Origin of the sequence: Dyadobacter sandarakinus, assembly GCF_016894445.1 — a bacterium.
In the GTDB taxonomy this organism is placed as follows: domain Bacteria; phylum Bacteroidota; class Bacteroidia; order Cytophagales; family Spirosomataceae; genus Dyadobacter; species Dyadobacter sandarakinus.
Genome location: NZ_CP056775.1, coordinates 1,964,847 through 2,426,219, shown reverse-complemented (window position 1 = coordinate 2,426,219; position 461,373 = coordinate 1,964,847). Strand labels below are relative to the sequence as shown.

Annotated in this window: 393 protein-coding genes, 6 tRNA genes, 3 pseudogenes and 1 riboswitch (1 of these 403 cut by a window edge); of the genes and pseudogenes, 219 read left to right on the top strand and 183 right to left on the bottom strand. The window is 49.2% G+C overall.

Annotation, left to right across the window (positions count from 1 at the left end; all coding sequences use genetic code 11):
* The 5 genes from HWI92_RS09775 to HWI92_RS09755 all read right to left on the bottom strand — a co-directional run.
* Positions 1-295, bottom strand: partial view of a hypothetical protein gene (locus HWI92_RS09775; RefSeq protein WP_204663213.1) — the start only. The gene continues 1,418 nt to the left of window position 1, outside the view; 295 of the gene's 1,713 nt are visible here — the first part of the coding sequence; its start codon is at positions 293-295; its stop codon lies beyond the left edge, outside the window.
* Positions 296-397: 102 nt separating this feature from the next.
* A complete protein-coding gene (locus HWI92_RS09770; RefSeq protein WP_204663211.1) occupies positions 398-1,360 on the bottom strand; it encodes a 3-keto-disaccharide hydrolase in 963 nt (320 codons plus the stop codon).
* 129 nt (positions 1,361-1,489) lie between these two features.
* Complete coding sequence (locus tag HWI92_RS09765) at positions 1,490-1,741, bottom strand: DUF3072 domain-containing protein (protein ID WP_204663208.1); 252 nt, start codon at positions 1,739-1,741, stop codon at positions 1,490-1,492.
* A gap of 53 nt (positions 1,742-1,794) precedes the next feature.
* Positions 1,795-2,424 (bottom strand): metallophosphoesterase, encoded by a 630-nt coding sequence (locus tag HWI92_RS09760; protein ID WP_204663206.1) that lies wholly within the window; start codon positions 2,422-2,424, stop codon positions 1,795-1,797.
* A 69-nt stretch (positions 2,425-2,493) separates the two neighbouring features.
* A complete protein-coding gene (locus tag HWI92_RS09755; protein ID WP_204663204.1) occupies positions 2,494-3,840 on the bottom strand; it encodes an immunoglobulin domain-containing protein in 1,347 nt (448 codons plus the stop codon).
* Between the two features lie 555 nt (positions 3,841-4,395).
* On the opposite strand from HWI92_RS09755, the gene HWI92_RS09750 reads away from it, so the two are divergent.
* Complete coding sequence (locus tag HWI92_RS09750) at positions 4,396-7,908, top strand: T9SS type A sorting domain-containing protein (protein WP_204663202.1); 3,513 nt, start codon at positions 4,396-4,398, stop codon at positions 7,906-7,908.
* Between the two features lie 108 nt (positions 7,909-8,016).
* Here HWI92_RS09750 and HWI92_RS09745 read toward each other — a convergent pair.
* From HWI92_RS09745 to HWI92_RS09735, 3 genes are all read right to left on the bottom strand, one after another.
* Positions 8,017-8,090: transfer RNA gene (locus tag HWI92_RS09745), tRNA-Arg, on the bottom strand.
* 50 nt (positions 8,091-8,140) lie between these two features.
* Positions 8,141-8,214, bottom strand: a tRNA-Pro gene (locus HWI92_RS09740).
* 27 nt (positions 8,215-8,241) lie between these two features.
* Positions 8,242-8,328 (bottom strand) — tRNA-Ser (locus HWI92_RS09735).
* 130 nt (positions 8,329-8,458) lie between these two features.
* Between HWI92_RS09735 and HWI92_RS09730 the strand changes: the two genes are divergently transcribed.
* The 11 genes from HWI92_RS09730 (at position 8,459) to HWI92_RS09680 (ending at position 21,913) form a co-directional block, all read left to right on the top strand.
* The gene (locus HWI92_RS09730) at positions 8,459-9,421 is read left to right on the top strand and encodes a vWA domain-containing protein (protein WP_204663200.1); all 963 of its coding nucleotides are present in this window, start codon (positions 8,459-8,461) and stop codon (positions 9,419-9,421) included.
* Positions 9,422-9,459: 38 nt separating this feature from the next.
* Positions 9,460-10,179, top strand: a complete 720-nt coding sequence (locus HWI92_RS09725; RefSeq protein ID WP_204663198.1) for a tetratricopeptide repeat protein — start codon at positions 9,460-9,462, stop codon at positions 10,177-10,179.
* 15 nt (positions 10,180-10,194) lie between these two features.
* A complete protein-coding gene (locus HWI92_RS09720; RefSeq protein ID WP_204663196.1) occupies positions 10,195-11,133 on the top strand; it encodes a phosphoribosylaminoimidazolesuccinocarboxamide synthase in 939 nt (312 codons plus the stop codon).
* Between the two features lie 35 nt (positions 11,134-11,168).
* Complete coding sequence (locus tag HWI92_RS09715; protein ID WP_204663194.1) at positions 11,169-11,591, top strand: STAS domain-containing protein; 423 nt, start codon at positions 11,169-11,171, stop codon at positions 11,589-11,591.
* A 400-nt stretch (positions 11,592-11,991) separates the two neighbouring features.
* The gene (gene gltB / locus HWI92_RS09710) at positions 11,992-16,572 is read left to right on the top strand and encodes a glutamate synthase large subunit (RefSeq protein ID WP_204663192.1); all 4,581 of its coding nucleotides are present in this window, start codon (positions 11,992-11,994) and stop codon (positions 16,570-16,572) included.
* 56 nt (positions 16,573-16,628) lie between these two features.
* Positions 16,629-18,137, top strand: coding sequence for a glutamate synthase subunit beta (locus tag HWI92_RS09705; protein WP_204663190.1), 1,509 nt, complete (start codon positions 16,629-16,631; stop codon positions 18,135-18,137).
* 126 nt (positions 18,138-18,263) lie between these two features.
* Positions 18,264-18,908, top strand: a complete 645-nt coding sequence (locus tag HWI92_RS09700; RefSeq protein ID WP_204663188.1) for a polysaccharide deacetylase family protein — start codon at positions 18,264-18,266, stop codon at positions 18,906-18,908.
* 10 nt (positions 18,909-18,918) lie between these two features.
* The gene (locus tag HWI92_RS09695; protein WP_204663186.1) at positions 18,919-19,920 is read left to right on the top strand and encodes a glycosyltransferase; all 1,002 of its coding nucleotides are present in this window, start codon (positions 18,919-18,921) and stop codon (positions 19,918-19,920) included.
* 2 nt (positions 19,921-19,922) lie between these two features.
* The gene (locus HWI92_RS09690; RefSeq protein ID WP_204663184.1) at positions 19,923-20,699 is read left to right on the top strand and encodes a TatD family hydrolase; all 777 of its coding nucleotides are present in this window, start codon (positions 19,923-19,925) and stop codon (positions 20,697-20,699) included.
* Positions 20,689-21,762 carry an asparaginase gene (locus HWI92_RS09685; protein WP_204663182.1) on the top strand — a complete coding sequence of 358 codons (1,074 nt, stop codon included), beginning with the start codon at positions 20,689-20,691 and terminating at the stop codon, positions 21,760-21,762. The genes HWI92_RS09690 and HWI92_RS09685 overlap by 11 nt, the downstream gene beginning before the upstream one ends.
* A gap of 64 nt (positions 21,763-21,826) precedes the next feature.
* A tRNA-Ser gene (locus tag HWI92_RS09680) sits at positions 21,827-21,913 on the top strand.
* A 74-nt stretch (positions 21,914-21,987) separates the two neighbouring features.
* Here the strand turns inward: HWI92_RS09680 and HWI92_RS09675 are convergent.
* Positions 21,988-22,824, bottom strand: a complete 837-nt coding sequence (locus HWI92_RS09675; protein ID WP_204663180.1) for a glycosyltransferase family 92 protein — start codon at positions 22,822-22,824, stop codon at positions 21,988-21,990.
* A gap of 565 nt (positions 22,825-23,389) precedes the next feature.
* On the opposite strand from HWI92_RS09675, the gene HWI92_RS09670 reads away from it, so the two are divergent.
* Positions 23,390-23,815, top strand: coding sequence for a hypothetical protein (locus tag HWI92_RS09670; protein WP_204663178.1), 426 nt, complete (start codon positions 23,390-23,392; stop codon positions 23,813-23,815).
* Between the two features lie 75 nt (positions 23,816-23,890).
* Here the strand turns inward: HWI92_RS09670 and HWI92_RS09665 are convergent, their stop codons facing one another.
* From HWI92_RS09665 to HWI92_RS09650, 4 genes are all read right to left on the bottom strand, one after another.
* Positions 23,891-24,994 carry an outer membrane beta-barrel protein gene (locus HWI92_RS09665; RefSeq protein ID WP_204663176.1) on the bottom strand — a complete coding sequence of 368 codons (1,104 nt, stop codon included), beginning with the start codon at positions 24,992-24,994 and terminating at the stop codon, positions 23,891-23,893.
* Positions 24,995-25,084: 90 nt separating this feature from the next.
* The gene (locus HWI92_RS09660) at positions 25,085-26,245 is read right to left on the bottom strand and encodes an FAD-dependent oxidoreductase (RefSeq protein ID WP_204663174.1); all 1,161 of its coding nucleotides are present in this window, start codon (positions 26,243-26,245) and stop codon (positions 25,085-25,087) included.
* Between the two features lie 75 nt (positions 26,246-26,320).
* Positions 26,321-27,106, bottom strand: a complete 786-nt coding sequence (locus tag HWI92_RS09655) for a helix-turn-helix domain-containing protein (protein WP_204663172.1) — start codon at positions 27,104-27,106, stop codon at positions 26,321-26,323.
* Positions 27,107-27,139: 33 nt separating this feature from the next.
* The gene (locus HWI92_RS09650) at positions 27,140-27,652 is read right to left on the bottom strand and encodes a hypothetical protein (RefSeq protein WP_204663170.1); all 513 of its coding nucleotides are present in this window, start codon (positions 27,650-27,652) and stop codon (positions 27,140-27,142) included.
* A 3-nt stretch (positions 27,653-27,655) separates the two neighbouring features.
* On the opposite strand from HWI92_RS09650, the gene HWI92_RS09645 reads away from it, so the two are divergent.
* Both HWI92_RS09645 and HWI92_RS09640 read left to right on the top strand, forming a co-directional pair.
* Entirely contained in the window at positions 27,656-29,026 is a 1,371-nt protein-coding gene (locus HWI92_RS09645) for a sensor histidine kinase (RefSeq protein ID WP_204663167.1), read from the top strand.
* 620 nt (positions 29,027-29,646) lie between these two features.
* Positions 29,647-31,887: a phage head spike fiber domain-containing protein gene (locus HWI92_RS09640; protein ID WP_204663165.1), complete on the top strand. Its 2,241-nt coding sequence runs from the start codon at positions 29,647-29,649 to the stop codon at positions 31,885-31,887.
* 192 nt (positions 31,888-32,079) lie between these two features.
* On the opposite strand, the gene HWI92_RS09635 is transcribed toward HWI92_RS09640, so the two are convergent.
* Together HWI92_RS09635 and HWI92_RS09630 are read right to left on the bottom strand one after the other, a co-directional pair.
* Positions 32,080-33,324, bottom strand: a complete 1,245-nt coding sequence (locus HWI92_RS09635) for a DUF4153 domain-containing protein (RefSeq protein ID WP_204663163.1) — start codon at positions 33,322-33,324, stop codon at positions 32,080-32,082.
* Between the two features lie 142 nt (positions 33,325-33,466).
* Positions 33,467-33,754 carry a hypothetical protein gene (locus tag HWI92_RS09630; RefSeq protein WP_204663161.1) on the bottom strand — a complete coding sequence of 96 codons (288 nt, stop codon included), beginning with the start codon at positions 33,752-33,754 and terminating at the stop codon, positions 33,467-33,469.
* Positions 33,755-34,188: 434 nt separating this feature from the next.
* Here HWI92_RS09630 and HWI92_RS09625 point away from each other — a divergent pair, with 434 nt between their 5' ends.
* From HWI92_RS09625 to HWI92_RS09575, 11 genes and pseudogenes are all read left to right on the top strand, one after another.
* On the top strand, positions 34,189-35,964 hold the full coding sequence (locus tag HWI92_RS09625; RefSeq protein WP_204663159.1) for a thiamine pyrophosphate-requiring protein: 1,776 nt from the start codon (positions 34,189-34,191) through the stop codon (positions 35,962-35,964).
* A gap of 147 nt (positions 35,965-36,111) precedes the next feature.
* Positions 36,112-40,338 (top strand): M4 family metallopeptidase, encoded by a 4,227-nt coding sequence (locus HWI92_RS09620; protein ID WP_204663157.1) that lies wholly within the window; start codon positions 36,112-36,114, stop codon positions 40,336-40,338.
* An 86-nt stretch (positions 40,339-40,424) separates the two neighbouring features.
* Positions 40,425-41,909, top strand: coding sequence for an alpha-amylase (locus HWI92_RS09615; protein ID WP_229249247.1), 1,485 nt, complete (start codon positions 40,425-40,427; stop codon positions 41,907-41,909).
* A gap of 26 nt (positions 41,910-41,935) precedes the next feature.
* Positions 41,936-42,139 carry a hypothetical protein gene (locus tag HWI92_RS09610; protein ID WP_204663155.1) on the top strand — a complete coding sequence of 68 codons (204 nt, stop codon included), beginning with the start codon at positions 41,936-41,938 and terminating at the stop codon, positions 42,137-42,139.
* Positions 42,129-43,463, top strand: a complete 1,335-nt coding sequence (locus HWI92_RS09605; protein WP_204663153.1) for a hypothetical protein — start codon at positions 42,129-42,131, stop codon at positions 43,461-43,463. The genes HWI92_RS09610 and HWI92_RS09605 overlap by 11 nt, the downstream gene beginning before the upstream one ends.
* A 328-nt stretch (positions 43,464-43,791) precedes the next feature.
* A complete protein-coding gene (locus tag HWI92_RS09600; RefSeq protein ID WP_204663151.1) occupies positions 43,792-44,139 on the top strand; it encodes a response regulator in 348 nt (115 codons plus the stop codon).
* A 22-nt stretch (positions 44,140-44,161) separates the two neighbouring features.
* On the top strand, positions 44,162-45,805 hold the full coding sequence (locus tag HWI92_RS09595) for a TldD/PmbA family protein (protein ID WP_204663150.1): 1,644 nt from the start codon (positions 44,162-44,164) through the stop codon (positions 45,803-45,805).
* A 612-nt stretch (positions 45,806-46,417) separates the two neighbouring features.
* A pseudogene (locus HWI92_RS09590) lies at positions 46,418-47,733 on the top strand (TldD/PmbA family protein).
* Positions 47,734-47,856: 123 nt separating this feature from the next.
* Complete coding sequence (locus HWI92_RS09585; RefSeq protein ID WP_204663147.1) at positions 47,857-49,494, top strand: TldD/PmbA family protein; 1,638 nt, start codon at positions 47,857-47,859, stop codon at positions 49,492-49,494.
* Positions 49,495-49,690: 196 nt separating this feature from the next.
* On the top strand, positions 49,691-51,028 hold the full coding sequence (locus HWI92_RS09580; RefSeq protein ID WP_204663145.1) for a TldD/PmbA family protein: 1,338 nt from the start codon (positions 49,691-49,693) through the stop codon (positions 51,026-51,028).
* Between the two features lie 2 nt (positions 51,029-51,030).
* A complete protein-coding gene (locus HWI92_RS09575; protein ID WP_204663143.1) occupies positions 51,031-51,648 on the top strand; it encodes a DUF4159 domain-containing protein in 618 nt (205 codons plus the stop codon).
* 349 nt (positions 51,649-51,997) lie between these two features.
* Here the strand turns inward: HWI92_RS09575 and HWI92_RS09570 are convergent, their stop codons facing one another.
* On the bottom strand, positions 51,998-52,144 hold the full coding sequence (locus tag HWI92_RS09570) for a hypothetical protein (RefSeq protein WP_204663141.1): 147 nt from the start codon (positions 52,142-52,144) through the stop codon (positions 51,998-52,000).
* A gap of 705 nt (positions 52,145-52,849) precedes the next feature.
* On the opposite strand from HWI92_RS09570, the gene HWI92_RS09565 reads away from it, so the two are divergent.
* The 10 genes from HWI92_RS09565 to HWI92_RS25305 all read left to right on the top strand — a co-directional run bounded on the left by HWI92_RS09565 (position 52,850) and on the right by HWI92_RS25305 (position 62,693).
* Positions 52,850-53,839, top strand: a complete 990-nt coding sequence (locus HWI92_RS09565) for an AAA family ATPase (RefSeq protein WP_204663139.1) — start codon at positions 52,850-52,852, stop codon at positions 53,837-53,839.
* Positions 53,839-54,735, top strand: coding sequence for a DUF58 domain-containing protein (locus HWI92_RS09560; protein WP_204663137.1), 897 nt, complete (start codon positions 53,839-53,841; stop codon positions 54,733-54,735). The genes HWI92_RS09565 and HWI92_RS09560 overlap by 1 nt, the downstream gene beginning before the upstream one ends.
* The gene (locus tag HWI92_RS09555) at positions 54,735-55,856 is read left to right on the top strand and encodes a BatA domain-containing protein (RefSeq protein ID WP_204663135.1); all 1,122 of its coding nucleotides are present in this window, start codon (positions 54,735-54,737) and stop codon (positions 55,854-55,856) included. Before HWI92_RS09560 ends, HWI92_RS09555 begins: the two co-directional genes overlap by 1 nt.
* Positions 55,857-56,337: 481 nt before the next feature.
* Complete coding sequence (locus HWI92_RS09550; RefSeq protein WP_310589528.1) at positions 56,338-58,026, top strand: hypothetical protein; 1,689 nt, start codon at positions 56,338-56,340, stop codon at positions 58,024-58,026.
* Between the two features lie 16 nt (positions 58,027-58,042).
* Positions 58,043-59,677, top strand: coding sequence for a hypothetical protein (locus HWI92_RS09545; protein ID WP_204663130.1), 1,635 nt, complete (start codon positions 58,043-58,045; stop codon positions 59,675-59,677).
* Between the two features lie 209 nt (positions 59,678-59,886).
* On the top strand, positions 59,887-60,405 hold the full coding sequence (locus tag HWI92_RS09540) for a GFO_1088 family ECF-type sigma factor (protein WP_204663128.1): 519 nt from the start codon (positions 59,887-59,889) through the stop codon (positions 60,403-60,405).
* On the top strand, positions 60,389-61,150 hold the full coding sequence (locus HWI92_RS09535; protein ID WP_204663126.1) for a HEAT repeat domain-containing protein: 762 nt from the start codon (positions 60,389-60,391) through the stop codon (positions 61,148-61,150). Before HWI92_RS09540 ends, HWI92_RS09535 begins: the two co-directional genes overlap by 17 nt.
* Positions 61,151-61,186: 36 nt before the next feature.
* Positions 61,187-61,969 carry a DUF4097 family beta strand repeat-containing protein gene (locus HWI92_RS09530; protein WP_204663124.1) on the top strand — a complete coding sequence of 261 codons (783 nt, stop codon included), beginning with the start codon at positions 61,187-61,189 and terminating at the stop codon, positions 61,967-61,969.
* A 7-nt stretch (positions 61,970-61,976) separates the two neighbouring features.
* Positions 61,977-62,267 (top strand): hypothetical protein, encoded by a 291-nt coding sequence (locus HWI92_RS25310; RefSeq protein WP_229249244.1) that lies wholly within the window; start codon positions 61,977-61,979, stop codon positions 62,265-62,267.
* On the top strand, positions 62,268-62,693 hold the full coding sequence (locus tag HWI92_RS25305) for a DUF4097 family beta strand repeat-containing protein (RefSeq protein ID WP_229249242.1): 426 nt from the start codon (positions 62,268-62,270) through the stop codon (positions 62,691-62,693). It begins immediately after the preceding gene.
* 63 nt (positions 62,694-62,756) lie between these two features.
* Here the strand turns inward: HWI92_RS25305 and HWI92_RS09520 are convergent, their stop codons facing one another.
* The 3 genes from HWI92_RS09520 to HWI92_RS09510 all read right to left on the bottom strand — a co-directional run bounded on the left by HWI92_RS09520 (position 62,757) and on the right by HWI92_RS09510 (position 65,543).
* Entirely contained in the window at positions 62,757-63,227 is a 471-nt protein-coding gene (locus HWI92_RS09520) for a heme-binding beta-barrel domain-containing protein (protein WP_204663122.1), read from the bottom strand.
* A gap of 134 nt (positions 63,228-63,361) precedes the next feature.
* Positions 63,362-64,120 (bottom strand): DeoR/GlpR family DNA-binding transcription regulator, encoded by a 759-nt coding sequence (locus tag HWI92_RS09515; RefSeq protein WP_204663120.1) that lies wholly within the window; start codon positions 64,118-64,120, stop codon positions 63,362-63,364.
* Positions 64,121-64,169: 49 nt separating this feature from the next.
* A complete protein-coding gene (locus HWI92_RS09510) occupies positions 64,170-65,543 on the bottom strand; it encodes a sensor histidine kinase (RefSeq protein ID WP_204663118.1) in 1,374 nt (457 codons plus the stop codon).
* Between the two features lie 483 nt (positions 65,544-66,026).
* Here HWI92_RS09510 and HWI92_RS09505 point away from each other — a divergent pair, with 483 nt between their 5' ends.
* The gene (locus HWI92_RS09505; protein ID WP_204663116.1) at positions 66,027-67,637 is read left to right on the top strand and encodes an aminotransferase class V-fold PLP-dependent enzyme; all 1,611 of its coding nucleotides are present in this window, start codon (positions 66,027-66,029) and stop codon (positions 67,635-67,637) included.
* 82 nt (positions 67,638-67,719) lie between these two features.
* Here the strand turns inward: HWI92_RS09505 and ytxJ are convergent, their stop codons facing one another.
* Together ytxJ and HWI92_RS09495 are read right to left on the bottom strand one after the other, a co-directional pair.
* Positions 67,720-68,061 carry a bacillithiol system redox-active protein YtxJ gene (ytxJ, locus tag HWI92_RS09500; protein ID WP_204663114.1) on the bottom strand — a complete coding sequence of 114 codons (342 nt, stop codon included), beginning with the start codon at positions 68,059-68,061 and terminating at the stop codon, positions 67,720-67,722.
* 194 nt (positions 68,062-68,255) lie between these two features.
* Positions 68,256-70,256, bottom strand: coding sequence for a T9SS type A sorting domain-containing protein (locus tag HWI92_RS09495; protein ID WP_204663112.1), 2,001 nt, complete (start codon positions 70,254-70,256; stop codon positions 68,256-68,258).
* Positions 70,257-70,478: 222 nt separating this feature from the next.
* On the opposite strand from HWI92_RS09495, the gene HWI92_RS09490 reads away from it, so the two are divergent.
* The 3 genes from HWI92_RS09490 to HWI92_RS09480 all read left to right on the top strand — a co-directional run bounded on the left by HWI92_RS09490 (position 70,479) and on the right by HWI92_RS09480 (position 72,715).
* Positions 70,479-71,417 carry a ring-cleaving dioxygenase gene (locus HWI92_RS09490; protein ID WP_204663110.1) on the top strand — a complete coding sequence of 313 codons (939 nt, stop codon included), beginning with the start codon at positions 70,479-70,481 and terminating at the stop codon, positions 71,415-71,417.
* A gap of 7 nt (positions 71,418-71,424) precedes the next feature.
* On the top strand, positions 71,425-72,048 hold the full coding sequence (locus HWI92_RS09485; RefSeq protein ID WP_204663108.1) for an alpha/beta hydrolase: 624 nt from the start codon (positions 71,425-71,427) through the stop codon (positions 72,046-72,048).
* A gap of 118 nt (positions 72,049-72,166) precedes the next feature.
* Positions 72,167-72,715: a Crp/Fnr family transcriptional regulator gene (locus HWI92_RS09480; RefSeq protein WP_229249240.1), complete on the top strand. Its 549-nt coding sequence runs from the start codon at positions 72,167-72,169 to the stop codon at positions 72,713-72,715.
* Between the two features lie 268 nt (positions 72,716-72,983).
* Here the strand turns inward: HWI92_RS09480 and HWI92_RS09475 are convergent, their stop codons facing one another.
* The 3 genes from HWI92_RS09475 to HWI92_RS09465 are packed head-to-tail and all read right to left on the bottom strand — an operon-like array spanning position 72,984 to position 75,332.
* On the bottom strand, positions 72,984-73,247 hold the full coding sequence (locus tag HWI92_RS09475) for a hypothetical protein (RefSeq protein WP_204663104.1): 264 nt from the start codon (positions 73,245-73,247) through the stop codon (positions 72,984-72,986).
* Positions 73,248-73,307: 60 nt separating this feature from the next.
* The gene (locus tag HWI92_RS09470) at positions 73,308-74,936 is read right to left on the bottom strand and encodes an alpha-amylase family glycosyl hydrolase (protein WP_204663102.1); all 1,629 of its coding nucleotides are present in this window, start codon (positions 74,934-74,936) and stop codon (positions 73,308-73,310) included.
* 3 nt (positions 74,937-74,939) lie between these two features.
* On the bottom strand, positions 74,940-75,332 hold the full coding sequence (locus HWI92_RS09465; RefSeq protein WP_204663100.1) for a cupin domain-containing protein: 393 nt from the start codon (positions 75,330-75,332) through the stop codon (positions 74,940-74,942).
* Positions 75,333-75,485: 153 nt separating this feature from the next.
* On the opposite strand from HWI92_RS09465, the gene HWI92_RS09460 reads away from it, so the two are divergent.
* Positions 75,486-75,890 carry a hypothetical protein gene (locus HWI92_RS09460; RefSeq protein WP_204663098.1) on the top strand — a complete coding sequence of 135 codons (405 nt, stop codon included), beginning with the start codon at positions 75,486-75,488 and terminating at the stop codon, positions 75,888-75,890.
* Here HWI92_RS09460 and HWI92_RS09455 read toward each other — a convergent pair.
* A complete protein-coding gene (locus HWI92_RS09455; protein ID WP_204663096.1) occupies positions 75,874-78,552 on the bottom strand; it encodes a PAS domain-containing hybrid sensor histidine kinase/response regulator in 2,679 nt (892 codons plus the stop codon). The genes HWI92_RS09460 and HWI92_RS09455 overlap by 17 nt on opposite strands.
* A gap of 223 nt (positions 78,553-78,775) precedes the next feature.
* Between HWI92_RS09455 and HWI92_RS09450 the strand changes: the two genes are divergently transcribed.
* Positions 78,776-80,320 (top strand): PAS domain-containing sensor histidine kinase, encoded by a 1,545-nt coding sequence (locus HWI92_RS09450; RefSeq protein ID WP_204663094.1) that lies wholly within the window; start codon positions 78,776-78,778, stop codon positions 80,318-80,320.
* A 6-nt stretch (positions 80,321-80,326) separates the two neighbouring features.
* Positions 80,327-81,010: an HAD family hydrolase gene (locus HWI92_RS09445; protein ID WP_204663092.1), complete on the top strand. Its 684-nt coding sequence runs from the start codon at positions 80,327-80,329 to the stop codon at positions 81,008-81,010.
* Positions 81,011-81,060: 50 nt separating this feature from the next.
* Here the strand turns inward: HWI92_RS09445 and HWI92_RS09440 are convergent, their stop codons facing one another.
* Positions 81,061-82,686: an NADP-dependent glyceraldehyde-3-phosphate dehydrogenase gene (locus HWI92_RS09440; protein WP_204663090.1), complete on the bottom strand. Its 1,626-nt coding sequence runs from the start codon at positions 82,684-82,686 to the stop codon at positions 81,061-81,063.
* 80 nt (positions 82,687-82,766) lie between these two features.
* Entirely contained in the window at positions 82,767-84,125 is a 1,359-nt protein-coding gene (locus HWI92_RS09435; RefSeq protein ID WP_204663088.1) for an MATE family efflux transporter, read from the bottom strand.
* A gap of 172 nt (positions 84,126-84,297) precedes the next feature.
* On the opposite strand from HWI92_RS09435, the gene HWI92_RS09430 reads away from it, so the two are divergent.
* From HWI92_RS09430 to HWI92_RS09420, 3 genes are all read left to right on the top strand, one after another.
* Positions 84,298-86,751: a TonB-dependent receptor gene (locus HWI92_RS09430; RefSeq protein ID WP_204663086.1), complete on the top strand. Its 2,454-nt coding sequence runs from the start codon at positions 84,298-84,300 to the stop codon at positions 86,749-86,751.
* Between the two features lie 139 nt (positions 86,752-86,890).
* Positions 86,891-87,340 (top strand): response regulator, encoded by a 450-nt coding sequence (locus HWI92_RS09425; protein WP_204663084.1) that lies wholly within the window; start codon positions 86,891-86,893, stop codon positions 87,338-87,340.
* 61 nt (positions 87,341-87,401) lie between these two features.
* A complete protein-coding gene (locus tag HWI92_RS09420) occupies positions 87,402-90,209 on the top strand; it encodes a PAS domain S-box protein (RefSeq protein WP_204663082.1) in 2,808 nt (935 codons plus the stop codon).
* On the opposite strand, the gene HWI92_RS09415 is transcribed toward HWI92_RS09420, so the two are convergent.
* Genes HWI92_RS09415 through HWI92_RS09405 form a run of 3 tightly spaced genes read right to left on the bottom strand, consistent with a single transcriptional unit; the run spans position 90,190 to position 94,444 of the window.
* The gene (locus tag HWI92_RS09415) at positions 90,190-91,086 is read right to left on the bottom strand and encodes a DMT family transporter (protein WP_204663080.1); all 897 of its coding nucleotides are present in this window, start codon (positions 91,084-91,086) and stop codon (positions 90,190-90,192) included. The genes HWI92_RS09420 and HWI92_RS09415 overlap by 20 nt on opposite strands.
* 40 nt (positions 91,087-91,126) lie before the next feature.
* Positions 91,127-92,200 (bottom strand): NADPH dehydrogenase NamA, encoded by a 1,074-nt coding sequence (namA, locus tag HWI92_RS09410; RefSeq protein WP_204663078.1) that lies wholly within the window; start codon positions 92,198-92,200, stop codon positions 91,127-91,129.
* 3 nt (positions 92,201-92,203) lie between these two features.
* Positions 92,204-94,444, bottom strand: coding sequence for an FUSC family protein (locus HWI92_RS09405; protein ID WP_204663076.1), 2,241 nt, complete (start codon positions 94,442-94,444; stop codon positions 92,204-92,206).
* Between the two features lie 141 nt (positions 94,445-94,585).
* Here HWI92_RS09405 and HWI92_RS09400 point away from each other — a divergent pair, with 141 nt between their 5' ends.
* Positions 94,586-95,140 carry a GNAT family N-acetyltransferase gene (locus tag HWI92_RS09400; protein ID WP_204663074.1) on the top strand — a complete coding sequence of 185 codons (555 nt, stop codon included), beginning with the start codon at positions 94,586-94,588 and terminating at the stop codon, positions 95,138-95,140.
* A 55-nt stretch (positions 95,141-95,195) separates the two neighbouring features.
* Here HWI92_RS09400 and HWI92_RS09395 read toward each other — a convergent pair whose 3' ends face one another.
* The 3 genes from HWI92_RS09395 to HWI92_RS09385 all read right to left on the bottom strand — a co-directional run bounded on the left by HWI92_RS09395 (position 95,196) and on the right by HWI92_RS09385 (position 98,002).
* Positions 95,196-95,726 (bottom strand): ferritin, encoded by a 531-nt coding sequence (locus HWI92_RS09395; protein WP_204663072.1) that lies wholly within the window; start codon positions 95,724-95,726, stop codon positions 95,196-95,198.
* Between the two features lie 111 nt (positions 95,727-95,837).
* Positions 95,838-96,185: a hypothetical protein gene (locus tag HWI92_RS09390; protein WP_204663070.1), complete on the bottom strand. Its 348-nt coding sequence runs from the start codon at positions 96,183-96,185 to the stop codon at positions 95,838-95,840.
* A 143-nt stretch (positions 96,186-96,328) separates the two neighbouring features.
* The gene (locus HWI92_RS09385; RefSeq protein ID WP_204664430.1) at positions 96,329-98,002 is read right to left on the bottom strand and encodes a glutamine--tRNA ligase/YqeY domain fusion protein; all 1,674 of its coding nucleotides are present in this window, start codon (positions 98,000-98,002) and stop codon (positions 96,329-96,331) included.
* A 103-nt stretch (positions 98,003-98,105) separates the two neighbouring features.
* On the opposite strand from HWI92_RS09385, the gene truA reads away from it, so the two are divergent.
* The gene (truA, locus tag HWI92_RS09380; protein WP_204663068.1) at positions 98,106-98,861 is read left to right on the top strand and encodes a tRNA pseudouridine(38-40) synthase TruA; all 756 of its coding nucleotides are present in this window, start codon (positions 98,106-98,108) and stop codon (positions 98,859-98,861) included.
* Here truA and HWI92_RS09375 read toward each other — a convergent pair.
* From HWI92_RS09375 to HWI92_RS09360, 4 genes are all read right to left on the bottom strand, one after another.
* The gene (locus tag HWI92_RS09375; RefSeq protein WP_204663066.1) at positions 98,858-100,444 is read right to left on the bottom strand and encodes an aldehyde dehydrogenase (NADP(+)); all 1,587 of its coding nucleotides are present in this window, start codon (positions 100,442-100,444) and stop codon (positions 98,858-98,860) included. The genes truA and HWI92_RS09375 overlap by 4 nt on opposite strands.
* Positions 100,445-100,534: 90 nt before the next feature.
* A complete protein-coding gene (locus tag HWI92_RS09370) occupies positions 100,535-101,497 on the bottom strand; it encodes an AAA family ATPase (RefSeq protein WP_204663064.1) in 963 nt (320 codons plus the stop codon).
* A gap of 49 nt (positions 101,498-101,546) precedes the next feature.
* Positions 101,547-102,914, bottom strand: coding sequence for a peptidylprolyl isomerase (locus tag HWI92_RS09365; protein ID WP_204663062.1), 1,368 nt, complete (start codon positions 102,912-102,914; stop codon positions 101,547-101,549).
* A 78-nt stretch (positions 102,915-102,992) separates the two neighbouring features.
* A complete protein-coding gene (locus HWI92_RS09360) occupies positions 102,993-105,287 on the bottom strand; it encodes a peptidylprolyl isomerase (protein WP_204663060.1) in 2,295 nt (764 codons plus the stop codon).
* A gap of 387 nt (positions 105,288-105,674) precedes the next feature.
* Here HWI92_RS09360 and HWI92_RS09355 point away from each other — a divergent pair, with 387 nt between their 5' ends.
* Complete coding sequence (locus tag HWI92_RS09355; protein ID WP_229249238.1) at positions 105,675-106,118, top strand: hypothetical protein; 444 nt, start codon at positions 105,675-105,677, stop codon at positions 106,116-106,118.
* 10 nt (positions 106,119-106,128) lie between these two features.
* Here the strand turns inward: HWI92_RS09355 and gloA2 are convergent, their stop codons facing one another.
* The 5 genes from gloA2 to HWI92_RS09330 form a co-directional block, all read right to left on the bottom strand.
* Positions 106,129-106,518, bottom strand: coding sequence for an SMU1112c/YaeR family gloxylase I-like metalloprotein (gene gloA2 / locus HWI92_RS09350; RefSeq protein ID WP_204663057.1), 390 nt, complete (start codon positions 106,516-106,518; stop codon positions 106,129-106,131).
* 41 nt (positions 106,519-106,559) lie between these two features.
* Positions 106,560-107,750 carry an acyltransferase family protein gene (locus tag HWI92_RS09345; RefSeq protein WP_310589527.1) on the bottom strand — a complete coding sequence of 397 codons (1,191 nt, stop codon included), beginning with the start codon at positions 107,748-107,750 and terminating at the stop codon, positions 106,560-106,562.
* A gap of 140 nt (positions 107,751-107,890) precedes the next feature.
* Positions 107,891-109,612, bottom strand: a complete 1,722-nt coding sequence (locus tag HWI92_RS09340; RefSeq protein ID WP_204663055.1) for a GMC family oxidoreductase — start codon at positions 109,610-109,612, stop codon at positions 107,891-107,893.
* A 32-nt stretch (positions 109,613-109,644) separates the two neighbouring features.
* Positions 109,645-110,265 carry a gluconate 2-dehydrogenase subunit 3 family protein gene (locus HWI92_RS09335; RefSeq protein ID WP_204663053.1) on the bottom strand — a complete coding sequence of 207 codons (621 nt, stop codon included), beginning with the start codon at positions 110,263-110,265 and terminating at the stop codon, positions 109,645-109,647.
* A gap of 214 nt (positions 110,266-110,479) precedes the next feature.
* Entirely contained in the window at positions 110,480-111,517 is a 1,038-nt protein-coding gene (locus HWI92_RS09330) for a LuxE/PaaK family acyltransferase (RefSeq protein WP_204663051.1), read from the bottom strand.
* Between the two features lie 131 nt (positions 111,518-111,648).
* On the opposite strand from HWI92_RS09330, the gene HWI92_RS09325 reads away from it, so the two are divergent.
* Entirely contained in the window at positions 111,649-112,176 is a 528-nt protein-coding gene (locus HWI92_RS09325) for a hypothetical protein (RefSeq protein WP_204663049.1), read from the top strand.
* A gap of 14 nt (positions 112,177-112,190) precedes the next feature.
* Here HWI92_RS09325 and HWI92_RS09320 read toward each other — a convergent pair whose 3' ends face one another.
* Positions 112,191-113,474 (bottom strand): sensor histidine kinase, encoded by a 1,284-nt coding sequence (locus HWI92_RS09320; protein ID WP_204663047.1) that lies wholly within the window; start codon positions 113,472-113,474, stop codon positions 112,191-112,193.
* A 271-nt stretch (positions 113,475-113,745) separates the two neighbouring features.
* On the opposite strand from HWI92_RS09320, the gene hemA reads away from it, so the two are divergent.
* Positions 113,746-115,005: a glutamyl-tRNA reductase gene (gene hemA, locus HWI92_RS09315; protein ID WP_204663045.1), complete on the top strand. Its 1,260-nt coding sequence runs from the start codon at positions 113,746-113,748 to the stop codon at positions 115,003-115,005.
* Positions 115,006-115,291: 286 nt separating this feature from the next.
* On the opposite strand, the gene HWI92_RS09310 is transcribed toward hemA, so the two are convergent.
* The 7 genes from HWI92_RS09310 to HWI92_RS09280 form a co-directional block, all read right to left on the bottom strand.
* A complete protein-coding gene (locus tag HWI92_RS09310) occupies positions 115,292-116,626 on the bottom strand; it encodes a DEAD/DEAH box helicase (RefSeq protein WP_204664424.1) in 1,335 nt (444 codons plus the stop codon).
* A gap of 77 nt (positions 116,627-116,703) precedes the next feature.
* Positions 116,704-118,107 carry an ArnT family glycosyltransferase gene (locus tag HWI92_RS09305; RefSeq protein ID WP_204663043.1) on the bottom strand — a complete coding sequence of 468 codons (1,404 nt, stop codon included), beginning with the start codon at positions 118,105-118,107 and terminating at the stop codon, positions 116,704-116,706.
* A gap of 53 nt (positions 118,108-118,160) precedes the next feature.
* Positions 118,161-118,802: a porin family protein gene (locus tag HWI92_RS09300; RefSeq protein WP_204663041.1), complete on the bottom strand. Its 642-nt coding sequence runs from the start codon at positions 118,800-118,802 to the stop codon at positions 118,161-118,163.
* Between the two features lie 225 nt (positions 118,803-119,027).
* Positions 119,028-119,924: a hypothetical protein gene (locus HWI92_RS09295; RefSeq protein WP_204663039.1), complete on the bottom strand. Its 897-nt coding sequence runs from the start codon at positions 119,922-119,924 to the stop codon at positions 119,028-119,030.
* 9 nt (positions 119,925-119,933) lie between these two features.
* Positions 119,934-120,506: a phosphoribosylglycinamide formyltransferase gene (purN, locus tag HWI92_RS09290; RefSeq protein ID WP_204663037.1), complete on the bottom strand. Its 573-nt coding sequence runs from the start codon at positions 120,504-120,506 to the stop codon at positions 119,934-119,936.
* 94 nt (positions 120,507-120,600) lie between these two features.
* Positions 120,601-121,296 carry a TapB family protein gene (locus HWI92_RS09285; protein ID WP_204663035.1) on the bottom strand — a complete coding sequence of 232 codons (696 nt, stop codon included), beginning with the start codon at positions 121,294-121,296 and terminating at the stop codon, positions 120,601-120,603.
* Positions 121,297-121,401: 105 nt separating this feature from the next.
* Positions 121,402-122,283 carry a geranylgeranylglycerol-phosphate geranylgeranyltransferase gene (locus tag HWI92_RS09280; protein WP_204663033.1) on the bottom strand — a complete coding sequence of 294 codons (882 nt, stop codon included), beginning with the start codon at positions 122,281-122,283 and terminating at the stop codon, positions 121,402-121,404.
* A gap of 183 nt (positions 122,284-122,466) precedes the next feature.
* Here HWI92_RS09280 and bshA point away from each other — a divergent pair, with 183 nt between their 5' ends.
* Positions 122,467-123,606, top strand: a complete 1,140-nt coding sequence (gene bshA, locus HWI92_RS09275) for an N-acetyl-alpha-D-glucosaminyl L-malate synthase BshA (protein ID WP_204663031.1) — start codon at positions 122,467-122,469, stop codon at positions 123,604-123,606.
* Positions 123,607-123,715: 109 nt separating this feature from the next.
* Positions 123,716-123,970 (top strand): DUF4834 family protein, encoded by a 255-nt coding sequence (locus HWI92_RS09270; RefSeq protein ID WP_204663029.1) that lies wholly within the window; start codon positions 123,716-123,718, stop codon positions 123,968-123,970.
* A gap of 185 nt (positions 123,971-124,155) precedes the next feature.
* On the opposite strand, the gene carB is transcribed toward HWI92_RS09270, so the two are convergent.
* The 5 genes from carB to nuoB all read right to left on the bottom strand — a co-directional run bounded on the left by carB (position 124,156) and on the right by nuoB (position 132,038).
* Positions 124,156-126,999 carry a carbamoyl-phosphate synthase large subunit gene (carB, locus tag HWI92_RS09265; protein ID WP_204663027.1) on the bottom strand — a complete coding sequence of 948 codons (2,844 nt, stop codon included), beginning with the start codon at positions 126,997-126,999 and terminating at the stop codon, positions 124,156-124,158.
* A 208-nt stretch (positions 127,000-127,207) separates the two neighbouring features.
* Positions 127,208-129,022: a hypothetical protein gene (locus HWI92_RS09260; protein ID WP_229249235.1), complete on the bottom strand. Its 1,815-nt coding sequence runs from the start codon at positions 129,020-129,022 to the stop codon at positions 127,208-127,210.
* A 136-nt stretch (positions 129,023-129,158) separates the two neighbouring features.
* Positions 129,159-130,874 carry a hypothetical protein gene (locus HWI92_RS09255; protein WP_204663023.1) on the bottom strand — a complete coding sequence of 572 codons (1,716 nt, stop codon included), beginning with the start codon at positions 130,872-130,874 and terminating at the stop codon, positions 129,159-129,161.
* An 88-nt stretch (positions 130,875-130,962) separates the two neighbouring features.
* Positions 130,963-131,505, bottom strand: coding sequence for an NADH-quinone oxidoreductase subunit C (locus HWI92_RS09250; RefSeq protein WP_204663021.1), 543 nt, complete (start codon positions 131,503-131,505; stop codon positions 130,963-130,965).
* Positions 131,506-131,516: 11 nt separating this feature from the next.
* The gene (gene nuoB, locus HWI92_RS09245) at positions 131,517-132,038 is read right to left on the bottom strand and encodes an NADH-quinone oxidoreductase subunit NuoB (RefSeq protein WP_204663019.1); all 522 of its coding nucleotides are present in this window, start codon (positions 132,036-132,038) and stop codon (positions 131,517-131,519) included.
* 121 nt (positions 132,039-132,159) lie between these two features.
* On the opposite strand from nuoB, the gene HWI92_RS09240 reads away from it, so the two are divergent.
* A complete protein-coding gene (locus HWI92_RS09240) occupies positions 132,160-132,903 on the top strand; it encodes a hypothetical protein (protein WP_204663016.1) in 744 nt (247 codons plus the stop codon).
* 34 nt (positions 132,904-132,937) lie between these two features.
* Here the strand turns inward: HWI92_RS09240 and HWI92_RS09235 are convergent, their stop codons facing one another.
* The 4 genes from HWI92_RS09235 to moeB all read right to left on the bottom strand — a co-directional run bounded on the left by HWI92_RS09235 (position 132,938) and on the right by moeB (position 136,646).
* On the bottom strand, positions 132,938-133,408 hold the full coding sequence (locus HWI92_RS09235) for an NADH-quinone oxidoreductase subunit A (RefSeq protein WP_204663014.1): 471 nt from the start codon (positions 133,406-133,408) through the stop codon (positions 132,938-132,940).
* 73 nt (positions 133,409-133,481) lie between these two features.
* Positions 133,482-134,363: a sulfite exporter TauE/SafE family protein gene (locus tag HWI92_RS09230; RefSeq protein WP_204663012.1), complete on the bottom strand. Its 882-nt coding sequence runs from the start codon at positions 134,361-134,363 to the stop codon at positions 133,482-133,484.
* 112 nt (positions 134,364-134,475) lie between these two features.
* Positions 134,476-135,417 carry a nitrilase family protein gene (locus HWI92_RS09225; protein WP_204663010.1) on the bottom strand — a complete coding sequence of 314 codons (942 nt, stop codon included), beginning with the start codon at positions 135,415-135,417 and terminating at the stop codon, positions 134,476-134,478.
* 191 nt (positions 135,418-135,608) lie between these two features.
* Complete coding sequence (moeB, locus tag HWI92_RS09220; protein WP_204663008.1) at positions 135,609-136,646, bottom strand: HesA/MoeB/ThiF family protein; 1,038 nt, start codon at positions 136,644-136,646, stop codon at positions 135,609-135,611.
* A gap of 130 nt (positions 136,647-136,776) precedes the next feature.
* Here moeB and HWI92_RS09215 point away from each other — a divergent pair, with 130 nt between their 5' ends.
* Complete coding sequence (locus HWI92_RS09215; RefSeq protein WP_204663006.1) at positions 136,777-137,283, top strand: GNAT family N-acetyltransferase; 507 nt, start codon at positions 136,777-136,779, stop codon at positions 137,281-137,283.
* Positions 137,284-137,648: 365 nt separating this feature from the next.
* Here the strand turns inward: HWI92_RS09215 and HWI92_RS09210 are convergent, their stop codons facing one another.
* From HWI92_RS09210 to HWI92_RS09180, 7 genes are all read right to left on the bottom strand, one after another.
* Positions 137,649-138,755 (bottom strand): bile acid:sodium symporter family protein, encoded by a 1,107-nt coding sequence (locus HWI92_RS09210; RefSeq protein ID WP_204663004.1) that lies wholly within the window; start codon positions 138,753-138,755, stop codon positions 137,649-137,651.
* A gap of 90 nt (positions 138,756-138,845) precedes the next feature.
* Positions 138,846-139,778 carry an RraA family protein gene (locus HWI92_RS09205; RefSeq protein WP_204663002.1) on the bottom strand — a complete coding sequence of 311 codons (933 nt, stop codon included), beginning with the start codon at positions 139,776-139,778 and terminating at the stop codon, positions 138,846-138,848.
* 135 nt (positions 139,779-139,913) lie between these two features.
* Positions 139,914-141,185, bottom strand: coding sequence for an amidohydrolase/deacetylase family metallohydrolase (locus tag HWI92_RS09200; protein ID WP_204663000.1), 1,272 nt, complete (start codon positions 141,183-141,185; stop codon positions 139,914-139,916).
* A 170-nt stretch (positions 141,186-141,355) separates the two neighbouring features.
* Positions 141,356-142,918: a SusD/RagB family nutrient-binding outer membrane lipoprotein gene (locus HWI92_RS09195; RefSeq protein ID WP_204662998.1), complete on the bottom strand. Its 1,563-nt coding sequence runs from the start codon at positions 142,916-142,918 to the stop codon at positions 141,356-141,358.
* A 22-nt stretch (positions 142,919-142,940) separates the two neighbouring features.
* Positions 142,941-146,375: a SusC/RagA family TonB-linked outer membrane protein gene (locus HWI92_RS09190; protein ID WP_229249225.1), complete on the bottom strand. Its 3,435-nt coding sequence runs from the start codon at positions 146,373-146,375 to the stop codon at positions 142,941-142,943.
* A gap of 213 nt (positions 146,376-146,588) precedes the next feature.
* The gene (locus tag HWI92_RS09185) at positions 146,589-147,689 is read right to left on the bottom strand and encodes a FecR family protein (RefSeq protein ID WP_204662993.1); all 1,101 of its coding nucleotides are present in this window, start codon (positions 147,687-147,689) and stop codon (positions 146,589-146,591) included.
* Between the two features lie 408 nt (positions 147,690-148,097).
* Complete coding sequence (locus HWI92_RS09180; RefSeq protein ID WP_204662991.1) at positions 148,098-148,715, bottom strand: RNA polymerase sigma factor; 618 nt, start codon at positions 148,713-148,715, stop codon at positions 148,098-148,100.
* Between the two features lie 444 nt (positions 148,716-149,159).
* On the opposite strand from HWI92_RS09180, the gene HWI92_RS09175 reads away from it, so the two are divergent.
* A complete protein-coding gene (locus HWI92_RS09175) occupies positions 149,160-149,822 on the top strand; it encodes a DUF6134 family protein (RefSeq protein ID WP_204662989.1) in 663 nt (220 codons plus the stop codon).
* A gap of 521 nt (positions 149,823-150,343) precedes the next feature.
* Here HWI92_RS09175 and HWI92_RS09170 read toward each other — a convergent pair.
* The 8 genes from HWI92_RS09170 to HWI92_RS09135 all read right to left on the bottom strand — a co-directional run bounded on the left by HWI92_RS09170 (position 150,344) and on the right by HWI92_RS09135 (position 159,767).
* Entirely contained in the window at positions 150,344-150,802 is a 459-nt protein-coding gene (locus HWI92_RS09170; protein WP_204664422.1) for a RidA family protein, read from the bottom strand.
* Positions 150,803-150,828: 26 nt separating this feature from the next.
* Entirely contained in the window at positions 150,829-152,310 is a 1,482-nt protein-coding gene (locus tag HWI92_RS09165; RefSeq protein WP_204662987.1) for a PQQ-dependent sugar dehydrogenase, read from the bottom strand.
* Between the two features lie 18 nt (positions 152,311-152,328).
* A complete protein-coding gene (locus tag HWI92_RS09160) occupies positions 152,329-152,757 on the bottom strand; it encodes a c-type cytochrome (RefSeq protein ID WP_204662986.1) in 429 nt (142 codons plus the stop codon).
* A 119-nt stretch (positions 152,758-152,876) separates the two neighbouring features.
* Complete coding sequence (locus tag HWI92_RS09155; RefSeq protein WP_204662984.1) at positions 152,877-154,610, bottom strand: PQQ-dependent sugar dehydrogenase; 1,734 nt, start codon at positions 154,608-154,610, stop codon at positions 152,877-152,879.
* 522 nt (positions 154,611-155,132) lie between these two features.
* Positions 155,133-156,383, bottom strand: a complete 1,251-nt coding sequence (locus HWI92_RS09150; protein WP_204662982.1) for an amidohydrolase/deacetylase family metallohydrolase — start codon at positions 156,381-156,383, stop codon at positions 155,133-155,135.
* A gap of 45 nt (positions 156,384-156,428) precedes the next feature.
* The gene (locus tag HWI92_RS09145) at positions 156,429-157,643 is read right to left on the bottom strand and encodes an aminotransferase class V-fold PLP-dependent enzyme (RefSeq protein WP_204662980.1); all 1,215 of its coding nucleotides are present in this window, start codon (positions 157,641-157,643) and stop codon (positions 156,429-156,431) included.
* A gap of 272 nt (positions 157,644-157,915) precedes the next feature.
* On the bottom strand, positions 157,916-159,016 hold the full coding sequence (locus HWI92_RS09140) for a lactonase family protein (RefSeq protein WP_229249192.1): 1,101 nt from the start codon (positions 159,014-159,016) through the stop codon (positions 157,916-157,918).
* A 34-nt stretch (positions 159,017-159,050) separates the two neighbouring features.
* Entirely contained in the window at positions 159,051-159,767 is a 717-nt protein-coding gene (locus HWI92_RS09135; protein WP_204662978.1) for a carbohydrate-binding family 9-like protein, read from the bottom strand.
* A 215-nt stretch (positions 159,768-159,982) separates the two neighbouring features.
* Between HWI92_RS09135 and HWI92_RS09130 the strand changes: the two genes are divergently transcribed.
* From HWI92_RS09130 to HWI92_RS09115, 4 genes are all read left to right on the top strand, one after another.
* Positions 159,983-160,273: a hypothetical protein gene (locus HWI92_RS09130; protein ID WP_204662976.1), complete on the top strand. Its 291-nt coding sequence runs from the start codon at positions 159,983-159,985 to the stop codon at positions 160,271-160,273.
* A 133-nt stretch (positions 160,274-160,406) separates the two neighbouring features.
* Positions 160,407-161,942 carry an MFS transporter gene (locus HWI92_RS09125; RefSeq protein ID WP_204662974.1) on the top strand — a complete coding sequence of 512 codons (1,536 nt, stop codon included), beginning with the start codon at positions 160,407-160,409 and terminating at the stop codon, positions 161,940-161,942.
* A gap of 14 nt (positions 161,943-161,956) precedes the next feature.
* The gene (locus tag HWI92_RS09120; RefSeq protein WP_204662972.1) at positions 161,957-162,208 is read left to right on the top strand and encodes a DUF6814 family protein; all 252 of its coding nucleotides are present in this window, start codon (positions 161,957-161,959) and stop codon (positions 162,206-162,208) included.
* A gap of 57 nt (positions 162,209-162,265) precedes the next feature.
* Entirely contained in the window at positions 162,266-163,450 is a 1,185-nt protein-coding gene (locus tag HWI92_RS09115; RefSeq protein ID WP_204662970.1) for an acetyl-CoA C-acyltransferase, read from the top strand.
* A 2-nt stretch (positions 163,451-163,452) separates the two neighbouring features.
* On the opposite strand, the gene HWI92_RS09110 is transcribed toward HWI92_RS09115, so the two are convergent.
* On the bottom strand, positions 163,453-163,953 hold the full coding sequence (locus HWI92_RS09110) for a GtrA family protein (RefSeq protein WP_204662968.1): 501 nt from the start codon (positions 163,951-163,953) through the stop codon (positions 163,453-163,455).
* A gap of 255 nt (positions 163,954-164,208) precedes the next feature.
* On the opposite strand from HWI92_RS09110, the gene HWI92_RS09105 reads away from it, so the two are divergent.
* Together HWI92_RS09105 and HWI92_RS09100 are read left to right on the top strand one after the other, a co-directional pair.
* On the top strand, positions 164,209-164,727 hold the full coding sequence (locus HWI92_RS09105; protein ID WP_204662966.1) for a putative outer membrane beta-barrel protein: 519 nt from the start codon (positions 164,209-164,211) through the stop codon (positions 164,725-164,727).
* Complete coding sequence (locus HWI92_RS09100) at positions 164,727-165,242, top strand: hypothetical protein (protein WP_204662964.1); 516 nt, start codon at positions 164,727-164,729, stop codon at positions 165,240-165,242. The genes HWI92_RS09105 and HWI92_RS09100 overlap by 1 nt, the downstream gene beginning before the upstream one ends.
* A gap of 2 nt (positions 165,243-165,244) precedes the next feature.
* Here HWI92_RS09100 and HWI92_RS09095 read toward each other — a convergent pair whose 3' ends face one another.
* From HWI92_RS09095 to HWI92_RS09085, 3 genes are read right to left on the bottom strand one after another with little or no spacing between them, the layout of a single operon-like run.
* Positions 165,245-166,258, bottom strand: a complete 1,014-nt coding sequence (locus HWI92_RS09095; RefSeq protein ID WP_204662962.1) for an SMP-30/gluconolactonase/LRE family protein — start codon at positions 166,256-166,258, stop codon at positions 165,245-165,247.
* A 57-nt stretch (positions 166,259-166,315) separates the two neighbouring features.
* On the bottom strand, positions 166,316-167,821 hold the full coding sequence (locus HWI92_RS09090; protein WP_204662960.1) for an alpha-amylase family glycosyl hydrolase: 1,506 nt from the start codon (positions 167,819-167,821) through the stop codon (positions 166,316-166,318).
* Positions 167,822-167,842: 21 nt separating this feature from the next.
* A complete protein-coding gene (locus HWI92_RS09085) occupies positions 167,843-168,427 on the bottom strand; it encodes a Maf family protein (RefSeq protein ID WP_204662958.1) in 585 nt (194 codons plus the stop codon).
* A 135-nt stretch (positions 168,428-168,562) separates the two neighbouring features.
* Here HWI92_RS09085 and HWI92_RS09080 point away from each other — a divergent pair, with 135 nt between their 5' ends.
* Both HWI92_RS09080 and HWI92_RS09075 read left to right on the top strand, forming a co-directional pair.
* On the top strand, positions 168,563-169,015 hold the full coding sequence (locus HWI92_RS09080) for a MarR family winged helix-turn-helix transcriptional regulator (RefSeq protein WP_204662956.1): 453 nt from the start codon (positions 168,563-168,565) through the stop codon (positions 169,013-169,015).
* A gap of 54 nt (positions 169,016-169,069) precedes the next feature.
* Positions 169,070-169,678: a YceI family protein gene (locus HWI92_RS09075; RefSeq protein ID WP_204664418.1), complete on the top strand. Its 609-nt coding sequence runs from the start codon at positions 169,070-169,072 to the stop codon at positions 169,676-169,678.
* 119 nt (positions 169,679-169,797) lie between these two features.
* On the opposite strand, the gene HWI92_RS09070 is transcribed toward HWI92_RS09075, so the two are convergent.
* Entirely contained in the window at positions 169,798-170,244 is a 447-nt protein-coding gene (locus HWI92_RS09070; protein WP_204662954.1) for a type I restriction enzyme HsdR N-terminal domain-containing protein, read from the bottom strand.
* Positions 170,245-170,294: 50 nt separating this feature from the next.
* Between HWI92_RS09070 and HWI92_RS09065 the strand changes: the two genes are divergently transcribed.
* Positions 170,295-171,068, top strand: a complete 774-nt coding sequence (locus HWI92_RS09065; RefSeq protein WP_204662952.1) for an AMP nucleosidase — start codon at positions 170,295-170,297, stop codon at positions 171,066-171,068.
* Here HWI92_RS09065 and HWI92_RS09060 read toward each other — a convergent pair whose 3' ends face one another.
* Positions 171,069-172,451 carry a glycoside hydrolase family 140 protein gene (locus HWI92_RS09060; protein ID WP_204662950.1) on the bottom strand — a complete coding sequence of 461 codons (1,383 nt, stop codon included), beginning with the start codon at positions 172,449-172,451 and terminating at the stop codon, positions 171,069-171,071.
* A 93-nt stretch (positions 172,452-172,544) separates the two neighbouring features.
* Here HWI92_RS09060 and HWI92_RS09055 point away from each other — a divergent pair, with 93 nt between their 5' ends.
* The 5 genes from HWI92_RS09055 (at position 172,545) to HWI92_RS09035 (ending at position 175,419) form a co-directional block, all read left to right on the top strand.
* Complete coding sequence (locus HWI92_RS09055) at positions 172,545-172,916, top strand: globin domain-containing protein (protein WP_204662948.1); 372 nt, start codon at positions 172,545-172,547, stop codon at positions 172,914-172,916.
* A gap of 98 nt (positions 172,917-173,014) precedes the next feature.
* Positions 173,015-173,311 carry a type II toxin-antitoxin system HigB family toxin gene (locus HWI92_RS09050; protein WP_204662946.1) on the top strand — a complete coding sequence of 99 codons (297 nt, stop codon included), beginning with the start codon at positions 173,015-173,017 and terminating at the stop codon, positions 173,309-173,311.
* Positions 173,308-173,676 carry a helix-turn-helix domain-containing protein gene (locus HWI92_RS09045; protein ID WP_204662944.1) on the top strand — a complete coding sequence of 123 codons (369 nt, stop codon included), beginning with the start codon at positions 173,308-173,310 and terminating at the stop codon, positions 173,674-173,676. Before HWI92_RS09050 ends, HWI92_RS09045 begins: the two co-directional genes overlap by 4 nt.
* An 89-nt stretch (positions 173,677-173,765) precedes the next feature.
* On the top strand, positions 173,766-175,184 hold the full coding sequence (locus tag HWI92_RS09040) for a CCA tRNA nucleotidyltransferase (RefSeq protein ID WP_204662942.1): 1,419 nt from the start codon (positions 173,766-173,768) through the stop codon (positions 175,182-175,184).
* A 37-nt stretch (positions 175,185-175,221) separates the two neighbouring features.
* Entirely contained in the window at positions 175,222-175,419 is a 198-nt protein-coding gene (locus HWI92_RS09035) for a hypothetical protein (protein WP_204662940.1), read from the top strand.
* On the opposite strand, the gene HWI92_RS09030 is transcribed toward HWI92_RS09035, so the two are convergent.
* On the bottom strand, positions 175,416-176,693 hold the full coding sequence (locus tag HWI92_RS09030; protein ID WP_204662938.1) for a DUF2851 family protein: 1,278 nt from the start codon (positions 176,691-176,693) through the stop codon (positions 175,416-175,418). The two genes, HWI92_RS09035 and HWI92_RS09030, sit on opposite strands and share 4 nt — an antisense overlap.
* Positions 176,694-176,814: 121 nt before the next feature.
* Here HWI92_RS09030 and mtgA point away from each other — a divergent pair, with 121 nt between their 5' ends.
* Positions 176,815-177,501, top strand: coding sequence for a monofunctional biosynthetic peptidoglycan transglycosylase (gene mtgA / locus HWI92_RS09025; RefSeq protein WP_204662935.1), 687 nt, complete (start codon positions 176,815-176,817; stop codon positions 177,499-177,501).
* Between the two features lie 105 nt (positions 177,502-177,606).
* Here the strand turns inward: mtgA and HWI92_RS09020 are convergent, their stop codons facing one another.
* From HWI92_RS09020 to HWI92_RS08990, 7 genes are all read right to left on the bottom strand, one after another.
* Complete coding sequence (locus tag HWI92_RS09020) at positions 177,607-178,281, bottom strand: hypothetical protein (RefSeq protein WP_204662933.1); 675 nt, start codon at positions 178,279-178,281, stop codon at positions 177,607-177,609.
* 74 nt (positions 178,282-178,355) lie between these two features.
* Positions 178,356-179,195 carry an endonuclease/exonuclease/phosphatase family protein gene (locus tag HWI92_RS09015; protein WP_204662931.1) on the bottom strand — a complete coding sequence of 280 codons (840 nt, stop codon included), beginning with the start codon at positions 179,193-179,195 and terminating at the stop codon, positions 178,356-178,358.
* A gap of 73 nt (positions 179,196-179,268) precedes the next feature.
* Positions 179,269-180,486 (bottom strand): purple acid phosphatase family protein, encoded by a 1,218-nt coding sequence (locus tag HWI92_RS09010; protein WP_204662929.1) that lies wholly within the window; start codon positions 180,484-180,486, stop codon positions 179,269-179,271.
* Positions 180,487-180,519: 33 nt separating this feature from the next.
* Positions 180,520-182,253: a RagB/SusD family nutrient uptake outer membrane protein gene (locus HWI92_RS09005; RefSeq protein ID WP_204662927.1), complete on the bottom strand. Its 1,734-nt coding sequence runs from the start codon at positions 182,251-182,253 to the stop codon at positions 180,520-180,522.
* A gap of 30 nt (positions 182,254-182,283) precedes the next feature.
* Entirely contained in the window at positions 182,284-185,883 is a 3,600-nt protein-coding gene (locus HWI92_RS09000) for a TonB-dependent receptor (RefSeq protein WP_204662925.1), read from the bottom strand.
* 162 nt (positions 185,884-186,045) lie between these two features.
* Positions 186,046-187,062, bottom strand: a complete 1,017-nt coding sequence (locus HWI92_RS08995) for a FecR family protein (protein ID WP_204662922.1) — start codon at positions 187,060-187,062, stop codon at positions 186,046-186,048.
* A gap of 69 nt (positions 187,063-187,131) precedes the next feature.
* Entirely contained in the window at positions 187,132-187,719 is a 588-nt protein-coding gene (locus HWI92_RS08990) for an RNA polymerase sigma factor (RefSeq protein WP_204662920.1), read from the bottom strand.
* A gap of 228 nt (positions 187,720-187,947) precedes the next feature.
* Between HWI92_RS08990 and HWI92_RS08985 the strand changes: the two genes are divergently transcribed.
* From HWI92_RS08985 to araD, 4 genes are all read left to right on the top strand, one after another.
* Positions 187,948-188,649 (top strand): NUDIX hydrolase, encoded by a 702-nt coding sequence (locus HWI92_RS08985; protein ID WP_204662918.1) that lies wholly within the window; start codon positions 187,948-187,950, stop codon positions 188,647-188,649.
* A gap of 162 nt (positions 188,650-188,811) precedes the next feature.
* The gene (locus tag HWI92_RS08980) at positions 188,812-190,509 is read left to right on the top strand and encodes a ribulokinase (protein WP_204662916.1); all 1,698 of its coding nucleotides are present in this window, start codon (positions 188,812-188,814) and stop codon (positions 190,507-190,509) included.
* A 34-nt stretch (positions 190,510-190,543) separates the two neighbouring features.
* Entirely contained in the window at positions 190,544-192,034 is a 1,491-nt protein-coding gene (gene araA, locus HWI92_RS08975; protein ID WP_204662914.1) for an L-arabinose isomerase, read from the top strand.
* Positions 192,035-192,044: 10 nt separating this feature from the next.
* Positions 192,045-192,749 carry an L-ribulose-5-phosphate 4-epimerase AraD gene (gene araD / locus HWI92_RS08970; RefSeq protein WP_204662912.1) on the top strand — a complete coding sequence of 235 codons (705 nt, stop codon included), beginning with the start codon at positions 192,045-192,047 and terminating at the stop codon, positions 192,747-192,749.
* On the opposite strand, the gene HWI92_RS08965 is transcribed toward araD, so the two are convergent.
* From HWI92_RS08965 to HWI92_RS08935, 7 genes are all read right to left on the bottom strand, one after another.
* Positions 192,750-192,899: a hypothetical protein gene (locus HWI92_RS08965; protein ID WP_204662910.1), complete on the bottom strand. Its 150-nt coding sequence runs from the start codon at positions 192,897-192,899 to the stop codon at positions 192,750-192,752.
* A 124-nt stretch (positions 192,900-193,023) separates the two neighbouring features.
* Positions 193,024-193,212 carry a hypothetical protein gene (locus tag HWI92_RS08960; RefSeq protein ID WP_204662908.1) on the bottom strand — a complete coding sequence of 63 codons (189 nt, stop codon included), beginning with the start codon at positions 193,210-193,212 and terminating at the stop codon, positions 193,024-193,026.
* Between the two features lie 279 nt (positions 193,213-193,491).
* Entirely contained in the window at positions 193,492-193,881 is a 390-nt protein-coding gene (locus HWI92_RS08955; protein WP_204662906.1) for a response regulator, read from the bottom strand.
* Positions 193,882-193,887: 6 nt separating this feature from the next.
* Positions 193,888-194,979 (bottom strand): sensor histidine kinase, encoded by a 1,092-nt coding sequence (locus HWI92_RS08950; RefSeq protein ID WP_204662903.1) that lies wholly within the window; start codon positions 194,977-194,979, stop codon positions 193,888-193,890.
* On the bottom strand, positions 194,972-197,146 hold the full coding sequence (locus HWI92_RS08945; RefSeq protein ID WP_204662901.1) for a sensor histidine kinase: 2,175 nt from the start codon (positions 197,144-197,146) through the stop codon (positions 194,972-194,974). Before HWI92_RS08945 ends, HWI92_RS08950 begins: the two co-directional genes overlap by 8 nt.
* Positions 197,147-197,154: 8 nt before the next feature.
* A complete protein-coding gene (locus HWI92_RS08940; RefSeq protein WP_204662899.1) occupies positions 197,155-197,847 on the bottom strand; it encodes a hypothetical protein in 693 nt (230 codons plus the stop codon).
* Positions 197,847-200,063, bottom strand: a complete 2,217-nt coding sequence (locus HWI92_RS08935) for an Rv1355c family protein (protein WP_204662897.1) — start codon at positions 200,061-200,063, stop codon at positions 197,847-197,849. The genes HWI92_RS08940 and HWI92_RS08935 overlap by 1 nt, the downstream gene beginning before the upstream one ends.
* A gap of 392 nt (positions 200,064-200,455) precedes the next feature.
* On the opposite strand from HWI92_RS08935, the gene HWI92_RS08930 reads away from it, so the two are divergent.
* Positions 200,456-200,923 carry a response regulator gene (locus tag HWI92_RS08930; protein ID WP_204662895.1) on the top strand — a complete coding sequence of 156 codons (468 nt, stop codon included), beginning with the start codon at positions 200,456-200,458 and terminating at the stop codon, positions 200,921-200,923.
* Between the two features lie 21 nt (positions 200,924-200,944).
* Here the strand turns inward: HWI92_RS08930 and HWI92_RS08925 are convergent, their stop codons facing one another.
* Positions 200,945-201,115 (bottom strand): hypothetical protein, encoded by a 171-nt coding sequence (locus tag HWI92_RS08925; protein ID WP_204662893.1) that lies wholly within the window; start codon positions 201,113-201,115, stop codon positions 200,945-200,947.
* Between the two features lie 279 nt (positions 201,116-201,394).
* Here HWI92_RS08925 and HWI92_RS08920 point away from each other — a divergent pair, with 279 nt between their 5' ends.
* Positions 201,395-202,486, top strand: a complete 1,092-nt coding sequence (locus tag HWI92_RS08920) for a carboxylesterase family protein (protein ID WP_204662891.1) — start codon at positions 201,395-201,397, stop codon at positions 202,484-202,486.
* Here the strand turns inward: HWI92_RS08920 and HWI92_RS08915 are convergent.
* Positions 202,483-203,613, bottom strand: coding sequence for an acyltransferase family protein (locus tag HWI92_RS08915; protein WP_229249189.1), 1,131 nt, complete (start codon positions 203,611-203,613; stop codon positions 202,483-202,485). The two genes, HWI92_RS08920 and HWI92_RS08915, sit on opposite strands and share 4 nt — an antisense overlap.
* Positions 203,614-203,760: 147 nt before the next feature.
* On the opposite strand from HWI92_RS08915, the gene HWI92_RS08910 reads away from it, so the two are divergent.
* From HWI92_RS08910 to HWI92_RS08900, 3 genes are read left to right on the top strand one after another with little or no spacing between them, the layout of a single operon-like run.
* The gene (locus tag HWI92_RS08910; protein WP_204662889.1) at positions 203,761-204,192 is read left to right on the top strand and encodes an SRPBCC family protein; all 432 of its coding nucleotides are present in this window, start codon (positions 203,761-203,763) and stop codon (positions 204,190-204,192) included.
* A gap of 40 nt (positions 204,193-204,232) precedes the next feature.
* A complete protein-coding gene (locus tag HWI92_RS08905; RefSeq protein WP_204662887.1) occupies positions 204,233-204,544 on the top strand; it encodes a MerR family transcriptional regulator in 312 nt (103 codons plus the stop codon).
* A gap of 32 nt (positions 204,545-204,576) precedes the next feature.
* Positions 204,577-205,800 carry a M20/M25/M40 family metallo-hydrolase gene (locus tag HWI92_RS08900; RefSeq protein WP_204662885.1) on the top strand — a complete coding sequence of 408 codons (1,224 nt, stop codon included), beginning with the start codon at positions 204,577-204,579 and terminating at the stop codon, positions 205,798-205,800.
* Positions 205,801-205,802: 2 nt separating this feature from the next.
* Here the strand turns inward: HWI92_RS08900 and HWI92_RS08895 are convergent, their stop codons facing one another.
* Positions 205,803-206,312 carry a metallophosphoesterase family protein gene (locus tag HWI92_RS08895; RefSeq protein ID WP_204662882.1) on the bottom strand — a complete coding sequence of 170 codons (510 nt, stop codon included), beginning with the start codon at positions 206,310-206,312 and terminating at the stop codon, positions 205,803-205,805.
* 265 nt (positions 206,313-206,577) lie between these two features.
* Between HWI92_RS08895 and HWI92_RS08890 the strand changes: the two genes are divergently transcribed.
* The 10 genes from HWI92_RS08890 (at position 206,578) to HWI92_RS08845 (ending at position 215,724) form a co-directional block, all read left to right on the top strand.
* Positions 206,578-209,385, top strand: coding sequence for a TonB-dependent receptor (locus tag HWI92_RS08890; protein ID WP_204662879.1), 2,808 nt, complete (start codon positions 206,578-206,580; stop codon positions 209,383-209,385).
* Positions 209,386-209,403: 18 nt separating this feature from the next.
* Complete coding sequence (locus HWI92_RS08885) at positions 209,404-210,150, top strand: GLPGLI family protein (RefSeq protein WP_204662876.1); 747 nt, start codon at positions 209,404-209,406, stop codon at positions 210,148-210,150.
* 178 nt (positions 210,151-210,328) lie between these two features.
* Positions 210,329-211,216, top strand: a complete 888-nt coding sequence (locus HWI92_RS08880) for an OmpA family protein (protein WP_204662873.1) — start codon at positions 210,329-210,331, stop codon at positions 211,214-211,216.
* 94 nt (positions 211,217-211,310) lie between these two features.
* Positions 211,311-212,276: a threonine ammonia-lyase gene (locus HWI92_RS08875; protein WP_204662871.1), complete on the top strand. Its 966-nt coding sequence runs from the start codon at positions 211,311-211,313 to the stop codon at positions 212,274-212,276.
* Between the two features lie 116 nt (positions 212,277-212,392).
* Complete coding sequence (locus HWI92_RS08870) at positions 212,393-212,869, top strand: hypothetical protein (RefSeq protein WP_204662868.1); 477 nt, start codon at positions 212,393-212,395, stop codon at positions 212,867-212,869.
* Between the two features lie 170 nt (positions 212,870-213,039).
* The gene (locus tag HWI92_RS08865) at positions 213,040-213,183 is read left to right on the top strand and encodes a hypothetical protein (RefSeq protein ID WP_204662866.1); all 144 of its coding nucleotides are present in this window, start codon (positions 213,040-213,042) and stop codon (positions 213,181-213,183) included.
* A gap of 71 nt (positions 213,184-213,254) precedes the next feature.
* Positions 213,255-213,680 carry a hypothetical protein gene (locus HWI92_RS08860; protein ID WP_204662864.1) on the top strand — a complete coding sequence of 142 codons (426 nt, stop codon included), beginning with the start codon at positions 213,255-213,257 and terminating at the stop codon, positions 213,678-213,680.
* 106 nt (positions 213,681-213,786) lie between these two features.
* The gene (locus HWI92_RS08855; protein ID WP_204662862.1) at positions 213,787-214,725 is read left to right on the top strand and encodes an aldo/keto reductase; all 939 of its coding nucleotides are present in this window, start codon (positions 213,787-213,789) and stop codon (positions 214,723-214,725) included.
* A 121-nt stretch (positions 214,726-214,846) separates the two neighbouring features.
* Positions 214,847-215,254, top strand: a complete 408-nt coding sequence (locus HWI92_RS08850) for a DoxX family protein (RefSeq protein WP_204662860.1) — start codon at positions 214,847-214,849, stop codon at positions 215,252-215,254.
* Positions 215,255-215,265: 11 nt separating this feature from the next.
* On the top strand, positions 215,266-215,724 hold the full coding sequence (locus HWI92_RS08845; protein WP_204662855.1) for an NUDIX hydrolase: 459 nt from the start codon (positions 215,266-215,268) through the stop codon (positions 215,722-215,724).
* A 68-nt stretch (positions 215,725-215,792) separates the two neighbouring features.
* Here HWI92_RS08845 and HWI92_RS08840 read toward each other — a convergent pair whose 3' ends face one another.
* Entirely contained in the window at positions 215,793-216,950 is a 1,158-nt protein-coding gene (locus HWI92_RS08840; RefSeq protein ID WP_229249185.1) for an alpha/beta hydrolase, read from the bottom strand.
* Positions 216,951-217,148: 198 nt separating this feature from the next.
* Between HWI92_RS08840 and HWI92_RS08835 the strand changes: the two genes are divergently transcribed.
* Both HWI92_RS08835 and HWI92_RS08830 read left to right on the top strand, forming a co-directional pair.
* On the top strand, positions 217,149-218,471 hold the full coding sequence (locus HWI92_RS08835; RefSeq protein WP_229249373.1) for a mandelate racemase/muconate lactonizing enzyme family protein: 1,323 nt from the start codon (positions 217,149-217,151) through the stop codon (positions 218,469-218,471).
* A gap of 13 nt (positions 218,472-218,484) precedes the next feature.
* Positions 218,485-219,315, top strand: a complete 831-nt coding sequence (locus tag HWI92_RS08830; RefSeq protein ID WP_229249183.1) for an OmpA family protein — start codon at positions 218,485-218,487, stop codon at positions 219,313-219,315.
* 20 nt (positions 219,316-219,335) lie between these two features.
* On the opposite strand, the gene HWI92_RS08825 is transcribed toward HWI92_RS08830, so the two are convergent.
* The gene (locus tag HWI92_RS08825; protein ID WP_204662847.1) at positions 219,336-219,527 is read right to left on the bottom strand and encodes a hypothetical protein; all 192 of its coding nucleotides are present in this window, start codon (positions 219,525-219,527) and stop codon (positions 219,336-219,338) included.
* Between the two features lie 537 nt (positions 219,528-220,064).
* On the opposite strand from HWI92_RS08825, the gene HWI92_RS08820 reads away from it, so the two are divergent.
* From HWI92_RS08820 to HWI92_RS08790, 7 genes are all read left to right on the top strand, one after another.
* Entirely contained in the window at positions 220,065-220,274 is a 210-nt protein-coding gene (locus tag HWI92_RS08820) for a hypothetical protein (protein ID WP_204662844.1), read from the top strand.
* 416 nt (positions 220,275-220,690) lie between these two features.
* A complete protein-coding gene (locus HWI92_RS08815; protein ID WP_204662842.1) occupies positions 220,691-223,663 on the top strand; it encodes a glycosyltransferase family 117 protein in 2,973 nt (990 codons plus the stop codon).
* A 174-nt stretch (positions 223,664-223,837) separates the two neighbouring features.
* Complete coding sequence (locus tag HWI92_RS08810) at positions 223,838-224,977, top strand: acyltransferase family protein (protein ID WP_204662840.1); 1,140 nt, start codon at positions 223,838-223,840, stop codon at positions 224,975-224,977.
* A gap of 17 nt (positions 224,978-224,994) precedes the next feature.
* On the top strand, positions 224,995-225,567 hold the full coding sequence (locus HWI92_RS08805; protein ID WP_204662838.1) for a Crp/Fnr family transcriptional regulator: 573 nt from the start codon (positions 224,995-224,997) through the stop codon (positions 225,565-225,567).
* A gap of 115 nt (positions 225,568-225,682) precedes the next feature.
* On the top strand, positions 225,683-226,123 hold the full coding sequence (locus HWI92_RS08800; protein WP_204662836.1) for a carboxymuconolactone decarboxylase family protein: 441 nt from the start codon (positions 225,683-225,685) through the stop codon (positions 226,121-226,123).
* Between the two features lie 97 nt (positions 226,124-226,220).
* The gene (locus tag HWI92_RS08795; RefSeq protein WP_204662834.1) at positions 226,221-227,852 is read left to right on the top strand and encodes an alpha-amylase family protein; all 1,632 of its coding nucleotides are present in this window, start codon (positions 226,221-226,223) and stop codon (positions 227,850-227,852) included.
* Between the two features lie 150 nt (positions 227,853-228,002).
* Entirely contained in the window at positions 228,003-229,262 is a 1,260-nt protein-coding gene (locus HWI92_RS08790; RefSeq protein WP_204662832.1) for an ankyrin repeat domain-containing protein, read from the top strand.
* On the opposite strand, the gene HWI92_RS08785 is transcribed toward HWI92_RS08790, so the two are convergent.
* The 5 genes from HWI92_RS08785 to HWI92_RS08765 form a co-directional block, all read right to left on the bottom strand.
* Complete coding sequence (locus HWI92_RS08785; protein WP_229249174.1) at positions 229,263-229,646, bottom strand: winged helix-turn-helix transcriptional regulator; 384 nt, start codon at positions 229,644-229,646, stop codon at positions 229,263-229,265.
* 125 nt (positions 229,647-229,771) lie between these two features.
* Positions 229,772-231,862, bottom strand: coding sequence for an outer membrane protein assembly factor BamB family protein (locus HWI92_RS08780; RefSeq protein WP_229249172.1), 2,091 nt, complete (start codon positions 231,860-231,862; stop codon positions 229,772-229,774).
* 253 nt (positions 231,863-232,115) lie between these two features.
* Positions 232,116-232,382, bottom strand: coding sequence for a hypothetical protein (locus HWI92_RS08775; RefSeq protein WP_204662827.1), 267 nt, complete (start codon positions 232,380-232,382; stop codon positions 232,116-232,118).
* A 92-nt stretch (positions 232,383-232,474) separates the two neighbouring features.
* The gene (locus HWI92_RS08770; protein WP_204662825.1) at positions 232,475-232,819 is read right to left on the bottom strand and encodes a hypothetical protein; all 345 of its coding nucleotides are present in this window, start codon (positions 232,817-232,819) and stop codon (positions 232,475-232,477) included.
* A 213-nt stretch (positions 232,820-233,032) separates the two neighbouring features.
* A complete protein-coding gene (locus HWI92_RS08765) occupies positions 233,033-234,376 on the bottom strand; it encodes a WG repeat-containing protein (RefSeq protein ID WP_204662823.1) in 1,344 nt (447 codons plus the stop codon).
* Between the two features lie 180 nt (positions 234,377-234,556).
* Here HWI92_RS08765 and HWI92_RS08760 point away from each other — a divergent pair, with 180 nt between their 5' ends.
* Positions 234,557-234,751 carry a hypothetical protein gene (locus HWI92_RS08760; RefSeq protein WP_204662821.1) on the top strand — a complete coding sequence of 65 codons (195 nt, stop codon included), beginning with the start codon at positions 234,557-234,559 and terminating at the stop codon, positions 234,749-234,751.
* Here HWI92_RS08760 and HWI92_RS08755 read toward each other — a convergent pair.
* Positions 234,730-235,104, bottom strand: a complete 375-nt coding sequence (locus tag HWI92_RS08755; protein WP_204662819.1) for a hypothetical protein — start codon at positions 235,102-235,104, stop codon at positions 234,730-234,732. The genes HWI92_RS08760 and HWI92_RS08755 overlap by 22 nt on opposite strands.
* Before the next feature lie 303 nt (positions 235,105-235,407).
* Here HWI92_RS08755 and HWI92_RS08750 point away from each other — a divergent pair, with 303 nt between their 5' ends.
* The 6 genes from HWI92_RS08750 (at position 235,408) to HWI92_RS08725 (ending at position 243,912) form a co-directional block, all read left to right on the top strand.
* The gene (locus HWI92_RS08750) at positions 235,408-237,645 is read left to right on the top strand and encodes a M1 family aminopeptidase (RefSeq protein WP_204662817.1); all 2,238 of its coding nucleotides are present in this window, start codon (positions 235,408-235,410) and stop codon (positions 237,643-237,645) included.
* A 70-nt stretch (positions 237,646-237,715) separates the two neighbouring features.
* Positions 237,716-238,621, top strand: a complete 906-nt coding sequence (locus HWI92_RS08745) for a ThuA domain-containing protein (protein WP_204662815.1) — start codon at positions 237,716-237,718, stop codon at positions 238,619-238,621.
* A gap of 299 nt (positions 238,622-238,920) precedes the next feature.
* Positions 238,921-239,844 carry a hypothetical protein gene (locus tag HWI92_RS08740; RefSeq protein WP_204662813.1) on the top strand — a complete coding sequence of 308 codons (924 nt, stop codon included), beginning with the start codon at positions 238,921-238,923 and terminating at the stop codon, positions 239,842-239,844.
* 232 nt (positions 239,845-240,076) lie between these two features.
* Positions 240,077-241,684 carry an arylsulfatase gene (locus HWI92_RS08735; RefSeq protein ID WP_204662810.1) on the top strand — a complete coding sequence of 536 codons (1,608 nt, stop codon included), beginning with the start codon at positions 240,077-240,079 and terminating at the stop codon, positions 241,682-241,684.
* Between the two features lie 63 nt (positions 241,685-241,747).
* A complete protein-coding gene (locus HWI92_RS08730; RefSeq protein WP_229249165.1) occupies positions 241,748-243,175 on the top strand; it encodes a sulfatase in 1,428 nt (475 codons plus the stop codon).
* Positions 243,176-243,480: 305 nt separating this feature from the next.
* A riboswitch (SAM riboswitch) is annotated at positions 243,481-243,575 on the top strand.
* 94 nt (positions 243,576-243,669) lie between these two features.
* On the top strand, positions 243,670-243,912 hold the full coding sequence (locus tag HWI92_RS08725; RefSeq protein WP_204662808.1) for a hypothetical protein: 243 nt from the start codon (positions 243,670-243,672) through the stop codon (positions 243,910-243,912).
* Positions 243,913-243,953: 41 nt separating this feature from the next.
* Here the strand turns inward: HWI92_RS08725 and HWI92_RS08720 are convergent, their stop codons facing one another.
* Entirely contained in the window at positions 243,954-244,904 is a 951-nt protein-coding gene (locus HWI92_RS08720; protein WP_229249163.1) for an EamA family transporter, read from the bottom strand.
* A 2-nt stretch (positions 244,905-244,906) separates the two neighbouring features.
* Positions 244,907-245,386 carry an Lrp/AsnC family transcriptional regulator gene (locus HWI92_RS08715; protein WP_229249161.1) on the bottom strand — a complete coding sequence of 160 codons (480 nt, stop codon included), beginning with the start codon at positions 245,384-245,386 and terminating at the stop codon, positions 244,907-244,909.
* A gap of 190 nt (positions 245,387-245,576) precedes the next feature.
* On the opposite strand from HWI92_RS08715, the gene HWI92_RS08710 reads away from it, so the two are divergent.
* The 4 genes from HWI92_RS08710 to HWI92_RS08695 are packed head-to-tail and all read left to right on the top strand — an operon-like array spanning position 245,577 to position 250,434.
* A complete protein-coding gene (locus HWI92_RS08710; RefSeq protein WP_204662806.1) occupies positions 245,577-246,680 on the top strand; it encodes a glycoside hydrolase family 26 protein in 1,104 nt (367 codons plus the stop codon).
* Positions 246,677-248,638 (top strand): UbiA family prenyltransferase, encoded by a 1,962-nt coding sequence (locus HWI92_RS08705; RefSeq protein WP_229249159.1) that lies wholly within the window; start codon positions 246,677-246,679, stop codon positions 248,636-248,638. The genes HWI92_RS08710 and HWI92_RS08705 overlap by 4 nt, the downstream gene beginning before the upstream one ends.
* Entirely contained in the window at positions 248,631-249,326 is a 696-nt protein-coding gene (locus HWI92_RS08700) for a methyltransferase domain-containing protein (protein ID WP_204662804.1), read from the top strand. The genes HWI92_RS08705 and HWI92_RS08700 overlap by 8 nt, the downstream gene beginning before the upstream one ends.
* On the top strand, positions 249,310-250,434 hold the full coding sequence (locus tag HWI92_RS08695) for an NAD(P)/FAD-dependent oxidoreductase (RefSeq protein WP_204662802.1): 1,125 nt from the start codon (positions 249,310-249,312) through the stop codon (positions 250,432-250,434). Before HWI92_RS08700 ends, HWI92_RS08695 begins: the two co-directional genes overlap by 17 nt.
* Here the strand turns inward: HWI92_RS08695 and HWI92_RS08690 are convergent.
* The 6 genes from HWI92_RS08690 to HWI92_RS08665 are packed head-to-tail and all read right to left on the bottom strand — an operon-like array spanning position 250,408 to position 255,412.
* A complete protein-coding gene (locus HWI92_RS08690; protein WP_204662798.1) occupies positions 250,408-251,130 on the bottom strand; it encodes a lycopene cyclase domain-containing protein in 723 nt (240 codons plus the stop codon). The genes HWI92_RS08695 and HWI92_RS08690 overlap by 27 nt on opposite strands.
* Complete coding sequence (locus tag HWI92_RS08685; RefSeq protein WP_204662796.1) at positions 251,127-251,600, bottom strand: sterol desaturase family protein; 474 nt, start codon at positions 251,598-251,600, stop codon at positions 251,127-251,129. Before HWI92_RS08685 ends, HWI92_RS08690 begins: the two co-directional genes overlap by 4 nt.
* 28 nt (positions 251,601-251,628) lie before the next feature.
* Positions 251,629-252,147 (bottom strand): isopentenyl-diphosphate Delta-isomerase, encoded by a 519-nt coding sequence (gene idi / locus HWI92_RS08680; RefSeq protein ID WP_204662794.1) that lies wholly within the window; start codon positions 252,145-252,147, stop codon positions 251,629-251,631.
* 48 nt (positions 252,148-252,195) lie between these two features.
* Positions 252,196-253,032, bottom strand: coding sequence for a phytoene/squalene synthase family protein (locus HWI92_RS08675; protein ID WP_204662792.1), 837 nt, complete (start codon positions 253,030-253,032; stop codon positions 252,196-252,198).
* A gap of 3 nt (positions 253,033-253,035) precedes the next feature.
* A complete protein-coding gene (gene crtID, locus HWI92_RS08670; protein ID WP_204662790.1) occupies positions 253,036-254,541 on the bottom strand; it encodes a bifunctional phytoene desaturase/3,4-desaturase in 1,506 nt (501 codons plus the stop codon).
* On the bottom strand, positions 254,534-255,412 hold the full coding sequence (locus tag HWI92_RS08665) for a MerR family transcriptional regulator (RefSeq protein ID WP_204662788.1): 879 nt from the start codon (positions 255,410-255,412) through the stop codon (positions 254,534-254,536). The genes crtID and HWI92_RS08665 overlap by 8 nt, the downstream gene beginning before the upstream one ends.
* A 129-nt stretch (positions 255,413-255,541) precedes the next feature.
* On the opposite strand from HWI92_RS08665, the gene HWI92_RS08660 reads away from it, so the two are divergent.
* Positions 255,542-256,360, top strand: coding sequence for an XRE family transcriptional regulator (locus tag HWI92_RS08660; RefSeq protein WP_204662786.1), 819 nt, complete (start codon positions 255,542-255,544; stop codon positions 256,358-256,360).
* A 441-nt stretch (positions 256,361-256,801) separates the two neighbouring features.
* A complete protein-coding gene (locus HWI92_RS08655; RefSeq protein WP_229249158.1) occupies positions 256,802-258,823 on the top strand; it encodes a choice-of-anchor A family protein in 2,022 nt (673 codons plus the stop codon).
* A 73-nt stretch (positions 258,824-258,896) separates the two neighbouring features.
* Here HWI92_RS08655 and HWI92_RS08650 read toward each other — a convergent pair whose 3' ends face one another.
* Both HWI92_RS08650 and HWI92_RS08645 read right to left on the bottom strand, forming a co-directional pair.
* Positions 258,897-260,051: a glycosyltransferase gene (locus HWI92_RS08650; protein ID WP_310589525.1), complete on the bottom strand. Its 1,155-nt coding sequence runs from the start codon at positions 260,049-260,051 to the stop codon at positions 258,897-258,899.
* Between the two features lie 3 nt (positions 260,052-260,054).
* Positions 260,055-261,065: a lysylphosphatidylglycerol synthase domain-containing protein gene (locus HWI92_RS08645; protein WP_204662781.1), complete on the bottom strand. Its 1,011-nt coding sequence runs from the start codon at positions 261,063-261,065 to the stop codon at positions 260,055-260,057.
* On the opposite strand from HWI92_RS08645, the gene ruvC reads away from it, so the two are divergent.
* From ruvC to rodA, 8 genes are all read left to right on the top strand, one after another.
* A complete protein-coding gene (ruvC, locus tag HWI92_RS08640) occupies positions 261,064-261,654 on the top strand; it encodes a crossover junction endodeoxyribonuclease RuvC (protein WP_204662779.1) in 591 nt (196 codons plus the stop codon). The two genes, HWI92_RS08645 and ruvC, sit on opposite strands and share 2 nt — an antisense overlap.
* Before the next feature lie 179 nt (positions 261,655-261,833).
* Positions 261,834-262,478: a TetR/AcrR family transcriptional regulator gene (locus tag HWI92_RS08635; protein WP_204662777.1), complete on the top strand. Its 645-nt coding sequence runs from the start codon at positions 261,834-261,836 to the stop codon at positions 262,476-262,478.
* Entirely contained in the window at positions 262,456-263,796 is a 1,341-nt protein-coding gene (locus HWI92_RS08630; protein WP_204662775.1) for a TolC family protein, read from the top strand. The genes HWI92_RS08635 and HWI92_RS08630 overlap by 23 nt, the downstream gene beginning before the upstream one ends.
* A 33-nt stretch (positions 263,797-263,829) precedes the next feature.
* Entirely contained in the window at positions 263,830-264,939 is a 1,110-nt protein-coding gene (locus tag HWI92_RS08625) for an HlyD family secretion protein (RefSeq protein WP_204662773.1), read from the top strand.
* A gap of 26 nt (positions 264,940-264,965) precedes the next feature.
* Positions 264,966-266,540 (top strand): DHA2 family efflux MFS transporter permease subunit, encoded by a 1,575-nt coding sequence (locus HWI92_RS08620; protein ID WP_204662771.1) that lies wholly within the window; start codon positions 264,966-264,968, stop codon positions 266,538-266,540.
* Between the two features lie 150 nt (positions 266,541-266,690).
* On the top strand, positions 266,691-268,205 hold the full coding sequence (locus HWI92_RS08615) for an NFACT RNA binding domain-containing protein (RefSeq protein ID WP_229249156.1): 1,515 nt from the start codon (positions 266,691-266,693) through the stop codon (positions 268,203-268,205).
* Positions 268,206-268,276: 71 nt separating this feature from the next.
* On the top strand, positions 268,277-270,178 hold the full coding sequence (mrdA, locus tag HWI92_RS08610; RefSeq protein WP_204662766.1) for a penicillin-binding protein 2: 1,902 nt from the start codon (positions 268,277-268,279) through the stop codon (positions 270,176-270,178).
* Between the two features lie 12 nt (positions 270,179-270,190).
* Complete coding sequence (gene rodA / locus HWI92_RS08605) at positions 270,191-271,474, top strand: rod shape-determining protein RodA (RefSeq protein WP_204662763.1); 1,284 nt, start codon at positions 270,191-270,193, stop codon at positions 271,472-271,474.
* A 619-nt stretch (positions 271,475-272,093) separates the two neighbouring features.
* On the opposite strand, the gene HWI92_RS08600 is transcribed toward rodA, so the two are convergent.
* A complete protein-coding gene (locus HWI92_RS08600) occupies positions 272,094-272,474 on the bottom strand; it encodes a DUF423 domain-containing protein (protein WP_204662760.1) in 381 nt (126 codons plus the stop codon).
* Between the two features lie 106 nt (positions 272,475-272,580).
* Between HWI92_RS08600 and HWI92_RS08595 the strand changes: the two genes are divergently transcribed.
* Positions 272,581-273,684: a glycosyltransferase family 9 protein gene (locus HWI92_RS08595; protein ID WP_229249153.1), complete on the top strand. Its 1,104-nt coding sequence runs from the start codon at positions 272,581-272,583 to the stop codon at positions 273,682-273,684.
* 7 nt (positions 273,685-273,691) lie between these two features.
* On the opposite strand, the gene HWI92_RS08590 is transcribed toward HWI92_RS08595, so the two are convergent.
* The gene (locus HWI92_RS08590; RefSeq protein WP_204662758.1) at positions 273,692-274,354 is read right to left on the bottom strand and encodes a YggS family pyridoxal phosphate-dependent enzyme; all 663 of its coding nucleotides are present in this window, start codon (positions 274,352-274,354) and stop codon (positions 273,692-273,694) included.
* A 140-nt stretch (positions 274,355-274,494) separates the two neighbouring features.
* Here HWI92_RS08590 and HWI92_RS08585 point away from each other — a divergent pair, with 140 nt between their 5' ends.
* From HWI92_RS08585 to rplI, 4 genes are all read left to right on the top strand, one after another.
* Entirely contained in the window at positions 274,495-275,436 is a 942-nt protein-coding gene (locus HWI92_RS08585; protein ID WP_204662756.1) for a DUF8428 domain-containing protein, read from the top strand.
* Between the two features lie 130 nt (positions 275,437-275,566).
* A complete protein-coding gene (gene rpsF, locus HWI92_RS08580) occupies positions 275,567-275,947 on the top strand; it encodes a 30S ribosomal protein S6 (protein WP_204662754.1) in 381 nt (126 codons plus the stop codon).
* A gap of 3 nt (positions 275,948-275,950) precedes the next feature.
* The gene (rpsR, locus tag HWI92_RS08575) at positions 275,951-276,202 is read left to right on the top strand and encodes a 30S ribosomal protein S18 (protein ID WP_138364782.1); all 252 of its coding nucleotides are present in this window, start codon (positions 275,951-275,953) and stop codon (positions 276,200-276,202) included.
* A 20-nt stretch (positions 276,203-276,222) separates the two neighbouring features.
* A complete protein-coding gene (gene rplI / locus HWI92_RS08570) occupies positions 276,223-276,669 on the top strand; it encodes a 50S ribosomal protein L9 (RefSeq protein WP_204662752.1) in 447 nt (148 codons plus the stop codon).
* Positions 276,670-276,750: 81 nt separating this feature from the next.
* On the opposite strand, the gene lysM is transcribed toward rplI, so the two are convergent.
* Complete coding sequence (gene lysM / locus HWI92_RS08565) at positions 276,751-277,206, bottom strand: peptidoglycan-binding protein LysM (protein ID WP_204662750.1); 456 nt, start codon at positions 277,204-277,206, stop codon at positions 276,751-276,753.
* 165 nt (positions 277,207-277,371) lie between these two features.
* Here lysM and HWI92_RS08560 point away from each other — a divergent pair, with 165 nt between their 5' ends.
* Together HWI92_RS08560 and HWI92_RS08555 are read left to right on the top strand one after the other, a co-directional pair.
* Entirely contained in the window at positions 277,372-279,015 is a 1,644-nt protein-coding gene (locus HWI92_RS08560; protein WP_204662747.1) for a glycerol-3-phosphate dehydrogenase/oxidase, read from the top strand.
* 17 nt (positions 279,016-279,032) lie between these two features.
* Positions 279,033-280,082 (top strand): beta-ketoacyl synthase chain length factor, encoded by a 1,050-nt coding sequence (locus HWI92_RS08555; protein WP_204662744.1) that lies wholly within the window; start codon positions 279,033-279,035, stop codon positions 280,080-280,082.
* Here the strand turns inward: HWI92_RS08555 and HWI92_RS08550 are convergent.
* The 3 genes from HWI92_RS08550 to HWI92_RS08540 are packed head-to-tail and all read right to left on the bottom strand — an operon-like array spanning position 280,079 to position 286,750.
* Positions 280,079-281,329: an NAD(P)/FAD-dependent oxidoreductase gene (locus tag HWI92_RS08550; protein ID WP_204662741.1), complete on the bottom strand. Its 1,251-nt coding sequence runs from the start codon at positions 281,327-281,329 to the stop codon at positions 280,079-280,081. The two genes, HWI92_RS08555 and HWI92_RS08550, sit on opposite strands and share 4 nt — an antisense overlap.
* Position 281,330: 1 nt before the next feature.
* Positions 281,331-282,863, bottom strand: a complete 1,533-nt coding sequence (locus tag HWI92_RS08545) for a phytoene desaturase family protein (RefSeq protein WP_204662737.1) — start codon at positions 282,861-282,863, stop codon at positions 281,331-281,333.
* Positions 282,864-282,898: 35 nt separating this feature from the next.
* Positions 282,899-286,750, bottom strand: coding sequence for a trifunctional MMPL family transporter/lysophospholipid acyltransferase/class I SAM-dependent methyltransferase (locus tag HWI92_RS08540; RefSeq protein WP_204662734.1), 3,852 nt, complete (start codon positions 286,748-286,750; stop codon positions 282,899-282,901).
* A 145-nt stretch (positions 286,751-286,895) separates the two neighbouring features.
* Here HWI92_RS08540 and flxA point away from each other — a divergent pair, with 145 nt between their 5' ends.
* The 19 genes from flxA (at position 286,896) to HWI92_RS08445 (ending at position 304,006) form a co-directional block, all read left to right on the top strand.
* A complete protein-coding gene (gene flxA / locus HWI92_RS08535) occupies positions 286,896-288,425 on the top strand; it encodes a flexirubin biosynthesis tyrosine ammonia-lyase FlxA (RefSeq protein WP_204662731.1) in 1,530 nt (509 codons plus the stop codon).
* Positions 288,422-289,153 carry a flexirubin biosynthesis SDR family reductase FlxB gene (gene flxB / locus HWI92_RS08530; protein WP_204662727.1) on the top strand — a complete coding sequence of 244 codons (732 nt, stop codon included), beginning with the start codon at positions 288,422-288,424 and terminating at the stop codon, positions 289,151-289,153. The genes flxA and flxB overlap by 4 nt, the downstream gene beginning before the upstream one ends.
* A gap of 3 nt (positions 289,154-289,156) precedes the next feature.
* Complete coding sequence (locus tag HWI92_RS08525) at positions 289,157-290,374, top strand: beta-ketoacyl-[acyl-carrier-protein] synthase family protein (protein WP_204662724.1); 1,218 nt, start codon at positions 289,157-289,159, stop codon at positions 290,372-290,374.
* 176 nt (positions 290,375-290,550) lie between these two features.
* Positions 290,551-290,817 (top strand): acyl carrier protein, encoded by a 267-nt coding sequence (locus HWI92_RS08520; protein WP_204662721.1) that lies wholly within the window; start codon positions 290,551-290,553, stop codon positions 290,815-290,817.
* A 3-nt stretch (positions 290,818-290,820) separates the two neighbouring features.
* The gene (locus HWI92_RS08515; protein WP_204662719.1) at positions 290,821-291,690 is read left to right on the top strand and encodes a lysophospholipid acyltransferase family protein; all 870 of its coding nucleotides are present in this window, start codon (positions 290,821-290,823) and stop codon (positions 291,688-291,690) included.
* Entirely contained in the window at positions 291,687-292,106 is a 420-nt protein-coding gene (locus HWI92_RS08510; protein WP_204662717.1) for a hotdog family protein, read from the top strand. Before HWI92_RS08515 ends, HWI92_RS08510 begins: the two co-directional genes overlap by 4 nt.
* 24 nt (positions 292,107-292,130) lie before the next feature.
* Positions 292,131-292,544 (top strand): acyl-CoA thioesterase, encoded by a 414-nt coding sequence (locus HWI92_RS08505; RefSeq protein WP_204662715.1) that lies wholly within the window; start codon positions 292,131-292,133, stop codon positions 292,542-292,544.
* A gap of 46 nt (positions 292,545-292,590) precedes the next feature.
* Complete coding sequence (locus HWI92_RS08500) at positions 292,591-293,673, top strand: beta-ketoacyl synthase N-terminal-like domain-containing protein (protein WP_204662713.1); 1,083 nt, start codon at positions 292,591-292,593, stop codon at positions 293,671-293,673.
* Positions 293,670-294,347: a hypothetical protein gene (locus tag HWI92_RS08495; protein WP_204662711.1), complete on the top strand. Its 678-nt coding sequence runs from the start codon at positions 293,670-293,672 to the stop codon at positions 294,345-294,347. The genes HWI92_RS08500 and HWI92_RS08495 overlap by 4 nt, the downstream gene beginning before the upstream one ends.
* On the top strand, positions 294,322-294,579 hold the full coding sequence (locus HWI92_RS08490; RefSeq protein WP_204662707.1) for a phosphopantetheine-binding protein: 258 nt from the start codon (positions 294,322-294,324) through the stop codon (positions 294,577-294,579). Before HWI92_RS08495 ends, HWI92_RS08490 begins: the two co-directional genes overlap by 26 nt.
* Before the next feature lie 3 nt (positions 294,580-294,582).
* Positions 294,583-295,779, top strand: coding sequence for a beta-ketoacyl-[acyl-carrier-protein] synthase family protein (locus HWI92_RS08485; RefSeq protein WP_204662704.1), 1,197 nt, complete (start codon positions 294,583-294,585; stop codon positions 295,777-295,779).
* 18 nt (positions 295,780-295,797) lie between these two features.
* The gene (locus HWI92_RS08480) at positions 295,798-296,763 is read left to right on the top strand and encodes a beta-ketoacyl synthase chain length factor (RefSeq protein WP_204662701.1); all 966 of its coding nucleotides are present in this window, start codon (positions 295,798-295,800) and stop codon (positions 296,761-296,763) included.
* Positions 296,753-297,523 carry a polysaccharide deacetylase family protein gene (locus HWI92_RS08475; RefSeq protein ID WP_204662698.1) on the top strand — a complete coding sequence of 257 codons (771 nt, stop codon included), beginning with the start codon at positions 296,753-296,755 and terminating at the stop codon, positions 297,521-297,523. Before HWI92_RS08480 ends, HWI92_RS08475 begins: the two co-directional genes overlap by 11 nt.
* On the top strand, positions 297,510-298,136 hold the full coding sequence (gene lolA2, locus HWI92_RS08470) for a flexirubin biosynthesis/transport protein LolA2 (protein WP_204662694.1): 627 nt from the start codon (positions 297,510-297,512) through the stop codon (positions 298,134-298,136). The genes HWI92_RS08475 and lolA2 overlap by 14 nt, the downstream gene beginning before the upstream one ends.
* A 20-nt stretch (positions 298,137-298,156) precedes the next feature.
* On the top strand, positions 298,157-298,513 hold the full coding sequence (locus tag HWI92_RS08465; protein WP_204662692.1) for an ApeI family dehydratase: 357 nt from the start codon (positions 298,157-298,159) through the stop codon (positions 298,511-298,513).
* A 70-nt stretch (positions 298,514-298,583) separates the two neighbouring features.
* Entirely contained in the window at positions 298,584-299,756 is a 1,173-nt protein-coding gene (locus HWI92_RS08460) for a DUF2062 domain-containing protein (protein WP_204662690.1), read from the top strand.
* Positions 299,757-300,008: 252 nt separating this feature from the next.
* Positions 300,009-302,228 (top strand): sodium-translocating pyrophosphatase, encoded by a 2,220-nt coding sequence (locus HWI92_RS08455; protein WP_229249151.1) that lies wholly within the window; start codon positions 300,009-300,011, stop codon positions 302,226-302,228.
* Between the two features lie 101 nt (positions 302,229-302,329).
* On the top strand, positions 302,330-302,638 hold the full coding sequence (locus HWI92_RS08450; RefSeq protein ID WP_204662688.1) for a hypothetical protein: 309 nt from the start codon (positions 302,330-302,332) through the stop codon (positions 302,636-302,638).
* Positions 302,639-302,773: 135 nt separating this feature from the next.
* Positions 302,774-304,006 carry a multidrug effflux MFS transporter gene (locus tag HWI92_RS08445; protein WP_204662686.1) on the top strand — a complete coding sequence of 411 codons (1,233 nt, stop codon included), beginning with the start codon at positions 302,774-302,776 and terminating at the stop codon, positions 304,004-304,006.
* Between the two features lie 3 nt (positions 304,007-304,009).
* Here the strand turns inward: HWI92_RS08445 and HWI92_RS08440 are convergent, their stop codons facing one another.
* Both HWI92_RS08440 and HWI92_RS08435 read right to left on the bottom strand, forming a co-directional pair.
* Positions 304,010-304,948 carry a nucleoside hydrolase gene (locus HWI92_RS08440; protein ID WP_204662684.1) on the bottom strand — a complete coding sequence of 313 codons (939 nt, stop codon included), beginning with the start codon at positions 304,946-304,948 and terminating at the stop codon, positions 304,010-304,012.
* A gap of 45 nt (positions 304,949-304,993) precedes the next feature.
* The gene (locus tag HWI92_RS08435) at positions 304,994-305,587 is read right to left on the bottom strand and encodes a class I SAM-dependent methyltransferase (protein WP_204662682.1); all 594 of its coding nucleotides are present in this window, start codon (positions 305,585-305,587) and stop codon (positions 304,994-304,996) included.
* 236 nt (positions 305,588-305,823) lie between these two features.
* Here HWI92_RS08435 and HWI92_RS08430 point away from each other — a divergent pair, with 236 nt between their 5' ends.
* Complete coding sequence (locus HWI92_RS08430) at positions 305,824-307,023, top strand: T9SS type A sorting domain-containing protein (protein ID WP_204662680.1); 1,200 nt, start codon at positions 305,824-305,826, stop codon at positions 307,021-307,023.
* 1 nt (position 307,024) lies between these two features.
* Here HWI92_RS08430 and HWI92_RS08425 read toward each other — a convergent pair whose 3' ends face one another.
* Positions 307,025-307,669 carry a hypothetical protein gene (locus tag HWI92_RS08425; protein ID WP_204662678.1) on the bottom strand — a complete coding sequence of 215 codons (645 nt, stop codon included), beginning with the start codon at positions 307,667-307,669 and terminating at the stop codon, positions 307,025-307,027.
* 152 nt (positions 307,670-307,821) lie between these two features.
* Between HWI92_RS08425 and HWI92_RS08420 the strand changes: the two genes are divergently transcribed.
* From HWI92_RS08420 to HWI92_RS08410, 3 genes are read left to right on the top strand one after another with little or no spacing between them, the layout of a single operon-like run.
* Positions 307,822-310,140, top strand: coding sequence for a PSD1 and planctomycete cytochrome C domain-containing protein (locus HWI92_RS08420; protein WP_204664398.1), 2,319 nt, complete (start codon positions 307,822-307,824; stop codon positions 310,138-310,140).
* Between the two features lie 24 nt (positions 310,141-310,164).
* The gene (locus tag HWI92_RS08415) at positions 310,165-311,619 is read left to right on the top strand and encodes a DUF1501 domain-containing protein (RefSeq protein ID WP_204662675.1); all 1,455 of its coding nucleotides are present in this window, start codon (positions 310,165-310,167) and stop codon (positions 311,617-311,619) included.
* A gap of 38 nt (positions 311,620-311,657) precedes the next feature.
* Positions 311,658-313,835 carry a c-type cytochrome domain-containing protein gene (locus HWI92_RS08410; RefSeq protein WP_204662672.1) on the top strand — a complete coding sequence of 726 codons (2,178 nt, stop codon included), beginning with the start codon at positions 311,658-311,660 and terminating at the stop codon, positions 313,833-313,835.
* Here HWI92_RS08410 and HWI92_RS08405 read toward each other — a convergent pair.
* The 5 genes from HWI92_RS08405 to HWI92_RS08385 form a co-directional block, all read right to left on the bottom strand.
* Positions 313,832-315,010, bottom strand: coding sequence for an AGE family epimerase/isomerase (locus HWI92_RS08405; RefSeq protein ID WP_204662669.1), 1,179 nt, complete (start codon positions 315,008-315,010; stop codon positions 313,832-313,834). The two genes, HWI92_RS08410 and HWI92_RS08405, sit on opposite strands and share 4 nt — an antisense overlap.
* Positions 315,011-315,197: 187 nt before the next feature.
* On the bottom strand, positions 315,198-315,524 hold the full coding sequence (locus tag HWI92_RS08400) for a hypothetical protein (protein WP_204662667.1): 327 nt from the start codon (positions 315,522-315,524) through the stop codon (positions 315,198-315,200).
* A gap of 96 nt (positions 315,525-315,620) precedes the next feature.
* The gene (locus HWI92_RS08395) at positions 315,621-316,385 is read right to left on the bottom strand and encodes an SDR family NAD(P)-dependent oxidoreductase (protein ID WP_204662665.1); all 765 of its coding nucleotides are present in this window, start codon (positions 316,383-316,385) and stop codon (positions 315,621-315,623) included.
* 49 nt (positions 316,386-316,434) lie between these two features.
* On the bottom strand, positions 316,435-317,763 hold the full coding sequence (locus tag HWI92_RS08390; protein ID WP_229249149.1) for a serine hydrolase domain-containing protein: 1,329 nt from the start codon (positions 317,761-317,763) through the stop codon (positions 316,435-316,437).
* 3 nt (positions 317,764-317,766) lie between these two features.
* A complete protein-coding gene (locus HWI92_RS08385; protein WP_229249371.1) occupies positions 317,767-318,528 on the bottom strand; it encodes a 3-keto-disaccharide hydrolase in 762 nt (253 codons plus the stop codon).
* Positions 318,529-318,724: 196 nt separating this feature from the next.
* On the opposite strand from HWI92_RS08385, the gene HWI92_RS08380 reads away from it, so the two are divergent.
* From HWI92_RS08380 to HWI92_RS08370, 3 genes are all read left to right on the top strand, one after another.
* On the top strand, positions 318,725-319,222 hold the full coding sequence (locus HWI92_RS08380) for a hypothetical protein (RefSeq protein ID WP_204662661.1): 498 nt from the start codon (positions 318,725-318,727) through the stop codon (positions 319,220-319,222).
* A 95-nt stretch (positions 319,223-319,317) separates the two neighbouring features.
* Positions 319,318-320,289, top strand: coding sequence for an esterase-like activity of phytase family protein (locus HWI92_RS08375; protein ID WP_204662659.1), 972 nt, complete (start codon positions 319,318-319,320; stop codon positions 320,287-320,289).
* Between the two features lie 6 nt (positions 320,290-320,295).
* On the top strand, positions 320,296-322,803 hold the full coding sequence (locus tag HWI92_RS08370; protein ID WP_204662657.1) for a M1 family metallopeptidase: 2,508 nt from the start codon (positions 320,296-320,298) through the stop codon (positions 322,801-322,803).
* Positions 322,804-322,887: 84 nt separating this feature from the next.
* On the opposite strand, the gene HWI92_RS08365 is transcribed toward HWI92_RS08370, so the two are convergent.
* Positions 322,888-323,529, bottom strand: a complete 642-nt coding sequence (locus HWI92_RS08365; RefSeq protein WP_204662655.1) for an HAD family hydrolase — start codon at positions 323,527-323,529, stop codon at positions 322,888-322,890.
* A 166-nt stretch (positions 323,530-323,695) separates the two neighbouring features.
* Between HWI92_RS08365 and HWI92_RS08360 the strand changes: the two genes are divergently transcribed.
* Together HWI92_RS08360 and HWI92_RS08355 are read left to right on the top strand one after the other, a co-directional pair.
* A complete protein-coding gene (locus HWI92_RS08360) occupies positions 323,696-324,163 on the top strand; it encodes a hypothetical protein (protein WP_204662653.1) in 468 nt (155 codons plus the stop codon).
* A gap of 123 nt (positions 324,164-324,286) precedes the next feature.
* Entirely contained in the window at positions 324,287-326,092 is a 1,806-nt protein-coding gene (locus HWI92_RS08355) for a hypothetical protein (RefSeq protein WP_204662650.1), read from the top strand.
* Here HWI92_RS08355 and HWI92_RS08350 read toward each other — a convergent pair.
* The 10 genes from HWI92_RS08350 to HWI92_RS08305 all read right to left on the bottom strand — a co-directional run bounded on the left by HWI92_RS08350 (position 326,089) and on the right by HWI92_RS08305 (position 339,350).
* Positions 326,089-327,159, bottom strand: coding sequence for a response regulator (locus HWI92_RS08350; RefSeq protein ID WP_204662647.1), 1,071 nt, complete (start codon positions 327,157-327,159; stop codon positions 326,089-326,091). The two genes, HWI92_RS08355 and HWI92_RS08350, sit on opposite strands and share 4 nt — an antisense overlap.
* A 39-nt stretch (positions 327,160-327,198) precedes the next feature.
* Positions 327,199-328,425: a PAS domain-containing sensor histidine kinase gene (locus tag HWI92_RS08345; protein ID WP_229249148.1), complete on the bottom strand. Its 1,227-nt coding sequence runs from the start codon at positions 328,423-328,425 to the stop codon at positions 327,199-327,201.
* A 79-nt stretch (positions 328,426-328,504) separates the two neighbouring features.
* On the bottom strand, positions 328,505-329,869 hold the full coding sequence (hemN, locus tag HWI92_RS08340) for an oxygen-independent coproporphyrinogen III oxidase (RefSeq protein WP_204662643.1): 1,365 nt from the start codon (positions 329,867-329,869) through the stop codon (positions 328,505-328,507).
* 95 nt (positions 329,870-329,964) lie between these two features.
* Positions 329,965-330,666, bottom strand: coding sequence for a sulfite exporter TauE/SafE family protein (locus HWI92_RS08335; protein ID WP_229249140.1), 702 nt, complete (start codon positions 330,664-330,666; stop codon positions 329,965-329,967).
* A 4-nt stretch (positions 330,667-330,670) separates the two neighbouring features.
* Entirely contained in the window at positions 330,671-331,117 is a 447-nt protein-coding gene (locus tag HWI92_RS08330) for a FixH family protein (RefSeq protein WP_204662641.1), read from the bottom strand.
* Between the two features lie 13 nt (positions 331,118-331,130).
* Entirely contained in the window at positions 331,131-332,561 is a 1,431-nt protein-coding gene (ccoG, locus tag HWI92_RS08325; protein WP_229249138.1) for a cytochrome c oxidase accessory protein CcoG, read from the bottom strand.
* 21 nt (positions 332,562-332,582) lie between these two features.
* Positions 332,583-333,602, bottom strand: a complete 1,020-nt coding sequence (locus tag HWI92_RS08320) for a cbb3-type cytochrome c oxidase N-terminal domain-containing protein (protein WP_204662639.1) — start codon at positions 333,600-333,602, stop codon at positions 332,583-332,585.
* An 866-nt stretch (positions 333,603-334,468) separates the two neighbouring features.
* Positions 334,469-336,616 carry a cytochrome-c oxidase, cbb3-type subunit I gene (gene ccoN, locus HWI92_RS08315; protein ID WP_204662637.1) on the bottom strand — a complete coding sequence of 716 codons (2,148 nt, stop codon included), beginning with the start codon at positions 336,614-336,616 and terminating at the stop codon, positions 334,469-334,471.
* Between the two features lie 38 nt (positions 336,617-336,654).
* Positions 336,655-336,810 carry a cbb3-type cytochrome oxidase assembly protein CcoS gene (gene ccoS, locus HWI92_RS08310; RefSeq protein WP_204662635.1) on the bottom strand — a complete coding sequence of 52 codons (156 nt, stop codon included), beginning with the start codon at positions 336,808-336,810 and terminating at the stop codon, positions 336,655-336,657.
* A gap of 59 nt (positions 336,811-336,869) precedes the next feature.
* Positions 336,870-339,350 carry a heavy metal translocating P-type ATPase gene (locus HWI92_RS08305; protein ID WP_204662633.1) on the bottom strand — a complete coding sequence of 827 codons (2,481 nt, stop codon included), beginning with the start codon at positions 339,348-339,350 and terminating at the stop codon, positions 336,870-336,872.
* A 147-nt stretch (positions 339,351-339,497) separates the two neighbouring features.
* Here HWI92_RS08305 and HWI92_RS08300 point away from each other — a divergent pair, with 147 nt between their 5' ends.
* Positions 339,498-340,820 (top strand): sensor histidine kinase, encoded by a 1,323-nt coding sequence (locus HWI92_RS08300; protein WP_229249136.1) that lies wholly within the window; start codon positions 339,498-339,500, stop codon positions 340,818-340,820.
* Between the two features lie 51 nt (positions 340,821-340,871).
* Here HWI92_RS08300 and HWI92_RS08295 read toward each other — a convergent pair whose 3' ends face one another.
* Positions 340,872-342,005 (bottom strand): multinuclear nonheme iron-dependent oxidase, encoded by a 1,134-nt coding sequence (locus HWI92_RS08295; RefSeq protein WP_204662631.1) that lies wholly within the window; start codon positions 342,003-342,005, stop codon positions 340,872-340,874.
* Between HWI92_RS08295 and HWI92_RS08290 the strand changes: the two genes are divergently transcribed.
* From HWI92_RS08290 to HWI92_RS08215, 16 genes are all read left to right on the top strand, one after another.
* Positions 342,004-342,189, top strand: coding sequence for a hypothetical protein (locus HWI92_RS08290; protein WP_204662628.1), 186 nt, complete (start codon positions 342,004-342,006; stop codon positions 342,187-342,189). The genes HWI92_RS08295 and HWI92_RS08290 overlap by 2 nt on opposite strands.
* A gap of 874 nt (positions 342,190-343,063) precedes the next feature.
* Positions 343,064-343,780, top strand: coding sequence for a phage integrase SAM-like domain and Arm DNA-binding domain-containing protein (locus HWI92_RS08285; protein WP_204662626.1), 717 nt, complete (start codon positions 343,064-343,066; stop codon positions 343,778-343,780).
* The gene (locus tag HWI92_RS25300; RefSeq protein ID WP_229249134.1) at positions 343,743-344,225 is read left to right on the top strand and encodes a site-specific integrase; all 483 of its coding nucleotides are present in this window, start codon (positions 343,743-343,745) and stop codon (positions 344,223-344,225) included. Before HWI92_RS08285 ends, HWI92_RS25300 begins: the two co-directional genes overlap by 38 nt.
* Before the next feature lie 105 nt (positions 344,226-344,330).
* Entirely contained in the window at positions 344,331-345,308 is a 978-nt protein-coding gene (locus HWI92_RS08275) for a hypothetical protein (RefSeq protein WP_204662622.1), read from the top strand.
* A gap of 128 nt (positions 345,309-345,436) precedes the next feature.
* A complete protein-coding gene (locus HWI92_RS08270; RefSeq protein WP_204662620.1) occupies positions 345,437-345,766 on the top strand; it encodes a helix-turn-helix domain-containing protein in 330 nt (109 codons plus the stop codon).
* Between the two features lie 12 nt (positions 345,767-345,778).
* Positions 345,779-347,008, top strand: coding sequence for a primase-helicase family protein (locus HWI92_RS08265; protein WP_204662618.1), 1,230 nt, complete (start codon positions 345,779-345,781; stop codon positions 347,006-347,008).
* A gap of 258 nt (positions 347,009-347,266) precedes the next feature.
* Positions 347,267-348,196: a DUF8464 domain-containing protein gene (locus HWI92_RS08260; RefSeq protein WP_204662616.1), complete on the top strand. Its 930-nt coding sequence runs from the start codon at positions 347,267-347,269 to the stop codon at positions 348,194-348,196.
* Positions 348,197-348,321: 125 nt separating this feature from the next.
* Positions 348,322-348,699: a plasmid mobilization protein gene (locus HWI92_RS08255; protein ID WP_204662614.1), complete on the top strand. Its 378-nt coding sequence runs from the start codon at positions 348,322-348,324 to the stop codon at positions 348,697-348,699.
* Positions 348,689-349,180 carry a relaxase/mobilization nuclease domain-containing protein gene (locus HWI92_RS08250; RefSeq protein ID WP_204662612.1) on the top strand — a complete coding sequence of 164 codons (492 nt, stop codon included), beginning with the start codon at positions 348,689-348,691 and terminating at the stop codon, positions 349,178-349,180. Before HWI92_RS08255 ends, HWI92_RS08250 begins: the two co-directional genes overlap by 11 nt.
* A gap of 30 nt (positions 349,181-349,210) precedes the next feature.
* On the top strand, positions 349,211-349,627 hold the full coding sequence (locus HWI92_RS08245; protein WP_204662609.1) for a hypothetical protein: 417 nt from the start codon (positions 349,211-349,213) through the stop codon (positions 349,625-349,627).
* Positions 349,624-350,163: a hypothetical protein gene (locus HWI92_RS08240; protein WP_204662606.1), complete on the top strand. Its 540-nt coding sequence runs from the start codon at positions 349,624-349,626 to the stop codon at positions 350,161-350,163. The genes HWI92_RS08245 and HWI92_RS08240 overlap by 4 nt, the downstream gene beginning before the upstream one ends.
* A 542-nt stretch (positions 350,164-350,705) precedes the next feature.
* Complete coding sequence (locus tag HWI92_RS08235) at positions 350,706-353,186, top strand: CBM96 family carbohydrate-binding protein (protein WP_204662604.1); 2,481 nt, start codon at positions 350,706-350,708, stop codon at positions 353,184-353,186.
* Positions 353,187-353,493: 307 nt separating this feature from the next.
* Complete coding sequence (locus tag HWI92_RS08230) at positions 353,494-356,949, top strand: T9SS type A sorting domain-containing protein (protein ID WP_204662602.1); 3,456 nt, start codon at positions 353,494-353,496, stop codon at positions 356,947-356,949.
* 36 nt (positions 356,950-356,985) lie between these two features.
* The gene (locus HWI92_RS08225; RefSeq protein ID WP_204662600.1) at positions 356,986-359,661 is read left to right on the top strand and encodes a CBM96 family carbohydrate-binding protein; all 2,676 of its coding nucleotides are present in this window, start codon (positions 356,986-356,988) and stop codon (positions 359,659-359,661) included.
* A 93-nt stretch (positions 359,662-359,754) separates the two neighbouring features.
* Positions 359,755-361,542 (top strand): T9SS type A sorting domain-containing protein, encoded by a 1,788-nt coding sequence (locus tag HWI92_RS08220; protein WP_204662598.1) that lies wholly within the window; start codon positions 359,755-359,757, stop codon positions 361,540-361,542.
* A gap of 47 nt (positions 361,543-361,589) precedes the next feature.
* Complete coding sequence (locus HWI92_RS08215; protein ID WP_204662596.1) at positions 361,590-363,743, top strand: CBM96 family carbohydrate-binding protein; 2,154 nt, start codon at positions 361,590-361,592, stop codon at positions 363,741-363,743.
* A 490-nt stretch (positions 363,744-364,233) separates the two neighbouring features.
* Here HWI92_RS08215 and HWI92_RS08210 read toward each other — a convergent pair.
* Together HWI92_RS08210 and HWI92_RS08205 are read right to left on the bottom strand one after the other, a co-directional pair.
* Positions 364,234-364,306 (bottom strand) — tRNA-Thr (locus tag HWI92_RS08210).
* Positions 364,307-364,419: 113 nt separating this feature from the next.
* A complete protein-coding gene (locus tag HWI92_RS08205) occupies positions 364,420-366,330 on the bottom strand; it encodes a DUF349 domain-containing protein (RefSeq protein ID WP_204662594.1) in 1,911 nt (636 codons plus the stop codon).
* A 105-nt stretch (positions 366,331-366,435) separates the two neighbouring features.
* Between HWI92_RS08205 and pdxH the strand changes: the two genes are divergently transcribed.
* The gene (gene pdxH, locus HWI92_RS08200; protein WP_204662591.1) at positions 366,436-367,077 is read left to right on the top strand and encodes a pyridoxamine 5'-phosphate oxidase; all 642 of its coding nucleotides are present in this window, start codon (positions 366,436-366,438) and stop codon (positions 367,075-367,077) included.
* Positions 367,078-367,239: 162 nt separating this feature from the next.
* Here pdxH and HWI92_RS08195 read toward each other — a convergent pair whose 3' ends face one another.
* The 7 genes from HWI92_RS08195 to HWI92_RS08165 form a co-directional block, all read right to left on the bottom strand.
* Positions 367,240-368,523, bottom strand: a complete 1,284-nt coding sequence (locus HWI92_RS08195) for a citrate synthase (RefSeq protein WP_204662589.1) — start codon at positions 368,521-368,523, stop codon at positions 367,240-367,242.
* Between the two features lie 273 nt (positions 368,524-368,796).
* On the bottom strand, positions 368,797-369,270 hold the full coding sequence (locus HWI92_RS08190; protein ID WP_204662578.1) for a hypothetical protein: 474 nt from the start codon (positions 369,268-369,270) through the stop codon (positions 368,797-368,799).
* A 9-nt stretch (positions 369,271-369,279) separates the two neighbouring features.
* Positions 369,280-370,248, bottom strand: coding sequence for a tRNA (adenosine(37)-N6)-dimethylallyltransferase MiaA (gene miaA, locus HWI92_RS08185; protein ID WP_229249132.1), 969 nt, complete (start codon positions 370,246-370,248; stop codon positions 369,280-369,282).
* Entirely contained in the window at positions 370,241-371,119 is an 879-nt protein-coding gene (locus tag HWI92_RS08180; protein ID WP_204662576.1) for a hypothetical protein, read from the bottom strand. The genes miaA and HWI92_RS08180 overlap by 8 nt, the downstream gene beginning before the upstream one ends.
* A gap of 99 nt (positions 371,120-371,218) precedes the next feature.
* On the bottom strand, positions 371,219-371,824 hold the full coding sequence (locus tag HWI92_RS08175) for a hypothetical protein (RefSeq protein ID WP_204662574.1): 606 nt from the start codon (positions 371,822-371,824) through the stop codon (positions 371,219-371,221).
* A gap of 166 nt (positions 371,825-371,990) precedes the next feature.
* Positions 371,991-372,854 (bottom strand): methylated-DNA--[protein]-cysteine S-methyltransferase, encoded by an 864-nt coding sequence (locus HWI92_RS08170; RefSeq protein WP_204662572.1) that lies wholly within the window; start codon positions 372,852-372,854, stop codon positions 371,991-371,993.
* Positions 372,855-373,171: 317 nt separating this feature from the next.
* Positions 373,172-374,179 (bottom strand): Gfo/Idh/MocA family protein, encoded by a 1,008-nt coding sequence (locus tag HWI92_RS08165; protein WP_204662570.1) that lies wholly within the window; start codon positions 374,177-374,179, stop codon positions 373,172-373,174.
* A gap of 141 nt (positions 374,180-374,320) precedes the next feature.
* On the opposite strand from HWI92_RS08165, the gene HWI92_RS08160 reads away from it, so the two are divergent.
* The 3 genes from HWI92_RS08160 to HWI92_RS08150 all read left to right on the top strand — a co-directional run bounded on the left by HWI92_RS08160 (position 374,321) and on the right by HWI92_RS08150 (position 376,816).
* On the top strand, positions 374,321-375,208 hold the full coding sequence (locus tag HWI92_RS08160; protein WP_204662568.1) for a DnaJ C-terminal domain-containing protein: 888 nt from the start codon (positions 374,321-374,323) through the stop codon (positions 375,206-375,208).
* Positions 375,209-375,220: 12 nt separating this feature from the next.
* A complete protein-coding gene (locus HWI92_RS08155) occupies positions 375,221-375,511 on the top strand; it encodes a chaperone modulator CbpM (protein WP_204662566.1) in 291 nt (96 codons plus the stop codon).
* A 69-nt stretch (positions 375,512-375,580) separates the two neighbouring features.
* Positions 375,581-376,816: a DEAD/DEAH box helicase gene (locus HWI92_RS08150; RefSeq protein ID WP_204662564.1), complete on the top strand. Its 1,236-nt coding sequence runs from the start codon at positions 375,581-375,583 to the stop codon at positions 376,814-376,816.
* A 62-nt stretch (positions 376,817-376,878) separates the two neighbouring features.
* On the opposite strand, the gene HWI92_RS08145 is transcribed toward HWI92_RS08150, so the two are convergent.
* A complete protein-coding gene (locus HWI92_RS08145) occupies positions 376,879-377,343 on the bottom strand; it encodes a CHRD domain-containing protein (RefSeq protein WP_204662562.1) in 465 nt (154 codons plus the stop codon).
* Between the two features lie 82 nt (positions 377,344-377,425).
* Positions 377,426-378,160 (bottom strand): SH3 domain-containing protein, encoded by a 735-nt coding sequence (locus HWI92_RS08140; protein WP_229249130.1) that lies wholly within the window; start codon positions 378,158-378,160, stop codon positions 377,426-377,428.
* A gap of 72 nt (positions 378,161-378,232) precedes the next feature.
* Between HWI92_RS08140 and HWI92_RS08135 the strand changes: the two genes are divergently transcribed.
* The 6 genes from HWI92_RS08135 (at position 378,233) to HWI92_RS08120 (ending at position 384,834) form a co-directional block, all read left to right on the top strand.
* Positions 378,233-378,305 (top strand) — tRNA-Lys (locus HWI92_RS08135).
* A 256-nt stretch (positions 378,306-378,561) separates the two neighbouring features.
* Positions 378,562-379,116 carry a phage integrase SAM-like domain-containing protein gene (locus HWI92_RS25295; protein ID WP_229249128.1) on the top strand — a complete coding sequence of 185 codons (555 nt, stop codon included), beginning with the start codon at positions 378,562-378,564 and terminating at the stop codon, positions 379,114-379,116.
* A 5-nt stretch (positions 379,117-379,121) separates the two neighbouring features.
* Positions 379,122-379,499, top strand: a complete 378-nt coding sequence (locus HWI92_RS25290; RefSeq protein ID WP_229249126.1) for a site-specific integrase — start codon at positions 379,122-379,124, stop codon at positions 379,497-379,499.
* Positions 379,500-379,538: 39 nt separating this feature from the next.
* A complete protein-coding gene (locus HWI92_RS25285; protein WP_229249124.1) occupies positions 379,539-379,793 on the top strand; it encodes a tyrosine-type recombinase/integrase in 255 nt (84 codons plus the stop codon).
* A 509-nt stretch (positions 379,794-380,302) separates the two neighbouring features.
* Positions 380,303-381,004: a hypothetical protein gene (locus tag HWI92_RS08125; protein ID WP_204662559.1), complete on the top strand. Its 702-nt coding sequence runs from the start codon at positions 380,303-380,305 to the stop codon at positions 381,002-381,004.
* Between the two features lie 32 nt (positions 381,005-381,036).
* Complete coding sequence (locus tag HWI92_RS08120; protein ID WP_204662557.1) at positions 381,037-384,834, top strand: hypothetical protein; 3,798 nt, start codon at positions 381,037-381,039, stop codon at positions 384,832-384,834.
* A 5-nt stretch (positions 384,835-384,839) separates the two neighbouring features.
* On the opposite strand, the gene HWI92_RS08115 is transcribed toward HWI92_RS08120, so the two are convergent.
* The 8 genes from HWI92_RS08115 to HWI92_RS08080 form a co-directional block, all read right to left on the bottom strand.
* Positions 384,840-385,721, bottom strand: coding sequence for a HEPN domain-containing protein (locus HWI92_RS08115; RefSeq protein WP_204662555.1), 882 nt, complete (start codon positions 385,719-385,721; stop codon positions 384,840-384,842).
* 68 nt (positions 385,722-385,789) lie between these two features.
* On the bottom strand, positions 385,790-387,214 hold the full coding sequence (locus HWI92_RS08110; RefSeq protein WP_204662553.1) for a hypothetical protein: 1,425 nt from the start codon (positions 387,212-387,214) through the stop codon (positions 385,790-385,792).
* Between the two features lie 67 nt (positions 387,215-387,281).
* Positions 387,282-387,593, bottom strand: a complete 312-nt coding sequence (locus HWI92_RS08105; protein ID WP_204662551.1) for a helix-turn-helix domain-containing protein — start codon at positions 387,591-387,593, stop codon at positions 387,282-387,284.
* On the bottom strand, positions 387,571-387,927 hold the full coding sequence (locus HWI92_RS08100; RefSeq protein WP_204662549.1) for a type II toxin-antitoxin system RelE/ParE family toxin: 357 nt from the start codon (positions 387,925-387,927) through the stop codon (positions 387,571-387,573). Before HWI92_RS08100 ends, HWI92_RS08105 begins: the two co-directional genes overlap by 23 nt.
* 31 nt (positions 387,928-387,958) lie before the next feature.
* A complete protein-coding gene (locus HWI92_RS25590) occupies positions 387,959-388,315 on the bottom strand; it encodes a hypothetical protein (protein WP_374757897.1) in 357 nt (118 codons plus the stop codon).
* A gap of 60 nt (positions 388,316-388,375) precedes the next feature.
* Positions 388,376-388,717, bottom strand: a complete 342-nt coding sequence (locus HWI92_RS08090) for a DUF4133 domain-containing protein (RefSeq protein ID WP_204662544.1) — start codon at positions 388,715-388,717, stop codon at positions 388,376-388,378.
* A gap of 11 nt (positions 388,718-388,728) precedes the next feature.
* Complete coding sequence (locus HWI92_RS08085; protein WP_204662541.1) at positions 388,729-389,055, bottom strand: DUF4134 domain-containing protein; 327 nt, start codon at positions 389,053-389,055, stop codon at positions 388,729-388,731.
* Positions 389,056-389,153: 98 nt separating this feature from the next.
* Entirely contained in the window at positions 389,154-389,636 is a 483-nt protein-coding gene (locus HWI92_RS08080; RefSeq protein WP_204662538.1) for a hypothetical protein, read from the bottom strand.
* Between the two features lie 382 nt (positions 389,637-390,018).
* Between HWI92_RS08080 and HWI92_RS08075 the strand changes: the two genes are divergently transcribed.
* The 4 genes from HWI92_RS08075 to HWI92_RS08060 all read left to right on the top strand — a co-directional run bounded on the left by HWI92_RS08075 (position 390,019) and on the right by HWI92_RS08060 (position 396,099).
* A complete protein-coding gene (locus HWI92_RS08075; RefSeq protein WP_229249114.1) occupies positions 390,019-390,534 on the top strand; it encodes a JAB domain-containing protein in 516 nt (171 codons plus the stop codon).
* A gap of 292 nt (positions 390,535-390,826) precedes the next feature.
* Positions 390,827-392,869, top strand: coding sequence for an ATP-dependent nuclease (locus HWI92_RS08070; RefSeq protein WP_204662535.1), 2,043 nt, complete (start codon positions 390,827-390,829; stop codon positions 392,867-392,869).
* Positions 392,854-394,725: a UvrD-helicase domain-containing protein gene (locus HWI92_RS08065; RefSeq protein WP_204662532.1), complete on the top strand. Its 1,872-nt coding sequence runs from the start codon at positions 392,854-392,856 to the stop codon at positions 394,723-394,725. The genes HWI92_RS08070 and HWI92_RS08065 overlap by 16 nt, the downstream gene beginning before the upstream one ends.
* A gap of 57 nt (positions 394,726-394,782) precedes the next feature.
* Positions 394,783-396,099, top strand: coding sequence for a restriction endonuclease (locus tag HWI92_RS08060; protein WP_204662530.1), 1,317 nt, complete (start codon positions 394,783-394,785; stop codon positions 396,097-396,099).
* A 48-nt stretch (positions 396,100-396,147) separates the two neighbouring features.
* Here HWI92_RS08060 and HWI92_RS08055 read toward each other — a convergent pair whose 3' ends face one another.
* Positions 396,148-396,567, bottom strand: coding sequence for a helix-turn-helix domain-containing protein (locus HWI92_RS08055; protein WP_204662527.1), 420 nt, complete (start codon positions 396,565-396,567; stop codon positions 396,148-396,150).
* Positions 396,568-396,745: 178 nt separating this feature from the next.
* On the opposite strand from HWI92_RS08055, the gene HWI92_RS08050 reads away from it, so the two are divergent.
* Positions 396,746-397,018, top strand: coding sequence for a hypothetical protein (locus HWI92_RS08050; RefSeq protein WP_204662524.1), 273 nt, complete (start codon positions 396,746-396,748; stop codon positions 397,016-397,018).
* Between the two features lie 81 nt (positions 397,019-397,099).
* On the opposite strand, the gene HWI92_RS08045 is transcribed toward HWI92_RS08050, so the two are convergent.
* A complete protein-coding gene (locus HWI92_RS08045) occupies positions 397,100-398,017 on the bottom strand; it encodes a BRCT domain-containing protein (protein ID WP_204662521.1) in 918 nt (305 codons plus the stop codon).
* 217 nt (positions 398,018-398,234) lie between these two features.
* On the opposite strand from HWI92_RS08045, the gene HWI92_RS08040 reads away from it, so the two are divergent.
* The 3 genes and pseudogenes from HWI92_RS08040 (at position 398,235) to HWI92_RS08030 (ending at position 400,068) form a co-directional block, all read left to right on the top strand.
* Entirely contained in the window at positions 398,235-398,582 is a 348-nt protein-coding gene (locus HWI92_RS08040; RefSeq protein ID WP_204662518.1) for a carboxymuconolactone decarboxylase family protein, read from the top strand.
* Between the two features lie 71 nt (positions 398,583-398,653).
* Positions 398,654-399,112 (top strand): annotated as a pseudogene (locus tag HWI92_RS08035) (DinB family protein); the annotation flags it as partial.
* Positions 399,109-400,068 carry an alpha/beta fold hydrolase gene (locus tag HWI92_RS08030; protein WP_229249104.1) on the top strand — a complete coding sequence of 320 codons (960 nt, stop codon included), beginning with the start codon at positions 399,109-399,111 and terminating at the stop codon, positions 400,066-400,068. The pseudogene HWI92_RS08035 and the gene HWI92_RS08030, both read left to right, overlap by 4 nt.
* Positions 400,069-400,079: 11 nt before the next feature.
* Here the strand turns inward: HWI92_RS08030 and HWI92_RS08025 are convergent, their stop codons facing one another.
* Together HWI92_RS08025 and HWI92_RS08020 are read right to left on the bottom strand one after the other, a co-directional pair.
* On the bottom strand, positions 400,080-400,619 hold the full coding sequence (locus tag HWI92_RS08025) for a VOC family protein (protein ID WP_204662515.1): 540 nt from the start codon (positions 400,617-400,619) through the stop codon (positions 400,080-400,082).
* 64 nt (positions 400,620-400,683) lie between these two features.
* On the bottom strand, positions 400,684-401,391 hold the full coding sequence (locus HWI92_RS08020) for a helix-turn-helix transcriptional regulator (protein WP_204662512.1): 708 nt from the start codon (positions 401,389-401,391) through the stop codon (positions 400,684-400,686).
* A gap of 143 nt (positions 401,392-401,534) precedes the next feature.
* Here HWI92_RS08020 and HWI92_RS08015 point away from each other — a divergent pair, with 143 nt between their 5' ends.
* The gene (locus tag HWI92_RS08015) at positions 401,535-402,449 is read left to right on the top strand and encodes a TIM barrel protein (protein ID WP_204662510.1); all 915 of its coding nucleotides are present in this window, start codon (positions 401,535-401,537) and stop codon (positions 402,447-402,449) included.
* A gap of 290 nt (positions 402,450-402,739) precedes the next feature.
* On the opposite strand, the gene HWI92_RS08010 is transcribed toward HWI92_RS08015, so the two are convergent.
* Positions 402,740-403,006 carry a cupin domain-containing protein gene (locus HWI92_RS08010; RefSeq protein WP_229249102.1) on the bottom strand — a complete coding sequence of 89 codons (267 nt, stop codon included), beginning with the start codon at positions 403,004-403,006 and terminating at the stop codon, positions 402,740-402,742.
* 695 nt (positions 403,007-403,701) lie between these two features.
* The gene (locus tag HWI92_RS08005; RefSeq protein WP_204662508.1) at positions 403,702-408,054 is read right to left on the bottom strand and encodes a putative Ig domain-containing protein; all 4,353 of its coding nucleotides are present in this window, start codon (positions 408,052-408,054) and stop codon (positions 403,702-403,704) included.
* A 634-nt stretch (positions 408,055-408,688) separates the two neighbouring features.
* Between HWI92_RS08005 and HWI92_RS08000 the strand changes: the two genes are divergently transcribed.
* From HWI92_RS08000 to HWI92_RS07990, 3 genes are read left to right on the top strand one after another with little or no spacing between them, the layout of a single operon-like run.
* The gene (locus tag HWI92_RS08000; RefSeq protein ID WP_204662506.1) at positions 408,689-410,125 is read left to right on the top strand and encodes an ABC transporter permease; all 1,437 of its coding nucleotides are present in this window, start codon (positions 408,689-408,691) and stop codon (positions 410,123-410,125) included.
* A complete protein-coding gene (locus tag HWI92_RS07995; protein WP_204662505.1) occupies positions 410,122-411,516 on the top strand; it encodes an ABC transporter permease in 1,395 nt (464 codons plus the stop codon). The genes HWI92_RS08000 and HWI92_RS07995 overlap by 4 nt, the downstream gene beginning before the upstream one ends.
* The gene (locus HWI92_RS07990; RefSeq protein WP_204662503.1) at positions 411,509-412,204 is read left to right on the top strand and encodes an ABC transporter ATP-binding protein; all 696 of its coding nucleotides are present in this window, start codon (positions 411,509-411,511) and stop codon (positions 412,202-412,204) included. Before HWI92_RS07995 ends, HWI92_RS07990 begins: the two co-directional genes overlap by 8 nt.
* 610 nt (positions 412,205-412,814) lie before the next feature.
* Here HWI92_RS07990 and HWI92_RS07985 read toward each other — a convergent pair.
* A complete protein-coding gene (locus HWI92_RS07985) occupies positions 412,815-413,093 on the bottom strand; it encodes a hypothetical protein (RefSeq protein ID WP_204662501.1) in 279 nt (92 codons plus the stop codon).
* A 505-nt stretch (positions 413,094-413,598) separates the two neighbouring features.
* On the opposite strand from HWI92_RS07985, the gene HWI92_RS07980 reads away from it, so the two are divergent.
* The 4 genes from HWI92_RS07980 (at position 413,599) to HWI92_RS07970 (ending at position 417,804) form a co-directional block, all read left to right on the top strand.
* The gene (locus HWI92_RS07980) at positions 413,599-413,916 is read left to right on the top strand and encodes a hypothetical protein (protein ID WP_204662499.1); all 318 of its coding nucleotides are present in this window, start codon (positions 413,599-413,601) and stop codon (positions 413,914-413,916) included.
* A 518-nt stretch (positions 413,917-414,434) separates the two neighbouring features.
* Positions 414,435-414,593, top strand: coding sequence for a DDE-type integrase/transposase/recombinase (locus HWI92_RS07975; protein WP_204662497.1), 159 nt, complete (start codon positions 414,435-414,437; stop codon positions 414,591-414,593).
* Between the two features lie 166 nt (positions 414,594-414,759).
* Positions 414,760-415,044, top strand: a complete 285-nt coding sequence (locus HWI92_RS25585; protein ID WP_374757896.1) for a hypothetical protein — start codon at positions 414,760-414,762, stop codon at positions 415,042-415,044.
* Positions 415,045-415,146: 102 nt separating this feature from the next.
* A complete protein-coding gene (locus tag HWI92_RS07970) occupies positions 415,147-417,804 on the top strand; it encodes a T9SS type A sorting domain-containing protein (RefSeq protein ID WP_204662494.1) in 2,658 nt (885 codons plus the stop codon).
* A gap of 111 nt (positions 417,805-417,915) precedes the next feature.
* Here the strand turns inward: HWI92_RS07970 and HWI92_RS25280 are convergent, their stop codons facing one another.
* Complete coding sequence (locus tag HWI92_RS25280; protein WP_229249100.1) at positions 417,916-418,119, bottom strand: helix-turn-helix domain-containing protein; 204 nt, start codon at positions 418,117-418,119, stop codon at positions 417,916-417,918.
* Complete coding sequence (locus HWI92_RS25275; protein WP_229249433.1) at positions 418,112-418,618, bottom strand: hypothetical protein; 507 nt, start codon at positions 418,616-418,618, stop codon at positions 418,112-418,114. Before HWI92_RS25275 ends, HWI92_RS25280 begins: the two co-directional genes overlap by 8 nt.
* Between HWI92_RS25275 and HWI92_RS25270 the strand changes: the two genes are divergently transcribed.
* The 4 genes and pseudogenes from HWI92_RS25270 (at position 418,574) to HWI92_RS07945 (ending at position 420,550) form a co-directional block, all read left to right on the top strand.
* Positions 418,574-418,684, top strand: coding sequence for a RagB/SusD family nutrient uptake outer membrane protein (locus HWI92_RS25270; RefSeq protein ID WP_229249366.1), 111 nt, complete (start codon positions 418,574-418,576; stop codon positions 418,682-418,684). The two genes, HWI92_RS25275 and HWI92_RS25270, sit on opposite strands and share 45 nt — an antisense overlap.
* A gap of 163 nt (positions 418,685-418,847) precedes the next feature.
* Complete coding sequence (locus tag HWI92_RS07955) at positions 418,848-419,420, top strand: hypothetical protein (protein ID WP_204662492.1); 573 nt, start codon at positions 418,848-418,850, stop codon at positions 419,418-419,420.
* 12 nt (positions 419,421-419,432) lie between these two features.
* A pseudogene (locus HWI92_RS07950) lies at positions 419,433-419,879 on the top strand (glycosyl hydrolase 115 family protein); the annotation flags it as partial.
* 152 nt (positions 419,880-420,031) lie between these two features.
* Positions 420,032-420,550 carry a hypothetical protein gene (locus tag HWI92_RS07945; RefSeq protein WP_204662490.1) on the top strand — a complete coding sequence of 173 codons (519 nt, stop codon included), beginning with the start codon at positions 420,032-420,034 and terminating at the stop codon, positions 420,548-420,550.
* A gap of 26 nt (positions 420,551-420,576) precedes the next feature.
* Here HWI92_RS07945 and HWI92_RS07940 read toward each other — a convergent pair whose 3' ends face one another.
* Complete coding sequence (locus HWI92_RS07940) at positions 420,577-421,323, bottom strand: amidohydrolase family protein (protein WP_204662488.1); 747 nt, start codon at positions 421,321-421,323, stop codon at positions 420,577-420,579.
* A gap of 55 nt (positions 421,324-421,378) precedes the next feature.
* Between HWI92_RS07940 and HWI92_RS07935 the strand changes: the two genes are divergently transcribed.
* Positions 421,379-421,855 carry a GNAT family N-acetyltransferase gene (locus tag HWI92_RS07935; RefSeq protein ID WP_204662486.1) on the top strand — a complete coding sequence of 159 codons (477 nt, stop codon included), beginning with the start codon at positions 421,379-421,381 and terminating at the stop codon, positions 421,853-421,855.
* Positions 421,856-422,122: 267 nt separating this feature from the next.
* On the opposite strand, the gene HWI92_RS07930 is transcribed toward HWI92_RS07935, so the two are convergent.
* On the bottom strand, positions 422,123-422,947 hold the full coding sequence (locus HWI92_RS07930; protein ID WP_229249098.1) for a 3-keto-disaccharide hydrolase: 825 nt from the start codon (positions 422,945-422,947) through the stop codon (positions 422,123-422,125).
* A 167-nt stretch (positions 422,948-423,114) separates the two neighbouring features.
* Between HWI92_RS07930 and HWI92_RS07925 the strand changes: the two genes are divergently transcribed.
* On the top strand, positions 423,115-423,960 hold the full coding sequence (locus HWI92_RS07925; RefSeq protein WP_204662482.1) for a helix-turn-helix domain-containing protein: 846 nt from the start codon (positions 423,115-423,117) through the stop codon (positions 423,958-423,960).
* A 36-nt stretch (positions 423,961-423,996) separates the two neighbouring features.
* Here the strand turns inward: HWI92_RS07925 and HWI92_RS07920 are convergent, their stop codons facing one another.
* The 5 genes from HWI92_RS07920 to HWI92_RS07900 form a co-directional block, all read right to left on the bottom strand.
* Positions 423,997-424,137, bottom strand: coding sequence for a hypothetical protein (locus HWI92_RS07920; protein ID WP_204662479.1), 141 nt, complete (start codon positions 424,135-424,137; stop codon positions 423,997-423,999).
* Between the two features lie 393 nt (positions 424,138-424,530).
* Entirely contained in the window at positions 424,531-424,911 is a 381-nt protein-coding gene (locus tag HWI92_RS07915) for a YidH family protein (protein ID WP_204662476.1), read from the bottom strand.
* Positions 424,895-425,989: an efflux RND transporter periplasmic adaptor subunit gene (locus HWI92_RS07910; protein WP_204662473.1), complete on the bottom strand. Its 1,095-nt coding sequence runs from the start codon at positions 425,987-425,989 to the stop codon at positions 424,895-424,897. Before HWI92_RS07910 ends, HWI92_RS07915 begins: the two co-directional genes overlap by 17 nt.
* Positions 425,970-429,143, bottom strand: coding sequence for an efflux RND transporter permease subunit (locus HWI92_RS07905; RefSeq protein ID WP_204662470.1), 3,174 nt, complete (start codon positions 429,141-429,143; stop codon positions 425,970-425,972). Before HWI92_RS07905 ends, HWI92_RS07910 begins: the two co-directional genes overlap by 20 nt.
* A 23-nt stretch (positions 429,144-429,166) precedes the next feature.
* Positions 429,167-430,540, bottom strand: coding sequence for a TolC family protein (locus HWI92_RS07900; protein WP_204662468.1), 1,374 nt, complete (start codon positions 430,538-430,540; stop codon positions 429,167-429,169).
* A 184-nt stretch (positions 430,541-430,724) separates the two neighbouring features.
* Between HWI92_RS07900 and HWI92_RS07895 the strand changes: the two genes are divergently transcribed.
* From HWI92_RS07895 to nhaA, 9 genes are all read left to right on the top strand, one after another.
* Positions 430,725-431,402 carry a response regulator transcription factor gene (locus tag HWI92_RS07895; RefSeq protein WP_204662465.1) on the top strand — a complete coding sequence of 226 codons (678 nt, stop codon included), beginning with the start codon at positions 430,725-430,727 and terminating at the stop codon, positions 431,400-431,402.
* Positions 431,399-432,769 (top strand): HAMP domain-containing sensor histidine kinase, encoded by a 1,371-nt coding sequence (locus HWI92_RS07890; RefSeq protein ID WP_204662463.1) that lies wholly within the window; start codon positions 431,399-431,401, stop codon positions 432,767-432,769. The genes HWI92_RS07895 and HWI92_RS07890 overlap by 4 nt, the downstream gene beginning before the upstream one ends.
* Positions 432,770-432,815: 46 nt before the next feature.
* On the top strand, positions 432,816-433,799 hold the full coding sequence (locus tag HWI92_RS07885; RefSeq protein WP_204662461.1) for a glycoside hydrolase family 43 protein: 984 nt from the start codon (positions 432,816-432,818) through the stop codon (positions 433,797-433,799).
* 295 nt (positions 433,800-434,094) lie between these two features.
* On the top strand, positions 434,095-434,883 hold the full coding sequence (locus HWI92_RS07880; protein WP_204662459.1) for a carbonic anhydrase: 789 nt from the start codon (positions 434,095-434,097) through the stop codon (positions 434,881-434,883).
* Between the two features lie 5 nt (positions 434,884-434,888).
* Entirely contained in the window at positions 434,889-437,057 is a 2,169-nt protein-coding gene (locus tag HWI92_RS07875) for a cation:proton antiporter (protein ID WP_204662458.1), read from the top strand.
* A gap of 262 nt (positions 437,058-437,319) precedes the next feature.
* The gene (locus HWI92_RS07870) at positions 437,320-437,748 is read left to right on the top strand and encodes a hypothetical protein (RefSeq protein WP_204662456.1); all 429 of its coding nucleotides are present in this window, start codon (positions 437,320-437,322) and stop codon (positions 437,746-437,748) included.
* A 20-nt stretch (positions 437,749-437,768) separates the two neighbouring features.
* Entirely contained in the window at positions 437,769-438,464 is a 696-nt protein-coding gene (locus tag HWI92_RS07865; protein ID WP_204662454.1) for a PRC-barrel domain-containing protein, read from the top strand.
* A gap of 132 nt (positions 438,465-438,596) precedes the next feature.
* Complete coding sequence (locus tag HWI92_RS07860) at positions 438,597-439,025, top strand: SulP family inorganic anion transporter (RefSeq protein ID WP_204662452.1); 429 nt, start codon at positions 438,597-438,599, stop codon at positions 439,023-439,025.
* Between the two features lie 236 nt (positions 439,026-439,261).
* Positions 439,262-440,581, top strand: coding sequence for a Na+/H+ antiporter NhaA (gene nhaA, locus HWI92_RS07855; RefSeq protein WP_204662449.1), 1,320 nt, complete (start codon positions 439,262-439,264; stop codon positions 440,579-440,581).
* 35 nt (positions 440,582-440,616) lie between these two features.
* On the opposite strand, the gene HWI92_RS07850 is transcribed toward nhaA, so the two are convergent.
* From HWI92_RS07850 to HWI92_RS07830, 5 genes are all read right to left on the bottom strand, one after another.
* Complete coding sequence (locus tag HWI92_RS07850) at positions 440,617-441,294, bottom strand: potassium channel family protein (RefSeq protein ID WP_204662447.1); 678 nt, start codon at positions 441,292-441,294, stop codon at positions 440,617-440,619.
* A gap of 6 nt (positions 441,295-441,300) precedes the next feature.
* On the bottom strand, positions 441,301-443,076 hold the full coding sequence (locus HWI92_RS07845) for a TrkH family potassium uptake protein (protein WP_204662444.1): 1,776 nt from the start codon (positions 443,074-443,076) through the stop codon (positions 441,301-441,303).
* A gap of 29 nt (positions 443,077-443,105) precedes the next feature.
* Entirely contained in the window at positions 443,106-445,118 is a 2,013-nt protein-coding gene (locus HWI92_RS07840) for a BCCT family transporter (protein WP_204662440.1), read from the bottom strand.
* A gap of 598 nt (positions 445,119-445,716) precedes the next feature.
* Positions 445,717-446,082: a protein kinase family protein gene (locus tag HWI92_RS07835; RefSeq protein ID WP_204662437.1), complete on the bottom strand. Its 366-nt coding sequence runs from the start codon at positions 446,080-446,082 to the stop codon at positions 445,717-445,719.
* 337 nt (positions 446,083-446,419) lie between these two features.
* Positions 446,420-446,698: a hypothetical protein gene (locus tag HWI92_RS07830; RefSeq protein WP_204662434.1), complete on the bottom strand. Its 279-nt coding sequence runs from the start codon at positions 446,696-446,698 to the stop codon at positions 446,420-446,422.
* 292 nt (positions 446,699-446,990) lie between these two features.
* On the opposite strand from HWI92_RS07830, the gene HWI92_RS07825 reads away from it, so the two are divergent.
* From HWI92_RS07825 to HWI92_RS07810, 4 genes are all read left to right on the top strand, one after another.
* A complete protein-coding gene (locus HWI92_RS07825; protein ID WP_204662432.1) occupies positions 446,991-449,480 on the top strand; it encodes a CBM96 family carbohydrate-binding protein in 2,490 nt (829 codons plus the stop codon).
* Between the two features lie 312 nt (positions 449,481-449,792).
* Entirely contained in the window at positions 449,793-451,967 is a 2,175-nt protein-coding gene (locus tag HWI92_RS07820) for a CBM96 family carbohydrate-binding protein (RefSeq protein ID WP_204662430.1), read from the top strand.
* Between the two features lie 185 nt (positions 451,968-452,152).
* Positions 452,153-455,233 (top strand): CBM96 family carbohydrate-binding protein, encoded by a 3,081-nt coding sequence (locus HWI92_RS07815; protein WP_204662428.1) that lies wholly within the window; start codon positions 452,153-452,155, stop codon positions 455,231-455,233.
* Positions 455,234-455,418: 185 nt separating this feature from the next.
* Positions 455,419-457,359, top strand: coding sequence for a T9SS type A sorting domain-containing protein (locus tag HWI92_RS07810; protein ID WP_204662426.1), 1,941 nt, complete (start codon positions 455,419-455,421; stop codon positions 457,357-457,359).
* A 32-nt stretch (positions 457,360-457,391) separates the two neighbouring features.
* On the opposite strand, the gene HWI92_RS07805 is transcribed toward HWI92_RS07810, so the two are convergent.
* A complete protein-coding gene (locus HWI92_RS07805) occupies positions 457,392-457,652 on the bottom strand; it encodes a hypothetical protein (protein WP_204662424.1) in 261 nt (86 codons plus the stop codon).
* Positions 457,653-458,022: 370 nt separating this feature from the next.
* On the opposite strand from HWI92_RS07805, the gene HWI92_RS07800 reads away from it, so the two are divergent.
* Positions 458,023-458,235 (top strand): hypothetical protein, encoded by a 213-nt coding sequence (locus tag HWI92_RS07800; RefSeq protein WP_204662422.1) that lies wholly within the window; start codon positions 458,023-458,025, stop codon positions 458,233-458,235.
* Between the two features lie 769 nt (positions 458,236-459,004).
* Complete coding sequence (locus HWI92_RS07795; protein ID WP_204662420.1) at positions 459,005-461,329, top strand: T9SS type A sorting domain-containing protein; 2,325 nt, start codon at positions 459,005-459,007, stop codon at positions 461,327-461,329.
* The last annotated feature ends 44 nt before the right edge of the window (positions 461,330-461,373 follow it).

The following is a 461,373-nucleotide window of genomic DNA, read 5'->3' as shown; positions in this document are numbered from 1 at the left end:
TGAACGATGCGAGGGCTTCTTTCATGTGGTAGCTGTAATACAGGCTCAGTCCCTGGTTGAAATAAAATTGTGCGCTGTCACTTGCAGTGGTGATCTTGTAAGCGTAATGTCCCCAGCCCGGCATTGGACCGATGAACTTGCCCGCCACGTTGGCCTGTGAAAAGCCACCTGGTGCGCTCATGCACATGGTAATAGCTTCGGGTTTCAGGCCTTCTCCATTGGTATCAGGAAAACGCGCTGTTAATCCTATCGTCAGGATGATCGGGAGCAAGATAAACAGCAGATAGGTTTTCATAAAAGGTGCGGTTGAAGTCTGGCAGTGTTTTCCTGTTTTGTCAAATATAAAAAAAGTCCCCGCTGAAATCATCAGGCGGGGACTTTCCTCTATGTTTTGTAATTACTTGGCAGGGGTAATCACGATGTTGCGGTATTCCACAGGACCGTGGTCACCCTGAATGTAAATCGGGCCGGGTTCGCCCTCGTTGCTGTCGAGCGCACCGCCGGTAATGCCCGGGATTTCCTGGTTGCAGATGACGGTTTTGCCATTTGCGTCCAAGGTTAGCATGCGGCCAATTAGGGTAATGTCGAGCGAGTTCCACTCACCGGCTTCTTTGGCAACCATTTCACTGGGCGAAATGAAGCCATATACCGCGCCCATCTGATCGAGGGAGGGTTCCATGCCTTTGCTGTCGGTCACCTGGATCTCGTACCGGCCGCGCAGGTATACGCCGCTGTTGCTTCCTTTGGGAATGCGGAACTCGATGTGCAGCTTGAAGTCGCCAAACTTCTCGTCAGTGATCAGGTTTGCGCCTGATTTCGGACTGCGCAGAATGCCATTTTCGGCTACCCACTGGTTTTCACCGAATGCATGCCAGCCTTTAATTACGTTGCCATCGCTTAGCTTGATGGGTTTGCCCCAGGCAGGCTCCGCAGTTTTGCGCAGGGAAGGAGCCCGTACTCCGGTCCAGGAATACGTTTTTCCATCCGGGGTAGTGAGGGAGCCAGAGAGCTTGTCGCCGCTGAGGGTACCTTCTACGGTAAGGTCTTTCTCGGACTTTTCCCATTGAGGCGGAATGGAGAAGCTCATTTTACCATCTTTGAAATTCACCTTTGATACCGGGCGTGCACTGCCCGAAAAGCCCGTAAACTGTCCTACCAGCGTATTGTATCCCGAATGCCGCACTTCCAGCCAGGAGGGGGAAGGCTTGCCGTTGACATCCACAGTAATATCCCACCTACCTTCCAGCGGGGCAGCGGCGGGGGCGGCAATTGTGTTTAAAGAGGTTAGTACCAGCATAGCAGCAGGCACAAGGTACTGCCGGATGAGCCGGCTTAATGCATTTTGTGGTTTCAGGTTCATAATTGTTAGCGTTGAAAGCAGCCAATTTAAACAGAAAATCGGAGCCGCATACCATGTTTCCCGGCCCATAGCAAAAAGCGGAGTGCCACACGTACGCAGCACTCCGCTTTCATTCCCATCCAATAAAACCTATTCGCTGAGTTCGCGGCCGGTTTTGTGTTGCAGTTCGTCGATACGCTTTGAAGCCTCGGCTTTGCTCAGTTTGTCATCAAAAGGCACATCGGCTTCTGCCGAAAGTGTCTTCAGGTACGACTGCTGGGCTCCTGTCATAGGTTCGTCGCCAGTGGTCCATTCGTCCGGATCCTTTACCGTATTGGATCCTTTGATTTCCTGGGGTGTATCATTGCGGGTCTCATCCGCGGCGTTTTTCTCGTCTTTCATGGTTTTCAGTTTTAGTATACATCAAAAAAACTGCGCCATGATGCCATGGGCACTCAGGTAGTATGCGGCTGATGGTGCGATTCGAGGTAAGTAGGCTTGCTCATGCAGATTTCGTAAGCCTGCGCAAGCGCCACAGGCTGATAGGCACCGTTGATATGAAAGATATTGTCAATCCCTACGTCCAGCGATTTGCCCACATTCTCAAAAGAACTGTGTACATGACCATAAAAAAGGGGAACATCGTGGTGCGATTGGTGCCAGATCGACATCGGATAATGCGCGCATACAAACCGGATGTACTCCACGCGGTAAAAACCTATCTGCACAAATTCCCTGAAGTATCCGTCGCGTACATGCTGCTGCGAGATCTGGTGATCGTGGTTACCCTGTAACAAAATAATGTTTTTGCACTGGATCTTTTTCCTGAAACCCACGATATTTTCCCAGCCGCCAAACGACCAGTCGCCGCAATGGATAAGCAGATCGCCCGGGCCGACGCTATTATTGATGCCATCCACGATGGCCTGGTTCATTTCTTCGATGGAGGAAAAATTACGGCAGCGCTGGCGCTCGGGAAGGTCCCAGTCGGATACGGCGCTGCATATATTTTTATGGCCGTAGTGGGTATCGGACGTCAGGTATACCTGTCCAATCGAAAAAGGAAGCGGAGCAAACTTGATCATAGCACGTTGATATTAACGCCGACGGATGAACAAATTTCATTCCACCGGTGCGCACGCTCCATTTTCGCCTTACAATATGGTAATCAGCTGGCCGTAGCGTTCACTTTTTTCAGTACCGGTAACTACGTAGCTCTCGTATTTGCCTGCCGGAATATTTCTGATATCGAAAACAGGGAACATCATCAAACCATCAAACATGGAATAAGCCTGGTCCGAGCGAGGGATGATGAATTCTTTTTTGGTAGCTGTATTGATCAGGACCAAATCATTCTGGCTCGTGGATGCGCCGGGCCGGTCGATGTACGCGATCAGCGGTTCAGATCTGTTAATTACCGTAGCAGGCACAAAATATGGCAGTTTGGTCCCCAGAATGGTTTCAAATTCACTGCTTTTGGAGGGCTGGCTTATGATCCTCAGAATAGGCTGTGTATCCACGTTCCTGATATACAGATTATCCTCACCCATGTACTTTACAATGTCTGTTTTTTCTTCCAGCGGCTTTAAAATTTTTCCATTTTCAAGATAGGTCACTTTGTAGTTTCCGGTCCCGGTATTTTCACTCAGATTCCCCCACAATGTACCCGCGTCTTTGTAGGTGAGCTGTATGGTTTCACTGGTAAAGTCATTTTTTACAACGGCCTCATACTTGTTTTTATCTGAAATATTAAATCCGTTTACTTCAAAATAGTGCGTGCCTTTGAGCATTTTGAACGAAGGTCTTTTCAGCTGAACAAGCCCTTTCTTTATTGAAATATTGTTGGAAACCGGTTCCTTCTTTTCACCCCAGACGATCTCTGCCGAATACTCGCCCGGTTCAGTGTCAGGCGGGAAACGGAACGAAATTCCAGCCTTTGGCCCCTGGCCTGAAAGGTCTGTAAAAAGGCTTTGGCGGACTTCGCCTGTAAGCCGGCTGGTGAGTACAACTTTGGGAGAACGCACAACCCGGCCTTGCTGATCAATCGTGCTGAGCGTTCCATTGATTGTCAGGGGAATGGACAGGGCAGCGTCAGGACCTAAGGTAATGTCGTAGTTCCTGATATTTTCTGACAAGGTAACAGGACGGTACGGAACGACGCAAACGGTATATGACCTGCTGCCCAGATTGGGTTCGGCCACATGTAGTACAAGCTCTTTGCCTTCGAAGTTGAAACCGTTGAGCAGATCAGAGTCACTGGAATAGCCTGCCTGAAAGATCACGGACGGTTTCATGAAATTACCGCCTTTATAATCCTTTGGAAGATTAATGAGGATAAAGTCTTTTCCCGTACGAATGTTGGATGGATCTATCCCCGGTACTGAAAAGTCGAGAATATTGATCTGCCTGGTTTCGGTTGCAGGTGGAACAATTTCATTTTTGTCTTTGCATTGCATAAGCAGTAGGCCCGCAATAACCGGAATGCAGAGGTTGAATTTCATGTAAGCTGGATTTAGAAAAGGTTGGATTGAGCGAGGTGAACGGGTGTGCAAACGTTCACAATATATATAAATTAACCCGTAGCAGTGACAATGCTTTTCAGGCATTTATAAAAAAAGAATTCCGTCGGAATTTAGCGGTGGACTGCATGCTTTGCATTTTTAAATGCTGCATTTAAAAAGATAAATGAAGAATTATTTATGAATTATTTCTTCAAAGCTAGGGTACTACAATGCCAGTTGTTTTCACCTCTTTTTCATAGCATTTAGGAAAATAATTCGCTTACGAGAAGATTGTTTTTTTTTATCTGCTGCACTGGTAATTGTTTCTGTATGCTCAGCAAAAGTTTCTGGTGTTCACGTTCAGGTGACTGCTCACGCTTTTCGTGAATGCCACATTCAGCTTACATAAGGTCCGATCCCGCGTATAGGGTGCCTCGTTTGGTTCGGATTTGCCCAACTCAAATTTATTTTTCCAACAGGCAGTATCTGGCAGCAGTGAAGTACTATATGGTTCAGACAACCCAACTTACTACTCAGTACTTTAACAAACAGCTTGTGAAAACAACCCTACTTCACTTTTACCTCCTTGCTTTTTGCCTGCTTCCGATAGGAAGCCTTTTTGCGCAGCCATATATCAAATGGCAGAAATCATTTGGAAATACCCGGGGCTGCTGCGGCCAGGTTTACAATAGCAGTATCATCAAATCGCCGGACGGCAACCTGGTAGCTGCCAGTGCGGCATCTGAAATTAACCAGGAAGACAAAAGCGAGCCGGGTCTTGCGGGCCTTGATCCCTGGGTGATCAAGTTTGACACAGCCGGACGGAAAATATGGGATAAAACGATTCGCGAAGCGGGCACGGTTTCCACTGTTAAAATCACCGGAACACGGGATGGCGGGTATGTGCTTTGTGCCGATTCGAGGGCCGATGCCGGGGGTGAAAAAAGCCAGAATGCACGGGGCGGGGTTGACTACTGGATTATTAAACTGTCGGCAACCGGCCAGATCGAATGGGACCGGACTTTTGGCGGCACTGAAGATGATATTCCACGGTCTGTTTTTGAGACTGCCGACGGTAACTACCTGGTTACGGGTACGTCCCGCTCAGGCGCAGGTGCCGACAAAACGGAGCCCGGCAAAGGCGGGGAGGATTTCTGGGTGGTGAAGTTCTCTGCCGCCGGAGACAAGCTTTGGGACAGGACATTCGGGGGTACCGGGTCCGAAAACGGCGGCTATGCTGTTCAAGCTAAGGATGGTGGCTACCTGATCGGCGGCTATGCAGACGCATTTACCGGGAGCGGAGATTCGTTTGATTTCAGGGTTTTCAAGATTGATGCAGATGGGAATGAGCTTTGGAATGAAGGCTACGGGGGAGCAGATCTTGAAGTAATGTATTATATGCACGCTGCTGCCGACGGAGGCTTTATTCTTGCAGGCATGTCACGCTCGGGCATCAGCAGGGACAAGTCCGACATCAACAGGGGCATTGAAGACGGGTGGATGATCAAGATTTCTGCTGAGGGTGTAAAGGAATGGGACCGGACTTTGGGCGGTGAGCGCTCGGACGAGATTTTATATGTAGAAGAAACTGCCGACGGAGGGTACCTGACGGCGGTTTCCAGCGGATCTGGCGCCGGGTGGGAGAAGTCGGAAAATTCTAAAGAAGCATACGGAAGCCAGGACTATTGGGTCGTGAGGCTTGCCAGCGACAGAAGTAAAGTCTGGGACAAGTCTATTTCGGGTGACTATCAGGATGAAATCCGCATTGCCACCGAGGTTTCTCCGGGCCGCTATCTACTGGGCGGCATGTCAGAGTCTGGCTCGTATTTTCCCCTTACTGACAGGGCAGTAGCCAGTAAAGGCACGCCTGATATCTGGGTCGTGGCACTCAGCGACAAGCCAAATCCGGAAACCCTGTGGGCATTTTCGGTCCAAAAAGTGCAGGGTACCTCGGAAGTTACCTGGCAAACAGCCTCTGACGCATACAGTACGCGCTTCGAGGTGCAGCATAGCATCGACGCAACACAGTGGAACCATATCAATACGGTCAAGAGCCAGGGTGGGGGTGCCCACTACTGTCATTTTGTGCATCAGCTGCCTTTTGCAGGAGCTAATTATTACCGGCTGAAAATGATTGATCTTTATGATAATGTCACCTATTCCATAATCAGGCAGGTTACGTTTGACCCTGCGGAGATCATTGCTCCGAAGCTGCCGGCTTTAACATGGGATAAAAGCATTGGGAATGCAGCACCTTCGCAGGAGGGTTTACTGCGTTTCCCAACAATCAGGAAAACACCCGATGGCAACTTCATCATGCTCGCTGAGGCAACGCCGCAGGCGGATGAAGACAAGTCTGAAGAAGGTACAGGTCCCAGCAATCCGTGGGTCATCAAATTCACTCCGCAGGGAACGCGCATCTGGGACAAAACCTTCACTGCCAACAACGGAGGGTATCCATACGCAGGCAATATCATTCCTACTTCGGACGGCGGGTACCTGTTTTGTACAAAGGGGCGTACCAGCATGGCCGGCGACCAGGTTCAGCCCGGCAAAGGCCAGGACGATTTCTGGATTGTAAAACTGTCGGCGGACGGGTCGGTATTATGGGACAAGCTGGTAGGTGGTCCGGGTAATGATTTTCCTTACGCACTCCTCCAAACTGCCGACGGCGGATTTCTTGTCGGAGGAGATTCCGACTCGGATGCAGGCGGCGACAAAACTGCTGTTTCAATAGGGGGACTTGATTATTGGATAGTCAGATTATCACCAATGGGCGAAGTACTATGGGATGCCTCATTCGGATCATCGGGAACCGACAATCTCAAAGGATTACAGCAGATGCAGGATGGTGGCTACCTCCTGGCAGGCTCCTCGGACGGCTCTGGAGGCGGTGACAAGTCGGGAACAAAAGGACAGTCGGATTTCTGGTTGCTGAAAATAACACCGGAAGGTGCGCTGCAATGGGAAAAAACAATAGGAGGCCCGCAGTCGGACGTGCTGATGCATGTGACCACAGCCGGCGATGGTAATTTCCTGCTGGTGGGTGCATCCGATTCCAATGCAGGTTTTGACAAAACAGAAGATGTACGAACGGCAGGTGCAAGCGATGGTTGGGTGGTGAAAATGGATGCCTTGGGGAATGTATTATGGGATAAAACGCTGGGTGGAACCGACACCGATATGATTGCATATGCAGAGCAAACCCTGGACGGTGGTTACCTGCTTTCGGCTGGCAGCAGATCCGACTCCGGTTTTGATAAAACAGAAAACCAGAAAGATTTCATTGATAGTGACTACCGCAACGATTACTGGCTGATCAAGCTGAACCCGGAAGGGTCGAAAGTGTGGGACAAGACCATTGGTGGAAGCGGGCCGGACTTTCCATATTTCGGTACAGAAATAACAGCCGGAAATTACTTTCTGGCGGGCGCCTCCGCGTCTGATGTGTATTACCGCCCGGGTGACAGAAGCGTTATCCGAAAGGGGGAGCAGGATATCTGGATGGTAACCTTATCGGAAGAACAGCCGCCCCTGCCGGTTACCCTGATCGCCTTCAATGCTCAGAAAGAAAATGCGACGGTACTCCTCAGCTGGCAAACGACTTCCGAAACCCGCAGTGACCGCTTTGAAGTGGAACATAGTATGAATGGAAAAGCCTGGAACCCCATTGCGACCGTGGCTGCAAGCGGGGAAAGTGCATCATTGAAAAACTACCAGTACATCCACCAGAATCCGGTGGCAGATATTAACTACTACCGCCTCAAAATGGTTGATTCAGATGAAACCTTTGCCTATTCAGCAATCGTGCGGGTCAGCTTTCCATTTGATTTGGATATAAATGTTTACCCGAATCCTGCAACAGAAACAATCCATTTGCAAGCTCCTGACTGGTCCAGGGTAAAGCAGGTGGAGATGCTGAATGCACTTGGAAAAGTAGTTTACATCTCAGACAAAAATCCTCCAAAGCAGGTGGCTGCCAAAGGTTTCCGGGCAGGTTTGTACTTCATCAGGATCACGAATGTAGATGGAAGCCAGGCGACACGCAGGATTGTCGTGGGGGAGTAAGAATTGTTGGATTCGAACCGCCCGGCGTTCCGGCAAAGACCTGCTGCTTGGAAGGCAGTGAACATAAAAAAAGAGCAAGCTTAGGCTTGCTCTTTTTCACTCTCGATGTGATCCCGTTTGGATTCGAACCAAAGACCTACTGCTTAGAAGGCAGTTGCTCTATCCAACTGAGCTACGGGACCGGATATAAACAAAAAAGGCAGTTAAGCGATTTACGGCTTACTGCCTTTTGTCGGGGAGACAGGATTCGAACCTGCGACCCTCTGGTCCCAAACCAGATGCGCTACCGAGCTGCGCCACTCCCCGCGGTAATTCAAAACTTCAGAAAAGGTGTAGAGGAAGCGGGATTCGAACCCGCGGTACCCTTGCGAGTACGGCAGTTTAGCAAACTACTGGTTTCAGCCACTCACCCATCCCTCCTTCTTTCCGTTCTGGGTTGCAAATATAGAGGGTTAGGTTTCAGAAACGCAAACAATTCGGCAAAAAAACTTTGTCAGAACGCCCAATTACCTATTTTTGGCGAAGTTTAATTTACGCCAATACGTTCAGTATGAACTGGAATTACCCATTTGCCACTGCCGAATATTTTTTCATTTTTTTCTTTGTCCTTGCCTACACTGCCTACATTGTCCGTACAATCCGGGTGGCCCGCCAGCTTCAAACCACGGCCCGTACCCTCATCATCAAACTTTTTTTAAGGAGCATCAGCTTCTCGCTTTTGATCATCAGCCTGCTGGGGCCGTCTTTTGGCGAGGCGGAGCGTGACGTGCAGGCCAAAGGGAAGGATATTTTCCTGGTTGTGGACCTTTCCAAGTCCATGGATGCTGCCGACGTTACGCCATCGCGGCTCGAAAAGGTAAAATTTGAGCTCAGCCGGTTTGTTGAAAACCAGCGTGCAAACCGGATCGGTATTATAGTCTTCTCCAATGAAAGCTTTGTGCACGTACCGCTGACTTATGATGGAGAGGCGCTCGGGCTGTTTATACAATCCCTGCAGACAGACCTGCTCGCCAGAAGTGGGACCAACCTCTGCGGTGCCGCCCAGCTTGCCTACGACAACCTGATGGGCACCGCCGATCCGGAAGGCCGCTCCCGAATGATGATCTTTTTTACAGATGGTGAAACTGACTCCGAATGCAGCCATGCGCTTTTTAACAACATTCGGAGATTTGGGATAGGCGTGTACCTGGTGGCAGTAGGGACGCGTGTGGGGATCAGCATCCAGCAAAATGGAAAACCGATGATGGATGAAAATGACAAGCTGGTGATCAGCAAGGTTAATGATGCCTACCTGCGGAAGATGGCAGAAACGGTGAATGGAAGCTTTTTTGAGCTTAATAACAGCCGGAATGATATTCCACAGCTCATCAGCGCGGTGGACAGTGCGGAAGGTACTCTTGTAGATTCCCGGACAATTACCGTAGTCAGCAACAAATATTACTATTTTCTGGGGGCTGCGCTCGTGCTGATCGCGCTTGACGTTTTAATTACGATAGGAACATTCCGACTGTAAGGATCAATTCCTATTTTTGCACGTCAACACAAAACAATATGACCGTTATCATCCTGTACGTGCTGCTTTGGCTTTGGGACAATCGCACTTTTGATTCCATCACCAAAACAAACCAGCGCAAGATCGGCGCAGAAACGGCATATCACAACCGCCAGTATGCAGAGGCAGCCAGGCTATACGGCCAGATCACCTATGGTTCGCTGTTTTCCGATCCTTCTGCCCGCCTGAACCTGGCGCATTCATACTTCAATCTCCGCAATTACAAGCAGGCATTCAAGCATTATCAGTTGCTTGAAAAAAGTGATAACAGCGCCATCGCTTCTGTGGCCAACAGTCAGGCGGCTTTGATTAAGGTAATGGAAAAAGACACTGCCAGCGCGCTGGAAGACCTGAAAACGGCGATTATCCTGGAACCCAATAATTCCATTGCCCGCAACAACTACATCATCCTGAAAAAACATTTTTCAGGTGTAGAGCGCCCCTCGGATCATTCCGCCGCGACCAGACGAACCGAAAGTGAGAAGCATACGGCCGGAAAAAGCAGCGAAAATCCCCAGCCGCCCCAGGAAGGAAGGGAAATTGCCGAGGGGGAACAGAAAGAAGAATTGCTGGCAAGCCTGCAGGCCATGAACATGTCTGAGGAACAGGCAAAGGCCATTCTGGATGCCATGAAATCAAACGAATCCCAATATATTTATCAGCTTCGCAGGAAGCAGTATTACAGGAAAGACCGCCGCAGTGAGGTGGTTGAATGGTAATTTTTCCCCAATCCCATGAATACCATAGCAGAAACCCATTTCCAGTTTCCCGGCCAGACGGGCTTTTACAAAGGCAAGGTGCGCGACGTTTATTCTTTTGAAAAACGGCTCGTCATGATTGCCAGCGACCGGATTTCAGCCTTTGACGTAATCCTGCCCAAGGCAATTCCCTACAAAGGCCAGGTCCTTAACCAGACGGCTGCCCACTTCCTGAATGCTACGTCGGATATTGTCCCCAACTGGCTCAGCGAAGTGCCGGATCCCAATGTCAGCATCGGAATCAAATGCCAGGCTTATCCCGTGGAAATGGTGGTGCGCGGTTACCTGGCGGGACATGCGTGGCGTGAGTATGCCGCCGGAAAGCGGAGCGTTTGCGGTGTGGCATTGCCGGACGGATTGAAAGAAAACGATAAACTTCCTGAGCCCATCATCACGCCGACTACCAAGGCGCACGAGGGACATGACGAGGATATTTCGCGCGAGCAGATCCTTGCCCAAGGCCTTGTGAGTGAGGAAGATTATGAGCAGCTTGAAAAATATACGCTTGCCCTCTTTGCCCGTGGCACGGAAATGGCTGCGGACCGGGGCCTGATCTTGGTGGATACCAAATATGAATTCGGCCAGATTGACGGTACGATTTACCTGATTGATGAAATACATACGCCGGATTCGTCCCGGTACTTTTACCAGGATGTGTACGAGGAAAACCAGTGGTCGGGCCTGCCGCAAAAGCAACTCTCCAAGGAGTTTGTGCGCGAGTGGCTGATCCAGAACGGGTTCCAGGGAAAAGACGGGCAAAAAGTGCCTGAGATGGACGAGGCCCGCGTCATGCAGATTTCGGACAGGTACATTGAGCTTTTTGAAAAAGTAACCGGAAACAAGTTCCAGAAAAATAACCTGGACGATCCGCTGAAGCGCATTGAAGCAGCAGTGCTGCGCACGTTGCAGCAATAAAACCGACCAACTATTTAGAACCTAACGAACGGGAAATGAACTACAAGCTGGAAAAAAAGGAGCAATATGCTTTTATCGACTTAGAGGAAACGGCGTTTGCAGGAGCTGTACCCGCCTCCTTCGAGGAAACTGCGCGATCGCTTTTCCGGGAAGACTTTCACAATTTGATCGTAAACATGCAGACCGTGAAGGAGCTGGATGCTCCGGGCATTGCCATCCTTAAAAAGGTAAACTGGCTCTGTGCCAACGATCTCGGATTACTCGTGATCGTGACCCGGGACGATGATTTTATGGATATGCTTGAAGCCCTCAAGATTCCTGACCTGCAGGTGCTGCCTACCAAAGAGGAGGCCATCGATGCGGTGTTCATGCATAGCCTGGAAAATGAATTCGGGGCAGGGGATGATGATTACGACGACGAAGACTACCAGGGAGTAAGTGAATCCAGTGAGCCCTGAGGCCGCTTTTTATTACAAAATTCAAATGGTGTCAAAACGCCCGGTCGCATTCGGCCGGGCGTTTTATTTGCCGTTTTGCAATCATTTTTGTAATTTAGTTAGATGCATTTAGCACAATGCCAAGAGGATACTTTTGCTGCTTTTGTTTTACCAAACTGGCAACTTAGCATCAGTATTCTTGCACTTTTATTCATATTCTTATAAAAACTGTGATGAAAGTACTTGTTCGTGCCGACAGTCATAAAATTTTGCCATTCCATTAATCAGCCAAATATTTTTTATGATTATCTTGCGAGGCTTTACCCTAATCATTACAGAATAGGGATCAGCCGGGAAATTTTAATTGGTTATTTATATAAATTCTAATTTCGAATTTATTAATCATTACAATCGTTGATTAATGTCGCAAAAATCTGAACCGATGGTAGAAAATCAGGGACTATACCGTCCGGAATTTGAGCATGATGCATGTGGAATTGGATTCCGGGCTAACATAAAGGGTCGTAAGTCACACCAGATTGTGGCGGACGCCATCCACATGTTAGAGCGAATGGAACACCGGGGTGCTACTGGTTTTGATCCCAATACAGGTGACGGGGCCGGGATTCTCATTCAGATTCCACATGAATTTTTCGTGGAAGAATGCTCGAAAATGGGCGTACAACTGCCTCCTGCCGGTGAGTATGGCGTTGGGATGATCTTTTTTCCGAATGATGAAACCATCCGTGAAGAGTGCCGCGATATACTGAACCGGAAAATCAGGAAGCTGGGCCTGCATCTGCTGGGATACCGCAAGGTACCTACGCTCAACAATACACTGGGTGAAGGCTCATTGTCCGTGGAGCCGCATGTAGAGCAGGTTTTTATCAAACGTCCGGATGATGTTACCGATGATCTTGGCTTTGAAAGGAAGCTGTACATCCTGCGCCAGGTTTCGGCCAGGCTGATCAGGGATACGGTTAAAGGAGGTGCCAAAAACTTTTATTACTCCTCGCTTTCCTGCCGTACCATTTCCTACAAGGGTCAGCTGACCACGGCCCAGCTGAAATATTATTTTCCAGATCTTGAAAATGAATCCGTAGTGTCGGCCCTTGCGGTGGTACACTCGCGTTTTTCAACCAATACATTCCCATCCTGGGAGCTTGCGCAGCCTTTCCGGTACATCGCCCATAATGGTGAGATCAATACCGTAAAAGGAAATGTGAACTGGATCCGCGCCGGTGAGAAGGCATTTTCGTCGGAGTTTTTTACAAAGGAAGAAATGGATATGATCCTGCCAATCTGTGACAGGAACCAGTCCGATTCTGCCAACCTTGACAATGCAATTGAGCTGCTGCACCTGTCGGGCCGCTCGCTGCCGCATGTGATGATGATGCTGATCCCGGAAGCCTGGGACGGCAATGAGCAAATGGATCCAGAGCGAAAAGCATTTTACGAGTACCATGCGGCAATGATGGAGCCATGGGATGGTCCCGCTTCCATTTCATTTACAGACGGTAAAATAGTAGGTGCTACGCTCGACCGTAACGGGCTGCGGCCTTCGCGCTACTGGGTGCTCGATGATGATACTATTATTATGGCATCGGAAGCGGGCGTACTGGAAGTAGACCAGGCCAGGGTAGTGACCAAAGGCCGTCTGCAGCCCGGACGTATGTTCGTGGTGGATATGGAGCAGGGACGTATTATTCCGGATGAAGAAATAAAAGCAGCGGTATGTTCAGGTAAACCTTACCAGAAGTGGCTTGAAGATAACAAGCTGCACGTAGATCAGCTCGAACATCCCATCCGCACCTACCGGGCATACGACGAAGCTGCACTGCTGAAGCGCCAGATCGCATTCGGCTATACTTCGGAAGACCTCCGGATGATCCTGGCACCTATGGCGCAGACCGGGCTGGAAGCCATTGGTTCAATGGGTACGGATAGTCCTCTCGCGGTACTTTCTGAGCAGAGCCAGCATTTATCAAGCTATTTCAAACAGCTTTTTGCCCAGGTTACCAACCCGCCGATCGACTCGATCCGGGAGCGGGCAATTATGTCGCTGATTTCTTTTGTAGGCGGTACCGAAAACGTATTGACCGAAACACCGAAGCATTGCCGCCAGATTGCGCTGCCACATCCTGTACTGACCGTGCAGGAGTTCGACAAGCTGCGTTTTGTGGACAAAGACGGCTTCCAGGCCAAGACGATCAATACATATTTCCGTGCGGATCAGGGCGGTAAAGCCCTTGAACGTGCATTGGAGCGCATTTGCCGCTATGCCACGGATGCAATCGAGGACGGGTTTGAGATCCTGATCCTGTCCGACCGCGCCATTGATTCTGACCATGCGCCGATCCCGTCGCTGCTCGCTACTGCCACCATTCACCACCATCTTATCCGCGAAGGGCTGAGAGGTAAGGTAGGGTTGCTTGTGGAAGCCGGCGATGTTTGGGAGACGCACCATTTTGCCACCCTGATCGGGTACGGAGCGGCAGGTATTTGTCCATATATGGCCTTCGAGACGCTTTCTTATATGAATAAGCAAAGCATGATCGATGGTGACTTTGCAGACGACAAGCTTTATTACAATTACATCAAAGCCGTAAATAAGGAGCTGCTGAAGATTTTCTCTAAAATGGGAATTTCGACATTGCAGTCTTACCAGGGCGCACAAATATTCGAATGCGTCGGTATTAACAAGGAAGTAGTCGACCGTTACTTTACCGGGACGATTTCGAGGATTGGCGGAATGGGTATTGCTGAAATTGCGCGCGAAATTCTCGTGCGTCACAAAGTTGCCTACCACAACACCCCCGATCAAAAGCCAAGGCTTGAAGTAGGAGGGGTATACCAATGGAAGCAGCGCGGCGAGGCACATATTTTCAATCCGCAGTCTGTGCACCTGCTGCAACAATCGACCAAGGCTAACAGTTATGAGCTATTTAAAAAATACTCCAAGCTGATCGACGACCAGAGCCATAAGGCACTTACGCTCCGTGGTTTATTGCGCTTCAAAAAAGGCGTATCTGTTCCGATTGAAGAAGTTGAGCCGGTTGAAAGCATTTTCAAGCGTTTTGCTACCGGGGCTATGTCCTTTGGTTCCATCTCGTGGGAAGCACATACCACCTTAGCTGTTGCCATGAACCGTATCGGCGGAAAGTCCAACTCCGGCGAGGGTGGCGAGGATGAGCTGCGCTACAAACCGCTTGAAAATGGCGATAGTATGAACTCGCAGATCAAGCAGGTGGCCTCCGGGCGATTTGGGGTGACCAGCCACTACCTGAGTAATGCAGGAGAACTTCAGATCAAAACCGCCCAGGGTGCCAAGCCGGGTGAAGGTGGTCAGCTGCCAGGGTTCAAGGTAGACGACTGGATCGGACGTACACGGCATTCAACACCTGGGGTCGGGCTGATCTCGCCTCCGCCACACCATGATATTTATTCCATTGAGGATCTTGCCCAGCTGATCTTTGACCTTAAAAATGCAAACCGCCAGGCTCGTATCAGCGTGAAGCTGGTATCCGAAGCAGGCGTAGGAACGGTGGCGTCCGGTGTTGCCAAAGCGCATGCCGACCATATCCTAATTTCCGGCTATGATGGCGGTACAGGTGCATCTCCGCTGAGCTCGATCCGGCACGCAGGCCTTCCCTGGGAGCTTGGATTAGCTGAAACACACCAGACGCTGGTACGGAACAAATTGCGCGGCCGCGTAACGGTACAGGCCGACGGCCAGCTGCGTACAGGCCGTGACCTTGCCATTGCAGCCATGCTGGGTGCAGAGGAGTGGGGAGTAGCTACCGCGGCGCTCGTTGCCGCAGGATGTATCATGATGCGTAAATGTCACCTGAACACCTGTCCGGTAGGCGTGGCAACACAGCGCAAAGAGTTGCGCGCATTGTTTTCCGGTAAGCCTGAGCATGTGGTGAACATGTTCACCTTTATGGCCCAGGAACTGCGCGAGATCATGGCACAGCTTGGTTTCCGTACGGTAAATGAAATGGTGGGGCAGGCACAGTACCTCGAACTCCGCAATGATGTAAAACACTGGAAGTACAAAAATCTGAACTTCGACGCGATCCTGTTTAAAGAAGGTGACCTGTCGGTAGCGCAGTTCAAGCAGGAAGAGCAGGATCATGGCATTGATAGTATTCTTGATATTGACCTGATACGTACTGCACAACCTGCACTGGAAACCAGGGAGGAAATATATGCAGAGTTCCCGATCAACAACCTGAACAGGTCTGTGGGTACTATGCTTTCCAATGAAATTTCCAAGAAGTACGGCGGTGCAGGACTTTCCCGTGGAAATATTCACTTCAAATTCCGCGGTACTGCCGGACAAAGCTTTGGAGCATTTAACACGGCGGGTGTACGTCTTGAACTCGAAGGGGATGCAAACGATTACTTCGGAAAAGGTCTTTGCGGCGCCGAGCTGATCGTGTATCCGGACCGTGATTCCAAGTTCAGACCGGAAGAAAACATCATTATCGGTAATGTGGCATTTTACGGAGCTACTTCCGGTGACGCCTTCATCCGCGGTACTGCTGGCGAGCGTTTCTGCGTACGCAACTCAGGTGCCAAGGTAGTAGTGGAAGGAGTAGGAGACCACGGCCTCGAATATATGACGGGCGGATTGGCGATCATTCTCGGAGAAACCGGCCGCAACTTCGCAGCAGGGATGTCAGGGGGAGTTGCATACGTGCTCGATAAAGCCGGTACCTTCCAGGAAAAAGTGAACACCGAAATGGTATCGCTCGAATCGCTGAATGATGAGGATCAGGGTATTTTGAGAGAGTATCTTGAAAAACACTTCCAGTACACCACCAGCAATATTGCATTCCAGCTGCTGCAAAACTGGGAAGTTTCGGCAGGACAGTTTGTCAAAGTAATGCCGTCCGATTTCAGGAAAGCCCTTGAAGGTCGCGGTATTACGCTCGCACAGCAGATTGCTGACAAGAACATTGTATATAAAGACATTGTTGTAGATGTTGTGCAGTAATAGTCTTGCAGCTGATAATTGTATTTGAATCACGATTTTAAATAAGCATATCAAGAATGGGAAAACCGACCGGATTTTTAGAGTTTGAAAGGGAGTTGCCTAAAAAAAGGAGCGTAGAAGAGCGTTTGCACGACTACCGTGAGATTGAAACAGCCCCCACAGACTCGAATTCCAAACAGCAGGCAGCCCGGTGTATGGACTGCGGAATTCCTTTTTGCCACAATGGTTGTCCGCTCGGGAATATTATTCCCGAGTTCAACGATGCCGTGTACGATGAGAACTGGGGACTGGCCTATGAAATCCTGGCATCCACCAACAATTTTCCAGAGTTTACCGGTAGGATCTGCCCTGCACCCTGCGAAGCATCGTGCGTGCTCGGCATCAACAAGCCGCCGGTAGCGATCGAGTACATTGAAAAGGCAATTATCGAGAAAGCTTTTGAACTTGGCCTTGTAAAACCCAAGATGCCTGCGGTACGTACCGGCAAGAAAGTAGCCGTAGTAGGCTCAGGTCCTGCGGGATTAGCAGCCGCTGCCCAGCTCAACCAGGCCGGCCACACCGTAGTGCTGATGGAGCGCGCCGACAAGATCGGAGGCCTTGTACGCTATGGAATTCCTGATTTCAAGCTGGATAAGGGCATTATCGACCGCAGACTGGCGGTTATGCAGGAAGAAGGCGTGCAGTTTCGTACCAATGTGAATGTAGGTGTGGACATCAAGGCCGATGAGCTCCTGGACGAGTTTGATGCGGTGCTGCTGACCATGGGCTCTACGGTGCCCCGCGATGTAAAAATCGGCGGACGCAACCTCAAAGGGGTACATTTTGCCATGGAATTCCTGAGCCAGCAAAACAAGCGCGTGGCTGGCATTGACCGCCTGGTAGACCACCGTGGTTCAACCTACGCAAATGGAGAAATCTACGCCAAAGACAAGCACGTAGTGGTGATTGGAGGCGGTGATACGGGCTCCGACTGTGTCGGTACATCCGGCCGTCATGGTGCCAAATCTATTACGCAGATCGAGCTCATGCCTATCCCTCCGAAGGAACGTGACAGCAGCACGCCCTGGCCTAACTGGCCAATGATGCTGCGCACATCCACCTCCCATGAGGAAGGCTGCGACAGGCATTGGTCGATCAATACCAAAGAATTTGTAGGTGATGAGAACGGAAATCTGAAAGCGCTCAAAATCGTTGATCTTGACTGGCAGAAGGATCCGGAAACGGGCCGCATGCAGATGAAGGAAGTGGAAGGCAGCGAACGCAGTATTCCATGTGACCTGGCATTCCTGGCAGCAGGGTTTCTGCACCCGCAGCAGGAAGGTCTGCTTACTGACCTCGACGTTGAATTCGACGAGCGTGGAAATATCAAAACCAATGGGTACCAGTCTGCCAGCAACGAAAAAGTGTTTGCAGCCGGTGATTGCCGCCGGGGACAATCTCTGGTCGTTTGGGCGATCAGCGAAGGCCGGGAGGCAGCCCGCTCCGTAGACGAGTACCTGATGGGTACTTCGTTCCTGGAAGCCAAGGCGGTATCCATGTTCAACCCTCTATTTGCCCACGCCTGAGCGGCAGAAGGCAGCAGCCGGTTGCTGTACATAAAATGAGAAGCTGCCTCTCCGGGGGCGGCTTTTTATTTTTTACGGGTTTATCTTTGTAAAAAAACGTTTATTGCCGCCCTGAAAATCTGGCCGATGTTTCTGCATTACTCTCCAATATGGCTCAGGATGTTCTTTCCGGGATTTATATGGCGCATGCCTACCCGGGAGAAAAAGCTGTACCTCACGTTTGACGACGGTCCGATTCCCGATATTACGGAAGGTGTGCTCGATACACTGGCAGCCTACCAGGCAAAAGCTACGTTTTTTTGCATCGGAGATAATGTGCGTAAGCATCCCCGCATTTTCACACAGGTACTTGACGCCGGCCATGCCATCGGCAACCACACCTTCAATCATATGAACGGTTGGAAAACCGAAGATGAACTGTACCTTGATAATGTGCTGGCATGCGACGAAATGCTGGATGTGGAGACCCAGCTTTTCCGCCCGCCTTATGGACGCATCAGAAAAAGTCAGTCGGCGCAGCTGCTGCCCACAAGAAAAATTATCATGTGGGACGTGCTGAGCGGCGATTTTTCACAAAAAATTACCCCGGATGTTTGTCTTGCCAAGACAATCCGCTACGCCCGGCCCGGTTCTATTATCCTTTTTCACGATAGTATCAAAGCCGCTGCAAATATGCAGTATGCACTTCCGCGTATGCTCGAACATTTTGCAGCGAAAGGATATGCATTTGAGGCTTTGCCTATGACCGGAGCCGAACCTTTTCACCATTAAATTTTAGAATTTGAGTATTGCAGGTACTATTCAGGTGAGCATTCTGGTGGCAGCCCGAAATGAAGAACAGCACATTGCACGCTGTCTCCGTTCGCTGGATGCGCTGAATTTTCCCAAAGATGCCATTGAGATACTCATTGGCGACGACGATTCCGAAGACGCTACTGCGCTGGTGGTGCAAGAATTTATCCGGGATAAACCCTGGTTCAGGTACCTGAAAATTGCTGCGCGCTCGCATGGGCTGGAAGGGAAAGCCAACGTACTGGCACAACTCGCCCGGGAGGCAAAGGGTCGGTATTTCTTTTTTTGTGATGCCGATATTGCCGTTCCACCGACGTGGGCATCCACCATGCTTACCCATTTTGCAGAAGGTGCCGGGGTGGTTGTAGGAGTTACCCGGATGACGCAAAAGCACCTGCTGGCCGATTTCCTTTCGGTAGAATGGTTGCTCGTGCTGGGCCTCGTGCGGCTGGCTGCCAGGTTCAAAATTCCGGTTACGGGCATGGGCAATAACATGGCCGTGTCACGAGAAGCTTATTTTGGGGTGGGAGGCTATGAGCAGCTCGGGTTTTCCATTATCGAGGACTATGCATTGTTTATGGCTGTGGTACACCGGGGCTTTGACTTTCAGATCGGGTATGAGACCAGGCTCCTCAATATTTCTGAACCGGTCAACAGCATCGGTGAGTTGCTCCGGCAGCGCAAGCGCTGGGTTCAGGGCGTGATGAAATCTTTTGTCAGTTTCAAATGGAACATCATTTTGTCTGCGCTGATTGTTCCACTGCTGCTGGTGCTGGCTATCTGGATGCCCTGCATTGCAGGCAGTGCGCTCCTGGTGCATTACCTGATGGTCACAGCCGCGGCGGTTGTTTGTGTTGGTTATTTAAAGCAAAAAGACCTTTACCTTCCTGCAGTCCTTTTCTGGTTTTATATGAGCGCCATCATGGCCGCCATGCTGATGCTGCATATTCTGCCGGGAAAAGCAATCTGGAAAGGCAGGGAATATCAATAATTATGATTGAAACACACGCTCACATTTACAGTGAGGAATACAATGACGACCGGCCTGCCATGCTGGAAAGAGCCTGGAAAGCAGGTATCGAACAGATTTGGATGCCGAATTGCGACCATGCGACGATTGACGGCATGATGAAGCTCGCAGAAGCTTTTCCGGGAAAGTGCCTGCCCATGATCGGACTGCACCCGGTATATGTTAAAAATGATTTCGAAAAAGAACTTCAGATCATGGAAGACTGGCTTTCCAGGGCTGAATTCATCGCCATCGGGGAAATCGGCATGGATCTGTACTGGGATGTAACCTTTCGCGAGCAGCAGGAAAAAGCTTTTTTGTACCAGTGCGGTCTGGCCCGCAGGCATGATCTCTGGATTGACATTCACAGCCGCAATGCATTCTGGGAGGTTGTGAAACTGATTGAGGACTTTGCTGATCCGGAGCTGAAAGGTATTTTTCATTGTTTTACAGGAACGTTGGAAGAAGTTAAAAAAGCAATTGAGCTTGGATTCAAGCTTGGAATCGGGGGCGTGGCTACCTTCAAGAATGGGGGATTGGACAAAGTGCTTCCTCATATCGGCCTCGAACATCTTGTACTTGAAACCGACAGCCCGTACCTGGCCCCGGTCCCTTTCCGGGGTAAAAGAAATGAAGCAGCCTATATAGAACTGGTGGCGCAGCGGGTAGGAGACCTGACACAGACCAGTAAAGAAGAAGTAGTGGCTGTCACAACCCGGAATGCATTGCAACTGCTAAAAAGTGCGGATCATGGATTATAAAATGATCTACATTAACCCCGTTTCGCCTGAACCGCCAATCGGTTCGGTGCTGGTGATCTACACGGGTGGCACGCTGGGTATGGTGTACGAAAGCAAGGGCCGCCAGCTCGTACCCTTCAACTTTGAAGAGATGATCAGCCGTGTGCCGGAGATCAGCAGGCTGCATTTTGAAATAACCTTCCTGTCACTTCCCGACCCGATCGATTCGTCCAATGTGAATCCTGCGATCTGGGTGGAGCTTGCCGGGATCATCGGCGAGCATTACCACCGGTACGACAGCTTTGTGATCCTGCACGGAACCGATACCATGGCCTATACGGCCTCGGCTCTCAGCTACCTGCTCGAAGGGCTTAACAAGCCCGTTATCCTCACCGGTGCCCAGTTGCCGATTGGTGTGGCCCGGTCCGATGCGCGTGAAAATATCATTACTGCACTGGAACTCGCCGCAGCCCGGGACGACCGCGGGCATCCGGTTATTTCCGAAGTATGCATTTACTTCAACTCACGGCTGCTTCGGGGCAATCGTTCCAAAAAGCGCGAAAGCTCCGATTTCAATGCATTTCACTCGGCCAATTATCCGGCCCTAGCCAATGCAGGTGTGCACATCGAGTATAATCTTCCCTACATCAGGCCCTGCAATCCGGGCGCAACACTTACGATTCACAAGCAGCTCGACAACCGGGTGGCTTTTCTGAAACTGTTCCCGGGGATCAGCCCGCTGGTTACAGGAGCGATCCTGAATATAGCCGGGCTGCGTGGGGTTGTAATGGAAACTTACGGTGCGGGCAATGCACCTACAAATCCCTGGTTTCTGGACGCACTCAGGAGCGCAATGGACGCCGGTGTTATCATTTTTAATGTAACCCAATGTGAGGGCGGGCGCGTAGCACAGGGGCACTATCAAACCAGCAAGTACCTCGACCAGCTGGGAGTGGTCAGCGGGTCGGACATTACGGCAGAAGCAGCTGTCACCAAAATGATGTACGTGTTTGGGAGAGAGCCGGAGCGGAATCAATGCATTGAAATGCTTGCCCGGCCGCTTTGCGGGGAAATGAGTATCTGATAAAATTGAAGTAAGCTCTTGCGTGTAAAGCAAGAAAACCTATCTTTGCACCCCATAACCACACAGAGAGGTGCCCGAGTGGTTGAAGGGGCTACCCTGGAAAGGTAGTATGTGGGTAACTGCATCGTGAGTTCGAATCTCATCCTCTCTGCACTGAGACCTTCCTGCAATCAGGAAGGTCTTTTTTATTTAATGCATGATTATAACTTACGGGATTATCATACGTCAGGCTTCCTTCTGATCGAGTATTTTCAGAATTTCGCGGTCTTCAATCGCATTTGATCCTGCGTCATGGTAATTAAACTCTTCAATTTTGCGCGCTCTTTTCGTGTCGCTGATTCCCCGCGTGATCTTTTCATGGTATTCTTCGAGTGAGCGGCAATAATAATGGTTCAGCTGTATCGTATCCACACTCGGTTCCGTGGTCGCACCATCGATGACTTTCTGATGTTCATTAACACAATCATAGCCGGGCTTATATTTGAAGCAGTGCGATTTGAATGCGGATGCAACAAACCGGGGCTGCACAATTGATTTGATATGGGTGTTGGGCAAGAAATTCAGGTCTGACCGTTTTGTAAAATTCCGTAATTGCGAGCCGGCAGGCTTCTGAATGTGACCGGCAGATCCAAATATCAGCCAGGAAACTCCCAAGCCTCCAAAATCTTCATAATTTTTCAGGAATTGTACCAGGCTTCCCTCATTGGTTTTGGGTACAATAAATTCATCTACATCAATAAACGCAATCCATTGAGAATAACTGCCAAACTTATCCAGGCAATGCTGATATGCTTTTACATGCTTGTTTTTTCCGGGGATATCAATAACAGCTACTACCCGATCAAGGTTTAATTCTTTAATTGTTTCACGAACTGGTATTTTACTTCCGTTATCATAAATATAAAAATTGGAAACACCAATTTTCTGGTGGTATCGGATCCATTCTTCAAGGTAATTATTTTCGTCCTTTACAATACAACATACAGAGACATAATGCTCCGGACTTATATGTGTATTGTTCTTTGCAAAAAACTTAGAAAATAAACTGGTTAAAATGTTCATTGTTTATTTTATGTATTTGAGCTGGGTTATATATCAGGCTTTGTTAAAATATACTGAGTATTCAGGTTACTATCTTTTCTGGTATTCAGGCGAAAGCAAAAAAAATCTTTAAGGAAAAATTCATTCTCAATAGGGAGTGCACAAGCATTTGAAACATCACCAATGTACGATTGAACGTCTACACCGGCCCGAATATATTAATTTCATGGTGATGGTAGCGTAGTTGAACTGAAATCTTCGTTTGATTTAAAACGCTACCATGGGAATAAACCGGATCAGTCTGCTTTGCTTTTTTATAATCTCCATATCTGCGCATGCACAGCAGCAGGTGAGTGTTAGGCTGTTCTATCAGGAACCGCAATTTGGAAAGGCGGAGTCTGCGGCGGATGCAGATTCGATCTGGATCTATGTCAAAGAGCCTTTCAGGCCGGTTCAAACCTTTGCGAACCCAGATTCCGGCTATGAGACTAGTTTTGCATTTACAATCGGGGAATTTTGTCCTGTACAGATTTGTAAAAACAACCAGTGCCTCGATGTATTTATCGATTCGGATACATTGGAGGTCATGATTAATCCCGCTCATTTTGCAGCCAGCAGACCTCTGAATTCTCCTTTAAGCCTGGTTTGGAAATCAGCAACAGTAGCACGGGAACAATTATTTGATGCGCAGGTCGATTCGCTTTCAAATCTCTTTGACCGGGGTACAGATTCAGCCGGGGTATCGCTGCTGTATGCTCATTTTAATGAGCGTTTTGATGCATTGAAAACCAGGATGATTGACGAAAATATTAAGAATGAACTTGGGTGGAACTTACTTTTAAGAAGCCCGGAAACTTTTCAGGAGCATGCAATTCCTCCCCTGATCGATCGTTTCAGCAAGCACTTGGCAACTCCGTCATTTAGTATTGTTAAAGATCGGTTAAGTCAGTACCAAAAAGGGAAAAGTACGTATAAAAGTATCTATCAGATCTTTGAAAAAGTTACAGAATGAAATTAGTGCATTACCAATTGAAATACCACAACTAATAAAATATTTTAAACTCAATTATAAATCCCATTCAAAGGCTTACACTTTTTTAACAAGCCTGGTTTTGATCCTTACAGCATCAAATCCGATCGCTAGCTTTATATTCAATTGAGTACCTGCGTAGTCTTTAATCAGGTTTGTCGGATTCACAGACATCCTGAGCTTGTAATAAATACGTGCCTTTTCGTGCAAATCAGCCATGGTTTTGAAGTACCGGTTAATTTCCAAACCCAATACCGGGCTGTATCCTGCCATGCGTCGCTTGTCTTCCTTATTTGTTTTGGCTGGTGTAAATTCATTGATGGAAAATCCCCCATAGGGCGCCAGCAACCATTTGTTTTTATTGATTTTATATCCGTAGGTAAGTTCAATGGATGCAAAGTGTGTTTTCATCCCCGACGGCCAGTACCCATTCTTTTCCAGTTCCTGTTTCGTTTTATTGAAATTCAAATTCAAATCAATTACGAATCGTGATTTCTTTATATCATAATTGAGACCAAAGTTGATTCCGGTTGCATTGGTGAAGTTTTCGCTGGTTTTACTTTTAAATATATTATGCCCAACACCGGCAAAAAGCCCATAAGTTAACTTGCCCGGTATTCTTTCTTCATCAATTTCGGGAGTACTTGTTAATAGGTCACTGATTTTCATTTCCCACTTTTGCAAAGTCTCTTTATTGGGGTGCCGGAAGAATTCCTCAGCAAATGCTTTTTTTAAAACCGATACTTCCTGGTTCGCTTGAAATGTAATTGAATCCATCTTCGCTGCAACCAGTCTGCCGCTTATTTCACCCAATTCAGATGCCTTTAATTTGATGAGCCTGCTATGGTATCCCGATAAATCAAACTGAATCTGGACATAGCGCAAAGCGGTGTCCGAAGAGTCGGGTAGACTTGACGTTTTCCGGTTTAAAACAGCAGCGGTATTGACAATCAAAAGGAATTTACCCGGCTTGCCCGGTTGCAGCCGATAGCCATACACCAGGGAAATGTCATTGAAAATATTTACGGAAGATGGGTCAATCACAAAATCACTGCTTTGCAACTTCAATCCGGGCTTCCATACGAGTGTATCGCGTTGAGCGACAGCATTGTTGAAAATTAATAATAGGCAAATGGTCAAATAGGGGAGAACTTTATGCACTGTATCATAGGTTTTTATTTCCCGAAAATACTGAAACAAACCGGAAATTACCTCCCCGTACATGGCATCCGTTTGGCATTACATGGCTGGCTAGGCTGCCCCAAACATGGCCAGCATTTTGTCAAGCGAGCCGGGGCTGTGCATCCATTCTCCGTTTGCCAGCGACACCCGGGCCATTTCCGAGGCTCGCCGCTGCATGTTCTGTTCAAAAATAGCGATGGCAGTTTGTAGGTCGGGATGGCCTTCCTTGGACAGGCAATCGCATAATTCCACGGCATCCAGCATGGCCATATTAGCTCCTTCGCCGGCTGACGGAGGCATCACATGAGCAGCATCACCAAGCATGGTCAGGTTGGGCAGTGACTTCCAGGTATGATCAGGCGGCATACAGTAAATAGGGCGGGGAACAAATGGAGTTGCCGCATTTTCAAATAATGGATACCATATTTTACTCCATGTTATATAATCTTTTCTAAACCAATTCAGCATTTCACTGCTATTATTATAGTCAAGTCCGGCATTGCTATACCAGTTTTCAGTTGCTTTAAAACTCGTGTAAAAGGTAAGATCGCCATCACTTTTCAGGCCCATGAATAAATTTCTTTCATTTCCAAAAGCCAGGAGTGCACCGTCATTGATCAGGGCGTGGATATTGGGTAATGTATTTTTTGCATCATGTACATGACCTTCGATCATGGTAATGCCTGAATAAACTGGTTTTGTATCGGTAATGTATGGTCGGATTTTAGAGTTCGCGCCATCTGCTGCAATGACAATGTCTGCATAAAATGTTTTACCATTTCCGAAATGCAGCAACCAGCCCGACTTTTGTTTGATCATGGAAATAAACTGGCTGTTCCAGACAACAGTATCTGGTTCTAATGATTGCAGCAGCAGATCCCGCAATGTTCCCCTGTCAATTTCAGGATGAAAATTCTCATCGTTAAAATCATTACTTGCCTGTATTAATGGAGTGGTAAAAAGTACATTGGCGTTTTCATTAACAATGGTCTTGCGATCCGCGCCGACGCGGTAATGTTTTTTGAATGTTTCCAGAAGACCCGCCCTGATCAGCGCTTTCAATCCGGATTGTTTATGCATATCTAACGGTGAACCCTGCACGCGTGCATTCCGGTTAATATCCCGCTCGAATACTTTTACGTTCGCTCCGTTCATTTGTAAAAGTCTGGCCAAAGTTAATCCGCCGGGTCCACCGCCTACGATGGCTATTTGTTTATTTAGTATCAACATCTTGCTTTTGATTGTGATACAAAATTCCGGAATGCTTTTCTTTCAGGCTTGTACAAATGCGACAAAGTTGTTGCGCTACATGCGTTTGTTTGTCCTGGCATTGCGGGCAAATGTACCCGGCGTCATGCCGCAGAAGCGCTTGAACTCTCTGCTGAAGTGAGATTGATCTGTATAGCCAAGCTCATGGGCGAGGCTTGCAAGACTTACGTCAGGATTCAGCAGCAGCTCATTTCTTGCCTGCTCGAAACGGGTGAGGGAGGATACATCCTTTACCGTTTGGCCCGATGAATGTTTGAAGTTTCTTTCCAGCGTGCGCACCGTGGCGTGTGCCGCCGCTGCTATCTCGCCCACCGGGAGTGTACCCTTTGCATTGCGCAGGGCTTTGCCCGCTTTCGAAAGCAGGTTGTTTTGGGTAATTCGTAATCGTTCGTTCAGGAAGTAACTATGGAGTAATGCAAGTGCCTGATTGATGCGTCCGGCCGCTACTTCGCTGGCAAGGATCGGTTGCAATCCGGCCATCGGATGATCAAACGTTCGCACACCACCACCTCCCGCGGGAAGGCCCAGTAATTCAAAAATCGTCCACGGAAAACAGCGCACACCCAGGATTTCCAGCGAGCCCCGGGTTTGAAAATGAGCAGGCTGTTGCAGCAGCCCGATCATAAATGGTGATGGCAGGGGTTCCAACGTTCCTTTTTGAGAAATACCGCTCAGACTTCCGAAATAGAAGATGATCTCGGCAAAGCCGTCAGGTACCACCTCGAAATCACCGTCTGCCGGACCAAATTCCTTTTTATCGTACCAAAAACACCTGATGATCTCGCGCAGCTCACCAGGTGGTTCGGTTTCTAGATGGTGCATAAACAAATATGAGCATCAAAGATGAATGCCATTTCAGAACATTTTGGACAGGTCATTCAGGTCCACATCACCATCGCCGTCCTTGTCAAGTCCGAGCTTGCTGCCAATGCCGCCGATTTTACCGCCAAGTCCGCCTCCCTGCGATGTGCCAGGTGCAGCGTGCCCGGTGAGCGAGCCAAGCAGTCCGCCCAGGTCAAAGCCGCCTCCGCCTTGCTGGCGCTGCGCAATCTTACCCAATACTACCGGAATGATGGCTGATGCAATGGAAGAAGCAGTACCCGCATTGATACCGAACTTCTGCATGATCCCGCCCATAAAGTTGTCGGAAATCTGCTGTACGGCCGGATTGTTCCCTGCACTTCCGCTGCGGGCCGATTCGAGCAATCCGTTGAGCTGCCCGGGATCCTTGATGTTGCCGAGCCCTTGTACGATCGAATCATGAGCTTCGCTCATCACGCCTTCGTTGTGCTCGTTGGGTACTTCATTATTATCTACAACGGCCTGTTGTCCGCTTTGCTTTATCATTGCAAACAGTTCATCGAGCATGGTATGTATGGTTTGGTTGAGGATCATTGTACTTTCAAAACCGTGCCAAATCCGCAGGCGCGGGGCCCGGCGCTCTCAGGTATGATGTTTTATACGATCATCAGCAATACCGTCAACGCCACTATTGAGATGTACATTACAGATGCTACCCTGGCCCGCGATATTCAGCGCGTGCAGCAAATTCCGATTGTTTCTACATTGCTGAATGTAATCTGCGAGGTTACCGGGCTCGGTTTCGCCGCCGTAGCACGGGTTACGTCCGAAAAGTGGATCACCTGCAGTGTGCATGATAATATGGAGCTGGGCATGCTTGCCGGCTCCGAGCTCCCCGTCGAGACCACCATTTGCGACCAGATCCGCCAGGTACGGCAACCCGTGATCATTGAAAACCTGGACGAAAGCCTGGCGTACGCGGACGATCCCATTCTCGTGAGCAATGGTGTAAAAAGCTATATCTCTTATCCCATTGTGCTGCGGTCGGGTGAGTTCTTCGGAACCTTATGTGCATTCGGCCGGGAGCCGAAAAAACTGACCGGGATCAGGACGACCGGACTTTTTACTGCATTTGCCGAGCTCGTCGCCTTGCAGTTACAGCAGCAGGATGTACTCGAAGCCACCAGGGACAAGGTGAAAGGGTTGAGTGTGCAGCTGAGTGATTCTACGGACGAAAACCGCCAGTACCGCCATATTTCCACGCATTCCCTGCAGGAACCTTTGCGAAAAATCAGGGTTTTCAGCGGCATGCTGGTGGATGCACTTCAGGAAAATGATGTAAAGAAGGCCAGTGACCTTTCTGTGCGTATCAATACAAGTGCAACCCGGTTTAGCGAAATGATCAAAAACCTGTCTGATTTCTCGTTCCTGACGGAGGATCAGCAAACGTTTTCATTGGTCGATTTGGAAGATACGGTTTCCATGGTCCTCACGCAGCTGCGTCCTCAGATCCGCTTATCCGGTGCCAGCGTCGAGGTAGCGCGCCTGCCGGTGGTGAGGGCAAATGCATCCCAGATGGAGCAGCTGTTTTACCACATTCTCGGTAATGCGATCAAATTTGCCAAACCCGGTACCCCGCTCGCAGTCAGCGTAAGCAGCTGTAAAATATACGGAACGCACCTGGACGGCGAGTACCACCCCAACAGGCAGTTTGTTGAAATTAGGATCAATGATAATGGGGTAGGAATTCCCGAGACCCAGCTCGAAAATATTTTCGATATGTTTTCAAAGCTTCCTTCTACCGTGATCCGCCGGGAAGGAGAGGGGTTCGGGCTTACGTTCAGCAGAAGGATTGTGCGTAATCATTCCGGTACCATCCGCATCAAGTCCGAAGTAGGGAGCGGTACCTCCGTACGGATCGTACTACCCGCCCTCGACTGACCGGCATTCTTGCCTCTCTCCAATTCTCATCTTAGATCTGCGCATCAGTGGATTTCTTCCCTTATTATGAATGTGTTACTGCGCTTTCCAGGCTGCGGCCAAGGCCGGACTATATAGCATTCCGTTATGTCAAAATACTTAGTGAATATGCTACAAATTACTGCCTTGTAACCGCTGTTTTACTGTTTAAAGACAAAACACCAAATTAGATTTGCTTATTAACAATTTTTCAGAATTTCTATTAGCTTTGTAAAAAGTAAGAATAAACCCCTCCGAAAAGGTCAACCGATCATCTTTATTAAAAGCGCCGGCAGGCACAACAGTGTGTTGTCAGAATATTTAACAATTATATTAACTGAATACTGGGGTTCCGGAAGGTTTATGATTGTAGTTTTCGCCCTTAAAGTTGCCCGTGCGGTTGGGACGGAAAAGATCATGCAGCAACTTTCCGCAAATTACAGAAGCCTGATTTTACCTTATTTGTCACCATCGCAGCAGCCGGAATCCGGTTGTACTGCGGCAGAACCATTTTGCCTATAGAAAATCTTTACCAATACCTTTTATTTTTTACAAGTTGATCTGCAAACCAGATCAATCATTCATGACTAATTAAACGATAAATGACTGAACAATTAACAACCCCGCTGAAATCCTTCGATTTCAGGCAGCTACCCACGTCTGCCAGCGCCGACATTAATTTTTCGCGAACGAGCGAAGCTTCCTTTTACGGGTCCGATGGCTATCTTCATTTTGCCCAGCCCGGTTACAACATGCTCATCAACAGCCAGGATTTATCAGCCAATGGCTGGAACCAGGTTGGTACATCAGTTTCCGCTACGGGCAGCGTTCCTGCCGCCGACGGCTCGTACACAGCCAGTAAAGTTTCCGAGAAAACCGTTTCAGGTGAGCACAGGGTATCCCAGAGTGTTACGGTGGTGAAAGGAAGGCCGGTTACGATCAGTATCTATGTAAAAGCAGGCACGCGGAGTAAGATCCAGTTCAGCTTTGTAACCAATACCTCCTTTACAGGCGGTAATCCCGGGGTTCGGTTTAATCTTTCCAATGGAAGTTTTATTTCATCAAGCTCCAATGTAACCAGCTACCAGGCGGTAAATGCAGGAGACGGATGGTGGCGCCTCCGGGTAACAGCCACGCCTGACCGCGGATCATCCACCGGTATGCACCTGTATCTGCTCAATGATGATACAGAGATGAGCTACGGGGTTAGTACCAGCAGGTACATATATGCCTGGGGTGCGCAAATCGAGCAGAGCGCTACCATGTCTGCATATACGCCTACCACGGTAGCTCCCTACTTTGGTCTCCGGTACCACTACGACCTTGCCGGCACACCATCCCTGAGCGGAGTGCTCATTGAGCCTGCGGGAACCAATCTGATCAGGTATTCCCACAATATCGACAATGTCGCATGGCAAAGACGGAACATCAGCGTGGGTTCAAGCGGTACCCGCTCTCCTGACGGTACATTGAATGCTTTCAAGATCAAGGAAGATTACAATACTTCCATGCACTACGTGGCACCCAATGACAACGTGGCTGTTTTGTCCGGAAGTACCTATACGCTGAGCGCATTTCTGAAAGCAGCCGAGCGTAAGTGGGCCTACTTCAACATCAGCGGTCTTACCGTGCACTTTGACCTTGGCAATGGCGTGGTAGGCATTCAGCATGATGCTTTTACCAATGCAGGAATGGAAAAAGCCGGAGGCGGCTGGTACCGGTGTTTTGCCACTTTTGTAGCGTCGGGTTCATCTGTAAGTACCAAAATAGGGCCCGAACTTGTAAACGGCACCACTTCTTACAAAGGTGACGGAAGTGGGGGAATTCTCATGTGGGGTGTGCAGCTTGAAAAAAGCAAGGCCATGACCAGCTACATCCGCACAAAAGGAAGCGCCGCTAGCCGGGGCGAAGACTCAGTGACACTCACCAAACCTACTGCTGATGATCATAATGTACTGATACAAAGAACAAGTGGTGAAACATGGATCAAGGATCTGAGCGGCAACCTGGATGTGCCGACCTCCGGAAGCACGGTGAAGATGGTTGCATTTTACGACACAAGCGAATCGGCCCCGGTTCAGGAAGCGCCATCGTCTGGCGTCACATTCAAGTATGCAACCGTAGGACCGAGCAATACGCTCGTTTCCATTTTTGCACAGCGGTACATGGCGCAAACGCCAAATAAATCCTGGTCGCTTCAACAGGCAACGAATGTGGCTTCTCCTGTTTTCAGGTTTGAGATCAGGTCGGGCGACCGCTGGTCCGGAGATCTTTCCAATGAAAAAATCAAGGAGCGCTGCGAGTTTTACATGAAAAGCGGCGATGTACCTTTCGACAAGGATGTGTGGCTTTCCTATTCCATCCGGATCGCGCCGGGGGCGATCAGCCAGATGTCCCCAACCGATTTTTGTTACCTCGGCCAGTTCCATGCAACCGAGGATTCGGGTGAAATGAGCACGGGCCCGGTATTGGGCGTACGTTTAGAAGGTGGTGATAAAATAGCCGTTTATACCGCTTCCAGCACCCAAAACCCGATCAAGACGGCACCAACCTATATCAAACGCGCCATCGGCACATTTACACGCGGACAGTGGCACAGGATTGTCATGCGCATCCGCTTTTCGCCCACCAGGGGTCAGCTGCAATGGTGGCAGAACGGGCAGGAGATGGTAAATGTATCCAATATCGGCATCGGCTATGTGGACAAGCTCGGTCCTTACTGGAAGTTTGGTATTTACCGGATGGCAAAGCCCGAAACGCTTGTGGTGGAGTATGCCAATATGGAGCTTTCGTATACCTCGTCGCTTTATGGACGGGTTTCAAAGCCGCTGACGATTGCCTGATCCCACAGGATTGGTCTCACATAACGCAATGTATACCAGAAGAGGCCCCGGTACGTCCGGTGGCCTCTTCTGCTTTTTTCAGCGCGGGATCGCAGGTTGGCGATGTTATACCGCATGCAAATAATCCGGTCAGTTGTTTTCCCGATTGTCGGCTTAAATTCCGGCAGGTTTCCATCAAGACCAGCCATTTTTTTATTTAAATGCAAAGATCAATGGAAACAAAAACACGACTACCGCGCTCCAAATGCTATATACAGGCAGGAACAGCGCCATGGAAGCTCCCACAAGGGACACATCACTGCGCCGCGTAAGTGCCCCGAAAAGCCTCACGGCAACGTATACCAGGTGTGCAAGCATGAGCAGGTTGGCACCCAGTACGGCCAGCCGGTTCGGCGTAATACCCCACTCGGTGATCCTGAACAACACTGCCGACAGGGCGATACCATTAACAACAAGCGTGACTGCCGAAAGCAGGGACAAAATCAGGATCTGGGTACGGTTCCGGGTAGTGGAGCCGGCCTCGGCAACTGAGAAAAAGATCAGCGCCATGACGCCCACCAGCAATGCATTGAAGATGATCAGAAATTCACGGTCGTGGAAAGGATCTTTCTCCGAAAAAAGGGTAGCCCCCAGGTACAGTACCAGCATAACCAGCGCAACCGGACTGAAAAGCCGCGCGATGACGGGCGAAACTTTGCTCACCAGTCCGGGTTGTACCCGAGTGATAAAAGTGCTCACCACCGGCACCGCAGCAAGTCCGCAAATGACTACATAGTTGAAATACGGCTTTTCAATGTTCCAGCCGATCAGTCCGAAAAGGTTGATCGTGAGTGCAGATGTAATCCCGCCGGAGATCAGAAGCAGGGCCATCATCACGGCCAGTTCTCCGTTGTACCGCAGGAAACCCAGCCATTTGTCGTCCCCGGCCCCTCTTTCGTGGCTGAATGCAAATCCCAGCAGCGACCAGAGGAAAAAAGGCAGATGCAGGCACGAAAGCAGCAAAGTATCACCTGTACTGTTCTGCGGCAGGACATTGATAAAAACTACCGACGCCAGCAACATTCCCGACAGCCAGGTGACCGTTCGCGTATTCAGCCCGTTTTTCCAGGCGAAGTAGGTGATCAGCACGGGAAAAACCACAAAGCTTACATTGCGCTGAAAGTAGAGATCGGGCTCCAAGGAAAGCATTTCGGGCAGCTTGGCCAGAAATGCCGACAGCACGGCCGCTCCTGCCACAAACACGCGCTCACTGCGGGTTCCCCAGTCGGGATTGCCGGAGCCGTAATTCAGACGCTGGTACCAGCCCTCGGCCAGCGGGTTGCTGCTGACCTGCGGATAAAGCGCATTAAAGGCCGACTTGAAGGTCGGTTTGTTGTTCCGGTACAACTGTTCCAGTTGCCGGGGATTGTCCAGGTTTAAAAGAATGTCGTCACGCATAAGATCAAGGCTAATGATTTAAAAAGTACTTTGCATTTCAAAGTTAAAAATGTTTTTTGTTCTGTCAAGAGAAGGGCATTGAATTTTTTTAAAGCCGGACAGACTGGAATGCAGCAGGGAAGATGTTTGACGCGGGGTTTGGTCAGCGCATGGCCAGCGCTCTGTAGAAGGAAGCGATCTGATTTTCGGGGTACTTCAGGTAATAGGCCACAAACACGTCTTTGGGTACAAGTGCCTGGGTACGGTCCTCCGGAACGAAGCAGAAAAGTTTCCGGATAATTTTATCATATAAATAAAAGAAAGTAGAGCCCGGTTTTACATAAATGGTCAGGTCCTGATCCGCCGGGTCAGGATTTTTACCAATCGGCTGATAATCCGCAAGGTTAAAATAAGGAATCTCCATTATAAAAACGTAGCTGAATTTTCGCATCGGGCTTAGTTTGAGGCTTTGAAGTATTACTACAAAACGTGTTCCTCTTGATAGATTAATGGTTGATAATCACAAATTTAGTTATCTAACGGTTATAAAATCAGATATGTTTTGCAGCCGCTGTTTTGCTTCGGGCCTTCGTACATTCCGGGGTGCTACTGCCAGACTTCCTTTTGATCACATCGAAAAGTTAAGAATATTATCAACAAATAAGCACTTTGACAACATTTCGTAACGGAATGTTTAAGCTGGCTTAAACAAAAATGCCTTCTTCAACTGCAAAGTTGCCCGCATCGTCAGACTTTTTCACGCCACCCCAGCAGCTTTCAGGGATTGTTCCTGCGATAGAAATGCCGGGTACTGCAGGAATGGTTTTTACCCGGATAGCAGCACTTCAATCCGGTTCAAAAGCCACATCCCAATAGCAACTTCTTATGAATGTCAGCGATTTTATTGTTCAGCGCCTTGTAGAATGGCAGGTCCGTCAGGTTTTCGGCTACCCGGGCGACGGGATCAATGGTCTGCTCGGAGCCCTCAACCGGGGAAAAGACCAGGTACGTTTTATCCAGACCCGGCATGAGGAGATGGCCGCCTTTATGGCTTGCGCACATGCCAAGTTTACCGGCGAAACAGGCGTGTGTGTAGCCACCTCCGGTCCGGGCGCGATTCACCTGCTCAATGGATTGTATGATGCCAAGCTGGATCATCAGCCCGTGGTGGCCATCATCGGCCAGCAGAGGCGGAGCTCGCTGGGTAGCAGCTATCAGCAGGAAGTGGACCTTGCTTCCCTGTATAAAGATGTAGCATCAGACTATCTTCAGGTCGTGGTTCATCCTGCGCAGGCCAGGCAGGTGATCGACCGTGCTTTCCGTATCGCACATATGGAACGTACGGTGACAGCAGTGATCATCCCGGTAGACGTGCAGGAGGAGAAAGCAGTAGAGGAGCCGCCGCGGAAGCATGGCAGCGTTTTTACCGGAGTGGGCTATTCCGCTGCCCGGGTCATCCCCGCCGACGACGAGCTTCAGCGCGCCGCCGATGTACTGAATGCAGGTGAAAAGGTCGCCATACTTGTTGGGGCCGGGGCATTCAGCGCGGTGGAGGAGATCAAGGTTGTGGCGGGCTTGCTGGGAGCCGGAGTAGCCAAAGCTTTGCTGGGCAAGGCCGTGCTCCCGGACGACCTTCCATATGTGACCGGAAGCATCGGCCTGCTGGGAACCAAGCCCAGCTGGGACATGATGGAAAACTGTGATACGCTGCTTATGATCGGCAGCAGCTTTCCCTATACCGAGTACCTGCCGCAGCCGGGGCAGGCGCGCGGGGTGCAGATTGACATTGATGGTAAAATGCTGAGCATCCGGTACCCGATGGAAGTGAACCTCCTTGGCGACAGTAAAAGTACCCTGCAGGGATTGATTCCTCTTTTGACGCATAAGACCGACCGCTCCTGGCAGGACGGAATTGCTAAAGGCATCAATGAGTGGTGGGATACCGTGGAGCAGCGTGCCCGCCTGGAAGCCGACCCGATCAACCCGCAGCTGGTACTTCAGGAACTCTCGCCCAGGTTACCCGATTACAGCATTATCACGGCTGATTCAGGTACTTCCGCATTCTGGTTTGCGCGGAATATCAGGATCCGGGAGGGAATGCTTGCATCACTGTCAGGTAACCTGGCAACCATGTGCCCGGCCGTGCCCTATGCAGTGGCTGCCAAGTTCGCCTATCCCGACAAGCCGGCATTTGCGATTGTCGGTGACGGAGCTATGCAAATGCTGGGTATGAACGAGCTCATTACCATTTCCAAATACTGGCAGGAGTGGGCCAGTCCCACGCTGGTGATCATTGTCCTCAACAATCGCGACCTCAATATGGTAACCTGGGAGCAGCGTATGGAAGGAGGCGAACCCAAGTTTGAGGATTCTCAGTCTATTCCCGATGTAAACTACGCAGCCTTCGCGCACTCGCTGGGACTGGGCGGGATCCGGGTTGAGACCGCTGCCGGGGTTGTACCGGCATTGGAGCAGGCACTTTCGGCAGACAGGCCTGTTGTGCTGGATGTTGTGGTGGACCCGAATGTGCCAATCCTGCCTGCACACGTGACAATGGAGCAGTTTGCCAAATACAATAAAGCATTGCTCAAAGGTGACCCGGACGCGATGTCCCTCATCCGGCAAACCATCCGCCAGGTGATGACCGGCGGCATAGGGTAATGTACGTAAGGGTTTGCCGGAGAAAGTTTTATTTGTTTGTAAAACAACAACTTAGGCTTTTTCCGGCTGCCTGCCGTTTAGTAATAATCCCATTGCATTGACTCGTGCTTTTGATAAATTCAGACTGATTCACCCCCAACCTGATTCATGATGAAAAAAGCACTACTCGTGTTATGTGCAGTACTATGCGCATGGGGCAGCCACGCCCAGGGCATCGCCCAGAAAGAAATTGAAGCTTTTGCCGCGCAGACAGGCGCCCATGCCACCACCGACAAAGCAACCGGTTCGCTCAGCTACCTGCGTTTCCCCAAATCAAAGCCATTTCAGTTGCCCGGAGCAAGCACTGCTGCCAGGTCGCTGGGATTTGTACGCGACAATGCGCGGCTGTTTGGCATCAGGCCGGCACTGGACGAATTCAGCGTGAAGGATGAAAAAGTAGATAGCTATGGCAAAAAACACGTCGCTCTGCAGCAAACCTACCGGGGAGTTCCCGTATTCGATGGCATACTGAAATTCCATTTTACGGGCAACATGGGACTCTCCGGACTTAATGGAAATTTTATCTCCGGTATAAAGATCAATCCGGTGCCCCGCCTCAACCAGGCAGATGCGGAGCGCATTGCGCTGGGTTATGTGGGTGGAAAAGGAGAAAGGCCGCTCGATCAGCCGCTGCGCGCCCATAAGTCAACCCTGTACGTTTTTCAAAAAGGCCTGGTACAAGGCTATCGTGGTCCTGCTTACCTGGTGTATGAAGTGGAGGTGCGAAGTGATGCGGGTATCCGGGAGTTTCTTTACATAGAAGCCCACGATGGCCGGCTCATTGAGCAGTTTACAGGCAATCACAGCATACACCGTACCCTTTATGAAAAATATATTTCCCCGGCATACCTGACATGGAATGAAGGGGACGCACTGCCCGGTACCCTCGACGTATGGCAGCGCTCGGAGGTGGAAACTTCCGCATTTATATACAACCTGATGAAAAATGCATTCGGCCGTACTTCATTCGACGGCCTGGATGCGCCTATGATCACGATAAATAACAGTCCTGCAATCAATTGTCCGAATGCCAACTGGAATGGTATCAGTGCCAACTACTGCACGGGTACCGCCGCCGACGATGTGGTAGCGCATGAATGGGGCCATGCTTACACGGAATATACCAGCGGGCTCGTCTACGGCTGGCAGTCGGGTGCATTGAATGAAGGATATTCCGACATCTGGGGCGAGACGGTGGACCAGCTCAACAATTACATGGATCAGGGTGAACAAACCAGTCAGCAGCGCACGGGCTGTAACAGTTCCACACGCTGGCAGCTGGGCGAAAAAACCACGGGCTTTGGCGGCGCTATCCGCGATATGTGGGATCCTACCTGCTTTGGTAATCCGGGTAAAGTGTCCGATCCGCAGTACTGGTGCGGCAATGGTGATTTTGGCGGTGTGCATCTCAACAGCGGCGTGATTAATCATGCTTATGCATTGCTGGTAGACGGAGGTACTTACAACGGGCAAACCATTACCGGCATAGGGCTTACCAAGGCCGCGCACATCTTCTGGCGGGCGCAGGCGGAGTACATGACCCGAACCACTGATTTCTCCGCGCAGGCCGACATCCTGGAAGCTGCCGGGGAAGACCTGCTGGGCGAAACGCTGATGCAGCTTTCTACGGACGACAATGCGGCAGAAGAATCTACCGAAAAAATCAGCGCTGCGGATCTCGTGCAGCTTTCCAAAGTAATTCAGGCAGTGGAGCTGCGCCTCGACAATCCCTGCAATTTCCAGAAGCTGCTGGCCGATGCTCCCCCGCTGTGTGAAGGCGCTAATCCCGGCCTGGCCATTTTCAATGAGGATTTTGAGCATGGATTGGGTGACTTTAAGACGAGCTTTGCAACATCTTCATCTACCTGGGTAGCAAGGAACTGGTCCGTGGCGGCCGCGCCGCGCAACCACGGCGGAAGTGCCGCATTTGCCTACGACTATCCCGGCGGCGACTGCTCGGGCTCGTCCCAGGAAGGGGTTATCACACTGACCAGCCCGGTCATCACCATCCCCGAAGAAACGGCCGGTAACCTGCATCTCGTGTTTGATCATTACGTAGCAACAGAAGCCGCGGCAGACGGTGGAAATGTCAAATACAGCATCAATGGCGGCAGCTGGAAACTACTTCCCGCCAGCGCATTTACTGCCAATCCCTACAACAACGTGGTACTTTCCTACTGGTCTACGAGTGAAGCAGGAATCAATCCGCTTGCCGGCGAACCTGCATTTTCGGGTACAGACGACGGCTCTGTGGCAGGAAGCTGGGGACAAAGCCAGGTGGACCTTACAGCTGTGGGACTTGAAGCCGGGGATAAGATCCGGTTCCGTTGGGATTTCGGGACAGACCAATGCAGCGGGTACGACGGCTGGTATGTCGACAATGTACGGGTGTATTCCTGCCAGGTGACCCCGGCAGTACATTTTGCATTGGAAAGCCAGACCATGAATGAGGGCGAAGGAACGCAGGGGCAGGGCTGCCTGCCGTATGTGGAGAAAAAAGTCAGGATCTCGATTGACAAGGCTCCGTCTGCGCCTGTCACCGTTACGCTTGATACACCCGGAGGTACCGCCAGGAGCGGGGTTACCGGCGACTACACCATCTCGCCAGCAGTTGTGACGCTTCAGAGCGGCGCACTGTCACGGGATATTACCGTACGTATTTACAATGATGCCTATGTGGAAGGTGCGGAAACCATTTTGCTTTCATACAAGCTGGATGCGCATGGCGGCAATGCATTTTCAGCAGAGACAAAGCAAAATTTTACCCTGACGATCGTGGATGATGACCTTACTCCCGGCAATTACACGGAAGAACTGCTCAGCTCCGGTTTTGATACCGGGCAGCAGGGATGGGGGACGATCAATGGAGGTACCAGCCCGAACACCTGGTTCCTGGTAGCGCCTTTTGACCAGTACCTTAATCAGGACGGAAGACCGTTTTTCCGAGTGACCGGAAATGACGTCATCCGGCCCGACCATGTAAGTGATGAAATCCTTTTATCTCCCGTCATCAATACCCAGGGTAAAAAGAACCTTGTCCTCACATTTTCACAAACGTGGCTGCCCTACGAAGATGGCGTACCCGAAACCGGCATGGTGGATGTTTGGGATGGCACAGAGTGGCACAACCTGCTCACGATCAATGAAGATTCGGGCGTGCTGGGCAATCTCTTTACTGGTACCCCCGACAAGCGTACCATCGGTATACCGGATGCGTATGCCAATGCCGGCATGAGGATCAGGTTTCATTTTGTGGCAAATCTTACTTTCCACTGGGCGGTGGATGACGTGAAGCTGACAGCCTCCAATTCTACACAGATACGCACGGCTGTCAACACCGGGAACGGTGCATCTGAATACCTTGGCCCCAATGAAACGGCTGTTTTTTATCACCCTGAGGATGGGACACTGATCGGGCGTATCCGCAACTTGTCGGCGCATGATTATGGCTGTACTATCATGGAGATTGATCGTACCGGAAAGGATGAAACCGGCTGGGTGGGAAGTTATCACATTACGAGAAAGACTTATAAAGTGACTCCCGAGTTCAATAATCCGGCTGGGAAGTACGAAATCACATTGTACTACAAAACGTCGGAATTGCCCAATTTCAATGGTTCGGCCATTACTTCCATGGGCAAAAGTGCAGGCAGCATTGGTGCCGGCAACACGGCGGTTTCCTCTTTCGCAGAGGTGCAGGTATCGTCAGCCTTTGATACCGACCTGGCCTACACAGCCTCGTTCGACTCGGGTTTTTCAGGTTTCGGATTATCCGATGCGCCTCCGGTAGGCCCGCTGCCGGTGACATGGATCAGTTTTACAGCTGCCCATACAGCGGAAGGTAACATCCTGAACTGGAGTACGTCCGGGGAAGCCGGCAGTGATTATTTTGTAGTACAAAAAAGCAGGGATGCGAGCAGTTTTGAAGCATTGGGTACCGTGACCGCGGCGGGTACTGTAAAAACCACAAGTACCTATCGGTTTACCGACGGTCAGGCGGCAGCGGGCATTACTTATTACAGGATCAAACAGGTGGACCGGGATGCGAGATTCAGGTACAGCCGGATTGTGAAAGTAGAGGCCGGAGCCGGAGCCGTAACTTTTTTCCCGAACCCCGTACAAAGTACGCTGAAAGTACAGCTGCCTTCATCGGAAAGCCGCACGGCAAAGGTGCAGGTAGTGGACGCAGGCGGACGTACCCACATCGCCCGCGACCATGTAAAGGTTGAAAATGGCGGCCTGTCCGTGGATATGGAGGCGCTGCCTTCTGGTATTTATCAAATAATCGTAAATGTGCCGGAAGGCAGGTACAGCGTGCCGGTAGTCAAACTGTGATACCACAGTTTTCCATAAAAAGGGCAGGTACGGTTATTTAAGTGGGTATTTACTGCATTTAATCCCGCAGCCCACTATTTAATCTTATGGAAAATTTTACAATGCTTCAGTTCTTCGAATGGTATTATCCTGCGGACGGAAGCTTATGGAGGCACTTTGGGAACGAAGCGCCCAGGTTGAAGAACATTGGCTTTGACACGGTGTGGTTACCCCCGGCTCACAAGGGGATGGACGGCGATAAGTCCTCAGGGTACGACTCTTACGACTTGTACGACCTGGGCGAATTTGATCAGAAAGGTTCGGTTCGGACCAAGTATGGTACCAAGGAAGAGCTGATTGCAGCCATAGCAGCGGGTAAGGAAGCCGGCCTTCAGGTTTATTGCGACATCGTGCTCAACCACATGGGCGGGGCAGATGAAGTGGAAACCGTGCCGGTAAAGGAAGTTACGCCCGAAAACAGGACCGAGTTTGCAAGTGACACCTTTGAGATCCAGGCTTATACCAAGTTTACGTTCCCGGGCAGGGCTGGGAAATACTCGCAGTTTGTCTGGGACTTTCAATGTTTTTCGGGGGTAGACTACAATGCAGAAAACCAGCAAAACGCCATTTACAGCATTCAGAATCAGTATGGCGATGGCTGGCAGGATGTACTCGACTTTGAAAATGGTAATTACGATTACCTTATGCTTTCGGATATCGATTTCCGGAATCCACACGTACGGGAGGAACTGATCAGGTGGGGTGAGTGGTTTGTGGAAACCGTACAATGCGACGGTTTCAGGCTGGATGCGATCAAGCACATGGACCCGGCATTCTTCAACGAGTGGCTCGACCACCTGAGAGGAAAGTACCAGCGCGAGTTTTTCACCGTAGGAGAGTACTGGGCACCGTACGATCTGGAATCCATGCTTACTTACATAGAGGCAACTGCTGGCCGTGTTTCGCTGTTTGATGCACCTTTGCAGGGTAATTTTTTCAGGGCTTCGAAAGAAAACGAACACTACGACCTGCGCACAATCCTGGATAATACGCTGGTGCAAACCCGCCCCGAACTGGCCGTAACCCTGGTGGAAAACCATGATACCCAGCCGCTCCAATCACTCGAACAAATCGTGGAAGGCTGGTTCCGTCCCCTTGCTTATGCCATTATACTGCTGAGGGAAGCCGGGTATCCGTGCGTTTTTTACACGGATTTGTACGGATCCAAGTACACCGACCTGGGTCCCGACGAGCAGGAGCACGAAATCACGCTGATGCGCCTGGAACCGCTTGAAAATTTGCTACGCATCAGAAAACACCTGGCATACGGCCCGCAGCACGATTACCTGGATGATATCAACTGCATTGGCTGGACACGGGAAGGCGACGATGCGCACGAAGGTTCGGGTTGCGCAGTGCTGATTTCCAATCATGAGGATGCGGGCAAAACCATGTATGTAGGGACGCAGCATGCGGGCAAAACGTTCTCGGATCACCTGGGAAATGTTTCCGAGCCGGTGGTGGTCGGTGAGGATGGAAATGCCTGGTTCAGTGTTCGCGGCCGGTCCGTGAGTGTATGGGCATTACAGTAAACTTTATGTATCTAAAAAAATAAAACATGTATCCTGCAACTTTCCAGCTGAAAGAAAATGACGGGGAAATCAGTTTTTCCAAATCAGAGGTAGCGGAGATCGTCCCCGATGCGGACATGCGGTTCAGCCTCGTGATCCTGACAAGCGGCGCGAAGCATTTCGTGCAGGGAACGGAGCAGGATATACTTGAAAAGCTGGAAAGCGAGTCGGCGCCCGGCCATGCATCATGACCGGCGCTCCGTTTTCGCCTCTGTGACGGTCAGGGCAGTGGTACCTGCTTTTCTGGTGGTGGTAGCTGTGCGGCTTTATTTTATAGAGGTGTTTGCGGTTCCGCTGCCTTTCTGGGACCAGTGGGATGCCGAGGGTGACTTTCTGCTCCGGCCCTGGATACAGGGGACACTCCGGATTCAGGACCTGTGGCAGTCCCATAATGAGCACCGCATCCTGCCAACCCGGCTGCTATCCCTGTTTACATTTATGATTACCGGCAGCTGGAACAACCTTACCGAAGCCCGCTTTAATACGTTGCTGGCAGGATTGGTTCCGGCGCTGATCGTCGGACTGCTCGTGCGCTGCCGGGCGGTGCATGGACTGCGCTGGCTGGTGGTACCGGTGGCTGTTGCCCAGTTTGCATTGCCTTTTTCGTTTGAAAACTTTCTCGTAGGCTTCCAAAGCCAGTTTTACTTCCTGCTGATCTTTACTGTTGCAGGCCTTGCACTCGCAACGCTTCATCCGCAAAAGTGGTGGTCTGTTGTGGGTATCATCATTCTCAGTACGCTCAGCATTCTCACCATGGCATCGGGCCTGCTTACGCCGCTGGCTGTGGCTGCATTGTATGTAGTGCGGATGCTGCATGATCGCCAGATCTCACGCCGGCATATCAGTGTGGCGGTCATGCTGATGCTGCTGGCCGTGATGGGATACGGGATTATTCCGAACATTCCGGAAAATCAGGGTTACCGCGCTGCAACCTCAGGCGAGTTCCTTACGGCACTGGGCGTCATTCTGAGCTGGCCGGTGACGGATCATGCACTTGTATGGATTTTGCTCTGGCTGCCCGGTATGCTGGCCGTGCCGCTGCTCTTGTGGACCCGGAGAATGTCGGCTGCGGACATGCTGATGGCTGGCTGCCTGATCTGGTCTCTGGCGCAGGCACTGGCAATTGCCTACGGCCGCGGCCACTGGCTTTCGGAGGTGTCTTCGCGCTATACGGAGCTTTTCAGTCCCGGACTGATCGCCAATGCCTGGTTTGCCGTGAGGCTGGCCGATCACTGGGAAAGCTTGCCCCTGCGGTGGGTAGGGCTCGTATTTTTCGTACCCTATACCATAGGGCATGTGGTGCGCTATGAAGCGGACATGAAGGATATGCGGAAAGTTCACCGGTATTCTCTCATTCAGCAGCGCAATGTATCCCGCTATTTTCAGACCGGCGACCCGGGTGTGCTCGACCAGCCGCAGTACGAAATACCCTATCCGCATGCCGACCGGCTCCAACACCTCCTGGACGATCCTACGCTGCGGAGTATACTCCCTGCGGAGCAGGAAGCACAGTGACCGCAGCACTGTTTCCGTACAGTATTTTTTCAAATAATTTGAGAGGAATTTTGCAGGATGTTACGCCTATTTTTTTGTAAATTTCTGACAGTGTCAAGCTCATCTGACTTCCCGTCTTGCGGTTTAAAGTTTTTTGTGAAAACTTATTGAACGGTTTGGATATTAGCATTCCAAACTGAGATTGCAGTTTTCAAAGAATTACATCAACGCCTACCGGCAATACTCTCTGCAATCTTATTTTTACCAAAACAGGCATTTTACAAACTGCCGCAATGCTTTTTTGTGCCTGCAAAAATAAGCCCCAAAACCTTTAATAAGAGACTTGCGTATGGGCATTCTTTATCTGGATCATGAAGTAAACAACCTGAATTCCTTCAAGGCAGCATTCAGGAGGGAGGCCATGGTATTTATCGCCGAAACGACTGACATGGCGATCTCCATTCTTGAAAATAACAAGATTGAGATCATTTTTGCCGACCACCACATGCCTGAAATGACCGGCCTCGACTTCCTCAGGCTGGTTGCTACAAGGTTTCCCGACAGTAAAAGAGTGATCCTGACGGGCAATGCATATACCGATGAGTTCAGGGCTGCGGCTCAGAAAGGCATCTTTCACCGGTACGTCAACAAGCCCTGGGACGAGCAGCAGCTCAGGACGCTGATGGAAACTTTGTAGATTTTCGACTATATTAAGCCGCATGAAGAGAAGAGACTTTATGTACATGTCCGGCTTAGGCGCGGGTGCATTGATGATGCCCGGCGTTCCGGTTATAGGCAGGAGCGTTCCCGGCGAGCGGCTTCTTGAACCTGGCCTGGATGTTGCGGCCCGAAAAAAACTGACAGAAGTTGCGCTGAATGCGGCCAAAAGCAAAGGTGCCACTTACACCGATGTGCGCATCGGCCGCTACCTGCAGCAATATCTGTTTACCCGCGAAAAACAGGTGCAGAACATCGTCAATGCCGAATCTTACGGAATCGGTATCCGGGTGATCGTAAATGGTACCTGGGGTTTTTCGGCCACGAGCGACGTCACACCCGAGGGCATTGCCAAGTGCGCAGACACTGCTGCCGCCATTGCGAAAGCCAATTCCAAATTCCAGAAAGAGCCAGTTGAGCTTGCACCGCAGGCCGGGGTAGGAGACAAGACCTGGAAAACACCCCTCATCAAAAATGCATTCGAAATTCCGGTCAGGGAAAAGATAAACCTGCTGATGAATGTAAATGGAAAGGCCATGGAAAACGGGGCGAACTTCGTCACCTCCAACCTTTTCTTTGTCAACGAACAAAAATATTTCGCCTCTTCCGACGGCTCGTTCATTGACCAGGACATCCACCGCATCTGGCCTACCTTTACCGTAACGGTTACCGATAAAGCTTCCGGCAAGTTCAAAACCCGCGATGCGATCAGCTCGCCGATGGGAATGGGCTACGAGTACCTCGACGGGCTGGCAACCGAAAAAATCGCCGGGCCGAATGGACTTGTAGGATACCGGAACTCCTACGATATGGTGGAAGACGCCGTCACTGCAGCAAAGCAGGCAAAGGAAAAAGTAACTGCCAAAACCGTACAGCCCGGCAAATACGACCTGGTGCTGGACCCAAACCACCTGGGACTGACGATTCATGAGTCTGTCGGTCACCCGACCGAGCTCGACCGCGTACTCGGCTACGAAGCCAACTACGCCGGCACCAGCTTTGCGACTTTGGATAAATGGAAGTCCAAAAATTTTCAGTATGGCAGTAAGCTCGTCAATATTGTAGCCGATAAAACGCAGCCCCACACCCTCGGGGCAGTGGGATACGACGACGAAGGCGTGCCCTGCAAAACGTGGGATATCATCAAAGACGGGATTCTTGTCAATTACCAGGCGATCCGCGACCAGGCTAAAATCATTGGAGAAAAAGAATCACACGGCTGCTGCTACGCCGACAACTGGAACTCGGTACAATTCCAGCGCATGCCGAATATCTCATTGAAACCCGGCACCGAAAAACGCAGCGTGCTGGATATGATCAAAGGTGTTGAAAAGGGTATTTACATCATCGGCCGCGGTTCCTATTCAATTGATCAGCAGCGGTATAACTTTCAGTTTGGCGGTCAGGTTTTTTACGAAATCAAAAATGGCGAAATGACCGGCATGCTCGATGACGTCGCTTACCAGTCGAATACCCAGGAATTTTGGAACTCCTGCACCCAGCTCTGCGACCAGGACGATTACCGCACCTTCGGCTCCTTCTTCGACGGAAAAGGCCAGCCCGGCCAGGTAAGCGCCGTCTCGCACGGAAGTTCGACGACAAGGTTCGATGGGGTGAATGTGATTAATACGGGGAGGAGGATTTAGGGGGGAGGAAGGAGGTCATTGGGTGTCGTTTGTGGTCATTGATTGTCATTTGTTGTCATTTGTAGTCAGGTATGGTCAGGGGTTGTCAGGTATGGTCAGGAATTGTTAGGAGTTGTTTTTTAGTTTAAGAAAATAGTAGACAACTTAATTACTACTAATGACAACCAATGACAATACCTGACCACCCCTGACAATACCTGACCACCCTTGACAACACCTGACAACCCCTAACCACCCTCGTCACCCTGAGCAAACCTACCCTTGTCACCCTGAGCGGAGTCGAAGGGCAGATGCGGTCGCCACAAAACCCCTTCGACTGCGCTGAGGTTGAGTGAGGCGTAAAGCAACACTACCCTTCAACTGTGCTCGGGGTGGGAGAGGCGTAAAGCAACACCTGCCCTTCGACTCCGCTCAGGGTTACAAAGGCGGTAAGCAACACCCCTCTTTGACTGCGCTCAGGGTGGGAGAGGCGTAAAGCAGTACTTGCCCTTCGACTCCGCTCAGGGTGACAAGGGCGTAAAACAACATTTGACAATACCTGACTACCCCTGACAACCAATGACCAAAAATGACCACCAATGACCAAAAACAACCACCCCTGACCCCCAAACCATGTCAATCCTATCAAAAGAAGAAGCAAAACAAATCATAGATAAAGTCCTTGCATTCTCAAAGGCTGATGAAGTAAGTGTCGGGTTGTCGGGCGATCGTTCCGGGAATATACGGTATGCGCGGAACTCGGTTTCCACGAGCGGCGAGACGAATGATCTTTCGTTATCGGTGACTTCCGTTTTTGGCAAGAAATCGGGGACGGCTACGATTAATGAGTTTGACGATGCGTCGCTGGAAAAGACTGTCCGGCGGGCAGAGGAGATTGCGAAGCTGGCTCCGGACAATCCGGAGTATATGCCCATGCTCGGCGCACAGCAGTATGCGGAGTCGAAGTCATTTGCGGACGCGACCGCGGCGATTAATCCCGATTACCGGGCCACCGCTGCATTCAACAGCATTGATCCCTGTGATAAAAAGAACCTGACTGCTGCAGGGTTTTTGCAGGATAATGCGGGTTTTTCAGCGATGGGCAACAACAAGGGGCTTTTTGGATATAACCGGGCAACTTCTGTGGACTTTTCGGTGACAGTGAGAACTGCCGACGGAAAAGGTTCAGGCTATGTCTCGCGTGACTATAATGATGTTTCCAGGCTGAATACCAAAACCGCGACCGAGATTGCCATGCAAAAGGCGCTGGCTTCGGTAAATACCAAAGCGCTGGAGCCCGGAAAATATACGGTAATTCTTGAACCGACTGCTGCGGCCGATCTACTTGGAATATGATGCGCAGCATGGATGCGCGGAATGCCGATGAAGGCCGGAGCTTTTTGGGTAAAAAAGGTGGCGGCACGCGGCTGGGCGAAAAGCTGTTTGACGAGCGCGTCACCATTTATTCAGACCCGCAGAACATTGAGATCCCGGGCTCAACTTACACGGGTGACGGCCGCCCACAGGAGAAAGTAACCTGGATTGAAAATGGCGTGGTTAAAAATATGTACTACTCCCGCTTCTGGGCGCAGAAGCAGAACGTGAAAGCAGTGCCGGCGCCGGGGGGATTTATCATGCAGGGCGGCACGGAGTCGATAGCGGACCTGATCAAAAATACAGAAAAAGGCATTCTTGTGACGCGCTTCTGGTACATCCGCTCGGTGGACCCGCAAACCCTTTTGTATACAGGCCTTACACGCGACGGTACTTTTTACATTGAAAACGGACAGATCAAATATCCCGTGAAAAACTTCCGCTTTAACGAAAGTCCGGTGATCATGCTCAACAACCTGGAAGCTGCCGGTAAGCCGGTGAGAACCAATGGAAATTTAATCCCGCCATTGAAAATCCGTGATTTCACATTCACCAGCCTCTCTGATGCGGTCTGACCATTTATATCGGATTAAAGCCTTACATACAAAGAAGATTCTGTGCTGACGGGCAACATCTTACATTAATAGTTGTCTTTTGGTAAAAATCCATAGCTACGATTAGCAAAAATTAGAAATATTTTGAACAGACGAGATTTTATACAATGGGCCGGAATCGGAACGGGAGCGTTCATGATACCTGGCTTTGCTACCGGCCGGACGGTTTCTCCCGAGGCATTTCTTCAGCCGGGTGTAGATGTGGCCGTGAAGAAAAGGCTGGCGGACGCTGCCCTGAATGCGGCCAGGTCAAAAGGTGCTACTTATGCCGATGTGCGTATTGGACGCTACCTCAACCAGTTCGTGGTCACGCGCGAGGATAAGGTCCAGAATATCGTCAATACCGAATCTTACGGCGTGGGCGTGCGCGTGATTGCCAACGGATGCTGGGGATTTTCGGCCGTGGTGGATGTAAATAATGAAGCGCAGATGGCGCAGGCTGCTGAAAATGCAGTGGCGATTGCGAAGGCCAATGCCAAACTGATGAAAGAGCCCGTGCAGCTCGCGCCCCAGAAGGGTTTCGGGGAAGTGAGCTGGAAAGCGCCGATCAAGAAAAATGCATTTGAGGTACCTATCAAAGAGAAGGTAGACCTGCTGCTTTCGGTGAATGACGCAGCATTGAAAAACGGTGCTAACTACGTCAACTCCGTACTTTTCATGGTCAATGAGCAAAAGTACTTCGCCTCGACGGACGGCTCTTACATTGACCAGGATATTCATCGCATTTTCCCGCAATTCAATGTAACCACCATTGATCCGAAAACCGGGAAATTTGAGACGCGGAATGCATTGAGCGCACCAATGGGAATGGGTTATGACTACCTGCAGACCAATCCTTCGGACAAGGTTACCGGCATCACTACCCGCTATAATATGGGCTACGATATGCTGGAAGATGTTACCGCAGCCGCCAGACAAGCCAAGGAAAAGCTGACAGCAAAGTCCGTCGAGGCCGGTAAATATGATTTAATCCTCGACCCGTCGCACCTCTGGCTGACCATTCACGAGTCCGTAGGTCACCCGCTCGAACTCGACCGCGTGCTCGGGTATGAGGCCAATTTTGCCGGAACTTCCTTCGCTACACTCGATAAGTGGCAGTCTAAAAACTTCCAGTACGGCAGCAAGCAGGTGAACCTGGTTGCCGACAAGTTGCAGGTAGGCTCGCTGGGTGCAGTGGGCTGGGATGATGAGGGGGTAAATACCAAAAAATGGGATCTGGTGCGTGATGGTATTCTGGTTAACTACCAGGCGATCCGCGACCAGGTGCATATCATTGGCGGAAAAGAGTCGCAGGGTTGCTGCTACGCGGATAGTTGGAGCTCGGTACAGTTTCAGCGTATGCCAAATGTGTCGCTGGAATCCGGCAAGACGCCGCTGAGTGTGGAGCAGATGATCAAGGATGTGAAAAAGGGCATTTACATCATCGGCGACGGTTCGTTTTCCATTGATCAGCAGCGCTATAACTTCCAATTTGGCGGCCAGTTGTTTTATGAAATCAAAGACGGGAAAATCGTCGGAATGCTGAAAGATGTGGCTTACCAGTCCAATACGCAGGAATTCTGGAACTCGTGCGTGGCCGTTTGCGATGAAAAAGATTACCGCCTGGGCGGCTCCTTCTTCGACGGAAAAGGCCAGCCCTCCCAATCCAGCGCAGTCTCACACGGCAGCTCGACGGCAAGGTTTAATGGAGTAAATGTGATTAATACAGCCAGGAAAATTTAATGAATGAATGATTGAATGACTGAATGATTGAATGGTGAGTTAGCAAATTAGTGAGTGAGTGAATGTGTGATTGAGGTATTGAATTTATCCATAATCCAATTCACCTACTCGCTAACTCACTCCCTCACTAACTCACAACTAAATCCATTCAATCATTCAATCATTCAATCATTCAGTCATTCAAAACTGAAACAATATGCCAATCATACTAACAGAATCCGAAGCAAAGGCACTGCTGCAAAAGGTGCTTAAATATTCCAAGGCAGATGAATGTGAGGTGAATATTATGGGTGAGGAGCGGGGTAATATTCGTTATGCAAGAAATGAAGTCTCGACCAGCGGCGCGCTGATTAACCAGAACCTGGAAGTCCAGTCGGCTTTTGGGAAAAAAGTGGGTGTGGCGACCGTCGACGAATTCAGCGACGAGGCCATTGAAAAGTGCGTCCGCCGCGCTGAAGAGCTGGCACAGCTCGCTCCTGAAAATCCGGAATATGTAGGGGTACTAGGCCCGCAGACTTATGGAAAATCCAACGGATTTTTTGACTCAACTGCGGCGATTAACCCGGATGTTCGCGCCAATGCGGTTGCAAAAAGCCTCGAACTTACCCGCGCCCAGAACCTCACAGCCGCCGGTTTTCTCGAAAACCAGAAAGGCTACCGCGCGATGATGAACTCCAAAGGTTTGTTTGCATACTACCCAAGCACCAATGTGAATTTTTCGCTGACTGTGCGTACCGAGGACGGAAAGGGTTCGGGCTACGTGGCGCGGGGTTACAGTGATGTCAATAAGCTTGATACCGCCGCTGCAACCAATGTAGCCATCATTAAATCCAAAGGTTCGGTAGGGGCAAGAGCTTTGGAGCCAGGCAAATACACCGTGATTCTTGAACCCACTGCCGCGGTGGTTCTGCTGGAAAATATCTTTTTCAGCATGGATGCCCGCAGTGCCGACGAGGGCCGCTCTTTCCTGAGCAAGCCGGGCGGCAAAACCAAGCTGGGCGAGAAGATCGTGGACGAGCGCGTCAACATTTACACCGATCCTGCCAACCCGGATCTGCCTTCTTCACCCTGGTCGGGCGACGGGCAGCCGATCAACAAAATGAGCCTGATTGAGAAAGGCGTGGTAAAGAATATGTTCTATTCGAGATACTGGGCGCAAAAGAATAATGTAAAACCGGTCCCTTTTCCCAGCAATGTAATCATGGACGGTGGAACTGCCACTTTGGAAGAAATGATCAAGTCTACCAAGCAGGGTATTCTGGTGACGAAGTTGTGGTACATCCGCGAGGTAGACCCGCAAACTTTGCTGCAAACCGGACTTACCCGCGACGGTACATTTTATATTGAGAATGGGGTAATCAAATATCCGATCAAAAACTTCCGCTTCAACGAAAGTCCGGTCATCATGCTCAATAACCTCGAAACGCTGGGCAAACCCGAGCGTGTGGTGAGTACTGAATCCGATCGGAATTATCTGATACCGCCGATGAAAATCAGGGAATTCACCTTTTCATCACTGTCCGACGCAGTCTAGTATTGAGGCCATTTTTTTTTACACGAATTCAATACACATCGGGAAACTGGGATACCGACCAGCGCATGCCGTCCAATTTGCTGCATTCGCTGGTTGAGTATACCACGATCCCGATCGACGAGAAGGAGAAAATCGTCCAGCTCATCAGCAACGAGATTTTTAAAAGTCCGTTCTGTTACCTGAGCGGACACAAGCTGGTCGAATTTTCAAGCCAGGAGCGCGACCATTTTAAAAGGTATGTGGAAAACGGCGGCTTTGTCTTCGTCGACGACTGCAACCACGACATTGACGGCCTGTTTGCCAAATCCTTCGAGCAGGAAATGGAGCGCACCTTCGGCCCCAAAGCCCTGCAAAAAATTCCCAATAACCATCCCATTTACCATTCCTTCTTCAAATTCGAAGACGGCCCACCCACCACCTCCTTCGAGCTGAACGGCTGGGGCGACGATCTCGTCCACGACTACCTCAAAGCGATTACGATCAACGGGCGCATTGGAGTACTGTACAGCAACAAGGATTACGGCTGTGAATGGGACTACGACTTCCGGAACAAGCGGTTTCTGGCCGTGGATAATACAAGGTTTGGGGTGAATGTGGTGGTTTATGCTTTGATGGGGTGAGGAGGGAAGGGAAGGAGTCATTGGTCATTGGTGGTCATTTATTGTCATTTGTGGTCAGGGGTGGTCAGGTATTGTCAGGTATTGTCAGGGGTAATATAATGTCTTTGTCACCCTGAGCGGAGTCGAAGGGCAGATGCGGCGCCCAGGTGGTCGAAAGGGAAGCACGGCAGACCAAGCAGTCAAAGGGGCAGAGGGCGTCATTGGTGGTCAGGTGTTGTCAGGGGTAATATAATGCCCTTGTCACCCTGAGCGGAGTCGAAGGGCAGATGCGGCAGCCAGGTGGTCGAAGGGGAAGCAACACAGGCCAGGCAGTCGAAGGGCAGGGGGTGTCATTGGTGGTCATTTGTGGTCATTTATTGTGAAGGGTTGTCAGGTGAAGTTTAATGCCCTTGTCACCCTGAGCGGAGTCGAAGGGCAGATGCGGCAGCCAGGCGTTGGAAGAAGAAGCATCAAAGGCCAGGCACTCGAAGGGCAGGGGGGTGTCATTGGTGGTCATTGGTGGTCATTTATTGTTAGGGGTTGTTAAGTGAAGTTTAATGCCCTTGTCACCCTGAGCGGAGTCGAAGGGCAGATGCGGCAGGCCAGGCGTTGGAAGGGGAAGCACGGCAGACCAGGCAGTCGAAAGGCCAGGGGCGTCATTTGTGGTCATTTGTGGTCATTTATTGTTAGGGGTTGTCAGGTGAAGTTTAATGCCCTTGTCACCCTGAGCGGAGTCGAAGGGCAGATGCGGCAGCCAGGTGGTCGAAGGGGAAGCACGGCAGACCAGGCAGTCGAAGGGCAGGGGGTGTCATTGGTGGTCATTGGTGGTCATTTATTGTTAGGGGTTGTCAGGTGAAGTTTAATGCCCTTGTCACCCTGAGCGGAGTCGAAGGGCAGATGCGGCAGCCAGGTGGTCGAAGGGGAAGCACGGCAGACCAGGCAGTCGAAGGGCAGGGGGTGTCATTGGTGGTCATTGGTGGTCATTTATTGTTAGGGGTTGTCAGGTGAAGTTTAATGCCCTTGTCACCCTGAGCGGAGTCGAAGGGCAGATGCGGCAGGCCAGGCGCTCGAAGGGCCACCGTGGCAAGCCAACCAAACCAACAGCAAACATGGTCGCCCGGGACCCTTCGACTCCGCTCAGGGTGACAAGTTGAGAAGCAACAACTTGACAAATATTCAGTAATTCAGTCATTCAATCATTCAGTCATTCAATCATTCAAAATTGAACACTTCACCAGAACACTATAAATCGCTCGTTGCCAAGCTTCCGCTGCTGAAAAAGGAAATTGCCAAAGTTATTGTGGGGCAGACGGAGGCGATTGATGAGATACTGATTTCTTTGATGGCGTCGGGGCATTGTTTGTTGGAGGGGGTGCCTGGACTGGCGAAGACGTTAATGGTGAAAACCATGTCAGAAGCGCTGCACATGAGTTTCAAGCGCGTGCAGTTTACACCCGACCTGATGCCGGGGGATATTGTGGGTACGGAGATACTGGAAGAGGATCATGAGACCGGCAAAAAGTTTTTTAAATTCAACCGTGGACCCATCTTTGCAAATGTAGTATTGGCCGACGAAATTAACCGTACGCCACCTAAGACGCAGGCTGCCTTATTGGAAGCCATGCAGGAAAAAAGTGTCACGTACGGCGGCACCAACTATGAGCTGCCGAATCCATTCCTGATCATCGCCACGCAGAACCCCATCGAGCAAGCCGGAACTTATCCGCTGCCCGAGGCGCAGCTCGACCGGTTTTTGCTGTATATCAAGCTGAGTTACCCGGAGGAACATGAAGAGCTGGAAGTGCTGAAAGGCACGACCGGGACATTCCGCGCGAAAGTTGAGCGGATCTTGTCGGATACCGATATGGTAGAGATACAGAGCCTGGTGCGGGAGGTACATATCAGCGATGAACTGATCGTGTGGATCAACAAGCTGGTGCGCGGATCGCGGCCGCAGACGAGCCCCTCGGAGTTTATCCGGGAATGGTGCGACTGGGGCGCTGGTCCGCGGGCGGGGCAGGCGCTCGTGCTTTGTGCAAAGGCGCGGGCGGTTTTGAACGGCCGTTTTTCGGTGGTACCGGAAGATATCCGTACGCTGGCATTCCCGATCCTGCGCCACCGCATTGCCATGAACTTTCGGGCTGAAGCGGAGAACATCACAGCCGACCAGGCCATTGAAATGTTGTTGTCGGACCTGGGACCCATCAATTGATGTCAGTACAAACAGGCCTCTTAGCCTCCAACCTGATCAAGCTCAAAAACCTGCAACTGGTCGGAAAGCTCGTGAGCGAGGAGCTGATGCTGGGCATTCATGCCAGCAAGCGGTCGGGCATCGGGATTGAGTTTGAGCAGTACCGGCACTACCAGCCCGGTGACGATCCCAAGCGGATCGACTGGAAGCTTTTTGCACGAACCGACAAACATCTGGTACGCGAATCTTCCACCGAAAGTGACACGCAAATCCGGTTTTTACTGGACCTGTCCGGCTCGATGAATTATGCGGAAAATGGTGTAAGCCGGTTGCAATACAGTCAAATCCTGCTCGCTTCGCTGGCTTACCTGGGCTATATTCAGAATGACCAGATGAGTTTGTATGGATTGAAAAACGGCCGGGTGCAAACGTTGAGTGCGGCAGGCGCTGCCTCATCAGGGAGACAGGCATTTCAAAAAATACTGGTCAGTCTGGAAAAAGCGGAGGCGAGCGGCACCTGGCAATCGCCGCCCCATCTGAAATTTTCCGAGCTGCAAACCAAAACAAAGGAGAAGCTGATTTTTGCAGGAGACTTGCTGCAAACGGACGATGAGTGGCTTGCATTGATCCGTTCTCTGGCGAATCCATTCCGTGAGGTTATCATTTTTCAAATTCTGGGAGAACAGGAGTCAAATTTTAATCTTACTGGATTGTACCGGTTTAAAGACCTGGAAAGTGGCCGGGAAATAGAGCTGGATGCGGCCTCTGTGCGGAATGCATTCCGTGATTCAATGACGAAATACCTGGCGAATTTGAAGGAAGCATTACAAATCCCGCATGTGCAGCTGATCAGGGTTAACTTAAATGAGCCAATCGGCATGGTATTAGAAGCATTTTTGACCAAAAGAAAAGGGTAATGGAGTTTTTGCAACCGGGCTGGCTTTGGGGTATTATGGGAGTTGCACTACCTGTTTTGATCCATTTATGGCATCAGAAAAAAGCGCAGCCGCTGCCCTGGGCTGCATCGCGCTGGCTGAATGAAAAAGTTGCTTTGCAGCATCGCGGACTGCGGCTTCACCAGATATTGCTCCTGCTGATCCGCTGTTTACTGATTATCCTGATCAGTCTTATTCTTGCCAAACCATTTCTTCAAAGTGCACGAAATCAACAGGCGAAACAGATAGTTCATTTGGTTGAACCCGATGCAGATTTGGTCAGCAACTTTCGTTTTGAGCTGGAAAATGCAATGCGTAAGGGAGAAAAGATGATTTGGATTACGCCCGATTCGAAAAAAATAGAAACGCTTACAGATTTACCCTCTGTACAAAATACACAATCGTATTTGCAGCAAATAATCAATGAGGAGGTTACTTCACAGGATAGCCTAAGGTTTTATTTAACCAATGATCAAAGCATTCTGATGGGACCTCAGATTATTACACAGGCACCATTTGAATTGTGGTTATTTGATAGAAATAAAAAAGTCAGATTTCCAGAATTAAGAGAAATGTTTGCTGATCGTAAGCTAAGCCCTGAAATTCTGGTCAACTATAAAAATAGCCGAGAACAACAAACTGTATTTGCAGCATGGAATGCATTCAGTGAAGTTTTTTCTGTTCAATTAAAAATTGATACCGTATCAAATGCAAATAAAACTTACGATTTTATTCTATCTGATTCGCTTCCATCCGCGATAAACAGCAAATCAGAATATGTTATTTCCGGCTGGAATGCACGGGTTGGTTTACAACAAAATATTCACTTTCTTCCCGATTCACTCCTTTTTGAAACTTCTGATCTGGTGAAAACGGGCCGGCTGCCGGAGTGGCTGGGCGAATTGCTGATTTCGCATGAACACTTTGACAAACGGACCATGCAGGCCAGTACACAGCAGATCCGAAGCCGTTTCAGGCAGGTTGCCGAATCCCGCAGCGAAGAAGCGGACGCGTTTACGAAGTGGTTATTCCTGCCGTTTTTAATACTGCTTATCGTGGAACGCTGGCTTGCCCTGCGCAAAAATGCTGCGGCCTATGCTTGAACTAAAAAGATTAGTCCGCTCGGTTTCCCGTCATTTACTGGTGGCTGATTTGTTATGCGGTGTATTTTTATCAATGTCCGTGTACCTGATCTGTAAAGCACTCGGATCAGAAATGTTGAGCATAATATTTGGTATAGCTGCCCTGGTTCTTGCGCTGGTCTTTACCAAAGTTTATCAGAATAAAAAGCAGAAGGCTATTTCGCTTATTCATCATTATAACGAAGGTACGGAATACAGTCTTCACTTATTAGATAAGGAACATCTGAATATGGCCGAACAATTACAATTACAACGTTTGGCTGACACGTCACCTGATTTTCCTTTTTATCGAATTTACAGCCATTTAAAAGGCTATGTAATTCTATTAGTAATTGCTGTTTTATTTTATTCAGTTTATCCTCAATTTAAAAATGAGCAGAATAATGCGCCAGAGATTATTTCGGTAATTTCTGGAAAAATAAAATCAAAATCGAAGGGTGAGGTGCCTTCTTTGCAAGCCGCGAAAATCCGCATATCGCCTCCATCCTATACAAAAATTCCTGAGTCCGAATCAGAAGACTTAAATGTAAAAGCGATCGCTGGTTCACTCCTGCACTGGCGCGTTTATTTTGATCAACCTGCACACGTGACGGTCCGTCTTGCAAATAGTCGGGGCGAGGAAATGCCTTTCAAATGGCAACATGCCGCATTTGAATACGCTGATAAATTGGCCGGCTCGGGTTTGTATTCCATCAAAGCATTCTGGAAAGATTCCCTGATTCACCAGTCTGATTTTTACAGGTTGGAAGCAATTCCGGACCTGGCGCCAAAAATTGAGCCTGCTTCAAAGGAGTTGTATCAATACCATTTGCTTAAAGACGAAAAGACACTCAAAATATCCGCCAGAATAGCAGATGATTTCGTGGTGAGTCAGGCATTTATTGTGGCTACGGTAGCAAGAGGCGCAGGAGAAAATGTGAAGTTCCGGGAGGTGAAGTTTCCGCTTTCTGTCAACTTTAAATCTGCAAATTTCACCAAGTCAATCCATTTGGATGAGCTGAATTTTGCCCCTGGGGACGAGCTGTATTATTACTGGGCGGCCATAGACAATCGTCGGCCTGAGCCAAACTTTTCCAAATCAGACACCTACTTTCTGGTTTACAAGGACACTGCACAGGTTGAAGAATCACAGCTGGCTACGATGGCGGTGAACCTGGTGCCGGAGTATTTCCGCAGCCAGCGGCAGATTATCATTGATACCGAAAAGCTGATTGCCCGGCGGAAAAAGCTTGCAAAACAGGAGTTTAACAGCACTTCAAACGAAATCGGGTTTGATCAGAAGGTGCTGCGGTTGCGGTACGGACAATACCTTGGCGAAGAGTTTGAAACCAGCATCGGCGGCGGGCAGCATGAGGAAGGCGATATGGTGGATGCGTTCACCCACCATTCCGACGGCAGCGGCGAGGGTGCCGAGCAGCGCATTGCAGAACCCGTGCATGATCATGGGAATGAGCATAAAGCCGGCGAGGCTGAGGACCCGCTTGCAGCACTCATGGAACAGTACACGCATGCGCATGACGATGCGGAAACGAATACATTTTACGAGCAATCGACACGCAGCCTGTTGAAAATGGCACTGGAACAAATGTGGCAGTCGGAGCTGCATTTGCGGATGTACGAGCCCGAAAAAGCGCTTCCATTTGAAAATAAGGCTTTGGAATACCTGAAAACCGCCCAGCAAAAAGCACGGGCGTATGTCAAAAAAAGCGGCTACGATCCGCCTCCGATCAAGGAACAGGAAAAGCGTCTGACAGGAGAAATGAAGGACCTTTCCCAGGAGTTGTCTACCGAACAAATATTTAAAGATCAGCGCATGCAGCAGCTGGCAAGTGAAATGCTGGGTCACCTGGAACCCTCCAAAGCGGACAAAAACCGGCATTCAAAAATGCGGCAACTCGCGGGCTTACTGAGCGGAAGATTGATCGACAGTGGCCCGTTGCATGGCGGAATGCAGAACTGGCCCGTCATTACATCCCTGCAAAAGCTGGCGGGCGGACGTCCGCTGTCAGCAGGAGAAAACCGGGAGCTGAAAGCTGCACTTTACCGATATGCCGGCAAATCGCAGCAAAGCGGGCCGGCCTATTCCAGCGATCAAAAGCTTGAAGCCGCATTCCGGCGCAGGCTGCGCTGATTTCCCAATTGAAAAAATGATCTATCTGGATTTTGACTGGACCAACTTATTGAATCAGGTATTGCTGGCGCTGGCTTTGGCATTGCTGGGCATGCAGCTCTGGTGGCTGGTTTTTCGAAAGGGTTTTGGAAAAAGGCCGGTCCTGCGTCTTGGACTTAATTTGATGCTCTGGGTTGCAGTATTGGGCTTTATGCTAAAACCTTACTGGCTGCGCTCGCATGCATCCAGGTCGGCTTTGCTGGTGGGGGGCGACGTACCTGCGACATTCGCGGATCGTGTCGCGGATAGTTTAAGCATTGCTGGTCGGATTGCCATGGAAGATCTGGAAAATGCATCCGTCGATACGCTGGTGATGCTGGGACAGGCTTTCGGGCCGGATTTGAAAAGGAAAATGGCGAGATTGCCCGTACCACCGACCGTGCGGTGGGTGCCCTATTTCAGAGATGGGTCTGTACGTGACCTGCATTGGAAAGGCGTGTTGCGGAAAGGAGAAATGCAGGTTGTTCGTGGCCGGATCAGCGCAGCCAGTGATATGCGGATCGCATTGCAGTATGGAAGCCGGAAGGTGGACAGCCTGGATTTGAAGGCTGGAATGCAGGATTTCAGGTTTTCAGTTCCCGCTTTCGTGCAGGGGCGAACTGCTGTGGAGTTGCTGGTGAGTGAAAAAGTTGTGGATACGCTCCGGTTTTTTGCACGCCCGGCCGAGCCGCTGAGCGTGCAGTTCTTACTGAATAGTCCTGACTTTGAAAGTCGTAGCCTGGCAGGCTGGCTTGGGAAAAACGGGCATTCGGTGCGGTATGATGCGGTACTTTCGAAGGATCTGAAAGCGGATATCAATATCAATAAAGCTATGACACCGGACCTGATCGTGACCGATCCTGCCAATGCGAAAAATCCGGTCGTGAAAAAGGCTGCTGCGAGTGGCAAGAGTGTACTCTTTATCAATCTGACGAATCCTCCCGCTGAACTTACTGTAATCAATGCCGCGCTCGGGACAAAATTTGCGGCTGAGAAAATTTCAAACGAAGAGACGATCCGGCTTTCATCTGAGCTGAATGCATTACCCTACCAATTTTCAGTAGCAGGCAATCAGGAACGCGCGGCACAGTACCCGGTTCTGGTTGAGACGACGACTGGAAAGGTAGGTGCAAGTTTGCTGGCCGAAACCTTTCCCGTGCAGCTGGCAGGAGACAGCCTGACTTACGACAAAATCTGGGAAGCCATACTCGTAGTGACCAGGCCCGCACTGGCGAAGAATATAGAAGTTGAATCGCCGGTACAGGTAGGGTCGCCTGCTTCCGTTCAATTGAATGGTTTTGAAACACTTCCTGAACAGGTCAGCTGGAATCGCGATACGATCTTCATGCGTTCATCCCTGATTAACCCGCAGGCCGCGCAAGGCATTTATATTCCTGAAAAGGAAGGCTGGGCAAGTTTGGGAGACTCTTTGGAGGTTTTTGTCGGAGCCAGGACGAGCGTGAGTGATATGTCGGCTTTGGTTCAGAACTATGAGCATCATCGTGCAGACCTTAAAATAAACTCACCCGTTCAAAAAGTTGCCGGCACATTCCGACAAGCCATTCCGGGATGGTTTTGGTTTGCCTGGCTTATGCTATGCTTTGCTGCCTTGTGGATTGAGGAGAAGTTTTAAGTCAGTGCTCTGCCTTTCATTTTATAGTAAACTAAAAGTAAAGGTTTGAGTGCGCTATCGTTCGGCTCAAATTGGCTCGCCAATTTTACCGGTGCAATGCCCTCTTCTCTGTATGTGCCTAAATGCATGGAGCATACCTGTTTTCATGCTGACATATCTTTTTCAAATAATCTGTAACAAAAGCAAGACGTGCTCGTCTTTGCATTGAGATGGATTTACAAGCCTTCAAGCAACGCATTCTTCCCGTACAGGGGCGCCTTTTCAGACTGGCCCAAATGTTTCTTCGCAACCGCGAGGAGGCGGAAGATGCCATTCAGGATGTGCTGATGCGCCTGTGGTCCAACCGCCAGCAACTGGAAACCTACCAGAGCGTGGAGGCACTCGCCATTCAAATGACGAAAAATCTCTGTCTGGATCGCCTGAAATCGGGACGGTTCCGGACGATGCAGGACAATGCCGACGTATCAGATATACAGGCCGGTACAACCGCACCGGACAGGCAAATGGAAATGGCAGACAGTTCTGCGCTGATCCACCGGCTCATCGACGGGCTTCCGGAGCAACACCGGCTGGTGCTGCACCTGCGCGATGTAGAGGAGTATTCTTTTGAGGAGATCGAGCAGCTGACCGGACTGAGCAATGCGAATATCCGGACGATTTTATCCCGCGCCAGGCAGAAGCTGCGGGAAGGGTATCTTAAAGTAAATGACTATGAAAGAGGATATTGAGGAATTACTCACGAAATATTATGAGGGCGAAACCACGGTGGAAGAGGAGCGGGAGCTGAAAAGGTTTTTCCAGAATGAACCGATACCTATGCATTTACAGAGCCATGCGGCACAATTCGTCTACTTTACCGATGCGAGAAACGAGCATCCTTCACGCACCTTCAGCAATGAACTTGCCTTGCTGCTGGATCCTCCGCGGCAGACTCCCGTACGGAGGTTCGGCAGCTGGCTGATCCGCATTGCGGCTGGTTTTGCATTGCTGCTGGTCGGCTTTGCGGGAGGATGGTTTGTGAAAAATAACAGGGGGCAGGCAGCTGATGGCGTACATGCTCCTGCCTCTGCAATCCGGAATGTACTTGCCTTTGAACAGGTTAGCAAGACCTCCGCCAGCGAACGGATACAGGCTGTAAATCAGGCCTACGGACTGACACAGGCTGATCAGCAAATTACTCAGACACTGACCAATACGCTCAATTTTGATCCGAATGTGAATGTACGGCTTGCAGCCTGCCAGGCGCTCCTTCATTTTCAGAACGAGCCCGGCGTGAAGGAGGCACTCATGCAGTCACTGTCCATCCAAACGGATCCGAATGTCCAGATTTCGCTGATTGAGGCGCTGGTATCGATCAAGGAAAAACGGGCCGCAGATCAGTTCAGGCAGATCATGCACAACAAGGAGGTGCTGGAAGCAGTACGGTCGAGAGCCGAGTTCGGCCTCGGAGAGCTGGATGCTGCGGATGTTTAGTATTTAAAAATACAATCTATAATCATTTTGAAAACCATGAAAAAAGTACTTCTCGCAAGTATGGTAGGCTTGCTGTGCCTGACCAGGTTGCAGGCCCAAAGCCTGGAATACAAGACGAAGCTGGGCAATCTGAAAGACAAAAAAGTAATCATTGAAATGGCGGCCAGCACGATCAGGATTGAGGGCCACAACAGTGACGAAATGGTTATCCAGGCGTCATCCGGTTCACCTGCGCTACCTGAGCGGGCAAAAGGCTTAAAGCCACTCTACCAAAGCGGGGTGGATAATACCGGCATCGGACTGTCGGTAACACCGGACGCCGGCGGCCTGCGGATCGAAAAGGTGGCCAGGAAAGAGATCAAATACACTTTGAAGCTCCCCAAAAATGTAGCGGTACTATACCAGGAGGTGAACTGGCAGGGCGGCAAAATCACGATCGCGGATATGGACGGTGACCTGGAAGTGAAAACAAACGGATCTGATATTGTACTGACCAATGTGACGGGCCCAGTCGTGGCAAATTCGACAAGCGGCAGTGTGGATGTTGTTTTTTCCAGTCTGAGCCAGGCCAAACCAACTTCCATTTCAGTGATCAGCGGGGAGGTGGATGTGACGCTGCCGGCCGCAACCAAAGCCGATATGAAACTTCGCTCGATTAATGGAGAAATGTATACGGATTTTGACCTCGGCAAAAAGAGCCCGGCTGGCGGATTGTCGAAGGTAGGAGGTGGAAGCAACATTGAGGGTACTGTGAACGGGGGCGGCGTGGAGTTTACGCTCAACACGATCAGCAGCAATATCTATATCCGTAAAAAATAAACTCGATATGCATCTGACAGCCATGAAAAAAATCCTGATCCTTGCATTGCTTGCCACTGTGGGAAGCGCAGCCTCCGCCCAGCGCATCATTGAAAAACATTTGCCCTACAAAGAAGGACAAACAGCGAACCTGAACCTGAAATTTGCCGACAGTATCCGTGTACGTTACTGGGACAAGCCGGAAGTATATGTAAAGATCAGCGCCGTGATCAACAGCAACAAACTTAATGAAGCGCTCCTTGTGACCGAGAAAACCGGAGGTGACGAGGTAGGACTGGCCGTTGACTTTGATCAGTAGTTGATAAAAAAGGGCAGGGTTGAAGATTGTCCGGGCGACAAGCACAGCTCGTGGAGCAACAGTGACCGTGGGGAAAAATATTATTTATGCAAGGAGATCAACTACCAGGTATTCCTGCCAAGAAAAGCAAAGTTGCAGCTCGAAACCATCGACGGCAACATTGACATTGAAGGCGGAACATCAACCGTAAGTGCCAAGACGATCAGCGGCTATGTAGACATGAGCTGGCCACATGCCACAGGTGCCAATGTGACCATGAAAACGATTACGGGCGAGGTGTATACCGACCTCGACCTGGCGCTCACCAGCGAGAAGCAGGCGCATCCGATGGTAGGTTACCAGCTGGAAGGGAAATTCCAGGGCGGAGGGCCCGAATTGCGGCTGGAATCAATCAGCAATGATATTTACCTGCGAAAGAAAAAATAAGCAGGAGCGGCATACAAAACGCGCGGGCGTTGATGTCAGCGCTTTTTGTATGAAATATGGCTGCTAATCCCGGTACAACACTGCTTCCTTCACCTGGTATAGATCGCGGGTGCGGGTTTGGATAAAAACCTTGTAAGTCAGCTTATCATTGTCAAACAGTATCTCCCTTTTTGTGCGGATAATCCGGTCGTCATTCTGGTGCTGAACGCTTGCAAGCTCAATCGCGTACTTGTTGTTCCGCAGAAAAATACGGCCGGTCAGTACTTCCACTCTTCCGCTGAAACCGGCATTGTTGATGTGCAGGGTGCCATCTTCCTGGATGTAGAGGTAGCCGCACTCGGTATCGGTCGGAACATTCCCCTGTTTCAGCGATTTCTGTACGTACTTTATCACCGTAGGACGGCTGATGATCTCGAATGTGAGTTTTTCGGCTACCGTATTCCGGTCGGCAGACCGAATGTAGCCACTTGCCTTCCCAACCCAGGTGCCCGTAAGCTTCTGGAGTTTTTTCAGGGTATCTGTTCTGATGTCCATAGAAATTTTTATCTGCGGGCAGCTGCAAGTGGGATGCAGCGCAGCAGAAAGGAATTTTTAATCACCACAACCGGGACAAGAAGTGTGCCTGGAAAGTTGCCTGTGACGGGTAAGGTTCAGCCTGTTAAAGCTGGTCAGGCAAGAAGGATACGCACGCCTTTTTCTGTCAGATGTTGCCTGCTGGTTACATCTGCTTCACTGTCAGTAACTAACGTTGTGATGACTTCAACTCCTGCAAACCGGAGGTAACTGTCGCGCCCGATCTTGGACGAGTCACAAAGTAGAAAGTTCTCCCGGGCATGAGCGATAAAGGCGGAGGTAATGGATGCTTCATGCTCACTGTGAGCCGTTAAACCGGTTTCGGGCGAGATTCCGTCCACACCGATAAAGGCTTTGTCGGCGTGGTAGCTGCTGATATGTTCAATTGCCTTCAAACCATGCGCAGCCAGTCTTTTTTTATCAATTTCGCCACCAACCAGGTTGATCTGAATGCCCGGCGCATCCACAAAGGCGGCCAGAACGGGTATGGAATTGGTCACAATGCGTATATTGTCCACCCCTTTCAGGTACCTGCACATTTTGTACACCGTACTTCCACAATCCAGAAACAGGGTGTCGCCTTCCTGTACAAAACCGGCTGCCAGCCTGGCAATCCGGTCTTTTTCACTATCGCGTACACCGGCCTTTTCTATAAATGCGGTGAGTGGCTGCATGTCGGGCTGCATGGCGCCGCCGTGGGTGCGTAAGAGCAGGCCTTCCGCAGAAATATCGTGAAGATCGCGGCGGATGGTAGCCGTAGAGGTTCCGAGCTTTTCGGCCAGCTGAAATACCGTAAGACTGCCGGCTTGCCGGATTGCTGCAAGGATCAGCTTTTTTCTTTCCTGAAAGTTCATGCTTGTCGCCACATTTTGATCAAATGTAAGCAAAAACAATCAGCCATTCTCAGGCTGCGGCCACAGGCTCGGCACTATGGGAAGGCAGGGCAATAAAGAAGCAGGTGCCATGTTCGTGCGTACTTTCAAACCAGATCTTGCCATTTTGCGCAGTCACAAACTCCATACACAACAATAGTCCGAGCCCGACGCCCTTTTCCTGCCTGGTGCCGTAGGTTGATTGTACATTGAGTGAAAAAATCTCCTGCTGACGCTCTTTCGAGATCCCGATCCCATTGTCGCGGATACTGATCACGCATTCATCGCCCGTACTTTGGGCTACGTTTTGTGCCTCTGAGCGAATGGTAATCGTACCGCCCGCCGGCGTAAACTTGATTGCATTGCTGATCAGGTTACGAAACACGACCTGCGTCATTTCAGAATCGGCAAAAAGCATGGCTTCCGGATCAATGATGTAATCCAGCCTGATGTTTTTCCGGGTGGCAATACCTTCCTCAATGCGGATGGTCGGAGCCAGCAGCGCCTGCAGGCTCAGGTACTTCGGACGTGGCACCACTCCGTATATCTGCGATTTGGACCAGTCCAGAAGCTTGGTGAGCATTTGCAGGGTGTCACGGGTAGAATCCAGCAAGTTCCCTTCTATTTCCAGTCTTTTATCAAAATCCAGGTCATAGTCGGTAAGGAGTTCCAGGAAGTTTTGAATACTGCTCAGCGGCGCGCGCAGGTCATGGGCTACGATGGACATCAGCTTGTTTTTCTCACTGTTCAGCCGCAGCAATTCCTGATTCTGAATGGTGATCTGCTGGTTTTTTTTCGTGATTGCGCCCGACTTTTCAACCGCCGACTGCCGCTCACGATCGTAGCTTTTCCGGATAAAGTACATGCATAAAAAAGCAGTCAGCGCAATGACCACATAGGCCGACAGTCCGTCAATCAGCTGGCTTTCACGTCCCGTGTAGCTGTCGGGAACGAGTTCAGGATAAAAATATTCAAAGATATGCAGCGCAAGGACTGTCAGCATGTTGAGCGGTACCCACACCTTGTACTGTCTCGGCGGGCTGATACTGATGCTCAGCAGCAGCAGGAGCAGAAAAAACAGGTCATTGGGCCCGCTGTGGCCGGAATTCAGGAAAAAATTAAGGGTAAAAAGCGCCAGCCCCATGGCATTGAGGATAAAAACGCTTTCAGTCACCTTGTGCCGGAAGCGGGAAAAGTAGTACAAGCCACAACTTCCCACAAACATGACAAAGCTGGCAAGCGCAATGTACGGCAAACCGATGGCATAGTTGAAAGGGACATTATAGCCCAATGCCAGGATTGATATAAGGCACACGGAGTGAAAAATGCGGGCGCTTAACGGAAACTGGGAGGGGCGTCCGGTAAGCCGGGCCAGAAATGCAGAGCGTTTGGAAGTGGAAGGCAACGTGTTTTCTTTTTGACTTATAAATATAATAGCAATCTGATTTATTTCAACGAGTTGTGAGTAAATACTAGGACAATAATAGTTACATCATGTTTAACTTAATGCGACAGCAGCTCCAAATAAGTCTAATTTCTTTGGAAAAATGTTTCGGCAAGTTGTCTTACACAGCCGCGTACCCATTTCAATAATCGCCCCGCTGACCTTTGTCCCTAGTACTAACAAACTCAGCTTTGTAGTATAAAGACTATCCTTTGATTGAAATATTTATCATAATTATCAGCTGTCCCCAAATTTGGTTTAGAGTCTATTTAATGTTAAACTCGCCTGTCTTTTGCTTCTCTGCACGATATATTACGCTACACTATTTATTAAATCCAAAATATTATTTTTAAAGTCTTGAAGCCCGGTAAAACAGCATACCGGCTTGTGGCATACCGGTGACTTACAGTTGCAGATACGTTTATTTAATATAATTTGAAGAAAATGAAACGAAGAGATGCCATCAGGGATTTGTCCCTTCTCCCGCTGGCGGGAAGCGCGATGGTCCCCAAAAACCAGGCACCCGAAACAACTGCCGCCGTGGTCGACAGCGCAGCCGGCAAGCAGCTGTACCAATCTATCGGAGTAGAGCCGATCATCAACTGCCGCGGAACTTTCACGATCATTGGCGGATCCATTGAAAGGCCGGAAGTAAGGGCGGCGATGGACGCAGCAGCGCAGGTATTTGTGCAGTATGATGAGCTGGCTTATGGTGCCGGCCAGCGCCTTGCCGAGCTTACCGGCGCCGAGTGGGGCCTCGTATCATCGGGTTGTGCAGCTGGTATGAAGCACGTCACCGTAGCCTGTGTGACCGGCGGCAATCCCGAAAAGCTGATCAGGGTGCCCGATCTGACCGGTTTTGACAAGACCGAAGTGATCATACCGGCTTACTCCCGCAACGTTTACGACCACTCGCTGCGCAACGTAGGGGTGAAGATTGTAACTGTTGAAACCATTGAAGAGCTACGCAATGCGATGAGCTCCCGAACTGCGATGATTTACCTGATGGCAGGCAGCGAGTCGATGAGCGGGCCTATGTCGCTGGAAGCAATTTCGAAAATTGCAAAACCCAAGAACATACCCATCCTGATAGACGCCGCGGCGGAGGACCTGACCATTCCGAACGTTCACCTGAAACTGGGAGCCGATGTGGTGGTGTACAGTGGAGGAAAAGCCATTTGCGGGCCTCAGTGTGCAGGTTTGGTACTGGGCCGCAAGGATTTGTTGATGTCTGCCTGGCAGGCCAGTGCTCCGCACCACGGTCCCGGACGCGACAATAAGGTAGGCCGTGAAGAAACGATGGGAATGGTGGCAGCCGTAGAAGCCTGGACCAAACGTGACCATAAAGGAGAGTGGAAAAGGTGGCTGACCTGGCTCGACAGCATTTCCAAGCGCGTAAATGCGGTTGAATCTGTGAAAACAAAGGTGATAGAGCCTACTGATCTTTCTAATCGTACCCCGCAGCTAAAAGTATCCTGGGATCCGGCAAAGCTGCACATCACAGGTGAGGAAATCGCCGAGCTTTTTGGTCGTACCAAACCGCGCATTGCACTGGGCGGCGGCAGCGACGAGGGCAGTACATTTGTTTCTATCACAACCGGTCAGATGCAGCCGGGAGACGAGAAGGTGGTTGCAGACAGGCTTTTTGAAGTACTCTCTCAGAAGCGCACCCCTAAAAAGGCAGAAATGGCCGAAGCCACCGTATCATTGAAAGGGCATTGGGAAGCTACCGTGGAGTTTTTCTCCAGCGCCAGCAAGCAAACGCTGATCATTGAGCAGGATGGTAACTGGCTGAGCGGTACGCACAAGGGCGAACTCAGCGTAAGGGAACTGCAGGGAACCGTCGAGGGAAATGAATTCAAAATGCGCAGCGTGGACCGCCATCCTGCTGACTGGATTACTTTCCTGTTTTCAGGTACTGTCAAGGATGATACGATGACCGGATCCATTTACATGGGCGAGTACATGACGGCCAAGTTTACCGCCAAACGCTACAAGTTTGAAATGAAGCGGGAAAAGATCATGATTCCATCCGGTCCGCCACTCGCGACCTGATGATGGCATTCATATAACATGCAAAAGGGAAGCCAGCCGGCTTCCCTTTTTTTTTGTTTTGCGCAGCATGAGCCGGGTCTGATCAGGCCGGTTTTTGCAAAAACTGGAGTGTGTCTTCCAGCGTAATAGCCTCATGTGAAGCATTAAAAAGGCACTTTCCGTTTTGTACAACCAGCAGCTGGGGCGACTGATGTTCCACCCGGAAGCTTTCGGCAATTGCCATTGACTCTCTCCGGTTCTTAATTACGTCCACAATGTAGAGTGGTACATCAATATCCAGCGCGGCACTCACCTCCGATTTAAGCTGACGGTACGCCATGAGGCTGGTCATGCAGCGTGGGCTGTGTTTGTATATCAAAGCGATATCCTGTGACTGGGTTATCTGCTTAACTTCCTCCTCCGTGTTGATTGTAATCCAATTCATATGCACTGCTGGTTTAATTCCTGTTTCGCGGTTAAGTTTCTATAACACGCAATCTAGCTATTTTCATTCCAGCCGGGCATTCAAAACCATGTATGCTGTCGATATTGAGCCGGTAAATTAAGGCACTTCGTTGAGCATGAAGGTGATTTAAAGTCGATAAACAAAGGAAATATGACAGTATCTCAGGTTCCCTGCTATTTTAGAATTTGCACCCGTTTATCAACCGCTTCAACAATATACAGCCCTGCGGGGAGGCGGCTTACATCCACAACCATTACCTTCCCGGCTGAGTCAGCGGAAAAAACTTCCCGGCCCGATGCATCCCGGATAACGACTTTCCGGAGACTATGCGCAGCACTGATGGTAAGCTGGTCTGTGACCGGGTTGGGGTAAACCTGGGGTTCCGCGCCGCCAATATGCAGACTGGTAATCCGGCTCAAATGTGAAGTGCCGTCCAGATCCCATTGTCTGAGGCGATAGTAATAAATGCCAGGCTCCAGTGGCTCATCAGTGGCAGTATAGGCATGCAGGCAGCTGGTATTTCCCCAGGCCCGCTCCGTGGCAACCGTGCTGTAATGTACAGCATCCCGGCTCCGCTCAATTTCAAAGTAGGCTGCATTGATTTCAGCACTCGTGGCCCAATGCAGTGTCACCCGGTTATCTGCATCTGCCTGTGCATAAAAGTATTCCATAATAACAGGCAATGCATTCCCATCAACGTTCAGCGCAGGTGAAAAAACCACGTTGCCTTTTGCGTCCGTCATGCGCAATTTATAATGTCCGGCTCCTGCCTTGAACTCCGGATTGGCCGACAATGGGGTATTGCATTCCACCTCACTCAGCCAAGCATACTTTGTGCCCGCAGACCCCGCCGGTGCCTGAAAGGTAACTTCGGCAGGAGGCGCAGCAACTGCATTGACGAGAGGAGGAGGGGTAGCGGCATAGGGAACAGACTGTGAAAGAAATGCAGCATCCACGCGATCGGACCAGAACTGGGCGAGTGAAACGAGGCCTGCATACACCTTTCCGTCTGCGGAAGGAGTTACCCCATCGCCACGGAAATGAACCTGGTCTGCGCGGTAATCAATACTGAAATAAGGATCGGTATCCGGACCGGGATAAACGTGAGGATAAAGCGCATTGTTGCTGATCACCTCATTCTGCGCCGCAATGACATTCGCAGAAACTCTGTTGACACCATTGACGGTAAACCGGGATGCCCGCGCTACCATCCAGGCCAGGTCAGTTTTGCCCGTAAGATTTCTGGTGGCCTGAATAACACCCGAGAGGCGCGAAGCGTACCGGGTGAATGTATCGTCTCCTGGTTGTTCAAGGTAATTGTCGGTTTCGCCCTGATGCCAGAGGACTGCGCGTATGCCGAGCTGGGCCACATAGTAATTCAGTGCAAGCCGCAAATGCCCGAAAGGCATTCCTGCGGGAAATACGTACCCGAATGCGCTGACGGGTGCTTTGGCAGGATCCACAGACTCAAACCAGTTGTCAATTCCGGTACTGGACCAGCCTGCATTGAAGATCATGACGGGAACATGCAGCTTTTCATAAAGCTGATCCCCGAAAGCGCCCCAGCACCATGCATAGTTTCCGAAAGGTGCAGTTTTTACACCGGCATCCAGATGGACAAACTGCGGGCACGGGAGCTGTACACTGGCATACGGCGCAATGCTTTGGCTGGCTGCATTGTAATTCTGAAAATCGACACTATTCACCTGGTCGTGCTTTGCACCCGGACCATTGGGATTGGCATCACCCCCGGTAGCATTGGACTGCCCGGCTACTACAAAAACCTCCCCGAGGCCCACGTGTGCCAGTGAAGCAACCTTAGGCTGACTGCCGGCCCGGATGCCCTGCACTTCCAGCTTGTACCAGCCGCCTTTTGCATTAATACTGCCGTAAAACTGTCCGCATGTCACCTGTGCATCCAAAAGCTGCCAGCCGCCACCCGCAGGCACTGCCTGACCTTCACCAGCAACCAGAGGGGTAAGACGTACCTCTATTTTATCAAACATTTCGGTTACATACCCCGCGACGTACAGCTGGGCCTCATTGCTGTTGTTTCGCTGAAAAACAGCCCGGTCGGCAGGGTAGGTGATGGTAATCTGGGCCAGGACATGCCATAAGTTTGAAAAAATAAATGCCAGGACAAGCAAGTGCCTGATTAGCAGATGTGGAACCATATAGTTGTGTATAGTTTGAACAGGGCGGTGCAAGCGAGGCAGGCACCCGAAGCCGGAATATGGAGATTATCGCTCAGGAGGGGCCGGCACGATGATCCAGCGGCTGTCGCAATTATCTGCCGGCTTACAGCAGCTTTGTTTTTCTTGTCCTAGTTCAATGAAATGACCCTGGGCAGGAGGCTACATTTGTACTATCAAAAGCAAACATAAACTTTCAAGATCATGGAAAATACAATCAACGGGATCCACCACATTACAGCAATTGCCGGTGACGCAAAAAGAAATTACGATTTCTACACCCGTGTCATGGGTCTGAGAATGGTGAAAAAAACGGTCAACTTTGACGATCCCAATACATATCACTTTTACTATGGTGACAAAAACGGGACGCCCGGAACCATCCTCACCTTTTTTCCCTGGGGAGGACAAATTCCCGCCGGTCGCAGGGGCAGCAGACAAGCCACTGAAATCGGATATTCAGTACCCGAAGGCAGCCTTGATTTCTGGCTGAAAAGAATGGATGCAAACCGCGTGACTTACAATAAAGTAGCTGAAAAGTTCGGTGAGCAGTACCTGACCGTCCTGGATCCCCACGGATTGAAGCTTGAATTGACAGTCGCCAAAAAAACCGACAACCGCACACCCTGGGAGACGGATGAAGTACCTTTTGAATTTGCAACACGGGGTTTTCACAACATTACGATCACCAGCAATGCCATAGAGGCTACCGCAAAGATCCTGACGGAAATTTTCGGATATAAATTGCTGGAACAGCACGTGAACCGCTACCGCTATGTGACTGATGCTGTGGAAAATGCGAACATCGTGGACCTGGTGGAGGTGCCTGGAGAAAGAGCAGGACATGTTGCAGGAGGCTCGGTACACCACGTGGCATTCAGGGTAGCCAATGAAGATGTACTGATGTATTTTCGTAAAAAAGTGATCGAAGCAGGTCACCAGATTACAGAGAAGATCGACCGGAATTATTTCTATTCCCTGTACTTCCGTGAGCCGGGCGGCGTACTTTTTGAGATAGCCAGCGATAACCCCGGATTCGCAGTGGACGAAACAGTTGAAAATCTGGGATCGGGACTGATGCTGCCCGCACAATACGAAGCACATCGCACACAGATTGAGCAGGTTTTACCAAAATTAAATTAAAACTACTATGTACACCCACACCAAACAGGTGATTACCTCAGGCGTGCCGCTCGCAGAAGCCGAAAAGGCTATTGTGATGCTGCACGGCCGGGGCGGGTCTGCCCGGGATATTATCTCGCTCAACAAGCTCCTGCATCTTGAAAAGATGGCGATTGTAGCACCTCAGGCCAATAACAGCAGCTGGTATCCGTACAGCTTCATGGCACCAGAAAGCCAGAACCAGCCCGCGCTTGATTCGGCTGTTTCGGTTATTGAGCAGGTGGTAAAGGATGTGGAAGCTGCCGGCATTGAGCAGAGCAACATTTACTTTGCCGGTTTTTCGCAGGGAGCCTGTCTGACGCTGGAATATGTCGCACGTCACGCGCAGCGCTACGGAGGAGTGATTGCGCTTACCGGCGGGCTCATCGGCGAGCAGCTCGTCGAGGAGCGTTACACAGGTGATTTTGCCGGTACTCCGGTATTTATTTCCACCGGCGATCCCGACCCGCATGTTCCGGTAAGCCGGGTAAAGGAAAGTGTCGCTGTGCTGGAGAGGCTGAATGCATTTGTAACTTATGCGATCTATCCCGGACGTCCCCATAATATCTCGGCGGAGGAGATCAGGCTGGCCAATACACATATCCTTGCGTAAGCAGCAACGCTGGTCTGAAAGCCGGTTTCTGTCGGAAAATAGTATTTTGTACCTTTAAAGGCATACGAAGTACTATTTTTTTATGTTTGAAAAAATTAATGAATATGCAAAAAGGTGCATGCCGTTTTCGTCAGAAGACCTTGCGCTCTTTAATGCACTCCTGCAATACAAGACCTGCCCTAAAAAGACATTTCTGCTCCTGGAAGGGGAAGTATGCCAGTTTGAGGCATTCATCCTGAAAGGCTGTATCCGTACCTATTATATCGACAGTACCGGAGCGGAGGTAACGTTGCAGTTTGCCATTGAAGACTGGTGGGTGAGTGATATCACGAGCTTTCAGCAGCAGACACCCAGCCACATGTATATTGAAACACTTGAAGATTGCGAACTGCTTATGCTGTCGCCTGAAAACAAGGAGCAGCTGCTGGCCGGGGTGCCCGGCTTTGAACGCATGTTCAGGCTGATGGTGCAGCGGAACCTTGCCCAAACCCAGGAGCGGCTTTTCAGGACCATTGCGACTACCGCAGTAGAGAAATACCTTGATTTTCTCAATCGTTACCCGGCGATCCCGCAGCGGGTTTCGCAGCATTACATTGCCTCGTACCTCGGATTTACGCCTGAATTCCTGAGTAAGGTACGCCGGAAGTTAAGTAATGATAAAACGTAGGGTAATCAGGCGATCATACCTACTATACGGCGGAAAAACATCCCCATTATTCGACACCTAAGGACTATATACCGGCATATGCAGGCTGGAATGATAATTGTCCAACTTTATACAGAATTAGAACACACTAGCCAGACATAAGTGCTGTACAGGGTATAAGATATTATAAAGGTATTGGTGCATTGCACAAAATGCCGTTTCTTAACAGAAACAACATTTTCATCAACAAACGAAAGAAGACCGGCTAGCCGGTCTTCTTTTTTTATTTCTACTCGTTCGTATGCTTTGTCCGGGTGGAGTCGGCATTCAGGTTGGACTGGTTGGGCGGAAATCCTGCCGAATCGTTCTGATTGTCTTCTGCCACGCCCATCGGCTTGGTACTCTCAGCACCGCTGCTGTCATTCGGGGTAGTCTGACTTGCGCTTCCCGAACCTTCGCTTCCTTCGGTGCTGTCGTTATTGGTACCGCAAGAGGTGAGGCCTATTGTTAGTGCCAGGCCCAGGCATGCAATCATTGTTCTGAACTGTTTCATTTTTTGGGTATTGTTTGGTTTGTAAATTGATGAAGAAAAAACTGCGTTGAACTTTCTTTGCTATGTTAGCCGGATCAGCAGGCCTTCATCTCCGCCGACGGTGATGATATCACCTACCTGCATGCCGGTGCGTTCATATTCTGTGCCAAGGATGATCGTTCCTTCAAAATTCCGCCCTTTGGGTCTGAAATAAGCTGGCCGGTGGCTGAGGTTCAAAATAATGAGGAACCGGTCGTTACCATACTCACGGACGTAGGATACCAGCTGCTGATCTGCAAATACAGGCTGGTAGCTTCCCACATTCAGGGCCGGCTGCGACTTTCTGATTCCTATCAGCTTTTTGTAAAATGAAAGCATGGAATAGGGATCTTTCAGCTGGGCTTCCACATTTACCCTTCCCGAATTATAAGGAAGCCGCAGCCAGGGCTTATGGGCCGAGAAACCTGCATTGATCTCCCCGCTCCACTGCATGGGCGTACGCGCCGGATCGCGGCTTACATTCAGCTCGGGCATATTCAGCCCCTGCGGGTCCACCACCTCATTCATCGGAATTGCTACGTCGCGCATGCCGATTTCTTCCCCGTAATAAATCGTAGGGGTACCCCGCAGCGTCAGCAGCATCAATGCGGCAACCCTCGCCTGCGCCAACCCGACTCTGCTGGCAATCCTGGGCTTGTCGTGATTACCGAGTACCCAGTTGGGCCAGCCATTTTCAGGAAGCGCTCCTTCGTACTCGTCGATTGCCGCTGCAATCTGCGGCGCCTCCCAGGGAAGCGTAAGCAGCTGGAAATTAAAAGGCAGGTGTGCTCCTTTGTTATCCTGACCGTAATAAGTCACCAGCTTGTGGATCGGCAGGTAAATTTCCCCGATCAGCACGCGCTCATTGTATTCATCGACCAGGCTGCGCATCATCCGCACAATATCATGTACTTCGGGCTGGTCGGTCGAGTATACCGGTATGTAATGATCATAGATCAGGTCGCCGGCATTGTACGGAGATTCTGGAGCGGGAGGATTGTCCCGCAGCTGCTTGTCCTTGATCATGTGCCACATCACATCCACCCTGAATCCGTCAATACCTTTATCCAGCCAGAATCGCATCACGTCAAGCATCGCCTGCTGCACTTCCGGATTGCGCCAGTTAAGGTCAGGCTGCTCTTTCAGAAATGCATGATAGTAGTATTGGCCGGTTTTTTCATCCCATTCCCAGGCATGTCCGCCAAATACGCTCAGCCAGTTATTGGGCAATGAGCCGTCTGGTTTACCGTCATGCCAGATGTACCAGTCCCGCTTGGCATTATCGCGCGACGAACGGCTTTCCAGAAACCACGGGTGCTGGTCGGAAGTATGGTTCGGAACCAAATCGAGCAGGAGCTTCATGCCGCGGGCATGTACCTCTGTCAGCAGTTCGTCAAAGTCCTCCATCGTCCCAAAAATCGGATGTATGCCCTCATAGTCCGAAATGTCGTACCCAAAGTCGGCCATGGGAGAGGGGTACACCGGAGACAACCATACGCAATCAATCCCGAGGGATTGCAGGTAATCAAGACGGCTGATGACTCCTTTGAGATCGCCGATACCATCCCCGTCAGCGTCCTGGAAAGACCGGGGATAAATCTGGTAAATAATGCCGTGCTGCCACCAAAGGTATTCGGAAGCCACGGCAGGCTGCGCAATTACCTGCTCCATATGCTAACCTTTAAATGTAGTAATGATGATCTCTGAATCGGTTTGTGCCGTGATGGCGTGCGCCACCCCGGCGTGGAACGTCATCATCTGCCCGGGAGTAGGGTAAAAAACCTGGCCTTCCGCCTCCACGCGCAACCCGCCCGAAAGTACCTGAAACGTAAGGCACCCCTCTATGGAATGGTCGCTCATAGTTGCACCTGCTTTCAGCACCGAGATCACGATCGTCATGCAGTCCGACTTGTAGGCAGTAATGGCATTCCGGTCATTCTTTTCCCAGGAGCGTTCCGAGCGAAGCTGTTCGAGGTACATCGGGATATCAGTGAATACATAGGAAGCATCCAGAATCCGGTCGCCGCCGGGGCGGTTTCCGGTTGATTGGTTTGATTTAATTTCCATATTCAAGGTTTTTAGGTAAAAAACCCGCTGTCTAAAACCATGCCATCCGCCTTTGTGTCCACAGGATAATTACAACAGCCGTTTGCTCATTTACATATAGCGTGTTACGGTAGTGCTTCTTTAATTTGACGAGTACTCTTATGCACGACAGCTTTGGAAAACAACAGAGAGATCGGCGCAACGATCATGGTCCTGATTTTGGCAGCATTCTGCTTCATTTCCTGGATTAAGCAGGTTATTGCAGCCAGAAGAAAGATGAAAATCCTGAAAGAAGGCATTGCAGCCCAGGCCCGTGTGCTGCATATTATCCCTACCGGGGTATACCTTAATAATCTGCCCGAGTTTCAGGTCCAGGTGCAGGTCAGGCAGGCATCCGGCGACGATTTCGTGGCACGTACCACCGAGGTGCTGCCTTACGCAGACTATGATGCAATCCGGAAAAAGCAGGAAGTCACTGTCAAATACGACAAAGCTTCGTGCAGCCGGATTATTCTTTATCATATAGAAAAAACCGGCCGGATAGAGGCGGGACCTTACAATCCTATTGCTCCGGCCTGAGGTAGAAGCTGATTTTAGCAAAAAGATCAGCCGGGTTGAAGGGTTTACTCACGTAATCGTTCATCCCCACTTCAAACGCAGTGTCTTTGATATCCAGCATCGCAGAGGCCGTCAGGGCGATGATCGGCAGGCGCAGGTATTTGGGGTCAGGCAGGCTCCTGATTTTGGCCGTTGCTTCATATCCATCCATTTCGGGCATCTGCAGGTCCATCAGTACGAGGTCGTAATCTGTTTCCTGTACCTTTTCAAGAGCAATCCTCCCGTTTTCGGCTACATCATAATCGGCCCTCCATTGTTTCATAAAGTTTTTCATCAGGAAGATATTGACCGCATTGTCTTCCACGATCAGCAGGCGCATACCGCTGAGGTCGGTATCTGTGCCGTTTTTTCTGACCTGCTGCTCCATCTGCTTTTTACTTACCGGGAAAGTAAGTGTAAAAAAGAAGGTTGACCCGCTGCCTTGCTCACTCCGAACGCTGATGGTACTGTTCTGTAATTCGAGCAGCTTTTTGGTAATGGCGAGGCCCAGACCGGAGCCGCCGTATTTGCGGGTGGTATCGGAGCTGGCCTGTGTAAAGCTGTCAAAAATGTTAGCCACTTTCTCGGGTGGTATGCCTATGCCGGTATCACTTACCTTAAAGTCAATCGTCAGGTGCGTGGATGTTCTTGCAGTCTGCATGGCCGACACGACAATCCTGCCTTTTTCTGTAAATTTCACCGCATTACTGACCAGGTTCGTCATGATCTGACCGAGACGTACCGGATCCCCGATGAGCGTCACATCCAGTGCGTCATCAATCACCAGCTGGATATCAATGCCCTTATCCTCAGCATTCTGGTTACTTCCCGAGCGTATGTTTTCAAGCAGCGTCCTGACGTTGAACTCCACTTCTTCCAGTTCAATTTTTCCCGCTTCGATCTTGCTGAAATCCAGGATATCGTTGATCAGGATGAGGAGGTTTTCGGCCGAATATTTCAGGTAGTTAAGGTACTTTTCCTGCTCAGGAGCAGGGTTTTGCTGCAATAGCAAGTGGGTGAACCCGATCACCGCGTTCATCGGTGTGCGGATTTCGTGGCTCATGGTCGAGAGAAACTGCGACTTGGCTACGGCCGCCATCTCAGCCTGTTCTTTGGCTTTGATCAGTTCCTGCTCCGCTTTCTTCTGCTCATTAATGTCCATAATCGCCCCGTACAGTTTTACCACCCTGCCCGAAGCATCCGTAATCGGCTTCCCGATCGCATGGATAAACTTCACCTGACCATCCGGCAATACAATGCGCAGGTCAAAATTGGCTGGTATCTGCTGGGTAATGGCATTCCGGATGTGCAATTGATAGGTTTCACGATCGTCCGGGTGAATCATATTGGAAAACTCCGCGGTATCCGGCCCGGTCCTGCGCGGTTGCAGCCCAAAGATCCTGAATGTTTCATTGGACCAGTGATTTTCGCCCGTCACCAGGTCCGATTCCCAGCTGCCGCTATGGGTAAGTTCCTGTGATTCAGCGAGCATGGCTTCACTCCGCCTGATCTGCGCTTCCGCAGCCTTCCGGTCGCTGATGTCGTGCCATACAACCAGCAGTACCCTTTTATTATTCACATGAACCGGGTTCAGCGTAACTTCTACCGGAAACTCCTCGCCGCCGGAGCGTTTATGGATCCATTCAAACCGGTTGTAGCCATCTGCATAGGCAATCCGGTCCATTTCAATTGCTTTTTCAACGGAGCGCCGGCCATCGGGCTGGTACTCCGGTGAAAAGCGGGCCGGATGCGACGAGAGTATTTCAATTTTATCCTTGCAGCGCAGCATTTTTACCGCTGCCTGGTTGCAGTCGATGATCCCCGTCTCGTCCAGCAGCAGCTGGGCATCGGTGGAGTATTGAAAAATTACGCTAAGCTTTTCCTCAGCTGTTTTACTCTCCGTCAGGTCCTGCAAAACACCATACAGTTTGACAGGCTTGCCGAGTTCGAAAGTGACCTTACCGATCGTCCTGACCCACTTGTCGCGCCCCTTGGCGGTTTCCATCCAGAGTTTCAGGTCCCAGGGTTTTCCTTCCTCAAATGCCTGCTGAATCGCTTCCTCCATGATCGGGCGCGACCAGGGCTTGTAGTAGCTGAGCGCATTCAAAAGGTCGGGCTCGGTACTTTCGTCCAGTTCATGAATGTCATAAATCTCACTCGACCATGTTACTTCCTTCGTCTGCACATCCAGCTCCCAGGCACCAACCTTGGCCAGGCTTCCTGCTTCTTTCAGCAGGTTTTCGTTCTTGATCAGCTTTTCTTCGAGGGCGATTCTTTCGTGAATATCGATGATCGCACCCACCAAATGTGAGGGTTTGCCTCCTTCAAATTTGGGGGTACCCGTGCAGAAAAAATACCGGTAGCCCGCATGCTTTGTTTTAAGCCGAACCTTCGCCTGATAGGGCTCCTGAGTAGCCAGCGTATTCGCGATGGAAGCTTCTACCGCAGCAATGTCGCTGGGGTGTACCAGATTTTTCAGAAATGACTGATAACCAGGTACTATATCCTCAGGTTCGTATTGAAGTAATTGGTAAAACTGGTCAGACCAGACTTGTTTGTCAGTTACAAAATCCCAGTCCCAAACACCCGCATGGATCCCATTGATGACCATTTCAAGCGCCTCATAGGTAAACTTCGATTTCATTTGTCAACGGGTAGAATTATTTTGGTTAAATATAAAAGTTTTCCTCAATTCTTTCATATCTGCTGCTTAGCTGCCAATATTGGTATTCGTCAGTGCAATGCGGAAGCACAGCTGTCTTGAATTTGTAAAAACTGACCAGTAATTTGGCCATAGTATTACCACAAGCTGTCGGATGAAATCAAACCACGGCCCGTACTTTCGGGATGACATACATATGCATGATATGGACAATGAAAGTGGCAGGATTGTGCAGCTGAAACAGTCGGAAGCGTTCCTGCAATCCATCCTGAATACAACCAGCAACTACATCGCATCCTACGAGGCCATCCGGACGGGCAGCGGAGTGATCGAGGACTTCCGCATTACTTATACAAACCTCGACGTGATCCTCCGGGGAATGCCCTGTGTTGAAAACCTGATCGGCAGGACGTGTCGGGAAACGAATCCCGAAATTTTTGAAAACGGAATTTTCCAGCGGCTGGTACAATGCGTGGAAACGAAGCAGGCGGATTCATTCAGGGTCAGCAACATTCGCAACGGACAGGAGTACTGGTACGAAGCCACAGTAGAAAAGCTGAACGATGGTGTCACGGTCACCTCGCGTGATGTAACAGGCGCAATCGAAACGGAACGTAAACTTCAGGAATTGAACAGACGCCTGAAAATTCAGAATTCACTTTTCAACCACTCCGAAGAGAATGCGCACATAGGCAGCTTTGCCTGGAACCTCGATACCAACGAGCTCGAATGCTCCGATAATCTTTTCAGGCTCGTGGGACATGAGCCGGGAGATTTTACGGCGTCCTTCGAACGGTTTTTGTCATTTGTCCACCCCGACGACAGGCACCAGGCGATTCGGGACGGGTTCAGGGCGTATGAGTCCAAGGGATTTACCAAGAATACATTCAGGGTTATTACCAAAACCGGCACCATCCGGTTTATCAGGCTGAGCGGAAATTTTATCCGGGAAGATGCCCACCATATCATGATTGGTGCGCTGCAGGATGTGACCAACGATGTGCAACTGAACGAGGCACTCAACCGGAAAAACAAGGAATTAAAGACCAATAATGAGGAACTTGCGTCTTTCAGCTATGTGGCTTCCCACGACTTGCAGGAACCATTGCGGAAGATACGCGCATTCAGCAGCCGCATCCTGGAAAAGGAGCAGCATCAGTTTTCGAACCTTACCCGCGATTACTTCTCGCGCATTATTTCAGCGGCCACACGCATGCAGAACCTGATCGAAGCATTGCTGAACTATTCCCGGACCAACACCTCGGCCATGGACTTTAAGATGACCGATCTGAACCAGGTACTGGAAGATGTAAAGAGTATGCTGGAAGGTCAGATTGAAGAAAAGAAGGCCATAATTGAAATTGATTCGCTACCCGAAATCCCGGTCATTCCGGTGCAGTTTGCCCAGCTGATGCAGAATCTGATCAGCAACAGTTTGAAATACAGCAAGGCCGGCGAGCCGCCTTTCATCCGTGTGCACTGGGACGAAGTGGAGGAGCCCGGTCAGGTCCGGTACCACAGGATTTCGGTGGAAGACAATGGGATCGGGTTTGAGCAGCATTATGAAGACCGCATTTTTGAGCTTTTTCAAAGGCTGCACGGGCGGGGTGAGTATGAGGGAACCGGGCTTGGGCTGGCCATTTGCAAGAAAATTGCGGCCAACCACGAAGGTTTTATCCGGGCAAGGGGAGTACCGGGTGCGGGCGCTACTTTCAGTGTATATTTACCTTTTAAAAATCAACCTGTTTAAAGTTTTATGGCAATTAAAGTAATTGCTTTCGATGCGGACGATACGCTGTGGGTCAATGAGCCCTATTTCCAGGAAACCGAGCGGAGGTTTTGCGAGCTCCTGGAAGACTACCTTCCGCACCATTCCGTGTCGCAGGAGCTTTTCCGGACCGAAATGCAGAATCTGCCCCTCTATGGCTATGGAGTAAAGGCTTTTATGCTGTGTATGGTAGAGACCGCGCTGAAAGTGACGGAGCATACCCTGAATGTGACGGTGATTGAAAAGGCGCTGGAACTTGGAAAAGAAATGCTCGCCAAGCCGATTGAGCTGCTCGACGGTGTTGAAGATGTACTTGCGTCACTCAAAGGCAGGTACCGCCTTGTGGTTGCGACGAAAGGTGATTTGCTCGATCAGGAGCGAAAACTGAAAAAGTCCGGCCTGGAACATTTTTTCCATCATATCGAAATCATGTCAGATAAAAGGGAGTCGGACTACCTGAAACTGATCCGTCACCTGGATATAGCGCCTGACGAGTTTATTATGATCGGGAATTCACTCAAATCGGATGTTTTGCCCGTACTCGCAATAGGCGGTCACGCGGTGCATGTGCCTTATCACATTACCTGGGAGCATGAGAAAGTGGATCATCATGTGGAGCATGACCGGTTCAGGAGTATCGCGAGGATTAATGAGATACTTTCCCACCTGTAGGTTTTCTTTTATACAAAAAATGCCCGCCGGACCCGGCGGGCATTTTCTAATCAGAATATAAATTTCGTACTCAGGAAATTGGACGTATCGTCATGGACGATCTCGTTGATCAGCTGTTTGTTGGCATCGTTCATTTTGAATGCAACCAGCGAGCGGATTGAGAAAGCCCGGATCGCATCCGGTACGGAAAGTGTTCCTTCGGCGCTGTCCTTCCGGCCCGTAAACGGAAAGACATCGGGTCCGCGCTGGCACTGGCTGTTGATATTAACGCGGCTTACCTGGTTTACCAGTGGGTCAATGAGCGATGCGACTTCTTCCGCATTATTACTGAAAATACTTACCTGCTGCCCGTGGGTCGACTCAATCAGGTACTCAATCGTTTCTTCCAGGTCGTCAAAGGGTACTACCGGCACGATGGGCCCGAACTGCTCCTCATCATACAGCTTCATCTGTTTACTGACGGGATAGACAACCGCCGGATAAAAGAACGATCCCTCGGACATACCCCCGTTAACATTCACAACGTCTGCGCCAAAGCCGCGGGCATCGGCAATGCATTCGTTCAGGTAGTCGATCTTGTTGGTTTCAGGCAGGGGCGTGAGGGCAACACCTTTTTCCCAGGGCATACCAAACTTCAATGCTGCAATGCCTTCGTTCAGAAGTTTAAGAAAATCATCCGCAATGCTCCGGTGTACCCAAACGATTTTCAGCGCAGTACAACGCTGACCGTTGAAGGAGAGGGAACCCGTGATGATTTCCTTTACTGCCAGCGACAGGTCTGCATGCGGCGTGACGATGGCGGCATTTTTTGCATCCAGGCCAAGTACGGCCCGCAGGCGGTTGACCTTGGGATGGGACTTTTTGAGCTCGTTGGCTACCTTGCTGGACCCGATAAGCGTCAGTACGTTGATTTTGCCCGATTGCATGAGGCCGGGAACAATCGCGTTTCCGCGACCGTAGATCACATTGACAACACCCGCAGGAAAGCAGTCGCGGAAGGCAGCCTGAAGGGGATAGTGCAACAGCGTGCCAAATTTCGGCGGTTTGAACAAAATGGTATTACCCATGATCAATGCCGGGATGAGTGTCGTAAATGTTTCATTGAGCGGGTAGTTGAAAGGGCCCATGCAAAGTACCACGCCCAGGGGTGACCGGCGTACCTGGGCTGCAATCCCTTCCACGATCTCGAACCGGGACGAATCGCGGTCAAGGTTTTTGAGGGAGTCGATGGTAGCATAGATGTACTCTACGGTTCGGTCAAATTCCTTAGCAGAATCTGCATACGACTTCCCGATTTCCCACATGATCAGCTTCACAATGACCTCTTTTTCCTCGATCATCATGCCGGTAAATTTTTCTACCCGCTGAATGCGCTCAGCCACGCTCATCGTCGGCCACTCGCCACGGCCATTGTTATACGCGGCAACGGCCGCATCCAGCGACTCGCCGGCTTCGGCTGCAGTACATACGGGATAGCTGCCGATCAGCACGCGCTGCAGACCGTCGGGCGTACGCACACAAACCGGTGAAAATACCTCGTGCACCGGCCCGTCCCATGTTTTCATCACGCCATTGCTGAGGTACTCGCGCTGGTGGATTTGTGTGGGAAGCCGGTACTCGTCGGGAATGTCTTTTTCTTCAACAAAAATGCTGTTTAACGTGGCGTTAAAGTCCATTGCTTGTTCAGGGATAAATTGGAAAGTAAAACTGCACCTGATAAATGACGTTTATTCCTCAGATTACCCTTTTGAAACAACTACCGGTATACGTTTAGTTTTTCAGAGACCGTCAAATTGTTTCTTTTTGTCATCTTGAAAAATCGCGTGATCAGGAACACAGAGGCCACGGTAAGCCCCATAATCAGCCCGAGCCACATGCCGGCAGCACCCATCCCGAACGGAAATGCGAGTACATAACCAAGTGGAATGGCAATCACCCAGTAGGCAATGCCAATGAGCACGGTAGGGGTTTTGACATCCTTGATCCCCCTCAGCAACCCGGCCCCGATCGCCTGGGTACTATCCGAAATCTGGAACACAGCCGCAAAAAGGAGCAGCAATGCCGCCAGCTCCACAACCTGCGTGTTGTCGTTGAATGCCTTGGGGAGTACCTGTCTGAACAATGCAAAGGAAATGGCGCAGAAAGTGCCGTAAATCAATGCGGTGATCATCGTACTTTTCCCGATGGCTGTAATTTTGAACCAGTCATCGCGGCCGAATGCATTACTCACACGGATGGAGCCCGCCTGTGCCAGTCCCATCGAAACCATGAAGGTGAACGACGCGCAGCTGAGGGCGATCTGGTGCGCAGCCTGCGACACCGCGCCAAGCGTACCGATAATGATGCCCGATACTGCAAATGCGCCGGCCTCCATGCCGATCTGCAGGCTGCTGGGTACGCCGATGTGCAGGAGCTCACGCCAGGTCTGGCCTTTGAGGTACCATTCTTCTTTACGCACGGCAATGTATTTCCGGAACGTGTGATGTTTGAGGATGATGATACCCAGCGCTATGAAAATCAGGGAGCGGGTAATGAGCGTCGCCCAGCCTGCACCTGCGAGTTCGAGCCGAGGGAAGCCCCAGTTTCCGTAGATGAGCAGCCAGTTGAGCAGGATGTTCACGGGCATGCCGGAAAGTGACAGGATCATGGCAGTACGGGTATATTCGAGACCATCTGCAAACTGTTTCAAGGTCATGAAAAGAAGCATAGGGATGATCGAAAGCCCCATCAGCTGCATGAAAGGGATGGCCAGGGTAACTACCTCGGGGTCCTGACCGAGGTGGTACAGGATGTTTTTACCAAATACCAAAATAAGCGAGATGATCACCGCCGTGAGGGTACAAAGCAGAAAGCCATTATAAAAGTAATGGGACACCTGCCGCTCGTCCTGCCGGCCGTTGGCCAGTGACACCATTTGGGAAACCGAGATCGTCATGCCGATGCCGATCACAAAAGGAATATTCATGGCATTGATCACCAGGGCTGCGGCCGCCAGTTGTTTGTAGCTGATCGCGCCAACCATGGCGCTGTCGATCAGGTGAAGGGCCATCTGGGCGAGCTCACCGATGATAATGGGGAATGCGAGTTTTAAAGTTTGTGATGCTTCTGATTTCATGGTTACCTGTTAGGACGGACAAAAGGGATGCAAAGTTAGCCAACTTTGGCAGATGCAGATCGCCCGTGTAAATCTTTCAGGGTGCTTTTACTGTGAGTATAATGCGTAGATGCAGGGTTTTTAAAAGCAAATTGATCCAAACGTCTGCATCGAAAAAGTGTACCGCTCACGAATGAAGTCCTCTGATACCTTTTCAAATCACCCGAAAATTACCGGCACATTACGCCGCTTTACATACATCATTGCCCTCGTGCTGGCGGCTCAGGCAAGCTACGGACAGGCCAAACTGAAAGTTACAGGCAGGATTGTCGATGGTCAGAGCGGTGCTGCGCTGAGCTTTGCGAGCATCCGCCTGTTCAAGATCGCCGACAGCTCCTTCGTGTCGGGATCCGTTACCGACGAGGCGGGAAAGTTTATGGTGGAAATGCCCTCCGGACGCTACTATGCACTGTCTGAGTTTATCGGGTACAAGGCACAGGTAACTTCCGGCATACAGCTTACCGCCGGCAGCAGCCCGCACGACCTGGGTACGATCCGGGTAATGCCTTCGGCAAGGACGCTGGACGAGGTGACTGTACAGGCCGAAAAAAGTAGTATGGAGCTCTCGCTCGACAAAAAGATTTTCAATGTAGGAAAAGACCTGGCCAATGCAGGCGGTACGGCGGTGGATATCCTGACCAATGTGCCCTCGGTAGCCGTGGACGTGGAAGGGAATGTCAGCCTGCGTGGCAGCGGCAACGTTCGCATCCTGATCGACGGCAAACCGTCGGGACTCGTGAGCATCAAAGGCGCGAGTGGATTACAGCAACTGCAGGGCAGTGCGATCGAGCGGATCGAGGTCATCACCAATCCATCGGCCCGGTACGAGGCGGAGGGTATGGGCGGCGTGATCAATATTGTTTTGAAAAAAGAAAGAAAAGAAGGATTTAACGGCTCTTTCGACATTATAGCGGGACATCCTGTAAACTATGGTGCGGCTGCAAATGTCAATTACCGCCGCAAAAACCTTAATTTCTTTATCAACTACACCCTGTCGTACCGCAACACGCCGGGGCGTAATTACGTGTACCAGGAGCTGTACCGCAACGATTCGACCTTTATCATGGAGCGAAACATGACATCCAATCTGAAAGGAATGAACAACAGTGCCCGTGGTGGAATTGATTATTATTTTAACCCGAAAAACATCCTTACCGGTGCCTACACATGGCGCACAAGCAAGGGGAAACGTTTTTCAAATCTCAACTACCGCGACTATGTTTCAACTACCTCCAATCTGGTAAGCATTACCAACCGTACCCAGGACGAAACCGAAACAGAGCCGAACTCGGAGTATGCATTGACCTATAAAAAAACATTTGACAGAAAAGGGCGGGAATTTACTGCGGATGTGCGCTACCTGGATAACTGGGAGAATTCCGACCAGTATTACCGGGAAAATGTGTACAAACCCGATGGAAGTCCCTCAGGTATCCCGTTCCTGCTGCAAAGAGCCGTGAATTATGAAACCGAAAAGCAGCTTTTGTTTCAGGCAGACTATGTGCATCCGTTTGGAAAGGATGGAAAAATGGAGGCGGGTGCGCGCAGCTCTTCCCGCGATATGACCAATGATTATGCCGTGACCCAGCAGACCGAAGACGGCTGGGTAGCCCTGCCCAACCTGACAAATGATTTTCTGTACGAGGAAAACATCAATGCACTCTATGGCATTGTCGGAAATAAAACGGGCAAGTTCTCCTACCAGGGCGGGCTCCGGGCGGAGTGGACGGGCGTAACTACCGAGCTGAAACAAACGCGTGAAGTGAACAAGCGGAACTATGCGAACCTGTTTCCGAGCGTCCACGTGACGTATGATCTTGCGCGTCAGAATGCTTTCCAGCTGAGTTACAGCCGGCGGGTGCGAAGGCCCCAGTACAACGATTTAAGCCCGTTTGCCACTTATTCCGACAACCGGAACTACTGGAGTGGCAATCCCGACCTGAACCCTGAGTTTACGCATGCATTTGAACTGGGGCACATCAAGTACCTGGCCAAGGGCTCACTGACCTCGTCCCTCTACTACCGTCACACCAACGGAAAGATCACGAGCATCCGGCGCGTGCAGGAAGACGGAAGCTCGTATACCCGGCCTGAAAACCTGGGTACGGAGGATGCCTACGGGGTGGAATTTACAAGCTCCTTCAATCCGTTTCCATGGTGGAAGGCCGACGGGAGCTTCAACTTCTTCAGGGCGATCACGGACGGTACGGGGCTTGACGAAGCGTTCAGGAGTGACACATATAGCTGGTTCGTAAGAGCGATTTCAAGATTTACCGTATGGAAAAGCACCGATCTGCAGCTGCGCGGCAACTACGAAGCGCCACAGCAGACACCGCAGGGCAGGCGGAAGGCCCTGGCCACACTGGACCTGGCTGCGACCCGGGATATTCTCAGGAACAATGCAACACTTACCCTCACGATCGTGGACGTGTTCAATTCAAGGCGCTACAGATCGATCACCGAGGGCAGTAACTTCTATGCGCTCAATAATTCTCAGGGTAGGCTGCGTCAGATTAATCTTACATTAAATTATCGGTTGCATCAGGCCAAAAAGAAGCCCAAGGAGGGTCTGGAAGGCGAATTCTGACCACAGGAATTTTATTTACCGGTGCAAATTCCTACCTTGTATAGGATTTAGGGATCGTTTTTGATTCAAACCTTCGTTAAGTCGGCAGAACGTAAATGGGTTTTGCAATGTTTTATATGTTCACACTTACGTCAAGGTTATGAATACAAAACCAAATAAAACAATTTACCTCGCAGATGATGACGCAGACGACTGTATGTTGTTTGAAGATGCGCTGCGCGAGGTGAGCAATTCTACCGAGCTTACTACTGCCAATGATGGTGTCGAGCTAATTAACCTGATGGAGAAATCGGTTCCGCCTCCTCCGGATGTCATCTTTCTTGACCTGAACATGCCCCGGAAGAATGGTTTTGAATGTCTTGAAGTGATCCGCAGTACCAGCAAATGGAAGGACATTCCCGTGGTGATTTTCTCCACGACCGGCCAGGAAGAAATGGTGAATAAGGTACACGAGCAGGGTGCCAACTTTTTTATCCGCAAACCGGGTTCATTTCCCAAGCTTAAACAGGCTATCAAGCAGATTCTGGACATAGACTGGAGTATGCACTCCTGGAAGCCTTCTCCTGAAAACTTTTTTTATCAGTATTAATGCCCGTGTTCACTTCTTTTGTAATTGTCTTTAACTTCAACAAAACGGGTGAACCAATTGCATGACTGCGGTAGAGCTTGACTTTGAAAGGGCGAAAGCCAGGCACATCCTTTATAAAACCAAGTTACGGTCGCTGCTGTATGGCATTGAGGTAAACGAGGGTCCCGTAATATCCCATCTCGAATGCTCCCTGGGCAAATGGATCCACGACCATGCGCTGAAAGCCTACGGTCACCTGCCCGAAGTTCATGAGCTGGACCAGCTCCATTTCCAAATTCACGAGACAGGCAACGAACTGATCGGCCTGTATAAATCCGGCTTTGTAAGCGAAGCCCGCACGGGCCTGTACCGCATTGAATCGTACGCCGTACAACTCCTTGACCTGCTCAGTAGAATCGAGGCCAAAGTACGGGAAAAAGGCCTGGCCGAAGGCAGCGCGCATGCTTCCGAGGTGCAGATCAACTATGGTGAACTTGTGGAGCTCGGTGCTGCCTTGCAGGAGCTGGACAAGCGTATCCGCGAGCAAACGGAGAAAACCGAGGAGATCACCAGAAAAGCGCAGGAAAACGAAGCGCATTTTCGTGACATCCTGCGTCAGGCTCCCGTCGGTATCGGCATCCTGAAGGGTGCCGGTATGGTGGTGGAAATGGCAAATGAAACCTATTGTTCGATCGTTGACCGGACGGAGGAGGAGCTGCTCGGGAAATCTGTCTATGACGTGCTTCCCGAAGTGAGATCCGATGTCGCGCCGATCCTTTCGGAGGTACTCGCGAGCGGCAAGCCTTTTTACGGTAACGAGTTTGAGCTAACATTGAGAAGGTTCGGGGCTCCGCAGCGGGCATTTTTCAACTTCGTGTACCAACCTTTGATAGAGGATGGGAAGGTGACCGGCATCATTGTAATTGCTACGGAGGTCACTGCGCAGATCCTGGCAAAGGAGGCCGTGCAGGCGAGTGAAAATCAGTTCAGAAATGTTGTCCAGCAATCACAGTTTGCCAAAGCGATCCTGACGGGAGAGAATTACGTGGTCAGTATGGCGAATGATTCCATGCTGAAAATGTGGCGTCGTACGCTGGAAGAAGTGGAGGGTAAAGTGTTGTTTGAGCTCTTTCCTGAATTGAATAACCAGGCTTTTCCTGAAATACTGCGCCGGGTATTTACCACGGGTATCGCTTACCGTGAAAAAGAGGCAATCGGGTTTATAGACGGGCCCGGCGGCATTCGCAAGCATTATGTCGATTTTCAGTATGCACCTTTGTTCGATGTATATGGAAAAGTCTCCGGCATTATGGTATCGGCCAATGATGTTACCGAAACGGTCATGTTTCGTCATCAGATTGCGGAAGCGGCCGAGCGCCTCAAAATGGCCACGGAGGGTACGCGCCTTGCGACCTGGGATCTGAACATCCAGACCCGGCAGATCATCCATTCGCCCAGGCTTGCTGAAATTTTTGGCTTCGGTGAGGATAAGGTGTTGACTCATCCCGAGATGCGCGCCATGGTACATCCCGATGACGTGCATTCCATTGTAGAAAAAGCATTTGCGGAGGCCCTTGAAACCGGAATTTACCGGTATGAAGCGCGTATACTGCATACCGACCAGTCTGTTCACTGGATCCGCACACAGGGTAAAATCCTGTTTAATGACGGACATCAGCCGATGCGGATGCTGGGGACTATGATGGATATTACCGAGGAAAAACGCTCGGAGCTTGCGCTCAGGACGAGCGAGGACAAGTTCAGGGCACTGGCTGAATTTATGCCTCAGCTGGTATGGACGGCTGATCCCGATGGCAATGTGAACTATTGTAACCAGTCCGTGATCCGCTTTACAGGCCTTGCAGCCGCCGAACTCACTGTCGAAGGCTGGCTGTCGATTGTTTGTCCCGAGGATCAGCTTAATTATGCTGAACACTGGGATGAGGCGCTGAGAACCGGAGAGGACTTTCTTTTAGAACACCGGTTTAAAAGAGCTGATGGCATTTTCAGATGGGTATCCAGCCGGGCTACCCCGCAGAAGAACGCCGACGGAAAAATCCAGATGTGGGTAGGCACGACTACGGATATCCACGACAGTAAACTGTTTATTGATCAGCTGGAATCTATGGTTCAGCAGCGCACGCAGGAGCTTACCGTTGCTAACAAAGAGCTTTTGCGCACCAATATGGAGCTGGCGCAATTTGCTTACGTAGCCAGCCACGATCTTCAGGAACCCCTCCGCAAGATCCAGACATTTGCCACCCGGGTCATGGATACCGAGTATGAAAACCTGACGGAGCGAGGCAAGGATTATTTCCGGCGCATGCAATCTTCGTCGATGCGCATGCAGCAGCTGATCATTGACCTGCTCGCATTTTCGCGGGCTACTTCTGCTGAAAAGCACTTTGAAGAGGCCGATCTCAATATTGTTTTGCACAATGTACAGGAGCAGATGTCGGAGTTGATCCGGCAAAATGGCGCTACCATTATAGCTGAAAAGTTGCCGGTAAGGCCAGTGATCGTCTATCAGGTCGAGCAGCTTTTTACAAACCTGATTACCAATGCAATCAAATTTACCCGGCCCGAAGCAGCGCCGGTAATCCAGATCCGGACAGGGGAAATTTCGGGTGATATGATCGCGCTTGATGAAAGTGACCCCGCGGCAAGGTATCAGTATGTTTCGTTTGCCGATAATGGCATCGGCTTTGATCAGCAGTTTAAAGACCGCATTTTTCAGGTTTTTCAGCGCCTGCACAGCAGAGGAACCTACGAAGGTACCGGCATCGGTCTTGCCATTTGCAAGAAAATCGTTGAAAACCACAGGGGCTTGATCGACGCGGTGGGCAAGCCGGGCATTGGGTCGACCTTCATCATTTATTTTCCTCTGTAAAAAGTTCAGGCTTCCGGCTCGCGCGATTTTCCGTGTAGGTAACGCCGATTCCGGCGAGGATGATGACGCCGCCAATGATCATTTGTGCTGTAATATTTTCACCTATAAACATCCAGGCCATCAACCCGGTGACCAGTGCCTGGCTCAGGAGGCTGAGTGACACGCGTTTTGCATCAAGCTGTTTGACCGCATAGCTGATTGTAAGCCAGCCAATAAGCTGACATACAAGTCCCTGTACCACAAATACCAGCCATATTTCGGCATCAAAATGCATGAGCGGCTGGTCTGAAATCAGGCAGATGGCGAGCAGGTACAAGCTCGAAATCCCCATACTGACCGCCATAAAGCTGACAATGTCAATCCGGTTCAGAACTGTTTTGCTGATCAGCATGTACGAGGCATACAGCATGCCGGAGAGTACGGCAAGACCGAAGCCTTTGTCAAACCGCATATCGGCAAATGCATCCGGACCTATGAGGATCACCATACCCGCAAGCGCAACCAGTGTCCCGAGCCAGAAGCGTGGACCGGGCTTATCAGGCAGAAAAAGAAAGCTGCCTACACCCACCCAGACGGGCGACAAGTTGGTCAGCAGGGTAGCCTGTGTAGCATTGGTATATTGAATAGACAGGTTCCATACGGCAATATCAGAGGCAAAGATGATCCCGCACAATGCAACTGAAAGCCATAGTGCCCGCGGTGGGAAAGTGAACTTTTTACTGACCAGCAAGTAGGGAAGCAGAAACATGAACCCCAGGAACATCCTGTAAAAGGCCGAGGTCAGCCCTGAAACCGGCGCCCATTTTACCAGAACAGGAAAAATGCTGATGCTGATAATGCCGATGACAAGGCTGATGCGGGGACTTTTTACGCCCATTTTCCTAAACTAAAAATACAAGATCCTGTTAAAAGCGGAATTACAATGTAGGCTTGGCTCGATCGTACTGGACAGGCCACTGGATGTCTTCCCCAAGCTCAGAAGCGGCATGTAACGGAAAGTACGGGTCGCGCAGCAGCTCACGGGCCATGATAATCAGGTCGGCTTCACCATTGGCGAGTATCGTTTCGGCTTGTTGGGTGTCGGTGATCAGTCCCACGGCACCGGTAGCAATGCCCGTTTCACGGCGTATTTGTGCCGAGAACGGAACCTGATAGGAGGGACCCACACTAATTTTTTGATGAGCAGCCAGCCCGCCGGAAGATACATCTATCAGTGAAACACCTTTGTCTTTCAGAATCTGGCTCAATCGAGAAGAGTCATCAATATTCCACCCACCCTCAGCCCAGTCGGTTGCAGAAATGCGCACGATGAGCGGGAGATTTTCGGGCCATACCTGCTGAATGCCTTCAACGACTTCCAGCAGCAGGCGAATGCGGTTTTCAAAGCTGCCGCCATATGCATCTTCCCGCTGGTTGCTCAGCGGAGACAGGAACTGATGGATGAGGTAACCATGCGCCGCATGGATTTCGACTACCTTGAAACCCGCCTGCTGCGCCCGGGTTGCAGCAGCGGCAAAGTCTGCCACGACCTTGCGGATGCCCGCGTCGTCCAGCGGCTCGGGGGCATCTTCATTGGCATGAAAAGGTATTGCTGAAGCACCCTGCGTTTTCCAGCCACCCTGATCCAGAGGTACCTGGCCACGACCTTTCCAGGCGGGGTATGTACTGGCTTTGCGGCCCGCATGGCCCAGCTGAATGCCCGGGACGGTTCCCTGTGCCGCAATGAATGAAGTAATCTGCCGGAGCTTTTCAATATGCTCATCTTTCCAGATGCCCAGATCCTGAGGCGAGATCCTGCCTTCGGGAGAAACAGCGGTAGACTCCGTAATGATGAGTCCGGCACCGCCTACTGCGCGGCTTCCGAGATGAACAAGGTGCCAGTCATTGGCAAATCCGTCTTCGGAAGAGTACATGCACATCGGTGAAACTACAATGCGGTTTTTGAGCTGGATATCTTTGAGCTGAAATGGTTCAAAAAGTAAGGATGCCATAAGTTAATGCGCGTTTACCGGCTTTATTTTCTGTAAAATTTTGATTTCGTCGATGGTAATGGTACTGATCAGTTCGAACAGGCCATTGATGGTTTTCAGGTCGGAGATCATCCTCCGGGAAGGGGAGAGGTCCGCCTTTTCAATGCCCAGCTCTTTGATTTCCTTTTTACGGGTAGTCAGGAGGTCGAGCAACTTCTGATTCTTCGGCAGCGACTCTCTGGTAACTTCCACGACCGTGGTTGTCTTACCTTCGAGCAGGTCCATAGCAGCCTGTAACTGCCTGTCAATCTGCCGGATCATCATTTCAAATTCAACTGAAAACTGTGGGTAATCCAGTGTCTGCGCATAGGTCGAGAGAGAGGCAATGTAAGAGGTGAGCATGTGGCTTGTGGCGACAAACTGGTGATACTCCTCCATTTTCATCTGCTTGCGTTTAGGTTCAGACAGCATTTTCTGAAAATTATCGGACAAATTGGCCATGGCAATGATTGCATCTTTCCGGTACAATTTCAGCTGGTTAATGTCGAGGGTCTTGCCTGTAAACTTGGCCGCCACGAGGTCGAAATATCGCCGGTTTGCCCGCAGTGCCTCCCGCATGTATTGGTTGATCTGCGAATGTTCCCAGACCGGAAGCACGTAAGACGAGACAAAATAGGCTATCACCGATCCGATCACCGTATCAATAACCCGGTCCTGTAAAACTGCCGTAATATGTTGCGGGTTCAAAAAATTGAAAGAAAGCAGCACATACAGGGTAATTGCCGTTGATGCTACGAAGTAATTGACCTTCAAAAAACTATATGCAAGGATCATTGAAAGCATCATCAGCACAAACAATGCGGTATTATCATGGATCAGGTACAGGAACAGAAATCCCGACGTCACGCCCAGGATTGTACCACCGATCCGGTGCAGATTCCGCTGCTTGGTAATGCTGAACGCCGGCTTCATAATCGTTACAATCGTCAGCAGAATCCAGTATCCGTGTCCCAGGTCGAAGAACAATGAGGCCGTGTACCCGATCAGCAGGCCCAGTGTAATCCGCACTGCATGGCGGAAGTGGCTGGATTTCAGTGAAATATTGTCAAGGAGAATGCGCGGATTATAGTCTTGCTTGGGAGTGAAATTATCGGTTTCAACATTCATCTTGTAATCCTTGCCTACTTCGGTATCATAGGTTGAGGCCCTGTGGAGCTTTTTCACGCGCTCGGTAATATCCTGTAAACTGTTGAGAATCTGCCGGAGCATAATATAATCCTCCATATTGTCGTGCGTCATCTGCTGCTCACGCATTTTCTCAAAAGCTTTCTGACACCGGTGAATTGCTTCATCGAGATCATGGCGTGAATGTGCCGGAAATCCGCTCTGTACCGCCAGCCCGATCTGCTGAATTTCGGTCGAAAGCCACGTAATGTACGTTCCCAGCATTCTCAGGATTTTGGTATGACCAAATGCGCGATGCAGGTTCGCATAGTTTTGCTGGGAGTTGAGGATGCGTTCAAAAAGGTCAATGCTGTCCAGAAACATCAGCATCAGGATACGGCTCTTTGTTGTCGATTCCGTCACAAATTCCCTGGTCTTGAAGAGCACTTCGCGCAAGTTTTCATGGTTTTCACGAAGAATCACCTGCTGATGCACCATCCGGTTGAACAATGCATCATAGTCGGGCTTTGCCATGTAATACCCTGCCTTAATGGACAGCAGCTTGCCGAGTTCGACAAAGTTTTCTCCCAAAAGCTGCTGGATCAGTTTGTAAGGCAGCAGCTTTTGCAAAATCATATACAGGATAAAGTACCACATGCCGCCGGCAGAGAATATTGCGGCCGTGCGCAGTACCATGTCACCGCTCAGGTGATCGTCGATGTTGAACACAAATACGAGTAAGGAGATCAGCCCGATGCTGTTGACCCGGTTGCCATACACGCCTACCAGCGAGAAAAACATCCCAAAAACGATAATCTCGATGAAAACAACAAAGTGGAAGTGCCGGAGCAAGCCTGTAATGCAAGCCACTGAAAAGCAGGTAGCGATCGCAATCAGCAGGGAGTTGCGGCGGCGGTGATAGGGGCCGGGACTGTCCGTACTGCCAATCAGGAGGGTACCCAAGGGAAATGCAATCAGCTCACCCAGGATGCCGAAATGCTGAAAGATCAGGCTTGGAATAATCGCACCAAGCGTAAGCCGCACCCCCGTGGCGAGATAATGACTGAATATAAACTTTTTAAACTCGTCCAGGTAATTCATGAAATTCGGTCAGACCGTAGTCGCTGCAATACTAGCGTTTTAATTTAATTACCAATAAAAGGTATTCCAAAATGTGCTGACATCACCGGGATTACATGAATGTCACACGCTCTTTTGTATTTTTGGTATAAACGAAGATGTATGCTCAACGTCAATTTTGTTCCGTTTCCGAAACTCCAAACTCAACGCCTGACCCTCTTGCGGCTCGAACCGGTGCATGCAGGTGATGTTTTCAGGCTACGGAGTAATGCCGAAGCCATGAAGTACATCGGCAAGTCGCTTCTTAATTCAAGGGACGAAGCTGCCAGGCTGATCGAGGCATACAGCAAGGGCCTGAACGAAAATGCAGCGATCACCTGGGGGATTGTCCTGAGTTCAGACCGACGGTCTCCCATCGGGACGATTGGCTTCCATACCATTGATAAAAGCAATCACCGGGCCGAAATTGGCTACATGATCCATCCCGATTACTGGAACCAGGGACTCATGAAAGAGGCCGTGGACCGCGTAATCAGTTATGGTTTTGATACGCTCGGTCTTCATAGCATTGAGGCCAAGATCCATCCTGAGAATACTGCATCAGAGCGGCTTTTATTGAAGCTGGGCTTCGTGAAAGAAGCTTATTTCCGCGAGAGCTTTTATTTTGAAGGCAAATTTCAGGATACGGTTGTTTTCTCTCTGATCTCGACCCGGTAATAAAAACAAAAAGCCGCCTGCGCTGGCAGACGGCTTTGAGCCAAATTGTTTTTGATTACTCGATATGGTCCTGATTCAATTTCAGGATCGCCTTGTCAATAAAGTATTGTCCGGTGCCTTCCTCGCCGATCACATCAAAGAGCTCGATGGCACGGCGTGCATTGTCTTCCTCTTCAACCTGCTCATTTACAAACCAATGCAGGAACGATTCGGTTGCGTAGTCCTCTTCGCGGCGGCTCTGCGTAACAATCCGGTTGATGGATTGGGTCACTGCAATCTCACTTTCCAGTGCCGCCTCAAATACACTGCGGAAAGTAGGGAATTCCTGACGTACCGCAACAACTTCGGGTGATACTGCCGTGCCGCCTACAGTCATAATGTAGTTGAAGATCTTGATCATGTGGCCGCGCTCTTCTTCCGATTGTTTCAGGAAGTACTTGGCACTATTACGGAAACCATTGCGGTCGCACCAAGATGCCATAGCCAGGTATTTGGCAGAAGCTTCGGCTTCCATTTTCACCTGGTTATTCAATAATATTTCTATTTCCTCTTTCAGGGATGTTCTTTGTCTCAACAGATCTTTCATGATATATGCTTTTTACTTTCGATTAAGTAGATGCAAATATCATACGAAAGGTGATCAATCCAAACTTGCAAAGAAATTTGGAATTGGTCTAATATGATCTGAATGAGCTATTTAGACTAATTCTGCGGGGCAGAAAGCAAGTTGGTGGAGAAGGCTGTTGAGTTCGATGGCGAACTGTGTTCCGTTGAGTAAATCCCTCAGTTGGATCAATTCACATAATGTAAACCTGCGGCAGATATTAAGTTGAGGCGCTTCGAGGAACTCATAATCCGACTCGTCGGAAAGATCAAACAGCCTGCTTTGAATGTCGATGTTGTTGATAAACCTGCGGAAGCTAAGAAAGTCCTTGATTTTCAGCCGGATGTCCATCTCTCCAAACTGGATAATCACCCTGGAAGTCAGATCGCACTGAAAGCTTTGACCTTTGGAGGTACTGAACAATTCGTTCGAGGTATTCACTGAAGCAACTAATTAGGACCGTGGAATATGTTGCACAAATATAACTCCGAAGCCCCGGTGAACCAACATTTATTTAAAAGTAATCTAATTTAAGCATTAAAAAAGCCGGTCTGCATGGCAGCCGGCTTGATTTGGTCAGATGATCAGTTGCCTGCAACTTTCGCCCAGGTATCCCTGAGTGTAACAGTCCGGTTAAAAACAGGCTTTTCAGCGCTTCCATCGGGATCGGGAGCAAAGTAGCCTTTGCGTAAAAACTGGAATGCTTCCCCCGGTTTTGCCTCGGAAAGGGCCGGCTCGCCAAATCCCGTAATCACATGGAGCGAATCCGGATTGATAAAGCTTTTAAAATCGCCCTCTTCAGAAGATACGTCCTCCACTGAGAACAAGCGGTCGTACAGCCTGATCTCGACCGGGATCGCATGCCGGGCCGATACCCAGTGCAGGGTTCCCTTTACATTGATGCCCGTCGTATCATGTCCGCTCTTGCTGTTTTCAAGGTACGTGCAATGCACCTCCGTAATTTCACCGTTTTCACCTTTTACAAAATCATTGCATTGGATGATGTAGGCACCTTTCAGCCGCACCATTTTACCGGGTGCCAGCCGAAAGTATTTCTTGGACGGCACTTCCATGAAGTCTTCTTTCTCAATCAGGATTTCCCGGCTAAACGGTATTTCCCGTACCCCTGCCGAAACATCTTCCGGATTATTTTCTGTGTGGCAGATTTCCGTTTCACCTTCCGGAAAGTTCGTTATGATCACTTTGAGCGGGTCCATGACAGCCATGCGCCGCAATGCTTTCTTGTTCAGATCCTCGCGCACGCAAAATTCGAGCAGACCCACGTCAATCATATTCTCGCGTTTGGCGACACCGATGCGGTCACAGAAATCGCGGATGCTTTCCGGTGTGTAGCCCCGGCGCCTGAGTCCGCTGATTGTCGGCATACGCGGATCATCCCAGCCTGCCACGTGTCCTTCCTGCACCAGTTGCAGCAGTTTTCGTTTGCTGGTCACTGTGTAATTCAGGTTGCGCCGGGCAAATTCATATTGATGGGAAGGGTATATGCCGAGTTTTGCGATCAGCCAGTCGTACAACTCGCGGTGAGGTGCAAATTCAAGGGTGCAGATGGAGTGGGTCACTGTTTCAATGGAGTCACTCTGACCGTGTGCAAAATCATACATCGGGTAAATGCACCATTTATTCCCGGTCCGGTGATGATGCGCATGCTTGATCCGGTACAGAATAGGGTCGCGCATGAGCATGTTCATGTGGCCCATATCAATCTTTGCACGGAGCGTACGGCTGCCGTCCGGGAATTCGCCACTTTTCATTTTTTCAAAAAGGGCAAGGTTTTCGTCCACACTGCGGTCGCGGTAGGGGCTGTCTTGTCCGGGTTCGGTCGGTGTACCTTTAAGCGCCGCAATTTCTTCCGAAGTGGAATCGTCTACATATGCCAGGCCTTCCGAAATCAGCTTTACTGCATACTGGTACAAAGTATCAAAGTAGTCAGACGCAAAAAGCTCGTGCTTCCATTCAAAGCCAAGCCACTTGATATCGTTCTTGATACTCTCCACATACTCAGTATCTTCAGTGACAGGATTGGTATCGTCAAAACGAAGATTCGTGTAGCCCGGAAATTTGTTGGTCAGCCCGAAATTGAGACATATGCTCGATGCATGGCCGATATGCAGATAGCCATTGGGTTCGGGTGGAAATCGTGTAACGATCTGTGTGTATTTACCTGATTGCAAATCCGCCTCCACTATCTCCTCAAGAAAATTGAGGCTCTTCTCTTCTTTTTTCTCGTCCGTAATCATACCAGCTGAATAATTTCCAAATTCAAAGTTAATCTTCTTCCCCATAAATCTGCAATCTGCTGCTCCAAAACAGAAATCCAGGCTGTTTGCTTAATTTTGTCGCATGCGCTATTTTATTGAATTCAGCTATAAAGGTACTGCGTACAATGGTTGGCAGAGGCAGAACAATGCACTCGGGATCCAGGAAGTGCTGGAAGGTGCGTTGCAAAAGATACTGAGGCAGGAAGTGGAAGTTACAGGCAGCAGCCGGACGGATACCGGCGTCCATGCAACCCAGCAGTTTGCCCATTTTGATCTTCCCAATGAGGTCAGTGATCCTGATCAGCTGGTGTACAAGCTCAACAGCCTCTTGCCTTTTGATATTGCAGTTGCCAATATTCTGCCGGTAGGAGATGATGTTAACAGCCGGTTTGCAGCTACCTCCCGAATGTACGAGTACCGCATCAGTTTCGTTAAAAACCCTTTTTTAAAAGATCAGGCCTGTTTTATGCGTCCTGGATTGGACGTAAAGCGCATGAACGAAGCAGCGGCCGTGCTGCTCATGCACACGGATTTTGAAAGCTTTAGTAAGGTCCATACCAACGTCAACAATTTCAGGTGTACCATTTCGGAAGCCGAATGGACGGAGGCAGGTAATATGCTGATTTTTAGGGTGCGTGCCAATCGTTTTCTGAGAGGCATGGTGCGGGCACTGGTAGGTACCATGCTCGACATTGGCAGAGGGAAGCGTAGTGTGGCGGAATTTGAGGAAATAATCCTGTCTAAAAACCGGAAAAAAGCCGGGGCACAAGCCCCGGCCGAAGGTCTCTTTCTCGTGGAAGTTGCTTATCCTGACGATCTGTTTTTACCTGTAAATTAAATCGCTTCCGAGCTCCATGCATTATTCACGAACCGGTGAATGCGCTGGGGATTTGAATTTTGCAGCTCGGGTGGCAAGAGGCTGTCGGGCCACCCCTGGTACGTTTGCGGTCGTACAAACCGGAGAATAGAGTCAACGCCCACGGACGTGAACTTGGGATCATTGGTAGCCGGGAAAGGTCCTCCGTGGTGCATGGATGCACAGACCTCCACACCGGTAGGAACGCCATTCATGATAAACCGGCCCGAAATGCGGCTCAAATGACGTACGATGGCAGGGTAGGAGGCTGCTTCCTCTTCCGTGGCTATCAGCGAGGTTGTCAGCTGACCTTTGACAACCTGGATTGCTTCCAGCAACTCGCTGGTATTTTCACAAACAACCAGCAGTGAAAAGGGACCAAATACTTCTTCACGTAACCTTGGATTGGTAATGAATGCAGCAGCCGGCACCTGGGCTACCGAAGTCTGGGCCTGGTTTTTCAGGGTTTCAGCGACTTCTGAAAGAGCCAGTTGTTCCACTTCCGACTGATCAAATATCTCGTTCCTGAGCTTGTAATAATTTTTGCAAATACCGGCAGTCAGCATCGTAGCAGGGGAAACTGCTGCAAATGCATTTTCATAAGCCTGTATAAACGCCTCAAAGCCCGCCGTGCGGGTAACAAACACAAGTCCCGGATTGGTACAAAATTGTCCCGCACCCAGCGTTACAGAGGCAGCAAGTGTCCGGGCAAGACCTTCCGGGTCATTTTTCAGCGACTCCGGAAGGATCACAACCGGATTTACACTTCCCATTTCGGCATACACCGGGATAGGTTCTTCACGCTCCTGAACCAGTTTGTACAGGGCCATCCCGCCGTGATATGATCCCGTGAAGCCTACTGCCCTGGTTGCGGGATGTTTAACAAGTGCGCTGCCTACCTCAAACCCATCATCATACAGCATAGAGAAAACACCTTCCGGCATGCCGGTTTTCTGCGCGGCACGTATTACAGCCTGAGCCACCAGGTCGCTTACGCCCGGGTGGGCCGCATGCGCTTTTACAATCACCGGATTACCTGCCGCGAGTGCCGGACCCGTATCAACTCCCGCGACGGAATATGCAAATGGAAAGTTACTGGAACCGAAAACAACCACCGGTCCGATTGGAATAAGCATCTTGCGCAAGTCGGGCTTGGGCGGTGTTCGCTGCGGATCGGCCGTATCAATGGATGCCCTCACCCAGGATCCTTCTTCCAAAAGTTCGGCAAACTGCGTCAGCTGGTTGATGGTACGCGCGCGCTCGCCTTCAAGGCGTGCTATGGGTAACCCCGTTTCCAGGCTTGCGCGTTCGAGCAGCACATCGCCGATTGTAAGGATTTCTTCCGTAATAGCCCGGAGAAAAGCAGCCCGGTCCCGTGACGTTGTTGCTGCATAAGCTCCGGAAGCCTTTTCGGCAAGTTGCATGGTGGTTTGTACTTCCTCCTGCGTTGCACAATGGAATGTTTCCGGCAGGTATGTATCCCGGGCAGGGACATAAGCCTGAAATGTACGGTCACCGGATGCAGCCAGCGTATTTCCTATGTAGTTTTTACCTTGTATGTTCATGTCAGCATTCTTTTTGATATGTATAAAAGACAAAAGTTTGTGCCATCGCTATGCTGACACAAACTTTTACAAATACAACCTTTTTATGTATTAAAGCAGCCTTCCGATAATGTCGTCTACTGAAATGCCCTCTGCTTCTGCCTTGAAGTTCCGGATGATTCGGTGACGCAGTACCGGAAGTGCCACGGCTTTTACGTCCTCAATGTCGGGAGAGTACTTGCCGGAGAGTAATGCATTACATTTAGCCGCCAGAATCAGGGCCTGAGATGCACGGGGTCCTGCTCCCCATTCCAGATAATCATTCGTTTCCTTCACGGCCAGGCTCGTGGAAGGCCGGGTTTTATGCACCAGCTTTACCGCATATTCGATCACATGGTCCGTCACAGGAACACGTCTTACGAGATGCTGGAAGTCGGTGATTTCCTCGGCAGTAATCACTTTCTGCACCTCGTACCTTACGTCTGAAGTAGTGTTTTTTACAATGCTGACTTCTTCGTTGTAGGAAGGGTAGTCGAGCTGGATCATGAACATAAACCGGTCGAGCTGAGCTTCCGGAAGCGGGTAGGTTCCTTCCTGCTCGATCGGATTTTGCGTAGCAAGTACAAAAAATGGTCTTCCCAAAGAATGCTTGGCACCAGCGATGGTTACCGAATACTCCTGCATGGCTTCCAGCAGGGCCGATTGTGTTTTGGGAGGTGTCCGGTTTACCTCATCTGCAAGGATGATATTGGCAAAAATCGGCCCCTTGATAAACTTGAAATTGCGGTTTTGATCCAACGTTTCAGACCCTAGTATGTCCGAAGGCATCAGGTCGGGCGTGAACTGTATCCGGTTGAAGTCGAGATCGAGGGAGGAAGCAATGGTTTGAATGAGCAATGTCTTTGCCAATCCCGGCACACCTACCAGCAGGCAGTGACCCTGACAGAAAATGGCGGTAAGCAGCCTTTTCACAACCTCGTCCTGGCCTATGATCACATTCCCGATTTCTTTCCTAATCTTTTCATAGGCAACCTTTATAGCCTCGGCGGCTTCAACATCCGATGAATACTTCACAATTTGCAGGTTTAGATTTCAGTTTGATTCAGCAACGCTACGGATGGTATCAGCTGTCGTCGCCGGTAGCCAGTCCGAGTACTTTACAGTTTTTATATTCGGGCTCAATGCTGATGTACACATCACCCTGGGCTTTTTTAAACCACTCTTCCAATGCATGGTTGCGCTTGTTGTTCAGCACGATCGTCGCCAGCTTTTCATAATCGTCGCGCAGGTTGGCAGTATGCGGCTGCGACTTACTTTTGTACCAGAGAATACGCATGGCACTACGACCGTCCTCGGTACGGTAAGCTACCGGCTTGCTGAGATCGCCTACCTTCATGGTATCAATCGCGAAGTACAAGGCAGGGTCCATGGAGGCGTCGAGCGTAAGCCGGGCAACACCTGTGCTGCGGTCCATGATCAAACCACCGGATTCAGCAGTTTCTTTATCATCTGAGTTGTTGAGGGCCGCTTTTGCGAATTTAAGCGAATCCACCTGGATCAATGCACGAAGGCTATCCAGTGATCGTACAGCCTCACCCATATCGGTGCCCTTGTTGTAATCGGGCCGCAGCAGGATGTGCCTTGCCCGGTATTCCGCTCCGCGTGTTTCAACAAGCTTGATAAGGTGAAAACCAAACTGCGATTCGATAACATCGGACATTTCTCCGGGTTTCAATGAGAGGGCAGCACCTTCAAACTCGGGTACCATGGCCCCGCGTTTTGCAAAGTTCAGGTCTCCGCCATTTTTGGCCGAGCCGAGATCTTCCGAGTAGATCTGCGCCAGCGTGGCAAAATCTTCACCTTTTTCGGCACGTTGTTTCAGTTCAAGCAGCTGGTCGCGCAACTTTTGTTTTTGCTCGCGTGTTACGGTACCCAGCTTCACAATATGCCCGATCTCCACTTCGGACGGAATATACGGCAGACTATCTTTGGGAATTGAGTTGAAAAACTTGCGCACTTCATTAGGCGTAATTTTGACATTGCCTGAAATCGTACGCTGCATCTTTTCCACAATCTTCTGCTCCTTCACTTGCTGGCGGAGCTCGCTTTTGAGGTTATCAATGCTTTTACCATATGCCTCCACAATGTTCTTTTCCGAGCCGAAACGCTGGATCATATAGCCCATTTTGGCATCCAGTTCGCCGTCTACTTCCTTATCTTCAACAATTACGGAGTCTATTTCAGCTTTGGCAAGCAGCATTTTGTTGATAATCAGCGATTCGAGCAGCTGGCATTTTTCCGGTGCACTTCTTCCTTCCGCCTTGTATTGGGCGTACATGTCTTCCAACTCTGATTTCAGGATGAAGTGGTTGTCGACCCGTGCGATGATTTTATCCAGACTCACCCCCTGCTGCCCTTGTCCGAAGCTTGTGCCTGAGGCCACCATAAGCAGCATGAAAACCGCTGCTTTTATTAAGTTCTTTATGTTCATAAATTAAATTGTTCTTCCGTACTGATGGTTGTGCGCCGCATGCCCGTGGCGCAGGGTTTACGAAATGCTAAAATACGTCTATCGCTTTACTTTTTCCAATTCTATCTCATTGACTTTTACCGGGAATTTTTTCTGAAGTCCAGATACCCATTGTTTTTCCAGCTCCTTTTGGTAGTCGTTTACAACCGAGCCCCGGGCTTCTTGAAAAGTCTTTAAACGGGAAGGTTCGATGGTTGTGATATCAGCCCAATAAGCCATACTTCCATCTGAAACGTTTTGTTGACCTGCCTGCCATTTAAATCTGCTCACCAGTGGGTTTTCTTTTGAAAAATAACCTTCGCGGATCATAACGGTATTTTCACCGCCGGCATTATATGCCTTTTCCACATCGCTTTTGGATGGACTGTAAAACTGAAAACCCACGCGCCGGTTACGGGCCGGGTCGGATGCCTGACGGAATGAGCCGTAATCTTTCTCAATGATCCTGATAATGGGTATGTTCCTTGAATTCAGGTAGCGAACCACACTTCTGATCCTCCCTGACGATGCGGCCTCAGGTTCGTCTGCTGCACGGTACCCTGCTACTTCCACCACGTATTCCGGATTTTTCTGCAATACAATCAGCAGATCGGTAAGCGCTTCCATGTGCTCCTTGCCCGTTTCGGTTTTGCCCGGTGCAAATAGAATTTCCCGCGTTTTTGTTTCCAGCCGGTAGGGCGACTGGGCAAGAGTTCGCCGGATCGCACTTACGGTCTGTGTATCCGGTGCAGCGATCACCAGTCCTTTGGCACGCTCAGGAAAACGGTATTTGTCCCTGTTTTTCTCATAGTGGCTGAGTTGCCCCGCAGAGTCTGCGAGCGAACGCTGCCAGACATGTTCTTCCATCATCTGAGAAAGCAGTACGCCCTCCCTGATTTCCTTCATCAGCGACCTGAATTCCGGATTGTTTTCTTCAAGATGTTCCTTCTCATAGTCAGTAAGGCTTTCGGCTACATAGTCCAGATAGTAACGTCGGAAAATTACAGCAGGAGCCGCATCCGCAGGTTTGGGCTGCTGTTTTCTTTTTACAAAATCCAGAAAAGAGCGTGCATCATAAGACTTATCCCCGATCCTGAACAACGATACTGCCGACCAGTCGCTGGTCACCGCACGCATATAGTCCCAGCGACCCGTTTTAATGGAGCTGTCGCCCAGCACGGATACTGCCGCCCATTGGTCAGCATTTTCCTGAACTGTATACTTTTCCCGGAGCCGTTTTGTGGCGGCCTGTTCCAGCATTTTGCCACGCGAGTCGGTCACTACCTTTTTTCGCAGCATGGGCGCCATCACTGCAAATGGTTCAAGCGATTTTTTCTCAACCAGCCTCACGATGTGCCAGCCGTACATGGTAAGCACGGGTTTGGAATAAGCATTAACCCGGGTAAGTGCAAATGCTGCTTCTTCGATCTGAGGTACCATTTGCCCTGTACCGAAAGGAGGTAAAAGGCCTTTATTACGTTTGGACTGCCGATCGTCAGAGTAGGTATCTACTACTTCCTCCCACGAAGCGCCATCCTGAAGGCGCTTGTAGGCTTCATCAATTTTCGTCTTCGCCGAATTTTTCTGGTCAGTAGCAGCAGTCGTGTCCAGCTGAACCATGATATGGGCAACCTGAACTGTTCCGCGATTGGCGCGCTTGTCCGTTACTTTAATCAGGTGGTAGCCGGCACGGGTACGAACAGGCTGCGAAACCCGGCCTACAGGCAATGCATACGCAGCACTTTCAAGAGGGTAGAGGGTCTGGAAAGCGGTGAAGTACCCCAGGTCACCTTTATTGGTGCGCGCAGCCGGATCTTTGGAAAACCGTGCGGCCATGTCTCCGAAATCACTTCCTTCTTCAAGCCTTCCGCGAAGTGTTACTGCTGCCCGGTAGGCTTCCAGCGTATCGGCAGGCGCAGCATCTTCAGACACTGCAATGAGGATGTGGGAGGCCCGCACTTCCTGCTTCAGACGGTCATAAGCTTCTTCGGTCAGCTTTTCAACCAATGCTTTATCCACCAGGAAGTTTTTGGCCAGCTGATCGTGGTACGATGCGATCTCTTCCCTGTAATCAGTAGTTGTGTCCTTTCCATCCTGCTTCGCTTGTAACACTTTGATCTTTAAATCCGTATAAAGATTTAAATATTCCGATGGAGAGAGCACCCGGGTGGAATCTTCGGCATACTTATTTTTACTGTAAGATTCCTGGAAGTCGTCAAGACTGATTTTTTCTGCTCCGATCTCAATAACAGGAGCGGCTTCTTGCTGGACAGTCTGCTGGGGAGGGGTGCTGGTTTTGCAGGAGGCAGCCGCCAGAGCGGTTAAAATGTAAATTTTAGAAGGAAATTGCGACATAAAGAATAAATTCATCAATCACTCCTGATGCAGGATGGTCTAAGATAACCGGTAACTACATCAAATATTGTAAGCTGGTAAAGTTATGCGGTTTACCCGGAGTTCAAAAATCAAGCCAGGCATGTGACTTCCTAGGTGTTTTGTTGTAGCTGGAAGTAGGCCAGCTAGGGCGAATTTGCCACACTTTTTTTCCCACCCGCAAAATGCCCAAATCGGGCCACATTGCCCGATAACTACGAATTATTACTTAAACCTGAAAATCTATGTCGAAATCATTTTCGGCAACGTGTGGCGTTTTTCGGCACAATTCTTTTGTAACCGTTAGCATGCACTTTTAAATTTTAGTTGGTTTATATGGAGGATGTGAAAGTCAACGATTTTGTTCTAATGGTCCGGACACTGTGGGGCGAGCAGAAAAAGCGCGAACTGCTGTATCTGGAAGCATTGAAAAAGGACAGCATGGGGCCTTTCCGGAAAGTGTTAAGCCAGGGACATTTGAGTGCGGTGCTTTTTCAGCGCGAACTGCATTCCATTTATGATTATTTCAAATGTTTTCTGACAGACAAGGAACTGGGAGTTGCCGACATGAATATGCGTCCGGCCAGTCTGCTTAAAGATCTGAACGACACGGAAGAGGTAGCAGGCCTTTTCAAGAAAATCGAGGCGGGGATATTGCAATTGTACAAAACATTACGTGCGCATGTGGACCGTGAGTCCGAGGCCAGGCAAGTCCTGGATGAGCATTTGCTGCGTATTTCAGAATTTTATGACACTTTCAGCAAGATGGAAATGGTCAACAGGAAAAAAACGACGTATGTAGCTGCTGCATAGCAGGGTCAGATTACACTTCATACAATTCCAGCGGGAGCCCGTCAGGATCGGAGAAAAAAGTAAACCTTTTACCGGTATACTCATCCGTCCTGACGGGCTCGCATTTTATGCCGTTTTGTTCAAGATGTGTGATTGCCAGCGCAAGGTCCGCAACTGCAAACGCGAGGTGCCGCAATCCGGATGCCTCGGGCTGCGACACCCTTGCAGGCGGATCAGGGAATGAAAAGAGTTCAATGCAGTATTGTCCGTTCAATGCCAGATCAAGCTTGTACGACTGCCGCTCCTTCCTGAAAACTTCCCTCACAATTTCAAACCCCAGTATGTGGGTGTAAAAATGTTTGGAGCGATCATAGTCGGAGCAGATGATGGCAATATGGTGAACAGACTGTAAAATTTGCATTGGACCGGATTGAAGTACGAAATGGTGATAAAGGTAGTAACCTAGATTTTGATAAATACTTTGTTGTTGTACATCCATCTTAAAATCAGCCACTCGAAAAGCAGGATCACAAATCCGCTGACAAGCGAGCGGTATGCTTCTCCGAAGATCAGGTCGTAATGCTGGCTAATATTGATTCTGAATGATTGGTCGATAAAGCTGTCGATCGTGTGGGCTATGATGTAGGCCGCAATGGAGTTGGTACCGATAATGATCAGGGGAACAAAATAGGACCTGTTTTGCCTGATATCCACCACGTAATAGAAAAGCGCCAGCAATGTAAAGCACCAGCCGCCGCTGAACAATGTCCAGGCCGGCGTCCAGATTCTTTTTACAATCGGATTAATACCAGTTACATTCAGGATGACAGCCATTACAAAAAGCACGGCAGCTGTAAGCAGCAGTTTTTTGATCAGAGCCTGATAAGAATCCGCGGCCTTCAGCCACTTGCCGGCAATGAGTCCCAGGATCATGGTGCCGAGGGTAGGGATAAAGCTGAGGGTACTGTAACCGCCTCCATTGAACCGGAATGTTTCTGCACGTGGAAAGAGGTTCATAAACCATCTGTCGAAATGCCAGGCCAGGTTCGTGTTTTTATTCCAATGTGCTGCAAAGCCTGTAAGATGGTGCTCCCAATTAGCCGTCGTGCCGGTTTCCGCCCAGTCAAAGTAGGGGCCGGGCAATGGATATACCGCAAATGCAACCCAGTAGCACACCAGGATACCCGCGAGCGTACCCCATTGTACCTTTTCTCCGGAAAAGCCAAGTGCAAAAAGTATGGGATAACCCAGGCCGATCTGGGTGAGCGTATCTTCAAAAGTAAAATTCGTTTGATCGGCATGCATCGACCGGAGAAAAATGCCCAGCAGTACCAGTACCAGCGACCGCCGGGTGGTATGCAGCCACATCAGCGACGTATTTTGATATTTCATTGACCGGCTGGCCATGGAGTAGGGTAGCGCTACACCCACCAGAAAGGAAAATGAGGGTTGGATAAGGTCATGGAGCGAGCAGCCGACCCAGGGTACGTGACTTTGCTGAAAGTCCAGGAATGCCCAGAAGCTGCTATCTGGAAAGTACCCTGCTACCTGACCAAAGCGGAGTACTTCCGCCATCATCAGAAACATAACAAAACCACGGTAGGCATCTACGGAAGAAACACGGGCAGGGGGAGCGATAGGAGCGTTTTGCAAGTTGGTGGTGGGTTTATGGAAATTGTCAGTAAAAGAAAAAACCCCGTCAGATTTACCGATGGGGTTTTTTCCAATATAAGACTAACTTTTAAGTCCTGACCGGTTCAAAGAACCAGGGTACTGCAAATTTTCGCTGTTTACTACGAAAGGTTCATCTTCTTCAATTCCTTCACGGCATGATCCGCAGCTCTGGCTGTCATCGCCATGTACGTCAGGGAAGGATTCACGCAGGAAGCTGAGGTCATGAATGCGCCGTCGGTTACATACACGTTCTCCGCACCCCAAACCTGGTTGTGCTTGTTCAGTACAGAAGTTTTCGGATCATTACCCATCCTTGCAGTACCCATTTCGTGAATACCGATACCCGGGTGTTTAGACTCGTCATTATATGGTGAAACGTTTTTCATACCGGCTGCTTCCAGCATTTCGGCTGCATCATTCATCATGTCTTTACGCATTTTGAATTCATTTTCGCCATAAGCCGCATCAAACACCACTACGGGCAGTCCCCATTTATCCTTAACGGTTTTGTGCAGGGTAAACCGGTTTTTCTCGTCCGGAATCATTTCCCCAAATCCGCCGAGGTTCATGGTCCAGCCACCCGGTTCCGAGATTTTCTTCTTGAAGTCGGCGCCAAACCCGTCAACGCCCATTCCGCCGCCCCAGCTGTCGCGGGAAGCGCCACCCTGGTACCCAAAGCCACGGATATAGTCGCGCTTGTCGGTACCCCAGTTACGGTAGCGTGGAACGTAGATACCGTTTGCACGACGGCCAAAGTAATATTTGTCCTCAAAACCTGGCATTTCACCACGTGCACCCACAGCAAGGTGGTGGTCCATGATATTGCGGCCAAGCTGGTCGCTTTCATTGCCCAGTCCGTTCGGGAATCTTTTGGATTTAGAGTTCATCAGGATGGACGCCGACGCGATGGCCGAAGCATTCATGAAGATAACCTTTGCAAAATATTCCTTCGTTTCCAGCGAATTCTGATTGATCACGCGCACGCCAGTCACTTTTCCAGCCTTGTCATCGTAAATTACTTCGGAAACAATGGAGTCGGTCAGAAGTGTGAGGTTACCCGTTTTCTGCGCTGCCGGCAAGGTAGCTGCCTGCGTGCTGAAATACGCGCCGTATGGGCATCCTCTCATACACATGTTGCGGAACTGACAGGCGGCACGGCCCAGCTCAGTATGGAAGTTCTGTGGCTGGGTAAGGTGTGCGGCCCGACCCATAATCATGTGGCGGCCGGGAAATTTCTTTTCAACTTCACCTTTCACGTGTTTTTCCACGCAGTTCATCTGCATAGGAGGCAGGAAGTTTCCATCAGGCAGCACATCCAGGCCGTCACGGGAACCGCTGATCCCTGCGAATTTTTCAACGTAATCATACCAAGGGGCAATATCCGCATAGCGGATCGGCCAGTCCACGCCCACACCTTCACGTGCATTGGACTCAAAATCAACGGGATTGAGCCGGTAACTCTGGCGGCCCCAGAGCAACGAGCGGCCACCCACGTGGTAGGCCCTGATCCAGTCAAACTTGCGTGTTTCCTCGTATGGATTCTCCTTATCGTTTTCAAAAAGGTAGCGATGCTCCTCATTGGCGGTATAACCAGTTCTCATACCGGCCCAATACTCTTCGCGGGCTACTGTGGTCACGCGCCCGCGGTGCTCAAATTCCCAAGGGGCAAGGGTCGCAGTTTTGTAATCAGTAATGTGCTTGATATCGCGGCCTCTTTCCAGCATTAATACCTTGAGACCTTTTTCAGTGAGTTCTTTGGCTGCCCAGCCACCGCTTATACCCGATCCAACCACAATCGCGTCGTAAGTCGCTTGTTTGGTCGCTTTTAAATTCAGATTCATGGATGAATAATTTTCTGTTTTACTTTAAAATGTTACATCGCCCAGGCTTTCTGGCCAGGTTTGAGATCAATGCAGCCGTCATATCTTCCCGGTACCGGCACATACTCGAGTGCCTGCGTGGCACCTTCCTCGGATGTGAAGTAGCCCAGCAGGGTAAGTTCTTTAACCAGGCGGAAAAACGGAACTCCGGCTTCGGTGTACTCTTTGCCTGCCTCGGTGTACTTCTTCTTCTCGTCGGCAGCTTTCTTGTCCTCATCCGCTTTGGCAAGCTCCTGCTTGGCAGCAGCTTCCATTTCTTTCAGAATTGCAGTTTGCTGTGCGGGGGTGCCTTTCATAAAGTCCTTCTTCTCCAGTTCTTTCAACCCTTTGTTAAAGCTGGCCTGATCTTTTTCCAGGTAACAGTCTTTCAGCATTTTTTCGATAAACTCGCCTACTTTGGCATCCTTAGCACCAGGAGTGTCGGTCTTTGGAATGATTATTTCGGCTACTTCGGAAACGAGTGCCTTACGTTCAGGCGAAAACGGGAAGTCTAAACCCGTGGAAGCTGTATCGGAACCCGATTTGCAGCCTTCCAGAAAAGCCAGCATGGTAGGGGCGGAGAGTGTACCACCCATTAAAAGTGCCACTCGACCAAGGGCGTCACGTCTTTTCATTGATTAATAGATAAAGGTTAACAGCCAAAAATGTAATAATACATTTGTAAAATACAATTTTAAAAACAAGCTAAATTAAGCAATAATATCCGCTTTGGATTATTAGAACTATTCTATATAATGTTATGAAGTATACCTGCTTGAAAATCAGGTAGTATTTAGCTTACTAATTTTTGCAAGCCCATTCATGCCGCTTGCTGACAAAATCAAACGTCTACAATACCATTAAATTGCAGCCGCGGATGTCCGAGTTGTCGAACCGGCCCATCACGTAAAAGGTGTGATCCTCTTTCCCAAACCTGCCAAGATCCTGAGTTTCGATAAACGAGCAGGTGTCGAGGTTGCCAAGATCAATGACGTTGATACCCCCTGTCTTTGATTTGCCGACGTTATGATCGGAAATTGAAAAAGGATCATTGACTTCCCGCAGTAATACGCGCATGCTGGTTCCCGGTCTGAAAAGTCCTCCTCCCTGAGAATACCCTTGCGAAAGCAGCTCTGTCATCCCATATTCCGAATGGATTTCCTGCACTCCGAATGCATCACAAAGAATATCGTGGACTTCTTCCCGCAACAACTCTTCCCGCCGTCCTTTCATGCCGCCCGTATCCATAATGATCACGTTTTTTGCATTGCCCATAAAGCGCAGATCCCGATTGCTTTCGGCCAGGTCGAGCAGGGCGAAAGTAACCCCGAGCAGCAATATTTTCCGGCCATCAGGAGCTAGTACCAACCTTTTCACTGTTTCAAGCATCTCTTCAGCATTGTGCAGATAAAAGCCCGAAAACGGCGAGTCGGAGCAGCTAATAAAGTGCTGCATCATATACACGAGCGATGAGTTGCTTCGTTCAAGGTAGGAAGGTAGCAGCGCAAGAATGTGATACTGGTTAAGCGGGCCGTAGTGCTTCTCAAAAATGCTGAGCGAAAGGTCTTTGTACAGGCCGGCATCGTAGAGAAAATGCCTGCTGGCAACCTGCCCGGTAGTGCCGCTGCTCTGGAAAATGACCTCAGCAGCAGGAACGTCGCCAGTACGTATTTCGTGAGATTTGAAAAACTGAATGGGCAGAAACGGAATTTGCGTCAACTTGCCGACAGTTTCAGGATTAATCCCGAGATGCTGCACATACTCACTGTAAAGAGGGTTAAAGCGCGCCTGATACCGGAATATATCCAAGGCAAGGACGTCAAATTCCCGGGGTTGTAAGTGAAGAATCCGGCTCCTGAGCGAGGACCTGATTCCGTCCTGTGACATATTGTTTTCGATATTCAATACTATTACTTTCGTTGTAAACAGAAAAGACGACTTTAAAATGAAAGCGCACTGGCAGAACACAAGCCGCTGCAATTTCGTTTTTCCTCTATAATTTTAGCCAAAACGACCTTATGAAATCCAAAATTCTGCCATTTCTGATTGTAACTGCACTTGCTGCCGGCTGTGTGGATATCCCTGATTTCGACGATACACCTGTGATTTACTATAACGGCATAAGTCAGTCTACGGAAGTAGATGAGAATACAGGGAAGAACGTTCGTGAAACTGTTACGATTACAGTTGATTTTGAAGATGGTAATGGTGATTTGGGTACATCACCGGAAGAGCGTTCTGACTCAAACTGGAAGGCACCTTATGGTAACTGGGGAAACTACGAACTTGTAACAGCCCGGCGGGGTGCTGACGGTAAATGGATCGAGCAGATCCTTTCGGAAGATCAGTTTAGCTGGATGCCTATTCTTAAACCTGACGGAAAACCAGGACCTCTCAAAGGAAAACTCGACAAAAATTCATACTTTCTATATACGGGTAGCTCAGTACCTACATGGGTTCGTTTCAAAGTGCGTATCCGCGACCGCGCGCTGCATGTCAGCAACCAGATCACGACCGACAGCATTCTCGTACCAATCCCGAGGTAAGTTGGTTTACCCGGTTACTCGATAATAGCTGCATTCAGCAATATCCGGAAGGTGGTGCCTTTGCCCACCTCCGAACTTTTAACGAACAACCTGCCGGAGTGGTAATTTTCTATAATCCGCTTGGCCAGCGTCAGGCCCAGTCCCCAACCACGTTTTTTGGTACTGAACCCCGGATCAAAAATCTTGTTCATATTGGCCTTGGACATTCCTTTGCCAGTATCCGAAATGTCAATCCAGATTTCCCGGGTAGTAGGCGGTGCCTGTAAGGTGACGCTGATATGTCCCACGCCGCTCATCGCATCCACTGCATTCTTGCAAATATTCTCAATCACCCATTCAAACAGGTTCTTATTCAGCAATGCAGTTTGTTCGGGCGCAAGCTGATTATGTACCGCAAACTTCACCTTTGAGGACACCCGTTTTTCAAGGTAATTGACAAAATTGGTCACTATCTCTGCCACAGGCTCATCTTTCAGCGTCGGAACGGAGCCGATGTTTGAAAATCGCGTGGTGATCATTTCAAGGCGGATAACATCCTTCTCGATCTCTTCGGCAATGGACGGATCAATTGCCGGATCACTCCGGAAGTACTCCACCCAGGCCATCAAGGAAGACAGAGGCGTACCCAGCTGGTGTGCAGTCTCTTTCGCCAATCCTACCCATACCCGGTTTTGTTCGGCTTTCCGGGCCGAGCTGAATGCCAGGTATGCAAGATACCCGATCAGCAGCATCACAGAGAGTTGCAAAAAAGGATAGTACCTGAGCTGGGTAAGCAGAAATGAATTGCTGTAGTAAATGTAGCCGGTGCGGCCTTTTCCAAGCTCCACTGCTATGGGAGGATGCTCCAATTTCATTTCTCCCAGTTTGTCCTGAATAATTCGCTCTTTTTCCTTGGGCGTCATTTTTGCCGGAAAACTCTCATTGATCGTCTCATTGGCGGTTGCCAGGTTATTCTCATTGACGTAAATAGCGGGAATCTGGTAAAAATTTACCGCATCCTGGATCACCTGGTAAATGATGTTGAAGTTCTCGTCAAAAGGACTGTTGAACACATAGCGAAGTCCTTCCGCATACAGCTGAACTTCACGCTCTTCCCGCTGTTCCAGCTCTTCTACCAGCAGGTCGGTATAAAACAGGGAGCCGATGCTGAGCAGCGACAGGATGATCCCAATGATGTACTTGTAAAAGCTTTTCTGATCGTAAGTATCCATCAGTGACCGCCTTAGCCGCTGGCTATTCAGGATAGCTGTCGGATGCAGGCGAAAACGTGGCTTTCGTTTCGGAGTTTCGGTGATCATATCAGGGTGCGGGCACCCATTTTCCCGCAGAGTTGTTAGATGCTACAAATAACGAAAAATATATAGTCTTAGTAGATTTTACACTTTTATCCTTGCCTGTAATGTCAGTTACAGAACTGATTAGGGTCATGTTTATGACGGTAAAATACCCGTTGTTTTACAAAAAGCGGGCATCTATTTATATGTTTTCTAAATAGCTACAACCCTCGTTTTTAGTGGACAGAAAACCGTTTTTGTACGTTATTTTTGTGTTATTGAATCAGAAATTGTGATGTATAATCAGTTCAAATCAATAAGTTTATCACATCGGAATGCCCCTCTTGCTATCAGAGAACAGCTTGCATTGAATGAATCCGAGGCAAAGCGCATCATGCTCCGCCTGAAAGATTTCTTTGATGTGACAGATGTTCTGGCTGTTTCTACCTGCAACCGTACAGAAATATACTATTCTTCTCCTGCCGACTTCAACCTGGACATCATCAAGCTGCTGCTGATCGAAAAAGGCGTTTCAGATACTGAAACCTTTATCGGTTACTTTGAGCAGTTCGCCGATGGGGACGAGGCTGTGCGTCATTTATTCCAGGTTGCTACCGGGCTTAAATCGCAGGTAGTAGGAGATATGCAAATTCCGAACCAGATCAAGCATGCCTACCAATGGTCTGCCGACCTGAACATGGCCGGGCCGTTTTTGCACCGGCTTTTGCATACCATTTTCTTTGCCAACAAGCGTGTTGCGCAGGAAACGTTTTTCCGGGATGGAGCTGCTTCCGTATCCTATGCTGCCGTGGAGCTGCTGGAAGGCTTAATGCCTAATCCGAAGGTACTGGTCGTAGGAGTGGGAGAAATTGGTTCTGACGTTTGCAGGAACCTTGCTACACGTGCCGGCGCTGATATCACCCTTGTAAACCGTACCCGCAGCCGTGCCGACGAACTCGCTAGTGAACTCGGCTTGCGTGTTGCCGATTTTGCCGACATTGAAGTTGAAATATCCCGGGCAGACATTATCGTTTCTTCCATTGTACGCGATGAGGCGTTTTTTACAAAGGAAATGATGGTACGCCTGCGCGGCATGTCCTTCAAATATTTTATTGATCTCTCCGTACCCAGGAGCGTGTCCCCGGAAGTGGAGGAAGTTCCCGGCGTGATGCTCTATACTATTGATTCTATCCGGTCCAAGGCCGATCAGGCGCTGCATCGCAGGCTTGAATCCGTGCCGCGCGTGAAGGAAATTATTGATGAAGCCGTGGTCGAGTTTAACGACTGGTCGCGCGAGATGATTGTTTCGCCCACGATCCAGAAATTGAAAGGTGCTCTTGAACAAATCCGGAAAGAAGAGCTCACACGGTTTACAAAAACATTGACGGAAACCGAGCTTGAAAAAGTTGAGCGCATTACGTCAAGCATGATGCAGAAAATACTGAAACTGCCGGTGCTTCAATTGAAAGCTGCATGTAAGCGGGGAGAAGCTGAAACACTGATCGACGTATTGAACGATCTGTTTAATCTTGAGAAAGAAAAAGAAAGTCACTGATTGCAATTTATATCACCATGAACAGCCCGGAAGCTTTTGTTTCCGGGCTTATTTTTTACTCTGTATACAAACAAAAGAGCGGATGGCTCTTGCCATCCGCTCTATGTATTACCTTACCCTCCACAATAATTAATTGTTTCCTTTAAAGCCGGGGCAGAAGCCCCTATATATTCTGCTTTTATTTCTCATTCACGGCCGCCATTTAAGGCAACTTTAACATACTTACGATGGGGCAATCCATTTGGATCAATCAACGTGAAAAAAAATAAAAGTTTTTTTAAAAAGCTCATTTCGGCTTCTTGCCTGACCGTTTGATCGGCCTTCCGTACTTGATCATCTTTTCCTTGGCATGGTCCCGGCGCACATTCACCTTGCTGTTTTTAGCGAGTTTATCGTGAAAAGCCGCCCCGCCTTCTTCCCGCTTTGGAGGCTTTGCAAGGATCTCACGCATAAATATCTTCGGTTCTTCGTCCGGCGTAAGCACCTCAGAGATTTTCAAATCTTCGGGCAAAGGGAGTACAGGAATGGTATAGTCCATCATTTCTTCAATCTCCTCTACAAACGGCTGCTCACGCTCTGTAACAAATGATATGGCCACGCCCCGCCGGTCAGCACGACCAGTACGGCCAATACGGTGAATGTAGCTTTCCGGAATTTCAGGAATATCAAAATTGATCACATGGGTGACTTCCGCAATGTCAAGACCCCGGGAAATAAGGTCCGTTGCGATAAGAATCCGGTAGGTACCTGCATGAAAGTTTTTTATGGTACTGAAGCGGTAATTCTGGTCTTTGTTGGCATGCATTACCCCGATTTTATTTAGATAACCTAGCTCCATCTGCGCAAAAACCAGGTCAGCCAGCTTGCGTGTTGCTACAAACACCAGCACTTTTTCCATTTCCGGATGCTGGTCAAGAAGCTTGTCGAGCAGGTTTATTTTAGTATAAAAATTGGGAACATGGTAGAGGCTCTGGTCGATATTTTCCAGCGGGCTGCCCGGAGGAGCCGCTTCAACACGCTCGGGATTATTAAAGTAAGTTTTCATCAGGTTCTCGACTTCCGTGGTGATGGTAGCCGAAAAAAGAAGGTTCTGCCTTTTCTGGGGCAGCAGGTCAAGAATTCCATTCAGCTGTGCCTTAAAGCCGAGCGTCAGCATTTCGTCCATTTCATCAATCACCAGCTTTCTAACCAATTTTGTCTTCAATGAACCTTTCAATGCCAGATCAAGCAGCCGCCCGGGCGTGCCTACCACCACATCACAGCCTTTTTGCAGCTCCGCCATCTGTACCTTGATATTCCCGCCCCCATATACACCGCAAGCTTCAAGCGTCTGGTAGGTTGTGAGTTTTTGGATCTCTTCCAGAACCTGTACTACCAGCTCCCGGGTAGGCACGAGGATCAGCAGCTGGGGCAGGCGGTTTTTAGAAAATTCTACCTGTCGCAGGCAGGGAAGCAGATAGGCAAGCGTTTTCCCGGTTCCGGTTTGCGCAATTCCGCATACGTCCCGGCCCGACATCACTACCGAAAATACCTTGTGCTGGATGGTCGTGGGAATACTAAAACCCTGATCAGCCAGCGCATTCAGCAGGGGTTTGGTTAGATTCAGGTCTTCGAAGGTTATCATGCTTGGTGTTGCGGTTCAAATATCAAAAAGACCGCAAAGATAACTTCCCTGAGCAGGGCGGCAAAATTAACAGCTTACAATCCGATCAGCATTTTGGTGCTTGCTGCCTGTGCCCGGGTATCGGGATTGAGAAACCGGAAGTCTATATCACTGCCATGAAAATCAGCATTGGTGCCTAAAATGCGCACATCCGGCCTGACCGACCTGACAGATTGCAGCATTTGCTGATCCATGTACACCATCACTGATCTCAGCTTTTGAAGTTCCTGCACAGTATGCAGCTCCTTTACACGGACCCCGGAATAAAAATGCAGCGCGTAATGAGGCAGATCACCCAGCGTATACAGTTGACCTTCCGTAATTCCGTTTGCTTTTGCTATGGCACCCAATCTCGCTCCGGCCTGAAAGGTGAGCAGGTTAGGGTAGAAGTAGGTATTAAGCACCAGGTTAGTCCCTACCACCGCAATTGTGCAGGAAATTAGCAGCTTGTGTTTCAGGTTGGAGAAAAATACCAGGTAGGTAAGCGCACTGAGCATAGCCATAAAATGGATCAGTCCGAAATAATTACCGTCCGGAAAAGGAAACCATACGGCCGCAAACAGGACCGAAAGCCACGCGTATAAAAGAAATACCTGGCCGTAATAGATTCGCGGGTACCATGCAGGCTGTTTTATATAAATTGTTTTAACGATGTATGCAGCTGTCAGTATTGCTGCCAGCGGGTACAATGCAAAAAGGTCATAGCGGGAAGGCGCCGGATTGAAAAGGAACAAAAGAAAAGGTACCGCCAGTACGACGCCTATAAAACTTCCCTGAGCTCCCTGACCGGACCGGATATGCGCCAGAAAATCATAAATAGCCAGAATGAGCCAAATGATCCAGGGTGCAAAAGCCCAGAATGTGACGGTAAACTGGTAAAAGGTACCTGGCCCAATACCCGTGTAGGTGCCGCGGCTGAGCATCGCCAAAATTGCTCCGATGATACTAAGCACTAAGTTTTGGAGCTTCCTGTTTCGGTAGTACAGGGCCGCCTGCCACACCGTAAACATGTAAAACGCAGCCAGTCCGGTGACTGGATCTCCCGTGCGGTTGAGTATGAATGTGGATTGCAGTGTCGCAGTGACCAGCACCGACAATGAGGCTGTCTCCCGGCTGTAATAAAGCAGCGCAAACCGGTAGACGGAGACAAGCATCAGGAGGGTAAGCAGCAAGCCGGGCAAATGCAATGCAATATTCCCGGGTCCCAGCAGGCTCATCATAAAATGCGAAAACCAGAAGCTTAGCGGAGCAAGTCCGGGATGCGTCTGGTCAAAGTCAATAAAGTGGAAATATTCGTGCTGTTTGATCATTTCCAGGGATGCGGCGGCATAATAAGCCGCATCCCCTTCCATTACATTGAGCGGCCAGCTGAGCATATTTACAATCAGGCTAGCCAGCACTCCCCATACCATTATTCTGTGCAATTCTTTAATCAGCACGTTGTTTTTGGGTAAATGATACTGATCTTAAAGGGCGTGTGCGTCTCCTACCATTAGCGCGTTTTCAGGCGGCCGGTATTACGGTCGTAAGTGCCCAGCGGGAAACTAAGTCCTGCATTGATGCTCCAAACATTGTTGCGCAATGTTCTGGTATTATTGCGTACAACATTGAAGAGGCCCAGGCCATAGCGCACATCCGTATTCAGCCATACTTTGTTTTTCAGCCTGTAATTAAGACCTGCTCCGAAGGTAAGGCCAAGATCGAAAGGTTTGAAAACGCGGTTACCAGCTTCTCCATTGATGTTTTTTCCATCCTTGTTCCTCGCGCCAACCAGAAAATTCACATTCGGACCCAAAAATGCTTTCGGGCGTATGCCGCTTCCGTACCGGCCAAAAAAGAAAGTGGCAAGCAGCGGTGCCTGAATGTAGTTCAGCCGGATCGCTTCATTCTTGTTATACGTCCTGGCGCCCATTTGTGAAAAGAGCAGCTGACCGCTGAATCCAAAACCTGTTTTGGAGCTGTAATTGTAAAAACCTCCCACTGCCAGTCCCGGCTTCATACTCATATCCGCATTGTCACCCCGGAAGTTAGACAGGTTCAATCCGACCATCGGACCTATGGAAACATTTTCCTGAGCGTGTGCAAACGGAACGGTAAGTGTGGTTAGTAATAATAGAATAATACAATTTTTCATAACAACTTTTAAGATGATTTGTAAGCCGGTATGACAAAATATATGCCACCTTCTTTTTCTCCGCGATCATTCTGTGGTGAAAATGTGAAAATGAGGGGCGAGAATGACTATTTGTAAATTACTATTCCGCAAAAGATCTTGTACAAAGGGGAAATTGATCTACAATTGTATCTCAATGCCGCAAGGGTTTGTGAAAGCTTACTGAAAAGGTGAAATGCGGGACGGTCAGCTTGAAAGTTCCTGGTAAGAAATCAGGATAATAGCGACAACGGCCATAGCGAGTCCCCACATCTTCAGCCGGTTTAGTTTTTCCCCGTAAATCAGCCGGGCTGCAAGTGCGCTGGCCAGCATCGTCAGGATATTGTAAACCGGGAAAACGAATGCAGCGCTGTTGCCGAATGAACCGAGCGCAAGAAGAAGGAAGTACAACGAAAGAAAGTTGGGCACGCCCAGCACCAGGCCGCCGACAATGCTGCGCAAGGTCAGGATTTCGTTGTTTGCAAAAAGCCTGTACAATAACAATGCAGTACCGCAGATGATGGCACCCGCGCAGGCAATGATCATGAAAACGGTCGTTTGCCCGGGCTGGTAAAAGCGGGAAGACAAGTAGTTGATGAGAGTATTATTGGTACCTGATGCTATAAATGTAAGCACCGGAAGCAGCCAGAGTACTGCATCAGCCCGTTTTTCAGTTCCGGACGTTTTGCAGATCGCACCCAATGCAAGTGCCCCGACAGCCAGTACAAGTCCCAGGTAGTTGTAAAAAGTAAAATCTTTATGATTGTTTTTGAAAATAAACAAACCGAAGATGACAGGTATGACCAGCGACATGTTGGCCGCCAGGGACGAGGCGGTAACACTTACCCGCTGGGCTGTCTGGCCGATGAGCAAAAAGGCCGTGACAAACATGATTCCGAGTGCCAGCGTCAGTAAGGTCCCCGCAGAACCAAAGTCGACCTGCGCAAAAACAGAAATGTCGGGCGTGAGCAGGAGGCCCGTGGCGACACAGGCGTAATAGTTGAACACCACCGCATGGAAGGAATTGATCTGAAAACGCGGATATGCCCGCATGATCAGGTAAAGAGCAACCGTAAAAATGACAGCCAGTAAGAAGTACAGCATAAATGATGACTACAACTGTCCTGAGATAAGCTCATCCACAATGCGCGGGTAGTGCTGGTGTTCGAGCACGTGGATTTTGGTGGCTACATCCGCGGGAGTATCTGTCGGCAGTACCTCGCAGCTCGCCTGAAAAATCACTGCACCTTCATCATAATGCTCGTTGACATAGTGGATGGTAATGCCCGATTCTGTCTCCCCAGCCTGTACGACCGCCTCATGGACGAAGTCGCCGTACATTCCCTTGCCTCCGTATTTGGGCAGCAGCGCAGGGTGGATGTTGATCATCTTATCAGGGTAAGACCTCACCAGCTCGGCCGGCACAAGCATCATAAAGCCTGCAAGTACAATCAGGTCGATGCGTTCATTCTGAAGTATTTCCAGGATTTTGCCGGTTTCCGCAAACAACTTTTTATTAAAAACCACCACGGGCACCTGGTACTTCATCGCGCGTATGATCACACCTGCCTGCGGATTGTTGGTCAGAATAAGTGAGACAGCCACGTCCGTTCTCCCGGCGAAGTGTTCACAGATTTTCTCAGCATTGGACCCGGAGCCGGATGCAAAAATGGCAATTCGTTTCATTATGAATGCAGCTGGATATGGTTTGTGCGGCCAAAAGTAAAAAAAGAACGGCTGCCGATGCATACCGGCAGCCGTTTTTAGGATTTTACAGCAGCTAAAATATCTTCGTCAGCTGGCTCGATGCGACGAGCTTGCCTTTCCGGTACGTTTCATTTTTAACGTCCCAAAGAACACCGGGTGCACGGTAGGATATACTTTGCATTTCCATTTTTACCGGGAAACCCATCATCATTTCCATGTGCATGTCCGAGTTGATCCGGTAGGCATCGTAGGTACCCGCGGGTACTGTAACTTTTTCCAATGCGGCTACATTCCTGTTTCTCAGCTGCATATTAAACTTCACCGGAATGGATGAGGAGTTACCTTCCCCTTTCAGAGAGGCATCTTTCAGCTTTTGTCCGACGGTCAGATCGGACGGTATCTCGATGTTTTCGGACGTATAGCGCATTTCCATATTCTTGAACGATTTCAGCTGCTCTTCACTGATCAGGGAGCTCGCGTCAATGGAAACGGTATTTCCGTTGCAATGCATCTGGTAGTCGTTTTTCATCACCGATTTTCCTTTCTGGTCCATGACCTCCATAGCAAGTGTCAATGCCAGTCCGGCCGCTTCCTTTTCCACTTTCGTTACCTTATATACGATATGTCCCGAAAGCTTCCCCTTCCCGTCGAAAGTATCCATTTCAAAGCCGCTTCCTTCTTTCATCGCGATCCCTGCGCAGGTTTGTGCAAATACATTTACGGCGGATACGAGCATGCAAAACATCAAAGTCATCAATCGATTTTTCATAGCCATATAACTGTTTAGTAGAATGTTAGGCTATAAATATACGCCCTGCGGCCCGGTAGTGATGGCAGGTGTGGGATGAATTGATTTAGAGGAAAAGATGGCAGGTCAGGCCCAGATCATTGTGAGCAGCCCCAGCAGCATAACTACTTTGCACAATCCGCTGATCTGGTGAAAGTCACGGCGCGTATCGGCCTGGGAAAGCCTGAGCACCAGTACGCCGACCGGAATGAGCAAAAGGAAAAATAACAGCACAAGCGGACCATTGTCCAATGCACGTGCCATGACAAAAAGGGTTATGATAAAAACCGCAATGACCACGTACAGGAACGTTTTGGTACGACGCAAGCCCCAGATGATCGGCAGGGTGCGGCAGCCGTGTGCCTCATCGCCACGGATATCTTCCATGTCTTTCACAATTTCCCTAACCAGGGAGATAAAAAAGGAAAAGATCGCATAGATGAATACCAGATGCCGGTTTTCGGGGTACCGCAGGGTAAGGATCAGGAGCGTCATCCCGGTAAGCAGTGAAACAATGAAGTTGCCGATAAACGGTAGACGCTTGTAGCGCGCCGAGTAAAACCAGAGCGAGGTAATGGAAATCACATTTACAATAAAAATATAAGGACTGACGATCAGCCCGAGTACCGCCCCAAGCACATTCAGGACCTGATGCGCACCGATGGCCCAGCGTCTTTTCATATACCTTCCCACGACAACCCGCTCGGGTTTGTTGACGATATCGATTTTGATATCAAAATAATCATTGATGATGTATCCCGCCGCGGCAATGCAGACGGTGGACAGCGAAAGTACAAACAGGTCGGGGTCGGCGATGATCCTGCGCCACTCGTGCCGGGGACCAATGAGGAGTATGCGGGTAAGGTACTGGGTGAGTGCGACGATGACCAGGTTGCTGATGCGCACAAGCCGGGCACTACCGGCTACGTAATCCCACAGTCCTATTTTTGGTCGCGCAGACACACTCATGAAGGTTTGAAAAGCAAATGGAGGTTTGGAGACTAAAATTATTCATTTTATCCCATTAACGTCAATTCATGACATCTTTATCCATTTTGTGGGATAAAAAACGCCTATTTGTTGTTAATCGCTTAACGTCTGAACTCTGAGCAGCTTTTCTGCAGTCAGACTTTCACTTTCTTGAATAAAACTATGAAAATAGGCATCGTATGCTATCCCACCTTCGGGGGGAGCGGGGTAGTGGCTACCGAGCTTGGAAAAGCGCTCGCGAAAGTCGGTCACCAGGTTCATTTTATCACGTATTCTCAACCACAAAGGCTCGATTTCTTTAACGAAAACCTTTATTATCACGAAGTTAACATTCCGGCATACCCGTTGTTCCAGTATGCGCCGTATGAGTCGGCCCTGTCCAGTGAAATGGTGCATGTGGCTGCCAGTGCTAACCTCGACCTCCTGCATGTGCACTATGCCATCCCGCATGCCTCGTCGGCCTACCTTGCCAAACAGATACTTGCACAACAAGGCGTGCATATTCCCGTAATTACAACGCTGCATGGTACCGACATTACCCTGGTGGGTAAGGATGCTTCCTACGAGCCGGTGGTAACATTCAGTATCAACCAGTCCGACGGAATTACCAGCGTATCGGATTCCTTGAAAAAAGATACCTACGCGCATTTTAACATCACCAAAGACATAGAGGTGATCCCCAACTTTATAGATCTCGACCGGTTTAACCGCCAGAAAAAGGATCATTTTAAAACGGCAATTTGTCCCAACGGAGAGAAACTGGTCGTGCATACTTCCAATTTCCGCAAGGTGAAGCGCATTGACGATGTGGTCCTGATATTTGAAAAACTTCGTAAAATACTTCCCAGCAAGCTGCTTCTCGTAGGCGATGGTCCCGAGCGGGCCCGTATTGAGCGTTATTGCAGGGAGCTGGACATGCTTTCGGATGTGCGGTTTTTGGGTAAACTGGATGCGATTGAAGAAGTATTATCAGTTGCTGATCTGTTCCTGATGCCCTCGGAGACAGAGAGCTTTGGACTGGCCGCGCTCGAAGCAATGGCTTGCGAAGTGCCACTTATTACTTCAAATGCAGGTGGCCTGCCAGAGTTGAATGTACATGGCGTTACAGGTTTCCTGAGTGATGTGGGAGATGTGGATGATATGGTTAAAAATGCGGCATATATCCTGGACGAGGCCAATCTGCCTACATTCAAGGCCAATGCATTGGCCCGTGCGAAGGAGTTTGACGTAGCAAAGATTGTTCCGCATTACGAAGCTTATTACGAGCGTGTAGTAGAGAATAGCAAAGCCGTAGCTGTTTAGGTACGGAATTTTTACCTTTACCCCAGTGCAGGACCATCGGTGGATTTGGTGGAATTAGTGTGATTATTTTGGTAGGTTTACGTCATACACTCAGGAAAAAGTTTCAGACATGAAAATATTATTCAACATATTCCTCATTCTCATACTTCTGATTGCATTTGTACCGCTTTTCAGAAGATTTGTTTTTCACTTGCTCGTAGGACGTCAGATTATCAAGGAGCAGCAAAAACAATATAAGGCACAGCAGCAAAAGCAGCAGCGTCAGCAAGGCAGGCAGGGTGTGCGTGTCGATAATGTACAAACCCAGCAGGGACGCTCTAATTTCCAGGGTGGCGAGTATGTGGATTATGAGGAGGTAAAATGATTTTCTAGCAAAAAGAAGAGCCGGTATCTCAAAAATGCCGGCTCTTCTTTTTTTGATACCACAAGAAATCACTGATTGTTTTTTATAAACAGGCTGGCCGGATACAAAGCTTTTATTTCCATTTCCCTCAAAACAGAAAACCCGCATTTTGCGGGTTTTCTGTTTTATTAAGATAGGTATCGGGACTACCGGCTCAGGTACAGGTTCCGCTCTCCATAAACTTTCTGAAAGAATTCGTCTTCCAGGCTGTCGATGAAGTAAATACCTTCGCCTGTGGACTTCATTTCGGGGCCGAGTTCCTTGTTCACGTTCGGGAATTTATTGAAAGAGAACACAGGGATTTTAATGGCCCAGCCTTTTTTGTATGGTTTGAAATCAAAGTCACTTACCTTCTTGTCACCCAGCATCAGCTTGGTCGCATAATTTACGTAAGGTTCTTTGTAAGCCTTGCAGATAAAAGGAACCGTCCGGGAAGCTCGCGGGTTGGCCTCAATTACGAATACAACTCCATTTTTGATCGCAAACTGTACGTTGATCAAACCTTTCACGTTCATGGCCAGCGCAATTTTGCGGGTATGCTCCTCAATCTGCCTGATTTCGTCTTCCGAGAGATCGAAAGGTGGCAATGTTGCATGCGAGTCGCCGGAGTGGATACCAGCCGGCTCAATGTGCTCCATTACGCCGATGATATATGCATCTTCCCCGTCGCAGATCGCGTCAGCTTCTGCTTCCAGTGCTCCTTCCAGGAAGTGATCCAGCAGGATGTTGTTGTCGGGAATATCGTGCAGGATCTTCACTACATGCTGTTCCAGCTCTTTTTCGTTGATCACGATCTTCATGCTCTGTCCGCCCAGTACATAGCTCGGACGAACCAGCAGCGGGAAGCCCAGTGACCTCGAAAGTTCAACCGCCGCATCGGAAGTACGCACCGTGCCGAATTTCGGGAAAGGAATATTGAGGTCTTCCAGCAGCGACGAGAACCGGCCGCGGTCTTCGGCCCAGTCGAGCGAGTGGTAGCTGGTACCGATGATCTTGATACCGTATTTTTCGAGCTTCTCAGCCATTTTAAGAGCTGTTTGTCCACCCAGCTGTACAATGACGCCTTCCGGTTTTTCGTGCTCAATGATATCAAAAACGTGCTCCCAGAATACGGGCTCGAAGTACAGCTTGTCCGAAATATCCGGGTCTGTAGAAACAGTTTCAGGGTTACAGTTCACCATAATAGTTTCGTATCCTGCTTCCTTGGCGGCAAGTACGCCGTGCACGCACGAGTAGTCAAATTCGATTCCCTGACCAATGCGGTTAGGACCCGAGCCGAGTACCACCACCTTCTTGCGGTCACTCACCACCGATTCATTGTCCGGATAGTCCTGCGAAGTATTGAAAGTGGAGTAGTAGTAAGGCGTTTTGGCCTCAAATTCGGCTGCACAGGTATCTACACATTTATACACACGGTTAATATTCAGAGCTCTGCGACGGTCGTATACCTTGCTTTCCTTGGTTCCGAGCAAATGCGCAATCTGGCGGTCTGCGTAACCTTTCTGCTTTGCAGTCAGGAGCAGTTCACGCGGCAGGTCTTCCAGGTCGTACTTCTCAATCTGGTGTTCCAGCTCGATCAGCTCCTCAATCTGGCGCAGGAACCAGGCGTCGATGCGCGTGAGGTTCTGAATGGTCTTGAAGGACAAACCGATTTTAAATGCGTCGTAAATATGGAATAGCCTGTCCCAGCTCGGGTTTTTCAGACTATGTTTGATCGCCTCCTGGTCGCGGAGCTCACGTCCGTCGGCACCCAATCCGTTTCTGCGGATTTCGAGCGACTGACACGCTTTTTGCAGCGCTTCCTGGAAATTGCGTCCGATCCCCATCGCTTCACCAACGGATTTCATCTGTAAGCCCAGGCTGCGGTCAGCACCTTTGAATTTATCAAAGTTCCATCGCGGAACCTTTACAATAACGTAGTCGATTGAAGGTTCAAAAAATGCAGAAGTACTGCCGGTAATCGGGTTGATCAGCTCATCAAGATTATAGCCGATTGCCATTTTTGCAGCAATTTTTGCGATCGGGTAACCCGTTGCTTTCGAAGCCAGGGCCGAAGAGCGGGATACGCGCGGGTTGATCTCGATGGCAATGATATGATCATTTTCAGGATTGACAGAAAACTGCACATTACATCCTCCCGCAAACTTTCCAATGCCGTCCATCATCTTGATGGCCAGGTCGCGCATTTGCTGGTACAGGGTATCCGGGAGCGTCATGGCCGGTGCCACGGTGATGCTATCGCCGGTATGCACACCCATCGGGTCAAAGTTTTCGATGGAGCAGATGATGATGAAGTTGCCGTTGTTGTCACGCAGCAGTTCCAGCTCGTATTCTTTCCAGCCCATCACACTTTGTTCCACCAGTACTTCGTGTACCGGGGACGCGTGCAGACCGTAGTTCAATGCTTTATCAAAATCTTCTTCTTTTTCAACAAAACCGCCACCAGTACCACCCAATGTGAAAGAGGGACGGATCACCAGCGGGAAACCAATTTCCTGCGCAATTTCTTTTCCTTCCAAAAATGACCTGGCGGTGCGGCCTTTACACACATTCACACCAAGTTCCAGCATTTTCAGGCGGAATTTTTCGCGGTCTTCGGTGGTTTCAATCGCTTTAATATCCACACCGATAATCTCGACATTGTACTTTTTCCAGATACCTGCCTTATCGCAGTCAATGGCCAGGTTCAATGCGGTTTGTCCGCCCATGGTCGGCAGTACCGCATCGATCGGCCTGCCCATGGCTTTATGTTTTTCTAAAACTTCAACAATGTACTTTTTCTCAAGAGGAAGCAAATAGACCTGATCTGCGCTGATCGGGTCAGTCATGATCGTCGCAGGGTTTGAGTTGATCAGGACAACCTCTATACCTTCTTCTTTCAGGGATCGGGCGGCTTGTGAGCCGGAGTAATCAAACTCGCATGCCTGACCGATGATGATGGGACCTGAACCGATAATCAGAACGGACTTGATATTCGAATTTTTGGGCACAGTGAATGGTAATTTGTGGATATGAGGAAATTAACTACTATCAACTTTTGGGAGAAGCCTGAAGAAATTTGCAGGGGTACGTCCAAAAATTCCACAAAGTTAATTTACATATTCGAAAAAGCAGGAAGAACGCTCACAAATCGCCTGTTTTTTTAGATTTGTAATATTTAACATTCGATAATCAAAATACTGCAGGTGTTTTGCCCCTTTATTGCAGCGGTACGATTGCCGGAGCGGAGATATCGAAGTCACGAAGACGGAGTGGAACATTTCCATCGGCCCCAAACCGCCACACAGACCGGTTGCCCGGGATATTGGGATAGTAGCCGATGCGCAACTGCAGGGTATTGAAAGTAAGGTTTTCATTACGTAAACGCAGCCCTAGCCCATAACCCTGATACACGGGACTATCCCAGAGTGAAGGAACCCCATTGACCAGCCCGATGTCTGCAAATACAAAGTAGGCGATCCGGAAACCCAGTAAACTCTTGTCAGAAAAGAACACCGTCTCAGTACCGATCGTAAGCCGCTTGGTACCGATAAGCTGCTCACTGTTAATGCCCCGTATACCCTGCTCCCCGCTGATGTTAAGGTAGTCGAGCGGATCCCGGTTGACACCATGTGTGTACCTGAAAGTCAGAAACTGCCTGAAAAAGCTGTATCCAAACGGAATAAGATTGCTGATATAGTTGACCTGCCCGGCCAGGGTGCCCTGCTGCGCTTTGCCTTCCTTGAAGTAGGAGCCTACATTGATGAGGGTGTACATATAGCCCAGGTTGTGCGGCAGGTAGTGGCCCGTGGCATATTGCAGGCCGCCGTATCCGCGTGCCCCGAACTCTGTATTCTCCCTTCCCACCGTCATGGCAAACAGATTACCCACCGGTACGTCCTCAGTTCGTCCGAATCCGTAAATCAAAACGTCGCGCTTGTAGTTCCGGTTTGAAAAACCAAGGCTGGCAAGTGTGGCACTCCGGTTCCAGTAAATCTTGTTCAGCTCGGGTGATACCTGCGGGCGCTCACTGAATACGAATTTGTTGTGTCGTAAAGCGACCACCAGGCGTGAATTTTGGGCGAGCCTACTCTCGGGAAAGGGGAACTTGAACGCGCGCCCGAGCCAGATATCGTAATATTTGTAATCTGTCGGGAAAAGCGGCACCTGCACCTCGGTACTATCCAGAAACCGCTTGTATTGGATCGTTTTGCGATGTGCTGCCTCTACGGCACCGGCGTACCGGGTTTCGTTGGTCAGGAACCTTCTGAAAAACCGGATGGACTGCTCCTTGATATCGCGCTCATAAATGAAGCTGGCCTGTCCGGTAATGAAAGTTTTACCAATGTAGGGTACCGTGTAAATCGTCCTGAACTGAAATTTCTGAAGTGTATCGCGACTATCCCAGCGGATACCCGTACGTTGCGAATGCGTGGTTCCGCGCACATTGATATCCTCAATGCCCAGTCTGAACTTGCTGAAGTTATTGAAGCTCCCGGAAAAGTTGAGCGACCAGGCATCCTGCACCAGAACTACCACATCGGCCATCCAAGTCACGTCTTTCCGGGGAATGACGATAATCCGCGCATCCACGATCGTGCGGTTTTCACGCAGCAGACGCTCATTGTCTTTCAATACCTGTGCCTGGATATCGTCGCCTTCCGAAAAGAGAAGGAATGACCGCCTGATAATTCCTTCCCGGGTATTGGTATGCAGGTTTTTACTCAGGAATCTTTCCAGCCTGTTGCCGACCCGGGTTGTGTCGTATACGGATTCGCCCAGTATGTCGAGCTGCCGGATGTAAATTTTACGGATTACCATCCCCTCGAAGGGTGTGAAGGGATTTGTTTCAATTTCCTTGACCTCCGTCACCTGCCCCTGGTTGTATACATCCCTGAAAAGCAGACGGTAAACAGCCCGCGAAAACTTGCTTTTCGACATCCGGGCTTTGAGATTGGTGTACCGTATGCTATCCCTGCTGTACACCTCAAGGCTGTCGGGATTTTGTGCCGCAGCAAGGGTTGATACCAACATGAACACCAGGAAATATCTAAACATGGGCACTACCTATTCCAGACAACAGACTTAATGTTAACGCGCTTATGAAAGATATATGGTTGTTGGGGGTGGTAAATGGTTGTACTAATATGTAAAAAAAGCTGCAGAAAAGTTACTTACGCGCAGCATCATTGATCTGACTGACTGTTTTTTCAAGGGCACTCGGAGGGGAAGCGTTTTTCTCAGCGAACTTTCCGCTACGGCGCACGAGTGCAAAAGTGGCATAGTCCAGCGGGTTCAGCCTGAAAAGCAGATCCATACTTTGCTGGGCGTTCAGGATCATGTGAATGCCGCGCAGCTTGTGCCGCACGATGTACTGGCGGATCAATGCTTCGGAAACCTCGTATTCTTCTCCTGCCAGGTGCACAAACACGAACACCGCATCCTCCGCTACCGATGCCTGCAAAGCTGGAATAAACTCCATTTCCGAGCGGCTTTTCGCGTCTTCAAGGTTCCACTTGCTGATGTATACCGGGCGGCCTTTGTACTGGTCGAGAATGCCGTTGAGCCAGCTTGTGCCCCGGTCGCGCGAGGCTGTGAGATAATAGTCAGGAAGTACTTCGGTAGGGGTTGTTTTTACGTCACGGAACTCGACCATTTTCCGGATATCGGCACTGTCTTTCAGTTCAAGCTTCACCAGTTCGTCCAGTGACTCCCTGAATGCCGGAACCGCATTCCTTCCCTGTACGTGCCGATTCAACAACGATTGCTGCCGGTAGCTGAACTTGTACAGATTTCTTGCCAAATACCGCGCTTTCAGAAATTCAGCGCCGGGACCTTCAAACAATTCACCATAAATCCGCGCTTCCCGTTCATAGTTGAAGAGGAGGTTCAGGGTAGTTTCATTTTTTGCAAACAGTTTGTTCAGGTTGTCCAATGCTGTTTTTTCAGTCACACCTTTGAGGTTCACTTCGTCCAGGAAGCTGCGATCGGACGGTGACAATCCCGGGGAATAATCCCTGATCAGCGATGCCATGAGCTTTACCGGTAAAGAGTTGGTTCTTGCCGGATTAGTATATTTGATTTCCTGCACTTTGTAATCGGCATATTCACCAAACCTGCTCGCCCAGAGTACCCGCTGGGAAGTGAGCGGAGCTTTGCGCAGCCGCTGCAGGCTGTCGAGCAGGTTTTTGGAAGGATCATAGCGGCCGCTCAGGGCATGTTCGTACAGGAGCTGCAGACTCTCATCCGCGGTCAGTGATTCTATCCATTGTTTCAGGTCAGGGGATAAAGTGCCGGTATTCGCCACATCGTTGAGCGGCATGTTTTTCAGCTTCGCACGGGTGGCCACTGCACTGATCGCTTCCTGGGCATCCTGCTGCCAAAAATATTTGAAAAACTGAGGACCCAGCGTAGCTTTCGGATTTTCGGCGCTGGAACCGGGCACCGGCTTGGTCGATTGGGCAAGCTTGTTTTCGGCAGTGAGGTAGGCAAAGTATTGGTTGTTGGCATCCGCATTTACACCCGAAAAAATAAAAAGCCTGGAAGGTTTTCCCAGCGAGTCACCGTCAAAGGTTACTTCCAGCGTGCCGGGTGAGCCCAAGAAAGCGGTAGCTGCCCGGCCTCCGTAATCGAGGTAAAATTCTTCTTTCGCAAACAGCATCGGCAGCGAGATACGGAAAGTACCATCAGCCTGCAAAGGCGCCTGCCGGCTCAGCTCGGACTGGGGCTGCAGAATGTTGTTGCGGGAAAAGGTAATGGAAGGTGCCTGCCGGTAAAGGCGTCCGCTCAGGTTAAGGATCCGGCCTTTAATGATAATGGAATCAGCTGGTGTGCACAGGGCCGGAAGTGAGCATAAAAGCAATATCGGCAGGAAGATGAAGCGCATACTTTGGAAATTAATTTAACGAAAAATAACGAGGCTTTTCGTCCCTGCCAAATTTTTCGCAGATTTCCGCCGCCAGCCTGACAGCCGGCTAGCGCCTGTCTTCCGACGAAACACGTTCCTGTGTCGTGCCGTCTTCAAACCGGATGTAAATACCATGATACCGCCCCTCCACAGCATAGTCGCGGCGTAGCGGATGCCCATCCCAATCCTCCGGCAGCAAAATGCGCCTCAGGTCGGGGTGGCCGGTAAATGCAATACCCATCAGGTCAAAAATTTCGCGCTCGTGCCAGTCGGCTGTACGCCAGATGTGGCTCACCGTAGGTATAGCAGGAAGCGGAGTGCCTGCCTCATTTCTCGCAAACACCATTTTCAAAACAAGATCACGGCCGTACGGAATAGAGGTCATATTATAGATGAGCTCCATGGTACCCTTTTCCGGTCCGTTATCAATGGCCGTAATGCACGCAAGAAAGTCGAAAAACAACCTCGGATCAGCATGCAGGAATGCACAGATGTCTGCAATGCCCGATGCCGGAATGAGCAATGCGGGCTGCGGATTGCGCATATCGGCTTCAATTGTGTACTGTGGAAAGTGCGCCTTTACAAGGTCGGTAAGTTCCTGAAAATCCATAAATCGAGTAATTATTGGTTTACGGCCTCAGCCTCCATTTCCAGAAACAGGTCGGGAGCCAGCGGATGTTCGCCCCTGATTTTTTCCTGCAACCGCATAAAACCGCCGATGAGGGCTTCGGGCCTGGGCGGACAGCCGGGAACATAGACGTCTACCGGTATGATCCTGTCCACACCTTTTACCACATGATACCCATGTTCCCAGTAAGGACCACCGCAATTGGAGCAACTTCCCATGGATATTACGTAGCGCGGCTCGGGCATCTGCTCGTAAAGCCGACGGATCCGGTCGGCCATTTTAAAGGTTACCGTACCGGCCACAATCATTACATCAGACTGCCTGGGCGAGGGCCTGGGCAGAATTCCGAAACGTTCGAGGTCGTAATTGGAAGCGTACGTGGCCATCATTTCAATCGCACAGCAGGCGAGGCCGAAGCCCATAGGCCACAGCGACGATAGTCGTGCCCAGTTCATCAGGTCCTCCGCATTGGTCAGGATGATACCTCCGTCGCCATTTTTAATACTTTCACTCATCTTATATATCTCTTATCCGATGGTACGGATATTGCTCTCTAATGTTCAGAAAAATAACCAACTTTGACAAGAAAGGGTTTCCCGAAATCAGCATGAAGGAGGCTCCTGATACAATTCGTCTATGAAAAACAAATTACTCCTTCTTGTTTTCCTGTCGCAGGTCATGTTCCACTCGGTACACGCGCAATCAGATTCTACGTTTCGCATTTTTCAGAGCGGAATGGGCTTTTATGCAGAATTTGGTTTGTTGTCCAATAATCCTGCAATCCGCCATGAGCTTGAAAAGCTTGCTGTAAAACCATTTACTTCATTCATGGGATCACTGGTACTGGCCCGGAGAATGGAGTCGCAGCGCTGGTACTCCGAAGGCCGCATCATCCTGATGAATGGTACCAATTATACCAAGGACAGGGATGAGCGCAAAGCCTACCTCAACGGGATCGGCATCGGGACAGACGGTAGTCCGAAGTTTGTCAACACCGCCCGGTGGAATGTAATGCTGCCTATCGGGGTGGATTTCATGTTGTATCGTTTAAACATCCGCAGCAATGGTACGGCCACGCTCGGACAGCTTGTGGGTAATCCGGCAGCATTTCAGGCCGTAAAGCTATTTACCGCCAACATCAACGTGCATGCGGGTGCAGGTGTAGATTACAAGATGAATGTGCTGCCAAAGTATAACGAAAAAGTTTACCTGAGCGCCAAGGCGACTTACCACCAGCCTATACTCGGCCGCCGCAAATGGAAGAGCGAAAACGTGACGGTAAGCGACTTGCCCGGCTTGAAAGTCAACCAGATTTACCTGCAGATCGGCCTCGTGTTCTTTCCAAAACCGGGTTTAAAAAAGAAAATGATGATGCATTGAGGTGATTAACCTTAGGCGGCGGGATCAGTGACCGCTACTTTTTTTCGTACTTCTGATTGATCTGAAGGTACATATCCGCTGGTACTGGTGATTTTATATCCGGTATCTGCGGTTTGGGGCGCACCCAGTCGAGGTAGCCTTTGGCCCAGGCATAAGCCAGGCCAACGACGAGGATGAGAATAAATACAGTCATTTCACCCAGTGCAAACCAGCCCCACTGACCGTTGGTCTGCGCAACCAGGTCTTCGTTGCCAAACACCACCGCCCAGGGGAAAAGGAACAGCAGCTCCACTTCGAAAAGCACGAAAATGAGTGCCACCACGTAGAAGCGCACGTTAAACTGCACATTGGCATTACCTATCGGGTCCTCGCCAGATTCATAGGTGGTCAGTTTTTCTTCATTGGGGCGATTGGGGCGCAGGAACCGCGCAACGCTCAGCATCACGCTCAGCAGCACAAGTGCGGCAATGATAAAAAGCAGAATGTAGCCAAAGTCTGTCAGCATGTGCCTGAGCTTGTTTTTTGCAAAACTAAGCTATTTTGCTGATCAAAAACCTGTAAACTGATGTTTTCGGGTGTCAGATGCTGAGCAGGATGGTCCGCACGCTCAGACTGATCACCAGCGCGCCGATGATCAGCATCAAAGGTTTGCGCTTGATCTTGCCTACGAGCATTGCGCCAACCGGAGCAGCAATCACACCGCCTACAATCAGGCCCAACACCACTGGCCAGCTGCTGATCCCATTGAAAAGCAGGAACGTAACACCGCTGGAAAATGCAATGACAAACTCTGCGGCATTTACCGAACCGATCGTATAACGGGGATCACGGCCCTGGCCCAGTAGGGTGGAAGTCACAATGGGACCCCAGCCGCCACCGCCTACTGAATCCAGAAACCCGCCTGACGCCGCAAGGATACCGATGCGCCTGGTTTTATTTTTAACGCCCGGTTTGAGCAGGGCTTTGCGGATGATAATAATGCCGAGTACCAGCATGTAAAACGCAATATAAGGCTTGATGGCGTCACCGTCGATCACGTCGGAAAGCAGGTACGCGCCAGTTACAGCGCCTAGTACGCCGGGGATGAGCAGACTTTTAAACAGCTTTTTATTGATGTTTTTAAACCTGAAATGCGAAATGGCCGATGCACCGGTTGTAAACATCTCTGCAAAGTGCACACTGGCACTGCTCACCGCGGGTGATACGCCCAGGCTTAGTAAAAAGGAGTTGGAAGTGACACCGTAAGCCATGCCCAATGCACCGTCCACCAGCTGCGCACCCAGCCCGACCAGCACATAAAACATAAAATCGCCCGTCAAAAACGAGACTGCCTCATCCTGCGTGAACGCAATCGTACCATTGAGAAAAAGCACTCCCAAAAGGGAAGCAAGCACGGTGAGCGGAATCAGGTACCAGAGCGGAGAGGCAGGTAATTTCAGGGCAAGGACTTTTGCGAGCATTATAGTTCGTTTGATGGGACGAAAACAAAGTGGCGCAAAAGTAACGAAACTATTTAATCTAGTTGGTTAGTAGATTATTAATTTTTCCTTAAAATACCCCTGTTTCCCGCACCTACATCCAGACAACCTTTTGCTCAGAAGCATGTTCCCGGGCGATAATGTCACCGTAAAGCTCCGGCCGGCGGGCTTGTATATACCGGTGGCCACCGGCCTTCGTCAGGTGGGCGGGGTTTAAGGTAGCCAAAGCAATAGCATCGTCCAGTTCCCGGCACTCGGCTACCACGTCCCCATAAGGGTCCAGGATCATGGAGCAGCCATTTTTCAACTGGTCATCGTCCATGCCGATCGGATTTGAAAAGACGGCATAAACTGCATTATCGTACGCCCGGGCAGGCAGCCACTTCATGAGCCAGGCACGGCCTTTCAGGCTGTCGAATTCCTGCCGGAGCGAAGTAGGATCAGTATGGCGGTTTTCCCAAAGCCGCGGATCGACGAAACCGGCACCGGGGCGCGTGGATGGGGTGCACATCGTTACATGGGGCATAAAAATGATATCGGCACCCAGTAGCTTCGTTGCCCGCACATTTTCAATAATATTATTATCGTAGCAGATCAGGATGCCGCATTTCCAGCCGAGCAGATCAAAAACCACATACTGGTCGCCTGGCGTAAGGTGAGGATTTATAAATGGGTGCAGCTTGCGGTATTTGGCAACGAGCCCTGTACTGTCTACACAAACGTAGGCCTTGTACATTTTACCATCCTCATCTTTTTCAAACAGGCCTGCAAGAATCGCAATTCCGTTTTTTGCAGCGATAACCCTCAGCTTCTGCACGCTTGGTCCGTCGGGGATGTACTCAGACAGGTCGAGCATCTGCTCCCGCGTCAGGTTTCGCGCAAAGGTGTATCCGGTCACGGAGCATTCATGAAAGGCAATGGCCTGGGCACCTTTTGCGGCTGCCTCGGCTGAAAGCTTGTCTATCACCGAAAGGTTGTACGCCTTGTCGCCGCTTTTGTTTTCAAACTGTGCAGTGGCAATTTTAATGGGTTGCATGGCTTGGTACTGGTTTAGTTTGACATTTCCTGGTCATCGTTCCTCAGGATTTTTTTAAAGATGATTGTATTTATATTTCCTGGATCAACTCCTTTCCCGACATTTTTACCGTAAAAAGCAGTCTGGATTTGTATTTCCTGCAAATTAAAAAATCTCGTTTTTCTAAACTGATTAAATCCTCAATCCGGAATTTACCAGTTGCCGGCCGTCAGGAGTTTGCCTGCATATCCCGCTTTGCCGAGCAGCTTTGCGGCTTTTTGACTGCGGGTTCCGGTGGTGCAATAAAGCACGACGGTTTTCCCGGCCGGAAGTTCTTTCAGGTTGTCGGTTATTTCTGAAAGCGGAATGTTAACGCCCCCGAAATTATCCGCCTCAAACTCATAAGGCTCGCGCACGTCCACCAGCCAGTAGTCGCCCGGCGAAGTGGCTGCAAATGCCTCATAGGATTCCCAGCTCAGTAATTCGTCGTGCTGATTGGTAAAATTAATTTCTGTACCGGAAGCATTATGCTCCGCGCCGGTATTTCCTGAAAGACCAAATATCTGCGTAGCAGCATTCAATGCATTAAAAATCAGCAACTTACCCACGAGGGGCTGGCCGATCCCGCAGATCAGCTTGATGACTTCATTGGCCATATACGTACCGATAATTCCGGGAAGCACGCCAAGTACACCTGCATCCGCGCAGTTATCTGCCTCACCACTGTCGGGGAACAGCGAGCGGTAGGAGGGACCGGACGGACCATTAAAAACAGATACCTGTCCTTCAAAACGCAGTATAGAGCCGAATACGAGCAGTTTTTTCTGTTTGGCACAAACATCATCCACCAGGTAGCGGGTAGGAAAATTGTCCGATCCATCTACAACGATATCGTAACCCGACGCAATTTCCTCCGCATTCTCAGGCGTCAGTCTTACAGGGTAGGCGGTAAAATGCACATGCGGGTTGAGCTGTAAAAGCTTCTGAACTGCTGTTTCAGCCTTGTTTTTACCAATATCATCCCGGGTGTAAAGGATTTGCCGGTGCAGGTTGGTAAGGTCAACCGTGTCGTCATCGGCAATGCCTACTGTACCGACGCCGGCGGCAACGATGTATTGGAGGACCGGGCAACCCAAGCCGCCCGCACCTACGACCAGCACCCTGGCAGCGCGCAATTTTTCCTGTCCGGCTAAACCGATTTCGGGCAGCAGGATCTGCCGGCTGTACCGCTTGCGTTCGAGGGGTTCCATGGTTAGGAGATGTATAATGGGGTAAAATTGCGGCGTTTTATGATTTTAATGCAGACAGGCGTGTAAAAGTTCGGAGATGCAATATCTTTGAAATTGTAACATTAACACCAAATTGAACCCCGTTATTTTGATGGATCTTATTATCAGAAGTGCTGCATTAAAGGATCTCCCTGCTATTCTGGATATTGTTAATCACAGCATTCTTCACTCTACCGCTATTTACGATTATGACGTGCGGACCATGGAGGAGCAGCAAGCCTGGTTTGAACAAATGGTGCTGAACGGAATGCCCGTGATTGTGGCGGAGCAGGAGGGGAAAGTAATCGGGTATGGCTCGTACAACATCTTCCGGCCCAAAATCGGCTATAAGTTCAGTGTGGAGCATTCTATTTACCTGGATGATAAATCACGCGGGATGGGCGTAGGCGGCAGGCTCTTGGGAAGCCTCATTCAGCGTGCCAAGGAGCAGGGGCTTCATACCATGATCGCCGGCATCGACGCTTCCAATCGTGGCAGCATTGAGTTTCACAAAAAATATGGTTTTGTAGAAAAAGGCTACCTGAAAGAGGTCGCCTATAAATTTGATCAGTGGCTGGATCTGGTGTTTATGCAGCTGCTGCTGGATGATCATTATTGAGGGGGGGCAAGGGCGGTCATTTGTGGTCAGGGATTGTCATTTGTGGTCACTTGTTGTCAGGGATTGTCATTTGTTGTCAGGGGTGGTCAGGGATTGTTTGAAGGAGGAGAGTCTGTCACACTGAGCGCAGTCAAAGTGGGAGTTGGAGTGGAGTTCATTCTGTCACACTGAGCGGAGTCGAAGTGGGAGACGAAGTGGGAGTTGCTTTGTCACACTGAGCGGAGTCGAAGTGGGGTTCATTTTGTCACACTGAGCGGAGTCGAAGTGGGAGTCGAAGTGGGAGTGGGCTCTTTACTTCGACTTCTGCTCAGTGTGGTATGATAACATGCAGCGGGTTTGGTGAACCAACTACTACTGCTTTTTACTCAATGCATTCTGCCGGTTTCTACATACGTTTCTTCATCGCCGGTGGGCTTGCTTTGCCACCAGGAGGCGAGAATGGAGCCGGTAATGTTCATGAGGGGGCCGAAAATGGCAGGAGCCAGTCCGACAGTGGCCATTTTGCCCATTTCCTTGGCGATGCCGGAAGCCAGTCCGCCGTTTTGCATACCCACTTCAATGGCGATGGTACGGCAATCGCGCTCACTCATTTTGAACAGCCTGCCCGACCAGTACCCCAACGTATAGCCCGAAAGGTTATGGAACAATACCAGCAGGAGCAGCGTCGGTCCGATGGACAACAGGCTGTCACGTCCGGCAGCAGTGATAATGACAATGATAAATGCAATCCCTCCCATTGAAATCAGTGGCATGGCGGCATCCAGCCACTTGACCTTGCCGCTGAACAACCTGTTAAATACCAGCCCTGCTCCGATAGGAATAATAACCATTTTGATAATATCCCACATCATGTGCAGCGTGTCGATCTGTACGAATGCACCGGCCAGCTGACTCATCAGAATCGGGGTGACAATGGGCGCGAGCATGGTGGAAATGGCTGTAATGGTGATAGACAAAGCCAGGTTTGCCTTGGCAAGATAGGAGATCACATTGGATGCCATTCCGTTGGGTGAGCAGCCGATCAGGATGATACCCGCAGCAATCTCAGGTGGAAAACCGCTGATACTGGCCAGGGTATAACCAATTGTAGGCATGATGATAAAGTGGCTCACAACCCCGATCAGCACGCCTTTCGGCATTTTTACAACCCCTACAAAATCACCGAAGCTCATGGAAGTACCCATTCCGAACATGATGATCTGGATTAAAGGCGTAATCAGTGCGGCCAGCTTGAAATCGCCTACGGTCTGGAAATGCTGGGGATAGTACATGGCGGTGGTCACTGCTGCAAAAATGACCGTCGTATAGGTAAAGCCTCTGAGCTTGTCGAACCCGCGGAAACTGACTGCGAGCGCGAGAAAAAATGCAATGAACACAGGGCCCGCAGAAGCAAGGTTGCCGCTGAAAGCCAGAACAAGACCCGCCAGCAGAAGCAAAGCCGCCAGGCCAAAAAGTAGCTTGTAAACATTCATGATAAGGTGGTTAAAATGCAATCAGGGATCAGGAAGGGAAAATTTCTGCGGCCTGCGCCCCAGAAATTTTCCGGAAGGGACCGGGCAGGGCTACCAGGTGCGTTTCTTCATGTACTCGTCAAGTTCCGAGCGTTTCATTGGAATTTCGCCCGGATTTTTATCAAGCCATTTCAGAAAATCATTTTTCAGCGCGTCAGACCATTGACTGTCGATCTGGCCAGGCGTGTACTTGCCCTCTTTCAGCATCTGAATGCCAAATTTGTCACGCAAAGCGATGAACTCTGCCGTGACCACTACCTTTTCCACCATGTGTGCAGGGATGAAAATCACACCCTCTTTCTTACCCAGTACGAGATCGCCCGGCAGTACTACGGCACGCCCGATGCGGATCGGCGTGTTGATGCCGGTAACGACTGCATCTTTCAGGTAGGAGGGATCAAAATCACGGACAAATGCATTGAAGCCGGGAATTTTGGAGAGTCCGTCCAGGTCACGTACCGAGGCATCAAACACCACACCATTACCAGTCTTGGCAAAAATTGAATTTGCAAGGTTGTCACCGATCAGTGTTCCTTCCACGATTTTACCCATACCGTCAGCCACATATACGTCGCCCTTGCTCAGCATGTCGATGGGCCAGGAGTTGGTGTTGCCAATACGGCCCTGCTTGGAGCCGCGGTCCTTGATGTTTTTTTCAATGTCGGGCCTGGATGGCATAAACTGGGCCGTCAATGCGCGCCCGGCGATCACCACATCGTCGTGCACGATTTTCCAGTTGCCTTCAAACTGGCAGTTATATCCTTCATTTTTAAGCACTACCCAGGCTTCCTCAATGTTGATTTCCTTAGCGCGGCGGACAAGGTCGTCAGAAACCTTCGGCCGGCCGTCCGGGAAACGTTCTCCTTTCCATTCGGATGTCAGGAAAATCAGTTCTTCCTTGGGAATTGTCTGGGCTTCGGCAAAGCGCGGGGCGCCCGCAGCGAGGGAAGCTAATGCGAGGGACGCAAGAAACTGTAATCTCATAAAATGGTATGGTAATTTGCGGCTTGTAAGTGGTTAAAATTAGGGAATAGTTTACAATAAGCGGCATGGGTAGTTGGCTGCCAAATGCGGGTGCCGCCTCTTTTTTAGTATAACAAAAATCCACGGCACCGCCCGCTAGTTGCGCGACAAGACGAGCGGATTGGTGATCCCATTCAGGTCATACACCACTTTTCCGCCACGGATCGTCACTTCTGCTTCCAGCTTCTGCTTGCCTGTGATCCGGGTACCCGTGTAATCGACAAAACCGAAAGTACCCGTGTCGGCCATCTGGAACTTACCGTCCAGTACCCGCAATACCGACACATCGGCCCGGGAACCTGCCGAAAGGTTGCCCAGCTCTTCCCGGTGAATGGCCTGCGCAGGGGCCCAGGTACTCGCTTTGATGACCGCAGGGAGGTCCATGCCCATCGCCAGGAATTTGGACATTACATTGAGCATGTCTTTCATGGCATTGTTCATGCTGCCCGTATGGATATCAGTACTGATGGTATTCGGATAAAATCCGCTTTTTACTGCTGGAATGGCCTGAGAAAAGGCAAAGCTGATGCCACCATAGCCTACGTCAAACAAAATACCTTTTTTGCGTGCCTCGTATACAAATGGTTTAATCTTGCCCGTCGCTACGTCCAGGATCGGCTCGCGCCCGTTGAGCTGGCCAAAGCAATGTGTGAAAATATCACCGGGACGCAGGTGATTCATAAATAGTTCTTCAATGGAAAGGACCGGCTGAGCCCCGCCAAAATCGATCATTACCGGGATGTTGGCCAGCTTGCCAGCTTCTACGGCCCGATCGGTAGGCGTCCAGTTGTGACCATTGAAGTGCGCGAGTTTGATACCCACAATGTAATCCGGATTTTCTTTGGCTACTCTGGCTGTGGCGGCCGCATCCATATCTTCCACAATCTGCTCATAGTTCCCGCCGCGCATTCCTTCGCCCACAATATTCAGGAAGGCCAGCACGCGGGTTTTTGAGATGTCGATGGTCTGTTTTTTAAAGTCGGCAAAGGATTTCCACCCAGCACAGCCGGCATCCACTACCGTAGTTACACCGGTACGGAAAGTAAAGCCATCGGGTGGGAGGGCATTGGGTCCATTGCTGTATGTCTGGTCCATTTTGGTACCATAAAAATTGTGGGAGTGCATGTCGATCAGGCCCGGTGTTACGTAAAGACCTTTCGCATTTACGACCTGGCGGCCTTCCTTGGGATCAATGTTTTTGGCGACGAGCATGACGGTATCCCCTTTCAATGCTACGTCCATGACGGAGTTGATGTTATTTTTCGGATCAATGACGGTGCCGCCTTTGATGACGATGGAGTACTTCTGCGCGTCGGAGAAGTGGAAAAGGCAGCAGAGGGCTGCGGCTAAAAAGAATTTCTTACGCATAGTTTGGTTCAGGTGTTGGATGTGCGTCGTAAGAAGCACAATTGGAATACAGACAACAGTTGCAAATGCATCAGCCCGGTCAGGCTTTCCTTTTTCAATTCATTGTTAAAAAAACAATACGGATTGCCGGACAAACCTGCAATCCGTATCGGGGATCATTCTAAATTATCTTACTTATCCCACCACACCGTACTGGAAAGCGTGTTCGTGCCTCCCTGACGTGTTCTGGCTTCGTAAAAGTTGGCCTGGTTGTACTGCTCTTCCGAATCCGGAATTACAAAGCGGGTAGGGATTTTTCCACCTGTCAGGTTACCAGGATAGTTGGTAGGAGTCAGGTTCGGATATCCAGTACGGCGCCAGTTGGACCAGATTTCGTACTCATCTTCCAGGAACAGTGCTACCCACTTTTGTGTAGAGATCTGTTCGATCTGCTGCGCTACCGTCCCGGTTGTCTTGTAAGGGTTAGCAGCCAGGTAGGCGGCGATTTTCGCATCGGAAACAATGCCGCCTGTGCCGAACAATGCCCATTGTTTTATACCGGAAACTACCGCTTTTTCATACTCGGAAGCAGCACTTCCGCCTGAGTACCATCCTCTTACGGCAGCTTCTGCAAGCAGCAGGTGCGATTCAGCAGTTGTAAATACCAGAAGTGGCGCATTGTATTTCAGGATTGTGTTCGGATTGGGCTCCGAGTAGGTATCGAAGTCAGCAGGCAGGGAGTTGAATGCAGCATTGGGCATACCCTTTTGTAATGCAGTAGAGGTATCTGCTACGTAAGGTGAATTTGCATTGGCTTTCGTCCACACGACTGAAATCACGTTCAAACGCGGATCTTTGGTCGTTTTCAGGTGATCGATTAAAGTTTTAGCCAGCTTACCGCCTTCTACATTGTCGCCGCCCGGCGATACATAATCTGTCCCGATCAAACCTGCCGCAATAAAGTTCCGGCTCGCCGTGATAGATCCGTCAACGTAGGCGATTGTAGCGATATCAGCATCATCCACGATCACACCACCTGCGATGGCTTTCTTCACCCACGCTTCCGACATCGCCGGATCCACCTGTGTCAGACGCATACCGAGGCGCATCATCAGGGAGTAGGCAAATTTTTTCCATTTCGTAATATCACCCGAGTAAATCAGATCAGCATTGCCGAAAGTAGCCTGTGCTGCATCGAATGCATTGACCGATTCTTCGATCTCTTTCAGCATATCGGCATAAATGTCCTTCTGCTCGTCGTACTTGGGCGTGTAGTTTTTGTCTGTCAGCGCAGTACCTGCATCCGAATACGGAATGTCTCCGTACAGATCCGTAAGGCGGTGAAAGAGGTATGCACGCCAGATACGCGCTACTGACAGCTTGTTAACGTCCATCGGATTGGCAGACACCGCATCAATAACCTGGTTGATGTCGATCACCGCGCCGGCCGTGGCAGGATCGCCGCCGTAGAGTGCCCAGCTGCCCTGTGAGTAGCCGAAGTTGAAGTACTTGTCGCCCGCAGCAGGTACTTCCTTGTAAGTAGCAAAATGCTGCATGGAACCACCGATTGTCAGGTAAGCCGCTCCTGTAAAGTTGTTGCTCACCGTCACGAGCTGTGCCCGCGTAAACAGGTAACCCGGTACTACCTCCGTGGAAGCATTGGGGTTCACGTTCATTTCCTCGAAGTTGTTGTCGCAGGAGGAGATGAAGATGGCCATGGCGGCCATATATGATAGTTTCAAAAATTTGTTCATCGTCAATGGAATTTTGGGCTGATTAAAACTTCACTGTCAGGTTCACACCGAGGCTCCTTGTTCTGGGTACGCCGAATGCTTCAAGTCCCTGTGCGTTTCCGTTGGAGTAGCTTGATTCAGGATCGAAGTAGTTGTTGCGTTTGTCTTTGTAAAGCAGCACCAGGTTACGTCCCACGAGCGATACCGATGCCGACTGAACTTTCAGCGGGCTCAGCAGCTTGGCAGGCAGCGTGTAGCTGAGGATTACCTGACGCAGTTTTACAAAATCGTTGTTGAACACGAACATGGCAGTGTAATTCTTGTCATTGTCATAGTAGGTATCAACATCTTTCATCTCCCATGTTTTGGTAAAAGGAGCGCCTTCCGGCGTTACACCTGTCACTGTCACGCCGGTTTCACGACCTGGCAGAGTTTCCTTTGGCAAACCGAAACGATAAGCATACTGGTACATGTTGGAGTAAACAACGCTTCCGAATTTACCATCGATCAATACATTCAGAGAGAAGTTTTTGTACTTGAAGTTGTTGGTGATACCCATGGTCAAAGGAGGTACCCCATTTCCAAGTCTTTCAAGGTTGCCGCGTACAGCATACCCGCTGGCAGTGTTAAACACAACATTACCGGCAGCATCTGTTTTCTTTTTGTAACCCCAAACTTCACCGTAAGTACCACCCACCACGTTGTTGATCAAGCCGCCGCCTACACCGGTACCGATGCTCAGGCTGTTCAATCCTTCGGCAAGCTTCACGATCTCACTTTTGTTGTAGGCCATGTTGTAGCTCACATCCCATGTGAAATTGTTTTTCTGAACCGGTGTTCCGTTAATGAGGAGCTCGATACCCTTGTTGCTCAGCTCACCCACGTTCAGCAGGGCAGAAGTATAGCCCGATGAGGAAGCGATGTTGCTCTGAACGATATCATTGGTTGTCTTACGGTTGTACAATGTTACGTCAAGACCCAGTTTGTTGTTCAGGAAACGCGCTTCCAGACCGATCTCCGAAGTAGTGGAAGTCAGCGGGCGCAGGTCAGGGTTAGGCACAAGTGCTGAGCTCAGCTGCTGTACCGGACGACCATTGTGTCCGCCCTGGGCCATTGCATAGCTTTGATAGATCTGGTATGCGGCTACGTTGGCACCACCTACCTGAGCCCATGATCCGCGGAGTTTTGCAAAGCTTACTGCCGAAGGAAGTTTCAGGGCTTCAGAGAGGATGAAGGTACCGCCGACAGCAGGGTAGAAAATGCTGTTATTCGCCGTATTCAATACCGAAAACCAGTCCTGCCGCCCTGACATGGTAATGTAGGCCAGTCCTTTATAACCTAAATCCACCGATCCGAAAAGGGAGTTGATACCGCTTTTGGAGTAGCTCGGCGTAGTTGTTGAAGTCGCCAAGTTGGTAAAGCTGTAAAAGTAAGGAATGGTAAATTCGTTACCGTTAAATGCAGTCTGGTCATAAATGCTGCGCTGCATGTTACCACCTGCCAGTACTGAAAAGCTCAGGTCTTCAAAGAAGTTTTTGTTGTAATTCAGCGTCACCATGCCGTTTGTCTCGGAAGAAGAAATTTTCTTGGCTTCGTAAACGCCCAGCGGCTGGTAGGCATTGTTGGTAGGCACCACAAACTCGTAGTTGAAGTTGTAGTAATCCTGGCTTACACTACCCTTGATAAAGAGGTTGTCAAGAATGTCATAGCGGATGTTGGCCTGACCCAGGAAACGGTTTTTACGGTCATCATTCTTGAATTTATTGATGACGAAATAAGGGTTTGGCGCAGCAGGTACAGGGTTCCATTCAATCTCTTTGCCGGTTACCGCATCGTATCCCGGTGAAAGGCTGCGGATGTCCACGGTATTGGCCACGAGGTAAGTTGCCCAGTGCGGGTTATAATCTGCGTAACCTACTTTCGGACGGTTATGTCCCTGCTCAAAGTTGTATTGTACAACCGCTTCAACGCTCAGTTTTTTGCCCAGAAACGCATTTACGTTCAGGTTGGCGATCCTTCTTGCAAAATCAGAGTTGGGTACGATGCTGTTGGACTTCGTGTTATTCAGACCGAAGCGAAAGTTCACGGTTTCGTTACCACCGGTAAAAGAAAGCGAGTTCGTATAGGTAGTACCTGTGCGGTAAAAGTTTTTCAGGTTGTCTTTCTGAGGAGAGTAGGGGCGGAGCTGACCGTCAAACTGTACTACCGGAGTTCCGTCCATTCTTGCACCGTACGATAGGCGGCCTGAGCTTTTAGCCTGTGTCTGCGTGGTTGGTTTCACGCCATCCACACCCTGGCCAAACTCATACTGCCAGTCTGGAATAACCGAAAGGTTGTCAGCTGTAAAGTTTCCATTGTACTCCACACCGATGCCTTTCTGCGCCCGACCTTTTTTGGTCGTGATCAGGATCACACCATTGGATGCACGTGCACCGTACAAAGCCGCAGCAGGGCCGCCTTTCAAAACGCTGATCGACTCAATATCGTCGGGGTTGATACCGCCGATACCATCGCCACGGTCGGTATTGTTACCATTACCATCCGCCGCGTTGCCGCCGCCCGGAACGCTGTTGTCCATCGGCATACCATTGATTACGTACAAAGGCTGGTTGTTTCCGCTCAAAGAGCCGTTACCGCGGATAATGATACGGCTTGATCCGCCGGGGCCGGTTGACATACCGGTTGCATTCACACCCGCGATCTTACCCGTCAGTGCATTGGCTACGTTTGTTTCGCGTGCCTGGGTAAATTCACTACCCTTTACTTCTGTTACTGCATAAGCCAGCGCTCTTTTTTCTTTCGAAATACCAAGGGCTGTTACCACTACTTCGTTCAGGGCTTTTGCCTCAGGAGCAAGCTGTACCGAGATGGTAGACTGCGCGCCTACCGGAACTTCCTGTGAAGTATAGCCTACAAAGCTGAAAATCAGCACAGCGGAAGCTACTTCGCCATCGGGAATATCAATATAATACTTACCGTCGCTGTCCGAGGAAGTACCGCGCTGCGTACCTTTCACCAGTACGCTTACACCCGGCAGGCCCTGACCCGATTCGTCCGTCACCACACCCGAAACGTTGCGTTTTGGTGCTTCCTTGGAAGCTGGTGTCGCCTCGGTGGCTGTTTCACGGCGCAGGATAATCCGGTCCTGAACTACTTCATACGTCACCTTGTGCGGCGTAAGCACTTTGTTAAGCACCTCGGAAAGAGGCTCATCCTGGAATTTGTAGGAAGTTTTCTGATTATTGAAGATCTGGGGATTGTACATGAATTTAACCTTCGTAGTACTCTCAATCCGATCCAAAACCTTGTCTACCTCGGTGTTGGCTAAACGAAACGATACTTTTTGTTCTAGTACTCTCTGGCCGCGTACGTCGTGCGCCTGCACAAACGTGGACACTGCAATCGAGAGTATGGCTTGATACAGAGTAATGCGCATGATTTTCTGTAAAGCATGGTGAAACTGTACTGCTTTTGACATAATTTTGATTTTTGTCGGGTTAAAATTCGGCATAATGGTTCCCGCGCCAACTGTCTGAGCAGCAGCGCTACACGTGAACGATTCGGGGGACTTTGCGGGTCGGTGATGTTGCAGCATCATCGGCTCTTTTTTTGTTGGAAGAAATCAGTAATAATTTCTCGTCATAGGCGGAAGTTGAGTTTTTAGATAGAGATTGACAGACAGCGTACACGGTTAACATCCTTTGCTGGTGATAATGATACTGGCATCCAGCTGCTCGTATTCAGCGCCGATGGTGCGGCATATCAGGTTTATTTTTTCAAACAAAGGTTCATCGGAGAGGGAAGCGGTGAGGTAGCAGTTCTGCATTACCTCGGCATCGTAAATGATTTTGACACCATACGATTTTTCAAGTGTGGCAAACACCTCGGTAATTGGCGTGCCTTTAAATTCAAACGATTGACGCTGAATCGGCAATTCCAACAACTTCGGGTCTTCAACCAGGCTGCGCGTCAGGCGTAATTCCTTGGCAGCGAACACGATCTGCTGGTTGGGCGTAAGCACCATGCCTACCAGCTTGTCATTGGAGTGCTGTTTTTCAACATCCTCTTTGGTCATCGGAAACACGGAAACCTTGCCCGTTTTCACCACTACCTTCACATCCTTGTCACCGTCAAAAGCACTCACCTTGAAGCTGGTTCCCAAAACCTTGGTTGCCAGCGTACTTGCGTATACATAAAAAGGCTGATGCGGGTTTTTGGCCACTTCAAAAAATGCCTCACCCGTCAGGAACACCTCGCGGCGCGCACCTTCAAAGCGCGAGGGATAGGTAATCTTGCTTTTGGGTTGCAGTAAAATGGAGCTGCCGTCTTCCAGGGTGATCACTTTTGCTTTGACTCCCGTATTTTCCACCTCGATCAGCGGCTCGCTGATTTGGCTGAGGATCTGCCGGTATTGTTCCGATTTCTGCCGGGTAGCGGTTTGTCCGTTGAGCCACCATCCACCCACCATCAGGATCAGCACCGAAGCTGCCATGTGGTACCATTGCGGACGGAACGGAATTCTCAGAAAAGGCCTCTTGACCGTCTTGGTGCCAATGGCGTGCGACAACCTGTATAGCTCATTGGCAACTTCTTCGTCCGATATCTGATCGAATGCCTGTGTGGCGGCAGTAAGTAATGCCTTCGCTTCGTCCACCAGGGTATTTTTATCCGCGTTCAATTCCAGCCACTCCAACCAAAACGCCTCTTCCACAGGGTCATGGAACAGGATCCATCGCCTGAACGAAGCGTCAGCGGCGAGTTCCTCCGGAAGAAAATTGCGGTAGTCGTGCATATGGGGCAAATAAAAATATGGCTAAGTAGTTAAAGGATGCAGTTTTCAAATGCCGATACTCTCTTTTTAAAAATAATTTTCTGGATTTTTGAAAAGGGGGCAGGTATCAGCTGTCAGAAAAACAGTGGTGATGGTTGAAACAAAAGCCTTTACCTACTTTGAGTATTCCGCAAATTCCTGTACGAAACTGTTATGCTTACGAAACGTTATTTTCACCGCATGAATGCTGATTGTTTAGGGTCAGGAAGGTCTATATGAGACTAGTAAGATTAATCGGGAAAGTGCTCGGGGGAACATGCGGGATGGTGAAGGCTTTGTGCTGCGGATTAAATTCCGGCACATGTACACTTGGAAAAATGTCCAGTTTACATTGATCTGTAAGCAATCAGAAGCAGGAATGGAATTCAACTAGCTGAGTACCGTGAAGGCAGTGAGCAAGACCAGCAGCTGGCTAATCGGCAGAATTTGTGTTTTCAGGGAAGAAATTGCTTTGAAGAGCAAGTTGGCCACCGACTGCCGGTTGACCTGCATGAGATCAGCGATTTGCTCGTTGTCCATGCCTTCAAAATATTTGAGAAAAACGGCCTCCTTTTGCCGGCGCGGCAGTTCATCGATCGCCATCCGTACTTTCACCTGGTTCTCGGAGTATGCCTCTTTACGTTCAATTTCCGTTTCGATCGTCTGATAATCCGAGATCTGACCAGCTTCTTCGATATCCAGCAGGGACTGATTAGGGTTATTGCGGCGGAATTCCTGCAGGAGCTGATTGCGAAGTGCCCGAAGAAAGTAAATGCTGACAAACTGAATCTGAATATGTTGCCGCCGCTCCCAGATATGGATTAATAGCTCCTGGATCGAGTCTTTGATAAACTCCCGGTCGGAAGTGAAGCTGGTGGCGTAATTGAATAAGGTGCGGTATTGCTTGTCGGCGAGCTGGCAAAAAGCCACGCTGTCACCTGCCTGGGCCTGCTGCCAGAGATCAAGAAGAACATTATTCTCTTCGGCTATGCGTTGTCTCTTGTTCAATTCTAATCGGGTCAGGCAACAAAGTAACCTTGAAATCCCGTAAAACTGAAATTTAAGAAGCACTTTATTTTCTGGAAAAGAATAAAATGCTGGAATTACAACTCATTGCAAAATAAAATATAGATAGTTCAAAGTTACTTATTCCGCTACATTCAAGCCGACTGAGCTAAGTTCCTGACACGGTCATAGTGATGTTCATTGCGTATGCCTGATGGTGACTTCGTACACAAACTGAGGAACTCGCACCATTGCTCCTCTAACTGAATGCCTGGCAATAGATTCTAATTCTACTTGTACTTAAGAATTATCCACCGATCGATAACTGCTGTGTACTTCAGGAAAAGTCCGTTCTAAAATCCATCAACTGAGAACACCTATTGAATCTTGCCCATCGGACATGCGCAATCATGTTCATTGCACTAAGTTTCACTTCAAACTAATACCATGAAAAATCTACGTCAAGATTACAACGAATGCGAAGTGAGGTTTTCGCATCAATCGCATTTACAGCTTAGGAATCTTATCTGCATTATGTCTTTCTTGTGTATTGCGGTTCAGTCAGCTGGGCAGACTTATACCTATGATGTAAAGCTGGGAAGCAAGAAGATTGGGACTATGGAGTTGTTTTGTAAAATATCTGGGAGTTCGAGGGAGTTTCAGATGAAGTCTTCATTCAAAACTCTTCTGACCTCCGGTAAATGCATGATGGGAAATATGTATGTAAAAAATAAGCTGAAATCGGCTTATTCATACAATTATTCTCGGGACGAGCTTGTAGAAAAAACAACAACGGAGTTAATTAACGTAACTGACTATCTGGTCACTCAAACTAGTAAAAAGACGAAAACCGAAGATGTAGCCAGTATTAATCCGGGACAGCTGACGATTTTAAGTCTGTACCTTCAAGAACCTATGAATATGACAAACGTATATTCTGAAAGGTTTGGAGTGTTGTGTCCGGTCAAGAAGGTTGGAGCAGGGCAGTATGTAGTTTTTACTCCTGATGGTAGGACGAGTAAGTATTTTTATACCGGTAATACTTGTAAAGAGATGCAAACGAAAATTGGAGGGATAAAAATTACCATCATTCTTAAAAGTACAATTTAGGAGCAATCTGCCGGCGTAGAGCCAACTTTTGTGCCGGCAGAATGTTCTCTGATATAGACAAATGCTTAATGCTAATTAAACCAATCAGCCTAGTGGTAAGGTAATTACTCCAACCATTTACTTGATTTCAAAAATGGAAAAAGCCAGTTTCCCGACTATGCCCCAGCTTTGGATACCTGAGGCACTCTGAGTTCGCGATGTTCTTGACAACTTGTTGTGAGCCTAAGCACTTCCTTGTCACCCTGAGCGGAGTCGAAGGGCAGACGCGGCACCCAAAGCCGCCTTCTTTCTAAAAACTTTTTGAACATAGGATGCTGGAAGACTTTTTTGTTGGCCGCATTGGCCCTTCGACTCCGCTCAGGGTGACAAGGGAGGAGGGTTGCACTCGATGAGTGTTCAGGTTGCCACGCACGTAATAAAAAAGGCCTCCGGCCGCAACAACCTGCAGGCTATCTGCAATGCTCTTGCGGCCGGAGGCCTCGGAAATAATGGGGATGGATGCTCAGGTTTTAACCGGCATCCTACACGTATGCAATACAGTCGATCTCAACCAGTGAGTCACCCGGTACGCCGCCGTATACTGCTACCGTGGTGCGGCAGGGGGGCTTGCTGCCGAAACGACCTTTGTAGGCTTCGTTCATGGCTTTGTAATCGTTCAGGTCGTGCAGAAAAACACTGCATTTCAGTACTTTCTCCATGGAAGATCCGGCTTTGATCAGCTCTTTTTCCAGTTCGTCGAGCACGTGCTTGGTGTGAGCGGTGATGTCGCCCTCGAAGTGCGCACCTTTACCAGCCACAAACACCAGATTATTGAACTTAGTATGTCCTGAAAACAGGGGTACGTCCTGGTACATAGTCACTTCACCAACTTCTTTCACGGGTGCAGCCTCAGCTTTTACTTTGGATGCTGCCCCAATACCTGCTACCCCGGCCACAGAGGCAAACAGTCTTTTAAGAATGGATCTTCTTTCTGACATGATGTTGTTTTTAAGTTATTACTGATTGGTTATTTGGTACTCTTTTTGCTCTTTTTCGCAATCTTATCCGCAGCCGGCATGGTAATCTTCCAGATGCTTCCACCAGCTTTGTTGCCTCCCTGCTTTCCGCCGTACTCAATGATATACAGCGTATTGTCAACGAGTAATGCATCGGTAGGAGACGTAAAGCCGTCAATGATGCGGGTGGTTTTTACTTTGTAATTGTCGGCAGCCTTATCATAGGCGAGTTCAAGGTGGAGGAGGTCTCTTCCCTGCCGGCGCAGCGGACTTGGATTAGTCACGCCATTTCTCGGCCCGCCGGTATAGCGAATCACAAATCCATCTCCGGTCAGGTCTTTACCCAATGCTTTATTGTTGTCAAAAAACAATCCCAGCGGAGAGGAATGTGCATTGAAAGTTCCCACGGTTACGCCGGTGGTGTCACCATCCATTACTATCCCGGTTTTCCGGTCACGGTACTCATTGGCGTCAGGACCCATATTCTGGACGGATGGGGTGAATGTCACCCCGGCCGGTCTTTTCGGGAAATCGGGATCATTATGAAAGTACTTCATCAGCCAGGCAAATGCAAACTTGCTCAGGAAAGGATCTTTTTCGGGATCGGGCTGGTAGTCGGGATACTGCTGGGGGGTTTCAATGCCGCCCATCACCCATGGAAACCCATAATGGTGCCCCTTGCGCACCCAGAACATGTCTTCGGGATGATCATAATCGCCGGAGTTGGATACGGCAAACAGGTTTCCTTTCGGGTCAAACGCCATGTCGTATGCATTCCGGATACCCTCGGCATAGAGGTAGCCGTCGGCTTTCAGCTTGGCTGCGTCTGTGCCAAGCAGCAGGTCTTTGGCCTGGATTGGGAAGCGAAAAATATTTGCTGTCAACCCGTTGTCACGTGCATTCGGGTAATTGTTATCATTATCCTGCACCTCGCCGTGGTCGGTACGGGCACCTGTATTGACAAAAATGTACTTGCCGTCCAGACTGATCTCCAGTGCATTCCAGCCATGATCAAACGTCGTCTTATTGGCGCCGTATTCCACGGTATTGAACACGACCGTCATCAGGGGCTTTTCGGCACCGGTGTTCATTTCATAGCGTACCATCCGGCCTTTGTTGCCCTTATTGTTGTTTACGCTGACATTCCCTGCCAGGAAGAGGGTATTGCCGTGAAATGCCGCACCCTGCAGGCGGGGAATACCGTGGTCTTCCACCGACAGCAGTTTTTTGCTGACCGGCTTGCCGTCTTCCATCACAATTTTTAATACATCCCCAAAGAAAGTCGTGTAGTAGATTTCGCCGGTGACCGGGTGGCGGATGATGCGCACGGCCTCGGGTTCTACTTTCATGTACTCCTCGATCTGAATATCGTCACGCAGTGCGACAGGCGTTTTGGTGGTCACTTCACGCTGCTGAGCCATTGCACTCACGGATAGTGCGAGCGAAAAAATGGCCGTGTATCCGGCTTTTAAAAATGGGTTGTTCGGTAACATGATCGGTAGGTTCAGGATTTATTCTGTTTTGCCTAGATGCCGCACGTAAGCGACCAGCTGCCAGCGCTGCTCATCGGTAAACACGTCCTTGAAAGGAGGCATGTTCCCACGCCCGTTGGAGAGTTTCCAGAACAGTGCGCCGTCCGTCTGGCTTTTCACCAGCGTATCGTGGAAGTTGGCAGGTTTTTGCCCCAATGCGCCACCGGCAGCACCATCACCATAACCGCCGTCGCCGTGGCAGGAAGCACAGTACAATGTAAATAGTTCTTCACCCTGCGCCAGGGTAAGCGGCTCTTCATGGTAGGGACTTTTCAGCGTATCGGCCCAGGCCGGCGCTTTCCAGCGTTCCTGCTGCATAAAGTTGTGGGGAGAAGACGGCATGAATGAAGCCAGCAGCAAGCCGGAACCAACGAGCAGTCCCGCAAAAAAGAGTTTGGTTACAGGCATTCGGGAAAAAATAAAAGTGATTGAAACCTATTTGCCATTCTCCCTCCAGCCCACTTAAAGGAATACTCAATTTGCCGGAGAGTAATATCCGCTTAAACGGGGCTGGAAGGAGAAAAGCATCAATTCGTAGTACCCTCCGAGCCGCGGAGCTTAGCAACTTCCTCGGTAGTGACGGGGCCGGCGTTGTTGCCGAAGTTACTCCTGATATGGGTAAGCACCTCGGAAATCTCTTCATCTTTCAGAAAGCTATGCTGGGGCATTACATTGTTGTATGACTGTCCTTTGACTTCTATCGGGCCTTCCAGTCCTTTCAGAAGTACTTTTATGAGCCTGTCCTTGTCGCCCGTGACCCATTCCGAACCTCCGAGCGGCGGAAAACGCTGCGAGTCGCCCATGCCATTCCGCTGGTGGCAGGCCGTGCAGTACACACTGTAAACCTTGCCGCCAGCCACAGGTTTGTCTTTATCCAGGTTATCTTTAACAATGTCCGGCGTGCGGATGTGCGAGAGGAGCTTCCTCTTCTCCATTTTCGCGAGTGCAGCTTTGTTAAACTTCGCCTTGCTGCCTTTGTAAGTCACCTTCCAGATCTTGCCTTTTTCCGTTTCTGCAATGTAAATAGAGCCATCCGGTCCCATGGCGATGCCCATCGGACGGTACACGGCGTCACTGACATTCACAACCGGATCAATTCCTGTAAAACCATCTGCAAAAACCTCATACTCGCCTGCTACCTGGCCGTTTTTAAATGGTACAAACCCGATAAAGTAGCTCGACTGCGGATATGGCGCGCGGTTGGTGGAACCGTGAAATGCGATAAATGCACCGTTTTTATAGTGCTCAGGCAGCTGATTACCGCGATAAAAAAGCAGGTCATTCGGAGCCCAGTGTCCCGGAAAGCCTATGATCGGTTTTTCATAAACTCCGCAGCGGCCTACAATCTTGCCGTCACCGCCGTACTCAGGGTTCAGCACCTTTTGTTTCAGCATCTGGTCGTAGTAGCAGTAAGGCCACCCCGCATCCGAGCCTTGTTTTACACGCAAAAACTCTTCGGAAGGAAGCATAGCGCTCTGCCAGCCGTTATAAAGCTGCGGCCAGAGGCGCAGCAGGTCATCACGGCCGTGCTGCAATGCATACAGGTTGTTATCTTCAAAGTTCCAGTCCATGCCTACCACGCTGCGGAGGCCGGTCGCAAACTTCACTCCATCCTTCTGCAGCTGCCCCTGTTTATTGGCATCGAATTTCCAGATACCGCCATGATCTTCAAGGATCGAGCAGGGGTCCATACCCTTGGAGCCCGGCGTGCGGTTTTGCTCCTGGCAGGCATTGGAGTTGGCACCGAAAGGCACATACATATTACCCTTATCATCAAAAGTGACAGGCTTTGCAATGTGCTCGTGCATACCATGCGCATGGTCGTCGGTGAGAATGACCTCCTCCTTACTTTGCGGTACCAGGTCGCCGGGCGTCAGCTTGTAGCGATATACCACGAGTTCGGAACTGAAATAAAGGTATCCATTGTAAATGCGCATGGCCGTACCATAGGCTCGCTCCTTAGCGGCACCGCCAAAGGTCTTGATGATATCGGCACGTCCGTCCTTGTTGGTATCACGCAACGCAATCACCGACTCGCCTTTATCCGCAAAACGGGCTTTTACATAAATATCGCCATTGTCATTCACAGCAATATGGCGCGCCCGGCCGGGAAGGCTGTCCACGACCACGGTTGCTTCAAATCCTTCCGGCAGGAACAGTCCGCCGTTTTTGGTATTGAAAGGATCCTCCCGATAATCAGATGTAAAACCCAGCGCACAAAGGATCAAAAGCGTGGACCATTTATTACTTATTTTGAACATAGAGGTTTAGGTTTAATATCAGTTTTGGTCATTGACGGTTCAAAATGTCTGGTAGGGCCTTATATGCTGCCATGAGTGCAGCGGGCTTTCGGGTGATCGAAGGAAAGATAAAATGCTTTCGTATTTCAAACATTTGCAGCTTCAATAGGAAGAAGGACACTGTACCTGCCGCATCTGCCCTTCGACTCCGCTCAGGGTGACAAAGGATTTGTTTGTGGCCGCATCTCCCTTCGACCGGCCGGCGAACCGGTGCGCTCAGGGTGACAAAGGTTAGTTGTGGCCGCATCTCCCTTCGACCGGCCGGCGGACCGGTGCGCTCAGGGTGACAAGGTTGGTTGTGGCCGCATCTCCCTTCGACCGGCCGGCGGACCGGTGCGCTCAGGGTGACAAGGTTGGTTGTGGCCGCATCTCCCTTCGACTCCGCTCAGGGTGACAAAGGTTGGTAGTTGCTCACTCGCTAACTCACTCACTCGCTAACTCACCATTCAATCATTCAATCATTCGGTCATTCAAAATTCCCCCTTACTTCAAGTAAATCGGCCTGGCAATCCCATTCAGGTCGTAGACAATTTTTCCGCCCATGATGGTCATTTCGCATTCGAGCTTTTCCTTTCCTTCTACTTTATACCCGGTTTTGTCATAAAAGCCGAAGTTACCCTTACGCATGGAAAAGATTGCAACGTCGGCGATGGCATTCTCGGAAATATGACCCAGCATTTCCCGCTTGATTACCCTGGCCGGCTCCCACGTACTTGCCCTGATCACCGCAGGCAGGTCCATGCCCATGTTGTAAAACTTAGACATGATGCTCAGCATATCCTTCATGGAGCCGTTCATGCTGCCCGTATGCAGGTCGGTACTGATGGTATTTGGAAAAAAGCCCTGCTTCAAAGCCGGTATTGCCTGTGAGTAGTTGAAGCTTGCGCCCCCGTAACCCACATCGAATATAATTCCTTTCTTACGTGCTTCGAGGGTAAATGGCTTTACTTTCCCGGTCGCCTCATCCACAATGGTTTCGCGTACATTGCCTTCCAGCAGGGTGTAGGCATGCGTGAAAATATCGCCAGGACGGAGGTGTTTCATGAAGAGGTCGGCCAGCGGCAGGGGAGGCGTGCTGCCACCAAAGTCCACCATCACCGGCATGCCTGCAAGTTCACCCGCTTTTACTGCATTGTCAACGGGCTTCCAGTCGGGACCCATAAAGTGCGCTACCTTGAAGCCCACCACATCATTCTTGTTCTTTAATGCCACCGCAGCCGCCAGGCCAGGATCCATATCGGTGGTATCCTGCTCAAAGCGGTCGCCGCTCATGCCTTTGCCCACGATGTTCATAAAAGACAACACGCGGGTTTTGGAATGGAAGATTACATTGTTCTTAAAGTCGTCAAAATTCGTCCAGCCTGCTCCTCCCGCATCCACGATGGTCGTTACACCCACACGGAAAGTAAAGCCGTCGGGCGGCAATGCCGTGAAGCTGTTACTCAGGTAATGGTTTACCTGCGTTCCAAAAAAGACGTGTCCGTGGATGTCAATCAGGCCGGGCGTCACATACATACCCTTGGCATCCACCACCTGGCGGGCTTCTTTCGGGTCTATGTCCTTGGCTACTTTCTTGATTTTACCCTCAAAAATCCCTACATCCATCACCTGATTGAGGTTATTTTTCGGGTCAATGACGGTGCCTCCCTTGATAAGAATGCTGTAAGTCTGAGCCTGGACGCTGAAGAAGCTGACGCTGAGGAGACTCAGGGTAATCAGAAATTTAATTTTCATTACTGGTAACTAAATAGGGGTTCAGGAAAAGCCGGTACTTTATGTCTAAACGACTGCTTTGGACAATTCTTCTTTCAGGCGGGTTGCAACGATTTTTTCTTCTCCTGATTTCATCATCCAGGCGGTAATGGTAAGCGAATTATTTTCGGCCGGCATGATCTCGATGGACGGATTTCCATTCCGCAGCGACTCCTGCAGTACTTTCACGGGCAGGCTCACCTTGGCCGGGTCCCACGATACTTTGAGGGTAGGCGTATGGTTGCCGAGCTCCGGAACGCTCACACTGGTAGTCACACCGCCCACGCTCTTGGCCGCCGAAGCGATGTGGTTAATGCGGTCTTCCCAGGTTTTCCATTCCTTTTTGTGGTCCATTTTGATAAAATTATCAAGCGCCACGTACATGCCCAGGATTTCTTCCTTGTTCACTTTCATACCTCGTCCGATCGTCGAGCCACGGGGAGGCATGCTCAGCCTTGCAGCCTCGATCAAATGTTTTTTACCCATCAGGATACCCGCGCTCTGAGGTCCGCGCATGGCTTTTCCGCCCGAAACACAGACCAGGTCAAAGCCCATATCGTTGAATCTCCATAGGTTTTCAACCGGCGGAACGTCCGCAGCCATATCGATCATGGTAGGGATCCCGTTTTTCTTGCCGATCTCGATCCATTTTTCATGCTTGATCTGGCCCTTGTCCGACTGGATGTTCAGGAACCAGAGCATAGCCGTTTTCTCATTGATCGCCTTTTCAAGCTCTTCCAGGGTTTCTACAAACACGATCTTCACGCCTGCATTCGTCAGGGCGTGCGAGTAACCGATCTCGTGTCCTTTCTGGATAATCACTTCCGATTTCATGCCGGTACCTTCCAGGTGCGGCAGCGCCTCCACCTTTTTCTGGTCCATGCCTGTCAGCACGCCGGCCAGGCCAAGGGTCAGCGCCGAAAAGCAGCCTGCAGTGACAACCGCTGCTTCGGCATGGCAGAGCGCAGCGATTTTTTCTCCGGCTTTGGTTTGCACCTCGTCCAGGATCATAAAGTCCTTTGAAGCGCCCTGGATGGTTTCCACCACCTCGTCCTGCATCAGTGAGCCGGTCATAAACGTGTAGGTACCCGCAGCATTAATAAAAGTACGGATGCCCAGTTCTTTGGCAATATTGCGGACAGGCTGTTTCGCTGCTGTTTCGAGCACGGTACCCTGTCCTATAAACCCGCCTACGAGGGGGAAGGTGGACAAATGTTTAAGTAAATCTCTGCGCTTGATCATAATAGTAGATCTGAATGATGTGATAGATAAAGGATGCAGGAAATAGTTTTTAATACTCTTTTTGCCCACGGAATTTTTTTCATTTAACGAAACTAAAAAACAAAGTTTGGTAAATGACGCGATATGGGGTTTTTTATTCCGGGGTGGGATGTTGAAAGCAAGAGCAGTTAATAAATGGCCGCTTTCAGAGCCGGTTTTGAGCGGGGATAAAGCAGCGTGGCAGCAGCCGTACAGCTGCTGCCACGATTTTGTAAACCGAATTTTTAATGGGTTTACTTCAAAAATAGTTGCTTCACGCAAACCGGAGTAGGGATGCTGATTTCCTTACCGGTGTAGGTGAGCTGTCCGTCGGCTGCATTCCTTTTGAAAAAAACCACATTGTCGTTATCGCGGTTGGTTACTACCACGAGCTCACCTTTGGCATCGACCAAAAAGTTGCGCGGGTGCTTGCCATGGGTATCGGCATGACCGGCGATCGTCATTTTGCCGGTCTGGGCATCTATCGCGTAGATGGCCAGACTTTCATGTCCGCGATTGGAGGCATACAGAAACTTCCCGTCCGGCGAAAAATGGATGTCGGCGGCGTAGCTTTTGCCCGTGAAATCTTCCGGAAGCATGGTTACGCGTTCAAGGGGGACAAGCGCGCCGGTGTTTTTCACGATTTTAAATGCATTGACTACCGACCCCAGCTCACAGGCCGAATACCCGAAATTGCCGCTCGGATGGATGGCGAAGTGGCGCGGTCCGTCGCCTTTCTTTACCTCAACATAAGGCACACCCGCCGGGCTGAGCTTTCCGGTTTTCTGGTCTACGGAGTAAATCATGATCTTGTCAATGCCCAGGTCCGAAGCATAAATGTACTTGCCGTCTGCAGAGGGGACAACCGAGTGCATGTGCGGCTTCTGGCCGGGGCCGCCTTTGTCCTGGATGGAGTCCGCTACTGCTCCGATCGTGCCATCGGGATTGAGGAGGTACACGCCCAGCTGACCGCTGCCATAGTTGGATACGTACAGGAACCGGCCTTTCGGGTCCACACTCACGTGGCAGGGCCCGCGGCCGAGTGCGGGCTTGCTGTTCAGGTCTGCCAGCTTGCCGGTAGCCTGGTCGATGGTGTAGCTCGATACCGTGTTGTTGCCTTCATTGGCCGAGTACATGAATTTTTTGCTGGGATGAAATTCAAGAAACGAAGGGCTGTTTTTGTTCGTCAGTACCTGAAGTTCTTTCCAGGAAAGGTTACTGCGGTCAAACTCGTACACATAAATACCTTCCCCTTTTTGGGTGTAGGTGCCCACGTACAGGATTTCTTTTTGTTTTTGTGCAAAACCCATGGCTGCAATCAGCAGGAAAATGAATGATAAGACGCTTTTTTTCATGTGGTAAAATATAGTAAATCATGGATGCGGCATGTCACTCAAAAATGAGCGTGCCGAACTTGTTGAACTCGTGAAAGCTGCCCCCGGTTTTTTGCCACGAATAATAAGCCGGGTCCGAGTCGTAATCGATGCGATAAAAGTTGCCCCTCCATTTGGTCCCTGAAACGGGCGCGGGACCTACAATCGGGTTCATCAGGGCATAGGGTATAAAAAATTCGGCTTTCCAGCCATCTACTGCCGCCATGCTCTTTTTTTGTCCTCCCTGCACACTGGTCTGGTGCTGTACCCTGTTGCGGTCATTGTAGTTCCAGGGCTTCCAGCCTTGGGCACGGCCGTTGATATTGGGTACCAGAATAGGCAGTTCGTAGTTCAGCGGCGAAACTTCGTATTCCAGGTAAATGGGTACCGCCGTATCAGGCCATAGAAAAACCTCTACGACATCCTCGTTGTACAATGCCCCATAATCTTCCATGATGGTCGCTGTGAGTTTTTTGTCGGCACAATCAAAAAGAAAATACATGCCTTTTCCGGAGTACATCACCTTTACTCTGGTCGTAAACTGCCGGCCGGGTGCGGGCTGGCGGGGGCCTTTTTGTACAGTGATGTCAAACCATCTGGCAGCAGACCAGTTGGATGCCGTTCCCTCACCATTGATGGTAAAGTCAGTCGTTTTACTGATAATCAGGGTAGAGTCGGGATGGGCGTGCGCCAGTGCTGCCGAGAGCAGCAACAGCAGGAATGTTCTGAGCATGTTACAGGGATTAGGATGTGAAAGTCGGCGGCAGCCACAGTTACCCTGCGGCTGGTTCCGTGTGCCGGCAATTTCATCAGCTTTTTACATTTTACCAAAAGAAAGCGGGCTGCTTTCCACAGGTCGCGCGCACTTAAATCTTAGTTTAGGCGGTTTGGAATGATTATTTATTACATTTGGGCAAACAGAGTTCAAAACCTTAAACTGATATTATCATGGCACGTGAAAGAGGAGAACCCGCGATCCTGGATACCAGCAAACCGATCATTGAACCGCCCGTATTTCCTGATTATCCTCAGAATACGCAGCAGACCCGCTCAGTAGCCGATGATCCAGATCTGGTCTCCAAAGAAGATGATGAAGAGGATGAAGACGAAGACCTCGACGAGGATCTTGACGAAAGCGTTAATGACGAGTTCGACGAGGATGTGACTGACGTTGCAGAGCCTACTGTGTTCAAAGACGAGGAGTTTCTGGACGAAGACGACGAGGAAGACGATTTCTGAATCCGGTAATCACACGATGTTTTTTTAAAAGCCCTGCGGTACAAGCCGTGGGGCTTTTTGCTTGCAGGAATGAGTAATGCAGTCCGTCTTTTGCCTTATTCAGCAAAAATGTTCTGATTTCTTTCTCCCGCAAATGCTTCCCACCGAAAACAAAGCTGCACAAAGCATTACCCAGGTTATTTCAGCATCCTCGCTCGGTACGCTCATTGAATGGTACGATTTCTACATTTTCGGCAGCCTGGCCGTCATCATCGGTCAGCAGCTCTTTCCGAGTGATGCAGGTGCATCCGCATTGATCAACACCCTTGCCATTTTTGCGGCAGGATTCATTGTCAGGCCGTTCGGGGCGCTGGTATTTGGCCGGCTGGGCGATCTGATCGGGCGGAAATATACTTTCCTCCTCACGCTCGTACTGATGGGCGGCTCCACTTTTCTGATCGGACTGATTCCTTCTTATTCCAGCATCGGGTATGCCGCGCCTATACTGGTACTGATCCTGAGGCTTGTACAAGGCCTTGCCCTCGGCGGAGAATACGGAGGTGCCGCTACCTATGTTGCCGAGCATGCACCGGCAGGCAAGCGTGGCTACTACACCAGCTGGATCCAGACTACCGCCACGCTGGGCCTTTTTCTTTCACTCGGTGTAATTGTACTGACCAAGAATTTACTCGGGGCCGGCACTTTTGCAGACTGGGGGTGGCGTATCCCATTCCTGGTTTCGATCCTGCTCGTGGGTGTATCCATTTACATCCGCATGAAAATGCACGAGTCGCCTGTTTTTACCAAGCTGAAAGCCGAGGGCAAAGTCTCGGCCAACCCGCTCAAAGAAAGTTTTCAGAAACGCGCGAATTTCAAAATGGTATTGCTGGCACTTTTCGGTGCTACGATGGGGCAGGGTGTGGTATGGTATACCGGCCAGTTTTATGCACAGTCATTTCTTGAAAATACCTGCAAGCTCGACTTCAACGAATCGCGCTACATTCTGCTTTGGGCAATCCTTTTTGCCACTCCTTTTTTCGTGATCTTCGGGTCATGGAGCGATAAGGTAGGCAGGAAATGGATTATGCTGACGGGTATGGCGCTTGGTGTGCTTTTTTACCGGCCCATTTATCAGTACTTTCTTGATGCCACCAATGTAAGGGAAATGGAGGCCACCCAGTTGCTGAGTACTTCCGAGCCGGTGGTTGAGCGCGTTTTGATCAAGGATACGAAGGACTCACTCATTACCACTACTGTCACCAAAACACTCCGTAACGGAATGACTTACAAGGAATCGGGCATTGTCACCATTACGGACGATGTGCTGGCACCCGTACCGGCGCCGCAGACCCAGATCCGGGATATTACACTTTCCGGTTCTACCTACCTGATGGTCATTGCACTGGTTTTCTTCCAGGTCCTGCTGGTTACCATGGTTTACGGTCCGATTGCGGCATTCCTCGTAGAGCTTTTCCCAACCCAGATCCGGTATACATCCATGTCGCTGCCGTACCACATCGGCAATGGTGTTTTTGGCGGACTGGTGCCATTTATTGCCACGCTGGTGTCATCGTTCAGCGGTTCCACGCCATTATCAGGATTGTGGTACCCGATCGGGATAGCTGCATTGTCGCTGGTCATCGGGGCAGTGTACATCGACAACCGTATTGACAGAACTGTTACCGATTAAACACGATTTAAAAAATGAAAGGTTTAAAAAAGCTTCTTGGATTATTGTGGATGATACTGGGTCCGGTCATCATTCTGTTTTTATTTATTCAGGCAAATGACAAGATTTCGGCGGCAGCAGCCGGCTTCGCCCGTACGAATACCGCGCTGCAGTGGTCGATCATCATCCTGATCTTCATTCCGATTTGCGCTGGCCTGGTTATTTTCGGGTTTTATGCCTGGAAGGGTGAGTACGACGATTTGCCCGACAGCTCCGGCGACCTTTAAAGCCACGGGCTCTTACAGCATGCTGATCCGGTCCACATTTTGTGGCCGGCCTTATTTATGAAAGAAGAAGTTTTTATCCTCTCCGCAGCCCGTACCCCGATCGGCAGTTTCGGTGGTAGCCTCGCTACTGTACATGCAGCCAGGCTTGGCGCAACCGCCATCACCGGTGCGCTTCAGAAATCACAGATTGATCATGGCCTTGTTGACGAGGTGTTCATGGGCAACGTAGTGTCCGCCAACCTGGGTCAGGCGCCTGCGCGCCAGGCTGCCCTGTATGCCGGCCTGTCTGAAAACGTGATTTGTACGACGGTCAACAAGGTATGTGCCTCGGGAATGAAAGCCGTGATATTGGGAGCCCAGGCCATTCAGCTGGGCGATGCAGGCGTGGTCGTGGCGGGTGGTATGGAGAGCATGTCACAAATTCCCTATTACCTGCCCAAAGCACGTAACGGCTATGCTTACGGTAATGGTGAGCTGGTCGACGGTTTGCTGAAAGATGGTCTTACGGACGTGTACGATCAGGTAGGGATGGGCGTATGCGGCGACAAAACTGCTGAAAAGTATTCCATTACCCGTGAGCAGCAGGACGAGTTTGCCATCACTTCCTATCAGAGAAGCGCCCTGGCTACACAAAGCGGGTTTTTTGATCGTGAAATTGTTCCGGTGGAAGTGCCACAGGCCAGGGGAGGCGAGCCCCTGCGCATTACCGAAGACGAAGAATACAAGAAAGTCAAGTTCGAGAAAATTCCGCTTCTGAAACCTGTATTTTCTCCATCTGGTACTATTACGGCTGCCAATGCATCGACCATCAACGATGGCGCGGCAGCATTGATACTGGCAGGCAGGAATGCAGCATTGAATGCCGGCGTCCAGCCTCTGGCGCGCATTGTGGCCTATGCGGATGCTGAGCAGGCGCCGGCCTGGTTTACAACCACTCCTGTTCTTGCTACACAAAAGGTGCTTGCAAAAGCAGGTCTCACGCTTGCAGATATGGATGTTTTTGAGGTCAATGAGGCATTTGCCGTTATAGTACTCGCCTACATGCAGGCACTTGATCTCACGGCCGACCGCGTCAATTTGTTTGGAGGTGCCGTATCGCTCGGGCATCCGCTGGGCGCCTCGGGAGCGCGCATTATCACCACATTACTATCGGTGTTGGAACAAAAGCGCGGCAGGTACGGCCTGGCAACGATCTGTAATGGAGGCGGAGGCGCGTCAGCCGTAATTGTGGAGCGGCTCTGAGCTTACCGGATCAGGATTTTGAGGCGGTTGTAAAAGCCAGTGCTTTTGAATGTAAAGGTTTTGTGCAGAATATAATTGCTGACAAAGCTGAAACCCATACCTACCAGGTACGAGCCCATTTCGGTAACATTCACCGCTTTTTTAGCAAAGGGAATTTTAACTTCATAAATCCCCAGACCAAAGTAACTGGTCGCCAGCTCGAACGAGCCTACTGTAAAGATCTTGGTAACCCCTAGCGAAATTAGCGCTACCATAAAGAACTTGATCATTTCACGCCTTGTCTGGTTGCTGCGGCGGGCATCAAATGCAAAAAGCTTGGTTAGTACAAACCCGACCACAAAGCCTACCATATAGGACGGAATAATGGAATCGCTCCATGAAATTCCGAACCAATCCTGAATCAAACTACTCGAAACCAACTGAATCACAGCACCAGTACCGGCAACAAGAAAATACGCAATAAGGTCTTTGGAGTTGAAAATCTTATCCTTCTTTAAGGCCACCGGTGTGAGATATCGTTGAAAATGCTACGCGAATGCAGCCCCAATATTAGAAAGAAAATGATCCTGAACCAAAGCTGCGGGCCTAATTCCGTCATGAGACAAGGAATGAGATAGTGAGCGCTGGGGCCGGTATCTGATTCTCTCCGCCCGCATGTTTTCCGCCTTTTTTCATGAAACAACGTATATGGATGGCACTGTTTTTTTAAACCGTGCCGGAAAGGCAGCCTGGCTTCCTTATTCGCTTAAAACCATTTTATGAAAAAACTGATCCTTATCGCCGCAGCTGTACTATCGGGCCTCTCAGCCTATGCCCAACCCGAAACCTGGGCCGTCGGGTTTGAAGTAGGGGAGCCCATCGGGGTCAGCATTCGCAAGTACGGCGACCGCAATGCACTTGACCTGTCTGTGGGAACGTACATAGGTCTGTTTAAAAGCAAAGACAACTATAAAGTGAGCAATGACGATCTGGGAAGCGTAGGGGTATCTGTGAACGCGACTTACCTCTGGTATGTGCCTCTACTCAACGAGCGTATGACCGTGTATGCAGGACCGGGGCTGCAGGTCAATTCGCGGCGGTACTATCCCAACCGCGATATCAAGGCCGTATATACCACCAATGTTTCGCTTGGCCCTTCCGGTACTGCCGGGTTGGAGTTCTTCTTTGCCAACAAGCCGGCTTCCTTCTTTGTGGAAGGAGGGGGCTACCTCGAATTTATTCCCAAGTTCTTTTACTTTAACCCCAATCTGAGCATTGGGCTCAGACACAACTTCTGATGAATTTCTCACTAAAAACCCTCGCCCTGCTTTGCATACTTGCCGCCTCGGCGCTCTCGTGCTCGCAAACCCTGCAACGCCGCTACGACCAGCGGAATGGCACCTACTCGGATAATTACCGGTCGGACAGGTACAGCCGCACTTCCCGGGATGACCGGGATGCCTATCAGCGCGACTACGACCGCCGGCCTGCCGACCGCACTTCGGGTACTCAGGATTATTCAGCCTCGGGGGAGCGCCTTGCAGCTCAGTATGATGAAATGGATAAGCTGGGGGATGACATATTGTTTGAGATCGACATTCTGGATAAACGTTACGACCTGCTGCTGGATGAATACAAATCAGCAAACAAATCCGGAAAGTCAACGATCGCCGGTCAGCTTGACCGAATTACGGATGACCGCCTTGTGCTCTACCGTGCCTATACCCGCATCTACCGGAATGGAAAGTACAACTGGGCTTCGGTGAAAAGTGAGGTGGAGGACTTGCTGAAAAGTATGCAGCGCAACAAGTAAGCCTACCAGCCGGCACCTTTGGTGGCGGTTTTGATCCTGCATACGTAGTCGTCCACGGTGAGGTACAGGGTGGAGCCGTCGTCGCCCCATGCACAATTGGAAGTGAGCGCACCCATTTCGATCCGGCCAAGTAATTTTCCGCCGGGGGTCAGGACCAGTAATCCGCCGGGTCCTGACGACCATAGGTTACCGTCACGGTCTACTTTCAGGCCGTCCGGCAAGCCTTGTTTGCCTGCCTTTACTAGAGGCGTCGCGTCATAAACCAGCCTGCCAGCACCAGCATTTCCCTTTGCATCGAGGGGATAAGCCATAATAACCGCTTTTTCCGGATCCGACTGAGCTATGTACAATGTCTTTCCATCGGGAGAGAATGCAAGACCATTGGGTCGCGTGAGGTCTGCGATCTGCCGGGTTACCCTGCCATCGGCTTCAATGCGGTATACGCCGAATTCCTTCATCTCGCGCGAGGTATCATCCTGCTTTTTGCTCAATCCGTAAGGCGGATCGGTGAAGTACAACAAGCCCGAAACCGGGTGTTCTTCCACATCATTGGGACTGTTAAAACGTTTTCCCTCGAAATTGCCGGCAAGGGTTATCTTACCACCTTTTTCCAGCGGCATGGCCGAAATACGCCGGTCGCCGTGCTCGCACGAGACCAATCTTCCCAGCTTATCGATCAGCAATCCGTTACTGCCCGGCTCATCGCTGTACACGCCGCGCCCGGTATAACCCGAAGGTTGCAGGAAAACCGAAAGACCTGATTTTTCATCCCATTTATAAACCTTGTTTTCCGGTACGTCCGAGAAGAGCAGGTATCCGCCATTTTTCACCCACGCTGGTCCTTCACACCATTGGAACCCCGTGGCAATCACTTCCACGCGGGAGGTTTTGGGCAGTAGTTTTTCAAAAGACGCATCCTCATAAACAACCTGCCCCATGGTGGGATACGTTTTCTGAGCAAAAAGTGCTGCGGGAAAAAAGAGGAGCAGGAGTATACCAAGCCGGATGGGTCTCATAAGTTTCGTTTTTATCTGAAAAGCGGACATGGCAGCCATACCTACTCTGACGGTCACTCAGGGGCGTACTGCCAGAATGAGCGAGGCATAGGGTGCCAGTTCGGCATGTGCTAGTATTCCCTGATGGTCAGGGTCCGTAGAAAAAAGGATTGTGGAAAAAGCCTGCAGGTGGCCAGGGATTATGAGCGGTTTGGTATACCCGGAGAGATTGTGGATGATTACAACCGCTCGCTCGGGATGGGGGCGAAGGTAGGCCAGTAGCTGATCGTCGTGCAGGCAGATCCTTTGCAGGTTGGGTGCAAAAATCTGGTGCAGGGCAGGCTCTTGCTTACGCAGGTGAATCAATGTTTTATAATGATAATACACCGATTGCGGGTCCTGTGCCTGCACGGAAAGGGGCACTACGGTATGTGCCGTCGAAAATTGCGCGTCAATCCAGTGCGTCTTTTCGGGATCATGCTCCTGCTCCGTCCAGATAAACGGCTCCCGGATGTATGGATCGGGCTTGGTACCCAGCATGCCGATTTCTTCACCATAATAAATGTACGGCTGGCCCGGCAAAGTGAGCAGTATACTGGCGGCCAGCTTGATCTTGGCCTGACTATTCTGCACAACACTGCCGATCCGATCCTGGTCGTGATTGGTGAGCATGATCGCATCAATAAACAGGGGATTATACTTTTCAAAAAGGCGGTAGCTGTCGAGCAGGCGTTCAATGAGCATTTCATCGTGTTCCTGGATCAGGACGCGCTGCAATAAAAAGCTGAGTTCGAAGTGAAAAGTAGCATCCAGGTACCGGAAGTAAGGAGCTACCTCGTCATTTTCCGCCCACACTTCGGCCACCGTAAATGCCCCGGGCCGGGTTGCCCGGATGATGCCTGCAAAATATTCCCAGAACCTGGCACTGAGATCTTTTTCCCAATCCGGGAAAATGTGCCTGGCCGCATCCAGGCGGAAGCCGTCCACACCAATATCATTGAGCCAGAAGCTGATGATTTTTTCAAGCTCCCTTCTCAGCTCGGCCGAGTGGAAATTAAGGTCGGGCATGCCTTTGAAAAACAAACCGTAGTACTTTTCAGGATCCTGCGGATTGTCGTGCCAGGGGTATACAACCTGCGAGTCGTCGGAGGTCTCCCTCACGGAAATGCCCAGCTCTTCAATGAGGGCCGGTGTCATCCACCAGTAAAAGTTGCGGAATGCATTTTCAGTCCCCTTGCGCGCCTCCGAAAACCAGGGATGGAGCGTGCTGGTATGATTGATAATCAGGTCGAGATAAATGTGGATCCCGCGGGCGTGGGCCTCATGCAGCAGCGTCCGGAAATCGTCCATTGTGCCAAACTCCGGCTCAATGGCATAATAGTCGGTCACATCGTATTTGTGGTAGCTCGGCGAGGGATGAACCGGCGTAAGCCATATCGCCTCAATCCCAAGATCAGCCAGGTAGTCGAGGCGCGAGATAATCCCGGGCAGATCGCCGATCCCGTCTTCGTTGGAATCACAGAAAGAGCGCACGAAGATTTCGTAACACACACGGGGCACAAATCGGGAACGGGAGGCTGTCATGAAAGTAGTGTGCCGGTACTGCTAGGCCGGAGCGGAAAAGTAAGGTTTTAACATTTGGTAAACCGTATGTACCGGCAGGCCCATGATGGTGTAAAAAGACCCCTCAATACGGGTAATGCCCGTCATGCCGATCCACTCCTGGATACCGTAGGAGCCTGCCTTGTCAAAGGGCTTGTAGCGCTCAATATAGTAAGATATTTCAGCATCGGACAGTTCCCGGAAGAAAACAGCAGCCACGTCAGATACCGTTTCGATGCGGTCGCCGGCAAGCAGGCTGACTGCTGTGACTACTTCATGCCGGCTCCCCGAGAGCATGCCGAGCATCCGCGCTGCGTCTGCTTCATCAGCAGGCTTGCCCAGGACATGGCTGTCTGCAAGTACCACGGTGTCGGCGGTCAGGATGAGCGCCTCCGGGTACAATCCCCGGAATGCCTCCGCTTTCCGGGCGGCAATATAGGCAGCCACATCGCCCGGCGGCAGACTGCCAGGAAAGTGCTCATCAGTGGGGAGCACCTCGGTACGGAACGTAAATCCAGCCTCCGAAAGCAGCTGGCGGCGCCTGGGCGAGTTTGAGGCGAGTACAAGTGGTTTGTTTAAAGTAATCATTGACCTAAAAAAAAGCAGCAGAAAGCAAGTTGGCAGAGATTCGTAAAATATTTTCACCAGCAATGAACCATTCCGGATCCAATTGATGTTATAACATTAAATGTACATACATCGGTATATTTTAGCATCAATACCATGTCCATAGAAACTGATATCAAACAGAAAAAATTTCGAAGCCCGTTTCAGCGTCTGGCGATCAATTTTGTGTATACCTGCAAATGGCTCGAATATAAGCAATCGGAAATTTTCAGGGAACATGATATTTCCGGTCAGCAATATAATGTACTGCGGATTTTAAGAGGCCAGCAGTCCAATCCGATCAAGGTAAGCGAGATCACCGAGCGCATGCTGGACAAGAGCTCCAATACTTCCCGGCTGGTGGATAAGCTGCTGGCAAAAGGCCTGGCCGAGCGTACTTCCTGCGCCAATGACCGCCGGGCAGTAGACGTGGTCATTACACAGGAAGGATTGAGCCTGCTCGAAAAGCTCGATCCGCCGGTAGCAGCCTGGGAGAACCGTTTCAACATCCTTTCAGAGGAGGATGCCAACCGGATGAGCGACATACTCGACCAGCTTCGTGAGCATTAACCCATATTTTTTAACTCAATAAAACAATCAATTCAATTTAAGATGAAAACTACAGTGAAATCAGTGAAATCCTTTGTTGCTGCTCTGGCGGTTGCACTTTTTGTATCCGGCGCTGCATCAGCAGACGATAAAGGCAAGGCTACCAACCTCAAAGTAAATACCTCTAAAAGTGAGCTCACCTGGCTGGGCAAAAAAGTAACTGGTGAGCATACCGGCAAAATCGCCCTGAAAGAAGGTACCATTGTCATGGACGGCAACAAACTAACAGGCGGTAAATTCACTGCAGACCTGAACAGCATTACGTGCACCGACCTTACAGATAAGGAATACAATGCAAAACTGATCGGTCACCTGAAATCCGAAGATTTCTTTTCGGTTGAAAAACACCCGACTGCAACGTTCGTGGTGACCAAAGCAACTCCAAAAACGGCCGGCGTATACGATGTAACCGGAGACCTGACGATCAAAGGCATTACCAAGCCTGTGACTTTCCCCGTAACTGTGAAAAATACAGCAAACGGTGCGGAAGCAACGGGTACCATCACGGTTGACCGTTCCAAATACGACATCAAATACAACTCGAAGTCGTTTTTTGAAAACCTGGGTGACAAAATGATCCACGACGACTTTACCATCGACGTAAAGCTGGTAGCAGGAAAATAATCGCCTGATAATCCGGCATCATCTTCCTATACAAAGGCTGTCCTTCCCGCAAGGACAGCCTTTTTTGTTTTTTATCAAAAACACCCGAAAGCCGACAGCCGAAAGCCGAAAGCCATTCCCTAATTCTCCTCCCGATAAAAAGGAAAATCATCCAGAAAGTGAATCTGTCCGTTCACGGCTTTGAAGCAGTAGTGGCTCATGCCGTTGGTGACGGCAAGATATTGCGGCTGTAACGTGAAATGGTAGCGGCTGATCTGGGCAAATGTGGCTTCACCGATCTTGACGAAAGGCGCCTTGCATTCGACCAGCAAAAAGGGCAGGGCATTGCCGGCAAGCACCATAATATCGGTCCGTTTGGCAAGCGTATGATAGTGCATGCCGGTTTCTACGGCAAAGAGGGATTTAGGGTAACCATAATGGGTAATCAGCAGGTGGATGAAGTGCTGGCGGACCCATTCTTCGGGTGTGAGTGTTACGAATTTGCGGCGTATAATGTCGAAAATATGCGGTTTCCCGTTAACCTGCTTAACTTTATAGGCAAACTCGGGAAGGTTCAGAGATTCCATGAACGAAGATACACATCATCACAGCTTCGGCCAATTAACCTGTTTATTTCATGACTACGAAGGAACAAATCGTCGAAAACTGGCTGCCGCGCTACACCGGAACGGCGGTGGAAGAGTTTGGTAATTATATCCTGCTTACCAACTTCGGGAACTACGTGACCATGTTTGCGGAGATGTTCGGGGTAGATGTGAAAGGCCACGGGCGTGCCATGCAAACCGCAACTGCCAAAGATATTACCATCGTCAATTTCGGCATGGGCAGCCCGATGGCCGCAACCGTGATGGACCTCCTGTCGGCGATCCGGCCCAAAGCCGTATTGTTTCTGGGTAAATGCGGCGGTTTGAAAAAAACACAGGTAGGCGACCTGATCCTCCCCATTGCGGCGATCCGGGGTGAAGGTACCAGCGACGATTACATGCCTGCTGAAATTCCGGCACTACCTTCCTTTCGCCTGCAGAGTACGGTGTCGGCAAGTATTGCCAAGCACAAAAAAGACTACTGGACGGGTACGGTGTATACCACCAACCGGCGTATCTGGGAGCACGATGACAGTTTCAAGGAGTACCTCCGAGCGATCCGTGCCATCGCCATCGATATGGAAACGGCCACGATTTTCATTGTAGGTTTCGCCAATTCCATTCCGCACGGCGCATTGTTGCTGGTATCCGACAATCCATTGGTGCCTGAGGGAGTCAAAACCGAGGAAAGTGATAAGATAGTGACGACAAATTACGTCAAAACGCACCTGGACATTGGCGTGGAAGCCCTGCTGGAATTGGCCCGCTCGGGCGCTTCTGTGAAGCATCTCCGGTTTGAAAACTGATTACTTTTTCACTGTTGTACCGGGCTGCGAATTTTTAGCATCCGCAATCACAAGCACCCAGTCTGTTTCGGGCCCGGCTATGTCCGGCTGGAAAGTGACAGTCCCGCGATTTTGCTTTTTGCCGATCAGCAAAGACGATCCGTCACGCGGATTGTACCAATACACGGCCAACTCGGCCGCATTGAAAACGCCAAGATCAACTGTGACCCCGTGGCCATAGGGCGAGTAAATGAATGCAAAATCTTTGTCCGCGGAGCATGCGGCGACCTGGTAGCCGGCATCTTCCGGATTGGTGTTCAGGATCAGTTGCTGAGCGGGTACAAGCTTTTGCCATGAATACGATTCCGCTAACTTTTTAAGGAAGCCCATGTGTGTAGCACCTGGCAAATCCATCGCAACCTGCCAGTTGGTACGTGCGAAGCCCATGGGCTTGTTACGGGTATTGTCATACATTTGCCACACATCATGGCAGCCGTAAGTGTGGCCTGCTGCTCCCGACAAAAACGCCCACCAAGCAGCCTGCCGCACATCGAAATCGTTGAAGTAGCCCAGCTCGGGCTTCCAGTTTACAGGGTGGTTTTCATACCTGGGTTCGGCATCAAGGGTTGGCCTGGGCGGATTTTTCCCGTAATCTTTCCTAACCATCTTGTAATTTTTCTGGTGCCTGATGCTGTGCCCGGACTGGAAGATGTTAAAATCCAGCCAATCCGCATCATGAAAATACCTGGAAGAGTGGCTTGCGCCGGTAGGGTGGTAAGTGATCAGCTGCGAGCTGCCCGCAACCTTCCTGATTCCGCTTGCCATGGCTTGTATAATGGCCAGATGCTGCTCATTTTCAGGATCGCGGTCACCGCCAAGTACCCAGATGATGTTCTGATTCCGGTATCGCCCGGCCAGGTAGGCTCCATATGCGGCCGCATTTTCCGGCGTAAATATTTCTGGTCCCGGATCCCACTTTTTGCTGAGCTTGTCGCCCCAGGTGGGCAGAAGCGCAATGTAAATTCCCAGCTGTGCTGCCAGGGTAACTACACTGTCGACGTGCAGGAAATACCGCTCATTGGGTTTTGCAGGATTATAATCATTCATTGCCAGGTCGCCATTCCGGTTGGGTACCCGCATTCCCTCAAACTCCGCATTGGCAACTGCAAGTACCACGTTGAAGCCCTTTTTACTGCGATCTTCCAGGTAGGTCCTGGCTTCATCCAGCGTCAGCCTGTGCAACAGCTCCCAAGCCGTATCGCCCAGCCAGAAAAATGGTTTTTCGTTAAAAGTGGAAATGTATCTTTCCCCTTTTTTTACCTGCAAAAGGGGGAGCAATGTTTGTGAAAAAACATCATGCGGTGCATGCAGGCAGCACAGCAGTACCAGCAGAAACTGTTTCATCTGAATAGGAGTTGTTCAGGTAACAATTTAAGAAGTAAATCGCCGCGCGGGCTACTTGCTGCGGGCTATAAACAGAAAATATTCCGTTAAAAAATGCAGGAAGAATCTTTATACGAACGCATAGGAGGTGATGAAGCCCTTCGCCAGCTCACAGACTGCTTTTACGATCTTGTGTTTGAGCATGAACTGATTTCAAGACTTTTTAAAAGCGACAAGGAGCTTATCAAAACAAAGCAGCGCCTCTTTCTGACGCAGTTTCTGGGCGGACCGGAGCTGTATTCCGACGTTTACGGTCACCCCCGAATGCGTGCCCGGCACCTGCCGCATACCATTACCGAAGACGATGCCATTGCCTGGCTTCAATGTATGTCTCAGGCCGTGGGCTCGCTGCCGATCAGCAAAGACCTGAAAGACGAACTGTTTAATCGTTTTCCCCGCACCGCATTTTTCATGGTGAATTCGTAAGAGGTTTGCGGTCCGTTACTTTTGCATTTCGTTGCGTCTAAATAAAAGAGGTTCCCTTTTTGGGAACTTTATTTTTTTTAGCAACTTTGTTTTTAGCCATGCAGCGAATTTTTGTAAAAGGAGCATTGCGATCTTATTGGGAGCAACATCCTGATCTTGAACAATACCTTAAAATATGGTATGAAACTACATTGAAAGCAGACTGGAAGTCACCGGCAGATGTGAAGGAAACCTTTGCAAATGCAAGTATTCTGCGAAGCGGCCGTGTTGTTTTTAATGTCAGGGGTAATTCGCACCGGCTTGTAGCCCGGATTAATTTCGAAAAGCAATGGATTTTTGTTCGCTTTACCGGTACTCACAAAGAGTATGACAGAATTAACGCAAACACAATTTGAACATGAAGCTGATCAAAACAGAAGAGGATTATCAGGCTGCACTGGCACGTATGGAGGTGATTTTTGACACGCCGGCGGGATCTGACGAGAGCGATGAGGCTGACGTGCTTGCTTTGATTATAGATGCCTATGAGCAGGAACATTATGCCATTGACTCACCCGATCCGATTGAAGCCATCAAGGTCAGAATGGAAGAGCTGCATCTGAAACAGGCTGATCTGGTGGACGCATTGGGAGGTAAGAACCGGGTGTCGGAGGTACTGAACCGCAAGCGGAAGCTGACGGTTGAAATGATCCGCAACCTTTCTGCCCGCCTGCATTTGTCTGTTAATACCCTTGTAGCGGACTATGAGCTGAGCCGGTAGAATCAGTTTTTCGTCTAGTGGAGGAATGAATATTTAACCTCAACGGCTGCAAGCCCGGTCCAAAAACAAGAAATTTCTACCTTTGCCGCATGAATTTCAAAGAGCAGTTATCAGATTATCCTGTTTTTGGAGTCGTGGCGAAAGCAGCGGCAGAGCTGGGGGTGGAAGCGTATGTGATAGGAGGGTTTGTCAGGGATCTTATTCTCAAAAGGAGCAGCAAGGACATTGATATTGTTTCCATTGGCAGCGGGATTGAGCTTGCCGAGCTGGTAGCCAGCGAGCTGGGGCCGGATGTTTTTGTAAGTGTTTACAAAAATTTTGGTACCGCACAACTTCGCCAGGGTGAGCTGGAAGTGGAGTTTGTGGGCGCCCGGAAGGAGTCGTACCGGGCCGACTCCCGTAAGCCGGCTGTGGAGGACGGCACATTGAGTGACGATCAGAACAGGCGTGACTTTACCATTAATGCGATGGGTATCAGCCTGAACCCCGCCAACTTTGGCGACCTGGTTGATCCATTTGACGGTACCAGGGACCTCCGGAAAAAAATCATCCGCACACCGCTTGACCCCGAAATTACCTTTTCGGATGATCCCCTGCGCATGATGCGGGCGGTCCGCTTTGCAGCCCAGCTGAACTTTGACATTGAGCCGGATACCTTTGATGCCATCACCCGCATGAAAGACCGGATCAGCATTGTTTCCTATGAGCGGATTTCCGAGGAACTGAACAAGATCATTCTCTCCAGAACACCCTCTTACGGCTTCAAGCTCCTTTATCATTCCGGACTGCTGGCTATCATCTTCCCTGAACTCATTGAGTTGCTCGGTGTCGAAACCATTGATGGTAAAGGACATAAAGATAATTTCTATCATACGTTACAGGTACTCGACAATGTATCCGAGCATACCGATGACCTGTGGCTCCGCTGGGCGGCTATCCTGCACGATATCGCCAAGCCCGCCACCAAAAAGTTCGACCGGAAAGTGGGCTGGTCTTTCCATAACCATGAAGAAATAGGCGCGCGCATGGTACCTGCCATTTTCAGGCGGATGAAGCTCCCGCTTAACGAGAAAATGCGGTTTGTGAAAAAACTTGTGAGGTTGCACCTCCGTCCGATCGTATTATCCAGGGAACAAATCACGGATTCGGCCATGCGCCGGCTGCTGGTGGAAGCTGGTGAGGACATTGAGGCGCTGATGAAGCTTTGCCGGGCGGATATCACCTCTAAAAATCCGGATAAGGTAAAACGCTTCCTGGCCAACTTCGACCTGGTGGAGCAGAAGCTCAAAGACCTCGAAGAGCGTGACAAGCTGAGGAACTTCCAGCCCGTGATTACCGGTGAGCTGATCATGGAGGCTTTTGGCTTGAAACCCGGGCGCGAAGTGGGCGTAATTAAAGAAACCATTCGCGAAGCTATCCTCGAAGGTATTATCCCGAACGAGTACGATCCTGCCTTTGCATTTATGGTGCAGGAAGGTGAGAAAATGGGCCTCACACGCGTAGTTTGACTTTTTTTGTCCATATTTGTTTTTCACAAGTCACCCGATGGATAATTCTCAGTTCAAACGTTTCTTTGGCGCATTGCTCACAATCCTGGGCATTGTAGTACTCCTCTTTGCCTGCATTGCTTTCCTCTCAGACAAGCCCGTACTGGGTCTTACCGTCTCCAAATGGGAGTCAGTTGTTCCTTTTCTGGTAGGTACCGTATTTCTGCTGACGGGTGTCAATCTAGTGAAAGGCTAGGCATTGCGTACCAGTGCTGCCCCAACCGTACATTCAAGGCAGCGCTTCGGGACACAGTAGTGATGGTGCCACTCGATGAGCGCCTGGCTGTCAGCTGCCGTTTTTACCTGCATGTCGAGGTCGGCCCACTGCCGGATGATGTAGTTGTCCTCCGCTGCAATCTGTGACAGCCAGTCCATGGCCCGGTCCAGCATATTACTTTGCTGCTTTTGTCTGGCGTAAGCGACCAGCAGCGGCACCATTGCATTGATGATCAGCATGCTGACTGCGCCTTTGCCCATCGCGGGTACTTTCCCTGAGGCTGTTTTTTCAAACACATAGTGGCTCGTCCAGTAATCCGATTGCTGCTCTGCCAGCCGGCTTTGCAGACCAGCGTGGGAGGGTGCATTGACTACCATCGAAAAAAGGTTGGGTTCACTGCAGATCAGCCGGGCAAACTGCGCCAGCCGCACGGTCGGGAACCCGGCAGGGCGTAATCTTGCAAACTTCCATTCATGCATTTGGATCGCATGCGTGAGCCGGTACTTACTTTTCAAATAACCGAATTCCCGCAAAAGCTGCCGGCAGTAATCGTCCTGGTACTCCGGCATGAGCATGCCGCTGCCTCCGAAAAGCAGCGACTCCACCTGCAACAGGTTGTGCCGGTGCTTTCGGACAACCTTCCAGGGAACTGCTTCCGTAAGCCGCAGAAATACCGGATCGTTCAGCTTAAAACCATAATGCTTGCCGATCCACTGATAAGCCGTCGTGTCCCAGTCCTGCCGCGCCTGGTGGTACAGCTGCATTACTTCTGAAGCCTTCCGATCCAGACGTTCCAGCAGCACCCTGTCGAGCATGGCATACTTGTGGATCATGCCGATTTTACCAAATGACCGGTGACAGGGAATTACCTCTTCGTCATCCTGCAATTGCCGGTACCTGTCGATCATTCCCGCATCTGCAATCTTTTTCAGGGCCAGGCAGGGGAGCAGGGTGCCGTCGCGGCGTGATACCGGGCCGTCATCTTCCCAAACCACATGCAACACCACGCCTTCGTAGGCGTCGTTCGTGTCGTGTGCATGCTGGTACCAGTCCGAAGATCTTACATGGATTTCGACGCTGCCAATCCATTGAACGCCCGCGATCATCAGCCGGGCTTCGAGGAAATCGGGGCCCGCATTCCGGTTCCGGAATCCTGTCCGCAGGATGGAAAGTGCCTGCTTGTCCTCGGTAGCGAGATTTCTGGCATCAAAATATTGAAATTGCCAGATGTAGCTCAGGATATTTTCATTCATAATCAACGAAAAGTGCATGTAGTAATAATGGTACCGGTTTTCTTTGTCCAGACCTGATTAGTTCTGTTCTTTGTACGCTGTTACTGTTGTTTGGTTACTGTTTTAGTAGTAAAAAATTTTTATGTTCCGCCGTCTGCAATTTATTTTGCTCCGCTTCCTGCTGTTTTTCACTGTACTTTCCGTTGTCTGGGTTTTTATTCTGAAATTTTTACCGGTCTGGGTTACGCCCTACATGCTTTCCCGGAAGGTTGAAGCGCTTGTGGATGGGGAGGACTCCGAGCTTTTTCATGATTGGGAACCCTACGAGAACATATCGAAGGAGGTAGCCCTGGCGGTGGTAGCCTCCGAAGACCAGAACTTTCCCAAGCACTGGGGATTTGATTTCAATCAGATTTACAATGCGGTGAAAGAAAAGCGCAAGCGGGCGCGGGGTGCCAGCACCATATCGCAGCAGGTTGCCAAGAATGTTTTTTTATGGCACGGCCGCAGCCTCGTCCGTAAAGGTCTTGAAGCCTATTTTACGATCCTCATCGAGCTGATCTGGGACAAGGAACGCATTCTGGAAGTATATCTGAATGTAGCGGAAATGGGTAAAATGACCTTTGGCGTAGAGGCGGCATCACTCCGGTACTATAATAAATCAGCAAAAAAGCTGAGCAGGCACGAAGCTGCACGCATTGCGGCAGTGCTGCCCAATCCCATCCGGTTTTCCATCAAAAATCCGTCTGCATACGTCAACAAACGAACCAACCAGATCGTCCGGCAGATGCGGTACCTGGGCGGCCAGAAATATATCGACGAGCTTTGATTGCGTCCTGAGTGCATTGGTGACGGTTTTTTCAACATCACCCTGATCAGCTGCCGCAGCATGTACTGATCTTTGGGACATGCATTAAATCAGAAATTACAGGAGTTACTTCCTGGCTACGGCCTTGTTCTTTTCTTTCAGGAGGCGATAAGTGCGGTGATGCGCCATAGCGGGGTCGAGCTGCTCAAACAATCCCCTGGTTTTGAGTGCATACCAGTAATTTTTGAGCAAATACAAACTCACGTAGGAAGCAGGGTGGGCGGCAATAAATGCTGTGGTCTTGTTCAGCATGTCAATGCGGGAGGCTTCCTGCCGGGCTACCCAGGCGCGGGCACTGTCCAGGTTCCCGATTTTCCGGGCCAGGTTTTCTTCCAGTACCAGTTCCCGAAGGCGCTTGTCTGCCGGCCGCTGAATGCTGTCGCGGTAAGCCACCCAGTCGAGGTTGCTTTTGGAATGCGACACTGCGGACCGGGCAACATCCCCGGTATCCAGCCTGATCTCTGTCCCCGACTCAAAGAAAAACGTCAGGGTGCCTTTTAATCCGGAAACCTGAAACTGGTACAGGTCGGGGAGCAGGCTGCGGTCCATCTGAAGGTGCGTGGTATCGTAGCCGAGCTGAATGGAATGCACCACAGCCGCAAATTCCTTCTCCCGTGTCAGGAGCAGCGCCTTCCGCTCATTCAGCTTTTTAGGGGCTTTGATACGGATGGTGACGGCCTGAGCAGCGGCCAGTCTGGTAAAAAGAACAAAAAGGAATACGACAACGGACGTTCGCGTCATGGAGCAGCTTTTCAGTAGGCAGGTTCCCGAAGGTAACGAAAAAAGCAGCCGGAGCAGGTGCCCCGGCCATACGATTATTTGAGTACTGCCTTCACAACCACAGGCTGGTGATCGGAAGGGTAGCGCTGCTCCAGAGCGTCGGTCAGGACACCATATTTCAGCACGTCGATATTTTTGCCGGTAAAAATATAGTCGATGCGGTTCTCCATTTTTGCATCAAACTTGAAACTGTTGAAGGTTCCTTCCGGTCCGTAAGGTTTGTCTTTCGTTACTTCATGCGTATCGTTCAGGATGGTTCGGATGGTCTGGATCTGCTCGGTCTCAGGGGTAGAGTTGAAGTCACCGGTGAGGATTACGTTTGACTTTCCGGCGATTTCACTGATTTTTTTAACCATTAAATGTCCCGACTGCCGGCGTGCCTCTTTGCCCTGGTGGTCAAAATGTACATTGAAAAAATAAAAGGTCTTTTTAGTCGTCTGGTCCTGGAACTGTCCCCACGAACAAATGCGGTTACAGCAGGTTGCATCCCAGCCCTTGCCGGGTACGTCAGGCGTTTCGCTCAGCCAGAAGTCACCTGATTTCAGCAGCTTAAAGCGGCTTTTTTTGTAAAATATGGCCGAATGCTCGCCGCCTTCCTTTCCGTCGTCCCGCCCTTTTCCGTAGTAGGCATAGTCCGTCAGTTCCGCCACATCCTTCAATTGGCCCACCAGCGCTTCCTGCACACCAAAGATGTCGAAGTCGTGAAAACGGACAAGGCCTTTTACCATTTCTTTCCGGTTTGGCCAGGCATTGACACCATCATTGGGCGTATTGTAGCGCAGGTTGTAAGATGCGACCGTGAGGACGTTGTTCTGGGAAAATGAGGTGCCTGCTGCGACAACCAGCAGCATACATACTAAGAGCAGTCTTTTCATGATGTGGAATTTGATTCGTACAAAAATAGAGGAGACCCGCATGGGGCCTCCCGGTTCGACAAAAAATCTTTTGTCAGGCTTTCCCTTTTTTCGGCAGCAGGAACTTCCCTACGACTTCACCATCGTCCCGGATCATCTTCACGTCGAGCTGCTTGCGGGTCGCATGTAGCTTGATCAGGGTACGCTTGCCTTCCAGCGGACCGCCCCCGATCATGATCGGGTAGTTATGGGTGGTATCGGGTTCGTGGGTCATGTAGCGATGCGTGTGTCCGGAAAGCTGCAGGTCGATCTTTGCTTTATTTAAAATGGGCCCGAATACCTGCTGACAATGCATCGGTCCGTGCCAGTCGCCCGAATGATAGGGCGAAATATGGATCAGTACAATTCTGAAATCGGCATTTTTGAAATCAGCGGACTGTACCTCTTTTTCCAGCCATTTGCCCTGTGCTTCCCGGTAGCGGTCAAATGCCGACAGCCCGCCGTACTCCACGCTGTCGTCGGTTTTATCCTCACCCGAATCCAGCACCACAAACCGTACCGGACCGCGGGTAAATGCGTAATAGTATTTGTTTTCAGGATACGCGTAGTAGCCGGAAATGTGGCGCGAAAAGCTCCCGCGGCATTCGTGGTTACCCTGCGTAAGGATAAAAGGGAATTCCGTAGCAAAAATGTCCACACAAGGTTTGATCAGGTGATCGACCATCTGCTGCTCTTCCGTGACCCAGTCAAAACAATCGCCATTGAACACCACGAAGTCATAGTCGCGGGTATTGCCTGTGTAGCCGTGCCGGTAAAGCAGCTGCGGAATGATCTGCGGACGGTCGTGAATATCATTGAATACCACCATTTTGAACTCGTCCTCATTTTCAGCAGGCGTTTTAAACCCGAACATCGCACTCGATATCGTTTCGCCGAATTCCACCTTGGAGCCTTTGTAGCCGAGTACATCCGTGGATACGATCTTGTATTTGTGCTCGGTGCCGGGTTTCAGGTCTGTGAGAGTAATTTTATTGATCCGGTTGTTGGCCTCGATCAATCCGTTGGAATACCCGAATTCACGTTTGCTGGTGTAAGTACCCGCACCGTATTCCAGCCAGCTGAAAGCGTTTTTGTGCGTGATCCACATGATCGTTACTTCATTCGGGCCGAGGTTCTGAAGGTAGGGACCCGCCACAAAGTGGTTTTTCTCTTCGGCTGCACCCGCAGCGGCCTGCGAGGCAGACAGCGGCAGCAGGCTGAGTGCCCCGATCTGCGACATTTTCTCTAAGAATGACCTTCTGTCTGAAAGCATATGGGTTAAAGGTTTAGGAATAATCAGGATTTACTATTCCCAGTTGGGGTTCTGGGTAAGGTTGGTATTCAAAAGCCGCTCTTGCCTGGGGATCGGATAAAGGTAGTCCTTGTTCTCGTCGAACTTCTTGGTAATGTGACCATTGATCACCATGTTCCCTCCTTTGCTGCCATTTTCAAGCAGGATTTCGCTTCCCAGTTTCAGGAGTTGTGCACCGGCGATGTTGGGTTTGGTGCCTTCGTAAATCACCAGGTCAACTTTTCCATTCTTGTCGAGGTCATAGCTGCCCGGACCGGGAAAGTACATGCCTTTGAACTGTCTGGTCAGGGCCTGTCCCTCTTTCCAGCGGATAATATCGTCCCAGCGGAAGAAGTTTTCCATGACCAGTTCAATGCGGCGCTCACGCCGGATTTCCAGAATCACGCCTGCATTTTTGCCCGTCACGTGGGTGTACATCTCCGCCTGGTAGGGATCGGGTTTGGCATTGGCATTCGCCATATCAATGTTGGGCATGCCTACCCGGCCGCGGGTAAGTCCGGTGGACAGTTCCAGGTCTACCTGGGTCAGCGTGCCTTTTTCGGCTTTGGCTTCGGCATAGTTCAGCAGTACCTCGGCGTAGCGGAAAATCGGCATGTCAGTAATATCCTTGTTGAAGGTGTCCCATTTGGGCTCGGACACAAACTTGATCAGCTGGTATCCCGTGCTGGTTGCACCAAACTCGGGTACCAGTGGGGTTGTTTCACCAATGCGGGTATAGCCCGGCGTGCGGATGGTTTGTGTAAGGCGCGGGTCGCGGTTTTGGACCTCCTCGAAAAACTGCATGGTTTCGTACCCTTTTACATTTGTGAACGGGGTGCCATCCTTCATCAGGTAGCTGTTTACCAGCTTCTTTTCCAGACCGGGTTTGCCGTAGGAGGCTGTCATGGTGTAGTAGTTAAGGTTGTGATAAACCTGCAACTCGTCGCTGAAATCACGCGCAAGGATGATCTCGTCTGCGATGGCATTGTCGGACGCAAAAAGTCTTAAATACGCGGTTTCGGGTGTGGCTTTGTAGATCGTGTACCCACTATTTTTTATCAGGTCCTCCGAGGCGGCGATGCAGGCATCGAGGAAACGGTCGGCGTCGGGCAGGTTGAATTCCGTATGGTATTTACGAAAAGTACCCTCATACAAGCCCACGCGCGACTTCAATGCCAGCGCAGTCCATTTAGTGACGGTGTTCACCTGACGGCCGGTTGCCAGGTTTGCAATCGCATAGTCCAGGTCAGCCATCACCGAATCCATCACGAGCGTACGCGGATCGCGGGCCTTGGTCAGCAACTGCTCGTCCGTGATCTCGATCGTGGAAGTGTACCAGGGTACGTCACCAAACCTTTTGACCATCCCGAAATAGAAATACGCCCGGAAGAAGCGGGCCAGACCATTGTAGCGGGCTACCGCCGCCTTGTCCGGGCATTTTCCCGAATTGGCGAGGAAGTAGTTGATGTTCCGCAGGTTGGTCCAGGACCAGCCGCCGCCACTCGTGGGAACAATGCGCGTACCCTGCAGTTCATCGCGCAATGCATTTTTTACCACATTATCCGCATCTTCATTATACACATCCTCTGCATCCGGCAGCATGTTGTACAGCGAGTTGGTATAAAGCAGCAGGTCGTTTTCGGTTTTGAAAAATGTCTCGGGTGAAATCGCGTCCATAGGAAGCTGGTCCAGGTCACAGGATACCAGTCCGAGGGCCAGCGCAACAATGGTTATCAGGAATTTTTTCATGATCGTCTGGGATAAATGAGCCGGCTGTTATCAGAAATTAATGCTCAGGCCGGCAGAGAATGTTTTGGAAAGCGGGTAGGTACGGCCGTTGGTGGCATCACCGTCAAATTGCTCGGGATCAATGTACTTGGAGCGCAGCGGCGTGTAAGTCAGCAGGTTTTCACCGCTCACATACACCCTTGCATTGGGAATCCGTACTTTTTTGGTGATCGCCGGCGGGATCGTATAACCGATCACGACGTTTTTCAGTCTCAGGTAACCAATGTTCTGGATGTAGCGGTCATTGCGCGCCTGCAGGTCGCCACCGCCGTTCAGGGCTGTGTAGCCTCTCAGCAGCGGGAAGTAGGCATCCTGGTTTTCGGGGGTCCAGACATCCTTTTCAAACTCCCTCGGAATAAAAGAGTAGTAAGGCCGGGAGTAAGGTCCCCAGAATTTATCCGCATTGGAGCCGGGATACCAGTGCCTGCGCAGGATACCCTGTGCCAGTGCTGAAATATCGAAACCGTTCCACGAAGCGCCCAGGTTGATACCGTAGCGAAAGCGCGGGCTGCTGTTTCCGATGATTTTCAGATCGCCATGGTCGGCCAGGGTATTGGCACCTTCGCTGATTTTGCCATCCCCGTTGAGGTCAAGGAATTTGAGGTCGCCCGCCTGCAGCTTGCTCCAGTCGCCCGGAGCACTCAGGCGCTGCTTGTTGACGATCGTCTGATCGATGGTGTATGCCTGGGCCTCCTCATTGGTTTTGAACATACCGTCAATGGAGTAGCCCCACATTTCACCGATCCGCTGGCCTACGTAGCGGTTGGACAGGATCTTGTTCGGGTTGTCATACCGGGTGATCTTCGATTTGTAATCCGATACGATAAAGGATGCATTGTAGGAGAATATCCTGCCCGCCAGCTTGGTCTGATTGCGCCAGGACAGGGACAGCTCAAACCCTTTTGTCTGCAGGTCGCCTGCATTTTCTGTCGGCACGGTTGCGCCGTACACGGCTGGCAGCACCTTGCCCGGGATCAGCATGTCGGTGGTTTTTCGAATGTATGCATCCACCGAAAGGTTCAGCCTGCTTTTAAAGAAATCGGCATCCAGACCCACATTCGAAGTAGTCGCTTTTTCCCACGTCAGGTTGGGCGAAATGGGGTTGGGGCTGTTGACGTAATTGAGCTTCTGGCCATTCGTGATCCACGACGACAGGGATGTGGGCATGGACGAAATGTACGGATAGTAGCTCGCCGAGTTGTTGTTGGGCGGCAGCTGGTTGCCGAGCGTACCATAGGAAGCGCGTATTTTAAGGTTGTTCACGGCACCCTTTACCGGCTCAAAAAACTTTTCCTCACTGATCCGCCAGCCGGCCGAAACAGACGGGAAGAAACCATAGCGCCTGCCTTCTCCAAAACGGGAAGTACCATCGTAGCGTCCGTTTACTTCGACCAGGTATTTGCCCATGTAGTCATAATTGAGGCGGAAAAATGCACCGAAAAGTGAGTACTGGTAGGAGCCGCCCTCTGTCAGCTGCTCGCCCGTACCCAGTTCCAGGTCATTCAGACTTTCTGACAGCAGGTTTTTCCGCGCGCCATAGAGCCGTTGGTGCTTCTTGCTTTCCGAGTTCATCCCCAGCGTTCCCGACAGGTAATGCTTGCCGAAGGTCTGATTGTACGAGGTAAAAACATTGACCACATTCATGGGATCAAACCAGAAGGTCCTTTTCAGCTGGTCCGTATTGTAGTTGGGTACCGACGTCAGAATGCCCGGCTGAATGGAGTATTGGGCTACCGCAGCGCGGTACCAGTCATCAGCGATATAGAACGAGTAGGAGTGATTGGCGACCAGGTTCCAGTTTTTGGTAAAATCAAGGGTAACGGTATTGATCGTCGTCAGCTCGTGAATTTTCTTTTCACCACCGGCAACACCTTTGAGCAGGTTGGCGAACAGTCCGTCACCAATGGAATAGTTGTTTTTCAACGTGTTGTAAGTTGCGGTCCCGTCCGGGTTGCGGGGTGCATAGGCTGGCAGTGCATGCACGGTAATCGCCACAAAGTTGGCATTCGCGCCTCCTTCAAGTCCCGGATATTTGTATCTCGAATCGAAGTACTGGGTATTATTGCTCACCTTCAGCCAGGGCGTGAGCTGTGCATTGATCTTGCTCCGCAGGGTGTAGGAATTGTAGCGGTCGGTATTGAGACGCATGATACCATCCTTCTGAAACATCGAGCCCGAGAGGAAGTAGTTCACTTTTTCGGTTCCGCCGGACAGGTTCAGGTTGTGCTGCATGGATGGTTGCGACATGTTGAAAATCGTATTCCACCAGTCGTAATTGCCATAATAGTTGTAAATGTCTTTGCCATTCACATTCTTAACAACCGTCCACGGCCTGGCCGGGTTTTCTGTTTTGTCATAGCGGCGCGCTTCGAGCTCGGCATAATCCTCTTCCGAGTAGCGGGTATAGGTATTGCCCGTAGCGCGTTTGAATGCCTCATCATTAAGCATCGTATGCTCATACCCGTTGGTCAGGAAGTCGGTGCTGACCGTCGGGGTAGACCAGCCAAAGTTGTTGCTGTAAGATACGCTGGTCTTGCCCGACTTGGCTGTTTTTGTAGTCACCAGAATGACCCCGAATGCGCCCCGGGCTCCGTATATGGCCGAAGCCGCCGCATCTTTCAATACCGAAACAGACTCTACATCGCCCGGATTGATCCGGTTGATATCGCCCGGAACCCCGTCGATCAGCACGAGCGGCCCGCCGCCGTTGATGGAGGTTTCGCCCCGCACATTGAGACTCCCGCTCGAACCTGGCTGGCCCGTACTGAACGTGATGTTCAGGTTAGGCACCATGCCCTGCAGAATCTGCGACATGTTGTTCAGGGGCCTGTTTTCGAGATCTTTGGCTTGTACCTGGCTCACGGCGCCGGTCAGGTTTACCCTTTTTTGCGTACCATAACCCACTACTACCACTTCGGAAAGCGCTTTATTATCTGGTTGCAGGCTGATGTCGACCTGGGTGCGGTTGCCTACCACTACCTCCTGCGACGCATACCCTACAAAGCTGAAAACCAGTATGGATTCCACATTAGGCACCGTGAGGGTAAACTTGCCGTCGGTGTCCGTGGTCGTACCCTGGTTGCTGCCTTTCAGTACCACACTTACGCCCGGGAGCGTACCCTGTCCGTCCGCTGATGATACTGTCCCTTTTACCGCAATGTCAACCGGGAGCACATAGTTATGGAGCCTTGTTTCAAGGTCCAGTATCACTGCTTCTTCCTTGCCGGTTCTGGTTCTGGCAAGCACAATTTGGTCATTGATAAGGCGGAAGCTGATTCCATTGGGTGTCAGCAGCTGGTCGAGCACCTTGCCGAGCTTCTGATGTTTTACCTCAATGCTTACATGTTCTTTGAGCGAAACACGGCTGCTGTACACAAAGCGTGCACTTACCTGGTCCTGGATCTCGTCCAGGGCCTCTTTCAGAGATACGTTTCTGAGCGTAAGCGACATATCCTTGCTCAGGATGGATTGGGCGGCGCTTTCCTTCGCATAGCTCCCGCCCGCAAGCAGAGAGGCCAGAACCCATTGAAGCAATCCGATGCGCATGATTTTTCGCCAGTTTACAGGCTTGTCAGGTACTGATTTTTGCATAATTTTGATTGTCTGATGGTTGAGCACTGTTGGATTTCAGATCATCCGGATGCCGGTGGTACGGCGCCGGGGATCGCGAGCTTGGCCGGGAGTGGTGGTACACTTCCGGTCTTTCGTTTTCAGGGTGGGAGTGAGGCTGTCGGCATGTTTTCAGGTTAGGTTTTATTCACAACCGGCCCCGCTGATCGTCACAATCGAACCTGCAATCGCATAGGTGGCATCAAGCGATGTACATACCATTTCGAGTATGATGGGCAGCGGGTCGGCATCAAAGCGGGCGGTAAGCGTGCAGGAGGCCAGTTTGGGCTCTGCCAGCTCGATACGGATGTTAAATCGTTTTTGCAGCTGATCCACCACCTGCCTGAGGGGTGTTTCTTCAAAATCAATGGAAACGGGCTGGTAAATTTCCCTGCGTGCCTGTTCCTGCATGATTTTGGCCGTCAGTTTGCGCGATGCTGTTTCAAAAAGCGCTTGTTCCTGGGGTTTCAGCGTCACCTGCTGTGCACGTTCGCCTGGGTCGGGTGCCGTAACCTGTACGCTCCCCGTCACTACGTCAATCTGGAAAGTTTTTTGCGCGCGTACTGCTTTTACATTGAAGCTCGTACCCAGTACGCGGATCATCATCTCGCCGCTGCTGATCAGGAATGGACGGGATTTATCCTTTTTGATATCAAAAAAACCTTCGCCTGAAAACGTCACCCTACGCTGGTTTCCGGAAAATGCTCTGGGATAAACGATCTCGGCACCCGGATGCAGCTGCACGGTACTGCTGTCGGGGAGGACAAAGGTCACAATGCGGCGCTCTGCATTGACAAACCGCCGGGTTTCGGCTGGCGCTGCCGGGTGCAGCTGAATTGCCGAGATGTCAGCGTTGTTGTCTGCGTGTTTCTGAAAAAAGTAAATGCCTGTTACCAGCGCAATGGAAGCCGCAATGCCCGTGAGCCAGCCCCAGCGAAGCTTGCGGTGAGGTTTTTCATCCGTCTCACGTATTTCCGAGAGGATATGCTCAAAGGTATTTTCCTGTAGATGCTGCTGCTCTTCCGGAGGCAATGTGCCCAGAAAGTCGGCTTCACCGGTAAGCGACGCATACCAGGCTTCCACCTGTTTTTTTTCAATACCAGAACGTTGTCCTGCCAGGTACTTATCGAGTAGTTCGGGAGATATGCCAGGTTGCTGCATGCGTAGGAAGTCTTTTCAGCTTCGAAGTCGCAGGCCGGAGGGAGTACCCTTAGTGGTTGTAAAAAAAAATCAGCAGAAATGAAAAAACAGCAGCATGTAGATCATGTGTTCCCTCAGCCGGGACCTCAGAATGCGCAGGGCTTTGGAAATATGCTGCTCCACGGTCTTATCAGAAATCGCGAGCTGGCCGGCGATCTGCTTATTGGAAAGACCCCGCCGGCTGAGCACAAACACTTCCTGGCATTTGGGGGGCAGCAGGCGGAGTGCCCGCTCGAAGTTCTGACTGAGGTCGTCGGCGATTACCTGCTCGTCGGCCTCGCCCGAAGCCAATGCCGTACTGTCAAAAGCCCATTGGTCGTAGTGGCGGCGTCGCGTAAACTCGCAGCGGTAGAAGGAAATGATCCGCTTTTTGGCCGCCGAAAAAAGAAACACACGACAGTTGCCCACCAGGGTATCCGCACGTTGCTGCCAGATGGATACAAATAGCTCCTGCACAACTTCCTGTGCCGAAAAACGGTCATTGACCTTGCTGTAAACGTAGTTGAAGAGCTCCGGAAAATAGCGCTTGTACAACTCGGCAAAGGCAGACTCATCCTGGTGCTCCCTGACCAGCAGAAGGATATTTTCATCGGAACAGTTTGCGTAAAAGTCGTTCATAACGAAGATGGCCTAAACAGTTCGGGACCCGCGGAGCGGGCTGGACTCACAAAAATCGGGCGAAAATTTATTTTTAGGTCGTTCAGTCTGATTAAGTATTCTGACTCTTTTTTTTACTTTCTTAATAAAAATTTAACCTTAAACAGGATCATCATTCCGGAATTTTGCGTAAAGTCGGTTACGTACCGGTATATGGATGGTACTTTACCTCTACAAGCAAAAAAGTTTATGCACAACTATCCCGAGCCGTCAATCCTGGTGGCTATTGACTGCATCATTTTCGGATTTGACGGAAAGGATATCAAGCTACTGCTGATCAAAAGAAACTTTGAACCCGAAAAAGGCAAGTGGTCGCTGATGGGAGGTTTTCTGGACAAAGAGGAGGGGCTGTCCGAAGGTGCCAGCCGGATCCTGTACAATCTCACCGGTTTGAAAGACATCTACGTAGAGCAGCTTGAAACCTTCGGGTGTGTGGTGCGTGATCCTGTGCAACGTACCGTATCAGTGGTTTTTTTTGCATTGATACAGATTGAAGACCATGATACCGAAGCTGTAAAATCCCATAATGCTTCCTGGATTTCCCTGGAATGCAGGCCCAGGCTCATTTTTGACCATGAGGAAATGGTGCGGCTCGCTATTGAACACCTGAAATACAAGGCTGCCCTGCACCCAATCGGGTTTGAGCTGCTGCCTGAACGATTTACCATCCCGCAGTTGCAGAAACTGTATGAGGCGATCTACAACATACCCATCGACCGCCGCAATTTCAGCCGCAAGCTGCTCTCGACCGGGCTGCTGATCGATACGGGACAAAAAAATAATAACGGAGCTACTAAAAAAGCAACATTATACCGGCTGGACAGCATCCGGTACAAGGAGAAATTTCACTCCTTCTGGAACTTCATGCCCGATTCAATGAAGCAGGCATAGGGGAAAGAGCCTGCATTTCAGTCACCTTTACAGCCATGACAATGTTTGGTTGTGAGCAGACTTAATTGTGTCAATGTTACACCAAAAATAAAATGAATTATATTTGTTAGCTGCTAAATTAAATTTGATGAGATCATTCCTCAACCTAAACCCTGAGTATTCATGGAGGAGCATTATGTAATTGGGATTGACTTCGGTACCGACTCCGTGCGGGCACTGGTCGTGAATGCACATACCGGCAAGCAGGCGGGCACGGCCGTGCAGGAGTATGAGCGATGGAAAAAGGGACTTTACTGCGATCCGTCGGTATCTATGTTCAGGCAGCACCCGCTGGACTATCTCGAGGCCATGGAAAGTGCGGTCACAAGGGCATTGGACCAGGCCGGGGACGAGGTGCGGCATGCTGTAAAAGGAATATCCGTGGATACGACGGGGTCTACGCCCGTGGCGGTAGACCGGGAAGGAACTGCGCTGGCATTGCTGCCCGAATTTGCCGGAAACCCGAATGGTATGTTCATCCTCTGGAAAGACCACACGGCCAATGCAGAAGCCGGCGAGATTAACCGCCTGGCGCGTGAGTGGTCTACGGATTACACCCGGTACGTAGGAGGTATTTATTCGTCGGAGTGGTTTTGGGCAAAAATCCTGCACACGCTGCGGACAGATGCTGCCGTGCGTGAAAAAGCTTTTTCCTGGGTGGAGCATTGCGACTGGATCTCGGCGGTGCTGACCGGGAATACCGATCCGCTAACGCTGAAACGCTCCCGCTGTGCTGCCGGTCACAAGGCATTGTGGCACCAGGATTTTGAAGGCCTGCCTTCCAATGAATTCTTTGCGCACCTGGATCCGGTGCTCGACGGTCTGCGTGAAAGGTTGTTCTCAGAAACCGAAACTTCGGATCATGCGATGGGTACCATCTCGGCAATGTGGGCTGAAAAGCTGGGACTTCCTGCGAATGTAGTGATCGGGGTGGGCGCATTTGATGCACACATGGGTGCGGTAGGCGCCCTGATCGAGCCGTATTCACTTTGCAAGGTGGTGGGTACTTCTACCTGCGATATGCTCATTGCCCCCAATGAAGAAGTAGAGAACCTGCTGGTACGCGGCATTTGCGGACAGGTAGACGGTTCCATTGTGCCGGGCATGCTGGGCATGGAAGCCGGACAATCGGGCTTTGGTGATATTTATGCGTGGTTTGCCCGCTTGATTACGGTACCTGTCAAAGAGATTTTGGGTGACGAAGCTGCTGCTTCGCTCGCTGCTGAGCTCATCCCGCATCTGGCACGGCAGGCGGCGCTTCTGCCCGTAACCGTGCAGGATCCCGTGGCGATCGACTGGTTTAACGGAAGGCGTACACCGGATGCAAGTCATACGCTCAAAGGTGGGATTCTTGGTCTGAACCTGGGCAGCGACAGTGCTCGGATGTTTAAAGCATTGGTGGAAGCTACTGCATTTGGCTCAAAAAGCATTGTTGAGCGTTTCCGGAGCGAGGGAGTACCTATTCACCAGGTGATCGCGATCGGTGGCGTAGCTAAAAAGTCGGCCTTCGTCATGCAAACGCTCGCGGATGTGCTGGACATGCCCATTAAAGTTGCGTCGTCTGAGCAGGCCTGTGCACTGGGTGCGGCCATGTTTGCGGCGGTGGCCTCGGGGGTACATGCAACGTTGCCCGAGGCCCAGGAGGCGATGAGCGGCGGCTTTGATACCGTGTATGAGCCCCGGCCGGAGCAATCGGCTGTTTACAGGGTGCTGTATGGCAGGTACCTTGCAGCAGGGCATTTTATGGAAAACGATTTTTTACAAAGACTGGAAAATATTACAGGAGAAGCTGTCGCGGGCATTGTCGGCGACCTGGCCTGAACCCTTTACAATTTTATTCTCACTCATCCACCGAATGATAGATCTGAAACAATTTGAAGTCTGGTTTGTTACTGGCAGCCAGCACCTGTATGGAGAAGACACGCTCCGGCAGGTAGACGGACATTCACGCACGATCAGTAACTTCCTCGACCAGCATCCGGACATTCCCGTGCGGATTGTATTCAGGCCGGTCGTTAAAACACCGGACGAAATATATGAGGTACTGCAGCAGGCCAGCAACAGCAGTCAATGCATAGGGGTTATTGCATGGATGCATACTTTTTCTCCCGCTAAAATGTGGATCAGAGGCTTGCAGGCCTTACAAAAACCCCTGCTGCACCTGCATACCCAGTTCAACAGTGAAATTCCCTGGTCGGAGATTGACATGGACTTCATGAACCTCAACCAATCGGCGCACGGCGACCGGGAGTTTGGCTTTATGATGACCCGCATGAAGCTGAACCGGAAAGTAGTAGTCGGGCACTGGCAGGATACGCGGGTAGTTGCCGATATCGACCGGTGGGTGCGGGTGGCAGCAGCACGCCACGACCTGAAAGGCGCACGTATTGCGCGGTTCGGGGATAATATGCGGGAAGTAGCCGTGACGGAAGGTGATAAGGTGGCCGCCGAGCTGGCCTTTGGGTTTTCTGTCAATACCTATGCAGTAGGTGACCTGGTACAGGTGATCAATGCGGTTCCCGACAACGAAGTTGCGGCGCTGGCAGCTGCCTATGGTGAATTGTACGCACTGGCCGATGCATTGAAAGAAGGAGGAGCGCAGCATACCTCACTGACTGATGCCGCCAGGATTGAGCTGGGACTGCGTCATTTTCTTGAAAACGGAAATTTTAAAGGCTATACCAACACATTTGAAGATCTGCATGGCATGAAGCAGCTGCCGGGCATAGGTTCGCAGCGGATGATGGCAGCGGGCTTCGGCTACGCCGGCGAAGGCGACTGGAAGACAGCCGCCATGGTGAGGGCCTTGAAGGTCATGGCCAGCGGAATGCCAGGGGGAAATTCGTTTATGGAGGATTATACCTATCATTTCAGTCCGGGTGAAAACCTCGTGCTGGGCGCACACATGCTTGAAATTTGCCCGACTATCGCCCGCGACAAACCCTCATGTGAAGTGCATCCGCTCGGCATAGGCGGAAAAGAAGATCCCGTACGGCTCGTTTTCAATGCATCTGCGGGCCCGGCAATTAACGTCTCGCTGGTTGACCTGGGCAACCGGTTCAGGCTGCTGGTGAATGAAGTGGAAGCTGTGGAAGCGCCGCATGCATTACCGAAGCTGCCCGTTGCACGTGTTCTCTGGAAACCTCAGCCCGACATGCATACCGGCTGCGCAGCGTGGATTTATGCGGGTGGAGCACATCATACCGTGTACAGCCAGAACCTCAGCGTGGAGCATATCGAGATGTTTGCGGAAATGACGGGTACCGAGCTGGTGGTGATAGACAAGGATACAACCTTGCGCCAGCTGAAAAATGAGCTGCGATGGAGTGAAGCGTATTATCGTTAATGAAAGAAAAATGTCGAACTATACTTACCTGAAAGAGGCTGTTTATGAGGCCAATATGGAAATACCGCGCGAGCAGCTTGCAATTGCGACCTTCGGGAATGTGAGTGGTGTTGACAGGGCTGCGGGGGTGATGGCGATCAAGCCCAGCGGTGTTCCGTACCACAGGCTGCGGGTTGAGGATATTGTCGTGCTCGACCTTAATAACGTGGTGGTGGAAGGTACCATGCGTCCCTCATCGGATACCAAAACGCATGCATTGTTGTACAGGAGCTTCGCAGGCATTGGCGGGGTTTGTCATACGCATTCCACGTACGCCGTAGCATGGGCGCAGGCACTTTTGCCCATTCCTAACCTGGGTACCACCCACGCCGATCACCTGACCGTAGCCGTGCCGGTAACGGATGTGATGTCGGACGAGATGATCCTGCGTGATTATGAGACCGAAACGGGCCATCAGATCCTGGACTTGTTCAGCAGGGGATCACTCAACCCGGAGGAGGTGGAAATGGTACTGGTAGCCTGCCATGGTCCGTTTACCTGGGGTAAAGATCCGGCCAAGGCGGTGTACAATTCGGTTGTTCTGGAAGAAATTGCTAAAATGGCATACCTTACCCTGCAGCTCAATCCGGCCGCGACGGCAATCAAGCAAAGTCTGTGCGACAAGCATTATTTCCGCAAGCACGGGAAAGATGCCTATTACGGGCAGGGTTGCTGATCAGCTCTTTTTGTCGGTGCGCTTGGAAGCAAGGTCCCGCATCTGGCGAAGTGCATCCTGCCGCGACATGCGTTTGTCGCTGGACTTGGCCTCGTCAATCGCTTCCTTGCTGAACCGGCCTTTGAGAAAATTGACAATGCTGAATATCATGGTAGTTACATTCGATGGTTACCAAACTTATAAACAACATCTGTAATAAAAAAACTACCAGCACTCAGAAATGATGCTGGTAGTTTAATGTTTTTAAACGTTGAGTATAAATCGATGTGTGTGACTAGCTGAGTATCTCCTTTTTCCTCTTGCTGCCCGGACTGAATTCGTCCTGTATCCAGCGAACAAAATTATTGGAGTTGGTTTTGTAGATCTCGATGGAAAGGGGCTTAATCCCGCTGAACTCTACTTCTTTAACGTACTGTGCATGCAACTTAAGGATTTCGGATAATGTACTGCTGTCTGTTTTCATATTGCCTTATTGACGATTGATCAATACCGATGCAACATTTACCAATAAAGTCGTACCTAAACTTATAAAATTCAAGCAAAAAATAAGTTTTATACCAGGTATAATTTGAAATTTTATATAAAATCAAAAATGGCACTTTGCGAAGTTGCCTGAAAGCTGCCAAATGGATTCCAGAATGTACAGTTTTGGGACAACTTGGGTAGTTGTAGCGTAGGAGGGGGCAATCGGATATTTGGGAGATCAGGCTCTCATCAATATAAACTATTGTCAGGCAAGCAGTTAAATGCCTAATTTTTGGCAAAGAAACGGGATTTCGAGGGGCTTCGAAAGCAGGTCAATGATATGCGGGCTGGCTTTTGCCTTTTCAATATCGCGGGTGTCGATGGTAGACGAAAGCATAAATATTTTAATTTTCTGCTTAACTAGTTCAGGTGCCTGGTCAAATTCTTCTATAAATTCGAAACCATTCATATCCGGCATCTGCAGATCGAGCAAAATAACGGTGTCCGGCAGGTTTTCGCCTGCCGTCACCAGATGTTTCAATGCCTCCCTGGCTGAGTTAAACGTTTTGACCGAGGCTGTAATACCGCTTTTCAGGAGCATTTTCTCGTATATAAACAGGTCAAATGCACTGTCGTCTATCAGACAGAAATGTAGGAGCGGAGTCATGCCAATCTATTTGTGTATCGAGGGTATGTTTATTTCGAATGTACTTCCTTCTCCGATTTTTGATGTTACGTTAATTTCACCTGCCAGCTTTGCAATGGCTTCATGCACGATGTATAGCCCGATACCCGACCCGCTGTTTGTGGCCCCCGCGCGGTAAAACATTCTGAATATCTTGTCCAGATCGTTTTCCTTGATACCCAGTCCGTTGTCCCGCACAATGATCCTGGCGTGCTCGGTAGTCGCTTTGATCGTCAGGTGTACGTAAGGATCCGCCTTGGTCTTGTCCTGAAATTTGACTGCGTTGTTGATGAGGTTATTGAAAATGATCCGCAGCTTCATCAGGTCAGACTGGAAAATGCCTTCCTGATCTATCTCGGTCACCATCCGCAGATTACCAAATTCGGGCAGGTACTGGATCGTAGCCTGCACCTCCGTGACCAGCTCCTCGAAGCTGATGTTGGTGATGACCGGTACGCCCCGCGCGTTTTTGTAGTAATCAATGATGTTGATGATAAAGGTGTCGAGCTTCTTAACCGACTGCCTGATCAGGTCCAGGTACTCATTTTGTGACTTTACGTCGTCTTCCAGCAATGCAAGGTTTACAATGCCGAGTACCGACATCAGCGGTGCGCGCAGGTCGTGGGAGGCGCTGTATACAAACTTGTCCAGCTCTTCATTGGCCTTTTGAAGGTCCATGTTGCGCTGTTTGAGGTCCTCCCTTGTCTTGTAGATGTCATAAGCCTGAGAAATGGCCGTTTCCACGTACTGGTAATCCCAGGGCTTATCGATGAACCTGAACACCTCGCCCTTGTTAATCGCATCGATGGCCGCACTGATATCCGTGTGGCCGGTAATGAGGATGCGGATCGGCTTGGGGTATTTGGTCCGGATCTTCTCAAAGAACTGCACACCCGTCATGATCGGCATGCGCTGATCTGCCAGTACAATGCAGAAGTCTTTCTTTTCAAGCAACTCTTCGGCTTCCAGGACTGAAGGCGTGATGGTAATGTCGTATTGCTTGCGGAAGGATGCTTTAAAGGAGTGCAGATTGTGCTCCTCGTCATCTATATACAGAATAGTAATAGCTTTTTCACTCATAGGCTACCGGGCTTAGCTGTTTTTGATGTTTAACAGGAAGTGTAATTAAAAATTCGGTCCCTTGTCCCACTTCGGTGTTGACCTGGATGGTACCCTTATGGACGTCTATTATCTTAAATACGATAGAAAGACCAAGTCCGGTACCATCACCTACTTGTTTTGTTGTAAAAAAAGGTTCAAAAATTTTGGCGCGTACCTCCGGCGGCATGCCCGGCCCATTGTCGCGGATGGAAATAGCTACGTGATCCGTGTCGTTCAGCCACGACCTGACCCAGATGGTCGGGGTTTTCCCATCCTGCTTTTCTTTTTGCAGGGCGTAAATGGAGTTCGTGAGAATGTTCATGAAAACCTGGTTCAGCTTGCCAGCAAAACACTCGATACTCGGGATGGCACCCAGCTCTTTCACCAGCTTAATGCTGTTGCCAATCTGGTAATTCAGAATGATCAGCGTGGATTCAATCCCTTCATTTACATTCACTACATTCAGGTCAGCCTCGTCCAGGCGGGAGAATATTTTAAGTCCTTTCACGATCTCAACCGTGCGGTGAGCGCCATCTTCCATTCCTTTCAGCAGTGTTCCAAGCTCGGTTTTCACGTATTCCAGGTCAAGGTCTTCTTTCAGGCGGTCAATTTCTTTCATCTTGGACTGCAGCTCGTCCACCGAAGCAATGCTGTGCAGCTCATCGTAGGAACTGAGGATTTCGAGCACATCGTCAATATCGCGGCGGAGCGGTTTGATGTTGGAGCTCACAAAGTTGATCGGGTTATTGATTTCGTGGGCGATACCCGCCGTAAGCTGACCCAGGGATGCCATTTTCTCAGAATCGATGAGCTGGGTCTGCGTGTCTTTGAGCTTGGTGAGGGTTACACTCAGCTCGCTGTTTGCTTTCCGCAGCTCGGTGGTGCGTTCCAGCACATTGCGTTCGAGTACAATGTTTTGTTCCATGATAATTTTTTCATTCTCAAGAGAAATACGCAGTGCCTGTTCCTGCGACAGCTCCTTTTCTTTTTTCAATGCATTGATCTTGTCTGCCAGCGCTATGGACAGCAGGACAATTTCAAGGATCGAGCCCAGCTGCATGGTGTAGGTAGTGAGCGTATTATAAGGTAGTATGTTAAAGTTACGCAGCACCATCAGGAACAGCCCGAGCAAAAACAAAGACCAGGCCAGCAGAAAAAGTCTGGCCGGGCGATATCCTTCGCGCGACAGTCTGAGACCAATCACGAACAAGCCCACGGCACCCAGACCACCCGAAGCATCCACTGCCCTGAAACTCAGCATTTCCAGTCCGGCTATACTGAGCAGGCCGGCTGAGGCATAGAGTGCCATGATCACGTAGGTAATGCGCACGCCGGCAGGCCACTTTTCTTCGAGCTGAAGAAAATTTTTCACAAAAAACATTGCAAAAATACCTGCCAGGGCTGAGAACCACATGGACGATATTGCATCAAATCCCGGGTGCATCGGCCACAGGTACTTGAATGCATACCCCGAGAGCGCCATCTGCGCCAATCCCACGCAAAGTACATACAGCACGTAGAAAAGGTAGCTGCGGTCGCCGACCGAGAAGAAAATGAACATGTTATAAAGCACCATCACGATGATGATACCGGCGAAGATCCCGTTGATGGTTTCATTGAGCTGGGAAGCATCGAAAAAGCTCGACTGATCGCGTACAATCATTGGCAGGATCACCTGATTGAGCCCTTTAACGCGCATCAGGTAAGTTACCGTGCTGCCTTTGGGTATGTTGAGGCGGAAAACCAGGTTCTGGTGCTTTATGTCCCTGACCTCGAAGGTATCCCGCTGCCGGAACTTGCGGAGTAAGGTTGTCCCGCCCGCATCCACCCTGAAAAGCTGGGCATTGTGTATGAAAGAGTGTGCAAGTTCAAGGTAAAGCAGCGGGCTGGGTGCCGCATTGTCAACCGAGAACCGGATCCAGAAGGTAGATTGCGTCAGGCTCTTATTGGGAACATCACCTTCGCTCCGGGTAAAATTGTTCTGGCTGAGTACCTGCTGATCCGTAAGACGTCCGGAGGGGTCCTCAAAAATTTCCAGATATTTCCCGATTACCATCGATCCTCCCGAGAAATGCACTGTATCACCGAAGGTCCGGCCCGATGCCAGGACGAGTGCGATGAAAAGGAGCGGTCTGAGCAGTTTCATAGATGGCGCTAAATCTTAATGTCCAGATTATAGTAAATGGAAATATCACCTTTTGGGCCGTTGTCAAAAGCATGCTGTACAGGTTCGTCGCGGAGGCTGAAAATACGTTCTTTCTCCTCTTCCTTTGCCAGGGGCAGGCCACCCAGGTCCTTAATAATGATCGCTGTTGCCACTAGGCCTTCCTTCGGATAGTAAAAAACCCCGTTGTTACCCAGATCAGTAATGATCTCAAACCCAAGCCGCAGGCACTGCCGGAGGGTAGGCGGCGAGCATAGCGCCAGGAGGTTGTCCACGGCAATCTGCGCAGTAATGGCCACGCCGATCCTGCCAAGGAAAATACTCCCGATCCCAAAGCCAGCCACCTCTTTCGAGTTGAACAAGCCGCAGAACTCCGCAATGCGATGGTTGCCCAGCCCCTGCATATATTCGACGATCCGCTGGTCTTTCTTAAAAATCGCACCCTCCATCGGCAGGTTCATCTGCTCGCTCCGGAGTTGTATCCTTCCGCCGCCGTAAATCTTGTCACCGTTTTCCGATTCCACGATGATGACGTACGTGTCTTCATCATAAAGCCAGTCGTGATTGGCAGATGTGACCTGTTTCACACCGTAAGCTTCCAGGACTTTCCTGTGCCCATCGATATATCTTAGACTGGTCTCAATGTCGTCAGGAGATTTATAAGCTCTGATTTTGGCTATCATTAAATCTCTTCGTTTACTAAGAACAAAACTTCATCCAGTGGAAGGTGGTTTATCTTGGCCTCTGACGATTCTGTTTTTGCAATTTTAAAAAGAAAAGTATCTGATGGTTTAGCGTCAGAAACAATGATTTGCTTATATGTATTTTCAAGGGGTAAAAGCCTTTGTATTTCCTGCTGGTCAAGTCCGTCGCCTGTTTCCAGCCGTGCGAACAAGTAGGTAGGGGATAAAAGCGGCTCTGCTGAAAGACCATAACGGGCCAGGGCTCCGGTTAGTTTCTGAGCTGCGGCTCCGGCCCTGAATGCACCTTCACGCCCCGGTTCGTTAACCGAAATAACGGCTATGGAACCATCTCCCGCAAGTTCGGCTGTCCGGGTCTGAACAAGCAGCTTACCGCCGCCGATGCTGCGCATGGTGTCGGCCACCTTGTGGTCCCGCAGCATGCCGAGCGCCATCTGGCGCACCGGACTGGCTTTTGCAGCTGGTGCACCAGGCTGGCCGGCAGGGGAGTTTCCACGCCTGAAAAAGTCATGATGTCCCCAGGGGTTGAGCTGCGTGACAAGTTCACACTCACTTACAATTTCAGCAACCTTTGTAATTGTACCCGGATCGTTCAGCAATCCGACCTGCACCTTGCCGTCATTTTCAAGTTCTGCCTTCAAAGCATTTAGTATGGCTTGTTCAGAGGTATTTTCCGCAATCTCGGTGGTACCGGATTCAGGGTTTACCGTACGATCCATTTCCTGAAACCGGATAGCTGCTACGAGTTCCGGGGCTTCATGATACGGAAAAAGCTGGGTTATTGCTTCATAACCCAGCTTTTTGCCTGTTGATCCTATATTTTCGCACGCGGCCCCAAATGCAAGCATGGCAGCAATATCCTGGTGGTTGGCAAATGAAAACGATTGCCGGCGGTCGTGAAACAACATCAGGTACCCGTTTCGGAAAACCCACTTCCAGGCCTTTTCGGTACCACCGGGATGTGCGCCGCAACCGGCTTCCACAATTTGCCGCAGCGTGTCTTCCGGCAATGTAACCCCACGGTTAACAGATAACGAATCGGCTATACGCACGGCTTTTTGCAGGTCGAAAGCCGGGTGAGGATTGACCGGATCAAACGCCGGCGCCGGAACCGGGTCGCCAACAATTTGCTCAAGATCAACGTAATACCTCCCGGATGCAGAGAAGTGGCCGAGCAAAATTCTGCGGCAAACATCTCCGACAACACCGCCGCCCAGGGTTACCGCGCTGGCGAGCTGCGGCCAGGTGCCAATGCTTTGCCCTACTTCGAGGAGCGACAATCGGCCGCGGCGCGAGGTATTGGGCGCGTCAATGATTTTCAGAACGAGTGAAAAGCGATCTGCCGGAGCGATATTCCGCAGCTTTTCTTCCGGTATATTATTTAGTATTCCGTGCAGGATGGGCCTGGACGGATCAAGATCAAAGCGCTCAACATCCACCATGCCACGGTCACTGGTTTCCATAACGACCGGGACCGACAAACTTTTGGCTACCTGCCTGCAGAGGATCTTCACTTCCAGGTCGTCACATTCGTCCACCAGAATGTCGAGCCGGGCGTTGCCCAGCAGAAAGTCGTGGATGTTGTCAGACGTAATACCTTCTGTAAAGCATTCAATGTGGAGATAGGGATCAATTTCGGCGATTTCTCTCGCAGTAACCACACATTTATTGATCCCTATATTATGGATGCCGGTTTTGATGCGGTTCAGGTTGCTGAGCTCGATGGTGTCGAAGTCCGCCAGTTTGAGCCGGCCGCAGACACGCTCCGTGGCAATGCTAAGCGCGACGGCATTGCCTACCGAAAGACCTATGATCCCGATGGTTTTACCTGCGAGTGCGGCTTGCTCTGCCGGCGTGATCTTGTACTGGTTGCGGCTGGTTCTGAGCTCGGTAAACTCGTGTTCATCAAGGATGTGCAGCATCCGGTTCGACCATGGGTAGTATACCCAGGTACCTTCCAGTTCTACGTGCTTGCCGGCTGCCCACGACTGGTATATTTCGTCTAACTGGCTGGCTGTAAGTCGCGCTGCCGGATTCCTGATTTTGAAAAGCTCCTTTTTTTGTGATTCAAGAAAATCCAGAACTACTGCGCCCTGGTACTCCCTGAAAATCGTTTCAAAATCAGCCGCGTTTTTGTACAGTTCCTTCGAAATAACAGTGGGTTTGAAAACTTTACTAATTTCTGATTCCTGATTCATTGCGTTAATATTGAGAGGGATACCTCACGTTCTGACCAAAATCAAGAGGTACAAATCACTGATAGTCACAAATTTTGACGAAAGATTACGAATCTTCCTGATCCGACAAAACTTTGGATAGCCTACAATGCACAGTGTATGTAATTATTGCACAAATTGCGAATTAATTTTGGTAAAACTACCAACGGTAGCGCCACCGACAAAATATTTAAACAGTAACAAAGAAATTTTTGTGCCTCTGACTATATTCATACAACTTTTTATAAAAATATGAAGAAAAACATAGGTATGTTCACGGAGGCATAGAATTAATAGTATAATATTATAAAATACTTCGTTTCTTTAACAACAAAGTTTGAAGGCGCTGTAATAAAGTATAGAAATTTTGCAAAATGGATAGCAAAGGAAAGATTAACGTTCTCTATGTCGATGACGAGATCAATAATCTTAACTCGTTCAAGGCCGCATTCAGGCGGGATTACAACATTCTTGTTGCTACATCGGGACGAGAGGGACTCGAATTGTTGAGAAACAATATAGTACATGTGATCATTACCGATCAAAGAATGCCCGAGATGACCGGGGTAGATTTTCTAATAGAAGTCCTGAAAGAGTTTGAGGATCCTGTAAGAATACTTTTGACCGGGTATACAGATATTACTGCGGTGATTGATGCAGTTAATAAGGGGCATATATACTACTATCTTAATAAACCCTGGGACGAGCAGCAGCTCAGGATCATTATCAAAAATGCATACGAGATTTTTCATCTGCGCGAACAGAACAAGGAGCTGATTGAAAAACTGACGGATGTGAATGGTCAGCTGGAATTCCTCCTCAGGCAGAATTTGCTTTCCTGAGGAAGCAGGTAGGTCACCCTTTCACTGTGCCTTGCGCCTGAACAAAACCGGCATGCGTACCGCAATGCCGGGGCCCAGCCTCTTGACAAGGTAGGTTGCCATCGAAAAAAAGCACGATATCAGCAGTGCAAGGCATAATATAGCCGTGAGCAGCAGGTTTCCGATTGCTTTGAGAAAAATGATGACTTCCATGATGATGCTGTTTTATGGTTGTGTGCTTTTTTGCCGTGTGCTAAAAATATTATACCAGTAAGCGTGTCTGGAGCTGGGTAATACGAGACGGCATTATGAGTTGGTATTCTTTTTTTATTGCTGCTGCTTTGGCTGATACAGCCGATGTTGAACCTGAATACATAATCCAATGAAAAAGATCATCGCCATCGGAGTTATCTCCGGAATCGTCATTTACGCATTCGTAACTTCCTATGTAAGCCGGCTGGAATCCAGCATCAGACAGGAAGCCGACGTTTAATGCAAAAACTTTCCCACTGGATCATGCCGGTTCTCGGGCTGGCTATGCTCTGGTCAGGCAGTTGTAAGCCTGCAAAAGCGCCTGACCCCGTCGTAATTACGCCCGATTCCGTCGCCAGGGATACGGCCATGGCCGTCAATCCTGACGAAGTACTCGCTGCATCAGCACGGTTTGGAAGCGGATATGTGTTTGCGGACAGTGCATTGAAAGTTATTACAGGGACCTTTCGCCAGGCAAACGATTTTATCGGGAGCCCTGTGACCATGAGCTACACTTTTGTGGCCCCCGAAATGGACACCATGCAGTACCGCCCCTTTGTGCTGATGGTGCACGAGGGGGCTTTTCTGTTTGGAGATCAGGTCAATGAGCTGGGGAAGGCCCGGTACCTGGCCCGCAAGGGTTATGCGGTTGCGTGTATTAACTACCGTTTAGGTTTCAATGGTGGTAGTGAGGCTAATCCATGCGGTGGCAATACCATGGAAGTGGTTCAGGCAGTATACCGGGCGGTGCAGGATACCTACGCCGCTTTGCATTTTTTTGCAGGCAAATCGGAAGCATACGGCATTGACCGCGGCCAGATGATCCTGGCGGGCAGCAGTGCCGGTGCCATTACCGTTTCCGCGCTGGCTTACATGAAAGAAATTGATTTTGAATCGCTCCAAACCGGGATTATCAACACGCTCGGGCGGCTCGATCCCGATCCCAATGGAAAAGCATTCAGTGTGCGGGCTTTGCTGACCTACCTGGGTTACGGCGTTTTTAAAACAAGCTATATCAAGCCTGATAATGTAAAACCGACCGTTTTCTTTCAGAGAACCGGCGACGACATACTTCCCTATGAAAAAGGCAATCTGTTTTTCTGTCCCTTTTACCTCACTTCCGAGGGCGCAAGGCCGGTTTCGCAGGAGCTGAAAAAACTGGCGGTACCTTACGAGCTCAACTTCCAGCCTGAGACCGGCCACCAGCTCAGCTACTCGAATGAGTATGTAGCCAATCGGTATGCCATGTTCATGAAGCGTTTATGGGGTAAAGATTACCGCCAGCTCACCATCCGGAATTACACAACGCAGGAAGATCTGGTACTGCCTTAGCTGCGGGCAATGAGGTGTTTTTTCAGGTAGGCAGATAGTTTTACTTCCAGGTACTCGTGCGAAAAATGGGCTGCAATAAGCGTTACGGCTGTGGTAAGCAGCAGGAATGCCGTACCTGAACTGTATATAGGGTAACCCAGCTTTTGAAAAATCAGCGTGAACGTAACCAGTACGGGTAAATGCAGAAGGTAGATGGAGAAAGATACATCTCCCACCCAGACCAGAGCGCCCGGCAAGCGCGTGTTTTTTCCTGCATAATGAAAAAGGCACGCGCAAAGAACCAGCAGCGAGCCTGCACCCCATTGCAAAATTCCCAGGCCGCCGAAAAACCCGGAAAGATACTGCCACGTTCCCAGTGAAATACAGGCAGCAAACAGCCACTTGCGGGAAAACAGCTGAATCATGAAATGCTGCAGACCCGGCTGGCAGTACACGAGCCCGACAACCACTCCCGCCACGAAGTTCCATATCACCGGGTTTGTAATCAGATTGACGTAATCATGCCCGTAGTCGGGTACCAGATGCGGCTGTAAGGTGAAAAAGCCCAGGTATGCCGGCAATGCGATGAGCGTGAGCATGCTCCAAGCGAAAAAGACATACCAGCGCGCCCGGCCGAAAAGCATGCAGATGCCGACAAGGGCGTAAAAGTAGATTTCATAGTTGAGGCTCCACCCGATAGATAAGGTTGCATATCCGTAAAATGGTGGATCAACAGCCGCGGCGGGATAAAAGGCGAGACTCCGCAAAAGCATGTTGATTGCGCCCGGCGGTGCCTGGAACCTGTGCACCAGATAGTAGTACGCCAGTGTGATAATCGCATAGACAGGCCAGATCCGGACGAGCCTTCTGACCAGAAAATACCAGGTCGCAGCCTTTCTTGACGAAGAACCACGCGTGGTATAAACCATAATGAAGCCACTGATCAGAAAGAAAAGACTCACGCCCGCTGCACCGGAATTAAAAAGGAAATCAAGTTCTGCCTTGAACGGATCGTCGTTCCGGGTAATGTCTTTCAGGTGGTAAATGGTCACGAGCAGCGCAGCAATACCCCGCAAAACCTGAATGCTTTCAATTTTGGGAGTAAGGAGCAGCTGCTGTCCTGCCGCTGGCTTTGTATAGGTATTCAAATGTTATCGGAACTGGTTGAGTAGGGTAAATGTAGTTCAAAGTTTGAAATCTGTGATTGCTTCACCTGTTTCTGATCATTGGTGCGCAGGGAGGAGCCGGCAGGGCATAATTTTTAAACTAACCGGAATGTATCAAACGCGTAAGTCATGAATGATTCTTCTCTGGTTGTAAAGAGCACGATTTCTGTGGAAGCCCCTTTGTCCAAGGTATGGGAAGTACTGGTCGCTCCCAAGTACATCCGTCAGTGGGATAACCTGCCGCAGGACTTCGACGATTTTTACCTGGAAGAAGGCCGGGTAATTGAATGGACGGGAATGTCGAAGTTAACTGTTACAAATGCGGAGCCTTACGAGCTTTTGCGGCTTTCCTTCTATGAACAAAAATGGGAAAAGCCTGCTGCGGCATACGATATTGCCTACACCTACCGGCTGTCGCAGGAAGATAAGGGTACGCTGCTAAGTCTCGAAATCGGAGATTTCGGCGTTTTGGTGAACGGACAGGAATACTTTGACGCCTCTGTGGAAATCGCAGAAAAATCATTAACAAAGATCAAAAGTCTGGCAGAAAACAGGGTTTAGCTGGTGACTTATTATATTTGTCATTATCACTTTCCGGTTTATGGAGCCCAGTACTAAATTATATTACGACACCAACGAAGTAGCTGAAATGGTTGGTTGCGAACCGTCGGCATTAAGGTTCTGGGAAAAGAAATTCCCGCAGCTCAATCCCAAGCGTGATAGCCGCAACCGGCGCAGGTACACCGAGCGCGACATTGAAATCATCCGCAAGATCATGCACCAGCGCGACAAGCAGGGGCGGACCATTAAAGGGGCACGCGAACAAATGCGGAGGAAAGAGGAAAATCAGCTGCTCATCCAGCGTTTGATGCGGGTCAGGAAGTTTCTTGTAGACATCCGTGAGCAGTTGTAATTGTTTAAATGCGCTTTTAAACCGGTTTGTCCATGAAGTACCTGATTCTGATTTCGATTCTTATTGGAGGCAAAGTTTCCAATGCCCAGCAATTTCCGGTTGCAGACCTGCGCAAACACATTGAGTACCTTGCTTCGGACGAACTGGAAGGTAGGGGTACGGCCAGCCTGGGCGAAATCAGAGCAGCCAATTACATTGCAAATGAATTCGTCGAACTCGGGATCAAGCCCGCGGGTGATCAGGGGACTTTCTTTCAGCCTTTCCAGGTCACCTTCGCGGTGGAAGGTGTGCCGCATACCCAGACTGCCCGGAATGTGGTGGGCTACCTGGATAACGGAGGTGCAAAAACCATCGTAATCGGTGCGCATTATGACCACCTGGGCAAAGGCTACCAGGGCAGCTCGCTTTCACCCGACAGCAGAAACAAGATCCACAATGGTGCGGACGACAATGCTTCCGGTGCCGCAGGCCTGATTGAACTGGCCCGGTATTTTGCCAAAAACAGCATCCGCGAAAAACACAACCTGCTCTTCATTGCATTCTCGGGCGAGGAGCTCGGGCTGCTCGGCTCCAAGTATTTTACCGAAAAACCAACCGTACCGCTCAGCTCAGTTTCCAGCATGATCAATATGGACATGATCGGGCGGCTTTCAAATGAAAAATCCCTGATCGTATCAGGGTGGGGTACGAGTGCGGCATGGGGCAGGCTGATCCCCGGACTGGCACAGGAATATCGGCTGAAATATACCGTAGATTCGTCAGGCGTCGGCGCTTCTGACCATACCTCTTTTTACCTCAAAAATATACCTGTAGTTCAGTTTTTCACAGGAGGTCACGCCGACTATCACAAGGTTTCCGATGATCCGGACAAGATCAACTATGAAGGCGAGGCGCGGATTCTCAGCTTGATTGCAAAGCTGGTTGAACAGCTGGACAAGGAAGCTGCTGAGCCTGAGTTTGTGACAACTTCCAACCCCCATGCCAATGCTACCGCCAGCAGCTTCAAGGTAACCATGGGCGTCATGCCCGATTACAGTTACACCGGGAAGGGCCTCAGGATCGACGATGTTTCCAAGGCGAGGCCTGCGGAGCAAGCGGGCATACAAGCCGGGGATGTCATTACCAGGCTGGCGGGCAAAGAAATTTCAGACATTTACGATTACATGGAAATCCTCGGGCACCACGAAAAGGGCGATCAGGTAGATGCAGAATTCCTGCGTGCCGGTAAGCTGCACAAGGTAAAGGTTACTTTCTGAGGTCAGCTCAGCTGACCACGCCTGCCCAGCTCCACTACTTCCATCTGGCTGATAATACCTTCGTGCAGGTTAAAGCGCAGCAAAGTACGCATCTTGTGAAATCCCTCCCGGCCGGCGGCACCGGGGTTCATGTACAGCATGTTGTTGAGAGGCTGGTCGCGGATCACGCGCAGGATATGCGAGTGGCCGCATACAAAAATGTCGGGCGTCTGACTGCGCAGCTCGGGCATGACCAGCGGATTGTAGCGGGGCGGTGCGCCGCCGATGTGCGTAATCCATACCCTGAACCCTTCAATCTCGAAGCGCTGATGCTCGGGTACCCGCGCACGTACCTCGCGCGAGTCAATGTTGCCCCACACCATCCGTACAGGCTTGAAGCTTTCGAGCTGGTCGATAATCTCGGTTGAGCCGATATCGCCCGCGTGCCAGATCTCGTCGCACAAGGCAAAGTGGTTGAATACCCTTTCGTCCAGATAGCCGTGGGTGTCTGAGATCAAGCCGATATTCCGCATTTTTCCTGGTTCATTTTAAGCTCCCTGATATGCTGTTTTTACCGTTAAATAAGTTCACCTTCAAATTTGCAAGTAAAAGTTACTTATATATACTAACTAAGGTGCTTTTAAGTTACAAGTCTTAAATAACGTTAAATAATTCCTGATTGCAGTTAAATGCCCCATGAAACTGATTTCTTACATCCGGATACATGGAGATCAAGCCTGATACATACGCCTGTTACCCAGTACCTCAATCTTTTACTCACCTAATTTCAGCCAACCTTTGAAAAAAATCCTACTTCCACTTTTTCTGAGCCTCCTCTGTCTCTCGGCGCTTGCGCAGACAGGCGGGCGGTTTACCCTGAGAGGAGTCGTTGCGGACAGTGCCGGCGCTATCCTTCCCGAAGCAACTGTGATGCTGCTTTTACCCAAAGATTCGTCGCTTGTTAACTTCGGGCGGGCGAGCAAGGACGGGACCTTCGAGTTCCGGAACCTGAAAAGGGTATCGTACCTGCTGAAAATTTCTTACGTAGGGTTTATTCCGTACCAGGAAGATGTGAACCCCAAAGATGGCGAGGTCACCGATCTTGGCAAACTTAAAATGAAGGTGCTGCAAAAGGAATTGTACGAGGTAGTCATCAAGACCGCCCGGGCGCCCCTCAGTATCCGGGGCGATACGGTAGAGTTTGATGCGAGGGCATTTAAAGTACCGCCGGGCTCATCCGTGGAGGATCTGCTCCGCAAGCTGCCGGGCGTGCAGGTGGATGCTGACGGAAACATCCGCGCCCAGGGTGAGGAGATCAAACGTGTAACCGTGGATGGTAAGCGGTTTTTCGGTGACGATCCCAAGATGGCCACCAAAAACCTTCCCGCCGAAGCCATTAATAAAGTTCAGGTTTTCAACGGAAAAACAGAGCAGGCAAAAGCAACCGGAATCGACGACGGCAAGCGCGAAAAAACGCTGAACCTGGAATTGAAGGACAGCCACAAAAAAGGCGGTTTCGGAAAGGCAGTGGCAGGTGTAGGAAACGAGTCGCGGGTGGAAGGTAAGGTGAGTTACAACCGGTTCAACGATAAGCAGCAGTTTGCATTGCTGGGCTTTGGGAACAATACCAACCAGTCGGGGGTAGCGCGGAACGATTATCAGGACTTCAAAGGCAGCCAGTCGTTTAACTGGGACGACGGCGATTTTGGGTTCAGCAGCGGGCGGTACTATGGAGGCGACGACATTGCATTGTCACCAAACTGGGGCAACAACCCGGCCGAAGGTTTTACCAAGAACTGGGCAGGCGGACTCAATTACAACTACGATACGAAGAAAACAAAGCTGAGCACCAGCTATTTCTATACGCAAACCAATTCGCGGGTAGGCGTGCAGTCGACCACCCAGAACTTCCTTTCCAACGATTCGTACATTACCCGCGACAACAATTTTACGCAGGGATTTGCCGGCAACCACCGCCCGGCCCTGCGGTTTGAAAAGGAAATTGACTCGCTGAACAGCATTGTACTCATCAGCAACTCGCGCATTAACCTGGGTGACACGCGGTACGAGGCCGTGCAAAGCTCAGTGCGGGGCGAAAACGTACCTGTGAATTCTGCCACTGTGAACAATTTTAGCGACTACAACTCATTTGCGATGGCCAACCTGCTCATGTACCGCCATAAATCGGGCAAGAAAAAGGGCCGTAACTTTGCGGTAAGCCTTTCTTACAACCTCAACAATGCCGATGAGGACCGTCGCCTGAACTCGGTCAATGTTTTCAACCAGGATTCGGCACGCAACAGCGTGATCAACCAGCTGAACCAGACCCAGAGCGACCGGGGTAACTTCAAGGGGAGTCTTTCGTTTGTAGAGCCGTTTGCGAAAAAGTTTACCTGGGAGACCTTCTATAATTACAGCCTGCGCAAGGATAAGGTGGACCGCGATGTGTTTGATACCGAAGGGACTGTAGAGAAAGTAAATACCTTTTTAACGCGGTATTACTCCAATGATTTTACCTACAACCGTCTTGGTACCAGCGTCCGTTACTCGCACAACGGACTAAATCTCTCGGTAGGCGTGGCCGGTTTGCAGTTTGACCTCAAAGGGAAATTTGCAACCGATCAGGCGGCGGGCAACTTCACGCGCATCAACCGCACGTTTTTCAGTCTGGTACCCAATGTAGGCCTGAACTACGACCTCAAAAACAACCGCTACCTTTATGCCGAATACGGCCTTTCGGTTCGGGAACCATCGATTACTGACCTGCAGCCCATTGTCGATAACAGCAATCCGCTTTACATTACCGAGGGTAACCCGGATTTGCTGCCGTCCTCGACACACAATTTCTACGGAGGCTACCAGATGTTTAACCCGGCATCGTTCACGAGCTTTTATGGGAATGTTTACTACAACTATAATGAAAACCAGATTGTGTACAACCGCTCCATTGATACAGAAACGCTTGTGACAACTACCAAACCCATGAACGTGTCGGGCAGTGACAGCTATGGAGGTTACTTCGGGGCGGGGCTGCCGGTGATTAAAACCAAACTGACCGTCGGCGGTAACGTGGGACTTAATTTCAGCAACAGCATTGCGTATGTCAATGAGGTTAAAAACGAAACCGATACCAAAGGGTACAACCTGGGAGCCCGGCTGGATTTTACGCCAAGCGATGCATTTACACTGTATACGAATGCCAACTGGAATATCAACGATACCAAATATTCCATTAACACGAACCAGGATCAGACGATTATCAACTCGAACTACAATGCAGATCTGAACGTGAAAATGCCGAAGGAGATATTTTTCAATGCGCGGCTGAACTTCCGTACGTATAAAAACAATCAGTTCGGCTTTAACCAGAAACAGCCGATCCTGAATCTATCGGTGTACAAGCTCATCCTGAAAAACAAGAAAGGAGAGATCCGCCTGACGGCTTACGACGTGTTCAAGAAAAACTTAGGCATCTCACAGTTTACCAACCAGAACTTCTACACCGAGCGGCGCGTATCGACCTTGTCGCGGTACTTTATGCTGACATTTACTTACAACATGCGCGGTATGTCGGCATCAGTGAAGCGTAACGGCGGTTTCTTTTAACTTATTAATTCCATGACCATGAAAGCAATTAAAATCCTCATCCTGATCTGCACGGCCGTGATCCCAGCAGCGGCCCAGCAGCTGGAAGGAGAAGTTACCTACGAAAAAGTTTTCCACTGGACACGCATTTACTCCCGCCTGACCTATCTCAGCAATGAGGAAAAGGACCGGATGAAGCAAACCTGGGGCAACGACGACGAGTACAAGGAGAAAATGACGCTGCTTTTCAATGAGAAGCAGAGTTTTTATACCTACAAAAAGAAGGAAGAAAATGAAGGCGGCTATTCCTGGAACCGGGAAGACTACCGCATTTACCGCAACCTCGAAAACGGTACGAAGACGGACATTATCCAGATGATCGGCAAGACTTACATCGTGGAAGATTCTATCAGGGTGCCCAGCTGGAAGATCATGAACAAGATCAAGGAAGTTGCCGGGCATATGTGCATGATGGCGGTGACCGAGGATACCATCAAAAGCCAGAAGATCACAGCCTGGTTTGCCAACGATATCGCGCTGACTGCCGGTCCGGAGCTGTACACCGGTCTGCCGGGAATGATCCTGGAACTGGAAATCAACGACGGCGACATCACTGTGAGCGCCACCGAGCTGAAAATGCGCCCGGTACCGGCAGCGGAACTGGACGTATCTAAAAAGCTGAAGGGCAAGAAGATTACGAACAAGCAATACGATAGTCTGGTGTTCTCGCACATCCAGGACAGCATGAAAGCACACCGCAACCCGTTCTGGGCATTGCCTTACTAGCTTAGTAGTAGTTACTTAAATATTGTTACAAAAAAGGAAGATCGCCGCAGGCGGTTTTCCTTTTTTTGTACTTTTGCACTTTCAAAAGAGCGGGACGTTTGGTTCCCTCTGGCGCGATATTTTGTTTATCAGTGTAACTTGTTTTATTTATTACTTATTTTTTTAACAACCCTTGATTATGAAGAAGACGCTTTTAGCCGTTGCAATGCTTTTTGTACTCGGCTCATGTGCAAGTAAGAAAAAGCTGCTTACGGCGCAGAAACAGGCTAACGAAATCCAGATTCAGCTGGACAAGGCACGTGCGGATCTTAACGATTGCGATAGCAGGACAGCGAGCCTCAACAATGACCTGAAATCAAAAAATGATGAGCTTACCAGCAAAAACGCCAAGTTGAAAGAGCTGGAAGATCAGGTCGAGTTTTTGAAGAAAAACAATAATAACCTGCTTGACCGTATGTCGGACCTTTCTGTGATCAGCAAGGAAGGATCTGAAAGCATCAAGAAGTCACTGGCGATGATGGACGTGCAGGGCGCACAGATCCGCGACCTGAACCAGAGCATTCAGCGCAAGGATTCGCTCAACATGGCTCTGGTACTTAACCTGAAACGGTCACTGGCTGATGTAAGCGACGAAGACGTACAGGTAGAAGTGAAAAAAGGCGTGGTGTATGTTTCCCTGTCCGACAAAATGCTTTTCCGCTCCGGAAGCTCTATGATCAACAGCAAAGCTGAGACCGTACTGAGCAAAGTGGCAAAAATTCTGAACGACTACAAGGAAATCGAAATCCTCATCGAGGGACATACCGACAATGTACCTATTGCTACCGACAAAGTTTCCGACAACTGGGATCTTAGCGTATTGCGTGCTACTGCGGTTGCGCGTACCCTGCAGAACAAGTATGGTGTTGAGCCGGTACGTATGATCGCCGGCGGTCGTGGTGAGTATTTACCCAAAGTGCCCAACGATTCGGCTCCAAACAGAAGCCTGAACCGTCGTACTGAAATTATCATTACGCCGAAGCTGGATCAGTTCTTTAACCTGTATACACCCAACGCAGGTAAGTAAGAAAAGATCATAAGTTCATTTGGGAAGCCCGCTGCAAAGCGGGCTTCTTTGTTTTCACAGTTTTTAGTTATTTTCCGTGAACCAACACGAGGCCATGTTACAAAATGTACCGACCCGGCAGACGATCGAAGCTGCTCACATGCTCATTGCACCGTACATTCATCGTACCCCGGTGCTTACTTCTGCATTCCTGAACAACCTGTCCGGTACAAACCTGTACTTCAAGCCCGAAAACCTGCAGAAAATCGGCGCGTTCAAAGCACGGGGCGGGCTCAATGCCATTCTCTCGCTGACGAAGGAACAGTTGAGGAATGGGGTAACCACGCATTCGTCGGGCAACCACGCCCAGGCCATTGCATTTGCCGCGGCAAAGGTTGGTGCCAAAGCCTACATTGTGATGCCCGAGAACTCGCCTCAGGTAAAGATCAGCGCAGTAAAGGATTATGGAGCGGAAATTATTTTCTGCATGAATACACCGGAGGAGCGTGAGCGGAATGTGCAGGAAGTAATCGCCCGTACCGGCGCCACATTCATACACCCTTTCAACAACTACGAAGTAATTGCGGGACAAGCGACGGCTGCTGCGGAGCTGATCAGCGATGCAGGCGTACGGCTGGATGCCATTTTTGCACCGGTAGGAGGGGGCGGGCTCCTGAGCGGTACGGGCCTTAGCGCACATTACTTTTCACCCGGAACCCGGGTTTACGCAGGGGAACCCGAGGGCGCTGCCGATGCCGTGCTTTCATTTCGTTCGGGTAAAATAGAAAGGGCTCCCTACGTAAAAACCATTGCGGATGGCCTGTTGACCTATCTCGGTGACAAAACCCTGCCTTTGATCCGGGAGCATGTAGCTGATATTTTTACTGTTTCCGATACGGAGATCATTGCCGCCATGCAGTATCTGTGGGAGCGGATGAAGCTTGTGGTCGAACCTTCGGGCGCCGTAGCACTGGCTGCATTGCTAAAAAACAGGGAGGCATTCACGGGAAAAAATGTGGGGATTATCTTGTCCGGAGGGAATGTTGACCTTGCGCGGCTGCCTTTTGGCAAGGAGGTTTAGCAAGTAGAAAAAGTTTGCATCATCATTTTCACTTAATGTTATGCGGTTCACGTTACGTTACCGTTATTGTGAACACATTCATCAATATCATCAAACAATTACACGAACGCAGTAGTATGAAAAAGTTGATTTTCTTTTGTCTGGTTATTTTTATGGGCGCTTGCAAGCATGACGATGAGGCGGTTACCCCCGAGTTCGATTTTGCGCCGGAGTTTACAGGAAACTACTGGACAACCACCATAGACGGCCCGACAACCATCAACCACGACTGGGTGGTGACTCCGCTTGTCAAAAATCAGCTTGGCATTGTTTACACCAAAGTAGTAAAGGTAACTGCGGCGGGCACCGTCCTGACCCTCAATCAGAAATATACCCTGGTGAACGTCGTACCGTCCACTGCAGATACATTTACCATTAATGAAACCGTGGATGTAGAGCAGGACAATGGTGTGCTGCTCAGGCAAAAGGTGGAAGGTGTCGCTACCAAGATCGTGAACGGCAGCGGTATCCCGCAAATCAACATTACCCTTAAACTGACCAATACGGCAAGTAATGCCTCCACCGAGGAGTATCTTGAATTCAAGAAAAAGTAGGGTAGAGACTTTTACAAATACTGAAACAGCGGAACGCCGGGCAAGTCCCGGCGTTTTTTTATGGTCATGAACCGGACGTTTTTTCATTTCTGCCGGCAGCTCATCGGATTGGTGGTGGTAATGCCCGATGTTTAATTTCCGCCAGATCGTTCATTAATCCACCTCCACCTATGAAATCGGATACTGCTCATTTTTCGGCTTTTTACGGAGTTCTGCTGCTCTCTTTACTGCTCCTGCCGCTTGTACTTGCGCTGGGCCTTGCCTTCCGGCGCAAGTTTGTGGAATGGTACCGTGGCACGCGCAGCGAAACATAAAAAATATTGGAATGTTACAACCTTTTGCAGGAAGGCAGTTTCTATAAGCTGTATTTAACATTCACATTAGCATGAAAAAAATAGTATTACTCGCCGCAATGGCCATTTGTGCCATAGCCTGTGAAAAAGAGGATCAGGTTGTGCAACAAGCCGAGTACCAGACTACCAGCGTGCCTTACCGGACGCGGACGGCAGTTGCAGTGCCGGGTGCCGACCTTAAAGTAGATCTGAAAGATGTTTCAGACAGTCGCTGTCCCAAAAATGTGGTCTGCATTCAGGCAGGAGATGCAAAGTTGCTTTTCGACGTGTCGGAAGGCAGTAACGAAGCGGAGGTGGTGGTTAACTTCAAAGGGGATGCGAAGACTGACAGCCAGACGTTTGTACTCGGTGCTCAGAAGTACCTGCTGAAAGTAAGCAGCGTTCTTCCTTATCCCGAGACATCGCAGTCACCCCGCCTGGACGACTATAAGGTACAGCTGGCCATAGAAAAACTCTAAGACCAAACTAAATCTGAGTCACAAGTGAGAAGCCGGGTCGTTGATCCGGCTTCTTTTTTATTTGTAACTTGGCAGACAACCTTGTTATAAATCCTGTTACCAGATCATGAGGCATATTTTTTCCAGAAGAGATGTTTTGAAAACCATGGGAGTGGCCGGAGGAGCCGCCGTGTTTTCACCCGCATTGCTTCTGGCACAAACCCATCATCCCGACAAACCAATGATACAGAGAGCTATTCCTTCAACCGGTGAAAAGCTGCCTGTGGTGGGCCTGGGATCCTGGCAGCAGTTTGATGTGGCCCCTTCGGGTACCGAGGCGTCCGGGCTCAAAGATGTACTGGTGAAAATGAAAGCATTGGGCGGCAAAGTCATCGATTCATCTCCCATGTACGGCCGGGCCGAGCAGGTGATCGGCGATCTGACCCGGGACTTGGGCATCAACAATGACTTCTTTTTTGCTACCAAGGTATGGACTACCGGGAAGCAGGCAGGCATTGACCAGATGAACGACTCCATGCGCAAAATGGGCAGGACGAAGCTCGACCTCATCCAGGTACACAACCTTCAGGATTGGCAGACACATCTCAAGACACTAAAAGACTGGAAGGAACAAGGCAAGGTTCGCTACATCGGAATTACACATTACACCGATTCAGCCCATTCCCGGCTTGAACAAATTATCCGGTCGGAACAGATTGATTTTGTCCAGTTTAACTACTCCTTACGCTCGCGGAATGCCGAGAGAAGTCTCCTGCACGCTGCTGCCGAGCGCAAGGTAGCTGTCCTTATCAATGAACCTTTTGAGCAGGGTGCTCTTTTCAGGGCGGTAAAAGGGAAAGAGCTGCCGGGCTGGGCAGCGGATTACGGTATCAAAAGCTGGGCGCAATTTTTCCTCAAATACATCATTGGCAATCCGGCTGTAACCTGCGTCATCCCGGGAACTTCCGACGTGAAGCACCTTACCGATAATCTGGAAGCAGGAACCGGTACACTCCCGGACAGTGCAGGGTTGAAGAAAATGGCAGACTTTATTCAGACGGTTTAGCGGCATTGGATAAATGTCGCATTTGCCCCCTTTCATTGCCGTATTTACCCGCTGTCACTGATTCAAAACAGCCGTAATTTTGAATCATCAGTTTATACCTAAACAGCTAACCGGTTATTCTATGGAAACGACAATGATGTATTCAGAACCCAAAATGAAAGCGACAAAAAGTGTGATTGCAGGCCGGGTTATTAGTGGCTTATGCGCCCTTTTTCTGCTTTTTGACGCTGTGATGAAGGTAATTAAAGAGTCGCATTCCATGGAAGGTTCGGTTGCGCTGGGCTGGCCTGCCGATGCTGTACAGGGTATTGGCATTGCATTGCTGATCAGTACAATCCTCTATATCATTCCCAGAACGTCCATATTGGGTGCAATTCTGATAACCGGTTATTTGGGGGGAGCGATCGCCGTAATGATCATGGCTGGCCAGTCTTTGTATTTTGCGCTGGTTTTGGGCATACTGGTGTGGGCGGGATTGTACCTGCGCGATGCAGGATTGCGGGAGTTGATTCCTTTTAAAAAGCATTAAAACAAAAAGCGATGCCGCGGCAAAGTGCAGGAATTCTTTTGTATAGAAAGACAAATAATGAATTGGAAGTCCTTCTGGTGCATCCGGGAGGACCTTTTTTTGTGAAAAAAGACCTGGGTAGCTGGACAATCCCGAAAGGTGAGTATGACGACAGCGAAGAAGCATTGGCCGCAGCACAGCGTGAGTTTGAAGAAGAAATCGGCTCTCCGGTGACGGGTACGTTCCTGCCACTGGGTACGATCAGGCAAAAAGGCGGAAAGGTGATCCAGGCATGGGCGGTGGAAGGTGACCTGGATGCAGATGCCATCGTCAGCAATACCTTTGAGCTTGCCTGGCCGCCGAAGTCCGGCAAAGTGGAGACATACCCGGAAGTAGACAAAGCGGTCTGGTTTTCAGTAGCAGAGGCAAAGACCAGGATCAATGAAAAGCAAGCCGAATTGATCGACAGGCTGGTGGCGCTTGTTGTATGATTTTTTGTAAAAAATAAACCCTGGTATGATTCCATACCAGGGTTACTACGACTTCGCTTTTCCGGTACTTACTTTTTGAAGGCATTCTTCAGTTCGTCAGCTGCAAATGCCAGCGCATCTTTGGATTCCGGTACCACCAGCGACATGCCAAAAAACTCATGGGTTACTCCCGAATAAGTTTTTGAATTCACTTTTACACCCGCCGCTTTCAGTTTTTCACCCAGTATTTCACCGTCTTTTTCAAGCGGGTCGATCTCAGCAAGTACAATGGTGGTAGGCGGCAGACCTTTCAGATTCGCACCTACGAGATTGATACGCGGATCTTTCGCTTCACCCATATTTTTCAGGTAATTTTTTACAAACCATTCCATCATCGGCTTGTCCAGCGGCTTGGCTGCCGCATACTTCCTGTACGATTCAGTATTCATGTCCGAGCCTGCCACCGGGTACACCAGCAGTTGGTGCACCGGCAGTGTTTCCTTTTTATCGCGTGCCATCATGCTTACATTGGCAGCCAGATTCCCCCCGGCACTTTCGCCGGCGACCGCGATCCTTTTCGGGTCACCTTTCAGCGCAATCGCATTTTTGACAACCCACGCATAAGCCGCATATGCATCGTCATGGGCTGTCGGGAACTTGTGCTCAGGTGCAAGCCGGTAAGCTACCGACACGACAATTGCGCCCGTCTGCTCGGCCAGACCTTTAGCTGACGCATCATACACATCCAGATCCGCGATCACAAATCCACCTCCATGGTAGTACACGATCACGGGAAAAGGAGCAGTTCCTGTTGTTGGCGTGTAAATACGCGCATGAATACTGTCACCTTTTACGGGAATGTTCCTGCCGACAGTATCGACCATTGGTGCGGGCATGGGAACCTGATTTTCCTTTGCGAGGTCTTTTACCGCGTCGGTAGGCGTATGGTTCTTACGGGCTTCCATGGCTGTCAGACCCGGAATAGGCGCATCTTTGTAGCTGGCCAGTTTTTCGATGACAGCCTGCATTTGTGGCTTCATGTCGGGTGCCCAGGCCGGGGCTTCACCCGCGGGCTTTATGTCTTTCAGTGTGGAAGTTGTATCCGAATCTGCAGTGAGCGAATCTTTGTTGGAGCCATTGCTGGAAGAGGATCCGCAGGACGACAGTGTGAGCAGTGCGATCATGGCAGGCGCTGCAAATAAGCCTGCTATCACAGAGCGGTTGAAGTTCGTTTTTCGGGTGTACATGGTTTTCGTTAAGTTGATGAATACGGAAATACTTACGCAGGGATGTTCTGTACGGATCAATGGAAGCATGTTTGAGGTTGCCGGGAGGTTATAAATAGGAAATGGCGTCTTTGTATGTAAACCAACCTACCTAATCCTATGCCACTATCCATTTCCAGGCGGGCTTTTCTGCGCGACGCAGCGCTGTTGACGGCGGCAATGCCAGCAGTGTGGAACGGTAGCTCGGCAAAAACAATATCCATGAAAAAGATCAGTATCACGCAGGTAAGTTCCAATTTCGAGCGCGAGCCCCTGCATCCCTACCGCTTCAAAGGCAGCGCGATTACCGACAGCTGGCAAACTGCAGCCATGCTCGAATCAGACAGTGGCTTGCGGAAAGTAGGATTGGGTACCCAGGGTGTATTATGGTCGGACGCCAGCGTTTTTGCAGCCCATTCCGAAAGTGCCGGCAATGCATTGATGTACGCCATGAGTGAGCACGCTCTGCAGCTTGTCAAAGGCACAACCTTCACCGATCCGGTGCGATTGCTCGATGACCTGCTGCCGGAAGTACTGTCCTATGGAAAAAAGATCACCGGCAATCCCGACCTCCGGAAAACCTTCGCCCTCAATGCGCTCGTGTGTGTTGACAATGCAGTGTGGCAGCTTTTTGCAGCGGAGAATAACATCCGGACTTTCAATGAAATGATCCCGGAGGCTTACCGGCCCGGATTGTCCTACCGGCATAGCAAGGTTGCGAGCATTCCTTCGTTCAGTGTGGGGACCACGGCTGAGCGCATCAGGCAGGCGGCAGAGGAAGGTTATTTTATCATGAAGCTAAAAACCGGCGCACCAGGCACGCAGCAGGAAATGATTGAGAAAGACATGGCATTTCTCACTGCAGTGCACAAGGCAGTCGGGCATTTTGAAACACCTCATACCGCTACCGGTAAAATCCCATACTATTTTGATGCGAACGGCCGGTATGAGAAGAAGGAAACCCTGCTGCGGTTTCTGGACCATGCCATGAAAATCGGCGCATTCGACCAGATTGCCGTCATAGAGGAACCCTTTGAGGAAAGTAATGAGGCTTATGTGGGTGACCTGGGCGTGCGGGTAGCCGCTGACGAAAGCGCGCATACCGTGGAAGATGCCGCTCACCGCATGGAGCTGGGCTACTCCGCTATTGCGGTAAAAGCGATCGCCAAAACCCTCAGTATGACCATGAAGATTACGCAGCTTGCCTACGAAAAGAAAGTACCCTGCTTTTGCGCCGACCTGACCGTAAATCCTGTCCTGGTAGACTGGAACAAAAATGTGGCCGCACGTCTGCAACCTTTTCCCGGTATGAACGTTGGCTTGCAGGAGACCAATGGACATCAGTATTACAAAAACTGGGACCGCCTCATGACCTACCACCCAAGAGCCTCAGCAACCTGGACGAAGACCCAAAATGGTGTATACCTTACGGATGATACCTTTTATGCCGAAAGTGGCGGTATTTTGGTGGGATCCAGGCACTACGAAAATCTTTTTGCATGACGAGGCAGGACTTATGAGCATGTTGGTTTCAGAACTTAGGGAACATTTCAGTAAGCTTCGGCAGGCAGTACTGCTTGGCGTTCTCCTGGTTGCCGGGCATGCTGCAAGCCTCGCTCAGGGTACAAGCCAGGTGCAGGCAGATCCCATCCCGCATGCCCGTGACTTTGATTTCAATATTTTATCTGTACAAACCAAAGCCCCGATCCGCAATGCCCGGATTACGATTGTGCAGGAGGGGAGAAAAGACTTCTTACCGTTACAGTCCGGGCCGGGAAAAGCCCGCGTACGGCTTGATTCGGGTAAGGTGTACCTGGTCAATGCAGTTGCAGGTGATTTCGAAATGGCCCAGTTTACATTTGATGCCGGTCAATCGCTGCGGGACGGCAGGACCAGCGTTGACCTTTTCTTGATACCTGATCGCCTTGTGCAGGATGGCAGCCGCGCCAAACCCACTCAGGACATTAGGAGTGCACCCACAACCCGGAACTTCAGCGAAATCAAAAAAGGAGAAGCTGTGCGGCTCAATCATATTTATTTCAATCAGAGCAGTCCGGACCTTCGCCCCGAGTCGTTTGAAGAACTTAACCGCCTTGCAGATCTCCTGAAAGAACATCCCGGAATGCGCATAGAAATCCGTGGCTATACGGATAATACCGGCGACTTCAATGCCAATGTACGATTGTCGAAAAACCGGTGCGAGGCGGTAATAGCTTACCTGACCGGAAAGGGAATCCAGGGAAAAAGGCTTAAAGTTGCCGGCCGTGGCCCGCGTGACCCCATGGCGCCCAACGATTCCGAAGAAAACAAAAAGAAGAACCGCCGGGTGGAATTTGTAATCCTGTAAAAATGGGTTCGCATGCGCACTCAGATCTGGTTGCATACCTGCACATGCACCAGCTTATGCGCAAATTCGTCGTAAACATACCGGACAGGCAGCTTTCCGGTGGTATCACCTTCGGCCACACCGGGCCTGGCCGGAGTCTCGGGATGAGGCGAGCAGGCGGCCAGCATCAGCAATGCACTGATGCCGGCATAAATCGCATACTTCTTTATCATAGCTAACAGATTTTTTCGTTGATAATACGGATGACGGACACCGTGCATGGGTTGGTTCCGGCGCTGAGTGCTTCAACAGGATGCAAGGTAATACCAGTGTGCCTGTCAGGGCAGCGAAGCCTGGGCGAACTGTTCCACTTGCTGCCTGAACTGTGAAAAACAGCAACTGTACCGGGGCGGAAAGGTTGGCGTAGCCTGACGGATGTGGGTTGTATCCGAGTGCGAAAGGGGCGATTCCGGGTGAGGTTTGTAGCGCGTATATGAATGGTTACAAGCGCAAAACAGGCCCAAATCGAGCTTTTTTGGGCTGGTAGTGCTAGTGGGACAGGTTTCTTCAAACTAGGTCTAGCGCTTTTCTGAACTACCTATACCATCTCAGCTGACCCGTTTGCAGTCAGTTACACCCAGCAATTTGCCCGTCTTACCACAAAAACATGGACTAGCTTTATATGTTAAAGTATACTTGTAACAATAGTTATTAGAATTCTAGTTAGTGCGTTAGAATTAATTTCAAATATTTAAGCTCCGAACTCCTAAATGAAAACTCAAATCAAGTATTTGGAAGAAATCAACAGGTTGCTCGCAGACTACCTTTCAGAGATCGAAAGATCAGAGTTGAAACCGCTGTCTGCGCAGGTGTATCAGGTACAATCAAAGAATTTTGTGAGGTGGATCAGTGGTGACTTTGTGCCGGGTGAAGTAAAAAAATCACAGAAGAAATTAAGCAAAGTGCTCAAAAAGAGCTAAGCGTAACCAATGCCAGCGTACCCCTTCCTGTCTTTGAAAAGTAAGTACCCAATGCGGATGTCCTGATTTTCTTCCATCCGTGACCTAACAATAAGCAGCCGGTAGGCCTGAACAGCCGGTTTGCAGTCCTGAATAATTTATTACCGCTACCATCCACCGGTGTTCGCCAGTAAGCTGGCTTACCCAAATGACCCTATTAGCCCCGGCTGCATTTACGCGCCGGGCATAGTTCCTGCTCCCGCCTGGGTTTCCGTGTTAAAGAAAGTTAAAACCGGCTTTCTGCCTGTTTGCATTAACGTTTTTTAAGATCCTTAGTACCTGCTGTTCAATGCAGTATGGATAGTTTTGACCTGGCCGGTCCGCCTGATTCCGGGGATCGGCCAGGTTCTTTAACTTCTCCAACACTACATCACGGCATGGTACAGTTTAACAAGTGGAACACCTTTGCGGGCTGGGGCGTGTTTGCGGTTGCGTTTACAACCTACGTCACCACCATGGAGCGCACCGCCAGCTTCTGGGACTGCGGCGAATTCATTGCCTGTGCATTCAAATTGCAGGTGCCTCATCCGCCTGGCGCTCCTTTTTTTCTGCTGATCGGCAGGCTCTTTTCACTTCTCGCGCTGGGCGACGTTACAAAGGTTGCTTACTGGGTCAATATGCTCTCTGTGCTGAGCAGCGCATTCACGGTGCTCTTCCTGTTCTGGACCATTACGATGCTGGCGGGCAAGCTCGTTGACAAACCCCAAAATAGTTGGAGCAAAGCACAGTCCATGCTGGTGATCGGCTGCGGTGCTGCGGGCGCGCTTGCCTATGCATGGTCCGACTCCTTCTGGTTTTCGGCCGGCGAGGCAGAAGTGTACGCCATGTCTTCGTTTTTCACGGCAATCGTGATCTGGGCTGTGTTCAGATGGGAGCGCATAAACGATCCCGCACAGGCCAACCGCTGGCTGATCCTCATTGCCTACCTGGTGGGACTTTCCATTGGCGTGCACCTGCTCAACCTCGTTACGATCCCTGCCTTGTCGCTGGTTTATTATTTCAGGAAATTTCCGAAGCCTACTGTCTTTGGCGGATTCGCGGCATTTGTGACAGGATTGCTGATTCTGGCGATGATCAATGCCGGCATCATTCCCGGTTTGCCGGGCCTGGCGGGCAGCTTTGAAGTGTTTTTCGTAAACAGTTTGGGTTTGCCCTATAATTCCGGTGTAATTTTCTTCTCGGTCCTCTTTTTCGCAGCACTTACATCGGCTATCATTTATTCGCATAAAAAACAGAAAGTAATCCTCAATACGGCACTGCTCTCGCTGGCATTTGTATTGACGGGTTACGGCTCGTACCTCATGGTCCTGGTGCGTTCCGGCTACAATCCGCCTATCAATGAAAATAATCCAAGCGATGTGCTGCGGTTTGTTTCTTACCTCAAACGTGAGCAGTATGAAAGCCGTCCGTTGCTGTACGGACCACAATTTACCTCCCGCCTTACGGCTAGCCGGCAGGGTACGCCCGTGTATACGCGCCGGGACGGCAGGTATGTTGTTACGGACCGTCGGCCCGAGTACGAGTATGAGCCGGGCAGCCATATGCTGCTGCCGCGGCTGTACAGCTCCCAGCCGGGGCATCCCGAACTGTACCGGCAGATCACCGGCCTCCGCGAAGGACAAACGCCCACGATGCGGCATAACCTGACTTACCTGTTCTCGCACCAGCTGGGGCACATGTACTGGCGCTACTTCCTCTGGAACTTTGTGGGGCGTGAAAGTGACCGGGAAGGTGCGGGAGTGCTGCTCCCGTGGGATGCATTCCGCACATTCCCATCATCCATACAGTCCAACCGCGCGCATGACAACCTCTTTATGCTGCCCCTTTTACTGGGCATTGCAGGGGCCGTTTTTATGTATACAAAAAGAAAAAAAGACCTGCTCGTGCTCGTCCTGCTGTTTGTGCTCACAGGCATTGCGCTGGCCTTTTACCTGAATTCGCCCCCTGTGGAGCCGCGTGAGCGGGATTACATCTATGTGGGTTCGTTTTACATTTTCTGCATCTGGATCGGACTCGGGATCATGGCCATGAGCCATGCGGCGCAAAGGATCGTACGCGATCAGAACATCCGTACGGGCATCGTGGCTGCATTGGGCCTGGCGGTACCTGCATGGATGGGGATCAGAGGGTGGGACAATCACGACAGGAGCAACCGCTACCACTCGGTCGATTTTGCGCGCAACCTGCTCAACTCCTGCGCACCCCATGCAATCCTGTTTACGGGTGGCGACAATGATACTTTTCCACTCTGGTACGTGCAGGAAGTCGAAGGGTTCAGGAAGGATGTGCGTGTTTGTGTGCAGACCTTCATCGGGATCGACTGGTACATTGAGCAGCTCAGGCGCAAAATCAATGATTCGGATGCGCTGCCGCTTTCCCTGGATACGGGTAATTATATCAATGGGCAAAATGACTACATCCCTTTTTACGAAGTAGCGTCCGTCAGGAAAGGAGTTAACCTCAACGAATACCTTGATCTCGTCCGGCAGAACAACAAGGCGATCAGGGTACCGCTGAGCAATGGCGAAACAACGTCCATACTGCCGTCATCCACGATGTTCCTGCCCGTCGATACAGCCGCGGTACGCAGAATGCACATTGTAAAAAAGGATTTCGAGCCGTTCCTGACCGATTCTATGAGCTGGAACATCGGCAATAAGGATCTTTTTAAATCGGACCTGGTCATGCTGGACATCATCGCAAGCAATAACTGGAAGCGCCCGATTTACTTCTCATCAACCATGGGTTCGTCGCATCACCTGGGCTTGAAGGAGTATATGCAGCTCGAAGGTTATGCATACCGCCTGCTGCCCGTGAAGGTGGAGGGAGCCGAAGACGGATACGTGAACTCGGACATTATGTACGACAACATGATGCATAAGACCTTCTGGCGCGACATGAACAATGCAAAAACATACTATGATGACACATACCTCGGCTCGCCGGTGGCAACGGCACGAATCTCATTTTTGCGGCTTGCAGGCCAGCTGATCGCAGAAAAACAAATGGACAAGGCCCGCAATGTGCTCGATAAAGCCATGCGCGTCATGCCCGATGACACCATTCCCTATGACCAGTTCTCGGCAGGGTTTGTGGGGATGTTTTTTGATGTGGGCGAAAATAAAAAGGCGCTCGACTCCGCACGGACGATGGCCCTGCGTGCAGACGAAAACCTGAGCTGGGTACATGAAAATGGCGGCAATCGCAACGTCAGCAAAGATCTCTACATTCTGCAGACACTTGCCAGGGAATGCTATGGTGCAGGACAGAAGGCTGCCGGCAAACAATATGAGGACATGTTCCGCAAGCATTTGCTGGCATTCAACCTGTATACTAAGGAAGTTCCCTGACAAGATGCAAGCTCGGGAGTAACTCAGGAACCGCTCCGTTTTGAAACGAAGTAAGGGTTATCTATTTTTGATTGGCGGACATTAACGGTTGATTTCAATTATCTACCGGTAATTCCTGCTAAAAATTGATAATCTTCTTTTCGAAACAATTCGATTTCGCGGTAAACGTGTTACATGCATATAATTTACAAGAGAGGACATAACAGTTCCCTGGATGGTATCCGGGGAGCTGCTGTGGTGCTGGTGGTTATCTTTCACTGTTTTGAAAACACCCTTCCCGAACCTTTCAGAAGTCTGACTGATTTCGGCTGGATAGGCGTCGACCTGTTTTTTGTCCTTTCGGGCTTTCTCATTACCGGCATTCTGACTGATACCAGGGGACAGGAAAATTACTTCGGAAATTTTTTTGCAAAGCGGGCACTCCGCATTTTCCCGCTCTACTATCTTACCATTATCATCTTCTTCGGACTGCTGCAAATTCCGGCAGTTACCCGACATCATCCCGCTTTCAATCCTGCGCATCTCCAAAGTGCCGGGTACTTTTTCACTTTTACGCAGAATCTGTATTTCGCCTACAACGGCTGGGGAGTGACCGACATCATGAATCATTTCTGGTCGCTGGCTGTGGAAGAGCAGTTTTACCTGGTGTGGCCATTTGTGGTATATTCTCTCAGCAACGGTCAGTTACTTCTGGCTTGTGCATTGCTGGTTTGCACAAGTCTTGGCATCCGGAATGCGCATGCCGATAGCGATTTCAGTTATGTTTTTACACTGGCACGGGTGGATGCCCTGGCAATCGGCGGTATGCTTGCCATCCTGATCCGCACCCGTTCGCAGGTGCTCAACCGGCTCGTGCTGCCGGTGTTTGCGGTGGCTTCGGTGATCATACTCTGGATCGCATGCTCCACGGGTTACCTCCACTTCCGGAACGTCTATTTCGTACGCGGCGGCTACACACTTCTTGCGCTTTGTTTTGCGGGTATTATCGCCATGGTATTTGATACGGGAAAGACCGGCAGGTTTGTCAATGCGGTATTTTCAACATTAGCCCTGCGGTTTCTGGGTAAGTACTCCTATGGGATTTACATTTATCACTGGATATTTTATAAGGTATTTTTTCAGTATTATGAAGCACGTTATGGCTTGTCGCGCTGGTATCTGCTGCCATTTCTGGGCTTTGTACTTGTATTCAGCGTATTGAGCTACCATTATTTTGAGTCGTATTTTCTCAGGTTCAAAGACAGGTTCAATGCCGGCCGGAGCATTGAGCCTTCCCCGGCCTCGCAGGATAAGTCTGCCATAAATCTTTCCTGAATACCGAAAAACAGCCTATGCCGCACCCACTGATCGACCATATACGCCGCATGGTGGAGCTGGCTCCCGAAGAAGAAGCGGAGATACTTTCGTTTTTTGAACCCGTGACAGCCCGTAAGAAATACATTTTGGCGAGGGCCGGCGAAACAAGCCCGGATCTGTACTTCGTCGCAGAGGGATGTATCAGGCTTTTTCACCTCAGCGAGCGCGGGGCCGAACAAACAATCCAGTTTGCCATTGAAGGCTGGTGGCTGACCGATTTTTCAGCTTTTCCCACGCAGCAATGTTCCGAGTTTACGATCCAGGCATTGGAGAAATCTGAGCTGCTGGCAATCAGTGCTGCCCGGCACGAACTGCTGCTCGCGCGCTTCCCGCAGCTGGAAAGGTATTTCCGACTGATTTATCAGCGTGCTTACGGTGCCTCGCAGGTGCGGCTGAAATACCAGCACGATTTGTCCAGAGAGGAAATGTACCGCCGCTTTGCAAGCAGTTATCCGCAATTTACCCAGCGCATCCCCCAGTACCTGCTGGCTTCTTTCCTGGGGTTTACCCCCGAGTACCTGAGCGAATTACGTAAAAAGCGTTCTTAAACCAGTTTAAGTTTTTTTGGTCCCGCAATGGTCACTTTTGTATTGTTCGTGTGAACGACGTACAGGCAGTTTATAGTCCTGTTCTGATTTTCAAAAACATACAAAAACAAAAAAGATGGAAACTCGATTTAACATGCAGGCGCTTCAACCACAGGCATTTAAAGCAATGTTAGGACTGGAAGGCTACCTGCAGACCGGCGTGCTGAGCAAAACGCATAAAGAGCTCATCAAACTGCGGGCATCCCAGGTAAATGGCTGCGCTTACTGCCTCGATATGCATTACAAAGACGCCGTGAAGGCAGGGGAGAAGCCGGAGCGGATTGTTTTGCTGAATGCTTGGAAGGAAGTCAATGTATTTACCGAGGAAGAAAAACTAATTCTGGCTCTCACCGAAGCCGTTACATTAATCCATAACAAAGGCATTGACAGTGCTTTGTACCAACAAGCGGAAAGTACTTTCGGAGAAGTTTATCTGGCGCAGATCATCATGGCCATCGTGACCATCAATGCCTGGAACCGCATTGCCATCAGTACATTGCAGCAGCCGGGAAGCTGATCCGGAATCTTCCTTCATTGACAATGCCATAGGCCGCCGGTCTATGGCATTGGTTTTTTAACGGTATGGTAATCTAACCTTAACATACCGTAAAATTATGATGGAAGACCTTTGGTACAAGAACGCCGTTATTTACAGCCTTGATCTGGAAACATTCATGGATGGGAACAATGACGGTACCGGAGATTTCCTGGGTTTATGTGACAGGCTCGACTACCTGCATGCGCTTGGGCTGGATACCATCTGGCTCGCACCCTTCCAGCCGACACCCAACCGTGACAACGGTTATGATATCAGTGACTTCTATGGCGTTGATCCGCGGCATGGATCCAGCGGCGACTTCGTCGATTTTATGCATAAGGCGCGTAAGCTGGGCATTAAGGTGATCATTGATCTTGTCGTAAATCACACTTCAGACGAGCACCGGTGGTTTGAAGAATCACGGTCGTCGAAGGAGAACCCCAAACGCAGCTGGTACATCTGGTCCGATAAGCGGCCTGCGAACTGGAACAAGGGAATGGTATTCCCGGGTGTTCAGAAAGCGACCTGGACGCAGGATAAGAAAACGGGTGCGTATTATTTTCACCGCTTCTACGAATTCCAGCCCGACTTAAACACCGACAATCCTGAGGTAAGGGAAGAAATTGCCAAGATCATGGGCTACTGGCTCGAACTGGGCATTGCCGGCTTTCGCGTAGATGCGGTACCGTTCATTCTCGAATCGGCCCGGCAGGACGGAAAGGAACAACCCCTGCATTTTGAATATCTGAAAGAAATGCGCCGTTTTCTGCAGTGGCGGAAGGGGGATGCCGTGCTGCTCGGTGAGGCGAATGTACTGCCCGACGAAAGCAAACAGTTTTTTGGCGAGGATGGTGACGGCATCCATCTGATGTTCAATTTTTTTGTAAACCAGAATGCATTCCTGGCACTCGCCACGGCAGATACCACGGCGCTGATCAGTGCGCTAGAAGCAACCCGGGAAATTGCTCCCACGAGTCAGTGGGCGCATTTTCTCAGAAACCATGATGAGCTCGACCTGGGCAGGCTCTCGGACGAAGACCGGCAGAAGGTATTTGCGCGGTTTGGTCCCGAGAAGGAAATGCAGCTGTATGACCGGGGTATCCGCCGCAGGCTTTCGCCCATGCTCGGCAGCCGGCAGCAAACCGAGCTTGCATACAGCCTGATGTTTTCACTTCCAGGCACGCCCGTGATCCGCTATGGCGATGAAATCGGGATGGGCGACGACCTGAGCCTGCCCGAAAGAGGCTCCATCAGGACACCTATGCAATGGTCGGCCGAAAAAAATGCAGGTTTTTCAAAAGCTGAAAAGCTGATTAATCCGGTTGTGGAAGATGGTTATTATGCCTACGTGCATGTCAATGTTGAAAATCAGCGCAGGGAGCCCGGCTCGCTGCTCAACTGGATGACTTCACTGATCCGGCTTCGGAAGGAGTGTCCGGAGATCGGTTACGGCACCTGGGAAATCCTTGATACGGGCCTTAAGGAAGTGCTGGGTATGCGTTACAGTTATAAAAACAAGCGTTTGCTGATATGGCATAATTTCAGCGAAAAAGCGCTTGAACTGGTAGTTGCCAAAGAGCACGCCAAAGCCGTAAAGCTCACCGACCTGATGAACAACATCCAGAGCGAGGTGAACACGGACAACCAGCATACCATTACACTGGAAGCTTATGGATACCGGTGGTTCCGGGGAGTTGATACGGAGTAGGGCAGAGGCCGCAATGCAGGTACTTTGCGATACTCGATTTCACACATTTTTTGTATCTTATTCCATTGCCGGAAGCAGACAAAGAGGATTGCTTCCGGTGAAGTTTTAATTTAAAATAAATCCCTATGCCCATCCACAAATTATACCATCATGAACACAACCACCGCACTTCCACTCGTGGAAGAGCCCACCCCCGCATTCTACCACGAGCTGGCGCGGCAGCTCCTGGAAGCTTGCCGCTCCGCTGACGGAGAGACCATCCTCTATATTCAGAAATACCATCCCAATCCGACCCAGCTGAAAAACCTCGGCAAGGCTGGTGCTAATTTCGACATGCACGATGCAAGGCTGATCCTGGCCAGGGAACACGGTTTTGAAGACTGGCAGCATTTCGACAACCATTTACACGCACTAGGCGACCCGGCTAGTGTCACAAGCCTGTTTGAGCGCGGTGCCGATGCGATTGTGAAAGGTGATACCAGTACGCTCAGAAAAGTACTGGCGGCTGCCCCGCGCATTGTAAAAGCCCGGTCGGGCAGGGCTCATCATGCTACTTTGCTGCACTACATCACGGCAAATGGCGTGGAGGAGTTCCGGCAGCTTGTGCCGCCCAATGCAGGGGAAATCGGCAGGATGCTTCTTGAAATGGGCTCCGAGCCGGATGCCATGTTACACGCTTACGGAAACGGGCCGGGCACGCCGCTGGAACTCCTCGTGTCAAGTGCACATCACGGAAGAGCGGGTGTGCAGGGCGAACTTACGACCTTGCTGCTGGACTATGGTGCTGCCATTGAGGGAATCCGGCAGGATGGTTCACCGCTGTTGCTTGCCTTGTCATCGGGGTATCCGAATACGGCCGAAATCCTGGCTGCCAGAGGGGCGCGCGCGGTCAATATAGTCACTGCGGCAGGGCTCGGGTATATAGATGCCGTGGATTCCTACTTTGATAAAAATAAAAACCTGGATCATGGCATGCAGTGCGTGCAGGCAATCTGGCTTACTGTGGATAATACTGCGGAGGCAAATGCCGCACTGGCATTTGTATGGGCTGCAATGAACAACCGCATCGGGGTGGTGGACCTGCTGATACAGAAAGGAGTTGGTATTGCTTCCAAAGACCACCGGGGCTGGACAGCCTTGCATTGGGCTGCCACCTGTGGCCACAGCGAGCTGGTTCGTTTGCTGCTCAGGCACAAAGCCCCGCTGGAAGCGCACAATGAAGTGGGAGGGACCGTGCTGGACCAGACACTCTGGGCCACCAGCCACAATGGCTTAAAGGATGAACACCTGGCGATCATCCATATGTTGCTGAACGCCAATGCCCGTCTCCATATCTGGTGGCTGCTGACTGATCTCAGACCTCCGCTGGATGAGAAGGTTTCGTCTATTCTGCAGCAATGTCATGGCTGATCAGGAATGGGCCAGGGCTTCGTGCCGGATACGTTCGCGGTGCATCTGGCCCCAATCCATCAAGGAAGTAAGTACATTGTCGAGCGTAGCGCTGTACGCTGTGAGTTCGTATTCAATCACGACCGGGATGTCTGTGTACACATTGCGCCTCACAAACCCATTCAGTTCCATATTTTTGAGTTCATTGGAAAGCACCCGGGGCGAAATGCCGGGCACGGCACGCTGGATGTCGTTGAAGCGCCTGTTGCCTTCCGAGAGTGCAATAATGATCCGGAGCATCCATTTTCCGCCTATGACATAAAGCGCATCTCCGACCGCATTCAGGCGCGCATTACATTCTGCCATAGAAGGCTTTCGCTGAGAGTTGTTGTTAAATATGCTCATTTATCACTAACTTTTATAATACTACTATAAATAGGAAAGTAAAGTTAGCATTTTAATTGTGTTTTAAAACAGGCAGCTTACAGCTGGCAGCATGTTAATCATCAACCCCCGGATGGACGCAGCAGCTACGGGAGGGCAAATGCCATGATTGAACCCGAGGGATTCTCCTTGGTACCGCCCACCGATACGGCCACGTACTGTTTGTTGCCAGCCATATAGGTGCAGGCCGTAGCATTGGCGACAGCCGGCAAAGTTGTTTTCCAGAGCAGTTTTCCCGTTTTTTTGTCAAATGCTCGCAGCTGGCGGTCATTGGTCCCCGAAATGAAAAGGAGACCGCCTGCCGTGACCATTGGCCCGGCCGAGCCTTCCTGGCCGGTTTCGTCTGCGCCTTTCAGCTGCCTTTTCTCATCATTTCCCAGTGGTATCTGCCAGGCATAGTCGCCCGTCGTGAGGTTTATGGCACTGAGTCTTCCCCAGGGCGGCGTAAGGGCAGGGTTCCCTTCGTGGTCCCGGAAGTAGCCATAGGCTGTGAGGTTCAGGTATTTGGCTGCTCCCTCACGCGTCCTGCCGTTTTCGAACTTGGTTACAGCGCTGCTGCTTTGCTGCTCCCTTTCAAACAAAAATGCCATGATCGCCTTTTCCTTCCCTTTGACCACACTGGCAAATGCAGGCATTTTCCCGCCGCCTTTCCTGATCTTGTCCAAAGCTGCTTCCCGCGTCATACGGCTGCGCAGCCCGATGAGTGAAGGATAGGTAGGTTCATCCCCGTTTTTGTCTTTGCCATGACAAGCCACGCAGTAGGTCATATACAACGATTTTCCTTGCTGCCATACCGACATATTCCCGGCTTCCTCATCTGCATCCACCTTTTTCATGGACTCTATTTCAGGCGATTCATTGGACCGGACGAAGAGCATGCCGCTTGCCGGATCGTAAGCTGCGCCGCCCCATTCCGCTCCGCCGCGTGAACCCGGCAGCATGAGTGTGCCTTTGAGGTCGGGAGGTGTAAACAACCCTTCATAGCGGAGGGAGCGGTAGCGTTTCACGAGCGTATCATGACCCGCATCTGTAAAGTGTGTCAGGTCTTTTTCAGACATGTACTGACGTGCAAAGGGCTTGGGAGCAAGGGGAAAAGGTTGTGTAGGCCAGGCTTCTTCCCCCGGAATATGCGACGCCGGAACTTTCCGCTCCTCGATCGGGAACAAAGGCTTGCCAGTTTCCCTGTCAAAAACAAAGATGAACCCATGCTTGGTTACCTGGGCTACGGCATCTACTTTTTTGCCTTCCCGCTCCACAGTCACCAGGTTGGGAGGCGCGGGCAAGTCATAGTCCCAGAGGTCGTGGTGCACTGTTTGAAAGTGCCATTTATAATGTCCCGTAGCAGCATCCAGTGCTACCACACTGTTGCCAAACAGATTCTGTCCCTTCCGGTCGGCGCCATAGTAGTCGTAAGTAGGGGAGCCCGTCGCCAGGAACACCATGCCACGGGCTGCATCCACGCTCATTCCGGCCCAGTCATTGGCACCTCCGGCATATTTGTATGCACCCTCCGGCCAGGTTTCGTAACCAGGCTCGCCGGGCAGGGGAATGGTATGGAACGTCCACACCAGCTTGCCTGTGCGGCAGTTATAAGCCCGGATGTAGCCCGGCTGTGCGCCATATAGTTCAGATACTTCCGCTCCCATGATCACCAGATCTTTGTACACAATTCCGGGCGAGGTGGGGATTACTGAAATCGTGGCGGGATCATCGCGCAATCCTATGTTCATGCTTACACGCCCATTTTTCCCAAACTCCGGGACCGGCCTGCCTGTTGCTGCATCCAGGGCAAACAGGTTATCACCACCGGTAACCAGGATACGCCTGTCGGTGCCGCTTTCCCAGTAAGTAACGCCCCGGCTTACACCGCCGCCCTCGGCCCCGTCAAATGGATCGAAGGCCCAAAGCTGCTTGCCCGTAGCTGCATTGACCGCGTACACCCAATGTTTGGCAGAAGTAGCATACATGACACCATCCACAATGATCGGGTTACATTCACTGCTTCCAGGCCTCGCACCCGACTTCATATCGTTGATGGAAAAAGCCCACGCAGGTTTCAGGCTTTGTACATTGGAAACATTGATCTGGCTGAGCGGGGAGGAACTGGTACTATGCGCATCGGCCTTGTAAATGCTCCACGTCCGTCCGTCTTCATCACGCAATTGATTCGCAACCATGCCGGTGAAAGCCGCCGCTGCAAGTATTACCAATGTATTTTTTTTGAGAAAAAGCTTTTGAAAGTATTGTAGCTGGGGCATAGGAAACATTTCCGGCGAAGGTGAAGCAAGCTTTAAACAAAGAAGAGTCAGAACAAAAAAGCCGCTGACATCCGCGTTTTACTACCTTATCTTTTTGCCCAATCGATGGCTGGGAGCTTCTGTTTGATGTGGTTGGATCTGGTAGATCTCTTTTTGTAATCTGGTATTGGTATTAGATGTGGAGCCAGTGAAATGCGGGTGTTTTCCACAGCACTCGCTTTGCTGATCTGCCTTGCCGACGCTTGCTGATTAAGTTTTCCAGAGACTTTTCCATATTCAATCCCAGCAGAAAACGACGCATTTTTTTTTCATGAAAAAACGAGGCATTAAAGCCTGGCGCAGGAGGCGATTCGAAACAAAAATCAATTTGCATCACGCCAGCTGATGCAGTGTTGGCACGGTTGTTTAAGAAACACTCTGCATAAGTGAGAAAATTCAAATCAACAACTAAAGAATAATTGTTATGAAAACCTTAAAAATGAACATCATGGCATTAGCGCTGACATTGTTCGGTGCAGGTGCTGCTTTTGCTCAGACATCTACGCCTGCTTCTTCGCCGTCCAGTACCGCGCCAGGTGCTACTACACAGCCTGCGGGCACACAACGTAGTACTACACAGCCGTCTACCGTACCGGGAAGTACAGTACAGCCATCCACATTGCCGGGTGCAAGCCAGCCAGGTACCACACCACGTACCTCGCCTTCGACCATGACGCCGAACTCGTCGACTACCACGCCATCGAATACGCTTCCAGAGTCAACAACACGTCCGGCAACAGAGCCAGGCATGAACCGTTCGTCAACACTGCCGGGAAGCACAACCCAGCCAAGCAGCCCGATGAATGACAACAATGGAACGACAACGCCATCGAGCACTACAACCCCAAATACCGGAACAGGAGCTCAGCCGACTGTACCAAACAGCGCAGGTTCGACAACTGGTCAACCAAATACTACCTCAGGTGGAACTTTGACCCCGGGTACATCGACAAGCAGCCCGACTTTACCTCCCAACAAGAAGTAATTTCTGGTAAGCATATAATAGAAAAGGCAGCCTCTGGGCTGCCTTTTTTGGTATCCGGTGATCCGCTACCTGCGCGGAGAACGTGCATTCCGGAAGCGCTGAAAGTACCTGAACAGAAAACTGTTCAGCCTGACAAAAACCAGCAGACCGATAAGGATCAGCACTGCATTAAGCTTGTAAGAAAATCCGGCAAATTGCTCGCTTCCGTCCAGTGACAGCCTGAACCGCAGCCACGAACGTTCTGCGGTTGTGGTTTTTTGGTCAAAAGGCAGCGCCTCATCGTAGATTACCCCGGTTACAAAATGCCCGGTAGTATCGATGTAGCCGTATTTATCATCAACTCGCACCATCGATACGCCATTGTTGTAGTAGGAGGCAAAGTCATATTTCAGCGGTGTGCGGATTTTTCCTGACTTATCAATGTGCCCGAACTTACCATTGATGGCTACCGCGGAGCGGTCCTCGGCGGTAAAGCCCGTAGCTTCGTCATACAGGAAGTTGATCCTTACCTTGCCCGTTTTGTCTATACAACCCCACTTTCCATTCTTTTTTACCCAAAATAACCCATTCGTAGGCTTGCGCGTTTCTTCAAACTGAAAAGGAACGATCAGGTCGCCGGTGTACGGACTTACGTAACCGAATTTGTTACCGTACTGCACACGCTCCATGCCCTGACCGGAGTACTTGTATGTAGGATCAATGCCATCCAGTGCCACCGGCACCCGCAGGATCATATGCTTATCAATGATCCCGTATTTTCCTTTGTAGTTGAAGTGGTAAATGCCCTTGGAACCCTGAATTTCTTTCTCATTATACCTGCTGAAATTCCAGTTGAGCAGGAAAAGATCGCCATCCCTCCACCAGATCACATCCTCGCGGCAATCGTGGCTGCACACGTGATCAACATTCGCCTTGGTAATCAGGAAATCGTCAGGATATTGTTCAACGGGAACTTCGTGTATGATTTTTCCGGACGTATCGAGGTAGGATATCCCGTATTGTTTGCCTTTGACATAAATCACCCAGGTTTTTCCTTTGTAAAAACGGTCGGTAGCCACGTATTTGGGCGGAATGACGACTTCTCCTTTCCGGTTAATAAAGCCATGCATTCCCCGTCCGGCTGCATCCGGTTCCTGGGGAACAAACTCGGCAAGTCCGTCGGCAAAGGGCCCGATGTCGCGGTAGGCGGGAGTCAGCTTGCGCCCGGCGCCATCAACCAGGTAAGTCTGGTAAGACCGGCAGGGAACATCCACTTTCTTAACTACATAAATGCCGTCATATTCCTGGGATTCATTGTACGCTGCCAGCCACGGCTTACCGCCGGACTGAGGAGGCATAGCATTGGCCACATGGATTAAAATAAGGAAGAGAAGCTTGCAGCTAAGGTAGTTACGGGCTTTCCGGCGCATGCTCGGAGACAGGTTTAGGAACAACGTTGACATTTCAGGATCAACGAATATAACCAACTACACCGTGTTCCGTAAGTTTTGTACAGATATTCTTCCGTTAAGGTTTGTTGAAAAAAGGCATTTGTGCTTCCTGCTGGCACAATTTTGACTGATACAGGGGAAACTAAAACATATCATACCATGCCACAAGTAGATAATCAGGATCCAAACGGAAAGGTAGAAGCCGGTGTTACACTGCACATTAAAGGTGCTGAGTCTGAAAATGATGCGACACTTGCGGTAGAGAATTACCTCAGGGTAAATAAAAAGGAAGAGCTTGAATTTGCGATCAAAGACGGCGGGGCCGAGGGCGATTACCTGGTTACGCTCGGCTGACCGGTCAACCCGTGTTTTTCCTGGTCCATCAATTCAAATTCCAACCGCGGATTGAACCAGTTGTTTCCTGAAACATCTGCAATGGCAACTACCTGCCCGTCTTCGGTGTGGGCGAGTACTTTCTGATTCTTCAGCAGGTCCCAGCTATCAGCCTTGCAAACCTGCATACACCGGAATAAAAATCTGCCCAGGTAGGGCGCATCACAGCGATCCCCACCGTGATAGCCACTCCTGAAAACCCGCTCGCCGCCGAACGCGTAATTTACACCCTTGATGTTCAGTTCGAGTTCGGCGGTGACAAAGTGTTCGTCATGTACATAAATGTGTACCGCTTTAATGGATCCAATTTCCATAGTGTTGATGCTGTTAAAAGGGTATTCCATTACAGATCAAGTCAGGGAGTATTGCCTTCACGAATGTAAATGATAAATTTCTTTGATGTAGTATTAATGCGCAATAAAAATTGCACTGATCTGCAAACGAGGAAAAACAGGTCCGCGGCAAACAAAATTGCCGTAAAATAGATCATACTAGACCTTGGTACGATCAAAACGTACCCGGAAAATTACAGTCCATCTTTCACGCAGAAGCTGGCTGTGAGGCGTGGAAGTTTGAAGAAAGTTTGAATAACTTCCTCAGACTAAACTGCTTCGCTGATGAGACTATTTATACTGCTGCTCCTTCTCTTTCATTTCCTGGGTGCGCATGCACAGGATTCTTCCGGTATGTTGCAGGAAGATATCGCTGCGCAGGAGCAAAAAAGCTATGAAGCCCGCGCAGAAAGTATGCACCGGGCTCTGCGCACTGCGGCTTCCGACAATTTTGATGTAACCTATTACCGGTGTGAGTGGAAGGTTGATCCTGCTATCCGTTACATTTCGGGAGCGGTTACCGTTTACTTTACCATGAAAACACCTGCCAGCTCCATCACGCTTGACCTGGCGAACGAGCTGACCGTTAACTCCGTTTCGCACGATGGTATGGCGCTCGCATTTACACACAGCGCTCAGGCATTACAGATCGACTTTCCCGGTACATTGCCGGCCGGCAGTACTGATTCTGTCCGCATTGTATATGAAGGTATACCGCCAGCGGCAGGCCTCGGATCGTTTGTGACTGCTCAGCACGGAGCGGCTCCGTCGCCAATGCCTGTACTCTGGACGCTGAGCGAGCCATTTGGCAGCCGCGACTGGTGGCCGTGCAAAAACGACCTGGACGATAAGGCCGACTCTGTCGATGTTTTTATTACTCACCCGGCTGCTTACAAGGCGGTCAGCAATGGTATGCTCCGCTCCGAACTGCCGGCAGGCGGCGGCGAGCTCATCACCCACTGGCAGCACCGCTACCCAATCGCCAGCTACCTCGTGTGCATGGCCGTGACCAACTACCGGATTACTGCCAGCCTTGTGGATGTTGGAGGCATGAGCGTGCCGGTACAAACATTCTACTATCCCGAAAGCGAGCCGGCATTTACGGCGGGTGTACAGGATGCGCTGGATGCCATGACTTTTTACGGCGGGCTGATCGGGGATTATCCGTTCAAAAATGAAAAGTACGGCCATGTACAGTTTGGCTGGAATGGCGGGATGGAGCATCAGACCTGTTCTTTTATGAATAATATGAGCGAGGGCCTGGTCACCCATGAGCTGGCGCATCAGTGGTTTGGCAATAAAGTAACATGCAGGAGTTGGGAGGATGTGTGGCTTCATGAGGGTTTTGCAACTTATATGGCAAGTATTTACCATGAAAACAAATACCCTGCTGATGCCGCAGCCAATCGTCAGGCACGCGTCAACCAGATCACTGCACTGCCCGGCGGATCGGTGCGGGTGGATGATGTAACCAGCACTTCGCGGATCTTCAGCAACCGCCTAAGCTACTTCAAAGGCTCCTACCTGCTGTATATGCTTCGCTGGATTTTGGGTGATAATGCATTTTACAACGGGTTGACGCAATACCTGAATGATCCCGCGCTGGCTTATGGTTATGCTGCCACCAGCGATCTGCAGGCACACCTCGAATTGGCCTCGGGGAGGGATCTTGATTACTTTTTTGATCAATGGTTTAATGGCCAGGGCTACCCGTCGTACCAGGTGGAGTGGTATCCGGCAGGTAATGCGGTGGAAATACGCCTGAGCCAAACCACGTCCCATCCCAGCGTAGGGTTTTTCCGGCTGCCGGTGCCGCTGCTGTTCCGCAACACGGTATCAGGCGAGCAAAAGCTGGTAGTACTCGACCATACGGCGAGCGGGCAGCTGTTCAAGCAGGTGCTGGGTTTTGTGGCGGATGAGGTTGTTTTTGATCCGGAAGTGTGGCTCCTGAGTGCTAATAACACCGTAACCAAAATGTCGGAATCGTTGCCCCTGGTATTCAGCAGTTTTGAGGTCCAATGCTTGAATGGAAATGCACACCTGACCTGGAAAACGGAAAACAAAGCAAATACTGGCATTTTTGAAGTGCAAGTCAGTAACGACGGGCTTGCATGGACTTCATTGGCGGCATTGGAGGCCGCCGGCTCTGGACAGCAGTTCTATACTTATGACGATGCACGTGCGGGCGATGGTGACAGGTACTATCGAGTTAAAGAAACCGATAAGGATGGGAAAGTCTATCATTCGCGTATGCACGCAGGCTGCGTGCCCCGGGTGAGTGCCATTTCAGTTTTCCCGAATCCTGTAAAAAACACGCTTTTTGTTAAAGGTTTGCCGAAGGGACAGGGCAATTTCAGGATGCGGATTCTTGATGGAAAAGGAGTTATGCAGCGCGCACAGGAAGTGATTTGGAAAGATCAGGTCGAAATAAAAACAGACGGCCTGAAGCCCGGTATTTACCTGCTCCACCTCACGGGCAGCCACGGAGAAGATGCCGGCACGTTCCGGTTTGCCAAAGAGTAGGATGGCGTGGTTTTTATGCATCTGAGGTTCAGAGATTAAACCGGCACAATCGCTGTAAACCGAAATGAATATGAACAAGACGCTGAAAGTCAGTATCGCATGCCTGCTGCTGGCATATCAAACCCTCGCACAGGAACCTGGTAAAAAGCAGGAAGAAGCGAAGACCCGCCAGATCGTATTCATTGCCGGTCCTGATAGTCATGGAAAAGGCGAGCATGAGCATAACGGAGGTTGTACACTGCTGGCAGCTGCCCTCAATGCGTACGGTCACGGCATCCATGCGGCGGTGTTACGCAATGCCTGGCCGCAGGACACCACGGTGCTGGACAAGGCTGACGCCATTGTCATTTATGCAGACGGTGGAGGAGATCAGCTGTTGATGAAGCATGCCGCGCATATAGATAAACTGGTGAAAAAAGGCGTAGGTCTGGCTGTGCTGCATTTTGCACTGGAGGTGCCCGAAGGTACGCAGGGCAACCATATGTTATCGTGGATCGGCGGGTACTTTGAGATCAACTGGTCGGTGAACCCCAGCTGGGTGGCGGAGTTCAAAACCTTGCCCGATCATCCGGTTACCCGGGGTGTTCAGCCATTTTCCATACAGGATGAATGGTACTATCATCTTCGTTTTCCTACTTCTAAAAGTGGCATAACCCCGGTGCTGGCTGCCGTGCCGCCAGCCGAAACATTGAACCGCCCGGACGGGACACATTCCAACAATGCAGGGGTGAGAAAGGATGTCCTCGAAGATAAAAAACCGCAAACACTGGCATGGGCATTTGACCGGCCGGGGCGGGGAAGGGGATTTGGGTTTACAGGCGGGCATTTTCATAAAAACTGGGGGAACGATAACTATCGCCGGCTCGTATTGAATGCCATCGTCTGGACAGCCGGTATGGATGTTCCGCCCGCCGGCATTCCTTCCGCAACGCCCACAGAAGATGAATTGAATGCATTGACCAAGCAGCTGAGGTAAAAGCATTGGGTATTTTTTGCTGTTCCGGGTTGCAATTCCAATTTCTTTAAACTTACTTTGTCTATCAAACTAGTAGATTATATCTGTTAACCACCAGCAGAAATAATCATTTTCATAACCGTTTTAATAATGATAACGATGAATACTTATTCTTCGAACTGCATTGGTGCAACTATGGTGGTCGCTTCTTTTTCATCCCTGAGTCCGGCCAGTTGTTGTTTCTGACGGAAGTCCTGCCTGAATTTATTACCTCTAACCGGCCTCACTCCGGCCTTATCATTCATAGCTAAAACAACATCATGAAAAGTGTAAAAGCAATACTTGCGGCTGCGGCGCTGCTTGTTTTTAACCAGACATTTGCCCAGGAATCACCCAATGAAGTAGTGATCACCGGCGTTCGCTTCGCCTATCCGCTGGTTGAAAAGTGGATCAGGGATTATAAGGCTGAAAATCCGCAGGCCAACCTGCGCATTGAAACGCGAACCATCACCGACCCTGCAAAATACGACCTGCTGATTGAAGCCTATGAGCAGGAAAAGGAAGTCAGGGAAACCCGCGAGTACATCTCCGTGGGCAGGTACGCCCTGCTGCCGATCGCCAATGCCAAGTCGGAGTTTGCCAAGGAATATGCGGATAAAGGGCTGAATGAGAAGACTTACAAGCAAATTTACTTTCACGACATTTATGCTGAGAAAGATAAAACACTGCCATCCAACTACACGATCTATACGCGTTTGCAAAAGGCCGGTGCCCCGCTGACGTTTGCACGCTACTTCGGGTATGTGCAGCAGAACATCAAAGGAAAAACCATTGCAGGAGCCGATGAGCACCTGATTAAGGCACTTTTAAAAGATGAAACCGGCGTAAGCTATACCACACCCGGCCTGGCTTACGACCTGCAAACCCGCCGGCCGGTGGAGGGGCTGACCATTATACCGGTTGACCTGGATGGAAACGGCCGGGTATCGAAAGAAGAAAAAGCACTGGATAACCTGGATCAGGTAATTGCCGCAGTAGAAGCTGACAAGATCAGGAACGTGCCGGTCGAGTACCTTCATTTTTCTATTGCAAAACAAAACTCCAATCCTGAGGCTAAGAAGTTTCTGCTTTGGGTGGCAGACCATGCCGATAAGGACCTTCACCAGTTTGGCTACCTGAAAGGTGAGCCCAAACGCCTCGCAGACGAAAAGCAAAAGCTTGAAAAGTTTGCTGCGGTTAAATAAGACGCAAATCCTGATTATTTCCTGGCGTATATGTCATGGCGGTAACTTCCGCCATGCCATTCCACGCGGGTTATTGCAAGTCTGTTATCTGCAGATACCACGTTAAAAAGCCTTTGCAGCCTGCAAAAACAAAACCCCCATGCATCCGCACGCACCATTGCGGACGAACCTGCCGGTACCAGGCTGTCCCCAAGCTACACTAACCAAGTGACGAGACTAAATCCGACAAAAAATGATTACAAATTACCTCAGACTTGCATTCTTCCTCTTCCTGCCGGCACTCACCCCGGCGCTGGCCCAGAAGAAACCCAATATCATTGTGATCCTTGCCGACGACCTCGGCTATGCAGATCTCGGTTGTTATGGGAGCGAAATACCAACTCCCAATCTGGACGCGCTGGCCAAAGGCGGAGTACGTTTTACAAACTTCTACAATACCGCCCGGTGCTGCCCCACCCGGGCGACCCTGCTCACGGGTGTATATGCCCACCAGGCCGGGATCGGGCACATGATGGACGATAAAGGTGCCGACCACCCAAGCTACCGCGGACAATTGAACCACCATGTGGTGACAATTGCGGAAGTGATGAATGGTGCCGGATACTTTACAGCGATGACGGGCAAGTGGCACGTTGGTCACCAACATGGCGTGTACCCGTGGAACCGCGGCTTCAAACGCTCGCTGAATGCACCTGCTGGTGGTTTTTACTATGCCGAAGGTCAGAATGCCAAGCTTTTTCTGAATGGTGAGGAAGTGACGACCAACTACGATAAGGTGCCAAAAGACTGGTACACGACGGATCTCTGGACAGATTTCGGGCTGCGTTTCATTGACGAGGCAGTGACCGAGAAAAAGCCGTTTATGCTCTATCTGGCCCACAATGCACCCCATTTTCCATTGCAGGCACCGGAGGAAGATATTGCAAGATTCAGGGGCAAATACCTGAAAGGTTACGAGCAACTGCGGCAGGAGCGCTACCAGAAGCAGCTGAAACTGGGTTTGATTGATCCATCCTGGAAACTTCCGCCCAGAAACCCGAATATTCCCCGGTGGGAAAGTCTGAGCGATGCTGAGAAAAAGCAGTATGATGATATGATGGCTATTTATGCAGCAGTCATCTATCGCCTGGATAAAAGCATAGGTGACCTGGTTGCCGGTCTCAAAAAAAGGGGTGTGTTTGACGACACGGTCATCCTGTTTGTATCGGACAATGGCGGCAATGCCGAGCCCGGGATTGAGGGAAAGTACGACGGCGACAAACCGGGCGATGCAAAATCAAATGTGTTTCTGGGACAGGGATGGGCTGAGGCCGCCTGCACGCCTTTCTGGGCTTACAAGCACCACACGCACGAGGGCGGTATTTCCTCTCCGGGCATCGTTTTATGGCCCAACGGAATTCCTGCGGCACGGAATGGAAAGTTCGAAAAAGAGCCTGCGCATATTGTTGATATCATGGCTACGCTGGTAGACCTGGGCGGTGCAAAATACCCGGAAACTTTCGACGGAAACAACATTCAGCCGCTCGAAGGCGCGAGCCTGAAACCTGCATTCACCGGTAAGCCGATCACCCGCAAAGCTCCCATTTTCTGGGAGCACGAAAACAACCGCGCGATCCTGGATGGCAAATGGAAGCTGGTAGCCGAGAAAACCGAAAAATGGCAGCTTTATGACATTGAAAAAGACCGCACCGAGCTCAATGACCAGTTTGACAAACAACCTGCAATAGCAAAAAAAATGGTGGAGCAGTACGAGTCGTGGTACAAGCGGGTAGGAGCAGAGGATTATGATAAAACGTTCAAGTGGTTTTACGACTATGAAAAGGCCAAAGCCGGAAAATGAAAACCTTCCAGGCACGATCAGGTTAGTTGTTTTATGAAAAGGAACAATGGTTAATCAACTGTAATGATGAAGAGAAAATACGCCCTTGCCGGGGCACTGGCCCTTTTGCTGGCGCAATGCCCGGCTCCTGAAAGCTACGCCGGAGACGGTCCTAAAAAGGCAAAGCAGCAGTACAATGTGTTGTTTATTGCCGTGGACGATCTAAACAACGACCTGGGATGTTACGGTAATACATTCGTCAAGTCGCCCAATATAGACCGGCTGGCCAGACGCGGGGTCAGGTTCGACAAGGCTTATACGCAGTTTCCGCTTTGCAGTCCGAGCCGCTCTTCCCTGCTTACGGGCCAACGGCCGGATGTTACGCGCATTTACGAACTGCAGACCCACTTCCGGCAGAACCTGCCCGACATTGTGACGCTGCCGCAATTGTTTAAGAACAACAATTATTACAGTGCAAGGGTTGGTAAAATATACCACTATGGTGTTCCGGGACAGATCGGTACGGATGGGCTGGATGATACCCTTTCGTGGCACCGCCGTGTAAATCCGCGCGGCCGCGACAAGGATGAAGAAGCATTGATTAAAAACCTGACACCCGATCGCGGGCTGGGCAGTGCGCTGGCATGGCGGGCTACCGAAGGTACGGATGAGGAGCAAACCGACGGAAAGGTGGCCAGCGAAGCCATCCGGATCCTGAATGAAAAGAAGGATGAACCGTTTTTCCTGGCAGTGGGATTTTACCGGCCGCACTCGCCGTATGTAGCGCCCAAAAAGTATTTTGATATGTACGAAGAAAGCAAAGTGCCGCTTGCACCTGAAAAGGAGGGCGACCTGGACGACATTCCCGAAGCTGCGCTTTTTACCAAGCCTGCGAATTGGGGATTATCGGTTGACCAGCGGAAAGAGGCGCTGCACGCATATTATGCCACGATCACCTTTATGGACGCGCAGGTAGGGCGGGTGCTCGACGAGCTCGACAGGCTCAAACTGACAGACAAGACAATTATTGTCCTCTGGAGTGACCACGGCTACAACGTAGGCCAGCACGGACAGTGGATGAAGCAGAGCCTTTTTGAAAATTCGGCCCGGGTTCCGCTGATCTTCTCAGTACCGGGTGGTACCAGGGGAAAATCTTCGTCGCGGACCGTGGAGTTGCTTGACATTTACCCCACACTCTCAGAGCTTTGCGGGCTTGATCCGGGACAAAAACTGCAGGGTTACAGCCTTACCCCATTACTGAAAAACCCGGCTGCAGCCTGGGACAAGCCTGCCTACACGCAGGTGCGGCGCGGCAATATTTTCGGTCGCAGCGTGCGTACGGAGCACTATCGCTACACCGAGTGGGATGAAGGCCGCGCCGGCATCGAACTATACGATCACGGCAGCGACCCCGACGAATTTACCAATCTGTACAAAAGTGACAAGTACACAGCTACGCTCAAAGAACTGGCTGGCCTGCTGAAAAAAGGGTATCCCCTCACCGCACAGTGATTGGTTTGGCCGGTTCAGCCGGATGAAAAACGATGGCACCTTTGCTGCCATGACTGGCTGGAATTGAGGAATGCACACCGGTATTGCACCTGTAACCAGGGTGCATGCCGGTGTGCAGCTGCTTATGGGAGAATGCATTGCGTTCATGCAACCCGTAAGGGGCATATTCATTGTTCCCGCTCATAATCAGGCTGTACTTACGCTCCTGGGGATTTTTCTCGGCTATCTTCCAGACACTTCAATTTTTTTTTACGCAAACTTGTAAATTTCAGTTCAATATATCATCTTTGTCTATCGAATTACTAGATTTATCAAGAACGAAGGGAGAGGTTAGGCTCTACGATCTTCTGGCAACCTGTAAACCTGATAAGGTGCCCCAACCTAATTCTATGGATAAATCTCAACATCCAACCACCGGAGTAACCAAGGAGTGCGCATGATGTGACCCGCAAGGGAGTAGCTGTTTTATTTTTAGCCATTAACAAACAACGCGTATGAAGGACATTTTTTTGCTCAGGGTCATTTACAGAAATGGTTTGAGCCTTTACAACATTACCACCACAGTAGAGTCTGTAAACGGTGCCAAAATCCAGCACCTCAACCTCATCAGCAAAGGCCGAGACTTTGTCGGTACGATATCCGTGGAGGTGGCTAACATCCTCGACTTCGATCAGATTGTCAGGCTTATCAAACGCAACCAGGATATTTCCCGGGTTGAAAAAGTAACCAGGTACTAAGCAGGCGCAGCCCGGCGCTTCGGGTGCCGGGCATGCACGATCTACACCACGGGTGTAAGTGTTTTGGGCTTTCTGTATTTGTGTAGATTAATAAGGAGCACGCTTCCAAGAATGATCATCAGTCCGATGATCTGGATCCGTGATATGGATTCTTTTGCAAAGAAAATACCCAGCATTACCGCTACAACCGGGTTTACATACGCATAGGTACTCACTTTGGTAGCAGGCTGTACTTTGAGCAGCCACACGTAGGCACTTAATCCTGCAATGGATCCGAATGTGACCAGGTAGGCAGTCGCAAGCCATACATCGGCAGGAATTTTCCCTAGGTCCAGGCTACTCAGCTCTCCGGAAAAAATGACACCGGGCATAAATGCGATCCCGGCAGTCAGCATCTGCCAGGTAGAATTTACGGTTGCCGAGGGCGACACCGCATTGTATTTGGAATACAGCGAACCGCCCGCCCAGGACATTGAGCCAAGTACCACCAGCCCCAATGCAAACAGGTCGCGGGAACTGTTGAGCGAAGACATGGAGATCATGATCTTTTCACTGAAAAGCAGGATCACACCCGCAAACCCGATCAGCAGCCCGAAGATGGAGGTTTTATTGTTCAGGTTCTCAGACCATTTCGGCTTGTCGAGCACTACAAACCAGATCGGAGCGGACGAAACCATAATTGCCACCATTGCACTTGGCAGGAACTGTTCGACCCAGATCACAACCCCATTCCCCACAAATAGTAAAAGCAAACCCGTGATGATTGCAGGCTTCATTGCAGCCCAGTCAAACAGTTTTTCCTTTTGCAGCAGGCTCCACGTCATCATGATCATTCCGGCTACCATAAACCGGAAACTGCCAAGGAAAAAGGGCGGCATGCCGGCAAGCGCACGCTGAATGAAAAAGTAGGTGGATCCCCAAACAATGTAAACGGTGGCAAATGCCAGCACAACTAACAGGGACGAAGGAGCTTTGCCTGGTGTCTGCATCATCTTTATTTTTCCGGTATGACTAATTGTTGTTCTTCTTTCACGGTTTCCAGCACGATCGTGGTACGGGTAGATATGATATTGGGGATACGGGAAAGTGTCATCCGCATCAATGCCATCAGTGAGGCAGAGTCGGCAGTGCGTACTTTTACAAGGTAGCAGTCTTCCCCTGCAATATGATGCACTTCCTGTACCTCAGGCACTTTGGCAAGTTCCAGGGCAGTGTGGTTGCTCCCCATTCCCTCCGACGATTTGATAGAAATGAATGCGAGCAGTTTCTGGTTGACCGCTGCGGGGTTGAGGCGGGCCGTATATTGCAGGATTACATCGCGCTGTTCCAGCTTTTTGACACGTTCCAGCACAGCCGACGGTGCCATATCAAGCTCACGGGCGAGGTCGGCATTAGTAATGCGTGCATTCGCCTGCATGAGTCTCAGGATTGCCAGGTCTGTTTTATCCAGAAAAATATCAGTTCCGCTTATCATTCTGCAAAGTAAGCGATATCCCGAATAATATGCAGTCCGTTAAGTAAATCTCTGAATTTTATTCATTCATTTGATTTTGCTCAGGCGCCGGGCGATCTCTCTGAGGTTTTCTTTTTCTGTTTATAGAAAAAAACGCCCATAACTTCATTTATTTGGGAACAACTCAGTTTGTCAACGTTTTTCTGATCCGATGAAAAATCATTTACTGCTGCTCCTGCTGATCCTTTCGGGTAATGTCCTGGGACAAATCGACAAAAAAGCCACCCTTCAGACCCGGAACCTGTACAGGAACCTGGGTGCGCTCGCACGTACAGGCGTACTGTTTGGCCACCAGCATGCTACCGAATATGGGCACGGCTGGTCGGGCGAGCACGACCGCTCGGATGTAAAATCGGTTACAGGGTCGCACCCGGCGGTGATCGGGGTTGATTTCAGCGGACTGTCGGGCAGGCCGGCGGATGCCATTCCTGCCTACGCGGAGGGACTGCGTAATAATGTAGTGGATACTTATGAGCGTGGCGGGCTGACCACAGTTGCCTGGCACTTTTCCAATCCTGCCTCGGGCGGCGGATTTTACTGGAAAGATTCGGTTTCCAGTGCATCCATGGCCCTCATCAAACCCGGTGGGTCGCACCATACGCAGTATAAGCAGATCCTGAAAACGGTAGGCGACTTTGCAAAGTCGGTCAGGGCCAAAGACGGGACACTCGCTCCCATGATTTTCAGGCCTTATCATGAGTTTGACGGCGACTGGTTCTGGTGGGGCAAGGGACACACATCGCGAGAAGATTTTATTTCCGTCTGGCGGTTTACGGTTTCATACCTGCGCGACAGTCTGGATGTACATAACTTCATTTACGCGTTTTCTCCCGACAACAAGTTTCGTTCGGAAGCTGATTTCCTGGAACGGTATCCGGGTGACGAGTGGGTTGATATGGTGGGAATGGACAATTACGGCGACTTCGGGCGGGACGGAAAGTATGATCTGGATGCAGGGTTGAAAAAACTGAAAATAGTATCCGGCTATGCACGGAAAGCCGGCAAGCTGGCCGCATTTACGGAAACAGGTCTCGAAAGTATTCCCAATCCCATCTGGTGGACCGAAACGCTCCTGAAAACGCTCAAAGCTGAAAAGCTGGATCTTTGTTACGTGCTCGTCTGGCGGAATGACACCAAAAGTCCTACCCACTACTACGCACCCTTTCCCGATCAGGTCAGTGCGCCCGATTTTGTAAAGTTTTACAATGATCCGTATACTTTGTTTGAGAACGACCTGAAAGGATTATACCGATGAGCCTGCCGGTACGGGATACCGTAAGGTTGTTGAGGATCCCTTTCTCATTTTTCCTGCTCCCTCTATTTCTGCTTGCATACAGTCAGGCCGAAATTGTGGTGCACAGGCAGGCACTGGCCGCTTTCCTGATCATTCACCTGCTGGTATATCCGTCGAGCAACGGTTACAACAGCTACGTAGACCGGGATGAAGAGAGCATTGGCGGGCTGGAACGACCGCCTCAGCCGACAGTCTGGCTTTTTTACCTCACGATTTTTCTTGACCTGGCCGCAACCTTTCTGGCGCTTATTTTCGTAAATGTGGTATTCGCCGGCTGCATTGTGCTGTACATTGCTGCTTCGCGCGCATACAGTTCGAGGCAGATCAGGCTGAAAAAGTATCCGGTAGCGGGTTTTCTGGTCGTGGTGTTTTTTCAGGGTGCATTTACCTACTACCTGTCTGTTGCGGGTGTGTCGGGCAGTGCGCTCCCGCTTACCCGCGAAAACATGATGATCCTGGCTGCGTGCTCGTTTCAGATCGCCGGCGCTTACCCGCTCACCCAGGTGTACCAGCACCGGCAAGACCTGCGTGACGGCGTGGTGACGATCAGTTACAAGCTTGGTTATACAGGTACTTTCGTGTTCACGGCGATCATGTTTGTGTTATGTAACTTGTTTTATTTCATGTATTTCCGTGCGCGGGAACTTGGAATGATTTTTTATATCATACAGGTATTCTTTTTTCCGATTGTAGCTTATTTCGGCTACTGGTTTTACCTGGTTTGGAAGGACAATGCTCACGCCAATTTCAGGAATACCATGCGCATGAACTGGATTGCCGCGGTTTGTATGAATGGTTGTTTTTTAGTTTTAATTTTTATCACCCGCAATCCTTTGAGTTATATATCAGTCATTGAAACGGCAGTGCCCGCCCATTGTATTTCGCAGGAGGAGCTTGCTGCCTTTTACTCTGCCGCCACCAGCGATCCGCTGGAAAAAAGAAAAATCAGGATTGTGGCCGGCAAGACAGGCATAGAAAATCGCTACTCGGTAATTGGTGATTTTGGAAAACGTGCAGGTGATTTTGAATTTTTCAGCAACAGCACCGACCTGCTTCCCGAACCTACATTAAGTCAGCGGATGGAATATTACCGACGGCACGCTACGCGGTTGTCGATGGATGCTGTCGGCAAAATTGAGGGATTTGAAGGCCGGAAAAACACGGTGACGCACCTGATCACGGTTACCTGCACAGGCTTGTTTGCGCCGGGACTGGATATCGAGCTTGTGCGGGAGCTCGGCCTGAACCCCACCATCCAGCGGAGCAGTATCAACTTCATGGGCTGTAATGCGGCAATTTTGGCATTGAAGAATGCCGACGCCATCTGCCGGAGCCACCCGCAGGCAAGGGTACTGATCGTGTGCACCGAACTATGCTCCATTCATTTTCAGAAGAAATTCAATGACGACTACCTGCTGTCTAACCTGCTTTTTGCGGATGGAGCTGCGGCAGTAATCGTGACTTCACAACCCGAAACCCGGTATGCCCACCATGTCGAGATTGATGCTTTCGACGCGATGCTGCTGCACCAGGGATATACAGATATGGCGTGGGGATTGTCGGAGACGGGTTTTATCATGAACCTGTCATCCTATGTACCGGACCTGATCCGCGACAATATCCGGCCCATGCTCCATGCAGTAGGCGTGCGGGCCGAAGATTTCCGGCACTGGGCCGTGCACCCGGGCGGCAAGCGTATTATTGATGATTTTGCGCTCGCACTTGACCTTGATAAATGCGCCCTGGCACCCACCTACAATGTGCTCAGGAACTATGGTAACATGTCGTCACCAACCGTCCTGTTCGTGTTGAAAGATCTGCTGGAAAAGGCAAAACCTGAACACCTTTCCGAGCGCATTTTTGCGGCGGCTTTCGGACCCGGGCTGAGCATCGAAACCATGCGCCTTCGGTATGTTTAACCAAAGGAGCCACCGTAAAGAGCTCCTGGACGAGGAAAATATCCCCGCTGGCGACTTGTACCGGAACGTCCGTGAACTCGACTTAATTAACCATTGGCTCGGCGGATACCGAATTTCATTTGCTGCCCTGAAAAAAGTGCTCGACAAAACTCAAACCTGCATTTTGGCCGATATTGGTTGCGGGGGAGGGGATACGTTGAAACGGATTTACGACTGGAAACAAAAAAGCGGGTATCAGCTTCAACTGCATGGCATTGACATCAAGCCTGTCTGCATTGATTACGCCCGAAAAAACATTGCTGTGCGGGAAATCAGCCTGATCTGTGATGATTACCGGAGCCTGTACCTTCACCTGCCGAAGATTGATATTATCCACGCCTCCCTGTTCTGCCATCATTTGTCTGATACTCAGCTTGCAGAGCTGGTCCGCTTTGCTCTGGACCACCGTGCTACGCTCGTCATCAATGACCTGGAAAGGAACCCGCTGGCCTATTATTCCATTCAGTGGCTGACCCGGCTTTTTTCAAAATCATACCTTGTGAAAAATGATGCGCCCCTCTCAGTGCTGCGCGGCTTTAAAAAGCGTGAATGGAAAGAGCTCCTTCATGCAGCAGGTGCAAAAAACTTTACCGTGAAGAACAAATGGGCATTCAGGCATGAAGTAATTGTGTATGGAAAAGAGCTCTGAACAGTACGACTGCGCAATTGTCGGTGGCGGACTTGCGGGACTGTGTCTCAGCATACAGCTGGCCGGGCAGGGTTTGCATGTTGTTTTGTTTGAGCAAAAATCCTATCCTTTTCACAGGGTTTGCGGGGAGTACATCAGCATGGAAAGCTGGGATTTCCTGGAACGACTGGGCGTTCCACTGCGGGACATGAATTTACCCCGGATTACAAAGCTTGGTGTGAGTTCTCAAAAAGGCTTTATGCTGCATGCTCCCCTGGTATCCGGAGGTTTCGGCATCAGCCGCTTTACCCTGGATGATACCCTGAGCAGGCTGGCAAAGGACAGGGGCGTAGTAGTACTGGAAAATTGCAGGGTATCCGCTGTGGAGGGATCCGATTCACAAGGTTACGAGACTAAGACGTCTGCGGGTACATTCTGCTCGCGCGTGGTTTGTGGCAGCTTCGGGAAATATACCCCGGCCTTTGTCGGGGATTCCCGCCGGGAGCGTACCAACTACATCGGTGTAAAATATCACATCCGCACCGACCTGGCTGCGGACCGCATTGAGCTGCACAACTTTCAGGATGGATACTGCGGCATTTCCAAAGTGGATGGCGACCGCTACTGCCTGTGCTATCTTACAACCGCAGCAAACCTGGCGCGACATGGCAGGCATATCCCTGAGATGGAGGAGCAGGTTTTATTCAAAAATCCGCGTTTGAAGTACTACTTCCAAAATTCAGACTTCCTCTTTCCCGAACCGATGGTGATCAGCAATGTGCATTTTAGCTACCGCAGTACTGCATCGGGAGGGATGTTGCGGCTGGGGGATGCGGCCGGTTGTATTACACCGCTTTGCGGCAATGGCATGAGCATGGCCATGCGTGCCTCTATGCTGCTCGCCGAGTCTCTGGCTGTTTTTTTCAAAAACCAGAAGAATGGCGTGGAAGTTGCTGCCTTGTATGAGCGGGCATGGAAAGGCGCATTCAGCAGCCGCATCGCAGCGGGCATGTATCTGCAAAATCTTTTTGGAAAAAGTACCCTCACAGACTGGTCGTTGCGGCTCCTGGCCAACTCGCCCGCACTCACGCGCAAGCTGATCTCACTTACGCATGGCGACCGGTTCTAGCGTTTTGTCTGTTGTCTTAGGCGGCAGCCGTATTTCGAAAATAAATGCATTCATCAGGAGCATAAACATGCCATAGAAAACATCCTCCACGGGGATTGTAAAAAGCCGGACCCCCACGTTTTCTGCATTGTTGTACCATACCACGGGTTCATCGAGCCCGGTTCCGGTAAGGATACCATTGACAATAAAGAAGGGCACCAGCAAGAACATGTGGGAGAAGTAAAAAAGGCTCAGCCAGCGGCATTTATACACAAAGTGAAGGAAGCCCAGGAATACAAACAAACCTGCCAGCGCATACAAGGTGTACCATCTGTCCCTGAAAACAACGACGCCCGCCAGCGAAACAAGCAGGAACAATGCCGTCACTGGTTTCTCTGATCTTATCTTATAATCAACTCCCTTCCAGTTTCTGAAAACGTAGTAGGTGAACATGCAGGCATACGGAATGCAGATGAAGAACAGAATTTCCTCGATAGGAAGGTTGAACAGGTAAATGCCGCACAGGTACTTCGGATTGAAGCCCCACACGCCGATTTTCGTAAAAAAGCTGTCCCAGATAATGAAGGGTGCTGCCGTGAGGAATATGGCGGGCCATATGGCACCCCATTGCTGATACAGTTTGATTTTTGGGTGGAACGAGAAAATAAGCGGTACAATTATGGCGCCGAGGTCCACCAGCAGATACAGGTAGTTCATCGCGCGGCATTGTTACGGGCTTCCCTGAAATATTTAAGCGGCACCCACAACATTCCGAAGCATTCGCCGTCGTGCTTGCCGAGGTGCTTGTGGTGCATCTTGTGCGCGCGGCGTATGGCTTTCAGGTATACTGATTCCGTCTTGCGAAACATTTTGAAGCGCTGGTGAATAAAAATGTCGTGTACCAGGAAGTACGTAAAACCATACAAGGTAATCCCCAGGCCTATCCAGAAAAGCGGATTGACACCGCCGCGCAGGCCAGAAAGTAGGGCCAGGATGCCCGGAATGGCGAAAAGCACGAAAAAGTAGTCGTTTTTTTCAAAGAAATCACCGTCGTCGCGCTGGTGATGGTCGTGATGCAAAAACCAAAGTGCGCCATGCATCAGGTACTTGTGTGCCAGCCAGGCTACAACTTCCATACCCACGAATGCGGCCAGTACAATCGCTGTGTTAATGATCCAGGTTTCCATTTAATGATATTTTAAAGCAGGTTGATGTTCAGGGCAGGGGGATTTTGTCCAGCACCTCTGAGAGACAAATCTTAAACCATTCGGTGTAAGCGCCGGGATTTGCAGCTACGTCAGCACGGATCTCACTGGTCGTCAGATACCTGAAATCCGAAGCTTCCTCGGGATTCAGCTCCGGCAGGTCGTCTGTAACACCCCAGAAAACATGATCGAGCTCGTGCTCCGTGAGTCCGTTTTCCAGCGACGCCCTGTATTGAAAAGTAAAAAGAAAATTCAGTTCAGCAGTAATGCCCATTTCCTCACGCAGCCGGCGCACGGCGCCGAGGTAGGTGGTTTCGCCGTCCAGCGGGTGGCTGCAACACGTATTGGACCAGAGTCCTTCCGAATGATACTTGCCGAAAGCCCTTCTTTGCAGCAGCATTTCACCTTTTGAATTAAAAACAAATACAGAGAAGGCGCGGTGCAGGACTCCTTTCTGATGGGCTTCCAGCTTGGGCATCAGCCCGATCGCCTCGTCTTCTTCATTCACTAGTACTACCTGGTCAGACATAATGCAGGGTTTTGAAAAAACATCAGATGACATTATAACCAAAAAACGTTATAAAAGATCAAACTGGTGCCTTACCAAACACCGGAACATCATCCCGAACTTGTCATAGTCCGGAATACGGATGCGGGCGTTCATTACCTTTTCCGCCGGCGTTTCCTTGATTCTCAGGAAAAGTTTTTTATAATAGTAATAAGCCAGGTATACGCCTCGTCTCGACCCCGCTGGCAATTTTCTGATCCCCACCAGAGCCTCCTCGAAGTCGTCCTCAATCTCCTGCTGAATCAGCTCTTTTTCCCTGGCGGAAAACTGGCTGAAATTAACGCCCGGAAAGTAGGTGCGTCCCAGTGTCTGGTAGTCGGCCTTGAGATCGCGGAGGAAGTTGACCTTCTGAAAGGCCGATCCCAGCTTCATGGCGTAAGGTTTCAGTTCTGCATAAAGCGCTTCGTTCCCTTCGCTGAATACCCGCAGGCACATCAGTCCCACCACTTCCGCCGAACCGAGTATGTACTCCTTGTAGGAATCAGGCGTGTGATCTTTGTGAAGCAGGTCCATCTCCATGCTTTTCAGAAACGTGTCGGTCAGTTCCCATTCAATTTTGTACTTGTGCACCACATGCTGGTAGCTGTTGAGAATGGGGTTAATGCTGATTTTGTTGGCAATTGCCTGCTCGGTTTCCCGCCTGATCTGCTCCATTAACTCCTGCTGCCGGTAGCCGTGGAAGCTGTCCACGATCTCGTCTGCCAACCTTACAAACCCGTAAATGCCATAAATAGGGTGGTGAAACTTACTTTTTAAAAAGTAGATGCCGAGCGAAAATGAGGTACTGTAAAGCTGTGTCGTGGTTTTGCTGCAGGAGGTTGATAAACTGTCAAAAAGTGCCTTCATTGCTTACCTGTTTAGGAATTTTAGTAGTTCGTTTGCTGCGATTTGTCCTGAAATGATGGAGGGAGGCACGCCGGGCCCGGGTACCGTCAGCTGCCCTGCATAAAACAGGTTGTCCAGCTTTTTGCTCCTGAGCTTCGGCTTGAAAATGGCGGTTTGCAGAAGGGTATTGGCAAGCCCGTAGGCATTGCCTTTGTAGGCATTGTAATCTTTGATAAAATCGGAGGTGCAGTAGCTTTGCCGGAATACCACGTGACCGCGGACATCTTCTCCTGCAAACGCTTCAAGTCTGCCCATCAGCATATGGTAATAGCTTTCGCGGGTCGCTTCCACATCGTCCAGACCGATGGCGATCGGCATCAGCACAAACAGATTTTCCTGGCCGTCAGGTGCTACGGAGGGGTCTGTACGTGAGGGGCAACATACGTAAAAGAGGGGTTTTTCGGGCCACTTCTTATGCTTGTAAATGTCGATAGCATGGCCTTCAAAATCTTCGTCAAAAAACAGGTTGTGGTGTCTGAGCTTTTCTATTTTTTTATTTACCCCTAAATAAAACAGCATACAGGAAGGCGCAAAAGTGCGTGTTTCCCAATACTGCTCATCATAGGATCTGTTTTCGGGATCAAGCAGTTTTTGTTCGATATGATGGTAGTCCGCACTGCCTACGACAGCGTCCGTGGCAATGTGCCGGTCATTGGAAATCAGCCCGGTTACATGGCCCGATTGCGTTTCAAGCTTACTGATCTGCTCCATGGTACGAAACTCAACCCCCGACTGCTCGGCCAGTTTCTGGAAGGCAGATGCGACCCGCCCGAACCCGCCCATCGGGTAAAAAGTGCCTTGTTTCAGTCCTGAAAAGTTCATCAGGCTATACAATGCAGGCGTATCCTTAGGCATGGCTCCGAGAAAAAGTACCGGGAATTCAATGATCGACAGCAGGCGGGGATCTTTAAAATACTTGCGTGCATGCTGGCTGAATGAGGTAAAAAGCTGGATTTTCAGCGCATCGCGGAGTAGTCCCAGGCTCATGAACTCCATCATCGAGTGTCCGGGCTTGTATACCAGATCGCCCATACCTACGCGGTACTTCAGCTCACCCTCGGCAATAAACTTCCGGAGCTTGTCGCCTGCGCCCGGCTCAGTCTGCTCAAACAAGTCGCAGGTTTGTTCAAAATCAGCAGGAATATCCCATACCTCGTTCTTGCCGAATATGACGGCAAAGCCCGGATCCAGTTTTTTGAGCTCGTAATAATCGGATACATCCTCACCGAAAAGGTTGAAAAACCGCTCATACACGTCGGGCATCCAGTACCAGCTCGGGCCCATATCAAAAGTGAAGCCTTCTGCTCCGAAAATGCGCGCACGTCCCCCGATGCCCTCATTCTTTTCAAAGACGGTCACTTTGGCACCGCTCTTTGCCATGACGGCCGCGGCGGTCATACCCGCAAAGCCGGCGCCGATCACAGCAACTTCCGCCGGCTTTTTGAGTATATGAAAACTGTTGTTACGCATGCAGGTCGATGATGCCGGCGAGGGTACCGATATCTTTAATATGATGAATATTATCAGCCCGGTCCTCAGCCAGACTTCCCGAAATACATACTTCTACTCCCGGGAAATCCGTAGAAAGTTTGTCGAGCCAGGATGGGATGGTACCCATCTGATGGTTCCGGACAATGAATGAATACAAGTGCGTAGGTTTAACCTGACTTACTACATGGGCAAGGTTTTCAAAAGGTACTCTTGCTCCAAGATATACTGCCTTGTGGCCCCGCTCGCGGATCAGGTAGCATGCAAACAGGAGCCCGATCTCATGATCTTCTTCTTCGTGCAGGAACAATACCCACGTTTGGGTGCCTTGTGCCGCTGGAAGCTGGTCAATGGCGCTGAAAAGCTTTTGCCGTATTAAGTTAGACAAAAAATGTTCCTGAGCGGGAAGTATATCATCTTTGACCCACATAAGCCCCGCTCGCACCAGGAGCGGGTATAAAAGTCCCTCGTACGTGGCCCTGATCCCAAAACGCTCCGCAGCATCTGAAAACACGTCTTCAAACTTGGCCGTATCATAGGTGCTCACGGCAATCAGCGCCTCGTCCGTGAGCAGCCTGAACTGCTCCGCAGCAGGTGCTTCCTCATGGATCATCTTCTCAATTTCACACGCCATTTCCTCCTTGCTGAGCTTGCTGATGTGCGAAATCTTCATGCCGCGTTTCAGGAGGCTGCATACATTCAGCAGCTTTTTAAGCTGATCATCATTGTAGTTACGGATGTTGGTGTCTGTCCGGTCGGGTTCCAGCAAGCCATAGCGCTGCTCCCAGATCCGGATGGTGTGGGCTTTCTGGTTGCTGATGCGTTCGAGGTCACGGATGGAGTACGATGACATTTTGTTTAGGTTTTTTCAAAAATAGTTAAACAAAATTATTTTTCAAGAAAATGCTAGGAAAATTGAAACCGGCCTGTAATTTTGATATTGAAAGTATCGCAAGATTGATTTTAAAAATATCATACTCCCATGTCAACTCAGGAAATCTATTGGTCGGTTAACATTAAGTATTTACGTATACGACAGCGGCTGAGCCAGGAGGCTTTGGCCGAAAAACTGGGTATCAGCCGGGTGAAGCTGAATGCGCACGAGAGTGGCCGCACAGCCAATCCGACGATCGATGATATGATCAATTTCTCTGAGTATTTCCGGATGAGCATTGATAGTCTGCTTAAGATTGACCTGACCCGGCTTTCCGAACAAAAGATCAAAGACCTGGAACAGGGGAGTGAGCTGTTTATGAAAGGCAGTCAGATCCGCGTTCTAGCCATTACGGTCGACAGGGACGATGTGGAGAATATCGAGTACGTGCCGGTGCAGGCCAAGGCAGGTTACCGGTCGGGCTATGCGGATCCTGACTTTCTGGCCAAGCTCCCGCGCTTCAACTTTCCTACGGTGCCCAAGAATGGTACTTTCCGGATGTTCCCCACGGTAGGTGATTCCATGCTGCCCGTGCCCGAGGGTGCCGACATCATTACCCGCTATGTACAGGACTGGACCAAGCTGAAAGCCGGTACTCCCTGCATTGTAATCCTGAAAGGGGAGCAGGATTTTGTTTTCAAGCAGGTGACGATCAATAAGGATGGTACTTTGCTCCTGCAGTCCTTCAACAAGCAGTACTTTGCCTACACAGTACCTATTACGGAGGTGATTGAGCTGTGGGAATATTACAGCTTTCACAGTAAAGCACTCCCCGATCCGCAAACGGATATGCAGCAGCTGATGAAGATGCTGCAGGAAATGAAAACCGAAATCACCGAAATAAAAGGTCAGCAAACTTCAAAATAGTTGTAGGTCTCCCGGCATTCTCCGGTATTCACCCCAGTTTTCCCGGTTGTCGCCCCGGAAAAATTATATTCAGGATTGCGCCGTGAATAAGTCCGGAAGGTGATAAAAGGCGGGATTAAACCAGCAAAAGGTTGTGCAAATGCTTCTGAATAAGTCCATTTGTAGAATATATACTTAGATAATACCACTCAGTTCTATTAGCCATGGAAATTTATTTTCTGATCATCATAGTATAGTATTTGGATAGTACAATTTACTTAGTTTTATAACCACTGGAAAAGTTAGTATTACCCCAGCTAACCCTGGGCTTGTCACAAAAATAATTACAGGTTTTCAGGACGGACATACTTTCGTAGAGTAATCACAACCCGACTCTATCAGATGTTCGTCAAAAGTTTATCACTAACGCTCCTCTCTTTATTCGTGCTGACTGTCAATAACATGGCACAAGCGCAAAGCCCTACTTCGGCAGCCGGTCGTTTCAATGTATTCATCCAGGGAGATGCCACGCTGACTTCCAGCGAAACGGAAGGACCCATTGCCATCGGTGGAAATGTGACCACCAACCAATACCAGATCAGCTTCAACAAACAGCATGGAGCGTTCTTCGTAAACAATGCTTCTATTGCTCTCGCGGTCCGTGGCGGCGTAAAGCTGAACAACGGAAGTCTTACCATTAATGGTGAAAATTATGTAAAGATCGGCCAGTGCTCGCCCGCTGACGGCTCAGCCAGCAACCTTAAAGTCTGGTACAGGGATAACAATGGTGCGGCATCCACGATCCGCATTACGGAAAATGGCCGGCAATACTGGGATTCGCCCAATATCACGATCAATGCAAATGTGAACAGCTTCTCGCCAGCAGTGAGCGAAAATGTGAATCCTGTTTGTGACAATATATTTGGTACAGGCGACAACCAGATCGATATCGACGGAGCCTTCACTACCTTCATCCGCCGCTCAGACCAGCTGAGGGAAATGGCAGATAACCTCGCCATCCGCGACCAGAATGGCAATATAATGCCGAATGCACCGGTTGGTCCTTACCTGGATCCTTCCGTGATCGGCAACAATCCCAAGATCATTGTTGATCCCAACAAAATCAATGTGCTGACGGTATCAGCGGCAGTCTGGAGCCGGATCGGGAACTCCAACATTGAAGGGATTCCCTCGGGCCCGCAACTGGGGCAAACAAACTACTCAGGAGCTTTTGGATTGATCGTAAATATCGTGGATGTGCCTGCTTACAAGGCTACTACGGGCAGCAGCACGGTTAGTTTCCCGGGATTCGGCGGATTGTCTGACCCGCAGGGCAGCTATGTAATTTACAACTTCCCGGATGCGGTTGGTACATTAACCCTCGGCGGAAATGCACAGATCAGCGGGACGATCTTCGCACCGCAAGCTGACCTCATCAAGGAAAATAACGGCAACATCAATGGCCAGGTGATTGCAAAAACGTTCAGGCATAACCGTGACGAGATACACTTCTGGCCATTCCTGCCTTCGATCCCTGAGCCGGTTCAAAAACAAATCACCGTGAAGGCTAATTCAAAATGCGCCTCCAATGCACCATACCTGGATTACGAAGTGGCAGGAAACTTCGACACAAATGGACAAACTGCCAAAATCGAGTGGATCAATGCAGAAGGAAAGGTTGTGCAGGAAGATAACAGCCAGCCACTGACAGGCAGTATGCTGTTCCCCGGTGCCTCGGTTGATGAAAACGGAAAGGGCGTAGCCTGGCCGGGCTGGGAGAAACAAAATGGCAAATGGATGCAGGTGGACGATCGCTATGCTTCACTTTGCAACCAGGGAGCCCGGATTCGCGTGACAGTAGGCGTTTACCAGACCATGGACATTACATACCCTGCATCGTCCAACGGGTGCTATACCACACCTCCGCCCGCTGCGCCGCTGCCGGTCAAGCTGGCAAGCTTCACAGCCGAAAATGAAAGCTGCAATGTAAAGCTGCAATGGACTGTGAGCGAAGCCAAGGGTTTCTCACACTTCGTGGTAGAACGATCGGCAGATGCGATTCACTTCACCCAACTGGCAACAGTTGACTTTGATAAAAACAAAAAGACCTACGCTTTTACGGATAGTCCGTATACCGCGGAAAGTGCACCGGCCCGCTATTACTATTACCGGTTGCAGCAGGTGGATGAGGACGACTCCTTTGAGTACAGCACCATCCGCAGCGTAGAGGCAGGAAAGTGCGACGCAAGGCTTGCGATAGACTTCTATCCAAACCCTACACAGGATGAGATGAATGTGAAAAGCTACTCGCCGGTACAAAAACTTGAAATATACAACCTGGCAGGCAAGCAGATGTACCAGCTGACACCAGGCCTGAACGAAACCGAAGTGAAAGTGAACGTGCAGGCATTTGCCCAGGGAATTTATATCGTAAACGTCATCAATCAGGAAGGAAAACACACCTCCAAAATCCTGAAACGATAGTTAGTTGATCTTATAGCGTTATGTGGAACTTAAAAGTACCGGCGGCTTCGCTGGTATTTTTTTTGGTATATGGTCAAACCAGCTTACGGCCCTTCCACTCGTACGTAGGATTCTGTGCGGCCAGCCCGAAGAAGCATACATACAGGGGATAAAAGACCTGCGTGAGCGGAATAAGAAGGGCTGATGCAGGTTTTTTAAGGAAAATGAGTACGCTGCCCAGGAACAACCACTCGGGCAGGCATTTCAGGAGGAGCATCCACACCAATGCAGACGGACTTACCAGGCCGGCCAGGGACAGGGCACAGCCCGCAAGCAGTGAAAAGTTACAGGTAAAAATGAAAAGTGCCAGTACCAGGGGTGTCCGGCTTTTGTAATGCTTCCATTTACTGGCCCAGCGTTTTCGCTGCCTGAAAAATGCCTTCCAGCTGCGGTGCGGTGCTGTTTTTACAATTGCGTCCTGGGATTTGAGAAAATGAATTTGTCCGGGAAAGCGGGCTGCTACCTTGTGCATCAGGAACTCGTCGTCACCCGAGGCAATATGCCTTACCCCATCAAAGCCACCCACTTCCATGAAGACGGTGCGATCATAGGCAAGGTTTGCACCATTGCACATGGACGGATAGCCTGCCTGTATTGAGCACGCTCCACTGCCTACCAGGCTGGCAAATTCAACGGTTTGCAGATGGTCGGTCAGCAGGTGTTCGCTGGTGAAGGTGACCGGTCCGCTGATCAGCCTGGCACCCGAAGCCTTCCTGGCTGATGCGATGGCTGCGAGCCATCCCGGCTCGACACGGCAATCCCCGTCGGTTGTGACGATAAGGTCGCTTTCGGACATGCCTATGGCGGTTTCTATTGCCCGCTTCTTGGGTGAAGCGGTTGGGGCAGGGGTGAGCGGCACCAGGTGAATGCGTGTAGCTGTGCCGGATGCGAACCGGCTGACGATCTCAGCGGTCGTATCCGTGGAGCCATCATCCATGATAAAGACCTCATATTGCGATTTGGGCAGGGTTTGGGCATCCAGGTCAGCCAGGAGGAAGCCAATGTTTGCTGCTTCATTCCGCACCGGTATGACAACGGAAATCGTCAGGTCGGCAGACGGGAGAGAAGGAGCCGGTTTTTTTATTTTTGTCCAAAAGACAAAAAGACCTGCTGTAAACGCCGCATAGCTGCCGAGGACAGCCAGGATGGTCCATTCAAGTGCGGGCATGAACAAAAGCTGCGTCATCATACCTTATTGATCCTGGCCGATATACTTCCATTTATTTTTCCAGATCAGAACAAGGCCCGTGATAATGGGTCCGAGCACATTCACGATCCATACCAGGAAGGTTGCCGCAATCAGCTCTTCGGCGGGCAGCTGGTACTGACTGAACACCACCAGTGCAGTGAATTCCCGCAAGCCCAGGTCGCCCAGCACATTGACGGCGGGGATGACGGTTTTTGATAGAAATATGAGCGCCACACAACTGATCAGCTCCATGACAGGTACCGGGAAGTCGAAGAGCGTGAGGGCGAGTACAAATTGAAATACAAACACGAAGTACCGGCACAAACCCAAGCCGAATGCAATGCCGAGTTCGCTGCCGGAGTACCGGCCCGCAATGGAAAGATAGGTTTGTATTTTTTTTAAGAGATCCATTTTGGGTTGCCAGGTGACAATGCGCGTCCGGAAAGTTGCCACGAGAACACCGACCAATAAGATCAAAATAAGTAGCAGGGCGATGAGCCTGGCAGTGATTGCATGGAGGCCGAGCGTATGCCGCAGGTTGAACCAGGCGATGGTACCAAAGCAAACCGATGCATAAAACTGGATTCCGTTTGAAACAATGGCTGCGCCCAGGGCTTGCATGCGGTCCGGGGATTTGAGGGCTGCAATGCGGCCGATGGTGTCACCCAGCTGGGCCGGCGCAGCCACACCCACGGCCAGACCGGTGAGCGTGCCTTTGAGCGCATCTGTAAAGCTGATCCTGACTATTTTGGATGCCAGCAGCTGCCATTTAAGGCTTTCGAGTGACCAGTTGACGGGTACCAGCAGGAGCATAGCGCCGAAAATGGGAAGATGTGTGCCCGTCAGTATGCCGGCAAGTACGCGGCCAATGTCGGCGACACCTTTCTGCTCATTTCTGAACGTATTAAAGATGTAAATGAGGATCAGGAATGTGACGGCCAGCTTTCCCGCCCGGAGCAAGTTCCGGGTAGTTATTTTTTCTTTCAGTATCGAGAGTTGCCTATCTTGCACCATGATAAAACCGCAGGCAGAGCCTACCGAAAAGGTGATTATTGGCGTAGATCCCGGCACGCAGGTGATGGGTTATGGTGTGATTTCGGTTAAGGGACAACAGATTTCCCTCATCCAGTATGGTGTGATTCATCTGAGCAAATATACCACTCACGAGCTCAAACTAAAGAAAATCTTTGAACGCATGATCCAGCTCATCGATGACTATTTACCCGATGAAATGGCGATTGAAGACCCTTTTTACGGAAAAAATGCGCAGTCGATGCTGAAACTGGGCCGTGCGCAGGGCGTGTCTATGGCTGCTGCACTTTCCCGCAATATCCCCATCGTAGAATATTCTCCCAAGAAAGTAAAACAGTCGGTGACCGGAAATGGGAATGCTTCCAAAGAGCAGGTTGCTTTTATGCTGGAGCAGATCCTGCACATGGAACTGAGCCGCGAATTTATGGACGCTACCGACGGCATCGCGATCGCTATCTGTCATCACTACCACGCCAATGCGCCCGCTGCACCCGCCACCGGAAAATCTGCAAAATCCAAGAAAGGTGGCTGGAACGCTTTTGTAAGCGAAAATCCCAACAGGATCAAATAAGTTGCCGATTTTTTAATCCTGAGATTAAAAAATTTTAATGGTACTTATCGAATAAATTCTGAAACTAATCAAACGATTGTTTGTTAAAATCAAACGATCGTTTGATTTTGTTTCCTGCTGCCTTTATCTTTGTGACAGCGTAAGCGAAAAACCTTGTTTAAAGCAGCTTGCGGCGCAATATGGATAACAACCCGAAAAAAAGTCAGATCCTGGAAGTAGCCGAAAAACTCTTCGCCGAGAGGGGTTTTGCAGGTACTTCGGTAAGGGATATCGCACACGAGGCAGATGTGAATGTGTCGATGATCTCTTATTATTTCGGATCAAAGGAAAAGCTGATCGATGCGCTTTTTGAAAGCCGGACCGACGAATCCCGATCGCAGCTGGAAAGTCTCGTGATGAATGAGGAGCTGGCACCATTGCAGAAGATCAATATCATGATAGATGCCGTGGTGGAGCGGTTGGTTGAAAAGGAATGCTTTCACAAGATAATGATGCGGGTACAGCTTACTTCGGAGCGCTCGGAGGTCATATCGGAGAAAGTAATGGGCTTTAAGCTCCGGAATATGGAACTGATGAAAAAGCTGGTGGAAGAGGGGCAGCATGCAGGTGTGTTCCGCAGCGGCCTTGACCTGAGCCTGATGATGACCACCTTATATGGTACTGTCAACCAGGCGATCGCTACGCAGGATTTTTACAGAATCATACACAACCTTGAACATATGGACCATCTGGAATTCAGGGCACACCTGAAACGCAAGTTGAGCCAGCACCTTAAAAATCTATTCAAATCGACAGTAACTAATGAACACCACGTTGAAAATTAGGTTTCGTACCCTTGTCGCCGCGGGCCTGCTCGTTGCGCTGGGACAAGCCTCCCATGCACAGGAAAACCGGACATTATCGCTTGAAGAGGCGGTCAGTCTGAGCCTCAGCAACAGCAAACAACTTAAAATCAGCCAGAGCAACATTGACCTGGCAGGCCAGAATATCCGTGAGATCCGGGAAAATCAGCTGCCCAGCCTGAGCGTATCGGGTTCGTACCTGCGGCTGAACACACCCAATATCAGTCTGAAAATGCCGCAAAGCGGTAATGACAGCTCGGGTACGAGCGCCACCGACCTGAAAGTACACCAGGCCATGTACGGCATGGCGAGTGCATCACTTCCGCTTTTTTCCGGGTTCAGGTTTAAATATGGCCTCGAATCGGCCAAGTACCTGGAACAGGCCGCCAAGCTGGACATTGAAACCGACCGGCAGGCAGTTATTCAGAATACGGTCATGGCATACAGCAACCTGTACAAAGCCAAAACGGCAGTAGACCTGGTTACAGAAAACCTTGCGCGTGAGAAGCAGCGGGTGGAGGATTTTACCAACCGTGAAAAGAATGGTATGCTGGCGCGCAATGACCTGATGAAGGCCAAACTTCAGGAATCCAATGTGGAACTGGCACTGCTCGACGCGGAAAACCAGCTGAAAGTAACCACCATCAACATGAACCTGCTGCTCGGTTTGCCCGAAACCACTGTGTTGCAGGCGGACTCTGCCAGTTTTATGGCGCTTAAAGAAGCAGGCAATGCAAATGAATGGGAGCAAACGGCACTCGCACACCGCCAGGATGTGGCAGCAAATGGTCTGCGCCAGAAAGCTGCCGATGCTAATATACATGTAGCCAAAGCCGACCTTTATCCCAGTTTTGCACTGACGGCCGGCTATGTCGCACTGAATATTCCGGGAGTGGCTGTCATTCCCAATGCAATGAACGCCGGCATTGGACTGCGATACGACATCGGCGCCTTCTGGAAATCGGGAGCAAAGATCGAGCGGGCCAAAACGCAGGCATACCAGCTCAGAACGAACGAACAAATCCTGCTCGACCGGATCCACCTCGAAGTGAACACCGCCTATTACAATTATGTGTTAAGCAAAAGAAAAATAGAGGTGTATGCCAAGGCAGTGGAGCAGGCCAATGAGAATTATCGTATCACCAAGAATAAATATGATAACAGTCTTGTAACCACCACGGACCTGCTCGACGCCGACGTAGCACAGGTACAATCCAGGATCAATTTCGAGGCTGCCCGCGCGGACGCTGTGGTAGCATACAAAAGACTGGAACAAACCGCAGGCATCATCAACCAGTAATTAACCAGCTAAATTATTTCGACTCTTTAAGATATGGAGACCAGACAAGCACCAGCCACCGAGGAGGCAGCACCTAAAAAAACCAACCGCCGTTTTATCATTATCCTCGGACTGCTCATACTCGTAGGCGGAACATGGGGATTTAACAAATACAACCACGGCCAGCACCACGAAGAAACGGACGACGCCCAGGTAGATGCGAACATCAGTCCTGTTATTCCACGTATTTCGGGCTATGTGACCGAAATCAGGGTGAAAGATAACCAGCCCGTGAAGAAAGGCGATACGCTTATTGTACTTGACAATCGCGATCAGCTGATCCGCCTTGAACAAGCCAAAGCAGCACTGGCCGGCTCACAGGGTAGTCTGCAGTTTGCCAATGCGACCACAACAGCATCCCAGGCAAGCGGCATTACCTACGAGGCCAATGTGGCCATCGTGAATGCGCAGATTGAGCAGGCGAAAGTGAATGTGTGGAGGACCAGCCAGGACTTTGCACGGTATGAAAACCTGATCAAGGACCATTCCATCACACAGCAGGAGTTTGAACAGGCTTCGGCCGCCAAGCAGACTGCAGAACGCCAACTGGCTGTACTGCAGGCACAAAAAGATGCTGCCGAGCGTCAGTACAAGGCTGCCGGCAAGCAAACCCGTGCTACTTCGGAGCAGTCGAGTGTGGCCAATGCCAACATCAAAGCACGCCAGGCAGATATCGATAATGCAAAACTGAACCTTTCCTACACCGTAATTACATCACCTGCAAACGGTCATGTTTCCAAAGTGAATGCACAGGTGGGTCAGTACCTGCAGGCCGGCCAGTCGCTGTTCAGCATCATCACCAACGATGCCCCCTGGGTAGTAGCCAACTTCAAGGAGACCCAATTAACAAAAATGAAGCTGGGCCAGGTAGTGAAAGTACATGTGGACGCATTTCCTGACCACGAGTTTGAAGCCAGAGTGGCGTCTTTCTCTCCTGCCACCGGTGCACGGTTTGCCCTGCTGCCTCCTGATAACGCCAGCGGTAACTTTGTGAAGGTGGTACAACGCCTGCCGGTACGCATTGAATTTACGCAGGCAAACGACCAGCGCCTTGCGCAGCTTCGTCCGGGCATGAACGTGTTCGTGGACGTTGAATTAAACTAAGTTTTTAGGATTTCAACCCTATCATAATGGTAGCACAAGAATCACTGGTCGAATACGGTTTCCGGCGGGTCATCATCACGATCACCGCGGTGCTCTGCGCCCTGCTGGAAATTGTCGACACGACGATCGTGAACGTCGCCCTCAACGATATGCGGGGGAACCTGGGGGGCACGCTGTCGGAAGTAAGCTGGGTGATCACGGCCTATGCCATTGGAAATGTGATTATTGTACCAATGACAAGCTGGCTGTCCCAGCAGTTCGGGCGCCGCAACTACTTCGCTGCGTCGATCATCATCTTTACAGTTTCGTCTTTCCTTTGCGGAAATTCAGACAACATCTGGGAACTGGTATTTTTCCGGTTCCTGCAGGGTTGCGGCGGCGGCGCGCTGCTCGTAACCGCACAAACGCTAATTACTGAAAGTTACCCGCCCGAAAAACGCGGGATCGCACAGGCAATTTATGGATTGGGCGTGATTGTAGGTCCTACGCTGGGACCGCCGCTGGGTGGTTACATCGTGGATAATTACAGCTGGCCTTACATTTTTTACATCAACATTCCGCTGGGTATCATTGCAGCCCTGCTGACGATCGAGTTTGTAAGAAGTCCAAAATATGCTGAGAAAAAAGCGGCGAACGAAATTGACTGGTGGGGAATTATTTTCCTGGCGGTTGCTGTAGGATCACTGCAATATGTTTTGGAAAAAGGGCAGGAGGAAGACTGGTTTAATGATGAGATCATCGTGATCTGCTCGGTCCTGACCGTACTCGGCTTCTTTTTCTTCATCTGGCGCGAGCTTACCTACAAAAGCCCGATTGTAAACCTGCGGGTACTTTCCAACGGGAACTTGCGAGTGGGAACCATTTTATCCTTCATTCTGGGATTCGGGCTGTATGGATCTACGTTTATCATCCCGCTGTACACCCAGGCCACGCTTGGCTGGACAGCCACCCAGTCGGGTATGCTGATGGTACCTGCCGCAATTGTAACCGCCATGATGATGCCGATTGTGGGTCAGCTTCTGCAGCGCGGTGTTAAGCAGCAGTACCTCGTATCCATTGGGATGGTACTCTTCTTCGTGTATAGTTATTGGGGTTACCTTATTCTTACGCCGGATACTGGCAAGGATGCATTTTTTAACATGCTGATTGTGCGCGGGATTGGCCTTGGTTTGTTGTTTGTGCCGATTACCACGCTTGCCCTGTCTACTCTGAAAGGGCGGGAAATTGGCGAAGGTGCTGCATTTACAGGGATGATGCGGCAGCTGGGCGGATCGTTTGGCGTGGCGGTGATCACCACCTTCATTGCCCGGCGCAACATGCTGCACCGCAACGACCTTGTCAGCAGTCTGGATGTAAACAATCCGATTGTTCAGCAGCGTGTGGAAGGGTTGCAGCGCACATTTATGTCAAAAGGAATGTCGCCGGATGTGGCATTGCAAAGCGGCTACAAAATGCTCGATTTTTCAGTTTCGAAGCAGGCGCTGGTCATGTCTTATATGGATGTGTTTCTGTACCTGGGTGTCATGTTCCTGATCTGTGTACCTTTTGTACTCTGGACCCGGAGCGGAAAAGGAAAAGTGGACACATCGGCAGCGCATTAAGATTTCAAGTGTAGTAGTATTACTGAAGAAGCTTTCCTGTGGTCGGGAAAGCTTCTCTTTTTTTCAAGCTATTCTCTCTACTTTTGACCAAATTACCCAGGAAATCCAGTGCATCAGAATTATCATTTTTTAAAGCAGCTTGCTCCTCGCATGCATGAAATGCTGGCCGGGAAGGTGCTGGAAGAAGCATTTAGTCAGGAGAAGGATGAGATTGTACTTGTTTTTCAAAGTTTGGAAGACGGCAGCCAATCCCTGATCAAGGCGGTACTGCATGCCGACTTTTCGTGCCTCAGTTTTCCTGAAAAATTCGAGCGTGCCCGGAAGAACAGCGTCAATCTGTTCAATGAATTTCAAGGTAAAGCTGTTACCAATATCAATATTTTTGAAAATGAGCGTGCCATCCATGTAGATTTTGAGGATCATACTGCATTGGTCTTTAAGCTTTTTGGAAACCGATCCAACCTGCTCGCGCTGGATACGGAAGGAAAAGTAACACAGCTTTTCAGCAACCGTCTCGCGCTCGACTGGGAGCTCAGTGCCACCAGTCTCAACCGGAAAATCGACCAGTCTGAGGAAGCATTTGAAAGTGCCGGCTATGATTACCGGAAGTTGTATCCCACGCTGGGCAAGCTGGCCAATGCACACCTGGATGCATTACTGGCAACATCAGGCCCTCATATGCGCTGGCAGGTCGTGCAAAGATTTATCAGCGAAATCGAAAATCCTCCCTATTATGTAACCAGGGTAGCAGGGTTGCCAGCACTGACCTTGTTTGAAACCGGTGAGGTGATCTCCGTTTTTGAGGATCCGGTGGCAGCACTCAATGCTTTTTACCTGGCCCACATCAGGCTGACCGGCATTGAAAAAGAAAAAGCCGAAATCGTCCGGTTGTTGAAAAAGCGCATTCAGCAGACTGCCAACTATCTTGAAAATACATTTGAGAAGCTCGTAAGTCTGGAATCTGCAGTGAAGAACGATGAGATCGGCAACCTGATCATGGCGCATATGCATGCGATTCCGGCCCGGGTAACGGAGGTGGAGGTCTTCGATTTCTACCGCGATCAGCCCATCAGGATCAAGCTCAAAAAAGACCTTTCGCCCCAAAAGAACGCGGAAGCATACTACCGCAAAGCCAAGAACGAAAAAATCGAAATTAGCAGACTGAACGATAGCCTGTCTGCGCGGGAATTGGAAAAAGCGGCACTCGAAGATCATTTGGCACATATTGAGACTATTGTTTCGCTGCGTGAGCTTCGTACCTATATCAAAACCAACCAGCTCAACCAGGCCAAAGTGCCCGAAACGACCCAGGAGCTGTTTAAAAAGGTGGACTTCATGGGCTACACGATCCTGATCGGGCGGAATGCGAAAAACAATGACCTGCTCACACGCCAGTATGCCCACAAAGACGATCTCTGGCTCCATGCAAAGGATGTTACCGGCTCTCATGTGGTGGTTAAAAATCAGCCAGGAAAGAACATGCCTGCCCTGGTAATCGAGCGCGCTGCCGAGCTCGCAGCCTGGTATTCCAAGAGGCGGAACGATACCCTTTGCCCGGTCATTTACACGCCCCGCAAGTTTGTCAGGAAGCCAAAAGGCCTGCCCGAAGGTGCTGTGATCATTGAAAAGGAAAACGTGATCCTTGTACCTGCCAAAGGCGAATAAAGGGCTTTGATAAGTCTTTGGAACTGGCGAACTTCGTAGGATATTTGGAAAACAGAATCTGTTAGTGCAGAATGCTTGAGAATCGTCGCTTTGTGATTATAGGCTTTTTCGCCATTGTTGGAATTATTTACTTGCTGCGACTTTTCTACCTTCAGGTGCTCGATGAGAGCTACTCCATCGTTTCTTCCAGCAATTCCATCAAGCGTGTTATTGAAATACCTTTCCGCGGTCAGATCTACGATCGGAAAGGAAAGCTCATCGTATATAATACTCCGGTGTATGACCTCCTGGTGACGCCCTACAAGGCCCGGGTGGACGATACGCTTCGTTTTTGCAGGGTACTCGGGATCGAGCGGCGGGATTTTGACAGCCTCATGGCCGTAGCGAGTGCATACAGCCGGGCCAAACCTTCCATTTTCCTGAGGCAGCTTTCAAAGGAAGACTTCGCATCCATTCAGGATATTATGGTCGATTATTCGGGTTTCGAATTTGCAAAAAGCTCCCTGCGCACCTACACGGCACCTACGCTCGCCAATACGCTGGGCTATGTGAGTGAGATTACTAAGACCCAGCTCGAAAAGCAGGAGGAACCTTACTACCGGCAGAGCGACTACATCGGGCAGAGTGGTATTGAAAAGATTTACGAGCAGGAGCTCAGGGGCAAGCGCGGGACGAAGTTTGTCATGCAGAATGTAAATGGTGTGTACAAAGGTCCCTGGAAAGGCGGAGAGCTGGATACCATGGCCGTCGCCGGAGAAAACCTGTATTCGGGCATTGACCTGGACGTGCAGCAGTATGCCGATAGTTTGATGGTCAACAAGGTAGGGAGCGTGGTAGCCATTGACCCGAAAGACGGGCAGATCATTGCAATGGTATCCGCCCCGACCTACGATCCCAAAATCCTGGCAAGCCGTTATTTTTCGAAAAACTATGCGGCACTCGCACGAAATCCGTACAAACCCTTGATCAACAGGCCTATTATGGCAAGTTACCGGCCGGGTTCTACCTTCAAGCTGATACAGGCACTGATCGGGCTGGACGAAGGGGTCATTACGCCCAATACCGGATTTTCGCATGCGGGCGCTCCGGTGGGGTGCCACAATCACCCGGGTACCGGCACCGTGGCATTGGGTGTTATGCACTCCTGTAACCCGTATTTTTACAATGTGTTCCGCAGGATGATTTACAACAATGATATCAAAAACACATTCAAGGCATCCGCGGCCGGCCTCGACGAGTGGCATGACCGCGTCAGCAAGTTCGGGATAGGACAGCGGCTGGGCATTGACCTGCCCAGTGAGTACCGCGGGAATTTGCCTGATAAAAAATACTATGACCGCTTCTATGGAGAGTACCGCTGGAAGTTTTCAAACATTTACTCCCTCAGCATTGGCGAAGGCGAGCTGCTGATCACGCCGCTGAAAATGGCAAATGTAGCGGCAATTATTGCAAACAAAGGTTACTACTACACGCCTCACATCATCCACAGCATTGGCGATAAGCACCGGACCAATCCGGAGTACCTTGTACGGCACGAAACGGATGTAAGGCCCGAACATTTCGGACCTGTGATTGAGGGAATGATCGGTGCCGTGGAGGGTGGTACTGCCCGCCGCTCACGGGTGGAAGGCATCAATATCGCTGGTAAAACGGGTACCTCGCAGAATAAAAAAGGCGACGATTCTTCTATTTTCATTGCATTTGCCCCGGTGGAAGATCCCAAGATCGCGATTGCTGTTTTTGTGGAAAATGCAGGAGCGGGTGGCTCAGCCGCTGCGCCCATCGCCACCCTGGTGATAGAAAAGTACCTGACGGGCAAAATCACCAACAAAGGGCTGGAAGAAAGCATGCTGAAAGCCAACCTCATGAACAAGGTAGTCCTGACGGGCCAGCAAAAGGCGGCGCTCAAAGACACTGCCACCGTGAAGTCATCCGACGTGATCAAAAAACCACTGCTGCCTAAAAAGCAATAATCCAATCAAATCATGGCCGAAAACAAGCCGATTACCAAGAACGTTGACTGGGTAGTACTGCTCATCTATATCTGCTGTCTGCTGATCGGGTGGATCAACATCTACGCGGCTGTTTACAATCCCGAGACGCACACCAGCATGTTTGACCTGGGGAACAACGCCGGCAAGCAGCTGATGTGGATCGGTACGGCTGCGCTGCTGATTATTTGCATTTTGGTGATCGACTACAAGTTTTACGAAACTTTTTCCTTCATTATTTACGCGATTGTCATATTCCTGCTCGTGGTTGTGCTATTTGCAGGATCCAACATCAATGGATCGCGTTCCTGGATCAAGATAGGAACATTTTCACTCCAACCTGCGGAGTTTTCCAAGCTGGCAATCAGTCTGGCGATATCCAAATACCTCAGCGACCCGGCCATCAGCCTGACCCGAAAGCTCAAAGATTACTATCCCATCATCGGGATCATTGCCCTACCTGCTGTCCTCATTTTGCTGTCCAATGAAACCGGTTCCATGCTGGTATTCGCCTCCTTCGCGATTGTGCTGTACCGGGAAGGTATGCCGGGTTTCATTCCGGCCATCGGCATGGTTATGGCGGCATTGCTCATCATTACGCTGCTTTTTGTCAAATGGTACATCGTGGGTGCGATCCTGGTGATTGCGGGGCTCGTGATCTGGCTAATGCCTGTAATGACGCGCAGGCGGGGCGGCTTGTGGGCTACCATTGCCGGGGCAGTGATGATGATCGGGATTGTGTTCGGGGTTGATTTCTTCATGAATAATGTGTTGCAGAAACACCAGCGTGGCCGCATTATGGTACTCCTGGATCCCGACTCGGACCCGCGTGGGAACGGGTGGAATGTGATCCAGTCCAAAATTGCGATCGGGTCGGGAGGATTTACAGGGAAAGGGTTCCTGCAGGGTACGCAAACGAAATTCGACTTTGTGCCTGAGCAAAGTACGGACTTCATTTTCTGCACAGTGGGAGAGGAGCACGGCTTTTTGGGTACTACCGTCGTGGTTGTGCTATTTATCACACTGATTGCCAGGCTGGTGATCCTGGCTGAGCGACAGCGGAGCCGCTTCGCGCGGGTATATGGCTACTGTGTGGCCGGAATTATTTTCTTTCACTTCATGGTCAATGTGGGCATGACCATCGGGCTGATGCCCGTAATCGGTATCCCGCTGCCATTCTTCAGTTACGGAGGATCATCGCTCTGGTCATTCTCCATCCTCCTCTTCATTTTCCTGAAAATCGACGCGCAAAGGCCCTTTACGCTTTCGCGGGGATAGGGGTGGAGTTTTGAATGATTGAATGATTGAATGACTGAGTTTGGAGTTAGTGAGTTAGTGAGTGGGTCTAGTTTTGAATGACTGAATGATTGAATGAATTAGTTTTGAGTTAGTGAGGGAGTGAGGGAGTGAGTGAGTGTGTAATTTTGAATGATTGAATGACTGAATGACTGAATGACTGAATGACTGAATGACTTGGTTTTAAGTAAATGAATGACTGAGTAGGTAATTCAATCTGGATGGTTCGATGGAATCTTCTTTATGTATTTACAAATTTGCTCATTGAACTTTTGAGAAATCATAAAAAGAGGTATTATTCAATCGTTCAAGACTTAAAAGTTCAGGATTCAAACATTCAAAGCACATTCATTCAGAACACGCTCATTTAGAAATCAAACATTCGAAAGACTGTCATCTAAACGTAGTCATTCACTTATTCAAAATTTACGCAATTAGTCATTCAAAATCAAAAACCACTCACTCACTCGCTCATTCACTAACTCAAAACTGAATCATTCAATCATTCAATCATTCAAAATTAAAAATCCACTCACTCCCTCACTCATTCACTAACTCAAAACTGAATCATTCAGTCATTCAGTCATTCAATCATTCAAAACTAAACCCCTCTCCCCGCCGCCAGAATCAGCAACACCCAGCCAGCAATCAGTGCCAGGCCGCCAATCGGCGCGGTGGCGCCGAATTTGGTGATGCCTGTGAAGCAGATGGCATATAGTGAGCCTGAAAATATGATGACGCCGACAGCAAATGCATTGCCCGACCAGCCCAGCAGACGGATCGCATCATCGCCCGCACGCTGCATCAGCAATCCCACCAGTACCATCGCCAGCGCGTGGTAAAACTGGTATTTGACGGCAGTTTCAAAAGTATCCGTGCGACCTGAGACTTCAAGCATACCTTTCAATGCGTGTGCCCCGAAAGCCCCGAGTGCTACGGCCAGGGCACCTAAAATTCCGCCCGCCTGAATCATAAATTTCATACAACATCTGTTAAATGGAAGAGGGTAAAGTTAGTGCCGGCCCGTGGCGCAACCAACATCATGATTCAAATTTGTTAACTTGCGGGCGACCGGCACAACGTATAAAATGCTCAGGTTGCACGCAAAAGACGATTTTACAATGACGCCGACCCGCTTCGTTCAGCTTTGGACGCATCGCTACCACAAATACACGCACATTCTCAAGGCACATGGACTTGGCTACATGGCCTGGCTGCACTTCCAGCTTGTCAAGTGGAGGACAGGTGGCAAAAAGAAGCTTGTGGCAGTAATCCGTACGGAACACTTTGGCGATATTGTTACTGCTGAACCCATTTCCCGCTACCTACGCACCTTGTACCCCGACAGCTATATTGTATGGTTTGTTAAACCGGCTTTCAGGGAGCTGGTCAGCGCCAACCCGTCGATTGATGAGGTATTTGCAGAGTTTTGTGTGACGCAGCGGCAGACCCTTCTGAAAACAGGCATCTTTGACCAGGTGCACGAATTACAGTTTAGCAATAACAATCATTGTCCGGTATGTCAGGTTTTTGTTGATAATCCCGTGGCTGTGGGGCGCCATATTAACATACATAATTACTTTAACTATGGCAACCTGCTCGAAGTGTTCGCGCAGACGGGCGACCTGATCCCTGAAAGAAGTACCTTTCCCGCGGATGATCAACCGCGTTTATACCTGCTGGACAAGCACCGGTCACGGGTAAATGCGCTTGGATTGCCCGAAAGGTTTATCGTGGTGCATTGCCGGTCGAACTATGCGCCGAAAGACTGGCCGCATGAGCGCTGGGAGCAGCTGATAGACTGGCTGCTGCTCCACTATGAGTGCAGCGTCGTTGAAGTAGGCCTGAGCAGCAATCTCGAAATTACAGCTCCCGGGTACATCAACCTGTGCGGAAAACTCTCAATACCCGAAACAGCCGAAGTGATCCGCCGTGCCGAATTGTTTGCAGGACTGGACAGCGGTCCATCCCACCTGGCGAATGCATCGGGGGTTTTCGGGATTATATTAATGGGATCGCTGAACGAATTTCCGACTTACAATCCTTATTGCGGAAGTTACGGCCGTCAGGAGAATGCCGTCTTTGTGCGCCAACCCGGCGTGCCGTGTGCAGCGCTTCCATTTGAATTTGTAAAGGAAAAAATAGCCGCTGTACTCGACAATCGCCTGGTGAATAATACGTCACGCAGCTGATTGTACACTATCGCGACCCGAAAATGGCACTGCCCACCCGTACGAGCGTGCTGCCTTCTTCCATGGCAATCTGAAAGTCGCCGCTCATCCCCATGGAAAGCTCACGCATTTGTACCTGATCATTTTCGTACTGCCTGAAGGCTTCAAATAGTTGTTTAAGCCCGCGGAACTCCTGCCTGATCTGATCCTCCTGGTCCGTGTTGGAAGCCATGCCCATCAGTCCGGCAATGCGAACATGCGGGAGCTGCGCGAGATCGGCGGATGTGAGTATTTCCTGCGCCTCGTCCGCGGAAAGTCCGAATTTGGTTTCCTCGGATGCAATAAATATCTGCAATAGGCAGTCGATTACCCGGTTGTTTTTCAGGCCTTCCTTGTGAATTTCTTTGAGCAGCTTCAGACTGTCCACGGAGTGCACCAGGGATACAAAGGGCGCCATGTATTTAACCTTGTTGGTTTGCAGGTGACCAATCATGTGCCACTCGATGTCTTTGGGCAGGACCTCCTGCTTCGCGGCCATTTCCTGGACCTTGTTTTCACCAAAGATGGTGCTGCCAGCCTGATAGGCTTCCAAAAGCATCTCGACTGGTTTGGTCTTGGTAACCGCGACGAGGCGGGTCCCGTTTTTCAGTTGCGATTGTATTTTCTCAATGTTGTCGGCAATCGAAGGCATGGGGGATTGTAAAGCGTTTAGTCTTAAAAAACATCAAAATAAAAATACCAGGCCTGCTTCTGCTAAATAGGAAGGGACATGTTTCAAAATTGAAAAAAACATACTTCTTTTACCAACTAAATTCAACTTAAACCTTGTTTATGGACTACAACCAGGAACAAAAGCAGGACAGGAAGACACTCTTATGGGCCGCGCTGGCTGTGTTGGTCCTGCTTAATTTGGTGCTTGTTTATTTTATATACCACGAGAAACAGGAGAACCGGGCGAAGGACGAAATCATTACTGCCAAAACGGAAGAAGTACTCTCCATTAAAACCAAGCTGGACTCTATTTCCGTCGAGCTGGATGCTAAAATTGCAGAGATACAGAAGCTGGGCGGAGATGTGGATTCGCTTGTTGCATTGAAAGCACAACTGGAAAAAGACAAGAAAGATCTTCAAAATGCGAGTGCAGCCACAGCGGCGGCCTACAACCGGAAAATCCGCAACTACGAGACTGTACTGGCTGAAAAAGATGGTGAAATCAACCAACTCAGGCAGCAGCTTGGTCTGGCTACGTCACGCAATGAAGCATTGAGCCAGCAGGTAACAGGCCTGGAAAGCGAGCGCAACCAGCTGAATGATTCTATCACCAACTATTCCGTACTGAATAAAGAGCTTACCGACAAGGTCAACATTGCATCCGCGTTGCGTGCCGAGAGCCTGACGGTGAATGCCATATCCTCCAAAGGCAAGGAGCGGGAGGGCGGCAAGTACCGGGCCAAGCGCATTGACAGGCTTAGGGTAAACTTCAAGCTCGGCGAGAATGCAGTTGCCAAGCAGGACGAGAAGGAAATGTACCTCCGGATCCTGGATCCTGACGGCGCGGTACTGTCGGATATGGCAACGGGCTCAGGTTCGTTTGTTTTTGAAGGACAGGAGCTGATTTACAGTTCCAAGCAGACTGTGCTCTTCAACAACAGCGGACAATCCGTCGATATTTTTTACGGGCGGGGCGGTATTCCGCTGAAAGACGGCAAATATTCCATTGAGGTTTACAGCGAAGGCTTCAAGATCGGGCAGGGCGAGTTTACGGTTAAGTAAACGCAATGTTCAGGTAAAGCCGCCGGAGCTTGGAAAATCAAATGGTAAAGCTTATTTTTGCACCCTCATTTTGGTATAACAGCCAAGTGAGGGTTTTTTATTATACAAAACAATTTTAATCAATTACCGTATGTCTAAGCAATATGAAACGGTGTTCATTCTAACTCCCATTTTGTCTGAGGCCCAGGCAAAGGACGCCGTTGAAAAATTCACGACAATCATCACTGCCAATGGCGGGTCGATTGTACATGAAGAAAGCTGGGGATTGCGTAAGCTGGCCTACCCCATTCAAAAGAAAAACTCCGGTTTCTACCATGTGGTTGAGTACACCGCAGCCGAAGGAAACGTAGTGGACGTTCTGGAAACTGAATTCCGCCGTGACGAGCGCATTCTGCGCTTTATGACCATTGCCCTTGACAAGCACGCGCTGGCTTACAACGAGAAGAAACGCAAAGGACTTGTTGGCAGGAAGAAAGAAGATACAGCTGAATCAAAAACCGAAAACGCATAAACTATGTCACTCGTAAACGAGCCGGTTGAAAAGAACATTAACCGCAAAAAATATTGCCGTTTTAAGAAAGCAGGCATCAAATATATTGATTACAAAAATCCGGACTTCCTTCTTAAACTTATCAACGAGCAAGGAAAAATCCTTCCCCGCCGCCTTACAGGTACCAGCCTGAAATATCAGCGCAAAGTATCCCAGGCCGTTAAAAGAGCACGTCACTTGGCGCTTCTGCCATTTGTTGCCGATCAATTGAAATAATAAAGAAAGAGCTACAAACAATGGAAATCATACTTTTAACAGACATAGCGGGCGTAGGTTACAAAAATGATATTGTGACTGTGAAGGCCGGTTATGGTCGTAATTATCTGATCCCTCAGGGATTTGCATTGCTGGCCAATCCTACGAACCGTAAAATTGTTGCGGAAAACGTACGCCAGGCATCGCACAAAGCTGAAAAGCTGAAAAAAGATGCAGAAGATACTGCCGCAGCCATCGGCGACCTGACCATCGATATCAAAACTGTAGTAGGGGAAAGCGGACGTATTTTCGGCCGTGTTACGAATACGCAGGTAGCAGATATTCTGAAAGCGAAAGGTTTTGACATTGACCGTAAGAAAATTACTGTTGATGATGTGAAGTCTATAGGTACTTATTCAGCTACCATCGACCTGCACAAAGAGGTGAAGCACAAAATTTCCCTCAATGTAATTGCAGCAGAAGACTAAGCATTCTCAAGAATGAAAAAAGGCAGCCCGAAAGGCTGCCTTTTTTGCTTCAGGCAGTTGCCTGCTGCAAAATTATACAAGTTACTGTGCCGGAATTCGGAGTACCTGGCCGGGATATATTTTATCCGGATCGCTCAGCATCGGTTTATTTGCTTCAAAAATCACAGGATATTTCATCATATCGCCATAAACTGTCTGGGCAATCTTGGACAATGTATCGCCTTTTTCAACAGTATGGTAGGTTGCGGCGGGAGCTGGTGTGGCTACTTTGAGCTGGTTATCTACGGATGAAACACCTTCAACATTCCCTACTACCAGTGCGATCTTCTCGGCATCTTCCTGTTTGGCTACCTCGCCAACCAGCGTGACCTTGTCACCGGAGGTCTTCACCGTGAGGTTGTTATAAGGCAGCCCGATGGCTTTAACGTGTGCCAGGAGTGCGCTGGCGCGCAGTGGTTCTGTTTCCGGAGTAGGTGCGGCTTCTTCTTTCTTGAAAACCTTTTCACCCGACCCTCTTAAAAATGATAATAAGCCCATAGTTGTTATGTTGGTTGATATTCATGCGGACAAGGATGATCCTGACCTTAGACTCTATGTTCAACAATTTCTGTACCACAGAAACATGCCTTTACAAACCGTTTTAGATATCATCTTTGTACTTTTGCTCAGGTAAGTGAAGTTACTGACCGATTTCCTGAGCTAATGAACCGCACCACGTCTGTTGAAAGATTAAAAACTGAAGAGTTTGATATATGCATTATCGGGGCGGGAGCAAGTGGGGCAGGATGCGCGCTGGATGCCGCCCTCCGTGGCTATAAGGTTGCGCTGATCGACCGGCAGGACTTTGCTTCCGAGACTTCTTCCAAATCCACCAAGCTTATTCACGGCGGGGTTCGCTACCTTGAACAAGCTTTCAAAAAGTTTGATTTTGCACAGTTGCGGCAAGTACGTCACGGACTGGAAGAGCGCCATACCGTACTCAGGAATGCGCCTCACCTTGCAAGACCATTGCCGCTGGTCACACCAGTAAGCTCCTGGTTTGAAGGACTTTACTTTTCAATCGGACTACGTATTTACGACCGGTTTGCCGTAGACGATACCCTGCCCAAGAGTCAGTGGCTCACCAAGGAGCAGGTACTCGCCCGCATTCCCACCCTGAACCGGAAGAAGCTGCATAGCGGCGTACTGTACTATGATGGTCAGCTGGACGATGCGCGGTACTGTCTGGCACTGGTACAATCGGCTGCCGAAGCCGGCACAGCAGTGGCCAACTATATGGAAGTAAGAGGGTTCGGTTTTGACCAAACAGGCAGGATAAACAGCGTGCGCATGGTGGACCTGCTAACGGCCGCCAGCCTGGAAGTTCGGGCAAAACTGGTGATCAACTGTACTGGCCCGTTCTCAGACATGGTCAGGCTGATGGCCAATCCTGCACTGCCCGAGCGCATCAGGCCCAGCAAAGGAGTTCATGCGGTACTGCCATGGAAATTACTGCAAAGTGATCATGCCATGCTTATCCCCAAAACAGCTGACGGGCGCGTTGTATTTGCAATCCCATTTGAAGGCGCATTGATGATCGGGACAACGGATACTGAAACCGATGGCAACAGCATGGAGCCATCCCTGAATGTGACCGAAAAAAAGTACCTGTTAGATACCCTCAATCCTTACCTCGAACACAAGATCAGCATCGGGGAAGTGAAATCCGGTTTTGGCGGCTTGCGTCCGCTGCTGGCAGCTGATCCATCCAAATCAACCAAAACCCTGCTACGGGATCACGAAATTGAGGTTGATGAAAAATCAGGATTGCTGAGCCTGCTCGGAGGAAAATGGACTACTTACCGCCTGATGGCCAAGGATACCATTGATGAGGCTGAGGTAAATTTTTCCAAAAAGAATGCATGCACAACCGACAAGCACATCCTGGCAGGGGCCGAAAATTTTGATGCAGATACCTGGAAGCAAATACGCGATACGCATAACCTGGAAGAAGACATTGCCCGGCATCTGGCTCAGAAATATGGCAGCCGTGCGCAGGACGTGGCAGCGCTGATCAAGCAGGATCCGAACCTGAAAAGCAGAGTATCAGCCTTATATCCCTTTATCCTGGCCGAAGCAGCCTATTGTGCCCGGCACGAAATGGCAGTTACCCTGCGTGACTTCCTGGCCCGCCGTATCCGTCTTGAGATCGTGGATTGGGAAGAAACATTGCTAAGCCTGCCGAAGGTAGCCGCAGTGATGGGCGCTGAGCTCGGGTGGGATGAAGCTGAAATGAAGCGGCAAACAGAAGTATATAGCGCGGTACTCCGGAAGTTCATGTCGGATGCTGACGGGGACACGCTCTGAATTTTATTAAATCCAACATGTACATTATTGACCTCGCCTGCATATCTCCCCAGCGAACTTTTGATAACGGAATCTTTGAAGGAGATATCAAAATCTATGCAGGTGACCGCTATGAGGCTATCGAGCCAGGCTATGGTCCGCTGATACCGGCCGGCTTGCTCCGGCGGATGGGCAAAGCAGTAAGAATGGGCGTAGGGACCGGGCTGCCGCTGGTACAAAAGTGGGATCCCGACGGTATCATCCTTGCTACTGCCAACGGAGGGCTCGAAGACTGCCTCAAATTCCTGAATCAGATTGTCGATTATGATGAAGGTACGCTTACTCCCACCAACTTTGTGCAAAGTACCCCCAATGCAATCGCAGGGAACCTTGCCATGATGGGGAAAAAGACGGGCTACAATGCAACCCACGTGCACAAAGGACTTGCATTTGAGGCGGCTTTGGTGGACGCGCTGATGTTATTTGAAGAAGACAAAAACGTCCGCCACCTGCTGGTTGGAAGCGTGGAGGAAATCTCGGATTACAATCACAACATTGATTTTCTGGCCGGAACTTTTAAAAAAGGTCAATATAATTCCGAAACGCTGCTGGCGACCGGCACGCCCGGATCTGTGAATGGTGAAGGTGCCACCATGTTTATTTTGCGCAGTGAGGCTGGTACTGCGTCTTTGGGGAGGATCAGGGATGTTTACCAAACGAGTTATCTGCCAGGCAATGATATCGCCCCTATGCTCACCGAAATGTTAGAAAGAAATGCCCTGAAAGTGAGCGACATTGATACCGTTCTTTTAGGGCTGAGCGGCGATGTGCGTACAGACGGACTTTATACAGGACTGAGCGCGCAGTTCTTTGAAAACAGTAAACTTTATACCTACAAAAATCTGGTCGGAGACTATCCTACGTCTTCGGCCTGGGCTACGTGGCTGGCGATACAGCTGTTCAAAGGAAAGCCCGCACCAGCTTCCGCTATACTGGCCACCAGAAATGCGAATGTTCCGCGTAATATTCTGATTTACAACCATTACAAAGGAATACAGCACGGGCTCATCCTGCTGAGTGCATCCTAGCTGCCGCTCTCAGCTGCCAGGGTACGCTGGTTCATGCGGACTACTTTTGCGAGTGTCGGCAGTATGGTGTTATGTTTTTTAACAAATGGGTTTGACTGGTCCCACACATATCCGGCAAGTACCGAGCATATCTGCTTTTTGATATCTTTATTAATATCATCTGCAAAAATAATGGTCTGGAAATCACCACTGTACCAGCCTGTAACATAGCTCCTGAAAACGTCGATTCCACGCTGAATTACCTCTTCATACTCCCTGGTCCAGTCCACCGGCTGACCACTCAGGTGCTTGTGGGTCATTTTGGCAGACAACAGTCCGGAAGCCGTCGCAAATGTTACGCCCGATGAGAAAATGGGATCCAGAAACTCAGTACTGTTGCCGGAGAGCACAAATCCTTCCCCGAACATTTTCGTCACACCAATGGAGTACCCCAGTATATGCCTGGGCTCAAACCTGAACTCTGACTGGCGGAACCGGCCGTGCAGGTCTTCGAAGTTGCGGATAAAGTCCTTGTACCCGGCACCGCCTTCTTCTGCCAGCTCCATGATTTTTTCCTTGTCGCTGACAATGCCCACGGAGGTGGAACCATCTGAAAATGGAATGGCCCAGATCCATGACCGGTTGTTGTCGAAGGAATGCACAAAAATATTGCTGCCCGCTATTTCGGTTCGGTTACTATCTTCCAAATGGGAGAAAATTGCGCCTCTGGGGGAGAATGCGGAAGGTTTGCTCAGATCAAAAAGCCGCGGCAGCACCCGCCCGTACCCGCTTGAATCGATAATAAAGCGCGACGTAATGCTATGCGACTGACCATCCTGATCCACGTACTCAAGGTGCTGCTGATCCGCGCTACATGTTACACGGGTCACTTCACACTCAAAATTTACATCCACGCCTTTTGCCTTTGTTGCTTCTGCAAGGGTGTTGTCAAAATCCGCACGTTTAACCTGCCAGGTCCAGGTCCAGCCCTCGGTAAACTGGTCGGAAAAGAAAAACTCGCAATGCTTGTCGCCCTTCACAAATGCTGCGCCGGTCTTTTTCTGAAAATGACGCTCGCGGACTGCGTCCAGCAATCCTGCTTCGTCCAGATGTTCCATGCAGCACGGTAGCAGGCTTTCCCCGATCTGGAAGCGGGGGAATTTTTCTTTTTCGAGGATGGTGACATGGTATCCCTGTTTTTTCAGGTATGAAGCTGCCACACTGCCGGCAGGACCGGCCCCAATCACAACGACATCAACAATTTGCATATCAGGCATTTTTAACTTTTTGTATCAGTTTTTCTTTATCAACAAATGAGAAGCAGGTCACAAACGCGCTCACTGTCACTCCCAATATGCCGTGCATGGACACGTTCTGGCCGGTCAGGTGCAGGTTTGGGATTCTGGTACGGGTATTAATCTGCGTGCGGGCGGGTGTACGCGAATCCTTCATAATCCCATACATTGCGCCGTCGCGACTGCCTACGTAATCCCGGAAAGTCAGCGGCGTGGCACTATGGACGGACTTGATCATTGTCCCGATACCGGGAAATACCGTCTCGAGCCTTGCCATAACCCGGGCTTCCTTTTCTCTTTTAAACGTTTCATATTCTGCGGAGCGGTTTCCCGGCTCTGCGACCGTTTTCACGGTGTGCGCCCATCGCTCGGTTTCGGCGACGTTCATATAGGTCATGATGGACATGGAGTCCGCATATTCCCCGGTTTTCGTGATGTAGGGTGTACATATAAAGGTGGTTTGCGGCCAGGTGTCATTTTCATACGTTACACTGCCCCAAACATCTTCAATATGATGCTGGTAAATGTTATAATTCAGGTATTTAAATGTTTTTTCATGAAAAATAACATGCACCAGAAATGCCGGTAAACTATTTTCAAGACCCTGAACACGGCTCCGGTACACTTTCAGAAAACGGTCTTCCCCGAAAATGTCAATGGTAACTGCCGGATGAATGTTCGATATGAACTCTTTGCCCCGGAAACGATCACCTGCTTCTGTCACTACCTCCGTCACCAGGCCTTCCTCATTATAGTTGGCAGACACTACTTTCTGACGCTTGAAAATGTGTCCGCCGTGCTTTCGAATGGTACGGCTGAGCTGGATTGCAATTTGCGACCCGCCGTCCGCGAACCTGTAAGCTCCTGAAAGATAGCTGTTCAGGATCAATGCATGTACGTAAAACGGGGTGCGCTCCCGCACGCCGGCATACAGCAGATTAGATCCCGCCAGCACATTTCTCAAACGCACATTATCCGTAACAGACGCAATGTAATCGTGCGCGTTCAGCTCCATAACTTCCTTGTCCATCTGGTAATTCTCACCCGAGGTACGCAGGTTGTAGAGCGGAAACTTGTCACATATTTCCAGGATCTTGTCGCAATACTGGTTTACTGCGTCAGCTTCCTCCGGAAAAGAGCTGATCAGCGTGGCCCTGAAATTCTCCATTCCCTGAGGATACCGGTACTCACAGCCATCCTCAAACCGGATCACATCAAACCGGTCTTCATCCAGCCGTTTAAGTTTCAGGTGTTCGAGCACGCCGAAGTATTTAAAAAACTGGTAAAGACTACCGCCCGGGTTCATACTGCCCACGTAATGCACGCCTGTATCAAAAATCCTTTTGTCACGACTGTAAACCTGCAGGAGGCCGCCGATCTGGTGGTTTTTTTCAAGCACTGCCACGCTGTATCCCTCCATGGCCAGGATCGCAGCACAGGCAAGTCCGCCCAGTCCGCTCCCGAGGATTACGAAGTCAAACTCCTTTTCGGCTGTGGAAGATTGCATTTAAAAGTTCAATGGAAAAGTTGAAAAGACGATTCTTACTTTTCGGCAGGCATTTCGCCGGCCGATCTCAGGATAAAAAGAACGTTGGAGGTGGTAGTGGAATGTGCCTGCATTTCGCAGCTTAGTCCGTGCCTGCCCGCAAATTCGCGGATGTAAGCTGAGGAAAAAAAATGAAAATCGTTTTCCTTTTTATTAAAGGAAAACAGCCCGGTCGAAAGCCGCTCGGTAGTCAGCGTCTGGCGATGTTTCTGCTGGTCGTCGGTTACGCCGTCCCGGAGAAAGATAATGCCTCCCGGATTAAGTGCCGATACGCAGCTTTCCAGCACCTTATGCTGGTCAGGCGCCGAAAGGTAGTGCAATACATCATTGAGAAAAATGACGTCCTGCCGGCCGAAATCGGTATCCAGTGCATTGCCCTGGTGGAAAGTTAGCCGGGTGTTTTTGTGATAGCTGTGCTGTGCGATGCTGATCTTTTCTTCATCGTAGTCCAGCCCGGTGATCAGCCTGTTTTCATTTTTATAATGCAGGTAAAAAGAAAGGTAACCATAGCCGCATCCAATATCCAGAATGTTGTTCCTGGCGCCGACCAATGTATTGTACCGTGCAAAATTCGCACTTTCCAGCCTCCACTTGATCCTGAAATACCATTCGAGCACCGGACCTTTGAAGACGTAGTTGGTAAAAATCTTGTGTTTCAGGTACGAAGTCGTTTCCACTTCATTCCTGAATGCTGCATATTCACTTTTAAAATGAGCGCTGATGTTCCGGGTCTGATCACGCAGCTGTGTTCCCCAGGCGCCACTGTGAAGTTGCAGCGGCGGCAATACACGCACATGCAGTTCACCTGAACTGATTAGAAAATCGTTTTTGGGAAGCACGTCTGCCGGGCCGTGAATGAGTACGGGCTGTATGTCGAGCCCGAGCTGCCCCGCCAGAAAGAATGCACCTTTGTGAAAACGCCCCATATCCCCATGATCTGATCGGGTACCTTCGGGGAAAATCAGCAGGGAATATCCATCAGCAACCAGCTGCCGCAGCTTTTCTATATTTTCCTCCGCGCCGTCATCCGTGTACACATACCCCGCATACCGGATGACCGGCCCGAAGAAAGGTGATTTGTACACCCAGCTCTTGACCATCAGCACAATCTTCGGGCTGAGCATGATGGCAAGCAGAATATCCAGGAAAGAGGTATGGTTGGCAATCAGGATGACCGGTCTGGAACTATCAAGATTTTCAAGGCCCCGGAAGCGCTTTTTTACATGCGGGCCGGAGTAAATCACTGTTTTTGCAAAAAATGCAATACAGCGGTTGAGCATCGCCACTTTTCTCTTCCGTGAAAACGGCAGCAAAATAAGTATCAGAAGGATGATCTGAAGAAGCAGGCAGCCCACCAGAAAGTACAGGAAACTTGATACACTGAGAATGAACGGAAGTAAGGTAACGGGTGCTTTCCCGCGGCGGGTCCTGTGGCTCACAAACAAGCCAAATAATACAGGTTGCACGATGAAGGAAATAAGAAGAATGCACAGGATCCCCAGCACGCTGATCACCGAGACGGAATGTATGGCCGGGTGCTCTGCAAAGAACAATGCGCCAGTTCCAATGATGGTGGTGGTAGCCGACAGTAGGATGGCCGACTGGTAGGAGCGGAGCGTGTCCCTCCCGTACTTGTACTTGCTGAGCAGTCCGTCGGTCACGAAAATGCTGAAATCGTCGCCCAGGCCAAAGATGAATGTCGTAACAATTACATTCACAAAGTTGAAGCGGATGTCGAGCAGGGCTGCAATGCCCAGGATCCAGATCCAGCTGATCACCATCGGCAGGAATGAAAGCAATGTCAGTTCCAGCCGTCCGTAAACCAGCAGCAGGGTCAGGAACACGATCCCGGCGGAAACCAGCAGCAGATAGTTGAAATCGTTTTTCACCAAAGTCAGTAGCTCTCCGGCCAGCTCGCCGCGGTCAAATAGCTCGGCTCCCTGAATCTGCCGCAATTCCGACTTCACCGCCGCAAGCTTTTCATTGGGCACGATGAGGGTGGAGATCAATGTGGTTTTTTCGGGCTTGGTATCAATAAGGTTATGAATGCCGAGCTCGGTAAAAATCGTATCCAGCGGTACCGGAGCCTGGTACTGGCCCGCAATCCATTGTTTAAAATCATTGAAAGCAAATGCATTGAACCCGCTTTGTGCCGCCGCCCGGTCGAGTGCGCCAAAGGTCTTTTCCTTTCTTTTCATGTTCCAGAAGCTGTGCCAGGCGCTGTTGCGGGCGAGGCTTACTTCTGCGGGAAGCAGGAAGGTGCCGGAAGAGGCAAAGCTGGTGATCTGGTTGGCCGACCGTAGCCGGGACAGTTCTTCATAAATGCGGTAGTTGATCCCTGCTGCCTGCCAGAAGGAAGCGTGGGTGGCGAAAACATACAACCTTTTTTCTGCATGCGGGTTAATGCCCGTCAGCTGCTCCTCGCGCCGGCTCAGGTCAGGGTTTTGGATGCTCAGATTGTCAAAGCTGCTGTCAAACTGCGTAAACTGGGCGTAATACAGGAAAACCAGGGTGAGCACAGCCACTATTGCAGCCAGTATTTTCCTGGAAAACCTGGGCAGGGAAGGCAGAGTAAAAATGCGCACCGCAGGCGAGCTCCGGTAGTCAAAGGAAAATGCGGCAAGTACGACGGGGAGGACGATCAGGGTAAAAGCTGCGGCCCCAAGCAGGGCGAGGGAGGAGAAAAAACCGAAATCTTTGAGAACGGCAGAGTTGGCGAACGTCAATGCGCCGAATGCCATGATGGTGGTAAAGCTTCCTGTAAGCAAAGGTGAGCTAACTTCTCTGATTGCCAGCGGGATAGATCGTGTATGTCGCAGGTGGGTGAAGAAGTGAAATGCATAGTCCAGCAATATGCCGAAAATGACAGCGCTGGTAGCCAGCGAAATGCCGGAAACTTCCGGCCTGACATAGCCAGTGATTCCCAGGGCAAACACACATCCAAACAGTCCTGGCAGGATGAGGTACAATGGAATGAGGAGCTTGCGGTAGTACAAAACCAAAAGGAGCAGAATCAGTCCCATGGCCACCATGGAAGTGAAGTAGGAGTCTTTCTTGACCTGTAAAGCGTTCCGGGCTGAAATCTCGAAAGTGCCGAAATAGCTAAACTGGTGCTTGGGATAATGCTTGTTCCATCGTGTGCGGAAAGCTTCCATTTTATTGAAGAGCACCACATTCTGGTCCGAGTTGCCCGAGTCGTAGGCAGTGGATGCAAAAACGAGTACCGTACTCCGGTCTTTCGAAAACATCAGCCCGTCGTCCAGTGTCATCCCGCCCGCATTGTTATTCGCATTCAGCAATCTGAAGTACGGAGTGGTGAGGTTGAGCGGGTCATTGATGATAAATTGTTTGAGAAAGCTGCCGCCCGGATTAAGCAGCTGCTTGCGAACGCCTGCCACCGATTTCCTGATCGAATCTGGATGGATTTTCAGGGCAATATACCGGTAATAAGCGCTGTCGATCAGCTCGGGAAAATGGGCAAATGCGTACTGGTAAAGATCTTCCTGCACATACGGACGCTCAGCCTGTACATTGGTCACCAGCCCGCTTGTGTGGGCCGACATGGAGTCGGCAAAGGCCTGTACAAGTGCGCGGGCGTCATCTGTGGTGCTTTCTTCCGGTACATGAATGGAAAAAACGATCTGATTGATGATGTTTTTGCTCTCGATCAGGCGGTTGAACTCCTCGAAGCTTTTGCCTTTGGGCAGGGTAGCAAAGATGCTTTCGGTAACCCGCAGCCGCGATATTCCGAAGCACAGGAAAATGACCAGGAGAAGCAGGGCGGAGAAGAAAACGGATTTGTGACCGGTCAGTAATTTATGCAGCCTTAAAAGCAAATCTCCGATCATCGAAAAAGGGAAGCGAGTGTATCACAAAATTAAGCAAATCAATAGTTCAGGCAACTTTTGGAGGGTTCTGACCCTGGTGCTTCCGGTTTGCCAAAGCCGCAAAAAAAGGTTTATTTTACACCCACTTACATTACGACGTCACTAAATGAATCGCATTTCATTAGCTCAAATTGAGCAGTATGCCCTTGAAAAAAAGGAATTTATATTAGAAGACAGCGCCCTCCGGAAAATTTCAGAATCCTACCAGTTTTTAACTACTTTTTCGAAAGATAAAATTATTTACGGGATCAATACGGGCTTCGGCCCCATGGCACAGTACCGCATTGAATCTGATAAACTGAACCACTTACAGTACAATCTCATCCGCAGCCACTCGAGTGGGATCGGCCGTGCGCTGGACGAAACTTATGCCCGGAGTGTGATGGTGGCGCGGCTCAATGCATTTCTTCAGGGCAACTCGGGCGTGAGTACCGGCGTGATCCGTCAGCTGGTGATCTTTCTGAATGAAGGCATTGTGCCCGAAATTCTGGAACATGGCAGTGTAGGGGCGAGCGGCGATCTTGTGCAGCTCTCACATCTTGGTCTGAACCTCATTGGGGAGGGATATGTGTACCAAAACGGCGTGCGGACAAAGGCCAGTGACGTTCTGGACCAGAAAGGCATCAAGCCGCTCAGGCTCGAACTCCGTGACGGGCTCGGGCTGATCAACGGAACTTCATGCATGACCGGCATAGCGGCTGTGAACCTGATTTATGCCAAACGATTGCTGCAATGGGCGGTAGCGGCCTCGGCCATGCTGAATGAGGTCATTGAGGCATTTGACGATTCGTTTTCGCGGGAGTTGAATGCCGTCAAGCACCATCGCGGCCAGCAAACCATCGCTCAGCAAATGCGCAACTTCGTAGCGGGAAGTAGGATGATCCGGAGCCGTGAGGAACTTTTCAGGGACGACACGGCCATGCAGCGTAAAGAATTTGACCGCAAAATACAGGAGTATTATTCCATCCGCTGCGTACCCCAAATCCTGGGTCCCGTGCTCGATACCTTACTTTATGCACAGGAAGTAATTGAAAATGAGCTCAACTCTACGAATGATAATCCGATCGTCAGTCCTGAGGAAAACAATGTTTTTCACGGAGGTAACTTTCACGGGGATTATATTTCGCTGGAAATGGATAAGGTCAAGATTGTACTGACCAAATTGTCGATGCTGATGGAGCGGCAGCTGAACTTTCTCATGAATAGCAAGCTGAACGGGAAGTTTCCACCTTTCCTCAATGCAGGAACCTGGGGCCTCAACTTCGGTTTTCAGGGGGTACAGTTTACTGCTACCTCTACCACCGCGGAAAACCAGTCGCTGTCCACGTCAGTATATGTGCACAGTATTCCCAATAACAATGATAATCAGGACATTGTAAGTATGGGTACCAACAGTGCGGTCATCGCCAAGCAGGTCCTGGACAATACTTTCCAGGTGATGTCCATCCACATCATGGCGATCTGCCAGGCAGTGGACCTGCTTGATACGGAAGAGCGTGAAAGGCTGAGCCCCAACTGCAAATCCATTTACAACCAGATTCGCAGGCTGGCACCATTCGTGATCGAGGATGTGCCTCAGTCTGATAATATCGCAGCAGTTTTTGAATACATCAAAGAAACACCTTTTACACTATGAGTTGTGCATTGGTAACAGGTGCGTCAAGAGGGTTGGGCCGTGCGATTGCAGTGCAACTGGCTATCGATCATGGGCTTTATATTCTGGTTAATTATTCCTCCAATCACGAAGCCGCACAGGAAACACTGGCTGAGATCAGGGCTGCCGGCGGTGACGGCGTACTTCTTCAGTTTAATGTAGAGGTCAAAAGTGAGGTAGATGCAGCCCTGAATACCTGGAAAGAACAGAACGAAGACAAGCACATCAGTGTTCTGGTCAACAATGCAGGGATTACCAGGGATGGATTGTTCATGTGGATGCCGGAGAAAGACTGGGACGATGTGATGAATACTTCGGCAAAAGGCTTGTTTAATGTAACGCAGAACGCCATCCAGCAAATGCTGCGCAAGCGTACCGGCCGGATTGTGAATGTGGCATCGGTATCGGGTATGAAAGGCGTTGCAGGACAAACAAACTACTCCGCTGCGAAAGGGGCGATCATAGCTGCCACCAAAGCACTGGCGCAGGAAGTGGCAAAAAGGAAGATCACCGTGAATGCGGTGGCGCCCGGATTTATTACGAGTGATATGACCAAGGACCTCAACGAAGCCGAGCTGAAACCAATGATACCCATGAACCGATTTGGCACTGCCGGAGAGGTGGCACATCTGGTCAGTTTCCTGGTTTCTGAAAAAGCTGCGTACATTACGGGCGAAGTCATCAACATCAACGGAGGAATTTATTCTTAATACATGGGTCATCGTGTCGTTATTACCGGAATTGGCATTTACTCCTGCCTGGGTGAAAACCTGAGCGAGGTGACCCAATCGTTATATTCGGGTAAAAGCGGCATTGTTTTCGATCCGGCACGAAAAGACTTTGGCTTCCGCTCTGCACTGACGGGTATGGTCTCTGAACCAGACCTGAAAAATTATCTCTCGCGCCGCCAGCGCATGGGCATGCACCAGCCGGCCATGTACGCATATATGGCCACCCGCGAAGCCATGGAGCAGTCGGGGCTGGATGCAGATTATCTCGAAAAGACCGAAACCGGGATCATTTACGGAAATGACAGTACAGCCGCATCGGTGGTAGAGGCGGTGGACAAGGTGAAGGAAAAACGTGATACCACTTTGATCGGGAGCGGCGCGATATTCCAGAATATGAACAGTACGGTCAACATGAACCTTTCAACGATTTTCCGGCTGAAAGGCATCAACTTTACCCTGAGTGCTGCCTGTGCGAGCGGTTCCCACTCGATTGGAATGGGCTACCTGATGATCAGTCAGGGTCTGCAGGAACGTGTGGTATGCGGTGGGGCACAGGAAATCAATCCGGCTGCGATGGCCAGTTTCGACGGTCTTGGTACCTTTTCTGTGCGCGAATCAGAGCCGACGCGGGCATCCCGGCCTTTCGACCGCGACCGCGACGGACTTATTCCGAGCGGCGGTGCCGCGACAGTTATCCTGGAATCCTACGAAGCTGCAAAGAAACGCGGTGCGCCGATCCTTGCAGAACTTCTGGGATATGGCTTCTCTTCGAATGGGGATCACATCTCCAACCCCAGCATGGACGGCCAGGTAAGATCCTTGCAAATGGCCCTGAAACAAGCCGGCGTAGCTACATCCGACATCGATTACATCAATGCGCACGCTACCTCCACGCCGGTGGGTGACGGGAGTGAGGCACGGGCTATATTTGAGGTTTTTGGCGGCAATGTACCGGTGAGCTCCACCAAGTCCATGACAGGACATGAGTGCTGGATGGCAGGTGCCAGCGAGATCGTCTACACGTTGCTGATGATGCAAAATTCTTTTATTGCCCCCAATATCAACTTTGAGAACCCCGACGAGGATTCCGCACGGATCAACATCGTCGCAGAAACCCGGCAGCAGCCTGTCAACTGCTTTCTCTCCAATTCCTTCGGCTTCGGCGGCACCAACTCTACGCTGATCCTGCGCAAAGTATAGCCTGCCGGCTTCGTGTGTTTTTCGCAAGCGGCTGCTTGCACCTGTCAAAAATCATTAAATTTGTAAACCAAATTACTGCGGCAGATAGCAGGAAAGAAGCTTTACAAGCTATTTTTGAGGTGCGGCAAAATTTGGATATCCTTTAAACTATCAGTAACTATAACCCCATTTAAGCCATGCATGCTAACGACGTTAAAATGACCTGGGAAGAAGTAATTGAAGATATCAGGGATTTTCTTGCGGAAGAATTTGAGGTAGACAAGCACTTGATCATCCCGCAGAACAGCCTGAAAGATACACTCGATCTGGATAGTCTGGATTACGTGGACCTGGTGGTACTCATTGAAGAAAACCTGAACGTCAAGATCACAGGGGAGGATTTCAGGGGAATTGTCACCTTCGGGGACTTCTATCAGCTTGTTCGCCGGAAACTTGGATTATAGTTCATGAGCCGTTGGGATGGGAAGACCAGAGGGTCGCTGACGGGTTACAAAATATTTCTGTATTTTATCAGGACATTCGGTCTTGGTGCTGCTTACGGACTTCTTAAAATCGTCACTTTCTACTATTATCTCTTCGCTGCCCGGCCGCGGGCAGCGTTGAAATCATTTTACAGCCAGGCCCTCCAAATTACGGGCAGGGAAGCGCAACAACTTATCCGAAGGAATTTCTATGTTTTTGGTCAGACCCTGGTGGACAGGGCTGCATTTCTTTTGGGTAAAGAAAATGAGTTCAGGATCCGCTTTGAGAATGAGCAGTACCTGATTAACATTCGGGAGGAGGGGAAAGGTGGCATTTTACTAAGCGCACACCTGGGTAACTGGGAAACTGCCGGCAATCTGCTCAGAGGCCGCATTACTGCTTCAATCAACGTGGTTATGCTGGATGCTGAAGTGGAGAGTATCAAAAAGTTTATGGATGTGTCCACCGGAGGTTCCAGGTTCAGGATTATCGCCATCAAAGATGACCTTTCGCATGTGATCGCAATCCGCAATGCCTTGATCAACAATGAACTGATTGCGATCCATGCAGACCGTTACATGGAAGGCGCCCGCTTTCTCGAAGTCGATTTTCTTGGAAATAAGGCAAAGCTTCCGATGGGCCCGTTTGTGATTGCATCCAAGTTTGATGCACCGGTGACCTTTGTTTTTGCTGCTAAGGATGGCAGCCGCAGCTATCACCTGAGCGCCACCCAGCCGGTATACGGACGTATGAAGCCGCAGGAAATGGCACTCCTGTACGTGGCGGAACTGGAAAAGAAAGTCCGCGACTATCCGGAACAGTGGTTTAATTACTTCAATTTTTTTAGTGAATGATAATCAGTAAAGAGGCAATTTCCGGTTACATCCCGCATCGCGCACCCTTTATCATGATTGATAACCTGCTAAGCGCATCCGCTGAGGAGTTTAAGTCTGATTTCCTGATCCATGATCAGAATATGCTGGTACAAAATGGCTTTTTTCAGGCAACCGGCCTGATTGAAAACATGGCGCAAACATGTGCAGCATCATTTGCATACCTCGACAGAGCGGCTCAGGGAGAACCCAAAATAGGGTTTATAGGGGCGATCGGGAGGCTGGAAGTTACCGAACTTCCGCCAGTAGGAGCGGTGATACAAACCGTGGTGACTCCCCTCCATCAGCTCGGAAATATTTACCTTGTAAAAGGGGAAAGTTTCATGGAAGGACGTATATTGCTCGGTTGTGAGATCAAAATTGTGGTCTCGCCATGACGCTCCTGACATTGTGAATGGGTTATGATTGCTTCCGAAATAGAAATTGATATAAGATTTAGTGAAACCGATGCCATGGGTGTTGTGTGGCATGGCAATTACCTCAAATTTTTTGAAGACGGCCGGGAGGCATTCGGCAAAACATACGGCCTTGAGTACCTGACTATATTTGACAAAGGTTACTTTACACCCATTGTCCGCTCCGAAATAGATCATAAAGCTCCGGTATACTATGGGCAGGTGATTAAAGTAATTACCCGGTACGTGCCCGCCAAATCTGCCAAAATCCAGTTCGAGTATGAAGTGGTAAACCTCACCACCAAAGAATTGTGTGCAGTAGGGAAGACCGTACAGGTTTTTCTCGAACGTGAAACCAGGCTGCTTGAACTGATCAACCCCGATTTTTACAGGCAGTGGAAAGAGGATAACAACGTTTAAAACTGCATTTTCAAAGACAACCACCCATAGCAGCCGAATTGCCAAAATGATTTTTATAGGCGCCGAAGAAATAATCAGTCCTTTGGGCGATGGTATAGAGAGCAACTGGAAAGCCCTGACTGAAAACCGTTCGGGAATTGCGGCCGTTCCGTCGGCAGGGTTTGATAAGAGTACGCTTTACCTTTCCAGAATACCCGGCCTGATTGTCTGCAACAAGTTCCAGACGCTTATTTATACGATCATCAAGAGGCTTCAGACGCGTATGGACCCTGCCATCATACAGTCTGAAAAAACGCTGCTCCTCATCAGCTCCACCAAAGGGGCACTCGACCCGCATACAACAGATCCGTTTACAGAAACACTTGCTTCGCTGCAGAGGATTTTTCAACTGGTACATACGCCCGTCGTTATTTCAAATGCATGCATTTCAGGGGTACTGGCGATCAATACTGCATATCAGCTCATAAAATGTGGAAAGTATGAGCACGTACTGGTGATCGGCTGCGACGTGATTTCGGATTTTATCGTCTATGGTTTTCAGTCACTTTTTGCCGTGAGCGATAAGCCCTGCAAACCGTTTGATGCAAACCGGAATGGTATCACGCTGGGAGAAGGCTGTGGGGCAGTACTTGTTTCGGCAAGCAGGGACGTATATGGCGAACAACCTGCCGTACTACTGGCTGGTGCCGGCGCCAATGATGCCAACCACATCTCAGGTCCGTCAAGAACCGGGGAGGGACTGTACCGGTCGGTAGTAAAAACGATGAAGATGAACAACGTAGGGGAAGATGAAGTAGACTTTATTTCTGCACATGGTACCGCAACGGTATTCAATGATGAAATGGAGTCGATTGCATTTGACAGGCTAGGATTAAGTGATGTTCCGCTTAATAGTATGAAGGGATATTTCGGTCATACGCTGGGTGCTGCAGGCGTGATTGAAGTTTGCGCATCGGTCAAGATGATGCAAGCAGGAACCATGTTGAAAAGCGCCGGTTTTGAAGAATCTGGAACCTCTAAAAAACTTAACGTTGTTAGACAAAATAGTAATGCATTGATTAGCACGATGTTAAAAACTGCATCAGGTTTTGGAGGCGGCAATGCATCATTGATGATCAGACAGCTATGACATCCATCACCAGCTTTTGCCGGATCACGGAGATGCAATGCATTGTCGATTACAAGGTACTCGTACACCGGGATGCCGGCTCAGAAGATCCCTGGCTCAAACAGATATATAAGGAGCAGGAATTTGTTTATCCCAAATTCCACAAAATGGATATGCTCACCCAGGCAGGGGTACTGGCATGCGAGCTAATCCGGCGCGCAAGGCCCGGTATCATGAATTACCCGGATGATGGTATTGCCCTGCTTTTTGCAAATTGTTCGTCCAGTGCAGATACGGACCTTCGTTTTATACGCTCGTACGATCAAGGCGGCGCTCCCAGTCCTTCGCTGTTCGTGTACACGCTACCCAATATTGTACTGGGAGAAATTGCAATTTTGAACAAATGGTACGGCGAGCAGATGTTTGCTGTTTTACCTAAATTCGCAGGCTCTTTTTACACCGATTATGCGCCGGTAGTGATGTCAACGGGAGCTGCCGCACTGCTTTGCGGCTGGATTGAAGTGGTGGGAAACAAGGTCGACGTTTTGTTATTTTTAGTTGAACATACTGCTGATAATGTGCTGGAATTCAGTGCAGATAGCATCGAGTCGTTAAAGCAGCAGGATAGTTCGTTATCAGACTTAAAAGAAAGCTCAACTTACCTTAGCGATGGATACATTAAAGGAGGATCTTAAAAAACAGATTATTGAACAGCTGAATCTGGAAGAAATTGCACCGGCCGACATCCAGGACGATACGTTGCTCTTCAACGACGCCGGGCTTGGCCTCGACTCCATTGATGCACTGGAGCTTATCGTGTTGCTGGATAAGTACCACGGCATTCAGGTAACCAATCCGGACGAGGGAAAAAATGCATTCCGCTCTGTCAATGCAATGGCGGAGTACATCCGGAACAAAAGGGATTAACACATGCAAAGCGGCGTACGGATTACGGGTATTGGCATTGTTTCGGCCACCGGGTTGTCGGCGGAGGAAAACCTGGCATCGCTGACCGGATCAAAAACCGGCATCGGACTGGCGCGCCACCTGCCTGGCCATGAGGGGCTGCTGGCTGGTGAGGTCAAGGCTTCCAATGATAAGCTGAAGGCCATGCTTGCGCTGAACACTGCATACGTTTCCCGTACCTCGCTGCTCGGTATGCTGGCCGCCCGGGAAGCTTGGGGCAGTCACCGGCACAACCCGGAACTGCGCACAGGTCTGATTGCCGCCACGTCAGTAGGGGGAATGGATCGCAGCGAGTTGTTCTACAAAAACCTGGTCTCAGGTTCTGAACCGGATTATGCATTGCTCAAAACGCATGATAGCGGCAGTACCACCGAAAAAATAGCGGATTACCTGGGTATTCGGGGCTACGTCACCACCTTGTCCACAGCCTGCTCGTCAGGTGCGAATGCCATCATGCTCGGCGCGCGAATGATCCGCCAGGGCAAGCTGGACCGCGTGCTCGTGGGAGGAAGCGACGCGCTCACTTCGTTTACAGTCAATGGTTTTCGCTCGCTGATGATCTATGATGAGCAATGGTGCCGTCCATTTGACGAGTCACGTAGTGGTCTCAACCTCGGTGAAGGTGCTGCATTCCTGCTTTTGGAAAATGAAAAAAGCATTTCATTTTCCGGTGCAAAAACGCTGGCGCTTGTTACCGGCTGGGCTAATGCTGCTGATGCCTACCACCAGACAGCCTCCTCGCCGGAAGGTACCGGCGCTACGCTGGCGATTGGTCAGGCAATTGCACGATCCGGTGTGCCGCTATCGGGTATCAGCTACGTCAATGCGCATGGTACCGGCACGAAAAACAACGACCTTTCCGAGTCGGTAGCATTGAAAAACATCTTTGGAGACGCAGTGCCGGCGTTTAGTTCTACCAAACCTTTTACCGGCCATACCCTCGCAGCAGCCGGGGCGATCGAGGCGGTTTTCTGCGTGCAGGCTATTGCCAGCCAGCTTGTTTATCCAAGCCTCAACTTTCAGAACCCCATTGAGGAAGCTGGGCTTAAACCCGTCGCAGAGCTGCAAAAAGGAGTAAAGGTAGACGCAGTACTTTCCAACTCGTTCGGTTTTGGCGGTAATAATTCGTCCCTTGTTTTTTCCGCTCCTGCTGAGCAATAACCCGAAACCTCACACACCTTGGTATATCTTTCCGCCGCATCCACCATCAGTCACCAGCCCGCCTTCGGGAATCCGGGATTTTCGGATGCATTGGTACCATTGCAGGCAGGTTCGGCCCTTGTTGCACCCGATTACCGGCAGTATGTTGAGGCAGGGCTGCTCAGGCGGATGAGCAAGATCCTGCGAATGTCAGTGGCATGTGCCAAAGACTGTCTGCAGCAAGCCGGCACGGAGCAGCCCGGTGCCATCGTAGTGGGTACGGGTCTGGGTTGTCTGCACGACACCGAGAAGTTCCTGAACAATGCAACAACCATACAGGGATTGCTGCCGCCTACTGCCTTTATCCAGTCAACGCACAATACCATCGCAGGTCAGATTTCATTGAGTATCGGTAATCACGAGTACAATATGACGCACACGCAAAACAGCCTGTCTTTTGAAAATGCATTGCTGGATGCCATGCTCCTTGCTGAGGAAGGTACGACCGACATACTGGTCGGCGCTGCGGATGAATCCATAGAGCTGCTGGCTGATGTGGCTGCAAACCTGGGCTTTATGGATCAGGCTTTGCTTACTTCGGGCGCATCTTTTTTTGTTGTTACAAATCAAAAACCAGCCAATCCGCTGGCCGAAATCGTGGATGTTTTCAGTGAGGCAGGGGTGCGCGACTGGAAGGCGGCTACAAGCCAGTTTCTGGCGCAACATGCCTGGGAGCCGGATCAAACAGGCATGGTTTTGTTGCTTGCGGCAGGGATTGAGGAGTTAAATGAGATGAAAAAGCATTTTGCAGATATGGGCATCAGCCCAGCTCAATGCGTGAACCTGATTGACTATTCGGGCGTGTATCCTACGGCTGCGGCCTTCGGGCTGCATATGGCTGCCGACCTGATCCACAGTGGTCCTGCAAGCGGTAACATCCTGATTTGTAATAACCTGAACAAACATAATCTTGGCCTGATAGCCCTCCGTTCCATTGAAGCATAACTTTACCACATACACCTTTATTACTGTATTTGCACTCAGTGGTATCATCTTCTGGGAAACAGGCTTCGCCTGGTTGGTACTCACTTTGATTGCAGTGGTGTATTTCGGGCTGGTCAGCTACGGTGCCTTCAACATCGGCTCCAACTATTTTCTTAAATCGGTTAACAAAGGGGAGCGGCGCGCGATCGCACTGACTTTTGACGACGGCCCAGACCCGGTAACTACGCCCGACATTCTGGCAACATTAAAGCGGCATGATGTCCGGGCTGCGTTTTTTGTTATCGGAAAAAAAGCAGCGGCGTACCCGCACCTGGTCCGGCAGATTGATGAGGACGGGCATATCATTGCCAACCATTCTTACAGCCACTCGTACTGGATAGGTTTTTTTTCAAAAGACCGGCTTCAAAGTGACCTTGCCAAGTGTCGTGATGTAGTTTACCAAACCATTGGAAAAAAACCTGTATACTTTCGCCCGCCCTTTGGTGTGACCAATCCGAGGTATGCGGCAGTCATGGAGGAGCTCGGCCTGCAATCGGTCGGCTGGTCGCTGAGGAGCCTGGATACGCGCGCGTCCAACAAGTACCAGCTGATCAGCAGAATTTTGTCACGGCTTAAAAAAAAGGATATTGTTTTGCTGCATGATACCCTGAAAGTAACCGCAGAAAGTCTTGAAGACATTATTTTGCATTGTCAGCAAAAAGGAATCCGTATTGAATCACTGCCCCGCCTCATCAGGAAAGAAGCTTATGAACAAGATTAGCATATTGTTGCTCTGCCTGTTTGTCCATACAGGTTTGATGGCGCAAAATTTCCGGCCGGTAGCAGATCCGGAGAAGGTTTTGCAGGAGCTGAGGAAGACAGCCCAGGCCACCAGCTCCATCCGTGCTGCCTATACGGAGGAAAAGTTTCTTTCCGTACTGAAGACGCCGGAGCAGTCTTCGGGCCTGTTCTACTATCAGAAGAGTGATAAGATGCGGTGGGAGCAGAAGCTGCCCGTCAAATACGTCGTGCTGATCAACGGGGATAAACTGCGGATCGCGGAAAACGGGAAGGAAAAGAACACCGGCGCGGCGGGAAGAATGGCGGATCAGATTAAAAGTCTCATGATCGGGCTGGTCAATGGCGATTTTCAGGAAAACAAGGCTTTTGCATTGTCATGCGCCGAAAACGAGGCTCAGCATATGGTAACCCTTGTGCCGGCAAATCGCCGCATGAAAAACGTCTATGCAAAGATCACACTCGTATTCTCGAAAAAGACATCCCGTTTGAAGGAGCTGTCATTTTACGAGAAAAACGGTGATCACAGCGTGATGCACTTCCAGAATGAGGTTTTTAACGAACCCATTGACAATAGCCTGTTTTCGAATTTGTAAGTACCATATATAAGCTGCTCATGTTCCTTAATGACCTGTACGCAATCATCGGTCTCCGGTCAACGCCCGAAAAAATCACCTCCCGGATCAGGCTGGATGCCGGACATCCGGTTTATCTGGGGCATTTTCCCGGCGCTCCCGTAACACCCGGTGTCGTACAGCTTGCGATTGTCAAGGAAATCCTGGAACACTGCCTCGCCAGGGAGGTGCGGCTTAGCAACCTGCGTACATGCAAGTTTCTTGAGGTGCTCGATCCGGGCAGGTATCCTGAAATTACCTTTGACATACAGGTGAAAGTTGCCGAACAAATTCAGGTGAATGCCTCGGCTTCGAGCGGCGATGTAGTTTTTTTCAAAGCACAAGCAACTTATTTGTAACTCCCAATATCCTTTCAGTACTCAGCGCGACTCATGATGTTTAATTTTTTTCTATCTGGATTTTAAACAAATGACGCTCAAAGACATTCAATGCTGCATTGTAATACCTACCTATAACAATGAGGCAACCATCCGCAGGGTAATTGACGAAGCCCTCAAGTATGCCGACGGACAGGACATTGTGGTGGTAAACGACGGTTCGACAGACGGTACCCTGCTTATTTTGTCCACTTACGGAGTCAAGATACGGGTACTTCACAACGTCGAAAACCGGGGAAAAGGCTACTCCCTCCGGCGCGGGTTCAAGGAAGCGCTGATCCTGGGCTATGAAAATGTGATTACGATTGACTCTGACGGTCAGCACCTTCCTTCGGACATTCCCGTGTTTGTAGAGGCAGCTGCGGCACATCCGGGCGCGGTGATCATGGGATCGCGCAATATGGAGCAGGAGGGGGTTCCCGGGAGAAGCTCTTTCGGAAACAAGTTTTCTAATTTCTGGTTTAAGGTTGAAACGGGCATTACCCTGCCTGATACCCAGACCGGCTTCCGGCTGTACCCGCTCGGCCCGCTGCGCAAAACCCGTCTTTTTACAACCAAGTTTGAAACGGAGATTGAGGTTATCGTCAAGCTGGCCTGGAAAGACGTGCCGATTATCCCGGTCAACATCCATGTCATTTACGACAAAAATGAACGTGTCTCGCACTTCCGGCCGATCCGGGATTTTACCCGCATCAGTATTCTGAATACCTGGCTCGTCACCCTGACGCTGCTTTACTACCTGCCCAAGCGCATGCTGGGTACGGTAAAAAAAAAAGGATTGTGGCGGATGATCCGCGATGAAGCGGCAAAGCCGGGAGAGACCAGCCTGAGCAAGGCCCTCTCCATCGGCTTCGGCTTTTTTATGGGAATTTTGCCGATCTGGGGCTTTCAGTTGCTGGTCGGCATTCCGCTGGCTATATTTTTCAGGATGAACAAAGTGCTGTTTCTCGCCGCAGCCAACATCAGCATACCTCCCTGCATACCCATGATCATTTTTGCCAGCTACCAGTTTGGCAGGCTGTTCTACGATACCGGCGCGGCCCCTTCTTCTGCCCGAAACCTGACGCTGCAGTCCATTCATCTGAACTTTGTACAATACGTTGTCGGCGGTACGCTGCTGGCCTTTGCGGCTGGTATTGCCGGCTTCCTCCTTTCCTACGTGCTGATGGCCGTATTCAGGTCAAAAAGGCGGGTCGTAGCATAGCTCTTAATTTATTTCCTGCAATTTATTCTGCGAATAGGTATATAAATGAGTGTGATGGTATTGTCGCTCAGATGTGTCTGATGGTCAACCTGTTGCTTTGCTGGAACTTGATTCTGGCTGGTTTTTGTCTATAAAATTTTATAAAAAGTATACGAATCCGCCAAAAAATGGCCTTTTTCGATTTTGTTGTGAGGAGCCTTTCTCTATATTTACGAGAATTCATAGAACCTTTAACAAACATCGGAAAAGCACATGAGTAACATTACTTTCTTAGTACCGGCCCTGGGCGTCATCGGGCTGCTGGTTATGTTTTTCAAAAGAAGCTGGGTGATCCGGCAGGATGGTGGCAGTCCGGAGATGAAAGTCATCGCCGATGCCATAGCCGACGGTGCTCTTGCATTCTTAAAAGCCGAGTGGCGGGTACTCATTGTGTTTGGGATCATCGTCAGCATCTTACTCGGCTACTCAGGTACTCTTGTTCCAAATTCAAGCGCTTTCATTGGCATATCCTTTCTGATCGGCGCATTCATATCTGCGTTTGCCGGCTACATCGGCATGAACATCGCGACCAAATCCAATGTACGTACCACACAGGCAGCCCGTACAAGCCTGACCAAAGCGCTGGAAGTATCATTTACCGGCGGCTCGGTGATGGGAATCGGAGTTGCCAGCCTTGCGGTAATCGGTCTTGGTACCCTGTTTATTGTTCTGTATTCCGCATTCATCGGCGATAGTGCCGACGTCAATGGGCTGGCCATGGAGCGGGTACTCGAAGTACTGGCAGGATTTTCACTTGGTGCCGAATCTATTGCGCTTTTTGCCAGGGTAGGCGGAGGGATTTATACCAAAGCAGCGGATGTTGGTGCTGACCTCGTGGGTAAAGTAGAAGCCGGAATTCCCGAAGATGATCCCCGTAACCCGGCTACCATCGCTGATAACGTGGGTGATAATGTTGGTGACGTGGCAGGTATGGGCGCCGACCTTTTTGGTTCTTATGTAGCTACTATCCTGGCAACCATGGTACTCGGCCGTGAAATCGTGTCACAAGGCACAGACAACTTTGGTGGTATCGCACCCATTTTGCTCCCGATGGTTATTGCAGGCATTGGCCTGATCGCCTCCATCCTCGGTATGCTGCTGGTACGTGTCAGCAATGATCAGGGTGACGTGCAGGGCGCTCTCAACCGGGGCAACTGGGGCGCTATCATTCTTGTACTGATTGTCACCTACCCGCTGACCATGTGGATGCTGCCCGAAGGTGCGCTCACCATCCGCGGCGTTGATTTTACAGCCATGGATGTCTATTGGGCGATTTTGCTCGGTTCGGTGGTGGGTGCGATTATGTCGGGTGTTACGGAATATTACACGGCTATGGGCAAAAGACCTGTGCAGTCCATCGTCAATCAGTCATCCACCGGTCATGCTACCAATATCATTGGCGGATTGTCGGTCGGCATGGAGTCTACCGTCATTCCCACACTGGTACTGGCAGCGGGTATCTTTATCAGCTACGAATTCGCAGGATTGTACGGCGTAGCGATCGCAGCTGCCGGTATGATGGCCACCACTGCCATGCAGCTGGCGATTGATGCTTTCGGTCCGATTGCAGATAATGCGGGCGGTATCGCCGAAATGTCGCATTTGCCGGAAGAAGTACGGGGCCGTACCGACATTCTCGACGCTGTGGGAAATACCACTGCTGCTACGGGCAAGGGTTTTGCCATTGCCTCCGCTGCACTGACATCCCTGGCACTGTTCGCAGCATTTTGTGGGGTATCGGGCATCAGTTCCATTGATATTTATAAAGCCAATGTGCTGGCCGGCCTGTTTGTGGGTGCCATGATCCCGTTCATATTCTCCTCACTGGCGATTGCGGCAGTAGGTCGTGCGGCCATGAAAATGGTGGAGGAAGTTCGTCGCCAGTTCCGCGAGATACCCGGGATTATGGAAGGTACCGCCCGGCCCGAGTACGACAAATGCGTAGCGATTTCCACGCAGGCATCTATCCGCGAAATGGTAGCGCCGGGCCTCATTGCACTGATCGTTCCCGTACTCGTAGGCTTCCTGTTCGGGCCCGAGGTGCTGGGAGGTACGCTGGCAGGGGTGACGGTATCAGGTGTATTGATGGGGATTTTCCAGAACAATGCCGGCGGTGCCTGGGATAATGCCAAAAAATCCTTCGAAAAGGGAGCTGTCATTAACGGAGAAACATTTTACAAGAAATCAGAACCTCATAAGGCTGCGGTGACAGGTGACACGGTAGGTGATCCGTTTAAAGATACATCCGGACCTTCCATGAACATCCTGATCAAGCTGATGTCCATTGTATCGCTGGTGATCGCGCCGCACATTGGCGCAAAAAAGAGCGAAGTGGGGCATATGCCCGCTGGAAAAGTCGAAGTGGTGAAGGTACAGCCCGCGTTGAAAAGTTCTTCAAACGGTGCTCAGGCAACTTTCCCGGTGATCAGGTAGCTACCGGGATGCGGCCGGTTATTCAGGAATGGTTTTTTATCAAATAAGGTCGGCGGGCATAGGATGCCTGCCGACCTTTTATCAACAGAAAAAAACCGATTATGAAAAAGTTGTTTGTACTGGCCGCAATGATAGGATTGTCAACGGCAGCATTTGCACAGGATGCAACCCAGAATAAAGCCGATCAGGCTGTTTCAGAAACCAAAGCAGCAGGTAGAAAAGCCGGCAAGGAAGTGAAAAAAGATGCGAAGGTAGTAGGCGAAAAAACCAGGGAAGGCTACGATAAGGTAGAGGACGGAACGAAAAAGGGTGCTAAGAAAGTAGCCGATGGTACCGAAGATGCTTACGACGCCACGAAGAAAGAGGCGAAAAAAGCCAAAAAGAACATGAAAGAGAAAGTAAACGATTAGGATTTGCAATCTCCTGAACAAAATCCCGGCTGAGGCCGGGATTTTTGTTTGATAATGTGAAAACATTGCACTTATCAGGAGCGTGGAACTTTATGGAAATCAGGGGCCGTTAACATGGAGTAGCATTTCTACGCCATGAACCGTAAAAATTACTTCTTTATAATCCTGATCCTCGGATCACTTGCCACAGTCAGTCCGTTTTCCATTGACATGTATCTGCCGGGCTTTCCCCGGATTGCGTCCGACCTCAGAACATCCATTGACAAAGTACAGCTCTCGCTGACAAGTTACCTGATCGGTATATGCCTCGGGCAGTTGCTCTATGGTCCTTTGCTCGACCGTTTTGGAAGAAAAAAACCATTGTACGCGGGATTGTCGCTGTATGTACTGGCGTCTTTCGGATGTGCAATGACATCGTCCGTAGAAGCTTTGATTCTGATGCGTTTCTTCCAGGCAATGGGAGGATGCGTGGGACTTGTGGCTTCGCAGGCATTGGTTAGCGACTTGTTTGATAAAGACAAAAGGGCTGAGGTATTCTCGCTGATTACGCTGGTGATCGCCGTTTCACCCATGATCGCACCAACGATCGGCGGGTATGTGACGGCCAGCATAGCCTGGGAGTGGGTCTTCATCATCCTTGCCGGGATTGTCTCGCTGATCATCGGCGCGATCTACTTCTTTCTGCCTGTTGGCAGGGGTGCGGACAGCAGTGTTTCGCTTCGGCCAGCTGCGGTGCTGAACGGGTATCTTACCGTGAGCCGGCAGCCACAGTTTATGATTTACACCCTTGCCGGCGGACTTGCCACCGCAGCGCCTTTTGCCTACATAGCAGGTTCATCGGATGTTTTCATGAACATTTACCACGTAACTGAGCAGCAGTACGGGTGGATTTTCGCATTTCTGGCATTTGCGATGATAGGTTCTACCCAGCTCAACCATGTGCTTCTGAAGAAGTTTACCAGTGAGCAGATCATCCGGTTTACGCTTTGCTACCAGACGATCGTAGGCTTGGTTCTGGTTACCGGCGTGTACAACCAGTGGTTCGGGCTGTATTCGCTGATCGGTATGATGTTCGTGTTTCTCTCGGGGCAGGGACTTACCGGGCCCAATGCCTCCGCGCTTTCACTTGCCCCATTCAGGAAACATACCGGCAGTGCTTCGGCCCTGATGGGCAGCTGGCGGATGGGTGCAGGCGCGGCTATATCGGCTATTGTCAGCTTTTTACATAACAACACCGCTTTGCCTATGGTCGCCATGATGGCTTTCTGCTCTGTCGGCGGGCTTATTATTTTGCACGCAGGAAATGTAATTGTGCGTCATCAGGCGAGTCGTCGTCAGGTAGAGGACGAAGTCTCGGTACTGCTCTGATATTTACGGCAACGTACGTACCGCCTCGAAAATCATTTCAATAAAAGCTTCCCTGTCAATCTCGTAAGCTACCTCTGCATTCGGCTTCATGCCCAGCACATCGTAAAAGTCTACCACGGTTGTACCCCTTGTCAGCAAGCCGTGCGTTTCTACGGCTACATAGCATGATTTTGTTTTAAAAATTTCCGGCCGCGTGAGCCACGCGATAGCACAGGGATCGTGCAGCGCAGCGCCTCCATGGAGTTCGGCCCGGTGAGCCCGGTAGAACACGGAAAAGAAATCCATCAGATCGGCAACCACCCGGCCGGTTTGATTCCCCAGCTTTCTGAAAGCGTCAATATCTTCCTGAAAAACCAGCGCCTGGTGGGTCACATCCAGCCCGCACATGGTAATGGGTACACCCGATTGAAAAACGATGGCCGCGGCTTCCGGATCGCAAAACACGTTGAACTCAGCAAGTGGCGTCATGTTTCCCCTGAAAATTCCGCCGCCCATTAATGAAATACGGTCAATTTTATTTTTCAGGTGCGGGTAGGAGAGTAGCAGGGCTGCAATGTTCGTGAGCGGACCGGTAGGTACCAACGTTACTTTTTCGCTGCTGCGCGTCAGTATTTTTACCATGCCTTCCACTGCACTTTCAGATTGTTCGCGGAACGCAGGCTGCGGAAGCGACGGCCCGTCGAGCCCAGTTGCTCCATGCACAAAGTCAGCGATCACGAGTTCGCGGAAGATCGGTTTTTCGGCCCCGCGGTACACCGGCACATCGGCACCGATCAGCGTGAGTATTTTCAGTGCATTGTTGACGGTTTTTTCCTGGGTCTGGTTACCGGCAGATGTGGTCACGGCCTTCACATCAAACCTTCCGCTTCCGAAAGCCAGCATCAGCATGAGGGCGTCATCGTGTCCCGGGTCACAGTCGATGATTACGGGTATCTTGTCCATTGTCGATCAAAAATTCAAAGTTCGAATGTGCCTGAACATGCAACTTTACCGGTCCACCAGGATTCCCAACCCATAATGGAGTGGATAATTGTACAGCTTTTGCCGGGTTGTCCTGGCAATATCCTTCACAGCACGCCTTACCTCGGGAAAACTTTCCGTATCATGAAATAACGTACAGCTGCTGTGCTGCGCTGCCCAGAGTCCGCACTCGTAAGTCTCGTCGTAATGATGTACAATATCCACATGAGCGAGATCATACCGGGTATGGTCGGTATGTATCCAATCACGGTAATCGCTTTTGATCAATCTGATATTACTATATGGCGCCAGTCTCTGGCTTGTCTGCTCGTAATGCTCCGATTTGTTGGCCGTATGCTGATCTCCCTCAAACGTATCCACGCCAATCACTGAACTGAAATAATTGGCAAAAACAACTGTCGAAAAACCAAACTCAACACCAAATTCAATGCACTTGTCATTTTTCAGGTTGAAACGCTTCATAATATCCGGTATGATCAGTTCCAATCCTTTCCAGGCAGAAACGATGTCGAGCGATTGATTTGGCTCCTGCAGGAAGCGGGGTGTGTAAGGTTTGATGTCTGCTAGAAAATTGTTGCGGATGTAGGTTTTTATTCCCATGTTTTTGTTCACTTTTATAAAAGACACGGTGGTAAGTTACACGATCAGTTGCAGCTTTCCCTTATTTCCTGCAGGCTGTCCCGGCCAAATTTTTTTAACGGAAAACCTATGCTTGTAAGTCCGGGTGTGTCCATGTTGTAAATAGGCAGGCAGCTACGCAACTTTTTGTAGAATTAATTAGTTATATTGGATATTACTATTAATATATTTGTAGTGTATTTAAGGCATCACAAACTATGCATACCAGGTATACAATTCTTCTCGCCGCGCTGATTATCAGCTTCACCGGCAAAACACATGCGCAGGGTACTATCTCAACAGACCGGAATGCACCCGCCGGTATGGTTACTTTTGGTTCGTCCATTACTTCGGGCGTGCTGGGTACCGGCAAGTTTATCGACGGCTATGTCAAAAAGCAAGGCGATAATGCATTCATTTTCCCGGTGGGTGATAACGGTAATTTCAGGCCGTTTTCCGCAGCCGCATCCGATATTTCGGGTGCCTACTATGGTGTCGATGCCGGCGTGGCGGTTACCAGTAATCCCGAAGGCGGCAACTATGCGGTACTTCCCGCAGGCGGACCATTCAAGACATCCTCACTGGGCTCGGGACTAAGTGGCGTAAGCAAGAAAGAGTACTGGGATATTAATGGGTCAGGTACCACGCGGATTACCCTGACGTGGAATGCTGCCAGCGATGTGCAGAACCTCACTGCCGGCCGGGGCATTGCCAAGCTTACGATCGCCGGCTGGAATGGCAGTCAATGGATCATTATTCCATCCACTTACGATGTCACGTCGGTTTTGGGTGGAAATACCACAGCATCGGCGGGCTCGATCACTACCAATGCCAGTCTTACACCGGACAGTTACAATGTATACACCCTGGCTGCGGTATCAGATGGTCCGCTGCCCGTGACATTGGTGAGTTTCACAGCCGCTGTGCAGGAGCAATCGGCTTACCTGCAATGGGTTACCGCAACTGAATTTAACAGTGACTATTATGATGTAGAACGAAGCCAAGACGGAAAAGTCTGGAATGCGCTTGGTAAAGTGGACGCGCGCGGCTCCGGAAAAGGGCAGCTGCGGTATGATTATACGGATCATGCGCCTGCCTCAGGTGCCAACCTGTACCGCCTCAAAATGGTGGATCAGGATGGTACATTTGCTTACAGCCGCATTATCTCCGTGGACTTCGGATTGGGCGAGCTCGCCATTTTTCCGAACCCTGTGTCTGACGTGCTCTTTGTCAAAGGTGTGAATGCTTCTGATTTGCGGCAGCTGACCCTGACGGATCTGAATGGCAGGACGGTATATACGAGCAAGCAACTGCCTGCATCCGGCCTCGATATCCGCCACGTTGCCAAAGGTCTGTACTTTGTGAATGTGGTACTGAATGACGGAACTGCCAAATCATTCAAAGTGCTGGTCCGTTGAGCTACTTCCGCTGGGTAATCACCACATTGTAAATACGCGCTTCCTCAACCACCGCGGGATTGTGGGAGCAGATAAAAGGACCTACCAGCACTTTTTCGCCCAGATTTTCCATCCGGTGAGAGCCGACCAGCTGCAAAGGAGCACCCTTGGCTGCGGCTCTCATCGTGTATTCATTTCCAGCGCGTTGTATTTCAATGGTTTGGACGTTCTTGTCCTTGCTGAATATTTCATCTTCCGGGTCACGCATCTTTTCACCCTTGGCGATGCGCCACTGCAGTACTGTTAGCCCGTCGCCATGAAGTACTGCACTGAGGTGTGAGGCATCACCTTCGGCAGATTCCCTCACCATCCAGCCTGTTTTCCGGTGTGGATCTGTTCCCTGGCCTGTAAATTCAAAATCGGCTCTGACTGTGAAGTCACCCTTCATCTCCCGGAACAAATACTGAAACTCATCCCGCTCAAACCAGATGTTGTAGCCGGCACCTTTCATGAAATAAGTTTTACCCGCAGCATCATAGCGCGAGCTGCCCGCAAGTTTGGGGTGACCTACATCCGTACTTTTTTCAAACTGGCCGATTTTAGAGGGGGCAAAGCTGGTAAATGCTGCTGCCAGGAGCAATAAGGAGCGCGTAAAATGGTGTTTCATAAGCATTTTAACCGGATGTAAATTGATACGAACAGCATAGAGCAGGACAGTTGCCATCATGCTTGTTGACTATATTGTCCCAATAAATGTACATTTTTTTAATTAATTAGTTATATTGATTAAAAGACTGACGAGTTCCTGAACCCGCTATGATGGTATTAAAGAAATCGTTTCCCGTATTGGTGCTGCTTTGGATTGGCCTTGTACTTTTTCAAAGCTGTGACAAAGCTCCGGCAGGTCGTTCGGCCGACAAGCTTCCGAAAGAGGTGAGCTATAATTTTGATATCCGGCCCATTTTGTCGGATAAATGCCTGGCCTGCCATGGTCCGGATGCCAACAAACGTGAGGCCGGCCTGCGCCTCGACGACCCGAAGAGTGCATTCAGTGCTTTAAAGGACAGTCCGGGTGCACATGCCCTGGTAGCGGGCAAGCCCGAACTATCACAAGCGTACCTGCGCATTGTATCCGAGGATACAACCCAGTTGATGCCGCCGCCTGCCTCCAATCTCAAACTCACTTCACGGGAAATTGCGCTGATCGAAAAGTGGATTAAACAAGGTGCAAAATATGAGAAGCACTGGGCTTTCGTGGCTCCTGCAAAGCCCGCCCTGCCGCACGTTGAAAAAGCCGACTGGCCCAAAAACGAGATCGACTTTTTTGTTTTGCAAAAACAGGAAGAAAAAGGGCTTGCACCCAATGAGGAAGCAGACCGGGAGCGACTGCTGAAAAGGCTGAGCCTGGACCTCACCGGATTGCCCCCCACCTTGCAGATGATGGACGAGTTCATGGGTGATAAAAGTCCGTCTGCCTATGAAAAGATGGTGGACAAGCTGCTGCTGAATCCTGCGTACGGTGAAAAAATGGCGATTCACTGGCTCGACCTCGCACGCTACGCCGACTCGCACGGCTACCAGGACGATGGTTACCGCACCCAGTGGCCCTGGCGTGACTGGGTGATTCATGCTTTTAACAAAAACATGCATTACGACGACTTCGTGACCTGGCAGCTCGCAGGCGACCTGCTGCCCAATGCCACGAAAGAACAGCTGCTCGCGACGGGTTTCAACCGCAACCATAAGATTACCGAAGAAGGCGGCGTCATACCGGAAGAATACCGGGTCATGTATGTCACTGACCGGAATGATATGTTTGGCAAAGGGTTACTCGGCGTCACCATGGAATGCGCGCATTGCCATGATCATAAGTACGATCCGTTTTCGCAGAAGGAATACTACCAGCTTTTTGCGTTTTTCAATAATGTCAGCGAGGTAGGGATTGAGTCGGTGATCGGCGGGCCGGAGACTTACGCCAAGCGCCCGCTCATGGAGATCTCCAATGACGATGTGAAAAGCATTCTGAATTTTGTAAACAAACCCGATACCAATCGTCTGATCGTATCTGTCATGGGCGACCTGGATACAACCCGGAAAACCTATATTCTGCAAAGAGGCGTGTATGACGCGCACGGAGACGAAGTGCAGGCAGGTACCCCGGCTTCCATCCTCCCTTTTGACTCCCGGTACCCAAAAAACAGGCTGGGACTTTCTAAATGGCTTTTTGATAAACGTAACCCATTGACATCGCGGGTGTATGTCAATATCCTCTGGCAGGAATTCTTCGGCAGGGGTATTGTCAAAACGTCGGGTGATTTCGGGATGCAGGGTGAGCTGCCTACCCATCCTGCATTGCTCGACTGGCTCGCCGTCGATTTTATGGAGCATGACTGGGATGTAAAGAGGCTGGTCAAAATGATGGTGATGTCGGCTACCTACCGGCAGTCTGCCGTACTCACCAAAGACAAGCTGGCTGTGGACCCTGAAAACGTTTTCCTGGCCCGCGGAGCGCGCTACCGCGTGCATGCGGAACTTGTGCGTGACCTGGTACTGGCCAGCAGCGGATTGCTGAACAAGACTATCGGCGGTCCGAGCGTCAAGCCCTACCAGCCGGCCGGACTTTGGGAGGGTGCTACTTCGGGTCGCGGATTACTTTCCGTTTACAATCAGGACCATGGCCAGAGCCTGTACCGCCGCGGTATGTATACGCTCATCAAACGCACGGTACCACCGCCTACGATGGGCATTTTCGACGCCAGTAACCGTGATTTGTGTGAAGTAAAAAGACTGAAGACCAATACGCCGCTGCAGGCTTTGGTCATGATGAATGACCCGACCGTACTGGAAGCCTCCCGCGTGCTGGCTTCCCGCCTTACGCAGGAAAACAGCGGTGCCCGCCAGAAGATCAGCAAGGCATTCCGCATGATCGTATGCCGCACGCCGTCGGACAAAGAATTGGAGGTACTCGAAACCTACTACCAGAAAGAACTGAAAACCCTCAGTCCGCAGGCTGCTGACAAGATGCTCTCAGTAGGTGAGTACCCGCTGATGCGCAATGTTGATAAACGTACAGTCGCAGCGATGATGCGCGTCATTTCAACGATTTACAATCTCGAAGAAACCATCACCAAATCATAGCGGCCTTGGTCGTGCACTGATCATATGGAAAAGGAAATCCTAGAACATGGCTTCAATTTCAACCGGCGCCGTTTTCTGTCGACGATGAGCCTGGGTATCGGCAGCGTAGCCCTGGGTTCGCTGCTCATGCCCGACCTGCTCAGTGGTAAAGGTATGGACGATGACGGCCTGGCACCCGGCATTCCGCATTTCGCCCCCAAAGCGAAGCGCGTTATTTACATGTTTCAGAATGGCGCTCCGTCGCAGCAGGAACTCTTTGACTATAAGCCTAAGCTGCGGGAAATGTTCGGGAAGGAAATTCCGCCCTCCGTGCGTGGTACCCAGCGCCTGACAGGAATGACGGCCAACCAGGCTTCTTTCCCGCTTGTGGGTTCTTTTGTTGACTTTAAACAATATGGCCAGTCGCAAGCCTGGGTAAGCAACCTGCTGCCGTACACATCCAGGATCGTGGACGACATCTGCATTGTGCGCTCCATGTACACGGAGGCCATCAACCACGACCCGGCTCTTACGTTCCTGCAAACCGGCTCTCAGCAGGGAAACCGGCCCAGTATGGGCTCCTGGCTGAGCTATGGGCTTGGAAATGAGAATAAAAACCTGCCGAACTTTACCGTGTTGCTATCACGCGGCGTGGGCAATGGGCAGGGGGTTTATTCCAAATTATGGTCCAATGGCTTCCTGGATTCGGTACACCAGGGTGTGCAGTTCAGTAAAGGCGAAGATCCTGTACTATACCTCCGTGATCCCGAAGGTATGAACCGGCACGAACGGCGCGAGATGCTCGACAATCTGTCACAGCTGAATGAATTGTCGTACCAGGAGTTTGGTGACCCCGAAATTGCAACCAAGATCAAGCAGTATGAAATGGCGTACCGCATGCAAACAGCGGTACCCGAGGTTATGGATCTCTCCAAAGAACCGGACGACATTATCAAGCTTTATGGTCCTGAATGCCTTGTGCCGGGCACTTATGCAGCCAACTGCCTGCTCGCCCGCAAGCTTTCCGAAAATGGGGTCCGCTTTGTGCAGCTGTACCACCAGGGTTGGGATCAGCACGGAAACCTGCCTTTTGAAATTACCAAGCAGGCGATGGACGTAGACCAGGCATCGGCCGCATTGGTCACCGACCTTAAACAACGTGGCCTGCTGGACGAAACGCTGGTGATATGGGGCGGGGAGTTTGGACGTACGAGTTACACTCAGGGCAAGCTCACTACTGAAAACTATGGTCGTGATCACCATCCGCGTTGCTTCACCATCTGGATGGCCGGCGGGGGCATCAAGCCGGGCATGGTATATGGAGAGACGGACGAACTCGGCTACAACATTGCCAAAGATCCCGTGCACGTGCATGACTTTCAGGCTACGATCCTGCATCAGCTCGGGCTTAATCACGAAAAGCTGACCTTCAAGCACCTTGGCCGCCGGTACAGGCTTACGGACGTATCCGGCAAGGTGGTGAATGACATCATCGGCTGATTTATTTCAATTTTTCACTTCAACCCGTCGGGCGTTTAATGCATGTAAGGTTCCGGGCTTTGGCAGAGCAGCTGCTGGTAGCCGCTAATGTTTTTATACTTTTTCTCCTGATTTTTGAGCAAAAGCTGGTGATTCCGGCCTGGCTGCAGACGATTGGCAGGATGCACCCGCTGATCCTGCATTTCCCGATCGTGATCCTGCTCCTGGCCATGCTGCTGGAATTTTTCCGCTTTAAGCCGGAGTATGCGACCAATGCTTTTTACAAAAACTTCCTGCAAAACCTGCTGCTGGTGGGCGCACTGCTGGCGGCCATAACCGTAGTGATGGGCCTGTTTTTGTCGCGGGAAGAGGGTTATTCGGGCGATACGCTCAACTTTCACAAATGGACGGGTGCCGGCATTTTCTTCCTGGCGTCTGTCATTTATTGGGTGCGTAATACCAAATGGTACCGGGCGCCTGCCGCCCGACTGGGTGCACTCGGTACGATTGCGGGCCTTGTCATGACTGGCCACTATGGTGCGGCGCTTACCCACGGAGCTGACTTTATATGGGAACCGGTCCTGGCACAGCAGGAACAAAATGCCGTCTCTATTGAAAATGCGGCCATTTACGCCCAGGTAATACAACCAATCCTTGACCAGAAATGCACAACCTGCCATAATCCCGGCAAGATCAAGGGCGGGCTGGTGCTCACCGACCCGGAAAGCATCCGGAAAGGCGGTAAAACCGGAAAGCTCATCATTGCCGGTAATCCTGCCATGAGCCTGCTTTTGCAGCGCGTGCATCTGCCGCAGGAAGAAAAGAAGCATATGCCACCCGCTGGCAAAACACAGCTTACGCCTGATGAAATTACCTTGCTTTCGCTGTGGGTTAAGCAGGAGGCCAGCTTTAAGTCCAAAGTCACGGACCTGCCTGCCGGTGACTCGCTGCGCTTGCTGGCAACCCGCTATCTTGGCGGCGGGTCAGTGAAAGAAGAGGCTTTTGACTTTGCTGCGGCCGATGAAGAAAAGATCAATGCATTGAACACAGACTACCGGACCATTCTTCCGCTGGCACGCGAGTCTCCTGCACTGGCAGTTAACATTTACAATAGTTCGGCATTCAATGCTGCCCAGCTGGAAGACCTGGGCGATATCAAGGAGCAGATTGTTTCTTTAAACCTCAACAAATTACCCGTCAGGGACGCCGACTTGAAAACCATCGCACGTTTTGTAAACCTGCGCAAGCTCGACCTTAACTTTACCGATATTACGGGTGCCGGTCTCAGGCAACTGGCTTCCCTTCCACATTTGCACAGTCTTACCTTATCGGGTACGAAAGTCACGTTTGATGATCTGAAAACATACCTGCCGGGGTTCAAAAAGCTGAAAACAGTGACGGTATGGGATACCGGGCTCACAGGCGAGCAGGTTGCCCGGCTGCAAAAGCAAAACAGGCAAATGGAAGTGATCGGAGGCTTCCGCGACACGGGCGGAACTCCTTTAAAACTGAATCCACCCCAGGTAAAGAATGCCTCCGTGATCTTCGGGAATGTGCTTGCACTCGACCTGCAGCACCCGATCAAAGGAGTGGACATCCGCTTTACAACAGATGGCTCCGAGCCGGACAGCGTGCATTCATCCCTATTTGATCATAAAACAACATTTGTAAAAAGTCAGACGATTAAGGCGCGGGCTTATAAAAACGGGTGGCTGGGCAGTGATCCTGTGACTTTCAGCTTCTATAAAAGTGCCTACAAGCCGGATACCATCAGTCTGGCGGCACCTCTGAATGCCGTGCACCAGGCAGAAGGAGCGCGCACATTCTTTGACCATAAACTGGGTGTGATCGGGGCCAATAACCCGGCCTGGGCCAATAACTGGGCCGGGGTACGCAACAATGATATGGTTTTTGTATCGGAGTTCAAAAAGCCGGTGGCACTCTCGTCAGTGGGCGTGCATTATATGGTGGAAGAAGCGACGGGTATTTTTCCGCCTCAATCCGTCGAGGTTTGGGGAGGGGCTGATGCAAAAAGCATGAAGCTGCTCACCACATTCAAAGCTCAGATGCCGGTCAAAGGCGAGGCCCCGTCACTCCGGACGGCGGAAGGTTCATTCAAAACCCAAACCATATCCTGCCTTAAGATCGTGGCCAAACCCATTGAGAAGATCCCCGCCTGGCATCCCTCCAAAGGAAACCGCGCATTGCTGCTCGTGGACGAAATGTTCCTGAACTAGGCTTTACTGGTGCGCCGCCACATTTCGGCGCATGCGCGTGCATTGTGGTAGGGACATTTCCAGAAGTTGATTTTGTCGCCTTTTACAGGAGTACCATCCGATTTGACAGTGCCAAACCATTCCCCCTTGTCTTTGTCGATGAACTTTGTGACAATATAGTCCCAGCTTTTTTCGGCCTTGCGCTTGTACCCGGGATCTTTGGTGAGCTGGTATGCATTGTAAAATCCCACCAGCTGCTCGGCCGCTACCCACCAGCTCCGGTCGGTTTGCAAGTGCTTTGTTGCAGGATCAAATTCATAGTTCAGGGCACCGTCAGGGCTGAGTCCCTTGCTGGCGGACGTGGCCATTGCAATGGATTTCTGCTTCATTTTCGTGATCAATTCCTCGTCTTTCAGGATTTCGGCTGTTTCAAACAGCAGCCAAGAAGCCTCGATATCATGCCCGAATGAAATAATATGATCCTTCGGCTTCCATTGTTCATCAAAAAACAGCTCCATACTTTCCGTTTCAGGATTGACAATATGCGTAATGATCGCATCGAGCATATGGGCCGTCTGCGATTTGAGCTTTTTATCGGGCCATACGGTGTACAGGTTCGTGTAGGCTTCCACAAGGTGGAGGTGCGTGTTCATGCTCTTGATCCACGGACTTTTACTCAATATAAAATCGTCCGTCGCTGACCAGTCACGTGCAAATGCCTCCCGGTAACCACCATTCACAGGGTCAAATGCATGCTTTTCGATCAGTGTAAATAATTCCCGTGCTTTTTCCAGGGCAGGAGGGTAGTTGGTGACGCGATAGTACTCGCTCAGGCCATACATCGCAAATGCATTTCCGTAAATCTGCTTCCGGGTATCTGCGGGCGAGCCGTCTGCATTTACCGACCAGTATACACCTCCGTGTTCGGGATCAAAAAAGTTTTTGGCAAGCTGCTGGTAGGCGCGGTCGGCCAGGGTCAGATACTTGTGCTCGCGAAGCAGGCGGTGCGCCAGGGAAAATGTCCAGAGTATGCGCCCGGTCAGTACGACCGATTTGGCAGCATCCTTGATGGGCTGGTTTTCATAATTAACCTGACCATAGTAACCGCCCTTTTCCATATCAGGGGCATGTTTTTCCCAATATTCCAGGATATTTATAAACTCTTTTTTAAATGCCTCCGGGGTAAAAGCCGCCATGTTCTTCGCTGTTTTACAGGAAAAGAATGCGGCCTTTTAATCATACTTATAGGTGTGTTTGTGCAACCGGGATGTAATGTGCTCCGCACATGTCAGTACCGGAGTTTCGTAGGCAGGCAGCTGTTTTAATGCAGCAAAAAAAGGCCCGGCGTATTTGCCGGGCCTCTCTGCGGTTTTTCGTATTTGGCTAGTCTCCGATGTGTTCTTCCTGACTTTCGTGGTTGTCGCCACCCAGGCTGTAATAATTGTTTTCTTCGTCTTCATTGCCGATTGCCTCCGCATCGTCGTCAATTTCAGAACCTGGAACATCCAGGTCGTCGCCTGTCATGGCATCGCGAAATGTCTGCTCATTCCAGTCGTCGGGATTGCCTTCGATGGCTTCTTTCTCGCGTGTAATATCTTCCGGATCTATATCTTCCTCGATCAATCCGCGGCTGAAAACATCTTCTTCCGGCGGATAGTTGCCCGGGAGGTTCTCATCGTACAGTTCGTCGTCATTGCCTGGTGCACTCATGATATGTAGTATTTAGTTGTTGATTAAGTTTTCACATTTAGCCCTCATAGAGGTAAATTTTTACTGTAAAATCGTGCCTGACGCCCGGCCTTACACTTACAGGCTCATTCCACCGTCCACATTGATGTTCTGGCCCGTAATAAACCGCCCGGCCTCCGAACAAAGGAGTACGGCGAGTGTGGCGCAGTCTTCGGGCGCCCCAATCTGGCCGGAAGGTGTTTCCAGCCGCTTATTGATCCGCTCTGCGGTTTCAGGTACATCCTGCTCAATGCGCTGCGTACCAATCACACCGGGAGCCAGGTTGTTGACCGTCACTCCTCTGTCTGCCAGCTGCATGGCGAAGTTCTGCACCAGGTTCAGTACCGCAGACTTGGTGGCGGCGTACACCGGCATGGCAGGGTGGGGTTTTTCCTGCTGCACGCTGCCGATGGTCAGGATGCGTCCCCAGCCACGTTCGGCCATCCCCGGACCACATTTTTGCATCAGGAAAAAAGAGGAACGTACATTGGCCGTCACCTGGTCATCAAAATCCTGGGGCGTTACCTCTGACCACAATTTAGGAATCTGCACGGAGGCATTGAGTACCAGGATGTCGATCTGACCTGCTGCTGCAATAGCGTCTTCATACAGCTTTTCGGCAGCTCCGGGTTTCGTAAGGTCTCCCGCAATGATGTCGGCTTTCACGGCGTATTTTCTTACTTCAACAGCCGTGGCCTCGGCCTCCTGCGGATCATTCCGGCTGTGGATAATTACATTGGCGCCATACTCCGCGAATGCAGCCGCAATTCCCTGTCCGATCCCCTGGCTGGATCCGGTGATCAAAGCTGTTTTTCCTGTTAACCTGAATTTTTCTGATAACATAGTAGTCCGAGTTGAGGAAGTTATGCCATCATTTTTGTGCCAGTTACATTCAGTATTCGCGTTTGAATACAAAATTTCCGCCTCCCTGCCGAAGTAAAAACTGGTTCTGCTGCGGGTTAAATTCCATCACAATGCCCGCCTGGTCAAATCGGAACTCGTGTTTGGCGCTGGGTTCCAGCGGAAATGCCGCCTGGCCTGTTGCCTGGGCCGTGAGGTAGGTGCTGTCTTTTTTAATGGTAATTGAAAAAGGGAGCTGCGCACTGGAATACGTACCGGTGTACTGGGTCAGGTCAGCCGCATTTACCTTGAATTCCTTAAACTGTGGAATTTTCAGGGGTTTCTGGTAGCAGGCGTTAAGGAGCGCAATCACGAGGTCGTTGATCGAATACGTGGATCCGTTGGTACACACCGATACAGCCAGGCTGTCATCCGGGAAGTAGAACAGGTTTGATAAAAATCCGTCGACCACGCCATTATGCCCATAACCTTTCCGGTATTCATAAGGTACCTGGATCAAACCCAGCCCGAAACCATCCGAAATGGTTTTCATCTCATTCAGGCTTTGAACCGACACCAGTTTTCCCTGAAACAAGGCAGTAATGAAGCGGGTCAGGTCCGTAGGCGTGGAAACGATTGAGCCTGCTCCCGCAAGGATGCCGGCATCCGATTCGGGCAATGGTTTCCATTCGTCGTCATACGCGAAAGAAATGGCTTCCTGCTTGCCTGCATCCGCTTTTTGTCCCACGTAGGTTTCTTTCAGGCCTGCCTTCCCGGCAATGCGCGTCGTAATATTCTCTGCGTAGCTTTTGCCGGTAAGCTTCTCCACAATGTAGCCGAGCAGCACGTAATTGGAGTTGCTGTACGATGCTTTTTCATTTGGTGCAAAATCGGGCTTCGTGGCAGCTATGATCGCGACCATCTCGGCGTGTGTTTTGGGTTGCAGCATGTACGACAGGTATTCCGGATCCGCAGTAAAGTTGTGGATCCCGCTCCGGTGGTTGAGCATTTGCCGGATCGTGATCTCCGACGCATTGGGTACCTGCGGAAAGAATTGCGAGAGGGGCGTGGAAAGTTGCAGCTTCTTCTGGTCTACCAGCTGCATGATCAGCGTAGCCGTGAAGGTTTTGGTAATCGAACCCACGCGGTAGCGCGTGTGCACGGTGGAAGGTACCGGCGCAGGACTTTGGGCTGCGAGGCCCGTGGCTTTTGCATAAAGTACCTTCCCGTTTCTGGCAATTGCTACACTGGCCATCGACTTGTTTTTAGCATATAATATGTCAAACAAGCTGTCAAGACCGGCAGTGTTGACGGTCTGCGCGCGAACCTGAATGCATATCACGAATGCGGCTGTGGTGGAGAGCAGCAGTTTTTTCATCATTGGTTAAAAATCAGTATCCGGCTTGGTGAGCTCCATTTCCTTGATCCAGATGTTACGGAAGTACACGTCATGTCCTTCTGATTGAAGTTTGAGTCCACCCGGTGTGTCGGTGATGCCTTTGCCGCCATCATTTCCGCCATCAATACCCGAGTTGGGGCCTCCCCAAACCTGAGAAATGCGCTGGTTGGTGTGTACTTTTTTTCCATTAAAATAAAGAGTGACCATCGGCTGCTCCACCAGTTTTCCATTCTCAAACCTGGCTGCGCGGAAAAGAATATCGTAGGCATTCCATTTTCCGATGCCATTATAGGCGAAATAAGGCGAGCGCGACTCGTTGATCACCGCCGCCATCCCGTGGGACGTGGTATCACCATCCAGCACCTGGATTTCGTACCGGTTTTGGAGGTACACACCGCTGTTGCCGCCTTCCTTGGTGATCAGAAATTCCACATGCGCCCTGAAATCCCTGAACTTCTTTTTGGTAACAATGTCCGCCGATCCATACAGTCCTCCTGCGGACGCAGGATCATTGCAATTGATCACAGTGCCCTCATCCACAGGGTCTTTCACGACTGTCCACTTAATGGGCGGTTTGGCTTTCAGGCGCGGACCGTCCCAGTACACCCATTTTTCGTCCAGCATTTTCCGGCTGCCATCGAGGTACATTTCTGCACCGGTGAGCATCCTGGTGCCCACACCTACCTGTGCCTGCGCAAGCGTCGCAGCAAGCGCAGGCCCGGCGGCGAGCAGCGCAATTCTTTTCATCAAAAGCTTCATAAGGGTAACCCGTTTAGTTCTGGTGGCCAAACTTTGGCACGAAAATATAAGATGTTAATGCGGGCTAATTACTCTGTCCATTGTGATTTCTTGAATTTGTCACTTGGGGAGTAGTTGGCCTTACGAAATGTAAACCTGAACATTAGATTTTTAATACTTCTTAAACTTATCAGTACGCTTTGCCATGAAAACCGTTGATCATCAAGAGAGCGTCAGTACCGTAACAGGAATGTTTGCAACCGGGAAGGACGCAGAAAAAGCCTACCAGACACTGCTGGACTTAGGCTACCATAAAGAAGAAATCACACTTGTTATGTCGGAAGCGGCATACAAAGAGTTGATTCAGGCACACACGCAGCAGAATGTCCACCCAACATTCGTGATCAGCCGCCCGGGTCGGAGCGCCGGTTTCAGGGAGGCATTGGACCAGTACGCACACTATGTAGGTATTCCCGGATTGTCTTTCATGGTGGTCGGAAACCTCACCGAAGGTGGTTTGAGAACCATTTCCGATACCATCCTGTCTGACGAATATGCGGAATATTTTCAGCGCAGCGTTCGCAGTGGGGAAATCCTGATTGACTTCGGGCTGCACAATGCCCGTGAGAAAAACCTCATTACCGACCTGTGGGAGAACTTCGGCGGACATCCGCTGGTACGTCCTGTCGGCAACGCAGCCTGACTTACCAAACCCCGGCACTTGCATAAAAAGCGATTGTCGGGGTTTTTTGCAGGTTTTTTCTAAATTCAGGCTGCATTTTAGCTTCGGAGCATGCCATGAAAGTTGCCCGCCTGATCATTCTTCTTCTTTTTCCAATCTGTTTTGCAGACTGCCAGTCGCTTCGCTTCTCATTTGCAGACAGTGCGCTGCTTCCCCTGAAACCCACCGGCGAACTCCACGGTATTTCTGCAATCGAGTATGTAGCGGCAAACCAGCAGTGGCATCTTGCGAGTGACCGCGGGGCATACTTTATCTTCGACAGTATTACAGGCATCCGCGATTTTAAGGTCCGCCTTCCTTTGGCAAAAAAGCGTCATACCGGGTTGTGGTATGAAGCATTGCGTTACGATCCGGTATCGGGCAACTTCCTGTATGCCGTAGAAAATGAGTACAAGCCTGGTGAGGAGACGAATGATACTACTACCTATGTGGCTTATTATGAACCTTTCCCGCCTCTCCAGGTCAATCCTGTTTACCTGATTCCCCCGCTTCCGCTACCAGCCGATAATAAAGGGATAGAGTCGCTGGCCGTGACCGATAGCGGAAACGTGTGGGTAGCGCCGGAAGCAGGCTGGGCCGGAGAGACCGAGGTAGGGCAGGATACCATTCATTTCAGGAAATTCATCAGGAACTCCTCCGGGTACAGTGCCCCGCAGCTTTTCAGCTACGTGATCGACCGGTCCGGGTGTCCCAACAGCGACAAGGAAAAGCGGGGCGGCATTTCGGAAATCGTAGCTGCCGGCGAGAACAAGCTGCTTGTCCTGGAAAGATGCTTCGACAACGGACCGGGCGGCACCAACAGGATCAAGGCAAAGCTGTGGGAGGTGAATGCCGCACAGCAACATTTGAAAAAAGAGCCTAAGCCGGCATTTGATTTCAAAAACCTGCCATTTGCCCCCGACAACCTGGAAGGCATGTGCTGGTGGCCCACTGCCGGGGGCAAACGCAAGCTGCTCCTGATTACCGATGACAATCCCGGGCTCGACAACAAACAGCGAACCCAGCTTATTTTATTGCAAGAAAACTGAATTTCCATGCACAAGTACGTATCCCTGCTGCTCATTTATGTCACTGCAATCCTGATATCCTGCCAAAAGCAGCCTGTTCAAAGCGTGGAGAAAGGTGTATCGTTCCAGCTCAATCAGCATCGCAGGGAAACCCTGGACAGTGTACGGTATGCGATTACCCTTGACATTCCCGGCCAGAAAAAGGAGCGCATCCGCGGGACGATCAACATTTCATTTCTGATGAAGTCTGTGGACTCGCCCCTGGTACTCGACTTCAATTCTGACTCGGCCTCCGTGCTGCGTGTGCAGGCAGGAGGGAAGCAGGTGGCTTATACCTTTGAAAACGAGCATATTGTTATCGACCAGAAGAACCTGAAAAAGGGCCGGAATGAGATCAGCATTGCATTTGTAGCGGGTGATCTTTCCCTCAACCGGAGCGACGACTACCTGTACACGCTCTTTGTGCCCGATCGTGCATCTACCTGTTTCCCGCTTTTTGACCAGCCCAACCTCAAAGCAGTATACCAGCTTACCTTGAAAACACCGGATGCATGGGAGGCCGTATCGAACGGGGTTTTGCAGGAGAAAAAGGATGAGGGAGGAAGGAGCATTTATACGTTCGGGCAGACAAAGCCGATCAGTTCGTACCTCTTTGCATTTGCCGCAGGAAAATTTTTCAAGACAAAACAGACGGTCGGGCGGCGCGAAATGACCATGTACTATCGCGAGACAGATACCGCCAAAGTAAGCCGGAACCGCCAGGAAGTATTTCAATTGCATGCCCGGTCACTGGATTGGCTCGAAGCGTACACAGCGATCGATTATCCGTTTGGTAAATTTGACTTTGTGCTTCTGCCTTCATTCCAATACGGCGGAATGGAGCATCCGGGTTCAATTTTCTACAACGAATCCGCCCTTTTCCTGGATGAGAATGCGTCCGTAAACCGGAAAATGGCACGGGCAAGTGTCATCGCTCACGAGTCGGCCCATATGTGGTTTGGCGATCTGGTTACGATGGACTGGTTCAATGACGTCTGGCTGAAAGAGGTATTTGCCAACTTTATGGCTGCCAAGATTGTACACCCGGCATTTCCAGAGATCAATCACGAACTGCGCTTTCTGCTGGCCCATTATCCCGGTGCCTACGAGGTCGACCGTACTGCCGGCACCAACCCGATTTTACAAAAACTGGATAACCTGAAAAATGCCGGGACACTTTATGGGACTATCATTTACCTGAAAGCCCCCATAGTCATGCGCCAGCTCGAAAGGAAAATCGGAGAGGATGCCATGCGTGATAAGCTGCGGGAATACTTGAAGACATTTCAGTTCGGGAATGCTACCTGGGACGACCTGGTGCGTATTATGGATGGTAAGTCTTCGCAGGAGATCAGAAAATGGAGTAATGTTTGGGTAAAAACCGGCGGCATGCCGGTGTATGAGCTGGAACACAAAGGTGGCAATTTCGCTGCTGTTCAGGCTGCGGATACGGTTGCAGCCAGGATCTGGGAGCAGCCTGTCCTTGTCAAAACCCTTCCCGGCGGCATTATTTATCCCAATGCAGACGGGCTTGCGTATGGCTTTTTTAAAATGGATCCTGCGAGTATGGATCATTTTGCGGGGCACTATCACGAGGCAGGCGACAGCCTCGCCTCCGATCCTGTTTTCCGGGGCGCGATGCTGGTGAATATCTGGGAAAATACGCTGCGCAATTATGGTTCTGATCCGCAGAAGCTGTTCGGGAATGTACTCATGATGCTGCCCAAAGAAGAAAATCCATTGCTGATCGACTACTTATTGGGCAATCTCCAGACAACCTGGTGGAATTTCCTGGATGAGCATAGCCGTCAGCAGCAGCAGGCAGTAGTGGAGGCGCTGCTCTGGAAATTGCTGGTGCAGGTTAAAGACAAAGGAATCAAATCGTCTTACTTTCGTTCGTTCAGGAATGTGGTTAGGTCGGAGCAGGGATTGGGCAAACTGGAAAGCCTATGGAGTGGAAAACTGGTGGTGAAAGATCTGGTCCTGTCCGAAGACGACAAGATTGCGCTGGCCTGCGAGCTTGCCCTGAAAGCACCCGCAAAAAGCAGTACAATTCTCAAAAAACAGCTCGCTGAAACCCAAAATCCTGATCGCCGCCAGAAATTGCAGTTTGTGATGCCGGCACTCAGCCCGGATGAAAAGGTGCGGGATGCGTTTTTTGAATCACTGAAAAAGGAAGAAAACAGGGAAAAGGAAGCTTGGGTACTGGAAGCCCTGGGTTACCTGCATCACCCGCTGCGGGCACGTTCTGCTGAAAAGTACCTGCGCCCGTCCCTGGATCTGTTGCAGGAAATCCAGCTTACCGGTGACATTTTCTTTCCTACGCGGTGGACGAACGTTACTTTTTCCGGCCACTCCTCGCCCGAGGCGGCCCGCATCGCAGCCGATTTCCTGAAAGAACGTCCGGATTATCCGTATTTCCTCAAAAACAAAGTCTTACAAGCCACCGATCAGCTCAACCGGGCGACCATGCTGAAAGCGCACAAGGCACGATAACATCATGATGAATGTGACCCGGGGACTTTTTTAATGCGAAAGCAAACCGGGAACTGTGGTCTGCTTTCGCATTTGAGTTATTCGCTACCGGCGCGAGCTCAGCCGCTCAAATCTTTCCTGTTTCAAACCTTCGAGGATGTCCCTGGTGGCCTCAAAGCTTGTGTGGTGGTAAGCCCGTAAGCCCAGGGTTTTTGCCATATTCGCAAACATGATCCGATCGTCGAAGTACACGCACTGGCTGGGCGTTGCCTGTGCAATGCCCATCGCAAGCTCGAAAATGCGTGGATCGGGCTTGCGCATTTTCACCTCGCAGGATGATATAAATGCATCAAAACAGGTGTGCAGCTTAAATTTCTGAACGCGGTAGTCATTCAGCTCTTTACCTTCATTATTGATCGAAATGATCCTGAAACCACAATCGTTCTTCCATTCTTTGAGCCACGCAAGCATATCCGGCAGCTCCACGGACTGTGCATACATGAACTCTTTGAAATCTTCCCGGACAAAGTCACGCGGATGATTGAAGATCACCGTATCCAGGTACTGGTCCAGGGTAATGCTGCCCACCTCGTAAACATTGAAAATGAAGTTGTGCAGGGCCGTCATCTCCTCATAGTCCAGCCCGAACTTACGGGCCGCTTCCTGCCGTGACTCATGTCCCCATCCATTGCTCAGCAACACGCCGCCAATGTCGAAAAATAGTATTTTAAGATCGCTGATCTGCATTTGAAATCGTTTTTTGGTTACCGGTTTAAAGATATAGTTTGTTGCAGGATGATTGCTGACAACCCGAAAAAAAGGAAGAATTTGTATTTTTAGCTACTCAAACGGTATAGATATGTTACGTATCGTTGAAGATGATGTAGCTTTCCAATAACGCCATAAGAAACCAATGATGAAAATATTGACGCTGACCTTGGCCATGAGCCTGCTGCTGGCCGGTACGGACAGGTGTTCCGCCCAATGCATGGAGAAAATCAGCAAGTCCAATAACCGCAAAATGCGGTACCAGACCATACCACTGATCGGCAATGAAGAGTACCTCTCTTTGTCACGCACCGGAGAAGAGAAGATCTTTACCTACCATAATGAAATCGTAGAGCTCATCTTTCACGTCCCGATGTTTACCGAGGTACGCTTCAAGTCGCCGGGGGGCAACTTTTCATTGTATACGACTACTTCCGACCGTACGTTTTTCAACCGTTCATTCACACTTTCATGCCCCGTCACCACTACTGAGCTTGCTAAAATGAAGGGTGCTACCGAAATCGAGATCTTTTTTCCGGAAGAAAAAAAGGTATATCAGCTCAATGCCCGTTCCAGGAACCTGCTGGAAAAAGCGCTTGCATGCGTTTTCTGATCCGTTTTTCTCTTTAATCAGGTAAATCCGGCTGAGCTTCATATTCAAAGCTGACCATCGTCATGGATTTGCAGTGTTCCCGGGCGGAATTTTACTGCCCACTGATTAAAGACAAACGGTACTATGAATTCAACTCCGACCTCCGCAGCACAAACACCGCATTCCTTTCATATTCCGGTCCTTGGACTGGGTTATTCCATTGATACACCGCTCAAAGTAGCACGTTACGGAATTTCTTCTACGGTGTCCATTGTCGATGACGAACTGATCGAGCGCATGCGTAAGTTTCATGCCGTTCAAAGCGGCACGGCCTTTACGTCCATTCCCAATGCTGAAACTGATTTTCGCAGCAAGCGGATCACGGCTTACCTCAATCTCCTCAATGTGATCGTAGCCAGGCAGTTTGCCGAGCTTCGGCAGCAATCATTTGGCGAAAACAACGACCTCGCCCGGTACTTTAACCTGCTGCCGGACGATGCACCATTGAAACAGCGATACAAAACCCTGCACATCCATCATCAGCCTGCAATGCTGGACGCCGAAAAAAAGTGGATCAGGCAGGCCATGGAGCCTGGGGCGATTGATGTGAACATCATGTCAAAAGTCGATAAGATGAACCGGGGCACGTCGGGGCAGCTGCTGAGCGAAGAGTTCAGCGATGCGCTGGCAGCCCTGCGCGGATTTGCTAAAAGTACCCTTCGCGCCTCTCTTGTACTTTCGGCAGGCATGAACCCGAAACTGTACAGCTATCTCGAATCTTTTCCGGAGTTTCTTCCAAAGGCTGACGGTTGTTTTTTCAAGAAGATCACTTTGAAAGTCAGTGACTTCCGCTCGGCGAGCATCCAGGCCAGGTTCCTGGCAAAAAAGGGATTGTGGGTTTCTGAGTTCCGCATCGAGTCGGGGCTGAACTGCGGCGGACATGCATTTGCAACCGAGGGATTACTGCTCGGACCCGTACTGGAAGAGTTCAGGCGGAACCGCGAGGCACTTACCACCGAGCTGTTCGGCATGTGGAAAACTGCCCTGGCAGCCCGCGGCAGGGTCGTGACGGACACGCCTGCAATCCGCATTACGGTACAGGGGGGTATTGGAAATGTGTATGAAGATCAGTTTCTGCGGGAGCACTATGGTCTCGACGGAACCGGCTGGGGAAGCGCATTCCTGCTGGTACCCGAGGCTACCAATGTGGATGAACAAACCTTGAAGAGCCTGACCGAGGCGAGCCACGACGATTACTACCTCAGCAATGCTTCACCGCTGGGCATATTGTTCAATAATTTCCGAAAAAGCTCCGCTGAAAAGCAGCGGCTCGAACGTATCGCCAAAGGCAGACCCGGCAGTCCATGCCAGAAGCGCTACCTGGTATCCAATACGGAATTTACGGAAGAGCCCATTTGTACCGCCTCACGCCAATACCAGGCTTTGAAAATGAGGCAGCTGCAGGAAACCGAGCCGCGCCCGGCGGACTTACAAGAGCAGTTACGGGCCGTGTCCGAGAAGATCTGCCTTTGCGAAGGGTTGGGTACTTCCGCCCTGATCAGGAACCACCTGCTGCGGCCGCGCGAAAACCAGGCTGTGGCCATTTGCCCCGGACCCAACCTGGCCTGGTTTTCAAAAACGTATTCTCTTGAAGAAATGACCGGCCACATTTATGGAAAAACGGACCTGCTGGAAAAAGTGGAGCGGCCGCACATGTTTGTGAATGAGCTGCGCCTCTACATTGATTATCTGAAAGAGGAAATGCAGCACCACCGCCAGGCGTTGACCGACAAAAAGAAGGCTTATTTCGCAAGGTTCAGGCAGCAGCTCCTGGATGGTATCCGCTACTACCAGAACCTTGTTCCTGACATTTATTTCCAACACGAAGAAGAAAGATTACAAATGCAGACTCAGCTTGTAAATGCGGAATCAGAGCTCAACAAGCTCTAATTTCGCATTTTTACCAATTTTTCATATTCCAGTACGGTGATCAGGCTTCCTTTCATGTCTACGAGGCGCTCATCCTTGAAGTCGGACAGGGTCCGGATCACCGTTTCAGTGGCCGTGCCTACCATGGAAGCAATGTCTTCACGCGTGATAGCCATGGAAAACGGTTTGGAGCGATCTTCCTGGTAGCGCTGTACCAGCATGACGAGTGCCTGCGCCACGCGCTTGCGAACCGAGTTGTAAGCCAGTTGCAGCAGCCGGTCCTCCCGCTCCTTGATCTCGTTGGAAAGCATCTGGATGAATTTGGACGAAACTTCCCGGCTACCCTGAAGCAGGCTGAAAAAGTCTTCTTTCGGAACGATGGCTACTTCGGACTTTTCCAGACAAATCGCGGTTTCGCGGTAAGGTTCTCCCTGAAGCAGGTCCAGGTACCCGAAAAAGTCGCCTTCCTTGTACAGATCCGTGATGTACTCTTTGCCATGATCATTGGATTTGTACGCTTTCACTTTTCCTTTTTGCAAAAAGAAAATGCTGCTCGGAAAGCTGCCCTCGGTGTAAATCGTATCGCGTTTACGGAGTGAGCGGATTTTCTTGTTTTCTGCCAGTTTTTCAATCAGCTCAAATGATCCTGCCTCCCGCAGAAACTGGTCAAAACCCTCTGAGGAACGATCAAACTGCCTGCGGAGGCGCTCGCTTTTTTTGAGGCGCATCTCCACGGCGTGGAGCAGCTCCACATCGTCGTAAGGCTTGGTGAGGTAATCGTCGGCACCCATGGACATTCCTTTGCGATAGTCGTCCTTCTCGGCTTTCGCGGTAAGGAAAACAAAAGGTACCTGCGCGGTTTTTTCATCTTTGCCCAGCATGTGCAGCACGCCGTACCCATCGAGCTCGGGCATCATAATGTCGCAGATGATGAGGTCGGGCTGGTGCTGATGGGCGAGTTGTACGCCTTCCTTGCCATTTTGGGCTGTAACTACACGGTAGTCAGCGAGTTCAAGGATCTCGGCCGTATTTTCCCGCATTTCGGGATTATCTTCAATGAGGAGAATGGTTTTATTTTCCAAAGCCATGGTAATTTACTGAATGCACTGGGTTAGTTCCGGCCTGTATCAGGCAGCAGGCCGGGGATTATGATTGGGCAAATTGATCCTGAAAACCGTTCCGCTGCCTGCCTGACTGGTGAAGGTTACTTCTCCGCCCATCAGGCTGATATAGTTCTGGACAATGTTGAGCCCGAGGCCGGTACCCTGAATGTTACCCGCATTGTTGGCACGAAAAAAGCGGTCAAAAACATGCTGCTGATCCTGAACCGGAATACCAATGCCATAGTCCTGCACCTCCATGCCGACGTATCCGGGCGTCACATTGACCCGTAAAAAAATGGGCTTGCCGGGCAGGGAGTACTTGATTGCATTGGATAAAAGATTGAACAGCACATTGCGTAAAAGCTGCTTGTCAAGCCACACTTCTGCATTTCCTAGGTACTCGAAATGCAGCTGCTGACCCTCCTTGCACAATCCCCTGATCTCTTCGATCAGGCCCTCGCAGAATTCCTGAAGGTGCGTCAGCACCGGCACACTGTGTACGCGGCCTTCTTCAAGCTTGCCGATGGAAAGAAAGTCATTGAGGATCTCGGTAAGGTTGGTGACGGTGCTTTTGATCCGACGGACGTGCTTCTGCCGTTTTTCTTCGTCCTCCGTCCGGGAGTACCGGCCGATCAGCGAGGCCGACGACAGGATGGTTGCCAGCGGTGTACGGAATTCGTGCGAGGCAATGGTTACAAACTGACTTTTCATGTGGTTCAGCTCGCGCTCCTTCTGTAAGGCCCGGATCACCTCTTCCTGCGACAGCTCCACGCGCCTGATCGCCTGCGCCAGCTCCTGGGTCCGGCGGGCGACACGCTCTTCCAGCTCGGCATTGAGCTTCTGAATTTCCAGGTTGGCCTCAATAATGCGGTTTTCCTGTTTTTTTCTTTCAGTAATATCAATGACAAAACTCACCACGAATTCGCCGTCACTGGTCTTAAAAGGACTCAGACTAACCTCTACCGGAAACTCGCTGCCATCCTGCCGGCGCGCAAAAAGGTCCATAGCATGCCCCATGCCCCGAGCCCTGGGTGCTTCCAGGTAATGGTCCCGGTAGCTGACGTGGCGTTCGGCAAAGCGGCCTGGAATAAGCGTTTCTATTTTCCTGCCGATCAGCTCGGTATCCCGGTAGCCAAAAAGCTCCCTGGCCTTGGGGTTCAGCATGACAATGGTGCCAGCCTTGTTTACCACTACAATACCCTCCGTCGCATGCTTGAAAAGTGCGTCGAGCATTTCAATATGCCGTGTCATCACCTGCGTATGTATTAAAATATCTGTATCAAACATACCAAGGTACAGGACATAGGTGAGCAGCGCAACAAGGCACCGGTTAAATCGTCTGGCTGAAAAGGGTGGTCTGGGGAAGGTCTTTCCACAAGCGTGCGTCAAATGCCATACACACATTCCGGACAAAAGGCCGGCCTTTTTCGGTCACTTTCAGGCAGTAAGGTGTAATTTCCAACAGCCCGTCTTCCTCCATTTCCGACAGCCGTTCCAGGGCTGCATACAGACCGTCGCAAGTTTCGCCGGTATTCCGCCAGCTTGTTTCGAACCGGGTCATCAGCTGAAGAATACGGCGTCGCAGCACGAGGTCTTCACCGGTAAGCTCATGTCCTCTGAATGCAGGCAGCATGCCTTCTGCAATGCGGCGGTAATAGTCTTCTACTTTCTTTTCATTTTGGGAAAACCCGCTCCATGTATCGCTGATTGCGGAAGCGCCCAGTCCGATCAGCAGCCGCGTGCTCCGCTCGGTGTAGCCCATGAAGTTGCGGTGAAGCGTACCGGTTTGCTGTGCCTCGTAAAGCGGGTCAGTGGAACGTGCGAAATGGTCCATGCCAATATCGTGGTACCCGGCGAGTTCCAGCGCATTGCGTCCGGTTTCATAGATCGCCATCTTTTTTTCGGCATCGGGAAGGTCATTTTCGGTATAGCTCCGCTGACCCGGTTTGATCCAGGGTACGTGTGCATAGCTGTAAAATGCAATGCGGTCGGGCCGCAGCTGGATCACCCGCAGCATGGTCTGCATCATATAGCAGGTTTTTTGCTGGGGCAAACCATATACAATATCAAAGTTCACAGAAGTATAACCGATTTCGCGTGCCTGCCGGGTTAGGTCGCATACCTGCTCATAGGTCTGGTGGCGATTGATCAGGGCCAGAACAATGGGGTTGAAATCCTGCACGCCAATGCTGATCCGGCGAAAACCCAGGTCATATAGTGTTTGCAAATGCGCCCCGGTGGTATTGCCCGGATGCGCCTCAAACCCGAAGGAATGCTGGGAGGGTACCTCGGCATGCTGCAAAATTCCGTTGACAAGCACGGCCAGGTTTTCAGGACTGAAAAAGGTGGGCGTTCCGCCGCCGAGGTGCAATTCGCGGATCACCGGCTTTACTCCACCAAAACGCTGAAGGTACATGTTCCACTCTGCAAGTACGGCCTGAACGTACCGGCTCTCCACGGCATGGTTGGTGGTGATGCGCGTATTGCAGCCGCAGTAGGTACACAGACTTTCGCAGAATGGCAGGTGTATGTATACGCTGATCCCTTCGGCTGCATTGGAAATGTGGAACGTTTCCCGTACCATCTCAGTCCATCGCAGCGGATCCGGCGGGGTTTTCTGCCAGTAGGGTACAGTAGGGTAGCTTGTATAGCGCGGTCCGGGAATATTGTATTTGAACAGCAGGTCCTTGTCCATGACGTAGAAAGATTGGCTTGATAATCAACCAAAACTACTGGTGCCGCCATTTACAAAACATGACGAAAGTCATATCTGAAACTTACTTTGGCCGCTTACCTGCAGATCGTCATGAGGGCGGGATGCTGTGCCACGGCATCCGGAAGTACAGTAGCAACACTGCGCAGGATCAGCAAGCTGCCGGCTACCAGGAGCAGTATGGGCGTCAGCTTACCGGCGTGCCTGCGCAGTACCGGTGAAAGCCGCTCCCGCACCAGCCCGGCTGCCAGCATGGCTGGGATAGTACCAAGTCCAAACAAAAACATGAAAATACCGCCCGAAAATGCATTGCCGGTAGACAATGCGCTCAGCAGGGCCATGTATACCATGCCGCAGGGAACAAGTCCGTTGAGCAGCCCCAGGAGGAAGCGGGCTGCCGGGCCGGGCTTTTGCAGGTACGCTCCCATTTGTTTTTTCACCCCTGAAATACAGCGCGTCCACCACACAGGCAGCCGTAAACCGTGGCTCAGCCAGGCAGGCCAGAGCACGTAGGCAAGCATGCACATGCCCGCGCCGGCCGACAAAAACCGGAGTGTACCTGCCCAGGCCAGCGACGCTCCCAGCGTGCCGGCCACCAGGCCCAGGATGGCGTAAGAGCTGGCCCGTCCGAGATTGTAAATGCTGATACGTGCCAGCTGCTGCCGCCTGCTCCCGGGTCCGGCGGATAATGCAAGCGCAATGGGGCCGCACATGCCTACACAATGCAGGCTGCTCATCATCCCCATGCTGAGCGCGAGATATGGAAGTACCGGCCCCACCTGATTATTTTTTGCTGAGAGTAATTACTCCTTCATTCCAGTAGGAGGTACCGCCGGCCTGCCAGTCGATCTGCAACTTGTAGCGGCCGGCAGGTACCTGGTCCAGCGCCACAACCTGCCTGCTTTTTTCGGCCTGAATCGCAAAGCTGCGGTCATTGTGCTTATCGGAAGGACAGTACAGGCTGATCTTTCCCTGGATGACCGAGCCGGCAAACTGATCCGGGAAAGCTATTGTTAATTTTTCTCTGGTAACCTGCCAGCTCAGTGGCTGCGGCAGGAGCCTGGCGCGCTCGCCTTTGTCAATACGATCCTGAAAATGCAGTTCTTCCTCATAGTACTTGTCCGTGGCCAGGTCGATCTTTTCGGCGGCGCTCATGCTCACGAGCACCACAATCATTACAACAAAGCTCAGGTACATACCCGCAATGCCTGTTCCCCAATTGATTTTCATGATTTCTGCTGTTTTATAGTGGACCTTCCGGCGCAATGAAAGTTGTCCGGAAACTTTCTGTTTTCTTTTTATTTACATAAACCGAAAGGTGGACCGTGTTTTTGCGCCTGCTGAATGCAGAAGCCGGCATGGTAATGAACAATGAACCCTCTGCCATCCCGGCTGGCGGAAGGTATAGCGCGGACTGGCCCACGATGGTGAGTTTTCCGTTGCCCTCACCGAGCCTGATTTCCGGACGGAGTTCCTGGTTGGTTTTGTTAAAAATCTTGAAGGTATAAAGGTTGCTGATGGTTCCATCTGGATCAATCATGTACCCTGTGCCCGGTGCCCGGAAGAGGGTGGTCTGGGTATGATCCCGGGTGGCGATCAGATATGCAAATCCGCCCCATAATAAGATCAGGACAGCCAGGTAACCGGCAATGCGAGGCGTGAAAAGCTGGTTGGTTTTCTTCTCAATCGCATTTTCCGAAGTGTACCGGATCAAACCTGCGGGCTGACCTGTTTTGGCCATGATATGGTCGCAGGCATCGATGCAGGCTGTACAGTTGACGCATTCCATCTGCAGACCATTCCGGATGTCGATGCCTGTGGGACATACGGCTACGCACTGGTGACAGTCAATGCAGTCACCGGATGTCCGGGTCACATTTTTCCGCCATTTTTCCCTCGGTTCACCCCGGCCGTGATCATAGGCGACACTGATGGAATTTTTGTCGAGCAGCACACTCTGCAGCCTCCCGTACGGGCATACCACGGTACAAGCCTGGTCGCGCAGCCATGAAAAGTTAAAGCAGAATACGGCCGAGAAAAACGCCAGGCTGCCGAACAATGCGGCATGATCGGCAAGCGGCTCCCGCACAATCTGCAGTAAGGCATCAGCTCCCAGTATATAGGCGAGGAGCAGGTTGGCAATGATAAATGACAATAATGCAAACGTGGTGTATTTCAATGCTTTCTTTCCAATCTTCTCTCGGGTCCAGGGACCATTGTCCAGGCGTTTCCGGGCACTCGGATTGCCTTCAATCGCGTATTCGATTTTACGGAAAACCATTTCCATGAACACCGTCTGCGGGCAGGCCCAGCCACACCACAGGCGGCCGAATACGGCAGTGAACAGCACGATGAACACCATGAAGCAAAGCATGGCAAGCCCAAACAGCCAATAATCCTGCGGCCCGATGAAAATGCCGAAAATGATGAACTTGCGTTCGAGCACCTGGAAGAGGAGCAGGGGCTGCCCGCCAACTTTGATAAAGGGACCCGCAAAAAGGAGCCCGAGCGCAAACGCCGCAAACACAGCCCTGCGCCGGTGCCATTTGCCCGCAGGTTGCTGGGGATAAAACCACACACGCCCGCCTGTATCATTGACGGCATTGAAGGTATCGCGGAAAGCGTCCTTGTCAGGAGTTTGCGCCCGGCCGGCAGCGGAAAATTCGCTCATCATCCTTGTGCTTTTCTGATCTTTTTATTTTACAGCTACGGGACTTTCGGTAGCCATGTCGCCCTGCGGCTCCTTGGCATTTGCAGGTTTGGTGCCCTGGATGGAAAGTACATAGCTGGCGACTTTCTGAATATCCACCGGGGACAGTTGTTTCTCCCAGGCTATCATGCCTTTTTCGGGCACTCCGTACTTGATGACTTTGAAGAGGTTGCGGATGCCGGAACCGTGCAGCCAGTAGGGGTCTGTCAGGTTGGGACCTACGCCGCCCCCAGCTTCGGCACCATGGCAGGCAGTACATTTTTCCTGGAAAATGGCTTTGCCAGCTTCAACACCGGCCTTGTCGGTAAGCAGGGTTACGCTGCTCTCGTCCAGACTGGCGCCCACTTTTTCCATGTAGCTTTTTTTATCCAGCTCCGCCTGTGCCACTTCCTTGTCCAGCTCGGCCAGCTGCATGTCGCCCAGCCCGCTGAAGTAGTAGGTCGCATAAGCGATTGCAAACACGATGGTGCTCAGAAACAGGAACTGCAGCCAGGGCGGCATGCGGTTGTCGAGTTCTGTAATGCCGTCGTAGTCATGCCCTTCAATGACAATGCTTTTTTCATCCTGCAAAGGCACCGCCACGCCCCGGAACTTTCTCCACCAGTATTCACTGAAAACTGCTCTGGACGGCTCGGGCGTGGTAAGTGCCCTGAATTTCCGGTAGGTAGCCAGCGCATTGACGAGGAGGATAACCAGCTGGATGATCACCAGCCCAAGTGCTGCCAGCAGCACATAAAGAATCAGGTCGGTACCGCTCACTGCCCGGGTTACCGGGGCTTCTTCCTCCGCCAATGCCGGCATAAGGCCGCTGAGAAGAAGAATGAAAAGGGTTTTACCAATGCTGCCATCCTGCAAAGGCAGGTTCTTCATATTCAGCAGAGCCTTCTTATCGAGCGCAAAGATGTAGACGAGCAAACCAAGGAAGAAGGCAAAGAAGATAATCAATGATATCAGCGGAAAAATTTCAACACCCGCAATGGTTTCGAGGTAGGTTTTGAATTTCATGGAGTGGAGTTGTTAATGATTGAATGACTGAATGATTGAATGATTGAGTGATTGAGTTGTGAGTTAGTGAGGGAGTGAGGGAGTGAGTTTTGAATGATTGAATGACTGAATGATTGAATTGGGAGTTATTGAGTTAGTGAGTGAGTTTTGAATGATTGAATGACTGAATGACCGAATGGTTGAGTGGTTGAGTTTTGAATGATTGAATGATTGAAAGGTGTTGCTACTCCCTTGTCACCCTGAGCGGACCGGGCCGCCGCGGCGGTCGAAGGGTAGATGCGGCACCCACAACGTTCGTCCGTGAACACCACTCCACTTTTGTCACCCTGAGCGGACCGGGCCGCCGCGGCGGTCGAAGGGTAGATGCGGCACCCACAACGTTCGTCCGTGAACACCACTCCACCTTTGTCACCCTGAGCGGACCGGGCCGCCGAGCGGTCGAAGGGTAGATGCGGCAGCCACAACGTTCGTCCGTGAACACCACCCCACCTTTGTCACCCTGAGCGTACCGGGCCGCCGGGCGGTCGAAGGGCAGATGCGGCATCAACCAAGTCGGGCGGTTAACACTACCTTCGCCTTTGTCACCCTGAGCGCAGTCGAAGGGCGGGTGCCCTCGCCACGGCGCTCTTACGGCCAGCGTAGTTGTAAATTCTCCCTTCGAACGTCTTCGGTACCACATCCGCCCTTCGACCGCCCGGCGGCCCGGTCCGCTCAGGGTGACAAGGGGAGGTGTGAACGGGAGAACAACTACTCAACCACTCAACCACATAATCATTCGGTCATTCAGTCATTCAGTCATTCAAAACTCACTCACTCACACCCTCACTCACTCGCTAACTCACTAACTAACTCACTAAACAACTCCCTCACTTATTCCTCACATCCGTCCCCAGCCTTTGCATATAGGCAATGAGGGCGATGATTTCTTTGTTTTGGGATGTTCTGATGCCGCTTTGTTTCAGCCGGGTCTGGATTTCGCGAGCCTGTTTCTGCAGGTCCTGGTTGGCGATGTTTTCATAGCCTTCGGCGTAAGGTACCCCGAGTGTTTGCATAGCCTTGATCTTCGCTTTTGTGTTGGTGGTATCGAGCTCATTTTCGAGCAGCCAGCCGTACCGCGGCATGATGGAGCCTGGCGACATGCTTGCGGGATCTTCCATGTGGTTGTAATGCCAGGAGTCAGGGTACTTGCTGCCAATGCGGTGCAGATCGGGCCCGGTGCGCTTGGAGCCCCACTGATGCGGGTGGTCATACACGAACTCGCCTGATTTGGAATATTCCCCAAAACGCTCAATCTCGGACCTGAATGGCCGGATCATCTGAGTATGGCACACGTAGCAGCCTTCACGGGTGTAAATGTCCCGGCCCTGCAGTTCCAGGGGAGTATAGGGTTTTACACTTGCAATGGTAGGTACATTGGAATTAATCAGGAAGGTAGGTACCATCTCGATCATTCCGCCGATGGCTACTGCTACCAGCGAGAATACCGTAAGGGTCAGTGGCTTACGCTCCATGAGTCTGCGGTGCCAGTATTCATTGGCCGGTGCATGCCAGATGGCTTTCAGCGGCATGGCACGCGCGGATTCTGTGGCTACAAGCCGGCCTTTTGCGGCCGTCATCCATAGGTTGTAAATCATCACAGCAAACCCAATAATGTAGAGGGTACCACCTACGCCCCGGAGGAAATACAAGGGTTTAAGCTGGGTGACGGTTTCAAGAAAATTAGGGTATTTGAGTAAACCTTCCTGCGTAAACTCCTTCCACATAGAGCTTTGCACCCAGCCAGCCCAGTACATAGGCACGGTATAGAATATGATCCCCAGCGTGCCGATCCAGAAGTGGAAATTGGCAGCCTTTTGAGAAAATAATGTTCGGTTATACAAGCGGGGAAAGAGCCAGTAAAGGATCCCGAAGGTCAGGAAACCATTCCACCCCAATGCGCCAACGTGCACATGGGCTACAATCCAGTCGGTGTAGTGGGCGATGGCATTCACATTTTTGAGTGAAAGCATGGGGCCTTCAAACGTGGCCATACCATAAGCGGTAATGGCTACAACCAGGAATTTCAGTACAACATCTTCCCGTACTTTATCCCAGGCTCCCCGCAGTGTCATCAGTCCGTTCATCATGCCACCCCAGCTCGGTGCAATGAGCATGATGGAGAAGACCGTGCCGAGCGTTTGTGCCCACTCGGGCAATGCGGTATACAGCAGGTGGTGCGGTCCGGCCCAGATGTAAATGAAGATGAGCGCCCAGAAGTGTACAATGGAGAGCCGGTAGGAATAGATAGGCCTGTTGGCGGCTTTTGGTAAAAAGTAATACATCAGCCCGAGGTAGGGGGTGGTCAGGAAAAAAGCCACCGCATTGTGACCATACCACCATTGCACCAGGGCATCCTGTACTCCTGCATACACCGGGTAGCTTTTGAAAAGCGAGATGGGAAGCTCAACACTGTTGACCACATGCAGCATGGCAACGGTTACAAAAGACGCTATGTAAAACCACACCGCCGCATAGATGTGCTCGGTCCGCCGATTGAGGGTAGTCATCACGATATTGACCAAAGCCGATACCCAAACCACGGCGATCGCGATATCAAAGGGCCATTCCAGTTCGGCGTATTCCTTGGAGGTGGTGAGCCCCATGGGCAGGGTAATGGCCGCCCCGACAATGATGAGCTGCCACGCCCAGAAATGAAAGCGTCCGAGCCGGTCACTCCACAGCGGCGTGCGGAGTACACGGGGCACCGAGTAGTACAGACCTGTAAAAAAACCGTTTCCGACGAATGCAAAGATCACTGCATTGGTATGCAGCGGACGGATGCGGCTGAATGTGAGATACGGAAGATCCATGTTGAGATCCGGAAATACCAGCTGGAATGCTGCCAGTAAGCCGGCCAGCATGCCGATGAGCCCGAACAGGATGGTAGCAATGGCAAAGTCGCGCACCAGCCGGTTGTCGTACCGGAACTCGTCGAGCTCCACCGCTGCCACGTCGGGATGAGGAACGTTAGACATATTGTGTAAAGATTTGGTAAATGACAGGTTAGAGGATTTCAGGATTCAGGGGTGCCGGCGTCATCGAGCAGGATGCGGACAGAAGGGGTGAAGTCGTCGTCGTAGTGTCCCCTGCGTACTGTCCAGATGAAGGCTCCGAGAAAGCCGCCGGCAACAAGCAGGCTGGCCCCGATGAGCAGGTAAAGCGCGTCCATGATGCAGTGAGTTGGTTTGTGATTTATTTGTCAAAAGTACCTGCGCACGGGCGGCAGCTTCATGACCTGCGACCTGCTTTTTTATGACCTTGGTCAGTTATCAGCCTGCGTGCGGCGAGGCTGCTCGCTGCGGTAGTAAATGCAACAATTGTCACCGAGCTGACCGGCATCAGAATGGCGGCGATCACGGGTGAAAGCTGGCCTGCCAGGGCGAAAGACAATCCTGCGGCATTATACAGGAGCGATATGCAGAAGCTGGCGCGGATGATCCGCTGACCATTCCTGGCCAGGCGCACATACGCAGGGAGCCGCGTGAGTTCGGTACCTTCCAAGATGGCATCACACGCGGGTGAAAAGTTGTTGGCATCTTCGCTCACCGCGATGCCCACATTGCTCTGGCGCAATGCACCGGCGTCGTTGAGGCCGTCGCCCACCATCATCACATTGCTACCTTCGGATTGCAGTGCTTTGATAAAATCGAGTTTCTGAGCCGGTGTCTGACCGAAATGCAGTACGGTTTTACTTCTGAAAATCCGGGACAGAAAAGGAACATCCACGGGTTTGTCGCCCGACAGGAGGAAAGTACGGATGCCCGCCTGGTGCAGGGCCGCCACTGCGGACTCAAGTTCCGGGCGGTAGCTGCTTTTGATTTCATAAAAACCCGCAATAACGTCGTCAAAAGCCACAAACACCTGACTGGAAGCGCCTTCCCCTGTGAAGTTTGCACCCGTCCAGTCGGCTGAACCTATCTTCACCTTTGTGCTTCCCCATTGTGCCTGGATGCCTTTACCCTCCACTTCCTCAAAGCTGACGAGCGCCCGCCGGCTTACAGGATCCGCAGATAGATGTTGTACGATTAGCCGGCTCAGCGGGTGGGAGGACTGGGCCATGATGGTGCGGATGATGGTACGTTTTTCCGGTGTAAGTACAACACCATTAAAGTTTACGCTTGCCTCTCCGGTTTGCGTAATGGTGCCTGTTTTATCAAAAACGACGGTATCAATGTGGGAGAGCCGGTCTACGGCATGCGCATTCTTAAAGTAAAACCTGTTTTTGCCCAATATGGCCAGCAGGTTGCCGTAAGTAAAAGTAGCCGACAGAAACAGGCCGCAGGGGCAGGCTACCACCAACGTGGTGGCAAATGCGAGAAAAGCAGTTTCCGTTTTTTGAAATACAAAAAACCAGATGCCGAATGCTGTCACAGCGAGGAGGAACACAGCGACTGAAAAATACCTGTTGATGCGGGCGGCGAGGGTAGCGGATTGTTCCTCCTTATTACCGGCAAATGCTTCATTGTTCCAAAGCTGGGTCAGGTAACTTTGGGAAACCTTGCGCAGCACTTTCATGCGTACAGCCGTACCCGTGTGCCGGCCGCCTGCATAAATGACGTCACCCGCCGTACGTTCAACTTTTTCCGACTCACCCGATACAAAGCTGTAATCAATGGAAGCAGCGGGGCTCAGCAGGGTGGCATCGGCAGGTACGAGCTCGCGGTTGCGAAGTAAAATTTCATCATTTTCCTGCAAAGCAGACACAGGGGTACGACGCTCAGTACCATCTTCCCGGACCACGGTTACGGCTACGGGAAAGTAGGACTTATAGTCGCGGTCGAAGGCAATACCGGCGTAGGTTTTATCCTGAAAGTACCTGCCGAGCAGGAGGAAAAACACCGATCCCGCAAAGGAATCGAAGTATCCCGGGCCGGACTGGGTCACAAGCTGGTAGATGCTTACGGCATACACGGAGGATAATGCAAGGGCAAGTGGAGCATCGATATTGAAGTACCTGCCCCGCCAGGCCGAGCAGGCCGAGCGGAAAAAATCGGAGGCACAGTACAGAAGTACCGGAATGCTAAGGCCGAAATTAAGCAGGGTAAACAGCTTGCGGAGTTGCTGATCGCCTCCGCCCGTGCCGAGGTGAAAGTACTCGGGAAAGCTCAGCATCATGATGTTACCAAAGGCAAAACCTGCGATCCCGGTCTTGTACAGGCGGGTGCGCTGCCATGGATCTTTTTGCTTTGTATCGAGGTCGTCGAGGCTCAAGTAAGGCTCGTAGCCGATGGACGTCAGCAGGCTCGCCAGGTTGCTGAGCGTCAGTTGATGCATTTCAAAAACAATGCTGACCTTTTTCTCAGGGAAATTCACTTCCGAACTGCGGACGGCAGGATGGAGCCGGTTGAGGTTTTCGAGGAGCCAGATGCACGAAATGCAGTGGATTTTCGGTAGCAGCCAGTTTACGCGGGCGAGTTTACCGTCGGTGAATTCGATGACGCGGGACGCCACTTCCGGCAGGTCCAGGTAGTCGAACTTCCCCGGGAAAGTTTCAGCAGGCGTCAGGCCTTTGGGACCGTCGAGCTCGTAATACCTGCACAGGTTGCTTTCCTGTAAGATATCAAAAACGGTCCTGCATCCTTCACAGCAGAAAGCATGTCCATCATACAGCAGAATGTCCTCCCGGCATTGCTCCCCGCAATGGTGGCACGCACGGATCGAAGCTGCCGCATCTTTTTCGTACTTTGTCAGTTGTTCCGGGCGTTCCATAATCCTTTGCGTTTGGAAAATCAAAGTTGGAGATACCGGCAGGAGAGGGACATGACATGGGGTAGTTGGGGTTATGACTTTGGTCAGGTATAAAATAATTTTTACCTTACACGTAAGCAGTCTGACCGGCTGACTGGTTCTTAAAAAATGACAATAGCAGGGCTGATCCCACCCTGTACAATACTGCCGGTAACCGTCAATTCAAATACCTGCTGCAAAGCCCCCGAATGGTTTATGGAATACAGTGATAAGGAACTTCAGAAAGATGTGGAGCGTATCAGGCAAATTGGCATTATACCCACATTGCTCGATGTAATATGCCAGCTAACGGGAATGGGGTTTGCGGCAGTGGCACGGGTCACGGACAGCCGCTGGATTACCTGCAGCGTGCGGGACGATATTCAGTTCGGGTTGGTCCCGGGCAGCGAATTACGCCTTGAAACAACTATTTGTAATGATATCAGGGATTCTTACAGTCCGGTGGTGATTGATCATGTAAGTGAAAGTACGCTTTTCCGCAATCATCCTACACCGCTGATGTATGGCTTTCAAAGCTACATTTCATTTCCGATTATCCTGAAAACAGGGGAGTTTTTTGGCACGCTGTGCGCCATAGACCCACAGCCACGGAATGTCGAAAATCCGGCCATCATGGGCATGTTCTCGGCTTTTTCAGACCTCATTTCTTTCCATTTACAGCAGGTGCAAATGCTTGAAGAGCGTGACAATGCGGTAAAAAGCCTGAACCGGCAGCTTACGGGTTATGTAGATGAAATACGGCAGTACCGGCATATTTCAAGCCATACTCTTCAGGAGCCGCTGCGAAAGCTCAGGGTATTCAGCGAAATGCTGCTGGACGCTTTGCAGGTACAGCAGCTCGACGATGCAAAGCTGCTTGCACAACGGATTCAGAAAGGAGCTATGCGCTTTTCGGGGTTGATCGCTGACCTGTCGGATTTTGCGAATATAGAAGATGAACATACAGTCTTTAAAGTGGTTGACCTGGAATACATCAACAATGTGGTGGCTGCAAAGCTACGGTCGGCACTGGATGCGAAGGATGCCACAGTCACCATCGGCCCGATTCCAAAAGTAAAGGCAATTCCCGAGCAGATGGAGCAACTGTTTTTTCAGCTCTTCGATAATGCAATCAAATTTGCCAAACCGGATGTTCCATTGTGTATTCAGGTAACATCGGAAGATTATATTTCGGAAGCAAATGCCGCCCTTCTACCTGCAAAGAATTATATCAGAATCATGTTTTCCGATAATGGGATCGGGATAGAGCCGTCTCAGCTGGATACGATTTTTGATGTGTTTTCTAAACTTCCTACGGAGATTTTTCTGGAAGGTTCGGGGATAGGATTAAGTATCAGCCGGAAAATCATCCGTAATCACTCCGGACTGATCACCATCCAGTCGGAGCCGGGGATTGGGACTACTGTATCCATGATCCTGCCTACTGATTAGGATGGTTACCAGTCTGCTGTAATGTTACCTGATGCACTGATTGTCCCTGTTTTACGCAAATCCGTTCTTCCACTTCTGAGCAATAGATATAGCTGTTTCAAGCATGTAGGGCGCCCAGTTCTCCACTTCCCAGGCAGTATTGTGCAAACTGGACGATAGCAGCATTGACCTTGCTTCGCCAGCATTTCCGGCTGTTTCGAGGATGCGTGAAAGCTGCATCTGCTGCCCGTGTAATTCGGGATCTTCGAGTGGAGTGGCACTTGCAATGCCTGGTATGGGTGCGAATGTGTCTGCCGGACTCTGAAGCATTTTTGGTGCCCACGATTTGACGATGTTGTCCATGCGGAGAAAATCAGATTGGAAAGCGAGCTGGTCGGCAGGGGTTGAAAGGGCAGTACCCATTTGTTCCAGCACTACGTATTTCAGGTTCGGGCATTTTGGAATGGCTTTATTCAAAAAATCAAATACTACTTCCGGAACATAATCGTCGTGGGTATCCCGCCTCACCGGCTTGCCCGGGCCAGCCAGTGTTTCGTCCCAGCTGCCACCGGAGATGTGGATTTCCCTGACCCTGTCCAGCGGGTAAAGCTCGATGAGCATGTCGAAAGGGATGTTAAAGTTGTGTACCTGACAGTAGACATTATGCAGGTCGAGGATGATGAATCCGTTCACACTTTCCACCAGCCGGCCCAGGAAGTCTCCATGTTTTCTCACCTCTTCCAGGGAATAGGAAAAGGCGAGGTTTTCCAGCCCCACCGGACATTGGCATGCATCCTGAATCCTGCGCAAACGATCTTTTCCAAGCGCCAGTGTGGTGGAGGTAAAGGGAATGCTGATGGGGGCACCCTTGTGAAAGTCTTCGCCGGTCATAAAACCGAAATGCTCCGTGATGTGGTCAAAGTGGAATTCCCGGGAGAGTTGTCTGAGCTTGATAAGCCAATCGTGCTGCTCGGGAGCCCATTTACCCGAAAATAAAGAGAAATAAACGCCATGCCCGATCAACCGGTGATGGTTACTGAACTCGCTTACCAGATTCGTAAACCAGGCCGGCACCTCTTCAACCCTGAAGAGCGTGTCAAATGACCATTCGATAGCCTCTACCTTTTCCTGCTCAAATAAGGGCAGGGACGCCCGCAACATGTGCATGTCCAGGTTGCAGACGACTGATGAGTAAATTTCAGACATGGATAAGCAGGATTATCCCATTCCGCAAGCCGGGCAGTTGTCTATTTTCTTGTTTTTGCTCGTTTTTTTACCGTCCGGGCCAATTGTGCTCTCCGTGCAAGCGGTGGCAAGTGTTGTTACGGTAACAGCAACAGCAACTGCCTGTAATACCGATTTCGAGATCTTCATGATGCAGTTTGATTAAGGTGGCTGAGAATATACTTTAATGATGCAAGCTGGATGTATTTGGTTGTAACTGCCGGGCAGTATTTACAAATGGACTAATGGCGAAGGCCGGGGTAGGGGTTTTATTGTAGCGTTTTTAATTCAAACCTTCATGAGGTGTTTGTTGAAAGTGGCCACTTTGTCTCCCATCGTTTCAGCGCGAACAAAATTGGTCACATCTATTTCATAGTAGGTCCACCGTGGAAGGCATTGATAGCCTTTTCCGGAAGGATCGCTAAGGCATAATTCTACCTCACCGTTTAAGTAAAAGACTTGTTGTAAGTAGAATGTAAATGCCAGGCCTCTGAAAAAAGTTGTCCGGGGGAATTTGCTTGCATTTTGACACAATGCGAACATGATTGGTCGAGCGGTTGCCAACTGGAACTGGATGCCTTCGCGTTTAAAGACTCAGAAGATCCAGGATCTGCAATTTGATTCCCGTCAACGAGTAAGTTGGGAGCAAACCGAATATGAAAAGTGTCAGAAGCTTCCGCCCAATGAACATGATATACAAAGGTGATCTCGGAACTTCATAAAGGGATGTTACAGTAGTCTGTGACTGTCGAACACCGTACTGTCAAGTTCAAGATACAATGTACTTCACCAAAGAAAAAAGCACCTAGCAAATTAATGCTAAGTGCTTCATTTTTAAGAGCCCCCAGTCGGGATCGAACTAACGAACTACTGATTACAAGTCAGCGAAAAGTGGTAAATAGGGGTAAAGGGTGATAAACAAAACTGCCGATATGCGCCAATTTCGCGGTTTCTGATTTTGGCGGTTACTGCTGTTTTCCTACATTTATTGAAAATGTTTGCAAATTGTTTGCAAATAATCAGTGGCAAAAACGTGCAGTATGATAGCAGCGACCCCGAAATTGGCACTCATCCTTGACAAAAGGTTTGCAAAAAAAGAGGGTTTATACCCCGTTAAGCTCCGGATCACCTACAAACGCGAGTCAAAGTACTATCCGACCGGCCAGGACATGACCGAAGAGGACTTTGTCAGGCAGCGCGATTGCGAGCTGATGAGATCAAAAAAGTACATTGGCACCAAGGAATACGCCCAGCTTTCTGCAATCAGCAAAAGCCTGAACAAACATGTCGATGAAGCAAATAGTGTGATTGCAAAAATGAAGGTGTTTAGCTTTGACCTTTTTGAGGGTAGGATAGAGCAGCCTTCGGTGGAGTTGGACAATGTCTTTATCGCGATGGAAAACAAGATCGCGCTCCTTAAATCCGAAGAACGGATCGGGACTGCGCTGACTTATGAAAATGCACTGACGAGCCTGAGAAAATTTTATCCAAAAAGAAAGCTTTCCCTGGCCAGCATCACTGTCCGCTTTTTGCGCGAATATGAAAAATGGATGGTAGCAAATGGGAGCTCGCTGACAACGGTCGGGTTTTACCTTCGTAACCTGCGTGCGGTAGTCAATATCATGATCGATAATGATAAGCAAAAGCTGGACGAATACCCATTTGGCCCGCGCCGTTATGTGATCCCTACCAAGAAGAATTCAAAACGCGCCCTGTCCAATGATGACCTTCGAAATCATTGGCTATCAGCCCGATGAAACGGAGGCAAAATATTTAGCTTACTGGCTTTTCATGTATATCGGCAACGGGATGAACCCCACCGATATGGCCCAGCTTAGATATCTTGACCTGCGATCGGACAGGATCCTGTTTGTGCGGGAGAAGACTAAAAGGACCAACCGAGAAAGCACATTGATCGAAGTGCACCTGCTGCCTAAAATGAAAGAAATCATCCAGGCCTGGGGCAACCCTGTAAACCCGGACAATTACATTTTCCAGGTGTTGGAACCAGGCATGGACGCGCTGAAAAGAAAACGCACAGTCCAGCAATTTGTCAAACAGATTAATAAGTACATGCGCCGGATCGGCCAAAAGCTGCAAATTGATAGAGATCACTACTTACGTGGCCAGGCACAGCTTTGTGACCAAACTAATTTCAGAGGGCGGCACTTTGATGGAAATCAAGTCCATGACCGACCATAAAAGTATCACCACTACCGAAGGCTATGTGGGCAGTATTGAAGACGATCGCCTGAAAGAAATTACGAGCCGCCTTCTAAACTTCTGACCATGCAGGAACCAGATCGTTTGGCCTTGCTGGAAATGCATGGTTTTTTCCGTTTTTTTCAAATTGACGATCCCAATATTATAGAGTTTATCGAAAGTGAATGCACCGTATTGGAGCGATGGGGGCTTGACCTGGAAGCCGTAGTCAAAGAGCTGGGGCTGCTGCTGGCGGAATGGTCGGCTTTGCTCGACTTCCGATCACAGATTTTTCAGGAGTGGGAGAGTCAAAAAGAATCTGGGCTGGCTGCTTTCTCAGAACGTATTTCCGGCATCACCTTCTTTGGGAAAGATGATCCCGAATTTGATCGGACAGAAATCCGGGAGGTGGTATATTACGTCACCTACGGTCAGCCTTCCCTTGCCAATGTTTGCCTATTCGATCATTGGTCAGAATCCTGCCAACAGATTGCGGACGGTCTGGACGGGCACAAAGCCAGGCTAGCCCTTTTTGACCTTCGTGGGCAAGAGAACCGGTTTAACGCCATTGACGGTTTCAGTAAATACCCTAGGATCGGACTTGCGTTCTGGCGGCAGGCCATCAATATTCTATTACTACACTTTGAAGCCGGCCCCGGTACGCCAGCCGCCCCGGCACGCGGAACTGCCAGCACCAAACCACCCCGGTCAGATCTATACGCTTATCTGAATGGGAACGACATGGAATCTTTCAAAAGGGAATTATTCGAACGGGGCATCCTTAGTGGCCCAGACCAATTTATCCCAAGGAAAAATACCTTTCACAAGCTCACCCATATTCTGGCACTGCCCTACATGTTGCAGCACCTAGGAGTTATCGATGCCAGCTTTTTTGAATGTACCCAGCTGGAAAGGGTCGATATCTATGCAGCCAGTTTTTCAATCCGCTTTGGCCGGAACGTGCTGTCCGATCTTGCAGTGACCGACTTTATGACCCAGCTTGCAAAAAAAGAGAAAACGGATATTGCTTGGGAATTCTACAATGAAATCGCTGCTTCTGTCGAATCAGCCCGGATTGGCTAGTAAATAAGCCCCACGCATTTACATCTGTTTATTATTGTCTGGTTGCAGGTCATGTCAGATGGCCCGTTTGGGCCTATTGTGCCCTTTCCTTTGCCAATGTTTTTCAACCATTATCAACCATTGGCAAAATGAAAACTTCCCATTTAAACATGCACCCAGCCACAGCTAACGAGGACGAGGCCAGCTTTGACGGACTGGTGCAAAAGCTGGTAGAGAAAGCCTTGCTCAACGTCTCCGAGCCTTTGATCGAAACCGTGGTCGAGCGGGTCATTACCAGAAAGATTGCAGATGACACCGATCATACTATGGAGATTGAAGAAGCGGCTTTGCTGGTGAAAAAATCGAAACAGACCGTTTATGCCTACTGCTCTCAGGGCAAGATCCCATTTCATAAAAGCGGGAGCCGTAACATTTTCTTTCGCAAAGAGCTGATCGAGTGGCTCCGCTCGAACCGCTAAACCAACGATCTTATGAAAGTAGACAAAGACCAGGATATCGGCGCGCTGATATCCAAGACCGGATACGTCCGGATCGCTACCAGCTATTATAAGTTGGTCGACCGCCCCAATATGGATGGCTCTTTTGAAAGCAAACTGGCACTATGGTCAGTTGAATGCATCAAGGCTGACTATGGAAGGGATTTTGTTTCAGGCATTCCTAAACTGCATGGTTTTTGCCTGTTCCCGGACCATTTTGGTTTTAACCAGGTGGTCGGCAAATTCTATAACCTGTACCATCCGTTTGAGCATGAACCCAGCCCGGGAGACTGCCAGGTTACGCTTGATTTTGTCCGTCACATTTTCGGGGACCAGTACGAGCTAGGCTTGGATTACCTGACCCTGCTTTTGAAAAACCCACTCCAAAAGCTTCCTATTCTTTGCCTGGTCAGTAAGGAGCGAAATACAGGTAAGACCACTTTCCTGAACTTTCTGAAATCGATGTTTGGCCGTAATATGACGGTCAATACCAACGAGGAGTTCAGCTCTAACTTTAATGATGACTGGGTATCGGCATTGATCATCGCTATTGATGAAACCTTCCTGGAAAGAAAGCAGGATAGTGAAAGGATCAAAAACCTGAGCACGGCCCTCAAATACAAATCCGAGGGCAAGGGAAAAGACAGAAATGAGGTCGAATTCTTCGGCAAGTTTATCCTGTGTTCGAATAACGAAGATAGTTTCGTTTTCATCGAGCCGGGGGAGACCAGGTATTGGGTACGGAAAATTGAGCCTTTTGCAAAGGAAAATATCCGGCTGCTCTCCGAGTTGCGGTCCCAAATCCCGGCCTTTCTGGATTACCTCATTGAGCGGCCACTTTCTACGACCAACCAATCCCGCATGTGGTTTGATAAGGAGCAGGTTCGGACGCCGGCACTACAAAGACTGATCAAACGCAACCGCAGCCGGGTCGAGCTGGAATTGACCGAATCGTTACAGCACATCATGGATGCCCGGGAACTTTCCAGGATATGCTTCTGCACGGCGGACGCGTTGAATTGGCTCTCTGTCCGGGGGCTGCGCAACATAGATTCGGCCCAAATCAAGCGGGTGCTCCAAGCGGACTGGGGCTTGAAGCCAAGCCCAAATTCGAATTCATACACCCGCTACACCCTGCTATCAGACAGCAGTTTTTTTGAAAACCAGCACCGGGGCCGGTTCTATCAAATCAGCCAGGAGCAACTTGATAAATTGATGATTTGATGAAAATAAGATATAAGTACTTGATTAGTAATAAATAAGCTTTCATCAAAGCTTCATCAAAATCGGATTTTGATGAAAAAGCGCTGGTGAAAAGACAAAATTTTGATGAAGCCGATGAATTTTTGATGAAGCGTAAATTACTGTAATATAAAGAGTTAGCCCCTATTTTCATCATTTCATCAAAAAACAGGTGCCTGTCACCCCGTAAAAAGCAGGCGCATAAATACGCCCACATTTTCACTACTAAAAACGATACCTATGACTTGCGAGCAAGCCAAACAAATACCTATTGTCGAGCTTCTCAGAAGCTGCAATATCCAGCCCGACTATATCCGTGGACAGGAATACTGGTACCTGTCGCCATTCCGCGCGGAGAAAACGCCTTCGTTCAAAGTGAACACCAGGCTGAACCTGTATTATGACCATGGAATCGGTCAGGGAGGCGACATTATTGACCTAGGCCGACAGCTCTTTGGATGTGATACCAAGGATGTGCTGCCGAGATTGGAGTCAGAAGATTTCTTCTTTCACCAGCAACAAAGCTTAGAGAAGCCCATGCATATACGCCCAAGCGTTACCCCGGCAGATAATCAGGGGAGCATCCAGATTACAGCTATCAAGGATTTGGGTGGTAACCCCGCTATTAGCAGGTATCTGGAATCCCGGGGAATTGACCTTGCCGTAGCGAGGAAATTCTGTAAGGAGATCTACTATGAAGTAGGAGGCAAAAGCTACTTCGCTGCCGGGTTCGAGAACAGGGCTGGCGGCTATGAATTACGGAGCCAATACTTCAAGGGATCTTCATCACCGAAGGATATTACGCATATCCAAAATAGGGCAAAGTCAGTCTGCGTACTGGAAGGGTTTATGGATTTCCTGTCCTTGCTTTCAGACCAAAAACCGGATACTGTCCAAAGTGATTTCCTGGTGTTGAACTCGGTCGCCTTGGCAGATCGGGGGACCAGCATCGCACAGAATTATGAGAACGTGTTCATCTATCCGGACAATGACCCGGCTGGTCAGAAGCTGATCGAAACATTCCGGAAAGCCGGGATTAATACCGTTGACGTCTCAGCAAGCTATCGGCATTACAAAGACCTGAACGAGATGCTGATGACAGAAAAGGGTAAGAGTAATTCGCTTAAAAAGCAACAGGGATATAAGCAGTCCCAGGGGCTGAGCATTTGAGTGTCTTTCAGGGAGCAAGTTTGTGTTTTCGCTTCGCAAAAACCCGTGCCGCCCCCAGGCGAGCACTCAAACTTGCTTTTACTCCCGATGGTCGCAAAAGATATTTAACAAACTCCGTAAACGATATGAAAGAGGTAGCAAGCATGGAGCAAAAGTCACATAAATCCAAAGGTGGTAGACCACCTAAAAAGGTCAAGCGGCACGCGCAGCTGATGGTCCGGCTTTCGGAAACCGAGCGGTTTTTGATCGAGTCCAAAGCGCGGGAAGCGGGCCTACGTCCAAGCACCTGGCTAAGGCAAGCTGCCCGGAAAGCCAGGGTTGTTGCGCGCCTCTCGGTGGAAGAGGCTGGCTACATGAGAATGCTCGCCGGTATGGCAAACAACCTCAACCAGCTGCTCAGGTTTACCAACATGCAGGGGCTGCTGCATGAGACAAAAAAGGCCACACAACTTCTATCGGATATTGATGTCTTACTAAACAAATTGAACTGCGATGATCGGTAAGATAATGATCGGATCAAGCTTTGGTGGGGCAGTCCGCTATGTCATGCAAAAAGAGCAGGCAATCGTGCTACATGGCGAAGGGGTCAGGACCCAGGATGTAAAATCGACCATCCAGGATTTCAATGCACAGCACAGCATGAATCCAGGGCTTGGCAAGGCGGTCGGCCATTTGGTGCTTAGTTGGAGTGAATTCGATAGAGGTAAGCTGTCACAAAAGGTCATGGTCGAAAGGGCCACCGAATATATGGCCAAAATGAAAATCCAGGATACCCAGTACCTGGTTGTCGAGCACCGCGATACCAGCCACCCGCACATCCATATCATTTATAACCGGGTCGGCAACTCCGGCAAGTCCATTTCCGACCGGTTCCAGAAGCGAATGAACCAAAAGGTATGTAAACAGATGACCCTGAAACATGGCTACCATATGGGAAAAGGAAAACAGCTGGTCAATCAGAGCAAGCTGAAAGGGGTAGATTAGGTGGGGTATGAGCTGGCTGACCAGATAAGAATGGCAAGCAGGGCCGCAGCGAACTGGAAACAACTGGAAGCCGCGCTTTCCACAAATGGGATTGCAATCCTCTATAAATACAAGTCAGGGACCGATCATGTGGAAGGTGTCAGCTTTGAGAAAAATGGAACGGTGTTGAAGGGGTCAAAAATCGATCGGAGCATGAGCTTTCGAGCTTTGGATAGTAGGCTGCGCAATAATGCTCAGCGGCAAGTGGTCATCGGTCACCGGATGTGGGTGGCCGGCGGGCCGCAGCCAAAACTAGCAGAGGAGCAAACTCCCGGCCATTTAATGCCGCATCAACCAGAGGAAGACCTGCTAAAAAATTTGATGGATCCGGTAAATCAGCAAGAAGCAACGAATCCAGCACTTAGAAAAAAGCAAAAGCGTAAAAAATCAATAGGGTTACATTTATGAAAAACATTGAAGATAGACTCGATAGCTTCGAGCAGGTGCTATCAATTTTAATCAAGAAGATCACGGTATTGGAAGGCCGCATAACAGATACAAAGGTTTGCGTAGATGAAACAACACAGACAATGCTGGCGGATATCCAGGTGAATCTAGCAAAGATGCCGTCCGGGAATATGCTCATCTCTGAATTGGCCGGGATCGAAAAACAGCTTAGCAGAATATCGGACGCTCAGCAAAATCCCAGGTCTGTTGCTCTTAACCTTCGGACGAAAGCCTACTTTATTTCAATAGCGGCGCTGCTATGCACGACTGTTGCATCGCTTACAGCAGTAAGATGCTCGCATAGTGAGTTGGAAAGCAACCAAGGTACTGTTGCCAAATATGAGGTTGCACAGTTGTTGGCCCCTGGTTTGACCAGCCTAATTGATACTAGTTTTTACGAAGCTGGTCAACCTCCAATTGATTCGCTCCGACATGCGTGGATGCGTATGGCTAGCCAAGGGCGGAAAAGTGATCACGCTAGGCTTAAAAGGCGGTAAATGCCTAAGACATTGTTCAACGTGGAAATGTGTTTGAATGAGATAAATGCAAAGTTGTCTCAGAAAAAGGTCTGTAACATTAATTAATGAAAAAAGCATTTTTCACACCTACTCCCGAATATATTTCTTCGTCGACACACGAGGCTCACAACCGCAAATACAATTAGGTCGTTGTTTGTTTGTATAATGTTTTACATAGCGCAGCCCATACAATCTACTGATCCACGTTGCCGGGAAATTTCCTTCGCTGTAACCTTATTTACGACAAACCGCTCTCCATTTACTTGGTAAGCTTTGGGTGCACAGCAATTGGGCACTGCATTGGAATAAGTATAACGCCATCATACCAGAAACGTACCGCTTAAATTGCCAAGTCTGACAGCGGCCGCAATGACCAGTTTACTATCTTGAAGAAAGCCGACATTTTAATTTGTATCGGGATATTCATGCTAAAAAATAATTTGCTTTCCGGCAGTATCTGGCGCGATCTGGTGCCTGATAGTATATGATTACCGTATGCATGTTCAACTAACTAATCACCTATGAAACAATTTTTGCTTCGCTTTCAGATTTTAACGCTTTGCCTTGGCTTGTCGGCGAGCCTGCTTGCTCAGCCTGCTATCCAGTGGGACAAAACCATTGGCGGAAACAGTGAAGACCGCCTGAACTCAGTCCAGCAAACCCTTGATGGAGGATACATCCTTGGAGGAACTTCTTTCAGCGGAGTTTCGGGGGAGAAGTCCGATTCAGCGCGTGGGCTTGGCGATTATTGGATCGTCAAACTAGCCGCCGATGGAACCAAGCAGTGGGACAGGACACTGGGCGGGACGGGGCGTGAGGTCTTTTCTTCGGTCCGCCAGGCAAAGGACGGCAGTTATTTCGTTGCCGGATCTTCGAGCTCCGGGATAAGCGGAGACAAGACGGATGCAATTCATGGCGAATACAGTGATCTCTGGATTTTAAATCTGTCGGCCAATGGAACAATCAACTGGCAGAAAACGATTGGCACGACGAACCATGAGTTTTTGAACGACATGGAGGTTACTCCCGATGGAGGATTGGCAATCGCCGGAGGTTCTTCTCCAATTACCCCTTTGGGCTCTGGCTATAATCATGGCTGGTTTGTAAAGCTGAGTGCATCCGGTGAGCTGCAATGGAGCAGAGACTACTATGTGAACTTTAACTTTATGCAGCTGGCGGCCGTCACGCTTGTTCCCGGTGGAGGTTACTTGCTCGGTGCAGATACCAGTGGTGGAGAAGACGTTGGCGGCGCCTATTATCTGATCAGGGTGTCCGCCGAGGGCACTACACTTTGGACCAAAGAAATAAGGGGTGTTAATGGTGGTAATAATGGGAACAGTGCACTTCGATCTATTCTTGCTACTCCGGATGGCGGGTTCCTGGTGGGTGGCCTTTCCCGCGACCAGGCAGGAAATGATAAATCCGAAGACAGTTATTATGGAGACTATTGGGTAGTGAAAATCACTGCAGATGGAGTCATCGAGTGGGACAAAACAATTCAGGCAAACGATTTCGAACGTTTTGAAGGTATGCAATTGAGTAGTGACGGCGGCTATTTCCTTTGGGGTGATACTCAATCGGTGGTAGATCTTGACAAAACAGATGCCAATTCGGGAGTAGTGAATGGATGGCTGGTCAAGTTGGATGCAAATGGAAACCAAATTTGGGATAAAGTTATTGGTAGTGCATCAGACATTTTATACGACTCTGCCACCGATTTAGTACCAACCAATGATGGAGGCTTTCTGCTGGCCGGATTCTCTGATGCACCGGTAGGAGCTGACAAGACCCAGCCATCCCGGGGAGCAAATGACTTTTGGATCATCAAACTAGCTCCCGAATTTCAATCCGTCCCACAAACCACCCTCCGCATCAACGCCGGCGGGCCGGGCTTCACTACCGCGACCAAAAAACGCTTCATTGCCGACAAGTACTACGCAGGCACAGACCGCACGAGCTCCATTGCATCAGGCGATATCCTGGGCACGACCAATGATGTGCTCTACCGCTCGGCGCGCAGCGCGCCTTCATTTAGCTACAACATTCCGGTAGGTAGTGGCCAGGTGAATGTCACACTGCATTTTGCCGAAACGTATTTCGGAGTTCCTGGCACAAAGGGCGAAAATAAAGGCACGGGCAGCCGCCGGTTCCACGTCAACATGGAAGGTAGCCGCAAGCTGACGAACTATGATATTTTCTCTGCAGCAGGCGGTGCAATGCGCGCCAACCAGATCACTTTTCCTGTTACGGTCACTGATGGTGTTCTGAACATTGATTTTCTGACAGGTGCTGCCGACCAGCCCAGGGTTTGTGCCATTGAAGTCGTCGCTAGCAGTGTGACACTAGGGCCTGTTGCCGATGCATTTGTGAGAGACGGAAGTTACAGCGCGACCAATTACGGCACCAGCCCAACATTGGATATCAAGTATCTTGCTGGGGGTCTTTCTGTTAGACGAGCCTCATATCTGAAATTCCAGCTGCCTGCGCAAACCGCTGTTACTTCGGCCAAACTGCGCATTTACGGGCATAATCACGAGAATACAAAAAGCATTTCTGTACATGCCTACGGCATCGATAATGACAGTTGGACGGAGAGCACGATCAACAAAGACAATGCACCAGCCGCATCAACGGCTTCACTGGGATTTGCGGCAGTAAATGATGTTTACAAATATTACGAAATCGATGTGACCAGCTACGTAAAAGCGCAGCAGCAGGCCGGTGAAAGCTTGGTAAGCCTGCTGCTGAATGATCCGAACAACCGGAATACGCGGGTGTTTTTCAATAGCAAGGAGGCAGGATCAAATCCGCCGCAGCTGGTGATCCAGACGACCAATAGTGGCGCGCGACTTGGACAGGAAGAAGTCTTGGCAGAAGTGCGGGAGCAGCAGCCATCAACCGTTTTTCCAAATCCGGTGAAGGATCAGTTTACAGGATCACTTTCGCCGGAACATGTCGGGGTAATTACGTTTGAAATGATCAATGCAGCTGGTAAAGGCTGAAAAATGCCTGCACCTCAAAACGTTGCACCAGGCGAAAACGCAGAACTTAACATTGCCAATCAATTATTTCATCCAGGCATTTATTTGCTGAAAATAAAGTCTGACGCATTTACAGAAACTGTTAAAATACTTACAACTGAATAATCCTTACTGTAAACATTGACGATGCCCGACAAGCCGCTACATCTTCCAACAGTAGCGGCTTGCTGGCAATAAATCAGTTAAAAAAATTAAAGCTTTTTAGCAGTATCTGTTCCTGCTTTTTCTCTAGTAGTAACAGAATAGTCATTTTACCTGCTCAACAACTATGAAACAACCTTTGCTTTGCTTGTCATTTCTGACATTTTACCTTGCTATATCAGTCTCACTTTCGGCTCAGCCGTCCATTGAATGGGATAAAACTTTGGGCGGCTCCGGCAGTGACGGGCTGTCCAAAGTGCTCAATACGAAGGATGGCGGATATATAATAGGAGGAACTTCATCATCGCCCACGGATGGGAACCGGACCGCTCCCAAAAAGGGAACCAATGATTATTGGATCATTAAATATTCCGCTGCCGGGACCAAACAGTGGGAAAAGGCTTATGGAGGAACTACCAACAATTACCTGACAGATATTCAGCAGACCAGCGACGGCGGATACATGCTTGGAGGTAATTCTTATTCAGGAATCGGACTTGATAAGTCCGAAGAAAGCCGGGGTGATTCCGACTACTGGGTAATTAAAATTGACAGCAGCGGCACTAGGCAATGGGATAAGACCGTGGGAGGATCGTCCCGCGAATCGCTTATATCGGTAAGACAACTCAAAGACGGAACCTATATTCTTGCAGGAGAATCAAAATCTAATAAAAGCGGTGATAAATCGTCTGACCGGCCGCCGTCTTTCGAAGATAATATGGTGGACTACTGGGTTGTAAAGCTCTCGAAGGATGGATTGTTGTTAAATGAACAAACCATCGAGCGACAAGGCTTAGGAAGGCTGTCAAGTTTTGAAGTGACAGCTGATGGAGGTTTCATTCTTGGAAGCGACGAAGGAGGTTATGAAGAGCATTCGGCGATATTTCACGTCATCAAATTTACACCGGCATTTGCAAGGCAATGGGATAAGAGGTATGGTCCTGATAATCAGTACAGTGAGATCAATGCAATACTTCCACTGTCTGATGGAGGATATGTGCTGGCCGGCATCACGGACACGGATGAAGGAGGCAGGCCGCTTGAAACAGAGCGAAGCAGGGATAACTACATTGTCAAAGTAGACAAAGACGGAAACCGGGTGTGGCATCAGATCATAGGCAGCGTTGATGAAATGACGGATGATATTTACACATATCATGACTACGTCACGTGCTTGCTGCAAACGCCCGACGGGGGGATCCTGGTCGGCGGATACTCACCAGGAGCCAAGGGTGCCGGGAAATCAGAAAGCTCCCGGGGAGGGCAAGACTTTTGGGTCTACAAGCTGCAATCGGATGGTTTTATGCTTTGGGACAAAACAATCGGTGGAAGTGGTAACGACTTTTTGGTGAGCATGCGTCAGGCAGCAGATGGCGGATACCTGCTTGGAGGATATTCCAGTTCCCCTCCAAGTGGGGAGAAAACAGGCGATTTTTATGGTCCGGAAAACGGGTTCGACTACTGGGTGGTTAAGCTGGAATCCGAAAGTCCGGGTAAGCCAGGCACGATCACACAATTTACCGCCACTGCAAAAGATGAATCTATACGACTTGACTGGGTTAGTCCGGCAGGCTCAGTGATCAAGAAGTTTAATGTCGAACGAAGCCTGGACAGACTAACGTGGACGCAGACCGGCACAGTTACATCAAGTAAATCGAATGATACGTATCAGTTTACACATGACCAACCCGTCCCCGGTGTAGAAGTCAGTTATCGCCTGAAAGTTACCACCGCCCAGAATGAGGTTTGGTACACGAGGATGCGGAGCACAAGCGTCCCGGTAAAAGATCCGCTTATAGTGCAATGGGATCATGTTATCGGAAGCCGTTACAATGATAACTTCGCTGCCATGGTGCGTACCGCTGACGGGGGCTATATTTTGGGTGGCAGGCCAAATACTGATGCAGGCATTGCCTTTGACAAGTCAGAAGCGGACAGAGGCGAGTGGGATTACTGGATTGTCAAGATTGGCGCTGATGGCAAAAAGCAATGGGATAAAACCCTTGGCGGAGAAAGCTACGATATGCTCACGTCGATTATCCAGACCTTAGACGGAGGCTACCTCGTCGGAGGAAGATCGCAGTCACAAGCAGTTGCAGACAAGTCCGAACCTAATCGGGGCAATCCTTATACTGACGACTACTGGGTTATAAAACTTGCAGCAGATGGGACAAAGGAGTGGGACAAAACCATCGGCGGAGATAATCAGGACCGGCTGGGCTCAATATTACAGGTCGATGACGGCTACATATTGGCGGGGGTATCAGCTTCGAGTGTCAGTGGTGACAGGACTGTGCCGCGTCCCGGTCCCTATGTGCCGGAAGTCTGGCTAGTCAAAATCGGATTCAATGGCACAAAAATCTGGGACAAGTCGCTTCTTGTGGAAAATGCGGGGGGCAAAATTATTTTGGAAAAGACGCGTGATGGTGGCTACGTGCTCACAAACGGCATCATGCCAAGTCCGTATCCCGAATTCTACACTTCAAATTTAATCACAAAGCTCAGCTCGACTTTCGAAATCGAGTGGGCTCAGAATTTCGATTCCTACTACGATCATAAATATGGACGCATCACCGCCATTCAACAAACTGCGGATGACGGATATATTCTGGGTGGCTATAACGACAAGTACTCACTAGGTAAGGGAGGCGCAGACTACTTTGTAGCGAAACTTTCGGAAAGCGGTGCATTGGAATGGTATAAAATGATCGGGGGCAACGAGGATGATCTGCTGTTTGCCTTACGGCAGACGCCGGACAACGGGTACATTCTTGCAGGTATCTCCGGGTCGGATAAAACCTGGGACAAAAGTGAAGACTCAAAAGGCCGTCAGGATATCTGGATTGTAAAATTGAGCGAAGACGGAACCAAGCAATGGGACAAAACAGTGGGCGGCGCACGCGACGATGCATGTTATTTTGTTGACATACTGCCGGACGGCAGATACTTGCTTGGCGGGTCCACATCGTCACTGCCAGGTGGCGACCGAAGTGCACCTATCCGGGATGATTCAGATTTCTGGATCGTATCACTTGCGCCTGAATCCCCTCTGCCGGTCACTCTCACCTCATTCAATGCCAGGGCAGAAGGCACCACCGCACTGCTCACCTGGCAAACCGCTTCCGAATCACAAAGCGACCGCTTCGAAGTCGAGCATAGTGTCAATGGAAAAAGCTGGGATCGCATCGGAGTTGTAAATGCAAAAGGGGAAAGCGACAGGCTGGAAACCTACAATTTTACCCACGTCAATCCTGTAAATGGCGATAATTATTATCGCCTGAAAATGATGGATACGGATGGCTCATTTACACTTTCTCAAATTGAGCATCTCCGGTTTGAAACTGATTTCGATGTGACGGTTTATCCAAATCCAACTGTGGAAAATATTCATTTTAAAGCCACTAACTGGTCAAAAGTGAAAAGCATAAAGATTTTAAATAGCCAGGGGAAAGTCGTTTATCATGTTGAAAATACGCCCTCGCAGGATATCAATGCAAAAGCCTTTAAAGCGGGATTGTATCTGATACAAGTATCTTTTGCCGACGGCATTGAAGCTACGCGCAGGATTGTAATAGGACGGTAGCAACATTCATATTTCTAAAATCAACACTCAAAGCCAATGAGAAAAATTTTGCTTCAATTCTGTTTCTTGATTCTTTGTCTGTCGCTGTCCGCCAGCCTGCTTGCCCAGCCCGCAATTGAGTGGGACAAAACCATTGGCGGGCCGGGAGGGACCAGTCTTGCATCCACGGTGCAGACTGCCGACGGCGGCTACCTGCTTTTTGGAGATGCGTACCCGGGGATCGGTTCTGATAAAACAGATCCGGGCGCCAGTAGTGATTTTTGGGTTGTTAAAGTAGATGCTAATGGAAATAAAGAATGGGACAACGTATATGGCGGTCCAGGAGGAGAACAGCTGGTTTGTGCTAAGCAAACCGCAGACGGTGGATATATCTTGGGCGGTAATTCCAGTTCAGACAGGGGAGGTGATAAAAGTGAAGATTACAGAGGCGGAATAAATGAAGGATATAAATATCCAGATTATTGGATCATAAAGATTGATGCCAATGGAGTAAGAGAATGGGATAAGACTCTGGGTAGCAACAGTGAGGATCTATTGTACTCTTTGGAACAAACTTCGGACGGAGGATATATCGTCGCCGGGTCATCTGCTTCCCCACCAGGATCTGACAAAACAAGTGCAACATTAGGTCTTTATGATTTTTGGGTAGTAAAACTAAGTGCTGATGGAAAGAAGTTGTGGGATAAGAGCTACGGACTCGCAGGTACTTCGCACAAAGAAGGGATAGTAAGACAACTTAGTGACGGTGGATATGTTTTAGCGGGAGGTGTAAATTATTACGCTCCAAGAAGTGAGTCGGATTACAAAGTATTCAGGTTATCAGCAGATGGTTCAGTGATATGGGAGAAGACCTACGGCGGGACCGGAAGGGAAATAGCAACCGAGATTCTTGTGACTAATGATGGTGGATATCTCGTTGGCGGTTATTCCAATACGGATGCAAACGGAGATAAGAGCGAGCCATCCCTGCCCGCAGGCACGTCAGGCGAAAACTTTCCTAATGACTATTGGATCATAAAGTTGACAGCGAATGGTACGAAGGAGTGGGATAAAACCTTTGGAGGAAATGTATCCAGAAGCATATTATACGATATGGTACAAACTCGTGATAATGGATATTTGCTAGCTGGTACCTCATCAGCACAAGCTGGTCGAAGCAAAACAAATAACAGCAAGGGGGATGACGATTTTTGGATTGTAAGAATAGATGCTCAGGGAAATAAGCAGTGGGACAAAACAATAGGCGGGGAGAAGGATGACAGACCAATGAGCGTCCAGGAGACAGTCGATGGCGGGTATTTGCTAGGCGGATCTTCCTATTCCGACGCATCAGGTGATAAATCTGAAAACAGAAAAACGAAACAAAATTTTACAACGGATTTTTGGGTCGTCAAACTCGCCCCGGAAAACCCACCGCTCCCACAAACGACCATTCGCATCAACGCCGGCGGGCCGGACTTCACCACGGCCACCAAAAAACTTTTCATCGCCGACAAGTACTACGCAGGCATCGACCGCACGAGCTCCATCGCCTCGGGCGATATTTTGAACACAACCAATGATGTGCTCTACCGCTCGGCGCGCAGCGCACCTTCGTTCAGTTACAACATTCCGGTAATTAATGGTCAGGTTAGCGTTACGCTGCACTTTGCTGAAACCTATTTTGGAGTTCCTGGTACAAAGGGCGAAAAAGGTGGCACAGGCAGCCGCCGGTTCCACGTCAACATGGAAGGCAGCCGCAAGCTGACCAACTACGACATCTTCGCCCAGGCAGCCGGGGCCATGCGCGCCAATCAGATTACTTTTCCTGTGACCGTCACAGATGAAACTTTGAACATTGACTTCCTGACCGGGGCGGCCGACCAGCCCAGGGTTTGCGCCATTGAAGTAGTGGCGACAAGTGTGACGTTAAGTCCGCTTGCAGACGCATTCGTGCGGGACGGCAGTTATGGCGCGACCAACTTTGGCACAAGCGCCAATCTTGAAATCAAATATTTGTCTACTGACCCTGCGGTAAGACGGGCTTCCTATCTGAAATTTCAGCTTCCTGCACAAACTGCGGTTGTTTCGGCCAAACTGCGTGTTTATGGCCGTAATCATGAGGACAGCAAAAGCATTTCCTTACATGCCTACGGCGTCGATAATGATAGCTGGACAGAAACGGGCATCACCAAATCCAATGCACCTGCCGCATCGACGGCTTCACTGGGTTTTGCTACGGTAACCAACGTTTACCAATACTATGAAATCGATGTAACGAGCTACGTGAAAGCGCAGCAGCAGGCAGGTGAAAGTTTGGTAAGTCTACTTCTGAACGATCCCAACAACCGCAACACGCGGCTTGTTTTCAATAGTAAAGAAGCAGGTTCAAACCCGCCGCAGCTAGTGATCCAGACTACGAATAGCGCTGCACGTCTGGGCCAGGAAGAGGTAATTACAGAAGTGCAGCAAAAGCAGCCTTCAACTGTTTTCCCAAATCCGGTTAAAGATCGGTTCACGGTATCACTTTCGCCGGAGCATGCAGGGCAAATTTCTTTTGAATTAATAAATACGACTGGTATAAGCCACGTCGTTGCAGCGGTCCAAAATGCCAGACCTGGCGAAAGTGCAGAGGTGAACATTGCCGGACAATTATTCAGCGCAGGCATTTATTTATTAAAAGTAAAATCCGATTCATTTACTGAGGTGGTCAAAATGGCTATAGCAGATTAGCAGCTTAGATAAGGAAATAATTTTCGACTCAAAGAAGCTGCCTGTCGGGTAAGATGGGTTTAACAGATCAAAGAGGAGTTTACCAAATAAAATATGAAATACATTTTGCTAAACGTCACTATTTTTTTCCTGAGCATTACAAGCCTTATTGCCCAGCCGATCATTGAGTGGGAGAAAATTATCAACGCTCCAAATAATGGCTACACGTACATGTGGGTGGTCAAGGAAACGCCTGATGGCGGGTATATTATTGGCGGTCAAGCGGACGGAGGTATTGGAGGAGACAAAACTGCGCCTAATAAGGGCAAAACAGATTATTGGGTTATAAAGCTGAAAGAGGATCGCTCCGTAGAATGGGATAAAACGTACGGTGGTACAGCAAATGATCAGTTATGGGACATAGTTTTGACACCCGACGGCGGATACTTACTTGCCGGTGATTCGAATTCCGATGCCGGGTTTGATAAATCGGAGGACTGTAAAAGTCAACCCACCGAGGACGGTCTTCCGCCGAATTACTGGCTGGTGAAAATCACGGCAGATGGTGAGAAGCAGTGGGATAAGACTTACGGCGGACCGGATGGTAATTATTTTGAAACCATTCAGCCAACTGTTGATGGCGGGTATGTTTTGGCAGGAAGTTCTAATGGCTATAATGTCTTCAAACTTTCACAGGACGGGTTCGTAGAGTGGGAGAAACGTTATACCGGGCAAAGCCGAACCAGCATCAGTAGCCTTAAAATGATTAGACAAACCGCAGATAAAGGATTTGTTATGGCGGGACTTTCCAATGCAGATGTGGGAAATGATAAGTCTCAACCTTCAAGAGGTAACGATGATTATTGGATTATAAAAACAGATTCAACCGGAGCAGTTTTGTGGGATAAAGTTTATGGTGGATCTCGGACTGACCAAGCGCGTGACGTCACAATACTGTCAAATGGTAGCTATCTTATTACAGGCACTTCCAATTCACCAAAGAGTGGCGAGAAATCCGAAGGCCTTAGCTCAAAGTACGGTCCTGACCCTTGGATTCTATTACTTAATCCCGATGGAGAACTGCTATGGGAAAATACCGTCGGAGCTAATGGGCCTCTTTTTTTCTATGAAGAACAGAAGAATAGAAACGTGGTACTTGCCGGCCGCTCAGGCCCGAATCCTGATAAAACCGAAAAGACTTCAGGTGCATGGATGGTTACATTAGATACGACCGGAATGATTGTTTCCGATTTGTCGCTTTCATATAATGAATTCGGAGATTATCACTTTGTAAAAACAAGTGATGGAGGATTTCTGCTTTATAACTACATCTATAAAATTACAAAGTATTCAAGCCCGCCGCCGCCACTACCCGTCAAGCTAAATGCATTTGATATTATAAATGAAAATGCAACTGCCATTCTTCAATGGCAAACTACTTCTGAAACGCGCAGCGACCACTTTGAGGTTGAGCACAGCACGAATGCAAAGACTTGGAACCGCATTGCAATCGTAAATGCAAATAGAGAAAGTAATGCACTCCAATCTTATCAATTCATTCACACCAGTCCTGTAAAAGGTGACAACTATTACCGGTTGAAAATGGCGGATACGGACGGCACTTATGCATATTCAAGCATTGAGCAGGTGAAGTTTGAGTTTGACTTTGATATTTCCGTTTATCCAAATCCGGCGGCTGAAACCATTCATTTGGAGGCTGCTGACTGGTCGAAAGTAAAGGGTTTACAAATCCTCAACAGCCAGGGTGGGACACTTTACAGTGCAGGAAATAAGCCGCCTCAAAATATCAACGCTAAATTACTTCGGCCCGGGTTATACTTTATCAAATTCACTTTTGTAGATGGCACGGAGACCATTCGGAAGATTGCGGTGGGGCAGTAATTATTTACTATCATCTCAACGAACCAAACCACCTGAATCATTCTTTTATGAAAAAGATTTTTCTCTTTTTATCATTCACATGCTCAGCAATCAGCGCCCATTCGCAGACATGCAGCGTTGCCGCCCTGAAAACCCAGGCCGACGTCGATAATTTCAGTATTAACTACCCCGGCTGCAAAGTCGTCAATCGAGACCTCGATATTGTTTTGTCCAGCATCACTAACCTGAATGGCCTGCAAACAATAACCCGGGTCACCGGCTCACTTCACATTGAATCTAATCCAAGCCTAACAAGTCTAGCAGGACTGTCTTCGCTGACGCAGATCGATGGAACACTAAGCATCGACAACAATGACAATCTGCTTAGATTCGACGGGCTCGATCATCTTAAGAGTCCCATTAGAACCGTCAGGATTGTCAATAATGAGAGGCTCACCAGCATCTCGGGGCTGCGTGGGCTTACCAGGATTCTGAGCCTTTTGTATGTCATTTCCAATCCTGCATTAACCAGTTTAGAGGGGCTGCATAATGTCACACGCGTGGCCTCTAACCTGAAAATTGATTCAAATGACAATCTTGTCAACTTGACTGGCCTGAGAAATCTCAGACAAGTCGATAGAGATTTGATCATTGTAAACAACAAAAGCCTGAAAGATTTTTCAGGACTGGAACGGCTCGAGTCTGTGCCCGAGACACTTGAAATTACAGGCAATAGTACATTGACCAGCATTTCCGAACTTGCACAATTGGAAGATCCCGGGCTGATCATAATTAAAAATAATTCGCGTCTTTCCGATTGTTCAATTAAAATTGTCTGTTCAAGGGTTGGGGCCGGCCTGGCTATTATTTCAGGAAATGCTGCCGGATGTGCCACCAAAGATGAGGTGAGAATGTCGGCGAACTGCAAGCCTCAAACATTTATACGAATTAATGCAGGTGGATCAGATTTTACCACGGCAACTAAAAAGCTTTTCATTGCCGATAAGTATTATGGCGGCATTGACCGCACGAGCTCCATTGCCTCAGGCGATATACTTAACACTACCAATGACGTGTTCTACCGCTCTGGGCGTAGTTCACCTTCTTTTAGTTACGACATACCGGTGTACAATGGGCAGGTAAACGTTACGCTGCACTTTGCTGAAACGTATTTTGGGGTTCCCGGTACCAGAGGCGAAAAGGGTGGCTTAGGTAGCCGCCAGTTCCATGTCAATATGGAAGGCAGTCGCAAGCTGACTAACTACGACATATTTGCCGCAGCAGGCGGTGCTATGCGGGCCAATCAATTGACTATTCCGGTCATGGTTACAGATGGTGTGCTAAATGTAGATTTCCTGAGCGGAGCCGCAGACCAGCCCCGGGTTTCTGCTATTGAAGTGGTAGCGGCGACTGCAACATTAAACCCTGTCGCAGATACATATGTGGTGGGCGGAATTTACAGCAATGAAAACCATAGCGAAAGCCATTATTTGACTGTTTCAAATGAGACAGGCAATCCAACTGCACAAAGAGCTTCTTATTTAAAATTTCAACTTCCTGCACAGGCCTCCTTTACCTCAGCAAAATTCCGTATTTACGGTAGAAATCATACAAATGACGAAAGTATTCTGCTGCATGCCTATGGCGTTGATAATGACAGCTGGACCGAAACTGGCATTACTAAAAACAATGCACCTTCGCCTTCCACACCCTCTCTGGGATCCATTGCGGTTAATTCTTTTGATAAATACTATGAAATTGATGTAACAAGCTATGTCAAAGCCCAGAAACAGGCCGGTGATTCAACGGTAAGCCTTCTTTTAAATACTCCGAATAACAGCACTGCCGTGTTATCTTTTTTTGGTCGGGAAGTAAGTTCCTCTCAGCCACAACTGTTTTTAGAAACAACAAACAGCAGCGCCAGGACAGGCCAGGAAGAAGTTTTGTCAGAAGTACAGGAAAAGCAGCCTTCTACCGTTTTCCCGAATCCTGTAAAAGACCATTTCACTCTATCCCTTTCATCGGAACACGCCGGGGTAATTTCATTTGAAATGGTCAATTCAGCTGGTCTAAGCCGAACGGTTTCAGCGGTAGAAAATGCCAAACCAAGCGAAAATGCAGAAGTTAACATCGCAGGTCACTGGTTTGATCCTGGCATTTATCTGCTGAAAATAAAATCTGATACATTCACTGAGATGGTTAAGATACTTGTCACGAAATAAGTTTTACCAACAGTACGGAAAGACGCCGCTCAGAAATGGGCGGCTTTCGTTTTATAGGTCCGAATCTGGATATCAAATATCCTGCTGGTAATCTTTCGGTAATACGTACCTCATGTATAACATTCCAGCTGTCTACTAAAAACGCCGTTACATCAGCCAAGCTGCGCATTTACGAGCATCATTATCACAACGCCAAAAGCATTTTCGTACACGCCTACAACGTCCATAAGACAGCTGGACGAAGAGTTGCATTGACAAAACAATGCACCAGCCGCATCTACCGCGTCCCTGGGTTTTGCGTTAACCTAAACATTACATCATTGGTAGTTAATAAATGTCCATTGGCTGCTTTTAAATATGTTTTGTTCCAATGCAGGATTGATTTATAAAACAGTATGCGGAGCATTTACATCTCTGTAAATGTTTGCAAATTGTTTGCAAATGAAAAAAGCACTTACAAGTTTTACCTTATAAGTGCTTGACTTTTAAGAGCCCCCAGTCGGGATCGAACCAACGACCTACTGATTACAAGTCAGTTGCTCTACCAGCTGAGCTATGGAGGCTTTTATTTCTGGTCGACAGCGTTTGTTATTCCGTTATCGTGGTGCAAAAGTAGCAGCGGGAGACATACAGCGCAACATTTCAGGTGCATTTTTGCAAAAGTTTTTTTGTCTTATCAGATAGCTTCCTGAATAATAGTCAGTTGATGTTTCAGGTCATTCAGCTGATTAACCGCATTGGTGATCTTTCTTTCAAACTCGGCCTTGACGCGGTCAGCACTTTTGGATTTTGCAAAAAATTCGATGTTGTTCTGCCAAAGCGCAATGTCGTTTTCGAGCTGTGTAATTTTCCGGCGGATGTCGCTTTCCTTCCGGTACAGTCCGCGGCTCGATTCTCCATCCCGCACCATTTCCACTTCACTTTCAAGCACAGCCTGTTCTTTTTCCTTGTTAGACAACTGGCCGATCGCTCCAACGTACGTGTTGATAGCCGAAATATATCGCTTCTGGATCGTCTGCATGTCTTTTTTAGGGACGAAGCCTATGGACGACCACTCGCTCTTGAATGCATTCAGCAGGTTCAGTGATGATTGATCCTTATCTTTTGCAGCAGCTTCAATCCTTTCGATCAGATCCGTCTTGCGTTTCAGATTTGTTTCAAACTCATCTTCGGTTTCCCGGTTCTTGGCACGTTTCTGCTCGAAATAAGCATCGCAGGCAGCCTTGAAGCGATCGTAAATGGAATCCTTATACTTCTCGGGAACCTGTCCGATCCCTTTCCACCTTTTCTGAAGGTCAATAATTTTTTGCGTATTCGAAGCCGAATCTTCGCCGGTTGCCAAAATCCCCTCTGCTTCTTCACAAAGCTTGGTTTTCTGATCCAGGTTAATCTCGCGTTTTGCTTCCAGCTGCCTGAAAAACTCACCCTTGTTACTGAAAAAAGTCTTCAATGCAGCCCAGAACTTCTTGCTGAGCTCTTTTCCTTCTTCTCTCGGCATCATACCTTTCAGAGCCACCCACTGATCCTGGAACGCCATGATATCCTTGGTCTTGGCATTCCACTCTTTGATGCTGCCCGAATTGTAGGTAGTAAAAGGAACAATCGCTTCGTATATTCTGAGCTTTTGTTCGTAGTTATCCTGCATTGATTTTTTCTGCTCGGCAAACTGTCCCCGCTGTGCGTTGTACAGGATATCCATAGCCTCTTTAAACCGTTGCCAGAGCTTTTCCTGGTCCTCTTTGGGAGCTGGTCCAAGATGCTTGTATTCCTCAAAAATGTGATTGGCCTCGTTCAGGATTTCGCGCGTCATGGGCCGGCCGTCGAGCGACTTCCCGAGTTCTTCCACTTTCTCGCAAAGTTCTGCTTTGAGCTCTGCATTCCGGCGGCGGTCAAGCTCTTTCAGCTCGAAGTAAATGTTTCTATTACTGAAATAACGGTCGATGAGGGCATTGTAAGTTGCCCAGAGCGTACCGTTGTGCGGTGACGCAATGTTGCCTGCCTGCTTCCACTCGTCCTGTATTTTTTTGAACTCCTCCCAGCTTGATTTCAGACCGGAGGCGTCTTGTTCACGGGTTCCCTCTTCTTCCAAAAGCACACGCAAGCGTTGCAGAAGGGCCGTTTTAACATTAAAGTTTTTTTCTTTTTCTTTTTCCTGACCTTGATAAAAGGAATTCTTGATGCCCCTGATTTCACGGCTCAGGGTATCTATGCGCTGCGTTTCGGCGTCGTATTTGAATTCAAAACCATCTTCACTGCCGGTCTCTTCAATGTACTTGGCAAGCGCGCCTTCTTTTTCCCTGGATTTGATCTGGTCGAGAACAGGACGGATTTCCTTTACGATAGACTCAGCCTTCTTGAGCGCGCCGGGTTTTACACCTTCTGTGCTGATGGTTGCGAGTTCGTTTTCCAGCAGTTTAGCCAGTTGTTCTTTTGATAAGGCACTGTAATCCACATCCGGCGTTTCTTCCTCATGCTCATGCTCGTCTGCCAAATCGTTACTAAGATCAATTTCAAGGGTGTCAACAGTTTTTTGCGTCAGGTCTTCCTGCTCTGCGCTTGTGAGCCCTTCTTGTTGTTCTTGTGCCATCCTGATTCCTGGTTTCGTAAGTACGTCTCTTCCTAATTACAAATCTAATAATCTTTCCTCCAAAATGGCTACTTTTGACACCTAACATTGATATATTCCCAAACAATGGACTATAATATTGCTAAAATCCGGCAGGATTATAACCTCAACGGACTCAGGGAAGAAGATCTTAATCCGGATCCCCTGAAACAATTCTCCATATGGTTTAATGAGGTCTTAAAAGCGGGTATTTCGGAGCCGAATGCCATGGTCCTGAGTACTGTCGCAGGGGGCAGGCCGTCGGCCCGGGTGGTGCTGCTGAAAGACCTCAATGAGTCGGGATTTACATTTTTTACCAATTATGATAGCAAGAAGGGCAGGGAGCTGGCCGGGAATCCGGAGGTAGCGCTTACCTTTTTCTGGAAGGAACTGGAGCGCCAGGTGCGTGTGGAAGGACGCGTCGAAAAAACGTCTCCTGAGGAATCCAGTGATTACTTCGCATCCAGGCCCCGCGGTAGTCAGCTGGGAGCATGGGTGTCACGGCAAAGCTCGGTAATCGGTGGGCGGGAAGCGCTGGAAGAAGCGGGTGCTGAAACCAGCCGGGAGTTTGAAGGCCGCGACGTGCCACGCCCGCCTCATTGGGGTGGTTACCGGGTAATTCCCGACTATATGGAGTTCTGGCAGGGGCGCCCGAGCCGGCTGCATGACAGGCTGGTGTATACGTTGGGTGCCGATGGATTGTGGAAAATTGAAAGGCTGTCGCCCTAATCTTTTTGAAGAAAGCTGGTTATCTAAAAAAATGTCACCCTGAGCGCAATCGATGGAGTAATGCGGCCGCCACAATGATCTTTGAGCGTCTTAACTGCCGCATCTGCCCTTCGACTGCGCTCAGGGTGACAAGGCATCTCTGAGCACGAAAGTAGTTACTATTTACCGCTGGCCTATTTCGACAAAGTCGCGCTTCGGGGCACCTACGTAAATCTGGCGCGGACGACCAATCGGTTCTTTGTTGGCGCGCATTTCCTTCCACTGTGCGATCCAACCCGGAAGGCGGCCAATGGCAAACATCACCGTAAACATGTTGGTCGGAATTCCGAGTGCCCGGTAAATAATGCCTGAGTAAAAATCAACGTTCGGATAAAGCTTGCGTGCCACGAAGTATTCATCTTCCAGGGCTGCTTTTTCAAGCTGCTGCGCAATTTCGAGAACCGGATCATTGATTCCCAGCTTGTTGAGTACATCATCCGCTGCCTTTTTAATGATGCGCGCACGCGGATCGAAGTTTTTGTAAACCCGGTGACCAAACCCGAACAGGCGGAAACCGCTGCTCTTGTCTTTGGCCATATCAATGTACTTCTGAATGTCTCCACCGTCATTTTTAATCGCTTCCAGCATTTCAATTACTTCCTGGTTGGCACCACCATGCAGGGGACCCCACAGGGCGCTGATACCAGAAGAAATCGAAGAATAGATATTTGCGTGTGACGATCCCACCAGTCTTACCGTCGAAGTAGAGCAGTTTTGCTCATGATCAGCGTGCAGGATCAGCAGTTTGTTCAGCGCAGCAGATACTACCGGGTCCACATTGTATTTGGCTACCGGCAGCGAAAACATCATATTCAGAAAGTTGGAGCAGTAGTCCAGGTCATTCTGCGGATAGTTCACAGGATGGCCCTGTGACTTTTTGTAAGACCAGGTTGCGATGGTCGGCAGTTTGGACAGCAGCCGGATAATGTGCAGCTGCGTCACTTCTTCATTGTTCTGGTCCAGGGTATCCGGGTAAAATGCACTCATTGCACTTACGAGCGACGAGAGTACGCCCATAGGATGCGCATTCACCGGGAAACCCTCGAAAATCTTGCGCATATCCTCGTTCACGAGCGTATGCGTGCGGATTTCATGTTCAAAGTCGGCATACTCCTTTTCAGTCGGAAGTTCGCCGTAGATGAGCAGATAAGCAACTTCCAGAAACGTTGCCTTTTCGGCCAGATCCTCTATGGAGTAACCCCTGTAATTCAGTACACCTTCCTCTCCATCCAAAAACGTTATTGCACTCTTGGTAGCACCCGTATTTTTATAACCTGCGTCAATTGTAATATACCCTGACTGGTCGCGTAATTTGGCAATATCAATTGCTTTTTCGTGTTCACTTCCTTCAATCACAGGAAATTCAAACTTCTTACCGTCCAGGGTTAATTCAGCTATTTGGGACATATGGTTAAAAATATTATAAAAAAGGTTAATGACAAGATAAGATTAAACCGGGCAATTCAATCCAAAGATTTTACGGCGTGCCGATTTACTTATCCGAGAAATTAATTTTGTGTTAACCACAAACCTGTGCCAGGGCCTTGCAGAGCCGGTAACACAAGCCGCAATATCTTAAAAAACCGCGTATTTTCTATTAATGCCGCTGCTTTATTTGTGAATCGCCAGGCCCCGACATTTGCCATTGAACAGGGTCCGAAAGGGCCTTTTTAAACACACTCACGGCTCGGGTACAGGCGGTTCCATCCTCATATTGCCGGCTTCCGAAACCGGGCTGGCTGGGTCACTTTGGCGGTGCAGCAGCTGCCTGAAAAGATACCGGCCGTAAAGACCTGTCAGGATCACGTGCAGCAGGTGGGCTCCGTAGATGAAGGCCTTGCCCGTCATGCTGTAACTGAATGCTGTGAAGGTATTGTAAACATATGCGAACAGGAGCAGCGAAAGTGTAAACAGCAATCCGAGTACACCAACCGACGTCCGCTGTCTGGTAAAACGTGTCACGACCTCGCAGATCAGCAAGGATGTACCCACAACCAGCAACACCGTCACCAGTGCGCGCGGGAAGTTCTTAATGTAGCTGTGCTTGTAAAAGAGGATGCCCAGCTTTCCGATCAGGTTCGGATGTGATAGCAGGTAGGCATCTGTAATGCTCAGGACAGTCAGCAGGATGATACTGCTTAGTTTTCGGTTCATAATCTTGTTTTAGCGGAGTGTTTCAACAAAAGTTTTATACCGGCTTGTAATCCATTCGGTTTGCTCCTGCAAATCTGCTTCTCCGGGCAGCCACTGAATGGAGATACCGTCCTTTTCCATCTTTCGGAAAAACGTCATCTGTCTTTTAGCAAAACGGTGGATTTCGGTTTCAAGCTTGACACGCATCTCGGCGTATGTCAGCGTGCCTGTCAGGTATTGGGTAATGTATTTGTATTCCAAACCATAGTAGATCAGCTGGTCGGCTGTAAGTCCGCTGGCCAGCAAACTTTGTACTTCCTCAATAAGTCCTTCCTGCAGGCGCTTTTCCAGCCTTGCCGTAATGCGTGCCCTCCGTGTTTCCACTGCCGGATTGAGCCCGAAAGCGGCATACGGGTAGGGTGGGGCAGCGTTTGTAAAAGAAGAGGAAAGGGCCGGATTTTCAATCAGGTACTCCGAGATCTCGATCGAACGGATAAGTCGCTTGCGTGTGGACGTATCAGCAAGTTCCCGGTAAGCCGAGTGCAGGTTTTGGAAGCGGGTCAGCAGTTCTTCATTCGCTAATGTTTCGAGCTGGTCACGGAGCTCTGCATTCACCGGAACCTGCGTATAACCATGCCCGGTCAGCAGGGCATACAAATAGAACCCGCTCCCTCCGCATACCACCGGGCAGCGACCCTGGCTGGCAATTTCATGGTATGCATGCTCAAAATCATGCTGAAAGTCATGCACATGGTACTGCTCGCCAGCCTCCCTGATGTTGATCAGGTAATAGGGAATGGTGCGCCCGTTTACCTGATATTCATGCAGGTCCTTTCCGGTCCCTATGTTCATATCTTTATAAACCTGACGCGAGTCAGCGCTGAGGATGGCTCCGTCGAGCTGTTCGGCAACCTGTACGGCCAGCTGCGTTTTGCCCGAGGCAGTCGGGCCCAGTATGATCAGCAGTGGGATATTGGCTTCGGACATCGGATCAATCATTTTCAACCTTTCTGACAAATTTGATGCTGCCCGCGTTCCACACCGGTGCAAGTTCGGGATACCGTGGCTGAGCAGCTGGTACCCGCATTCCGTTTTCAGGATCAATGTCGAAAGCAATGGGCGGGAGCTCAGATACGGGCGTGAACTGCGCCTGCCGGTAACTTTCTCCATCAGACCATTCCAGGTCGGCATAGGTCATGATATCGCCAGGCTGCCTTTCCAGGATGAAGGCATTCAGCAACTTGCTCAGGCCACCGGTTACGTGGGTGCCCCGCAGGCTGGCAAACCGCAACAATTCCAGCGAGCGGAAGCTTTTACCATCCTTCAAAAATACACGTGCATGGCTAAACGTTGCCACGGCCACGATCAGCCGTTCCGCCGAACGATCCAGCGAAAATGTATCCGGGATGGTGCGGTAATATCTTTGCGGCAGCACGAGCGCATACCGGTACTTGCCCGCAATGGGTCTGTTAAGGTGGTTTTTGTCTAAAAATGTGAGCGCGGTAGTCCGGTCGATGCGTACAACCCGGGTGAGGCGCCCAGCAATGCCTTGTGCCAGCCCAAGCATGGAATCAAGCCTTGATGCGACTACCTCTCGCCGGAAAATCCAGTCATTTTCCCATACAATCACGCATTTTGTTCCTTCCGCCCGTTTGCGCCTGACGTTTTCTACCTGCTTTTTCCAGGCAATTTCTGACCCTGTATGCTGCCACTGTGCGGGCGACATGGCGAGTACTTCGAGCCGGAGCAGGTTCCCGGCATACACCTGAATACATATGCCTGACTCCGCAGTTTCATGCAATGCATTCAGACCGGCAGTCCGGGATACAATCCATTGCGTAAGTTCGGCAGCAAAGTCGGTGTTCAGCATTCTACGTGGTCAAGTCGCGTGCAAAGTTTGCACAGCGGATCGTTTTAAACAAAAAAACGCGCCACCAGGGGCGCGTTCTCCTAACAAGGGGGCTACGGATTATTTCTTTCCGAGACCAAAAATGACACCTACGTTCACACCGCCAAAACGGGAAGTAGATTCAAAGTCGATGTTGTCCACATTGCCTGTGGTGGAGCTATAATTTTTATTCCCAAACACAAAGTGGTAAATACCTTCCACCTGAATGCCCAGGTTTCCGAATGTGAAAACAAGACCGGCACGCGGGGCTGCACCAAAATTACTGTGGCGGGAGGATTCCAGTACGGTATTGCCATTGAACTTGGCATCGTATTTCGAAAAATAAACACCGGCGTCACCACCTACATACGGGCGGATGAAGCCATCCGTGAAGAAGTAGTCCACAGTACCTGTCACCGGGGTCAGTGTTCCGGTTGTGCTCAGTGTTTGTCCGGCTACGCGGTAATCGCTTCCGTCAGCATAAATTTTACCCGCTACCCCGAAGGCAAGCTGCGGTGACGGAAATACGCGAAGGTTGATGCCGCCACCGGCTACGGTTTTTGAATCTTCAACATTGGATTTGGCAACACCTCCCTGCAAACCCAGGGAGAACTGTGCCTGACTGGCGGTGTGGATGGTCAGCAGCAATGCAGCCGCAGTAAAGGATTTAATAAGTAACTTCTTCATGTGACTAATAATTGGTTTTTAGTTTGCGTATACCCGTACCAATATCAGTCCAATAGCAGAATAATTTTATTGCTTTTTATTTAATAAATTAATTATCAGACTATTAGAAAAGTAGGTATTGCTTTATTCTTATTCTGTCCGCCTGTATTCTTGTGAAAATTATTCCTCAGATGATGTCTTCTACGAGCGTGTCTCCTGCAATACGCGAGGCTTCCCAGCCGATCAGCGCCTTCTTGCGCACGCTTCCCCAGCGGTATTCTCCCAGCACACCTTCTTTCCTGATCACCCGATGGCAGGGAATGATAAAGGCGACGGGATTGTCTCCCACGGCGGTTCCTACGGCCCGGACCGCTCCCGGACTCCCGATGCTCCGCGCAATGTGCTGGTAAGTGGTGACTGCACCGGGAGGAATGGTCAGTAAAGCTTCCCACACTTTAAGCTGGAAATTGGTGCCCTGCACCAGCAGTGGCAGTTTGTGCGTTGCTTTTTCCGGACTAAAAATCTGGTTGATAAAAGGACGCGTGCGCTCGGCATCGGGTACGATCAGTGCATTGTGCCACTTTTTTTCCAAAAGTACCAGCTGATGGTCGCGGGTAGCCTCGTCCACAAACGCCATCGCGCAGATCCCCCGGCTGGTTACCGCAATAAAGCACTCCCCAAACGGGGTAGGATGAAAGCCGTAGGAAATTTCGAGCGCCTGTCCGCCGCTCCTGAACTCATGCGGAGTGACAGCTTCGATAGAGACAAAATGATCATACACCCTGCTCTGGCTGGATAACCCTGCCTGTTCGGCCAGCTCGGCAAGGTTCTGTGACTCGCGTATTTTTTCTTTGAGATAGGAAGCCGTAATGTACTGCAGAAACTTCTTGGGGCTGATACCCGCCCAGTCCGAAAATACCCGCTGCAAATGAAACTGGCTGGTATTTACTTCATCGGCCACATCAAAAAGCGTGGGCTGCTCGCGGGCATTGGACACGATGTACGAAATGGCACGGGCTACTTTATCGTAGTTGTAGGTATCTTGTTCCATATGGGTATAAGGTCAGGCTGTAAATGTCGGAGTAAACCCGCAGTACCCCAACCCGGAACTTGCTGATGAATGAAGCGCCGGGAGCTCCGGCTGCATTGTCCTGGCTCCCGGCTGAGGCTTAGTAGTCTTTTTTACCGTCCTTTTTAGCCTTTTTCTCGGCGCGTTTTTCCTTAAGATTTTTCTCAGGTTCCTTTTTCGCGCTCCCTTTGTCAAGATTTTTACCTTTTGCCATGATGTTCTGATTTTGGATTTGTGGTTTTAGAGATAACTGTGCGTCTAAAAGAATTTGTATCCCGTAATTCTAATTTATTGTTTTTTCAGATTTGTTGATTTTCATGCCTGCTGCCATTTTCGCATATCTGGTCCATGATCAGGTTGGCGCGGGCACCGGTAACGCCCGTGCTCGGGCAGGTACCTTCCCCCCTCAGCTCGGCAACCATCTGCGAGATCAGCGGCTGCTGCACATGGGCCGGGTAGGGGATGTGAAATAGAACAGTACCTTCCTCATTTTCAAGTTTGATATCAAATTTTTCAAAAAAGGAAAACGTAATACGGCCTTTAGAACCGACGATCACAGCCTGGTCTTCCCGCTGTTCTTTACTGACGGTAAAACACCAGCTGCCTTTGCCAAGTACACCCGACTCAAACTCGAAATTGGCTACCACAATGTCATCTGCCGGATAGAGGCCAGCCTGGTTTTTTGCAAATCCTTGGGCCGAGCGGACTGGCCCGAGCAGGAATTCGAGAAAATCAAACTGGTGTGAGGCCAGGTCGTGAAAATGCCCACCGCCTGAAATCTCCGGAAATACACGCCAGCGCGGACTTGCATCCGGTCCGGTTTCTTCTTCATACGGCTGCCACTGCAGGGTAATATCCACAAACCTGATATCGCCGATTAAGCCTTTGTCTACCAGCTCCTTGACTTTGAGAAAATAGTCGAGTGCACGCCGGTAATATGCCACAAATACGGGCACGCCGGCCAGTTTTGCGGCTTCATTGATGCGGTTGCACTCGGCTGCATTGCGGCCCATGGGTTTTTCTATGTACACAGGCTTACCTGCTGCAATCGCCTTTAATGCCAGGGCTTCGTGGGCATCGGGCGGAGTGGCGATGTAAATCGCGTTAACATCAGGATCGGCGATAAGCGCGTCGGCATCTGAGTACCAGCGGGGTACCTGGTGACGGGCAGCATAGTCGGCTGCCTTGACGGCATCGCGCCGCATCACTGCTACCAGGCGTGAATTGCCGACGAGCCCGAATGCCGGTCCGCTTTTTACTTCCGTTACATTACCGCACCCGATGATACCCCAGTTGATCTGATCCATACTGTACATGTTGTTTGAACTTATCACTTCGCATTATAATTATTTATACAGAAAAATCTGCATAACCGACCGGATTAGCCTGCGCGGCTTGACCGGCAACATTTTTTCGGATAGTATTACTGACGTTAACCTGAATGTATTATGGCTTTCGTAGATTATTATCAGATACTCGGAATTGATAAGACTGCCGATGAAAAGGCAGTTAAAAACGCGTACAGAAAACTGGCCCGGAAGTACCACCCGGACCTGAATCCCAACGACAAGGAGGCACAAAAGAAATTTCAGGAGCTCAATGAGGCCAATGAGGTGCTCAGCGATCCCGAAAAGCGTAAGAAGTACGACCAGTACGGAAAGGACTGGCAGCACGGGGAAGAGTTTGAAAAAGCCCGGCAGGCGCGCCGGAGCAGTCCGTCAGGCGGGCAGCAGGAACAGTGGTTTTCGGGTGAAGAAGGCGGGTTTTCCGATTTCTTCGAGTCAATGTTCGGCGGATCGGCAGGTTTCGGCGGGGGCAGGCAGGCACGGTTCCGCGGGCAGGATTTTCAGGCTGAACTCCGGCTGAACCTGCGTGAGGCTGCCGAAACACACAAGCAAACATTGATGGTCAATGGAAAGAATATCCGTATAACCGTTCCGGCCGGGATTGAAAACGGCCAGACGATCAAGATCGCGGGACATGGCGGGCCCGGCGCCAACGGAGGCCCTGCGGGTGACCTGTTCATTACATTCCAGGTTGAGCCGGACGAACATTTCCGCCGCTCGGGGAATGACCTGCATGTGAAGGCAGAGGTGGATCTTTACACGGCTGTGCTGGGCGGAGAGCTGGTGGTGGAAACATTGAGCGGAAAAGTGAAGCTGCCTGTAAAACCCGAAACGCAGAATGGTACCGTGGTACGCCTGAAAGGAAAAGGGTTTCCGGTGTACAAACAAGAGGGGAGCTTTGGCGATCTTTATGTCACATTTGACGTGAAAATACCGGTTAACCTGACTGCCCGCCAGAAAGAATTATTTACCGAACTTTCCAAATCCTAAATCCGTAAGATCATGGAAAATGACGAGCTGATATCCATTGAAACGTTCTGCACCTACTACGGCGTGGAGCATGATTTTGTAGATTCCCTGCAGGAGAGTGGTCTGATAGAGCTGGTAGTCATGCAGCAGACGCGCTTTCTGCACGTGCCGCACCTCGAACGGATCGAGCGCATGGTGAGGTTGCACAATGACCTGCATATCAACATGGAAGGAATAGGTGCAATCCATACACTGCTGGAACGCATGGATGATATGAACCGCGAGATCACGGCATTGAGGAACCGGCTCCGGCTTTATGAGTAGTGTTTGCGGGTAAACGGACGTATCTTGCGGCTTTGCGGCACTGCCTTTGAGCCGGTAATGATTTGAAACATGAGATTTGACGATTATAGTATAGCCCCCGAGATCAAGAGGAGTCTGGAAGCCGGTGGTTTCAAGCGTCCTACTGATATACAGTTTAAGGCGATTCCTGCGATCATGAAAGGGGAGGACGTACTCGCCATCGCGCAGACAGGGACCGGGAAGACCGCTGCATTTGCAATCCCGATTATTGACCGGCTGCATCGTGAGAAAAGCTCGGCACGTTCCGAGGGGATCAAATGTGTGGTGATGGTGCCGACCAGAGAACTGGCGATCCAGATCACGGAAGTGTTTGCGCAGCTTGCAAAACATACCCGGGTGAAACCTTTCAGCGTATTCGGAGGGGTAGAGCAGGGGCCACAGATCGCCAGGCTGGAAAAGGGCATTGACATACTCGTGTCGACGCCGGGGCGGATGTTTGACCTGGTAAGTCAGGGTTATATCAAGCTGAATGAGGTGGAAGTACTTGTGCTTGACGAGGCTGACCACATGCTCGACCTCGGGTTTATCAAAGATATCCGTGACCTCATCAAGTTCCTTCCGGGAAAGCGGCAAACGCTGTTTTTTTCGGCTACGATCAATGAAAACATTAAAAAGCTCGCCTACTCGCTCGTTCGAAATGCAATCAGGATACAGGTTTCGCCCAAGAATCCGGTTGCAAAAAATATCCGGCATTCGGTTGCATTTATTGCGATGGACGACAAGCGGTTTTTCCTGGAAAGAGTGATCAAGGAAAATCCGGACAGTAAAATTCTGGTGTTTGTCAGGACCAAAGTGCGGGCCGAACGTGTATTTGCGGCGCTGGAACGCATGGGAATCGGCAGTCTTACCATTCATGGCGACAAAGACCAGGGTGACCGCCTTACTGCCATGAATGCATTCAAGAAAGGAGACGTAAAGGTGCTGATTGCCACAGACGTCAGTGCGCGCGGCATCGACATTCCCAATGTGGATTATGTAGTCAACTATGACCTTCCGGAGCAGGCTGAGAATTACGTTCACCGTGTGGGACGTACCGGTCGCGGGATTCACAAAGGTACAGCCGTATCATTTTGCGCGCCCGAGGAAGAGGCGGTTTTGGAGGAGATTGAAAGCTTTCTGGATAAACCCATCACCAGAATGGACATTACCTCCCAGGCCTACTCTGAAACACTGGATTTTACCTCAGACAGCCCGAATGATCTGAAGTCGCTGATGAAGGAGATTGAGGCGATGGAGCAATCGCGGAAGAAGAAGAAAAAGCTTTAAGATCAGCATACAAAAAAGGCAGCAAAACTTAGTTTTGCTGCCTTTTTTGTATGCTGATGATCCTACTCGTTGGTTTTATCAGCAATGATTTGCCCGCGGATTTCGCCGTAGATGTTCTCTTTAGTAGTGATATTCACATAGAGTGCGCCGGTGATGAGGACAGTTTGCTGGTCAGTATTCAGCTTTATTGTGCCCTGTACCTGGCCACCTGCCGGATTTTCGGCCAGTGTAAACAGGATAGGTCCGGCCGCCCATGCAGGCGAAGGATTATTGATCGTCACCGAAGTAGGTGTAATGTTCTGATAATTGATATTGTACTTCAGGTCCCTGGTCACCTTGTTGTACTCAAAAACACCAGTGCCCTGTGCGGAAGATGTAGCTTTAGGAACGGTTGGAGTACTATTTATTACAGCAGTGAAAGTCACGATATCGCTCTTATGCGGACCTTCTTCCTTACAGGAAGAAATGAACCCCAGCATGCAAACTCCTGCGATCAATAGTAAAAAACGTTTCATTGGCTTTTTCATACATTCTTTAATTTTTTGAAAAAATTTTACGCCTAAATATATACAAACTTACGGCAGTACAAAAATGATACCAATTTGCATTCTAAATATTCCAGAGATCACTTTTGCGAATATAAACGATCCGGTTGTTCCATATAACTCTGTTCCAATGGTCTACAGACCCCAAAATAGTTAGCTTATGACCTTTACCGACCCGTTCCACAACAGGCGCAGCTGACGAAGGTTCGTCCCGCAGAAAGGTGTTGTCGTTGATGATAATGCATGTTTTATAAAGTGACGGAGCATTCAAAATTCCAAGCAGCACGAGCAGGTACACGACGATGGACACCTTGTGGATCTGCAGAATCGGCTCTCTCCGCCGCGCTTTGGACACCATGATTGCAACGATGTACGTACCTAGTGTAAGCAGGAAAACCGGAACATAGTCGCCGTAGCGCCGGTAGAAGATGATAAAGTAATTGTAGTCGTCAAACTCATAGCCGGTAAGTCCCTGCTCTCCGGCAATTTTATCCATTTTCTCAAAGAGGCGGCGCGACGGATTAACAAGTGCCAGCTTGCTCAGGTAATACAGGCAGTCGGTATAATTATTGGTTTTCTCAGCAAGAAAAGCCAGTTTGAGAAGGAGGCTCTGGTTGTTTTTTTTATCCTCGCTGAAGTTTTTTTCGTACAGGGCGAGCGCCTCCGGGTACTTGGCCATAGCGAACAGAGAATCAGCGATTTTAAGCTCGCTCTTTGGCGCTGCGGCAGTCGGCAAAGACCAGCTCAGGAGCGCTATGACAGGCCATAAGAAGGCATTTTTAGTTATTTTGATTTGCATTATACGTCCACAAACTCTACTTTTGCATCGCAATTACGGAAATGGCTTGTGCATATCCAAGTTGCGCCAACCGATTCCGTAGCTCAGCTGGTAGAGCAATACACTTTTAATGTATGGGTCCTGGGTTCGAATCCCAGCGGGATCACTTCAAGAAGTAACAAAATGCATCAAAAGCCTGCAAATCAAACGATTGCAGGCTTTTTTGTTTGCCGCAACTATACCAAAACGTTCAAATATTCTCAAAGGTTTGGTGATTAATTCGGTGAGTCAATGAGCCTGCAAAGTTGACTCACCAGGAATCACGTAACTAATTGAAAGACAACATGTCCACGCGATGGACATCTTGCGCTGACCAGGCTTGCAAGACTACATTTGTTTAACCTTTAAACCAGAGAATGGTTATGAAAACAAAGCTGAGTCTGCTTTTCTATTTGAAGAAGCCGAGAAATTATCAGGATGGATCAATACCCATTTATTTAAGAGTTACTGTCGATGGCAAGAGGTCGGAGATTGAGACGGGACGGGAATGTGAGCCAAAGGTATGGAACGCCGCAGCAGGGCGTATGCTCGGTAACAAGGAAGCGGTGAAATCGCTTAATGCCTATCTAGGAAACCTTGAACAGCAGTTCTTGGATGCCCAAGCTTCCCTATTTCGGGAAGGAGAACTTGCAACTGCCGAGAGTATTAAAAACAGATTTCTTGGAATCGGGCCGAAGCAACGAATGCTTATGGCAGTTATCGTAGAGCACAATCGAAGATTGCATTCGTTGATTGGTCAGGAATACGCTGTCGGCACTTTCAAAAGGTACGAGGTGCTGAGACGCCACACCGAAAACTTCCTCAAAGCAAACTACAATGTGACGGACTTCGATATTAGACGCATTGATTTTGCTTTCATCGCAGATTATGAATTTTATCTACGCTCGGTTCGCAAAATGGGGAACAAGCTATGGTGAAGCATATGAAGATGTTTCGCAAGATCGTAAATATCTGCCTCGGAAACGGCTGGATCAGCCTTGATCCGTACCTGAACTTCAAGGGCAAATTTAAAAAAGTCGATAAAGCAATTCTCACCAAAGAAGAACTGGACTTGATCGCAGCAAAGGAGTTTGCGAGCGATCGACTTACCCAGGTCAGGGATACCTTTCTATTCTGCTGTTACACGGGTCTTGCATATTCAGACATCCAGAGTCTGGAAAGAAGCGACATTTCAAGAGGGATTGATGGTGAGCAATGGATCTTTACCCACCGTACAAAAACGAATGTGAAATCACACATTCCACTACTCCCCGAGGCACTAGCGATAATTAGGCGTTACGAAGAAAATCCAGTTTCTTAGTCGCGCGGACGAGTTTTCCCTGTTCCGAGCAACCAGAAAATGAACGATTACTTAAAGGAGATAGCGGTGGTTTGTGGGATTGACAAAGTTCTGACTTCCCATGTTGCCAGGCATACATTCGCGACAACAATTACTTTGCAAAATGGTGTACCGATCGAAAGCGTTTCCAAGATGTTAGGTCATACGAACATCCGCACAACACAGATTTATGCGAAAATTCTGGATTTGAAGGTGAGTGAAGACATGCAAGCCCTCAAAGGTCGATTAGCTAAGAAGACCGGAACAGATCATTAGCAAAGTATGTCAGAAAAGGTAGAGCCGTCAAACCAGATTTGGCGGCTCTCTTTGTTTTAAAGTATTAAGATTTTAAGAAGTGTAATTGCCAATAAGATATCATGTTTGGACAAACAAAACTCGGCCAAAGGGCAGCTAAATAAGTGGCCCCATTATTCGAGCCTGTCGATAAGGTTAGCCAAAAGCTTACGGCATAATGGCGGTATCTCATTGATGCATGATGTAGTAAAACACCGCCAGCCTCCGGCACTTATTCCGTTTCCTTTTGGCTATTCGGGGGCCACTGTTAGAAGGGCTCATCCTGAGAGGCTTTTTGTTCCTGCTTTGGTGCAGTGGATTGGGAGACTTGTTGAGATTGACGGTTGTGCAGCTTATGCACGTTCGCATCGAAGATTGTGAAATCGTTTAAGCTTGAAATTACCGGCGCGGGTTTTCGAACAAAATCTTGGTGGAAGTTACATCCAATCGATATATTGTTGAAATTGTAAACCCATATTTGCTACACTCCTATGAATCAAATCAGCCACTTTCTCGGCCAACCCTGGTGGCAGGGCGTTTCCGTCATATTAGCAGTTGTCGGATTGATCCTTGCTGCAATTCAGCTTCGTAAAAAGAAACTTGGCTACATCATCCAGTTTTCAGAGTCCGTATTTGCAGAAGATTTAGGTTTGACAGAGCAACTATCTATTTCCTATAAAGGCGAGGCGGTCAAAGCGCTGAGAGTAGCATCGGTTAAAATTAAGAACTACGGTTTTTTACCAATCAAAAGTGATGATTTCCATGAAGGCTTAGAAATCAGGCTAAATGGTAATCTTCGGATTCTTGATTGTGAGATAAAACCGCTGAATCCACGAAATTTAAAAATCAATCATTCGATTAATAATCAATCTATTATTATTCACCCGACTCTCCTGAATTCAAAAGACACTTTTCTGCTCAAAGTTATTTACGATGGTGAAGAAGCTGATATTGAACCGAGCTGTCGTATAGTGGGAGTTAGTCGAATCAAGAATTTGGAATCGCTCAAACAGGCAACTAAACATTTAACAGTTTTGGTTGTATTTGCTACAATTTTTCTCTACACATTTTTAAACTGGATCTTTCTCCCGACCACAGACAATTATGGGTATCAGGTTTTTATAGTCTTTATCCTATTAGTATTTATGACCTATTCATTGATTTACAAAGACCGAATTTTATCCGATTTATAAGAGTTTCGATCGATTAAAGCGAACATTAAGAGATGAGTGAATTGTTGGAAATTACAGAAAAGGATATCGCCGAATTAAACGATTCTGATTTGCGAGGCTTAATCGGGTTACTGTGTGAGGCAGAGTGCAGAAAGAATGGAATTTCAACAAAGGCAATCCAATGGGGAGGGCCTCAGGATGCCCCTGATGATGGTATAGACGTATCAGTGGCCTCTGAAATTCAGTTTCCGACGGGATCTTACATTCCCCGCTCAAATGTGATATTCCAAAGCAAAGTCACAGATATGTCTCCGTCTTTGATTCGAAAAGAAATGAATCGTTCGGGTCAACTTCGCGATAGTATTCGTGAGCTTACAAAAACCGGAGGCGCTTATATTGTAGTATCAGGTCACAGTTTAGAAACAAAAAGATGCAACGTGAGGATCGCCGAAATGAAGAAAATTGTTGGCGAGCTCAACATAATGGTAGATTACTATCATGGCGGACGTATAGCATCGTGGGTGCGGGAAAATCCTTCGATGATCTTGTGGGTTCGCCAAAGAGCCAAACGACCTATTTATGGCTGGCAATCCTATAATGACTGGACATTTAACCTTGGAACTGGCGAGACTTATATTCTTGACCAGGATTGCCGTCTTGTTGATAAAAGAAATGGTAACAGTCTTGAAATGACAATTGAAAGTGGCATTTCCGAAATGAGGAATTTGCTTTCTAAACCAGGAAATTATCTGAGGCTTACAGGATTGTCCGGTGTAGGAAAGACCCGGCTCGCGCAGGCTCTTTTCGACGAAAGCATCGGAGACAATCAACTGAATCAGTCCACCGTCATTTACACCGATATTTCCTTTGATCCCAAACCCAGTCCGCAAAATTTGATAGAGCAGCTTGTTGCTGGCCAAAATGAAGTCATTCTCATCATCGACAATTGCACTCCTACGCTGCATTCTGATCTGGTAAACAAGTTGAAAATTCAGCCGCATTCGATCAGTTTGCTGACGATCGAATATGACGTTAGAGACGATCTGCCGGATGAAACCGGAGTTTTTCATTTGGAACCGTCAAGTGATCAGCTCATTCAAAAATTGGTTTTACGACAATTCCCTAAGATTAGCGAGCTGGATGCATGGAAAATTGCCGAGGTTTCCGGTGGCAATGCGCGCGTAGCTATCGCTTTGGCAAATACTGTAAAGCCGGGCGAATCAATTGGTCATCTGCGTAATAATCAGCTTTTTGACAGACTCTTTAATCAAAGAAATCCTGAAAATGAAAGCTTAAAAAATTCAGCGGAAATACTTTCTCTGGTTTATTCCTATGATATAGAAAATAGTGAGTCCGAGAATTCTGAACTTGGAGTACTTAGTGCAATGAGTTCCATAACAGCCCACACGCTTTTCAAACATACCGTCGATCTCAAAGATCGCGACCTTGTTCAATCCCGCGGGAAATTCAGGGCGGTGCTACCTCATGCTATTGCAAATAAGCTGGCAATACGAGGTTTGGCGTTTGTAACTAACTCTTCAATCGATGAATACTTGCTGCGAGAAGGCAATGAGCGCATGATCCGCTCATTCAGTCGGCGGCTCAGCTATATTCCGGATAATGAGCGGGCACAAGATATTGTGAAAAATTGGCTGGCACCAAATACAGGGTGGATGAATGATGTTAGTGATTTAAGTGAATTCGGACTTTCAGTCTTTGAAAATTTGGCAACCATAGCTCCGGAACATGCATTGGCTGCAATTGAAAGGGCAGCGTTACTATCGGAAAGATTTGCCAGTCGGGATAATAGACATTTCTCCCGATTTTTCCATCTTTTGAGGCATATTGCTTACGACGGACATCTATTTGTAAGAAGTACAAATGTGATGGCTGCTATTGCGATTTCTGAAAAAATCGATGAGAGTTACAATCCCGTTCGTGAAGACTTTACCGACATGTTCCATATAGTTGGATCTGGTACATATGCGCCTCTGAATTCGCGCTTGCAAGTCATTAATCTGCTCTGGGAATACAACGATACCAATAAACAGCAACTTGCAATAGAACTGATTGATGCTGCCTTAGAAGCTTGGCACTTACAGCCTCGTCGTAGTCCAAGCTTTGGTTCAAAATCACGAGATTTCGGAGTAGTCCCAAAGAATTCAGATGAGAGGAAGATTTGGTTTGTAACAGTGGTTGAGCAATGCATTCGAATGTTCAACGAAAACACGCCGTTCAAAGCAGTACTTAGCAATATTCTGGCGTCAAAACTGCGAGGTATCTGGACGAAGGCGCGTTTGTTTGACGTGGTTCAATCAATTTGTGAACAGATGACTCAAAATGGTTTCTGGGCACAAGGATGGTTGAAATTTTTATCGATCATCAGATTCGACTTGAAGAAGGAGGCCGCCGAATTACAGCAACGGTTAACAACGCTCGAAAAATCGCTACAACCAAAAAGCTTGCATGATAAGCTAGTGGTATACTTTCTGACAGATGCCAAAGGAGCTGACTTATCTTTTGCCTTAACAGGAGATGATAAAATTAACTTCAAAGAGTTATTCGAAATAGTTGAAAGCTTAGGTAATGAATTGATTAATGATCATTATACAAGCAATAAAGCAATACCGTTGCTGCTCTGCTCTGAGAATGGCAACCTGTTTCATTTAGGTAGAGGAATGTATTGGGGAGTAAGTGACAAACAGACGGGTTGGAACAACTTGTTAAGCCAATATTTGAGATTACCACCGGAGAAACGTAAGCCTGTTTTGCTGAAAGGATGGATTAACCGCGCTTATGAAGACAATGAGCTTTATTCAGATGAAATCTTGAAGCACGTATTGAAAGTGGAAGACACAAAGCATTTATTTTTTTCACTCCAGGCCTCGATCCCGGTAAGCCAAAATGGAATGGCGTTGTTAGAACAAACCCTTGAAGACTTGGAGTTTGATTCCGACGAATTTAAATCGCTTGCATATTCACTCGTTAATTCGACTATCCCAACTGAATTATTAACAAATATTGTTAGAAAGATCTTGAATCGCCCGGGCGGCCAACAATCAGCGTTTGAAATTATATATTCCAAATGTTGGGTGATAGAATCAAGCGCATGCGATGGTTTGGCTGATGAATTGGTCGAAATTGGAAGGCGCCTTCTTGTAGAGTTGGATTTAGATAGGGAATTGAGATCAGAAGCTAGTTACAAAGTTGATACCGTGATTCAAAGATGTTTCAAAGGTGAAGACGCTTTCAAATCTGCTAATGAGTTCTCCACAAAGCTTTTTCGTTTATTTAGAAAAAACTATGGTTTTGCAAGTCGCGCCACCAGTGTTTTGATAGAGTTGACCAAAGTACAACCAATTTGCTTTTTAAACGGACTTTTAGAAAGATCCAATCATGATGAAGATACAGAATGGTTCATTGCTGATAGTTTTGAAGAATTCAATTTATATATTTCGCGGATACCAAATGATTTAATCATCAATTGGTGCAATGAAGATCCCCATATACGCTATAAATTTATGGGTGGCGCAATGGTTAGCTTTGAGGGCAACGAAGAAGTCGGAAATCTAATTTGGAAACCGATTTTTTGGCGATTAGTTGAAAATGCGCCAAACATTATGGAACTGTTGGATGCAATCGAGGGTACATTAAGACCGCTAGCTGTCGTCGGGTCTCGGACAAACGCCTATCGGGCCAGGCTTACATTGTTTTCTACTTTATTTGATAATCCGAATGAGGAAATTTCTCAATGGGCAAGGTCGAAGTTTCGCCAGTGGAATAAGGATGTAGAATCAGAAAGGAAGCATGAAGAAGAACGAAATCAATATCAAAATGAAAGCTTTGAATGATGCGTTCAATCTTTATCTTGACTCTCAGTAAACTGTTCAATCCGCTCTCTACAAATCCGTTCCGTCAAATCTTTCAGCAATGCAACCCGGCTGCCAAGGTATTCCAATTCCTCTTTTTCAATCTTGTAATTCTTTTCATACCTAGCGTCAATGTAGGCCTTTTTTAGAAGTTGAAACATTCGGTCTTCCTCGGCTGTATTTCTAGGAAAAACCGTCGCAAAATCGGAATGGAGTTTTATCGCTTGATTCCCCAATTCCTGGATATCATGAATTTTTGGCTTGTAATCTGTGAATACCAAAAGAACTGCGGTATAAAATCGTTCTGTCGCTTGGTGAAGTTCAAAAGCTGCATTAGCGTAGAAAACGGAATCACTCTCTGCTTCCTGACAATAAAGTTTAAAACCTACCAAAAATGCACCAGCCGATTTGAACCAATGCTCAAAGGCATCCGTCGCTTTTGACTGTCTTTCTTCTGAGTTCATCAATCTTGGCTCAGATAAGCTGTATTTCCCGGAATCGTAAAGTATAATTCCTTCCCTCAAAATGTCGACGAAGAAATAGTAATTCCGCTCGATCTTGTCATTCACAAAGCCAATGCTGTGGTAGATAATGCTGGTTCGTGTAATATCCTGATTGGCCATCAGCTCCTTGTCCAGCTCTCGCGACTTCTTGACTTGCTTGGCGGAGTTCTTGTCTTTGGTGACGATAAGAATGTCGAAGTCGCTCACGTACTCGTACTTTTCCTGGTAATCCTCTACCCAGTCACCGCGTGCATAGCTGCCGAAGAGGATGATCATTTCAGCTGGGACTTTGTCCAGGATGATGGCGGTGAGGGCTTTTAGTTGGTCTTGCTTGGTTTGTGGGAGGTGAGTGAGGGTGGTTTTCATTCGTGTGTGATATTTTTGTTGGTTATACTTCGCAGTTTTAATGGCTTTTGCAAAATTGGTCATCTTCCTTAAACATTACCGATTTTCGTTATTAATAAACATATTTCGTCAATACTTTCATTGATTTCTAGCAAAATAGTTATTTGGCCAATATTCCACCGTCTGCCTTCCCAATTCCGCTCTTCTATTTCCTTGGTCTCTACGTGCCAATCAAACGTACCTTTCAGATTTTTATCATAACCAAAAATATGATAGGCATTGTTAACTATACCTTCGTACTCTCTGTAAAAATTGAAGTATGAATAGTTTATACTCCGTTTACGTAATAAGATATAATTTTCTCTATCTTCATTCATGAGTTCAATTCTGTTAAAATGACCCAGAAAGTTGTGATTACATTTTATTTCTGTTGTTTGACGATTAAATTGTAATGAGGGCTTTGTCCTGACAACCAATCCTGTTTTTATTTGATTTTCCAAAAGCTTAGTGAACGTGCTAAAATCATCTTCGGGTAAGTTACTATTTAAAGCTAGGTAATTTATAAATTCTTCGATATGAAATACCTGACTTTCAATCCCTAACAAGCGGTAGAGTGCTTTTGTCTTTTTCAGAAACCCTTGATCTTCTGAAACGACGAAATCACAGAAGGCTCCATAGTAGCTATGGAAGGCGTCATTCAATACATTTCGAAATCTTGCATTTTTTTCTTTGCTTATTCCGAGCAAGTCGAGCGAAAAGTATGCCTGTGTATAGAAATCATAATCTGTAATAACTTTCTTGCCATCAGGATTCAAGTTACTGTTTACAAATTCAATGAAAGTCTTTTGCAGAACTGAATTTTTCAAATCATCATTAAAGTCGATTTCACTATATTCAATAGTAAATTTTCCGTCATTTAAATTTTTATCTATGACGTTCCGCAAACCCTTGTATGCAGTTTTGTCTTCTTCCAAAGTCTTGACTACACCCATGAAGTGCTCTGCCCATTCTAGGACAGAAATCGTACTTAAATTTTCCGGAAGAAATCTACCTAGCGAATCAGAAAAGTCTGCTGGCATTTGAATGTTTTTCAAAACACCAAAATCAAACCTTTGATTTTTTATGAAATTAATGGACTCCTGGATTTTTTCAACTTCTTTTTCGGACGCAAAGCTCAAATCTATGTCATCAAATAAAGTTGTAAATGAAAGTGCTTCTTCTTCTACATCAACACTTTTGAAAGCCTCAACGGGTCGGGCCAAATAGCAACTCGTTCTTTTTTCAGAAGCATTGTATGATAAGTAATTATCACCAACAATGTCGTCCATGAAATCTAGCTCTCGGTATTTAATATCTGTTTTATCGTTCTTTAAATCCAGCAGATGCGCATGTGAATAACAGAAAAGATACCTATTTTTATTTTTTAATAAGTCGTTTAAAAGGCTTTGATATGCAGGTTTATCTCTTTTGTAAAGAAAGCTGAAAATTTGCTTGTCAAAATAAACTCGCTGCATAATATCCTATTCGTTTATGGTAAAAAATTTAACTAATGAGCCGTTTGTTGAATGAGCGAAACAAATTTCAGCTAGTTACGTTTAATTTTAAATGTCCTCCCAAACCATCTCTAACAATCCGCATCAATGTCGAAAGCCTAATATCGCTTGCATTGTTCTCAATCCTCGAAATGTAGGTTTTCGTTGTTCCGCATTTGTCTGCAAGTTGCTCCTGTGTCAAGCCTTGCTTTTTTCGCAGCTCTTGAATCATAGCGCCCAATTTGAAGGCCTCAAATTCTTCTTCGTATTGTTCTCTTTCTGGTGTTCCTCGTTCGCCATATTGATCGTCCAGGTGCGCGCAAAACGAAGTTAGCTTTTTATTTAGAGTCCCGTTGTTCATTGAAATATTGTTTTTTAAGTTTTTCTGCCAGTTCCAACTCGCTTTTTGGTGTTTTCTGTGTCTTCTTGTTAAATCCGTTCACAAGTACTATCAGGTTTCCTTTATCAAAAAAGCTAAAAACGCGATAAATGTCCGATCCGACTTCAACCCTGACTTCATAAATTCCCGACGAGTTGGTCATATGCTTAAAGTATTTTTCAGGCACTTTGTCAATTGTAGCAATGAGCTGCAACGTCCAGTTGAACTTCTTCTTTACTTCTGGCCTCAAAGTCTCGAAGAAATCCCGGTAATGATTCTCATAGTAAAAGATCTCCCGGATGAAGTGTACGCTCATCAATCGTGTGTGGTTATTCGATTTTATAAAGTTATCCAAATAGGTAACAATAGCAAAAGTTTTTCTCAGCAAAGGAATCAAAACTTTCAGTCCTCAGTATCAGCGAGCTGGACCCCTTCCGGTTTGCTGGCTTTTTGGTGATGTAGATGTAGCAGCTGTGATCCAGAAAAGGCCGCTCATTAAAATGCCGCTCGCTTTGCATCGACAAAAAGCTTTTGTCCTCCCGCGAAAAGTCCGGCTCGTAGCGGCTGTCGACAAACCAATCCTGCTTGTGGAAGACCGAATGTGCTGGTAGCACTCGGAGCGCTTTCACCCATGTTTGGTGAAAAGCTTCGTAGTCGTTGTCGGAGAGGGTGAATATTTCAGGCAAATCTGCCTGAAATACCACCGTGATGTCCCCTGCTTGGATAAAATGCAATCGTGCTCCACATCCATGATCGGGATCAAATCATCGAATAACTTTTCCATTGTTGGTGCTGGTTTTGAAAATGCGCCTAGAATTGGACTTTACATGTCTGGGCACACCTCGCCGGGCCAGCATTTTGGTGACACCGTGCTCGCCATAGGCCGAGCTCAGGTGATAAATGCCCATGATCATCGGGATGCCCAGGCAAATCACAATGCCGACGCAGATGTAAGAGCGGATGCCGCAGACGTACAGCAGCGTGTAAATTGCAAACAAAACGATCGCTGCCCCGCCCATATACCAGATGTACTGTGCTTTGAGCCCCTTGAACTCAATGGAAGTGTTGACGCCCTTGTTGATTTGGTAAACGCTCGTGCTGGCCATAACGCTTAACCTTATAGGCCAAAGAAAGATTGCAGCACGGTAGCCACCACCACCAGGAAAATACAGCTGCCAAACCACGCCGCCGCGACCTTGCCCGTATCATTGTCCCCAGCGTTCCATTTCTGGAAGACCTTCACTGCGCCCACCAGCCCGAGCACCGCACCGATGGCATACATCAGCTGCGTGCCTGGCTCGAAGTAACTACGCACCTGGCTGTCGGCTTCGGAGATACCCGCTGCGCCGTCCTGCGCTTTGGCAGTGATTGCCATTACTGAGAGCAGCGCCGCTGCCCATACTTGTTTTGCCCTGCTCGAAAGGGCTGCTTTCCCACATTTCATACGCCTCTTTGATTATTGTTTTGAACTTGTTTGCTGGGTTTGTCTCCTTGCGGCTCCCAGGTCCTAAGACCCGGGAGCGCAGGAGAGCGGGCTCATCATTAAACCTCCTTCCATAACTCCTCTAGCTCTACAGCACTGAGGTTGATGAAGCCATATTTTGCAGATTCCGAAGTGATCACATTGTTGATCGCCTCGCGGAACGGCGTGCCTTTGATAGCAGAAAAATCTTTGATCAATATCTGGATCAGGAAAATCAGATCCCGCTTTTCATAGCCTTTTTGGTATGCTTCCCAGATGCTATTCCTGAGATTCGAGCTGAGCTCCTCGACCTTGGCAAACAAGGCTTCACTTTGCCATGGCTGTTTTTTTACTTCAACAGGTTCAGCTGTTTCTTCCGGCTGATTAACCTCGGGTTTGCTCATCGGCGGGGGCTTTTCCGGCCGGTCCCAGAACCGGGACTTTGAATTGAGCAGAGCTTTAATGTCTTGCCTGTAATACCGGATGCCGATGATCACATAGTAGATCGCCACTGCGGCACCCACTGCCAGAAAGTAGCCTGTCCAGGATAAATGCGTTGCCATAACTCATGTTGTTTTAAGGTTGCTGCTGCATTGATTACCTGACAAAACAACACTCAAAACCAAGGCACTTCAAGTACAAGTTTTTCTTGTACCCTTGCCGAAATGACTGTACCCCAATGATTATCAATGATGTAGAAAAACGAATTACGACGAGCCTCGCTAAGATTTCTGTGCAGACTGCTGAAATGCCCGACATTCCATGCGGGACAGAGTTTCTTGTATCAATGATGCCCCAAAGGTAGGCACAGGGCTGTGGGGCGTAGTGGAAATTCCGGCATAAACACCGGGGCGCGTAGCCCGGCATAAATGCCTGCCCACACTTCCTGCCCGCGGACCTTTCCTTTATTCCGTTGCTTCCACTACTTGCTTGACCAGTGCCAGAATGAAGCGCCATAATTCATTCAATCACTTCAAAATCAAGGTAATTATGGAAAGCTTCGCGAATGTTTCAAACTTGTATCAGGTAGCAGAAATTGAGCTGATCTACAAATCCAAAGTGCAGGCCAGCCAGCGTCCAAAAATAGAATCGTCCAGGGATGCATACAAAGTGCTGATGCAAAGCTGGAACCCTGATCGTCTGGAATTTATCGAAGAGTTCAAGATACTGTTGTTGAACAATGCCAGCCGCGTGCTAGGTATTTTTGAAGTTTCCAAAGGCGGGATTTCCGGAGCAAGTGCTGATGTAAGGATCGTTTTTGCAGCCGCTTTGAAAGCCAATGCAACAGGGATTATCCTGGCACACAATCACCCTTCTGGCCAGCTCGTGCCGAGTGATGCTGATAAGTATGTTACTGAAAATATGAGAAAGGCTGGTGAATTACTGAATATCCGGGTGCTGGATCACTTGATCGTGACGGCGGAGGGGTTTTGCTCGTTTTTGGATGAGTGCATCGTGTAATAACTATTAGAATTTTCCTCCTATAACAGCAAAGTTGCTCTCGTTGAGATATCTGTTCAATAACTGAACTTATAAGAGCTACTGACGCACCTAGTGCTCAATGCCTTGTCATTAGTTGAAAGCATTTGCTCTGTTATGATAAGGCTGACAAAATGAGGTGAGCATATACTATCATACACCGCCCAATATGAGTAGTCTTATCAACGGATTGTATTTTATGGACAAATTATTAGTCGTAATCCATGACGGGCATTTAATACATCTATCTTAGTTAACCACGAAACCCAATTCTATGAGACTCACGCACATTTCAATACGCAATTTTAGAATGCTTGCTGCTGTTGATCTAAGTCTAGAATCTGATATAACACTTGTCGTTGGTAAGAATAATACTGGAAAAACTTCACTGTTCGAAGCGATAAAGATTTTCTTGTCAGACGAGACAAATATTAGTTTCGAAGATTTTTCTCAGAATTGTTACCCCACATTCCGAGACTCTTATGCTATTTATGAGCGCTATGTCGCTGAAAATAACGACGAGGAGAAGAATAAAATTTTGAAAGAATTGCAAGGTAAGATACCAAAAATCGAAATGTATCTACGATTTGCATACGATTCTAAAAAGGATTCATTGGTAGAGCTAAGTGAATTTATTACAGATCTTGACATGCTAAGAACCGATGCCTGCCTTTGTGTAAGTTATCATCCCATTAATACACTAGGTCTGTTCAAGGATTTCTCAAGTCGTCAGGATAAGTCTGTTGGACTTATCAAATTCTTACAAACGAAAATTACCCAATATTATAGAGTTAAATGCTTCGCAGTTGACTGGCCAACAGGTAATCGCCGCGAATTGGAAGGCGCATTTAAGAATAAGATTACGAAAGTTGTCTCATTTGAAGAAATTCATGCGCTACGCATACTTGATGATAAAAAGGGTGATCGGAATAATACGCTTGCATTAGGCTTTGCAAAATATTATAAATATAGGAACAAGGGTGGAGAAGACATCACTAGCCTCGAAAGTAAATTACAATCGATGTCGGAGGAGTTGAAGTTAAAGTATAAAGATATATTGGGAGGAATTCTCTCAGAGTTGAAAACATTTGGTGCTCATACTCCTATTGTGATTCCAGAAATTGTAATAGACTCAGTATTTGATTCCGAGGCAGTTATAAAAAATAATATAAAATATTATTACAAACAAGACGAGATCGATTTGCCTGAGAGCTACAATGGATTGGGTTACAGCAATCTAATTTATATGATTTTGGAATTTGCCAGCTTTTTAGAAAAGCAAAAAAATTCATCCGAGAAAAGAGTGTCGCAATTTTTGGTTGTTACTATTGAAGAGCCTGAGGCACATATGCACCCCCAAATGCAGCAAGTATTTATCAAACAAATAGTTGAATTACTAAGAAAGGCTCTTGTCGATGGCATCGTTGTTCAATTGATAATTACTTCTCATTCTTCTCACATTATATCAGAAGCAGGTATTGATGTGAAACGTGGATTTAACAGACTTAGATATTTTAAAAGAAAAAATGACGTCGTATTTCTAAAGGACTTTAACGATCTGTATGTTGATGATCAGAAGAAAACTTATCGTTTTCTCAAACAATATTTGAATATACACAAGTCAGATCTATTTTTTGCAGATAAAGTAATTATTGTCGAAGGTGTGACCGAACGATTGCTTTTACCTCAAATGATTGCCAAAGTTGCTACTGCTCTGCAAAACGAATATGTGACAATTCTTGAAGCGGGAGGTGCCTACACGCACAAATTTGAGCAAATTTTGAATTTTGTTGAAATAAAGACACTTGTAATTACTGACTTAGATTCAATTGATGCCTCAAAGAAGGCTTGTCGCGTCGATTTGAAGATACTGGAACAAAAAACGTCAAATCACACCCTCTCCAAATGGTTACCGAAGAAGTCGTTAATACATGAAATACTTGGATCTACAGAAACCGATAAGATTTATAAGGGTATAGTTCGAGTTGCTTTTCAGATCAATGAAAGTACACCACCATATTATTCACGAAGTTTTGAAGAGTCATTTATTCAAGTCAATTCTTCGCTGTTAAGAAGTAAAAAGAAAGTCTTGAAGAGCGGCAAAGAGGTGGAAAAATCTGTGAAAAATGAATTTTCTAGATTTCGTGTCATTTCGGAAGAGTCATTTGAAACATTAGATAGTTTTGATTTGGCCCCCAAGACGTCTAAGGCGAAGACTAGATTCGCTTTTGATGTAATGTCATTTAATGAACAAGAGTTTGGTAAATGGAAAGTCCCCCTATATATAAAAGAGGGTCTTGAATGGTTGGCAATATAGACATAAAAAAAATGGTGGCATTTGAGAAAATACAAGACCTCCTTGTCAAGAATAAAAGTTTTGTTCTCGAAGCAGGTGCTGGTTCGGGCAAGACATTTACACTTATTCAGACAATAGCCCATCTTATAGCTGAAAAAGGGAAAGTTCTCAGTTACAATAACAAAAAAATAGTTTGTATTACGTATACAAATGTCGCGAGAAACGAGATTGTAGAGCGTCTTGAATACAACCCATTGCTTGAGATATCAACTATTCATGAATTTTTATGGGGCACAGTTAAAAACTTTCAGAGTCAATTGTTCGATGAAATATGCTTATTGAATGAGGAGAGAGCGGTAACAAAGCCGGACAAGTACCTACCTGATTTGAAGAATAGGGTTAAGTTTCTACAAGTCACATATGCTGATATTGGATATCGTGATTTCGAGAAGGGGCGACTGCATCATGATGACGTGATAGAAATAGCGGCCAACTTGATTGAAAAATATCCGCTTCTTACCAAGATTGTTGTTGACAAGTACCCTTACATTTTTATTGATGAATACCAAGACACATCTCCCAGAGTTGTAGACGCCTTACTAAATTCCATGCTTTTTATCGATAACCCGAAAATATGCTTCGGTTTTTTTGGTGACTCCTTCCAAAAAATATATGATGGTGGCGTAGGCACGATGGCATCATACATTGATGAAAATAAACTCTTTTTAGTAGAAAAGAGCGAAAACTATCGTTCTTCCGCCGCGATAGTTAAATTTTTGAACAAGTTCAGAACCAGTCTGCAACAAGTTCTGCCGAGCGAGAGAAATCGAATAAGTGGTTCTGTATCATTTATCAATTGTGACAACTATCCTCCAATAGTAAAGGGGCAGAACAAAACCGACTATGAAAAGTCACTTCAACCATATAAGGATGCTAACTACGACAAGATTATTTCCAGCTTAGAAAGTCAGGGTTGGAACTTTGGTAAAAATAGTGAGGATAAAATATTGATCATCGCCAACAGCAGAGTTGCCGAAAGGAGTGGATTTGGAAAACTGTACAAGATTGCTTCGTCTAAGTACGGAGAGGGGGCGACTGAGCAAATAATTAAGAGAGAGCATGTTTTGATCAAATTTTTCACTGGCTCTGTCGACAGGCAGTCCGGAGTGGAGAGAGGAGACGGGCTTGAACATTTAATCGAATACTATACCTCGGGAGATTATAATGGTATTGTTTCGTTTCTAAATTCAAATGGGAGTGAAATAATCAGCGGCCCGAAAGCAAATCGTTATTTTAAATTGGTTAAGCATGAGGACAAGCAAAGAATTTTCGATACAATCGACAAACTTCAATCTCTAAGACTGGGATCCAATATTGGGTCAGTGTTGGACTACCTCATTGAAAACAACTTACTGGCTCTTGCCGAACCATTTGCCAGATATCTAGAAAAGATCGCCGTTTTACCAGCAGACATTCCGGATCCAGATGAGAGGATAAGACATGAAGATAATATTAAATTTTATACATCGGTTCGAGAGTTACCTTATAATGAAATAATTGAGTTATTTAAGTTTGTTAAAAACGAGACAGTTTTTTCAACTAAGCATGGTACTAAGGGAGATCAATTTAGAAATGTACTAGTCATCATTGATGACACAAGTTGGAAATCAATGTACAACTTTCAGAATTTTATTGGAGGATCAGAATCGATCGAGGAGCGATTTCTGAGAACACGAAATCTATTTTACGTTTGTAGTTCTCGTGCGAAGGAAAATCTCGTTATTCTGTCTTTGTCAGAAATGGGGGAACACGCATTAACTAATGTGCAATCTTGGCTTGGCAAATCAAATATATTCTCAATCTCTCATTTTAGATAGATTTGGGTTCCTTATCAAAGTAGATGCAATAAGAACTACAAACATAAATGACTAGCCATGGCTGATAAATTTTGGAGTTTGGATGAGGTCAAATACAACTTTCAGGAATTGCAAGAAAACAATGTGAAACCGCAGCACCGCGGTTATTTATTTGAGAAGCTAATATTGTCTGTTTTGCAAGTAGACAAGTTGGATCCAAGGACAAGTTATAGGCCGAAGGGGGAACAGGTGGACGGCTCATTTTTCTGGCAAGGACAGACTTTCCTTTTCGAGGCGAAATGGGTCGGGTCACCTGTTCCTGCGTCAGATGTCTACGCTTTTAAGGGCAAAGTTGATGGCAAGTTTCATACCACGAGTGGTATTTTTATCTCATTTAGTGGATTCTCAGATGATATTATTAGTGTTTTGGGACACGGAAAGGAGCTGAATGTTCTTTTGTTTGATGATAAAGATGTTCAACTGCTATTTGAAGGAGAAATCTCATTTATTGAGCTTTTGCGATTCAAGCTTAGACAAGCGGGAGATACGGGTGTGATCAATGCACGATATGAACTCAAAGAGGAGGCAAAGTTGATTGCGAATGACAAGCCTATTAGAATTGTTGAATTCCCTCTTGACGAGAACTCAGAAGACGAACCAAACGAACGAGGCGCTCATCGGTTGATAGACTTTTTAATATTCGTCGAAGGGCAAAGTGATATTAAAATGGCTCATAATTTAGTGACGTTGTTGGGAGTAAACAACTTGTCGTATAAGATTGAGGTGCTTGACGGTGTTGGTAGGTTTAGACAGCTGCCGGCGCTAATGAATGAGTTTAGTATCTACAGTAATACAAGGGGTGTAATCGCTATGTTTGATAACGATGTGCAGGACCAGGTTGAAGGCATTGTGGAATTTGTCGAAGATCAATTGTTAAAAGCGTCAATCCCATTTCGTCCGCTTATCTTATTTATAGATTCTACGCTAAAGAATAAACTACTAACAGGAAGACTAAATCCGGATCAAATATCCAGTATCAAAGTTGCGCAGGTTTTAAGGGAGTTTTTAACCAATTTGATGTACGATGATTATGATCCCTTTGATTTAAACATCGAGGGAATTGTTAATTCGTATATGGACGATTTAGAATGGGATGAAGACGGAAATACCTTAATCGGAACCGACGCTGATTATGGCCATCCATTTACAATAGAGAATTCTGACGATCTCATTGATCAATTGAACGAAGAAGTTGGGAACGTAGCAAATGGTTCCTGGCCGATCGATGTTTTAAAAGAAACTGATTTTGATTGGCAAGATGAAATTCGAGAAATCCTAATTAAGAATTACAAAAGCAAGTTTTCTAAGATCGGATGGGATGTTGACGAATTTTGACCTGAGATGATGGAATCTACATATCCCAAAAGAACATCTTGTTTTAAATTATTGGCTGGACAACAACCGCTCCAACCGCCCCATCATCTCATCCTTCTCCGTCAACATCCGTTCGTAGAGTGCCATTTTTTCTTCATGAAGTTTTAACACCGCATCAATAGGATTGTTGTAATTATTTATCAGCGTACCTAGCTGAGAATTGTCGTTGAAAGTGCTGGAAATTACGGTGATAGCCTGTTGTTCGTCAAAATTCCTAATCGCTTCGGCCGGAATTTTCAGAATTGCGGATACTTGCTCTAAAATTGCTGAATCAATCTTTTCCTTTTGTTCCAAAGTCGAGATTCTTTGCTGGTTCCAATCTTCGCCGAGCTCGAATGCAAGCGCGTCTTGCTTGATACCCAGCATTTCGCGGAAACGTTTTAGGTTACGGCCTTCGTGGATTTTAGGGTTGGAGGTAGTATGTGTCATGCGCAAATCGGGTTTTGTTTAAAAAGGCAATTTATGGAAATCTGCCGGGATGTTACCGGATATTTTACAGGCTCCGCGGCGTAATTTACAAGGCCATGCTTTTGAGAACGGAACGCGACAATATGTGCTTTGCAGAAACCGTAAGGCGAGAATTTGTACCACACTTAAAATCAACGAAATGAATACACAATCACAAACGGGCAGTTCATACTTACGTGAGCCCGAGGACTCCGCAGCAGCCGACAACCTCCTCCGCGCCTACGGGCTCAAAGTCAAGGAGCTGCTTTCGCAAAGTGACGCGGCTACCTGGGTCGATGAACTCTGGGACATGTACACCGGCTTTACCCTTTTCAGTCAGGAAGCCGGTTACGATCCGAAAGGCCACGACAGGTTCGTATCTTTCAAAGAACTGGTATTTTTCTTCCAGGATGTTGGAAAGATGAAACCCTGACGTATTAAGGAAAGGCAATCGGCTCAAAGCTGGTTGCCTTTCTTGATTTTGGTGCAATAGCTCTTTCAACGCCTTTGGTGGTCAGGAATGAGAAAATCCGAACACATTCAACGCCGCAAACAAATCTTCCTCGAAAACCACTTCCGGCCCGGCGCCTTTCTTTTTCATATTCATGGCTTTCTCCACCTTTCGCCCGTACATCTCAAATGCCCAGGCAGGGTTCCGCACGTCGCATATTACCAGATAGTGAAGCTTTGCGGTCACCGAGTCGGCGGCAATGCCTCCGTACATTTCAACAATTTGCGCCAGCTCCTTCCGCGTATACCTCGAAGACTCTCCTGTAAAACAGAAGGTGCATTCCTGGATCAGGATTGAAACCTGCTGCTCTGGTAGCTTGACGGAAATGATAACCTTCTCCTGCTCGGCTGGTTTAATGGAAGTAATGGATTGGCAAAATGTAAGCAGCTCGCTGTGATCGTCAGCCGATAACTGTCGCTCGGCTTGAATGCGCTCAATGGCGGGCAACAGGGTGTCAAACGGCCAGGTCTTAAACATTGGCGCATTATTGGACGTCCAATTCCCTAAAGCGGTAAGCTCCTCGATGTTGATCGTTTGGTCCGCCGCAATCCCGGCCAGAAACCCACCGAGCTGCTGCGTGGAAGAGGTGATCACATCATAATACGGATTCCGGTTGTAATCCAAATAATTCTTGCAAAGCCAGATCAGATCCTCAGCCTCTTCCTCCGTCACAACGCCATCGCTGATAATGGCATTGATCTTGGCGACAAACTTGTTGTAAGGAGCCTTTGTCTGCAAGCTGGAAACAGATTCGATCCAGGCGCGGAGCAATTCAATCTCGCTGTCATTAATATGACCGTCGGCCTGTATGCCGACGATCAGCCCATAGAGCGTGTTTAAATCTTTGTGAATCTGAGCCGGTCCGCAGAATTGGCGGAACGAGCCGCTGTCGTAAGTGTCGAAGTAGGAGGTGTTGAGCATTTTGGGAGGTTGAGTTGGGTTTGCTTTTCGGGATAAGTATCCGGTGTAACCTTCCTATCTTCCCACGAGAATATATTGATTAAACGGTCAACAGGACCTTCGACCGCGTGCGTTCAACAGCCTTCGGCGACTGGCATGAGAGTCGATGTCCAGCATTCAAAATGAGTATAGAAACTGACCATGGAGCTTCGCATTGTATCACATAATCAGCACTACGATGACCGAATATCAATCGCCCAAGGATCGGAAATACACTGAAACACTGATCAATTCCGCACCGAAGGAGGCGGCGGCTTTTTTAAATTTGAAGTATACTACTGAACGGAGCGACGGTGTCATTCCTGTTAAATACAGGGAGCTGATGTCAGTGGCAGTGGCATTGACGACGCAATGTTCGTACTGTATCGAAGCCCACATGAAAAATGCGATCGAGGCAGGAGCTACAAAGGAAGAAATCGGGGAAACTGTGTTTATCGCCGCGGCACTTAGAGCTGGTGGAGCTGTCGGCAATGGTCTTTTTGCGATGCGTATATTTGAGGAGGAAATTGCAAAAAAAGGCCTTTAACGCTCATGACAGAAATCGAACTCTTAATCAATCAAACAATCAATGCGTACTAATGGACGAACCGGCTTCTCGATGCAGTTCCCGTCGACAAATGGGAAGTGATCCCCGAAGTGGTCGATTCCAACATCAACTGGCAGGTCGGTCATTTGATTGTCAGTCACTACTTCCATTCAATCATGGTTATCAGGGGACATCAAATGGATGTACTCCAGAAGCTCCCCATGAAGGAATATAGCGAGATGTTTACAGTAGCCGGTCCCCAGATTTCAGCTGGAAAGGTAAACCCAGACACATTGTTCAATGCTTTGAAAGTAATGCAGCAAAAATCAATTGCTGTCTTATCCTCGCTATCTGCTTCTGAGCTCGACGATCCGTTGGAGCCCACACCCACGCCGCACCCCATTGCAACCACAAAGTTCGAGGCAATTGACTGGAATATAAAGCACACTATGTATCACTGCGGGCAGATCGGACTGATTAGCCGGGTGGTTGAAAAGCGATATGATTTCGGTTTAAGGTTGGCCAAATGAATTTGATCAACCAATCATTTTATCCAATGCTGGCCAGACGATTATGTCTGTCATTCATCATTATTCTATCATCTTTCATTTGCCGATCTCAGCATTTATATAGCCGATCATTTGGGAGTCGAAGTAATCACCCAATCATTTTCTTGCACGGAGGACCGGGTAGCAGCAGCGTATATTTCGAAGCAACTACCGCTCAGTTACTGGCCGACAGAGGATTTTTTGTGATCATTTACGATCGGAGGGGAGAAAGTCGGTCGGCGGATACGCAAGCTCGGATGGACTATGCAGAAGCTTTTGAAGACCTGGATAAGATATACGTGCAGTATAAGCTAACAAATGCGTCGCTCCTTGCATTTAGCTTTGGCGGCTTGGTAGCTGCCCAATTTGCCGGGAAACATCCCGAAAAGATCGCGTCCCTGATTTTGTGCAGCGCGTTGGTATCGCAACAGAAATCTTACGGAACCATTCTCCGGTCTGCAAGGGACATTTACGAAAACAAGAAGGATTCAGTGAATTTGAAAGAGTTGTCGGCAATAGCTACAATGGACACAAATTCACTTGCCTACCGCACGTTGGTTTTCAAACATGCCTCCGCGAACGGATTCTTTTCATTGCCTGCGCCAAATGATCGCGCAAAAGCGATTTATAATTCCTATGCAACAGACCCGCTCATAACTGGCTATGTAAAAAACGACCATGCGGTCGCAACATTCTGGGAGCATGAACCCAGACTTAACATTGATGTTGCGCCACAGCTCAAATATTTGCGGGAGTTGCGGATTCCCGTTTATGCCCTGTATGGCAAGCAGGATGGTCTTTACTCGAATGAGCAGATTGGTGAACTGAGGCGCGTGATCGGAACTGATCGGGTTAAATATTTGGATCAGTGCTCACATACTTTATTTATTGATCAGCAGGCATTGTTTCTAACGGCGTTAAGTAAGTGGCTGAAATAATCAGCCAGGCACTATTGTTCCGGAGTTTCAAAAAAAGCTTTCTGTGCTTTGAATGCTTCATCAAGAGATCGTTGAATGTATGCGATTCCTTGCTTGGCCTCATGCGTCGCAGCACGTTCTGCAATCTCGGGCTTAGTAAAGTCAACTTCTTCCACCCGCTGGTTGATCCACCACAAATTGCCAAACGGATCGAGAATCCGGCAGACTTTCTCGCCAAACCATAACAATGTGATATCGGTAACCGACTGTGCACCCAGTTCGAGACTACGGCGATAAGTCTTCTCGATATCTGTGACATACAGGTTCAGGAATGTCGGCGTAGCGCCCCAGCCTTCACGCGCGTCGAAAAGCATGACGTGAGCATCTCCGATCTTTACAACCACGTGGATGATTTGTCCCACATCATTCGTGATTCTGCTGTTGGGGATTTCCTGGGCCTCGAATGCATCTTTCAAAAACGCTATCAACTTTTCCGAAGATGGCGAGATGATCCATGGCGTGATAGCGGTGTAGCCTTCGGGCGTCATGTTTACTGAATTGCTGGTTTCCATGTGCTTTGTTTTAAAGTTTACACGAAATAAGCTGCGTCAGGTGACAGCCTTATGTCAGGGGTGGTCAGAATTTTCTCCTATAATTTTCAAGAAATTCTTCCAGGCTTATTTTGTGTGGCTTGAAGGTCTCATTTATGATTTCAAATTCGATAATCCGATCGAATCGAAATAGCCTAAAATCCTGACGTAAGCGGCACCAGGCTATTAAATACCAATTTTCTCCTAACCGGTTAATAACGGCAAATGGCTCCACAAACCGTAATGTCGTATCATCTTTTGCCGATGAGCGGTAAGCAAGCCGAACGACATCAAAGTGGGTAAGCGCAATTTGTAATGACGATAACAAGTTGCTGCCTGAGCTCAATGGTGATGTTTCCTCAAAAGCAACCCGCTCAGAAAGGAGCGCCGCTTTATCCTTGGTATTACTCCGCAGTACCGATTTTATTTTTGTGACAGCACTGACATAGTTTTGTGATAATGAGGAGTCTTTATTGAGTTGCACCAGCTTTTCCGCAGTGATCAATGCATTTGCCTCTTCTTCGGAAAACATGACAGGAGGAAGCCGGTAACCTTCCATAAGGGTATACCCTTTCCCCTCCTCGGTCACAACCGGCACCCCTGCACTTTCCAGCGTACGGATATCACGGTAAATCGTGCGTACGCTGACATTGAACTGCTCGGCCAGGTAAGTGGAAGTTATCATTCGCTTCGATTGTAGCTGCGTCACAATGGCAACAAGCCGGGAAAGTCGGGAGGTATCGTTATCTGACAATGTTTGTTTTCAAGAACGTTACACAAAAGTGGGTATTTTTCGGCTCCGGACCGCCAGGTTCTACGCTAAATGCTAACCGGTATATTTTACCCGATTTAGCCTTTCTGGAATGATTATCTACAGCCCCTAACCCATCTACCCCAATGAATACCCGCAGAACATTCCTGAAAAGCAGCATAGCGCTGGCCGCCGTAGCCACTCTTGACCTGCCTGTCAAAAAAGACAAACAAAAACTATCTTTTTCGACATTGGGCTGTCCTAAATGGACGCTTACCGAAATCGTGAAGACCGCGGCCAAAGAGGGTTACGATGCCGTGGAGATTCGCGGGTTGCAGGGGGAGCTTTATCTTCCCAAATGCCCTGAATTCAGCACGCCCGAGCAGATTGCTTCAACCCGGAAGCTTTTTGCCGACCATAAAATCAAGATATGCAACCTGGGCGCCTCTACGGCGCTGCACCAACTCGATGCCGAAAAACGCAAGAAGAACCTGGACGAAGGGCGGGCTTTTATCGACCTCGCGCAGCAGCTCGGCTGTCCTTATGTGCGGGTGTTCCCCAATGATCTTCCCAAAGATCAGGATCGCGAGAAAACGATCGACATGATTGGAGAGGGGCTGCTGGAACTTGCCAATTATGCCAAAGGAAAGAATGTGATCGTCCTTCTGGAATCTCACGGGGAGGTCATCTGGAAAGACATGCTGCTGCGCATTATGAAACAGGCCGAGCACCCGAATGTGGGGTTGATCTGGGATATATTCAATATGTGGTCGGTCACTAAAGAACCGCCTGCAGAAGTGTATGCGGCCTTGAAAAAATACATCCGGCACGCGCACATCAAAGACGGCAGACTGGTGGATGGCAAGTTGGCTTACACTTTCATCGGAAAAGGCGAGGCACCGCTCACCGAGGCGATCAATGCACTCGAAGGAGGCGGATATAAGGGGTATTACAGCTTTGAATGGGAGAAAATGTGGCATCCGGAAATCCCGGAACCTGAGCTTGCGTTCCCTGATTACCCCGCCGCAATCAAACCTTACTTTAACGTCGGCCGCCGGTAGATTTGACGAAATGCCTGATAAACCACTCATTATATTACCCGGCGGATCTCACCGGTCTCGCAAACACGATGCAGGGAGAATATGCCAATGTGGAGCTGGCACGTATCTATGACCATGTGAATAGAATGAGCGTTATGACCGGCCCCTATCACCGCACAGGCCGTTAGTCTTAGTCTTAGAGGACAGCCAATCCACGCGACCAACTCCGTTCTTTGCTGTTTCTTGAAAAGCTTGCTAAAAGATTGCGGGTATTTGAAGCCCAGGCCATAGGCGATTTCACTTACGAAAGTTCAGTCAAGTTCACTTTCTGTGATGACAGTTTTCAGCTGAGAATGTTCCATGGTTATATTCACTGAACGCGCTCCCTTCGGCCGGGTGCGGTGGACGACGTTTTTGGGAATTGTAAAAAGTTGACCGGGAAGTAGCTCAATGGTTTTTGTTTCCAGATCAATAAGTAGCGTCCCTTCGATGGTCATGAACGTCTCGTCTGAATTGGGATGATAGTGCCAGTGATAACTTTCGGTCATCACACTTAGCCTCACAACATGATCGTTCACCTCAGATACGACGAAATTTGCGTATCTGTCTATTATTGACCGTTACTACATTTACTATTATGCGGCGGACAAATTTATTAAGCGGTATTTGTTTATCTACCAATGATATTTGCAGAGTACTCCGGTGCGTACGAATTTTCTAAGGACTTCGGACATTTGAAGGCTCGCTTCTTGTTCTGTATTCGTTGTTAGAATTTGAGAATTTACGATATTGTCAGGTCTTGTTCTCTAGACTTTACATCATGAACTTTTGGCAGAAATAGCAGTGATTTTTTCTTAATCATCTTTGATACTTAGGAAATATGGATGTCATTTTCTCAAATAACACAGTTACCGTATGGCAAGTGAAAGGACAGTCCAGATCATGCATATAGCCTGCATAATTTTCAATAATAAGTTTTATACCCCGCTCAAGAGAGTTAAGGTTCGCACTAACTTAAAGAACCATAACATCCAGTTTTCTAAATGATCTATTTAACATAATGTTAATTATATAGATGGATAATTACAATCGCTTACATCTGCTTCAGGCCCTTGCTGGAATGGCACCCATCGTATTCACAAAGAGGATAGAAAACAAAATATTCGAAGGTCACATTGTCCTATTATGGGTACGGGTATATGGAGAAGAGTAATGAAAATAGAAGTAGAGCGGGACCTAAATCATATGCTATTTCTGCCCGCTCTTATAGATTTCAGTTTTCTATTACTAGTTTCTGTACTACAAAGCTCCCATCTTGTCTTTCAATCCGAACTAGATACATACCCGACATATAGCCTTGCAAGTTGACTTTATTATTTTCCGGATTGTTGATAGTATAAACTACATTGGAGCGGCTGTCTATGATGGTAACACGGCTTACCTGCTGCCAGTTTTCCAGTTGAATGGATGCGATATCCCGCGCAGGGTTAGGATAAATGCTGATTTCTCCCGCATGACCAAAGTCTACCGTCCTGATCCTGCTGAATGCAAATGAAGCATTGGCATCCGTCATTTTCAGGCGGTAATAGTTGTTGCCTGCCAAAGGCTGTGCATGCACAAATCGGTATTCCTTCATGTGAATACTATTTCCGGCTGCCGCTACCTGCCCGGCTTTTGCCCAGGTGATTCCGTCGGCACTATGCTGGATTTCAAAAGACTGGCTGTTGCTTTCCTCGCTGGTAGCCCAAGTGAGCAGTGCAGTATTTCCTTCTTTCACCGCATCAAAATGCACGAGCGTAACCGGCAGGGGCGCAGTCAGGACAAAGACCGCATGACCCGTATTGGTACTTGCCTTGCCGGCATTGTCAACCACTTCAAATGGAATATCAATCCTGGTTTCAGTTGTGAGCCCGGGGTCAATGGCCATGCTGGCCGAGGGGTTGCCGCTCTGGTCTGTGGGGAGCAGCAATGCCGTGAGGCTTTCCGCTTCTTCGGGCACATTGCTGCGGTAGCTTGTACCGTTGATGGAAATAGCGGCCAACCCGGCGGGAAATGACGTGATGCGCAGTGAGCTTACATCACCGTCCGGGTCTGAGCTGGCTATGTCGTTGCTGAATGCATCGGCTGGAATTTTGATCAGGATATCGCCTGGCTCATTGCGCATCTCATGGCTGCCGCTTCCGGCTGTGGGCAGCTGCTCAATGCCGAAATCAAATCCACCTTCAACAGTTTCCGATCCCATGGTGAAAGCCAGTACTCCGTCGGCATTGCTGTCCCCGGTTCCGGCGCCATCTGCCGTATTGGCCCATTCGGCAGGCAGTTCCGATCCGGCACCCGTATCCGTCCCCGCAATGCCCTCCGTGGCCGAAAGTACCAGCGTAAAATCCGTTTCCGATTCCAGGCCCGCGGCAGTTCCCAATTCGAAGGTACCGGCATTGACCGGCACACTGCCCACTACCTGACCGGCTGTATTAACCAGATTTACAAAAAGGGGACTGGCTGATCCTGCCTGGCTGATGCGTATGCCATTGAGCAGGTTGTCGGTCGTGCCATTTGCATCCTGGTACACGCTGCCGCTTACAAACAGGTCTGTGACAGGCATCGTCACCAGCGCATCATCGCTGGCCAGTCCGCCCTGATCTACTTCCCGGTAGGTAAATGTAATCGTCATAGCACCATGATCCGGATCCACAAAGAGGCGGGTGGCATCGTAGTTCGTGATCAATGCAGTGGCAGTGTCGAGTGCAACATCCTGGTAATAGAGGGTTGCATTGGACGGGAAGCTTGTGATCCGTACCCGGTTGCCGGGCGTACCAGGCTGCACCGTGCCATCGAGTACGCCATCCTCGGGGTCAAGGCCGTTCAGGGCAGGTACCGGCAACCGTTTGCTGCCGCCGGGATTAACCTGGGTCAGTGCGGTAACCGGATATGCAACCGGCGGCATTTGTATACCGAAACTGATTTCAGGCGTCGTCTCCGATGCAGTATTCAGTTCAAATGCGCCATTTGGAATGCCGTCGCCCGTGCCGGATCCTTCGGCTGTATTCTGCCATCCTGCCGGCAGCAGGGGAGTAGCCCCGATAGATGTTCCAGCAATACCTTCCAAGGTGCTGATCACGACGAAAAAGCTGGTATTTGCCTGTAAACCATTGCGTGTTCCAAACAAAAAGGCTCCGTTCACGACGGGTACACTGCCGGCTACCACCCGGTTGGAGCGGAACACAAGGTTTGCATACAGGGGCGTTTGTCCGGCTGAGCTGATGGGGTCGCCATCAATCGTGTTGTTCTCAACTCCGTTTACATCATGAAAAAGCCTGCCACCAATCGTAAAGTCGGTAAATGGGATCACTGCCAGTGCGGGCTCGCTCGTCAGGCCGGCAGCATCCACCTGCCGGTAGGTAAATGAAGCCGTCAGCGCACCATCATCGGGGTCTATGCTCAGCAAGGCCGGCTGATAGTTTTGAATGGGCGCGCTTTCAGGGGTAATTTCAACATCGTTATAAAACAGGCGGGCATTTGTAGGAAAAGTTGTGATAATAATACCATTTCCAGTGCCGCCCGCAAGTGCTCCCTGCTCGGGATCATTGCCCGTCAGTGCCGGCACGACCACCCGCTGCGTTCCACCCGGATTTTGCAGGGCAGCTGCATTAAGCGGATTGGCGGTGGGTGGCGAGTTCAGGCCGAAATTGGCATTGGTAACCGGCGTAGTGCCTACCGTCACGATCAGCTTTCCATCGTTAAGCAGGTCACTTCCGGGCGCAGCCGACAGGTTTTCGCCCGCGCTGACGTAGCCGGACGGGAAAGTGGCCTGCGTAAATACGGATCCGGCTGCCGGCGCGGTTGCGGATACATACAGGAAATAGCTGCCGGGCGTAACCGTACCGAAGTTAAATGCACCTCCCGCAGCAATCGCGCGCGATTCGATAACCTGGTTTGTTGCCGGGTCAACCACCACCGCGTAAGCTGCTCCTGCGGCAAACTGGCCTGTGGTGGCATTCGCGCTGATGGTATTGAAGTCGGTCGTTCCCAGTAGTCCATTCTGGTCTTTAAAGATATGTCCGGCCAGCGTTACGCAGTTTACCGTAGCCGAGAACATGGCGCTCGGACTTTTGAAAACCGCATTGTATACCAGTACCGACAGGTGCCGGTCCCCGATCGTCGGATTGGCTGCCGTGTTACTGTATTGCAGCGCATCGAGCAGCGTTTCAGCTTCTGCACTGGTGAAGGTAGTGCCGCCGGTGCTTCTTGTAAATGCAATTTTGTTGGTGGCAGCTCCCTGCACGCCTGATACGCTTTTGGTGTAATTGAAGGTAACCCCGCCTATGGTCAGCGTGCCCGATGAGCCTGTCGTAAAACCCAGGGACAATACATTGCTGCCGGTAGCGCCCGCAGCCGTCAGCAGCTCGGCAGCGCCGTCGCGGATGTCGGATGCCGGGTAGCTTACTTCCATGCCTGTGAGGCTACCCTGGGCATTGATGTTGGTTTGGGAAGGGCGGGTGAGGGGTAGACTTCCTGCGCATCCTGCACCTTCATTACCTACACCTACTATACTCGTGTTCAGGTCTACCGACGGGCTTGATGTAGTGACGGAGGTAAAGGTTGGTCCAACTGACAGGTCTAAAAAGAAAAAAGCCAGTCCTGCACCTTGCGAGCCCACTACGATAGAAAAGTTGCTCATGTTGGCGTATGTAACCCGAATGCGGGTTGCAGCCGCTGTAACCATTGTTGAATTAGCCGAAGATGTAGAAACAAACCTGGTTAAACCACTTACGGTATTATAGAGAGCTTGTACTGTTGGGGAAGTACCAAGCTCACTGCTGGTAAACCCACTAAATTCATTATACTGTAACGCGCCAGCAGTACCATTTCCATCGATGTCATAGGTATTTAGCTTGACATTTTGCAAGACGACATTCTGCCCAGCTCTGGTGGTGCTGTTATAGGTACCACCAAAAATAAACTGGAACTCGTAGCTTACATTCCCCCCGTTTGTACCAAAGCTAACCTGAGGTGAAAAGAAGTCAGGTAAATTAGAGTTGAAAGAAGACCCAGAGACTTCTGGTTGGTCATAGGAAGTCCAGGAAGTTACATTGTTTACTTCCTTGGTAGTAATGATACAATCTATTGCCTGTCCATTAATGTTGGTTACATTTTGGTAAAGTGTGATGTCTCCTGCTACCTGCCCAGAAGAGGTACCATTTGGATGTGATATAATAACACCTGCTCCACCAAAATGCAGTTGATTGTTATTGTTATTAAGATAATTGTTTGTGACTGTCATCGTAAAAGTAGTACTAATACTTCCATTCTGATTTGTTGCAGTCACTGTGTACACAGTTGTAGGTAGCGCCTCAGTGGGTACGCCCGAAATCACACCCGTATTGGGGTCGAACGTGAGCCCGGCAGGCAGTGCCGGAGAAGCGGGCATGGAGTAGCGTGCTACTGTTCCTGAAACTGTTGGAGAAATAAACACATTGCTCACATTAGCAACATAGGCGACCGGAGAAGGATAGGTAAATGCCGATGGAGGTTGCGCCTCTGCAAATTGCACACATGTCAATCCTATAAAAACCAATAAGTATAGCTTTAAGGATGTTGAAAGCTTTTTAAGGAATATTGGAGTCATGCCGAAGTAGTTTAATTTTTATAAGAAAATAAAACTACTTCTAAAAAACCATTCCATCTTTTAAAGTACATTTTGTTTAAAGTGAATACTAGTTTGGTTTTCAAACAAAACAGGATAAAAGTTGTAAGCTTTCTCAGATTTGAAAGCTTCCCTGAGATTTGAATCCTTACCCTCAAGAGGACAGTGTAGAATAGACTTATTTGTTTCTAGTTTCTTGGTAAACGTTGCCAGTGCCAAGCCAGCCAGTGCTTGGTGCAGATGACAGCGATTGTAATCGTCCATCCATTCGTCTGATAAAATGGCAATGGGATCGTCTCCCCGGCTGTTTAAGCAATTCAAATTAGTTGGCATCTAGGACCGCTCGACGGCCCGGATCCTTGCAATAAGTGCGGTTCAACCTTTCCATATAGCGGTGCACCGTCGCGGCCATTTTGCATAGGTTTTTCCGGTTGAATATACTGGATTGCAATGCCTTCATGTTCACACCATACCTGAATTTACCTGTTAAAAAATCAGGCTTTTTGGTAACTGTACCTGAGACAGTCATAATGCAAACTTCAATTCTGCCGTAATATGTACTTGCAACATTGATGCATTTACACTTCCTTTGTCGGATGATATTTATTTAATTGACATGCATTTCAAACTGATCAGGACCATCGCACGGCAGGAGTGGAATTCTGTTTTCCGAAGTAAAACTACTTTTGTACTGTTCTTTGTGTTGTTGGCCGTCTCACTACTCGCTGTGTACACAGGTTGGCAGTATGCCGGTAAATTCAACCTGCAACAAGCTGCGGCTAGCTCCGAGGTGCATAAGCAATGGATGAGCCAGCCCAACCGGCATCCCCACCGTGTGGCGCACTATGGCTATCTGGTATTTCGAGAAAAGTCCCCACTTAGTTTTTTCGATTTCGGATTGGATAGCTATGTCGGAAATTCTGTATTTCTGGAAGCGCACCGCCAAAATACATTGAACATGAGTGAAGCCGGGTTTTCAAACGGAATGCTCCGCTTTGGCGAACTGAGTATGGCTATGGTATTGCAATTGCTTGTGCCGCTGTTTATCATCTTCATTGGTTTTCAAACAGTTTCCGGACTTAAAGAAAACGGTGTTTTAAAGATCTTACTTTGCCAAAGAGCCTCTTATATGGACGTGCTGGTTGGTAAAACGGCTGGACTCACAGCAGTGACGTGGTCGCTGTTCCTTCCCTTACTGATACTAGGCCTGGCGGCAGGTATTACACTCGTACCCGGCAGTGCAGCGGCAGACATGGCAATACGTATAGTATTGATCGTATTTTCATATGCAGTTTACTTTTTGATTATTACTCTGATTGTGGTCACCGTATCTGCGATGAGCTCGTCCGCTAAGAATGCGCTGATACTGCTGGTGCTGATCTGGATGCTGTTCTTCGTGGTGATGCCAAAAAGTGCGCAAACATTAGGAAGCAGCTTGTTTGAAGCACCGGGTAAGATTGAATTCGAGCGGGCCATCGAGGCGGACGTGAGTGAAGCAGGAGACAGTCATAACCCTGATGACCCTCATTTCGCTAACCTTAAAGCGCGTACCTTAAAGAAACATGGCGTCGATTCAATCCAGGCCTTGCCGCTCAACTACGGGGCGTTAGTCATGCAGGAAGGAGAAAATATCACTTCGGCCATTTTCAACAGGCATTTCGACAGATTAATCAGCACTTACAAGTCACAGAATGCAGTTTCGACCGCCTTTGGTTTCGCTGATCCGTTTCTGGCAATTCGAAATATATCAATGAACCTGGCCGGAACGGATTTCGATTCGTTTACTGCATTTCAGAAACAAACCGAGCAGTTCCGTTTTGAAAAAACCAAGAGGCTCAACAATATTCATTTGACTCAGGTGTCATTCAAAAACAACGCTACTCAGCGTGTCAGCGCTAAGAACTTTCGGGAAATGCCGGATTTCATATTTCAACCGGTGCCAATAGGTCAAAACCTGATCGCAAGTTCTGCCAGCTTGATCGCACTTTTGTTTTGGGCTGCCGGAGGCTTCATTGTGTTAAATATTGTGTCCTCTAAACTCAAATATCAATGATGATTACCAGCCGCAAAGTATTAATGCTGGAAGCCAAGAATTTTGTACTAGGCAGGACCGTGCTCACAGGGACCGCTTTTTTACTGATTTTTGCTGCCTATGGTTTTTTTTACGGCAACCACCTTATTGGACAGCATCAGAAAACCATCCATAAGATTCCCCAGGTTCAAAAAGAACATTTACAGGAGATTGTTGAACACGGTTCCAAGGCAACTGTGGGAACCACTGCCTATTACCCGTTTTTCTACACCAGTAACCCGCCTGCACCCTGGGCCAGGTTTGCCATCGGGCAGCGTGACGTAAACCCTTATACGTTAAAAGTCAAGATGCTTGCCATTGAAGGCCAGCTTTATGATTCGGAACTAAATAATCCGCTCACGTTACTTGTTGGAAACCTGGACACATCGTTTATTTTTATATTCCTTTTCCCACTTCTGATTATCGCATTATTGTACAATGTAATTTCCGATGAAGTGGAAAGTGGTGTATGGAAATTTGTCAGGACCACAACCGGCAGTATTGGACAGACAATCGCCGGAAAGTTGCTGATCAGGTACACAGTTGTAATTCTAATTACACTTGCGATTTTTGCTTTGTCAGTAATAGCATTACAGTTACCACTAACCGGACCGACTTTTCAGTTGATGCTGATCCTGCTGCCTTACGTACTATTCTGGCTGCTGGTAGGGACCCTTGTCGTGGGGATGGGAAAAAGCTCTGCTTTCAATGCAACTACGCTGGTGTGTGTCTGGATTTTTTTGGCGATTCTTTTCCCGGGCATTGCCAACATTGCCGTCAACATTGCGGTTCCAGTTCCGGAGGCGGCAGAGACGGCCTTGCGTCAGCGTGAAGGTTATCATAAAAAATGGGACTTGCCAAAAGGACCAACGATGGAAAAATTCTATGCAGTTTACCCGCAATACCGAAAGTATCCAATTGCAAAAGATAAATATTCCCCGGGGTGGTATTACGCCATGCAGTTCTCGGGCGATCTCGAATCTGCCCATTCTGCCGTAAAGCTTTTTGAAAAACTGCATCAGAGACAATTGTTTAGTGAAACAATCGGCGTTTTCAATCCGGTAATCACAGCCCAGCAGGCTTTAAACAAAATAGCCAATACAGATTTAGCAAGCCAGGTGCGCTACCTGGAGTCTGTCAGGACTCACCACCGACAAATCCGCGAGTATTTTTATCCGTTTATTTTTGAGAATGTACCCACGTCTAACATTGATTGGGCAGGTTATCCGGCTTACAAACCAGTTGGTTACGTGGCTGAGCCACTTGCAAGCAGCGTGGCGAGCATTGCGGTATGGAATATCTTGTTGGCAGCTTGCGCCCTGTTTTTATTTAAAATCAATTTCATACAAAGTAAAGATTTACAAAATGCTTGAAGCCAGAGAATTGACTAAACGATATGGCAGTCATACTGCATTGAACAAATTGAATCTGTGCATCGGCGCGGGAGAAATCTTTGCTTTGCTAGGACAAAATGGTGCAGGGAAAACGACTACTATCAACCTTTTCCTGGGTTTCATCGAACCCAGTGGAGGTGCAGCCTTTATAAAAGGTATATCGGTGGCCGAGCATGCGCAGGAAATCAAAAAATATCTGGCCTATATTCCTGAGACGGTCATGCTTTACCCAAACCTGACAGGACTTGAGAATTTAGCATATTTCTCTTCACTGGCAGGGTTTGACTACTCCGCAGGCGAGCTCCGCAGATTCTTGTCTACTTCGGGCCTGCAAGCACAAGCTTTTGACCAGCGGCTTGGAGGCTACTCGAAAGGAATGCGCCAGAAAGTCGGGATCGCTATTGCCGTTGCCAAGGAAGCGAAAGTGCTGCTACTCGACGAACCAACAAGCGGCCTGGATCCGAAGGCATCTAATGAATTTTCACAAATTATGCAGGCACTTTCAGCCAAGGGAACGGCAATCCTGATGGCTACCCACGACATTTTCCGGGCCAAAGAAGTAGCAACAAGGATCGGCATTATGAAAGAAGGTGTATTGCAGGCAGTGATCAAAGCGGACGACATTTCAGCCAACGAACTTGAAAGCTTTTATTTAAGAACGGTTTAAACGCAAAGCTAAAATGGTAATAAGATGAACTGAACACGTGAATTACCACGTCAAAGATGGCTGAGATTAAAGAGTTGTATACAAGCAAGTTTGTCTTGGGTGTATTCTTCGAAAATGAATTTTATTTATTGCTACATACCCCTGGTGAATAGTCCGAAATCAGTTTTCTGCTTCCGGACCACCCCTTGCAGCAACCTGTTTTTCACAAAGCATTTCCAAGGCTCAGGTACTTATTTTACAATAGACGTAGATGACGTGATTCGGTGTATAAAGCTACAAAAAGCAACAGGGTGGCTAATGCAGTTGAGCTGCTTGATGAGTTGAAAACTGCCTTTTACTTCGTCAGACTCACCCATGTGGACGGAACGGAGACAATGCAAAGGATTACAATAGAACACTGAACAACAGGAAGGGCTACTTAACCAGTAGCGCTTTTTTATTCTTCTTCTTTATTAACTTACTTGACATACGCCTTACTTGCCTCATCCAGCTTCATTACAGGCGCTCTTTTCTTGGCTGATAGGGTGAATAGGCGTACTGCTGTTGGCGTACTTTCGAATATTTACAAACTGCAATCCAGGATGGAAGAGTACCAGAAAAACCTAAGAGACTAATTTTCCTCACTATCAGTAAATTCTTTCCTGTGTCGTATATCCATTTCGCTTGACCTTTTATTCTGATCTTCAAAGCTCTCTTTTACATCGCGAGAATACTTGATTAACAGCAATGCCTTCGCATGGTCGAAGTTCTTTTCTCTGGCCAGCTTAGACACTCCATTTTTAAACTCTATAGCAGAGTCGGTTCGTATCTGTTTGCCAGATTGGGTCAGACACTCTCTTTCTTTTTTGTGCCTGTCCACTATTTCGCGAATTGTCTCTTTTATTTTCATGAATCCAGCATTGCAACTACTTTGCCAGGAAGCTTGTAAGATACCTTGTTTGCCTTTCTTTTGCTGTTAATAGACAGTGAATGGGCGACTTAGGTAAGGTAGCGCTATGTGCTCGTTTCTGCTGTGAACTGGTAAACTCTCGGAGATCTCTGAAATTATTCTCTCGCCAAGCAGTATCGGGCTCACTTAGAATTAATCAAAATTCAAACCTGACCAGCATTCCCGGCTTATCTTCGTTGATACAAGTAGATGGTAGCATCAGCATTGGCAGCAATGACAATCTGCTTACATTGAATCGGCTGGATTATCTTAAAAGCCCCATTGAAATTCTTAGTATCTACAAGAACGCCAGGCTTACCAGCATCTCGGCACTTGGCGGACTTAACAGGATTTTCAACATTGAATTACACTGAAATAGCCTTACAATACCTTGGTAAATCTTGTATATTGATGATTTACAAAGAAATAAAAAAGTAGCAAGTCAGTGCTTTTTAAAAGGAAAGTTGTGGAAATTTATCGTGTTGAAATCACTGATCAGCATCAGATCCACAAGGAGCTGCACATTCCTCAGGCAAGGCTTCGCCGGACGAACCGGTGCTATGCCGCCGGGCAGTACTTCAAACACCGGTTACAGCCTTATTTATTTTCCCATTTAACTTTCAACCGTATTATGAAAAAGAAAACTGACGCGTCGTATTTGAAAGCCTTGGAAAAGCGGCTTTTAGAATCTGAAAAGGAAAATCAATTCTTTAGATTTAAGGCCGAAGCTTTTGAAATTGCCATTCAAATTGCCGAAAAAGACTGGGCCGCCAGCGCGGTTTAAAATTCCTATTTTAGAAAGTCTGGCCGCATCGGCGGTCCGAACCGGACAACAGAAAAGCAGACCAGTTGCTACCCACTTGTGGGTATGGAGCAGCTCACAAAATTGTTCGCGGACGCCGCGCGGGTTTGACAAGACAGGTTTGGTATGCGGCTGCGAGGCGAAAGGAAAAACAGTCCTTTCAAATAAACCTAATCTTGGAAAAAGTACGGCGCATCCACTGTAAGATCCCCGGGATCGGAACAGCAAATTACGAGAAGTAAGGCGGGATTTTTATCGGACGTCACCAGCTGAAACTGGGACAGGCAAAACTACATAAGTTATTAAAATACAACAATGTATTGTCCTATAAGTAGCGAAAACGAGTCCAAACACCGGACTTCGATCACTGTTTTTACAAGTATTCTAACCCTGCCAAGAACCTGATACCGAAATGTGCTAATATGCTCTGGTGGCAGACATGACCGCGCGGCGGCCGCTTATATTCAATGGGTTTGGTTTTCGTCTACCTGTTGGTAATCATGGACGCTTATTCCCGCAAGATTGTCGGGTCGCACCTGGACAAAACCATGGAAGCGAGAGGTTCGGTATGTGCCCTTGAAATGGCGATTTGGACGCGGGCAAAAGCTGGCGGAACACTGGTTCACCATTCAGACCGGGGCGTGCAATACTGCTCCTGAAAGTATGTTGATCTGCTTCGAAATAATGATATCACCATCAGTATAACCCAAAGCAGTGATTCCAACGAAAATGCCATGGGCCGAGCGTGTTCCGGACTTTAAAGGAGGATTTTCGGCTCCAAGGTTTTGTTTGTTTTTCATCCGCACAAGCCGCCGTTGAAAAGCAATCAACCATTATAATTCGGTCCGGCCACATGCTTCACTAGGCTACCTTACCCCTAACCAGGCGCACTTTCGGTCAGGGTTGCTCGCCCTGAATTGGTATCCGTACAAAAAAACCGTTTTTGCAACGTCCACTACCCCAGCGGGTATGTCAAACGGGATAAGTGTCAAGGGAATTCAGAAGCATATGGCCGGTATTTCATTACAGCTGGTAGTCACAGTGTGGCCATTAGGTTATTTTTCTGTGATTTTAGAAATAGTCATAGGTGCTTACAAAATATGGCGGTAAACTAATGTAGAATTATTTCATAAAAATTCTTCGATTTATTGATTCAGAATTCTACATTTGTCTTGTTCATGGAACTTCTAACTAAAACTGTATGACTTCTTTATGAGGGTATTTTACAAATCACTCATGCTCTTTTTGTTGACTGTCGGCCTTTCGCACGCCCAGACGGCCATTTTTGTGAAGGAAGGTGCCTTAGGCACTGGAAACTCCTGGGATGATGCTACCGGCACCATTCCCACCGGTACGCTGGCAGCCGGCACCCGTATTTATATTGCTGCCGGTACCTACACCGTAAGTTCCACTACCGAGCTTTCGGAAGGGGATATTCTCATTCAGGGTGGATTTTGGCCAGGCTCGGCCGGCACAGACCTGACCAGCAACAGCCCCGGCAAGTATCCTACCCACATTCTCATGGAGGATGGCAACTCCATTTCGTTTTACAGTGCGCAGCAAACCAATGCAGAGGACATCAGCAACGTAGTCGATATCAAAGGCATCGATTATGCCGGCCAGATTCCGGATCAGAGCCTGCCTTCCGGCGGTCTGTTTTTACAAACCGAAGGTTATGGCAGCTATACCTTCACGGATATTTCATTGCATGATTTTTCTACTTCCCAGGGCGCAGTTTACGTAGGTCTTCGCGGGTCGACGTTTACATTTGAAAGATGTAACTTTTACAACCTCAAAGGTTTACAGGGTCCGGCGGGTATTTTGCTGACCGGGTATGCTGCCATGGAATTTAGCAGCCCCACCAAATTGATCGTCTCAAATTCTACATTTTCCAATAACTCCGGTTCTGGTGGTACAGCTGTTTCAGTGTACAATGCCGGGGCGGGCTATAATGAAGTCAGGATCGAGGGTTCTGTTTTCTGTAACAACTTTTCCGATGGAGGAGGAGGGGCGCTCTACGCTTATTCTTCCAGCCTGACTGTGAACGATTGTTCTTTTACCGGTAACAATGCGCGTTTCCGTGGCGGGGCAATCGGCCTGTATCAGGCGCAGCTGGTTTCCAATAATTGCAGATTTTACTACAACCTTTCCTACGCCGATGGTGGGGTTATTTTCGCTGAAAAGTCACTGAATGAGGATGGCAGCGTTGTTGCGGACGCGGTTTTTTACAAAAACAGAGCGTCACGCGGTGGAGCAGTAGGAACATTCAATGCAGGTAACTGGAATTTTGTAAGGTCGAGGTTTGTCAACAACTTCACCATGTACAAAGAGCAGGGCGGTGCGATCATGAACTACTTCTCATCTGTTATTTCTCTTGAAAAAACGCTCTTCGCAGGCAATAAGATCAACAACCAGGTTAATATAAAAGGCAGTGATATCGCCAACTACAATTCGAGGGGCAACTTCCTGATTTCTGATTCCAAACTACAACTATCTGCTGCGTCGGTTTACCAGAACCAGGATAACTCCCAGCCTTCTGCATTTGCGTTTCTCGGAAGCGGCAATACCTTCTCCAATACGGATGACGGGAACGTAAGCTCTTCAGATTTGGCCGCCTGCGCGGTACGGGGTATTAAGCTGTCGGGTATGGTTTACCACGACGGCAATGGAGGTTATGATGGCTTTGACCAAAAAACAGATGACCTGCCGGGAGGTTTGTACATCTCGCTGATGGAAGATCAGAAAGTGATTACCACAGTACCGGTCGAAAACGGAGCCTTTACAATGGAAGGTGTTCTGCCGGGATATTATACGCTCAAACTGAATATAAAATCTGCGCTGCGGGCGCTCGACAGTGAGTGGAGTACAAGCGGCGAAGCATTAATGGGCTGGAACTGGCAGGCGGATACAGATGGGGACGGAGCGTTGTCCCTGATGGCAGACCAGGAGAACTATGAAGAAATTGTTTTTGCCATCAACAGAAGGCCCGTGGCGATGCCAATGACGCTTCCGATCGCTACCCCGACCATGGACCAGATGATTTCACTGGATGATACCGAGCAGGGTTTGCCGGGACTGAAAGGATCTGATACGGAAGACGGGGAGACGAATTATTACAAAAGATTCAGAATTTCAAAGTTGCCTAAACACGGACAGCTGCTGGTTAATTTCAGTTCGGCAGATACCACGTCTACCTTCGAATTTTATCCCGGGGCCTTGCGGATTATATTTTCCGGAGCCGGTTATGACAGTCTGAGCTTTGATTATGTAATGCTGGATAATTCCGGAGCTGAAAGTGCGCCTGCGACTTACACGGTCAAGTTTGATAAGCCTTTGCCTGTGGTATTGCAATCCTTTGACGCCAAGGCGGAAGGCAACACGGCAAACCTCACCTGGGTAACCACTATGGAGCAGAAAGCCGACAAATTTTTGATTGAGCACAGCGTGGATGGTACTTCCTGGAAAGCAGTAGGAAATGTAGCGGCCGCCCGCGAAAGTGTACTTACAAAAACCTACCACTGGACCCATTTGACGCCCGCACTTTACGAGGGTAACTTGTACAGGCTCAAAATGGTCGATCTGGACGGCAGTTTTGCATACAGCAGCATTCGTAACGTTACATTTGATCAGGTACAAACGACCAGCGTGTATCCAAATCCTGCCACAGACAGGGTAACGATTGATCATAAAAACGGGTCAAAGGTGAAAACGGTGACGGTAACAAGTGCTGCCGGAAACATCTTTTACCGCTCAAAAGCCACGGCAAACCAGACCATCGATCTGTCCCGTGCCCAGCCGGGATTGTATATCATCCAGATGACCAATGCAGACGGCACATCGAGCTCACATAAGCTGATAATTACCCGATAGTTAACCGATGATCATGCATGTAAAAGGGAAGGCGCAAGCCTTCCCTTTTACATATAAAGGTGATATGCAGGCAGCGTCGGATCCGGCCGTCGTCGGTGTTTTCCCGAATTTCTATTTGAAGGAGTGTAAAAAGTGGGTAAGGCTTTCAAATCCGACTTCGAGATAGATCGACGATGGTTTTTGCTGCCTGTGTTCAATCAGGTGTTTTGCCTCCGTCAGGCGCCTGTCCAGCAGCCAGTGCCATGGAGGTATGCCGAACGTTTTCCTGAAATCCCTGCTTGAGTCCAGCCAGGCTCTGGCCGGTAAGCTACGCAAACTTTTCTAAGGGTACATTGTATTTGAAATTATGCAGCATGAAGCGTTCCAGGTCCACCTTGTAAGGTTCGGAGAAGTCGAACAGAAACGATTGCAGCTGGGGCGGGTGATGCAGCAGCAGCTTGATCAGCTCCTTCACTTTCAATATCTCCATCACCTCGGTCATCCTTTCCGAAGTGTTTCGGATATATGGGATGATAGACTGGAAATAACCTTCCAGGAAAGGATTGGACGGGATCGGAATGTTGGACAAACCGGCATATTTCGTGCGGGATTCGAGATGTTCCTCCAAAGCAATCTTGCGCAGCATATCTTCATTCAGTGTGATGATGATGCTTTCATAGCTTTCGCCCAGAGTCGGTGTTTTCGTCAGGGTGCCCACCTGATTCTTTCCTACCAGCAGCATTTCTCCTTCTCTTACCCACAATACGCAGCGAGTGTCGACACCGATTTCATCCTCGATGAGCGCGCCCGGGAGTTGGCTGGCGAATACAAGCACTGGCTCGACCTGAAACGCACGCCCGCCTGGACCGGGTATCCGAGCACAACCCACTCACCCGGATAGCCAACCCCGGTGGGATGAGCGAGAAATATTACCTACGTCCTATTCCACAGTCGGTTATTGACCGTGATATGGAAGGATATCCGCGAAATCCTGAGTATTAACCCCAACTGGTAGCCAGCAGAAATGCCTGGCTACCGTAATTTGCTATACTAATTTATTCGAAATGAAACTTTTAGCTTGTAAATGGGCTATGCAGGCTGTTGCGCTACTGATTTTTATGACTCAGGCGTCTTTTGCCACGCGCTTAGACCTTGTTACCGCCCAAACAAAAATTTTTATCTATTACCAAAAAGGCGGGCCGGCACTCGACTCGATCGCTGCGCATCTACTGGCCGCCGGTATTAAAAGGGTGAGCGGCTATCTGCCGAAAGTAGGAACAGACCTGGCCGGAGCGAAAGGGAGCGTGATCGTTCTGGGGCGTGTCGACTCTTCCATTGTAAACCATTTTGTAAAGAAAGGTGTCGACCACGCATTGAAAGGGCAATGGGAGCGGTACTCCCTCTGTGTTTTGAACAAACCTCTCAAAAATATTGGCCAGGCATTGATTGTGGCCGGCAGCGACGTGCGCGGAACTGCTTATGGTGTATTCGCGATCTCGGAGAAGATCGGCGTTACGCCCTGGTACTGGTGGGCGGATGCGGTGCCGGTAAGCCGGAAAACATTGTCGCTGGATATACCGGACCATACGTCCGCGTCACCTTCGGTCAAATTCCGGGGAATATTTATCAATGATTAGGACTGGGGGTTACAACCGTGGGCGGCCCGAACCTTCGAACCGGAAACCAGAGACATCGGCCCGAAAACCTATGCAAAGGTCTTCGAGCTGCTATTGCGTCTTAAAGCTAACCTGATATGGCCGGCGATGCATCCGAGTACAAAGGCATTTTATCATTATTCCAGTAATATCAAAGCCGCAGAGGATTATCAAATTGTAGTTGGTTCATCGCACGCCGAGCCAATGTTGCGCAATAACGTGAGCGAATGGAATGAGGAAACAATGGGCCGTTTCAATTTCGTCACCAACCGGAAAAAGGTGGAGCAATACTGGGAATCCGACTATAAATCAGTCGTTAAAACGGTTGTTTCGGGAGCTGCCCCCGGTGGAGAATCTCCCGCTATGTTAAGAGTTAATGGGCAGTATTTTTGGCTGCTTTCAAATAAGACGAGCTGGAAAGGAATGACAATTACTATCTGACATCGAAATCGTTGGAGGGACCGTGGACAAAGAAAGGGAACTTCGCGCCGGAAGGCTCTTTAACATGGAACTCTCAGTGCTCATTTGTATTTCCTTTGATCAATGGTAGCGACACCCTTTTTATGTATATGGGTGACCGGTGGTCATATCCAATGCAAGGATCGGCAGCGACACAAGTTTGGCAGCCGCTATGGACCAAGGGTGATCAGATAGGTATGCCAGGCTTTTATGAAAGCTGGTATTTTAATGAAACTGGCCGCTGGTACCAGGTAGATCACAACTTTAAAGCCCAAGCGGTAGAAAAAATGGAAATTACTGGTGATTGGCAGCCGGCAAATTCCGGTCTGAAAGTAAAACGACAAGGCTCCGAATTGACGATCCCATTTTATGGTCATCAGGTCGCGTTAAAGGGATCATCTGACAGCAATAGTGGCTACGCCAAAATTACGCTCCAAGACAGCTCTGGCGCCGCTATTTATTCGTCAGTGGCCGATTTTTATAGTAAGGCTACGGAAACATCATTCAAATTTGTCAGTCCGTCATTGGCCATTGGCAATTATCGGCTCATCATTGAGCCGTTGGGAAAACACCCCGCATGGAGCGATAAGAAAAAGTCGGTGTACGGAAGTAAGGATGATTATGTTAGAGTTGGCAGTGTGTTTATTCGGTAATTTGATGCGCCTCAGCGAAGCTTACACTATCCACTGGTATACCAGCCTTGCGCATTGTCGTAGAGAATGGCACTTAGGTCAGCTTGGTCAAACGATGTCATGATCAGGTCAATATCTGCTTCGGTAAACGCCATTTTTGATCTCGTTGAAGGTAAATCCGACCCAAACATCAATGCACCTGGATTGATAGAATGTATTTGCCGCATTGTCTCAACCGGGTCATTTTCGATCCGCCCAAAGCCAGTCGCCTTCACTTTAATACCGCGTTCAACCCAATAAAGAAGTTCTGATATGCCCTCGCAGGTAAGCCCTAAATGATCAATTGAAAACTTGGGCAGTTTACCTAACAAAGATCGGAGTGCGGGTAAATCCTTATTCTCAATATATAATTCAGTATGCCACTGGTAGAGATCGTAAAGGTAGTTCGAGAGATATTCTATTTTGTCAAGTGATTCTGATCCGCCTCTTTTCACGTTAAATCTCACAGCGACGACATTCGAATTATTTAATTCATCTAGTAATTGCTTAGGGGTATCAGCCGCAATATTTGCAACCCCATAAAAGTTATCACCTAGCAAATTGAGGGAATCAATCAAGTAGGTTTGATCAAAGGCCTGAAATGATCCGGACACCACAGCTCCACCCGAGATTGTATATTTCGAAAACGATTGTTTGTAGTCATTCACCAAAAATGGGTCAGGCAAGTAGCCATTATTTTCGACTAGCGGAAATCGTGGATCGACGATGTGAAAATGTGCATCAAAAATTTTCATATTGCAATTAAAGTCTTTATCCAGTTGACTATCCGATCCTGTTAATATCAAAGATATGACGTTAAATTTGAAATATAGGTTAGCCATCGAGTCCGACTTAACCAAAATTATTGAGATGCTTTTAGATGACTCTCTAGGGGCTCTAAGAGAAAATGCGGGAACAAAAATCAGTCCGCGTTACATTGCAGCCTTCAAAAATATTCAGGAAGAAAAAAACCATGAGTTGACAATTGTTGAATTAGATGGCGAGATAGTGGGAACATATCATCTTACTTTCATTCAATACCTTACACATCAAGGAGGCTTAAGAGCTCAGATAGAAGCAGTAAGGGTAGGATCACTATATCGCGGTAAAGGAATTGGTAGACAGATGCTCAACTACGCAATTGATCGAGCAAGAAGTAAAGGTTGTTATCTTGTGCAATTGACCACTGATAAGAGGCGACCGGAAGCATTAAAATTTTACTACACATTGGGGTTTGTAGACAGCCACGAGGGAATGAAGCTAAACATTAATAATAAAGAACACTAATTACTAGCCCCTTTTTAATAAGAAACTTCTATTTAAAATTTGTAGGCTTCTCTGAATTGGACAATGTCTTACATTGAAATTGTCAGACATTATGTTTTTCTTTCGTTGTTGATTAAAACACTAAATCCATTAGATACAAACCAGCAGGAATGGCAACAATAAATCTCGTTTCAGAGTCGTGAATACATCTTTGCTCATGTTTATCGTTTGGCAGAATCATATCCAGAAACCATTGCCATTCACTATCCGCGACAACAATATACTGTTTTATTGAAAATACTGCAGGTATGCAGCCGGCATGGCGTCGAGCTGTTTGATGCGGATATCGCGGTAAAAGACTTCTGCTGCTTCGCTTTGCAACTGGATTTTACCGCTGATCATTGGCACCTCCTGCCCGTAGGACTTGATATAGCGCGAATTTTTCAGCACCATGACCACATGTCCATTCACAATGTGTAAGCTTTGCCCTTCGAAACAGATCAGTTCCAGCGTATTCCATTCATTATCAGGCTTTTCGTCATTAAATGACCGCATGCAGAAATAATCGCTGCCTGACTTGAAGGTACCAAAAGGCTGTTTATCATCTGCGACGCGGCTCATCACGCCCTCCGAAGGAAACGATCGGATATCGATCGCCGAGTTGGCCTGGCACCAGTAGTCGCCCATGTGCCCTTCCATGATCTGAAATTCTTGCGAGAGCATCCATGTACGCCAGTATTCAGCGCCTGCTTCACCCGTTGAATGGTACAGGATACCCGAGTCACGTAGCTTAGTAACTCTGGGCTCGTACTTCTTAGTGCCCCATTTGGTTTGCAGTTTGAGGTGGTAATTTTTGTAGGATTGTTTGGTAAAAATACAACCGTAAATCTCCCCGCTGATGCGCAAAACGGGATCGTCCGCCTCATTCAGCACTGAAAAAACCTGACCTTTATCCTTGTTATAACCCATTGGCGCAACTTCCTTCCCTGCCGCATCTACTGGTAACTTTCCATTATAGTTGTTTTTGTGTTTGTAGCTGAGATAATTTTCCCATTGACTCATATCTTTATCCAGCAAAACAGTCCATTCTTCTTTCTTTTGCCACGAGGTCAAAGTAAAGAGGCTTAAAAGTACCGTTAAAAGTAAAATAGCTGCTCGCATATTCGGGTCAGATTAGTTAAATAGATTGTTCGTGTATCTGACAAAATTAAGAATGCACGTTACCGGCATTCAGTACAAATCCATTATCCAGCGGTAGGTTTACATGAAGATTTGAATAAATGAAAAGATATATCCTCCACGCACCATTCAGCATCTATCATTTTGAAGCCGATGTTTGGGAGCATTCGGTGCACAAGCACACATATTTTGAAATCATTTTTATCCTGAACGGAAGCGGCATGCACCACATCAACGGACACGCCTATGAATATGCTAGCGATGACGTATTCCTACTTGGGCCCGAGGATTTTCACCATTTTGAGATCGCAGAAACTACTGAATTTTGCTTTGTCCGGTTCGAAGAATCCATTGATAAGCAGCAATTTGGGCAGTCAGAACCTGCCTGGCAGCCGATTATCAAAGCCTTACTCAATACCTCATCTCAAAGCCGAGGCTCCATTGTGATCGACAAATTGGAAAAGCAAAAGTTGCTGCATTTATTGGCTACGCTGGAAGCGGAATGTGCCAATGAGCGGTCGGCTTATTTCGAAATAGTGCGCGACAGTATTTTGAGAAGCATGCTGCTGGTGCTTGCGCGAAATTTGTTCAGTCAGTCGTCTAGCAATAAGGTAAAAAAGGCATCGATCGAAGCAATTTTAATGCACATCAGGCAGCACATCTTTCAGCCAGAATTTTTGACGATCGGGCATTTGGCGGTGACGTTTAACTACGCACCTACTTATGTCAGTCTATTCTTCAAGCGACACACAGGCGAATCTCTAAAACATTATATCATTCGCTATAAGGTCCGGATTATCGAATCGCGCCTGTTGTACAGCAATCGCACGCTTACCGAAATTGCTGACGAATTTGGCTATACTGACGAAAGTCATCTCTGCAAACAGTTTCGCAAATACACAGGAGTGTCTCCGGTGTCTTTCCGAAATGCTGTTGCTCAGCTCTGATGCATTGCCTTGGTTGAGGAAGCTGGCAGCAACAAACTACTTAGCTCGCGCCAGTTCAGTTTTCTTCTGACGAATCTTGTTGACCGCAATGCCTTTTGAATGAATGGCAGTGAGCAGCAGCAGCTGGTTTTTTGAATTAGGGAGCAAATCACTGGAACGTGCATCGCCGCGGAGCATTAATCTGCTTTTTGCAGGATTTTTGGAAAAAAAGTGGCCTTAGCCCTTCCCGAGCAGTAGTAGTCCTGTTGGCGCATCCTGCCTGCCCATCTACTTTATCCAGATAAAATTTACCGGTCCGTTATAGTGGTTTGCAGATTATAACTTATGCCGCTGCCCCTCCGAAGATGGGTAAAATGTATTTTGCTTACGACTACGACAACCTTACCCAAGACAATTGGAGATTTAGTGTCATTAATTCTTATAATGCAGTGCTAGAAATGCCACCAGCTATTCAGCAGATGGAATTCGACGTGAACCAACCCAATCACTTGCTCGACCTAGGCAGGCTCTCTAAGAAGCTGTCCTTCATTCAGCGCTTGGTGTCTTTTCAATTTTTCAAAATGACAACTCTCAAATACTTTTCACCAGATAAAAAATCAGCAAAACACTAACCAGAAAAATTACCACTGTCATGATCTGGATCAGCAGCGAGGAATGATAGTAAGTGCCCGCATTTAGCTGTTTTTTGGTATCTATATACCGGATATAGGAAAACAAAGTAGCCACGGCGCCAAGGGCGACCAGTAAAATGCCAATCACAGGCGAGTAACCCGTTGATGGCGCTTCCGCTTTGTGCCCCAGCACCGCAGTAATCTGCCGGACGAACAATGAAAACTTGACCACGACAAAGCCAAAGCCCATGATTCCGATACTCGTCCGGATCCAGGCCAGGAATGTGCGTTCATTAGCGAGATGATCGTTCGGGTTTTGCTTTCTATATTGAGGATCCATTTTTCAGATTGTCGCGAGGATTGGTCACTATTTTATCACCCAGGCTCAGTGCCCCGAACACTTCAGTCACTTCCTGAGACTGCTGGCCTTTGCGTACTTCCACAAACTCGGCCTTACCTGCATTGGCTTTCACTACATATTGACCTTCCGTGGTTGTCACTATTGCCGATGTCGGCACTGTGAGCGAACCGTGCGTGGTTTCGGGTTCAAACACCACTTCGGCAAACATGCCAGGCTTGATTTTGCGGCCCGCATTGCTGACGTCCACTTCCACCGTTTCCGAACGAAACTTCTGGTTCATATTGCCCGAGCGCCGGCTAATCTTGCCTTTGAATTGCTCGCCAGGCATTGCGTTAACGGTAAATGTAACTTCTTTGCCTTGCTTTAATCCGACGCTGTATGTTTCAGGAACGTCTACAACAAGCCTGAGCTTGTCTTGCTGCTGCAAGGTAAGCATTGCACCCTGCATACGCACGCCTGAACTTACCAATGCGCCCGGGTGGACATTTCTTTCCGTAATCACGCCATCGAAAGGTGCCCTGACAACCAAATAGGATTTTATCTTGGTTAATGCACCGAAATTTGCCTGCTCGCCCATGGCCGCTGCACTGTCGGCCATCATCTTGGCATGAGCGCTTTCCAGGTCCAGGGCTGACACCGAGCCACGAATGCCGCTGCTGGCTTTGAGTCTTTTATAATGTTCCTGACTGGCTACCAGCATGGCTTTCGCTTTCAGATAATTGGACCTCGCAGCCACGAGTTGCTCTTCCTTCTCAGGCGCTTCTAGCACCATCAGCACCTGTCCCTTGCTGACCTTACTGCCGCGATCCACCAGTACTTTCTCCACAAAACCGTCGGCTTTGGGATAAATGCTTACTTCCTGAAATGCGAGGAATTCGCCGGGTAGCTGGACGTGCTCGCCCACTTTCATGGCCGTCACTGTACCGATTTTGGTAGCTGCCTGCTTTTTCTCGGGTTTATTTTTTGTTTTGGAATCCGCTGATTCCGAAGAGGAGCAGCTACTCAATGCAGCCAATCCAAGCATGAATGTCAATGATTTAAATGCTATGTTTTTCATAAGAATGATCGGGTTTTAGGTCTAAAATGGAATTGTCTGTTGGCAGCAGCGAAGGGTCGTTGTAGGCTGTTTTATTTTGTAAAAACACATAAACCTGTGGTACAATGTAAAGTGCGGCTAAAGTGGAGGCGATAAGTCCGCCGATCACCGCGCGGCCGAGCGGCGCTACCTGTTCTCCGGCTTCACCTGTGCCCAATGCCATCGGTACCATCCCAGCCACCATTGCGAATGTTGTCATCAAAACAGGTCGTAACCGGAGGCCGGCACTTTCAAGCGCGGCCCTTCGGACGTCCCGGTATTCCCAGCGGAGCCTTTCCGCATTGGTCACGATCAGGATTGCATTGGCGACCGAGATACCCGTCGACATAATGATGCCCATGTAGGATTGCAGGTTCAAAGTGCTGTTGGTCAAAAGCAGCAATACAATGGAGCCGACAATCACAGCCGGCACTGTCGAGAGAATCACGAGGGATAATTTGAACGACTGATAATTAGCTGCCAGCAGCAGGAAAATCACGACGATGGCAATGCCCAATCCGAGTTGCAAGCTATCCAGTGTTTCGGTCAGCAGCGACGACATTCCTTTAACTTCCGTTACCAAACCTTTCGGAGCTGCTCCCAGGCTGGCAATCACCTGCTCGACGGATCTAGTCGCATTGCCCAGGTCCTGGTGATGAATGTTGGCCGATACCGTCACAAAGCGCCGCGGCCCGATCCGGGCGTATTCGCCGGGCAAAGTATCAACCGAAAATGTAGCTACGTCCGCGAGGACCGGCCTGGGCTGTCCTGCCACCAAAGGTATCTCCTGCAACTGCGCCATATTACGCATCGCATATTCAGGAATCTGCACCTGCACCTGATAGGTATAAGCCGCTTTCTGGTCGAGCCACTGGTTTTTTTCGGTATAGCGGCTGGACGATGTGGACGCGGTGATTGAGCGGGCGGTTTGTTGCAGGCTCAGTCCCATTGTCGCCAGCTTCTGACGGTCGAGCTTGATGTTGATCACCGGAAATTTGAGCGGCTGGATAATGCGCACATCGCGCAGGTGGTCCAGCTCCGAAAGCCCTTTTACCAGCTTATTAGCATAACCCTCAATTTCCTTCATATCACGCCCTGCTACCTGCACTTCAATGGGCGTGAATGCGCCTCCGCTCATTAGTTTCTCAGTCAGGCCCGCCGGTTCGAAAGACAGGGTGATTTCGGGCATTTGTTCTGCCACCAATCCTCGGATCCTTTCTTTCAAATCCTGCATATTGGTTTTGTATTCAGGGTCAAGGCCAACTTTCATCACCGCATCATTGGAGCCGCTCGTGGTGATATACAAATTGGTTGTCGCATAGTTGGTCGGCACTACTCCCACATAGGCCGACGATACTGAAAGGTGATTGTCGGAAGCTTCGTTTACCAGCGCGAGTAGCTGGCTGACTTTTTCTTCGGTCCGTTCCAGCCGTGTTCCGTCCGGCATTTTCATGCGTACTACCATCTGGCCAGAGTTCAGTTGTGGCAGCATATCTTTTCCAATCCACATAAAACCCGCTGCGGCTGATGCGAAAATGACCACCAGATATATCCAGACCATTAGTTTATTACTTTTTACAAATCGCTGATTTTGCCGCATGAAGCCGTTTTTGATTTTGTCAAAAAAGGTAATCTTCGGTTCTGCAAGTTCATTTTCCGAATGTCCGTGCTCTTTCAGCATCCAGTTCGCCAGGATCGGAACCAGGCTTTGCGCGAGGAAATAAGATACTGTCATTGCAAACCCAATCGAAAGTGAAAGCGGCAGGAACATCGCCCGAGGCACGCCCGACATGATGAATGACGGTGCAAAAACGGCAATAATACAAAGAAGGATCAGCAGCAAAGGCAGGGCGACTTCCTTACAGGCATCGTAAATCGCCTGCTTCTTGGGTTTGCCCATTTCGAGGTGTTGGTGGATATTCTCGATCGTCACCGTGGCCTGGTCGACCAAAACACCGATCGCCAATGCCAACCCGGACAAAGTCATGATATTGATCGTCTGACCAGCCAGATTGAGCATCAGCACAGCGGCCACGATCGAGACGGGAATCGTAATGATTACCACAAGGGAAGAACGCCAGTCGCCGAGGAAAAGCAGTACCATCAAGCCTGTAAGAATGGCCCCCAGGCCCCCTTCAAACAACAGGCTTTTTACAGAATTGATCACAAAAACAGACTGGTCGAACTCATAAGCGACCTGAATATCGTCAGGCAACAGGCTCCGCATTTCAGGCAGCCTGGCTTTCAATGCGGTCACCACGTCCCAGGTGGACGCGTCGGCAGTTTTGACCACCGGAATGTAAGACGATCGGCTGCCGTTGACAAGGGCATACCCGGCCGTCACATCGGAGCCATCGGCTACATTACCCAGGTCACGAAGGAAAACGGTTCGATGCCCGTCGGTGGTGACAGGAATCTGGCCGAAATCGGAGACCTGTTCTTCGAGCGAATTCAGGGTAGTAATGTAAGATGTATTGCCGACCCGGATGTTTCCCGATGGCGTCATGGCGTTATTTGCCGCAAGCGCTTCCACTACCTGGTCGGGTGAAATATTCAGGCTTCGTACCTTTTGCGGGTCCAGGTTAATGACAATGGTCCGCGAGTTGGTTCCGATCGGTGGCGGCGCTGTCAGGCCGGGCACGGTCGAAAACAGCGGCCGGATTCGGGTAACGGCCAGCTCATGAATTTCTTTTAGTGAGCGTGTTTTGCTACTGAAAACCAGGTCGCCGATCGGCACCGAGGACGCATCATACCGCACCACCTGGGGCGGCAATGCGCCTGGCGGGAAAAATTTCATAGCGCGGTTCACCTGGATCGCCACTTCGGCAGCCGCCTGCGCCATGTCGCTGCCTTCGTAAAAGGCAAGCTTCACAACAGTAAGTCCCTGCACACTTCTGCTGGAAATCTCCTTAATCCCGCCAACATACAGAAACTGGTCCTGCATCCGGGTCGCGAAGAAACCTTCCATTTGCGCGGGCGACATACCACCATAAGGCTCAATCACATAAATGACGGGCGAATTGAGCCGGGGAAAAATATCTATCGGGATTTTGGTGGCCGATAAGATTGAAAAAATGACAAGTCCTGCAATGAGTACCATCACGGATACAGGACGTTTTAATGAGGCTGATAACATATATCGCTTGGATTAAGCCGGGTTTAGGGTCGACGGAAAAGTTGAAAAAACGGATCGAAATCGCTGGTTGCGTAAGCTTTCTGCAACCGTGCCGAAACCGCGCGTCGCTGTACTTCAATGACCTGTCTTTCAGTTCGGGTCAGGAGCTGCAAGGCGTCGGTCAGCGCAAGGATGTTTTCGATCCCATTGTTATATAAGGATAACCGCTGTTGATAGGCCGCATTGGCTGAGCGTAGGGTTACAGGCAATTCCTGCAAAGCGAGCCGGATCGTCGCCATCACCGAATCGGCCATGGTAACCGTATTTTGAAGCTGCAATTTTTCGACATTGAGCAGACTCGTGGCCTCGCGGACCCGCCATTGTTGCTGATTTGTGCGGGTCTTTGCACGTTTGAAATCCGTGAGGTTCACCGTAGCAGCGACGCCCACCAGAAAATTGCTCCGGCTGTAACCGAAGCCGCGGCCCAACGGACCAAAGTTGTTGTCGATGTCCAGACTTGTTCCCCTTGCCCAGACGGAAGTAAGCAGCGAAACCCTCGGCAGCGCCGACTTTCGGATCAAATCGATCTCCGCATTCTGGCGCGTCAGCAGGTTATCCCGATAGCGCAGCAGCGGATGTCCAGACTGCACGTCACTGGGCAACGGCTCGCCTAGCAGTAGCCGCGCATTAAAAACAGTATCGATCTGCATTTCATTGATCGGCCTGCCCGTCAGCGTTGCCAGCTGCACATTCGCGCGGCGATATTCTTCCTGCAACTGGTAGTAACTCAACCTGGCTCGCGACAGCTCCACAGCCGCCAGCGACGAATCGAGTCCGGGGCGGATTCCATTAAACACGAGGTTATTAATAATCCTGCGCGCCGTATCCACACGGGCCAGGTTTTGCTGCTCTATTTTCAGATTTTGTCCCAGCCACACCAAGTCCAGGTAAGTGTTGATCACCACCTGTCTTAAATTAAACTGCTCGCGTTCCAGGCCTGATTCACCCACAGCGATGTCGGCGCGCGCCAGCTTATTCTCTGCCTCGAACCGGCCGAAATTGTACGCTTCCCAGTCGGCAGTGGCCAGTGCAATGTTGCCCGAAGCCAGTTCCGCACTGTTATCCGGCCGACGACCTCCGGCAGTTGGTACAATAAGTCCCAGTGAAAAATAAGAACCGGAAAGACCATTGGCGGTACCCATATTCACCTGATCGTGCAGGCGCACATTGGGCAGGCGGTTGTCGCGCAGCACCTGCAGGTTGGCACGAAATGCTTCGAGGGCCGACCGTTGTGCGGCCAGCGTGGGGTAATGGTTAATGGTGGATTCCACCGCCTCTTCCATGCTCAGCATTTGCGCTGTGGCAGGCGGGCCGAGGATCGGGAAAATCAGCAGGAATAAGAACAGGGTACGTTTCATGAAATGATTTGCTTCGGCACTTACATGGTAGCCAGCGCACTGACTGGCTCAGTTTCAAATTAAATAGCGAGCCGATTAGAGGGTATTGAGAAGGTCATTAGAATTTGGTGAGAAGCCCGAGATTTGTCGTCGGTTCGGGTTGTGATCCTTATTTTTACAAAATCAAACAACGCGTAAAATCCGTATGCATGTCCTGGTTGTGGAAGACGACATCGAGCTAACGCAGTTCATTCAAAAGGGCTTACAATCCGAGGGAGTGACTGTGTCCGTGGCTTTCGACGGGGTAGTCGGTAGAAGTATGGTCAATGAAAACAAATTCGATGTCATCGTGCTGGACGTGAATTTGCCCGGTCTGAATGGCTTTGACCTGTGCCGCTTTATCAAACAAAACTGGCCCGCCGTACCGGTGATTATGCTCACAGCATTAGGGAGTCTGGACAACAAGGTACTAGGCTTCGAAGCCGGCGCCGATGATTATCTGTCCAAACCATTTGCATTCAAGGAGTTGATGTTTCGCCTGCGTGCATTGGCCCGGCGGCATCCTTCCCGCGCGCCGCGTCCGAAGCGTCTGCAGCTGCTTGATCTGGAAGTGGAAACCGATTCGCACCGCGTGTGGCGTGCCGGCGAGCGCGTCGAGCTGACTGCTCGCGAATACGCGCTGCTCGAATATTTTATGCTTAATCAGGGCAAGGTGATCAACCGTGTAGACCTGCTTGAAAACGTCTGGGATGTGCATTTTAACACCAATACCAATGTGGTAGACGTGTATGTCAATTATCTGCGCCGGAAGATCGACAAATATGAACCCCGACTGCTGCATACCGTGTTTGGTGTCGGATATTTGCTGGGAGCCGAGCCATGAGCATCAAGCAGCGCATCACCATTGGGTTTGGATTACTGGTAGCTACATTGTTGCTGCTGTTCTCCATTTTTATTTATCAAACCTACGAATCTTACCGTGAGTCACTGATGCATACGCGCCTGCAACGCAGGGCATTGGCGGGGCAAATCTACCTGGAAAACAGGCCGGAGTTTCACCGCTCCAATTACCTGACGCTTCCTGATCAGCACGAGATTTTGCTCGATAACACCAACAAGGTAATCTATCAATCATCGGGCAAAAATGATTATCAATTGACACCGGCCCTGCTCAGTGAGGCGCGAGAGAAAGAAGTGTATTTCGATTATGAATCAGGGCCCTGGCAGGACGAAAAGGAGGGCGTTGCACTGTCTTTCGAAAGTGGCGGGATGCGTTATATCTCAGTCGTGACTGCCTTTGACGTAGTCGGCCGCCAAGCTAGCGAAAGCCTGCTGTTTATTCTGGCGAGCGGAAATGTGATCCTGCTAATCATCATTTCGCTAGTCGGTTTCTGGTTTGCCAAAAGCGCCATGCGCCCATTCGATGGTTTGATCAGGCAAATGAACCCGGCAGCGGTAAACGATTTTACATTCAGGCTGCGTCAGGACAACCGGCAGGATGAGGCGGGGTATCTGGCCAATTCTTTTAACGAACTTTTAAGCCGGCTGCAAAGCCTGGCCGTTAGCCAGGAACACTTTGTATCCTATGCTTCGCACGAAATCCGCACGCCGCTAACGGTTGTAAAAGGGATCCTGGAAACATCTTTGGCTTATGACCAAAGCTTGCCTGAAGCAAAACAAAGCCTTGAAAAAGCACTGGTCAGGCTGGAAGGTGCCATTGATCTTGCCAACTCCTTGCTGCGGCTCGCCGAGGTAGAGGTTTTACAATCCGACCGATTGAAAGAGGACATTAATATCGTCGATACTGTCCTGGATACCATAAGCTATTTCGGCGAAAAGTACCCTGATCAGGAAATCAACTTCCAGCTTTCGGACCGGTTTACAGAAAATAGTTCCAGAATCCGCATTCTTGGAAATACCACTTTGCTTCGTACCGTTTTCACAAACATTCTGGACAATGCCAGCAAATATTCCGGGCAAAAACCCATTGACCTGGAAGTGGATTGCGACGAATCATGGGTAATGATCACAATCACAGATCAGGGAATCGGTATTCCGGAAGCCCAGTCGAAAGACGTGTTTATGCCCATGATGCGTGCCGGAAATGTGGGCAATAGGTCGGGCTTCGGGCTGGGATTGACTTTGGCAAAAAAGATACTTGACCTGCATTCGGGTGAGCTGATCATTCATTCCGGAAATATGGCAGGCACTATTGTGTCTGTAAAACTGCCTGCATTGCCGTTGAGCTGATAAAAATTCCAATTACCTTAAGGCATTTACCAACATAGCTTTTGGAATGAAATCGATTCTTATTCTTTATATTTTTTTGCTTTCTTCATTAGTTACCCTGGCGCAACAGCAGCGTGAGATTTTCTTTGCCGACGTGACTATTTATGTTGAAGGAGACACGTATTACCTCACCGGATCGAAAGGTGACGGTGACGGGCCGGAAGGATTTTCTTTTCTAGAATCAAAAGACCTGAAAACATGGAGGGTACCTGCACAATCCAAAAATCCGCAAGGTATGATCCTTACCAAAGGCGACCATACTTTTGGGACCAAAGGCTTTTGGGCACCGCAAATTTTTAAGGAAAAAGACACTTATTACATTACGTATACAGCCGACGAACAAACTGTATTGGCCGAATCAAAATCGTTAACGGGTCCTTACCAACAAAAAGAAGTCGGGCCGATTGATGGTTCTGGAAAGAATATTGATTCTTATATTTTCAAGGATACCGATGGTAAATACTATCTGTATCATGTTCGCTTTGATAAAGGAAATTATCTGCATGTGGCCGAGTTTGATTTGAAAACCGGAAAGATTAATCCGGCTACTCTAAAAAGATGTTTCAACCAGACAGAACCCTGGGAAGCGACACCGAACTTTAAATCCAGCCCTATAATGGAAGGGCCGACGGTAGTCAAACTTAAAAACAAATATTACCTGTTTTACTCAGCCAATCATTTCCAAAATATCGATTATGCGGTCGGCTATGCAGTCGCCGATTCGCCTTACGGGCCATGGGTAAAATATAAAGGTAATCCCATAATTCATCGATCGATTGTTGGTGAGAATGGCTCCGGGCACGGCGACCTTTTTGATGGGCCCGGAAAACAATTATATTATACTTATCACATTCACAACTCACCAGGAAAAGTAGGACCACGCCGTACACGTATCGTTCCGGTTGTCAGAAAATGGGATGAAAAAGCGGGTGTTTACGAATTCAGCGTAAAAGCAGACGAAGTGATTGTTCCGGTCATAAAAGAAAAATAGCTGGCGCCAACGGGGATGAAGGAAATGGGGAGTGTGATTGTAGGTCGATGAGTTTGCAGCCGCGGCTATAGTTGCCGTAAAAGACGAAGTTAATGGTTTCGCCTGTTGAAAGGATTTTATCAGGATATTACACTCACACAGGATCCAGCTAGGGGACGGCGCGTAATTCGAGTTTGTCATGTTTTTGGTGTAATTAGTTTTCAGACCGGACGCTTTTATGTATTATGGTCCATATTCACCGCGAAAATGCAATAAGCCTATGTTTAAATTTGTGAAGTATCTTCTATGTGCGACTGTGCTATCAATTACAGCGCTGGGGCTGACAGACTGTAATTCCGGCAAGAATGAGACAGTGAATGCTTCTGACAGCACTTCGGCGGATTCAGTCAACAGCACTATCATCAGCACGGTCCCGACTGACTCTGCCCATTTTACCTTTACCATGGTTTTGGATTCGGTGTACCAGCATTCACCAAAGCATGTGTTCAAGGCTTTAATGGATGGTCATCGCAGGTTTTTAAAAGACTCCTCTTTTGTATATAGTTCCGATAAAATGGTACCCGACAGCCTGGCCAGGATAAGGCCGGTGCTGGTCGTAACTGATATAGATCTCAATCAGTCAGTTGAAAAAATCTTTGATTTGCGGCGCTCGATGTTTGTAGAGTTATCCAGTCCTGCCTGCCTGATTGATCCTAAACAGATCGCCGTAATGGAGTATGCGGTCAAATACAGTGGTACGAAGGTTATCCTCATTCTATCCAGCAGCAACAGCCGTATCATCGGTGCGGCGGTTGACAATGTGCAGACGCCCAATTTTGGAAGTATCGTAAACGAATTGTCCCTGGCTACCAAGTCGGCTCCCGAGTTTGCAGACCGTTCTTCTGCCAACAAGGATTTTATCAATAACATAGCGCAGAGCCAATCCCGGCTCACACTTGAAAAGATTGTGCAGTACAGCCCGGAAATAAAGATGCTGGCAGACAGTGGCAGGATCGTTTTAAAAAGTGCATTTTATGACACCGGTAAAAAATCTGTCACGGTTCTCGACAGGCAGGCTCCGGTAAATCCTTCCGTCAAAAAATAGACCTCATGGCTATATTACTCAACGCTGAAAACATGTTTGAGCTACCGCTTAGCAATCCGGTACTCATATTTTCATTGGTACTTTTTATCATTCTTTTTGTCCCGTTGTTGCTCAACCGGATCAAGGTGCCCTACGTGATAGGCCTGATCCTTGCCGGGGTAGCTGTTGGTGAGCATGGTGCCAACCTGCTCCGGCGTGACAGCAGCATTGTGCTTTTTGGAACGGTTGGCCTCATTTACATTATGTTTCTGGCCGCGCTGGAAATTGACATGAAAGAGTTTCGAAAAAACAGTTCCAAAAGCCTAATATTCGGGGTTTTCACTTTTGCGGTGCCCATGCTGATCGCAGCTCCGGCAGCGCGCTTCCTGCTTGGTTTCAGCTGGATGTCGAGTATCCTGTTTGCCAGTATGCTGGCTTCGCATACGCTCATTTCTTATCCTGTCGCCGCCCGTTTTCATGTGCATAAGACCAAAGCAGCCATTATCGCTGTCGGCGGGACGATCATTACCGACATCCTTTCCCTGCTTGTCCTTGCAGTGATCGCAAAAATGAGCCAGGGTGAAATCAACCAGGCATTTTGGATTCAGCTTATCGTGTCCGTTATTGTATTTGCGCTTATCGTCTGGTTTGTGTTCCCGATCATAGCCCGCTGGTTTTTCAAGCATTTCGACGATAATGTTGCACAATATACGTTTGTGCTCGCAATGGTGTTTCTCGGCTCATTTCTCGCGGAGCTTGCGGGCATTGAACCCATTATTGGTGCATTTCTTTCCGGACTGGCGCTCAACAGGCTGATTCCCCATCATTCTCCTTTGATGAACCGGATTGATTTTGTCGGTAACGCGCTTTTCATTCCTTTTTTTCTGATTGGGGTGGGCATGCTGGTCGATATTCAGGTACTTTTCAAAAGCACAGAATCCTTGAAAGTTGCTGGTGTGATGACTCTTGCGGCCCTAGGCTCAAAATGGCTGGCCGCATTACTGACGCAGAAGTCGTTTAAGATGAACGGGGACGAGCGCACGTTGATATTCGGACTCAGTGCAGCGCGTGCAGCTGCCACACTGGCAACGGTGTTGGTAGGCTACAATATCATCATCGGGCAAAATGAACTGGGCGAACCCATTCGTTTACTGAATGAAGATGTTTTAAATGGTTGTCTAATCATGATCCTTATCACATGTACCATTGCCTCCATAGAAACCAGCCGGGCCGCGGTTAGAATAGCCCGCAAAGCGAATGAAGGTGCAAACAAAGCGATGGGTGAGGATATGCGGAATATCCTGATTGCGGCATCGAAAGAAGATACGATAGATTCAATGATTGAGCTTGCACTTTTGATGCAGCCCAGAAAACAGGAACAGAACATTTTTGTGCTCTCGGTGATCAGTTCGGAAACCGCCGACCGGGAGTCGGAAGAACGCAGGCTCAGACAGTACCAGGATAAAATGGTAAGCACTGCGGCTGCCACAGATGTGATCGTGTCGCCACTGATCCGCTATGACGTCAGCTATCTTTCAGGTATTCAGCATACCTTGGAAGAAAAAAGGATTCATGAAGTAATTATTGGGCAGCAAAGAGAAAAGGAGGGTTCTGACTCGGCCACTGGCTTAAAATCCCAGGAACTGCTTGCCAGGTGCCAGCAGGTTGTGTACCTGATCCATGGTATGCAACCTTTGAACACCATTGGCAATATCACAGTGGTCTGTTCTGACCGGGTGGAACTGGAAGCCTCTTTTCCTACATTAATCGAGCGGATTTCAACGATTGGGAAACAGCTTAATTGCGACGTCCACTATTACGGTACCGAAGATTCCCTCGTTTCCATCCAGACATATAATCAGGCGAACAAAGGGCCGGGGGCACAGTTTACACAATTTGACAACTGGAATGACTTCCTGATCCTATCGCGGGATGTTCGGAAGGAGGACTTGTTTGTAGTGATTTGCGCCCGGGCTGGCAATGTAAGTTATCACAATGCTTTGGCAGATGTGCCCCGCCACCTTGCTAAATACTTCAGTGAATACAATTATTTGTTGATGTATCCGGATCTTCAATCCGACTTTTTACAAACAGGTCAGACTGAGCGAACTGGGGAAATGCTTCAAAAAGGGTTTACTCAAATTGGTAAAACCGGAGATAAGTTAATTCGTAATATCCTGAAACCAGGACACTAAGTTGAAGACCATTGACTATGCTCTTATAGCGTGTTGCCTCAGGCAAAAGCATGGTGCTTGAAATTGCATATTGGATTGATGTCTAGATAGGTAGTTCTATTTCCGTACGCTTACTTTCTGAAGTCTTCCAATAAGTGAAATAGATTAGATATAGCTTCCAAACCGATTCAGTTGATAAGAAAAGATTGCATTACCAATCCCTTAGGTTTGATCTCTCTGGCATGATTATAAACAAGCATGTATGAATCAACCCATACTACTTATGAAGCCTGAACAGTATTTACATGTGTCCAGAAGCCTCACATGCCTTATAATCACACTCTGTATAGTAACAGCTTGTTCAAGAAAGCTGACATTTTCAAAGTCTGCTATTGTTCCTGCCGCCCAGGGTTATGTCAAGGTTAAGAAAGATAAAAATAAAAATTATGCTGTAAACCTTGATGTTCGTCATCTATCACCACCAGACAGGTTAGTAGAGGCCAGGAATGTATATGTTGTCTGGGCAGACACAAAGGACAATGGCATTCGTAACATGGGACGGTTGAATAGTAGTCGGGGTCTATTCTCAAAGAAGCTGAAGAGTGACTTGCAAACAGTTACTATCTTCGAGCCCAAAAACTTCTTTATTACTGCCGAAAAAGAGGCTGATATCTCATATCCTGAAGGTCAAGTTGTCATGACAACAAGGTAGCGTAAAGCAAGATTATCTAAGTGGAAAGAAGCTTTAAAAGCCTGACCCATTACGGACTTGGCGCAATTGATGGCGAAATTGGTAAAATTTGCGATGTATACGTTGATGGCGCAACATGGCATATTTGCTATTGGATTGTCGATACCGGAACACTGTTAGACCAAAGAAAAGTTATGATTGCTGCACACTCGGTTTTGGGTATCGAGTGTCGAAATAAAACATTTGAAACAAGTCTTAGTCGAAATCAAATAAAAGACAGTCCTGTCATAGATACAAATAAAGCAGAATCAAATCAACAGGAAATTATATCGGATCACTTTCGAAATTACTGGTTTCTCCCGATTAAACATGGCGTGTTATTGGATAAAGAAGCTAATAGAGGCATTAGCAACATCAACTTAAGAAGCTTAGAAGTTTTACTTAGCTGCAAAATTTATGGAACTGATAGCTACCTAGGTAGGGTAATCGATTATATATTAGATACAAAGTACTGGAAAATAGACTATTTAATCATTGAAATTGGGGGATTGTTTCGGTCACAAAAGGTTCTGATTCCAATAAAGTTAATTAATACGATTAACTGGACAGTATTAGTCATTAACATTAATATGGCAAAGAAGGAATTTGGACAATTACAGTGCTATGATCCGCAAGGCAGAGTGAATATCTTGAGTGATGGTTCCTTTTTAGACTATCATGGACGACCAGCTTCCTAAGCATCAACTTTTACCAGCGCTCTAATAGAAACAAGATGATGGAACCATGATGAAACAGTCCAGTCGATGTATTTTTTTGATCATGATGATCATTCTCAGTTCGAGAGGAAGTCTTTTTTATTTTGAAGGTTCATGATAAACTACTTTAACATATTTGACTTTAAACAAAAGATCAATTATAAAAAAGAGGTCCTAGCCGGTCTGACCGTCGCAATGACGATGATGCCTGAATCGCCGTCATTTGCCATCCTGGCAATGTTTCCACTACTGGCCGGTTTATATGCTGCCTTTATCATCGAATTGGTAACGTCCGTGCTGGGAGGCAGGCCCGGTCTGATTTCGGGTCGAGCAGGCCCGACAGTCATTGTACCTATTGCACTGATGCAGTCGCATGGGATTGAATATGTGTTTGCAGCTACCGCATTGGCTGGTGTCATTCAAATCGTTGTTGGCATCTTTAAGTTTAGTAAATTTATCAGGCTGGTGCCACACCCGGTAATGTACGGTTTTGTAAACGGACTGGCTGTGATCATCTTCCGGTCACAGTTGGAACAATTTTAGACAGTTGTGAAACATTTAAGTTATGATTGCCGCAGGCTCCTGTACAATGCCAGCGACGTGATTGAAGTAAATATCATTGAAGACGCGACTTACCAGGTGTTAGACTAAGGCAAGCATTACAATTCGACGTTCGAGCACTACCTTGATAGGTTCAAAACATTGCATTCAGTATTGTTTTGTCGGGCTGCTTACGAATTCAAACCTATATTTGTCCGGAAAGCACCACTTCTACAACCATGGCAAAAACCCCCATCGAAAGGGTAATAGAACCCGTCAGCAAATTTATTCACCAAGAATACACCAGCGGAATTGTCCTCTTTCTCTGCGTTGTCGCGGCATTGATCTGGGTCAATTTCCCATTTGGAGAGAGCTATCACCATACCTGGGAAACCAGTCTTGAAGTAGGCTTTGCCGGCAATATATTCAACCAGCCACTGCACATCTGGATCAACGACGGACTGATGGCCATTTTCTTTTTCGTGATCGGACTTGAATTAAAGCGGGAATTCATGGCCGGAGAATTGTCCAGCATCAAGAAAGCAGCACTGCCAATGGTCGCAGCAATTGGTGGGATGCTCGTTCCCGCTGGAATTTATTTATTGTTTAATCTGAACCTTTTATCTGCTCACGGCTGGGGAATACCAATGGCCACGGACATTGCCTTCGCACTTGGCTTATTATCTTTGTCTGGCAAGAATATGCCAACTTCGCTTAAAGTTTTTCTATCCGCTCTTGCCGTAGCTGATGACCTTGGCGCCGTGCTGGTAATTGCATTTTTTTATACTGCACATATAGACTTTACTTACCTGCTTTTCGGCTTTGGCTTTCTGGCAGTCCTGCTGAGCGGCAACCTCCTTGGGATCCGGTCAACGCTGTATTATCTGCTGATTGGCATTGCCGTTTGGGCTTGCTTTCTGTTTTCGGGCGTTCACGCTACCATCGCAGGTGTACTAGTTGCGTTCACTATCCCGGCCAGGACAAGGATTGACGAACAAGAATACATTAGTGAAATTCGGTCACAATCTCGCCAGTTTGAAGTTGCAATCCCGCTGCACGGACCTTTGATGACAGCTGATCAGCACCACATTATTGAGAAGATAAAAAGCCTGAGCCTGGATGCCCAAACACCACTCCAAAAGATCGAGTATACGCTTCATCCCTGGGTAGCATTTCTGATCATGCCCATCTTTGCGCTTGCTAACTCAGGGATGCATATCGGAAGCAACTTTTTCTCGGCGTTGGCCAATCCGGTCAGCTTTGGTGTAATGTTTGGTCTGATTATAGGAAAAATGGTAGGCGTATTTGGGTTTACCTGGATGATGGTCAAATCCGGATTGGCAGACCTTCCAAATTTAGTCAACTGGAAACATATTTTTGGCGTCTCACTGCTGGCGGGTGTGGGTTTCACTATGTCATTATTTGTTACAAACCTTGCCTTCACTGATGAAGCCCATGTTGATGCAGCAAAATATGGCATTTTGCTGGCATCAATTATTTCAGGCGTGGCAGGTGTTACTTACCTGAGGTCCATTTCAAAACCTGAGATTCCCATATAAATCAACCTTTTAGTTTCCTGCATCTAATCTATAATTCAATGCATTAACCGCTCGATATCGCTCAGCTCGCCGAAGAGAACGAGTACCTCGTCTTGGCGCAGGACGGTATCCGGGGTGGCAATCCCCGAGGCGCGGCGGAATATTTTGGCCAATCCATCCTCGGAGCCTTTCGACAAGGTAAGCACGGTGAGTACGATCACATTGTAGCGCTTCGTCAGGTCTGCCTGAGCCAGAGTCATGCCGATGTAACGCTCAGGAACTTTCGTTTCAATAATGCTGTATTTCTCAGATATTTTGAAAGAATCGACGATCCCTGAATTGTCAAGCCGCATAGCAAGTCGGTCGGCCGACTCTTCCTCGGGCATAAAAAACTCCTCTATCTGCATAGCTTCCAATACGGTCCGCTGCAAATCCGAAACCACGCGTCCGATGATCTTTTTGACATGAAGCTGTTTTAACAAAGCCGTAGCTAGCAGGGAAGATGCTTCATCCTCTCCAATGGCGACCACCACAGCATCGCAGTCTTTCAGAGGCAACGAGCTGACTGCGCTCCGATCGGTACAGTCCATACACACGGTATGCGTAATCCGGTCTTTTAGCTGTGATACCTTCTGCATATTATTGTCCACTCCAATGGTCTCGTGGCCGAGTTCTGTAAGCCTGACAGCCAATGCTTTGCCAAAGTTTCCAAGTCCAAGAATAATGAATTTCATATCAGATTAAAGATTTACCTGCTCAGCCGGAAGGTGATAGTTTTCCGGCTTTGCCTTTTTAACCAATGCAATTAACAAGGTCATCGAACCCACCCTGCCGATGAACATCGTAAGTATAACCACCAACTTGCCTGCATCGCTCAACCGGGGTGTGATCCCCAGGCTCAGCCCTGTGGTAGTGAAGGCTGAAAAGCTCTCAAATGCAAGTGAAAGGAGCGTTTTTTCAGGATCCGTTACCGTCAATGCAAAAATTGAAAGGCCCAGGAAAAGCAGCGACAAGGTAATGATCCCCAGAGCGCGCGCGACCGAATCCTCAGAAACCATTCTTCCAGCTACTTCAATACTGTCTTTGCCCCGCGCCAGCCTGCCAATATTCAATGCTGCGACCGCAAAAGTGGTCACTTTGATACCGCCACCAGTGGAGCCCGGCGCCGCGCCGATCCACATTAAAAGAAGAATAATCATCACGGTAGAAAATGCAAGCCCTTCCATGGGTACAGTGTTGAAGCCGGAAGACCTTGGGCTTGTACCGATAAAGAGCGCCGTGACGGCCTTTCCAAATCCACTTTCGTGCTCGCGCAGGGTGTAGTTGTATTCAAGAAAAAAGCTGAACAGAAACCCGGCTATGATCAGACAGAGTGTAGTATAACCTATAATTTTTGAATTAAAGGCTATCACTACGGATCTATGCTTGATCGGCCGCTTAAAAAAGATACGATGGTAAAGACTTACTAAAAACCGGCTTACAAGTTCATAAAAGTTAAAGATGACCAGAAAACCGAGCCCGCCCATGATGTACAGCCAGATGATACCTAGCTGGAAAGGGTAGTTAAACTTCACGTAGGGATGTGTTAGCCCGCCGTCAAAGATGGAAAAGCCAGCATTGCAGAATGCTGTGATTGCATGGAAAATAGTAGCGTAAAACTTTTCACCGCTGCTTATAAACATATCGTTGTCCAGCGTGAAATAGATCAAAACCGCCCCGATGAATTCCAGAAGAAAGGTTACAAAAACGATCTTATATAGCGTTGAAATGACCGAACCTACTTTATTTTCCCCAATCAGTTCTGTAAACATCAGCTGGTTTTTATACGAAAACCCACCTGAGAAAAAGTATCCGAAAAATCCCGTGAAGGTCATAATGCCCAAGCCGCCAACCTGCACGAGTACGAGCACGACTGTTTGCCCAAAACGCGTAAGATCATTGGCTACATCGATGCCGGAAAGTCCAGTGATGCAGACGCTGCTGGCAGCCAGAAAAAGCGCGTCGACAAAATGCAACTGACCGTGAACGGCAGAGTTCGGAAGCAGCAAAAGCGCAGTTCCCACGATGATCAGCAGCAGGAAGCTGAGTACAAACAGCAGGGTAGGATTAAAGTAAAATTGGTCGAAAAACAGTGTTTGCTTGGAGACTTCGACCACCAGCACAGCAAATATGCCCAGGTAAATCCACTCTGGCTTCACAAGTTTCGTACCCGCTGCCCCGGCAAAATGATAGTTATCAATGAGCGTAACAGCCACAAAATAAAAGCAGAGAATCGCCTCACTTACGCGCGGGGTCACTGCCGATCGGCTTTTGAAGGCTGTTAGGGTTTTAAGTGAAAGCGCTACGGCAAAAAAATAAAAGCACCATTCCAGTCCGGCATTGATCAGGCGCTCAATTTCATTATTGCGGTTGTAACCAATATGAAACAGGATTGCCAGCGTGCATATCAGGCTCGTAAAAAGTATAACCCTATCAAGCTGCTTCCGGTAAAAAATAAATTTGTCTTCTGTCATCATTGGGGCCTTACTCACATTCTGAATTGGGCTCAGCCTTTGCGTTTGGAGCCAGTATCTGTAAAAATTTCATTCTTTACCTCCGAAGTTAGTTCCAAGAACCGTTCATATTGTTTAAGTACATCAGCGATAATTTCGTTTTTGGTAAAGTACTCGATGTTATATCCCGGCCGGTTGTCCCCAAAGTAACTGACGGGAATGTATCTCTCTACTCCCTTTACATTGGGTACGTTCCGTTCTTTGACCAGTATGTTTGAAATGGGTCTGTTCTGGCTGCGCACACCATAAACGAAATCCTCAATTTCCTTGTGCCGGATCGTCAATGCAATGTCGGTTGGATCACTCTTGAGCTCCGTGATAGCGTGGATACCTTTGGTATTTAGCTCTGAGGTGAGCTCTTCCAGTGCCGGAACTACCGTGTCCATGATATATCGGTTTACATAATCCTTGCTTCTTACCGACAAGATTTTTTGCAGTCGTTCTTTCCAGCGCTCACCGGACCAGTTGCTGGTTGCGGGTGAAAATTCGCGCTCATAATAATAACTATCGATAATTAATGCCTGAACAAGACTGTAACAAAAAAGTATCATAACCACTGCAAATGGAAGAGCTGTAATAAGCGTCATGGTTTGAAGCGACTGCAAGCCACCTGCATTAAGCAGGACAAGCGCCAGCAGTGCCAGCAGCGCACCCCAGCCAATAAGCTGCCATTTGGGCGACTTCTCGGCATTGTTGGAAGCAATGCTGTTAATTACGAAAATACCCGAGTCGGCAGACGTGACAAAAAAGATGAAAATAATAAAAATAGCCAGGAAGCTGCTCAGACTAGGGGCTGGAAAGTAATCCAGGAAGCGGAAAAGTAGTTCGTCGGCCCTGCCGGAAAGACCACTCAGGAGTCCCTCGGCTTGGTTTTGGTCTAACCAAATTGCAGAGTTGCCGAAGACGGTCATCCACAAAAAGTTAAATGCGGTGGGCAGTACCAGAACTGCACAAATAAATTCACGAATGCTTCTTCCTTTTGAAATACCCGCAATGAAAAGGCCGACATAGGGCGCCCAGGAAATCCACCAAGCCCAATACAGGATTGTCCACCGAAAATACCAGCGTTGGCTTTCAGGCTCGTAGGCATGTGTGTTAAAGGTAAGACTGAGGAATTGATTCAGGTACTCGCCGACACCTTCCGATAGTGAGCCCAGCAAAAAGGCCGTGGGCCCGAATGCCAGTACAAAAAGCATTAACAGCACTGCGCCAGAAATGTTCAGCTGGCTCAGGAATTTTACTCCTTTACTTACCCCCGTAGTGGCTGAAAAAATTGAAATCGCCATAATGATGGTTACAATCACCACTTGCGAGCTGAATGTGGTGCTTTTTAAAAAACCCACCTCGACCAGTCCTGCATTGAGCTGCACTACCCCGAAACCAAGCGTGGTAGTGATACCAAAAAAGGTACTACACAATGCGAAAGTATCAATTGCATCTCCAGCTGGGCCGTTGATTCTTTCCTTTAAAATAGGATAGAAACAGCTGCGTAAAGAAAGCGGCAATTTGTAACGGAAAGCAAAATACGCCAGCGAAAGCCCCACTACACCGTAAATTGCCCAGGCATGTATTCCCCAATGAAAAAAGGTAAATAACTGCGCATTCTTTGATCGCTGGATTTGATTGAGATCCTGAAAGGTAGGGTCCGAATAATGTGAAATGGGCTCAGACACACTAAAATACATGAGCCCGATTCCCATGCCCGCTGCAAAAAGCATGGATAGCCACGAAAAAAAAGAATATTCCGGCTCCGCATCATTGTCTCCCAACCTGATGGAGCCAAATTTACTGAAAACAAGTGCCAGCAGAAAAAACACGAACAGCGTTACCGACCATACATATGCCCAATTCAAATTTGTGAAAATCCAGTCTTGCACCAGAGCAAGTACGGCATTAGCCCTTTCAGGAAAGAAACTAGCCAGGAAAGTTACTGAAAGGATAAACAGAAGGCTGGGAACAGTAATGCCCTTTTTAAAGGTAGTCTCCGAAAGTATGTGTTTGATCATAGTGGGTTGATTTAACCGAACAAGCCTGGAAAGAAGAGCTTGAATGTACTGTTGCTAAGCACCAACTTCAAAAATGATGCCTTTGACTACGAAGTGGTCAACAAAACAAGAATGCTTAACTATTGGTAGCAGCCGGTTTTTGAAGTTCGGCCCGGCGGCTTGGCACCAGCTCATCTAACGAAGCTTTGCCTATAGAGTGTGCAGCTCCTAGTAGACCTGGAATAATCTGCAATGTTGTTAAAAAAGGGATTTCCACAACTTTGCATTTAAAAAACCATCTTTTTGATCTTATAGAACCTTGTCGTTATTACTCTCTAAATTATTGAAATTCAATTGTAGGCTTCCCTGGAATTGCAGGCTTCACTGGCAATGTCTGTTGTATTCACTTGCATTATTTTCGTCTCTGCCTAGCGTGCCGCTGTCCGCAACCACAGGTAACTTTCCTGATCTTGGGTAAAGGCAGACTTTAATCGGTCCAATGGCTTGAAAAGAGTAGTATCAAGATCAAAAAGCCATCGCTCTCCCGATAAGGCAATTGTAGATGACACTTGATGAAGACGAGCCATTTCTTTACCAAAAGCGCTTAGCTGGCTATTGCTCAATATTTTCGCTGGCTCACCCGCAGCGTAGCTAAAAAGCACCGCGTAGGTGTCCCTTCTACCGCTTGCAGTTGCTGAATACACTCTTCCATTAAATCAGCGACGGGATAAGATATCGACACACCCTCCTTCTTAAGGCCCAGCAGCAGGGCAACTTCTGCCTGGACGTGTGACAGCTTTCGGTGTGTTGACCGATAAACCCGTAGAATAAAGCGTCCCTGCAATGCGTCAACCAAATAAGTATCTCTCACACCTCGTACCAGAAAGGTGCAGTGAATTATTGTCAATGGATAGCGTTCAGAAAGATAAATCGTCAGGGCAATCGGGCAAAGCGTTGAATATGTAGCGGGGATAATTGGTTTCATAGCAGTAAAATAGGTTCTAAGTTTACTGGTCTGTCAGAACAATCCTCAAAGTCTCCTTATCATTATTGGTCACCAGCGCCGCGGTGCCGACATTTTCTATTAGTTCGGCCATAAATCTGTTGTCATCATACGACTAATAAAAGACGTTATCGTTAGCCCTTTTTTATTCTTCTTCTTTATTAACTTATTTGACATACGCGTTACTTGCCTCATCCAGCTTCATTACAGTCGCTCTTTTCTTGGTTGATAGGGTGAATAGACGTACTGCTGTTGGCGTACTTTCGAATATTTTCAAACTGCAATCCAGGATGGAAGAGTACCAGAAAAACCTAAGAGACTAATTTTCCTCACTGTTAGTAAATTCTTTCCTGTGTCGTATATCCATTTCACTTGACCTTTTATTCTGATCTTCAAAGCTCTCTTTTACATCGCGAGAATACTTGATTAACAGCAATGCCTTCGCATGGTCGAAGTTCTTTTCTCTGGCCAGCTTAGACACTCCATTTTTAAACTCTATAGCAGAGTCGGTTCGTATCTGTTTGCCAGATTGGGTCAGACACTCTTTTTCTTTTTTGTGCCTGTCCACTATTTCCCGAATTATCTCTTTTATTTTCATGAATCCAGCATTGCAACTACTTTGCCAGGAAGCTTGTAAGATACCATGTTTCCCTTCCTTTTGCTAATAAAAAGCTGTAGATGCGCGACTTAGGTAAATAGCACCATGTGTGCGTCTCTGCTGTGAAACTGGTTAATTCAGGAATCTCTGAAATTATTTTTGGTCAGGCAGTATCAGGGCCAACCTTTTGTCTAATAGTTTTTGGGACTCATTTTACATACTCAACATTTAACGACATATGAGACGATTTTTGCTTCGCTTACAATTTTTGATGCTTTGCCTTGGCTTAACTGTGAGCCTTTTTGCTCAGCCTGCTATTGAATGGGAGAAGATTATCAATGCGCCTAGTAATGGCTACACCTATATGTGGGTGGTAACGGAAACGCCCGATGGTGGTTACATCGTTGGGGGACAGGCCGATGGGGGCATCGGTGGGGATAAAACCGCGCCTAATAAAGGCAGTACCGACTACTGGGTGATCAAGCTCAGGGCTGACCGAACGGTGGAATGGGATAAAACATTTGGCGGCTCGCGGGAAGATGAGCTGAAAGAAATCGTACTGACAGCGGATGGTGGTTATTTGTTAGGCGGGAATTCCAACTCGGATGCAGGTTTTGATAAATCGGAGGATTGCAAAGGCGGTTACAGTGAAAGCGGCATGCCGCCTGATTACTGGATTGTTAAAATTTCTGCCAATGGAACAAAACAATGGGACAAAACCTACGGAGGGCTTGGAGAAGACTACTTCAAGACAATCCAGCTGACTTCTGATGGTGGATATATACTGGGGGGCGGAGCCAAAAGAGGTTATAACATAATCAAACTTCGATCGGATGGAAGTGTTGACTGGGAAAGAACTTATGTTGGAGCAGATGGATTCAGCCCCTTTGGAACAATCAAGCAAACAGCTGACAACGGCTACATCATAGTTGGCTATTCAGAGGACGGAGTCGGATTTGACAAAACACAGCCCTCAAAAGGAAGTTATGATTATTGGATAATCAAAGTGGATGCGAGCGGAACAGTGCTCTGGGACAAGGTTTACGGAGGATCAGATTACGATACTGCGCAAGACGTCACAGAGCTGTCGAATGGCAAATATTTAGTTACCGGAAGTTCCAATTCCCCGATTAGCGGGGATAAAACTGAGAATCCATTTACTCCGGGTGCCCTTGAATCCTGGATCCTCATGCTGAATGCCGACGGTAGCCTGGCCTGGGAAAACCGGATCGGAAATGGAAGACTTTCTTTTTTTGAAGAAAAGGAAAATGGGCATATTGTACTGGCAGGCATTGCCTCAGCTAATCCTGATAAGACAGAGAACAGTACCAGTGCATGGATCGTCACGGTGGACAACAACGGATCCATTGTGTCTAATTTGTCGCTGCCAAGCACCGGATATAATTTCAGAAGAACAAGCGATAGCGGATTTGTTCTTTTTAGTGACACTTACAGATTCACGAAGTTCGCAAATCCACAACCTCCCCTACCCCAAACCACCCTCCGCATCAATGCCGGCGGGCCGGACTTTACCACCGCGACCAAAAAGCTTTTCATCGCCGACAAATACTACGCCGGCACCGACCGCACCAGTTCCATCGCATCAGGTGACATCCTGGGCACGACCAACAATGTGCTTTACCGCTCAGCCCGTAGCGCGCCTTCTTTCAGCTACAATATTCCGGTAGGTAGTGGCCAGGTGAATGTTACGCTGCACTTTGCCGAGACGTACTTCGGAGTGCCGGGGACGAAAGGTGAAAAAGGTGGCACAGGCAGTCGCAGGTTCCACGTCAACATGGAAGGAAGCCGAAAACTGACTAATTATGATATCTTCTCAGCAGCAGGCGGTGCTATGCGCGCTAATCAGATTACCTTTCCTGTGACCGTCACCGATGGTGTGCTGAACATTGATTTTCTGACTGGCGCCGCAGACCAACCCAGGGTTTGCGCCATTGAGGTAGTCCCGGTCAGTGTGACACTCACGCCGGTTGCTGATGCTTATGTGCGGGGTGGAAGTTACAGCGCGACCAACTTCGGGCTCACCAGTAGTCTGGAAGTGAAGTCGCTGTCTACTGACCCTGCGGTGAGACGGGCCTCCTACCTCAAATTCCAGCTGCCTGCCCAAACACCCGTAGTTTCTGCCAAGCTGCGCGTGTACGGCCGTAACCATGAAAACACAAAACCCATTTCGCTGCACGCTTACGGAGTGGATACAGACAGCTGGACCGAAGCCGGCATCACCCAATCCAACGCCCCGGCCACATCGACTGTATCGCTCGGTTTTGCAGCGGTAACTGATGTTTACCAATACTACGAGATTGATGTGACTAGCTATGTCAAAGCCCAGCAGCAATCGGGTGAAACTCTGGTCAGCCTGCTTCTGAACGATCCCAACAACCGGAATACCCGGGTTATTTTTAACAGCAAAGAAGCAGGTTCAAACCCGCCGCAGCTGGTCATTCAAGTAACAAACAGTGCAGCAAGGCTGAGCCAGGAAGAGGTTTTATCCGAAGTACAGGAAAAGCAGCCATCATCCATTTTCCCCAATCCTGTAAAAGATCATTTTACCGTTTCACTTTCTCCAAATCATGGCGCCAATATTTCATTTGAAATGGTCAATGCAGCCGGCAAAAGCCACTCAATCCCGGCACCTCAGAACGTCAAGCCTGGTGAAAGTGCAGAATTTAACATTGCCGGACAGTTATTCCAAACAGGCATTTATTTGTTGAAAGTAAAATCAGATGCATTTACGGAGGTTATCAGGGTTCTTAAAGCAGAGTGACAACTTAGGAATGCAGAGGGCTACTTAATCGGTAGCCTTTTTTTATTGTCGTTCGCTATAAACCCGATTTTCTTGCGCCTCAGTACCTCATTGAACCTCATTTCGTCTCCATTTTAGCTGTGTGCTAAGTGAATGTCGATATGGCTACTTGGTAGCATTGGTCGAATGATCCCGCCTCTACTAAAAATGGGTAAATTCAGGAATCTCTCAAATTATTTCTTACCAGGCAGTATCTGGGGCAAACTTTTGTCTAATAGATGAAAAGACGCTTGGTCAATATCCTTAGTCATTCACATTTACTTAGATCATTTTATGCAAAAGATTTTACAAATCGCATTACTGCTGGCCTTTTCAACAATCCCGGCCTGGTCGCAGACGTGCAGCGTTGCAACGTTTCAAACGCAGGCAGAGATTGACAATTTTAGTACTAGCTATCCGGGTTGTACCGTACTTAATGGCAATGTGGGCATCGTTTCAACAAACATTACAAACCTGGACGGGTTACGCAATGTGACACGGATTAACGGAAGACTGAACATTGATCATAATCCATATCTGGTGAGCATAGCAGGTTTGTCTTCCCTGGAACAACTGGACGGCTCACTCAATATTGAAGACAATGATAACCTGCTTACCCTGGCCGGCCTGGAAAAACTCGTGCGACCGCTACAGCGTATCAGCGTTGTTAACAATGAGAAGCTCACAAGTATCACTGCGCTTAGTGGCGTTACCAGAATGTATAATTCATTGTCCATCAGTGGCAATCCAGCCCTGACCAGCCTGGAGGGACTTCACAATGTGAGCACGGTATTTAAAGTCGTTTCCATAAAGCAAAACGACATGATCAGGGATTTGAACGGCCTCAGGAGACTTAAAGAAGTTGATTATTTGTATGTCGTTAATAACAGGAACATTAAAAACCTGAAAGGATTAGCACGGCTTGAATCAGTGAATATAAATCTTGAAATTACAGGTAATGGTGCGTTAACCAGCATTTCTGAGCTGGCTGAATTGAAATTCACCAATTCTGTAACCATTACGAATAATCCACTTCTGTCCGATTGTGCTGTCAGGTTCGTCTGTGAACAGGTTGCATCATCAGGAAATATCAGGATTTCGGGAAATGCTGCGGGTTGTTCCAATAATGTGGAAGTCAGGTTGTCGGCAACCTGTACACCTCAGACACTGATGCGCATTAATGCCGGCGGACCGGCTTTTACGACTGCAACCCAGAAGCTATTTGTTGCTGATCAGTATTATGCCGGTATCGACCGCACGAGTTCCATAGCATCGGGCGATATTCTCAATACGACCAATGATGTGCTTTACCGCTCAGGACGCTGTTCGCCTTCTTTCAGCTACAACATTCCGGTTGTCAATGAGCTGGTGAATGTAACCCTTCACTTTGCTGAAACGTATTTTGGCGCGCCGGGAAAAAAAGGCGGCGCGGGCAGCAGGCAGTTCAATGTTGACATAGAAGGAAGCCGCAAGCTGACTAATTACGACATTTTTGCCGAGGCTGGGGGAGCGCTGCGGGCAGTTCAGCTGACGATTCCGGTGAGGGTTACCGACGGCATGCTAAACATCGATTTCCTCACAGGAGCGGCTGACCTTCCACGCGTTTCGGCCATCGAAGTTACTGCAAGTCCAACTTTGTCACCAGTGGCCGATGGTATGGCAAATACGGGTAAATATAGCAATACGAATTACGGTTTCGCGAAATATCTAGACGTTAATCGGTATCTTAACCCAGGACCCACCTATCTCGGTGATGCATTAACCTATATAAAATTTCAGCTCCCTGCCGGAAAGGCTGAAATTACCTCGGCCAAACTGCGTATCTATGGGGATACTTATGTAAGCGATGCAAGCGTTGACATCCACGCCTATGGCGTCAATGATGATAGCTGGACAGAGGGGACCCTTACCGGAAACAATGCGCCTGCCGCCTCAACTTCGTCACTTGGATTTATGACCGTCAATGATGTTAGCCAATATCGAGAAATTGATGTGACCAGTTATGTGAATGCACAGCGGCAATCTGGTGACGTACTGGTAAGTTTTATGTTAGACGATCCAAACATAACGAGTATTCCAGTAACTGTGAACAGCAAGGAATCAGGCGCTCAGGAGCCTCAGCTCGTGTATCAAACTACTCCGATTGTACAGGCTCAAAATGGCATTGCGCGCATAGGCCAGGAAGAAGTGATTACGGAAGTTCAAGAAAAGCAGCACTCAACCATTTTTCCGAATCCTGTCAAAGATCAGTTTATAGTTTCCCTTTCACCGGAACATGCAGGGTCAATTTCTTTTGAAATGGTTAATGCAGCTGGTAAAAGCCGTTCTATCCCGGCACCTCAGAACATCAAACCGGGTGAAAACACAGAACTTAACATTGCTGGACAATCATTCCATCCAGGCCTTTATTTGTTGAAGGTGAAATCAGATGCATTTACGGAAGCTATTAAGGTGCTCGTGGCAGAGTGAGAGCTTAGATAAGTAAATCAGTTTTCAACGCAAAGAAGCCGCCTGTCGAGTAAGATGAGGTGGCTCCTTCTATTACAAGCCCGGGTTGATTTAGCAATTTTTTCAAACAATTTACTATTCAATGCAGTATCTACCCTGAGCTACTGTCTAACTGGATTTAAATGAAACATCCTAATCTAAGAGATATGAAATACATTTTACTTAACGCTATTATTTTCTTCCTAATTATCACAAGGCTTTGCGCTCAGCCTTCCATTCAATGGGACAAAGTTTTAGGATCATCAAAAGGTGAAAGGCTGTCCTCGGTCCAGCAAACAAAGGATGGCGGCTATATACTTGGCGGAACATCTCAGTCTGCTGCCGATGGTGATAAAACCACGATTGGTAAGGGAGGAAGTGATTACTGGATCGTTAAACTGTCTGCTAATGGCACCAAGGAGTGGGATAAAACGTATGGGGGTACAGACTTTGAAAGCTTTTTCAGTGTAAAAGAGACTACTGATGGCGGATATATTTTAGGTGGCGGATCCTACTCGGGCGTGGGTGGGGATAAAAGCGAGCCCAATGGTGGAACGAGCAATCCCGAAGACCGGCAGCCGGATATGTGGATTGTAAAACTTGCAGCAAATGGCTCATTGCAATGGGAAAAAAGCATTGTGCGTCGAGGAGAAGAGCAGATGACCCATCTTAGCCAGACGACGGACGGTGGTTATATTGTAGTGGGAAGCGGATATCTGGTAAAATTATCTGCGGCTGGCGCAATTGAATGGAACAGATCCAGTGTATACGCACTAGGCAGCGACCAGAGCGGCAGCCTTCAAACTTCTGACAATGCATTGATGTTAGGCAGCCCCGTATCTGGTGGCTACCTGGTAACAAAGCTAAGTCTTAGTGGAACAGTGCTGTGGCAAAAAACATATGTAAGTACAGGCACCGGTACAACGACCTCTGCGCCCTATATCAAATTTATGTCCGATGGTGGCTATATGTTGATCGGTAATTCTGATTACAGTATAGGAGGAGACAAAACGCAGGACTCAAAAGGTCAGAAAGACTACTGGATAGTCAAAATCAACGCTGAGGGCATTAAAATTTGGGACAAAACCTACGGAGGCAGCGGCAATGAAACTGCCTACGATATTTACGAAACGAATGTGGGAGGTTATCTGATCACAGGCATATCTGACTCGCCGGTCAGCGGGGATAAAACCGAAGTGACCAACGGTATTACCGATGCCTGGATTGTAAAAATTACGGACACAGGAACCATTCAGTGGCAAAGAACACTTGGTGGCTCCAAATACTTAAACTACGGGTTAGAGCGCGGGTACAGCAATCTCGGCACGCTTAACCAGGATAAAGACGGCAATTTCATCTTGTCAGGTTACACCAATGCCAAAGCCAGTGAGGATAAAACCAGTGATTTGGAAGGGACTTGGATGGTAAAACTTAATGCCAGCGGAGCAACAGTTTGGAATACTACATTCGGGCTGTTTGGAGTGAAAGCGGCAACGGATGGTGGTTATCTCGCGTATGGTACGCTGTCAGGTCCTGCGGATGCAATAAAAAGTGAGGATTCCAGAGGTGGAACTGATTACTGGATTGCCAGGTATTCCAGTGAAGCAACGACCAAAACGCTAACTGCATCCGTGTCAGCGTTGTCTTTTAGTTATAATCCTAATCAAATGACACCGCCGCAAAGCATCACTATCTCCGGCAGTGCAGGCGCAATCCCAGCATTAAGCATTATAAAATCCGAAAGCAGCAAATGGCTGACGGTCAATCAGGGTGCCAATGGCACCATATCATTTAGTGTAAACGCTGCCGGTGTTGCTCCGGGCGCATACCAAGCTGTGGTCCACCTTTATGCCGCTGACTACCGCCGTGTCGCCGTGCCGGTCAGGCTTGTTGTGGCTAGCCAGGAAGCTGCCAACACTTACGTGCGTATTAATGCCGGAGGAGGGGAGCTGGTAACACCAGGAGGCAGGGTTTTTCGTGCAGACCAGTACTATGCCGGCACCGACCGTACCACGTCAATAGCCAGCGGAGAAATAGAGAACACGATCCACGACGAACTTTACCGCTCGGGGCGCTGCTCGCCTGCATTCAGCTATAATATCCCTGTCCCAAATGGCCGCGTGACTGTCAAACTGCTTTTTGCAGAGACCTGGTTTGGTGTGCCGGGCAGGGGAGCGGGGGGAGCCGGTAAAAGACAGTTTCATGTAGATATTGAAAAAAGCCGCAAACTCACCAACTTCGATATTTTTGCCGCAGCCGGCGGCGCGATGCGCGCTGTTCAAAAGACGATCACCGTTACGGTAACGGACAATGTCCTCAACATTGACTTTCTCTCCGGGGCGGCCGATATGCCGCGCGTTGCGGCCATTGAAGTAACTACCAACAGTATCACTTCAAAACCAATAGCAGACGCTTCTGTAGATGGTGCTATTAACGGCGGTGGCGGAGCGTACGAAAATTACGGCTCGGATACGAAGCTAGAAGTAAAAAATATCAGCAATGGTAGCTGGGGTTCTTTCCGGGCGTACCTGAAATTTCCAATCAGCACAGTGGGACGGGTGGGATCTGCAAAACTGCGGGTATACGGCAGCAACCAGGAAAATAGCAACAATGTGACCCTGGAAGCTTATGGTGCCGCCAATAATAACTGGATTGAAAATGAAATAGTCGGCGCCGGGTCTGAAAAGTCCCCTTCTCCCAGCAACACACCCAACCTGACGACGTCCGCATTGGGTTCAACACAGGTAAATAATGTAGCCAGATATTACGAGGTGGATGTTACCAGCTACATCAGGTCACAGCAACAAGCGGGTGAAGCTTTGGTTACCCTGGTACTGTACGATTCACAAAATCAAAAAACTTTGCTGGCCTTTAATAGCCGCGAAAATGCGTCCAATCCGCCGCAACTAATCATTACCCCAGCCCCAGAGGGTAATGCTGCTGCGCGGTTGGGTGATGAAGAAGCTAGCGAGGATTCCATCGCTCAGTATGAGTCATCAGTCGTTTATCCTAATCCGGCAGGCAAGCACTTTACGGTTTTGGTTTCCGGCCGTCACAGTGCTGACATTGGCTTTGACCTGATTAGTATGACGGGCACCAGCCGCACGGTTATTCCTGTTGAAAAAGCAGTAGCAGGCCAGCGGGTGCAGGTGGATATTTCCGGCGATCACCTCAGTGGGGGCATTTATCTGCTGAAAATCAAATCGGATACATTTACCGAAGTGATCAGAATTCTCATAGCAGAGTGACAGCTTAGGTAAGTAAATCCGCTTTCAACTTAAAGAAGCCGCCTGTCGAGTAAGATGAGGTGGCTCCTTCTATTACAAGCACGGGTTGATTTAGCAATTTTTTCAAACAATTTACTATTCAATGCAGTATCTACCCTGAGCTACTGTCTAACAGGATTTAAATGAAACATCTTAAACTACGAGATATGAACTACGTTTTCCTCAACGTCGCTATTTTCTTCCTAGCTATCACAAGCCTTCTTGCGCAGCCAGCTATCCAATGGGAGAAAACAATTGGTGGTCCAAATGGAGCATTCCTTTCTTACAGTCAGCAAACGGCCGATGGCGGATATATACTTGGTGGTTCGGCAAGCAATGGGACAGGTTATGATAAAAGCGATCCTGGTTCGGGGGCATCAGATTATTGGATAGCCAAATTGGATGCTGACGGAAGAAAAGAATGGGATTACGCATTTGGCGGCCCTGGCCAGGATCAGCTGATAACGATGCAGCAAACGTCGGACGGCGGATATATATTGGGAGGACATTCTAACTCAGATGCAGGCGGCGACAAAAGTGAGGATTGCAGAGGCGGATCTAATGAAGGGTATGTCTATCCGGATTATTGGATCATAAAGATTTCTGCCAATGGAGTGAAGGAGTGGGACAAGACGCTTGGTAGCAATGGTGAGGATCTATTGCGCTCGTTACAGCAAACCTCGGACGGAGGTTATATTGTTTCCGGGTCTTCCAGTTCTTCGGCAGGATTTGACAAAACAACTGCGAAATTGGGTCTATATGACCTATGGGTAGTTAAACTTAACGCAGATGGTTCAAAGTTATGGGATAAGAGCTACGGTCGGCCAGGAACTTTACACTCCGGAGGATACATCAGGCAGATTGGTAATGGTGGATATATCTTGGCGGGAACAATAAATTATTTTCAATCAGACGATATGCCTGACTATAAAGTTTTCAGCCTATCATCTGATGGCTCAATACAGTGGGAGAAATCGTATGGCGGATCCGGTAGTGATAATGCGACCAGTATCATCGAAACGAAAGATAGTGGATATCTGGTTGGCGGTACGTCCAATACGAATGCAGATGGAGATAAAAGCGGTGAATCGCTACCAATTGATGGCTCAACGAGTAGGCTATCTGATTACTGGATTTTAAAGCTTAATGTTAGTGGCAAAATACAATGGGAAAAGACGATTGGCGGGGCAAGTTATGATGCGGGCGGATACATTGACGGTAGTAGTAGTCTTTCCAGCCTATCACTAACGTCAGATGGCGGATATCTAGTAGGAGGATCTTCATCTGCGCAAGCAGGGCGAAGCAAAACGGAAAATAATAAGGGTACAGCGAGTTATGGCACAACGGACTACTGGATTGTCAAAATAAGTGAATTAGGGAATAAGGAGTGGGACAAGACAATAGGAGGAAATAGATCAGACCAACTCACTTATATTCATCAAACCACAGATGGAGGCTTTTTTCTAACGGGACGTTCCGGGTCCAACGCGTCTGGTGATAAAACAGAAGATAACAGAACAGGTAATGAGTTTAGCTCAGACGGATGGGTTATAAAGTTAGCTTCTGAAAATCCGCTGCCTGTCAACCTTACGAGCTTTGTGGTTGAGAAAGAGTTTACATCCACAATGCTATCTTGGACGACAACGTCCGAAACTAACAATGATCACTTCGAAGTTCAGTACAGCACAGATGCTAAGGCCTGGAATTTATTAGCCATGATCAATGCAGCAGAGGAAAGTACAAAATCGAAAACTTACCAATTTACCCATGTCAATCCTGCAAATGGCGACAACTTCTACCGCCTGAAAATGGTGGATACAGATGGGACTTTTACGTATTCCAAAAAGGAGCATTTAAAGTTTAATCAAGGCATTTCTGTATCAGTATACCCCAATCCTGTCACAGAAACTATTCATTTGCAAGCTGCTGACTGGTCAAAAGTAAAGGGCTTGCAGATTCTCAACAACCAAGGGAAAGCGCTGTACAGCTCAGGAAATAAGCCTTCTCAGGATATTAATGCCAGGTCACTTGAGCCCGGTTTATACTTTATCAAGGTGACTCTTTCGGATGGTACGGAAACAACCCGAAAGATTGTATTAGGGCAGTAACATGGAGGGGCTACTTAAAAGGTAGCCCTTTTTCATTCTCTGTATACTTGATTGATATAAGCCTGGATTACCTCCTCCAGCCTCATCTCCTTGCCCTTCTTCTCAGTCGTAAACGCAAACAGCTCGTCCTGCGCCTCATCATACAAATAGAACAGGTTTGATCCTTCAAGTGTGTACACCTTATACGGCTGCGGGTTGCCGATCCAGCCGATGTACGGCATGTAGTGGTCCAGGTTAAAGCTTGGGTTCTCGCGTAGGATGGTGTAGTCTGAGCCGGGCATAATGGATTTCACGGTAAAGCAACATTCTGAGGAACTCACGGAGCACTCGGTAAAAAAGCAACATGGGCCATTTTCTACGGCTAACATTTCTTATCCTATATCTCGGCAACCAAGACGAGTAGTACCCTGAGAATCTAAATTGTGCCGAGATTATGAATTCGTTTTGTGTTTGGCTAGGTATAGATAGGAGCGAGTGCTATGCCCGATGCGCCGGCAAGATGAAAGTAAAGTAAGTTTTCATTGAATACCTACAACGAAGTGATTAAGAGCTGATTGGGGCTACGTTGGTTTGGAAATTTCCACGATACGTATATATTTGTACGTTCGCTATATCAAACAAATTAGTATGAAAACTTTAAGAGAAAAATCCGGTTAAGTGCTCATGTATTTTGACGAGAACAACGCTAGTCACGCTAGCGCAGCAGATCTAGAAAAGCTTATTTCACTCGATAAGGAGCAAATTTTCCAAGCTTTTTCGAGATTGGAGTCTGATGGCTTTGGAACATTGAAAGGTAGTGGACCATCAGCAATATTTACAGTCAATGGTTTAGTGAAGCAAGGAAGGAAAAAGTATTTGCCCTTTATAGGTGATTAGAGAAGGAAAGTAGCTACTCGTAATGACCAGTAGATACTTGTTTATGGGTATCTACTGGTCATTTATTGTAAATGGCTAACTTATTATCGTCCAATCGCCCGCAGGATATCCTACCTCAGGACCCGGTTGATGTTGTCAATCCGGTTTTTTCTCGAAAAGCTCATGAGTATTGACATTGATCGCAGCCAGGTGAAACAGCGCTAAGCGCGTGTTCTTCTCGATCAACACAGTCTTTGTCTCTACTGGGGCTGTGCTGATTCTCGTTGCGGTGATTTGTCCGTCAAGGATGGTGATCGGCTACTGAGACGCTCAGGTAACAACTCACTGCTCCACTGGCATAGAGCCTCCGTTTCTGCGTTTCCATAGTTTGAAGCGTATTTATCTGCCTCTTTTGGGTAACTCCCATTGCGTCAAATAACACTACAAGAAGTACAGTAAGTATTCAGAAGGATTCGTAGAGAACTATTCAGCTTTCAGGAATAGAATACTTGAAAAATTTTTACAAAATATTTCTGTAACAAGCAGTATCGCCGCGTCCCTCACGTCTAACAGTATTTGGATACCTAATTCCAAGGTTGTCTATGTACCATTTTATTAACTAAAAACACCGTAACGCTTATGAATGTAAACTTACCTAGGGCTACACCAGCGGCCCTACTACTATTATGTGCCCAGAACCTTGCCAGGGCTCAAACTCCTTACCAACTAGGAGCAATTAGCAGCAGCACAACTGTTACAAATAACTTATTTCACCTACTTAACATATCCGATGAGAAACTTTTCTTTAACTAACAGAAAACTCACGCTTCCGCGATTTGATCCACTCTTCGCTTATTTAGTAAGTATGGGCTTGATGCTTTTGGGAGTATCAACAGCTAATGCCACTATCCGAATTGTAACGCCAACTACTTATATCAGTACAATAAACAACACTGCTTTACCAGACGATATCATCCTGTTTACGAGCGGAATCTACAGCGGTGGAATTACAATAACAAAGGCAGGCCTCAAATTAAGAGCCCAAACACCTGGGACGGTTATATTTAGAGGCGTAGATACGCGTATTATCATTGGCGCCCGCAAAGTCACAGTGGATGGCTTTGTTTTTGACAACATTACTAATCCTGAAAGGACTCAAGATGAAATACGTTATGTGATCTATCTAAGAGCTCCTGCAGCAGGTGCCGACAGTATACGCATTACAAACTGCGCTTTTATCTCCTGTGGCAGTGATAACATAGAGGAGACTAATGCAGGCAATATCCGAATCGACAATCGTGATGGTGGCGGAGAAATAACCGATGCTACAATCGATCACTGTTACTTCTATAACTCAAGAGTATGTGGTATAAAATTTGGTGCTGGGGTACCAAAAAGAATCACAATTGAGCGTAATTACTTTCATCATTTTAATTGGTCAAATAGCGACGGACTCAAAGATAATGGTAATGAGCCTATCGCCCTCGGCTCGGGCAACGCATCTGGTTCTTCATCTAACTCGATAATTCAGTACAATTACTTTGAGGATGTGTTAACTGCGGCGGGAGGAGAGCAAGAAATCATTTCGGTTAAAAGCTCTGGCAATACCATCCAGTATAACACCATTCGCAATAGTACGGTCTATGGCAATATCACATTGAGGTACGCCGATAGCGTTACGGTAAAGGGAAATGCCCTTTTCGGAGCTGGCCTAAGGATGTTTGGCGCTTACCATAAAGTAATCAATAATTACATTGATGGTACGAATGCCACTTGTCTAAAAGGTATTAGTGCTTCAGAGGCGGGTACTACTGAATATGCTCCGCTAACGAACGGCTCATTCATACACAATACTTTTGTCAACAATCGTATTGCTCTCAACTTCGGACAAACGGGTGGACAGAATAGCTCGTTTATTACGAACAATGAGTTCCGACACAATTTGTTTTACAGCACAGTACCAGGAAGCGCCGTTACGAATGTGCGCGCCAAAGCCACCGCAAATAATACCTGGGTAAAGAACTTAGCGTGGGCAACTGGTGGAACTGGTGGAACTCCTGGAGCCTACTACGATGCGATGGTCGCTGGTTGCACGACAGCGACTCCGGACAGTATTATTGGTGATGGGCCTACTAGTTCGACTACACGGTTTGTAAAAGCCGACCCTAGTTTGTTGCTTAATCAAACAACAAAAATGTTTCGCCTTCAATCTTCGTCAGCTAATGCCCGGGACAAAGTCCCCTTGTTAGCAAACGTTACGGACGATATTGACGGCCAAACGAGAGGGCAAACCACGGACTATGGCGCTGATGAATACTCAACGACATCAGTCCTGCGTAGCGCCTACACGAAAGAATCCATTGGCACAGAGGTAGGCCCTGACTGGTTTATAAAAATTGGACTCGAGGCAGAAGATGGCCTGGCCACTACTACCAGCTTTTCGGTTGTGGACGATCCGCAGATAGGAGCCTCAGGAGATAAATACATCTGGAAATCCTCAGGTTCACGGAATGATACGCCAAGAGCAGACGCATCCTACAGCTTTTTTACGCTAGCCGATACAGGCGAGTATGCTATCTGGGTCCGACGCAAGTATCCTTCATCAGCCGGTGACTCTTATTTTAGCCGAGTAGAAAATGGGGTATGGAACATAGAAACAAGTTCGGGAACGTTGAACACGGCTTGGGTATGGGATAAGATTGACACTAAAACGTTTACACGGGGCGTTCATACGCTTGATTTGGGGTACCGGGAAAGCCTAACCAAAATAGATCGCATTCTGATCACCTCCACGGTTGATGAACCGAACGGTGAGGCAGGACGCATGTCGGCTTTTGTCGAAGAATTTATTGACGATACCAGCCTACAATCGTCCGTATTGTATCCAATTCCAGCCGAGCAGTATGTCAACCTGCGTTTGCACTCAGCAAGCAGACAGACCTTAAATTACACGCTTATTAATTTGCAATCACAACCAGTGGAATCGGGAAGCAAACCACTTCAGCAAGGGCTTAATCAAGTACAGATAGCCTTACCTAAGTTGAGCAAAGGAGTGTACCTGCTACAAATACAGTTGGATGATCAACTAGTCACCAAAAAATTGCTGGTGAAGTAGGTAGTTCAGGAGCAAAATTCAAATAGGCTTTATTACATATCTCC

Bases quoted from the DNA above. Each gene is read 5' to 3' on its own strand.
- HWI92_RS09715 (WP_204663194.1), top strand. From the start codon at position 11,169: ATGAACTACAAGCTGGAAAAAAAGGAGCAATATGCTTTTATCGACTTA.
- HWI92_RS08170 (WP_204662572.1), bottom strand. From the start codon at position 372,854: ATGGAACAAGATACCTACAACTACGATAAAGTAGCCCGTGCCATTTCG.
- HWI92_RS08400 (WP_204662667.1), bottom strand. From the start codon at position 315,524: ATGAGTGCACCAGGCAATGACGACGAACTGTACGATGAGAACCTCCCG.
- HWI92_RS09060 (WP_204662950.1), bottom strand. From the start codon at position 172,451: ATGAAACAGTTTCTGCTGGTACTGCTGTGCTGCCTGCATGCACCGCAT.
- rodA (WP_204662763.1), top strand. From the start codon at position 270,191: ATGGCCGAAAACAAGCCGATTACCAAGAACGTTGACTGGGTAGTACTG.
- HWI92_RS08350 (WP_204662647.1), bottom strand. From the start codon at position 327,159: ATGGCTTTGGAAAATAAAACCATTCTCCTCATTGAAGATAATCCCGAA.
- HWI92_RS09100 (WP_204662964.1), top strand. From the start codon at position 164,727: ATGAATTTCTCACTAAAAACCCTCGCCCTGCTTTGCATACTTGCCGCC.
- HWI92_RS09455 (WP_204663096.1), bottom strand. From the start codon at position 78,552: ATGAAATCGAAGTTTACCTATGAGGCGCTTGAAATGGTCATCAATGGG.
- HWI92_RS09660 (WP_204663174.1), bottom strand. From the start codon at position 26,245: ATGTTGATACTAAATAAACAAATAGCCATCGTAGGCGGTGGACCCGGC.
- HWI92_RS08040 (WP_204662518.1), top strand. From the start codon at position 398,235: ATGACCGAATATCAATCGCCCAAGGATCGGAAATACACTGAAACACTG.
- HWI92_RS08015 (WP_204662510.1), top strand. From the start codon at position 401,535: ATGAATACCCGCAGAACATTCCTGAAAAGCAGCATAGCGCTGGCCGCC.
- HWI92_RS09515 (WP_204663120.1), bottom strand. From the start codon at position 64,120: ATGAACTTTCAGGAAAGAAAAAAGCTGATCCTTGCAGCAATCCGGCAA.
- HWI92_RS08255 (WP_204662614.1), top strand. From the start codon at position 348,322: ATGAAAGAGGTAGCAAGCATGGAGCAAAAGTCACATAAATCCAAAGGT.
- HWI92_RS09440 (WP_204663090.1), bottom strand. From the start codon at position 82,686: ATGGACTTTAACGCCACGTTAAACAGCATTTTTGTTGAAGAAAAAGAC.
- HWI92_RS08320 (WP_204662639.1), bottom strand. From the start codon at position 333,602: ATGAAATTCAAAACCTACCTCGAAACCATTGCGGGTGTTGAAATTTTT.
- rpsF (WP_204662754.1), top strand. From the start codon at position 275,567: ATGTCTAAGCAATATGAAACGGTGTTCATTCTAACTCCCATTTTGTCT.
- HWI92_RS08465 (WP_204662692.1), top strand. From the start codon at position 298,157: ATGTTCCTTAATGACCTGTACGCAATCATCGGTCTCCGGTCAACGCCC.
- HWI92_RS09235 (WP_204663014.1), bottom strand. From the start codon at position 133,408: ATGCTGACAGACTTTGGCTACATTCTGCTTTTTATCATTGCCGCACTT.
- HWI92_RS07905 (WP_204662470.1), bottom strand. From the start codon at position 429,143: ATGTTATCAGCCTCATTAAAACGTCCTGTATCCGTGATGGTACTCATT.
- HWI92_RS09635 (WP_204663163.1), bottom strand. From the start codon at position 33,324: ATGCGTGACGACATTCTTTTAAACCTGGACAATCCCCGGCAACTGGAA.
- HWI92_RS07920 (WP_204662479.1), bottom strand. From the start codon at position 424,137: ATGCTCCGCGGCGATGCACGTTCCAGTGATTTGCTCCCTAATTCAAAA.
- HWI92_RS08145 (WP_204662562.1), bottom strand. From the start codon at position 377,343: ATGAAAAAGCCAATGAAACGTTTTTTACTATTGATCGCAGGAGTTTGC.
- HWI92_RS07910 (WP_204662473.1), bottom strand. From the start codon at position 425,989: ATGAAAAACATAGCATTTAAATCATTGACATTCATGCTTGGATTGGCT.
- HWI92_RS09505 (WP_204663116.1), top strand. From the start codon at position 66,027: ATGAAACGAAGAGATGCCATCAGGGATTTGTCCCTTCTCCCGCTGGCG.
- HWI92_RS08945 (WP_204662901.1), bottom strand. From the start codon at position 197,146: ATGAAACTGCTCAGACCGCTCCTTTTCATCGCACTCGTCCTGGCATCG.
- gltB (WP_204663192.1), top strand. From the start codon at position 11,992: ATGTCGCAAAAATCTGAACCGATGGTAGAAAATCAGGGACTATACCGT.
- HWI92_RS08710 (WP_204662806.1), top strand. From the start codon at position 245,577: ATGAAAAATCATTTACTGCTGCTCCTGCTGATCCTTTCGGGTAATGTC.
- HWI92_RS08515 (WP_204662719.1), top strand. From the start codon at position 290,821: ATGAGCCGTTGGGATGGGAAGACCAGAGGGTCGCTGACGGGTTACAAA.
- HWI92_RS08715 (WP_229249161.1), bottom strand. From the start codon at position 245,386: ATGATAAGCGGAACTGATATTTTTCTGGATAAAACAGACCTGGCAATC.
- HWI92_RS08460 (WP_204662690.1), top strand. From the start codon at position 298,584: ATGACGCTCAAAGACATTCAATGCTGCATTGTAATACCTACCTATAAC.
- HWI92_RS08900 (WP_204662885.1), top strand. From the start codon at position 204,577: ATGAAGTACCTGATTCTGATTTCGATTCTTATTGGAGGCAAAGTTTCC.
- HWI92_RS08790 (WP_204662832.1), top strand. From the start codon at position 228,003: ATGAACACAACCACCGCACTTCCACTCGTGGAAGAGCCCACCCCCGCA.
- HWI92_RS08980 (WP_204662916.1), top strand. From the start codon at position 188,812: ATGGAGGAGCATTATGTAATTGGGATTGACTTCGGTACCGACTCCGTG.
- mrdA (WP_204662766.1), top strand. From the start codon at position 268,277: ATGCTTGAGAATCGTCGCTTTGTGATTATAGGCTTTTTCGCCATTGTT.
- HWI92_RS09705 (WP_204663190.1), top strand. From the start codon at position 16,629: ATGGGAAAACCGACCGGATTTTTAGAGTTTGAAAGGGAGTTGCCTAAA.
- HWI92_RS08800 (WP_204662836.1), top strand. From the start codon at position 225,683: ATGGAAACTCGATTTAACATGCAGGCGCTTCAACCACAGGCATTTAAA.
- HWI92_RS09690 (WP_204663184.1), top strand. From the start codon at position 19,923: ATGATTGAAACACACGCTCACATTTACAGTGAGGAATACAATGACGAC.
- HWI92_RS09260 (WP_229249235.1), bottom strand. From the start codon at position 129,022: ATGTTGGTATCAACCCTTGCTGCGGCACAAAATCCCGACAGCCTTGAG.
- HWI92_RS08260 (WP_204662616.1), top strand. From the start codon at position 347,267: ATGACTTGCGAGCAAGCCAAACAAATACCTATTGTCGAGCTTCTCAGA.
- HWI92_RS08080 (WP_204662538.1), bottom strand. From the start codon at position 389,636: ATGGCAACGCATTTATCCTGGACAGGCTACTTTCTGGCAGTGGGTGCC.
- HWI92_RS09125 (WP_204662974.1), top strand. From the start codon at position 160,407: ATGCTTCCCACCGAAAACAAAGCTGCACAAAGCATTACCCAGGTTATT.
- HWI92_RS09465 (WP_204663100.1), bottom strand. From the start codon at position 75,332: ATGGAAATTAAATCAAACCAATCAACCGGAAACCGCCCCGGCGGCGAC.
- HWI92_RS09685 (WP_204663182.1), top strand. From the start codon at position 20,689: ATGGATTATAAAATGATCTACATTAACCCCGTTTCGCCTGAACCGCCA.
- HWI92_RS08995 (WP_204662922.1), bottom strand. From the start codon at position 187,062: ATGCAGCAACCTGGCATATCTCCCGAACTACTCGATAAGTACCTGGCA.
- araA (WP_204662914.1), top strand. From the start codon at position 190,544: ATGATAGATCTGAAACAATTTGAAGTCTGGTTTGTTACTGGCAGCCAG.
- HWI92_RS09420 (WP_204663082.1), top strand. From the start codon at position 87,402: ATGACTGCGGTAGAGCTTGACTTTGAAAGGGCGAAAGCCAGGCACATC.
- bshA (WP_204663031.1), top strand. From the start codon at position 122,467: ATGAAAATAGGCATCGTATGCTATCCCACCTTCGGGGGGAGCGGGGTA.
- HWI92_RS08390 (WP_229249149.1), bottom strand. From the start codon at position 317,763: ATGATGAAAAAACTGCTGCTCTCCACCACAGCCGCATTCGTGATATGC.
- HWI92_RS09385 (WP_204664430.1), bottom strand. From the start codon at position 98,002: ATGATTACGGACGAGAAAAAAGAAGAGAAGAGCCTCAATTTTCTTGAG.
- HWI92_RS08815 (WP_204662842.1), top strand. From the start codon at position 220,691: ATGGTACAGTTTAACAAGTGGAACACCTTTGCGGGCTGGGGCGTGTTT.
- HWI92_RS08600 (WP_204662760.1), bottom strand. From the start codon at position 272,474: ATGAAATTTATGATTCAGGCGGGCGGAATTTTAGGTGCCCTGGCCGTA.
- HWI92_RS09190 (WP_229249225.1), bottom strand. From the start codon at position 146,375: ATGTCAAAAGCAGTACAGTTTCACCATGCTTTACAGAAAATCATGCGC.
- HWI92_RS09540 (WP_204663128.1), top strand. From the start codon at position 59,887: ATGGATTTACAAGCCTTCAAGCAACGCATTCTTCCCGTACAGGGGCGC.
- lysM (WP_204662750.1), bottom strand. From the start codon at position 277,206: ATGGGCTTATTATCATTTTTAAGAGGGTCGGGTGAAAAGGTTTTCAAG.
- HWI92_RS08695 (WP_204662802.1), top strand. From the start codon at position 249,310: ATGGAAAAGAGCTCTGAACAGTACGACTGCGCAATTGTCGGTGGCGGA.
- HWI92_RS08205 (WP_204662594.1), bottom strand. From the start codon at position 366,330: ATGGCACAAGAACAACAAGAAGGGCTCACAAGCGCAGAGCAGGAAGAC.
- HWI92_RS07925 (WP_204662482.1), top strand. From the start codon at position 423,115: ATGAAAAGATATATCCTCCACGCACCATTCAGCATCTATCATTTTGAA.
- HWI92_RS08495 (WP_204662711.1), top strand. From the start codon at position 293,670: ATGACATCCATCACCAGCTTTTGCCGGATCACGGAGATGCAATGCATT.
- HWI92_RS08545 (WP_204662737.1), bottom strand. From the start codon at position 282,863: ATGCAATCTTCCACAGCCGAAAAGGAGTTTGACTTCGTAATCCTCGGG.
- HWI92_RS09240 (WP_204663016.1), top strand. From the start codon at position 132,160: ATGAAAAACAAATTACTCCTTCTTGTTTTCCTGTCGCAGGTCATGTTC.
- idi (WP_204662794.1), bottom strand. From the start codon at position 252,147: ATGTCTGACCAGGTAGTACTAGTGAATGAAGAAGACGAGGCGATCGGG.
- HWI92_RS09135 (WP_204662978.1), bottom strand. From the start codon at position 159,767: ATGCTCAGAACATTCCTGCTGTTGCTGCTCTCGGCAGCACTGGCGCAC.
- HWI92_RS09210 (WP_204663004.1), bottom strand. From the start codon at position 138,755: ATGAATGTTTACAAGCTACTTTTTGGCCTGGCGGCTTTGCTTCTGCTG.
- HWI92_RS07870 (WP_204662456.1), top strand. From the start codon at position 437,320: ATGAAGCCTGAACAGTATTTACATGTGTCCAGAAGCCTCACATGCCTT.
- HWI92_RS09320 (WP_204663047.1), bottom strand. From the start codon at position 113,474: ATGATCACCGAAACTCCGAAACGAAAGCCACGTTTTCGCCTGCATCCG.
- HWI92_RS07895 (WP_204662465.1), top strand. From the start codon at position 430,725: ATGCATGTCCTGGTTGTGGAAGACGACATCGAGCTAACGCAGTTCATT.
- HWI92_RS08450 (WP_204662688.1), top strand. From the start codon at position 302,330: ATGAAAAAGTTGTTTGTACTGGCCGCAATGATAGGATTGTCAACGGCA.
- HWI92_RS08375 (WP_204662659.1), top strand. From the start codon at position 319,318: ATGAAAGTTGCCCGCCTGATCATTCTTCTTCTTTTTCCAATCTGTTTT.
- HWI92_RS08030 (WP_229249104.1), top strand. From the start codon at position 399,109: ATGAATTTGATCAACCAATCATTTTATCCAATGCTGGCCAGACGATTA.
- HWI92_RS07795 (WP_204662420.1), top strand. From the start codon at position 459,005: ATGAGAAACTTTTCTTTAACTAACAGAAAACTCACGCTTCCGCGATTT.
- HWI92_RS08295 (WP_204662631.1), bottom strand. From the start codon at position 342,005: ATGTCTGAAATTTACTCATCAGTCGTCTGCAACCTGGACATGCACATG.
- HWI92_RS08445 (WP_204662686.1), top strand. From the start codon at position 302,774: ATGAACCGTAAAAATTACTTCTTTATAATCCTGATCCTCGGATCACTT.
- HWI92_RS09530 (WP_204663124.1), top strand. From the start codon at position 61,187: ATGAAAAAAGTACTTCTCGCAAGTATGGTAGGCTTGCTGTGCCTGACC.
- HWI92_RS08615 (WP_229249156.1), top strand. From the start codon at position 266,691: ATGCATGAAATGCTGGCCGGGAAGGTGCTGGAAGAAGCATTTAGTCAG.
- HWI92_RS08425 (WP_204662678.1), bottom strand. From the start codon at position 307,669: ATGAAACACCATTTTACGCGCTCCTTATTGCTCCTGGCAGCAGCATTT.
- HWI92_RS08745 (WP_204662815.1), top strand. From the start codon at position 237,716: ATGAACAAGACGCTGAAAGTCAGTATCGCATGCCTGCTGCTGGCATAT.
- HWI92_RS09230 (WP_204663012.1), bottom strand. From the start codon at position 134,363: ATGCTCGCAAAAGTCCTTGCCCTGAAATTACCTGCCTCTCCGCTCTGG.
- HWI92_RS08950 (WP_204662903.1), bottom strand. From the start codon at position 194,979: ATGAGTGAAAAAGCTATTACTATTCTGTATATAGATGACGAGGAGCAC.
- HWI92_RS08490 (WP_204662707.1), top strand. From the start codon at position 294,322: ATGGATACATTAAAGGAGGATCTTAAAAAACAGATTATTGAACAGCTG.
- HWI92_RS09435 (WP_204663088.1), bottom strand. From the start codon at position 84,125: ATGAAATCAGAAGCATCACAAACTTTAAAACTCGCATTCCCCATTATC.
- HWI92_RS08735 (WP_204662810.1), top strand. From the start codon at position 240,077: ATGATTACAAATTACCTCAGACTTGCATTCTTCCTCTTCCTGCCGGCA.
- HWI92_RS09105 (WP_204662966.1), top strand. From the start codon at position 164,209: ATGAAAAAACTGATCCTTATCGCCGCAGCTGTACTATCGGGCCTCTCA.
- HWI92_RS08385 (WP_229249371.1), bottom strand. From the start codon at position 318,528: ATGAAAAGAATTGCGCTGCTCGCCGCCGGGCCTGCGCTTGCTGCGACG.
- HWI92_RS09070 (WP_204662954.1), bottom strand. From the start codon at position 170,244: ATGGAATCTCTGAACCTTCCCGAGTTTGCCTATAAAGTTAAGCAGGTT.
- HWI92_RS09145 (WP_204662980.1), bottom strand. From the start codon at position 157,643: ATGATCAAGCGCAGAGATTTACTTAAACATTTGTCCACCTTCCCCCTC.
- HWI92_RS08070 (WP_204662535.1), top strand. From the start codon at position 390,827: ATGAGACTCACGCACATTTCAATACGCAATTTTAGAATGCTTGCTGCT.
- HWI92_RS25295 (WP_229249128.1), top strand. From the start codon at position 378,562: ATGAAAACAAAGCTGAGTCTGCTTTTCTATTTGAAGAAGCCGAGAAAT.
- HWI92_RS08560 (WP_204662747.1), top strand. From the start codon at position 277,372: ATGAACCGCACCACGTCTGTTGAAAGATTAAAAACTGAAGAGTTTGAT.
- HWI92_RS07875 (WP_204662458.1), top strand. From the start codon at position 434,889: ATGGCTATATTACTCAACGCTGAAAACATGTTTGAGCTACCGCTTAGC.
- HWI92_RS08675 (WP_204662792.1), bottom strand. From the start codon at position 253,032: ATGAAGGCACTTTTTGACAGTTTATCAACCTCCTGCAGCAAAACCACG.
- HWI92_RS08555 (WP_204662744.1), top strand. From the start codon at position 279,033: ATGTACATTATTGACCTCGCCTGCATATCTCCCCAGCGAACTTTTGAT.
- truA (WP_204663068.1), top strand. From the start codon at position 98,106: ATGCGCTATTTTATTGAATTCAGCTATAAAGGTACTGCGTACAATGGT.
- HWI92_RS09470 (WP_204663102.1), bottom strand. From the start codon at position 74,936: ATGGAGCAGGTAATTGCGCAGCCTGCCGTGGCTTCCGAATACCTTTGG.
- HWI92_RS09700 (WP_204663188.1), top strand. From the start codon at position 18,264: ATGTTTCTGCATTACTCTCCAATATGGCTCAGGATGTTCTTTCCGGGA.
- HWI92_RS07800 (WP_204662422.1), top strand. From the start codon at position 458,023: ATGTATTTTGACGAGAACAACGCTAGTCACGCTAGCGCAGCAGATCTA.
- HWI92_RS09615 (WP_229249247.1), top strand. From the start codon at position 40,425: ATGGAAAATTTTACAATGCTTCAGTTCTTCGAATGGTATTATCCTGCG.
- HWI92_RS08905 (WP_204662887.1), top strand. From the start codon at position 204,233: ATGGAGCCCAGTACTAAATTATATTACGACACCAACGAAGTAGCTGAA.
- HWI92_RS09030 (WP_204662938.1), bottom strand. From the start codon at position 176,693: ATGAATGAAAATATCCTGAGCTACATCTGGCAATTTCAATATTTTGAT.
- HWI92_RS09560 (WP_204663137.1), top strand. From the start codon at position 53,839: ATGTCAGTACAAACAGGCCTCTTAGCCTCCAACCTGATCAAGCTCAAA.
- HWI92_RS09365 (WP_204663062.1), bottom strand. From the start codon at position 102,914: ATGAACATAAAGAACTTAATAAAAGCAGCGGTTTTCATGCTGCTTATG.
- pdxH (WP_204662591.1), top strand. From the start codon at position 366,436: ATGGACTATAATATTGCTAAAATCCGGCAGGATTATAACCTCAACGGA.
- HWI92_RS09165 (WP_204662987.1), bottom strand. From the start codon at position 152,310: ATGTTACCGAACAACCCATTTTTAAAAGCCGGATACACGGCCATTTTT.
- HWI92_RS08060 (WP_204662530.1), top strand. From the start codon at position 394,783: ATGGCTGATAAATTTTGGAGTTTGGATGAGGTCAAATACAACTTTCAG.
- HWI92_RS09610 (WP_204663155.1), top strand. From the start codon at position 41,936: ATGTATCCTGCAACTTTCCAGCTGAAAGAAAATGACGGGGAAATCAGT.
- HWI92_RS09330 (WP_204663051.1), bottom strand. From the start codon at position 111,517: ATGTCACAGGACGGAATCAGGTCCTCGCTCAGGAGCCGGATTCTTCAC.
- HWI92_RS07940 (WP_204662488.1), bottom strand. From the start codon at position 421,323: ATGAAAATTTTTGATGCACATTTTCACATCGTCGATCCACGATTTCCG.
- gloA2 (WP_204663057.1), bottom strand. From the start codon at position 106,518: ATGCAAATTTTACAGTCTGTTCACCATATTGCCATCATCTGCTCCGAC.
- HWI92_RS08550 (WP_204662741.1), bottom strand. From the start codon at position 281,329: ATGCAAATTGTTGATGTCGTTGTGATTGGGGCCGGTCCTGCCGGCAGT.
- HWI92_RS07915 (WP_204662476.1), bottom strand. From the start codon at position 424,911: ATGGATCCTCAATATAGAAAGCAAAACCCGAACGATCATCTCGCTAAT.
- HWI92_RS08780 (WP_229249172.1), bottom strand. From the start codon at position 231,862: ATGGTTGCGAATCAATTGCGTGATGAAGACGGACGGACGTGGAGCATT.
- HWI92_RS08960 (WP_204662908.1), bottom strand. From the start codon at position 193,212: ATGAAAACAGACAGCAGTACATTATCCGAAATCCTTAAGTTGCATGCA.
- HWI92_RS08225 (WP_204662600.1), top strand. From the start codon at position 356,986: ATGAGAAAAATTTTGCTTCAATTCTGTTTCTTGATTCTTTGTCTGTCG.
- HWI92_RS09035 (WP_204662940.1), top strand. From the start codon at position 175,222: ATGGATAATTCTCAGTTCAAACGTTTCTTTGGCGCATTGCTCACAATC.
- HWI92_RS08395 (WP_204662665.1), bottom strand. From the start codon at position 316,385: ATGTTATCAGAAAAATTCAGGTTAACAGGAAAAACAGCTTTGATCACC.
- HWI92_RS08520 (WP_204662721.1), top strand. From the start codon at position 290,551: ATGCATGCTAACGACGTTAAAATGACCTGGGAAGAAGTAATTGAAGAT.
- HWI92_RS09360 (WP_204663060.1), bottom strand. From the start codon at position 105,287: ATGTCGCAATTTCCTTCTAAAATTTACATTTTAACCGCTCTGGCGGCT.
- HWI92_RS08045 (WP_204662521.1), bottom strand. From the start codon at position 398,017: ATGCTCAACACCTCCTACTTCGACACTTACGACAGCGGCTCGTTCCGC.
- HWI92_RS09415 (WP_204663080.1), bottom strand. From the start codon at position 91,086: ATGGGCGTAAAAAGTCCCCGCATCAGCCTTGTCATCGGCATTATCAGC.
- HWI92_RS25285 (WP_229249124.1), top strand. From the start codon at position 379,539: ATGAACGATTACTTAAAGGAGATAGCGGTGGTTTGTGGGATTGACAAA.
- ccoG (WP_229249138.1), bottom strand. From the start codon at position 332,561: ATGATGAGCGAATTTTCCGCTGCCGGCCGGGCGCAAACTCCTGACAAG.
- HWI92_RS08705 (WP_229249159.1), top strand. From the start codon at position 246,677: ATGAGCCTGCCGGTACGGGATACCGTAAGGTTGTTGAGGATCCCTTTC.
- HWI92_RS09495 (WP_204663112.1), bottom strand. From the start codon at position 70,256: ATGGTTCCACATCTGCTAATCAGGCACTTGCTTGTCCTGGCATTTATT.
- HWI92_RS09065 (WP_204662952.1), top strand. From the start codon at position 170,295: ATGACTACGAAGGAACAAATCGTCGAAAACTGGCTGCCGCGCTACACC.
- HWI92_RS09020 (WP_204662933.1), bottom strand. From the start codon at position 178,281: ATGACGCGAACGTCCGTTGTCGTATTCCTTTTTGTTCTTTTTACCAGA.
- HWI92_RS09250 (WP_204663021.1), bottom strand. From the start codon at position 131,505: ATGGATTTTCAGGAACTTACCGACCTTGTAAAGGCGCACTTTCCACAG.
- HWI92_RS08940 (WP_204662899.1), bottom strand. From the start codon at position 197,847: ATGATAGCCAAAATCAGAGCTTATAAATCTCCTGACGACATTGAGACC.
- HWI92_RS09430 (WP_204663086.1), top strand. From the start codon at position 84,298: ATGAAGTCCTCTGATACCTTTTCAAATCACCCGAAAATTACCGGCACA.
- HWI92_RS09640 (WP_204663165.1), top strand. From the start codon at position 29,647: ATGACTGAACAATTAACAACCCCGCTGAAATCCTTCGATTTCAGGCAG.
- HWI92_RS08760 (WP_204662821.1), top strand. From the start codon at position 234,557: ATGCCACAAGTAGATAATCAGGATCCAAACGGAAAGGTAGAAGCCGGT.
- HWI92_RS08525 (WP_204662724.1), top strand. From the start codon at position 289,157: ATGGGTCATCGTGTCGTTATTACCGGAATTGGCATTTACTCCTGCCTG.
- HWI92_RS07815 (WP_204662428.1), top strand. From the start codon at position 452,153: ATGAAATACATTTTACTTAACGCTATTATTTTCTTCCTAATTATCACA.
- HWI92_RS08235 (WP_204662604.1), top strand. From the start codon at position 350,706: ATGAAACAATTTTTGCTTCGCTTTCAGATTTTAACGCTTTGCCTTGGC.
- HWI92_RS08005 (WP_204662508.1), bottom strand. From the start codon at position 408,054: ATGACTCCAATATTCCTTAAAAAGCTTTCAACATCCTTAAAGCTATAC.
- HWI92_RS07860 (WP_204662452.1), top strand. From the start codon at position 438,597: ATGATAAACTACTTTAACATATTTGACTTTAAACAAAAGATCAATTAT.
- HWI92_RS08290 (WP_204662628.1), top strand. From the start codon at position 342,004: ATGGATAAGCAGGATTATCCCATTCCGCAAGCCGGGCAGTTGTCTATT.
- rplI (WP_204662752.1), top strand. From the start codon at position 276,223: ATGGAAATCATACTTTTAACAGACATAGCGGGCGTAGGTTACAAAAAT.
- HWI92_RS09580 (WP_204663145.1), top strand. From the start codon at position 49,691: ATGCCAATCATACTAACAGAATCCGAAGCAAAGGCACTGCTGCAAAAG.
- HWI92_RS08245 (WP_204662609.1), top strand. From the start codon at position 349,211: ATGGCAAGCAGGGCCGCAGCGAACTGGAAACAACTGGAAGCCGCGCTT.
- HWI92_RS08180 (WP_204662576.1), bottom strand. From the start codon at position 371,119: ATGCTGAACACCGACTTTGCTGCCGAACTTACGCAATGGATTGTATCC.
- HWI92_RS09545 (WP_204663130.1), top strand. From the start codon at position 58,043: ATGATCTATCTGGATTTTGACTGGACCAACTTATTGAATCAGGTATTG.
- HWI92_RS08725 (WP_204662808.1), top strand. From the start codon at position 243,670: ATGAAGGACATTTTTTTGCTCAGGGTCATTTACAGAAATGGTTTGAGC.
- HWI92_RS08420 (WP_204664398.1), top strand. From the start codon at position 307,822: ATGGTATTAAAGAAATCGTTTCCCGTATTGGTGCTGCTTTGGATTGGC.
- HWI92_RS08810 (WP_204662840.1), top strand. From the start codon at position 223,838: ATGCATATAATTTACAAGAGAGGACATAACAGTTCCCTGGATGGTATC.
- HWI92_RS09055 (WP_204662948.1), top strand. From the start codon at position 172,545: ATGCAGGAAGAATCTTTATACGAACGCATAGGAGGTGATGAAGCCCTT.
- HWI92_RS08885 (WP_204662876.1), top strand. From the start codon at position 209,404: ATGAAAGCAATTAAAATCCTCATCCTGATCTGCACGGCCGTGATCCCA.
- HWI92_RS08075 (WP_229249114.1), top strand. From the start codon at position 390,019: ATGAAGCGCCATAATTCATTCAATCACTTCAAAATCAAGGTAATTATG.
- HWI92_RS07845 (WP_204662444.1), bottom strand. From the start codon at position 443,076: ATGATGACAGAAGACAAATTTATTTTTTACCGGAAGCAGCTTGATAGG.
- hemA (WP_204663045.1), top strand. From the start codon at position 113,746: ATGTATAATCAGTTCAAATCAATAAGTTTATCACATCGGAATGCCCCT.
- HWI92_RS09155 (WP_204662984.1), bottom strand. From the start codon at position 154,610: ATGTTCAAAATAAGTAATAAATGGTCCACGCTTTTGATCCTTTGTGCG.
- HWI92_RS08540 (WP_204662734.1), bottom strand. From the start codon at position 286,750: ATGATCGGAGATTTGCTTTTAAGGCTGCATAAATTACTGACCGGTCAC.
- HWI92_RS08360 (WP_204662653.1), top strand. From the start codon at position 323,696: ATGATGAAAATATTGACGCTGACCTTGGCCATGAGCCTGCTGCTGGCC.
- HWI92_RS09130 (WP_204662976.1), top strand. From the start codon at position 159,983: ATGGCACGTGAAAGAGGAGAACCCGCGATCCTGGATACCAGCAAACCG.
- HWI92_RS09725 (WP_204663198.1), top strand. From the start codon at position 9,460: ATGACCGTTATCATCCTGTACGTGCTGCTTTGGCTTTGGGACAATCGC.
- HWI92_RS09340 (WP_204663055.1), bottom strand. From the start codon at position 109,612: ATGAATCTGAATTTAAAAGCGACCAAACAAGCGACTTACGACGCGATT.
- HWI92_RS08355 (WP_204662650.1), top strand. From the start codon at position 324,287: ATGAATTCAACTCCGACCTCCGCAGCACAAACACCGCATTCCTTTCAT.
- HWI92_RS08730 (WP_229249165.1), top strand. From the start codon at position 241,748: ATGATGAAGAGAAAATACGCCCTTGCCGGGGCACTGGCCCTTTTGCTG.
- HWI92_RS08985 (WP_204662918.1), top strand. From the start codon at position 187,948: ATGCACAACTATCCCGAGCCGTCAATCCTGGTGGCTATTGACTGCATC.
- ccoN (WP_204662637.1), bottom strand. From the start codon at position 336,616: ATGTCTAACGTTCCTCATCCCGACGTGGCAGCGGTGGAGCTCGACGAG.
- HWI92_RS07810 (WP_204662426.1), top strand. From the start codon at position 455,419: ATGAACTACGTTTTCCTCAACGTCGCTATTTTCTTCCTAGCTATCACA.
- HWI92_RS09160 (WP_204662986.1), bottom strand. From the start codon at position 152,757: ATGCCTGTAACCAAACTCTTTTTTGCGGGACTGCTCGTTGGTTCCGGC.
- HWI92_RS09395 (WP_204663072.1), bottom strand. From the start codon at position 95,726: ATGAAAGATCTGTTGAGACAAAGAACATCCCTGAAAGAGGAAATAGAA.
- HWI92_RS08165 (WP_204662570.1), bottom strand. From the start codon at position 374,179: ATGGATCAGATCAACTGGGGTATCATCGGGTGCGGTAATGTAACGGAA.
- HWI92_RS09270 (WP_204663029.1), top strand. From the start codon at position 123,716: ATGAAAATATTATTCAACATATTCCTCATTCTCATACTTCTGATTGCA.
- HWI92_RS08195 (WP_204662589.1), bottom strand. From the start codon at position 368,523: ATGTCCCAAATAGCTGAATTAACCCTGGACGGTAAGAAGTTTGAATTT.
- HWI92_RS09535 (WP_204663126.1), top strand. From the start codon at position 60,389: ATGAAAGAGGATATTGAGGAATTACTCACGAAATATTATGAGGGCGAA.
- HWI92_RS08635 (WP_204662777.1), top strand. From the start codon at position 261,834: ATGGATAACAACCCGAAAAAAAGTCAGATCCTGGAAGTAGCCGAAAAA.
- HWI92_RS09490 (WP_204663110.1), top strand. From the start codon at position 70,479: ATGGAAAATACAATCAACGGGATCCACCACATTACAGCAATTGCCGGT.
- HWI92_RS08155 (WP_204662566.1), top strand. From the start codon at position 375,221: ATGGAAAATGACGAGCTGATATCCATTGAAACGTTCTGCACCTACTAC.
- HWI92_RS09015 (WP_204662931.1), bottom strand. From the start codon at position 179,195: ATGAAAAGACTGCTCTTAGTATGTATGCTGCTGGTTGTCGCAGCAGGC.
- HWI92_RS08860 (WP_204662864.1), top strand. From the start codon at position 213,255: ATGAAAAAAATAGTATTACTCGCCGCAATGGCCATTTGTGCCATAGCC.
- HWI92_RS08370 (WP_204662657.1), top strand. From the start codon at position 320,296: ATGCACAAGTACGTATCCCTGCTGCTCATTTATGTCACTGCAATCCTG.
- HWI92_RS08430 (WP_204662680.1), top strand. From the start codon at position 305,824: ATGCATACCAGGTATACAATTCTTCTCGCCGCGCTGATTATCAGCTTC.
- HWI92_RS09255 (WP_204663023.1), bottom strand. From the start codon at position 130,874: ATGCGCTTCATCTTCCTGCCGATATTGCTTTTATGCTCACTTCCGGCC.
- lolA2 (WP_204662694.1), top strand. From the start codon at position 297,510: ATGAACAAGATTAGCATATTGTTGCTCTGCCTGTTTGTCCATACAGGT.
- HWI92_RS09675 (WP_204663180.1), bottom strand. From the start codon at position 22,824: ATGAACATTTTAACCAGTTTATTTTCTAAGTTTTTTGCAAAGAACAAT.
- araD (WP_204662912.1), top strand. From the start codon at position 192,045: ATGTCGAACTATACTTACCTGAAAGAGGCTGTTTATGAGGCCAATATG.
- HWI92_RS08870 (WP_204662868.1), top strand. From the start codon at position 212,393: ATGAAAAAGTTGATTTTCTTTTGTCTGGTTATTTTTATGGGCGCTTGC.
- HWI92_RS08925 (WP_204662893.1), bottom strand. From the start codon at position 201,115: ATGGAAGTCATCATTTTTCTCAAAGCAATCGGAAACCTGCTGCTCACG.
- HWI92_RS09450 (WP_204663094.1), top strand. From the start codon at position 78,776: ATGGACAATGAAAGTGGCAGGATTGTGCAGCTGAAACAGTCGGAAGCG.
- HWI92_RS09280 (WP_204663033.1), bottom strand. From the start codon at position 122,283: ATGAGTGTGTCTGCGCGACCAAAAATAGGACTGTGGGATTACGTAGCC.
- HWI92_RS08265 (WP_204662618.1), top strand. From the start codon at position 345,779: ATGAAAGTAGACAAAGACCAGGATATCGGCGCGCTGATATCCAAGACC.
- HWI92_RS07850 (WP_204662447.1), bottom strand. From the start codon at position 441,294: ATGAAATTCATTATTCTTGGACTTGGAAACTTTGGCAAAGCATTGGCT.
- HWI92_RS08300 (WP_229249136.1), top strand. From the start codon at position 339,498: ATGACAATAGCAGGGCTGATCCCACCCTGTACAATACTGCCGGTAACC.
- HWI92_RS08505 (WP_204662715.1), top strand. From the start codon at position 292,131: ATGATTGCTTCCGAAATAGAAATTGATATAAGATTTAGTGAAACCGAT.
- flxB (WP_204662727.1), top strand. From the start codon at position 288,422: ATGAGTTGTGCATTGGTAACAGGTGCGTCAAGAGGGTTGGGCCGTGCG.
- HWI92_RS08585 (WP_204662756.1), top strand. From the start codon at position 274,495: ATGGACTACAACCAGGAACAAAAGCAGGACAGGAAGACACTCTTATGG.
- flxA (WP_204662731.1), top strand. From the start codon at position 286,896: ATGAATCGCATTTCATTAGCTCAAATTGAGCAGTATGCCCTTGAAAAA.
- HWI92_RS08240 (WP_204662606.1), top strand. From the start codon at position 349,624: ATGAAAAACATTGAAGATAGACTCGATAGCTTCGAGCAGGTGCTATCA.
- HWI92_RS08405 (WP_204662669.1), bottom strand. From the start codon at position 315,010: ATGGCGGCTTTTACCCCGGAGGCATTTAAAAAAGAGTTTATAAATATC.
- HWI92_RS08410 (WP_204662672.1), top strand. From the start codon at position 311,658: ATGCATGTAAGGTTCCGGGCTTTGGCAGAGCAGCTGCTGGTAGCCGCT.
- HWI92_RS09405 (WP_204663076.1), bottom strand. From the start codon at position 94,444: ATGAATTACCTGGACGAGTTTAAAAAGTTTATATTCAGTCATTATCTC.
- HWI92_RS08110 (WP_204662553.1), bottom strand. From the start codon at position 387,214: ATGCAGCGAGTTTATTTTGACAAGCAAATTTTCAGCTTTCTTTACAAA.
- HWI92_RS07835 (WP_204662437.1), bottom strand. From the start codon at position 446,082: ATGAAACCAATTATCCCCGCTACATATTCAACGCTTTGCCCGATTGCC.
- HWI92_RS08965 (WP_204662910.1), bottom strand. From the start codon at position 192,899: ATGATATTCAGCATTGTCAATTTTCTCAAAGGCCGGTTCAGCAAGGAA.
- HWI92_RS09605 (WP_204663153.1), top strand. From the start codon at position 42,129: ATGCATCATGACCGGCGCTCCGTTTTCGCCTCTGTGACGGTCAGGGCA.
- HWI92_RS07890 (WP_204662463.1), top strand. From the start codon at position 431,399: ATGAGCATCAAGCAGCGCATCACCATTGGGTTTGGATTACTGGTAGCT.
- HWI92_RS09095 (WP_204662962.1), bottom strand. From the start codon at position 166,258: ATGAGACCCATCCGGCTTGGTATACTCCTGCTCCTCTTTTTTCCCGCA.
- HWI92_RS08000 (WP_204662506.1), top strand. From the start codon at position 408,689: ATGCATTTCAAACTGATCAGGACCATCGCACGGCAGGAGTGGAATTCT.
- HWI92_RS07840 (WP_204662440.1), bottom strand. From the start codon at position 445,118: ATGATCAAACACATACTTTCGGAGACTACCTTTAAAAAGGGCATTACT.
- HWI92_RS09325 (WP_204663049.1), top strand. From the start codon at position 111,649: ATGAAATCCAAAATTCTGCCATTTCTGATTGTAACTGCACTTGCTGCC.
- HWI92_RS08365 (WP_204662655.1), bottom strand. From the start codon at position 323,529: ATGCAGATCAGCGATCTTAAAATACTATTTTTCGACATTGGCGGCGTG.
- HWI92_RS08305 (WP_204662633.1), bottom strand. From the start codon at position 339,350: ATGGAACGCCCGGAACAACTGACAAAGTACGAAAAAGATGCGGCAGCT.
- HWI92_RS08835 (WP_229249373.1), top strand. From the start codon at position 217,149: ATGCCAGCAGTGTGGAACGGTAGCTCGGCAAAAACAATATCCATGAAA.
- HWI92_RS08655 (WP_229249158.1), top strand. From the start codon at position 256,802: ATGGCACAAGCGCAAAGCCCTACTTCGGCAGCCGGTCGTTTCAATGTA.
- HWI92_RS09300 (WP_204663041.1), bottom strand. From the start codon at position 118,802: ATGAAAAATTGTATTATTCTATTATTACTAACCACACTTACCGTTCCG.
- HWI92_RS08140 (WP_229249130.1), bottom strand. From the start codon at position 378,160: ATGCAAATCAAAATAACTAAAAATGCCTTCTTATGGCCTGTCATAGCG.
- HWI92_RS08630 (WP_204662775.1), top strand. From the start codon at position 262,456: ATGAACACCACGTTGAAAATTAGGTTTCGTACCCTTGTCGCCGCGGGC.
- HWI92_RS09115 (WP_204662970.1), top strand. From the start codon at position 162,266: ATGAAAGAAGAAGTTTTTATCCTCTCCGCAGCCCGTACCCCGATCGGC.
- HWI92_RS09195 (WP_204662998.1), bottom strand. From the start codon at position 142,918: ATGAACAAATTTTTGAAACTATCATATATGGCCGCCATGGCCATCTTC.
- HWI92_RS25290 (WP_229249126.1), top strand. From the start codon at position 379,122: ATGAAGATGTTTCGCAAGATCGTAAATATCTGCCTCGGAAACGGCTGG.
- HWI92_RS08875 (WP_204662871.1), top strand. From the start codon at position 211,311: ATGTTACAAAATGTACCGACCCGGCAGACGATCGAAGCTGCTCACATG.
- ytxJ (WP_204663114.1), bottom strand. From the start codon at position 68,061: ATGAATTGGATTACAATCAACACGGAGGAGGAAGTTAAGCAGATAACC.
- HWI92_RS08330 (WP_204662641.1), bottom strand. From the start codon at position 331,117: ATGAAAATCAATTGGGGAACAGGCATTGCGGGTATGTACCTGAGCTTT.
- HWI92_RS08820 (WP_204662844.1), top strand. From the start codon at position 220,065: ATGAAAACTCAAATCAAGTATTTGGAAGAAATCAACAGGTTGCTCGCA.
- HWI92_RS09475 (WP_204663104.1), bottom strand. From the start codon at position 73,247: ATGAAACAGTTCAGAACAATGATTGCATGCCTGGGCCTGGCACTAACA.
- HWI92_RS09595 (WP_204663150.1), top strand. From the start codon at position 44,162: ATGAAGAGAAGAGACTTTATGTACATGTCCGGCTTAGGCGCGGGTGCA.
- HWI92_RS08510 (WP_204662717.1), top strand. From the start codon at position 291,687: ATGATAATCAGTAAAGAGGCAATTTCCGGTTACATCCCGCATCGCGCA.
- HWI92_RS09225 (WP_204663010.1), bottom strand. From the start codon at position 135,417: ATGCAACCCATTAAAATTGCCACTGCACAGTTTGAAAACAAAAGCGGC.
- HWI92_RS08175 (WP_204662574.1), bottom strand. From the start codon at position 371,824: ATGAAGAAGTTACTTATTAAATCCTTTACTGCGGCTGCATTGCTGCTG.
- HWI92_RS09655 (WP_204663172.1), bottom strand. From the start codon at position 27,106: ATGCACCATCTAGAAACCGAACCACCTGGTGAGCTGCGCGAGATCATC.
- HWI92_RS09770 (WP_204663211.1), bottom strand. From the start codon at position 1,360: ATGAACCTGAAACCACAAAATGCATTAAGCCGGCTCATCCGGCAGTAC.
- HWI92_RS08955 (WP_204662906.1), bottom strand. From the start codon at position 193,881: ATGACTCCGCTCCTACATTTCTGTCTGATAGACGACAGTGCATTTGAC.
- HWI92_RS09630 (WP_204663161.1), bottom strand. From the start codon at position 33,754: ATGCGAAAATTCAGCTACGTTTTTATAATGGAGATTCCTTATTTTAAC.
- HWI92_RS08380 (WP_204662661.1), top strand. From the start codon at position 318,725: ATGAAAACCGTTGATCATCAAGAGAGCGTCAGTACCGTAACAGGAATG.
- purN (WP_204663037.1), bottom strand. From the start codon at position 120,506: ATGAAACGAATTGCCATTTTTGCATCCGGCTCCGGGTCCAATGCTGAG.
- HWI92_RS08785 (WP_229249174.1), bottom strand. From the start codon at position 229,646: ATGAGCATATTTAACAACAACTCTCAGCGAAAGCCTTCTATGGCAGAA.
- HWI92_RS08215 (WP_204662596.1), top strand. From the start codon at position 361,590: ATGAAAAAGATTTTTCTCTTTTTATCATTCACATGCTCAGCAATCAGC.
- HWI92_RS08125 (WP_204662559.1), top strand. From the start codon at position 380,303: ATGAATCAAATCAGCCACTTTCTCGGCCAACCCTGGTGGCAGGGCGTT.
- HWI92_RS08865 (WP_204662866.1), top strand. From the start codon at position 213,040: ATGAAATCGGATACTGCTCATTTTTCGGCTTTTTACGGAGTTCTGCTG.
- HWI92_RS09645 (WP_204663167.1), top strand. From the start codon at position 27,656: ATGTATGGTTTGGTTGAGGATCATTGTACTTTCAAAACCGTGCCAAAT.
- rpsR (WP_138364782.1), top strand. From the start codon at position 275,951: ATGTCACTCGTAAACGAGCCGGTTGAAAAGAACATTAACCGCAAAAAA.
- HWI92_RS08895 (WP_204662882.1), bottom strand. From the start codon at position 206,312: ATGCGGAATATCGGCTTGATCTCAGACACCCACGGCTATCTGGACGAA.
- HWI92_RS08845 (WP_204662855.1), top strand. From the start codon at position 215,266: ATGCCGCGGCAAAGTGCAGGAATTCTTTTGTATAGAAAGACAAATAAT.
- HWI92_RS25310 (WP_229249244.1), top strand. From the start codon at position 61,977: ATGCATCTGACAGCCATGAAAAAAATCCTGATCCTTGCATTGCTTGCC.
- HWI92_RS08105 (WP_204662551.1), bottom strand. From the start codon at position 387,593: ATGAACAACGGGACTCTAAATAAAAAGCTAACTTCGTTTTGCGCGCAC.
- HWI92_RS09425 (WP_204663084.1), top strand. From the start codon at position 86,891: ATGAATACAAAACCAAATAAAACAATTTACCTCGCAGATGATGACGCA.
- HWI92_RS07975 (WP_204662497.1), top strand. From the start codon at position 414,435: ATGGACGCTTATTCCCGCAAGATTGTCGGGTCGCACCTGGACAAAACC.
- HWI92_RS09175 (WP_204662989.1), top strand. From the start codon at position 149,160: ATGAAAAATCTACGTCAAGATTACAACGAATGCGAAGTGAGGTTTTCG.
- HWI92_RS08650 (WP_310589525.1), bottom strand. From the start codon at position 260,051: ATGATGACGCAGCTTTTGTTCATGCCCGCACTTGAATGGACCATCCTG.
- HWI92_RS09295 (WP_204663039.1), bottom strand. From the start codon at position 119,924: ATGCTGTACTTCTTACTGGCTGTCATTTTTACGGTTGCTCTTTACCTG.
- HWI92_RS09445 (WP_204663092.1), top strand. From the start codon at position 80,327: ATGGCAATTAAAGTAATTGCTTTCGATGCGGACGATACGCTGTGGGTC.
- HWI92_RS09570 (WP_204663141.1), bottom strand. From the start codon at position 52,144: ATGACCACCAATGACACCCCCCTGCCCTTCGAGTGCCTGGCCTTTGAT.
- HWI92_RS08805 (WP_204662838.1), top strand. From the start codon at position 224,995: ATGCCGCACCCACTGATCGACCATATACGCCGCATGGTGGAGCTGGCT.
- HWI92_RS09080 (WP_204662956.1), top strand. From the start codon at position 168,563: ATGTCCATAGAAACTGATATCAAACAGAAAAAATTTCGAAGCCCGTTT.
- HWI92_RS07970 (WP_204662494.1), top strand. From the start codon at position 415,147: ATGAGGGTATTTTACAAATCACTCATGCTCTTTTTGTTGACTGTCGGC.
- HWI92_RS09285 (WP_204663035.1), bottom strand. From the start codon at position 121,296: ATGAAAAATCGATTGATGACTTTGATGTTTTGCATGCTCGTATCCGCC.
- HWI92_RS08120 (WP_204662557.1), top strand. From the start codon at position 381,037: ATGAGTGAATTGTTGGAAATTACAGAAAAGGATATCGCCGAATTAAAC.
- ruvC (WP_204662779.1), top strand. From the start codon at position 261,064: ATGATAAAACCGCAGGCAGAGCCTACCGAAAAGGTGATTATTGGCGTA.
- HWI92_RS09480 (WP_229249240.1), top strand. From the start codon at position 72,167: ATGCCGTTTTCGTCAGAAGACCTTGCGCTCTTTAATGCACTCCTGCAA.
- moeB (WP_204663008.1), bottom strand. From the start codon at position 136,646: ATGGAACCCCTCGAACGCAAGCGGTACAGCCGGCAGATCCTGCTGCCC.
- HWI92_RS09555 (WP_204663135.1), top strand. From the start codon at position 54,735: ATGGAGTTTTTGCAACCGGGCTGGCTTTGGGGTATTATGGGAGTTGCA.
- HWI92_RS09335 (WP_204663053.1), bottom strand. From the start codon at position 110,265: ATGAAAAGACGTGACGCCCTTGGTCGAGTGGCACTTTTAATGGGTGGT.
- HWI92_RS08660 (WP_204662786.1), top strand. From the start codon at position 255,542: ATGTCAACTCAGGAAATCTATTGGTCGGTTAACATTAAGTATTTACGT.
- miaA (WP_229249132.1), bottom strand. From the start codon at position 370,248: ATGATTGATCCGATGTCCGAAGCCAATATCCCACTGCTGATCATACTG.
- HWI92_RS08230 (WP_204662602.1), top strand. From the start codon at position 353,494: ATGAAACAACCTTTGCTTTGCTTGTCATTTCTGACATTTTACCTTGCT.
- HWI92_RS08795 (WP_204662834.1), top strand. From the start codon at position 226,221: ATGATGGAAGACCTTTGGTACAAGAACGCCGTTATTTACAGCCTTGAT.
- HWI92_RS09650 (WP_204663170.1), bottom strand. From the start codon at position 27,652: ATGCTCGATGAACTGTTTGCAATGATAAAGCAAAGCGGACAACAGGCC.
- HWI92_RS08625 (WP_204662773.1), top strand. From the start codon at position 263,830: ATGGAGACCAGACAAGCACCAGCCACCGAGGAGGCAGCACCTAAAAAA.
- HWI92_RS08190 (WP_204662578.1), bottom strand. From the start codon at position 369,270: ATGAACCGAAAACTAAGCAGTATCATCCTGCTGACTGTCCTGAGCATT.
- HWI92_RS09085 (WP_204662958.1), bottom strand. From the start codon at position 168,427: ATGATTACTTTAAACAAACCACTTGTACTCGCCTCAAACTCGCCCAGG.
- HWI92_RS08825 (WP_204662847.1), bottom strand. From the start codon at position 219,527: ATGATAAAGAAGTATGCGATTTATGCCGGCATCAGTGCATTGCTGATG.
- HWI92_RS08025 (WP_204662515.1), bottom strand. From the start codon at position 400,619: ATGGAAACCAGCAATTCAGTAAACATGACGCCCGAAGGCTACACCGCT.
- HWI92_RS09485 (WP_204663108.1), top strand. From the start codon at position 71,425: ATGTACACCCACACCAAACAGGTGATTACCTCAGGCGTGCCGCTCGCA.
- HWI92_RS08590 (WP_204662758.1), bottom strand. From the start codon at position 274,354: ATGCCTTCGATTGCCGACAACATTGAGAAAATACAATCGCAACTGAAA.
- HWI92_RS08595 (WP_229249153.1), top strand. From the start codon at position 272,581: ATGCTCAGGTTGCACGCAAAAGACGATTTTACAATGACGCCGACCCGC.
- HWI92_RS08435 (WP_204662682.1), bottom strand. From the start codon at position 305,587: ATGGGAATAAAAACCTACATCCGCAACAATTTTCTAGCAGACATCAAA.
- HWI92_RS08910 (WP_204662889.1), top strand. From the start codon at position 203,761: ATGAATGATTCTTCTCTGGTTGTAAAGAGCACGATTTCTGTGGAAGCC.
- HWI92_RS08500 (WP_204662713.1), top strand. From the start codon at position 292,591: ATGATTTTTATAGGCGCCGAAGAAATAATCAGTCCTTTGGGCGATGGT.
- HWI92_RS08850 (WP_204662860.1), top strand. From the start codon at position 214,847: ATGGAAACGACAATGATGTATTCAGAACCCAAAATGAAAGCGACAAAA.
- HWI92_RS09185 (WP_204662993.1), bottom strand. From the start codon at position 147,689: ATGCACGACTACCGCAATTTTCTTCCGGAGGAACTCGCCGCTGACGCT.
- HWI92_RS08920 (WP_204662891.1), top strand. From the start codon at position 201,395: ATGCAAAAACTTTCCCACTGGATCATGCCGGTTCTCGGGCTGGCTATG.
- HWI92_RS09520 (WP_204663122.1), bottom strand. From the start codon at position 63,227: ATGGACATCAGAACAGATACCCTGAAAAAACTCCAGAAGCTTACGGGC.
- HWI92_RS09670 (WP_204663178.1), top strand. From the start codon at position 23,390: ATGATTAATCCCGCTCATTTTGCAGCCAGCAGACCTCTGAATTCTCCT.
- HWI92_RS09010 (WP_204662929.1), bottom strand. From the start codon at position 180,486: ATGCTTTCAGACAGAAGGTCATTCTTAGAGAAAATGTCGCAGATCGGG.
- HWI92_RS09765 (WP_204663208.1), bottom strand. From the start codon at position 1,741: ATGAAAGACGAGAAAAACGCCGCGGATGAGACCCGCAATGATACACCC.
- HWI92_RS08665 (WP_204662788.1), bottom strand. From the start codon at position 255,412: ATGTCATCGTACTCCATCCGTGACCTCGAACGCATCAGCAACCAGAAA.
- HWI92_RS09150 (WP_204662982.1), bottom strand. From the start codon at position 156,383: ATGAAAATTAAATTTCTGATTACCCTGAGTCTCCTCAGCGTCAGCTTC.
- namA (WP_204663078.1), bottom strand. From the start codon at position 92,200: ATGGCATCCTTACTTTTTGAACCATTTCAGCTCAAAGATATCCAGCTC.
- HWI92_RS07945 (WP_204662490.1), top strand. From the start codon at position 420,032: ATGCAAGGATCGGCAGCGACACAAGTTTGGCAGCCGCTATGGACCAAG.
- HWI92_RS09625 (WP_204663159.1), top strand. From the start codon at position 34,189: ATGAATGTCAGCGATTTTATTGTTCAGCGCCTTGTAGAATGGCAGGTC.
- HWI92_RS07985 (WP_204662501.1), bottom strand. From the start codon at position 413,093: ATGAAAATAAAAGAGACAATTCGCGAAATAGTGGACAGGCACAAAAAA.
- HWI92_RS08270 (WP_204662620.1), top strand. From the start codon at position 345,437: ATGAAAACTTCCCATTTAAACATGCACCCAGCCACAGCTAACGAGGAC.
- HWI92_RS08090 (WP_204662544.1), bottom strand. From the start codon at position 388,717: ATGGCCAGCACGAGCGTTTACCAAATCAACAAGGGCGTCAACACTTCC.
- HWI92_RS08700 (WP_204662804.1), top strand. From the start codon at position 248,631: ATGTTTAACCAAAGGAGCCACCGTAAAGAGCTCCTGGACGAGGAAAAT.
- HWI92_RS08440 (WP_204662684.1), bottom strand. From the start codon at position 304,948: ATGGACAAGATACCCGTAATCATCGACTGTGACCCGGGACACGATGAC.
- HWI92_RS07885 (WP_204662461.1), top strand. From the start codon at position 432,816: ATGAAATCGATTCTTATTCTTTATATTTTTTTGCTTTCTTCATTAGTT.
- HWI92_RS07820 (WP_204662430.1), top strand. From the start codon at position 449,793: ATGCAAAAGATTTTACAAATCGCATTACTGCTGGCCTTTTCAACAATC.
- HWI92_RS09040 (WP_204662942.1), top strand. From the start codon at position 173,766: ATGAATTTCAAAGAGCAGTTATCAGATTATCCTGTTTTTGGAGTCGTG.
- HWI92_RS09375 (WP_204663066.1), bottom strand. From the start codon at position 100,444: ATGAACATACAAGGTAAAAACTACATAGGAAATACGCTGGCTGCATCC.
- crtID (WP_204662790.1), bottom strand. From the start codon at position 254,541: ATGCGTAACAACAGTTTTCATATACTCAAAAAGCCGGCGGAAGTTGCT.
- nhaA (WP_204662449.1), top strand. From the start codon at position 439,262: ATGGCAAAAACCCCCATCGAAAGGGTAATAGAACCCGTCAGCAAATTT.
- HWI92_RS08990 (WP_204662920.1), bottom strand. From the start codon at position 187,719: ATGAACGACTTTTACGCAAACTGTTCCGATGAAAATATCCTTCTGCTG.
- HWI92_RS08645 (WP_204662781.1), bottom strand. From the start codon at position 261,065: ATGGTGCAAGATAGGCAACTCTCGATACTGAAAGAAAAAATAACTACC.
- HWI92_RS08055 (WP_204662527.1), bottom strand. From the start codon at position 396,567: ATGACACATACTACCTCCAACCCTAAAATCCACGAAGGCCGTAACCTA.
- HWI92_RS08935 (WP_204662897.1), bottom strand. From the start codon at position 200,063: ATGAATCAGGAATCAGAAATTAGTAAAGTTTTCAAACCCACTGTTATT.
- HWI92_RS07990 (WP_204662503.1), top strand. From the start codon at position 411,509: ATGCTTGAAGCCAGAGAATTGACTAAACGATATGGCAGTCATACTGCA.
- HWI92_RS08085 (WP_204662541.1), bottom strand. From the start codon at position 389,055: ATGAAATGTGGGAAAGCAGCCCTTTCGAGCAGGGCAAAACAAGTATGG.
- HWI92_RS09005 (WP_204662927.1), bottom strand. From the start codon at position 182,253: ATGAAAAAATTCCTGATAACCATTGTTGCGCTGGCCCTCGGACTGGTA.
- HWI92_RS08455 (WP_229249151.1), top strand. From the start codon at position 300,009: ATGAGTAACATTACTTTCTTAGTACCGGCCCTGGGCGTCATCGGGCTG.
- HWI92_RS08840 (WP_229249185.1), bottom strand. From the start codon at position 216,950: ATGTACACCCGAAAAACGAACTTCAACCGCTCTGTGATAGCAGGCTTA.
- HWI92_RS08050 (WP_204662524.1), top strand. From the start codon at position 396,746: ATGAATACACAATCACAAACGGGCAGTTCATACTTACGTGAGCCCGAG.
- HWI92_RS08620 (WP_204662771.1), top strand. From the start codon at position 264,966: ATGGTAGCACAAGAATCACTGGTCGAATACGGTTTCCGGCGGGTCATC.
- HWI92_RS08485 (WP_204662704.1), top strand. From the start codon at position 294,583: ATGCAAAGCGGCGTACGGATTACGGGTATTGGCATTGTTTCGGCCACC.
- nuoB (WP_204663019.1), bottom strand. From the start codon at position 132,038: ATGAGTGAAAGTATTAAAAATGGCGACGGAGGTATCATCCTGACCAAT.
- HWI92_RS09720 (WP_204663196.1), top strand. From the start codon at position 10,195: ATGAATACCATAGCAGAAACCCATTTCCAGTTTCCCGGCCAGACGGGC.
- HWI92_RS09000 (WP_204662925.1), bottom strand. From the start codon at position 185,883: ATGCAAAAATCAGTACCTGACAAGCCTGTAAACTGGCGAAAAATCATG.
- HWI92_RS07935 (WP_204662486.1), top strand. From the start codon at position 421,379: ATGACGTTAAATTTGAAATATAGGTTAGCCATCGAGTCCGACTTAACC.
- HWI92_RS09140 (WP_229249192.1), bottom strand. From the start codon at position 159,016: ATGAAAAAAAGCGTCTTATCATTCATTTTCCTGCTGATTGCAGCCATG.
- HWI92_RS08150 (WP_204662564.1), top strand. From the start codon at position 375,581: ATGAGATTTGACGATTATAGTATAGCCCCCGAGATCAAGAGGAGTCTG.
- HWI92_RS09215 (WP_204663006.1), top strand. From the start codon at position 136,777: ATGGATCTTATTATCAGAAGTGCTGCATTAAAGGATCTCCCTGCTATT.
- ccoS (WP_204662635.1), bottom strand. From the start codon at position 336,810: ATGGACGCGCTTTACCTGCTCATCGGGGCCAGCCTGCTTGTTGCCGGC.
- HWI92_RS09600 (WP_204663151.1), top strand. From the start codon at position 43,792: ATGGGCATTCTTTATCTGGATCATGAAGTAAACAACCTGAATTCCTTC.
- hemN (WP_204662643.1), bottom strand. From the start codon at position 329,869: ATGGACAAGGACCTGCTGTTCAAATACAATATTCCCGGACCGCGCTAT.
- HWI92_RS08115 (WP_204662555.1), bottom strand. From the start codon at position 385,721: ATGAAAACCACCCTCACTCACCTCCCACAAACCAAGCAAGACCAACTA.
- HWI92_RS09205 (WP_204663002.1), bottom strand. From the start codon at position 139,778: ATGAGATTACAGTTTCTTGCGTCCCTCGCATTAGCTTCCCTCGCTGCG.
- HWI92_RS09760 (WP_204663206.1), bottom strand. From the start codon at position 2,424: ATGATCAAGTTTGCTCCGCTTCCTTTTTCGATTGGACAGGTATACCTG.
- HWI92_RS08930 (WP_204662895.1), top strand. From the start codon at position 200,456: ATGGATAGCAAAGGAAAGATTAACGTTCTCTATGTCGATGACGAGATC.
- HWI92_RS09355 (WP_229249238.1), top strand. From the start codon at position 105,675: ATGGTCCGGACACTGTGGGGCGAGCAGAAAAAGCGCGAACTGCTGTAT.
- HWI92_RS08220 (WP_204662598.1), top strand. From the start codon at position 359,755: ATGAAATACATTTTGCTAAACGTCACTATTTTTTTCCTGAGCATTACA.
- HWI92_RS08250 (WP_204662612.1), top strand. From the start codon at position 348,689: ATGATCGGTAAGATAATGATCGGATCAAGCTTTGGTGGGGCAGTCCGC.
- HWI92_RS08720 (WP_229249163.1), bottom strand. From the start codon at position 244,904: ATGATGCAGACACCAGGCAAAGCTCCTTCGTCCCTGTTAGTTGTGCTG.
- HWI92_RS08160 (WP_204662568.1), top strand. From the start codon at position 374,321: ATGGCTTTCGTAGATTATTATCAGATACTCGGAATTGATAAGACTGCC.
- HWI92_RS08765 (WP_204662823.1), bottom strand. From the start codon at position 234,376: ATGCGCCGGAAAGCCCGTAACTACCTTAGCTGCAAGCTTCTCTTCCTT.
- HWI92_RS25300 (WP_229249134.1), top strand. From the start codon at position 343,743: ATGATGACCTTCGAAATCATTGGCTATCAGCCCGATGAAACGGAGGCA.
- HWI92_RS08685 (WP_204662796.1), bottom strand. From the start codon at position 251,600: ATGGAAACCTGGATCATTAACACAGCGATTGTACTGGCCGCATTCGTG.
- HWI92_RS09620 (WP_204663157.1), top strand. From the start codon at position 36,112: ATGATGAAAAAAGCACTACTCGTGTTATGTGCAGTACTATGCGCATGG.
- HWI92_RS08415 (WP_204662675.1), top strand. From the start codon at position 310,165: ATGGAAAAGGAAATCCTAGAACATGGCTTCAATTTCAACCGGCGCCGT.
- HWI92_RS08830 (WP_229249183.1), top strand. From the start codon at position 218,485: ATGAGCATGTTGGTTTCAGAACTTAGGGAACATTTCAGTAAGCTTCGG.
- mtgA (WP_204662935.1), top strand. From the start codon at position 176,815: ATGTTCCGCCGTCTGCAATTTATTTTGCTCCGCTTCCTGCTGTTTTTC.
- HWI92_RS08740 (WP_204662813.1), top strand. From the start codon at position 238,921: ATGAAAAGTGTAAAAGCAATACTTGCGGCTGCGGCGCTGCTTGTTTTT.
- HWI92_RS09120 (WP_204662972.1), top strand. From the start codon at position 161,957: ATGAAAGGTTTAAAAAAGCTTCTTGGATTATTGTGGATGATACTGGGT.
- HWI92_RS08285 (WP_204662626.1), top strand. From the start codon at position 343,064: ATGATAGCAGCGACCCCGAAATTGGCACTCATCCTTGACAAAAGGTTT.
- HWI92_RS09730 (WP_204663200.1), top strand. From the start codon at position 8,459: ATGAACTGGAATTACCCATTTGCCACTGCCGAATATTTTTTCATTTTT.
- HWI92_RS09050 (WP_204662946.1), top strand. From the start codon at position 173,015: ATGCAGCGAATTTTTGTAAAAGGAGCATTGCGATCTTATTGGGAGCAA.
- HWI92_RS08880 (WP_204662873.1), top strand. From the start codon at position 210,329: ATGAAGAAGACGCTTTTAGCCGTTGCAATGCTTTTTGTACTCGGCTCA.
- HWI92_RS09090 (WP_204662960.1), bottom strand. From the start codon at position 167,821: ATGACAGCCTCCCGTTCCCGATTTGTGCCCCGTGTGTGTTACGAAATC.
- HWI92_RS09200 (WP_204663000.1), bottom strand. From the start codon at position 141,185: ATGCGTAAGAAATTCTTTTTAGCCGCAGCCCTCTGCTGCCTTTTCCAC.
- HWI92_RS08100 (WP_204662549.1), bottom strand. From the start codon at position 387,927: ATGAGCGTACACTTCATCCGGGAGATCTTTTACTATGAGAATCATTAC.
- HWI92_RS09400 (WP_204663074.1), top strand. From the start codon at position 94,586: ATGCTCAACGTCAATTTTGTTCCGTTTCCGAAACTCCAAACTCAACGC.
- HWI92_RS08750 (WP_204662817.1), top strand. From the start codon at position 235,408: ATGAGACTATTTATACTGCTGCTCCTTCTCTTTCATTTCCTGGGTGCG.
- HWI92_RS08755 (WP_204662819.1), bottom strand. From the start codon at position 235,104: ATGGAAATTGGATCCATTAAAGCGGTACACATTTATGTACATGACGAA.
- HWI92_RS08690 (WP_204662798.1), bottom strand. From the start codon at position 251,130: ATGAACTACCTGTATCTGCTGGTGGACCTCGGCGCCATAATTGTACCG.
- HWI92_RS07900 (WP_204662468.1), bottom strand. From the start codon at position 430,540: ATGAAACGTACCCTGTTCTTATTCCTGCTGATTTTCCCGATCCTCGGC.
- HWI92_RS07955 (WP_204662492.1), top strand. From the start codon at position 418,848: ATGAAACTTTTAGCTTGTAAATGGGCTATGCAGGCTGTTGCGCTACTG.
- HWI92_RS08345 (WP_229249148.1), bottom strand. From the start codon at position 328,425: ATGACACGGCATATTGAAATGCTCGACGCACTTTTCAAGCATGCGACG.
- HWI92_RS08065 (WP_204662532.1), top strand. From the start codon at position 392,854: ATGGTTGGCAATATAGACATAAAAAAAATGGTGGCATTTGAGAAAATA.
- HWI92_RS07995 (WP_204662505.1), top strand. From the start codon at position 410,122: ATGATGATTACCAGCCGCAAAGTATTAATGCTGGAAGCCAAGAATTTT.
- HWI92_RS07830 (WP_204662434.1), bottom strand. From the start codon at position 446,698: ATGAAAATAAAAGAGATAATTCGGGAAATAGTGGACAGGCACAAAAAA.
- HWI92_RS08855 (WP_204662862.1), top strand. From the start codon at position 213,787: ATGAGGCATATTTTTTCCAGAAGAGATGTTTTGAAAACCATGGGAGTG.
- HWI92_RS09755 (WP_204663204.1), bottom strand. From the start codon at position 3,840: ATGAAATTCAACCTCTGCATTCCGGTTATTGCGGGCCTACTGCTTATG.